We start from the raw sequence: 450,344 nt of genomic DNA, 5'->3' as shown, positions 1-450,344 counted from the left end.
CCGAGCTGGGGCTCACGCCGTGGCAGGACCCGCACAACACTGACCCGCGCTACACCCGCGTGCGGCTGCGCACCGAGGTGCTGCCGCTGCTCGAAGAGGTGCTGTCCGGCGGGGTCGCGTCGGCGCTGGCCCGCACCGCCGCCGCCCTGCGGGAGGACAACGACGCTCTCGACGCCCTGGCCGCCGGGCATCTGGCCGCACTGCGCAGCGACTCAGTACCTGGCACCGCTGCCGGCCTGACCGTCGCCGGACTCGAGGATCTCCCCGCTGCCCTGCGGCGCCGGGTGATCCGCGGCTGGCTGCTGGACGTCGGAGCCACGGCGCTCACCGACGTGCAGCTGCGCGCCGTCGACGCGCTGGTCGGGGACTGGCACGGGCAGGGCGGCACCGCGGTGCCCTCGCCGCTGCGGTATCAGCGGCTCGTGGTCACCCGCCGCGCCGGAATGCTCACAGTCGCCGCCCGGCCCGTGTGAGCGACTGCGCAGCGGGACGGTCTTGGTACTGGGCGAGCAGGCATGGCACGCTGTTGCCGTGGATCTGTACCCGGGTGACATCAAGTCGGTTCTCCTGTCCGAGGAGCAGGTTCAGGCGCGCATCGCCGAGATGGCCGCGCTCATCGCCGCGGACTATCGCGCCGACTCCGGCGACCAGGATCTGCTGCTGATCACCGTGCTCAAGGGCGCGGTCATGTTCGTCACCGACCTGGCGCGCGCGATCCCCCTGCCGACGCAGCTGGAGTTCATGGCCGTCAGCTCATACGGGTCGTCGACCTCGTCGTCGGGCGTGGTGCGCATCCTCAAGGACCTCGACCGCGACATCAGCGGCCGCGACGTGCTGATCGTCGAGGACATCATCGACTCCGGCCTGACCCTGTCGTGGCTGCTGCGCAACCTGGCGACCCGGGGACCGCGCTCGCTGCGCGTGTGCACGCTGCTGCGCAAGCCCGATGCCATGCGCGCCGACATCGACGTCGCGCACATCGGGTTCGACATCCCCGATGAGTTCGTGGTCGGCTACGGCCTGGACTACGACGAGCGCTACCGCGACCTGCCGTACATCGGCACGCTCGATCCCAAGGTGTACGAACAGCACTAGCCGGAGCAGAATCGCGTGCATGAGCACCGCACTCCGGATCTGCCCCTTCTGTGAAGCCACCTGCGGCCTGACCCTCACCATCGACGACGGTCGCGTGACCGGCGCGCGTGGTGACCACGACGACGTCTTCAGCGCGGGATTCATCTGCCCCAAGGGGGCCAGCTTCGCTGAACTCGACAACGACCCCGATCGGCTGACGCGTCCGCTCGTGCGCCGCGACGGCGTGCTGACCGAGTCCACCTGGGACGAGGCCTACGCCGTTGTCGCCGAGCGACTCGGCGCGGTGCTCGCCGCGCACGGGGGTGCGTCGGTGGGGGTCTACCTGGGTAACCCGAACGCGCACACCATCGCGGGGGCGCTTTATGCCCCGCTGATCGTCAAAGGTCTGGGCACCCGCCAGGTGTTCAGCGCCAGCACCCTCGACCAGATGCCCAAACATGTCGCGTTGGGCCTGATGTTCGGCAGTCCGGGCGCGTTCACGGTGCCCGACCTCGATCGCACGGACTACCTGGTGATCATCGGCGCGAATCCGCTGGTGTCCAACGGCAGCGTGACGACCGCTGCCGACTTCCCCGGCAAGCTGCGGGCCCTGAAGAAGCGCGGCGGCAAGCTCGTGGTCATCGACCCGGCCCGTACGCAGACCGCCAAGCTCGCCGACCGGCACCTGGCCCCGCGCCCGGGGACCGACGCGGCGCTGCTGCTCGCCGTCGTGCACGTGCTGTTCGACGAGGGCCTGGTCGACCTCGGCGCGAACGCCGAGCACGTCATGGGTGTCGAGCAGGTTCGGGCCCTGGCCGACGACTTCGCGCCGGAAGCGGTCGAGCAGGCCTGCGGGATCGACGCCGCCGAGATTCGCCAGCTGGCCCGTGAGCTGGCAGCGGCACCCACGGCGGCCGTGTACGGCCGGATCGGTACCTCCACAGTCGAATTCGGCACCATCGGCAGCTGGCTGGTCGACGTGATCAACGTCCTCACCGGCAACCTCGACCGGCCCGGCGGCGTGATGTTCCCGCTCGGTGCAGCCGTGCCGGCGCCGCGGCCGGCAAAGCCCGGCCGCGGGTTCCGAACCGGGCGGTGGGCCAGCCGGGTCTCGGGCTACCCCGAAGTGATGTCCGAGTTGCCGGCCGCCGCGCTGGCCGAGGAGATCGACACCGCGGGCGACGGCCAGATCAAGGCGATGATCACCATCGCCGGCAACCCGGTGCTGTCCGCGCCGGACGGCGACCGGCTCGACAAGGCTTTGGACAGAGTGGAATTCATGCTGTCCGTCGACCCGTATCTCAACGAGACCACGCGGCACGCCGACGTCATCCTGCCGCCGCCCCCGCCATCGCAGAGCCCGCACTTCGACGTCCTTCTGAACAATCTCGCGGTGCGCAACAACGCTCGCTACTCGCCGCCGGTGCTGCCGCTCGCGGGCCGGCCCGACGAGGCCGAGATTCTGTCTCGTGTCGCATTGGTGTTGTACGGCATTGGGGCGCAAGCTGATCCGGCCCTCGTCGACGCACAGGTGATCGCCACGACGCTGGCCAAGGAGACGCAAGATCCCGATTCGCCGGTCGCCGGGCGCGACGTCGACGAACTGACCGGCATGCTCCCCGCGGGCCCCGGTTATGAGCGCCGGCTGGACATGATGCTGCGGCTCGGGCCCTATGGCGATGCGTTCGGCACCAAGCCCGACGGGCTGACGCTCGAGAAGCTCAAGGCCAATCCGCACGGCATCGACCTGGGGGCGATGCGGCCGCGGATTCCCGAAGTACTCCGAACCCCAAGCGGGCGAATCGAACTCGCGCCGGAGCCGATCGTCGCCGACGTGGCGCGGCTACGCGAGGCGCTGGGCCGCTCGGCCGGGGGCTTCCTGCTCATCGGCCGCCGTCACCTGCGCTCGAACAACAGCTGGATGCACAACCTGCCCGCGCTGTCCGGCGGAACCAACCGGTGCACCTTGCAGATTCACCCCGACGATGCCGCCGATCTGGGCCTCACCGACGTCGCCATCATCAAGGGTCCCGGCGGTGAACTGCTGGCCCCGATCGAGGTGACCGACGTGATGCGGCGCGGCGTGGTGTCGCTGCCGCACGGCTGGGGCCACAACCGTGGCGGCACCGGTCAGCAGCTCGCGAGCAGCCACCCGGGCGTCAACGTCAACCAGCTCAACGACGGCACCCACCTGGACCGGTTGTCCGGCACCGCGGTGCTGAACGGGATTCCCGTGGAAATCTCCGCGATTTCTCCGGCCGGTTAGCCCAGGTCCCAGATCACCGTCACCGAGAAGTTGACGGTCTGCTGGCCGGGGGACAGCGGCACGGCTTCGGCCATGGCCATCCTCGGGGCGGGCATGGGTGTCGGAGTGGTGCCGCCGGTCGCTTCGGAGATCGAGACCACCTTGCCCAGATTCAGGCCGGACAACTGGGCGTACTGCTGGGCGCGGTCCTTCGCGTCGTTGAATGCGCGGGTACGGGCATCCTTGACCAGCTGCGAGTCGTCGTCGATGGAGTAGGCGACATTGCTGATCCGGGTGGAATTGCCACCGGCCTCGACGATCTTCGCCAGCACCTGCGATGCGGTGTCGAGCTTGCGGACCTTGATGTCGATGGTGTTGCTGGCCCGGTAGCCGGTGATGACGGAGTCGCGGTAGTCGGGCTGCAGCTCGACCTGCTTGGTGGCGATGTCCTTCTTGTCGATGCCGGCCCCGGACAGCGCGTCGAGCACCGCTTGCTGACGGCTGCTGGTCTGGTTCATCGCGGCGGTGACGTCCGGCGCGGTGGCTTCGATGGACGCGGTGACGTTCAGCGTGTCCGGCGTGCCCTGGACCTTGCCGGTGCCGACAACGGTGACTTGGCGGCTTTCCGGTTTGGCAGTCGAATCGGAGTCGGAACCGCAGCCGGCGACGCCGACGGCTCCGGCGATCGCGAGTCCGGCGAGGGTCAGGGCGGCGGTGCGTCGGGTCGCAGATGGCATGACGTCCACCGTACCGATCGATCAGGACTCGTTGGTGTGCTCGGCGATCGCGTTGACGACGGCCTCGCCGACCCGGCCGAACAACTGGTCGCGCATGCCCTTGGCCCATTCGTGCGAGGCGTGCGGCGCGGTGAGGTGGCCCTTGAAGTGCGGGATCACCTCGCGGGCGAACAACTCGTACGAGTGCATCGTGGCCGCGGGGGGCGCCCAGTCGTGGCCGAGCATCAGGAACGTGCCGAAGCCGCCCGACCGGTCCAGCATGTCCTGGATGTAGCCGATGGCGTCGGCGGGCGTGCCGATGCAGCAATTGCCCTTGGCCGCATAGTCTTCGACGAACTGCCGCGACGTCGGCGCCGGGCCGGTCTGGCTGCCCAGCGGGACGAAGCCGGCCGCGCCGAAGTAGTTCGAGAAGTCCTCCAGACCGTACGTGCAGTCCTCGATGGCCTGCTCGCGGGTGTCGGCCAGGTGGACGACGCCGAGGACCCGCCAGCTCCGCCGGTCCGGTTCGGGACGCCCGGCCTTTGCGGCCTGGTCGCACACGATGTCCCAGGTGGTCTCGAGGGCGGCGTAGCCGCCAGGTACCGACATCGACAGCGACAGCAGCGACGTGCCCAACTGCCCGGCCAGCCGGGGTCCGGACGGGGAAACCATTGCCGCCGTGGATATTTCGGGATAGGGCCAGGTGTACGGCCGGATGTGCAGGGCGGCGTCGCGCAGGGTAAACCAGTCGGTCTCCCGGGAGATCCGTTCGTCGGGACCGGCCCGGAACAGGGCCAGGATGGCCTCGAGGGACTGCTGCATCATCGGCCGCTGGTGCACCGGGTCGATGCCCATCATGTAGGCGTCCGACGGCAACGCGCCGGGGCCCGTGCCGAACATGACCCGGCCGCGGGTCAGGTGGTCGAGCAGCACCCAACGGTCGGCGACCATCAGTGGATGGTGATACGGCAGCGACACCACGCCGGTGCCGAATCGGATGTTCTTCGTGCGCTCCGCCGCGGTTGCGATGAACACCTCGGGACAGGCGATCAATTCGTAACCGCCGGAATGGTGTTCGCCGAACCAGACCTCGTCGTAGCCCAGCTGGTCCAGGCGCACGGTGCGTTCCAGGTCGTATTCCAGTGCAGTGGTGGGGGATTGGCCGACAGGGTGGAACGGCGTGATGAAAGCCCCGAAATCCAGTGGGCGAAACGTCATTTCAGTCCTTCGATGAAGTCGATGAGGGTGGCGTTGACCTCGTCGGGCCGCTCCTGCTGCAGCCAGTGCCCGGCACCGGGGATCATGACCTCCCGGTAGTCGCCGGTCACGACGTCGCGGACCCGGTCGCGCGGGGTGAATCTCAGCACCGGGTCGGCGCTGCCGGCCAGGAACAGGGTCGGCACCGTGATGGTCGGGGCGGGCGTGGTCGCCGTCAGCTCCCAGTTCCGGTCGAAGTTGCGGTACCAGTTCAGCGGACCGGTGAAACCGCTTTCCGTGAAAGCCGCTACGTATGACTCGAATTCGTCTTCGGTGAGCCAGTCCGGCAACGGCGGCAGCGGGGCGCCGACGAGTGAGTCCGGTGGTGCGGCGAAGCCTTCCTCCGCGATCATGCGGCGCATCGTGCTCCGGGGATCGCGTCCCAGGGCCGCGTCGGCCACCCCGGGCTCCTGGAAATACAGCATGTAGAAGTAGTTGTCACCGACCCGGCGGCGCCAGATCTCGGTCGGCGGTGCGGATGCCCGCGGCACCGGCGGCACACTCAGTGTGGCCACCGCCCGCACCCGGTCGGGGTGCAGCAACGCGAAGTTGCACACCACCGGCGAGCCCCAGTCGTGCCCGACGAACACCGCGCGCTCGGCGCCTCCGCCAACTTCCGAGTCGAGCAGTCCAACTAGATCTCCCGTGAGATGGACGATGTCGTAGTCCTCGATCGCCGGCGGGCGCGACGAGCCGGCGTAGCCCCGTTGGTCGGGGGCCAGCACGTGGTAGCCGGCTGCGGCCAGTGCCGGAATCTGGTGCCGCCACGAGTACGCCAGTTCCGGGAAGCCGTGCACCAGGACAACGATGGGGGCCCCGCGGTCCCCGGCTTCGGTGACCTGCAGCTGCACGCCGCCCGTCTCGACTAACCGTTTGGTGGACGTGATCACCGTCTCACAAAAGCACAGCGGCCGTGCGGCCGGAAAGAGGTACCACTGCCGGGAACTGCCGATCGTTTGCATAGCGGTAACCTGTGAACTATCCCGCATCTGTGTATCGGAAGGACCTGGCCGACGAGTATTCGCCGGCCGAAATATGTCGATGAAACGAAAAAACGTCATCCGCACCCTGACCGTCGTCGCGGTCGTGTTGCTGCTGGGTTGGTCTTTCTTCTATTTCAGTGATGACACCCGTGGTTATCACCAGGTCGACACGTCTGTCGCGGTCGCCCAGATCAACGCCGGGAACGTCACCGGCGCCCAGATCGACGACCGGGAGCAGCAGGTCCGGCTGGACCTGAAGAGCGTCGGCCCGGACACCGACAACAGCAACAAGATCATCACGTCGTTCCCGACGGGCTACGCGGTGCCGCTGTTCGACGCGCTCAACGGCAAGAACGTGAAGACCAAGACGGTCGTCAACCAGGGCAGTATCCTCAGCTCGCTGCTGATCTACCTGCTGCCGCTGCTGCTGCTCGTCGGCCTGTTCTTCATGTTCTCCCGGATGCAGGGCGGCGGCCGCATGGGCTTCGGCTTCGGCAAGTCGAAGGCGAAGCTGCTCGGCAAGGACATGCCGAAGACGACGTTCGCGGACGTCGCCGGCGTGGACGAGGCCGTCGAAGAGCTCTACGAGATCAAGGACTTCCTGCAGAATCCCAGCCGCTATCAGGCTCTCGGCGCCAAAATCCCCAAGGGCGTGCTGCTCTACGGCCCGCCCGGTACCGGTAAGACGCTGCTGGCGCGTGCCGTCGCGGGCGAGGCCGGGGTGCCGTTCTTCACCATCTCCGGTTCGGACTTCGTCGAGATGTTCGTCGGTGTCGGTGCCTCGCGCGTGCGCGACCTGTTCGAGCAGGCCAAGCAGAACAGCCCCTGCATCATCTTCGTCGACGAGATCGACGCCGTCGGTCGCCAGCGCGGCGCCGGCCTGGGCGGCGGTCACGACGAGCGCGAGCAGACGCTGAACCAGCTGCTGGTCGAGATGGACGGCTTCGGCGACCGCCAGGGCGTCATCCTCATCGCCGCCACCAACCGGCCCGACATCCTGGACCCGGCCCTGCTGCGCCCGGGCCGTTTCGACCGTCAGATCCCGGTCTCGGCGCCCGACCTGGCCGGCCGCAAGGCCGTGCTGCGGGTCCACTCCGCCGGCAAGCCCATCGCGCCCGACGCAGACCTGGACGGCCTGGCCAAGCGCACCGTCGGCATGTCCGGCGCCGACCTGGCCAATGTCATCAACGAGGCCGCGCTGCTGACCGCGCGCGAGAACGCCACGGTGATCACCGGACCGGCGCTGGAAGAGGCCGTCGACCGCGTCGTCGGCGGCCCGCGTCGCAAGGGCCGCATCATCAGCGAGCTGGAAAAGAAGATCACCGCCTACCACGAGGCCGGGCACACCCTGGCCGGCTGGGCCATGCCGCACCTGGACCCGGTCTACAAGGTGACCATCCTGGCCCGCGGCCGCACCGGCGGGCACGCCGTCGCGGTCCCCGAGGACGACAAGGGCATGCAGACCCGCTCCGAGCTGATCGCGCGTCTGGTGATGGCCATCGGCGGCCGCGCCGCCGAGGAACTGATCTTCCGCGAGCCCACCACCGGCGCGGTGTCCGACATCGAGAACGCCACCAAGATCGCCCGCGCCATGGTGACGGAGTTCGGTATGAGCGCCAAGCTGGGCGCGGTCCGCTACGGCACCGAACACGGTGACCCGTTCCTGGGCCGGACCATGGGCACGCAGGCCGACTACAGCCATGAGGTCGCACAGCTCATCGATGACGAGGTGCGCAAGCTCATCGAGGCCGCACACACCGAGGCCTGGGATGTGCTCACCCATTACCGCGATGTGCTCGACACCCTCGCCGGCGAGCTGCTCGAGAAGGAGACGCTGCACCGTCCCGACCTGGAGCGCATCCTGGTCGACGTCGAGAAGCGCCCCCGGCTGACCTTGTTCGACGACTTCGGCGGCCGGATTCCGTCGGAGAAACCACCCATCAAGACGCCCGGCGAGCTGGCCATCGAGCGCGGCGAGCCGTGGCCGCCGCCGGTCGAGGAGCCGGCTTTCAAGGCGGCGATCGCCGCGGCCAGTCAGGCTGCCGCGGGCGTGAACGGCACCAACGGCGCGCACGCTGCGCCGAACGGTCAACCGCAGCATGGCCAGACCCAGCCGAACTACGGTGCACCCGCGGGCTGGCAGGCCCCGGGCTGGCCGCCGCAGGGGCCGCCTCAGCACGGCCACCACCATGCACAGCAGGGCCAGTGGTACCCGCAGCCGGGCTGGGGTCAGCCCGGTCCGCCGCCTGGCTATCAGCCGTATCCGCAGCAACCGGCACCGCCGCCGGCCACACCCAACGACGAGTAGGCGCATAGATGACGCGGTCGCAGATCCATTCGGCCACGCTCACCGTCCCGAAGTTCGATCACGATCGAGCCGAGGCCGCGGTGCGTGAGCTGCTGCTGGCAGTGGGCGAGGACCCGGACCGTGACGGCTTGCGGGACACGCCCGGCCGCGTCGCGCGCGCCTTCGAGGAGATCTTCGGCGGCCTGTACACCGACCCCGACGCCGTCCTCGACACCACCTTTGACGAGGGCCACGAAGAACTGGTGCTGGTCAAGGACATCCCGATGTACTCGACCTGCGAGCACCATCTGGTGTCGTTCCACGGTGTCGCACACGTCGGGTACATCCCGGGTGAGGACGGCCGGGTGACCGGCCTGTCCAAGATCGCGCGGCTGGTCGATCTGTACGCCAAGCGGCCGCAGGTGCAGGAGCGGCTGACCGGCCAGATCGCCGACGCCCTGATGCGCAAGCTGAACCCACAGGGCGCCATCGTGGTGATCGAAGCCGAGCACCTGTGCATGGCGATGCGCGGGGTCCGCAAGCCCGGCGCGGTGACCACCACGTCGGCGGTGCGCGGCCAGTTCAAGACCTCCGCGTCGTCGCGGGCCGAGGCGCTGGATCTGATCCTGCGGAAGTGAGTTCGCTCAGTACGCAGGTCATGGGCGTCGTCAACGTGACGGCCGACTCGTTCTCCGACGGCGGACGCTTCCTCGACCACGATCGCGCCATCGCGCACGGTCTGACGCTGGCGGCCCAGGGGGCGCAGATCATCGACGTCGGCGGCGAGTCCACCCGGCCCGGCGCGGCTCGGCTGGATCCCGAGGTCGAGCGCGGCCGCGTGCTGCCGGTGATCAAAGAGCTTGTCGCGCATGGCATCACGGTCAGCGTCGACACCATGCACGCCGACGTGGCCGAGGCCGCCCTGGCATGCGGCGTCCACCTCGTCAACGACGTGTCCGGCGGGCGGGCCGACCCGAACATGGCCCCGCTGCTGGCCGACGCGCAGGTGCCGTGGGTGCTGATGCACTGGCGGGAGGTCGACGCCGACCAGCCGCACCGGATTCCGGAGTACTCCGATGTGGTGGCCGACGTGCGGGCCGAACTGCTCGCCGCGGTCGACGACGCCGTCGCAGCGGGGGTGGAGCCGGGCAACGTGATCATCGACCCGGGTCTGGGCTTCGCCAAGTCGGCGGGGCACAACTGGGCGCTGCTGCGGGCGCTGCCGGAGCTGGTAGCCACCGGGATTCCGGTGCTGGTCGGGGCGTCGCGCAAGCGATTCCTCGGCACCCTGCTCGCGGGTGCCGACGGCACACCGCGTGAGCCCGACGGCCGGGAGACGGCGACCGCGGTCATCTCGGCGCTGGCCGCGCAACATGGCGTGTGGGGGGTCCGGGTGCATGATGTGCAGGCGTCGGTGGATGCGGTGAAGGTGGTCTCGGCCTGGGAGGGCGTGCGTGGCTGATCGAATCGAATTGCGGGGCTTGACCGTTCGCGGGCACCACGGCGTCTTCGACCATGAGCGTCGCGACGGGCAGGACTTCGTCGTCGACATCACCGTGTGGATCGACCTGGCCGCCGCCGCGTTGAGCGACGAGTTGTCGGACACCCTCGACTACGGTGCGCTGGCCCAGCAGGCCGCGGACATCATCGCCGGGCCGCCGCGGAATCTGATCGAGACGGTGTCCGCCGAGATCGCCGATTCGGTGATGAACGACCAGCGTGTCCACGCCGTCGAGGTGGTGCTGCACAAGCCCAGTGCCCCGATCCCGTTGACGTTCAACGACGTTGCGGTCGTGGCGCGCAGGTCCAGGCGGGGCGGCAGAGGGTGACGACCGTGGTCCTCTCCATCGGCTCCAACCTGGGCGACCGGCTCGCCCAACTGCAGTCGGTGGTCTCCGGATTGGGTGATGCCGTGCGGGCGATCTCGCCGGTCTACGAGACCGATGCCTGGGGCGGCGTCGAGCAGGGGGCGTTCCTGAACGCCGTGCTGCTGGCCGACGCCCCCGGACTCGACGGCCCGGGCTGGTTGCGCCGGGCGCACGAGTTCGAGAGCGCCGCGGACCGGGTCCGCGAACGGCGTTGGGGTCCACGCACTCTCGACGTCGACATCGTCAGCTGTCACGACGGCGATGTCGAAGTGCGCTCCGCCGATCCGGCGTTGACGCTGCCGCACCCACTGGCGCATCAACGCGCCTTCGTGCTGGTGCCGTGGCTGGCCACCGATCCCGACGCGGTGCTGACCGTGGACGGGCGACCTGTGCCGGTCGCCCATCTGCTGGCCGCGCTCGATGCCGGGGAACGCGATGGAGTGCGCCGCACCGACCTGGTGCTGGTGCCCTGATGGGACCGACCCGCAAACGCGATCTGGCCATCGGCACGGCACTGGCGACGATCGCCGCGTACCTGCTGGTGATCCTGGTGTACCGCTGGTTTCCGCCGATCACGGTGTGGACGGGGTTGTCGCTGTTGGCTTTTGCCGCCGCCGAAGCGGGGTGGGCCTTCTACCTGCGGGCCAAGATCAGGGATGGCGCCGTCGGGGTGGGGGCCGGCCGGATCCACCCGCTGGCGGTTGCCCGGTCGGTGGTGGTGGCCAAGGCGTCGGCCTGGGTCGGTGCACTGGCCCTCGGCTGGTGGCTCGGCGTGCTCGGCTACGTGATCCCACGACGGGGTGTGTTGCGGGTGGCCGCCGCCGACTTCCCGGGCGCCACGGTCGCGGCCGTCAGTGCGCTGGCACTCCTGGTGGCGGGCGTGTGGTTGCAGCATTGCTGCCGCGCCCCGCTCGAGCCGCCGGAGAAGTCTGACAGCGCAACCGAATAAGTAACGATCCGGCGGGGATGTGGGGAATCGCCGCTACGGGCGACCTGCGATGGGAACGCAAAACGGTACAGTCAGCGCATGATCGATCCGACCCGGGCGGCGCGCGGCAGGCGTGCAAACCGCAGGCCGGGTTGGTTGCTGCTGACCGCATTGTTGGTGCTGGCCATCGTCGCGAGCTCCGCACTCGTGTTCACCGATCAGGTCGAGTTGCTGAAACTGGCTGTGGTCATTGCCTTGTGGGCCGCGGTGGCGGCGGCGTTCGCGTCGTTCGTATACCGGCGCCAGGCTGATCTGGACCAGGCCCGCGCCCGCGACCTCAAGCTCGTCTACGACCTGCAGCTGGACCGTGAGATCTCGGCGCGTCGCGAATACGAACTATCGCTGGAATCGCACCTGCGCCGTGAGCTGGCCTCCGAGCTGCGCGCCCAGTCGGCCGACGAGGTCGCGGCGCTGCGCGCCGAGTTGGCCGCGCTGCGTGCCAACCTCGAGTTCTACTTCGACACTGACCTGGCGCACCGTCCGGCGCTCGAGACCGACCGCAGCGGGCAGGCCGTGCCTGTCGGACGGGTGGTCGCCAGCCGGATCGACGCCGAAGATCGGCCGGATCTGATGTCGGAGCCGAACACCGAAGAGAGCCCCATCATCGATGTGGCGGCCGAGCCGCATGTGCCGCCGGACCCGTGGGCACCGCCGCCCCCGCCGCCGCAGCCGCCATTCGGCGGCGCGCACCGTTTCCCCCCGCAGCCGGCGCCGTCGGACTGGCAGCCGTCCCCGGCCGAGGGCCAGTGGATCCCGGCCGGTCAGCCGGGCAGCAACTGGGCAGCAGCCGCGGCGCCGGAGCCGGTGCAGCCGCCGGCCCCGCCGGCCCCGCCGGCCGGGGACCGCGGCCCCGAGCCGACCATGACCCTGCCGGTCGTCCCGCCGGCGCCCGAGCCGGCCCCCGAACCGCCGCGCCGGGGCCGCCACGGCGCTCCCACGGAACCGGGCATGGAACCGCCCGCGGCAGAGACTCCTGTCACATCCGGCCGTCGGCGCCGTGCCGAGCCCGAGGATGAACCCGCAGGTCAGCACGTTGGCGGGCAGCCGGCGGCCGAATTGCTGGCGCGTCTGCAGGCCAACCCCAGCGGCGGCGGCCGTCGACGTCGCCGCGAGGACTGAGCTACGCTCTGCGGTGACCGTCCGGTACCTGCCAGGCAGGACCGGAACGAGGAGTAACCACCAATTGTGAGGTCGCTGCAATGAAGCAGCTCGACGGACTGCGTCCGGCCCGGCTCACTGTCGGAATCATTTCCGCGGGGCGGGTCGGCAGTGCGCTGGGTGTTGCGCTGGAGCGCGCCGACCACGTCGTCGTCGCCTGTAGCGCGATCTCCCATGCGTCCCGCGGCCGTGCGCAGCGGCGGCTGCCCGACACTGAGGTGCTGCCCGCCCACGATGTCGCCGCCAAGGCCGAACTCCTGTTGCTGGCCGTTCCGGACGCGGAGCTGACGTCGGTCGTCGCCGGCCTGGCGGCCACCGGCTCCGTCCGTCCCGGCACCATCGTCGTACACACCTCGGGCGCCAACGGCATCGCGGTGCTGGCGCCGCTGACCGAGCAGGGCTGTATCCCGCTGGCCATCCACCCGGCCATGACGTTTACGGGTGCGGACGAAGATGTGAGCCGTCTCTCCGAATGCTGTTTCGGCATCACCGCGGCCGACGACATCGGCTACGCCATCGCGCAGTCGCTTGTTCTCGAGATCGGCGGCGAACCGTTCCGGGTTCGCGAAGACGCCCGCACGCTCTATCACGCGGCCTTGGCACACGCCGGCAATCACGTCATCACCGTCGTCCTCGACGCCGTCGAAGCCCTGCGCGGTGCGCTGGCCGGTCAGGAACTGCTCGGCCAGGAGCTGGTCACGGGCGACCCGGCCGGCATCGCCGAACGCATTCTCGCGCCGCTGGCCCGGGCCTCCCTGGAGAACGCGCTGCAGCGTGGACAGAGCGCGCTGACGGGCCCGGTGGCTCGCGGTGACGGCGCCGCCGTCGCCGCGCATCTGGGTGCCCTCGAAGAGACGAATCTTGAACTGGCGCAGGCATATCGGGCCATGTCGCGGCGTACCGCGCAACGGGCCCACGCGCCCGATGAGGTTTTCGCTGTATTGAACGACTCTGGGAGAGCGCAGTGACCGATCGTAGGCCGCCGAAGTTCACCGCGGGCGAGCTGAACCTCTACACCCGTCCGACCGACGTGTCGGACGTGTCGCGGGTGCTGCGCTCCTCCGGACGGCGAGTGATGCTCGTACCGACCATGGGTGCGCTGCACGACGGCCACCTGGAGCTGGTGCGGTCCGCCAAGAAGGTGCCCGGCGCTGTCGTGGTGGTGTCGATCTTCGTCAACCCCCTACAGTTCGGTGCGGGCGAGGACCTGAACGCCTACCCGCGCACTCTGGACGCCGACATCGAGCTGCTGCGGGGTGAGGACGTCGACATCGTCTTCGCGCCCAGCGCGGCTGACATGTACCCGGGCGGTCAGCGCACCACGGTCATGCCGGGCCCGCTGGGCGCCGAGCTGGAGGGCGGCTCCCGCCCGACGCATTTCGCCGGCATGCTGACGGTGGTGCTCAAGCTGCTGAACATCGTGCGCCCCGATCGCGCGTTCTTCGGCGAAAAGGACTATCAGCAGCTGGTTCTCGTGCGTCAGATGGTCGACGACCTCAATCTCGACGTGCGCGTCCAGGCGGTACCGATCGTGCGTGAGAACGACGGTCTGGCCATGTCGTCGCGCAACCGCTACCTGGACCCTGAACAGCGGGAGCAGGCCGGGGCGCTGTCCGCGGCCCTGCTCGCCGGCAAGTACTCCGCGCCGCATGGCGCGGCCGCCGCACTCGATGCGGCCCGGGCGGTCCTCGACGAGGTTCCCGCCATCGACGTCGACTATCTGGAGGTCCGGGACCCCTGGCTGGGTCCGGCACCGGCAACGGGGCCGGCCCGCATGCTGGTGGTCGGCCGGCTCGGCAAGACCAGATTGTTGGACAACATCGCCATCGATATCGGCGCATCCGCAGGGATCGACGGTCACCCCAACGTGGGGTCTGCCGCCGACCAGGACGGAAGCCACGAATTACCTTGGAGGAATTGATGTTTCGCACCATGTTGAAGTCCAAGATTCACCGCGCCACGGTGACGCAGGCGGACCTGCACTACGTCGGCTCGGTGACCATCGACGCCGATCTGATGGATGCCGCCGACATCCTCGAGGGTGAGCAGGTCACCATCGTCGACATCGACAACGGCAACCGGCTGGTCACCTACGCCATCACCGGTGAGCGCGGGACCGGCATCATCGGGATCAACGGTGCCGCAGCGCATCTCATCCACCCGGGTGACCTGGTGATCCTGATCGCCTACGCCACCATGGACGATGCCGAGGCCCGCACGTACCAGCCGAATGTGATCTTCGTCGACGCGCAGAACCAGCAGATCGACTTCTCGCACGACGCCGCGCACGTCCCGGACGGTGTCGACGGCCTGCTCTCGCCGCGGTAACGCCGGTGCTGCTGGCAATCGATGTCCGCAACACCCACACCATCGTCGGGTTGATCTCGGGCTCTGGAGATCACGCAAAAGTGGTGCAGAACTGGCGGATTCGCACCGAGTCGGAAGTGACGGCCGACGAGCTCGCGCTGACCATCGACGGCCTGATCGGTGACGATGCCGAAAACCTGCTCGGCGCAACCGGTTTGTCGACAGTGCCATCGGTGCTGCACGAAATCCGGGTGATGCTGGACCAGTACTGGCCGAAGGTGCCGCACGTCCTGATCGAGCCGGGTGTGCGCACCGGCATCCCGCTGCTGGTCGACAACCCCAAAGAGGTCGGGGCCGACCGGATCGTCAATTGCCTTGCGGCATACCACAAGTACGGCACGGCGGCCATCGTCGTCGACTTCGGATCCTCGATCTGCGTCGACGTCGTCTCGGCCAAGGGTGAGTTTCTCGGCGGCGCCATCGCGCCGGGCGTCCAGGTGTCCTCGGATGCCGCCGCGGCCCGTTCTGCGGCGCTGCGCCGGGTCGAGCTGACCCGGCCCCGGTCGGTGATCGGCAAGAACACCGTCGAGTGCATGCAGGCCGGTGCGGTGTTCGGCTTCGCCGCCCTGGTGGACGGCCTGGTGAACCGGGTGCGTGAAGACCTCGAGGACTTGCGCGGTTCCGACGGCCACAACGTGACCGTGGTCGCCACCGGGCACACCGCTCAACTGGTGCTGCCCGACCTGCGGACCGTGCAGCACTACGACAAGCACCTCACCCTCGACGGCCTGCGCATGGTCTTCGAGCGCAACCAGCGCAACCCCCGCCGCTCCTAGACGCGCGCCTAGAAGAAGGTGCGGACCAGTTCCACCACCCGGTGGCCGGCGTCGAGCACCGGGATCAGCTGCCACTTGTCGAACACCGTGCAGGGGTGCGAGATCCCGAACTCGAGCCAGTCGCCGACGCCCAGACTCTGGTCGGCCGGCGCCAGCCGCAGATAGGCGTGCTGGTCGTTGAGTTTCTCGACGCGGCTGTCGGGCCGCCCGTACGGCATGGGCAGGTCCTGGTCGAACGACACGTCCCGGCGGCCCATCCCCACGATGGCGAGGTCGGGTTCGGGCCGTGAGAGCACCTGTGCCCACACACTCAGCGCGGGGACGAAGTGGCCACCGGAGTCAACATCGGAGGTGCGGCCCAGCGGCGACGTCCGGGCGTAGAGGCCGTCGTCGTGCGTCAGGTAGCAGCCGCTGCGCACCACGGTGTGCACCGACATGCCGTCGGGCCAGCCGGTCAAGATATCGGCGACCAGGTCGAAGTAGGTGCTGCCGCCGGCGGTCACCAGAATCTCGTCGGTCTCGAACAGCGGATGCAGCCGAATCGCTGCTTCGCGCACGGTGTGCAGGTACCCGGAGACGGCAGCCACCGCGGCGTCGCTGACCTCATGGCCGGTGGCCGCCTCGTATCCGGCGACGCCGACCAGTCGCAGCCGGTCCGAGTTCACCACCGCGCGCGCCACCGCGTCCACGGTCTCGGCGTCTCGGCAGCCCGTGCGGCCACCCGGCTGGCCGACTTCGACGCACACGTCCACCTGGCGGCGCCGGCCTGTCAGCGCGGACGTCATCAGCTGCACCCCGCGGACCGAGTCCACCCAGCACGTCAGCTCGAAATCGGGATTGGCGTCCAGCTCGGCGGCCAGCCAGCGCAGCCCGGTGACGTCGACAAGTTGGTTGGCCAGGATGATCCGGCGGACCCCGAAGGCCCGGAACACCCGGACCTGGCTGATGGTGGCGGCGGTGACGGCCACCGCGCCGGCGCCGAGCTGACGGGCCAGCAGCTGCGGAGACATATGGGTCTTGCCGTGTGGCGCGAGCTGCACGCCCCGCCGCCGGCACCAGCGCGCCATGGTGACCATGTTGTGCACCAGTGGCTGGGTGCGCAGCGTGCACACCGGCGACACGGCGCCGTCGTCGAACAGGCTGGGGCGCCGACGGCACACCTGGGCAGGGGTCTGGCCCCACCAGGAGGACGGCAGGCCCTTGTATTTCCAGTCGATCGGCTCGTGGTCCAGCGCATCGACGGTGGACTGCTCCAAACTGGTGGCCATGGCCTTCATTTAAGCTGGCATTTCGTGAGCGAAGCCGACAGCCCCGACATTCCCGAGCAGTTCCGCATCCGCCAGGCCAAGCGTGAGCGGCTGCTGGCCGAGGGGCGCGACCCGTATCCGGTCGAGGTGCCACGCACTCACACCCTCGCTGAGCTGAGGGCGGCCTATCCGGAGCTCGCCGCGGACACCGCCACCGGCGACATCGTCGGCGTCGCCGGCCGCGTCGTGTTCGCCCGGAACTCGGGCAAGCTGTGCTTCGCGACGCTCCAGGAGGGCGACGGCACCCAGCTGCAGGCCATGCTGAGCCTGGACAAGGTGGGCCAGGAGTCGCTGGACGCCTGGAAGTCCGACGTGGACCTGGGCGACATCGTGTTCGTCGAGGGCGAGGTCATCAGTTCCCGGCGCGGCGAATTGTCTGTGCTTGCCCAGAACTGGCAAATAGTGTCGAAGGCTCTGCGGCCGCTTCCTGTCGCGCACAAGGAATTGAATGAAGAGACCCGGGTCCGGCAGCGTTACGTCGACCTGATCGTGCGCCCGGAAGCCCGCAATGTCGCCCGGCAGCGTATTGCGGTCGTGCGGGCATTGCGTTCGGCACTCGAGCGCCGCGGCTTTCTGGAAGTCGAGACTCCGATGCTGCAGACGCTGCCCGGTGGCGCCGCGGCGCGCCCATTCATCACGCACTCGAACGCGCTCGATGCGGATCTGTACCTCCGCATCGCACCGGAGTTGTTCCTGAAGCGCTGCCTGGTCGGTGGTTTCGAGAAGGTTTTCGAGCTCAATCGGAACTTTCGCAACGAGGGCGCCGATTCCACGCATTCACCGGAATTCGCGATGTTGGAGACATATCAGGCCTACGGCACATATGACGATTCCGCGATTGTGACGCGTGAGCTTATTCAGGAGGTCGCAGACGAGGCCATTGGGACTCGAATGGTGCCCCTGCCGGACGGCTCCACCTATGACCTCGATGGTGAATGGGCGACCATCGAAATGTATCCGTCGTTGTCCGAAGCCCTGGGCGAGGAGATCACTCCAGACACCTCTGCCGAGTACCTGTGGAAGGTCGCCGAACGACTGGGTGCCGAGATTCCGCGGGACCGCGGATACGGCCATGGGAAATTGATCGAGGAACTGTGGGAGCACACCGTCGGTGATCGTCTTTGGGCGCCGACGTTCGTGCGGGATTTCCCGGTGGAGACCACGCCGTTGACTCGGGCCCACCGCACTATTCCGGGCGTTACAGAAAAATGGGATCTGTATGTCCGGAAGTTCGAGCTGGCCACGGGATATTCGGAGTTGATCGATCCGGTCATTCAGCGCGAGCGTTTCGAGGCCCAGGCTCGTGCCGCCGCTGCCGGTGACGACGAGGCAATGCGACTTGATGAGGATTTCCTTATCGCATTGGAGTATGCGATGCCGCCGACCACCGGAACAGGAATGGGACTCGACCGGTTGCTGATGGCGTTGACGGGGTTGACGATTAGAGACACGGTTTTGTTCCCGATTGTTCGCCGCCAGGCCGACTGAACACTGAGCTAACCCTGAGACTTGTTGAAGGAATTCCGGTCCTATGCCAGCATTGTTCTGGCAGAATCGATTCTGTGTTTTTATCGAGGCAGAAGGGTTAGTGTGGGCCGATGGCAAAGAAAGTGACTGTCACGCTCGTCGACGATTTCGACGGCGAAGGTGCGGCGGATGAGACGGTCGAATTTGCACTCGACGGGGTGAACTACGAGATCGACCTCACCACCAAGAACGCCACGAAGCTCCGGAATGATTTGAAGAAATGGGTCGAGGCCGGCCGTCGTGTCGGTGGTCGCCGTCGCGGCCGCGCCAGCGCCGGTACCTCCGGGCGTGGCCGCGCTTCGATCGACCGTGAGCAGAGCGCTGCCATCCGGGAATGGGCGCGCCGTAACGGCCACAATGTCTCCAGCCGGGGTCGCATTCCGGCGGAGATCATCGACGCGTTCCACGCCGCGACCTGAGTCTGCGGGCAACGTAATTCAGTGTTGCCCCCGGTTTTCTGTTCGCTTTCGGCGTAGCGTCGGCGAGCCGATCCGGGAAACGATTCATAACCGCTGCGCGTTGGCTTTTTCACAGCGCTGATCGGCCTTGCGCGTAGGGGATACCGCAGGGCACGCAGGGTCGCCGCCCATTAGAGTGGACGGTAGGCGCACAGCGTCGCGACACGCGAAGTGGCGTGGCAGGAGCTGCGGCTACGAGGGAGAGCAGGTAACACCGATGTTTGAGAGATTCACCGACCGGGCCCGTCGGGTCGTCGTCCTGGCTCAAGAAGAAGCCCGGATGCTCAACCACAACTACATCGGCACCGAGCACATCCTGCTTGGCCTCATCCATGAGGGCGAGGGCGTAGCCGCCAAGTCGCTGGAATCACTGGGGATCTCGCTCGAAGGCGTGCGGAGCCAGGTCGAAGAGATCATCGGCCAGGGGCAGCAGGCGCCGTCGGGCCACATCCCGTTCACCCCGCGCGCCAAGAAGGTGCTCGAGCTGTCGCTGCGCGAGGCGCTGCAGCTCGGCCACAACTACATCGGCACCGAGCACATCCTGCTCGGCCTCATCCGTGAGGGTGAGGGCGTCGCGGCGCAGGTGCTCGTGAAGCTGGGTGCTGAGCTGACCCGCGTGCGTCAGCAGGTCATCCAGCTGCTGTCGGGCTACCAGGGCAAGGAGACCGCCGAAGCCGGTACCGGTGGGCGCGGTGGCGAGACGGGCAACCCGTCGACGTCGCTCGTGCTCGACCAGTTCGGTCGCAACCTGACCGCCGCCGCCGCCGAGGGCAAGCTCGACCCGGTCATCGGCCGCGAGAAGGAAATCGAGCGGGTCATGCAGGTGCTGAGCCGCCGCACCAAGAACAACCCGGTGCTGATCGGTGAGCCCGGTGTCGGTAAGACCGCCGTCGTCGAGGGCCTGGCTCAGGCCATCGTGCACGGCGAGGTCCCCGAGACCCTCAAAGACAAGCAGCTCTACACGCTGGACCTCGGCTCGCTGGTCGCCGGCAGCCGCTACCGCGGTGACTTCGAAGAGCGCCTGAAGAAGGTGCTCAAGGAGATCAACACCCGCGGCGACATCATCCTGTTCATCGACGAGCTGCACACGCTCGTCGGTGCGGGTGCCGCCGAGGGTGCCATCGACGCGGCGAGCATCCTGAAGCCGAAGCTGGCCCGTGGCGAGCTGCAGACCATCGGTGCGACCACCCTCGACGAGTACCGCAAGTACATCGAGAAGGACGCCGCCCTGGAGCGCCGGTTCCAGCCGGTTCAGGTGGGCGAGCCGACCGTCGAGCACACCATCGAGATCCTCAAGGGTCTGCGCGACCGCTACGAGGCACACCACCGCGTGTCCATCACCGACGGTGCGCTGGTGGCTGCCGCGACGCTGGCCGACCGCTACATCAACGACCGGTTCCTGCCGGACAAGGCCATCGACCTGATCGACGAGGCCGGTGCCCGCATGCGCATCCGCCGGATGACCGCTCCGCCAGACCTGCGCGAGTTCGACGAGAAGATCGCCGATGCCCGCCGGGAGAAGGAATCGGCCATCGACGCGCAGGACTTCGAGAAGGCAGCCCGGCTGCGCGACTCGGAGAAGACGCTGGTCGCCCAGCGCGCCGAGCGGGAGAAGCAGTGGCGTTCGGGTGACCTCGACGTGGTCGCCGAGGTCGACGACGAGCAGATCGCCGAGGTTCTGGGCAACTGGACCGGCATCCCGGTCTTCAAGCTGACCGAGGCCGAGACCACGCGCCTGCTGCGCATGGAAGACGAGCTGCACAAGCGGATCATCGGCCAGGTTGACGCCGTCAAGGCGGTCTCGAAGGCCATCCGGCGTACCCGCGCCGGCCTGAAGGACCCGAAGCGTCCGTCGGGCTCGTTCATCTTCGCCGGCCCGTCCGGTGTCGGTAAGACCGAGCTGTCGAAGGCGCTGGCCGAGTTCCTGTTCGGCGACGACGATGCGCTCATCCAGATCGACATGGGCGAGTTCCACGACCGCTTCACCGCGTCGCGGCTGTTCGGTGCCCCTCCAGGCTACGTCGGCTACGAAGAGGGCGGCCAGCTCACCGAGAAGGTGCGCCGCAAGCCGTTCAGCGTGGTGCTGTTCGACGAGATCGAGAAGGCCCACCAGGAGATCTACAACAGCCTCCTGCAGGTCCTCGAAGACGGCCGCCTGACCGACGGTCAGGGTCGCACCGTCGACTTCAAGAACACCGTGCTGATCTTCACCTCGAACCTCGGTACGAGCGACATCAGCAAGGCAGTTGGCCTCGGCTTCACCTCGGGTGGCGGCGAGAACAACTACGAGCGGATGAAGCTCAAGGTGCACGACGAGCTGAAGAAGCACTTCCGCCCGGAGTTCCTGAACCGTATCGACGACATCATCGTGTTCCACCAGCTGACGCAGGAAGAGATAGTTCAGATGGTCGAGCTGATGATCGGCCGGGTCGGCAAGCAGCTCAAGGCCAAGGACATGGAGATGGAACTGACGCCGAAGGCCAAGGCACTGCTGGCCAAGCGCGGCTTCGATCCGGTGCTCGGCGCCCGTCCGCTGCGTCGGACCATCCAGCGCGAGATCGAGGACCAGCTCTCCGAGAAGATTCTCTTCGAGGAGGTCGGCCCCGGTCAGCTGGTCACCGTCGACGTCGAGAACTGGGACGGCGAGAGCAACAACACCGAGGACGCGAAGTTCACGTTCGTCGGTCGGCGTAAGGAATCGGCCGACCTGGCCGAGGCCGCGGCGACTGTTTCCGAATAGCCGGTAGCGCAACAGAAGGGCCTTCCCGCTTGTCGGGAAGGCCCTTCTGCTTTATTCGTTGTCCCCGCCCGTTGCCGCTGCGGCATCGACGGCTGCCGTGTCGACGGAGCGGCGTGCTGCCGGCCAGACCCAGTCACGTACGGCGGGCACATCCTCACCGTGCTCGCGGGTGTACTGGCGTGCCGCCAGCCGGGCGTCGACCATCTGCTGTCGTAGCGTCGCGCACGTCGACCCGAGCTCGGGCACCCGATCGATGACGTCGATAACCAGGTGGTAGCGGTCCAGGTCGTTGAGCATCACCATGTCGAACGGCGTCGTCGTGGTGCCCTCTTCCTTGTAACCGCGGACGTGCAGGTTCTCGTGGCCGGTCCGACGGTAGGTCAGCCGGTGAATCAGCCAGGGGTAGCCGTGGTAGGCGAAGATTATCGGCTTGTCGGCGGTGAAGATGGTGTCGAAATCGCGGTGGGACAGTCCGTGTGGGTGCTCGGAATCGTCCTGCAGCCGCATGAGGTCGACGACGTTGACGAACCTGACCTTGAGGTCTGGCAGGTGAGTACGCAAGAGGTCCACCGCCGCCAACGCCTCGAGAGTCGGCACATCGCCGGCAGCTGCGATCACCACGTCGGGATCGGAACCGAGCACCTCATTTCCTGCCCATTCCCAGATGCCCACACCGCGAGTGCAGTGCGCAATCGCCTGATCCATGGTGAGGAAATTGGGTGCCGGCTGCTTGCCCGAGACCACGACGTTGACGTACTGGCGAGACCGCAGGCAGTGGTCATACACCGACAACAGGGTGTTGGCGTCCGGCGGCAGGTAGACCCGCACGACGTCGGCGCTCTTGTTCACCACGTGGTCGATGAACCCCGGGTCCTGATGTGAGAACCCGTTGTGGTCTTGACGCCAGACATGGCTGGACAGTAGGTAATTGAGGCTCGCGATGGGACGGCGCCAGGCGATGTGATTGGTGACCTTGAGCCACTTGGCGTGCTGGTTGAACATCGAGTCGATGATGTGGATGAACGCCTCGTAGCAGTTGAACAGACCGTGCCGGCCCGTCAGCAGATAGCCTTCGAGCCAGCCCTGGCACTGGTGTTCGGAGAGCATCTCCATCACCCGGCCGGCGCGCGCCAGGTGTTCGTCCACCTCGGGCGCGATGAACTCGGCGTTCCACTGTTTGTCGGTCACCTCGAACACCGCTTGCAGCCGATTCGACGCGGTCTCGTCCGGACCGAAGATGCGGAAGTTGTCAGGGTTTTGCCGGATCACCGCGGTCAGCCATTGGCCCAGCACCCGCGGAGCTTCGGAGACGCTGCCGCACGGTGTCGGCACGTCGACGGCGAAATCGCGAAAGTCGGGCAGTCGCAAATCCTTCAGCAGCAGTCCACCGTTGGCATGCGGGTTGTCGCTCATCCGGAGGCGGCCCTCGGGCGCCAGTTCGGCGATCGAGGGGAGCAGCCTGCCGTCGTTGTCGAACAGATCTTCGGCCCGGTAGGACGCCAGCCAGTCAGCGAGCACCTGCAGATGTTCGGGCGTATCGCGGGCATTGGCCAGCGGAACCTGATGCGCGCGCCATGATCCGGTGGTCTTCTTGCCGTCGATGTGCGCCGGTCCGGTCCATCCCTTGGGGGTGCGGAACACGATCATCGGCCAGGCGGGCCGTTGCATCTGATCGGGATATTCTTCCAACGCAACGGTTTTGATGCGGGCGATCTCGTCCATCACCTCATCGAGCAGGGTGGCGAACCGCCGGTGTGCGTCCTCGTGATCGGTGTCGCCGTCGGCCACTTCGAAGAAGTACGGCGTGTGGCCGTAGCCGATCATCAGTGCCCGCAGCTCATCTTCTGGGATGCGTGCGAGCACGGTCGGATTGGCGATCTTGTAGCCGTTCAAGTGCAGGATAGGAAGCACCACACCATCTTTGGCCGGATTCAGGAACTTGTTCGAGTGCCAGCCGGTGGCCAATGCGCCGGTTTCCGCCTCGCCGTCGCCGATCACGGCGGTCACCAGCAGGTCGGGATTGTCGAAGGCCGCGCCGTACGCGTGCGAGAGCACGTACCCCAGCTCCCCACCCTCGTGGATCGAGCCGGGGGTTTCCGGCGCGACGTGTGACGGGATACCGCCGGGAAACGAGAACTGCCGGAACAGCCGTCGCAGTCCCTCTGCGTCGGTACTGATGTCGGGGTAGATCTCGCTGTAGGTGCCATCCAAGTAGGCGTTCGCGACCAGCCCCGGACCGCCGTGGCCGGGTCCGGTGAGGTAGATCGTCGACTGGGCCCGCGCCTTGATGACGCGGTTGAGGTGGGCGTAGATGAAGTTCAATCCGGGGGTGGTGCCCCAGTGCCCGAGCAGTCGCGGCTTGACGTCCTCGCGGCTCAGCGGACTGCGCAGCAGGGGATTGTCGAGCAGATATATCTGGCCCACCGACAGGTAATTCGCGGCACGCCACCAGCGGTCGAGCTGGGCCAGCGTGTCGCCGTTCAACGGAGTGTCATCGACTGATTTCCATGAGACCGGCACTGTCATCAACGTATGTTGACGCCCACCTGAAAACAAGCGAGGACGTCAGGCCCACGACTCGGCGAACTTCGTGTTACGTCGGAAATCGCCGGATTGTATTACCGGTTCCACGTGGAACCGCCGCAGTGTAGATTCCTGTGCGTACGACGGCGCATGGAAGCCGGTGAGAATCCGGCACGGTTGCGCCACTGTGAGCCCTCCGCGGCGAGTCAGATCTTTCGCCGTCGTGCAGAACCGAACAAGTTGGGGCGCGTGACCCCGTAGGAGGTTTGACCATGACGAGTATCGCGGTTTCCAAGCCGGGTGTATCGACCAAGGCGCTCTCGGCCACTCGGGTGGCAGTGCTTCTCGGTGTGACCATTTTCCTGGCGATGCTGGCGTACTACCTCGTCGGCATCGACGAGGGCATGATGTCGATGTTCGGCAAGACCGTCGTGGTTCACGAGTGGGTGCACGACTCGCGGCACTTCCTCGGCTTCCCCTGCCACTGATCCACGGGACTCTTTGTGGAAATCCGCGTCATCGGGCGCGGAGCCCTCGCCGGCCTGATCGCCGGCATCTTGGGGTTCCTGTTTGCCTGGATTTTTGCTGAGCCCACCATCGACAAGGCCATCGACTACGAGTCCGGCCGCATGAATGTGCTGTCGACCGTCCACACGGCCATGGGACATCCCGTCGAGCCGGACGGGCCAGAGCTGTTCAGCCGAGCCATTCAGTCCGGCGTCGGCGCGGCCACCGGAATCATCGCGTTCTCGGTCGCGATGGGCGCCCTGGTGGCCGTCGCCTATCTGGTGCTGCATGGCCGGTTCGGTGTCCGGCCGAAGGTGCTGGGCTGGACCGTTGCCGGATGTGGCTTCCTGGGCGTGTACCTGTTGCCGTTCGTGAAGTATCCGGCGAACCCGCCGGCCATCGGCCACGAGTTCACCATGGAGGCCCGCGGCTTTCTGTACCTGGGCATGGTGTGGGGATCGTTGACCCTGCTGGGGCTCGCGGTGTTCACGGCGCGCAAGCTCTCCGGCAAGGTCGGATGGGCGCGTGCGGTCGCGATCGCGATGGTCGGGTTCTTCGTGGTGTACGGCGGGCTGTTGGCGGCGCTGCCGTCGCTGGGTGACCTGCCGGCCAACGTCGAGCACGCCGGCGAGTTCGGCTTCGCGCGTGCCGCAACCGAGACGCCGCAGCCGATCACCAACACGTTCCCTACTCCGGTGACGGTCGACGGCCAGGTTTACGCCGCCGGCCAGCTCATCTATCCGGGCTTCGACGCCGACCTGCTGTGGAAGTTCCGGTGGTACTCGCTGATCGACCAGGCGTTGATCTGGGCGGCCATCGGGCTGGTGTTCGGTGGACTCGTCGAGCGTTACCTCGGAGGCACCAGGAAGACGGTGCGGGCGACTGACGCGGCAGCCGCCGTCTGACGATCGCGGTCGTTGCGCACTACAGTTCGACCCGTACCGACAGCGAAAGGTTGCAGCATGCTGGTTGTCACGACGAATGACCTGCCCGGGTGGGAGATTCAGCGCGTCTGTGGTGAGGTGTTCGGCCTGACTGTGCGCTCTCGGAACGCCTTCGCGCAGATGGGCGCCGGCTTCAAGGCGATGTTCGGCGGGGAGTTGCAGGGCATGACCAAGAACCTGGCCGAGAGCCGCAACGAGGCCATGGGCCGGCTCATCCAGGAATGTCAGGCGCGCGGCGGCAACGCCATCGTCGCGATGCGGTTCGACACCACCGAGATCGGCGATGTGTGGACCGAGATCTGCGCGTATGGCACTGCGGTGCAAGCGGTTCCGGTCACCGACGCGGCTCGCTACACGGCGCAGCAGCTGGGCTACGGGGGCGGACCGGGTGCGCCGGGTGGTCCGGGGCAGACAGGGTAATCTGCACAGCGCAGCTGGTTTGCCAACGGCGCCTCGGCGTCTGCGGCATCGAGTGGTGGGTGATCCGCCATGAGAGGGAACCCGGTGAGAATCCGGGACTGTCCCGCAGCGGTATGCAGGAACGACCGCCGTCATCCGCACTGATCCACGGATTGGGAAGCGACGGCCACTAGGTGCTCCTCAGGGTGCGCGCCTGCGAGTCCGAAGACCTGCCAGCTGTGCCGGATGCGCCGCGTCCGGCGGTGCATCGCCTCGTGGAATGGGCTGATCGCCGAGGGCGGTTTCGGCTGTCCTCGATGGATGTCCTCGGGCTGTGCGCACTTCCGTCGCATGTGAAGGACCCTGAAGTTGTCAACACCATTCACCGCCACCATCCTGGGCGCCCCTCGTATCGGTCCGAACCGCGAGCTCAAACGGGCCGTCGAACGCTACTGGGCAGGCCGGATCGACCGGGCCGCTCTCGAAGCGATTGCCGCGGGCATCCGTAGAGACACTCTCGCCGCGTTGTCGGCCGCCGGTCTGGATTCCGTTCCGGTCAATACGTTTTCCAACTATGACCAGGTACTCGACACCGCGGTGCTGCTCGGTGCCCTGCCGAGCCGGGTGGGCGGCGTGGCCGACGACCTCGACCGCTACTTCGCCGCGGCCCGCGGGACGGCGGACATCGCACCGCTCGAGATGACCAAGTGGTTCGACACCAACTACCACTACATCGTCCCGGAGATCGGCCCGGACACCACGTTCGCGCTGAATCCGGCGAAGGTGCTTTCCGAACTCAAAGAGGCTCAGGTGCAGGGCGTTTCGGCTCGACCGGTGATCATCGGACCAATCACGTTCCTGGCTCTGAGCAAGGCTGTCGACGGTGCCGCGGCACCCATCGGGCGCCTTGGTGAGCTGCTGCCGCTGTACACGGAACTGCTGGGCCGGCTCGCCGATGCGGGCGCCGAGTGGGTCCAGATCGACGAACCGGTGCTGGTCACCGACATCCTCGACAACGGCGCCGAACTCGCTGAGCAGGTCTATACCGCGCTCGCGGGCGCAGTCAAGCGCCCGGCGATCCTGGTGGCGACGTACTTCGGTGAGCTGGGCGACGCGCTGCCGGCGCTGGCCCGTACCAATGTCGAGGGTGTCGCAGTCGATTTCGTCGCCGGTGGTGACCAGCCGATATCGGGCCTGGCGGGCAAGCTGCTGGTGGCCGGCGTTGTCGATGGTCGCAACATCTGGCGCACCGACCTGCATGCGGCCCTCGCCCGGCTGGATGGGTTGGTCGGAAGTGCTGCGGCGGTCGCGGTTTCGACGTCGTGCTCGACGCTGCACGTGCCGTACTCGCTCGAGCCAGAGACAGAACTGGACGATGCGCTCCGCAGCTGGCTGGCGTTCGGCGCGGAGAAGGTCGAAGAGGTCGCGACGCTGGCGGCGGCGCTGCGCTCGGGCCGGGACTCGGTCGCCGCTGAGCTGGAGGCGTCCAACCGGGCAGTCGCATCGCGGGCGCGGGACTCCCGTCTGCACAACGACGAGGTCCGGACCCGGCTGGATGCGGTGCTGGCCGACGGTGTCGGCCGCGGCCCCGCCGCCGAGCGGCGCAAGGCGCAGGATGCGCGGATCGATCTGCCGCCGTTGCCGACCACCACCATCGGCTCGTTCCCGCAGACCGTCGAGATTCGCAAGGCGCGAGCCGCGCTGGTGGCTGGCGAGATCGACGAGACCGAATACACCAACCGGATGAAGGCCGAGGTCGAATCCGTCATCCGGTTGCAGGAGGACCTGGGCCTGGACGTGCTGGTGCACGGCGAATCCGAGCGCAACGACATGGTGCAGTACTTCGCCGAGCAGCTGGACGGCTTCTTCGCCACCAAGAACGGCTGGGTGCAGTCATATGGCAGCCGCTGCGTGCGCCCGCCGGTTCTGTTCGGTGACGTCACCCGCAGACAGCCGATGACGGTGGACTGGGCGACGTATGCACAGACGCTGACCGACAAGCCCGTCAAGGGCATGCTCACCGGTCCGGTGACCATCCTGGCCTGGTCGTTCGTCCGTGATGATCAGCCGTTGGCCGACTCCGCCAATCAGGTGGCACTGGCCATCCGCGACGAGACGGTCGATCTGCAGTCCGCGGGTATCGCGATCATCCAGGTCGACGAGCCGGCATTGCGTGAGCTGCTGCCGCTGCGGAACGCCGACAAGGCGGCCTACCTCAAGTGGGCGGTGGATGCGTTTCGTGTCTCCACCTCGGGAGTCAGTGATGCCACCCAGATCCATACCCACCTGTGCTACTCGGAGTTTGGTGAGGTCATCGGTGCCATCGCCGACCTCGATGCCGACGTCACGTCCATCGAAGCGGCGCGTTCGCACATGGAGGTGCTCGACGACCTCAACGGGATCGGGTTCGCGAACAGCGTTGGTCCGGGTGTGTACGACATCCACTCGCCACGTGTTCCGACCGCCGACGAGATGGTGACCTCATTGCGGCATGCGCTGGATGCCGTTCCGGCAGAACGGCTCTGGGTGAATCCTGACTGCGGGCTCAAGACTCGCAAGACCGACGAGGTGACCGAGTCGCTGCGCAATATGGTTGCCGCTGCGATCGCGGTCCGCAGCTAGGAAACGCCGAAACGGCATTCCGGCAGCAGAAGTTCGAGAGCGACCCTGCCGGAATGCCGTTTCGGGCGGTATCAACTGAGGACGACCAAGAGGTCATTGCCTTCGACGCTTGCGATGGGGGCGACTGCGATCCGCTTGACGGTGCCGGCGTTCGGCGCGGTGATGGCGGCCTCCATCTTCATCGCCTCGATGGTGGCGACAGTCTGGCCGGCGCTGACCTGCTCGCCCGCGGCCACCCCGATGGTTACGACGCCGGCGAATGGCGCGGCAATGTGATGGGGATTGTCGCGGTCGGCCTTTTCCGCGGCAGGGATGGCACCGTCGATCGAACGGTCCCGCACCACGATCGGGCGTAGCTGACCGTTCAACAGGCAGAGCACTGTGCGCATGCCGCGATCGTCGGGTTCGGAGATGGCCTCTAGTCCGATGAGCAGCTCGACGCCCTTCTCCAATTTGACCCGGTGCTCTTCTCCGTGGCGTAATCCGTAGAAGAACTGGTTGGCGCTCAGTCGGGATGTGTCGCCGAATTGTGCTCGGTGCGAGAGGAATTCGCGAGTTGGCCCGGGAAACAGCAACCGATTGAGTGCCGCTCGGCGCGTGGGGCCAGGCTCGGCCAGCTGAGCGTAGTCATCGACGGTGAGTTGGGCTGCCGATCCTGTCTGGGCCCGCCCTTCAAGCGCCTTGGTGCGCAACGGCTCCGGCCAGCCACCGGCCGGGCCGCCGAGCTCGCCGCGGAAAAAGCCGATCACCGAGTCCGGGATGTCGTAGCGGTCCGGATCGGCCGCGAACTCCTCGGCGGTGATCCCGGCGCCGACCAGCGCCAGCGCCAGGTCACCGACCACCTTGCTCGACGGGGTCACCTTCACGAGCCGGCCCAGGACGTGATCCGCTCCGGCATAAGCGTTCTCGATGTCCTCGAACCGGGCGCCCAGCCCGAGCGCGACAGCCTGCGTGCGGAGGTTGCTGAGCTGCCCACCCGGGATCTCGTGCGTGTACACGCGGCCCGTCGGCGCCGGTAGGCCGGCCTCGAACGGTGCGAACACCCGGCGCAGCGCTTCCCAATACGGTTCCAGTTCACAGACATTGGTCAGCGATAGCCCGGTGTCGTGCACGGTGTTCGCCGCTGCCGCAACGATGGACGACAGCGCGGGCTGGCTGGTGGTACCGGCCAGGGGAGCCGCGGCACCGTCGACGGCCGAGGCGCCTGCCTGCCAGGCGGCAAGGTAAGTCGCCAGCTGGCCACCCGGGGTGTCGTGGGTGTGGACGTGCACCGGAAGTTCGAAGCGGGAACGCAACGCCGACACCAGGGTTGCCGCTGCCGGCGGCCGCAGCAGACCGGCCATGTCCTTGATCGCCAGCACGTTCGCACCGGCGTCGACGATCTGCTCGGCCAGCTTGAGCCAGTAATCCAGTGTGTACAGCGTCTCGCCCGGGTTGGATAGATCGCCGGTGTACGACATTGCCACTTCGGCTACCGCAGAACCAGTTTCGCGTACGGCATCGATAGCCGGGCGCATAGAGTCTACGTTGTTCAGTGCGTCGAAGATCCGGAAGATGTCGACGCCGGTCGCCGTGGCTTCCTGCACGAACGCGGAGGTGACCGACACCGGATAAGGTGTGTAGCCCACGGTGTTGCGTCCGCGCAGCAGCATCTGCATGCAGATGTTGGGCATCGCTTGCCGCAGTGCGGCGAGGCGTTCCCACGGGTCTTCCTTCAAGAACCGAAGCGCCACATCATAAGTCGCGCCGCCCCAGCATTCGACCGATAGCAGCTCGGGCATCATGCGGGCCACATAGGGGGCCACCTTGACCAAGCCCGACGTGCGCACCCGGGTGGCCAGCAGCGACTGGTGGGCATCGCGGAATGTGGTGTCGGTGACCCACAGTCGCGGGGATTCCAGCAACGAGGCCGCAAAGCGCTCCGGCCCGAGCTCGGTCAGCAGCTGCTTGCTGCCCGCCGGTGCCGGGGCGTACAGGTCGATCTCCGGCAGCTTGTCCCGCGGATACACCGCGGACTGACGCACGCCATGCGGCTTGTTGACCGTGACGTCGGCGAGGTAGTTGAGGATGCGGGTGCCGCGATCCTCTGGGATGTGTGCCGTCAGCAGCTGCGGCCGCTCGTCGATGAATGACGTCGACACCTTGCCCGCGGTGAAGTCCGGATCGTCCAGAACCGCTTGCAGGAAAGGGATGTTCGTCGAGACCCCGCGGATGCGGAACTCGGCGAGGGCGCGTTGGGCTCGCCTGACCGCGGTGGCAAAGTCGTGGCCCCGGCAGGTGAGTTTGACCAGCATGGAGTCGAAATGCGCACTGATCTCGGCACCGACGTTGGTCCCGCCGTCCAATCGGACTCCGGCGCCGCCGGGACTGCGGTAGGCGGTGATCCGGCCGGTGTCCGGCCGGAAACCATTGGCGGGGTCCTCGGTGGTGATTCGGCATTGCAGGGCGGCGCCACGGATCCGGACGCTGTCCTGGCTTAACCCGAGGTCCGACAGTGACTGGCCGGCCGCGATCCGCAACTGGGAAGCAACCAGGTCCACGTCGGTGATCTCCTCGGTCACCGTGTGCTCTACCTGAATCCGCGGATTGCATTCGATGAACACGTGGTGGGCGCGCTCGTCGAGCAGGAATTCGATGGTACCGGCGCAGAAGTACCGGATCTGGCGGGCGAATTCCACTGCATCAGAACAGATGCGGGCCCGTAACTCGTCACTGAGGTTGGGGGCCGGTGCCAGCTCGATGACCTTCTGGTGCCGACGCTGCACACTGCAGTCCCGCTCGAAGAGATGGATCACCGCGCCGGTGCCGTCGGCCAGAATCTGGACTTCGATGTGGCGAGGATTGAGGACTGCCTGTTCGAGATAGACCATCGGGTCGCCGAACGCATACTCCGCTTCTCGTGACGCCGCTTCGATGGCCTCGGCAAGATGGGCTGGCTCGGCCACTCGTCGCATGCCGCGGCCACCGCCACCGGAGACCGCCTTGACGTACAGCGGAAACTCCATATCGGCTGCGGCAGTGAGCAGTTCATCGACCGAGGCCGATGGTTTGGACGAGGTGGGCACCGGCAGGCCGGCGGCCCGGGCCGCCGCGATGGCGCTGGCCTTGTTGCCGGTCAGCTCCAGCACGTCGGCGCTGGGACCCACGAAGGTGATGCCCGCGGCGGCGCAAGCCGATGCCAATTCCGGTTTCTCTGAGAGGAATCCGTACCCGGGGTAGACGGCGTCGGCACCGGAGAGCTGAGCCACCCGGATGATTTCGGGCACCGTGAGGTAGGCCCGTACCGGGTGGCCTGGCTCGCCGATTTGGTAGGACTCGTCGGCCTTCAAGCGGTGCGGAGAGTTCCGGTCCTCGTAGGAGTACACCGCCACTGTCGCGATGCCCATTTCGTAGGCCGCCCGGAAGGCCCGGATCGCGATTTCACCGCGGTTGGCGACGAGGACTTTGCGGATTGCGTGCTCAGGCAATGGAACGCTGCGGTTGGCCCGAGTATTCGCTCAGGGGACGGATCAGCGCGTTCGACGCCGCCTGCTCCATGATGTGTGCGGTCCATCCGGTGATCCGGGACATCACGAAAAGCGGTGTGAAGACGGGGATGTCGAAGCCCATCAGGTAGTAGGCCGGACCCGTCGGAAGGTCGAGGTTCGGCTTGATCCCGGTGGCGGCGAGCATGTCCCGCTCCAGCACGTTGTAGATGTCCAGCCACTGCTGGCCTCCGCGCGCTTGCACCACCCGCTCGAGGGCGGCTTTCATGGTCGGCACTCGCGAGTCGCCGTTCTTGTAGACCCGGTGCCCGAAGCCCATGACTTTGTCTTTGCGGGACAGCTTGCCGTGCAACCACTTCGCGGCATTTTCGGCGGAACCGATCTCCAGCATGTCGTGCATGACAGCTTCGTTCGCGCCGCCGTGCAGGCAGCCCTTGAGGGCCCCGATGGCAGCGGTGACGGCGCTGTAGATGTCCGACTGGGTCGAGGTCACCACCCGGGCGGCGAAGGTCGACGCGTTGAAGCTGTGTTCGGCGTACAGCACCATCGACTGGCTGAACGCCTCGACGATCGCCGGTTCCGGCACCTCGCCGAAGCACATGTTCAGGAAGTTCTCCGTGTAGCCGAGGTGGCTGTGGGGTGCGATGGGCGCCAACCCCTGCCGACGTCGGATGTCAGCCGCGACGATGGTCGGCAGGACCGCAAACATCCGAAGTGACTTGGCGTAGTTGGCCGTAGGGGTGCTGACGTCCTCTTCGGGGTCCTCGGCACCCAGATAGCTGATCGCGGTGCGCACCACATCCATCGGATGGCAGCTCTCGGGCAGCTTGGCCAGCAGCGAGTACATTGACCGGTCGACCCGGCGGGATGCCCGCTCGCGCTGGCAGAACATCGCCAGCTCCTGGTCGGTCGGCAGCTCGCCGTGCCAGAGCAGGTAGGCAACCTGCTCGAACGCGCAGCGGGCCGCCAGGTCCTGCACCGGATATCCCCGGTAGGTCAGGCTGTTGGTCTCGGGCACGACCTTGGAGATGGCGGTGGTGTCGACGACGACGCCGGCCAGGCCTTTGTAGATGCGCGGCGCCTCAGGTGCGGTGGTGGTCATGCTTTCACGTCCTGGAGGGTGAAGTTGAAGATGTCTGAATCGAATTCGTTGTATTCGGCATAGCGCAGCAGCTCGTAGAGCCGGCTGCGATGCTGCATCTGGTTCAGCAGACCGGCTTGCGTTCCGGCAGAGTGGATTTCGCGCAAGCCGACCTCGACCGCGTACATCGCCAGGCGCAACGTGGTGACCGGGTAGATCACCATGTTGTATCCGATGTCGGACAACTGCTGGGCCGTGACCAGTTCGGACTTGCCGAACTCGGTCATGTTGGCCAGCAATGGGGCATGGACCGCTGCCCGGAAGCGCTCGAATTCACTTGGGGTGGACAGCGCCTCGGTGAAGATCAGGTCGGCGCCGGCATCGGCGTAGGCCTTCGCCCGGTCGATCGCCGCGTCGATACCTTCGATCCCTGCCGCGTCGGTCCGGGCGCAGATGACGAAGTTCGGGTCCCGACGGGCGGCAACCGCCGCACGCAGCCGCTTGATCATCTCGACGGCGGGCACCACGGCCTTGCCGTCCAGGTGGCCGCACCGCTTGGGATTCACCTGGTCCTCGAGGTGGCAGCCGGTCAGCCCGGCATCCTCCAGGATCGTGATGGTGCGGGCGGCACTCATCGGCTCGCCGAAACCGGTGTCGGCGTCGACCAACGTGGGCAGGTCGGTGGCCGCGGCGATCTGGGCGCTGCGGCCGGCCACCTCGCTCAGGGTGGTCAGCCCGATGTCGGGCAGGCCCAGATCGGCTGACAACACCGCGCCCGAGACGTAGACCCCCTCGAATCCGATCTCGGACACCAGCTTTGCCACCAGTGGCGAGAAGGCACCCGGATAGCGTTGCAGGCGTCCGGAATTCAGGCCCGAGCGCAGGGCTGTTCGCTTATCCATGGCCGAGACCGTGGAGCCGAAGAGGCCCCTCACCGGAAGATCCCACTTGGAATCGTCGGCGCCTTGTCCAGCACCACCTGATCGACGCGCAGGTTCAGAGCACCGAGATTGCCTGGCTTGAGCCTCCCGAGGTCGTCGACAACGGCCAGGAACCGCCCCTGCTCAGCGGGGGCGATGACGCCGTCGGCGAGCACGGTGAACTTGTTTCGGTACTGCTCACGTTCGAACGGGCGCGCTCCCAGCGGGTGCGCATCGGCGACGGCCAGCTCGTCGACGATGACCTCGCCGCTCTTGAGCGTTACCACGGCTTTGGCGCCAAATGCCTTCTCCGCCGGATCATTCGAGTGGTAGCGCCGGGTCCACTCCGGATCCTCGACGGTGGAGATCTTCTGCCACAGCTCGATGGTGTCCGGGCGGTGGGCGCGCTCGGGGGCGTACGACCGCTCGTGGTGCCACTCGCCGTCCTGCAGCGCGACCGCGAAGATGTACATGACGGAGTGGTCCAGCGTCTCGCGCGAGGCATCCGGGTCGAACTTCTGCGGGTCATTGCTGCCGGTGCCGATCACCACGTGGGTGTGATGGCTGGTGTGCAGCACGACGGTGGCGATCTGGTCGAGATCGCCGATGCGCTCGCGCATGCGGCGAGCCAAGTCGATCGGGGCCTGGCTCTGGTACTCGGCGCTGTGTTCCTTGGTGTAGGTGTCGAGGATGGCGCGCTTGGCCTCGCCGGGGCCCGGCAGCGGTACCTGGTAGGTGTGCTCGGGACCGGACAGCAGCCACGCGATCACGCCGTCTTCGCCCTCCCAGATGGGGGCCGGCGAGCCCTCGCCGCGCATGGCGCGGTCGGCGGCCTCGATTGCGACCTTGCCGGCCAGCGCCGGGGCGTAGGCCTTCCAGCTGGAGATCAGGCCCTTGCGGGACTGCCGCGTTGCGGTGGTCAGGTGCAGCGCCTGGCCGATCGCGTCGTAGATGGTCTCCGGAGCCAGCCGCAGCATGGTGCCGATGCCGGCGGCCACCGCGGGCCCGAGGTGGGCGACGTGATCGATCTTGTGCTCGTGCAGGCAGATTCCCTTGACCAGGTCGACCTGCACCTCGTATGCGGTGGCGATGCCGCGGATCAGGTCACTGCCGCGGACGTCGAGCTGCTGGGCCACCGCGACCAGGGCCGGGATGTTGTCACCCGGGTGCGAGTACTCGGCGGCCAGGAAGGTGTCGTGGAAGTCGAGTTCCCGCACGGCAACCCCGTTGGCCCAGGCGGCCCACTCGGGGGAGTAGGTGCCGTCGATGCCGAACACGGTGGCGCCGCGCTGGGTGCGGTGCGCCTGGGCCTGGGTACGCGCGACGGTGACGGGGCGCCGGATGACCGATGCGGCCGAGACGGCGGCATTGTCGATGATGCGGTTGATGACCATCGCTTCGACCTCGGGAGTGACCTCGACCGGGTCGGCGGCGATCTCGGCGATCTTCCAGGCCAGGTGTTCCGAGCGGGGGAACTCCTCAGCGCTGCGTCGGGTGCGTACCTCGTGTGTCTGCATGTTTCGCACGCTACGCAGCGGGCCGAGGCTCCGAAAGCCACGGTAAATGCATAATTTTGTGTCCTTGGCGGCCCCAGTTTGCGAACTTTGTGTAAGGAGCTGCGGCTAGGCTCGCGGCGGTGGCAAAGACATTCGTGGGCGCCCGTCTGCGACGGCTGCGTGAAGAACAGGGCCTGACTCAGGTCGCGTTGGCGCGCGCGCTGGATCTGTCGACCAGCTACGTCAACCAGCTGGAAAATGACCAGCGGCCCGTGACGGTGCCGGTGCTACTGACGTTGGCCGAGCGGTTCGACCTGCCGACCAACTACTTCGCACCCGATTCGGATGCCCGGCTGGTGTCCGACCTGCGCGAGATCCTGGCTGACACCTCGGCTACCGCCGGTCAGATCGAGGAACTGGTGGCCAGGATGCCGGCCGTGGGTCAGATGCTGGTCAGTATGAATCGCCGATTGTTCGACGCCACAACCGAACTCGACGCCATGCACACCCGGGCCACAGTGAACGCGCCGTTACCGCAGCCGATGCCGTTCGAAGAGGTGCGTGACTTCTTCTACGACCGGAAGAATCACGTCGGCGAACTGGACGTCGCGGCCGAGTCGTTGTTCGAGCGGTTCGGTTTGCGCATCGGCGGTCTGGATCAGCAACTCGCCGACCTGTTGGCCGCGGAGCTCGGCATCACCGTAGTGATCGACGACGGAGACGTGTTGGGCTCCAACACGAAACGGTCCTACCGGCAGGACATCGGCGTGCTCTACCTGGCCCGCTGGCTCCACCCGGGGCAGCGGGCGTTTCAGCTGGCCACCCAGGTGGGGCTGCTGATGTATGCCGACCTCATCGCAGCACTGGTGGCCGCTGACGACCAACTGAGCTCGGAGGCAAGGGAAGTCGCGCAGATCGGGTTGGCGAACTACTTCGCCGGCGCGCTGCTGATGCCGTATCGGCCGTTCTTGGCGGCGGCCGAAGAGCTGCGCTACGACATCGACCAGTTGGCCCGCCGCTTCGGGGTGGGATTCGAGACCGTGTGTCATCGACTGTCGACGCTGCAGCGCCCCGATGCCCGGGGTGTGCCGTTCATCTTCGTGCGCACCGATAGTGCCGGCAACATCTCGAAACGTCAGTCCGCCACGGCCTTTCACTTCTCACGCGTGGGTGGCAACTGTCCGCTTTGGGTGGTGCATCAGGCCTTCGCACGCCCAGGGGAGTTCATCACCCAGGTGGCGCAGATGCCTGACGGACGGTCGTACTTCTGGATCGCGCGCACGGCGACGTCGGCCCCGAGCCGGTTCCGGGGGCCGCGGAAACAGTTCGCGATCGGTCTGGGTTGCGACCTTGCGCACGCCGACAAGCTGATCTATTCGGCCGGGATCGACCTGGCTGACCCGGAGGCCGCGGTGCCGATCGGTGCGGGCTGCAAGATTTGTGATCGGTCCGCATGCCCGCAGCGCGCGTTCCCGTACCTCGGCCGTCCGGTGGTAGTCGACCGGCATACCAGCACCGATCTGCCGTATCGCCCGCTCGGTCCGAGCTAGCCCGTCGCGGGTCGGTCCGGACTACTTTATTGACGTAGCCGTAGTATCAGACACTTGCCGAACCGGTTGGTTCGGAACTACAGTCAGTTTCCGAACCAACTGACTTGGGAGGTCGTTGTGGACGTCGATACCGCCCGTGCTCGTTTCACTGAACTGCGGGGCCAGGCCCATGTCGATCCGGCCGAGCTGGACGAAATCTGGGCCTCGCTGGACACCGTCAGATCGGCAGAGATCGTGGGGCACTGGAAAGGCGATGAGTTCGACACCGGGCACAAGATGAATGGCCAACTCCAGGCCGCGCGGTGGTACGGCAAGTTCTTCGACTCGGTGAACGAGGTCGAGCCCATCGTCTGCTATGACGAAGCGGGGCAACTGTTTTCGAACCGCGAACTGAGCCGTGGGGGCGCGTCGTTGTGGGACATCGAGTTTCGTGGCGAGGTGACCGGCACCATGGTCTACGACGGGCAGCCGGTGTTCGACCATTTCAAGCGGGTCGACAACAACACCCTGATGGGCATCATGAACGGCAAGCGGCAGCGCACCGACGACAAGCTGTTCTACTTTCTTCTCGAACGCGACCAGTGAGGTAGCTGGCTGTTACCCTGTTAGGCGCTATGAGGGCGGCCGGGCATGCAACACGTGAGCGCATCATGGCGGCCGCCAAGGCGGAATTCTCCGCCCTCGGATTTGCCGGTGCCCGGCTGAATCGCATTGCCGCCGAAGCCAACGCCAGCAAGGAACGGCTGTACAGCTACTTCCAGAGCAAGCAGAACCTGTTCGAGGCGGTGGTCGAGCAGTGGATTCAGGACGCTCCGTACGACGCGATCTTCAAACCCGACGACGTCCCGGCGTACGCCGTGGCGCTCTTCGACTACATGGTGGCCGATCCGGTCGGGGCTCGTTTGCAGCGCTGGATCGAGCTGGAGGCCGCCGACGGGATGTTCGGTGACCACGTGCTGCGCCGCATCTTCCAGTCCAAGCTCGACCGGATCGCCGAAGCCCAGCGCAGCGGCATCATCGACGCGTCGTGGCGGCCGATGGATCTGCTGGTCTTGCTGAACGACATGACCTACGCGCTCGCCGCGGGCGGTTTCGGTATCGACCGCATCGTCGATCAGCCGATGTCTCCGGAAACCGCCGCGGTGCGTCGGGCCGCTGTCGCCGAAGCTGCCCGCCGGCTGGTTCGACAACCCGGCGGTGAATGACCACCTGGCCGCCTTCGGCCCCTTCTTTGCCTTTGTGCGGCAGCAGGATTCGCCGGTAGAGCCGTGGCGGCCGATGTCAGAGCTGGCCGACCATCCGGACGCGCTCGCCGCTCGCGTGCAGAAGGTGCGTCATGCACTGATGGGCAACGGGGAACCGGAGACTCGTGTCGCCGCGTCGGTCGCGCACCTCGGGCTGGTGGCGCGGTTGATCGCGCCGATGATCGGCGCTGCCGCTCTCGGTGAGCCGGTTTCGTGGTCGCTGGCCGACCTGGCCTGGCAGGACGAACTGGGCGGGCCGTACCCGCTGGCGGTGACGGCAGCGGATAACCCGGGGCCGCCCGCCGTCGACGCCATCACCGAGGCGTTCGGACCATTCGGCGTCAGCCCGAAAGTGCTGTGGGGCAACGTGGGATCAGCGGCCAACAGCGCAGCCCAGCAGGTTGGCCGGGTCCGGCCGGACTTGGCCGAGATGGCTCGACACGCGGCCGACGCGGTGCTCGCAGACCCCAGGGTCGACGGCGGCGCACTGCGGTCGGGGCCGGCTTTCCGGCGTAACAGCTGCTGCCTGATCTACAAGTTGGCGGACGACCGGGCGGCGTGCTGCGGCGACTGTGTGCTCACCGCACCGGAATCAGGTCGAACGCCTGCTTGATGATGCTCAGCAGCCACTGCGCCGCAGTTTGCCCCTTGAACGTCGGCCAGGTCAGCTGAAAGTTCACCACCCACGGCTGGCCCGTGTGGTCGACGGCGTACCAGCTGAATCCAAGGTCACCGGGCAGATTGCCGCCTTTGGACCCGAGGTACGGCCACTTGGTGCGGTCCAGGTCGATGCCGGCGACCTTCGACATGATGTCGCGTACCGGTGCTGCGGGCCCGACAGCGGCAGCCTGCACCGCGACGTGCTCGCGGCAGATGTCTGCGGCGCTGCCGTACCACTCCGCCCCGATGCTGGATGCCGGCGTGCGCGTCCGGTACGGATCCGGCTCGTAGGGGCGTGAACTCACCTGCTGCAGCAGTGCGGTGCGCTGGGCCTTGGTGCCGTTCTTCCACTCGTCGCGGACATCTGGCTTGCCCCAGCCGATGGAGAACAGTTCGTGCATGGTCGGGTAGGGCGTCAGGCTCGCCGGATCGTGGTGCCCGGCGATGACCAGAGCCTGATCGACCGCGGCCGGCCCCACTTTGTTTATCAGCATGTCGGTGGCCATGTTGTCGCTGACCGAGATCATCTGTTGCGCGGCCTCGCGGACCGTCACCTGCGTGCCCGGCGTCAGGTTGTCCATGCCGGCCGAACCGAGCTTCTTGCCCTCTGCGGTGACAGTTACCTTGTCGTCCCAACTGAGGGTGCCGGCTGACACTGCTCGCGCAACCGCAAGCAGCACATAGATTTTCATGATCGACGCCAGAGGCATCGGTTCGTCGACGTTGGTGCCGGCGACCTTGACGCACTTGCCGTCGACGACCTTGGCCACCTGATACGAGTAGTGGGCTCCGGATTTGGCGATCTGCGCATCGACGTCGGCCCATGACTTGACCGGCGGCGGACGCAGCGAGACCTCCATGCGGTCGACGGTGCCCTTGCCGTCGACGTGCAGCTGGATGTCCTGGTTCACGCCATAGGAGTTGGTGACGTGCAAGGTCGACTGCCCGGCGCCGATGTCGATGCCGGTGAGCTTGAACGGCCGGTCCCACCAGATCCACTTCATCCGGTAGGTGATGTCGTCCACCTGATCGGGCGCGGCAAGGGTCTTCACCCCGGCCGGCTCGATGGACCAGTCGGAGTTGAGCATGTCCATCGTCTGCCGGGACCGCATGCCCTGCGGGGTGCTCATGTCGATCAGCGCGCCGTAGGCAGCGCTCGATGGCGGCGGGGCGGCGGCAGGCGTGCTGCAGCCACCCAAGACGACGATGACTGCGCCGGCCGTGGCCAGCGCAGTACGGGTCTTATGCCTGCTGGCCCGAACCAGCAACGTCCAACACAACCTCGAATTCGAGCAGGGATGCGCCGGTGGCGACGGGGTTGGCCCGCTGCCCGGCGTGCGCCTCGACGGCCGGGCCGGTGGCCCAGGCCTGGAACGCCTCGTCGGACTCCCACTGCGTCACCACGAAGTAGCGGTTCTCGCCCTTGACCGGGCGCAGCAGCTGGAACCCGAGGAAGCCGGGCTGCCCGTCCACAGCGTGGGCGCGGTTCGCGAACCGCTTCTCCAATTCCGGGCCGGCGTTGGGCGGAACTTCGATCGCGTTGATCTTCACCACAGACATGTGGTTCAGGTTACCGCGCTGCCCAGCTGCGCCGGAGGCGTGCAACGGGCGCAGTGCGGGAGGGCCCGCCCGCGCAGGCAATATAGGTCTATGACGACGGACCTGCTCACCGCCCGCGGCGGCACCGGCGAGCCGATTGTGCTGGTGCACGGGCTGATGGGCCGCGGGATGACGTGGGACCGGCAGTTGCCGTGGCTGACCGATCTGGGCGAGGTCTACACCTACGACGCGCCCTGGCATCGTGGCCGCGGCGTCCACGATGCGGAGCCGACCAGCACCGAACGGTTCGTCGCCGACCTGGCCGACGCGGTCGGCTCGCTGGGGCGCCCGGCGCGGATGATCGGGCACTCGATGGGCGGGTTGCACAGCTGGTGTCTGGCCGCGGCCCATCCGGAACTGGTCACCGCTTTGGTGGTCGAGGACATGGCTGCGGATTTCGTCGGCTTCACCATCGGTGCCTGGGAACCATGGGCGCATGCCCTGCCGGTCGAGTTTGATTCGGAACAGCAGGTTCTCGACATGTTCGGCCCGATAGCCGGCCGCTATTTTCTGGAAGCGTTCGACCGGACGGAGGCCGGCTGGCGACTGCATGGCGAGGCCAGTCGCTGGGTGGCGATCGCCGCCGAATGGGGCACTCGCGACTACTGGCAGCAGTGGGCCGCGGTGCGGGTGCCGACGCTTCTCGTCGAAGCCGGCAACTCGGTCGCGCCACCGGGGCAGATGCGCAAGATGGCCGAGATCGGCTATCAGACAACGTATTTGGAAGTGCCTGGAGCCGGCCACCTCGTGCACGACGACGCTCCCGACATCTACCGCCGCGCGGTCGAGGATTTTCTCGCGTCCGTTTGACTATTCGAATCGGGAGCGCACCGCGGCGAGGTCATGCTCGGCGCGGGCCAGGTCCCGGCTGTCGCCGACGTCGGTCCAGTCGAAATTGCCGAAACCATTACGCGCACCGGGATTTCGGGTGATGGCGCTCAGTGCGGCGCCGAGTGCGAATGGGGCGACCATGATCGCGACCATCGCGATCAAGGTCAGGGCGGTGTTCATAGCGATAATTGTCAGATCGGCGGCAACCGAATAAACAGTGGCAGTTCGGACGGTAATCGATAAGATGCTGCCATGATCAAGAGTGTCTCGGTCCTGGTGATGGACGGGGTGGCGCCGTTCGAGTTCGGCGTGGTGTGCGAGGTGTTCGGTATCGACCGATCGGCCGATGGCGTGCCGAACTTCGACTTCAAGGTGTGTGGACCGGAGGCCGGACGGCCCGTACGGACTGCGGTCGGTGCGTCACTGATCCCCGACCACGGAATCGACCAGCTCCTGGGGGTCGACCTGGTGGCCATACCGGCGGTGGCGGGTCCCGACTATCCGCAGGCGGCGCTCGATGCCATTCGCGATGCCGCGGACTCCGGCTCGATGATCCTGACCATCTGCTCGGGAGTCTTCGTCGCCGGCGCCGCGGGTCTGCTCGACGGTCGCGCGTGCACCACGCACTGGATGCATGCGGACAAGCTGGCCCGCAGGTTTCCCACCGCTCGCGTCGATCGCGACGTGCTCTTCGTCGACGATGGAAATCTGATCACCAGTGCGGGCACCGCCGCGGGCATCGACGCCTGCCTGCATTTGGTGCGGCGCGAATTGGGCAGCGAGATCACCAACAAGATCGCCCGTCGCATGGTGGTGCCGCCGCAGCGCGACGGCGGTCAGCGCCAGTTCATCGAGCAGCCGATCCCGGTGCGGTGCTCGGAAGGCTTTGCGCCCCATCTGGATTGGATTATCACCAACCTGCGCCAGCCGCACACGGTGGACAGCCTGGCCAAGCGCGCCAGCATGTCGGGCCGGACCTTCGCGCGGCGTTTTGTCGAGGAGACCGGACGGACCCCGATGCAGTGGGTCACCGACCAGCGTGTGCTCTACGCCCGCCGGTTGCTGGAGGAGACGGACCTCGACGTTGACCGGGTGGCCGACAAGGCCGGATTCGGTACCGCGACCCTGCTGCGGCACCATTTCCGGCGCGTTGTCGGCGTCAATCCGTCGGATTACCGACGGCGGTTCTCCTGCCCGCTCGGGCTGGCATCACCACAGGGTGGCTAACCCTGGGGGCGGCACTGCACGTTGACGTACACGGTGTCGAACTGGCCGGAGTCGATCCGCTGGCCCCTGCCGTCGAAGTTGCTGCCGGACAACCCGTGCACGTCGGTCACCGAGCACGCGGACAGTGGCCCGGAGGTGCTGGTGTTGACCTGGACGTGATAGCCGCGGGACTGCAGCTCGTGGATGGTGTCGACGGCTGAGCCGCCACCGGTCGGCAGCGCGGATGCCGTGGCCGGAGCGATGGTCAGTGCGGCAAACCCGGCTGCTGCGGCTCCGGCGATGACGAGGCCGCGACGACGGTTGTTTGCTTTCTGTTCACCTGAAATTCGGTATGCGGTCATGCTTCAGTTCTATCCGAGGATTTCGGCATGTGGTAGCGACTCATGCCGTTCTCATGGGAACGGGCCTGTTTCCATGCCGTTCTCACGTAAACGGAGCCCGGCCTCGCCCGGCGGTCAGTTCGCGCGCTCACCCTCGCCGGCCAGCGCGTACCGGTCATCGGCGGTCTGCTCGACCAGGCCGTCGACCAGCAGTGAGTCCAAAGCCCGGTCACGCTGTGCGGTGTCGGTGAGCCACGCCACGTCCAACTGGGCACGGGTCACCGGGGTCGCGCTGCCGCGCAACACATCCAGCAGCCGGCCCCGCACCTGGCGGTCGGTGCCGGCGTATTTCTGCACCGGACGCGTTGGTGTGGCGATCTCGGGATGCCCGGCGCTCCGCCAGGCGCACGTGGTCAGCGGGCATATGCCGCATTTCGGTGCGCGGGCAGTGCAGACGATCGCGCCGAGTTCCATCAGTGCCGCCGAAAACACATGTGCGGTGCCATCTTTCGGCAGCAGTGCGGCGACGTCGTCCAGGTCGCGGGTGCGCGCCGGGGTGTCGGCCACGCCACGCACCGTGCGCGCGACCACCCGGCGCACGTTGGTATCGACCACCGGAACGTCCTGCTGGTAGGCGAAACATGCGACGGCCCGTGCGGTGTACGCACCGATGCCCGGCAGTGTCAGCAGGGTCTCGACGTCCCGGGGCACTTCGTCGTCGTGCTGGGTGGCGATGACTTCGGCGCATTCGTGTAATCGCTTGGCGCGGCGCGGATAGCCCAATTTGCCCCAGGCGCGCAGCACGTCCGCGGCGCCGGCCGCGGCGGTCGCGGACGGGGTGGGCCAGCGGGCGATCCACTCCCGCCAGATCGGTTCGACCCGCGAAACCGGGGTCTGCTGCAACATGAACTCGCTGACCAGGATTTGCCATGCGGTCACATCCGGGGCGCGCCACGGCAGGTCGCGCTGCGCCGTGCGATACCAATCCAGGAGCTCGTCGGCGGGTATGAGAATTCGCCCTGAACTCATTGCGCATCCACTATGCGAGCAGGGCACAATGGGCGACATGCCCAACTCGAACCCGATAAGCGCCTGGAAAGCACTCAGAGAGGGTAACGAGCGCTTCGTTGCCGGCGAGTCGCTGCACCCCAGCCAGAGCATCGAGCGCCGGACCGAACTGGCCGGCGGGCAGAAGCCGACGGCCGTGCTCTTCGGTTGCGCCGACAGCCGCGTCGCCGCCGAGATCATCTTCGATCAAGGGCTCGGCGACATGTTCGTGGTGCGTACCGCCGGCCACGTCCTCGATTCCTCGGTGATCGGGTCCATCGAGTACGCCGTGGCGATCCTCGAGGTGCCGCTGATCGTCGTGCTGGGCCACGACAGCTGTGGTGCGGTGCAGGCCACCATCACCGCATTGGACGACGGCTCGGTGCCGGGCGGATTTGTGCGGGACATCGTCGAGCGCGTCACGCCGTCGATCCTGGTCGGCCGCCGAGAGGGACTCACCGAGGTTGACGAGCTCGAGGCCAAGCACGTCAATGAGACGGTGCGCCTGCTGAGCGAGCGGTCCAACATCATCGCCGAACGCCTGGCGTCGGGCAAGGTCGCAATCGTGGGCGCCACCTATCATCTGGCCGAGGGCCGCGTGACCAAGCGCGACCACATCGGCGACATCGGCGAGTAGTCGGCCCGCCGACGTGGCGAACAGCGAGAGGCCCAGTTCACAGACGACACGCCGCACCGGGTCAGGGCGCACCACGTTTCGTGCCCTTACCGTGACAATGTGCCGGATCTAGAGCCACATGGCCCGCTGCCATCCCAGATCTATTGGCGACGGCGGATGCTGGCCATCGGTGTCGGCGCGGTCGTCCTGCTCCTGGTCGTGATCATCGGGGTCGTCGTCTTCAGCAACAGCACGGGCGATTCCAAACAGTCTCAGCCCTCCGCGAAGCCATCGACGTCCGCGACCCCGCTGCCGGGTGAGACGCCCGGGGTCAAGAGTCCGATCGTGCCGCCGCCCGGGAACGCGCCCCCGGCCCCGACACCCACCCCGACTACGGCGGTCACCCCGCCGCCCGTGCTCAAGGCCGGTGACGACTGCCCGGACAGCACGCTCGCGGCCAAGGGCATCACCAACCAGCCCACGTACGTGATCGGCGACCAGCCGAAGTTCACCATGGTCGTCACCAATATCGGTATGGTCGAGTGCAAGCGGGATGTCGGTGCCGCGGTGCTGGCCGCCTACGTCTACTCGCTGGACAACAACCGGCTGTGGTCCAACCTGGACTGCGCGCCGTCGAACGAGACCCTCGTCCGTGCCTTCAAACCGGGCGAGCAGGTGACCACCGAGGTGACGTGGACCGGCATGAGCTCGGCGCCCAACTGCCCGCTGCCGCGCCAGGCGATCGGCCCGGGCACGTACAACCTGGTCGTCCAGCTCGGCAACCTGCGGTCGGCTCCGGTGCCCTTCGTCCTGTCGGAAGCGCAACAGCCCGGGCCGGGTGAGCCGCCGGCCGGCGAAGCCCCGGCGCCGGCTCCTGCTCCCGCTCCGGCTGCCCCTGCGCCCGGCGAGCCGACGCTGCCCGGCCCCGCCAACTGAGCTCAGGCCAAGCGGTCGGCGATAGTCGACTCGGCGAGCAACGACAAACCCTCGCGGATGTGGCGGGCCCACATGGACCCGATACCTTCCACCGACTGCAGGTCGTCGGAGCTGGCGGCCAGCAGGCCCTGCAACGATCCGAACGAGCGCACCAACAGATCGACATGCGCGAACTGCAGGCGAGGGATGCCGGCCATGGCCCGGTAGCCCCGTGAACTCATCGCCGAATCCTGCGCCTCGGCAGTCGACGGATAGCCGAAAACCCTTGCGAGCGTAGTGAAGTCGAGCAGTTCATTGTCGCTCAGTGCGTCGAGCTCCTCGAGCGTGGCGGTCACCTGGTCGGCGGTCGGCGGGTCGGGGTTGGCGTGGTAGTCACGGACGATCAGTTCGCGAGCGGCATCGTTGTCGCCGACGAGTTCGTCGAGCTGCAGCTTGAGCTGACGCCCGTCGGTACCGAGCTCGACGACGTCGGCGTCGATCTCGAGGCTGATCCGGCGGACCATCTCCATGCGCTGCACGACGGTCATGACGTCCCGCAGCGTCACGAAGTCCTCGATCTCGGCCATCGACAGCTGCTTGCTGACCTCGTCGAGGCGGAACTTGTACCGCTCCAGCGTGGCGATGGTCTGGTTGGCGCGGGACAGGATGGTGGCCGATTCCGGGACGACGTGCCGCTCACCGGCCACGTACACCGTCACGATGCTCATCGAATGGCTGACCGACACCACCGGGAAACCGGTCTGGATGGCCGCGCGCTCGGCGGACCGGTGCCGGGTACCGGATTCATCGGTGGGGATGGAGGGATCGGGCACCAGCTGGACGTTGGCCCGCAGGATTCGGGTGAGATCGCTCGAGAGCACCACGGCGCCGTCCATCTTCGACAGCTCCCGCAGCCGGGTCGGCGCGAAGCGGACGTCCAGCGGGAAGCCGCCGTCACAGATGGACTCGACACTGTCGTCGTAGCCCAGCACGATCAGCCCACCGGTACGGCCGCGCAGGATGCGCTCCAGCCCGTCCCGCAGGGGGGTGCCGGGCGCCAGCTTGCCCAACGTCTCGCGCAATGTCGGTCGGGCCAGGTGCACGACGTTGCCCCGCCCGGCGCGGTTCGCTGCTTTCACCGACATCGGTGTACTCCTCGGTGGTTTTCCGGCCGGGCTCTACCCGGTCCGGTCCACATTCTCTGTGATCTTGCGCAACACCCGCAACGCCGCGGTGATGTTGTCCGCCGGGAGTACCCGAAGACCTCGCGGCGGCGACTCGATTCCGGTGGGCACCACCGCTGTCGTGAAGCCGAGTCGGGCGGCCTCGGCAAGCCGGCGGTCCATACCGGTGACCCGGCGCAGATCGCCGGCCAGGCCCACCTCGCCGATCGCGATCGCGGTGGCCGGCAGCGGCAGATCGGTGTACGCCGACGCGATGGCCAATGCGACCGCCAGATCCGATGAGGGATCGGTCAACCGCATGCCACCCACCGTGGACAGGTAGATGTCGTTGCTGCCGACCGGCAGCCGTGCCCGCTTCTCCAGCACCGCGGTGATCATGGCGGCACGGGCCGAGTCGATGCCGCTGACCGCGCGGCGCGGTGATCCGGCCGAGGGCGAGCCGATCAGGGCTTGCACCTCGCCGATCAGTGGCCGCTTGCCGTCCAGGCTGACCGTCACCGCGGTGCCGGACACCGGGGCCGGCCGCTGGTCGAGGAAGAGTCCCGACGGGTCGGCGACGCATTCGATTCCGTTGTCGTGCAACATGAAACAGCCGACCTCGTCGGCCGCGCCGAAGCGGTTCTTGACGCCGCGGACCATGCGCAGCGCCGAAGCGCGGTCACCTTCGAAGTGCAGCACCACGTCGACCAGGTGCTCCAGCGAGCGCGGCCCGGCGATGGCGCCGTCCTTGGTGACGTGGCCGACGAGGACCATGGCGATGCCCGTGGTTTTGGCGGCCATGGTGAGCGCGGTGGTGACGGCGCGGACCTGCGTCACGCCGCCGGTGACGCCCTCGGCCTCGGCGGTGGACATGGTCTGCACCGAATCCACCACGACCAACGTGGGCTGGACCGCCTCGATGTGGCCGAGCGCGGTCTGCAGGTCTGACTCGGCAGCCAGGTAGACGTCGTCGTGCGTGCAGCCGGTGCGTTCGGCCCGCAGCCGGATCTGTCCGGCCGATTCCTCGCCGGACAGATAGAGCGCCCGGCGGCCGGACATGGCCCAGCGGTGTGCGACCTCGAGTAGCAGCGTCGACTTGCCGACGCCGGGATCGCCGGCCAGCAGCGTCACCGACCCCGGCACGACGCCGCCGCCCAGCACGCGGTCCAATTCGCTGATCCCGGTGTGGAAGTGCCTGGTGGTGCCCGGATCGATCGAGCTGATCGGCACGGCAGGGGAGGCGGGTGCGACGGCCCGGTGTGTTGCGGGCGTCAGCGAGTTCAGAACCGCGACTTCGGTGACCGTGCCCCAGGTGCCGCAGTCGGGGCAGCGGCCCACCCATTTAGCCGTTGTGTGCTGGCATTCCGAGCACCGAAACTGCGAACGTACTTTCGAACCGGTTCTGGCCATGCCGCGAACTTAGTCGTCGGCACCGACATTTAGCCTTTGAGTGAGTCCGTGGGCAGGTCGAGGCACCGACCGGGACACCCGGTGATCCCTGACGTCTGAGTGGCCGCCCGCGGGCTCGGTGCCTGGTCGAGCGGTGTCCTTGTTCGGGAACTTGGAGCCAGCCTGAGGGTGGGACTCCTGCTTAGAGAATGTCTGGGCCGTGGCCGCGATGGTCAGTCACCTGGGAAGACAGGATCGGGCTGACAGGAGCAAAACGACGATGGCATTGACGTTGGGTATCGACGTGGCAGTGCGGGCGGCGCACCAAGGGACGCTGGCCCGCGACGGAATCACGGTGTGGCGTGGCCGCAAGTTCTCAACCCGACCGGCGGAGCTGGAACGGTTGTGGGATGACCTGAACCTCGCTGATCCGGGTGATCTGACGGTCGTGGTTGAGCCGACCCGCAACGCGTGGATCGTGGTGGCGGAGTGGTTCCGCCGCCGCGGGGCCCGAGTGGTGATGGTTCCCACCACCCAATCAGCGGATCTGCGCAAGTACTACTCCAAGCACACCAAGAACGATCGGATCGACTCCGAGTTGCTGGCCCGGCTGCCACTTTTACATCCCGAAGGCCTGCGTGAGTATTCCGGCCAGGGACCAGCAGACCCGTTGCGGCGCTTGGTCAAACAGCGCTCCACCATGGTCAAACGCCGAGTCGCCGTCTACGCCCGACTCGATGCACTCGTCGAGCTCCTCGGGCCGGATTGGTATGCGGTGCTCGGTTCGAATTACGGCATCGCGGCGTTGGAGTTCCTGGCCCGTTACGCCGATCCGCATGCGGTGCTCCGGCTGGGTCGCGGACGTCTGAGCAGGTTCTTGATCGCCCGGTCCCGTGGCGCGTGACGCAGCGACCACGCCGCCGGCCTTATCGCCGCGGCCAAGGAAACCCTCGTGCTGTGGGGTTCGGACGGGATGAACTTCGCGGAATTGTCCGAAGACATCGCACATGAAGCCGAACAGGCGCTGTTTTTAACTCGGCAAATCAAGCAGATCGACGAACGAGTCGCGAACCTTTACGCCGAGGCCGACCCCGATGGCATCGTTGCCTCTGCTCCCGGCGTCGGACCGGTCATCAGCGCCGTGATCGCTGGGCGGATCGGTGATCCGCACCGATTCACCTCACTGGCGGCGGTCCGCGCCTATACCGGACTGGTCCCCAAGGTCAGCCAGTCCGGGGTGAGCAAGGTCGAATCCTCGATCACCAAGGCCGGCGACCCGCTGCTGCGCGAAATGCTCTGCACCGCAGCCGATCAAGCCCGCAAGATCGACCCGCAAATCGCGGCGAAATACCAGCGACTGATGGCCGGCGACCGCCACCACGACTCCGCGATCTGCCACCTGGCCACCCTGCTGGTCACCAGGATCACCACGTGCATGCGCACCGGCCAGCCCTACGCCCTGCGCGATATCGACGGCACCCCGATCACCGAAGCTCAGGGCCGCGTGCTCGTTAAAGAGCGCTACCAGATTGAGCCGCGCCGCCGAGACAACATCCGGCACCAACGTATGCGCGACCGCCGCAACCAAGGGGCGGGCCAGGAGTCACAGGAGTCGCCAAGCGCTCCAACATCCAGGCCCGCCACCAATCACCCTACGAGCCAACACATCGCTTGACATCCGTTAGGAACTCAGAATCTGGCAGGCGCAGCGGAGCGGCTCAGTGATGTCCCTCGCCGGCGGCAGGTGCCGCCGCAGCGTCACCGGCCTCGCGACGCGGGGCGTCGCCGGCGGAGATCGGGACGGCGATGGTCTTCTCGCCGGCATTCTGGAACTTGAACGTGAAGTTGTAGTTCAGGCCGTTGCTGATGGGCTTGGTCAGCGCCACCATCGCGATGGAGGTCGTGGCGTCCTCGGACCGCGGCAGGGTCTGCTTCTGGCCGTCCGGGGTGCCGACCAGCAGCACACCGCCCGCGGGCACCGTGGTGCCGCCGTTGATCATCACCTCACCGGCGTCAGAGCTGATGCCGACGAGCTTGTCGGGGTTCTCGAGCGACTTGTTGGTCGCGACGAACAGCAGCTCGACCATGGTGCCGGGCTTGACGAAGTCGCGGGTCTGGGGTGCGCGCAGGTACACGTTGCGCAGGTCCACGCCGGCCTTGTCGTTGCCGATGGTGGTGGCGGTGCCGTTGACCGCAGGCAGCTGGTTCGCGCTCTGTGAGACCTGGCCGCTGCTGCAGCCGGTGAGCGTCACCGCGGTGGCCAGCCCGAAGGCGGCCAGCGTGACGGCAGAAGTGCGCGATTTCATGCGGTTCACTCAAGCCTCCTGCTTGGGCGCCAGCGGCGATGCGCGTGACGGCCTCGGATATGTCTACAGCTCTGTCCTGCTGTGCTCCCCGGACTGGTCCGGCGTTCGACTATGCAGAGTAGTAGGTGGCGATGGACGGCGGTAGCGGAGGCCTGCTATCGGCCTGGTTCGAGCGTATTTCCGGCTGGGAACGACCGGTGAATGGGACGTGAATCGGGCGCAATTCGGCCGTATTGTGGCCCTCGCCACTGCACGTAAACGCTGCGCTGTCAACCCCTTTCGTGCATCTGCATGGCCCCTGACCTGCATTGTTGATCCGCGGGTGTCTGACGCCCGTGCTAACATTGCTATGTGAAAGGGGCTCGAATCTGATGATTTTCAAGGTCGGAGACACCGTCGTTTACCCACACCACGGTGCAGCATTGATCGAGGCGATTGAAACCCGGACCATTAAAGGCGAGCAGAAAGAATATCTCGTCCTCAAGGTTGCGCAGGGCGATCTGACCGTTCGAGTACCCGCAGAAAACGCTGAATACGTCGGTGTTCGCGACGTGGTTGGTCAGGAAGGCCTCGACAAGGTCTTCCAGGTGCTGCGCGCCCCGCACACCGAGGAGCCGACCAACTGGTCTCGTCGTTACAAGGCGAACCTGGAGAAGCTGGCCTCCGGTGACGTGAACAAGGTCGCCGAGGTTGTTCGCGACCTGTGGCGTCGCGACCAGGAGCGTGGCCTGTCCGCCGGCGAGAAGCGCATGCTGGCCAAGGCTCGTCAGATCCTCGTCGGTGAACTGGCCCTGGCCGAGAACACCGATGACGCGAAGGCCTCCACCATCCTGGACGAGGTTCTCGCCGCGGCGTCCTGAGCGCCATCCCCGACGGAGCAGTGAACTTCCGTATCGGTCTCGGTACCGATGTACATCCCATCGAGGCAGGGCGGCCGTGTTGGCTGCTGTGCTTGTCGTTCGAGGACGCTGACGGCTGTGCCGGGCATTCCGACGGCGACGTGGCCGCGCACGCACTCTGTGATGCCCTGCTGAGTGCGGCCGGCCTCGGTGACCTGGGCAGCGTCTTCGGGACCGATCGTCCTGAATGGCGCGGCGTGACGGGCACCGACATGCTCAAACATGTCTCCACGCTGCTTGCCGCTGCCGGTTTCCGGGTGGGCAATGCGGCGGTCCAAGTGATCGGCAATCGCCCGAAAATCGCTCCCCGCAGGGAAGAGGCCCAGCGCGTGCTGTCGGCGCTTCTGGACGCTCCTGTCTCCGTTTCGGCGACCACCACGGACGGCCTAGGGCTCACCGGACGGGGCGAGGGTCTGGCCGCGATTGCGACGGCGCTGGTGGTCTCGCTCGATTAGGCCGGTAAGCTGGCCCGTCGTGACCGAACACCGTCTTGAGGGCCTGCAGCTCTACGACACCATGACCGGTGCCGTGCGGGACTTCACCCCGGTGCGGCCCGGGCACGCATCCATCTACCTGTGCGGCGCAACAGTGCAGGGCCTGCCCCACATCGGCCATGTGCGCAGCGGCGTCGCGTTCGACGTGCTGCGGCGGTGGCTGACGGCCAAGGGCTACGACGTCGCGTTCATCCGGAACGTCACCGATATCGACGACAAGATTCTGGGCAAGGCCGCCGAAGCCGGCCGGCCTTGGTGGGAGTGGGCCGCCACCTTTGAACGCGCCTTCACCGCCGCATACGACGCGCTGGGCGTGCTACCGCCGTCGGCCGAGCCGCGGGCGACCGGACACATCACCCAGATGGTCGAGGTCATCGAGAAGCTGATTGCTCGGGGACACGCCTACTGGGCCGGTCCGGATGCCGGCGGTGACGTCTACTTCGACGTGCTGAGCCAGCCCGACTACGGCAAGCTCTCGGGCCACCGCATCGACGACGTGCACCAGGGTGAGGGTGTGGCGACCGGCAAGCGCGATCCGCGGGACTTCACCCTGTGGAAGGGCGCCAAGCCCGGTGAGCCGTCGTGGCCGACGCCGTGGGGCCGGGGGCGCCCGGGCTGGCACACGGAGTGCGTGGCCATGTGCCAGGAGTACCTGGGCGCCGAATTCGACATCCACGCCGGCGGTATGGACCTGATCTTCCCGCACCACGAGAACGAGACGGCGCAGGCCAACGCGTGCGGTGACGAGTTCGCGCGCTTCTGGCTGCACAACGGCTGGGTCACCATGGGTGGCGAGAAGATGAGCAAGTCGCTGGGCAATGTGCTGGCAATTCCGGCTGTGCTGCAACGGGTTCGGGCTGCCGAGCTGCGCTACTACCTGGGCAGCGCGCACTACCGGTCCATGCTGGAGTTCTCCGAGAACTCGCTGCAGGACGCGGCCAAGGCCTATACCGGCATCGAGGAATTCCTGCACCGGGTCCGCACCCGCGTGGGTGCCGTCGAGGTCGGCACCTGGACCGAGAAGTTCGCGGCCGCACTGGATGACGACCTGGCGGTACCCGCGGCACTGGCCGAGGTGCACGCCACCCGGGCCGACGGCAACCGGGCGCTGGACGCCGGCGACCACGCCGGCGCGATGGCTGCGGCGACGTCGATTCGGGCCATGATGGGCATCCTGGGCTGCGATCCGCTCGACGAGCGCTGGGAAACTCGCGACGAGACGTCGGCAGCCCTGAATGCCGTTGATGCGCTGGTGCATTGGGCGCTCAAGAGCCGCACCGAGGCCCGCGAGAACCGCGACTGGGCCGCCGCCGACGCGATCCGGGACCAGCTGAAACTGGCCGGCATCGAGGTCACCGATACCGCTGACGGCCCGCAGTGGGCCCTGACTGATGGGGCCTGATTCATATGGCTGGAAACTCCCAGCGCCGCGGCGCTATTCGTAAAGAGGGCACCAAGAAGGGCCCGACCGTCGGCTCCGGCGGGCAGCGTCGGCGCGGCCTCGAAGGTAAGGGCGCGACTCCGCGTGCCGAACAGCGCCCGAACCACAAGGCGTACAAAGTTGCGCAGAAGGCTGCCCGATCGAACCAGGGACGGCACAAGAAGACGGACGACGTCGAGGTCGTGGTCGGCCGCAACCCTGTCGTCGAATGCCTGCGGGCCGGCGTGCCCGCCACCGCGCTCTACGTGGTGCTGGGTACGGAAGCCGATGAGCGGCTGACCGAATCGGTGACGCGCGCCGCCGATGCCGGCATCGCGATCATGGAGGTGCAGCGCCACGACCTGGACCGCATCACCAGCAATGGCATGCATCAGGGCATCGCACTGCAGGTGCCGCCCTACCAGTACATGTACCCGGACGATCTGCTGAAGTCCGCCACCGCCGACTCCACACCGGCCCTGCTTGTCGCGCTCGACAACATCTCGGACCCGCGCAACCTCGGCGCCATCGTGCGTTCGGTGGCGGCGTTCGGCGGGCACGGCGTGGTGATCCCGCAGCGGCGTTCGGCCTCGGTCAGCGCGGTGGCCTGGCGCACCAGTGCCGGTGCGGCAGCCCGACTGCCGGTATCGCGGGCGACGAATCTCAATCGGACGCTGAAGGATTGGGCCGATGCGGGCCTGACGATCGTCGGGCTGGACGCCGGCGGCGACACCACCCTGGACGAGCTGGACGCGTCTGGACCGATGGTTGTCGTGGTGGGTTCGGAGGGCAAGGGACTCTCGCGCCTGGTGCGGGAGAACTGCGACCACATTGTCTCCATCCCGATGGCGGGCCCTACCGAGTCGCTCAATGCGTCGGTGGCCGCCGGTGTGGTGCTGGCCGAGATCGCCCGGCAGCGAAGGGATTAGCGGTCGGTGCGGGGCCGCGTCAGTCTGAACTTGTCGACCGCTGTCACCTCGCCGAACGGACCAGTCACCGCGTAATACGTGGCGTCCATTGACGTGTTGCCGCCAGGCTGGCCCGGGTCGACATCGAAAGCCACGAAGCCGCAGGGGTTGTCCCGATCGCGGAAGACGGACCAGGGTGCCGCTTCCTCGATGTAGTTCGGCGTCTTCCTTCCGGTACTGGGATTCACTTCTCCCGCGGACATGAGCACCCGGCAGCGCGGCTCGGGGAACAGCATCGCGTTCGACGGAATCGACGTGCCGCCCCCGCCGATGACCAGATGCACCGTGCCTTTGCTGGTATCGATCAAATCGGGTTGTGCCTCAACTGGTTTCGGTGTCAAGGTGTCGGTCGGCAAGGTGCCGTGAATCGCATGGCTACGTTCGTAGTGGTGCTCGTGCCCGCAGACCACGAGGTCGACGTTGAACCGGTCGAACAGGGGCAGCCAGTTCTCCCGGATGCCCAGGTCGGCGCCGTTGGTCTTGTTGCCCGTAGAAACCGCCGTCTGGTGCATGCACACCACCACCCAGTCGATGCCCTTGTCTCTGCGGGTTTGTTCGAGTTCTTGTTCGAGCCAACGCTTTTGGGCTCCACCCGAATAGCCGCGCACGTATGAGTTGCCGCCGTCCTGGTAGCAGACGTCGTCGTTGGCGAGGATGACCACGCGGACCGAGCCGGCGGTGAAGGCGTACCACAGGCCGCGGAGTTCGGGATCGGAACCGGAATCCGGCAGCCCGAAGTAGGCCTGGTAGGCGCCGTAGCCGATCGGGCCGTTGCCCAGCTCGTTCTCGTGATTTCCCGGCGCCGGCATCCACGGTCGATGCCGCGCGGAGCGGCTGTTGTTCTCGAACCACTCCGACCAGGTGCGGACCCGGTCATGAGCGAGGTTGGCGTAGCAGAGGTCGCCGTTGACCAGGTGAAACAGCGGGGCCAACCGCTCCACTGCGGTCGTGATGTCACCGGCGGCCGGGGACCCGACGTGGTCGCTGCCGAAGGATGCCGCCACCTTGGCGTCCAGCATGGGGGTCGACTGATCGCCGAAGCTGGTGAAACGGATAGGTGCCCGGCCCCGCGGCGCGGTACGCACTGAACCCAGCTCTGGACCGGCGCCGTCGTGTACGGCGGCGTAGACGTAGTCGGTATCGGGTGCGAGTCCGGTCAACCGTGCGTGGTGGACACGAATCTCGCTGCGGGACGTGGCATCCCGGTAGGTGACGGTCTCGGCTGCGACGGCGTTGCCGACCCCGGCGTCGGGAGTGCCCACCATGACGCGAGGGTTGTTGACTGCGACTGCGGTGTGCCAGGACACCACGACCTCGCTGGACGCGTCGGCGCCGAACTGGGTGTGCAATCCGGTGACCGATGGTGCGCCGTTGCGGTCAGGGCGCTGCCAGAGCGTCGGACCGGTGCGCTTGGTCGTGACGTACCCGCCGGCGGCGGCTCCGACACCCGCGCCGACGAGAGCCGACGTGCCTCCCACGATCAGCGTTCTACGGCTCACGTCCACGACAGTCCATCTTGCCGACGATGTGGCCGATCGGCTTGCGGCAACACCGCCGGAACACGAATCGACGTGCGCTGTCCGATTGTTGTTCGCGCCCAGGTAACCGCGCTGATTCAGCGCCGCCGTTCCTTCCTCAGGGTGCTCATCGCAGCCCCAGCAGCGAACAGCCCCACCATAGTCCGGTCACGGCCAGAACCAGGGTGACAGGCACCGTGGCCAGACCGGCGGCGGTGAACTCTCGCGCCGGTGCGGGCACCTGCTCGCGGACCACCTTGCGCCACAACAGGTTCGACAGCGAACCCGGATAGGTCAGATTGGGGCCGATGTTCACCCCGATGAGTACCGCCAGCACCGCGACCGGGCCGCCGGCCGCGACGAGCGGCAGCAGCACCAGCACCGCGGGCAGGTTGTTGATCACATTCGACAGCACCGCCGCGACGGCAGCGATGCCGAGCAGAGCGGGCAGTGTGGTGCCGTGCGGCAACAGCTGCGACACCGCGCGGCCCAGGCCGAGGTCCAGTACCGCGCTCACCAGTACGCCCAGCGCCAGGACGGCGAGGAGGAACGGTACGTTGGCCGCCCGCACGATGCCCATGACGGTCTCGCGGCCGCGCACGACCGCCCGCACCGCCAGCACGGCGGCACCGGCGAAGGCCGCCCACGCCGGAGCGAATCCGAGCAGCGATGTCGCACCGAAGCCGATGAGCGTCAGGATCAGCACGGTCAGCACGAAGTAGGGCACCTCCGGTGGGGGAGGGGCCGCCCGGTCCGCGGCGCCGATGCGCAGTTCTCGCCGGAAGAGCAGGCGCAGCAGCACATATTCGGCCGCGACGGCCAAGAGCCAGGGCAGCGTCATCGCCGCGGTGAACCTGGTGAAACTCAGGCCCGCCGTCGAAAAGGCCAGCAGATTGGTCAGATTCGACACCGGCAGCAGCAGCGACGCGGTGTTGGCCAGGTGGGCGGCGGCGTAGCCGTGTGGTCGCGCCGGTACCCCCAGCGTGCGTGCGGTCGACAGGACGACGGGCGTCAGCAGTACGACGGTCGCGTCGAGGCTCAGGACCGCGGTGGTCCCGGCTGCGATGAGGAACACGGTGGTCAGTAGCCGTCGGGCCCTGGCATGTTCAGCTTGTCCTGCGCCCCAACTGTGCCGGGCCATGTAGATGCCGGCGGCGTGGAAAAGCCCCTCGTCGTCGCACAGTTTGGCGAGCACCAGGACCGCGGCCAGGAATCCGACGACCGGCAGCAGTCTGCCGATCTCGTGCAGTGCGGTGTTCACAGCCAGGGGTCGGCGCGTTGCCAGAGCGTCGGAAGGTGCAGCGGCACGCCATCTTCGGCGGCAAGTCGGCCCAGTATCCGCATCGAGACATCCAGGTCGTCGCCGACGTAGGGCAGCGCGCGCAGCGGTTCATGCAGCGGCCGGAAGAAGTCGTCCCAGTGGGTCAAGATGACGCGCCGCGCATTCACCATGCGGACCGTCTCCTTCCAATAGTCGACGAGGTACTTCTCGGGCTGCAGCCCGAGCTGCCCGATCCCGAGGTACACCACGTCGGCCCGCTGCCCGGCCAGGGCGCCGGGCACGAACCCGGCGCTGCCGACGGCGAGCAGGCTGCGGCCACTGACGCGGTGCACGATCAGCGTCGACCAGGCCTCTCCGCACTTGTACGCCGATGCTCGCACCGGCGGCACCACCGGCGCGGTGATGGTTCCGGGGAATCGGTCCGGCGGGCAGTGGTGGCCGGTGAACAGGGTTACGTCGAAGGCGCCCAACGTCATCGACTCACCGGGGACGGCAACCGTCAACTGCGAGTCGGTGAGGCCGCCGCCGCGGCCGATGTAGGCGGCCGACGTGCCACCCACGAGTTTCGCCCCGGTACGCGCGGCGACCGCCGCGGAGTCCATGGCGTGGTCGAAATGGGTGTGCACCGGCAGCACCGCGTCCAGTCGGTCGATGCCGAGCCGGTGCAGGCAGCCATCAATACGTGGTAGTGCGGGGCTCAACCGGCCCAGTCCGACCGACAGCAGGCTCGGCCGGGAGAAGAAGCCGTCGGTCAATAGGGCTGACGACGAACCGGCAGGATCGGTCGCGGCGACCAGCATGGTGGTGACGCCGGCCCAGGTGACCGTCAGCGGCGAGTCAGCGGTTGCCGCCGGCTGGTCGAAATGGTGCGCATATGAGGCGAGGTCGGGCCGGCCTGGTTTCAGTCGCATCAGCAGAAGGCCTCGATCTGTACGTTCTCAGCGGTCAGGCGTTCGCGGACTGCGCGGGCGATGTCGATGGCGCCAGGCGAATCACCATGTACGCAGATCGATTTGACGGTGACCTTGATGGTCGAGCCGTCGACGGCGCCGACGCGGCCGGCGGTCACCATGGAGGCCACCCGATCGGCGATGGTCGAAACGTTGTGCAGCACCGCATTGCGCTGCGTGCGCGGTACCAGCTGGCCGTCGGGGCGGTACGAGCGGTCGGCGAAAGCCTCGGGCACAGTGTGCAGTCCGAGCTCCTCGGCGGCGGTGAAGAATGCCGAACCCGCCAGCCCCAGCACCGGTAGTGCCGGGTCGACGGCGTGCACTGCGGCGGCCACGGCCCGCGCCTGGACGTGGTCGGTGGCGATCGTGTTGTACAGGGCGCCATGGGGTTTGACGTAGCTGACGGCCGACCCGGCGACCTGTGCAAGGGCCTGTAGTGCGCCGATCTGGTAGATCACGTCGGCGGTGAGGTCCTCGGGGGCGACGTCGATGTAGCGGCGGCCGAAGCCCGCCAGGTCGCTGTAGCCGACCTGCGCGCCGATCCGCACTCCGCGCTCGGCGGCCGCGTGGCACACCCGCAGCAGCCCGGCGGGATCTCCGGCGTGGAAGCCGCAGGCAACGTTGGCACTGGTGACCAGATCGAGCATCGCGTCGTCGTCACCCAGCTGCCATATTCCGAAGCTCTCCCCGAGATCGGCATTGAGATCCACCGTGGGAGCATTCCCGTCGCTTCGCTCCACAGCAGACATGCCTGCCAGCCTAGGCTTGCCGCCATGTCCACTCGTGACGACATTCTGATCACCGCCTTCGGTCTCGCCCAGCTGATCGCCGCCGGCGACGTGACGCTGCTCGATGTGCGCTGGCAGCTGGCCAAGCCCGACGGCCGCGACGACTACCGGGCCGGGCACATTCCCGACGCGGTGTACGTCTCGCTGGACGACGACCTGTCGGATCACACCGTGATGGGGCGGGGCCGGCATCCGCTGCCATCGGGGTCGGCGCTGCAGGAGGCGGCGCGCAGCTGGGGGATGAGAGACGGCGTGCCGACGGTCATCTACGACGACTGGAACCGGGCGGGCTCGTCCCGGGCCTGGTGGGTGTTACGGGCCGCGGGTATCGAGAGCGTGCGCATCCTGGACGGCGGCCTGGCGGCGTGGACCACCTCGGGTGGGCCGCTGGACCGCGGCGACGTCGAACCCGAGCCGGGCGACGTCACGGTGACCCATGAGGACCTCTACGCGGGCGCCATGCCGACCCTGACCGCCGACGAGGCCGCCGCGCTGGGCCCGCGGCTGGGCGACGTCCGCGCACCGGAGCGGTTCCGCGGCGACGTCGAACCGATGGATCCGGTGGCCGGGCACATCCCCGGCGCGGTGAATCTGCCGAGCGTGCTGGCGGCCGACGGCACGCTGCGCACCGATGGTGCCGACAGCTCGGACATCGTCGGCGTCTATTGCGGCTCGGGTGTCACCGCGGCGGTGGCGGTGGCCGCGCTGGCGGCCTCCGGTCGCGACGTGGCGCTGTTCCCCGGTTCGTGGTCGCAGTGGAGCAACGAGCCCGGACGCCCGGTGGGGCGAGCGGAGCGACGGGTGGTTGATCCCGCTACCGGCGACTGAGCTTCCCGGCGCCCCAGCACAGCAGGTAGATGCCGAACGAGATCGACGTCACGAACACCGACACCGGCACCCCCGGTGCCAGCGACAGCACGATGCCGCCGACCGCGGCGATCTCGGCGAAGACCACCGACGCCACCATGGTGGTGACGGGGGAGCTGAAAACCCGGCCCGCCGCAGCGGCGGGCGTGATCAACAGCGACATCACCAGCAGCGCCCCGACGATCTGCACGCCCTGCGCGGCCGCGACACCGACCAGTGCGGCGAACACGATGCCCAGCGCACGCACCGGCACCCCGCGGGCCGCAGCCACTTCCGGGTCGGCGGTGGCGAACAGCAGTGGGCGGTAGCAGGCCGCGAGGACCGCGACCACCAGCACGGTCACCACCGCAAGCAGCGTCAGGCCCGAGTATCCGACGCCGACGATCTGCCCGGTGAGCAACGCGAAACTGGTGCCGGTGCGGCCCGGATACAGGTGGATGAACAGCACCGCCAGGCCCAGCCCGAAGGCCAGCACCACGCCGATGGCCGAGTCACGTTCCCGCGACCGCTGCCCGAGAATGCCGAAGACTATTGCCGCCAGGGCACTCCCGACCAGGGCGCCGAGGCCGACGTTGAGCCCGGTCAGCAGCGCGAAGGCGGCGCCGGTCAGCGAGAGCTCGCTGGACCCGTGCACCGCGAACGACATCTGGCGCATCACGATGAACGGCCCGATCAGTCCGCCGAGCAGTGCCAGCAGCGCTGCCGCCAGCACGGCCTGCTGGACGAAGTCGCGGCTGAGCAGGTCCGCGGTGAGCGTGGGGTTGAAGAACTCACTCATGGAAATGGCCGCTCGCGTGCTCGGAGTTGTCCACGCATGCGCCGTCCTGGCCGACCACGACGTACTGGCCGCCGATCCGGGCGACCTGGATGTCGGCGCGGTACAACGCGGACAGCGTCTCGGACGTCATGACCTCGTCGACGGTGCCGATCCGGAAGCGCCCGTCCACCAGGTACAGCACCCGGTCCACGTAGGGCAGCACGGGATTGACCTCGTGGGTGACGAACAGGACGGCGGTGCCGGCGTCCTTGCGGCGCTGGTCGATCAGGCTCGACACGAGTTTCGCGTTGGCCGGGTCGAGGTTGAGCAGCGGTTCGTCGCACAGCAGCAGGGCGGGGTCGGAGGCCAGGGCCTGCGCGATCCGGACCCGTTGCAGTTCGCCGCCCGACATCACCGACACGGGGACGTCGGCCAACCGGGCTCCGTCGACCTGGCTCAGGGCCCGGGTCACCACGGCGCGGCGCTGTGCCCGCTTCCGCGGTCCGGCGAAACCCCAGCGGTGTCCGTCGCAGCCGAGGCCGACCAGATCACGGCCGCGCAGCGTCAGGCCGGTGTCCAGCGAGCGGTGTTGCGGTACATAGCCGATGGCGCCGGTGGTGGTCATCCGGCCCGCGGTCAACGGTTGTTGGCGCAGCAGGACCTTGAGCAGTGACGTCTTGCCGGTGCCGTTCGGGCCGAGCACCGCGATGAACTCGCCGCGGCGCACCGTCAGATCCAACCGGTCCCACAGCACGCGGTCGCCGAATGACAATCGCGCACCGGTCAGCTCGGCGACCGCCGTGGTGGGCGTGGGATCGGAAGGCACGGCTACAAATTATCCCGGCTTATCGGGCCGCTACGGGTGCGGTGTCCAACTGGTGTGCCAGTGCCTCGGCGGTCTGGCGCTGCCAGGTCAGGAAGTCCTGTCCGGCCGGCAGCGTCTCGGTGACCTCGACGATGGGCAGCGCGGCTTTCCGGGCGGCGTCCTGCAGTTGCTTGGTCACGGCCGTCTCGGTCTGCTTGTTCACCACCAGCGCGTCGACCTTGTGGCCGTTGATGAGGTCCAGCACCGCGGCGACGTCTGCCGGGGCGGGGTCGTGGCCTTCTTCGGCGGCGGTGGCGAAGCCGTGCGGGGTGCTGTCGACGACGCCCGCGGTGGACAGCAGGTAGTGCGCGACGGGTTCGGTGGAGACCACCGCGGCGCCGGGGTGCTTCTGCCCGATGGCGCGTTCGGTCGCGGCGATGGCGTCGGTCTGCTTGCCGAATTCCGCGGCATTGGCCCGGTAGGCGTCGGCGTGCGCGGGATCGGAGCCGGCCAGGTCGTCGGCGATCTTGGCGGCGACGGCCTTGGCCACGGCCATGTTGTAGAAGACGTGCTCGTTGGCCTCACCGGGCGCACTGTGCGGCAGCAGCGAGTAGGCGTCCACGGTGGTGACGTTCTTGTGGTTCTTCAGGACGTCGTCGGCCCAGTGGTCGTAGCCGCCGCCGTTGATGACGACCAGGGCGGCGTCGGCGATGGCCGCGGCGTCGGCGGGGGTCGCCTCGTAGGAGTGCGGGTCGTTGACGTCGCTGGTGAGAATGGCCTTGACCTCGGCGTGCCCGCCGGCCACCGCCGTGGCCACGCTGCCCCAGACGTTGGTGGTGGTGACCACCTTTGAAGAGCCGGTGGCGTGCCCGGAGTCGCCTTGTGAACCGCAGGCGGCCAGCCCGGTTACGGAGGCCAGCGCGGTGAGGGCGGACAGTGCGATGAGCCGGGTCCGGGTCATGTGTGCTCCTGCGGATTAGTGTTAATGAAAACCGTTTGCAATAAATCTAGTGCACCGTTGGCTCGCGGCGCGAATCGGATGCGCTAGCGTCACCAACATGCCGAGGAGTCCCAACCCGAGGCGTCGGGCCACGCTGGCCTCACTGGCTGCCGAGCTGAAGGTCTCGCGCACCACGATTTCCAATGCCTACAACCGGCCGGACCAGCTCTCCCCAGAGCTCCGTGAGCGGGTACTGGCTGCCGCCAGGGAGATGGGTTATCCCGGTCCCGACCCGGTGGCGCGCTCTCTGCGCACCCGCAAGGCCGGCGCCTTCGGGCTCATCATCACCGAGTCGCTCAACTACTCGTTCCGCGACCCGGCGGCGCTGGATTTCGTTGCCGGACTTGCCGAGTCATGTGAGGAGGCCGGGCAGGGCCTGCTGCTGGTGGCGGCCGGGCCGAACCGGTCGGTCGAAGACGGCGCCGCGGCGGTGCTGTCCGCCGGGGTCGACGGGTTCGCGGTCTACGCCGCATCTGACGACGATCCATACCTACCGGTGGTGCAGCAGCGTGGCGTGCCGATCGTCGTCGTCGACCAGCCGAAGGACCTGCAAGGGGCATCCCGGGTCTGCATCGACGACCGGGCGGCCATGCGCGGCATCGCGGAATATGTTGTCGGCCTTGGGCATCGGGAGATCGGCGTGCTGACCATGCGGCTCGGCCGGGACTGGCCCCACGGCGACGCGCAGTCGGCCATCGCGGATCCCGAGCGGCTCACCTCGCGGCATTTTCACGTGCAGTGCGAACGCATTATCGGGGTGCGTGACGCGATGGCCGCCGCCGGCCTGAATCCCGATGCCCTCACGGTGGTCGAGACGTTCGAGCACCTGCCGAGTTCCGGCGGGGCCGCGGCTGCCGTTGCGCTGCAAGCCAATCCGCGCATCACGGCGCTGATGTGCACCGCTGACGTCTTGGCTTTGTCGGCGATGGACCATCTGCGGTCGCGCGGCATCTACGTGCCGGGTCAGATGACCGTCACCGGATTCGACGGCGTCCCCGAAGCACTCGCCCGCGGGCTGACCACCGTGGCCCAGCCGAGCCTGGAGAAGGGCCGGCGGGCCGGATACCTGCTGAACAATCCGCCGCGGTCCGGCATCCCGGTCATCGAGGTGCTCGACACCGAACTGGTCCGCGGCCGCACCTCGGGGCCGCCTGCCTAGCCGGCGCGGCGTGCCGCGAGATACGCCAACGCCTCCGCGACGTCCTCGGGGGAGTCGATGCGGTACTGCGCGGCCGTCGGTCCCGGGCCGACCTTCACGCCGACGTCGCCGTCGCGCAGCCGGGCGAAGGCCTTCTCGTCGGTGACGTCGTCGCCCAGGTACACCACCGCGCTCACGCCGTCGCGCTCGCGCAGTAGGTCGATGGCCGAGCCTTTACTGGTGGTGATCACCGCGAACTCCAGTACCGCCTTGCCCTCGGTGGTTTCGGCGGGCCACGCCGTCCCGGCCGTGCGTGCGGCCGCCAGAGCGGCCTCGCCGTCGTCGGCTGAGGCGTTCCGGATGTGAAGGGCGACGCTGGCCGGCTTTGTCTCGACTTTCACGCCCGGGTATCGACTTGCGATCTCGGTGAGCGAATCGACGATGCGGGCCAGCAGAACGCCGTCGACCGCTTGCGTGAATCCGTCGTCGAACTCGGCGCCATGACTGCCCACCAGTTGCACCGATGCCGGCATGCCGGAAAGTTCGCGTAGGACCTGCAGCGCGCGGCCGGACACCAGCGCGACGAACGTGTCAGGGAGCGCCGCCAGATTCAGCACCGCGGCAGACCCGGCGGGCAAGGCTCGCGCGTCGGCAGGGTTGTTGACGATCGGCGCCAAGGTGCCGTCGAAATCGGAGGTGACGAGCAGGCGGGGCGTGGCGGCGACTTTGTCGAGCGCCGCGATCAGATCAGCCGGGAGCACCGGTCAGATTTTAGGGTGCTCCCCGTCGCCGATCAGCAGTCGGACCGCCAGATCGAGCCGCTTGCTCACGTCGGTGGCCGACGCGCGCCTGGTCAGCCAGGCGAGCAGGTTCGACAGCCACACATCGGAGATGACGCGGGCGATGTGGTACTGGTCCTCGGTGGGCTCGCCGTCGCTCATGGCGCGGGCGAACATCGAGTCCATGAGCTTTCCGACGTGATCAACCTCACCGGCCGCGGAGGCGTCGGCGAACACGAAAGCGCGCGTCATGGCCTCGGTCAGCAGCGGATTGCGCTGCATGGACCGGTTCAGCTTGCTGACCATCACGCTGAGTCGCTGATACGGGGTGCCGCCGGTGAGCGAGGCGCGGTCGGTCTTGGCATCGATGCGCTCGAACTCACGACCCAGCGCGGACACCAGCAGGTGCACCTTGGATGGGAAGTAGCGGTACAGCGTGCCCACGGCGACGTCGGCGCGTTCGGCCACCGCACGCATCTGAACTGCCTCGTAACCCCCCTTGGAGGCGATTGCCAGGGTGGCATCGAGGATGCGTTTGCGGCGCTCGCGCTGAGCTTCGGAACCGAGCTCAGATTCGGTGAGTACGGCCATGTTTGTCACCTCCCGCGGGCGAACGGTGGAAACGGAGTCGGGTGTTGCTGGCAGGGTTGTCTCGCGGGCCATGCGGCCATCAACTCCTTCGGGTAGCGCAGTGGGTGAAAACGATACGCAAAGTGATCGGTAATTTCCCACCTCCAGGCGCCCCGGGACACCCGAGTGTCCTGCTCAAATGGCGATCGACTTGACGTCTGATTGCTGTCACCATTAGAACACGTTCTAGTGAGAAGCGTGTTCTTCTCGCCCAAACGCTAGGAGCGCACGGTGTCCATCACTTCCACAACTATCGACTCCGAGCGGGCCGAGGTCCGCGAAATGGTCCGTAGCTGGGCTGTCGCGTCGGGTTCCATCGCCGCGGTCCGGGCTTTGGAAGCCGGAGCGGGGGGTTCCGCTGATTCTTGGCGGGGCCCCTACGACGGTCTGGTCGAACTAGGGACCTTCGGCGTCGCGGTCTCCGAGGACCTCGGCGGCGCCGGCGGATCCATTGCCGATTTGTGCGTGATGGTCGACGAGGCCGCCGCCGCGCTCGTTCCCGGCCCGGTGGCCACGACCGCCCTGGCAACTCTGGTGATCACCGACGCCGCGCTGCTCGAGGCGCTGATCTCCGGTGAGCGCACCGCCGGCTTGGCGCTGAACTCCGACATCGTCTTCGACGGCCAGTCCGCCACCGGTACCGCCAAGTTCGTGCTGGGCGCCCTGCCCGACGGCCTGCTGATCCTGCCGGCAGACAACGGGGCGAGCGGAGCGACGGGAAGACATGATGTCTGGCTGCTGGTCGACGCCACTGCGCCCGGCGTCACCGCCACGCCGCTCGAGGCCACCGACTTCTCCCGCCCCCTGGCCCGCGTCGAGCTCAATGGTGCCGCGGCGACCGTCGTCGATGCTCCGGTGGCCGACCTGGCCGTGACCGTGCTGGCCGCCGAGGCTGCGGGTCTGGCCCGCTGGCAGCTGCAAACAGCCGCCGACTACGCCAAGGTGCGTGAGCAGTTCGGCAAGCCGATCGGCAGCTTCCAGGCCGTCAAGCACATGTGTGCAGAGATGCTGCTGCGGTCGCAGCAGGTTGCCGTCGCGGCGAGTGACGCCGCCGAGGCCGCAGTGGACGGGGATGCGACGCAGCTGTCCATCGCCGCCGCCGTGGCTGCCGCGGCTGCCATCGACGCCGCGAAACGCAATGGGCGCGACTGCATTCAGGTGCTCGGTGGTATCGGCTTCACCTGGGAGCACGACGCTCACCTGTACCTGCGCCGCGCGTATGCCACCGCCCAGATCCTCGGTGGACACGGCAGCTGGTTGCGCCGCGTCGCCGCGCTGACCCGCTCGGGCCTGCGCCGTCAGCTGCACGTCGATACCGGTGAGGCGGAGACGATCCGTCCCGAGATCGCCGCCGTGGTCGCCCAGATCGCCGCGCTGCCCGTCGAGAAGCACCAAGCGGCGCTGGCCGAAGCCGGATTGATGGCGCCGCACTGGCCCGCGCCGTACGGTCGCGCCGCGTCGCCCGGTGAGCAATTGGTGATCGACGACGAACTGAGCGCGGCAAGCGTTGTGCGCCCGGACATTTCGATCGGTTGGTGGGCCGCGCCGACCATTCTCGGCCACGGCACGCCCGAGCAGATCGACCGCTTCATCCCCGGCACGCTGACCGGCGACGTGTACTGGTGCCAGCTGTTCAGTGAACCGGGTGCCGGCTCTGACCTCGCGGCCCTGCGGACCAAGGCCATCAAAGTTGACGGCGGCTGGAAGCTGACCGGCCAGAAGGTGTGGACCTCCAACGCACACCGGGCCAACTGGGGAATCTGCCTGGCGCGCACCAACCCTGACGCGCCGAAGCACAAGGGCATCACCTACTTCGTCGTCGACATGAGTTCGCCCGGCATCGACATCCGTCCGCTGCGTGAGATCACCGGCGAGGCGCTGTTCAACGAGGTGTTCCTGGACGACCTGTTCGTGCCGGACGACTGTGTGATCGGCCCTGTTGACGGCGGCTGGGCGTTGGCCCGCACCACGCTGGCCAATGAGCGCGTCGCCATGGCTGCCGGTGGCGCCCTGGACAAAGGCATGGAGCACCTGCTGGAGGTGCTCGGCGACCGTGAGCTGGACGCCGCCGACGCGGAACGCCTTGGCGCACTGATCGTTGCAGCCCAAGTCGGTTCGCTGCTGGACCAGTTGACGGCGCAGATGGCCGTCGGCGGCCACGATCCGGGCGCTCCGTCGAGCGTGCGCAAGCTCATCGGCGTGCGCTACCGCCAGGCGCTGGCCGAGACGATCATGGATGCGCACGACGGTTCGGGTATCGAGGATTCGCCGGACGTCCGGTACTTCCTCAACACCCGCTGCCTGTCGATCGCCGGTGGCACCGAACAGATTCTGCTCACCGTGGCCGGTGAGCGCCTGCTGGGCCTGCCGCGCTAGCGGCCCCTGCTCCGTCACCGCCGCATGCGGTGTGCGCCGGCGACGATGGCGTCGTGCAGCGCGACCTCGGCTTCGGAGGGTGTGGTGCGTCGGCGTAGCAGGACGAATTCCAGGTGCCCCAGGTTCGGTAGCCTGGCGTCATTGATCGGCTGCAGACCTTGCGGCAGAACGGATTCGGAATGCGCGATGATGCCGAGTCCGGCAAGCGCCGCGGCCTGTAGGCCGAGCAAGCTATCGCTGACGCACGCGATGCGCCAGCTGCGGCGCTCGCGTTCCAGTTCGCGTAGGGCGATGTGCCGGGTCAGGCTCGGCGGTGGATAGGTCACGATCGGTACCGGGTCGGTGACGTCGGTCAGGCCCGGTCGGCCGGCCCAGACGAGGCGGTCTCGCCACAACAGTTCGCCGTGTTGTTCGCCGGGCAGCCGTTTGGCGACCATGAGGTCCAATTCGCCTGCGGCCATTCGGTTCTTGAGGTTCTCGCTCAGGCCCACCACCAGTTCCAGGTCGACGCCGGGATAGGACTGCCGGAACTCGACCAGCACGTCGGAGAGCATCCGGCCCACCAGATCGTCGGAGGCGCCGAGGCGGATCAGGCCCGTGGGTTGTGATTCGGAGAAGTACCGGTCGGCCTTGGCTTGTGCGTCCAGGATGTCGTGCGCGAAGCCGACCATTGCCGCGCCGTCGGCGGTGAGGGCCAGATTGCGGGTATCGCGCCGAAACAACTCGCGGCCCACGGCCTGTTCCAGACGGGCGATGTGGCCGCTCACCGTTGACTGGCGGAGCCCCAGGAGCCGCCCAGCCGCGGTGAATCCGCCGGCCCGCTCGACCGCAAGGAAGGTGCGCAGCAACTCGGGATCCAGCATTTAATCACGATATCCGTTTATAGATATCGAATCTATCGGCTGGAGAAATGAGTTGCGGTAGCAGTACGTTTGTCCGGTGAATCTGCTCGCCAAGCTCCGTATCGACGGCTTCCTCCTCGGGCTGTTCGCCGCGATGTCCGTCGGTGTGCTGCTTCCGGCCCGCGGCGACGCCGGCGCGGCCGTCGAGACCGCGACCAAGGTTGCGATCGCCGTGTTGTTCCTGCTGTACGGCACCCGGCTGGAGCCGCGCGAGGCGCTCGAAGGGCTCAAGCACTGGCGGCTGCACACCACGGTGCTGGCCGCGACGTTCGTGCTGTTCCCGCTGCTCGGACTGGCGATGAAGATGCTGGTGCCGTCGGTCCTGACCGACGATCTCTACACCGGAATGCTGTATCTGTGCCTGCTGCCGTCGACGGTGCAGTCGTCCATCGCGTTCACCTCGATCGCTCGGGGCAACGTCGCGGCGGCCGTCGTGAGCGCGTCGGCGTCGAACCTGTTGGGCATCTTCCTCACCCCGCTGTTGGTGACGTTGTTGATGCAGACCACCGGCGCCGCCACGGTTTCGGCGAACTCGATCCTGGAGATCGTGGTGCAACTGCTGCTGCCGTTCGTCGCCGGTCAGCTGCTGCGGTCCAAGCTGCACCGCGTGTTGTCCCACACCACGCTCACCAAAGTCGTCGACCGCGGCTCGGTCTACCTCGTCGTGTATGCGGCGTTCAGCGCCGGTATGGCCGAACACATCTGGACGGGAATGAAGGTCACCGACGTGCTCGCGGTGATCGCCGTCAGCGTGGTGCTGCTGGCGGTGGTGCTCGGCACCACGGCAGGGGTGGCACGGCTGTTGAAGTTCGACCGTGCCGACCGCATCGTGATCATCTTCTGCGGATCGAAGAAGAGCCTCGCGACCGGATTGCCCATGGCGACCGTGCTGTTCGCCGGTCACCCCGTGGGTCTGATCGTGTTGCCGCTGATGATCTTCCATCAGATTCAGCTGATCACGTGCGCGATGCTGGCCGGGCGCTGGGGACGGCAGGCCGCCGCCGAAACCGAGCGGCGAGAACTCGCGGTCGCGCAGAGCTGAACCTGCGCGTCACACCCCGAAAACCCGGGCCGCGTTGCTGCCGAGATAGAGGTCGCGGGCCTCATCGTCGAGGCCGAGCTCGTCCAGCCGTTCCAGGCAGCGCTGCGCGGACAGCATCGGCCAGTTGGTCCCGAAAAGCACTCGGGTGCGGCCGGATCCGCGTAGATAGTCCACCAGCGCCGGGGGTAGCCGATGCACGGCGTAAGCCGAGGTGTCGAGGTAGAAGTTCGGAAACTTCTTGGCCAGGAACAGGACTTCGTCCATCCACGGTGCGCCGACATGGCCACCGATGACCACCAGTTCGGGGAATTCGAGAAGCACCGTCTCGAGGTAGGGGATCGGCCGGCCAGGCTCGGAAGGACACAGTGGACCGGTGTGCCCGATCTGTGTGCAGAACGGGATACCCAGTTCGGCGCAGGTCTGGAGCAATGGGTAGTAGCGCCGGTCATTCGGCGGCAGGTTCCACAGCCATGGGACGACGCGCAGCGCCACCATGCCCAGATCGGTGACCGCACGGCGTAATTCGCGAACGGCCTCGACCGGTCGATTCAGATCCACGGAGGCGACGCCGGCGAACCGGTCCGGGTGTGCCCGGACGTGCGCCGCCGTCTCGTCGTTGTCGATCAGTGCGCCATAGGGGCCGACCCACGCGCACAACAGCGACTTCTCGACACCCGCGTCATCCATCGCCTTCAGCGTGACGTCGATGGGTAGCGCAGGCAGGTCGTCTTGGCGGGTCCAGCGCAGCAGCGGCCGCAGCCATGGCTGGCGCATGAACAACTCGTTCGGCTGCTGGGCCCACGCGTCGATCACTCGTGTCATATCCCAATTACTTCACTAGTGAAGTAATAATGCAAGAGTGGTTTCGAAGAACAGGTCGCCGGCGGGCCGCCGGCGCGCGTATTTCCATCTGCAGACGGTGGCGCAGCGGCTGCGCACCACCGCCGACCGGTTGTTCCTCGAAGCGGCAGGCATTTCGACGGCACAGGCCGCGGCGCTGACACTGATCGTGAGTAATGCCGGATGCCGTCAGTCGCTCATCGCGGCGCAGCTCGGCCAGCGCGAGTCCGCGGTCACGGCGATGGTCGGGCGCCTCGAGAAGGCCGGGTTCGTCGAGCGCAGGACGAGCGAGAGCGACGGTCGCGCCTGGGAGTTATGGCCGACCGAATTCGGGACCGACGCGCTCCGACGCCTCGATGCCGCGCTGGCGACCGTCAATGGGTACGTCGATCAAGCCATCGGCGCGGACGGCATGAACGAATTCGTCGACGCGTTGCAGCGCCTGGGGGATCTGCTGGACGCGGCAGATCGTCGAAACTGAACGTGACGGCCAAGAAATCGCGAAAGTTCGCGATGTCCTTCACGTTCGGCAGCAGGATCAGTAGTGAGTCGTTGCGCAGGCCGTCGGCGTCGTGAGGTTCACGCCGGGGTAGGTGACCTGAATATCCGCGCACGCAATGAAATTGGCTTCGGTATTCGGTCGGCCGGTCCGCACGTCGAGCGTCTGCGAGGTGCCGTCGACCAGGAACTCTTCGAACGAGCCGCCGCCGTTGAAGGTGACCGACACCAGCGCGCTGTTCTGCGACTTGAGCTGCCGCGAGTTGACCGGCCCGTTCCACGAGCCGCGGTTGACGGGTGGCGCACCCGTCGGTGCGCTGTACGAGACATCTTGGTACACATCGCGATTGGAGCTGCGCAGCGTGATGTTCTCGCGCGCCCAGGTGCCGGGCGGCAGCGGCACCGGGTCGCCGCCGACCACCAGGTTGGAGGCGGTGTTGAACGTGCAGGTGGTGCCCGCACAGTTCGCAGTCACGTGGATCTGAATCTTGGTGCCGTCGTCGACAGGCACGAAAGCGTCGGCCGAATTGACCGCGGCAGCAGCCGTCACGGGGGACATGAGGGCGGTCGCGGTCAGCACAGCGGCCGCACTTGCTGCAGTAAGCCGGTTCACAGTCAAGAAACTAATCCGTTCGCTACTCGTCGTAGGTGACTTCGACGGAATCCGTCTTCGGCACCGCTTGGCAACCCAGGATGAGGCCCTCCTCGAGGTCGGACGGCTCCAACACGTCGTTGATCGCCATGTCGACGTCGCCCTTCTTCATCAGGACCGCACAGGCTCCGCAGTGTCCCTCGCGGCAGGAGAACGGTGCGTCCAGTCCCTTGTCGAGCAGCACGTCGAGCAGCACGGCATTGCGCGGCCACCGCAGCTCGTGCGTCTCACCGTCGAGCGTGACGATCGCGGTGGCCGGGCCCTCATCGCTGTCATCTTCGGCCAGTACGACAGCCGCGAACGGGTCGGAGTCCAGTGACTGGAACACCTCGAGGTGGACGTTCTCCCTGGCGGCGCCGGATTTGAGCAGCGCCTCTTCGGCGGCGGCCATGAACGGCCCCGGGCCGCAGATGAAGGTCTCGCGCTCGGCGTATGGCGCCAGCTGGGTGGCCAGGATGCTCGGGTTGGGCAGGCCCTGCACCGACTCCAGCCAGTGCACGACGGACAGCCGCTCGGGGTGCAGCGAGGTCAGCTCGCGCAGCGCCTTGCTGAAGATCACCGACTTCTCGTCGCGGTTGGCGTAGAACAGCGTCACCTTGCCGGTGCCCTCGGACAGGGCGGACTTGAGGATCGACAGCATCGGGGTGATGCCGCTACCGCCGGCGAGCAGTAGGAAGTCGGTGTCCAGGTTCTTGGGCACGAAGTTGCCGGACGGTGCCAGCACGTGGATCCGCATACCCACGTGCGCGTTGTCGCACAGCCAGTTGGACGCGTAGCCGTCCGCGGTGCGCTTGACCGCGACGGTCAGTGCCTCGTCGGCATACGGCGAGCTGCACAGCGAGTAACAACGGGCGACCGACCCGGTGCGGGTACTCGGGACACGCAGCGTCAGGAACTGACCGGGGGAGTACTTCAGCCGGTCGGGCGGGATCACAGGGTCGCCGGCGCCGTTCGGCGCCGCGAACACCAACACGCGCGCGTCCGCGGTCTCGGTGACGACGTCGGCCACCACAAGTTCCAGCACGTGGCTGCCCAGCGGCTCGTCCACACCCATCACCCTTCTTTCAATCCGGCCAGTGGTCGGTAACTAGAACAGGTTATAGATGGCCACTTTTGTGGGTCTACCTGCTGCAGGACTACCGTGCTCGACACAAATCGTAACGTGTTCTAATCTTCTGTCTAGACGACCACTCTCTGGAGGCAACCCGTGACGTCCATTGAACAACGCGACGTGCAGACCGTGCTGGCCGGTATTGACGACCTGTTGCCGGCGCTGCGTGAACGCGCACAGTTAACCGAGGACCTGCGCCAGGTGCCGCAGGAGTCTATCGACAGTCTGAACGAGATCGGCTTCTTCAAGCTGCTGCAGCCCGCCCAGTGGGACGGTCTGGAGGCTGACCCCACGCAGTTCTACGAGGCGGTCCGCCGCATCGCCAGCGCCTGCGGCTCCACCGGTTGGGTCGCTTCGATCATCGGCGTCCACAACTGGCACCTGGCCCTGTTCGATCAGCGGGCACAGGAAGACGTCTGGGGCGACGACGCCAGCGTTCGCATCTCGTCGTCCTACGCTCCGATGGGCGCGGGCGTCGTGACGGAGACCGGCGACGGCTACATCGTCAACGGCGCGTGGAACTGGTCCTCCGGCTCGGAGCACGCCACCTGGGCGTTCCTCGGTGGCCCCGTGATCAAGGACGGTCGCCCGGTCGACTTCGGCAGCTTCCTGATCCCGCGCACCGAATACACCATCGACGATGTGTGGAACGTGGTCGGCCTGCGTGGCACCGGCAGCAACACCATCGTGGTCAAGGACGTGTTCGTGCCGCGGCACCGCTTCCTGTCCTACAAGTCGATGAACGACGGCACCGCCGGCGGCTACCTCACCAACACCGCCCCGGTCTACAAGATGCCGTGGGGCACCGTGCACCCCACCACCATCTCGGCACCGATCGTCGGTATGGCGTACGGCGCCTACGAGGCGCACGTCGAGCACCAGGGCAAGCGGGTCCGTGCCGCGTTCGCCGGTGAGAAGTCCAAGGACGACCCGTTCGCCAAGGTCCGCATCGCCGAGGCTGCCAGCGACATCGACGCCGCCTGGCGTCAGCTGATCGGCAATGTCGGAGACGAGTACGCACTGCTGGTCGCAGGCAAGGAGATCCCGTTCGAGCTGCGGGCCCGCGCCCGTCGTGACCAGGTGCGCGCCACCGGTCGCGCCATCGCGTCGGTCGACCGGCTCTTCGAGGCCGCCGGCGCCACCGCCCTGGCCAACGGCACTCCGCTGCAGCGCTTCTGGCGTGACGCCCACGCCGGTCGCGTGCACGCTGCCAACGAGCCCGAGCGCGCCTACCTGATCTTCGGCAACAACGAATTCGGTCTGCCGCCCGCAGACACCATGGTCTAGGAACTATCGAGCAATGACTGTGACAACAGAAGCGTCGATCAAGGCCCTCGGCTACATGCGCATCGAGGCCACCGATGTGGCGGCCTGGCGCGAGTTCGGGCTCAAGGTGCTCGGCATGATGGAAGGCGAAGGCACCAACCCTGACGCGCTCTACCTGCGGATGGACGACGTCGCGGCTCGCCTGGTGATCGTGCCGGGTGAGAAGGACCGGCTGCTGGCCCCGGGCTGGGAGGTCGCCGATGCGCCTGCCCTCGAGCAGGTGAAGGAAAGCCTGACCGCCCACGGTGTCGCGTTCACCGAAGGCACCAAGGACGAGCTGCTCGACCGCAAGGTCGAGGGCATGATCAGCTTCCAGGATCCGGCCGGCAACACGCTCGAGGTGTTCTACGGCATCCAGTACCTGGGTCGTCGCTTCGTCAGCCCTTACGGCCACAAGTTCGTCACCGCTGAGCAGGGTCTCGGTCACGTCGTCCTGACCTGTGACGACGATGCCGCGGCGCAGGCGTTCTACCAGGACGTCCTGGGCTTCCGGCTGCGTGACTCGATGCGGCTGCCTCCGCAGATCGCGGGCCGTCCGGCCGATGGCGATCCGGTGTGGCTGCGCTTCTACGGCTGCAACCCGCGGCACCACGCGCTGGCGTTCATGCCGATGCCCAACCCGACGGGCATCGTGCACCTCATGGTCGAGGTGGAGAACTCCGACGACGTCGGCCTCTGCCTGGACCGCGCCAACCGTAAGAAGGTCAAGATGTCGGCCACCCTCGGCCGGCACATCAACGACAAGATGCTGTCCTTCTACATGAAGACGCCGGGTGGCTTCGACATGGAATTCGGTTGCGAGGGACTGGAAGTCGAGGACGAGAACTGGATCGCCCGCGAGAGCGTCGGCATCAGTCTCTGGGGCCACGATTTCAGCGTCGGGTTCAAGTAGGCGCGCGCGGCATGACCCAGACACCGCAGATCGACCCGCGCACATTCCGCAATGTGCTCGGTCAGTTCTGTACCGGCATCACCGTCATCACCACCGTGAATGACGGTGTGCCGGTAGGTTTCGCCTGCCAGTCGTTCGCCGCGCTGTCGCTGGACCCGCCGCTGGTCCTGTTCTGCCCGACGAAACACTCGCGGGCCTGGAAGGCCATCGAGGCCAGCGGCAAGTTCTGCGTCAACATGCTGCACGAGAACCAGCAGCACGTCTCGGCGCAGTTCGGCTCGAAAGCCGAGGACAAGTTCGCCGGTATCGATTGGCGCCCTTCGGAATTGGGTTCGCCGGTGCTCGACGGCACGCTTGCGCACATCGACTGCACGGTGCACTCGGTGCACGACGGCGGCGACCATTTCGTGGTGTTCGGTGCGGTGCAGTCGATGTCCGAACCTCAGGCCATGAAGCCGCGTCCGCTCTTGTTCTACCGCGGCGAGTACACCGGGATCGAGCCGGACAAGAACACCCCGGCGCACTGGCGCGATGATTTGGAAGCGTTCCTGACCACGGCGACCGAGGACACCTGGCTATAGTCGCGCCATGAGTGCGCCGATCCGGTCCGGATTGCGTCGGGTCGTCCTGGCTTCCATGGCCGGCACCGTCGTGGAGTGGTACGAGTTCTTCCTGTACGGCACCGCTGCCACGATCGTGTTCAGCAAGGTGTTCTTCGGGCAGAGCGGCAGTGACCTCGACGCCATCTTCGCGGCCTTCGTCACCTACGCGGTGGGCTTCGTGGCACGCCCGCTCGGTGGTGTGGTGTTCGGCCACTTCGGCGACAAGTTCGGCCGCAAGACGCTGCTGCAGTTCTCGCTGCTGCTGGTCGGCGCATCCACCTTCCTGATGGGCTGCCTGCCCACTTATGGCCAGATCGGCTACTGGGCTCCGGCCCTGCTGGTGGTGCTGCGGTTCATCCAGGGCTTCGCGGTCGGCGGCGAATGGGGCGGCGCCGTGCTCCTGGTCGCCGAGCACAGTCCCGCGCCGAGCCGCGGATTCTGGTCCAGCTGGCCGCAGGCCGGGGTGCCGGTGGGCAACATCCTGGCCACCGTCGTGCTCCTCACGTTGACCGGGACGTTGCCCGAGTCGGCGTTCCTGTCCTGGGGCTGGCGGGTGGCGTTCTGGCTGTCGGCGGTGGTGGTTCTGGTCGGTTACTACATCCGGGCCAAGGTCACTGATGCCCCCATTTTCGTTGCCGCGCAACAGGAAGCGGAACAGATGAAGGCATCGTCGCTGAGCGTCATCCAGGTGCTCCGGTACTACCCGGGCAAGGTGCTGACCGCCATGGGGCTGCGGTTCGCCGAGAACATCATGTACTACCTGGTGGTGACGTTCTCGATCACTTACCTGAAAGTGCATGCGGGCGTGAGCACTTCGCTGATCCTGTGGTATCTGCTGGTGGCCCACGCCGTGCACCTGGTGGTAATACCGTTGGTGGGCAAGCTTTCTGACCGCATCGGCCGCCGGCCCGTCTACCTGATCGGGACGCTGCTCACCGCCGTCTGGGGCTTCGTGGCGTTCCCGATGATGGACAGCAAGCACTACTTCGTCATCATGAGCGCAATCACCGCCGGCCTGGTGGCGCACGCGTTCATGTACGCGCCGCAACCCGCTCTGATGTCGGAGATGTTCCCGACCCGCATGCGCTATTCCGGTGTGTCCCTTGGCTATCAGGTGACGGCGATCTTCGCCGGATCACTCGCGCCGATCATCGCGGTGCGGTTGCTGAAGGACTACCACTCGTCGGTGCCGATCGCGATCTATCTGGCCGGGGCCTGCGTGGTGACGCTGGTGGCGTTGGCGTTCGCGCACGAGACCAAGGGGATCGACCTGGCCGACGTGGATCGCGCGGACAGTGAGCGCGCCCTGGTCGGGTGAGTCAGGACTCGTCCTGCATCGCCGCTTCCCACAGCCCGCGGCCCAGTTCCGAGAGCTGCAGCGCAAGCTTCTCGACGCGTGCCGGAAAGGGGCCCCGTGATGCGTCCTTGATGGCCTTCAACACCATCGACTCGGCGCTGAGGATCTCGTAGTCGGCCTTCAGGTCCGGGTCTTCGGGGACGGTCTCGACCAACCCGAGGGCCAGCAGGTGGCTGACGTACTGCGGCACCATCTGCGGCAGCGCGACGTTGGCGGTGCGGCCGATGAGGCACGCGTTCTCCAGGGTCGCGACGCTGCGGTTCCGCGGGTAGATGTTCACCAGCGGTGACGACTCGTTGTCGGACAGCGCACCGATGATGCGGGCCTCGTCGGCGACCAGCTGATCGAGCAGCCGGTGGTAGAGCTCGGTGCGGCCATCGGCGGTGCTCTGGTCGAGGGCGCGGTCGAGCAATCCGCCGAGCTTGCCGTGCAGGGACTGCGCGGCGGGCTGTTTCTGCTGTTTCTGCGGTGCCGGAGCGGGCGTGCGCTCGGGGGCCATCTCGATGGCTTCGACGGTGGTCTTGGTGGCGATCGCAATCTGCTCGCCACCCCAGGCGGCCAGCTTGAAACCGAACTTGGCGACGCCGAGGGCGCGGTTGGCCAGGCCGAGCGGGTCGAATCGCTTCGGGATCGCCAAACCCCCGCGCGGCGTCGAGATCGCGATGGCGATCTCACCGATGGGCGTGGACACCTTGATGCCGTGTCGTTCGAGGCCCTCGCGATTCACCGGTAAGTCGTCGGTAACTTCCGGTTCGGGGTTGTCGGTTTCCTGGGACATTGCGGACCGATGGTACCGGCCTGCTCCTTGATGTTGCCGTTTGTGTGGCAAACGCGACAGCTACCCCTGCCGGTAGGCGGCGAGCCAGGGGCCCAGCCGGCGCAGCGCTTCTTCGATGTCGGACTTCGGCCCGGCGAACGACAACCGCACGAACGATCCGCCGTGCTGGGTGTCGAAATCCACGCCGGGGGCGATCGCCAGACCGGTGTCGGCCAGGAGCTCCTCGCAGAACGTGAGCGAGTCCGTCGAGTACTTCGAGATGTCGGCGTACACGTAGAACGCACCATCGGCGGGTGCGAGTTTGTCGAGCCCCACCTCGGCCAGTCCGGTGAGCAGCAGCGACCGGTTCTCCGCATAGTGATGCACAAGTGAATCGGCTTCGGCGATGGCCTCAGGCGTGAACGCCGCGACGGCCGCGTACTGCGGCAGCGTCGGTGGGCAGATGGAGAAGTTGCCGGTCAGGCAATCGATGGCCCGGCGCAGCGGCTCGGGCACCAGCAGCCAGCCCAGCCGCCATCCGGTCATGGCGAAGTACTTCGAAAAGCTGTTCACCACAATGGCGTTGCGCGAGGTCTCCCAGGCGCAGCTGGTCGCGGGCGCCTCGTCGTAGACGAGGCCGTGGTAGAGCTCGTCGCTGATCAGCTGCACGGAGTTGTCGTCGCACCAGGTGGCGATGGCGGCCAGCTCCTCGGCCGGCAGCACGGTGCCGGTCGGGTTGTTCGGGCTGGCGATGATCAAGCCCTTCACCGGCGGGTCCAGTTGTTCCAACATGGAAATGGTTGGGTGGAAGCGGGTTTCGGGTCCGCACGGCACCTCGACGACCTCGCAGCCCAAGGCCGACAGAATGTTCCGGTAACAGGGATAGCCCGGGCTGGCGACGGCGACGCGGTCGCCGATGTCGAAGCACGACAGGAATGCCAGCAGGAAGCCGCCGGTGGATCCGGTGGTGATGACGACCGCGTCCGGCTCGACCTCGACGCCGTACCGGTCGAGGTACGACTTGGCGATGGCCTCACGCAGCTCAGGGATGCCGAGCGCGACGGTGTATCCGAGATTGTCGCCCGCCAGCGCCTCGGCGGCCGCCGCGCGGATGGGCGCCGGTGCCTGTGCGGCGGGTTGTCCCGCCGACAGGTTCACCAGGTCGCCGTGGCTGCGCTGGCGCTCGGCCGCGGCCAGCCACACGTCCATCACATAGAACGGTGGGATTCCCGCGCGCAGCGCTACCGGATTGGTCATGCTGTGACGTTAGACGAGGTAGAAGTCAGCCCAGCACTTCGGCTTCGAGGCGACGCAGGTGCTCCCGCGACGACCCGAGCAGCTGCGCACTGCCGTGCGCCCGCTTGAAGTAGAACTGGATGTCGCTCTCCCAGGTGATGGCGATGCCGCCGTGCATCTGGATCGCTTCGCCGGCAACGGCATTGAACGCCTCGGTGGCCATGTACCGGGCCAGCGACGCATTCGTGGGAGTCGGGTCGGCGATGGCGTCGTCGACGATCGAGCGGGCGGCCGACACCTTGACGTACAGGTCCGACATCCGGTGCTTGAGGGCCTGGAAGCTGCCGATCGGCCGGCCGAACTGCACGCGGTCCTTGGAGTAGGCGACGGTCAGGTCCAGGCAGCGGCTCGCGGCGGCCACCTGCTCGACCGCCATCAGGATGGCCGCGGTGTCGGCCAAGCCGGGGTCGGTGCCGAGAGCGGTGGCGCTGCCCGGGCTGACCGCGGCGAGCCGACGGGTCGGGTCCATGGCGGAGGCCGGGGTCACGGTGTTGTCGGTCCAGCGGCTCAGCTGGCCGTCCTGCACCGCGATGACCACGTCGGCGACGTCGCCGTTGATGACGTAGCCGGCGTCGAAAACGACGGTGCCGATGGAGGTTCCCTCGGCCAGGCCTTCCAGTGCCTCTTCCTCGCCGACGGCGAGCAGGGCCAGTTCGGCCAGTGTGGTGCCGAGCAGCGGCGTCGGGACCAGACCCTTGGCCAGCTCTTCGAGAACGACTGCGGCGTCGCCCAATTCGCCACCGGCGCCGCCGAGTTCTTCGGGCACGACCAGCGCCGCGGCGCCGACCTGCTCGCACAGCATCTGCCAGAGCTTCTCGTCGTAGCCCTTCTCGGACTCGATGGCGGCCCGCACGGCCTCAGGGCCCGCATGCTTCTCGACCAGCGCTGCGACGGTGGCGCGCAGCATCTCCCGTTCTTCGCTCACAGTCACAGTCCTTCCAGAACGCGGGTACGGTGCCACGCCGAGTCGCCCCACGCCGAGCGCAGCGCCTGTGTGCGCAGCAGCAACAGGGACAGGTCGTGTTCCTGGGTGAAACCGATGGCGCCGTGGGTCTGCAGCGACGAGCGGGCCGCCAACAGCGCGGCCTCGCCCGCGGCCACCTTGGCGGCGCTGACGTCGCGGGCCAGCGTCGGCGAACCGTCGGCAAGGGCCAGGGCGGCGCCGTAGACCAGCGGGCGGGCCAGCTCGACGGCGATGTGCACGTCGGCCAGCTTGTGCTTGATGGCCTGGTAGGAGCCGATCACGGTGCCGAACTGGGTGCGCTGCTTGGCATACGCGACAGCCATGTCGAGCATCGCCTGGCCGGCGCCGACCAGCTGCGCCGCGGTGGCCAGCGCGCCGAACTCGAAAGCCTTTGCGGTGTCGGCTGGTTGAGCCTCGCCGGTGGCGGTGACGTCGAACAGATGACGGGCCGGGTCGACGGACTGGTGCTGAGCGCCGATAGTGGCGTCCTGCACCTGACCTTCACCGGCCAGCAGGATCAGACCGGCGGTGTCGGCGTCGACGGCCCGCGGGGCCAGCGGCGGCAGGGCGACGGTGGCGATGAGCTCACCGGAAGCCAATTCTGCGGACCGCTTAGCTCCGGCTTCTGATGCCAGCAGCACAGGAGCCACCGCGATCGATTCGGTGACCGGACCCGGCACGGCCCAGTAGCCCAGACGCTCAAGGGCGACAACCAGATCCACCGGGTGTGCGCCGATGCCGTCGAACTCTTCCGGCACGTTCAGCGCGGTGACGCCCAGCTCAGCCAGGGTTGACCAGATCTTCCGGCCGGGAGCGGCGTCGGCCGCCTTCTCGACCCCGCCCCACGCCCGAACAGCGGCGGGCACGTCTGCCGCGCCCAGCGCGGCGTCGATGCTCGCAGCGAAATCGCGCTGCGACTCGTCCAATTCAAAGAACACGTGAACAATCCCTCTTATTTGCGGGGCAGGCCCAGCAGGCGCTCGGCGATGATGTTGCGCTGAATTTCGTTGGTACCGGCGTAGATCGGGCCGCCCAGGGCGAACAGCAATCCTTCGGTCCAGTGGTCGTACAGCTCGGCGTCGGCGCCGCGCAGGTCCAGTGCGGTCTGGTGCAGGGCGACGTCCAGGTCGGACCAGAACACCTTGGTCACCGAGGACTCGGCGCCCAGTTCGCCACCATTGGCGAGCCGGGTGACGGTGCCGAAGGTGTGCAGGCGGTAGGCCTGGGCCTTGATCCAGGCGTCGGCGACGCGCTCGGCGTAGGCCGGGTTCTGGTCGACCTTCCATTGCGCGACAAGGCGTTCGGCCGGGGCGACGAAGCGGGCCGGGCTGCGCAGGGACATGCCGCGCTCGTTGCTCGAGGTGCTCATGGCGGCGGTCCAGCCGCCATGCACCTGACCGATGACGTCCTCGTCGGGGACGAACACGTCGTCGAGGAAGATTTCACCGAAGCCGGTTTCACCGCCCAGTTGGGCGATGGGGCGGACCGTGATGCCCGGCGCCGTCAGGTCGAACATGAAGTAGGTGAGACCCTTGTGCCGCTGGGCTTGCGGGTCGGAGCGGAACAGACCGAAGCCGCGCTCGCCGAACGGGGCGCGCGAGCTCCAGATCTTCTGGCCGTTGAGCTTCCAGCCGCCGTCGACCTTGGTCGCGGTCGAGCGCAGGGAAGCCAGGTCGCTGCCGGACTCGGGCTCGGACCAGGCCTGGGCCCAGATCTCTTCGCCGGAGGCCATTTTCGGCAGCACGCGCTGCAGTTGCTCCTTGGTGCCGTGCGCGAACAGGGTCGGCGCCAGCATCGCGGTGCCGTTGGCGGAGGCCCGGCCGGGGGCACCGGCTTTGAAGTACTCCTCCTCGTACACCACCCACTGCAGCATGGTGGCGTCGCGGCCGCCGTACTCCTTGGGCCACGCGATGACCGACAGGCCGGCGTCGAAAAGTACCTTGTCCCAGACCCGGTGCTGCTCGAAGCCCTCGAGGGTGTCGTACGACTTGGTGGGGAACTTGTCCTTGTTGGACGCCAAGAAGTCGCGGACCTCGGCCCGGAATTCTTCTGTCTCGTCGTCGAATGTCAGGTCCATCTATCGACTCATCTCATCTCTCGAAGCGAAGGCTTGACCACTTTTCCTCCAGGGTTGCGCGGCAGGGCGTCCAGGAACGCCACCGATCGCGGGGTCTTGAAGTTCGCCAGATGTTCTTTGGTGTAGGTATGCGGACCGGGCTGCTGGGTGCCGTCGGATCCACTCATCGGAACTCCCTCTAACAAAGCAAGTGCTTGGTAGGTTAGCCTACAAGGGTGATAGAGGTCCAGACGTTCCGGGCCGAGGTCCGGCAATGGCTTGCCGACAACCTCGTCGGTGAATTCGCAGCTCTCAAAGGCCTTGGTGGCCCCGGTCGTGAGCACGAGGCATACGAAGAACGACGCGCATGGAACCAGCATCTGGCCGCGGCGGGGCTGACCTGCCTGGGCTGGCCGGAGGAGCATGGTGGCCGCGGCCTGTCGGTCGCGCACCGCGTCGCCTTCTATGAGGAGTACGCCAAGGCGGACGCCCCGGACAAGGTCAACCACCTCGGTGAGGAACTGCTCGGGCCGACGCTCATCGCGTACGGCACCGAAGAACAGAAGAAGCGCTTCCTGCCGAACATTCTCAATGTCACCGAGCTGTGGGCCCAGGGTTACTCCGAGCCCGGTGCCGGTAGCGACCTTGCCAACGTGTCGACGTCGGCTGAGCTCGTCGGCGACGAGTGGTTGATCAACGGTCAGAAAGTTTGGACCTCGCTGGCGCACTGGGCGCAGTGGTGCTTCGTGGTGGCCCGCACCGAAAAGGGCTCCAAGCGTCACCACGGCCTCTCCTATCTGTTGGTGCCGCTGGACCAACCGGGCGTCGAGATCCGCCCGATCGTCCAGCTGACCGGCGACTCCGAGTTCAACGAGGTGTTCTTCGACGACGCCCGGACCGAGGCGTCGCTCGTCGTCGGCGAGCCCGGACAGGGCTGGGGCGTGGCGATGGCGACCCTGACCTTCGAGCGCGGGGTTTCCACGCTGGGGCAGCAGATCCGCTACAAGCGCGAGCTCGAGGGCCTGATCGGCGTGGCCAAGACCACCGGCGCCATCGATGATCCGCTGATCCGCCACAAGCTGACGGAGTCGTGGACCGGCCTGCGGGCCATGCGGTCCTATGCGATGGCGACCATGGACGTCGAGCAGCCCGGCCAGGACAACGTGTCAAAGCTGTTGTGGGCCAACTGGCATCGTGAACTCGGCGAGATCGCCATGGAGGTTCAGGGCATGGCCGGTTTGACGCTGCCGGGTGGCGAGTTCGACGAGTGGCAGCGGCTTTTCTTGTTCTCGCGTTCGGACACCATCTACGGCGGGTCGAACGAAATTCAGCGCAACATCATCGCCGAGCGCGTGCTCGGCCTACCCCGAGAGGCCAAGGGCTGATGGATCTGTCTGTAGCTCCCACCGAGGTTGAGGGTCACGGCCTGCTGAAGGGCAAGGTCGTCCTGGTCACGGCCGCCGCCGGCACCGGCATCGGCTCGTCGACCGCGCGTCGTGCGCTTCTCGAAGGTGCCGATGTTGTGGTGTCGGACTACCACGAGCGTCGTCTGAACGAGACCCGCGACCAGCTGGCCGCACTCGGCCTGGGCAAGGTCGAGGCCGTCGTCTGCGACGTGACCTCCACCGAGGCTGTCGACGACATGATCACCGCGGCCGTCGAGAAGATGGGCCGGCTGGACGTGCTGGTCAACAACGCCGGTCTGGGCGGGGAGACCCCTCTGGTTGACATGACTGACGACGAGTGGGACCGCGTCCTCAACGTCACCCTCAACTCGGTCATGCGCGCGACCCGCGCGGCGCTGCGGTACTTCCGTGGCGTCGAGCACGGCGGCGTGATCGTCAACAACGCCAGTGTCCTCGGCTGGCGTGCGCAACACTCGCAGTCGCACTACGCCGCCGCCAAGGCCGGGGTGATGGCCCTGACCCGTTGCAGCGCAATCGAAGCCGTCGAGTACGGGGTGCGGATCAACGCGGTGTCCCCGAGCATCGCGCGGCACAAGTTCCTGGAGAAGTCGGCCGATGCCGCGCTGCTGGACCGGCTGTCCTCCGACGAGGCATTCGGCCGTGCCGCCGAGCCGTGGGAAATCGCCACCACCATCGCGTATTTGGCCAGTGACTACTCCAGTTACCTGACCGGTGAGATCATTTCGGTGTCGAGCCAGCGGGCGTAGTTTTCATCCGGCCGCGAGGTTCGGATATATGCCCTTGCCCGCCTAATTGGAGTAGCAGGAGATCATGAGCACGACACAGCTTGCCCTGGAGGGTATCCGGGTCATCGACATGACCCGCGTCTTCGCCGGCCCGATCAGCGCGCAGATACTGGGCGACCTCGGCGCTGACGTCATCAAGGTGGAGCGACCGGGCAGCGGTGACGAAGGGCGCGGTTACGGTCTTGCCTCGGTCGAGGGCAAGGATGGCAAGGACCTTCGCCAGTCCGGCTTCTTCACCGCGTCGAACCGCAACAAGCGGTCGATCACGGTCAACCACTCCAAGCCGGAGGGGCAGGACATCCTGCGTGCCCTGGTCAAGACCGCGGACATCCTGATCGAGAATTACAAGGTCGGCGACCTCAAGCGGTTCGGGCTGGACTACGAGAGCCTGAAGGCGATCAATCCTCGCCTCATCTATTGCTCGATCACCGGCTTTGGTCAGACCGGGCCGATGGCGGCGCGCGCGGGCTACGACGGGTTGTTCCAGGCGAGCGGCGGCATGATGGCCGTGACCGGAATCCCCGAAGGCCAGCCCGGCGCGGGTCCGGTGAAGGCCGGTCCGAGCCTGGTCGATTTCGTGACCGGCCACAACAGCGCCATCGCGATCCTCGCCGCGCTGAACCATCGCAACAGCACGGGCGAGGGCCAGCACATCGACATGGCGCTGCTTGACAGTTCCGTGGCGATGATCTGCCACATCATGCAGGACTATCTCATCAACGGCGTCCAGGCGGAGCGGCTGGGCAATGGCGGCAACGGCGGCGGCCCCGCTGACCTCATCCATGCGAGCGACGGCATGACGTACATAACGGCCGGCAGCGACGCCCACTGGCGGCGTATGTCGGAGTTGATGGGCCAGCCCGAGCTCTACGACGACCCGCGCTTCGACACCAACGCCAAGCGGGCCAAGATCAATCGCGCGGAGTTGATCGACATCATCAACGTGTGGAGCCGGCAGTTCACGACGGAGGAGCTTCAGGCGAAGTTCGACAGCGTGGGCATCCCGGCCGCGCGCTATAACGATCTAGCGGAGGTCTGGGATGATCCGCAGGTGCAGCACCGGGGCCTGCGCGCCACGACTCCGCACATGTGGGCCGCCGCCGGATCGGTCGACCTGATCGGCAGCCCGCTGGCGGGCATGGGCGCGACGCCTGCGACGATCCGCCGCCCGCCGCCGCTGATCGGCGAGCACAACGCAGAGATACTGGGCGAACTGGGCTATGACGCGGCGCGGATCGCGAGCTTGCAGGAGCAGGCGATCATCTGATCGAGAGGGTCCGCCACCAGGTCAGGCTCGCGAGATCGCGATCCAGCCACACATGAAAATGCCCGCCTAATTGCGACAAGATCGTCGCATCCATTTCAAATCGTGCTGCGCGCAATCATAGGGCTCGAATCGAAGTGCCAGACGCTTTGCGCACCCCCATCTATCGGTCGCGGTCGAGAACCGCGCGCGTGACCTCGCCAGCCCTCAGGGCGGCGATCGCCTCAACGTGAGCGACCCAGGTGAGCACTCGATCTTTGTGTACGTAGTGGCCAAGTCAACACCGGCCCGACCCGCCCTAACAAGCGCTTGGTTGCTATGCTGCGGCCCTGCCGTCCGAATCGCCCGGCCAACCCGCGAGCAGGCGCGACGAGCTCCTTGAGCTCGCCGCGGCGATGTTCGCTGAGCGTGGCCTGAAGGCGACCACCGTTCGCGACATCGCCGACTCCGCGGGAATCCTGTCCGGAAGCCTCTACCACCACTTCAAGTCGAAGGAACAGATGGTCGAGGAGATCATGCTTGATTTCCTCGACTGGCTGTTCGCCAAGTACCAGCAGATCATCGACACCGAGTCCGACCCGATGGAACGGCTCAAGGGCTTGTTCATGGCGTCGTTCGATGCGATCGAGCACCGGCACGCGCAGGTCGTGATCTACCAGGACGAGGCGAAGCGACTCGGTTCCGCGCCGCAATTCGACTTCGTCGACGAGCGCAATCGACAACAGCGCAAGATGTGGGTCGACATTCTCACTGAGGGCATGGCACACGGGTTTTCCGTCCCTACCTCGATGTCGACCTGGTCTACCGGTTCATCCGTGACACCACCTGGGTATCGGTGCGGTGGCATCAGCCCGGTGGCCCACTGACCGCTGATCAGGTGGGCGAACAGTACTTGGCGATTGTGCTCGGGGAAATTACCGATCCGACCAAAAACGTTGGTACCTAACAAATTTCCCAGAAAGAGGAGTTGAGAATGGCTGCATCTGAGGCGTACGTCATCGACGCTGTGCGCTCGGTGAGATCGCCATGGAGGTTCAGGGCATGGCCGGTTTGACGCTGCCGGGTGGCGAGTTCGACGAGTGGCAGCGGCTTTTCTTGTTCTCGCGTTCGGACACCATCTACGGCGGGTCGAACGAAATTCAGCGCAACATCATCGCCGAGCGCGTGCTCGGCCTACCCCGAGAGGCCAAGGGCTGATGGATCTGTCTGTAGCTCCCACCGAGGTTGAGGGTCACGGCCTGCTCAAGGGCAAGGTCGTCCTCGTGACGGCCGCCGCCGGCACCGGCATCGGCTCGTCGACCGCGCGTCGTGCGCTTCTCGAAGGTGCCGATGTTGTGGTGTCGGACTACCACGAGCGTCGTCTGAGCGAGACCCGCGATCAGCTGGCCGCACTCGGCCTGGGCAAGGTCGAGGCCGTCGTCTGCGACGTGACGTCGACCGAAGCCGTCGACGCGCTGATCACCGCGGCCGTCGAAAAGATGGGCCGCCTGGACGTCCTGGTCAACAACGCCGGCCTCGGTGGCGAGACACCGCTGGTCGACATGACCGACGACGAGTGGGACCGCGTCCTGAACGTCACCCTGAACTCGGTGATGCGCGCGACCCGGGCGGCGCTGCGGTACTTCCGCGGCGTCGAGCACGGTGGTGTGATCGTCAACAACGCCAGTGTCCTGGGCTGGCGCGCCCAGCACTCGCAGTCGCACTACGCCGCCGCCAAGGCCGGGGTGATGGCCCTGACCCGTTGCAGCGCAATCGAAGCCGTCGAGTACGGGGTGCGGATCAACGCGGTGTCCCCGAGCATCGCGCGGCACAAGTTCCTGGAGAAGTCGGCCGATGCCGCGCTGCTGGACCGGCTGTCCTCCGACGAGGCATTCGGCCGTGCCGCCGAGCCGTGGGAAATCGCCACCACCATCGCGTATTTGGCCAGTGACTACTCCAGTTACCTGACCGGTGAGATCATTTCGGTGTCGAGCCAGCGGGCTTAGGTATTCCCGCCGAAGGTGAGCTTGTGTGCGAGAAACTAGCGATTTGTCGCACACAAGAGCTCACGTTCGATGCGAGTGTCGTCCGTACGCTTCGTTTTTCGCGATGATTCGCCGGCTGCCGTAATACGCCCCTAGGTAGCAGATCGGGAACACGCCGAGCGTCATCAGGGAGACGAGCGCGAACTGGATGCGTTGACCTGCTGCAATTGGGTTGTGCAAGAACCGGTCTCGGTAGCCGAAGCTGATTCCGGCAGCAATCGCCACGCCCAGGGACACTGTCGTTTGGCCCGGTCCGCCTCTTCCGGTCATGAACGCGAGCACTGGGTACATGAAAACCGCGACTGCGAGCAGCAATTGCCACCACGCCTTTGGGGTGGTTACGCCAGCACCGTAGGGTTGAGTGCGATCGCTGTAGAAGGTACGGATCTTTCCGCGGATGTTCAGGAACGGAGTGTAGAGATATGCGGTAATGACTACGGCGGCGACGACACACGCGCCGCCGCCGAGCCCTGATCTCCAGCCGCGCGGTAAACCGATGAAAAAGGCCGAGATCGTTGTGACAGCGGCGCCAATCCAGAAGATGCGGGGGCTCGATTCGGAGGAGCGGAAGACGGCGAGCAACATCATGGCAAGCCCGACGAATGCTGGGACCAGGACCAGGTCGCTCATGGGGATCCGGCTATTGATTTGTACACATCACTCGTCCACTGCTCGCCGTAGTAGGCACCTATCGTGCCGAAAACAAATGCGCCGGCAAAAGCTCCTACTGGGCCGGCAGGCGCACCGAGCCAGGCCCCTAACTGGCCACCGGCATATGCAGCACCCATGCCGCCGGCGGTCTTGGCGACAACTTGCCCAGCTGGCATCCCGTGTTGCCACTCATATAGCCCCACTCCGACGTCCACCAAGTTGCCGACGACGCCGAGCTTGCCTCCGATTTTCTTCAGGGCTTCGACATCGCTAGATGAATAGGTTTTAACTGACTCGTTCCAATGGCTACCAGTTGGCAAGGAGTCGGCGGTCCGATCGAATGCTTCCTTCGCGCCCGAGATTGGTTTCCCGGCGAGTGACGCTCCCTCGACCAGCTCCTTTGGAATCTGGCCGTGCGACATGCCCGCAGCAGCTTGGGCTGCCCCTTGTGGTGACATGCCTGCCTGCTGAAGTTGCTCCTGCACTCGGGCGATGACCATCGTGCGGGCCTGTGCCTCGGATTGGTCCATGGCTGCAGTCGCTTGATCTGGTGTCAGACCAGGCTTGTCGAGCACACCGTGCTCCAGTTTCGACTGCAATTCCAAACGAGCGCGAGCGCGCGTGCGAGCGTCGCCGCCCAGTACCGGATCGGTCGGCAATGGACCCGCGGTTTGGGCCGTCGTGAAATCATCGAGTCGTTCGCTCGCGTAGCGCTTCGCTTCCGGCGTGGCATTTGGATTGGTGGCGGTTGCAAAGTCGCGCAGTCGGTTAGACGCGGCCTGCTTTTCAGGCGTCCACGCTCCGGGCGCATTTACGAGAGCTTCGTCGGCAGCACGTTGGCTGGCGCCGTACTTGTCGGGCGCTGACTGCACGGGCGCAGTGCCGATGCCATCGGCTCCCGTAGTGGGGTCGGCTGCGTAGCCTTCGGCGACCATCGCGGTCCGGGCCTTGCTGAGTTCGTCTGTGTAGGCCGTACGGATTGCCTTGGCTTCGTCGACTGCGGTCCGAGTGCGACTTTCCGCGGCACGCTTGAGATCCTCCCACTCCGCGTTCTTGCCTGCCCTGGACGCTTCCTCGATCCGCGCATCGATCTGAAGGTCGTAGGACTTCAGTGCGCCTTCCAAGAGAGATATCGAGGTGGCGGAGCTGCGCTGGGACTGCGCTAGTGCGGCAGCAATGCTCTCAAGGCTGACCGCGAGCTTAGAGATCTGCAATTTGCTGAGGTGGAGACTATCCGTAACGCGAACTACTTCGGCGGCGTCGTTGATCGGGTGACCGCCACCGTCCTGGCGGTCCCACGCTGATCCGAAGCGCTGTTTGGCGATAGTGAAATCATGTTCGGTCTCGGTAAGACATCCACTCGCATTTCTGAATGCGGTTGCCAACTCGTCAATTTCACCGGGCGCGCCGCTTTGGATGGCACTGTCCATTTGCCATGGGTCACCGCCGGCGGCACTGACCAATTCTTGGATGCTGAGGTGTTTTAGCTCAATCGACATGCGGGCTAGATCGAATCGGCTGCCGTATTGATCGAGCTTGCCCCCGCTGCATCCTGAACCTCAAAAATCGTTGCGGCTGAGTTGGTGCGTTCCGCCAGCGAATCCAGAACTGAACGGAAACCACTCAGCGTGGTCGTATGGGTTTCGTGGCAGTCGACGAGTGATCGGTGGAAGTCGTGGGCGTCATCGAAATCCCCGAAGATGCCCGCTGATATCGAGGCATCAGCAAAACGGCTCGCCCCTTCATGCGCGATAGCGCCGGCGCTCTGGGCGAAGGCTGCGCCCATCCGCAGCAGATCGGAATCAACGTACATCGGTCCCCCTGACCTGTCTATAGCCCCCTGACCTGTCTATAGACAGGTTACTGCCTCCTCGTGGGGTTATATGCGGAAGTTTGACGCGGTCATTGCAGCGTGAAGCCGTGTCGTTCGAGCGGGCGCAAGGGTGACGCGTCCGTGCCTTCCACGAGAAACAACCATGCCATTCCAGTCTCATCGGTGTGGGTCGCATATCGATACTTACCCTTGAGATGCGGTGTGTCGACGGCCAGATCAGTCGGCGTGGCGTAGACGGCGACGTATGTAGATGGTGATCCGGGCTGCCCCATACACATAGCCCACTCCTTGGCACGACTGAGCATCTCGCTGGTTTGGTGCAGGTTGATCACCGCCGGACCCCCGCATGCAGCAGTGATAAACACGAATGCCTTCTCGGATTCGAGCGGTGATGACGCCGACGCGACCGGCGATGACGGGGCGGCTGACGATGTGGTTGATGTCGACGACACCGACGTGGATGAGGCTGAAGTTGATGCTGCCGGAACCGCCTTCCCGCCCGTCTGCCCGCAGCCCGCAAGACCTGTGGCGACGGCCAAACCCAGCACAGCCAGCGACAATCTGGCAGCGGAACGCGGTACGCGACTTTCCTTCACGGCCACAATCCTAATTGGCGGCGGTCTCCGTGAGTGTCCACAGTTTCTTCACAATCACTGCCGGTAAGCCCCACAACCCGCGCTTACAGTCGAAAATGTGAAGCGAATCTTGGTGGTCGACGACGAGCCGACCATCCTGTCCTCGGTGGCGACGCGGCTGCGAGCCGAATCGTTCCAAGTGGAGACGGCTGTCGACGGGCCTTCGGCAGTGGCGGCAGCGGCTGCGACGCAGCCCGACGTGGTGGTGCTGGACGTCATGCTGCCGGGCTTCGACGGGCTGGAGGTGTGCCGCCGCATCCAGGCGGAGCGTCCGGTGCCGGTGCTCATGTTGACCGCGCGCACCGACGAGACCGACATGCTGATCGGCCTGGGGATCGGCGCCGACGACTACCTGACCAAACCGTTCAGCATGCGCGAGTTGGTGGCGCGGGTGCGGGTGTTGTTGCGTCGCGTGGAGCGGGCGGCCTCAGATCAGCCGCTGTCGGTGGGCGAGTACCGCGTCGATCTCGCCGAACGTCGCGTGCACCAGGGCGACGTCGAAATCCACCTCACCCGAATCGAATTCGACCTGCTGGCCTTCCTTGCCGGACGGCCCCGCGCCGCGGTGGCCCGAGAGACACTGCTGGAGCACGTCTGGGGCTGGGGGCCGGGAGCCGAGACGCGCACGGTCGACAGCCACGTGAAGGCGTTGCGCCGCAAGCTCGGTGCGGAGCTGATCCGGACAGTGCACGGGGTTGGCTATGCGCTCGAGGTGCCGCGATGAGCACCCTCGGGGAACTGTGGGACCGACTGCCCCGGCCGCTGGACCCGTTCGCGTCTTTCAAGGTGAAGATGGGGCTCCTGGTAGGCGGAGCAATCCTGTTGGCTTCCTTCACCTTCTGGATCGGCGCGAGTTGGCAGTTCCGGTACGCGTTGATGTCCGCACTGCTGACTTCGCTGCTGTTCACCCAGTTCATGGCGCACGGCATGACTTCCCCGCTGCGGCAGATGACGGCTGCGGCCCGCGCTATGGCCAAGGGTGACTACAGCATTCGGGTCCGTGCCACGTCGCGCGATGAAATCGGCCAGCTGGCAACGGCATTCAATCATATGGCAGCTGATCTCGGTGCCGCCGACGAGTACCGGCGTGGGCTGATCGGCAACGTGTCCCACGAACTGCGCACGCCCATCACCGCATTGCAGGCGGTCCTGGAGAACGTGGTGGACGGTGTGGTCGAGCCCGACGCGCCGACGATGCGGTTGGCGCTGTCGCAGACCGAGCGCCTCGGTGAGCTGGTAACGGATCTGCTGGACCTGTCCCGCCTTGAAGGTGGGGTAATCCCGTTGCAGATCAACCGGTTCGACGTTGACGCGTTTCTGCAGGCCGCCGTTGAGCACCTCTCGGTGTCCGCGGATGACGTGGCAGTGGTGGTTGAGGTATCACCGCCCGGGCTGACGGCTCTGGCTGACCCGGCACGGTTGCGGCAGGTTGTGGTCAACCTGGTGGACAACGCGATTCGGCACAGCCCGGCCGGCGGCAGCGTGGCGGTGCGGGCGACGCGCGATGCCACGGGCCTGTGGCTCGAGGTGGCCGACCAAGGTCCGGGCATCGCACCGGCCGAGCGCGAGCGGGTCTTCGAGCGTTTCACCCGCGGCGCGACCTCGGACGGCGGCACCGGTCTGGGCCTGGCGATCGCCCGCTGGGCAGTCGAGTTGCACGGCGGTGCCATCGACGTGGTGGAGACGAAGGTGGGGTGCCGCTTCAGAGTGAGCATCCCGGAATCAGAGAAGTGGTCCACATGACGATGCTGATGGGATATCCCGGGCCGCCGATGGTCCCGCCGCTGATCGGGCCGGCACTCCCCAGGCGCGGTGAGCCCGGTTGGACGATGTTGCCGCGGCGGGTGTGGCCCGTCAGCCCGCTGGCGGCAGCGCCGTATTGGGTCGTAGTGCTCGCGGTGCTGGCCGGTCTGCTCGGTACCGCGCTGTGGCGGCCGTCGTCGCTGAGCATCGGCTACGTGGTCGTTGGGGCAATGGTCTTCGCCGTCGTGTTCGGCACCGCCGAGCGTCGACCGACGCGCATCGAATGGGCCGGTATCTCACTGACATTGGCACTACTCGCGGTGCCCGCGCTGCTGGCGGCCGACTGGCTGGGCGTGCTGTGCATCATGGCGGCCTGGATCGTCGGGTGGTGCACGCTGTTCGGCGGGCGCACCTGGACCACGGTCGTGACCGGGCCGTTTCTGGCGTGGGCGCTGCCGGCCCGCGTGCTCGGTTGGACGCGGCGCGGATTGTCGGGTCGGGTAGGTATCGCCAACCCGGTTCGCGTTGCCGCCGTCGTTGGTCTCACCGTGGCGCTGACGCTGGTGTTCGGCGCGTTGTTCGCCTCCGCGGACGCGGCCTTCGCGCATCTGGTGGGGAAGCTGATGCCGCGCTTCGACGGTGTCGATGTCGTCGCCCGCATCGTGGTCTTCGGCATGGTGGCAGCGTTCGTCCTCGGCGGTGCCTACCTGACCCGGTTCGCGCCGCGGCTGGATGTCCTCGCGCCCAAGCCGATGAAGCCCGTGCCGCGCTGGGAGTGGGCCGTGCCGCTCGGCGTGCTCGACGCACTGTTCATCGCGTTCGTCGCGGTGCAGGCCGCGGTGTTGTTCGGCGGTCACACCCGTGTCCTGGAAACCGAGGGGCTGACCTACGCCGAGTACGCCCGGCAGGGTTTCTGGCAGTTGTTGTGGGTCTCGGCGCTGACGCTGTTGGTGCTGAGCGGGGTGATCCGGGTGGCGGGTCGTGTCACTGCCGGCGACCGTCGCGCGCTGCGGATACTGGCCGGAATCCTCTGTGCCACTTCGGTTGTCGTGGTTATTTCGGCGATCCATCGGATGTGGCTGTACCAGGAGGCCTACGGATTCAGCACCGACCGGTTGATGGTTATCACCATCGAACTCTGGTTGGGTGCGGTATTTCTCCTGGTCGCGGTGGCTGGGGTGCGAATGTCGGGGCGCTGGTTGCCGCATGCGGTGCTGACGGCCGGGGTCGTGGCGCTGCTGGGGCTGGCGGCACTCAATCCCGAGCGCCTCGTCGCCGATCGCAGCATTGACCGCTTCGAGCGGACCGGCCAACTCGATGCCGAGTACCTGTCCCGGCTGTCGTCGGACATCGATCCGGCGCTGCACCGGTTGCCCGAGCGCGTCCGCGCCTGCGTGCGATCCGACCACTCGCATGACGACCCGTGGTACGAGTTCAACCTGTCCCGATCGCACGCCGACAGGCCGGTGGGAACCGAACTGCCCGATTACTGCGATCAGTACTGGACCTACCGCGACTAGTGGGCAGTCGAAGGTGATGGGTGGGCGCACAGTCCTGACCGTGGATTGACTGTGCGCTGTGGCTGATTTCTTGCGAGTGGCGGTCTGCGAAGACGCACAGTCTGAATCGCCCCGAGTTTGGTGCACACCTGGTTATGGGTGTGCAGCCTCGGATTGGGCTGTCTTCGTAGCGTAGTAGATCTGCTCGTACTCGATCGGTGGGATGCGGCCCAGTCGGTGCATGAGCCGATGGGTGTTGTACCAGTGCACCCAGTCGGCGGTGAGCAGTTCGACGTCGGTCAGGCGGTGCAGGGGGCCACGCCGCAGCGGTGAGTCGTCGCGGACGGCCTCGGTCTTGTACAAGCCGATGGTGGTCTCGGCCAGGGCGTTGTCGAAGGCGTCCCCGACCGTTCCGATCGACGGCACCAATCCCGATAGCGACAAGGTCTCCCCGAACCGCACCGAGGTGTACTGCGACCCCGCATCTGAATGGTGAATTGTATTGCCCGTCAATGGGTTACCCTCACGGCGCCGTAGCTCGGCGGCGTGCTGGATCGCCCGGCGTACGAACCGGTCTTCCTTGCTCGCTGAGCAGGTCCAGCCAACGATCCGTCCGGCGTAGGCGTCGATGGCGAACGCGGTGTAGACGAACACCCCGCCGGCCAGCCGGACATAAGTGAAGTCGGCCACCAGCAGCATGTTAGGGGCCGGCACCCGGAATTGGCGGTCCACCAGATCCGGAGCGCGGTCGGCCGCCGGATCGGCGATGGTGGTGCGGACCTTCTTGCGCCGGCGCACACCCTGCCAGCCGTTGGCCTTCATCAGGCGCTCGACGGTGCAGCGGGCCACCGGGATGCCCTGGCGCTGTAGGTGCGCCCACATCTTCACCGCGCCATACAACGACTCGGGCTTGCGTCGGCCCGCCTCGTCAGGTTCGTAGTAGCCGGCCAACACCTCGGTGATGACGGTGTCCCACAAGGCCCGCGCCGACGGCGGTCGGGCCAGCCAGGCGTAGAAGGTTCTCGGGGCGATCTGGCAGCCATGCTCGGACAGCACGCGGCAGATCGGAGCGACCCCGAACCGAGCGCGATGCTCGGCGATGAACCCGCAAATCAGCGGTGTCGCGGGTCGCTCTCCCGCGCGAAGAAACTTGTTGCCGCCTTGAGGATTTCGATGGTTTCCTCAAGCTCACGGTTCTTACGTTTGAGTTCCCGCAACTCCCGTGCGGTATCGGACGGGACACCATCGCGGACCCCGGTATCGACCTCGGCCTGGTTGACCCACCGGCGCAGCGATTCGTAGGACACCCCCAACCGCTTGGCGACCGCGGTGATGCAGGCCGTGCGGGTTTCGTACTCCTCGGCATGGTCAGTGACCAGCCGCACCGCCCGGGCCTTGAACTCCTCGTCGTACTTCTTCGGCATGATGCGGACAACCTTCCCTCGAAAGAAGGTGTGCATCAAACTCGGGGCGATTCAGTCAATGGTGGCCCTGGATTGACTGTGCGCTGTGGCTGATTTCTTTCGAGTGGTGGTCTGCGGAAACGCACAGTCAACGGGGCGGAGGAACGGCAGCTCACGTCGGGCTGCGGGAACGCCCGCCGTACCCCTCCGGTTTGGCGATGAGGCGGCCGCCCGCCCCACCTCACCAGCCTAAGTGGCCACTGTTACCCAGCCGAACGTGAGCTTGTGTGCGAAAAATCTGCAATTCTTCGCACACAAGCTCACGTTCGACGAGAAAGAGCCAGTGGTGACAGTCACCACTCCACCGTCGACCTAACAAGCGCTTGGTTGCTATGCTGTGACGATGGCGCCCGAATCGCCCGGCCAACCCGCGAGCAGGCGCGACGAGCTTCTGGAGCTCGCCGCGGCGATGTTCGCTGAGCGCGGGCTGAAGGCAACCACAGTCCGCGACATCGCAGACTCCGCGGGAATCCTCTCCGGAAGTCTCTACCACCACTTCAAATCGAAGGAACAAATGGTGGAGGAGATCATGCGTGATTTCCTCGACTGGCTGTTCGAAAAGTACCGGCAGATCATCGACACCGAGTCCGATCCGATGGAACGGCTCAAGGGTCTGTTCATGGCCTCCTTCGACGCCATCGAGCACCGGCATGCCCAGGTTGTCATCTACCAGGACGAGGCGAAACGGCTGGGTTCGCTGCCGCAGTTCGATTTCGTCGATGAGCGCAATCGCGAGCAGCGCAAGATGTGGGTCGACATCCTCAACGAGGGTGTGGCGCAAGGAGCCTTCCGCCCCGACCTGGACTTCGATCTGGTCTACCGATTCATCCGCGACACCACCTGGGTATCTGTTCGTTGGTATCAGCCGGGCGGGCCGTTGACTGCGCGCGAGGTCGGTGAGCAGTACCTGGCCATTGTGCTCGGGGGCATCGCCGATCCCGCCAAAAGCATTGCGAACAAATAGATTTCTGAGAAAAAGGAGATGAGAAATGGCCGCATCTGAGGCGTACGTCATCGATGCCGTGCGCACCGCCGCCGGCAAGAAGGGTGGCGCCCTCGCCGGCTACCACCCGATCGACCTCGGTGTGGAGGCGTACCGCGGAATCTTCGCCCGCAACGACATCGACCCCGCCGCGTTCGACGATGTCATCGTCGGTTGCGTCGACGCCATCGGTGGGCAGGCCGGCAACATCGGCCGTCTGACCTGGCTGGCCGCCGGATACGACGAGGCCGTCCCCGGCACCACCGTCGACCGGCAGTGTGGTTCCTCACAGCAGGCCATTTCCTTTGGTGCGCAGGCGATCATGTCCGGCACCGCGGACCTGATCCTGGCTGCCGGTATCCAGAACATGAGCCAGATTCCGATCAGCTCGGCCATGATCGTCGGCGAGCAGTTCGGCTTCACCTCGCCGACCAACGAGTCGAAGCGCTGGGTGGAACGCTATGGCGACCAGGAGATTTCGCAGTTCCGCGGCGCCGAGATGATCGCCGAACAGTGGGACATCTCCCGCGAGGAGATGGAAGAGTTCGCTTTCAATAGCCACCAGCGCGCCTTCACCGCGATCCGTGAGGGCCGCTTCGACAACGAGATCATCCCCGTGGGTGACTTCAAGGTCGACGAGGGTCCGCGCGAGAGCACCATGGAGAAGCTGGCCTCGCTGAAGCCGCTGGTCGAGGGTGGCCGGCTGACCGCTGCCCTGGCGAGCCAGATCTCGGATGCTGCGTCAGCGACGCTGCTCGCCTCGGAGGCCGCGGTCAAGACGCATGGCCTCAAGCCACGCGCCCGCATCCACCACATCAGCTGCCGCGGCGACGACCCGGTGAAGATGCTGACCGGCCCCATCCCGGCGACCAAGTACGCGCTCGAGAAGACCGGGCTGAGCATCGACGACATCGACGTCATCGAGATCAACGAAGCGTTCGCGCCGGTTGTCCTGGCCTGGGCCAAGGACCTGAAGGCCGACCTGTCGAAGGTGAACCCGAACGGTGGCGGCATCGCGCTGGGCCACCCGCTCGGTGCCACCGGCGCCAAGCTGTTCGCCACCATGCTCAACGAGTTGGAGCGTACGGGCGGTCGCTACGGCCTGCAGACAATGTGTGAGGGCGGCGGCACCGCCAACGTCACCATCATCGAGCGCCTCTGACATCACGCAGACAAGAAACTGCCCCTTTCCCGCTGGGAGAGGGGCGGTTTTTGGCTTGCCGGGTTTACTGGTTCGAACCACCGGGCATTCGGCAATCATGTCGAAGTCCATCGTCGTCTTGGCCGTGGCCGCAGCTGCCCTCGGTGCCAGTGCCTGTTCGAGCGAATCGCCGCCACCGCCGACGTCCACCGTCAGCTCCACCTCGACGACGGTGACCTCGACGGAGATCATCCCGGGCGTTCCGGTAGGTCCGTCGACACCGCCGACGACGCCTTCGACGCGGGCCAGCACCAGCACCGTCACGGTTACGGTGCCGCCGTCCTCCGTGACGATCCCCAATCCGGTGCCGGTCGTCCCCGCCCCTCCTGGTGGGGGCGACATGGGGCCTGGTCGGTAGCGGAACTACCCAGGTCGGTGACCCGGGAGCCGCAGCCCGCGGCACCGGGACCGGACCGCATGGCGCAGCCCGGCGACAGGTACTGGCGGGCCCTAGTGTTGGCGGGATGAGTGGTTCGGGCGACGAGAGCTTCCTGACAGTCGTCGTCGCGCTCAGTGCCAACGCCCTCATCGCGGTGGCCAAGACTCTGGCCGCTGTGGTCACCGGCAGCGCCTCGATGCTCGCCGAGTCCGCGCATTCCTGGGCGGACGCCGGCAACGAGGTGTTTCTGCTGATCGGTACCCGCCAATCGGACAAGCCCGCAGATGCCCAACATCGACTGGGCTACGGCAGGGCCGGCTACATCTGGTCGATGTTTGCGGCCTTCGGGTTGTTCACCGTCGGTGCCGTGGTGTCGATCTGGCACGGCATCCAATCGCTGAACAGTGATGCCGAAGCCACGTCCTATGGCTGGGCCTACGCGGTGCTCGCAGTTTCCTTCGTCCTGGAAGGGTCGTCGTTTCTGCAGGCGTTGTCGCAGACCAAGTCTGGCGCGCTGGAGCGGCGGATCCATCCGCTGCGCTATATCCGCGTCACTTCGAACCCCATGCTCCGCGCGGTCTTCGCCGAGGACCTCTCGGCCCTCATCGGCATCGTGATCGCCACATGCGGCATCCTGGCGCACGAACTCACTGGGAACGCGGTCTGGGACGCCATCGGCTCGATCCTGGTCGGCCTCCTGCTCGGTGCCGTCGCGCTGTTCCTCATCGGGCGCAACATGGATTTCCTGACGGGGGAGAGCGTCACCCCGCTCGCACGCAACAATGTGCTGCTGGCGCTGCTCGACCACGAGGACATCGAACGGGTCAGCTATCTGCACATGGAATGGGTTGGCGCGAACCGGATCTATCTCGTCGCGGCCGTCGACCTCGTCGGCGACGCGGCCGAATCGAACGTCGCCGCGCGGCTCAACACCATCGCCGACGAATTGGCGGCGCGCCCCGAGATCGTGCGGGCTGTGCTGACCCTGACCCGGCCGGGTGACGCCACCGATCTGCGTCCCGTCGAACTGCCCGACTGGTATCGCTAGTCGGGGCTGATCGGCGTGCGGTGCGCGGTCGCAACCAACGCGCGCGCCAGCACCGAGCCTGGTTCGGCAGCGCCGGTGACCAGCGCGACCGTCGCCGTCACCTGAGGGTCTTCCAGCGGCGCCACCCGCACCCCGTCCGGCGGGCGCAACGAGTTCAGCCAGGTCTGCGGGATGATGCTCGCCCAGCGGCCACCGCTGACGTGGGCCAGCAGGGACACCACCGAGTCGGCTTCGAGCCGCGGTGTCGCGGTCAGACCGTGCGCGGCCAGCGCGTCGTCGAGCAGCTGCCGCCCGCGCATCCCCGTGTTCAACAGGCACAACGGAAGTTCCAGCGCGTCGTCCCAGGTGATCGGATTCGCCTGGCTGGCAAGCAATTCGGTGCCGACGATGAGGACCTGCCGCTCCTCGTACAGCGGCGTGACCGTCAAGCCCGTGGTATCGACGCCGTCGGGGTAGATGATTCCCGCGTCGAGTTCGAACCGGCGGATCCGCTCGACGATGCCCGCCGAACGCAGGCTGCTCTCCAATTGCACTCGTACCAAAGGATGTTCGAGGCAGAACGGATCGGTCAGCAGCGCCACGGTGCCGGACGCGGCTGGGATGACGCCGAGCCGCAGCTCGCCGGTGAGGCCCGTCTGCAGTGCGGCGACCTCGTGGATGAGCGCGTCATGATCGGCCAGAATCCGGCGAGCCCACAACACCAACCGTTCACCTTCGGGCGTCAGACCCTCATAGTTCTGTCCCCTCCGCACCAGCGGAACCTTGAGCTCGTTCTCGAGCTTGCGGATCGCCTCGGACAGCGCCGGCTGCGAGACGTAACAGGCCGCAGCCGCGCGCGCGAAGTGCTTCTCGCGGGCGAGCGCCACGAAGTATTCGAGCTGACGAAACAGCATGGACTATTCGACCACGGTTGATAGGCATTGCTTATCAGGCGCACGGAAATTGCCCTTGGACTCAGGCGTCGTTCGCCGAGTAGACCGTCCCATGACCGACCGGAGCGCGGAGCAGCGAGCCGGCATCGAGGGCCAAACGTCGATATCGTCCCGGTCTCGCGCCGGCCGCATCCTCAGCGTCGAAAAATTGTCGGACCCTTCTGTTTTGATGGTGTTATGTCCACCGCTGCAACATCTTTGGATGCTCCGGTGTCGCCGTGTGAGCGTCTCGAGGTGTTCTTCGCCGAGATCGGGGAGTTGACCGGTCAGCGCAACGCGATCGATGGCCGACTGGTGGAAATCGTGGCCGAGATCGACCGGGACGGGTTGTGGGGTGCCACCGGGGCGCGCTCGATCACGTCGCTGGTGGCGTGGAAAACCGGTGTGTCGCCGCGTCATGCGGAGGTCATGGTGGCGGTGGCGCACCGGATCGAGGAGTTCCCGCGCTGCGCCGAGGCGATGTGTGAGGGTCGGTTGTCGCTGGACCAGGTCGGTGTCGTGGCCGAACGCGCCGCCGAGGGTTCTGATGAGCACTATGCGCAGTTCGCGGAAAGCGCCACGGTTACCCAGCTGCGTAAAGCGGTGAGTCTGGAGCCGCGGCCGGACCCCGAGCCTGGGCCGCGGCCCGAGCCGCCGCGGTCGATCAGCAAGACCACGCACGATGACGGGTCCACGACCTACAAGATTCGCTTGCCGAAGCTGGAGGCCGCGAAGGTCGACGCGGCGCTGGCCTCGTATCAGGATGCGTTGGTGGCGGACTGGAAGCGCGACCACGAAGGCGTCGAGCCCAGCGAGCAGGTGCCGCCGTTCCCGAACGGTGTGGACGCGTTCATGAGCCTGGTCGAGGCTGGTTGGGACAGCGATGTGGCGCGCCGTCCGCATGGTCAGCACACCACCGTCGTAGTGCATGTGGATCTCGACCATGACAGTGCCGCGTTGCATTTGGGTTCGGTGCTCACCGATGAGGAACGACAACTGCTGCTGTGTGATGCGACCTGTGAGGTGTGGCTGGAGCGGCACGGTCAGCCGGTCGGCGCCGGGCGGACGACCCGCACCATCAGCCGCCGGTTGCGCCGGGCGTTGGAGCACCGCGATCGCTGCTGCCGCGTACCGGGGTGCGGGGCCACCCGAGGATTGCACGCGCATCACGTCATCCACTGGGAGGACGGCGGGGTCACCGAGCTGCACAATCTGGTGTTGGTGTGCCCGTATCACCACCGCCTGCATCACAGGGGCGGCATCACCATCACCGGACCCGCCGACCGACTGGTCGTCACCGACGCCGCGGGTCGACAGCTCAGCGGTGGATCACTCGCGCGACCACCCACCACAGCGCGACCTGATGTGCCGCCGTGCCCCGGGCCAACCGGGGAACGCGCCCAATGGTGGTGGTACCAACCCTTCCAACCACCACCCACACCGTCGACCAACTAGGCGGGCGCCAACAGAACTGGTGTCCCGGTCTCTACTCGCGGCTGCCCGACGACAGCATCGACACCGCGATGGCGGCGGTGACGCCGATGATGGTGTCGACACCGCGATCGGTCAGGAGCACAAGCGGTTTGGTGGTGCGTCATGAAGAGCTCGGTGGGAAACAGCAGTGCTATCACGCAGAGTGCCAGCACGTGCTCGCTGGGCTCCGCCGTCAAAGTGGAAATTCCGAGCAGGTGATCGGCAGCGCCTATCAGGCGCCGCCGCGCTCGGCTCGCCTCCGGCCTGCGGGGAATGTGAAAACCCCCTAGACCCTGGGGATCTAGGGGGTTCCGCCACTACTCGCGCAGCAGCTAGCAGGAGCTAGACGATGTAGCTGGTGGCTGCCTGCAGGTGCGCGATGGCCTCGTCGGCGATCCGTGGCACCAACTCGGCGCACGACGGCAGACTGTCGATGATGCCGGCCACCTGGCCTGACGCCAGCACACCCGCTTCGGTGTTGCCTTCCACCAGACCGGCTTTCAGCAGCATCGGGGTGTTGGCCGCCATGACGACCTGCGACCAGGTCAGGTCCTTGCCGTGGCGCATGGCCAGGCCGTCCTTGACCATGGACCGCCACGTCATGCCCGACATCTTCTTGAACTTCTGGGCATTTCCGACAGCGGCGACGAAACCGCGCACCGGGGAACCGCTTTCGAGCTTCTCCACCAGCCCGGTGCGCAGCACCCGGTGCGGCATGCCGTCGACGCGGGTCGACACCACGGTGCCGTCCAACGTGGCTCCCAGGTAGCGCTGCTTGACGGCATCGGGCACCGTCGAGTCCGAGGTCAGCAGAAACCGTGTGCCCATCGCGACGCCGGCAGCGCCGTAGGACAGCGCGGCGGCCAGGCCACGGCCGTCGAAGAAACCACCCGCGGCGATCACCGGCATGCCGGTGCCGGCGACCGCGTCGAGCACCGACGGCAGCAGCAGCGTGGTGGCGATCGGGCCGGTGTGGCCACCGCCCTCGCCGCCCTGCACGATCACCGCGTCGGCGCCCCAGCTCGCCACCTTCTTGGCGTGCTTAGCCAGGCCGACCGACGGGATCACCACGACCCCGGCATCTTTCAGCTTGGCGATCAGCTCGGGCTTGGGAGCCAGGGCGAAGGAGGCGACTTTGACTCCTTCGCGGATCAGGAGGTCGCAGCGGGCGTCCGCATCGCCGGCGTCGGCACGCATGTTGATGCCGAACGGCTTGTCGGTGGTCGCCTTGACCTTGGTGACGGCGGTCTGCAGCTCTTCCAGCGTCATCGTCGCCGACGCCAGGATGCCGAGCCCGCCGGCGTTGGAGGTGGCCGCGACCAGTCGTGCGCCGGCCACCCAGCCCATACCGGTCTGCACGACCGGGTATTCGATGCCGACCAGCTCGGTCAGCGGCGTCTTGAGCTTGGACATGCCTAGGCCTTAACCTCTTTGTCCCGCAGTGACTTCGGGTCGATGACCTCGCGCAGCAGCTGGAGTTCGTCGGCGGTCGGCAGGCGGGTCTCACCGGCGGCGTCCAGGCCGTGCAGCTCGAACGAGGTGTTGTCGGCGACCTCTTCGGCCGTCACACCCGGGTGCAGCGACACCGCGCGCATCTGGTGCTCGGGGCCGTTGAAGTCGAACACACCCAGGTTGGAGACGACCTGGTAGACGTTCAGGAAACGGTATGCCGGGTTGGCCGGATCAACCTTGTCCCAGCCGATTCCGGAGACGATGTCGACAGACTCGGCGAACACCCGCTTGGTGTGGTTGCCCACGAAGTAGCTGGTGGCGTGGTTGATGCTGTTGCCGGGCGCGCCGCGGACACCGAACATCTGGCGCGTCGGGTGCTGGATCGGGCCGAAGGCCGACAGGTTCTGGTTGCCGTAGCGGTCGATCTGGTTGGCGCCCATGACCACATGGCGACGGCCCCAGGCCAGGGTCTCGAAGACGCGGTTGAACGGCATCCAGCCCTCGACGGCGAACGGAGCGCCGATCGCCGGGGTATCGGCCAGCATGCGGGCCTCACCGTCGGTGATCACGATGTCGGGAGAGAAGGTGAGCCGGGCCAGGCGGGCACCGATCTGCACGACGGTCGTCATGGGGCTGGCCATGATTTCGCCTGCGTCACGGAACAATTCGGCACAGGCGACGGCACAAATCTCGGCGCGGGTTGCGTCACTCACTTGGCTGCCTCCTCGGCAAACTTACGGACCGCGGCCTGGTAGTCGGCCTCGGTTCCGGACAGGTAGGTCTTGACGAACTCGGCCCACGTCTCCTCCGAGCCGGCGGCTTCGGCGTAGTGGCGCTGGAACTTCTCGTCGCGCCGGTAGTCCGGCTCGTTGGTGGTGAAGTGGGCGCCGTTCGGAGCCTCGACCACGGTGTCGACCATCATTCGGTTGATGATCTGCTGCTGCGGCACAACCGACTTCACCAGTTCTTCGGTGGAGACGATCTTCTCGACCGACAGGTGCCGGCGCTTGGCCGACATCAGGAACAGGTCGTCGAAGTACGGGTCGATGCCGGTGTAGGCGGCATTGCCCAACACGTCACCCAGGTTCATGTGCACGAATGCGGCGTCGAGGTTCAGCGCCGGCATGGCGATGAGCTCCTCGTAGCCGTCGCCGGTCGGGTACGGCGACGTGACGGTCTTGAGCTCGTCGCCCCAGAAGGTGCGGACGTCGCTGCCGAGGCCGGCGCGGATGGGCAGGAACGGAAGCCGCCCCGCGGCAGCCTGCAGGCCGCAGCGCAGCATGCCCTCGTCCATCTCGCGCGCCTCGATGGCACCGGAGGTACGGGCCTTGGCGAACCACGGGTCGTAGAACGGCGGCGAGTCCAGTGACACGAAGCCGTAGTAGGCGCGCTTGACCTTGCCTGCGGCACAGAGCAATCCGAGGTCCGGACCGCCGTAGGTGACGACGGTCAGGTCGGTGACATCAGTGCGAAGGAGCGCACGGATGAATGCCATCGGCTTGCGCCGGGAGCCCCAGCCGCCGATGCCGATGGTCATGCCGCTTTCGATCTCAGCGACGGCGGCTTCGAGAGTTGTTGTCTTGTCTGCCATTATTTCGCAGCTCCCTTCTGGGTACCCGCGAACTCGTCGCGGTGCTCGTCGGACACGCCGGACAGGTTCAGTTCGAAGGTGAAGCCCTGCTCCATGCGATAGCGCGCGTTGACGGGCTGCACGTCGATGAAGTTCAGCGCCTCCTTGGCGGCGCGGATGACGCGGGTGTCCTTGCTGGCGATGTCGCGGGCGACACGCAGCGCGGCCTCGTCGAGCTCTTCGCGCGGGACGACCTCGTGCACCGAACCGAAGTGCTGCAATGTCGAGGCGGGCACGGTGGCGGCGGTGAAGAACATCCGGCGCATCATGTGCTGCGGGACCAGGCGGGACAGGTGGGTGGCCGCGCCCAGGGCGCCGCGCTCGACCTCGGGCAGGCCGAACTTCGCGTCGTCAGAGGCGACGATGACGTCGGCATTGCCGACCAGGCCGATGCCGCCACCGACGCAGAAGCCGTTGACCGCCGCGATGACGGGGACCTGGCATTCGTACACCGCGCGGAACGCCTCGTAGCAGCCGCGGTTGGCGTCGATCAGCGCGCCGAAGCCCTCGGTGTTCTGCATTTCCTTGATGTCGACCCCGGCGTTGAAGCCACGTCCCTCGGCACGAAGGATCACCACGTGGGTGCTCTTGTCGCGCCCGGCGGCGGTGATCTGGTCGGCCAACTCGAACCAACCTGCCGACGGGATGGCATTGACCGGCGGGTAGTTCACGGTGACCGAGACGATGCCCGGTTCGACTGTCTTGGTGGTGATGGTCATCAGTCACTTCCTGGGGGACGGGTACCTAAGCAAGCACTTGCTTGGTACGCTAGCACAGTGACTGCTGGAATCAATCTGCAACTGACCGGTCGCGTGGTGCTGGTCACCGGCGGTGTGCGCGGCGTCGGCGCCGGCATCAGTGCGGTGTTCGCCGAGCAGGGCGCCACCGTCATCACCTGCGCACGGCGCGAGGTCGAGGGGCTGCCCTACGAGTTCCACGCCTGCGACGTCCGTGACGACGCCGCGGTCAAGACCATGATCGACGCCATCGTCGCCAAGCACGGCCGGCTGGACGTCGTGGTCAACAACGCCGGTGGCTCGCCGTTCGCGCTGGCCGCCGATGCATCGGCCAAGTTCAGCACCAAGATCATCGAACTGAACCTCATTGCGCCGCTGCTGGTTTCGACCCACGCCAACGCCGTGATGCAGCAGCAGGACTCCGGCGGGGTGATCGTCAACATCTCCAGCGTCAGCGCGCACCGCCCGACCCCGGGCACCGGCGCCTACGGCGCCGCCAAGGCCGGCGTCGACAGCCTGACCACGACGCTCGCGGTCGAATGGTCGCCCAAGGTCCGGGTCAACTCGATCGTCGTCGGCATGGTCGAGACCGAGCAGTCCGAACTGTTCTACGGTGACGCCGAGTCGGTCGCCGCGGTCGCCGCGACGGTGCCGCTCAAGCGGTTGGCCAAGCCGGCCGACATCGGTTGGGCCGCAGCATTCTTGGCCTCCGAGGCCGCGTCGTACGTCAGCGGTGCGTCCCTCGAAGTGCATGGTGGCGGCGAGCCGCCGCAGTATCTCGAAGCGTCAAGCGCCAACAAGTAAAGGGAGATAGCAAATGGGATTGCTCGACGGCCGCGTGGTCATCGTGACGGGTGCCGGTGGCGGAATCGGGCGCGAGCACGCGCTCGCGTTCGCCGCCGAAGGTGCCCGCGTCGTGGTCAACGACATCGGCGTCGGTCTGGACGGTTCGCCCGCCGGCGGCGGTAGCGCCGCGCAGAACGTGGTCGACGAGATCGTCGCGGCCGGTGGCGAGGCCGTGGCCAACGGCTCGAACGTCGCCGACTGGGAACAGGCCGCGGCCTTGATCCAGCAGGCCGTCGACACTTACGGGACGCTCGACGTGCTGGTCAACAATGCCGGCATCGTGCGCGACCGCATGTTCGCCAACGCCACCGAAGAGGAATTCGACGCTGTCACCGCGGTCCACCTCAAGGGCCACTTCGCCACCATGAAGCACGCGGCCGCGTACTGGCGGGCCAAGTCCAAGGCTGGCGAAACCGTGGATGGGCGCATCATCAACACGAGCTCCGGCGCCGGCCTGCAGGGCAGCGTCGGCCAGGCCACCTACAGCGCTTCCAAGGCCGGCATCGCCGCGCTGACCCTGGTCGCCGCGGCCGAGATGGGCCGCTACGGCGTCACGGCCAATGCCATTGCGCCGTCGGCGCGTACCCGCATGACCGAAACCGTCTTCGCGGACATGATGGCAACGCAGGACCAGGCCTTCGATGTCATGGCCGCGGAGAACATCTCGCCGCTGGTGGTGTGGCTGGGCAGCGTCGAGTCGCGCGATGTCACCGGCAAGGTCTTCGAGCTCGAGGGCGGCAAGATCCGCATCGCCGAGGGCTGGGCACACGGCCCCGAGATCGACAAGGGCGCCAAGTGGGATCCGGCCGAGCTGGGCCCCGTCGTTGCCGATCTGCTTGCCAAGGCACGGCCCGCAGTTCCGGTCTACGGTTCGTAACAGCAGGATCGTAAAAGCGCCCCCGCAACGAATGACGTTGCGGGGGCGCTTCTTTGCCGCGCCTACAACGCCGCGGCAACCTCCCAGATCGGTTCCAGCGCTGCGATGCCCGTGCGTACGAGAGGGCTGAGCACAATGTCCGTCGCACCTGCCGCGAGGTAGCGGCGCAGTTGTGCGGTCAGCTGCGCCGTGGTGCCGACCGCCGCGAGGTCGATGACGGAGTCCACGCCTTCGCGTTCGATCACCCGCGCGTACGACGGGATGGTGGCGTAGAACCCGAGGGCTTCGGTGGCGCGGGTCCGGCCCTCGTCGACGTCGTCGGTCACCAGTACGGGTACCGCGGCAATCACTTTAGGTGCACGCCTGCCGGCCGTGGTGGCGGCTGCGGTGATGGTCGGCACGATGAATTCCTCGATGGTGCGCGGCCCGGCGAGATAGGGCAGCGTGCCGTCTGCCAATTCCCCCGTCACGCGTAATGCCTTGGGCCCCATGGCCGCGACGTAGACCGGCAGGGGAGTGCCGCCGGCGACCGTCACCGGAAATTGCGGCGCGGCGGTGAATTCTTCGCCGTGGAAGTCGACGGTGCCGGTGTCCAAGATCGACCGGAGCACCTGCAGGTGTTCGCGGAGCCGGCCGATGGTGTTCGGCCACGCGGTCCCGAAAGCCACCTGCTCGGGAGCGTGCGCCCCCAAGCCCAGGCCGAGGCTGAAGTTCCCGCCGGTGGCGGCTTGAGTGGTCAGCGCTTGGGAGGCGAGAGTCAGCGGGTGCCGTGGGTTGATGGGTACGACGAAGGTGCCGACGGCAAGGCCTGGCACTGCGGCACCGATGTACCCGGCCAGTGAGATGGCGTCGTGGTCGAATTGTTGGGCTATCCACAGCTGGCGCACGCCGGCGTTGTAGGCGCGGCGGGCCTGGTCGATCGCGGCAGCGACGTGGTTGGCGGAACTACGGTCGGGGTCAAGCACGACTCCGGTTGGCATACCAACGACAACGACCCGGGTGCGGCCGCTGATTCCGTTCAGCTCCCCCAGCACAAATGTCGTACACACCCATGAATCTGCCTCGTCGGGCACAAAAAAGCTCCCCTGGCACGCGTTCCAGGGGAGCTTTTCGGGCTGTGATCAGGCCGGATCGAGGAAAATGATCGGAATCTTCCGGTCGGTGTACGAGCGGTAGTCGACGAAGTCGGGATACATGGCGTCCAGCTTCGGCCAGTACTCGTCGCGTTCGGCGTCGGTGGCTTCACGCGCGGTCAACTGCAGCGTCTCGCCGCGAACCTGGAACTTCACCTGCGGGTTGGCGACCAGGTTGAGGTACCACATCGGGTGGGTGCTGCGGCCGCCCTGCGAGGCGACGACGACGATGCGGTCGTCTTCGCGCAGGTACAGCAGTGGGCTGTCGCGGGGCTCGCCCGACTTGCGTCCGATGGTCGTCAGGATGCCGACCGGAGGCGGGGTGGCGACCGGCTTGGAGCCGAGCCGCCACTTGGCGCCGATCCGGCCGTCGGTGGCGCGGAACGCCCAGGTGTTGATCCGTGACATCCACTTGAAGCCGACGAGCATCGCCTTCGAGTTGAGTGCCTTGATCTGCTTGGCGTTCAGCTGCCCTTCGGCCATATTTGCGACCCCGCTCCTAGATCCGCTCGATGATGGTGCCGGTGGACAACGCGCCGCCGGCGCACATCGTGATCAGCGCGGTCGACTTGCCGGTCCGTTCCAGCTCGTGCAGCGCGGTCGTGATGAGCCGCGAGCCGGTGGAACCGACCGGGTGGCCCAGCGCGATGGCGCCGCCGTTGACGTTGACCTTATCCATGTCGGCCTTGTGCACCTGCGCCCAGGAGAGCACAACCGACGCGAACGCCTCGTTGATCTCGACCAGGTCGATGTCGGCCATCGACATCCGCGCCTTCTCGAGCACCTTGGCGGTGGACTGCACGGGGCCGTCCAGGTGGTAGTGGGTCTCGGCGCCGACGTTGGCCTGCGCGATGATCCGCGCACGCGGTTTGAAGCCGAGAGCCTTGGCCTTGTCTTCGTCCATCCACAGCACCGCGGCGGCACCGTCGGAAATCTGCGACGAAGTGCCGGCGGTGTGGATGCCGCCCTCGATCACCGGCTTCAGCGCGGCCAGGCCTTCCAGGGTGGTGTCGCGCAGGCCCTGGTCACGGCTGACCAGGTTCAGCTCAGCGGTCGGCTGCTTGTTCTCGTCGATGACCGGCGCCTCGATGGGCGAGATTTCACGGTCGAAGCGCCCCTCGGCCCAGGCCTGCTTGGCCTTGGCCTGCGAGGCGAAGCCCAGCGCATCGATGTCGGCGCGGGTGATACCCCGGCGGCCCGCAATGCGCTCGGCGGCCTCGAACTGGTTGGGCAGGTCGATGTTCCACGACGCGGCGCGGGCACCACCGCCGTTGGCGCCCAGGGGCACCCGGCTCATGGCCTCGACGCCGCAGGCGATGCCGATGTCGATGGCGCCCGTGGCGATCAGGCCGGCGATCAGGTGGTTGGCCTGCTGGGCGCTGCCGCACTGGCAGTCGACGGTGGTGGCGCCGACATGCTCGGGCAATCCGGCGACCAACCACGACTGCCGGGTGACGTTGTTGCCCTGCTCGCCGTACTGCGTCACGCAGCCCCCGATGAGCTGCTCGATCTCGCCGGCGTCCAGGCCGGCCTTCTCGACGAGAGCTTTCTGCGTGGCGCCCAGAAGTTCGGTCGCGTGCAGGCCGGACAGCCAGCCACCTCGCTTGCCGATGGGGCTGCGAGTGGCTTCAACGATGACAGGATTACCCATGGGCTCAGGCTAGAACACGTTTCATTACTCTGACAAGCAACGATCGGGACATGCCTTTTATCTGCGGTGAAGGCGTGTTTCAATGGTCGCAACGCTGAACTAGAAGGATTTGTCTCGGAACCTGGTTCTGAGGCGTTGGATTCCCCGAGGAGACACCATGCCCTGCCCGATCCCGTCCGACTTCGATTTGCTGGACGCGAACCTGAACCTCCAAGGCCTGCCCGTCGAGGAGCTCGCCGCACTGCGTAAGTCCGAGCCGGTGCACTGGGTGGACGTACCCGGTGGCACCGGTGGCTTCGGGGACAAGGGGTACTGGATCGTCACCCGCCACGAGGACGTCAAAGAGGTCTCGAAGCGCAACGACATCTTCGGCAGCGCACCCGACGGCGCCATTCCGGTGTGGCCGCAGGCCATGACCCGCGACGCCGTCGACGTGCAGCGCGCGGTGCTGCTCAACATGGACGCCCCGCAGCACACCCGGCTGCGCAAGATCATCTCGCGCGGCTTCACCCCGCGTGCCATCGGCCGGCTGCAGGCCGAGCTGAGCGAGCGCGCCCAGAAGATCGCCGAGACCGCGGCCGCTTCCGGCACCGGCGACTTCGTCGAGCAGGTCTCGTGTGAGCTGCCGCTGCAGGCCATCGCCGGGCTGCTCGGGGTGCCCCAGGAAGACCGCGACAAGCTGTTCAACTGGTCCAACGAGATGACGGCAGGTGAAGACCCGGAGTACGCGCACATCGACCCGGCCGCATCGTCGTTCGAGCTGATCGCCTACGCGATGGGCATGGCCGCCGAGCGCTCCAAGAACCCGACCGAAGACATCGTCACCCAGCTGGTGCAGGCCGACATCGACGGCGAGAAGCTGTCCGATGACGAGTTCGGCTTCTTCGTGGTCATGCTCGCGGTGGCCGGTAACGAGACCACCCGTAATTCGATCACCCACGGCATGATCGCCTTCTCGCAGAACCCCGAACAGTGGGAGCTGTACAAGAAGGAACGTCCGGAGAGCGCCGCGGACGAGATCGTCCGTTGGGCCACACCGGTTTCCGCGTTCCAGCGCACAGCGCTCGAGGACGTGGAACTCGGCGGCGTGCAGATCAAGAAGGGTGAGCGGGTCGTCATGTCCTACCGCTCGGCCAACTTCGACGACGAGGTGTTCGAGGACCCGCACACCTTCAACATCATGCGGACGCCCAACCAGCATGTCGGTTTCGGTGGCACCGGTGCGCACTACTGCATCGGCGCCAACCTGGCGCGCATGACCATCAACCTGATGTTCAACGCGATCGCCGATCACATGCCGGACCTGACCTCGATCGGCGAGCCCGAGCGGCTGATGTCGGGCTGGCTCAACGGCATCAAGCACTGGCAGGTCGACTACACGGGCAAGTGCCCCGTTCAGCACTGACGGCAACTGAGCGAGTACCCCGGTAACACGAATCAAGGAGGATTCGGGTGGACTTCACACCGAGCCCAGAGCAGCAGGCTGTCGCCGATGTGGTGACGTCCGTGCTGGAGCGGGAAAATACTTGGGACGCACTGGTTTCCGGTGGCGTCGTGGCGCTTGCGGTACCGGACCGGCTGGGCGGTGACGGGCTGGGACTGCTGGAAGCGGCCACCGCGCTGACCGAGATCGGCCGGCGCGGCACCACCGGACCGGCGCTGGCCACCATCGGGCTCGCTCTGGTTCCGCTGGTCGACCTGGCCACCGACGCGCAGCAGGACCGGTACCTGGCGGGTGTCGCGGCGGGCGCGGTGCTCTCCGCCGCTCTCAACGAGACCGGCAACCAGCTGCCCGAGAAGCCGTCGACCAGCTACGCCGGCGGCAAGCTCAACGGCACCAAAATCGGTGTGCCGTATGCCGAGGCGGCGCAGTGGCTGCTGGTCACGACCGACAGCGGTGTGGTCGTCGTATCGCCCAAGGCTGCCGGTGTGACGGTCGAGAAGACCCCGACCGCCAACGGGTCGGACGAATACGTCGTCACCTTCGCCGACGTCGCGGTGGCCGATGACGACGTGCTGGCCGGTGCCACCGTGGCTCGCGTGAACGAGTTGGCGCTGGCCATGATCGGTGCCTTCGGTGCCGGTCTGGTGGCCGGCGCGCTGCGACTGACCGCCGACTACACCGCGACCCGCGAGCAGTTCAACCGTCCGCTGTCCACCTTCCAGACCGTGGCAGCGCAGCTGTCCGAGGTCTACATCGCCTCGCGGACAATCGGTCTGGTGTCCACCTCCGTGGTGTGGCGGCTCGCCGAAGGGCTCGACGCGTCCGAGGACCTGGCGATCCTGGGCTACTGGCTGACGTCGCAGGCGCCGCCGGCCATGCGGCTGTGCCATCACCTGCACGGCGGTATGGGCATGGACATCACCTACCCGATGGACCGCTACTACTCCTCGATCAAGGACCTGACTCGGTTGCTCGGCGGTCCGTCGCATCGTCTCGATCTGGTGGGAGCCTGAGATGTACATCGAACTGACCCCGGAACAGCGGGCGCTGCAATCCGAACTGCGGGAGTACTTTTCGACGCTGATCACGCCCGAAGAGGCGGCGGCGATGGAGACCGACCGGCACAACGAGGCCTACCGCGCCGTCATCAAGCGCATGGGTAGGGACGGCAAGCTCGGTGTGGGCTGGCCCAAGGAGTACGGCGGTCTGGGCTTCGGTCCGATCGAGCAGCAGATCTTCATCAACGAGGCCAACCGCGCCGACATCCCGCTGCCGATGGTGACCCTGCAGACCGTGGGACCCACCCTTCAGCTGCTGGGTACCGAGGAACAGAAGAAGAAGTTCCTGCCCGGAATCCTCGCCGGTGAAGTGCATTTCGCCATCGGCTACTCCGAGCCCGAGGCCGGCACCGACCTGGCGTCACTGCGGACCACCGCGGTGCGGCACGGCGACGAGTACATCGTCAACGGTCAGAAGATGTGGACCACCGGTGCGCATGACGCCGACTACGTGTGGCTGGCCTGCCGCACCGATCCGACCGCCGCGAAGCACAAGGGCATCTCGATCCTGATCGTCGACACCAAGGACCCGGGCTACTCCTGGACCCCGATCATCCTGTCCGACGGTGCCCACCACACCAATACGACGTACTACAACGACGTGCGCGTGCCCGCCGACATGCTGGTCGGTGAGGAGAATGGCGGCTGGAAGCTGATCACCACGCAGCTCAACCACGAGCGTGTCGGCTTGGGGCCGGCGGGCCGAGTGGCCGGCATCTACGAGCAGGTGCACGCGTGGGCGTCCGAGGCGGGCTCCGATGGTGTTGTCCCGCTGGACAACCCGGAGGCCAAGCGGCTGCTGGGGCAGATCAAGTCGATCTGGCGGCTCAACGAGCTGCTCAACTGGCAGGTCGCCTCGTCGGGCGAGAACATCGCCGTCGCCGACGCGGCGGCGACGAAAGTCTTTTCCACCGAGCGCATTCAGGAAGTCAACCGGCTGGCCGAAGAAGTGGTCGGACGGTTCGGTAACCCGGCCGACGCGCATACCGCCAAGGTGCTGCAGTGGCTGGACACCATTGCCAAGCGCAACTTGGTCATCACCTTCGGTGGCGGGGTCAACGAGGTCATGCGCGAGATGATCGCCGCGTCCGGCCTCAAGGTGCCGCGGGTTTCCCGATGAGCGCGTGCGCGAATCGCAACGACTTGGGCAAGGGAGGCCGCAATGTCTGATCTTCAGGCCGGCATCGACGCGATCGTCGCCGCTGGGCGCAGCAAGCCGACACTGAGCCGGGATCCGGTGAACCAGCCCATGATTCACCACTGGACCGACGCGATCGGCGACAAGAACCCGATCTACGTCGACGAGGAGGCCGCCAAGGCTGCCGGGCACCCCGGCATCGTGGCGCCGCCGGCCATGATCCAGGTGTGGACCATGATGGGCCTGGGCCGCACGCGGTCCGACGACGATCCACTGGCCCGGATCATGAAGCTGTTCGATGACGCCGGGTACGTCGGCGTCGTCGCCACCAACTGCGACCAGAACTACCACCGCTATCTGCAGCCGGGGGAGCGGGTCAGCATCAGCGCAGAGGTGACCGACGTGGTCGGCCCCAAGCAGACCGCGCTGGGCGAGGGTTACTTCGTCAACCAGAAGATCCGTTGGCATGTCGGTGACGAGGAAGTCGCCGACATGGACTGGCGGATCATGAAGTTCCTGCCCGCGGGCAAGCAGGGCAAGGAGGCGGCCGAAACGGGTGCCATCCCAGCTGATCTCGACCCGGACAAGCTGATGCGCCCGTCGTCGTCGCGCGACACCCAGTTCTTCTGGGACGGCGTCAACGCCCACGAGCTGCGGATCCAGAAGCGGCCCGACGGTTCGCTGCAGCACCCGCCGGTGCCGGCGATCTGGCAGGACAAAGATTCTCCGATCGACTACGTCGTCTCGTCGGGCAGGGGCACGGTGTTCAGCTACGTCGTGCACCACGCGCCGAAGGTGCCGGGCCGCAGCCTGCCGTTCGTCATCGCGCTCGTCGAACTGGAAGAGGGCGTGCGCATGCTCGGTGAGCTTCGCGGCGTCGAGCACGACGACGTGAAGATCGGAATGCCGGTCAGCGCAACGTTCATCGACTTCCCGGACAGCGACGTCAGTCCGGCCTGGAGCCTGTACGCATGGGAAGGAACGACGGAGTGAACACCCTGCCCGATGTCGCCGCCGGAGCGGCTCCGGCCGTGGGAACCAAACTGCCCGAGCTGTCGATCTACGGTGACCCGACGTTCATCGTCTCGACGGCCATCGCCACCCGGGACTACCAGGATGTGCACCACGACCGGGACAAGGCGCAGGCCAAGGGCTCCAAGGACATTTTCGTCAACATCCTGACCGACACCGGCCTGGTGGGGCGTTATGTCACCGACTGGGCGGGCCCCAACGCCATCGTCAAGTCGATCAAGCTGCGTCTCGGTGTGCCGTGGTACGCCTACGACACCATCACCTTCCGCGGTGAAGTCACCGCGGTCGAAGGCGACCTGGTGACGTTGAAAGTGGTGGGCAGCAACAGCCTTGGCGACCACGTCATCGCCACCTCGACTCTCACGATGGGAGGAGCCCTGTGAGCATCTCCGGTAAGGCGGCCATCGCCGGTATCGGCGCCACCGACTTCTCCAAGAACTCCGGCCGCAGCGAAATCCGGCTGGCGGCCGAGGCCGTCACCGATGCGCTGAACGACGCGGGCCTCTCGCCCACGGACGTCGACGGTCTGGTGACCTTCACCATGGACTCCAACCTGGAGACCGCGGTGGCCCGTTCCACCGGCATCGGTGAGCTGAAATTCTTCAGCCAGATCGGCTACGGCGGCGGTGCCGCGGCGGCGACAGTCCAGCAGGCCGTGCTGGCGGTGGCGACCGGCATCGCGGAATGTGTTGTGGCATACCGAGCATTCAATGAGCGCTCGGAGCACCGGTTTGGCCAGGTGATGACCGGCCTGACGGTCAACGCAGACTCGCGTGGCGTCGAGTACAGCTGGTCGTACCCGCACGGGCTGAGCACTCCGGCGGCCTCGGTGGCCATGGTCGCGCAGCGCTACATGCACGAATACGGCGCCACCAGTGCCGATTTCGGTGTGGTGTCGGTGGCTGATCGCAAGCACGCCGCCACCAACCCGAAGGCGCATTTCTACGGCAAGCCGATCACCATCGAGGATCACCAGAATTCGCGCTTCATCGCCGATCCATTGCGGCTGCTGGACTGCTGCCAGGAGACCGACGGTGGCGTCGCGATCGTCGTCACCACCCCGGAGCGGGCCAAGGACCTCAAGCAGCGTCCGGTGATCGTGGAGGCGGCCGCGCAGGGCGCAGGTGTTGACCAGTTCACGATGTACTCGTACTACCGCGACGAACTCGGTCTGCCCGAGATGGGTCTGGTCGGCCGGCAGCTGTGGAGCCAGAGTGGACTGACGCCGGACGACATCCAGACCGCGATCCTGTACGACCACTTCACCCCGTACACGCTGCTGCAGCTCGAAGAGCTCGGCTTCTGCGGCAAGGGCGAGGCGAAGGACTTCATCGCGAACGGTGCGATCGAGCTGGGCGGCAAGCTGCCGATCAATACCCACGGCGGCCAGCTCGGTGAGGCGTACATCCACGGCATGAACGGCATCGCCGAGGGAGTGCGCCAGCTTCGCGGGACGTCCGTCAACCAGGTGCCCGATGTCGAGCACGTGCTGGTCACCGCCGGCACCGGCGTCCCGACATCGGGCCTGATTCTGGGCTGACTCTCGTCGTGACGTAGTCGGGTAGTCCTACTCATCCGGATGCGGGTCGTTCGGCGCGATGATGACGGCATGACCGAACCGCAGCGGGCGATGGTGGCCCGGCTCTCGCAGGATGTCGCGGCGATATCCCACCACTTGGCCTGGGTGTCGGCCTGCCTGACCGAACTCGATCGGTCGTTGGCTCCACCACAGCCGACGCCGCAGGCGGCCGCCTACGTCGCGCCGCAGCAATATTGGCAGCAGCCTCAGCCTGCCCCGACCGCGGCGCCGCAGGCTCCGCCAACGGCGGCGCCGTACCCGCAACCGCAACAGGCACCGCAACCGCAGCCCGAGCGCTCGGACGGCTGGATCGGCAAGGCGCTGGCCGCGGCCGGTGTCGCGGTGACGCTCATCGGCGTCGTCCTGCTGTTGGTGCTGGCCGCGCAGGCCGGCCTGTTGCGCCCGGAGTTCCGCGTCGGCGCGGGGGTGGTCCTGGCGGCGGGCCTGGTGGCCGGGGCGACCCGCCTCAAGACGCGTCCCGGCGGGACGGTCGGAGCGGTTGCCCTGGCGGCCACCGGCATCGCGGCGGCGTACATCGACGTCGTCGCGGCCACCACAATCTATGAATGGCTCTCTGCGCCAGTCGGTTTGGTGCTGGCCGCGGTGATCGGCGGCGGCGGTCTGACGCTGGCCCGGCGCTGGGATTCCCAACAACTCGCGCTCTTGGCGCTGGTGCCGTTGGCCGTGCTGGCCCCGGTGGTGGCCGACGGCTTCTCGCTGTTGCTCATCGGGTTCATGCTGGCCCTGTCCGCGGCGTCGCTGCCGGTGCAGCTCGGTAAGGACTGGGTCGCGATGTTCGTGGCCCGGACGGTGGTCTGCACATTTCCGTTGCTGGTGGCGCTGGCCGCGGCGTCCTTCGGCACCAACGGGAATCCGGCGCTCGCGGGCGCCTGTGCGGCGGCCGCCGTCCTGGCCGTCGCCGGCGCGCTGATGTTGTTGTCCAAGACGACCAACCGATCGCTGCTCGCCTTGGCGACCGCGGGCGGTGCGCTGCCGGTGTTGTTCGTCTCGGCGGTGGTCCGGTCGGCGGTCGCTGGGGCGATCATTGCCGCTGTGGCGGCGCTGTTCCTCGCGATCGTGCTGCTCGGCGATCGGCTGCCGGGGGTGGTCGGTGCGGTGCAACGGATCTGGTCGGCCGTCTCCGCGGTGTGCGCGCTGTTCGCGGTGCTGGTGGCCTTCGACGGCAGGATCGGTGGCGCGGTGCTGCTCGCCATGTCCGTCGTGGTGGCCGTGGCCGGCCGCCACGACCCGATCGCCCGGTGGGTGGGCGTCGGATTCGGGGCCGTCGGCGGTGCCGTCTATCTCAGCTACTCGCCGCCGGATCTGCTGTTCCGTGCTGTGGAACTCAGTACCCGCAGCGCCGTCTCGACCATCGTGTCCAGCATCTTTGCGGTGGCGAGCGTGGTGGCCGTTGTGCGGGCATGGACCGAACGACGCAACGATGAGGAAGTTCGGCTGATGTGGGCAGGCACGGTCGTCGTCGCCGCCTATGCGTCCACGATGCTGACCGTCACGGCAGGTGTGCTGATCGGTGGCGTCAAAGGAGGATTCTTCGCCGGCCACATGGTTGCGACGATCGGCTGGATTGCCGTGGCGGCCGCGCTGTTCGGGTACGCGGCGCGCCGGCCGAAGGCCCGGCGGTCGTTGCCCATCGGCGGTGGCTTGGTGCTGGTGGCCGCCGCGATGGCCAAGCTGTTCCTGTTCGATCTCGGGACGCTGAACGGCATGTTCCGCGTGGCGGTGTTCATCGTCGTCGGCCTGGTGCTGCTGGCCATGGGAACTGGGTATGCCCGGCTGCTGGCCCGGCAGGATCAGCCGAATCCGTAGCGGGCCGTGCCGATGACCGTCCGTCAGTTTTGCGTCGGGTGCCTACCCCTCGGGGCGGTAGGCTCGAAGCGACGCGGTATGTCTGGGGAAGGGGGCCGTGTCTATGGGGATTCAGCCGGACAGCAGTCCGTTCGGTTCGCAGACGGTGACGGGGCCGGGGTGGCCCAACGTCAATGAGGAACAGCTCGAGGAAGCGGCCGCGCACTATACGAAGCTGGCCACGAAGATCACCGGTCACGTGGTGCCACAGCAGACCAGCCAGTTGATGAACTTGACCGGTCAGTGGACCGGTGCTGGTTCGGTTGCCGCCGCCGGCGAGGCGACCACCATCATCGGCGGCCATGAGGCCAACGGCGCGCAGGCAGCGGCGATCGCCGCCAAGCTGCAGTCCATGGTGGCCGCGGTGATCAAGACCAAGAACCTGGTCAATGCCACCGCCGAGGAAGTGCAGCAGGAGTGCATGGCCCTGTCGGCGGCGCCGTTTCCGAACGTGCAGGAGCTGATTCAGAGCCGGATCAAGATGGGCCTGTCCCAGAACATCGCCGCGGTGACGGCCAGCGCCACCGAGGTGGCCAACTTCGTCGGCGCGCCTCCGAGCATCCCGACTGCCGGCGTGCCGCCGCAGGTGGCCCAGACCGCGCAGAAGACAGCGGAGTCGGCGGGCAAGGGCGGCGATCAGATGGGCCAGATGATGGGCCAGATGATGCAGATGGCCGGCCAGCTCCCGCAGATGCTCGGGCAGTTGCCGCAGCAGGCAATGCAACCGCTGCAACAACTTTCGCAGCCGCTGCAGCAGTTGACCTCGCTGTTTTCCGGCGGCGGCCAGGGCAAGGCCGGCCTCGGTGCCTCACCGTTCGGCGCGTTCTCGAACCATCCGCTGGCCGGCGGATCCGGGGCCGCCCACGGCGCGGGGTTGATGAAGGGCGGCATGCCCGGCGGCGGTGGCGGCGTGGGCGCGGCTTCCGTGCAGACGCCGTTACTGGCCAAGATGGTCGGCCCCGGTCCGGCTGGACCCGGGGTGATGCCGGCGAGCGCCGCGGGTGGCATGGGAGCAGGCGGTTTGGCTCCGGTCGCCGCCGCTGCCGGCGCGGGTGGCGCGATGGGTGCCATGGGCGGCATGGGGCACCGCGAAGGTGGCGGCGGGGGCCGCATCACCCAGCTGGCCGTGCCCGAAGCGCTGGACCACGGTTCATATGACGAAGACGTCGACGACGACTGGTGAGTTGAGTAGGGGGTAACTGATGGGTTCACCGTTGCAGACGCCGGACAACATCAGCTGGAATGCAGCCTCGGTCGAGCTGCCCGAGATGCCGATGATCCAGCCCGGCGAGGACGCCATGAGCGCGACCATCGCCGCGGTACTGCCGGCCATGGCCGCCGATATGACCGCCAACGTGGCCTCGTTGCAGGCCAAGGAGGGCATGTTCTCGGGCAAGGTCGGCATGGCCCAGTCGGCGTACGACAACGCCGACAGCAAGGGCGGGGAGGGCGTCGGCCAGATGGGCCAGATGCTCGGCCAGCTCGGTCAGATGGGCCAGCAAGCCGGTCAGATGGCCGGCCAGGGCGGCGGTCTGGGGCAGATGGGTCAGCAGGCGGGCCAGTTCGGCCAGATGATCCAGCAGGCCATGGGCAAGGGCGGTGGCAAGGAAGGCGGCATGCCGGGCGGCGAACCCGCGGCGGGCCAGCCCGGTGGGCCGGCCGGCGGCGGCGGTGCGCCCATGTCGCCGGAGCAGCGCCAGGCGCAGCAGGATGTCCGGGAGAACCAGCAGAACGACCGGCAGTCCCAGCAGGACGCGCGTCAGCAGCAGCAGGACAACCGGCAGTCCCAGCAGGATCAGCGGCAGTCCCAGCAGGATGCCCGTGACTCCCGCCGGCACCCGTCCGCTCCGGCGCAGGCGGCACCTCCGGCGGCCGGACCCAGTGCCGGCTCGCACAATGCCGGTCCGGCGCCCGTCGCTCCGGTATCCCCGCCGCCGCAGCGTGGCGGGGACGTCGGCCGTCAGATGTAGTTACGAAAGAACAAGCCAGACAAAGAAATTGGGGCCAGTCGCGATGATCGCGACTGGCCCCAATTCGTTGTTTCCTAAGAGGCCGGCGCCGGGGTCGGGGTAACCGGGGCGGCCGGAGCAGCCTGCTGGTTTCCGGCCGGGGCGGCGGTGCCCTGACCCGCGCTGGACGCCGGCTGGCCGGCGATGGCCTGGCTGGGAGCTGGAGCCGGGGTCAGCGGAGCCTGCGAGACGGCGCCACCGGCGGTGGCAGCGGTGCCCGGGCCGCTTTCGGCGGCGGTGGGAACCGGAGCAGCTTCCGGAGCCTGGCCGGCAACCGGAGCTGTGGCCGGGGTGCCCGCCGGAACCTGGGTGCCGGCCGGGGCCGGAGCATCAGCGGCCGGGGTGCCGGCCGGGGCCGGGGCAACCGCCGGGGTACCCGCCGGAACCTGGGTGCCGGCCGGAACCTGGGTGCCGGCCGGGGCCGGAGCATCAGCGGCCGGGGTGCCGGCCGGGGCCGGAGTGCCCGCCGGGACCGGGGTACCGGCCGGAGGCTGCGCACCCGTCGCGGCCGGAACAGTGCCCGCCGGGGTGGCGCCCGGCACGGCGCTGCCGAGACCGGCCGGAGCGGCTGCCGGGGCGGCGCCAGGAGCGGCGGCGGGCGCAGCAGCTGGCGCCGCGGACGGGGTTGCGGCCGGGGCAGCACCGCGGGCCGGAGCAGCGGCGGGAGCGGCACCGGTGGTGGCTTCAGTGCCCTGCCACTTGATCAGGTCGAGGTCACCGTCGGCGTACACGACGCTGGTTGGAACGGCACCCGTCACATCGAAGTAGATCTTGCCCTTGGACTCTTGTCCTTCGGCGAGGCCGGCAGGGTTGATGCCCTGCGGGGTGGCGGCGCCCCACAGCACGCGGTAGTTCTCTCCGTCGGCCGCACGGGCATTCAGGTTCGGCACGAACGGCTGCGAGCTACCGCGCTCAGCCGAGTATTCGGCCGTCGCTTCCCAGAGCGTGCCGTTGACGCGCTGAGGCAGCACGTCGGTGCTGGGCTTGAGGTTGCTGATTTCCCATTCCGCGACGGTGTTCCCGTTGACGAGCTTGCCGTCCTTGCCGAAGGCCACGGTGGTGGGAGCGGGCGCGACACCCGCGGGCTGGGTCGAGTCGGCCAGCGCGAACGGTGTGGCGATCAGGCCGAACGCGGCGGTTGCGCCGATGGCGATGGTGATCTTGCGGGTACTCATGGCGATGTGGCTCCTTTGTCTTCAAGTCGTCCGACGGGCGGCTTCCCCCACGGAAGCTGAGTCACGAGTAATTGGATAAATTACTGACTACTACGAAAGCTAGCAGGTTAAGCGTCCGCTGTGGATAGAGGTGGACGCCGCAGCGGCGACCCGACCGCTGGCCCTGGTTTGCCGGAATCGGCCGCTGAGAAAGCGGCCGATTCCGGATACGTCCTGTTCAGGACGCGGTGAGCTCGATTCCGGCAAGCACGACGACGTTGTCCCGGCTTGGTGCCGTCAGCACGCCGGTGATTCGTTCACCGTCACGCCAAAGGTTGGCCTGCAAGGTTTCACCCGGAATCACGGTGCCCGCGAAGCGTGCGCCGTACGACCGGACCCGTCCGGCGTCGCCGTCGAGCACGTTGTCGACGATGGCCTTGCAACCGATGCCATAGGTGCACAGCCCGTGCAGGATCGGGCGGTCGAAGCCCGCGGCCTTGGCGAACGCCGGGTCCGAGTGCAGCGGGTTGCGATCACCACACAGCCGGTACAGCAGTGCCTGCTGTGGCAGGGTGGGCAGCGCGATCTGCAGGTCCGGTGCCCGGTCGGGCTCGGCTGCCGAGGCCGACGGGCCCCGGTCGCCGCCGAAGCCCCCCTCGCCGCGGGCGAAGATGGACCGCTTCTGCTTCCACAGGGGCGCGCCGTCCGTGGTGGTCACCGTGGTCTCCGACCAGATGACCGCGGCCTTGCCCTTGTCCCAGATTTCCGTGAACTTGGTGACGGCCCGGCCGGTGCCCGACGGCGGGATCGGCGCGTCAGTGTAGATGGCTTCGCTGGCGTGCAGCACGCGGCTCAGCTCGATGTCGATGCCGGGGAACTTGACCGTTGGCGCCTTGGTCTCGTGGAAGCTCTGCGCCACATTGCCGAACGTCGGCAGGACCTGTGGCTTGTCGTCGATCAGATAGCGCAGCTCGCGCTCGCTCATCGGGTCCGCGCCGGCACCCAGTCCCAGGTGGTACAGCTGCACGTCGCTGCTGGTCCAAGAAAAATCGATTGGCGGCAGCTCCGCCCCCAAGGCCTCGTCGAGATTGATCGGCATGTCAGCCCTTTCCTGCCACGTGGAGTGCCGCCAGGTATCCGAACGTCATGGCGGGGCCGATGGTCCCGCCGGGGCCGGGGTAGGTGTGGCCCATCACCGGTCCGCTGGCGTTGCCCGACGCGTACAGGCCCGCGATCACCGAACCGTCCTCGCGCAGTGCGCGGCCGTGGATGTCGGTGACGATGCCGCCCTTGGTGCCCAGGTCACCGGGCACCATCTTGGCCGCGTAGAACGGGCCGTGCTTGATCTCGCCCAGGTTGGGGTTCGGCTTGTTGGTCGGGTCGCCGTAGTAGCGGTCGTAGGCGCTGTTGCCGCGGCCGAAGTCCTCGTCGACGCCACTGCGGGCGAAGCCGTTGAAGCGCTCGATGGTCTGGGTCAATGCGTCAGCCGGCAGATTGGTCAATTCCGCCAGTTCTTCCAGGGTGTCGGCCTTGACTACGACGCCGGCCTCGGTCCACTTCTTCGGAATGCGTTGTCCCGGTTGCAGACCCGCGAAGATGTAGCGGTTGCGGTACTGCTGGTCGAACAGTAGCCAGGCCGGCACGTTCTCGCCCGGTCCGTCGCCCTGGCCGTACTTGCCGCCGTACATGTGGTGGCAGGCCTCGACGTACGGCATGGATTCGTTCATGAACCGCTTGCCGTTCATGTTGACGATGATCGAGCCGGGGGAGTTGCGCTCGGACAGCGCGAACCACGGGCTGTCGGGCAGCGGCACCGTCGGGCCCCACCACGCGTCTTCCATGATCTCCATTGCGGCGCCCAGCTTTTCGGCGGCCAAGATGCCGTCGCCGGTGTTGGCCTTGGCTCCCACGGTCCAGTCGGTGGTGATCGGCTGGCGCTGGTACTTGGTGCGCATCTCCTGGTTGTGCTCGAAGCCGCCGCTACCGAGGATCACTGCGCGGCGGGCCCGGATCAGTTGCGGCTCCGCATTGTTCGAGTCACGGGCATCAACCACATAGATGCCGCGGACGGCGCCGTCCTCGTAGTAGAGGTCGGTCAGCGCGGTGTTCAGCTGCACCGGCACGCCGGCCTTCTGCAGGCCGATGCGCAGCGGTGCGATGAGGGCGCGCCCCATGCCGACCAGGTTCTTGCCGGTGGCGCCGGCCCAGGTGGCGCGGATGCCGACCTTGAGGCTGCGCAGGACGCCGCGCGGATGGCGCTTGAGCTGGTTGAGCCGGACGTAATCCTGTTGCATCACAACCATGTTCAGCGGCACCTTGCCGTACGCCGGCTCCAGGCCGGCCTCGTCGGCGCCGAGCTTCTTGGCGTTGAACGGCTTGGGCTCGACGGACCGTCCGCCGGCGCGGCCGCCCTCGGTCTCCGGGTAGTAGTCGGAGTAGTTCGGGACCCAGCACAGCTTCAGTGGAGAGTTCTTCAGCACGAACGACAGCATCTCGGGGCCGCGCTGCAGATAGGTGTCGATCTTCTCTGCGGGGACCACGTCGCCGATGATCTTGTGCAGGTAGGTCCGGGCTGCTTCCGGGGTGTCCTTGACCCCCGCACGCTGCAGAATCTCGTTGTTCGGGATCCAGACGCCGCCACCTGACCGCGCAGTGGAACCTCCATAGTGTGGGGCCTTTTCAACGACTACTGTCGAAAGGCCCTGATGGGCTGCGGTGAGGGCGGCGACCATGCCGGCTGCGCCGCTGCCGACGACGACAACGTCGTACTCCTGTCCAGTCATGTAGAACACGTTATAGAATTGCCCGGCCTGTGGACAACTGCGCCGGTCCATGAAGTTAGGGGAATTCACGAATGCTGTCCGACAACGTGCGTGCCGAGCTCGCTGCCGCGCTGGCCCAAGCCGAGCACAGCCGGGTCGCGATGTCGCCGATGACCGACACCTACGCCGATATCGACGTCGTTGACGCGTACGAGATCCAGCTGCTCAACATTCGTCAGCGTGTCGCAGAAGGTGCCCGCGTGGTGGGACACAAGGTTGGTTTGTCCAGCGAGGCCATGCAGAAAATGATGGATGTGGACGAACCCGACTACGGGCATCTCCTCGACGACATGGAGGTATTCGAGGACAAGCCCGTGCTGACCTCGAATTACCTGTTGCCGCGGGTCGAGGTCGAGGTCGGGTTCGTGCTGGCCGACGATCTCCCCGGCGCCGGCTGCACCGAGGACGACGTGCTGGCCGCCACCGCGGCGTTCGCGCCGGCCATCGAGCTGATCGACAGCCGCATCGCCAACTGGCAGATCAAGTTGTGCGACACCATCGCCGACAACGCGTCCTCGGCCGGCTGGGTGCTGGGCAAGGAGCGTGTTTCGCCGAAAGACATCGACATCCGCGGCATCGATGCCGTGCTCAAGCGCAACGGCGAGGTGCTCGGTAAGGGCCGCAGCGACGCCGTGCTCGGCAATCCAGTGACCGCAGTGGCGTGGCTGGCCCGCAAGGTCGACCAGTTCGGCGTGCGGCTCAAGGCGGGCGACGTGGTGCTGCCCGGTGCCTGCATGCGGGCGTTCGATGCCACGCCGGGTGACGACTTCGTCGCAGAGTTCGCCGGACTGGGTTCCGTCCACCTGTCTTTCGCGTAGTGGCCGAAGTTTCTACAGATATTCGTCAATAGGAGTGAGCATGCCGTCCAAAGCGAGCGTCGCGATCGTCGGCTCGGGAAATATCAGTACTGACCTGCTGTACAAGCTGCTGCGGTCGGACTGGCTCGAGCCCCGCTGGATGATCGGTATCGACCCGGAGAGCGAGGGCCTGGCCCGCGCCCGCAAGCTCGGGCTGGAGACCAGCCACGAAGGCGCGGACTGGCTGCTGGCCCAGAGCGAGAAGCCGGACTTCGTCTTCGAGGCCACCAGCGCCTACGTGCACAAGGCGTACGCGCCGCGGTACGCGGAAGCCGGCATCCGGGCCATCGATCTGACCCCGGCCGCCGTCGGCCCCGGCGTGATTCCGCCGGCCAACCTGCGGGCGCACCTGGACGCCCCGAACGTCAATATGGTCACCTGCGGTGGCCAGGCCACCATTCCCATGGTGTACGCGGTGTCCCGCGTCGTCGACGTGCCCTACGCCGAGATCGTGGCGTCGGTGTCGTCCGCTTCGGCCGGCCCCGGCACCCGGGCCAACATCGATGAGTTCACCAAGACCACCAGCGCCGGCGTGCGTGACATCGGTGGCGCCAAGGATGGCAAGGCCATCATCATCCTGAACCCGGCCGATCCGCCGATGATCATGCGCGACACCATCTTCTGCGCCATTCCCCCCGATACGGATCGAGCTGCCGTCGTTCAATCCATCAAGGACGTGGCCGCCGAGGTGCAGACCTACGTGCCCGGTTACCGGCTGCTCAACGAGCCTCAGTTCGACGAGCCGTCGATGGTCAACGGCGGCCAGCACGTCGTCAGCATCTTCGTCGAGGTGGAGGGTGCGGGCGACTACCTGCCGCCCTACGCTGGAAATCTGGACATCATGACCGCCGCGGCCACCAAGGTGGGCGAGGAGATCGCCAAGGAAATCGTGGGAGCGAAAGCATGAGTACCGCACTGCAACCCGGAGACATCTTTTTCGACGCCGCCTGGGACGTCCGGCTGACGGACACCTCGCTGCGTGACGGCTCGCACCACAAGCGCCACCAGTTCACCGGCGACGAGGTACGCGCGATCGTCGGTGCGCTCGACAACGCCGGCGTCCCGGTCATCGAGGTCACGCACGGCGACGGCCTCGGTGGCTCGAGCTTCAACTACGGGTTCTCCAAGACCCCGGAGCAGGAACTGATCAAGATCGCGGCGCAGACCGCGAAGAATGCCAAGATCGCGTTCCTGATGCTCCCCGGAGTGGGGACCAAGGAAGACATCAAGGAAGCGCAGGGCAACGGTGGATCGATCTGCCGCATCGCCACCCACTGCACCGAGGCCGACGTCTCGATCCAGCATTTCGGCCTGGCCCGCGAACTGGGCCTGGAGACCGTCGGCTTCCTGATGATGAGCCACACCATCTCCCCGGAGAAGCTGGCCGCGCAGGCCCGCATCATGGCCGACGCCGGCTGCCAGTGCGTCTACGTCGTGGACTCCGCGGGTGCGCTGGTGCTCGAGGGCGTCGCCGACCGGGTCTCGGCGCTGGTCGCCGAATTGGGATCGGATGCTCAAGTTGGATTTCACGGACACGAGAATCTCGGTCTCGGCGTTGCCAATTCGGTCGAGGCCGTGCGCGCGGGTGCCAAGCAGATCGACGGCTCCTGCCGCCGGTTCGGCGCCGGTGCGGGTAACGCACCGGTCGAGGCGCTGGTCGGCGTGTTCGACAAGATCGGCGTCAAGACCGGCATCGACTTCTTCGACATCGCTGATGCCGCGGAAGAGGTTGTCGCACCGGCGATGCCGGCCGAGTGCCTGCTGGACCGCAACGCGCTGGTGATGGGCTACGCCGGTGTGTACTCCAGCTTCCTCAAGCACGCGGTGCGCCAGGGCGAACGCTATGGCGTGCCGGCCCACGAGCTGTTGCTCCGCGTCGGCCAGCGCAAGCTGATCGGTGGCCAGGAGGACCAGCTGATCGACATCGCGCTGGAGATCCAGCGGGAGCGGGCCGAGGGCAAGTCCTGACCCTTCCGAAGCTTCTGGGCTGCGGTATCACCGGTGATATCGCAGCCCAGAGTCGTTTGTGGGTTGTTTGCCTGAGGCCGGCCAACGTCATTGCCCCGCGAACCTGACTGCATGGCGCAAATGTCCCCGCGAGATCGCCGTGTGGGCAGCCTCGCGATAGGTGGTCAACGGCCAATACCCGACGACGCCCCATATCGACGGAACTGTCGGGTCAGCTGGTGACGGAGTCCGCCGCGGTCGCACAACGCGCCACCAACTCGGCCAGCGCCACCGGCAGCCGGTCGGCGATGGCCTGTGGATCGCTGACCTGGTCGGTGCAGGTGAGTACGCAGATCTGCATGCCGCCCTTGTAGCTCCACCCGGTGACGTTCATGCCCATCGGGAAGACCAACGGGCCGCTCGAGATCAGCTTCTCGACCGGGGCGCCGCCGAAGTACAGCGGGTGCTGCGGGCCGCGCATGTTCGACGCGATCATGCTGAACATCGGACGCTTCTTGACCTTCGCCCCGATGGTCGGCAGCACGCGCGAGTAGACCTTGAACAGCGGCCAGTACTCCATCCAGTCGTGCTGCAGCCAGGCGTCGCGCTCGCTCTGCACCTCGCGCGCGGTGGCAGTGTTCGCCGAGATGGCCTTGAGCCGCTCCACCGCATCGGCGATGTTGGTGGCGAGTTCGACGTTCCAGCGGGCCACCTTGTTGCCCCAGCGGTCGCCGTCCTGCGGGCGCATCGACACCGGCACCACGGCGGTCATGGTGTCGTCGCCGACGGGCCCGCGCGAGGCCTGGTATTCGCGAAGGGCGGTGCTGCACAGCGACAGGAAGACGTCGTTGACGCTCACCCCGAACGCCTTCGACACCCGCTTGATCTGGTCCATCTCGACGTCGACGAAAGCGAAGCCGCGGCCCGCGGTCAATGGCTCGTTGAACGGCAGGGCCGGCGCGATGAAGGCCTCGGCATAGCCGGGCTTGCCCGCCTTCTGCCGGTGCTGGATGGTACGGGTCACCTTGGCCGTGCGGGCCAGGACTTTCGGGAACTTGATGAGCGACCTGACCTGCTGACGCGCCACCATCGGGAACCACCGCGCGGCCGGCGGGCGGTGCTCGTCGGGCGGCGGGTGGGCCGAGGGTTCGAGCAGCCGGTCGGCGGGGTCCTGGCTGTAGAACTGCTCCAGCAGGTTCAGCGACGCCATGCCGTCGGCCACCGCGTGGTGGATCTTGAGCACCAGTGCGACGCGGCCGTCGGCGAGGCCGTCGATGTACCACATCTGCCAGGCCGGGCGGTCCCGATCGAGTGGCTCTTCGAAGAGTTTGGCGATCTCCGCGCCCAGCTCGCGGTCGGTGCCGGGAGCGGCGGCCGTCGCGCGCTTCATGTGGTAGTTCAGATCGCCCCGGGCGCGGGTGATCCACCATGGCCGGCCGGCGCCGAAGCGCGGGGACAACAACTGCCACTGCAGGGGCTCGACGCGACCGACCAGGCCGGGCAGCGCGGCCCGCACGGCGTTGAAGGTGATGGGTTCGTGGCCCTGGGCCGGATCGAGCACGACGGCCTTGATGGTGTGCTGCGGTTGGACGGCGCTCTCCCATGCCAGGAAGCTGTTGTCCTCGCCCGATAAACGTCGCATACATCACTATGAAGCCGAAAATGCGAGCCGGCGGGCATGTTGTCTCGTTGATCGGGAACTACCTCTGAATTTCGGGTGGTACCCCGTTTAGCGTGCTCACCATGCGCTGAGTCGGCGTCGCGACGCGGAGCTCGAGGGGCCTCCGCCGGGTCCGGGTCAGCACGATGGGGAATGGAGTAGGGATATGCACCTGAGGAACAGCCGGGTCCTGGTCACCGGCGCCAGCCGCGGTCTGGGCAGGAACATCGCGCAGGCGATGGCCCGGCGCGGTGCTGAGGTCGCGCTCGTCGCCCGTAACGCCGAGCAGCTCGCAGCGCTGGCAAAAGAACTGGGCGGCAAGGCATATCCCACCGACCTGATGGATCCGGCGGCGGTCGAAGCGCTGATCGGCCGGGTGGAGGCCGACGGCCCCATCGACGTCATCGTCAACAACGCCGGTGTGGACTGCGTCGGCCGCTTCTACCAGGCGTCGTCCCAGGACGTGCGAGACCTGTTGCAGGTCAACCTGATTGCCCCCATGGAGTTGTGCCGCCAGGTGATGCCGCTGATGATGAAGCGCGGTCGAGGCCACATCGTCAACGTCTCCTCGATGGGCGCCATCTCCACCGGGCCGGGCGTCACCCTGTACGGCGCCTCCAAGGCCGGGCTCAGTCACTTCACCGCCGGCATCCGCTCCGAGCTGCGCCAGAAGCCGGTCAACACCACGCTGGTGCAGATCGGTGAGGTCAAGACCGACATGATCGACCACATCCGGTCGTTCGGGCCGGCCCGCCGCACCATCGAGCGGTCGCTCAAGTTCCGGATGATCCCGCAGCAGCCGCTGGACGCCGACATGGTCGCCGAGGCCATCGCGGATGCGGTCGAGCACGAGAAGAAACACGTCATCCTGCCCAAGCGCATCGCGGCGATGGCCTACCTCACCGAGACTCCCCGCCGGGTCTCGGAGCTCATGCTCACGGGCATCGACCAGGACGGCGACTAGTCATGGGTGGCGGACGGGAGGCACAGTGGATCTGACGGGCAAGGTCGCGATCATCACGGGCGCGGCTCGCGGTCAGGGTGAGGCCGAGGCGCGGCTGTTTGCCGCCCGCGGCGCGAAGGTCGTGCTCACCGACGTCCTGGTCGAAGAAGGGGAGGCGGTCGCCGCGTCCATCGGCGCCGCCGCCCGCTTCCAGCGCCACGACGTCGGTAACGAAAGTGATTGGCGGACAACGATCGAACTGGCGTTGAGCGAGTTCGGCCGGATCGACGCGCTGGTCAACAACGCGGCGATCTGCACCGTCGAACCTCTGATGGACCACACCGCCGAGTCGTGGGAACGGCAGTTGCGGGTCAACCTGATCGGACCGTTCCTCGGTACTCAGGCTGTCGTCGAACCGATGCGCGCGAACGGCGGTGGCTCGATCATCAACATCTCGTCGCAGGCCGGCCTGCAGGGGCTGGCCGGGTACAGCGCGTACGGCGCCTCCAAGTGGGGCCTGCGAGGCTTCTCGAAGGTGGCCGCAATCGAGCTGGGCCCCATGGGTATTCGGGTCAACACCGTCTACCCCGGCATGATCGACACCCCGATGGTGGCGCACCTGCCGATCGAACGTGGCCTCGGCGGTCACCCCGGCGCACCGCTGACGCGCGTCGGGTTGCCCGACGAAGTCGCCGAGGTGGCGGCCTTCCTGGCGTCGGACGCGTCGTCGTACATGACGGGCGCGGATCTCGCGGTCGACGGCGGCGCGAGCGCGGGCCGGATTCCGGTTGTCCCGACGGACTAGCGAGGGATCGGATTGCCCCGGCAAAATTGGCAGGCGGGTTACTTCACCCCTAAGCGGGCGAGGTACTCGATCATGGTGTCAATTGCCGCTTCGAACGGCGTGGCGTCGCGGCGGATCTGACTCAGCAGGAGTCCACCCTGAATTGCGGCCAGCATGGCCATCGCGAGCTGGTCTGTGTCCGTGCCGGCGGGTAGTTCGCCTCGGGCCGCGATGACAGCCAGCCCGTCGCGAATCAGGTGCTCCCACTGATTGAATGAACGCGCCAGGTGAGCCCGGGCGAGCGGGTCGATTTCGGCGAGTTCGTTGGCCAGTGTGCCGATCGGGCAGCCGCCGACGCCGCCCGCCCGGCGCACTGTTTCGACCAGGATGTCGCGCCACCGGTACAGATCACGCAGGCTTTCGAGCCGGTCCAGCCCGAGACGCTGGACGGCGAGCACCTGGTCGGTCTGGAAGTCGATGACGGCCGCGACCAGTTCGCCCTTGTCGGCGAAATAGTGATACAGCTGTGAGGTGCTGACCGCAGCGGCTTCCTGGATGTCCTCGATGGTCGTGCGGACTACGCCGCGCTGAAACATCAGGTCGGCAGCGGCGGCCACGATGCGCTCGCGGGTCGCGCGGCCTTTGGCGGTCAGCTTCTCGACTGAAGTCGGCGGCATCCGGGTGACCTTCCTACGTGTAGCACCGGCACGCTCGTGAGGTCCACGCTCGTGAGGTCATTGCACCGTCCAAGAAATGGAGTGTCAACTCCAAAACCTGTGGGGGTGCGTGCTCGCGGGTGGGCGGTACCGGGTTGTGGCGCGAGGTCGCGGTCGGCGACTTCTGGTTTTGGAGTTGACACTCCATTTTTGCGGGATCAGGCTCGAGAAGTCTCAACTCGAACTGCTGCCAATGTCCTTGCGCGACAAGCTGGCACGCCTTGAAAGGATCTCGTATGACCACCGCTGATGCTCAGCCCGCCACCATCGCCGACCGCGTCGATCAGATGCGTCGCGACATGGCGGGTCATCTCCCCGAGGAGGTGTCGGCAGTCTTCGCTGCCGAGCAGGCTGTCCTGGACGCCCGCGGAATCCCCGCGAACATCGCTGCTCCCGGAGACACGGTGCCCGACGTGCAGTTGCTCGACGTGCACGGCGTACCAACCACTCTCGCGGCCGCGCTCGACGGTCGCCCGGCGGTCATCGTGCTCTATCGAGGAGCATGGTGCCCGTATTGCAACCTCGCCTTGCGGGCATACCAGGAGACCCTGGTCCCACAGCTGCAGCAGCGGGGTATCCCGCTGCTGGCGCTGAGCCCGCAGAAGCCTGATGGTTCGCTGTCGGCGCAGGAAAAGAACGAGCTGACCTTCACGGTGTTGTCCGATCCAGCGAATCAGCTGGCCACCGCGCTCGGGGTGCTCACCGCACCCACGGAGGGCTCCCGGACCGCGCAGCGCGCACTGGGTCTGGATCTGACCGCCGTCAATGCCGATGGGGGCTTCGGAGTACCCATGCCGACAGTCGTGATTGTCGACGGCGCGTCCACGATCCGCTGGATCGACGTGCATCCCAACTACACCACGCGCACCGAGGTGGCCGACATCGTGGCCGCGGTGGATTCGCTGAACTAGCCGGCAGTCGGCCGCCTGCGGCGCGGCGCCCTTCGCATCGACACCGGATTGTCAGACTGCCCCGGCAAGATGGGCACATGGTCGGGGACGAATCCACACTGGCGCCGGATCGGCGACGCCGGGCCGGGTCGATGGAGCTGCTGCTCGTCGGCCTCATCGGCCTGGCGCTGTCCGGCTCGTGGGTCAGCGGCCTGCTGACCGACCACGCGCGCCTGGCCACGGCGGCCACGGTGTTCTGTGGGGTGTTCGTGCAGGCCTTGCCCTTCCTGGTCCTGGGCGTCATCGTCAGCGGCCTGGTGGCTGCGTATCTCACTCCGGAACGGCTCGCCCGCTGGTTGCCGCGCCGCCCGGCGCTCGCAGTGGCGGTGGCGGGCATCGGCGGCGCCGCGCTGCCCGGGTGTGAGTGCGGGTCGGTGCCGGTGGCGCGCCGGCTGTTCAGCCGAGCGACGGCCGGGGCCGCCCTGACCTTCATGCTGTCGGCGCCCGCGATCAACCCCGTGGTGCTGGTGGCGACGGCGGTCGCGTTCCCCGGGCAACCGCAGATGGTGGTGGCACGCTGCGCGGCCTCGCTGCTCACCGCGGTGGTGATGGGCCTGCTGTGGCAGCGCTGGGGCCGCACGGAATGGGTGACGCGGACGCTGCCCGCTCATCACGACGAGGATGCGTCCCGGTTCACGGTGTTCACCGAGGCGGCCCGGCATGACTTCCTGCAGTCCGCGGCCTATCTGGTGATCGGCGCCGGCGCCGCGGCCGTACTGCGCGCCGCCGTCCCGCCGTGGGTGTTCGAGCACGTCGCCGGCAACCTGGTGGTGGGCGTCGTCACCATGGCGTTGCTGGCCGTGGTGCTGGCGCTGTGCTCGGAGGCCGACGCGTTCGTCGCGGCCAGCCTGACCATGGTCCCGCTGGTGCCGCGACTGGTGTTCCTGGTGGTAGGTCCGGCAGTGGACGTCAAATTGTTCGCGATGCAGGCCGGGGTGTTCGGCCGGCCGTTCGCGGTGCGTTTCGCGCCGGTGACCCTGGTGGTGGCGACTGCGTGCGCGACGGCCATCGGACTGCTGCTGCTCGGGGGCGCGCAATGAGTCGGGAAACGCAGAACATCCTGGTGCTGCTGATCGGGCTGAGCACGGGGCTGATCGCGGTGAAGGGCACCTACCTGAACTTCGTGAAACCGGCGCTGCTCCCATGGCTGCTCGTGGCGGCCGTCCTGCTGGTGGTGCTGGCCGCGGTGTGCCTGCTGCGCGACCTGCGCCGCGGACCACCGGGTGGCCACCACCACCGGGGGTCGCTGGCGTGGCTGCTGCTCATCCCGGTGGCGCTGACCGCGTTCGTCACCGTGCCGCCGATGAGCGCCGTCGGCGCCGAGACGGTCACCGCGGCGGTCGCGCCGCCGAAACGGGCTTTCCCTCCGCTGCCGGCCGACGGCGCCGTGTCGTTGCCGGAGGTGGTGTTGCGGGCGGCCGCGGATTCCACGAAAAGCCTTGAGGGACGGACCATCACTGTCACCGGATTCACCATGGGTGACGATCTGGCCAGAGTCGTCATCGTGTGTTGCGCCGCCGACGCGCAGCTGGCTCGCATGCACCTCACCGGCGCGGTCGGTCCGCACCCGAATGACACCTGGCTGAAGGTGCGGGGCAAGGTGATACCCGGCTCGTCCAGCCCGTCCACGAATTTCGTCCCGACCATGGAAGTGACAAGTGCCGACCCGATTCCCAAGCCCCGCAACACCTACGCGTACTGACGCGCAGGCCCTGCTCGAACAGCTCGCCGGCCCCGAGGCCGTCCTGCGCGACGACCAGTGGGTGGCCATCGAGGCGCTCGTGGTGCAGGGCCGGCGGGCGCTGGTGGTGCAGCGCACCGGGTGGGGCAAGTCCGCGGTGTACTTCATCGCTGCCAAGCTGCTGCGGGCTGCCGGGCGTGGTCCGACGGTCATCGTCTCGCCGCTACTGGCGTTGATGCGCAACCAGGTGGCTGCTGCCGAACGTGCGGGCGTCCGGGCTGCCACGATCAACTCGAGCAACGTCACCGAATGGGACGACGTGCACCAGCGTGTCGCCGCCGGCGACCTCGATGTGCTGCTGGTCAGTCCGGAACGATTGAACAATCCCGACTTTCGCGATGCCGTATTGCCGGCACTGGCCGCCGACGCCGGGCTGGTCGTGGTCGACGAGGCGCACTGCGTCTCCGACTGGGGCCACGACTTCCGTCCGGACTACCGCCGCATCCGCACGTTGATCGGCGAGTTGGGTTCGGGCATACCGGTGCTCGCGACCACCGCGACCGCCAACGACCGCGTGGTGCAGGACGTCGCCGCGCAATTGGGCGTCGGCGGTGCCGACAATGGGCCGGGTGGCGGTGGGGACACTCTGGTGCTCCGCGGCGGACTGGACCGGGAGTCGCTGCGTCTGTCGGTGGTGCACGCCGGGGGGCCCGCGCAACGTGCGGCATGGCTTGCGGCGCATCTGGATTCGCTGCCCGGCTCCGGCATCGTCTACACCTTGACGGTGTCGCAGGCCCACGACATCGCCGCGCTGCTGCGCGAGCAAGGGCACACCGTCGCGTCGTACACCGGCTCCACCGAGGCCGCCGAACGCGAACAGCTGGAAGCCGACCTGCTGAACAACCGGGTCAAGGCGCTCATCGCGACCTCGGCCCTGGGCATGGGGTTCGACAAACCGGACCTGGGCTTCGTCGTGCACCTGGGTGCGCCCTCATCGCCCATCGCGTACTACCAGCAGGTCGGCCGCGCCGGTCGCGCCACGTCCAGCGCCGAGGTGATCCTGCTGCCAGGCAAGGAGGACGCCGACATCTGGCGGTACTTCGCGTCCGTGGCCTTCCCGTCGGAAGCCCTGGTGCGCAAGGTGATCGGCGAACTCGAACCGGACCGGGCGCTGTCGACCGCGGCGCTGGAGCCGCTGGTCGACCTGAACCGCTCCCGGTTGGAGATGGTGCTCAAGGTGCTCGACGTCGACGGCGCGGTACGCCGGGTCAAGGGCGGGTGGACCAGTACCGGCGAACCGTGGTCGTACGACGAGGAGCGCTACCGGAACCTGGACGCCGCGCGGCAACGCGAGCAACAGGCGATGTTGGACTACCAGTGGACGACCGAGTGCCGAATGGTGTTCCTGCGCAGCCAACTCGATGACCCGGAACTCGACGGCAGTGGCTGCGGCCGGTGTGACAACTGTGCCGGTGCGCGCTACACCGCCGATGTCGACGCGGGGGCGGCATCGGCGGTGCGAGACCAGCTGATGCGACCCGGCGTGGAGATCACCGCGCGCAAGCAATGGCCAACGGGTTTGGGTTCCTTGGGGATTGGGCTCTCGGGTCGGATTTCCGGCGGGGCCGAGCCAGGCCGCGTCATCGGGCGGCTGACCGACCTCGGCTGGGGTGCGCGCCTGCGTCAACTGCTCGACAGCCCTGACGGCGAGGTGCCCGACGCTGTGGTGCAGGCCGCCGTCGCGGTCCTGAAAGCCTGGGACTGGGATACGCGTCCCGTGGCGGTGATCGGCCTGGATTCCGAGGGGCACCCGCAGCTCATCGGCTCGTTGGTCAACCGGCTGGCGGATCTGGGTCGGCTGCAGAACCTGGGCACGCTGCACTATCGGCCGCAGCGACGGCGGGTGACGGCCGCCAACTCCGCGTATCGAGTTGCGGCGCTGGTGGATTCGTGGGAGGCGCCCGCGTTGGACGTCACCGGACCGGTGCTGCTGGTGGACGATCTGGTGGACACCGGCTGGACCATGACGATGGCGACCCAGGCGCTGCGCGGCGCCGGGGCACCCGCGGTGCTGCCGTTCGCGATCGCATCGGTCAGCTGAGCCGCCCGGGCTGGTGCCGACCGAGTGCCAGTTGGTCGACCACCCCGTCGACACCCCGTAGTTGGATATCGTCGCGGCGCACTGTGTCCCACTGGTCGCGGGTCATCGTGAACTCGAGCATGGTGTCGAGGACACCGCGCCGCGACTGCCGCGACGATCCGGCGTGCGTATAGGGCAGCGACCGCGTGACCCCGAGCGACGCCGCGTTGTCGTGCCACGCGGCGGTGCGCGCAAGGTCGGCGTCGAATCCGGTGAAGATCAGGTGCAGCGCGGCCGCGCGCATCTCCCTGCCGAGGCCCTGTCCCTGATAGCGACGCCCCAGCCAGGAGCCGGTGGACACGATCCGTCGGGCCGGAAAGCCGTCGGCGGTCACTGCGCACACGCCGACGGGATCGCCGTCGACCATCACGGCCATCGGTATGTCCCAATGCTCCGTCGACACCTCGGCGCGGGTCTGCCGGAAGTACTTGACGGTGTTGCGCTCCAGCTCGGGGGAGACCGCGTCGGTCCACGGGACCGCGAACGGCATGGTGGCCGGGTCGTGGATGCCCTCGGCCGCCAGCTGGGCCAACCGGTCGGCGTGGTTGTCGGTCGCGTGGCACAGCTGCAGGGCCGGAGTGATCACCTCCAGTTCGGCCAGCGGCCACCGCGAATGCTGCACGCCCAATACCAACACACCCGCGTCAATCCGGGAAACGGAATATCCTCCGGCATCAAGTGCCCTGACCAGTGGCTTTGACGGGCTTCGCCGGTGCGGTTGGCGTCAATTCGGCCGGGTGCCGGTGGTCTGGTAGATGATGCGGTCCGCGATCTCGACCACGTGGTCGGCAAAGCGTTCGAAGTAGCGGCTGAGCAGCGTGACCTCCACCGCTGCGGCCGTGCCGTGCCGCCAATCCGGGTGCATCACAATGGCGAACAGGCGCTTGTGAATGTCGTCCATCGCTTCGTCCTCGGTGCCGAGCTGTGCCGCTCTTTCCGAATCTTCTTCGAGCACAATATGTTTCGCCTCAAAAGCCAATTCCGCGGCGATGCGGCCCATCTCGGTGAAGTGGCCGCGCACTTCGGCGGGTACGGCTGCCTCAGGGTAGTGACGGCGCCCGATCTGGGCGATGTGCGCTGCCAGGGCCCCCATGCGCTGGAGATCGGCCACGGTTCGCAGCGTGCTCACGACGGCACGCAGATCACGGGCCACCGGAGCTTGGCGGGCCAGGATCGTGAAGGCCTCCGCTTCCAGGGCAGCGGAACCGTGATCGATTTCGTGCTGGCGGTCGAGAACCTGTTCGGCGGCTTCTACGTCAGCGTGCAGCAATGCGCCGGCAGCCAGCTGCATCGTTGTCGCAGCAAGTTCGCACAATCCGGCGATACGGTCGTTGAGAGCGTCGAGTTGCTCGTGGAAAGCTGTCCGCACGAGCCATCAGCATAGAACGTCGACGGCGATTTTCATGACGGCTGTATTAACTATCAGCAAACTCGACTCGCAAGGCCTGGCGGATGGGCTGGGGATGTGGCGGCCGTGGTGGCTGTTCCTGCGGGCCGCGTGGAGCTAAGACGACACGGCTGCGATTGCCCTCGGCGAGTCGTTCTGAACTGCAGTTTTGTCCACTTGCGTAACACCAGCGCCGTAGTGAGCGAAGTACCTCCAGAGGCCGGGGTAGATCGATGCGGCCGGAACCAAGGAGGACTCCATGACTCGTGCCGTTACTTTCGGCCGTTCCACTCTCGGCTTCATTGCCCTGGGAGCCGCCTGCGCCGCGCTGGCCACCCCCCAGGTGCACGCTGATCCTGCGAGCCCGACGTCGCCGACCGCGTCGACTACCCCTGCGTCGACCACTCCTGCGTCGACCACCCCTGCGTCGACCACTGTGGCCCCGGCCGCCACCGTCGCCGACTGCAGCACCGCGACGCTGGCCAAGACCATCAGCTCGGTCACATTGCAGCTGTCGGACTACTTCGCCGCGCACCCGGATGCCGACAGCTCACTGCTGGATGCCACCCGCCAGCCGGCGTTCACCGCCATGAACCAGTTCGACGGTTACTTCAAGGAGCACCCGGACCAGGCCGACGCGCTGCGCGGCATCCAGGCTCCGCTGGCCGCGTTCAAGGACCGCTGCGGCCTGCAGGTGGCACCGACCGACGCGCTCGCTGTCCTGGGCGGCGTCTAGTCCTCACCCGCCGAATGTGAGCTTATGTGCCAATCCGGCAACGGATTTCGGACACAAGCTCACGTTCGGTCGGGCTGGGAGCCACCGAGCTGCGCCGTCAGCGCCGCAGCTGCGGCTACCAGCCCACGAGCCCGTTTACCGATCTCCGCGTCGGTCAGGGCCCGACCGATCTGGAGTGACAGCACCATCACCTGCCGTTGGTGATGGTCGAACACCGGCGCGGCGATGACGCTGATGTCGTGCTTGGTCCGCCCACTGGCCTCGCTCGGCAGGTACACCCGTTCGCCGATGTCAGAGACGAGTTCGCCCAGCAGGACCCGTAGTTCGTCGGGCAGGTTGCTCGACATGCCGGCCATCATGGCGTACAGCCGCCGCCCACCCGGTGTCAGTCGTTCCACGAGATAGCCTGATTCGCGGCACTCGGCGATCACCCGCTCCAGCCGGGCGCTGTCGGTGCGCAGCGGAATCGTCGGCTCCTTGGCCAGCCAGTCACGCACCGCGCGTTCGTCCCACAGCACGAACATGAGGCCGACCGGCGGGGCGAACGGATAGCTCTGCCCGACCTGCACCGGCTCCGGACTGCCTTGCGGTGCAACGAGTTCCAGCAGCGTGATGCGATCGTCGACCACCGCCGACAGTGCCGCTGTGGCATTGAACGCCTCGGAGAGCCGGCGCAGCTCTGCCCGCGCGGCCGGACTGATCCGCATGGACTCCTGCGCGGTGTGGCCAAGAGTGATCAGCCGCGGCCCCAGCCGGTAGGTCTTCTCGGCCGCATCGCGCACCAGATAGCCGGCTTCGGCGAGTGTGGTGACGATGCCCAGGCAGGTGGGCTTGCTGAGGTCGAGCCGACGCGCCAGCTCGGACAGCCCGAACTGTTCCTGGGGGTGACTGGCCAGGAAGTCCAGCACCGCCACGACGCGGGCGGTGGGCGGCGACGCGCGACCGGTGTCAGTCATGGCAAGGAATGTACGACATCGGTCCAAATATGGACCGTGACGGCGGGCCTGCTCTCCGCCGGCAGGCGCGTCTTCCAAACCGTCGCGCGAAAAAGTGTCCCTATCCCCGCCGAGCGCCCTCTTACCTGTGCGGGTTCAGATCGGCCCGCTTCGAGAGGAGCAACAATGACCACTTCGACCAATTGGTACCAGCTGCCTGCCGCTGTGCGCATCGGCGCGAACGCCGCCATCGGTCTGGCCGTGGCCGCGCTGGTGGCGGCGATCTACTACCCGGCCGGGCCGTCGTCGCATGTCGTGCTGGCGGCGGCCGCCGTCGTGTCTGTGGCGATGGTGTTCGCGGCGTTCTGGGGTGAACACCTGCTGCGCAGGGATTACGGCTCGGCCGCGCAGTACGGCGAGTTCGCGGCTGCGCTGAAGTCCGGCCGGCTGCCGGTGCGCATCGAACCCGCGGCATGGCGCGGGTGGCTGGCACGCAGTCGCACGCTGAACCTTCAGCGCATAGGTGCCGTGGCGCCGCTGGTGGTCTTCGCTGTGGTGCCGGCGTTGCGGGTGCCGACGACGGCGCATCTGGTGATCGCCGCTGTACTGGCCGCGCTCGCGGTGTGGTCGGTGGTGAAGTGGCAGGTCCAGCGTCGGCACATCGCCGTGCTGACTGCGGCGGTTGAGGAGCGCGCGGCCGGTCGGTGACGGCCTGCAGGGGGCGCCCTGCGGCATTGACGGCGACTGCAACACGTTCTACTCTTCAGTCGGAATATCTACCGATGCGTTCCAATATTGGAACGGAAGGGTGTGCCGTATGTTCTCACAGTCGTTCGTCGATGCCGTCGCCGAGGCCGAGCGCCTCGTCGCCGCGGCGCCGTTCATCGAAACCGAGGCCGACCTGCTCGAAGGCCTGCAGTACCTCGCCGGCTGTATCGCCTCGTGCACGCACGTCGCGTTCGATTTCGACAAGGACCACCCGTTCCTGCACAGTGGCACCGGCCCGTTCGAGAAGATGGGCCTGGACAATCCCGACACCATGTACTTCGGCACCCGCGTGCAGGCCGGCCATGAATACGTCGTCACCGGGCGGCGCGGCACCACCACCGACGTCAGCTTCCAGCTGCTCGGTGGCGAGTACACCGACGCCAACGTGCCGGACAGCGAGACCGCGTTCGACGACCGCAAGCTCGACATCGCCGAGGACGGCACATTCGAGTGGCGGTTCACACCGGCCACGCCGGCACAGCTGGTGATCCGCGAGGTCTACAACGACTGGTCGGCGCAGCGTGGTTGCTTCGCCATCTCCCGCACCGACACCGCGGGCACCGCGCCGGAGCCGCTGACCCGTGAGCTCATCGAAAAGCGGTACGCCGTCGCCGGGAAGCAGCTGGTGCAGCGCGTCAAGACCTGGCTGCAGTTCCCGAAGTGGTTCTACGACAACCTGCCGGTCAACACCCTGACCGCGCCGCGCCTGACCCCGGGTGGGCTGGCCACGCAGTACTCCTCCGTCGGGCACTACGAGATGACGCCGGACCAGGCCATGGTCATCACCCTGCCGGTGTCCGACGCGCCGTACCTGGGTTTCCAGCTGGGCAGCCTCTGGTACATCTCGCTGGACTACATCAACCACCAGACGTCGCTGAACGGCACTCAGGCGCAGGCGGATCCGGACGGCAAGATCCGGATCGTGGTGTCCGAGAACAACCCTGGCGTGACCAACTGGTGCGAGACGTTGGGCCACGCCAAGGGCTACCTGCAGTTCCGCTGGCAGCGGGTGTCCCGCGAGCTGACGGCCGAGGATGGCCCGACGTGCGAGGTCGTCGACCTCGATGAGGTGGCGTCGAAGCTGCCGTTCTACGAGAGCAACAAGATTTCGGACGAGGACTGGCGCGCGCGGATTGCGCTGCGGCAAAAGCTGATTGGCGAGAGGATGGTGGGCTGAACGTGAGCGGACTGCTCGATGGGAAGGTAGTGGTGATCAGCGGGGTCGGGCCAGGGCTCGGGACGACGCTGGCCCGTCGATGTGCTGAGAACGGTGCCGACCTGGTGCTGGCCGCCCGCACGGTGGAGCGCCTCGAGGATGTCGCCAAAGAGGTGACGGTGCTGGGCCGCCGCGCACTGGCGGTGGGCACCGACATTACCGACGAGCAGCAGGTCGCCAATGTGGTGGCTCGCACCTTGGAGGAGTTCGGCAAGGCTGACGTGCTGATCAACAACGCGTTTCGGGTTCCGTCCATGAAGCCGTTCGCCAACACCACTTTTGAGCACATGCGCGACGCGATCGAGCTGACGGTGTTCGGCGCGCTGCGCATGACGCAGGGCTTCACCCCGGCGCTGGAAGCCGCCAAAGGTGCTGTGGTGAACGTGAACTCGATGGTCGTGCGGCACTCGCAGGCCAAGTACGGCGCCTACAAGATGGCGAAGTCGGCCCTGCTGGCCATGTCCCAGACCCTCTCGACCGAGCTGGGCGAGAAGGGCATTCGGGTGAACTCCGTGATGCCCGGCTACATCTGGGGTGAAACCCTGGAGGGCTACTTCAGCCACCAGGCGCAGAAGTACGGCACCACCGTCGAGCAGATCTACGCGGCATCGGCCGCCGGCTCCGATCTCAAGCGGCTGCCGACCGAGGACGAGGTGGCCTCGGCCATCCTGTTCCTGGCCAGCGATTTGTCCAGCGGCATCACCGGCCAGTCGCTCGACGTCAACTGCGGGGAGTACAAGGCATGAGCACGGCGCGCACCAACGTGGGTACCGTCGAGGATTTGCACGCCTCGGCCGTCAAGGCCTGTGGCCTGGACGACTTCGGCGGCGACGACGACAACTACCTGGAAGCCCTTGGCGTGCTGCTGGATTCGTTTCAGCGCGAGGCCGACCTGACCGAGCTGGGCAGCAAGATGCAGCGGTTCTTCACCCGCAACGCGCTGGTGGCCCGGCTGGTGTCCAACGCCGCGTTCAAGCAGTACCCGCAGCACGCCGACGTGCCGATCGAGCGGCCCATCTTCGTCACGGGTCTGCCCCGCACCGGCACCACGGTGATCCACCGGTTGCTTACCGCCGACCCGGCCCACCAGGGCCTCGAGATGTGGCTGGCGGAATTCCCGCAGCCGCGGCCGCCGCGCGAAACCTGGTCGGAAAACCCGGTTTTCAGTGCGCTCGATGCGCGGTTCAAGCAGGCGCACGAGGAGAACCCCGAATACACGGGCCTGCACTTCATGACGGCCGACGAGGTCGAGGAGTGCTGGCAGTTGCTGCGCCAGTCCCTGCATTCGGTCTCCTACGAGACGCTGGCGCATGTGCCGACCTACGCGCACTGGCTGGCCCGGCAGGACTGGACCAAGTCGTATCAGCGGCACCGCAAGAACCTGCAGTTGATCGGCTTGAACGAGCCCGAAAAGCGCTGGGTGCTCAAGAATCCCAGTCACTTGTTCGCGCTGGAGGCGCTGCTCAAGGTCTATCCGGACGCGCTCGTCGTCCAGTGTCACCGGCCGGCCGAGACCATCATGGCGTCGATGTGCTCACTTGCGCAGCACACCACGGCGGGCTGGTCGAACACGTTCACCGGCAAGGTGATCGGCGACGACTCGATGGAGACGTGGTCACGCGGCCTCGAGCTGTTCAATGCCGAACGGGCCAAGCATGATCCGAAGCAGTTCTGCGACGTCGACTACTTCGAGTTCATCAAGGACCCGGTCGGTGCCGTCGAGGGCGTCTACCGCACCTTCGACATCGAGTTCACCGATGCCGCGCGGCAGGCGATGACCGACAGCCACGCCAAGACCCAGCAGGGCCCGCGGGCGCCGAAGCACACCTACTCGCTGTCCGACTATGGGCTGACGGAGGAGCAGGTCAAGGAGCGCTTCGCCAACCTGTAACCGCCGAAACGGCGTTCCAGCAGTGAAAACGTGAGTAGCGGCCTGCTGGAATGCCGTTTCGGTGAAAAGGGACGAGAAGAAATGCTCAGCCGTCACCGGGGGAGGGGGCGGTGGAGAACTCCTCCAGGCACCCCTCGGCGACCGCATGCTTGATGCTGTCGGACATCTTCGGGCACGAGCGGCTGCGGCTGGGGTCGCCGCCTCCGGCGCGAATCTCGCTGAAGTAGGCGCACCGCTCCGTCGCCGCCGAATTCCACTGCACCGCAGTGTGTTCCGGGCCGAGCTTCTTGACCGACACCGTCGAGTGACAGAACCGGCAGTCCACCGAAACCAGTCCGGAGGTCAGGTACCGCTCACGATCAGCCGCGGTGGCCTCGCGAACCGCGGCCAGCCGCGCCGGATCGCCGGCGAAATCCGGTGCCTTGGACCAAGATCCGCTCGCCGGCGCGCCAGACGGTGGACGCGCGTGGTCATCGTGTTCTTCACCGTGACCCATCAGCTGCAGCATCGAACGGGCCAGGCGCTCTGCGTCGGGCGCCTGGGTCCGTTCGTCGTGCTGGGGCATCAGCTGGACTGCTCCGCGGATTCCTTGGCCTCGGCCTGCTGACGCAGATTCTCGGCGACCTCGCCCTGCCACTTCTCGTTGGCAACCGTGGTGTCGATCTCCAGCTCGAAGCGGTCCGTCATGTCCGGCGTGATGTCGGCGACGTCGACGTAGAACTGCTGGTACCAACGACGCATCTGGTAGACGGCGCCGTCTTCCTCGACCAGCAGCGGGTTGTCGATGCGGGTCTTGTGCTTCCAGATCTCGACGTCCTGCAGGAAGCCCTTGCTGACACCGTCGGTCATCGCGTCGGCCAGCTTCTGGGTGGTCTTCTCGTCCATGCCCTTGGGCTTTTCTACGATGACGCCCCACTGCAGCACGAACGCGTCCTGGCTGACCGGGTAGTGGCAGTTGATCAGGATCGACTCGGCCTTGTAGCCGGCGTAGTTGTTGTGCAGCCAGTTGATCATGAACGACGGCCCGAAGTACGAGGCCTCCGAGTCGAGGTGCGCCTCGCCGTACTGGGTGCCCATGCCACCGATGTCCGGCCGGCCCACGTTGTGCAGGTACTGGCTGGCGATGTGGCCCTCGAAGACGTTCTTGAAATACGTCGGCAGGCCGTAGTGGATGTAGAAGAAGTGCGCCATGTCAGTGACGTTGTCGATGATCTCGCGGCAGTTGCTGCCCTCGATCAGCAGCGAGTTCCACTGCCAGTCCGTCCAGTTGTCACTGTGGAATTCGGGGATCTCGGGGATCCGCACCTCTTCGGTCGGCGCGTTGCCCTCGTGGTCGTGCCACACGAAGAGCAAGCCGCCGCGGACGTCGGTCTGCCAGGCACGGGTGCGCGCCAGCCGCGGAGTGCGCTTGGCGTAGGGCACCAGCTGGCACTTGCCGTCGCCGCCCCAGCGCCAGTCGTGGAACGGGCACGCGACGGCGTCACCCTTGATGGTGCCCTGGGACAGGTCACCACCCATGTGGCGGCAGTAGCCATCCAGGATTTTCAGGTCGCCCTTCGAGTCCGCGAACACCACCAACTTGGTGCCGAATGCCTCGAACGAGTGCGGCTTGCCGTCCAGGAAGTTCTTCACAGGACCCACGCAGTGCCACCCACGGGCAAAGCGGTCCGGCAGCGCGCCGGTATCGATCTCGCGAACCCCCGCGGTTTCGGTGCTCACCTTGGCCTCCCAATCTGTGCCTAGTAACTAGAACACGTTACAGTTTTTCCTCGGTGTAGCGCAATGCAAGCGTCCCCACCTGCGGTGTATCGCGAGGCCGAGGGAAGCGGCGGGGTAGGTTTTGACCATGCCGCTTTACTCCTTCGAGGGCCGAAGCCCGGCCGTCGACCCCACGGCCTTCATCGCACCCACCGCCGTCCTGATCGGCGATGTCCGCGTCGAGGCCGGTGCGTCGGTGTGGTTCAACGCGGTTCTGCGTGCGGATTACGCGCCTGTGGTCATCCGCAACGGCGCAAACGTGCAGGACGGGTCTGTGCTGCACGCCCCTCCCGGCATCCCGGTCGATATCGGGCCCGGCGCGACCATCGCCCACCTGTGCGTCGTGCACGGTGCACACGTCGGTGCCGAAGCGCTGATCGCCAACAACAGCACCATCCTCGACGGCGTGGTGATCGGTCGGCGGAGCCTGGTCGCAGCCCACTCGCTGGTGGTCGCCGGCACCAAGATCCCCGACGAGGTACTGGTCGTGGGCTCGCCGGCCAAGATTCGCGGCCCGATCGCCGGGACCGGCGCCGAGACGTGGATCAACACAAACCCGCAGGCCTACCGCGAGTTGGCCGAGCGCTACCTGGCGAGGCTGGACGAGGTTTAGGGCTATCGGGCCGGATTTCGCGGAAATCTGACATCGGCGCCGGCGTTCGGCCAAGACTGGGCGCATGAAGCTGCCGTTCTTCGTCCTGGCTGGTATTTCGGTGATGCTCACGGCCCCGCTCGCGCATGCCGCGCCGCCACCCAATTTTCCGGATTTCGCGGGCTTCGACGTCGTCACCGCCACCCATCTGGCGACCTATCAGCGCACAGATCAGCAGGTGGTGAAGTTCTCCACGTCCGACGGACTGGCGTGTCTCATGAGCGCGCTGGGCGGGGTGGCGCCGATGGTGCGGTGCTACGGGTCAGTGCCGGGAACGGCAGGTCTGGCCGTCACCGCCGATCCCAATGCCAAGGCGCCCCGGGAATTCGGGATCGCACAGGTGCATGCGGCCAACGAGGGCACGATCAGCAATTACCGCGGCGACCACCCGACCGATCTCGCCGGGGCCGCGTTATTGGCGCCAGGCGAGAAGGTGACGCTCACGACGATGACGTGCGGGGTCGCGCCGGGTGGCGTCACCGCCTGCATCGATACCACCGACGGCGGCCACGGCTTCGTCCTGCAGCCCACCGGCTCCTGGACGTTCTAGAAAATTACGACGAACGCGGCGCTTCCCAGAATGCACGTAGCGCCGACATCTGGCCGGCCTCGTTCACCCGGTAGGTGAAGACGCCTTCGGTGGTGAAGTCGTGCCCGGCGATGGTGGTCACGATGCTGCCGACGTTGGCTTCCTCGTCACCGCACTGGTACGTGGTCAGGAAGTTGAACACGAGCTTGTCGGTGGGCGCGATCGCCTTGTCCCAGAAGGCCGAGATGGCTGCCTTGCCACGGTGCCCCTGGCCCTCGGGATCGAGGAACGACGGTCCGATCGGGTCCTGCACGATGGCGTCGTCGGCGAAGTTCGCCAGCCAGGCTTCCTTGTCTCGGGCGGCCACCGCATCGCGCGAGCGCTTGCCGGCCAGGTGCGCGGGGTGATTCGGGTCGGAAACTGTCATGTCAGTCCTGCCAGCCGGAGTGGATGTGGATATCGGCGTACCGCTTCAGAGAATCCTTGTTCTTTTCGATCGGTGCGTCAAAGGTCGCGCCGAACCCGACTTCGTCGATCGGGCCCGGCGCGACGCTCACGGAGGAAGCCCAGGCAGCTACTTGGCCGGCTTGTCGCTGGAGACGACCCACATCGAGTAGTACTGCGCGCCACCGCCATAGGCGTGTCCCAGCGCCTTACGGGCGCCCTCGACCTGGTGGTCGCCGGCCTTGCCCATGACCTGGATGGCCGATTCGGCGAACCGGATCATGCCGGACGCGCCAATGGGATTGGAGCTCAGCACACCGCCGGAGGCGTTGAACGGAATCTTGCCGCCGATGGCCGTCTCGCCGGCCTCGGTCAGCTTCCAGCCTTCGCCTTCGGCGGCAAACCCCAAGTTCTCCAACCACATCGGCTCGAACCACGAGAACGGCACGTAGACCTCGGCGCAGTCGATCTCGTCGATCGGGCTGGTGATGCCGGCATCCCGCCACAGGGCGGCGGCGGCGTCGCGGCCGGCCTGCGGGTTCACCTGGTCGCGGCCCGAGTAGGCCAGCGGTTCGGTGCGCAGTGCCGTGGCGTGAATCCAGGCCACCGGATGTCCCTCGGCGACGCGGGCATCGGAGATTTCCTCATTGCCGATCACCATGGCGGCCGCGCCATCGGATGACGGGCAGGTCTCATCGAAACGAATTGGGTCCCAAAGCATCTGGGAGGCCATCACCTTCTCGACGGTGATGTCGGGCTGGTGCAGGTGGGCGAGCGGGTTCTTGGCGCCGTTGAGCCGGTCCTTGACCGCCACGATGGCACCGATGTTCTCCGGCGCACCCGAGCGGCGGATGTAGGCCCGCACGTGCGGAGCGAAGTAGCCACCGGCGCCCGCGCCTACGGGCTTGGTGAACGGCACCGGAATCGAGAGCGCCCACATGGCGTTCGACTCCGACTGCTTCTCCCAGGCCATGGTCAGCACCCGGCGGTACTTACCGGACTTGACCAGGCTGGCGGCGACGATCGCGGTTGAGCCACCCACCGAACCAGCGGTGTGCACGCGGATCAGCGGCTTGTTGGTGGCGCCGGTGGCGTCGGCCATGAACAGCTCGGGCATCATGACGCCCTCGAAGAAGTCCGGTGCCTTACCGACCACGACGGCGTCGATGTCGGCCATGGTGCACCCGGCATCGGCCAGCGCACGGTCGATCGCTTCACGCACAAGGCCGTTCATCGAGACGTCCAGACGCTTGGCGACGTACTTGGTCTGTCCGGTGCCCAGGACGGCGGCGAGATTCTTGGCCATTAGCAAGTTCCTTTGTTCTTCGCGCAAGCGCTCATCACGAGCCCGCCAGGACGCATATCAGATTCTGTTGCAGCGCGGGTCCGCTGGTGGCGTGGGCCAGCACGCGGTTCGCCGACCCGTTGAAGATGTGCTCGGCGGCGAAGCCGATGCGCTCCAGGCCGGCCGAGAACATCGGGTTGGCGGCCAATGCGCCACCCGACGGGTTGATCTTGGTCGACGCCCCGAGACCGATCGCCTCGGCGAGGATCAACTGCTGGTGGCTGAACGGCGCGTGCAGCTCGGCGATCTCGATCGAGCCGGCGTCCCCGCCGGTGGCGGCCTGCGCCGATGCGGCGGTCGAGGACGAGGTCGTCAGGTCGCGCGCGCCAAGGATCGGGGTCTCGATGCGGTGCTCGAAACCGGTTATCCACGCCGGGTTTTCGCGCAGTTCCCGGGCCTTGTCGGCCGAGGCCAGCACGATCGCGGAGGCGCCGTCGGTGATCGGGGCGATGTCGTGGCGACGTAGCGGGTCGGCGAAGAACGGCCGAGACAACAGGTCGTCGATGCTGCCGGTGACCTCTTCGCGGTCGGTGCGGCCGCCGGCGGCGAACGAGTCCAGCGCCACCTGAGCCATCTGCTCTGCGGTCCATTTGCCGGCATCCAGGCCGAAGCGGGCCTGCAGGCCCGCCATCGACACGGCGTCCGGCCACAGCGGTGCGACGGTGTAGGGGTCTGTCTGCAGGGCCAGCACCCGGCGCAGAGTGCCGGCGCTGCCCTTGCCGAAGCCGTAGACCAGGGCGGTGTCGACCTCGCCGGTCAGGATCTTGATGTAGGCCTCGTACAGCGCCCAGGCCGCGTCCATCTCGACGTGCGATTCGTTGATCGGCGGGATGGCGCCGATCGAGTCGATGGCCGAGATGAACGAAAATGCCCGGCCCGCAAGGTAATCCGACGAACCGGAGCACCAGAAGCCGATATCGGTCTGCTTCAGGCCCAACTCGGCGTACAGCTTTGCGAAACACGGCATCAGCATCTCGACGCCGTTGGTGGTGCCGTCGGTGCGGCGCACATGCGGGGCATGCGCGAACCCGACGACCGCTATTTCAGATGAAGTCATTGCTCTGTTCTCTTCTCTTCGCGCAAGCGCTCATCGGCCTTTACAGGTGGTGCTTGTATGAGTCGTAGTCGGCGTCGGGTTCGCCGGATGGCTTGAAGTGCGAGATGTTGTCGATGCCCAGGCCCCACTCCTCGCGAGGCTTCCACACCGCCTCCACCCGCATGCCCATCCGGACGTCGGCCGCGTCGATCTCGGTGACCAGGTGCAGGAACGGGATGTCGGCGCCGTCGAGCAGCACGTAAGCGGCCACGTACGGCGGCTTGATGCGCTGTCCGGCGAACGGGATGTTGATGATCGCGAACGTCGTCACAGTGCCGCGGTCGACCAGCTCGACGAACTCGTCGAGCTCCAGGCCCGTGGCGGCATCGGCTTCCTTCGGCGGGAACAACACCGGGCCGGGCTTGCCGTCGCGGCCGACCTTCGTGCGGGCGCCGAGCAGCTTGCCCTCTTGCAGGCCGCGCAGGAACACGGTTTCGGGATGCGAAGCGGTGTGCTCGATTTCGATGGACGTCGGCACCACCAGCATGGTCACCGGGTCACGATCGTCGGCCGGCAGCGGCGCTACCGCATCCTCGCCAGGCACGAAGTACGCGATATCGGTGATGGCGCCGACCGGCTCGTCGACCCAGTGCGCACGGACCCGGTCGCCGGCCTTCAGTGAACCCTCCGGGACATCAACGGCGTGCAGCAGCGGGGTGTCGGCGCCGTCGAGCTTGATCAGCGCCCAGGCGAACGGGCGCTGCAGCGGCTGCCCTTCGAGGGGCTGGGGCTGCCAGGTCCACGACACCACGGTGCCGACACTGGCGACCGGAACCACCTCGGTCAGGGCCTCATACGTGACAGGGTCATACTCGGCGGGAGGTACGTGTACCCGGCCGTCCGACCCGCGGGTGCCGACGACGCGTCGTCCGCGCAGCGCGGTGAAGAACTGACTCAGCACCGGACCTACTGAACGGGTGTAGTCGAATGACAGTTTCAGCGGGGCCGAAAGAGGCGGCTCATGGCCTGCCATCTGGGCTGGGCTGCTTTGGCTAGCGCTCACAGCATCGAGTAGAACAGGTTCTAACAATCGTGGCAAGCACGTTCGGAAAGGCGACCTCATGAAACTCGGTTTGCAGCTCGGATACTGGGGCGCCAAGCCGCCCACCGATCACGCGACTCTCGTCGCCGCGGCGGAGGAAGCGGCGTTCGACACCGTCTTCACCGCCGAAGCCTGGGGCTCGGACGCGTACACACCGCTGGCCTGGTGGGGCCGGGAAACCACCCGGATGCGCCTGGGCACCTCGGTGATCCAGATGTCGGCCCGCACACCCACGGCGTGTGCCATGGCGGCGCTGACCCTCGATCACCTGTCCGGCGGGCGCCACATCCTGGGCCTGGGCGTTTCGGGGCCGCAGGTCGTCGAGGGCTGGTACGGGCAGAAATTCCCCAAGCCGCTGGCCCGCACCCGCGAGTACATCGACATCCTACGCAAGGTCTGGGCCCGCGAAGCCCCGGTCACCAGCGATGGTCCGCACTATCCGTTGCCGCTGTCCGGTGAGGGCACGACGGGTCTGGGCAAGCCGCTCAAGCCCATTACCCACCCGCTGCGCGCGGACATCCCGATCATGCTCGGTGCCGAAGGTCCCAAGAACGTGGCGCTGGCCGCCGAGATCGCCGACGGCTGGCTGCCGATCTTCTACTCGCCGCGCATCGCGGGCATGTACAACGAGTGGCTCGACGAGGGCTTCGCCCGGCCGGGGGCGCGGCGCACCCGGGAGGACTTCGAGATCTGCGCGACGGCTCAGGTGGTGGTCACCGACGACCGGCCCGCCGTCATGGAGATGATGAAGCCGTACCTGGCGCTCTACATGGGCGGGATGGGTGCCGAGGACACCAACTTCCATGCCGACGTCTACCGCAGGATGGGCTATGCGGAGGTCGTCGACGACGTCACCAAGCTGTTCCGCAGCGACCGCAAGGACGAGGCGGCCAAGGTCATTCCGGACGAGTTGGTCGACGACTCGGCGATCGTCGGGAACCTCGACTACGTCAAGGAGCAGATTAAGGCCTGGGAGGCCTCTGGCGTCACCATGATGGTCGTCGGAGCCAAGTCGGTCGAGCAGATCAAGCAGTTGGCTGAATTGGTCTAGTTTCCCGGGCGAACGGGCGTAAGGCTGTCGGTTTGGCGCTTCAACGTGCAGTTTTACGCCTGTTCGCAAATGCGGCAGTAGACACTTATTGCGGAGTGTCTACAACGTGTTCTAGATTTGTGCTGTGACAGACGCCACCGAGTCCGCACCCTCGCAGCACACCATCGCGGGCACCGTGCTCACCATGCCGGTCCGCGTCCGCAGGGCCACGCAGCACATGGCCATGTTCTCGGTCGACGCAGACGCCGCACAACACATGATCGACTACAGCGGCCTGCAGGTCTGCCGGTACCGCCCGCGGCGCGCGGTCGCCGTCCTGATGCTGATGCACTACGTCGACAGCGACCTGGGCGAGTACCACGAGTACGGCACCAACATCATGGTGAACCCGCCCGGCTCGACCGCCTCGGGCTTGCGCGCGCTGCAGTCGGCAGGCGCCTTCATTCATCACCTGCCCGTCGACCAGGCCTTCACACTGGAGGCCGGCCGCAACATCTGGGGCTACCCGAAGGTCATGGCGGACTTCACCGTCCGCGGAGCGGACGATCAGGCCGGGGTCCGCGGAGCGGACGATCAGGCCGGGGTCCGCGGAGCGGACGATCAGGCCGGGGCTCGTGATGGCCGCTCATTCTCCTTCGACGTCACCATCGACGGCCAGTTCGCCGTCGGGATGGACTTCCGGCCGGGCTTCCCGGTGCCCGCGCCGTCCAAACCGCAGGCGCCCCCGACCTATTCGCACCTCGACGGCGTCACCCGCGAGACCGTCGGCGTGATGAGGCCGTCGGGCGTGCGCTACCGGCCCGGGGGCGTGACGGTGCGACTGGGCGACCACGCGTACGCCCGGGAACTGGCCGCCCTCGGCTTGCCGAAACGTGCCATGCTCTCGGGCTCCGCTGACAACGTAGACATGACCTTCGCCGACGCTCAGGAGATCAAGTGACAAGTGTTATCACCCGCCCCGACGTCGACCTGGCCGACGGCCGGTTCTACGCCGACCGCGAGGCCGCGCATGAGGCCTATCGCTGGATGCGGGCCAACGAGCCGGTGTTCCGGGACCGCACCGGACAGGCCGCGGTGACGACCTACCAGTCCCTGCTCGACGCCGAGCGCAACGCCGAGCTGTTCTCCAGCGCCGGCGGCATCCGCCCCGACCAGCCGGGCATGCCGTACATGATCGACATGGACGATCCGGCGCACCTGGTGCGGCGCAAGCTGGTCAACGCCGGCTTCACCCGCAAGCGCGTCATGGACAAGGTGCCCTCCATCGGGCGGCTGTGCGACGCCCTGATCGACAACGTCTGTGAGAAAGGCGAGGCCGACTTCGTCCGGGATATCGCCGCTCCGCTGCCGATGGCAGTCATCGGCGACATGCTCGGGGTGCTGCCCACCGAGCGCGAGATGCTGCTCAAGTGGTCCGACGACCTGGTGTGCGGGCTGTCGTCGCACCTGGATGAGTCGTCGATCCAGATGCTGATGGAAACCTTTGCGGCATATACCGCTTTCACCATGGACGTGATCGCGGACCGGCGCGCCAACCCCACCGACGATCTGTTCTCCGTGCTGGTCAACTCCGAGGTCGAAGGCCAGCGGATGGACGACAACGAGATCGTCATGGAGACCCTGCTCATCTTGATCGGCGGTGACGAGACCACCCGGCACACGCTGTCCGGCGGCGTCGAACAGCTGTTGCGGCACCGCGATCAGTGGGACCGCCTCGTGGTGGATGAGCGCTCGCGCGAAGACCAGAGTGGGGAGTCCCGTCTCCTCTCCGGCGCGATCGAGGAGATGCTGCGCTGGACCTCCCCGGTGAAGAACATGTGCCGCACCCTGACTGCGGACACCGTCTTCTACGGCACCGAGCTGAAGAAGGACGAGAAGGTCATGCTGATGTTCGAGTCGGCGAACTTCGACGGCGAACAGTTCGAGAACCCGAACGAGTTCCACATCGACCGAACTCCCAACAGCCACTTGGCTTTCGGCTTCGGCACCCACTTCTGTATGGGCAACCAGCTGGCCCGGCTCGAGCTGCGCCTGATGACCGAGCGGCTGTTGCAGCGTCTGCCCGACCTACGCTTGGCCGAGGGAGCGGATGTGCCACTGCGTGCCGCCAACTTCGTCAGCGGCCCTGAGGCCATGCCGGTGGTGTTCACCCCGACCGCCCGCGTGCTCTAGCCGAGGTTCATCGCGAGCACTTCGACAGCGGCGTCGATGTGCGGACAGATCGTGGTGCCATGACGTGCGACCAACTGCGTCAGGGCGCGCGCGAGATGCGGTCCCACGGCGCTCGCGTCGAGCATCTCTTCGGCGATGACGATGTCGCTCACAACGTGGGCCGCCTTCAGGCGCCCGTCCGCTGCGATCTCGTAACGCCAGTCGCCGATCTGGACCCACTCGGGCGCGGAGCGGAACAACCCACGCCGGCCCGGCGTATGTACGACGCCGGGCACCGCGCGGAAAACGTTGACGACGGCCGCGATTCCGGCCGGCCCGGCCAGTGCCGCGGCCACGGTGTCGCTCACCCGGGTGGGGTCGAACTCGGCCATCACCCGCTCATCGGCAGGACGAATGCCGGAGCGATGGTTTCGGGCTCGCCGATGCGCCGGACTGCGGTGCCCGCGACGTAGAACTCCACCGTGTGGTGGCCCCACGCATAGTTGGAGATGGCGAACTGCACGCCGACAACGCCGTTTGCGGCGTCACGTTCAGCCTCTGCCTGCATGCGGGACATGGCTAACTCCCGGGCTTCGTAATTGCCCTGGGTCCACTGCGGCATTTCGGCGTTGCGACCCATCTGCTTCATGTTCTGCATGAACCCTTGTACAGCAACGTGATACACGCAGTTCCCCATGACGAACGCGACGGGCATGAATCCGGACCGTAACAACGTCGTCAGGTCCTGGCCGGACAGGTGGCTGCTGAACGCCTGTCCGTTGGGGCGGCGGTAGGCACCTGGTTTCGCGGTGTAGCGCACCGCCGTGCCCACCGCGATGAACTCGAGATGGTCGGCTTCGCCGACGTGCCGCCAGTCGAGGCGGACACCGACCACTCCGTCGGCACCGATTGCGTCGGCCTCAGCCTGCATGCGCGCCATGGCATTCCACCGCGCGCGGTAGGTGGCCTCGGTCAGCACCGGCAGCTCCGACTGTTGACGCAGGCCCGTGAACTGATAGCCGACGTGGTACACCGATGCGCCCATCACGAGTTCCATCGGCGCGAATCCCGCGCCGTGCAGCAGCGCGAATTCATTGATCGACAGGTCGGAGGTGAACAGTTTGTCGGCATGGGACAGCCGCTCGCTGGCTATCGGATCGAGTGAATTGGGCTGCATCTACGTGGTCCTCTCGTGATCAGGCAACCGATTGCCGGCCAGCGGTCCTGGTCGGCACCGCGATCGAGATGACGGTCCCGGCTGAACCCGTGACCGCGAATTCGCCGCCGGTGGCGAGCACCTTGGTGCAGATCGACGCGAACCCGATGTGACCGTCCTCGACGCTCTGCGCGAGTCGGTCCGCGGGGATGCCGACGCCGTCGTCGGCGATGCGCAGTTCGGCCCGGCTTCCGTTGTGCGCCAAAGTGAATCGGAGATTGTCGGCTTGTGCGTGTTTGATCGCGTTGGTCGAGAACTCCCGGGCCGCGCTGTAGAGCAGATAATCGGCATCGGTGCGCAGGTTGTCGGGCCAGCCGTCGGCATCCAGATGGACCGCGATGCCGGTGCGGGCGGCGATGCTGTCGGCCAGTGAGGTGATCGCGGCCTTGAGGCCGGCGCGGGCCAGCACCTCGGGGTGTAGTTCACGCACCACGTCGCGCAGCAGCCGGGAGGACTCGGCCAGGGCGAAGTCGACGCGGTCCATACCCTCGACCGACCCGTCGCGGACGTCCTCCATGTCGTGGCGGGCCACCAGGACGTATTGCAGCGCACCGTCGTGCAGGCGTTCGGAGAGCGACTGACGCTCCCGCTTCTCCAGGCTGATGACTTCTTCGAGCAGGCGGGTGCGCTCCAGGGCCAGGCCGGTGATGGTTCTGGTCTTCGATTGCTGGATCCACGACAGCGCGACCGACCCGGCCGCCAGGCCGAACACGATCGCAGTCCGCAACAGAATGGAGCCCCAGGGCTCCTGGCCGTTGGCCTCGCGGTCGATCCAGTTGACGACGAAGAACGTGCCGACGGTCGGGATCGCGATCATGGCACTGACAACGGGATCGAGCTGGGCTGCTGCGATCAACGGGATCAGGAACAGGCCGTGCTGCAACACATCGGATGTCCAGGTCTCCGGCGAGCTCAGCCCGGTATCCACCGAGATGACGGCCACCACCGTCAGATCCGCGCACAGCATGAGCAGGGAAACCGCGCGGTGTGCGCGCTGGTCCGGGTGATCGGCGGAGCGCTGCGCCCACCACCCCCATAGCGTGACCGCCGCGGCGTAGCCCGCCAAGATGCCCCAGTGCAGCCAGCGGTTGGCGTTCGGTGGTTGTAGCAGCAGGCCCGACCCGATGAATACCGCCAGGAGGGTGCGGAGCGCGAACTGCAGCAGCAGGCCCCGCAACAGCGAGGTGTCTTCGTGCATGCCCGGCTCCTTTGTGATTTGTGCACGATTTTCCGCGATGGCCGCGGAAAATCGTGCACAAATCACGCAAAAGATTCGACGATCGACTCTCTGGGGTCGCGCCAGCTCAGGTTCAGGTCGGACAAGGTCGTGCTGTCATCGGTGGGTACCGCGGCTGTCAGGAGCAGGGCCGCTTCATAGCTCAGGCCCTCTGCCAGCGGCAGCCAGCGTCCGGCGAAATCCGAAACTCGGCCGACACCGCGAAACAGGCCGGGCGACAGTGGAATCCGGCGGATCGGCCGTCCCAGTGCGGACTGTAGTGCGTCGACCATCTGGTCGAACGTCAGCATCACACCCCCACAGACATAGCGCTTCGGTCCGCGACCGGGCTGCATGAGTGCCGTGTGCACCCGGGCCACATCGCCGACATCGACCATCTGCATGCCGCCACGCAGGCGCGGGGCGACGCGGTACCGCACGATGGGGTCCCAACCCCGTTGCGTCACACCGACTGCCGTGTGGAAGGCCGGCCCGACCACCGATGACGGATACGTGACGACGACGGGCGCGCCCCGGGACTGCAGCCGCCGCGCCGCGTGGTCGGCGTAGGCCTTGGTGCGGGCGTAGTCGCTGCGGCCGGGCGCCGGCGGAGTGTCGGGTCCGATGACACCGTCGGTCGGTGGGAACAGAGAACTGTAGGACGACACCGACACGATCGGGTCGAGGCCCAATTCGGCGGCCTGGGTCAGCAGGGCCTCGGTGGCATACGCGTTGATGTCCCACATCAGCTGGGTCCGGCGGCTGTCGGTGCCGACGACGCCGGCCGCGTGCAGCGCGGCGTCACAGTCGGCCAGCAGTTCGGAAACCGTTGCGGCGTCACGAATGTCGCCGGTCAGGACCTCGAGCGGCCCCAGCCGGCCCAGCGCCTCGAGCGCGGCGTCGTCGCTGCCACCGGGGACCACCAGTAGCCGGACGGTGTGCCCGGCCGCCAGCAAGGCGCGGACGGTGTGGGCACCGAGGTAGCCGGTGCCACCCGTCACTGCGATGTGCATCAGCGCATCTTGAACTGCGGCGCGCGCTTCTCCTTGAACGCCAGCGGGCCCTCCTTGGCGTCCTCGGACAGGAACACCGGGATGCCGTTGGCCGTGTCGGGCTTGAAGGCGTCGAGCTCGTGCATGCCTTCGGTCTCGCGGATGGTCTTCAGGATGGCCTGCACCGCCAGCGGGCCGTTGTTGTTGATCACCTCGGCGATCTCCAGGGCCTTGTCCAGCGCCGTGCCGTCGGGAACCACATAGCCGATCAGCCCGTAGTCCAGCGCCTGCTGGGCGGTGATGTGCCGCCCGGTCAGCAGCATGTCGCACGCGATGGTGTAAGGAATCTGGCGCACCAGGCGCACCGCCGAGCCGCCCATCGGGTAGAGGCTCCACTTGGCCTCGGAGATGCCGAACTTGGCGCTCTCCCCGGCGATGCGGATGTCGGTGCCCTGAAGGATCTCGGTGCCGCCGGCGATGGCCGGGCCCTCGACCGCCGCGATCAGCGGCTTGGTCAGGCGGCGGCCCTTGAGCAGGCCGTCGATGCGCGACGGGTCGTAGCTGCCGTCCTTGAACGAGTCGCCCGGCGGCTTCTTGGTGGCGCCCTTGAGGTCCATACCGGCGCAGAAGTAGCCGCCGGCGCCGGTGAGGATGCAGGTGCGAATCTCGGGATCGTTGTCGACGCGGTCCCACGCTTCGACCATTATCGAGAGCATCTCGCCCGAAAGGGCGTTGCGGGCCTCGGGCCGGTTCAAAGTGACGATCAGCGTGTGTCCGCGCTGCTCAATGAGGGCGTCGGGGCCTTTTTCGGGTTCGCTCACGGGTACCAACTTCCGGTCTCGAGATCGTTAGACTTGTCACAAAATGTAACACGTTCTAGTTTATGTAACGTGGCTCTGAACATCGCAGATCTTGCCGAGCACGCCATCGATGCTGTGCCGGACCGTGTCGCACTCATCTGTGGCGACGAAAAGCTGACCTACGCCGAGTTGGAGGAGAAGGCCAACCGCCTGGCCCATTACCTCCAGTCCCAGGGCGTCAAGAAGGACGACAAGGTTGGGCTGTACTGCCGCAACCGCATCGAGATCGTGATCGGCATGCTCGGCATCATCAAAGCCGGCGCCATCCTGGTCAACGTCAACTTCAGGTACGTCGAGGGTGAGCTGAAGTACCTGTTCGAGAACTCGGACATGGTCGCCCTGATCCATGAGCGCCAGTACTCGGACCGCGTCGCCAACGTGCTGCCGGAGCTGCCGCTGCTGAAGACCATCCTGGTCGTGGAGGACGGGTCGGACAACGACTTCCAGCGATACGGCGGCGTCGAGTTCTACTCCGCCATCGCCGACAGCTCGCCCGAGCGCGACTTCGGTCCGCGTAGTGAAGACGACATCTACCTGCTGTACACCGGCGGCACCACCGGATTCCCCAAGGGCGTCATGTGGCGGCACGAGGACATCTACCGAGTCCTGTTCGGCGGCACCGACTTCGCCACCGGCGAGCCGGTCGCCGATGAGTACGACCTGTCCAAGCAGGCCGCCGCCAACCCGCCGATGATCCGGCTCCCCATCCCGCCGATGATCCACGGCGCGACGCAGTCGGCCACCTGGATGGCCCTGTTCACCGGCCACACCGTCGTGCTGATGCCGGAGTTCGACGCCGACGCGGCGTGGCGAATGATCCACGAGCACAAGGTGAATCTGCTGTTCTTCACCGGTGACGCGATGGCCCGGCCGTTGCTGGACGCTCTGCTGGCGCACCAGGAAGCCGGCAACGAGTACGACTTGTCGTCGCTGTTCCTGCTCGCCAGCACCGCTGCACTGTTCTCGACCAGCCTCAAGGAGAAATTCCTCGAGCTGCTGCCCAACCGGATCATCACCGACTCGATCGGCTCGTCCGAAACCGGTTTCGGTGGCACCAGCATCGTGGCGAAGGGCCAGTCGCACACCGGTGGCCCGCGCGTGTCCATCGACAAGAACACCAAGGTCCTCGACGAGGACGGCAACGAGGTGGTTCCCGGTTCGGGCGTGCGCGGCATCATCGCCAAGTGCGGCCACATCCCGGTGGGTTACTTCAAGGACGAGAAGAAGACCGCCGAGACCTTCCGCACCTACAACGGGGTTCGGTACGCGATCCCGGGCGACTACGCCGAGGTCGAGGCCGACGGCAGCGTGACCATGCTGGGCCGCGGCTCGGTGTCGATCAACTCCGGTGGCGAGAAGATCTACCCCGAAGAGGTCGAGGCCGCGCTCAAGGGACATCCGGACGTGTTCGACGCGTTGGTCGTCGGTGTCCCGGACCCGCGCTTCGGTCAGCATGTCGCGGCCGTCGTGCACCCGCGTGAGGGCAGCAAACCGTCACTGGCCGACCTGGATGCGTTCGTGCGCAGCGAGATCGCCGGCTACAAGGTGCCGCGCAGCCTATGGCTGGTCGACGAGGTCAAGCGGTCCCCGGCCGGCAAGCCCGACTACCGCTGGGCCAAGGAGCAGACCGAGGCGCGTCCTGCCGATGAGGTGCACGCGAAACACGCAGGCGCACAAGCCTAGTTAGGGACGAGAGAATGAAAACCGAACTCTGCGAACGCTTCGGGATCGAATACCCGATCTTCGTCTTCACGCCGTCCGAGAAGGTGGCTGCGGCGGTGACCCGCGCCGGGGGCATGGGGGTGCTGGGTTGCGTCCGGTTCAACGACGCCGACGACCTCGAGAACGTCCTGCAGTGGATGGACGCCAACACCGATGGCAAGCCCTATGGCGTCGACATCGTGATGCCGGCCAAGGTCCCCACCGAGGGCACCAGCGTGGACATCAACAAGCTGATCCCGCAGGGGCACAAGGACTTCGTCGAGAAGACCCTCGCCGATCTCGGGGTGGCGCCGTTGCCGGCGGACGAAGAGAAGAACGAGGGCGTGCTGGGCTGGCTGCACTCGGTGGCCCGCAGCCACGTCGAGGTGGCACTCAAGCACCCGATCAAGCTGATCGCCAACGCGCTCGGTTCACCGCCGAAGGACGTCATCGATCAGGCGCACGCCGCCGGTGTCCCGGTCGCGGCCCTGGCCGGCTCGGCCAAGCACGCGGCACGGCACGTGGAGAACGGCGTCGACATCGTCGTCGCCCAGGGCCACGAGGCCGGAGGCCACACCGGGGAGATCGGTTCCATCGTTTTGTGGCCGGAAATCGTTGACGCGCTTGGCGGTTCGGCGCCGGTACTGGCGGCCGGGGGTATCGGCACCGGACGGCAGCTGGCCGCCGCGCTGGCGCTGGGCGCGCAGGGCGTCTGGATGGGTTCGGCGTTCCTGACCTCGGCCGAATACGACCTGGGTGTGCGCTTGGAGTCGGGCGTTTCCGTTGTGCAGCAGGCGATGCTGAACGCGACCTCGGCCGACACCGTCCGCCGCAAGATTTATACCGGCAAGCCGGCCCGGCTGCTCAAGAGCCGCTGGACCGACGCCTGGGACGCCGAGGGTGCGCCCGATCCGCTGCCGATGCCATTGCAGAACATCCTGGTCAGCGAGGCGCATCAGCGAATGAACGAGTCCGGTGATCCGACCGCGGTCGCCATGCCGGTCGGTCAGATCGTCGGCCGGATGAACGAGATCCGCCCGGTCGAGGTGATCATCGCCGAGCTGGTCGCCGAGTTCGAGGCCGCCACCAAACGTCTGGACGCCATTCGCGACAACTGACGTCCTGTCGATGATCCCGTGTTCCCGGTGCCCGAAAAGGCAGGGGACACGGGATCATTCGTTTACGGGGTGATAGTGACCTGCTTGGCCACCGTATCGGTGGCCGCCTGGATGATCGGCGTCTGGTCCACCGAGCCATCCGAATTCAGTTGCAGCACATAGGTGGCACCGTTCGACGGGAAGATCACCGTCTGCTGGGCGACGAACTTGGCCTTGCCGTCGGACACCCAGGTGCCGGCGATCCGGTAGGCGGGATAGTTGCGCACCGTGGTTTCCGTACCGGGACCCGACGGCGTGAAGCCCGGAAGGTTCTGAATCTCTCCGGGTGCGGTGGCCATCAGCGCCTTGGCGTCGACGTCACCGGTCAGCTTCGACAGCAGCGCGACCACGCTGGGTGCGTAGTCCTTCGGATCGACGGTGCCGTTGTAGATGATCGAGTCGTACGCCCACGGCGGATTGTCGTCACCGGTGGACTTCCAGCCGTCCGGCTTCGGCAGCTCGACCTTCGGTTCGCCGGTGTCGGTGCGGTGCACCTGCAGCTCGGTGATCTTGTGGTCCTTGATGTAGCTGGCGATCGTCGGGTTGGGGCCGTCAGTTGCCTTGTCGCTGGCCGCATCCGGACCGGTGGCCGCCGCAGTCGCCGCGGCGCTGGTCGCGTTGTCGATCGACGCGCTCGCGTCTTTGCCGGAGTCGCACGCGGCCAGCACCACAGACAGTGCGGTCGCTGCCGCGACGAGGCCGGTGATCGCGGACGTTCTCATACGGCCGAGACTAATCGACGGAGCTCGCGGTGTTCCTGTGAGCCGGACCCGGGCGGCGCCGATCAGGTCTGGCGCGGGGATTAGCTGTGGCGTTACTGTGTGCTCCGTGGCAATTGCGCAAAAACCACCGCCCGGCTGGCTTCTCGACGGCATCGGCCGGGTTCGCGGCGGCTTGAGTCAGCTGCGCCAAGCCGTGGCGCCGGCCAACCTGACCGTGTTCGAGATGGTGCAGGGCAGCTGGCTCACCCAGGCCATGTACGCGGCGTCCAAACTCGGCATCTTCGATGCCCTCGCCGGTGGTCCGACAACGGCCGACGACGTCGCGCGCCGCGTGGACTCCGATCCTGGCGCCACTTTCCGGTTGATGCGGGCGTTGGCCAGTAACTCGCTGCTCAAGCAGGAGCGCGACGGCCGGTTCGCGCTGACCCGGCTCGGGGAGGCGTTGCGGTCCGATGCGCCGGGTTCCATGGCGCCCATGCTGCAGTTCGTCGGCGACCCGAAGCACTGGGAGCACTGGGGCCGGCTGCTCTACTCGGTGCAGACCGGCAGGACCTCCGCGGAGATGCTCCGCGGCATGCCCATCTTCGAATACCTGGAGACCGATCGTGACCTGGCGGAGGTGTTCAACAACGCCATGACTGCGGTATCCGCCATGGCGATCGAAACCCTGGTACCCGCCTACGATTTCGGTCGTTTCCGCACGATCGTCGACGTCGGTGGCGGTCACGGGGCGCTGCTGGCCGCGGTGCTGCAGCAGGCCACTGAAGCCCGTGGCGTGCTGTTCGACCTGCCGTCCGTCGTCGCCGGAGCCGGTCCGCTGCTGGACGCGGCCGGGGTGGCCGACCGGATCACGGTTACCGGTGGCTCGTTCTTCGACGCGGTGCCCGAGGGTGGGGATGCCTACCTGCTCAAGACGATCATCCACGACTGGGATGAGGACAGCGCGCTGGTGATCCTGCGGAACATCCGCAAAGCGATCGACCCGGCCGGGACCGTGGCCCTCATCGAGATGGTGCTGCCGGAAGGCACGCCGCACCACCCCGGCATGCTCCTCGACCTGGAGATGCTGGTGGCTGCCGGCGGCCAGGAACGTACCGGTTCGGAATACGCGGACCTGTTGACGCGCGCCGGTTTTCGGCAGACCCGGGTGGTCTCGACGGCCGGGCCGATGTCGCTCGTCGAGGCCATCCCGGTCCACGACTAGCGGGCGATCGCGAAAACCGGGTCGGCGCAGTCGGTACCCTCGGCCGACAGCTGTCGTTTGATGACCTTGAAGGTCTCGGTGCGCGGCAGGGTCGTGGCGACGCGGACGAAGCGGGGCCACTGCTTGGGGCCCAGATCCTCCTGGGCGGCCAGGAAGGCGCTGAAGTCGTCCGCGGAGAATTCCGCGTGGTCGAGCAGGACGAGCGCCGACATCACCTGATCGCCGACGGCGGGATCGGGAATCGCGTACACGGCCGCCTCGACCACGTCGGGGTGCCGCAGCAGCACCTGCTCGATGGGCGCGGTGCCGAGGTTCTCGCCGTCGACCCGCATCCAATCACCAAGGCGCCCAGCGAAATAGATGAACCCTGCGTCGTCCCGGTAGGCCAGGTCGCCGGTGTGATAAATGCCGCCGGCCATGCGCTCGGCCTCGGCGGCCTCGTTGTTGTAGTAGCCGCGGAACCAGCCGCGGCCGGTGGGGTTCACCAGTTCGCCGACAACACCGGGCGGGCACGGCAGTCCCGTCTCCACATCGACGATGGCCACCTCGTCGGTCAGCGGGCCCAGTGCGCCGGGCGGGGTGTCCGGGGTGCGGGCGACCGCGACGCCGCCTTCGGTGGAACCGAAGCCGTCGACGACGATGACGCCGAAACGCTGTGCGAACCGGTCCAGGTCACGCGGGGCACCCTCGTTGCCGTACATGAATTTCAGCGGATTGTCGGTGTCGTCCGGTTGCGCCGGAGTGGCCAGGATGTACGACAGCGGCTTGCCGACGTAGTTGGCATAGGTGGCGCCGTAGCGGCGTACGTCCCGGAGGAACCCGGACGCGGAGAACTTGCGGCGCAACGCGACCGACCCCTGGGCCGCCAGCGCCACCGCCCAGCCGGCCATCACCGCATTGGAGTGGAACAGCGGCATGGACAGATAGAACGTGTCGTCGCGGCCGAGGCCGAACCGGTCGGCCAGCATCCGGCCCGGGAACGCCACCTTGTCATGGGTGACCCGGACGGCCTTCGGGTCACCGCTGGTGCCCGAGGTGAAGATCAGCATGAACAGGTCGTCGGGGCCGACGTCGGCGAACTGCACCGGCGCGCCGGCGAATCCTGCGAGTTCGGTTGCCCATGAAGCAGATTCGACATCGATGACATCGATACCCGCGGCGTCGAGACCCGCCGGGACCAGCTCTGGGTTGTCGGCCAGTACCAACTGGCAGTCGGACCGCTCGGCATCGCCGACCAGCGCGGCACCGCGGCGCGTGGGGTTCAGGCCTACGGGTACCAGGCCCGCCAACGCGGCGGCCACCAGCAGCGACGAGAAGAACGTCGTATTGCTCAGCAGCACACCGATATGCGGCGGTTTGGCCGGATCCAGTCGAGCCTTCAACGCCGCGGCCAGCTGGGCCCCGGCGGCGATGTGGTCGGCCCAGCTGATCAGATCAGCCGGGCCGCCATCATCGTCTTGCGAGGCACCGTCTGGCGCCGTAGCGCAGTCGTACAACCCGCGGTCGGTGACGTCGACGAGCGGGCGCAGCAGGTCGCTGACGGTCGGGCGAGCGGACATCGATCGGATTAAACTTCCCCTGTCGCAGACATGAATCAGACAGGTGTTTCGGCCAACTCGCGCCCGATGCGCAGCAGCTGCCCGGTGGCACTGCCGATCGCGAACTCGGTCTGCTTGGCCGCCAGGAAGTACCGGTGCACCGGGTGATCCATGTCGATGCCGACACCACCGTGCACGTGCACCGCGGTGTGCGCCACCCGGTGTCCGGCCTCGGCGGCCCAGAACGCCGCGGTGTTGACGTCCACCTCGGCGGGCAACCCCTCGGACACCCGCCAGGAGGCCTGGGTCAGCGTCAGGCGCAGCGCCTTGACGTCGATGTAGCCATCGGCCAAGCGGGACGACACGGCCTGGAAGCTGCCGATCGGGCGGTCGAACTGCTCGCGCTCGCGGGCGTACAGCGCGGTGAGCTCCAGCGCGCGTTCCACCACGCCGAGCTGGAATGCGCTGCGGCCCAAGATGTTGTGCAGCTGCAGCCACTCGAGCACCGTCGCGTCACCCACGACACGAGAACCGGGAATGGCCGCGCCCTGCAGGTCCAGGTGCGCGACGCTGCCGTGGCCGGTGGTGTCCAGTGACGTGACGGTGACGCCGGGATCGGCCGCAGTGACCAGGAAAACCTTGACACCGGAATCGGTTTCGGCCGGGACCAGGAAGGCGTCGGCGACAGGACCGTAGGCGACCTGGGTGCGGGTGCCGGTCAGCGTGTACCCCGATTCATCAGAGCCGGTGGCCTGCACGGGACCCTGGCCCATCTCGCCGTCCAGCGCGGGCACGACGATCTTGCTGCCGGCCACCGCCGGGGCGGCCCACTCGGATTGCAGTTCAGCGGAACCGAATTCGGCGATGGCGCCGGCGCCCAGGATGGTCGACTCGAGGTACGGCACGGCCGAGAGCTGACGGCCCAGGGCGACCAGCACGGCCGACTGCTCCAGCGCGCCGAAACCGCCGCCGCCCACCGACTCGGGTGCGGTGGTGGACAGGATGTCGGAGTCGATCAGCTTGGCCCACAGCTCACGGTCGAACCGCTCATCGAGCTTGTCCAGCTCCTTCTGGCGCTCCGGGGTCACCACCGATTCGGTGATGGACCGGACCAGGCTGCCGAGGTCGTCAGATGCTTCGGTTGTCTTGAAGTCCATTTCTCGCCGCTCTCTCTTAGCGATTCACTCGGGGCAGGCCGAGCGCGACCATGCCGATGATGTCGCGCTGAATCTCGTTGGTGCCGCCGCCGAAGGTCAGGATCAGGCACGACCGGTGCCAGCGTTCGATGCGGCCGCGCAGCAGAGCACCCGGGGTGTCCCGGCGCAGGGTGGCCGAGGTGCCGAGCACCTCCATGAGCAGCCGGTAGGCCTCGGTGGCCAGTTCGGTGCCGTACACCTTGGCCGCCGACGCGTCGGCGGGGGAGGGGGCGGAATCGGTGGCCGAGGCCAGCTCCCAGTTGATCAGCTTCAGCACTTCGGCCTTCGCATGCACCCGGGCCAGGTTCAGCTGCACCCACTCGGAGTCGATCAGCCGCTTGCCGTGGTGGTCCTTGGTGTTCTGGGCCCATTCCCGGACCCCGTCCAGCGCAACGTAGATCGGCTGCGCCGAGACCAGTGCGACGCGCTCGTGGTTGAGCTGGTTGGTGACCAGCTTCCAGCCGCCGTGCTCCTCGCCGACCAGGCTGGAGGTCGGGACGCGGACGTCCTGGTAGTAGGTGGCGCTGGTGTCGACGCCGGACATGGTGTGCACCGGGGTCCAGGAGAAGCCCTCCGCGGTGGTGGGCACGATCAGCATCGAGATGCCGCGGTGCTTCTTGGCCTCGGGGTTGGTGCGGGCCGCCAGCCAGACGTAGTCGGCGTAGGCGATCAGCGACGTCCACATCTTCTGGCCGTTGATGACGTAGTCGTCGCCGTCGCGGACCGCGGTGGTGCGCAGCGAGGCCAGGTCGGTGCCGGCGCCGGGCTCGGAGTAGCCGATGGAGAAGTGCAGCTGGCCCGCGGCGATCTTGGGCAGGAAGAACTTCTTCTGCTCCTCGGTGCCGAAGTGCATGATGGTCGGCGCCACCGAGTTGATGGTCAGGAACGGCACGGGGACGTTGGCGATGGCGGCTTCGTCGTTGAAGATCAGGCCATCCATCGGGGGCCGGGCCTGGCCGCCGTACTCCTTCGGCCAGCTCAGCGTCAGCCAGCCGTCCTTGCCCATCTGTTCGACGGTCTCGCGGTAGACATTGCCGCGACCCATCTCGCCGTCGTTGGACGCCAATGCCTCCGCGCGCTCGGGGGTCATGAGTTTGGTGAAGTACGAGCGCAGTTCGCGCCGCAACTCCTCCTGCTCGGGGGTGTAGCCGATCCGCATCGAAGTCATCCTTACCAGTGGCGATTGGGATATTTCGGTCATGTGCTCGGGCCGCCTTCAGCGACCCATGCCTACTCAAACTTGTAACACGTTCTAGTCTTGGGGTCCAGAGCGTGCCACACTGGCATCGCCATGGCGGGGTCGTTATGTTGGCCTCACTGTCGAAATCCGGGCTGTCAGGAGGGTGTCATGCGGGTTGAAGTCGATCACGACCGCTGTGAAGGAAACGCGGTTTGCGTGGGAATTGCGCCGGACCTTTTCGATCTGGACGACAACGACTATGCGGTAGTCAAGGCCGATCCGGTGCCCGCTGACCAGGAAGCGCTCGCTGAGCAGGCCATCGCCGAATGCCCCCGTGCCGCCCTCATCCGGAAAGACTAGAGGTATTCATAAATTGATGTCGCGCACGCGAGGAGCAAGATGACAGAAGCGATCGACTCGACTGATCTTTCCGGCAAGGTGGCCGTGGTCACCGGCGCCGCCGCGGGCCTCGGCCGTGCCGAGGCCATCGGCCTGGCGCAGGCCGGCGCCATCGTCGTGGTCAACGACATGGCCGGCGCGCTCGACAAGTCGGACGTACTCGCCGAGATCGAGGCCGCCGGCTCGAAGGGCATCGCGGTGGCGGGGGATATCAGTGCCCGCAGCACCGCCGACGAACTCGTCGAGACCGCCGACAAGCTCGGTGGGCTGAGCATCGTGGTCAACAACGCGGGTATCACTCGCGACAAGATGCTGTTCAACATGACCGACGAGGACTGGGACGCGGTCATCGCGGTGCACCTGCGCGGCCACTTCCTGCTGACCCGCAACGCCGCGACCTACTGGCGCGCCAAAGCGAAGGAGTCGGCCGACGGCACGGTGTACGGCCGGATCGTCAACACCTCCTCCGAGGCCGGACTGGCCGGTCCGGTGGGACAGGCGAACTATGGTGCCGCCAAGGCCGGTATCACCGCACTGACCCTGACCGCGGCCCGCGGTCTGGAGCGCTACGGCGTGCGCGCGAACGCCATCGCCCCGCGGGCCCGCACCGCGATGACGGCCGATGTGTTCGGTGCGGCTCCTGGTGAGGGTGAGGTCGACCCGCTGTCGCCCGAACACGTGGTGAAATTGGTGCGCTTCCTTTCCGCGCCGGCGTCGGAAAACGTCAATGGGCAGCTTTTCATCGTTTATGGTCCGACTGTGACCCTGGTAGCAGCGCCCACCGTGGAGAGTCACTTCACAGCGCCGTCCGCTGAGTGGGACATGACCCAACTGAGTTCCACGCTGCGCGGATATTTTGCTGACCGCGATCCGGAGCGGAATTTCTCTGCGACTGCCTTGATGGAGTCGAGGGACTGAACGTCCCGGATCTCGTGCCGACGCGGCGCAGAAAGCGCCGCGTCGGAACTAGAACCTGTTGCAATGACGGTAACGTCAAAATTTACTCTGAGCTGCGATTATATGTCGTTTTCCAGTGATTTTGCTGTTCTTTTGCCACTGCGAACATGTTCTAGCTACTATGAGCCGGCTCACAAGAGCCATGCGTTACTACGTGGTGAGCAGGCCGCTGCGGAAGAGGGAAACCCCACTCTTCGCCGTGACTGCTCGACCCGGACCGAGAATGGAGTCGAAGGTTGATCGAACAGCTTGCGGCTCCGGCCCGGGCCGTCGGCGGGTTCTTCGAGATGGCCCTCGACACCTTCACAAAGATGTGGCGTCGGCCTTTTCAGTTCCGGGAGTTCTTCGAACAGACCTGGATGATCGCCCGCGTATCGCTCGTGCCGACCCTGCTCGTCGCCATTCCGTTCACCGTCTTGGTGGCCTTCACGCTGAACATCCTGCTGCGTGAGATCGGTGCCGCCGACCTCTCCGGCGCAGGCACCGCGTTCGGCACGGTCACCCAGCTGGGCCCCGTCGTCACCGTGCTGGTGGTCGCCGGCGCCGGTGCCACCGCAATCTGCGCTGACCTCGGCGCCCGCACCATCCGCGAAGAGATCGACGCCATGCGCGTGCTCGGCATCGATCCGATCCAGCGGCTGGTGGTGCCCCGCGTCCTCGCGTCGACCTTCGTCGCGGTGCTGCTGAACAACCTGGTGTGTGCCATCGGCATCTCGGGCGGCTACGTCTTCTCGGTCTTCCTGCAGGGCGTCAACCCGGGTTCGTTCATCAACGGCCTGACGGTGCTGACCGGCCTCGGTGAGCTGATGCTCGCCGAGATCAAGGCCGTGCTGTTCGGTCTGCTCGCCGGCATGGTGGGCTGCTACCGCGGACTCACCGTCAAGGGCGGCCCCAAGGGCGTCGGCATCGCGGTGAACGAGACCGTGGTCTACGCCTTCATCTGCTTGTTCGTCATCAACGTGATCATGACCGCCATCGGCGTCCGAGTACTGGTGAGGTGATTCGGCCATGAGTTACGACGCAACGCTCCGCTTCAAACGAATGTTCAGGGCAGTGCCAGCCGTCTTCGACGGCATCGGTGAGCAGGCGCTGTTCTACGGGGAGTCCTTCCGGTACATCCCCAACGCGCTGACCCGCTACCGCCGCGAGACCATCCGGCTCATCGCCGAGATGACCATGGGTACCGGCGCGCTGGTGATGATCGGCGGCACCGTCGGTGTCGCGGCGTTCATGACGCTGGCCTCCGGCGGCGTCATCGCCGTGCAGGGCTACTCCTCGCTGGGCAACATCGGTATCGAGGCGCTGACGGGCTTCCTGTCGGCCTTCCTCAACGTGCGCATCGTCGCGCCGATCATCGCGGGTATCGCACTGGCCGCCACCATCGGCGCCGGTTGTACCGCCCAGTTGGGTGCCATGCGCGTGGCCGAGGAGATCGACGCCGTCGAATCGATGGCGGTGCACTCGGTGTCGTATCTGGTATCCACCCGCATCATCGCGGGCCTGATCGCCGTCATCCCGCTGTACGCCCTGGCCGTCCTGGCATCGTTCTTCGCGGCGCGGGCCACCACCGTCTACATCAACGGCCAGTCGGCCGGTCTGTACGACCACTACTTCAGCACTTTCATGGTGCCCACTGACCTCTTGTGGTCATTCCTGCAGGCCATCGTCATGTCCGTCGCGGTCATGCTGGTGCACACCTATTACGGCTACAACGCCAGTGGCGGACCCGTCGGCGTGGGTATCGCCGTCGGTCAGGCCGTGCGGACCTCGCTGATCGTGGTCGTCACCATCGTCCTGCTCATCTCCCTGGCCGTGTACGGCGCGTCCGGCAACTTCAACCTCTCCGGATAAGGGGGTGCGCGACGATGTCTTCCGGTGGTCCTAAACGCAGCCACGTGAGAATCGCGGCAGCGGTGCTGATCAGCGTCATTCTGGCCGCGGTGGTGTTCACCTATTTGTCGTACACCGCGGCGTTCACGCCCACCGACACCGTCTCGGTCCTGGCGCCCCGCGCCGGTCTGGTCATGGATCCTGATGCCAAGGTCAAGTATCGCGGCATCCAGGTCGGCAAGGTCGAGCAGATCGACTACGCCGGTGACCAGGCGAAGCTGAAGCTGGCGGTCCTGAGCGACCAGATGCGCTACATCCCGTCCAACGCCCGGGTCCGGCTCGGCAGCACGACGGTGTTCGGCGCCAAGTCGGTCGAATTCCTGCCGCCGGAGCACCCGTCGAAGGAATCACTGCGTCCCGGGGCCCAGGTGCAGGCCAAGGACGTCCAGCTGGAGATGAACACCGTCTTCCAGACGCTGACCGACCTGCTCGACAAGATCGATCCGGTCAGCCTGAACGCCACGGTGACCGCGCTCGGTGAGGGCCTACGGGGCCACGGCGACGACGCCGGTGCCGCGGTGGCCGGGCTGAGCAAGTACCTGGAGTACTTCAACCCCAAGCTGCCGACGCTGCAGCAGGACCTCAAGGACACCTCGACGGTCGCCGGCATTTACGGCGACGCCGGGCCCGACCTGGCGAAGGTCTTGGACAACGCGCCGACTGTCAGCAAGACGCTGATCGACGAGAAGGACGACCTGAACGCCGCGCTGCTCGCGTCCACCGGGTTCGCCAACAACGCCTACGCGACCATCTCCCCGGCCGCCGACGACTACATCGCCGCCATCCAGCGGCTGCGGGCCCCGCTGAAGGTCCTGGGTGACTACTCACCGGAATTCCCATGCCTCATCCAGGGCTTGTCGAAGGCCGTGGACCGCTTCGGCCCGGTGTTCGGTGGCGTCAAGCCGGGCTTGTTCGTCTCCTCGAACTTCTTCCCGGGTGCGCCCAACTACACCTACCCCGAGAGCCTCCCGATGGTGAACGCCTCGGGTGGCCCGAACTGCCGTGGCCTTCCGGACGTCCCGTCCAAGCAGTTCGGTGGTTCCTGGTACCACACGCCATTCCTGGTGACCGACAACGCCTACATCCCGTTCCAGCCGAACACCGAGTTGCAGTTCGACGCGCCCTCGACGCTGCAGTTCCTGTTCTCCGGTGCCTACGCAGAGAGGGACCGCTACTGATGTCCGCGAGTGAGTGGGGTCGCCCATGAGACACAGGCGCGAAATGATAAACGTCACGGTGTTCACCGTCGTGATGTTGCTGGTCGCCGCCGGCCTGGTCGTGGTGTTCGGCCAGTTCCGATTCGCCTCGTCGAACACCTATCACGCCAACTTCACCGACGCGTCCCGGCTCAAGGCCGGCGAGGATGTCCGCATTGCCGGTGTCCAGGTCGGTTCGGTGAAGAGCGTGAAGCTCAAGAGCGACAACACCGTCGACGTCAAGTTCACGCTGAACGAGCGCTACCAGCTGTACACCTCGAGCCGCGCCGTCATCCGCTACCAGAACCTGGTCGGCGACCGGTACATGGAGATCACCTCCGGTCCCGGCGAGCTGCGCAAGCTGCCCGCCGGCGGCACCGTTGCCCTCGCCAACACCCAGCCCGCGCTCGACCTCGACGCGCTGCTCGGCGGTCTGCGCCCGGTCGTGAAGGGCCTGGACGGCAAGAAGGTCAACGAGATCACCGCCGCCATGATCGAGGCCCTGCAGGGGCAGGGCGGCGCGTTGAACGACCTGCTGTCCAACACCGGTTCGTTCAGCCAGACGCTGGCCGACCGCGACCAGCTGATCGGCGACACGATCACCAACCTCAACACGGTGCTCGGCACGGTCGACTCCAAGGGCGCCCAGTTCAACACCAGCATCGACCAGCTGCAGCAGCTCATCACCGGCCTGGCCGAGGGGCGTGACCCGATCGCCGGTGCCATCGGCCCGCTGGCTTCGGCCGAGAACGACCTGACCGACATGCTGCAGAAGTCGCGGCGCCCGGTGCAGGGCGTCATCGAGAACGCCCGCCCGTTCGCGCAGCGCATGTACGAGCGCCGGGCTGACGTCAACCCGGTCATCGAGAACCTCGCGGAGGACTACCTGCGACTCAACGCCCTCGGTGCCTACGGCGCGTTCTTCAACATCTACTACTGCTCGGTGAAGATCAAGATGAGTGGCCCCGCGGGTAGCGATCTGATCGTGCCGTTCGGTGGTCCCGCGGATCCGTCGAAGGGCAGGTGCTCCGAAAGTGGCTAAGCCGGAAAAAGATCCACTCCGCACCGGCATTCTCGGTGTGTTCATCGTGGTGTGCCTGGTGCTGATCTCGTTCGGGTACGCCGGCCTGCCGTTCTGGCCGCAGGGCAAGAACTACTCCGCGTACTTCGGCGACGCCGGTGGCATCACCCCGGGCAGTGACGTCCGCGTCGCGGGCATCAAGGTCGGCAAGGTCGGGGACGTGGAGCTCGCCGGGACCTCGGCGAAGGTGAACTTCACCGTCGACCGTCAGATCGTGGTGGGCGACCAGTCGCTGGCATCGATCAAGACCGACACGGTGCTGGGGCAGAAGTCTCTCTGGGTCACCCCGAAGGGCACGAAGGAAGCCACGGTTATCCCGTTGGGCCGCACCACGACTCCGTACACCATCAACACCGCGCTGCAGGATTTGGGCCAGAACACCAGTGAGCTGGACAAGCCGCAGATGGAGCAGGCCCTCAAGGTGCTGACCGACACGCTGCACGATGCGACGCCGCAGCTGCGTGGCGCGCTCGACGGTGTGGCGGCCCTGTCTCGCAGCCTGAACAAGCGCGACCAGGCGCTCGAACAGCTACTCGGGCACGCGAAGAAGGTGTCCGACACCCTGGCGCAGCGCGCCGACCAGGTGAACAAGTTGGTCATCGACGGCAATCAGCTGTTCGCCGCGCTGGACGAGCGGCGTCAGTCGCTGGGTACGCTGATTTCCGGTATTCGCGGTGTCTCGCAACAGCTTTCAGGGTTTGTGGCGGACAACAAGCGGGAGTTCGGTCCGGCCCTCAAACAGCTGAACCTGGTGCTGGACGAATTGCTGAAGCGCAAGGAGCACATCAGCGAGGCGCTCAAGCGGCTGCCGGGTTACGCCACCGCGCTCGGTGAGGTGGTCGGTAACGGCCCGGGCTTCAACATCAACCTGTACGGCCTGCCGCCGGCCACGATGTCGGAAGTCCTGCTCGACACGTACTTCCAGCCGGGCAAGCTGCCGGCCAGCCTCGGCGACATGCTGAAGGGCTACATCTCTGAACGGATCGTCGTGAGGCCGAAGTCGCCATGATGAAGAACCTGAAGTCGCGCGGCGTGATCGTCGCGCTCGTGGTTGCGCTGGTGGCGCTCGTCGCCGGCGGCGCCTACCTGCTGTGGCCGTCGCGTGGTGGCCACAAGGTGGTCGCCTACTTCACCAACGCTGTCGGCCTGTACGCCGGCGACGATGTGCGGGTGCTCGGTGTGCCGGTCGGCACCATCGATGCGGTTGAGCCGCAGCCCAATTCGGTCAAGGTCTCCATGACCGTGAAGGATGGCGTGAAGATCCCGGCCGATGCGCGGGCGATCATCATCTCGCCGAACCTGGTGGCAGCCCGGTTCGTGCAGTTCACCCCGGCCTACAGCGGTGGCGCCGCGCTGGCGGGCGGCGCGGAGGTGCCGCTGAGCCGGACCGGCGTCCCGGTCGAGTGGGACGACGTGAAGAAGCAGCTGACCCAGCTCAGCGCGCAGCTCGGTCCGCAGGACGGCGCGCCGCAGGGCCCGCTCGGTGCGTTCATCAACCAAGCCGCCGACACCTTGGACGGTAAGGGCGACTCGTTCCGTAGTGCCTTGCGTGAACTGTCGCAAACCGCTGGGCGCCTTGGTGATTCGCGTGGCGACCTGTTCGGCACCATCAAGAACCTGCAAATCCTGGTCAACGCGCTGTCGAACAGCAACGAGCAGATCGTGCAGTTCACCGACCACGTGGCTTCTGTGTCGCAGGTGCTGGCCGAGAGTTCGGCAGGATTGGACCAGACCCTCGGCGCCCTGAACCAGGCCCTGGTCGACGTCAAGGGCCTGCTGAAAGACAACAACACGGCCCTGATCGATCAGGTCGGCAAGCTGGCCGAATTCACCAAGGTGCTGGCGGACAACAGCGACAACATCGAGCAGGTCCTGCACGTGACGCCGAACGGTCTGGCGAACTTCTACAACATCTACAACCCGGCGCAGGGCTCGCTGGACGGTCTGTTGTCGCTGCCGAACTTCTCCAACCCGGTGCAGTTCCTGTGCGGCGGTAACTTCGACGTCGGCGCCACCCCGGACAACTACAAGCGCGCGGAAATCTGCCGTCAGCGCATGGGCCCGGTGCTGCGCCGTATCGCCATGAACTACCCGCCGGTGCTGTTCCACCCGATCAACAGCATCACGGCATACAAGGGCCAGATCATCTACGACACCCCGCAGACCGAGGCCAAGGCTCAGACTCCGGTGCCGTACTTGCAGTGGAATGCCGCACCTGGCGTCATCCCGCCGAAGGTCCAGCCGGACGGATCGCTCAGCGACCTGATCCTGCCGCCGCCCGCCATCCCGGGCCAGATTTCGCCGGCCACGCCGCCGGTGGGACCCGGCCCGACGCCACTGAACGGTTCGGGCCCGCTGCCTGGACCTGCCCCGGCGCCCGCCGCGCCCGTGGGTGCACCGCTGCCCGCCGAAGCTGGAGGTGGCAACTGATGAAGGCGGTTGTGAAGGCCCTGGCCCTCGGATCGAGTGCCGCGGTGCTCGCCGGTTGTCAGTTCGGTGGCCTGAACTCGCTGGACATGCCCGGTACCCAGGGCCACGGCGCCGGTTCCTACACGGTCACGGTGCAGCTGCCCGACGTCGCGACGTTGCCGCAGAACTCACCGGTGATGGTCAACGACGTCACCGTCGGCAGCGTTTCGGGCCTGGACGCGGTCCAGCGCCCCGACGGCACGTTCTATGCCGCGGTGAAGCTGTCGATCAACGGCGATGTGAAGCTGCCGGCCAACGCCAGGGCGAAGGTCGCCCAGACGTCGCTGCTGGGTTCGCAGCACGTGCAGCTGTCGGAACCGGTCGGGGAGGCTCCGCAGGGCCGGCTCAAGCAGGGCTCGGAGATTCCACTGGCGCACACCGGCCGGTACCCGACCACCGAAGAGGTGCTGTCGTCGCTGGGCCTGGTCGTGAACAAGGGCAATCTCGGTGCGCTGCAGGACATCACCGATGAGGCCTATGCCGCCGTCGCGGGCCGGGCCGGGCAGTTCGTCGACTTCATCCCGCGACTGGCCGAGCTCACCCAGTCCCTGGACAAGCAGACCACCGACATCATCGGGGCCATGGACGGACTGAACCGCTTCTCCTCGATCCTGGCCAAGAGCAAGGACGGCCTGGGTCGCACGCTCGACACCCTGCCGGGGGCGATCAAGGTCCTCAATGACAACCGCAAGAACATCGTGGATGCGTTCACCGCGCTGCGGAAGCTCGCGGTCGTCGGTGCCAAGGTCATGGCCGCAACCAAGGATGACTTCGCGGCCGACTTCAAGGACCTTTTCCCGGTGATCAAAGCGCTCAACGACAACGCCGACGACTTCATCCACGACCAGGATCTGATGGCGACGTTCCCGTTCTCCAACAAGTACTTCAAGAACGCGGTGCGCGGTGACTACCTGAACGTGTATGTGACGTTCGATCTGACGCTGCGCCGCCTGGGTGAGACCGTCTTCCCCACCTCTGGCGCTTTCGACCCGAACATGAGGCACCTGGACGAAGTGGTCAACCCGCCGGACTTCCTGTTGGGCGCGCTGGCGAACCTGTCCGGACAGGCTGCCGATCCGTTCAAGATTCCAGCAGGCACAGCGACGCAACATGGAGGGGTGAAGCCGTAATGTTGTTGACCCGTCTTGCGCGGTTCCAGCTGGCGATCTTCGGTGTCGTCACCATCATCTGCCTTGCCCTGATCACGACGTCCTACCTGCACCTGCCGGCGGCGGTCGGCCTGGGGGTCTACAAGGTGGACGCCAAGTTCGTCGTCGGCGGCGGTATCTACCAGAACGCCAACGTCACCTACCGCGGCGTGACGATCGGTCGGGTGATGAACGTCGGTCTGAACGACAATGGCGTGACGGCCCAGATGCGGCTGAACTCCGATACCCCGGTGCCGGACAACGTCACGGCCACGGTCAAGAGCGTGTCCGCGATCGGTGAGCAGTACATCGACCTGGTGCCGCCGGCCAGCCCCTCGAAGAACGTGCTGAAGAACGGCGCCACCATCGGTGTCGACCGGACTGCGGTCGGCCAGGACATCGTGGACCTGCTCAACCAGGCCCAGTCCCTGGTCAGCAGCATCAGCAACACACGCTTGCAGGACCTGCTCCGCGAGTCCTTCAAGGCGTTCAACGGATCCGGCCCGGAACTGGCGCGCATGATCCAGTCGTCGCGGCTGCTGGTGGACGAGGCCAACGCCAACACCAACGAGATCGACAAGCTGATCGACCAGGCCGGCCCGCTGTTGAGGGCACAGATTCGTGCCGGTGCCGACATCAAGACCATGGCGAGCAGTCTCGCGACGCTGACCGGTGAGGCCGCCCATGCCGACCCGCAGATCCGTTCGGTGCTCAAGACCGTCCCGGGCGCTGTCCAGACCGTCAACGAGACCTTCGACGGCATCCGCCCGACGTTCCCGATGCTGGCAGCCAACCTGGCCAGCTTCGGCCGGATCGGCGTCATCTACCACAAGTCGATCGAGCAGGCGCTGGTGATCTTCCCGGCGCTGATCGCGGCACTGCTGACCGACGCCGGTGGGTTGCCCATCGACGAAGGCGCGAAGCTGGACTTCAAGATCAGCCTCGGCCAGCCGCCATGCGTGACGGGCTTCATCCCGGCTCCGGAGATCCGCACCCCTGCTGACACCACCGTGCGCGATCTGCCGACGGACCTGTACTGCAAGACCGCGCAGAGCGACCCGAGCACCGTCCGCGGTGCCCGCAACTACCCCTGCATGGAGTACCCGGGCAAGCGCGCCCCCACGGTTCAGCTGTGCCGTGACCCCCGCGGTTACGTGCCGATCGGCAGCAACCCGTGGCGCGGTCCGCCAGTGCCGTACGACACCCCGGTCAACGACCCGCGGAACATCACCCCGCCGAACATGTTCCCCATGATTCCGCCCGGTGCCGACTACGACCCGGGCCCGCCGTCGGTGCAGTTGCCGCCGGGGGTGCCCGCCGGGCCGGGACCCGCACCCAACGCGCCGTTCCCGCTGCCGTACCCGCCGAGCGACCGGGGTCCGCAGCCGCTGCCCTGGCCGTTCTTCGCGCCGCCGGATCAGGTGACTCCGCCGTACGCGATCAACAACCCGCCGGCGCCGGGCCCCGACGGGCAGCCGCAGGCGAGCGGACCCAAGGGACCGCAGAGCACGACGTACGATGCGAACAGCGGGGTCTTCGCCGACCCTGCCGGTGGTACAGGAGTGTTCAACGCCGGCTCGAACAATGGTGACTCAGGCGAGTCCTGGGTCGACCTCATGAAGGATCCAAGGCAGGTTTGATGAGTGACCAACCGGCTGCGACGGACGAAACGTCGGAGCCGCCGGTGAGCCGCGTGCGTCGGCGGGCTTCACGGCCCGCCGGCAGCGCCGGTTCCGCAGAGGCTTCAACGCTGCTCGACGTGGCGATTCCGTCGACCGCGAGCAAAACGGCACCACCGTCGGGAACCGCCAAGTCGGTACGGCCGGCGATCCAGGCCCCGCGGCGGCAGCCGCACCGGTCCCTGGTCGCGGCCATCGGCCTGGCGGTCGTCGCCGTGCTGGTGGCGGCGCTGGCCGGCGGTACGTGGTTCCTCTGGCACGGCAATGGGCAGATCGAGGCGACGCAGGACCGCGATCAGCGGTTCGTGGACACCGCCAAACAGACCGTGGTCAACATGTTCAGTTACACGCAGAACACGGTCGACGAGAGCGTGAACCGCTTCCTGGGCGGCATCGGCCCTGGCCCGCTGCGCGACATGATGAACCAGAGCAACAACGCCGAGAACCTGAAGTACCTGTTCAAGCAGACGCAGGCCAACTCGGAAGCGGTCATCACCGCGGCGGCGCTGGAGAGCGTCGACAACACCTCGAACATCGCGAAGGTGCTGGTGACGGTCCGTGTGACCCTGGCCGACATGAACGGGGTGAACCAGCCGTCGACGCCGTACCGGCAGCGGGTGTTCATCCGGGAGGACGACAGCGGTCACATGAGCGCGTACGACATCAAGTACCCGGACGGGGGCAACTGATGAACCGATTGCTGGCAGCGCTCGGCGCACTGTTGGCGGTCGCCGTGGTGGCGCTCGGCGCGCTCGGTGGCTCGGAGTACTGGAAGCACGTGCAGCTCGCGGGCGAGCAGGCGACGGCGGAGGAACTGCCGGACCTGGCCAAGTCCCAGATCCCACAGATTCTCGGCTACGAGTACAGCAGCGTGCAGCGCAGCACCACGCAGGCGCTGACGTTGATGACGCCCGCGTTCCGCAAGCGTTATGAGGAACTGACGGCGAAGAACAACATCTTCAACGACGCCGTGAAGCGCAAGCTGATCAGCCAGGTGAATGTGGTTGGCGCGGGGATGATCTCGTCGCACCGTGACTCCGGCTCGGTGCTGGCGTTCGTCAACCGGGTCATCACCGATGAGCGCAAGCAACCCAACTATGAGGGCAGTCGGCTGAAGGTCGACTACCGCAAGATCGATGGCAAGTGGTTGATCGACGAGATGACGCCGATCTTCTGACGCGCCGATCTTCAGGCACCCCAACATGATTCAGGCCCCAGAGCGGAAGCTCCGGGGCCTGAATCGTTCGTCCGGTTGTGGCGTCAGTGGCGGGTGTGCGCCAGGGCGTCGAGGAACGCCCGGGCCCAGCGGTCGACGTCGTGAGCCAGCACCTGGCGGCGCAGCGCGCGCATGCGGCGTCGCCCCTCTTCGGGGGACTGGGTCAGGGCGTCGGCGATCGCATCCTTGACCCCGTCCAGATGGTGCGGGTTGGTGAGGTACGCCTGCCGCAATTCCTCTGCGGCGCCGGTGAATTCGCTGAGCACGAGTGCGCCGCCGAGGTCGCTGCGGCAGGCTACGTACTCCTTGGCGACCAGGTTCATGCCGTCGCGTAACGGCGTCACCAACATGACGTCGGCGGCGACGAAGAAGGCGATGAGCTCTTCCCGGCCGATCGCCCGGTGCATGTAGTGCACCACCGCGTGGCCGACTTCGCTGTACTCGCCGTTGATGTGCCCGACCTGGCGCTCGATGTCCTCGCGCATGACCTTGTAGCTGTTCACCCGCTCACGGCTCGGTGTGGCGAGCTGAATCAGCACGGTGTCGTGCCGGTTCGCGCGGCCCTCGGCGAGCAGCTCGGAGAACGCGCGCAGCCGCACGTCGATGCCCTTGGTGTAGTCCAGCCGGTCCACGCCCAGCATGATCTTGCGCGGGTTGCCCAGCTCATCGCGGATCTGGCGGGCCCGCTGCCGGATGGTGCGACTGCGGGCCTGGGCGTCCAATGCGGCTGAGTCGATCGAGATGGGGAAGGCGCCGACCTTGACGGTGCGGTTGCCGTACGTCACCTCGCCGAGGCGGGACCGCACGCCGATGGTGTGCCGGGACGTGTTGGCGTTGAGCAGCCGGCGGGCGAGCACCAGGAAGTTCTGTGCGCCGCCGGGCAGGTGGAAGCCGACCAGGTCGGCGCCCAGCAGCCCCTCGATGATCTCGGTGCGCCACGGCATCTGCATGAACAGCTCGACGGGCGGGAACGGGATGTGCAGGAAGAATCCGATGGTGAGATCGGGACGCAGCTCACGGAGCATTTTCGGCACCAGCTGCAGCTGGTAGTCCTGCACCCAGACGGTCGCGCCCTTGGCCGCGGTACGGGCCGTGGCCTCGGCGAAGCGCTGATTCACCGCGACGTAGCTGTCCCACCAGTGGCGGTGGTAGGTGGGTTTGACGATGACGTCGTGGTACAGCGGCCAGAGGGTTGCGTTGGAGAAGCCCTCGTAGTAGTCGGCGATCTCGTCGGCCGACATCTTGACCGGGCACAGCGTCAGGTCGTCCTGGGCGACTGGCTCTTCGTCGCTGTCGGCGACGCCGGCCCAGCCGATCCACGCGCCGCGCTGCTTACGCAGCAGCGGTTCCAGTGCGGTGACAAGGCCGCCTGGGCTGCGTTTCCAGGTGATGGAACCGTCGGGAAGGCGCTCCATGTCGACGGGCAGCCGGTTGGCGACCACGACGAAGTCGGAGTTACCGACGGGGTTCGTGGCGGACGTGCCGCCCGTGGCGGTCTTGGGGCTCGCGGTGGACGCCGCAGAAGCGTCGTTGCCTCCGCGGGCCGTCACGCGTCGAGCTTCGTGGGCCCGATACCCAGCATGGACAGGAACATGCGACATTCGTCGGCATCGTTTGCGTACGCAGCGACTACCCGGCGGGCCTGACGGGCGGTGCTGTCGGCCAGGGGCTCCACGTCGCCGATATCGGCGGCATCAGTTTTTGCAGGCATTACACAACCTTAGGCGACTGTTGTTACGGGCTGGAATTCAGTGATGAGTGCGGGTGCATTCCGGGTACCTGCTCCTCCGAGAGGCCGATGCATTCGCCGGTATTGCGGCCGGTGCAGGGAATGCCGTCGATTTGGCCGAGCTGGTTCGGTGCGGCGTCAACCGGTGCGGGGCCCTGGTCGCCACTGCTCCCGAAACATGAACCGCTGACGGGGTTTTCCGTCATTCCGGGAGGGCAGCTGGTGTCTCCGAGTAGTGCGGTGGACGCGGGGCTGCCGAGGGCGAGTAGGGCGGGTGCGGCGAGCGTCGTGATGGTGAAGCCGCCGGCGACGAGGAGCCGTCGGCAGATCGGGTGGATCGTCATGGCGTCACGCTTTCGTCAAGGAAAGTTTCAGCGTACGCCCAGGTGCTGTGCGGCGAACGGCGAATCCGACCGTATTCGGGGGTCCGACCAGCATTGTTTACAACTTTCGAAAAGTGTATACAAGACGTGTTCCCGTCGATCTGTCCAAAGGAGTACGTCGGTGCAGTTTTCAGTTCAGGGTTGGCTGACGGATCGAACCGTGTTGATCACCGGCGGTGGCAGCGGCATCGGAAAGGCCATCGCGCAGGGAGTTGTGGCGGCCGGCGGCAACGCGCTCATCGTCGGCCGCACCGAAGCCACGCTGCAGTCCGCTGTCGACGAGATTTCAGCCGCCGGGGGACCGGGCGTCATCCGCTTCCAGATCGCCGACGTCACCGACGAGGACGACGTCGCCCGCGCCGTCGCGACCGCCGCCGCATGGAACGGGAAGCTCTCCGGCGCCGTGCACTGTGCCGGTGGCTCGCTGACCGTCGGGCCCGTGACCCACATCGATTCCGAGATGTGGCGGCAGACCGTCGATCTGAACGTCAACGGCAGCATGTACGTCGTCAAGCACACCGGGCGGGAAATGGTCCGTGGCGGCGGCGGATCGTTCGTCGGCATCTCGTCGATCGCCGCGAGCAACACCCACCGCTGGTTCGGGCCGTACGGCGTCACCAAGTCCGCGCTGGATCACCTGGTGCAGCTGGCGGCCGACGAACTCGGGGCCTCCTGGGTGCGTGCGAACAGCATCCGCCCCGGCCTGATCCGCACCGACCTGGTGGCGGCCAGCATCTTCGAATTCGAGCCGCTGCGTGAGGATTACCGGAAGTGCACCCCGCTGCCCCGGGCCGGCGAGGTCGAGGACGTCGCCAACCTGGCGCTGTTCCTGCTCAGTGACGCGTCGCAATGGATCACCGGCCAGCTGATCAACGTCGACGGCGGTCAGAAACTGCGCCGCGGCCCGGACTTCTCGGCCATGATGGAGCCGATGTTCGGCGCCGACGCCATGCGCGGGGTGTTCGCCGACTGAGGCTATTTCGGCGCGACCACCCCATGGTCGTAGGCGTAGACGATCGCGGCCGCGCGGTCCCGTAGGTCGAGCTTGGTGAAGATGCGCCCGATGTGGCTCTTCACCGTGACCTCCGAGATGACCAGCCGGCCGGCGATCTCGGCGTTGGTCGCGCCCGATCCGATCAGCTGCAGCACGTCGAGTTCGCGGGCGGTCAGCCGGTCGGCGACGTCGTCGGACGGGGCGCCGGGCGCGCGCCGGTAGCCGCTCAGCACACGGGCGGTGACGGCCGGGTCCAGATACGCCTCACCGCGCGCGACGGCGTGCACGGCCCGGATCAGTTCCTCGGCCGGTGAATCCTTGAGGACGAAGCCCGACGCTCCGGCGCGCAGGGCGGCGGACAACAGATCGTCGTCGTCGAAAGTGGTGAGCGCCAAGGCCGGTGGACCGCCGCCGCTGCGCAGGGCGCGGATCGCGTCGACGCCACTGACGCGCTTCATCCGCAGGTCCATCACCACGACGTCCGGGCGGCACCGGAGCACTTCGCGCGGTACTTCGTCGCCGTCGGCGCATTCGCCGACGATGCTGAAGCCGTCCTTGCGCCGCAGGATCCGGCGCAGGCCCGAGCGGACGAGTTCCTGATCGTCAACCAGCAGGACGTCGACGGTTGAGCCGTCTTTCGGAACGGGGCCGTCAGTCATTGTGGGTTCCATTGAGTGACTGCCGGATTCGGTGCATCGCACAATGCGCGGTTGCCGTCGGGGTCACCGGCACGCGAGCCTGGACCATCCACCCGTCCGGTCCGGGGCCGGCCTGGAACTCGCCGCCGAGGGTTTCGATGCGTTGGCGCATCCCGGGCAGCCCGGCGCCCGGCTTGAACTCGGACACCGGGGTGGACAGCTCGTTACAGACCGAGAGGGTGGCGATGCCGTTGTCGTGACGGAGTCGCAGCTGCACGAGCGACGTCGGGGCGTGTTTGGCGATGTTGGCCAACGATTCCTGCATCACCCGGAACAGTGCCAGCCCGATTCCCGCGCTGAGGTCCGCGGGGTCCGCCTCGATGCGGGAGTCCACCTGCAGCCCGGCCGAGGCGAAACTCGTCACCAGATCAGGGATGTCGGACAACCCGGGTTCGGGAGTCAGCCGGGGCGGCTGGGCTTCCTGCGCGCCGAGCAGGCCGACGGTGTGCCGGATGTCCGACATGGCCTGGCGGCCCAGGCGTTCGGCGTCGAGGAGGCCGTCGACCGCTTCGTCCACGTCGCAGTCCTCCTGCAGCGCCCGCCGGGCACCGGTCAGGTGCAGCATGGTCACCGACAGCGAGTGGGCGATGACGTCGTGGACCTCGCGGGCGATCCGGCGTCGTTCGTCGGACGCGGCCTGCTCGGCGCGGGCGGCCTGCCGCGCGCGTTCCTCGATGACGAGGCGCTGCTGCAACTGCAGGATGCGGCCGATCATCGCGGCCAGCGGCAGGAACGCGACATAAAGCAGCGGTGTGACGAGGTGGCCGGTGCGGGACGCGACGAGTAGTAGTGCCGCTGACGCGGCGGCAATGATGAGACCGTCGCGCCATGAGCTGAGGGCGAAGATCTCCCCGAGCACGAACAACAGCAGGCACGGTGCGGTGTCGTTGCTGACTGGTGGCCACGACATGAGCACCGCCACGGCGGCCAATCCGAAGGCCGCGGCGGCCAGTGGGGGCGGTTTCACGCCGATGACGATGAACACCACGATCGGGGCCAACGCCAACAGGCCGGCGACGACGAGCAGCCAAGGACGGGTGAAGTCGCGCTGCACCGCGGCGGCGCCGAGAGCCATCAGCGTCCCGCTGTACATCACCACCGGCACCGTGAAGGGGTAGTCATAGGGCACCAGAGCGCGTCGTCGCAGCGCGAAGTCGCGGATCCAGGCCATACCGCCAGCGTAGAGCCGGTGCCGGGATTTACACATCATTCGCGGGACGGCTCGGGCCTCCTACCACGGTAGGAGGCCCGGTCTCGTCCGCAGCACGACGCTTCCGGACCCCGGTCGCTCGTAGTTTCGGATTCATGTGGGACGTCATCGCCAGATTCTGCAGCCGCTTCGCGGTCCTGATCATCGGACTGTGGGTGCTGGCTGCGGCGGCGGGCAATCTCCTTGTGCCGCAGGTGGAAAGCACCGCCCACAACCACGCGCGGGGTTTCCTGCCCGCGGACGCCCCGGTGAACCTGGCCGGCGTACAGATGGACCAGCAGTTCCACGACGGAGCGGGTGGCAACCTCAACTACCTGGTGCTGGAGGGCGATCGTCCGCTCGGCGCGCCCGAGCGGGCCTACTACGACCGCCTGCTGAGCACATTGCGCGCGGACACCGAGGACGTGGATTCGGTGATGGACCTGTGGTCCGACCCGGTCACGGCAGCCGGCGCGCAGAGCACCGACGGCAAGGCCGTCTACACGATGCTGCGGATTCGCGGCGAGCTCGGCGCGGCCAAGGCGAACGCCGCCCTGGATGCGGTCCGGCGGATCGTCGCCGCCGCGCCGGCACCAGCGGGTCTGCACGCCTACGTGACCGGGCCCGGCGCCACCATCGCCGACGAGCTGAGCGCCATCGACAAACAGATGCTGATGATCACCGGCGTCACCGTGGTCCTGATCGCGGTGTTGCTCTTCGTCGTGTACCGGTCGGTGATCACGGCGGCCATCCCGCTGCTGACCGTCGGCCTGGGGCTCGGGGTGGCGCGGGGAATCGTAGCGTTCCTGGGGGAGCGGGACCTGATCGAGGTGTCGATCTTCTCGGTGTCCCTGCTGGCCGCGATGGTGCTCGGCGCGGCAACGGATTACGGCATCTTCCTGCTGGGCCGCTATCACGAACAGCGGCGCGCCGGTGTCGAGCACGAAGGCGCGCTGGCGATCGCGAACCGCAGCGTCGCGCCGGTGATCGCCGCGTCGGGCCTCACCATCGCGGCGGCGCTGTCGTGTCTGCTGTTCGCTCAGGTCGGGATGCTCCGCAGTGCCGGACTACCCTGCGCCATCGGCATTCTCACCGGGATGTTCGCCTCACTCACGCTGCTGCCGGCGTTCATCGGACTGGCCGGCCGGCATGGGCTGGCGCAACCACGCCGTCGGGTTGCCGCCACGGTGCCCGGCCGGAGCTGGCGCCGGGTGGGCACCGTCGTCGCCCGGTGGCCGGGGCCGGTGCTGGTGGCCTCGGCGCTGGTTCTGGTGATCTGCGCCCTCCCGGTCGTCGGGGTTCGGTTGGGCTTCGACGAGCTTGCTGCGCAACCGGATACCACGCACGCCAACCGCGGATATCAGGCCATGGACCGGCATTTCCCGCCCAACCGGCTGCTGCCCGAGATCGTCTCCATCGAGACGGATCACGACCTGCGCAACCCGGCAGGCGTCATCGCGGTCGAACGGGTGACGCGCAAGATCATGGAGATTCCGGGCGTCCGCATGGTGCAGTCGGCGTCGCGGCCGGCTGGTTCGCTGCCCGAGCAGGCGGCGCTGACCGATCAGGCCGGCACCATCGCCGACCAGCTCGATGACGGGGTGGCGCAGCTGAGCAAGCGGCTGGGCACGGTCAACCAGCTGTCCGCGACGTTGGACCAGTTCTCCTCGGCGATAACGCAATTGCAGAACGGCCTCGGTGGCAGCGTCCGGGGACTCGGGCAGCTCGGATCCGGAATCGATGCCATGCACGGCGGCATGCAGCAGTTGCGCGACAACGTCACTCAGGTATCGCAGTACCTGGACCCGTTGCGCGGCTTCACGGGCGCCAACCCGAATTGCGCGAACGACGCCATCTGCTCGCTGGTGCTCAAGGTCGTCGAGCCCATGGATTCGGTGGTGGCGGCCACCGGCACTTTGACCGACAGCACCCGGCAGTTCGGTGCCGGCACCACGGACATGGCCCGGTCGCTCACCGGTGCGCAGGCGTCGGTGCGTTCGATGCGGGCTGCCGTCGACCAACTCGGCTCGGTGACAACACAGTTGACCAAGACCGTCGGTGAGACCCGGGGCATGTTCTCCGGACTGACGGACTACCTACGCGGGGTCCGGGCGGATTTCCAGGACAGCAGTGCCGGTGGCTTCTATCTGCCCCAGCGCGCGTGGCAGGACCCGCGCTTCCAGCGTGCGGCCGGGTTGTACTTCGCGCCCGACGGCCGGTCGACGCGGCTGCTCGTCTACGGCGACGGCAAGGTGTTCGGCACCGACGGTGCGCTGCGCTCGCCCGAAATCCTTGCCGCCGTGCGCGAATCGACGAAAGAGGGCACGCTGGTCCGGAACACCGTGTACGTCACCGGCTTTGGCACCGGCACCGCAGAACTTCGCGGCTATGTCTCTGACGACTTCCTGCTGCTGGCCGCCGTCGCGCTCGCGCTGGTTTTCCTGATCATCCTCATCATGCTGCGCAGTCCGGTGGCGGCCGCGGTGGTGATCGGCACCGTCGTGGTGTCGTATGCGTCGGCGCTCGGCGTCACCTCCTTCATCTGGCAGGACCTGTTGGGCAGGGACCTGCACTGGGCGGTGCCATCGATCGCGTTGATCGCCCTGGTGGCCGTCGGCGCGGACTACAACCTGCTGCTGACCATGCGGCTGCGCGAGGAGGTGACGCGACCGGATGCGGGTTTGAAGACCGGCATGATCCGGACGTTCGGCGGCACTGGCGGGGTGGTGACGACTGCCGGAATCGTCTTCGGCATCACCATGTTCGCGATGCTGCCCAGCGACGTACTGAGCATCGAACAGGTCGGCACCACCATCGGCGTCGGACTGCTGATCGACACCCTGATCGTGCGGACGTTCGTGGTGCCGGGCATCGCCGGCCTGCTCGGCCGGTGGTTCTGGTGGTCACCGGTGCCGTTGGTGCGCGGCGTGCTGGTCCGAGCGTTCACGCGGGGTGAGCGGGCTCCCCGCCGGGATCAAGGGGCAGGCAGACGGACGTTCCGAGCGGAACCAGCCGCCAACCTGACCTGACGGCGGAAATCCGGCCCGAAAAGCACCGTCAAGTCAGGCTCGCGAGGTGCTTAGTTCAGCTGGACCGTCAGCTCGGCGCCGGTGGCCGCGATGACGTCGTCGACGCTCACCCCGGGGGCGGTTTCACGCAGGATCAGCGTGCCGTCGCCGGGCACGTCGATGACGGCGAGGTTGGTGATGATCCGGTCGACGACACCCTGACCGGTCAGCGGCAGTGTGCAGACCGGCACGATCTTCGGATTGCCGGCCTTGTCGGTGTGCTCCATCAGCACGATGACCCGCGATGCGCCATGCACCAGATCCATGGCGCCGCCCATGCCCTTGACCATCTTGCCGGGCACCATCCAGTTGGCCAGGTCGCCGGTGCGGGACACCTCCATGCCGCCGAGCACCGCGGTGTCGATGTGGCCGCCCCGGATCATGCCGAACGACAGCGACGAATCAAAGTACGCCGCACCGGGATTGACCGTCACGGTCTCCTTGCCGGCATTGATGAGGTCGGGGTCGACGGCATCTTCGGTCGGGTAGGGACCCGTGCCCAGGATGCCGTTCTCCGAGTGCAGCGTGACGTGCACGTCGCCCGTCAGGAAGCCGGGGATCAGGGTCGGCAGGCCGATGCCGAGGTTGACGTACTCGCCGTCGATCATGTCGGCGGCAGCACGGGCGGCCATCTGGTCACGGTTCCAACCGGTCATCTAGCGGGCTCCTTCGCTCGTGCTCATGCGCGATCCGCTGCGCTCCTCGCTGACAGTGCGCTTCTCGATCTGCTTGTCCTGCGGTCCGGTGTGCACGATGCGCTGTACGAACACGCCGGCGAGGTGGACGTCGTCGGGGTCGATCTCGCCCGGCTGCACCAGCTCCTCGACCTGGACGATGGTGATCCGCCCCGCCATCGCGGCCAGTGGGTTGAAGTTGCGTGCGGTCTTGTTGAAGACCAGGTTGCCCGCGGTGTCGGCGCGCAGCGCGTGCACCAGTGCGAAGTCAGCGTTGATCGACTCCTCCAGCACATAGCGCTTGCCGTCGAACTCACGAATCTCCTTGGGCGGCGAGGCAACCGCGATCGAGCCGTCGGCCGCGTACCGCCACGGCAGACCGCCGTCGGAGACGGGCGTGCCGACACCCGCCGGCGTGTAGAACGCCGGGATGCCGGCGCCACCGGCGCGCATGCGCTCGGCCAGGGTGCCCTGCGGGGTGAGCTCCACTTCGAGCTCGCCGGACAGGTACTGGCGGGCGAACTCCTTGTTCTCCCCGACGTACGACGCGGTGACCCGACGGACCTTGCCGAGGCCGAGCAGAACGCCGAGGCCGACACCGTCGACACCGCAGTTGTTCGAGAACACCTCGAGGTCGGTGGCACTCGATGCCGCGATGGCAGCGATGAGTTGGTCGGGGATGCCGCACAAACCGAATCCACCGACGGCCAACGTGGCGCCGTCACCGACATCGGCGACCGCTTCGGCGGCCGAGGCATACACCTTCGAGGTCATGACACTCCGTTCATCCAGTAAACGCGGGACCCACTCTTCACGGCAGGCCGCTGACATGGCAAGTCTCTGCTCAAAGCGGGTGAAAAGTGTTCGCAGAATGAGCATTGGCGGGAGCAGCGTTCATTGAATGAACGTCTAATATGAGCCGATGACCGGTCCGAATGTCGTCGCCCGAGTCGGGGCGATGCTGCGGGCCGTTGCGACAACCGAACCCGCCGGCGCCTCCACCACCGAGCTCGGCAAGTTGGCGGGGCTGGCCCGTCCCACCGCGCACCGGCTGCTGACGGCGCTGGCCGACGAACATCTCGTCAGCCGGGACCAGAAAACCGGGCGCTGGTCACTCGGGCCCGAGCTGTACCTATTGGGTGTCGGCGCGGCACAGCACCACGACGTGACCGACCAGGCGCGGGCCGTGGTGACCCGACTGGCCCGCGAGACCGGCGAGAGTGCGTTCTTCTCCGCCCGGCGCGGCGATCAGACGGTGTGCGTGCTCAGCGAGGAAGGCAGCTTCCCGTTGCGGTCACACGTCTTGCACGTCGGCATCCGGTTTCCGCTCGGCGTGGCCAGTGCCGGGTTGGCGATCCTGAGCCATCTGCCGGCCGCCGATGTGGACGACTACTTCTTTCGGGAACAGCCCGAAACTACCTGGGGGCCGACGCATTCCGAGGCGGCCATCCGCAAGCGCATCGAGCAGACCCGGCGTGCCGGTTACGCGACCAATCCCGCGCTGCTGGTCGAGGGCAGCTGGGGCATGGCGGCAGCGGTTTTCGACCGGCGCGGCCTGCCGGGCTGGGCGTTGAGCCTGACGGGCGTCGAGACCCGGTTCCGCGCCGGCCGTCGCCGGGAACTCGGGCGGCTGCTGCTGGAACATGCGCATGAGTTGTCGGGTCGGCTGCAGGGCTGACCCCGCGTCGCGGCGGGGGTGGCGGTAGGCGATTGTGGGCGGATGACCAGTCAGCGCGCTCGTATCGACTTTCCGTCCCGCATCGGCGTGTGGTGGGCCAGCGACAGCTGGGCCATGCCTGATGCTCAGGCGGTCGCCCGCGACATCGAAGCCATGGGCTATGGGTCGCTGTTCCTGCCCGAGACCGTCGGCAAGGAGTGCCTGACGGAGTCGGCAGCGTTCCTGGCGGCGACCGAGCGTCTGGTGGTCGGCACCGGGATCGCCAACATTCATGTGCGGATTCCATCGGCTGCCGAGGCCGGTGCTCGCACGCTGACGGCGCTCTACCCGGGACGGTTCGTCCTGGGTCTCGGTGTCAGCCACGGCCCGCTGGTGGAGCGCGGCATGGGCGGCACGTATCAGAAGCCGCTCGCCACCATGCGCGGCTATCTGGAGCGGATGGCCGCGGTGCCGGACGCCATCGAACCCGGCATCGGCCGCCCGGCCCGGCTGCTCGCGGCCTTGGGGCCCAAGATGATCGAGCTGTCCGGCAGCCACGCCGACGGCGCACACCCGTACCTGGTGCTGCCGTCCGCTACCGCCACAACGCGCGAAATTCTCGGGCCGGACAAGTGGATCGTCTCCGAGCAGGCGGTGGCGATCGGTGGCGATGACGCCGATCAACTGCGCCGTGCGCACGACCACCTCAACGTCTACAGCGGCCTGCCCAACTACCGGAATTCGTGGCTACGCCAGGGCTTCGACGAGAGTGACCTGGTGCACGGCGGCTCGGAGCGGCTGGCGCGTGCACTTGTCGGGATGGGCAACGTCGACGATGCGGCAGCCGCCGTGCGGGCGCACCTGGATGCCGGTGCCGACCACGTGGTCGTGCAGGTGCTCGCAGAACCTCCGACTGCCGACCCGCGGCCGGCCCTGCGAGAGTTGGCCGCAGTCCTGGGGCTATAGACGCAGCTGCCGGGCGGGCCTCCTAGCTCTCGGAAGCAGCCTTACGCCGCTTGTACCACTCCCAGAGCATCGGCGTGATGGACGCGACCAGGATCAGGACGAAGATCGGCTCGAGCAGCTTCTGGACGATGGGGAACTGCCCCAGCCAATAGCCCAGCAGAGTGATGCCGCAGCCCCACACGATCGCACCGATCACGTTGTACAACGTGAAAGCGGCGTAGCCCATTCGGGCCGCGCCGGCCGTGATCGGCGCCAGGGTGCGCACGATCGGCACGAAGCGGGCCAGCAGGATCGCGAACGGCCCGCGTTCCTCGAAGAACGCGTGTGCTTCGTCCAGGTACTTCTGCTTCAAGACGCGGGCGTCGGGCTTGAACATCTCGACACCGATGAACCGTCCGATGAAGTAGCCGGCCTGCCCACCGAGGATGGCCGCGACCGGGATGGTCAGCAGCAGCAGCCAGATGTTGAAGTTGGCCTGCGCGGCGACCTCGGCCTGGGCCGCGGTGCCGGCCGCCAGCATGCCCGCGACAAACAGCAGGGTGTCGCCGGGCAGGATCGGGAACAGGACGCCCGACTCGACGAAGATGACGACCAGCAATCCGACCAGGGCCCAGGTACCGAAGTATCCGATGAGCTTCACCGGATCCATGAAGTCCGGCATGAGCGACAGGGTGCTGATCATGGGGTCAACATACCGGTGTCAGTTGGCTGTTCCCTTAACTGCACATCGCTCATAGGGTCGGACCATGGCTACTCACAGGGCAGTTCACGTCGCACAAGCCAACGCTCCGCTCCAACTTGCGGATGTCGACACCGTTTCGCCGCCGCGTGACCACGTCCGCATCGCCGTCGCCGCATGCGGCGTGTGCGGCACCGACCGTGAGTTCTACGCGGGGCACTTCCCCGGACTGTCGTGGCCGATCACCCTCGGCCACGAGATCGCGGGCACGGTCGCGGAACTGGGCGACGGCGTCGAGGGCTTCGCCGTCGGCGATCGCGTCGCGGTCGGCTGGTTCGGCGGCAACTGCAACCGCTGTGAGCCCTGCCGGCGGGGCCACTTCATGCAGTGCGTACGCATGGAAGTACCGAGTTGGCACTATCCCGGTGGATACGCCGAATCGGTCAACGTGCCCGCGACTGCGCTGGCCCGGATACCGGAGGAATTCTCGTTCGCCGAGGCTGCGCCGATGGGGTGTGCGGGGGTGACGACGTTCAACGGGTTGCGTAAGACGCGGGCCAAGGCCGGTGATCTGGTCGCGGTGATCGGCATCGGCGGCCTGGGCCATCTCGGGGTGCAGTTCTCCAGGGCAATGGGCTTCGAAACCGTCGCGATCGCCCGGGGCCCGGAGCGCGAAGCCGCGGCCAAGGAACTCGGCGCGCATCACTACATCGATTCGAACGCATCGGATGTCGCCGCCGAACTGCAGCGCCTCGGCGGGGCGGCCGTCGTGCTCGCGACCGCCGCGAGCTCGACGGCGATGGCCGCCACGATCGGCGGGCTGGGGCCGGAGGGCCAGCTCGTGACGGTTGGCGTGACCCCCGAGCCATTGCCGATCAGCCCGCTCGACCTCATCAACGGCGGCTTCTCGGTCACCGGGCATCCGTCGGGCACCTCGCGCGACATCGAGGAGACGTTGCATTTCGCCGCTCTGACAGGCGTGCGGGCCGTCATCGAGGAACGACCTCTCGCGCAGGCCGCGGAGGCCTTCGAACGGATGAACAGCGGCCACGCGCACTACCGGGTGGTCTTGACCGTCTGACCGGGTGTCCCCCGGTGCCGCACTTGCGCTTCACATGACTGACATACTGGCCCAGACTGCAGGTTCGCCGAGAGGAAAAACATGCCCATCGCCACGCCCGAGGTCTACGCGGAGATGCTGGCCCGCGCCAAGGAACACTCTTTCGCGTTCCCGGCCATCAACTGCACGTCGTCGGAAACCGTCAACGCGGCGATCAAGGGATTCGCCGACGCGGGTAGCGACGGCATCATCCAATTCTCCACCGGCGGTGCCGAATTCGCTTCGGGCCTCGGCGTCAAGGACATGGTCACCGGGTCGGTCGCACTGGCCGAGTTCGCCCACGTCGTCGCCGCCAAGTACGACATCACCGTCGCGCTGCACACCGACCACTGCCCCAAGGACAAGCTCGACGGCTTCGTCCGCCCGCTGCTGGCCATCTCGGCCGAGCGCGTCGCCCGCGGCGAGAACCCGCTGTTCCAGTCGCACATGTGGGACGGCTCCGCGGTGCCCATCGACGAGAACCTGCAGATCGCGCAAGAGTTGCTGAAGCTGACGTCGGCCGCGAACATCATCCTCGAGGTCGAGATCGGCGTCGTCGGCGGTGAAGAGGACGGTGTCGAGGCCGAGATTAACGAGAAGCTGTACACCAGCTCGGAGGACTTCGAGAAGACCATCGACGCGCTCGGCGCCGGCGAGCACGGCAAGTACCTGCTGGCCGCGACCTTCGGCAACGTGCACGGCGTGTACAAGCCGGGCAACGTCAAGCTCAAGCCCGAGGTGCTCGCCGAAGGCCAGAAGGTCGGCGCCGCCAAGCTGGGTCTGCCGGCCGGGTCCAAGCCGTTCGACTTCGTCTTCCACGGTGGTTCGGGCTCGCTGAAGTCCGAGATCGAGGACTCACTGCGCTATGGCGTCGTGAAGATGAACGTCGACACCGACACCCAGTATGCGTTCACCCGCCCGGTGGCGGCGCACATGTTCACCAACTACGACGGCGTCTTGAAGATCGACGGCGAGGTCGGCAACAAGAAGGTCTACGACCCGCGCAGCTACCTGAAGAAGGCCGAGGCTTCGATGACCCAGCGCGTCATCGAAGCGTGCAACGACCTGCACAGCACGGGCCGCAGCGTTTCCGCCGGTATGTCCAGCTAGACAGCACCGCCGAGTGGCCGGTCACGGCGCAGGAGTTGCGAAATCCTGTGTCGTAGTCCCCCACAAGTGGGAGGTGCCCCCAGGCCATTCGGCGTTCATGGCCGAATGGCCGCGGGTCAGGAGCACCGTGCCCAGGACCGCCAGAGCGGCGATGGCGGCGATCACCAGCACCAGTGCGATGACCCACCCCCAGCTGCGCCGGTCTTTCGGGGATTTGACGGTGCCGGGAATCTGCTGCGGTGCGGCCGGCGGCATCAGCTCGGTTTCCGGGTCCGGCAGCGGCGCGATGATCTGGGTCTTGCCGTCGAAGCTCGACGGCGCCGTGAAGCGCCGCACCGGGATGGTCGGGTCGGTCGCCGGATCCGCCGGCTCGAAGATTTCGGTTGCCGCTGCGGCGTCGTCGCCTGTCGTGGCAGCGCGCTGATTCGCGTCGCGACGGTCGTCCGGGCCCGTCGGATTCGACATGGCGGCTGGGTTCGACATGGGGGTGTCTGTCCTCCCGATCAAAGTCGCGCACTGGGGCCGGTGCGTCCGTTGCCGGCCGCGACGTCCTGCCTGGAGCTTAATCGCCCGCCTGCGGTATTCCTGCGAGCGCCCGCACGGCACAATGGCGGCCATGACGCGAATGGGTGATCTGCTGGGTCCGGAGCCGGTGCTGCTGCCTGCCAACTTCGAGGCTGAGGACGCTCTGGCCGCGGGCACGTCCGCGACCGACGTTGCTGCGGCGCACCCGACGGCCTCGGTGGCCTGGGCCGCCCTGGCGGAGGCCGCGCTGGCCGACGGCCAGACCATCACCGCGTACGCCTACGCCCGTACGGGCTACCACCGCGGCCTGGACCAGCTCCGCCGCAACGGTTGGAAGGGTTTCGGCCCGGTGCCGTTCGCGCACGAACCGAACCAGGGTTTCCTGCGGTGTGTGGCTGTGCTGGCCAAGGCCGCTGGTGCGATCGGCGAGCAGGACGAGTACCTGCGCTGCCTGGACCTGCTGGAGGACTGCGATCCGGCGGCGCGCGGCGAGCTGGGTCTGTAGCTAGTCCATCTCGCAGTGGCAGGCGCCGTCAGCGGGCGGTTCCACCTGCACGGTGGCGTGGTCTAGCCCGCGGGCGGCCAGCACGGCGCGGGCCGACTCGAGGACGCGCGCCGAATCCGCGGCGGACGTCAGGTGCGCGGTGGCCATGTCCTTGCCGGGCACCAGCGTCCACACGTGCAGGTCGTGCACGTCGGTCACGCCGTCGACGGCGGCCAGTGCCGTGCGCAGTTCCTCGACGTCGATATGGCTGGGGGAGGACTCCGACAGGATGCGCAGGGCGGCGCGGGCCAGCGCTACGGCGCGCGGCAGCACCCACAGCGCGACCAGGACGGCGACGACGACGTCGGCGTACGGCCAGCCGGTGGTGACGTTCACGATGCCCGCGATCAGGACGCCGACGCTGCCGACGGTGTCGGCGATGACCTCCATGTAGGCGCCTTTGACCGCGAGGCTGCTGCCGGCGTCGGAGCGCAGCAGCAGCACGACGACCAGGTTGGCCAGCAGGCCCGCGAGGGCGACGACGATCATCGGCACACCGGGTATTGAAGGCGCCGCACCAAGTCGTTCATAGGCCTCGTAGAGGATGAACACCGCGACGCCCATCAGCAGCACGGCATTGGCCACCGCGGTGAAGACTTCGGCGCGGTGCCAGCCGTAGGTGCGGGCCGCAGACGACGAGCCGCGGCGGGCGAGCAGGACGGCGCCCAGGCCCATGAACATCGCGACCAGGTCGGTCAGCATGTGGCCCGCGTCGGCCAGCAGCGCGATCGAGTTGATCAGCAGCGCGGTGGTCAGCTCTATGACGAAGAAGACGCTGAGTACGGCTGCGGCCATGATCATGCGGCTGGCGCGCGCGTTCGAGCCATGGTTGTGGTCGTGTCCGGCACCCATGCCAGAAATATATGCAGAACTACGCATATGTCGCAAGGCCTACGCCTTGCGGCGTGCTACCAGGCGGACCAGAACCGGGTCAGTGCGCTGCCGATCATCGCCAGGCGCGGCGGCACGCCGGCCAGACTGACGGCCGAATAGACGACGTTGAAGAACAGCCGGTTCAGCTCGGGGACGATCAGCAGCAGCATCAGCACCAGGAAGCCCCATTGCCGGGCGGGCAGCAGTGCGCGCTGCGTGTCGGGGCTCAGGTGCGGTTCGAGCGCGCCGTAGCCGTCGAGGCCCGGGATGGGCAGCAGGTTCAGGAACAGTGCGGTGACCTGTAGGAATCCCAGGAAGGCCAGGCCTGCCCAGAACACCGGATGGTCGGCGTCGAACAGCATCGCGGTGGCGAGCAGCAGGACGATGGCCAACACCAGGTTTGCGAACGGGCCGGCCAGGCTGACCACAGTGCGCTGCCGCGGCGTCATGTATTCGGTGCGCACGTACACGGCACCGCCGGGCAGGCCGATGCCGCCGAGGGCGATGAACAGCGCCGGCAGGCCCAGCGACAGCAGCGGGCTGGCGTACTTCGCGGGGTTCAGCGTGAGGTAGCCGCGCAGCTCGACGTCGCGGTCCCCGAAGCGCCAGGCGGTGTAGGCGTGGCCGAACTCGTGCAGGCACAGCGACACCGTCCACCCCGCGATGGCGAACACGAAGACGCCGGCGTAGGCCAGGGGCCGGACCTCGGCGCCGCAGAACCAGGCGACCGCGCCACCGGCGGCGGTCAGGGCCACGATCGCCCAGAAGATGGGACTGGGACGGACTCCGCGCCGCAGGGGCAAGCTCATGCCAAGAAACTAGCCGACCCGCAGCCAACCCTGGATGTGACGGTAGAACGCCGACCGTCGCGCCGGACGCGCAGCCGCCACGCCGTCGCGCTCCACCAAAACTCCGGTGCTGCCGAGTTGCGCGGCGCGGCCCGTGACCCAGCCCCGGCCCAGCCCTGGCGCGGCCCCGAGAGCTCGCGCGCGCAGCCCCGGCATGCCGGGCAGCGGTTCGATGACGACGCCTGTGGACTCGCCGTCGAACAGCACCGTGTCGTCGACGACGGCCTCTCCGGTGATGGCGTCGCCGGCCGACGGCAGCCAGCGCGCGGACCGGACGATCACCGCTCCGGTCTCGTCGCGGATCAGCGGAACCCGTTGGGCAACACCGTCTCTGGCGCGGCGTGCGGCACCCGGCCCGCCGCGGGACAGGGGCGGGACGAAGCCGACCTCGACGTCGAGCCGGTCGTCGCGCAGCAGCCGGGCCAGGGTGGCGGACAGGTCGGCGTGGCGGCCGACGACGATGACCCGGACGGCGTCGTCGGGGATCGTCGGAGCACTGGCCGAGGGCACCGTGACGGCCGTCAGATCCGTCAGCGCGCGGGGGATCCGGCGGTCGCCGAAGACCAGCACCACGACGGCCCCGGGAACGTTGCCGGAGACTTGTCTGGCGGTCAAGGCCTCTCCTCTCGTCGTGCTGGGATAAGGTTGCTCACCGGCTGCCACTGTATTCAGGCAGGTAATGCGGGAGGCAAAACGATGCCGGCAATCGTGCTCATCGGGGCCCAATGGGGTGACGAGGGCAAAGGTAAGGCCACTGATCTACTCGGTGGACGTGTGCAATGGGTGGTTCGCTACCAGGGCGGCAACAACGCCGGGCACACGGTGGTACTGCCCACGGGGGAGAACTTCGCGCTCCACCTCATCCCATCGGGCATCCTGACACCCGGGGTCACCAACGTCATCGGCAACGGTGTCGTGGTCGATCCGGGAGTGCTGCTCAGCGAGCTGTCGGGCCTCGAGGACCGCGGTGTGGACACCAGCAAGCTCATGATCTCGGCTGACGCGCACCTGCTGATGCCGTATCACGTGGCCATCGACAAGGTCACCGAGCGATACGCGGGCAGCAAGAAGATCGGCACCACCGGCCGCGGCATCGGGCCCTGCTACCAGGACAAGATCGCGCGCATCGGCATCCGGGTGGCTGACGTGCTCGACGAAGAGCAGCTGGCCGCCAAGGTCGAGGCCGCACTGGAGTTCAAGAACCAGGTGCTGGTCAAGATCTACAACCGCAAGGCGCTCGAGCCGGCTGAGGTCGTCGAAAGCCTGCTGCAGCAGGCCGAGGGCTTCAAGCACCGCATCGCCGACGCCCGGCTGCTGCTCAACCAGGCGCTGGAGCGCGGCGAGACGGTCCTGCTGGAGGGCTCCCAGGGCACCCTGCTGGACGTCGACCACGGCACCTACCCGTTCGTGACGTCGTCCAACCCGACTGCGGGCGGCGCGGCGGTCGGCTCCGGCATCGGCCCGACCCGGATCACCACGGTGCTGGGCATCCTCAAGGCCTACACGACCCGGGTGGGCTCGGGCCCGTTCCCGACGGAGCTGTTCGACGAGCACGGCGCCTACCTGTCCAAGACGGGCGGCGAGGTCGGCGTGACCACCGGCCGGGCCCGGCGCTGCGGCTGGTTCGACGCCGTCATCGCCCGGTACGCGACCCGCGTCAACGGCATCACCGACTACTTCCTGACCAAGCTCGACGTGCTGTCCAGCCTGGAGACGGTGCCGATCTGCGTCGGCTACACCGTCGACGGCAAGCGCACCGACGAGATGCCGATGACGCAGGCCGACATCGCCCGCGCCGAGCCGATCTACGAGGAACTGCCGGGCTGGTGGGAGGACATCTCCACCGCGCGCGAGTTCTCCGATCTGCCCGCCAAGGCACAGGACTACGTGTTGCGGCTGGAGGAGCTCGCCGGAGCCCCCATGTCATGCATCGGCGTCGGTCCCGGCCGGGATCAGACGATCGTGCGCCGGGACATCCTCGGGTGACGGAAGGGGCGAGCGAAGCGACGGGGCAATCCCAAGGGGCGAGCGAAGCGACGGGGAAACCCGGGGGTTTCATCGACCAGCACGGCGGCTTCCCGAGATTTGAGCCGGCCGACCCGGGCCCGGGGTTCGGCCGCTTCATCGAGGGGATGCGGCGGCTGCAGGACCTGGCGGTGTCGGCCAACCCGGACAGTGACACCTGGGACGAGGCCGCCGACCGCGTCGAAGAACTGGTCAAGCTGTTGGGGCCGTTCCAGGCCGCGGAAGGCGTCGGCCCCGCCAACCGGATGCCGTCGCTGCCCGGTGTCGGCAGTCTGTTGATGCCGCCGTGGACGGTCACGAAGTTCTCGCCCGAGGGCGTCGAGATGCGGGTCGAGTTCAGCCGGTACCACGTGGGCGGCAACTACGCCGTGCACGGCGGGGTGCTGCCGCTGCTGTTCGATCAGGCCTTCGGCGTGCTGATCCACGCGGTCAATCGGCCGATGAGTCGCACCGCGTATCTGCACGTCGACTACCGCAAGGTCACCCCGATCGACACGCCGCTGACGGCCAAGGCACACGTCACCGATGTCGAGGGCCGCAAGACGTTCGTCGCGGCCGAACTGTTCGACCCCGAGGGCAATCTGCTGGCCGAGGCCAACGGCCTGATGGTCAGTCTGCTGCCCGGCCAGCCCTAGCGTTCGGCACGTAGCGCCGGCCACCAGATGTGGGGGCCGATCAGGGTGAACAGCGCCGGGATGATGACGGTGCGCACCACGAAGGTGTCCAGCAGGATGCCGAGGCCGACGATGATGCCCAGCTGCGTCAGCACGATCAGCGGCAGCACACCGAGCACGCAGAACACCGCGGCCAGGACGATGCCGGCGCTGGTGATCACCGCGCCCGTCGCGGAGACCGCGCGCACGATGCCCTGCCGGTTACCGAATTCGGGGGTTTCTTCGCGGGCGCGGGTCACCAGGAAGATGGTGTGGTCGACGCCGAGCGCGACGAGGAATAGGAACGCGAACAGCGGAGTCCCGTTGTCCAGCGCGGGAAATCCGAACAGGTGCACGCTGGCCCAGCCGCCCACTCCCAGCGCGGCCAGGGCGCTGAGCACGGTCACCGCCACCAGGATCACCGGTGCCAGCGCCGAACGCAGCAGGACGTACAGCACGACCAGTACTACCAGCAGGATCGCGGGGATGACGATCTTCCGGTCGTGCTGCGCCGCTGCTGCGGCGTCGCGGGCCTGGGCGTCGGGGCCACCGACGACCGCGCCGGCGTCGAGTTGGTGCACCGAATCACGAAGATTATCAATGGTTTTGAACGCGTCTGGGGAAGCGGGTGCGGCAGCCAGTACCACCGACCACTGGGTCAGGCCCGACGCCGATCGCCCTGCCGGCGTCGCCGACACGACTCCGGGCGTGCGGGCGATGGCCGGACCCAGGTCTGGGGCGGAGGCGATGACGGTGGTGGGGTTGGTCAGTCCGCTGGGGAAGTGCGCGGCGAGGGTGTCGTAGCCGGCGACGGACTCGGCCTGCACCCGGAACTGCTGGGTCTGCGACAGCCCGATGGGCAGATTGACCAGGCCGACGCACAGCGCGGCCAAGCCGGCCAATGCCACTGTGGCGACGCGGCCCGGCCTGCGCGCCACGCCGGCGGCGACCCGGTGCCAGACGCCGCTTTCGGTGAGCGACTTGGCGTGCGAGCCGGTTTCGGGGATGAAGGGCCAGAACAGGCGGCGGCCGAACAATCCCAGCAGCGGGGGCAGCACCAGCAACACGAACACAGCGGCGACGACGAGGCCGGCCGCGGCCTGCACGCCCAGACTGCGGTTGCTGGGGGCGGAGGCGAGCAACAGGGTCAGCAGAGCCAGCACCACGGTGGCGTTGCTGGCGACGATCGCCGGGGCGGCGGCGCGCCACGCCACCCGCAGGGCGTCCCGATGGTCACTGCGCCGGGACAGTTCCTCCCGATAGCGGGAGATGAGTAGCAGCGCGTAGTTGGTGCCGGCACCGAAGACCAGCACGCTGGTGATGCCCGCCGTGGAACCGTCGGGGTTCAGCCCCGTCGCCGCGGCCACCGCGGTGCCGACGACTGCGCCTACCTGATCGGCGAACCCGATCACCAGTAGCGGGATCAGCCAGAGGACGGGGGAGCGGTAGGTGACGATCAGCAGCAGCGCCACGACCGTTGCGGTCACCGCGAGCAGTGTGAAGTTGGCTCCGGCAAAGGAATTCGCGATGTCGGCGCCGAATGCGGGTCCACCGGTGACCTGTGCGCGTAATCCGTCGGGGAGCGCTGCCGAGACCTGCGCGCGCAGATCGTGCACCGCGTCGCGGAGGTGGAAGCCGGACAGGTCCGCCGCCAGTGGTGCGATCCGCAGCGCGGCTTTGCCGTCGGCGGAGACCTGGGCGCCGGGGCCTGCGGCAGCGATGTCGGCCGGCGTCAACGGGGCATCGTCGGTGCGGGTCACCACGATGATCGCCGGCGCGGTATCGCCGCCGGGGAACTGCGCGCGCAGCGCGTCGGCGCGGGCGGATTCGGCGCCGGCAGGCACGGCCACCGGCGACTGCGATGCGGAGTCTCCGGCACCGAGCAGCGCCATGGCTGCACCGGAGAGGAGCAGGACGATCAGGGCCGATGCCCAGGCGACTCGTGTGGACACCCAGAAAATATTTCAGGTACTTAACTATTAATCAAATGAACTTTGTGAACGGTATGCTCGCCGCGTGCCGACGCCGCCCGACCGCGCTGTTCTGGAGGCGCAGATCTCTGCCGACGTGCGGGCGCTGACAGCCGAATCCGAGCAGATCGGCCGCACCTTCGCGATGCAGAACGATCTGGGCGCCAATGATTTTCGGGCACTGCTGCACATCATGGTCGCTGAATCGGCGGGGGCACCGTTGACCGCGGGCGAGCTGCGCAAGCTCATGGGCACCTCGGGCGCGGCCATCACCTACCTCGTGGAGCGGATGATCAGCTCAGGACATCTGCGCCGCGACACCGACCCCGCCGACCGGCGCAAGGTCATCCTGCGATACGACGACAAAGGGCTGGCCGTGGGCCGGGAGTTCTTCAGCCCGTTGGCTCAGCTCAATACAGAGGCGCTTGCAGAGCTGCCCGATGCAGACCTCAAGGCGGCGCACCGGGTGTTCGTGGCCCTCACCGGTGCGATGCGGGCGTTCCATGCGGAACCCCTTCCCGGCGAGCGGTGATCACGCCGACGATGTGGCCTTGAGGGCGGATACGTCCGCTCTGAGTGCGGCGACCGCGTCCACCATCGTCAGGTTCTGGCCGGTCGCATTCTGGCCGAGCTGAGGCCAACCGTTCAGGTTCGGCCCGCGCAACTGGGTCTGGATGTCCTGCACGATGGCCAGGATCTGGTTGAGGGTCGCGGTGGTCGGGTCGGGCGTTGGATCGGGTGTAGCCACGGTTCCTCCGTTTAACAGTGAGATGAGTTGATCCAGGGTGCCCTGGAATGCGTTGCAGTCCACCGATGAATTCCCGATCACCGCGGCATCGGTGAATTGCAGGATCTGCGGCGTGGCGCCGCCGTAGGGGAACCAGTACCGCTGATTGTCGTTGCCGGGATAGAGATTTGACGCGTATCCGGTGCCGCTGGCGTAGTTCGACGCGATCAGCGCTGGCACCTGAGAGAGGTCCGGTGAGCCGATCTGCTGCCAGTACCAGTGCGGGATGTAAGACAGCGAGATGGTCACCCCGGCGGCGTTGAACGCATGGACCACGGCCCAGAAGTTCTGGATGTCACCGGAATTCGCCTCGAAGTCCAGCATCGCAAATTTGCCACCGTTGTTGCTGAGCCACGTTTGGGCCTGCGCCGCCGGGCTGTCGGTGGTGACGTAGTGATAGCCGATATGCGGAAAGTGGTTGTCCTGGCACCACTGTGCGATCACGGGCCAATACGGGTCCCGGTAATAGCTGCCTTCGGATACCTTCTGCTCGATCCAGGAGAAACCCTGGCCGGGTAGCTGCGAGACGAACGCAATGGCATCGCTGGCCGAGTGAAAATTGTTGTTCGACGTATCCGGTCCGTACAGGGTCATGGCGCCGCCCCCTTGGGCGCCGGCGTCCAGCTCGTCGTACTCGCCAATGCCTTTGTGTCGGTGTTGAATCCGTCACTCGACTGCACTGTCCATTGCAACTGGCCGGCGGCGTCGTGAGTTGCCGTGGCGATGGCGCCGGCTTGTTCATACATCTCGCCCAGGGCTTCGGGTCTGCCTGCGGTGTTCATGGCAAATCCTCGCCTTCTGTCGTGGAGGCCTTGTCCCGCTTCGATTCTCGCTTGTCCGATTCGTGTTGACTCTCGTTGTCGAAGGACACTTTCCACGATAGCGCGCTCTGCGTGGCCGGGTTTGTTCAGGCGTTCTCCAACTCGGCGATCACGATCTTCTTCTGCCGCATCATCGTCTGGACCTGTTCGGGCCGGCCCAGCAGTTGGTCCATGTTGGCCGGGATGATCTGCCAGCTGATCCCGAATCGATCCTTGCACCAACCGCATTGCTCGGATTCGGGCACGTGCGAGAGCTTGGACCAGTACCGGTCGATCTCGTCCTGGTCGGCGCACTGGATCACGAACGAGATGGATTCGTTGAAGGTGAACATCGGTCCGCCGTCGAGGCAGACGAAATCGACACCGTTCAGGTTGAACCGGCCGTTCAGTACCTTGCCCGACATGCCCGCGAAATGTTCGTCGAGGGCTGCGTCGGGGTACTCCTCGATCGAGATGATCCGCGAATCCGGAAACACCTCGACGTAATACTCCATGGCTTCACGCGCCTGGTCGTTGAACCAGAGGCAGGGCTGGATGGCTTTCGGCATGTCGTCTCCTTGTCTCTCAGTGGTTTTCGTGTGGTCAGGACAGGAGTGCGTCGATCTGTCCGAGGGCGCCGGTCATGCCCTCGACCATGCCCATCGCGGTCACCTTCTCGAGCTGTTCCAGATCGGTGAACCGGGCGACGATCGTCATGCGGGTGCCGCGGTCGATGGCGTCGAAGGACACCTCGAGGCGCATGGTGGGCATCGCGGGGTCGGGCTCGCCGTCGGGCTTCGAGAAGCCGTCTTCGATGAGAAGCCGCGATGGTGCGTCGACTTCGAGCGTGGTCCACCAGCCCGGTGCGATCTCGCCCGCGGGGCCCGTCATGTGGTACCGCGACTGACCACTCGGCGCGAGCTCGTGCCGAGTGAAGGTGGCCGGCCAGGTCGGCGGACCCCACCAGCGTTCCAGCTGCCGCGGGTCTTCCCACACCTGCCAGACCCGCGCGGGCGGAGCGGCGAACTCCGCCACGAACGTCATGGTGAGAGCCTGCGGGTCGGCGGCGCTGCTGATCACCGTCATCGGTGGTCCTTTCGTTTTGTGGCGCTTGGGGTTTCGTGTGGGGGATAGCCGTCTTCGGCGAGGATCGCCTCGATGGTCGCGGCACGGTCGTGCCAGAGCGCCGCGTAACGCTCCAGGAGCACGCCCGCCCGGTGCAGCGTCTCGGGCACCGCACGGACGAGTTGTTCCCGGCCGCGGCGCTCTTTATGCACCAATGCGGCTCCGGCAAGAACCGCGACGTGTTTCTGCACCGCGGCGAAGCTCATGTCGTAACCGCGGGCGAGTGCGCTCACCGACTGGTCGCTGCGCATCGTGCGGGCCACGATGTCGCGGCGCGTGGCGTCCGCCAATGCGTGGAAGATTCGGTCGATCTCCGCATCGGTGAACGCCTCGGGGAAGATATATACAACCATTTGGTTGTAGATTAGGCCGGCGCGATTGTGGCGTCAAGAGCCCACGGTTGGATCGCCCGCGTGGAGGCCGCAAAGGCGTTGATCCTGAATCTGTGGCGCACTTTTGCGAGTAGGTTCCGCCCGCGTTACAGGCTCAACGCGGATCGGCGTCCGGTCCGCGTCGAGCCTGACTCGGTGGCAGAAAAATCGCCGTGCAGTCAGGTTCGCGCAGTGAACGTAGCTTCAACCACGCCGCGCTGGCGGCCATCGTGATGGAAGCCAGGTACTTTTTCAGGCCGCCAGAGGTCCCTGAGTGCGACAACCATCGGTGATCGCCGCCGCGATTGCGTTCAGGTCCACCGGCACCGGCGGTCCAGCCCCAAGCCAAGCCGCCCTATTCGCGGTTGAGCGCCGCTTCTTCCAGATCCAGCCCGTGCAACACCGACCGCAGCACCTCGTCATCGATGTTTCCGGCGTCGCGTTCGGCGATGAACGTCGCGCGCTCGGCCGCCAGCATTTCCAGCCGCAGCCGCCGCATGGCCGACGCCGGGCTTTCGCCGATGTCGTCGTCACTGCGGCCCAGGCGTTCCCACACGGCATTGCGGCGACGGTCGTTCCAGTTCTGCAGGATCTCTCCGACGTGCTGCTGGGCACTGGAATTGCTACTGCGGGCCAGTAATTCGTCGAGTCGGTCGGCGGCGGCTGCGGCCGCGCGGCTCGATGCCGCAGCCTGCTCCAGCGCATCCTGATGCGCCTCGGCTTCGCTGCGGACGTCCAGCATGCGGATCAGCCACGGCAGCGTCAGGCCGTGCAGCAGCAGCGTCCCGATGACGACGACGAACGTCAGGAACACCAGCTGCGGCCGCCCCGGGAACGGAGTGTCGCTCAGTGTCGTCATGGGCACACCGAACGCGGCGGCCAGCGACACGACGCCGCGCATGCCCGCCCAGGCCACGATGAACACCTGCGACGGCGTCGGTCGGGGTTCGCGTTCCCGGATGCCGCGGAACAGGACCCGCGGGGTGTAGGCCATGACGTACACCCAGACGATGCGGACGCCGATCACCGAGGCCAGCACCGCGGCTGACGCCACGGCCAAGGTGACCGCGCGGATGCCGGTCAGCTCATCGACGACCGTCGGCAGCTGCAGGCCGATCATCAGGAAGGCGAAGGACTCCAGCACCAGCTGGATCGACTTCCACACCGCGTCGTCCTGCAGGCGGGTGGCGTAGGACGCACGGGTTGCGCGCTGGCCGAGCAGCAGTGCGGCGACCACCACCGCGATCACCCCGGAGCCGTGCACCTCTTCGGCCAGCCAGTAGATGAAATACGGTGCGACGAGCCCGATGGCGCTCTCCACCAGCGGATCGTCCAGCCAGGTCCGGATGAACTCGATAAACCAGCCGATCAGTCCGCCGATCACGACCCCGCCCGCCGCGGCGAGCGCGAAGGTGCCCAGCGCGCCCCGCCACGTCGCCGCCGCGCCGACGGCCGCGGCCAGGGCGACCTTGTATGCGGTGAGCGCCGTAGCGTCGTTCAGCAGGCTCTCGCCGCCGAGCAAAGTCATGATCTGGCGGGGCAGTCCCAGCCGGCGGCCGATGGCCGCGGCGGACACCGCGTCGGGCGGCGCCACGATCGCGCCCAGAGTGAGGGCTGCGGCCACCGTGAGCTCCGGGACGGTGTGGAAGGCGACGAACCCGACGACCAGCGTGGTGGCCAACGGCAGCCCGACCGCGAGCATCCCGATGGGGCGGACGTTCTTGCGCAACGCCAGATAGCTGCTCTCCAGCCCGGCCGACCACAGCAACGGCGGCAGCACCACGAACATGACCAACTGCGGCTGCATCTCGATGGCGGGCACACCCGGAATCAGCCCGACGGCGAGTCCCGCGACGACGAGTCCCAGCGGCGCGGAGACGTCGAATCGACGGGCCAGCGCGGCCAACAACACCGAGGCCACCAGCACTGCCAGCAGTGGGGCACCCACGTCCTCAAACCTCCTCGGTCAGCCGGCCCTATCCTTGTTCAACATGCTGGGGAAATGGATGCAGTCACGGGCAACGCGTCCGCGTGAAGAAAATTCCCCGACCACCTGCACGCACCTCGCCGACGCGGTCGGACAAGCTGAACCGGAGCCGCAGACGCCCGGGCGCTGTGGTGACTGCGCGGCACTTGGGGAGGATACGTGGGCGCACCTTCGGATGTGCCTGACCTGCGGACAGGTCGGTTGTTGTGATTCCAGTCCGCATCAACACGCGAATGAGCATTACCGCCGCACCGGGCATCCGGTGATGCGGTCGGTCGAGCCGGGGGAGAGCTGGCGATGGTGCTACGTCGACATCAGATTGGGTTGACGGGGCGAGCGGAGCGACGGGGGACGTTGATGGGGCGAGCGAAGCGACGGGAAGGCAGATGAGTTGGTGGACCGCATGACCGTTCTCGTCCTCGGCACCGGTGAGTTGAGCAGTGAACTGGTGCAGTCCTTCCAGCGGCTGGGGGCGCGGGCAACCGCGGTGGCCGTGCCCACCGCGGCGGCGGCGCTGCGGGACTTGATCGACCGGCACATGCCACAGCTGGTGGTGGTCCAGTGCCCGGCCGCGGATCTCGGCGCCGACGTCGTGGAGGGGTTGGCCGCGCTCGACGAAGTCGCCGTGTTCCCGACGCCGGGTGCCCTGCGCCTGGCGTCCGACCGCGAGGCGCTGCGCACCTTGGCGGCCCACGAGCTGGGGCTGCCGACCGCGCCGTTCTGGTTCGCCGGATCGGTTGACGAACTCACCGCCGTCGCCGAGCACGCCGGGCTGCCGCTCACGGTGACGCCGGCCGCGAACACCGACGGTGCCGGCCGCTCGGTGCTGTCCCGTCTCGAGGACGTCGACGTCGCCTGGCACCGTGCGGTGGCCGCGGGCGGAGAGCGGGTGATGGCAGAGACAGCTGTCGACGTGGCCGCCGAGTTCACCATGCTGACCGTGCGGACTCAGGGCCCGGCGGGTCCGGTGGTGCAGTTCTGCGAACCGATCGGTCACCGCCGCGAGAACGGCGGCCCGCTGGAGATGTGGCAGCCGCATCAGCTGTCGGACTCGGCGCTGGACGCGGCCCGCTCTATCGCCGCTCGTATCGTCAACAAGCTCGGTGGCACGGGTCTGTTCACGGTCGACCTGCTGCTGGGCACCGATGCGGATCCGGCCGCGGGCGCTGCCGAAGAGGTGTACTTCGCGACGGTCCACCCGGTGCTGACCGGCGCCGGCTTCGTGACGACACGGTCGCAGCGCCTGTCGCAGTTCGATCTGCATACCCGCGCGATCCTCGGCCTGCCGGTCGACACCATCATGATTTCACCGGCGGCCGGCGAGGTCAGTCGCCCGTCGTCGGACAAGGCCGCGGTCGCGCGCGCACTGCCCGACGCGCTGGCCGTCGCCGAGAGCGACGTCCGACTCTCCGGCGAGGTGTGCGTGGCTTTGGCGACGGCGCCGGATGTGGTGCGGGCCCGTGACCGCGCGCATCAGGTGGCCGCTGCACTTAACCCAACAGCGGCGACCAACCACACAGGGAAGTGACCATGACCGAATCGGAATCGCACCCCCGCCAGACGCTGGGCCCGTTCCTGGCCGCGCTTGGGGTCATCGTGGTCCTTGTGGTGATCGTCGCAGTGCTGAATGCGATCGGGGTGTTCGGCCGCACTGATCCGACGCCGGAGCAGCTGGTGCGCACCGCTGTCGTCGGCCAGAACGACGGACTGCAGCGCAAGGACTACGCGCGCTTTTCGACGTACACCTGCAAGGCGCAGGCCGGTACCCAAGCGGATGTGCTTGCCAAACAAGAAGCTTCGGCGGCCAAGAACGGGCAGCGCTACGTCGACGAGGTACGGGACATCAAGTTCGACGGCCAGAAGGCCACCGCCGTGCTGGTGTATCACTTCGACAAGACGCCGGACCAGAAGCCCACGGCGCCGGTGGTGCTGGTGAACGAGGACGGCGCATGGAAGGTGTGCTCGCCGGTCCCGAGCTAGTTTGTGACAGACTCGCACCCGTGAGCTACGCGGGAGATATCACGCCGCAGCAGGCCTGGAACCTGCTCAGCGAGAACCCCGAGGCGGTGCTCGTCGACTGCCGGACCGACGCCGAATGGCGCTGGGTGGGAGTGCCCGACATCTCCAGCCTCGGACGTGACGTTGTGTACATCGAATGGGTGTCGGGCGACGGTAAGCGCAACACCGGATTCGTCGACGACCTGATGGCGGCCGGCGTGACGCCGGGCGACCGGCCGGTGGTGTTCCTGTGCCGCTCGGGCAACCGGTCCATCGGCGCCGCCGAGGCGGCGACGGCGGCGGGCATCGGGCCGTCGTACAACATGCTCGACGGCTTCGAGGGGAACCTCGACGAGCAGGGCCATCGCGGCGGCAGCGGTTGGCGCGCCATCGGATTGCCGTGGGTGCAGTCATGAGGGGCCTGAACGCCGACGGGGTGCCGTCGGTCCGGGTCCCGGCACCGCTGCCCGACGGCGTCAGCCAGGCGACCATCGGCGTGCGTGGCGGCCTGCTGCGGTCCGAGTTCGAGGAAACCTCCGAGGCGATGTTCCTGACCTCGGGCTACGTCTACGAGTCGGCAGCTGCCGCGGAGCAGGCGTTCACCGGCGAGATCGACCGGTACGTGTACTCGCGCTACGGCAACCCGACCATCCAGATGTTCGAGGAACGGCTGCGGCTCATCGAAGGGGCGCCCGCCTGTTTCGCGACGGCGACCGGCATGGCCGCGGTGTTCACCGCGCTGGGCGCGCTGCTCGGCGCCGGTGACCGGCTGGTCGCGGCGCGCAGCCTGTTCGGGTCGTGCTTCGTGGTCTGCAACGAGATTCTCCCGCGCTGGGGTATCGAGACCGTCTTCGTCGACGGCGACGATCTATCCCAGTGGGAGGAGGCGCTGTCGGTGCCGACCACCGCGGTGTTCTTCGAGACGCCGTCCAACCCGATGCAGTCGCTGGTGGACATCGCCGCGGTAGCCGAGCTGGCCCATGCCGCCGGGGCAAAGGTGGTGCTGGACAACGTCTTCGCGACCCCACTGTTGCAGCAGGGCCTGCAGCTGGGTGCCGACGTCGTCGTGTACTCGGGCACCAAGCACATCGACGGCCAGGGCCGGGTGCTCGGCGGTGCGATCCTCGGCGACAAGGAGTACATCTCCGGGCCGGTGCAGCAATTGATGCGGCACACGGGTCCGGCGATGAGCGCGTTCAACGCCTGGACGATGTTGAAAGGGCTTGAGACGCTGGCTATTCGGGTTGACTACTCGAACCGCTCCGCGCAGCGGGTGGCCGAGTTCCTGGAAGGCGTACGCGGGGTGAACTGGGTGAAATACCCGTTCCTGCAGTCACATCCGCAGCATGACCTGGCCAAGCGGCAGATGCGTGGCGGCGGCACCGTCGTCACCTTCGAGCTCGATGGCGGCAAGGACCGGGCGTTCGAGGTGCTCGACAAGCTGCAGATCATCGACATCTCCAACAACCTGGGTGATTCCAAGACACTGATCACCCACCCGGCCACCACCACGCACCGCGCGATGGGGCCGGAGGGTCGCGCCGCGATCGGCCTGGGCGACGGTGTGGTGCGGATTTCCGTCGGGCTCGAGGGCACTCAAGATCTCGTGGCTGATCTCGACCAGGCGCTGAGCTAGGGAGCTGGGATGTCCAAGCAGACCGCTGCCAAGAAGGCCCGGCGCAAGAAGCGGCAGGCGACGCGCGATGCCAACTGGCTGCCCGACGAGGTGCATGCCGAAGTCGAGGCCGTCGGGCGGATCGCGGGCGAAATCCTGCCGCGCGGTTGGGTATTCGATTCGGACTACTCCAACGACGAGTATCTGATCTGGTACTACCCGCCGTCGGGTTTCGAGTCCACAGAGGACGACCCGCGGGAACTGGTCACCAGGATCTGGGTCGCTGATCCGGACCAGCCGCAACTGATCCTCGTCGGCACCGAAGAGGACGGCGCGATCTACAGCTTCACCCTCGAGCAGTTGATGACGAATCTGGATGTGATCGAGGCATACCGCGTCGGGGATCCCACGCCGCAGTTCTGATTCCCCGTGCGTGCTTTCCGGCGTTGGGCCGTGCTGCCGACAACTGCCGTGAGCGGTCCTATGCCGAGCGTGCAGCTTTCGTCGCCCGAGCCGCAGATTCCGGTCCAGAAGCTGCACGTTCGACGTAGTGCTTCGGGGAAGTATGCGTGTTCGCCGTCCGCCGGGTGTTGGCGATGACGTGTCAGGTCGGCGACACCTGGTAGTGCGCGATCTGCCAGCCGTCGTTGCCTTGTGTGACAAGGACGCTCAGGTTCAGGCTGAGCACCGATCCGTCGGGACGGGTGAAGTCGGCCCGGGTGTAGGCCAGCACCACGCCCGCGGCGGGTTCGCGGATCTCGTCGATGCGGTAGTCGACCGTCAGGCCGACGGGCTGGGCGTCGTAGTAGTCGAACACCCCTTGCCGTCCGACGCTGTAGGGCCGAAGGCCTTGGAATATCACGTCTTCTGTGAACACCGCGGCCACCTGGTCCGGCCGGTGGGCGGCGATGCCGGCCTGCCACCGATCCAGAACCGTGCGGACCGCGTCGGCCGCTTCAGTGCCCTGCACTCTGACCACCGTCCACATGCAGGATCTCACCGGTGACGAACGTGGCGTTCTCCAGGTACAGCACCGCGTCGACGACGTCGGAGATGTCGCCCATGTGGCCGACCGGGTGCAGCGCCGACAGGAATTCGTGCGTCTCCGGCGCATGCATGGGGGTGCGGATAATGCCAAGAGCGACTGCGTTGGCGCGGATTCCGCGGGAGGCGTACTCGACGGCGAGGGCCTTGGTTGCCGCGTTGAGGCCGCCCTTGGTCAGCGACGCCAGGGCCGACGGCACCTGTGAGTTGGCATGGTCCACCAGGCTGGTGGAGATGGTGACGACGTGGCCGCCATCGCCCTGCGCCGCCATGGTCCTGATGCCGGCCCGGGTCAGCTCGAAGAACCCGCGGGAATTCACCCCGGTGACGGCGTCGTAGTCCGCGTCGGTGTAGTCGGTGAACGGCTTGGCGATGAAGATGCCGGCGTTGTTGACCACGGCGTCGACGCGCCCGAAGCGCTCGACCGCGGCGTCGACCAAGCGCTGGCCCACCCCCGGCTCGGCGATGTCGCCTGCGACGGGGAGGACCATCGGGTCATTGCTCGCAGAGATGGTGCGGGAGTTGGCGACGACGGCGTAGCCCAGCTTGCGGTAGCCGGCGACCAGGGCTTCGCCGATGCCCTGGGAGGCGCCGGTGACGATCGCGACGCGAGGTGTGGTGCTCATCGGAGTGTTCCTTTCGGTTGAGGTCGACTCGGTTCAGGTCGATGCACTCCACAACCTCGGCCGGACCGCGACCATGCCCCTGCCACGCGACTTATTGGCTTCTTGCTGAGAGGCTCTGCCTACTACGCTGCTGCCATGGAACTACGGCAGCTGCGGTACTTCGTCGCCGTTGCCGATGAGCTGAATTTCGGCCGCGCCGCCGAACGTCTGCGCATCGCCGGGCCGTCCCTGTCTCAGCAGATCAAGGCGCTTGAGCGCGATCTCAAGGTGGATTTGTTCGACCGTGACCGCCGGTCGGTGCGCCTCACCGCGGCGGGCGCGTCGCTGCTGCCCCACGCGCGGGCCCTGGTGGCCCAGGCTGACGAATTGCGCAGGCGGGCAATCGGTTTGTCGAACTCGGAGCCCATTCGCATCGGCTATGTCAACTGGTGCCCGACCGATCTCGCGGAACGGGCGGCCGGCGTCGCGCAGTTGCGCGTCGACACCTGGGTGATGCCGTCGCACGCGCAGGCTGCGCGGGTGGCCGAGGGCATCCTCGATCTGGCCATCTGCTGGGTGCAGACCGCCGATCTGGAGGCGTTGTCGCTGGAGTCACGGCTCATGGGGGTGGACCGGCTGTTCGCCTTGTGCGTCGGTCCTGACGACTCGCCGGTGCCGGCCAAAGACACTCTGGTGCTCGTGGATTCGGATACGGCGAGTTGGGAGTCGTGGAACCGCTACGGTGAGCAGTTCGCCGCGGACACCGGCGCCCGGGTGATGCGGACCGACGACGGTGGTGTCACGGGGCCGACGTTCTTCGAGCACGTCCGGCAGCTGGGGCGGCCGGTGCTCAACAATCCCCGCGGGCAGTCGGACGTCCTACCGCGAGACCTGTTGCGCCGTTCGGTGATTCAGCCGGTGCCGCTGTGGACGTGGTCACTGGTGTGGCGACGGGGAGAAGACAACCCGGCCGTTCATGCCGTCGTCGACGCACTCACCCGTGACGTCGCCCCGGTCGGTGCTGACGATGCGTGGCTGCCGCCCACTGATCCACATCACCAGCGCGGCCAGGGCGGCGAGTAGCACGACGGCCGCACCGGCGAGCAGGGCCTGCTGAAAACCGTTGTGCAGCAAGGGTGCCACTGCGACCGGTCCGACGATCTGGCCCACCGAATAGCCCGTTGTCAGCAGCGCGACGGCACCCGGGAACTGCAACGCCCGCCCGGCGGCCAGGGCCAGGGTGCTGATGCCGATGAAGGTACCGCCGAACAGCACCGCCCCGGCGAGTGCCGCGACGCTGTTCCCGGTTCCCGCCCCGGCAATTCCGGCGGCCTGCAGTAGTAATGCGGCGACGAGCAGCGCCGGATAGGAGAAGCGGCCGGTGAACCGCGCCCACAATGCCGCAGATGGCGCCGCGGCCAGGCCGACCAACAGCCACACGCCGCTGCCGAGTGCGCCCGGTGATTGCTGTGCGACGGCGGCCACCAGGAATGTGCCCGCGATGATGTAACCGACGCCTTCGAGGGTGTAGCTGGTCATCAACGTGATCAGTGGTCCGCGCGCATTGGCCTGTCCGGCAGGTGCTTTCGACGTCTCGTCGGCGACTCCAGGGCGCATGAACCAGGCGACGGCGCTGAGCACCGCGGCCAATACCGTGGCAGCCCACCACGCGCCCTGCCAGTTCCCGGTGGTCGGCAGGGCCGCGGACAGGGCGATGCCGATCCCGACGCCGCTGAAGGCCCAGCCGGCGTGGTGGGCCGGATGGCCGTGATCGATGAGCGTATTGACGGCGATCACGAAGACCAGCGCGCTCGCGATGCCGGCAACCAGGCGCAGGAAGCCCCATTCGATGACGTTGGTACAGAGCGTCATTGCCGCGAGCGTCGCGACCAGAGTCGCCAGCGACACCCGGCAGGCGGTCACGGACCGGGCGAGCCGGGGCGAAGCGGCGGCCCCGACCGCACCGATGAGATAGCCGACGTAGTTGGCGGTCGCCAGTTGCCCCGCCGCTTGCGCGGCGAGGCCTGCGTGGGCCGTCATCAGCGGGAGGATCGGCGTGTACGCGAACCGGCCGATGCCCATCGCCGCGGCCAGGGCTGCCGCGGCGCGGGCAATCGAGAGCCAGGCGGAGTTGGGCATGCCTCATGGTGCGTGGCGTGGCCGTTGCGGGCCACGACCCATCTCCTTGCAGCTGAAAGGAATTACCTCACAGCGCGGGGCGCTCAGTCCTTCTCGATGACGCCCTGAGCCGCCCGGGCCCGGTCCTCGTAGCTCTTCCGCTTGGCGGCGTCGAACTCCAGGAAGACCTTGTCCAGTCCCAGCAGCTTGTTCATGCCGCGGCGGCCCTTCGGTGGCAGCAACTGGGCGAGTTGTGCGGTGAAGCGCAGCGGCGGCGGCACCGACACGTGCGTCTTCGGTTTGTCGAGGGTTTTGACGATGGCCGCGGCGATGTCCTCGGGCTCGACGGGCTTGATGGCTCCGCCGGACTTGGTGCCGGAGATCAGTTCGGTGTTGGTGAACGGCGGCATGATCACCGAGACGTTGACGCCGTGCGGAGCCATCTCGTCGGCCAGCGCGGTGGACAGTCCGACGACGGCGTACTTCGCGCCCACGTAAACCACCTGGCCCGGCAGCGGGATGAGGCCGGACAGGGAGGCGATGTTGATGATGTGACCGCTGCGGCGGCTGACCATCTCGGGCAGCGCGAGCTGGCAGCCGGTCAGCACGCCGTACACGTTGACCTCGAGGGAGGACCGGATCGACTGCTCCGTCTCCTTCAGGAACGGGCCCACCGGCATGACGCCGGCATTGTTGATCAGCACGTCGAGGTGGCCGGCACCGTCACTGCGCGCTTTGTCCAGGAATACCTCGAAGGATTCCCGATCGGTGACGTCCAGCGGGTAACCGGTGGCCGGGCCGAGTTTGACCAGGTCAGAGACGGCGGATTCGAGCACGGCGACGTCGCGGTCGCCAATGACGACCCGCGCGCCGCGGGCGAGAAGGGCCTTGGCGGTGGCGTAGCCGATGCCCCGGGCGGCCCCGGTGATTGCGATTGTCTTGCCGCGGATGTTGTCCATGGCGGCAAACTTTACACGTGTCAAGTTTTGATTTGAAGCCCCGATTCGGCCGCCCTGACGGACTACTGTCGGGGCATGACGCGCGCGCTGCGGACTCAAGTTTGTGTAGCCGGTGGTGGACCCGCGGGTCTGGTACACGCCCTGCTGCTGGCCCGGGCCGGGATCAACGTCGTCGTGCTGGAGAAGCACAACGACTTTCTGCGGGACTTTCGCGGCGACACCGTGCACCCCACCACGTTGCGCATCATGCACGAGTTGGGATTCATCGATGAGTTCCTGAAGCTGCCGCACACGAAGATCAACCGCGTGTGCATGGACGCGGACGGGACCATCCGGACCTTCGGAAGCTTCGGCGCCCTGCGGCTGCTGCGTTTCCCCGAACCGTACATCGCGCTCATGCCGCAGTGGGACTTCCTGGACTTTCTCGCCGAAAAGGCCTCCGCCTACCCGGAATTCACCTTGATCCGCAATGCCGAGGTGACCGACCTGATCACCGAGGGTGGCCGGGTGGTCGGAGTGCGCACACCCGAGTTGGAGGTACGCGCGGACCTGGTGGTGGCCGCCGACGGCCGCAAGTCCGCGGTCCGTGAGGCGGCCGGCCTCGAGGTCGCGGCAGCGCATAGCCCCATGGACGTGCTCTGGTTCCGGCTCGGCTGGCGCCCCGGTGACCCGCGGGAACTGTTCGGGATCGTCCGCAAGGGCCTGTTGATGGCGATGATCTACCGCGGTGACTACTGGCAGGTCGCATATCTCATGCCAAAGGGCGCCAATCCGCAGGGCGGGTCGCTCGAGGACTTCAAGGCCCGGCTCGCGTCGGTGCGGCCGCAGCTGCGCGACCATGTCGAGGACTTGAAGTCGTGGGATGACACGAGTCACCTCGATGTGCGCGTGGACCGGCTCAAGACCTGGTGGCGGCCCGGGCTGCTGTGCATCGGCGACGCCGCTCACGCGATGTCGCCGGCGGGCGGCGTCGGCATCAACCTGGCCGTGGCAGACGCGGTCGCCGCCGCCAACATCCTGTGCGGCCCGCTGCGCAACGGCCTGCTGGCCGACGCCGACCTGGCCAAGGTGCAGCGCCGCCGGGAGTTGCCGACGCGCATCATCCAGGCCGGCCAGGTGCTGGCCCAGGACCGGGTGATCGAACCCAACCTGGCCGGCGACCTGTCCCCGATCGCGGTGCCGTCATTCGTGGGAAAGGGCCCGCTGCAATACATCCCGCCGCTGCTCGTCGGCCGCGGTTTCCGTCCCGAGCATGTGCGGACGCCCGATATCCACTCGTCGTGACCGACGGCTGAACCTGTCGGAGCCGGTCAGGACGTCTATCTGACAGTCCCGTTCGCATAGTTGTTGCGACGGCGCCTGCGGGCTGAATCAGGCTGGGCCGCAATCCATATCGTCCGGTGAGGACCATCACCTACGGCGGTCAGGGGGTTCGGCGACAGGCGAAGGATAGTCGGAACACACCGATCCTGATCTCGTCACCGTCGCTCAGAGGTTGTGATTCGGCTTGGACGCCGTTGACGTAGGTGCCGTTGAGGCTGCCGACGTCGCTGATTCGATATTCGTTGTCCAGCCAACGGATTTCGGCGTGCGCGCGGCTGACGGTGACGTCGTCGAGGAAGATGTCACTATCGGGGTTGCGGCCTGCGGTGATAGTCGTGCGGTTCAGCAGATAGCGGGTGAGATTGCCCGGTCCGCGAGTGGTCAGCAGCGTGCCCGAGCCAAACACCACCACGCCAACAGTGGACTCCTGCTGTTGGGCAGGACCGGACTGTTCCGACGGTTCCGGGGAACCGGGTTGAGAGCGAAAGACCGCGGTGGTACCGGCGGTGGCGTCCTGTGCCGCGGGTGCCTGCTCGTTATCGGTCATGGTCAGCCTCCTGTGGTGTGGCCGGCAAAATTATCGGTGATTCGGGTCAACGCCGCCGGATCGGAGGTGCACCAGAACGAATTCGGTTTGCCGGTCAGCGGCACGAACGTGCCGCGCTCGACGAGCACCGACGTCAGCCGGTCCCGTTCGGCGCGCGACCCGTCGCACCACACCACGTTGTCCGGCCCCAACAGGTCCGCCATGTCCGCGACCCAGCCCAACACGCCCGGATGTGTGGTCGGCACCCATCCGGGCGCCGGCTGTTGTTGATCGTGCGTATCCACCGAATTCATCGCCTTAGCTCCTCCGTCAGGGCCGCAACATAAAGATCAACGAAAATAACAACATAAGAAAAAATGCAAGTACCGGTCACGTCGCGAGCGGCGCCCTAACTGGCCTCGCGTTACCGCCGTCGGCCGGTAGCCGTCTGCACCGGAGCCGCGTCGGCGGTGTCGAGCCAGCCGGCCTGATCGGCAACGACCCCGGTCAGAATCCGCCGGGCCGTGGCCAGCAATTCGGCCACTTCCGGTGACGACAGCGTGTACAGCACCGACAGGCCTTCCCTGCGGGAGGTGACCAATCCCGCGCGGCGTAGCACCGCCAGCTGCTGAGATAAGTTCGCCTGCTCGATACCGACCTCCGGCAGCATCTCGGCCACCGACCGATCCCGCTCACCGAGCAGCTCGAGCACCCGGATTCGCGCCGGATGCCCGAGTGTCTTGAAAAACTCCGCTTTCATCCGGTACAGCGGCTGACGCGCATCCACCACACAACCCACCTCACCCAGATCAACAACATGCAAACATTAGCAACCCCGCAACACTGCAGGACAACGCCCCGGTCTATCGTTATCGTCGGCTCCCACCGGGCTCGTCCCAGGGGATGAAACGTCCTACCCCGGTGGGAGCCGGGACTGTCAGATAAACGGTGGATCTGATCCTGGCATTTGGTTAGTTGCCAGTCGGAGTGATCCGGCCGTTAAAGGTGATCGCGAACGCGTTCAGTGCGGGCTTCCACCTCATCGCCCATCGTGCCTTACCGCGGCCGGTGGGGTCTAGGGATCGGGTCACCAGGTAGAGGCACTTGAGCGCGGCCTGTTCGGTCGGGAAGTGCCCGCGGGCCCGAATCGCCCGCCGGTAGCGGGCATTGAGGGATTCGACCGCATTCGTCGAGCAGATGACGCGACGAATCTCGACGTCGTAGTCCAGGAACGGCACAAACTCACTCCAGGCGTTCTCCCACAGCGCCGTGATTGCCGGATACTGCGCACCCCACTTGGCGGTGAACTCGACGAACCGTTCCTTGGCCGCAGCCTCGGTTGCCGCGGTGTAGACCGGCCGGATGTCCTTGGCGATCTGATCCCAGTACTTACGCGACGCGTAACGAAAGGTGTTGCGCAGCAGATGAATCACGCACGTCTGCACCACCGCGCGGGACCACACCGTGTTGATCGCCTCCGGCAGCCCTTTGAGGCCGTCACAGACCACCATGCACACATCGGCGGTGCCGCGGTTCTTGATCTCTGTGAGTACCGCCAACCAGAATTTTGCACCCTCACCGCCATCGCCGGCCCACAGGCCCAGGATGTCGCGCTCACCGGTGCAGGTGACCCCGATCGCGACGTAGATGGGCCGGTTGGTGACCTGACCATCGCGGACCTTGACGAAGATCGCATCGATGAACACCACCGGATACACCGACTCCAGCGGCCGGTTGCACCACTCGGTCATCTCGCCGACCACCTTGTCGGTGATCCGCGAGATGGTGTCCTTGGATACCGTGGCTCCGTAGACGTCGGCGAAGTGGGCGGCAATCTCCCCAGTGGTCAATCCCTTTGCCGTCAGCGACAATACGATTTCATCGATCCCCGTCAGGCGCCGTTGACGTTTCTTCACGATCTGCGGCTCGAACGAGCTGTTGGTGTCCCGCGGCACGTCGATCTCGACCGGGCCGATCTCGGTGAACACCGTTTTGGTCCGGGTGCCGTTGCGGGAATTACCGCTGCCGCGGCCAGCCGGGTCATGCTTGTCATAGCCCAGGTGCTCGGCCATCTCGGCATCCAGTGCCGTTTCCAGCACGTTCTTGGTCAACTGGTTCAGCAGCCCATTCGGGCCGACCAGCTCGACGCCTTGTTCCTTCGCTTGTGCGAGCAGCTGCTCCGCTAGCTGCCGTTGATCCAGGTCAATCGCCATAGATTCGAGTGTTTCTGACATCGTCAGTCCTTCCCGCCAAGCTCACGCTCGGCGTGTCAGACCAAGATCAGATCCACCGTTGTTCGGACAGTCCCTGGGAGCCCCAACCCGGCACCAGCGGGCAGGAGCCCGCCCGCGTTGCGTGGCCTGGACCGGGACTGCGAGCGGACCGGTCAGTGCAAGGTGGCGTCGAGGCGTTACCGGTTACCGGTGCTAGTGGCTGCCGCCGAGCCCCTCGTCGTCGATCCCGCGCCAGAGGGTGGGTTCGACGGGGGCGTCGGTGATGGCGATCTTCTCCGGCGCGGGGCCTGGTTGCTTCTGCCCTGATTCGAGTTCGTCGGTGTCGATGTCGAGACGCTCGACGTCGTTGAGCAGGCTGTCGGTGTCGTTGATGATCCGTCGTGTTGCCGCGTCATCACCGTATTTGGTGGTCAGCGCACTCGTGCACCGCCGGAGGCCGTTGATGAGGTCATGGAGTTCGGTCGTGGTCGTGGACACGGGTCGGCCTCTCTCCGGCGATTGTGGTGTAGGTCACTGTACCTGGGGTGGTCCCCCCGCCGGCGGCCGATCCGAGCCCAATTGCCCGTTTCGACGACCGTGGCCACCGGTTCGCTCAAGCCGGCGACCTTCGGCATGATGATCTGATAATTTCTTCAATCGATCATTTGTTGAGGTGCTGCTTCGTTCAGGGGCGCGTGTGGATTCTGAGCCGTGGTACAAGTTGAAAGCCGAGTTCTTCAAGACACTCGGCCATCCGGCGCGAATCCGGGTGCTCGAGCTGCTCAGTGAGCGGGACCGGGCGGTGGCCGAAATGGTGCCCGAGGTCGGTATAGAGACATCGAATTTGTCGCAACAGTTGGCGGTGTTGCGCCGCGCGGGTGTGGTGGTGGCACGCCGCGAGGGCAACACGGTCACCTATTCGATCAGCTCACCGCAAGTGGCCGAGCTGCTGCGGGTGGCCCGTGCGGTGCTGGCCGCGGTGCTCAGTGACCGGGTTGCGGTGCTTGAGGAACTAAAGGCCGGCCAGTGACGGGCGCCGTCCGGGGTTGGCTGTCCAAGATCGTGCGCATCGGCCGGATCGCCGAACCCGCCGCACCGGCAACAGGACAGGTCGCCAATTTGGTTGCCGGAGTGCGGGGTTCATTACAAATCCGGCATGTGGATGCGGGCTCGTGTAACGGGTGTGAAGTGGAGATTTCCGGGGCGTTCGGGCCGGTATATGACGCAGAGCGGTTCGGGGCTCGGCTGGTGGCCTCACCCCGGCATGCTGATGCCCTGCTGGTGACCGGCGTGGTGACCCACAATATGGCTGATCCGTTGCGGCACACCGTCGCAGCCACGCCGCTGCCCCGGGTGGTGATCGCGTGTGGTGATTGCGCGTTGAACCGGGGCGTGTTCGCCGACGCCTATGGTGTCCTCGGCGCAGTTCATGACGTCGTCGATGTCGATGTCGAGATCGCGGGCTGCCCGCCCACCCCTGATCAGATCATCGCCGCGCTGCGGTCGGTGACGGGTACGTGACCGTCACCGCGCACCGCGCCGGGGTGGTTGAGCGGGCGGCCTTGAGCCGCAACGGTTTCGTGATCGCTGCCAGCCTGGCGACCGTGGGTGTCGGGGCGCTGGGTATCGGGGTCGGGTTGGTCGGCCTGTTCACGTCCGCGCAAACATTGAATATCGACTGGCTGGTTCCGCTCTGGGGGGTTCAGCTGGCCATCGACCCGCTGGGCGGCTTTTTCCTGGCGCTGACCGGGGCGGTTGCGATCCCGGTCGGCGTCTACACGGCCGGGTACGCGCGGCGCGAGCATTTGCCCGCGACCGCCCTGGCGGTGCTGCCGCTCTTTGTCGCGGCCATGCTGGTTGTCGCGGCCGCGGGATCGGTGAGCACGTTCCTGTTGGCGTGGGAACTGATGGCGCTCACGTCAGTGGTGCTCGTGGCCGCCGAGCACCGCCGCGCCGAGGTAAGGTCGGCCGCGCTGTGGTACGCGGTGATGACGCAGCTCGGTTTTGTGGCCATCCTGCTCGGTCTGTTGGTGCTCGCGACGGCCGGCGGAGCCACCACGTTCGTTGACATGCGGCAGGTTCCTTCGGGCGCACGGGCCGCAGTGTTTGTGTTGACGCTGGTGGGGTTTGGGTCCAAGGCGGGGCTGGTGCCACTGCACGCCTGGCTGCCGCGGGCACATCCGGAGGCACCCAGCCCCGTGTCGGCGCTGATGAGCGCGGCGATGGTCAACCTCGGGGTCTACGGCATCATCCGCGTGGACCTGCTGGTGCTGGGCCCGGGGCCGCGCTGGTGGGGTCTGGTGCTGTTGGTCGTTGGTGCCGCCTCCGCGCTGTACGGGGTGCTGCAGGCCTCGGTCGCGACCGATCTCAAACGGCTGCTGGCCTATTCGACGACCGAGAACATGGGCCTGATCGTCCTGGCGCTGGGCGCGAGCATGCTGTGCGCGCAGTCCGGGGCCCATACGCCGGCCATGATCGCGGCGGCGGCTGCACTGGTGCATCTTATCGGGCACGCCGCGTTCAAATGTCTGGGCTTTCTGGCGGCCGGATCGGTACTGGCCGGCACCGGGCTGCGGGACCTGGACCGCCTCGGCGGGCTGGCACGGCCGATGCCGGCCACCACCGCACTGTTCGGGGTGGCCGCTCTCGGTGCGGCGGGCCTGCCCCTGGGTGCCGGGTTTGTCAGCGAATGGCTGCTCGTGCAGTCGTTGGTGCACGCCGCGCGGGGCGCGGACATCACCCTGGCCTTGACGGCGCCCCTGGCGGTCGGGGCCGTGGCGCTGACCACCGGGCTGGGCGTGGCGGCCATGGTGAAGGCCTTCGGGATCGGTTTTTTGGCCCGGCCCCGCTCCGAACCGGCGGCCCGGGCGCGGGAAGCACCCGCCAGCATGCTCGCCGGGATGACACTGGCTGCCGCGGCGTGCTTCGTCGTGGCCCTGGTGCCCGCCGTCCTGGCCCAGGTTCTGAGCACGGTGTTGGGTGTGCTGCCCACGGCCCGGGCTGCGGCGTTCACCGGTTTCGGTGCCGTGGTGGCACTGCCCGGCCTGCCGGCGTCGATTTCCCCCGCATGGATCGCTGCGGGGTTGGCGGCGGCAGTGATCGTCGTGATGATGCTGGCGCGGTGGCGATCGCGTCGGCGCCCTCCGCCGGCCGTATTGCCGCTGTGGGCCTGTGGTGGCGATGAGCTGACTTCCCGCATGGAGTACACCGCGACCTCGTTCGCCCAGCCGTTGCAGCGGGTGTTCGATGATGTGCTGCGTCCCGACACCGATATCGAGGTCACCCACCTCGCCGAATCGCGGTACATGGCCGAGCAGGTCACCTATCGCAGCCGCATCGGGGATGCGATCGAAGAGCGGTGGTATCGGCCGGTGCTCGCCGGAGTGGCCGCCGCGGCCGCCCTGGTGCGCCGCGCCCACACCGGCAGTGTGCACCTGTACCTGCTCTACGGTGCCCTGGGCGTGCTGGTCGTGCTGGTGATCGCCCGATGAACCCGATGGCGATCGTTGCCGGAGCGGCTCAGCTGCTCACGGTGATGGTGGGCGCTCCGGTGGTGATCGGGCTGATGCGGCAAGTCCGGGCACGCTGGGAGGGCCGCGCCGGCGCCGGGGTGCTGCAGCCCTGGCGCGACATCGTCAAGCAGATGGGCAAACAGCAGATCACCCCGCGCGGCACCACGGTGGTGTTCGCCGCGGCGCCGGTGGTGTTGGCCGCCACCACACTGCTCATCGCCGCGATCGCCCCGTTGGTGGCGACCGGGTCGCCGCTGGACTCCGCGGCTGACCTGTTCGCGGTGGTCGGTTTGCTGTTCCTCGGCACCGTCGCCCTGACGCTGGCCGGGATCGACACCGGCACCTCCTTCGGCGGGATGGGCGCCAGCCGCGAGATCACCATCGCCGCGCTGGTGGAACCCACGATCCTGTTGGCGGTCTTCGCGCTGTCGATCCCGGCCGGCTCGGCCAATCTTGGTGCCCTGGTAGCCCACACGCTGGCCCATCCCGGGCAGGTGGCCTCGGTGGCCGGTGTGCTGGCGTTCGTGGCGCTGGTGGTGGTGATCATCGCCGAGACCGGGCGCCTGCCCGTGGACAACCCGGCCACCCACCTGGAGCTGACGATGGTGCACGAGGCGATGGTGCTCGAGTACGCCGGTCCGCGCCTGGCGGTGGTGGAGTGGGCAGCCGCGATGCGCCTCACGGTTCTGCTGGCGCTGTTGGCGAACCTGTTCTTGCCGTGGGGCATCTCGGCCGGGCGACCGACCGCAGCGACCATCGTGCTCGGTGTTGGGGCGATCGCCATCAAAGTCGGCGCGGCAGCGGCGGTATTGGCCAGCGCCGAGGTGTTCCTCGCCAAACTGCGGTTGTTTCGGGTGCCGGAGTTGCTGGCGGGATCGTTCGTGCTGGCCCTGCTGGCGGTGACGTCGGCCAATCTGTTCCACTAGATGAGAGGAGTTCGGACATGACCGCCAGCGTCTTCGCCGTGGTCATCGACTTCGCTGCGGGCGGGCTGATCCTGGCCGCGGTGCTCGTCGTGTGGCGCCGCCAACTGCGTGCCATCGTCGGGCTCCTGGCCTGGCAGGGCGTCGCGCTGGCAACCATCCCCTTGGCAAGCGGCATCGTCAGCAACGACGCGCTGCTCACCGGAGTCGGGATCGCCGTGCTGATGCTGCGGGCACTGGCATTGCCGTGGCTGCTGGCACGGGCGGTGGCCGGCGAACCCGAAACCGGGCGCGAGGCCACACCGGTGGTGAACACCGCGACTTCGCTGTTGATCACCGCGGTACTGACAGTGACGGCGTTCGCGGTCACTCAACCCGTCATCGCGCTGGACCGCGGGCCTACGGTCGCGGCGGCGCCGGCGGCGATCGCGGTAATCCTCATCGGCCTGTTCGTCATGGTCACTCGCCGCCACGCCGTATCGCAGGCCGCGGGATTCTTGTTGGTAGACAATGGACTTGCCGCTGCAGCGTTCCTGCTTACCGCGGGCGTCCCGTTGGTTGTCGAACTGGGCGCCTCGCTGGACGTGTTGTTCGCGCTGATCGTGATCGGCGTGCTCACCGGCCGACTGCGCCGGGCTTTCGGCGGCGCCGACCTCGATCAGCTGCAGGAGCTGCACGACTGATGACCCCACTGCTCCTCACCGCGATCGGTGCCCCCGCCGGCGCCGCGCTGGTCAACCTCGTAGCCGGCTGGCGCCGCGCCACCGCAGCGCTCACCCTGCTCGCGGCGCTGGTCGTGCTGACGTGCGGCGTGGCACTGGGTGCACAGCTGGGTGCGGCGCCGCATATCGCGCTGGGTGGGCTGCTGCGGGCTGACGCCCTGTCGGTCACCTTGCTCGTCGTCATCGGCGTCGTCGCCGCACTCGCCGCCGCGGCCAGCATCGGCTATATCGGCACCGAACTGGCCGCCGGCCACACCGACCCCCAGGCAGCCCGTCTGTACGGCGCGCTCACCCCGGCTTTCATCGCCGCCATGGTGATCGCGGTGTGCGCCAACAACATCGGCATCATCTGGGTCGCCATCGAAGCCACCACCGTCATCACCGCGTTCCTGGTCGGGCACCGCCGCACCCGCCACGCGCTGGAAGCCACCTGGAAATACGTGGTGATCTGCTCGGTCGGCATCGCGGTCGCGTTCCTGGGCACCGTCCTGCTGTACTTCGCCGCCCAGCACACACTCGCGCCGAGCGCCCACGCGCTCGATCTCGACGTGCTCGCCGCCTACGCACACACCCTCGATCCCGCCGTCACCCGCCTGGCCGGAGGGCTGCTGCTGATCGGATACGGCGCCAAAACGGGGCTCGTCCCGTTTCACACCTGGCTCGCTGACGCACACAGCCAGGCACCGGCCCCGGTATCGGCGCTGATGAGCGGGGTACTGCTCGCCGTGGCGTTCTCGGTGCTGCTGCGCATCAAACCAGTGATCGACGCCGCGACCGGACCAGGATTCCTGCGCGCCGGACTGATCACCATCGGCCTGGCCACTTTGCTGGTAGCAGCGGCGATGTTGACCGTCACCGGTGACCTCAAACGGCTCCTGGCATATTCGTCGATGGAGAACATGGGCCTGATCGCGCTGGCGGCGGCGGCGGGCACCCCGCTAGCCATCACCGCCCTGCTCCTGCACGTCATGGCCCACGGCATCGGCAAAACCGTGCTGTTCGTGGCCGGCGGCCAGCTCCAGGTCAGCCACGGTTCGACCGCGATCGGCGATATCACCGGTGTGCTGCGCCGCGGCCCGCTGGTCGGCGGATGCTTCGCCGCCGGTCTTATCGCACTGGCCGGTCTGCCGCCGTTCGCCCTGTTCGCCAGCGAGCTCGGCATTGCTCGTTCCCTGGCTGATGCCCGCCTCGTGTGGGTGCTGGCCGCGGCGATGCTGCTGGTCGCGGTCGCGTTCACCGCGTTGGTGCGCAACGGCGGCCGGCTGCTGCTCGGTCCGTCACCGGCAGATGCGCCGCCGCTGACCCTACCGAGCACCGTCGCTGGCTCCTTGATCGCCGGGGTGGGGTTGTCCATCGCTCTCGGTATCACCGCCGGCCCGTTGACCGCGCTGCTGCACAGCGCCGCAACCCAACTCGGCGCGCTGCGATGAACCCACAGCGTCACCAGTACCGTATCGAGCGCACTGAGGTCGCCGATATGGCCGAGCAGTTGCTCACCGACGGTTTCCGGCTGGCGTTGGTGGCGGCCCACGACGACGACGGTCGGCTGCGGATCGTCTACCTGTTTCTGGCCGGGCGCCCCGACCGGCGCGTCGAACTGGAATGCCTACTGCCCGCCGATGACCAGGCGATGCCGTCGCTGGGATACCTGTCGTTCCCGGCCAGCCGTTTCGAACGCGAAATGGCCGACCTGTACGGCATCACCCCGGTGGGCCATCCCCGGCCGCGGCGACTGGTCCGTCACGCACACTGGCCCGCCGACTGGTATCCGATGCGCGCGGGCGCCGGGCCCGCACCCGAGTTCGCCCAGGGCGCGCGGTTTCCGTTCGTCACCGTCGAGGGAACCGGGGTCTACGAGATCCCGGTGGGCCCGGTCCATGCCGGTCTCATCGAGCCTGGACACTTCCGGTTCTCGGTGGTCGGGGAAACGGTGCTGCGCGTCAAGGCCCGGCTGTGGTTCGTCCACCGCGGACTGGAAAAGCTCTTCGAGGGCACGCCGGCCACCGACGCCACCGCACTGGCTGAACGCGTCAGCGGCGACACCTCCGCCGCCCACGCCCTCGCGCACAGCCTGGCCGTCGAAAACTGCCTCGGCATCGAGATTCCGCCACCAGCCCAACGCCTTCGGGCCCTGCTGATCGAACTCGAACGGCTCTACAACTTGGCCGCCGACCTCGGCGCCCTGGCCAATGACGTCGGGTTCTCCCTGGCCAACAGCCACTGCTTGCGCATCCGAGAACGGTTACTGCGGCTCAACGCCACCGTGACCGGTCATCGCCTCCTGCGCGGCGCGATCAGCCCCGGATCGGTGCGGCTGCTAACTCTGCCCACGCCGGGCGAGCTACGCTCGATCGGCGCCGACCTCGCCGAGGTTGCCGCGCTCACCCTAGCCAATACCATTGTGGCCGAACGCTTCACCGGCACCTCGGTGCTGCCGCTCGACGATGCGCAGGCCATCGGATGCCTCGGATATGTGGCACGCGCCAGCGGCATCCGCACCGACGCCCGCCTCGACCACCCCGTCGTCGCCCTGCCGGTCACCGAGACCCGATCCGATGCCGGCGACGTGCTGGCCCGCTACACCGTGCGCAGGGACGATGTTGCCGCCTCCATCGAGCTGGCTTGCCACCTGCTCGAAACGTGCCCCGGTCCGACCACATACACCACCGCTGTCGAGCCGGGCAGCGGCCGCCGCAGCGGAGTCGGCATCGTCGAAGGCTGGCGAGGCACCATCGTGCACCGCGTCGAACTCGACGCCGGACACATCACCCGCTCGAAAATCGTTGACCCCTCGTGGTTTAACTGGCCCGCCCTGCCGGTAGCGATGGCCGACACCATCGTTCCTGACTTTCCGCTGACCAACAAGAGCTTCAACCTGTCCTACGCCGGCAACGACCTCTGATCGCCATGCCCACCACCGAAAACACCTGACCTGACGGGGGCGTGGCACATGGCGCTCAGGAGCGTCGCGGGCCGTGCGGTTGGCAGGTGAAGGTGAGACGGAATTTGCCGATCTCGATTTCGTCGCCGCTGGTGAGCGGGAGGGATTGGATTTGGGTGCCGTTGACGTAGGTGCCGTTGAGGCTACCGGCGTCGAAGATCCAGTATTCGCCGTCGAGCCAACGGATTTGCGCATGGTGACGGCTGACGGTGATGTCATCGAGAAACACCGTGCTGTCGGGGTGCCGGCCGGTGGCGACGACGGCATCGGTGAGCAGGAACCGCCCGGCGGTACCGGGGCCGCGGGTGATCACGAGGACGCCCGAGCCTGGACGTACCCCGGATACCGCCGGGTGCAGGGCGTGGCCTTTGGCGGGTTCACCGACGGCGCGGTGCAGTGCGGTGGCGTCGATGGCGGTGCCATCGGTGGTGGGAGCATGGCTGGTCAGGCTCATATCTGGTTCCTCGCTTAGACGGGGTTCGACGGAATGCGGCCGTGCCGGGTTGGGGCGCTACCGGGTGGTGTGGCTGCGGGCGTGGGCGATGGCGTCGTCCAGGGTGTCGATGAGATGGTTCTCATGGCGCAGCGAGTCGATGATGCCGACACCTGCGAGCAGGTCTCGGTGTTCGGGTCGGACGCCTTTGATGATCACGGTGATGCCCCGTGCCTCGAGGTCTTCGGCGATGTGGGTCAGGGTGTGCGCGCCGGTGGCGTCGAGCATGCCGAGTTGGGACAGCCGGATGATCACGACCGACGTGTCGGGATGGTTGCCATCGGTGATGGCGGTTGAGATCCGTTCGGCCGCACCGAAGAACATGGCGCCGTCGAGCCGGAGCAACGCGATGTGCTCGTCGCCGGGCACATACGGGCCGGGCAGGTCCTCGCGGGTGACGCTGCTCCGCCGGGCCAGCGTGCGCAGCGCGAACAGCGCTGTGGCGGCGATACCGATCTCGACGGCCTGGATCAGATCGAAACAGACGGTGACGGTCGCGGTGAGCAGGAAGGTCACCGCGCCCGAGCGGGTGGATCGCAGAATCCGGGTGACCGTGTGGGGTGCGATCATCCGGCACGCCGTGACCATCAGTACCGCCGACAGTGCTGCGAGCGGGATCGCACCGACGGGGCCGCTGACCAGATACACCACGGCGAGCAGCATCATCGAGTGCACGATCGCCGCGACCCGGGTGCGCGCACCGGAACGCACATTGACCGCGGTGCGGGCGATCGCTCCGGTTGCCGGCATGCCGCCGAACACTCCCGAGGCCACCGATGCCAGTCCTTGCCCCAGCAGTTCCCGGTTCGGGTCGTAGGGCCCGGTCGGGGACATCGTCGCTGCCACTCGTGCCGACAGCAGTGATTCGATCGCGGCCAGCGCGGCGATCGCCAGCGCCGCACCGAACAGAGAGTGCAGCGCCGTCAGATCGGCGTGTGGCCATACCGGTGTCGGTAGCCGCGACGGCAGGTCCCCGATGACCGACGCCGGCAACTTGGTAGCCACCACCAGTGCGGTCGCCGCGACCACCGCGACCAACGACGCCGGCACCGCACGATGCAACCGCGGCAGGACGACCATCAGCACCGCCACCAGCGCGGTGACGAACAGTGCGGGCCGCGCCGCACCCATGTCGATGTGCGAGACGACGTCGGCCGCTGCCATCAGGGGGGATCGTCCAGCAGGTGCCGGCTGCCCGAGTGCGGCGGGGATTTGCTGCAGGAAAATGATGATGGCGATACCGAGGGTGAATCCTTCGATCACGGGCCACGGGATGAAGGTCACGGCGCGCCCCACACCGGTGATGCCTGCGGCCACGACGATGACCCCGGCCAAGATGGTGACCAGGGCGACACTGCCCAACCCGTACTGAGCCACGATCGGCGCCAGTACCACCGTCATCGCCCCGGTCGGCCCGGATACCTGGACGTGCGAGCCGCCGAATATCGCGGCCACCAGCCCGGCCACGACCGCGGTGACCAGACCAGCTGCCGCGCCGACGCCCGAACTGATGCCGAACGCCAGCGCCAACGGCAACGCCACCACTCCGACCGTCACCCCGGCCAGGACATCACGACGCCACGAGCGGCTCAGGCCGGCATAGTCCATACGTGACGGCAACAACCGGGCGATGCGGTCACCGGCGGCGCTGATCATCGACCCGTGCCGATCGGCGGTAGCGAGCCGACAACATCGAGCTGATCACGTTGAGCCGCAAGGGTATCGGCAAGAAAGGTCCGTGCGATGACCAACAGCTCAGCAATCTTCGGATGGGCCAGCGTGTAGTGCACCGCGTTGCCCGTCCGATTCGCGGTGACCACGTGGTGGCGTTTGAGTACGGCCAGATGCTGCGAGAGCAGCGTCGGCTCGATATCGCTGGCCGCGAGGATGTCGCTCACCGCGGTCGGGCCGTCGGAGGTCGACACGATCTCCAGCACCCTGATGCGGGCCGGGTGCGCCAAGGCTTTGAAGAGGTTCGCCTTGATCTCATACAGCGGCCGTTCGGGGCCATTGAGCACGTTGTCGACCACTGCGGCACCTCCTGATTGACGAATTGATGGAATTCGCAATTGAGTATAGTTGATGTTGCTCTCCGGCAATGACCAGCATCATCATGCGCCGGATCCCCAGCTGGAGGCTCCAGAATTGGGGTCGATCCGACGGTCCGGTGGATACGCTTGATTGGTGCTTTCCGGTTGGACCGTCGGGTGTCTGCTGCTGGTCGCCGCGCTGGTCGTGCTGGCGACCGGTATGGTCGCGCGGACCCGCTTCGTCCGGATGGCCGAGGACAACCCGCACCGGCGCCGGGCGCGCGCAGTGCGCTGGTCCGCCTTCGGTCGGGTGTTCTATGGCCCGATCAACCGTGATGCGCAGGGCAACAACATCTTTGACGACGAAGAGCTCGACCACATGTTCTTCCTGCCGGCCGTCGTCGTGGCGGGCGGCCTGCTGCTGGCCGGGCTGTTCGTGCTGTTCCTGGAACTCGTCAAGCGCAGCGTCTGAGTTCAGCTCCGCCGAAGGGCCAGCTCGGCAGCTTCACGGACCGGGCCACGCCACGCGGGGCCGTGGCCCGGCAGCAGCACCTGGGTGTCCAGCAGGCCGAGCGCGGACAGGCTCCGTTCGCATGCGGCCTGGTCGTGGTTGAACATCTGCGGCAGCAGTTGCGGGCCGCCCTTGGTGAGCACCGGGTGTCCGGTGATGATGGCGTCGCCGGCCACCAGCACGTCGCCGAACACGTATGAGCAGTGCCCGCCGGTGTGCCCCGGGCTCGGGATCAGCTGCGGGCTGCCCGGCAGTGTGGTCGCGACGTCCGCGGTGAGCGCCTGCGCGCCGGGGATGCCCTCGCGCACCAGCGCGCCCTTGCCGACGATGGTCAGTGACCAGGCCAGGTACCGCGGGTTCCAGGCCCGCGTCAGTAGATCGGTCGGTGAAACCTGTTCTAGATACTCGCGTTTGGCGTGGCCGACTTCGGCGCCGTGACAGAACACTGGCGTGCCATGGGTTTTGGCGAACCAGATCGCCGCGCCGAGGTGGTCGACGTGAGCGTGCGTGAGCAGAATCGCCCGCACGTCGCCGGCCTCGAAGCCCAGGTCGCGCAGGGAACGGAGGACGTCGTCGCGCTGGCCCGGGTAGCCGGCGTCGATCAGGATCACCCCGCTGCCGTCGCTGACCAGGGTCCAGTTCACCAGATCGGTCTGGGCGAAGTGAACGTTGAAGTCAACATTCTCGGAGATCGCGCTCAGGGCTGCCGCCATGAGGCGAGTGTAGGCAGAGTAGAAAAGTAGGTGCATGCGGACGCGAGGAGCAATTGGGCGTATGCGCACGCGAGGAGCAATGTCGCGGCAGCAAGCGAACAGGAACGGAACTCATGGCTGAACTCAGGCTGGGATACAAGGCGTCGGCGGAGCAGTTCGCCCCGCGTGAACTTGTCGAGCTGGCGGTGGCCGCCGAAGCGGCGGGCATGGACAGCGCCACCGTCAGTGATCACTTCCAGCCATGGCGCCACACCGGCGGCCACGCCCCGTTCTCCCTGGCCTGGATGACCGCCGTGGGCGAGCGCACCGAGCGGCTGATCCTGGGCACCTCGGTGCTGACCCCGACGTTCCGCTACAACCCGGCCGTCATCGCGCAGGCGTTCGCGACCATGGGCTGTCTGTACCCGGACCGGATCTTCCTGGGCATCGGCACCGGGGAGGCGCTCAACGAGATCGCCACCGGTTATGAAGGCGAATGGCCGGAGTTCAAAGAAAGGTATGCGCGGCTGCGCGAGTCCGTGCGGCTGATGCGTGAGCTGTGGCTCGGCGACCGCGTCGACTTCGAAGGCGAGTACTACAAGACCAAGGGCGCCTCGATCTACGACGTGCCCGAGGGTGGCATCCCGATCTACATCGCCGCGGGCGGGCCGCAGGTGGCCAAGTACGCCGGCCGTGCGGGCGACGGTTTCATCTGCACCTCGGGCAAGGGCGAGGAGTTGTACAAGGACAAGCTGATCCCCGCTATGCGCGAGGGTGCCGAGGCGGCGGGCAAGAACCCCGACGATATCGACCGGATGATCGAGATCAAGATCTCCTACGATCCGGACCCCGCTCTGGCGTTGGAGAACACCCGGTTCTGGGCGCCGCTGTCGCTGACGGCCGAGCAGAAGCACTCCATCGACGACCCGATCGAGATGGAAGCGGCCGCCGACGCGCTGCCTATCGAGCAGGTCGCCAAGCGCTGGATCGTGGCGTCGGACCCGGACGAAGCCGTCGAGAAGGTCAAGCAGTATGTCGACTGGGGCCTGAACCACCTGGTGTTCCATGACCCCCGGCAGGACCAGCGTCGTTTTCTGGAGCTGTTCAAGACCGATCTTGAGCCTCGGCTGCGCAAGCTGGCCTGACGGACGACGTGGCTCGATAGGCTGTCGCCGTGCCCGAAGCAACCGCGATCTACATCGCCTCACCTGAAGGCGACACCGGCAAGTCGACCATCGCGCTAGGGCTGTTGCACCGGCTGGCGGCCACGGTCGCCAGGGTCGGGGTGTTCCGGCCGATAACGCGCGCCGGCGACGGCCCCGACTACATCCTCGAGCTGCTGTTGACCCACACCACCGCGGGTCTGGAGTACGACGACTGCGTGGGTGTCACCTACCAGCAGCTGCACGAAGACACGGATGCGGCGATCGCCGACATCGTCGACCGGTACCACCGCGTCGCCGACAAGTGCGATGCCGTGGTGATCGTGGGCAGTGACTACTCCGACGTCGCGTCGCCGACCGAACTGTCGGTGAACGCGCGCATCGCGGTCAATCTGGGCGCGCCGGTGCTGCTTTCGGTGCGGGGCGCGGAGCGCACTCCTGACGAGGTCGCCCACGTCGTGGAGTTGTGTCTGGCCGAGCTGGCGGTGCAGCACGCGCACACCGCCGCGGTGGTGGCCAACCGGTGCGCGCCTGACGAATTGGCTGCGGTCGCTGCTGCTTTGGCGCGGTTCGCGCCGAAAAGCTATGTCCTGCCCGAGGAACCGTTGCTCTCCGCGCCGTCGGTGGCCGAGCTGCGTGACGCGGTGCACGGCACGGTGCTCAGCGGTGACGCCGAGCTGCTGAGCCGTGAAGTGATGGGTGTGATGGTCGCGGGTATGACGGCCGAGCACTGCCTCGAGCGTCTCACCGACGCCATGGCCGTCATCACCCCGGGCGACCGGTCGGACGTGGTGCTGGCGATCGCCAGCGCCCATGCGGCAGAAAACTTTCCGTCGATCTCGTGCCTGGTTCTCAACGGTGGCCTGCCGCTGCATCCGTCGATCGCGAAGCTGGTCGCGGGCCTTGGGCTGCGGTTACCGATCGTGGCCACCGACTTGGGTACCTATGACACCGCGCGCGCCGCGTCGCTGGCCAAGGGTCGGGTGACGGCCACGTCGCTTCGTAAGATCGACACGGCGCTGACCTTGATGGACAAGCATGTCGATGTGACGGATCTGCTTGCCCAGCTTGCGGTTCCGATTCCTACCGTCACCACGCCGCAGATGTTCACCCATCAGCTCCAGGACCGGGCCCGGGCCGACCGGAAGCGCATCGTCTTGCCCGAAGGTGACGATGACCGGATTCTGCGCGCCGCGGGCCGGCTGCTCGCCCGTTCCGTTGCCGACCTCACCATTCTCGGTGACGAGCCGACGGTGCGGGCGCGGGCCGCCGAGCTGGGTGTGGATCTGTCGGCCGCCGTGGTGCTGAATCCACGGACCAGCGAGTTGTGCGACCAGTTCGCGGTGCAGTACGCCGAACTGCGCAAGAAGAAGGGCGTGACGCTCGAGCAGGCCCGCGAAATCATCCACGACGTCTCGTATTTCGGCACCATGCTTGTGCACAACAACATGGTCGACGGCATGGTGTCCGGTGCCGTTCACACCACCGCGCACACCGTGCGGCCGGCGTTCGAGATCATCCGCACCGCGCCGGACATCTCGACGGTGTCGAGCATCTTCCTGATGTGTCTGGCAGATCGGGTGCTGGCCTACGGTGACTGCGCGATCGTGCCGGACCCCACATCCGAGCAACTCGCCGACATCGCGATCAGCTCGGCGCAGACCGCCGCGCAGTTCGGGATCGAGCCGCGCGTGGCCATGCTGTCCTACTCGACAGGCGATTCGGGGACGGGCGCGGACGTCGACAAGGTCAGGGCAGCAACGGAATTGGTGCGCAAGCGGGCGCCGGAGCTGTTGGTCGAAGGGCCCATCCAGTACGACGCCGCGGTGGAGCCTTCGGTGGCCGCGACCAAGATGCCGGATTCGCCGGTGGCCGGCCGGGCGACGGTGCTGATCTTCCCGGATCTCAACACCGGCAACAACACGTACAAGGCGGTGCAGCGCAGCGCGGGCGCCATCGCGATCGGCCCGGTGCTGCAGGGCCTGAACAAACCCGTGAACGACTTGTCCCGCGGCGCCCTTGTCGAGGACATCGTCAATACCGTTGCCATCACGGCGATTCAGGCTCAAGGAGCGAAATGAGCGGGCCCGTACTGGTTCTCAACTGCGGCTCGTCGTCGGTGAAATACCGACTGGTGCAACCGGCTTCGGGCGAGTCACTGGCTGACGGCGTGATCGAGCGGGTCGAGGATTACCCGAAGGCGTTGCAGCAGGTGTTCGATGCGGTCAAGGCCGCCGGAGTGTCGGCCGGCGAGATCGCGTGCGTCGGTCACCGCGTCGTGCATGGTGGCCGGCGGTTCTACCGGCCGACGCTGATCGGTGACGAGCTGATCGCCGAACTCGAAAAGCTCGCCCCGCTGGCGCCGCTGCACAATCCGCCGGGGCTGATGGGCATCAACGCGGCCCGCAAGCTGCTGCCGGACGTACCGCATGTCGCGGTGTTCGACACGGCCTTCTTCCACAACCTGCCCGCGGCCGCCGCCGAGTACGCGATCGACCGGGATGTGGCCGACAAGTGGCACATTCGCCGGTACGGCTTCCACGGCACGTCGCACCAGTACGTCAGCGAGCAGGCCGCACAGTTCCTGGGCCTGCCCCTCGAATCGGTGAATCAGATTGTCCTGCATCTGGGTAATGGTGCGTCGGCGTCGGCCATCGCTGGCGGCCGGCCCATCGACACCTCGATGGGCCTGACACCCATGGAGGGCTTGGTGATGGGCACCCGCTCCGGTGACGTTGACCCCGGCATCATCATGTACCTGTCGCGCGCCGCCGGAATGTCGATCGAGGAGATCGACGTTCTGCTGAACCGCCACTCGGGCGTATCGGGACTGGGCGGTGCCACCGATTTCCGCGAGCTGCACAAGCGCATCGATGACGGTGACGAAGCGGCCCAGCTGGCCTACGACGTCTACATCCACCGGCTGCGCAAGTACATCGGCGGCTACCTGGCGTTGTTGGGCGGAGCCGACGTCGTCACCTTCACCGCCGGGGTGGGCGAGAACGACGCCTCGGTCCGCCGGGATGCGCTCGCCGGGCTGTTGGCTCTCGGGATCGAGGTCGACGAGGAGCGCAACCGGTCCACGGTGCGCGGGGCCCGGCGGATCTCCACGGATACCTCGCCGGTGAGCGTGCTGGTGATCCCCACCGATGAAGAGCTGGCCATCGCGCGGGCCTGCGTCGAGGTCTGCAAGGTTTCCTGAAGGAACCTCCCAGGGTAGGGGCGTAGCTTGCGCCTCGTGCACCCTTTGACCGGGACATTTGACCCTGTGGCTGTGGTGTTGATGCTGCTCGGCATCGGCGCCCTGGTTTGGACCTGTCGGCGCACCCCGGTGACCCGGAACCAGCTGTGGTGTTTCGGCGTCGCAGCCGTGGTGTGGGCGGTATCGACGCTCAGCGCCCTCGCGGTCTACGCGCCGGCGCTGTTTTGGGTACGCGCCCTCCAAGTCCTGCTGTTGCTCTACGTCGTGCCCTTCTTCTTCGCGCTGAGCCGCCCGGTCGCGACGATGCGGGCCGTGCTCAGTCCATCGGTGCAGGAGCGCGTCGACGCGGTGCTGAATTCCGCCCCGGCGCGACTGCTCCTGTCGCCTCCGGTGACCTCGGTGCTGATGCTGGCGACGCCGTGGCTGCTGTACCTGACGCCGTGGTACCTCGCGTCGATGACCGGGCCACTGGCCGCCGTGACCCGGCTTGTGCTGCTGGGCATCGGCTTCGCCTACTTCTATGCCCGCTTGCAGGTCGACCCGGTGCCGCGGCGTTACCCGCCGCTGCTGTCTATCGGGATCAGCGTGGCCGAGGGTCTCGGCGACGGCATCCTCGGTCTGGTGTTGTGGCTCGGCCCGGTGATCGCCTACGACTATTACGCCGGACTGCACCGCGACTTCGGCCCGAGCATCCGCCAGGACCAGACGTTCGGCGCCGGGATCTTGTGGATTCTGGGTGACGTCCTGGGTGTGCCGTTCATCTTGCTCCTGATGCGGGCGCTGGGTTCTGACGAACGACGCAAGGCGGCGGAGGTCGATGCCGAGCTGGACGCGGCCGAGTTGGCGGCGCCCGCCGAACCGGCAGGGCCGGCGATGCAGGCCGATTCTGCCACCCAGTCCGCTTCCGAAGCCGAGGCCCCGGCGTCCGGACTGTGGTGGCAGAACGACCCGCAGCTGCGGGACCGATATCGGTGAATCGCGGTCTCCGGCGGTCCCTCCCGGACATGCCGGAGCGAGACCTGTCATCACGAGCTGACAGTGTCATCATGAGTTGACGATGTCGCCCGGTGTTGACAGGTCCGTATCGCAAGTGGTCAGAAGTGAGGCGACACGCCAGGACCGACACACCGACGGGGCTTCGGCGCCACCGCTAGAACGTACTGATCGGCCGCACGTTGTTGGCCAGGTCCACCAGCGCGTAACGGTGCGCCTTCGTTGGCGCCACCCGGGCCAGCGCGCGCAAGGAGGCCTCGACTCCGAGGCGTAGACCGTGTTCGGTGAACGGGAAGCCCAGGATGTGGTTGGTGCTGGCGGTGTGGTCGGCCAGCCAGTCCAGGGCCGTGCCGAGCACCAGCGTCCGGATCTGCAGCACACGCGGTTCGGTTTCCGGCAACGCCTCCACTCGGCGTGCGGCATCGCGGATTTGGCGTTCGGTGATCTCAGCGGTGGTGGCCGCCGACAACAGTGTGACGGCGCTGGTCAGTCGCGCCGTGGTGAAATGTCTCGAGGTGGCCGGAACTTCGTCGAGGGTGTGAACCGCGGCTTCGCGGTCGCCGGCCATAGCCTGCACCCGGGCCCGCCCGAAACCGGCTGAGATGATGCCGTTGTCGGTGTTCCACACCGTCTGATAGAAGGCCCGCTCAGCCTCCGACCCGGACAGTTCGGCGGTGGCCGCCAAGGCCACCTTGGGCGCCAGTTCGCCCGGCAGGGTGTTGAGAACCTCGGTGAAATCCGTTGTCGCCGCGGCATAGTCACCGGACAGCAGTGCGCCGACCGCGCGGAACCACACGAGCCGCCAGTGCCAACCGATCCGGTCGGCCAGGTTCTCCAGCTTCCGGTTGGCCTTGGCGACATCGCCCAGGTCGAGTAGCGCGCGCACTTCCATCAGCGGCAGCTCGACCGACTGTGACAGATCCACCCCTTCGGAGTCGAGCGAGCCTTCCCGGGCCGCGCGCAACGAATCCAGGGTCTGCACCGGCTGGCTCAGCACGGTGGCCGACAACACCGTCGCGCCGACGTCGGCCGGGTCGACCAGCGGCACCTGCAGGGCCCGGACAATCTCAGGTGCGGTGATCTTCTCGGTGTGCACCTGCCCGTCGATGTACACGTCGGTGTGGGCCACCAGCATGTTGACGCCGAACGTCGAGCGCGACGGGCTGAACACCGACGATAGACCGGGCCGCGGTGTGCCCGTGTCCTGGGCGACCACCTCACGCAGTACGCCGAGCAGCTGCCCGGACATCTCTTCGGCGCTGCCGAACCGCCGGCGCGGGTCGGGATCGATCGCGCGCCGCAGCAGCCGGCCGAACGAATCGTATTGGGCCAGAATCGGATCGTCCTCGGGCAGCCCATCGACGTAGCGGCCCTTGTCCGTCTTCAGGTTCAGCGTCAGCGCCGCGAGGGTGCGGCCGACGGTGTAGATGTCGGTGACGACGGTCGGGCCGGTCCGGACGATCTCCGGCGCCTGGTAACCCGGTGTGCCGTACAGGAATCCGAACGAGTTGATCCGTGACACCGCGCCGAGGTCGATGAGCTTGAGCTGTTCCTCGGTGAGCATGAGGTTCTCGGGCTTGAGGTCGTTGTAGACCAGGCCGACGGAGTGCAGGTAGCCGAGCGCGGGCAGGATCTCCAGCATGTAGGCGATCGCCTGGGCCACCGGCAGTTTGGCGCCCTTCACCTGCTTCAGCGAGATGCCGCCGACATACTCCATCACGATGTAGCCGACCGGGTCGCCGTGTTTGTCGGCGTGTTCGACGAAGTTGAAGATCTTCACGATCGCGGGATGGGTGACCTCGGCGAGGAACTGCCGCTCGGCCATGGCGATCGCCTGCGCCTCGGCGTCGCCGGAGTGCACCAGGCCTTTGAGCACGACCGGCCGGTTGTTGACGTTGGTGTCCAGCGCCAGGTAGATCCAACCCAGCCCACCGTGGGCGATGCAGCCCTTGACCTCGTACTGGTCGGCCACCATGGTGCCCGGGCTCAGTTGCGGCAGAAACGAATACGCGGCCCCGCAGTGCGGGCACGAGCCTTCGGACTGGCCGGGTTCACCGTTCTCGGACCGACCGACCGGCTTGCCGCAGGACCAGCAGAAGCGCTTGGCTTCGGCCACCACGGGATTGGTCATCAGCGCCGAGAGGGGATCCTGGTCCACCATTCGAGGCACCTCGACCAGGCCACCGCCCAGGCGACGGATGGGGGAGACCCGGGTGGTCGCGGTGACGAGACTGGTGGGGGCGGAATCGCGTTCAGGCGGAACGGGCACCGGGATGCTGGCCGAGTCGTCGAACTGCGGCCGGAACACCGCTTGCGTGCCCATCGGCCGCATCGTGGCCAACGAGTCCCACGTCACCTCGACGGCCTGGGTTCCGGGGTCGGTGTCGGGACCCGCGTCCACCGGGCCGGTCGTCGCTTCGCTGTCGGGCATCAGTCGCTGTACCTCGGTACGGGTGGGTTCGGCGTCGAGCCCAGCACGGTCAACCACTTGCGGTACAACGTGTTCCACGTTCCGTCGCGGCGAATCCGCTCCAGCGTTCCGTTGACGAACCGGACCAGCCCGGTGTTGTTCAGGTTGATGCCGATGCCGTACGGCTCCTCGGCCATGTTGGGCCCGACGATGTGCAGGTACGGGTCCTGCGCCACGAGGCCGGCCAGGATGGCGTCATCTGTGGACACGGCGTCGGCCTGTCGCTGTTGTAGCGCCACCAGGCAGTCCGCCCAGGTGACCGCTTCGACGAGGATCGGCGGCGGGGTGATGCGCTGCAGCCGCGCCTTCGAGGTGGTGGCCGTGACGACGCACACCCGCTTGCCGGAGAGGTCCGCGGGCTTGCGGATGTCGGAGTCGCGGGCGGCGAGGATGCGCTGTTTGGCGGAGAAGTACTCGGCCGAGAAGTTCACCAGCTTGCGGCGTTCGCAGGTGATGCTCATGGTCTTCACCACGATGTCGACGGTGTTGTGTTGCAGTGCCGAGATCCGGTCGTTGTCCGACAAGATCCGGTACTCGACCTGTGACGGGGTGCCGAAGATGTCGCGTGCCACCTCACCGGCGATGTCGACGTCGAAGCCGGTGATCTGGCCCGTGATCGGGTCGCGGAAGGCGAAGAGGTTGCTGCCGATGTCGAGCCCGACGATCAGCCGGCCCCTGTCCTTGATGTTGGTGACGGCCGCCGCCGCGGCCTCGGGCGTCGGGAACGGCCGCAGGCTCGCGGTGCAGTCGGACTTGTCCTCGGGGCCCAGGTCCGGCACCGCGGTCTGCACCTGCATGCCGGCGGGTGTGGGCGGCGCGATGGTGATGCTCGGCGGTCCTGCCGCGGGTGGGGCCTCGCCGCAGCCGGCGGCCACCAGTACCGCCACCATCGCCGGGACCAATCGAGAACGCATTGCAAGACTCATCGGTATTCACTCAACCTCGGCCACAGCCCGAGCGCCACTGCCACCGCCGCGGCGAGGCTCAGTGCCGCCGCGCCCACCGTCGCTCCCGACAGCGCCTGACGCCCGTTGAGGATGTCGCTGCGGAGCTGTTTACGGCTTTCGGCGATGCCCTTGGCGAGGGCCTCATCGAGCTTGTCGAAGGCAGGCGTCGAGTCGTCTTCGCTCGTGCCCAGGGCCACCTGCGTCGCGGATTGGTAGTTGCCGGTCGAGATGTAGGCGTTGATCCGGTCGTCGGCGGCGCGCCAGCGGCGTACCAGCTGATCGGCCCCCTCCAGGTCCTTCTTGCCGATCGCGTCGGGGCGCCGCATGTAGTCCGCCAGCTGTTGTTGGAGGGCGTCGATGCGGTGGTAGTACGACTGCTTGCGGACGCTCTCGTCGCCGCGCCGGATCAGCGACAGTGTCTCGTCGGCACGGGCTTGCTGTGCCGTGATGGCCATGCTGGTCACGGTTTGCAGCGAGGCCGCGGCGTTGCGGGCGTGCCGGGTGTCCGTGGTCGAGATGACGAGAGTGGCCCCGATCCAGACGATCATGATCAGGACTGCCATGCCCCCGGCCACGAAACCGATGTTGACGCGGCGGCGGGTGTGCCTCGCCAGCCAGCGGTTCGAGAAGAAGCCGAACATCAGCGTGGCCGCGACTACCAGGATCACCGGTGCGGGAACCTGCGACGAGCCGCTGGTCTCCGAATTCACGCGCGCCGAGGTGCTGTCGTAGAGCCGTTGCGCGTCGGGCAGGATCTGCGTCTGCATCAGCCATGACGCCTCGGACAGGTAGGACGAACCGACCGGGTTACCCGCGCGATTGTTGGTCCGGGCGGTTTCCACGAGCCCGGTGTAAACCGCCAGCTCTGCGTTGATGTGCCCGAGCACCTGCACCATGCGTTCATCGGTCAGCCCGCTCGAGGCCGCGGTGACCGCGACCGCGGCGTCGGTGATCGCCTGCTCGTAGCGTTGCCGAACGTCCTGCGGTTCGGAGCCGGCGATGAAGGCGGTGCCTGCGGCGGCGTCGGCGACGGACAGCGTGGTGTAGAGCTGACCGGCCGCGAACGCCAGCGGCTCCGTGTGATCGAGCACGGTGGTCAGGGCCTGCTGGCGGGCGTGGATGGTCGTGGACGTGGCGAACGCGCACGCGATGACCAGGCCGGCCAGCGTCAATCCGATGAGCAGGATGCGGCCGGGTGTGGTCCACATGAACCACCAACGGGTGTGTGCGGGAGTTCCGGGTGACCGAGAAGCCACGGGCTCGGTTGAAGGGTGCGCCAACTCCACCGTCACGTGTGCGCCGACCTCAACTTTCCGGACCCCTTGACCCTGCCGAACTCGTTTAATAGAAGTCTAAGAGCTTGCGGCGCGCGGGGGGTGGATTCCCCGTCGGCCGGGTCCCAAATGTTTGTCAGATTCCACGCCCTACGCGCCGACTCTGCCAACATCGAAACTTGGCATCAATAGCAGGGTCCTATTGTGGGTTTCGTGCAGGGCGACGGTGACGGATGGGTGCTTGCGGCTGACGGCTCCCACTTCTGGGGCCGCCATGGCGCGGCCGGGCTTCTGCTGCGGGCGCCGCAGCCGGGTGGCGGAGCGGCGGTGCTCTTGCAGTACCGCGCGCCGTGGAGTCATCAAGGGGGCACCTGGGCGCTGCCGGGTGGGGCGCGGGACAGTCACGAAACCGTCGAGGAAGCCGCCGTCCGCGAGGCCTATGAAGAAGCAGGGTTGGAGGCGCATCAATTGACGGTTCGGACCACGGTCGTCACCGCGACGGCGATCGGCGAGGTCTGGACGTACACGACGGTGATCGCGGACGCGCCCGAACAACTCGAGACCGTGCCCAACCGCGAGAGCGTCGAACTGCGCTGGGTCTCCGAGGACGATGTCACCTCACTGCCGCTGCATCCCGGGTTCGCCGCGAGTTGGGAGCGCCTGCGCAGCGTGACGGCGGATATCCCGCTCAGTTCGTAGACGCCTGCGGCAAGGCCGCTTTGAGTGCCCGGGCTGCCGCAGCCGGATCCTCTGCAGCAGTGATGGCCCGCACCACCACGATGCGGCGCGCGCCGGCGGTCACCACCTCGGGGACGCGGGCCAGGTCGATGCCACCGATGGCGAACCAGGGTTTGTCGGTTCCGGATGCGGCGGCGGCGCGGACCAGGTCCAGCCCGGGTGCGGTGCGGCCCGGCTTGGTGGGCGTCGGCCAGCACGGGCCGACGCAGAAGTAGTCGACGTCTTCGGTCACGGAGACGGCCAGCTGCTGCTCGTCGTGGGTGGAGCGGCCGAACAGCGGATCGGGCCCGACGATCTCGCGGGCCAGGGACAGGGGCAGATCGTCCTGGCCCAGGTGCAGCACGTCGGCGTGCGCCCCGCGGGCGATGTCGGCCCGGTCGTTCACGGCGAACAGCGCACCGTGCCGCCGCGCCGCGTCGGCCAGCACCTCCAGCGCCGCCAGCTCCTGCTTGGCCTCCAGTGGACCGAACTGTGCCTCACCGGCCGAGCCCTTGTCGCGCAGCTGGATGATGTCCACGCCCCCGGCCAGCGCAGCGTCGGCGAACTCGGCCAGGTCACCGCGCTCCCGGCGCGCGTCGGTGCACAGGTAGAGGGATGCGGACTGCAGACGCTGGGTGGGTTTAGGCACAGCGCGACGGTAGCGACTACCGTGGACGCCGCAACACGGGAGTCCCGGGACCGGGGACTGAGAGTGGGGTCGTCCTACCCTTACCGTCACACCTGATCCGGATCATGCCGGCGAAGGGAGAAGAGGGATCGTGCCGTTGGACCTTGCTGTCGTTGGTGGCGGCGTCATCGGTCTCGCGGTGGCGCGCCGCGCGGCGCTGGACGGGTGGTCGGTGCGAGTGCACCGGGCCGAGGAGAGCGGCGCCTCGTGGGTCGCCGGCGGCATGCTCGCACCGCACTCCGAGGGCTGGCCGGGCGAGCAGGACCAGTTGCGGCTGGGCCTGGACTCCCTGGCACTCTGGCACGGCGGGTTCCTTGATGGGCTGCCCGACGACGTGGTCACCGCGCGCGACTCGCTCGTGGTCGCGGTCGACCGGGCCGATGCGGCGGACATCCGCACCGTCGCCGAGTGGCTCGCGGCGCAGGGCCATCCCGTGACCGTGACCACCGCCGCCCGCGATGTCGAACCGTTGCTGGCGCAGGGGATTCGCCATGGCTTCCGCGCGGAAACCGAACTCGCCGTGGACAACCGGCTGGTGGTCGAGGGCCTCATCGCGCATTGTGACCGGCTGGGTGTGCAGTGGGCGGGCCCGGTCGACTCGCTCGAGCAGACGCGCGACGCGGGTATCACGGTGCTGGCCAATGGGATCGACGCGCCGGCCCTGTGGCCCGGTCTGCCGATTCGCCCGGTGAAGGGCGAGATTCTGCGGCTGCGGTGGCGCAAGGGGTGTATGCCGTTGCCGCAGCGGGTGGTTCGGGCCCGGGTTCATGGCCGGCAGGTCTACCTGGTGCCCCGTGCGGACGGTGTGGTGGTCGGCGCGACCCAGTACGAGCACGGCCGGGACATCGCGCCTACGGTCACCGGGGTACGCGACCTTCTCGATGATGCCTGTGCGGTGATGCCGGCACTCGGTGAATACGAACTGGCCGAATGCGCGGCGGGACTGCGGCCGATGACTCCGGACGGCCTGCCGATCGTGGGCTGGCTGGACGACCGCACCTTGTCGGCGACCGGTCACGGGCGGAACGGCTTTCTGCTGGCCGCGTGGACCGCACAACGGATTTCGGAACTGCTTGCGGGTGAGGTGAAAGAGAAGGTGGCTCTGTGCTGATCACAGTCAACGATGAGAGCGTGGAGATTCGCGAAGGCACCACGGTAGCGGAATTGATCGACACACTGGGCTTTCCGGACAAGGGCATCGCCGTCGCTGTGGATTGGGCGGTGCTGCCGCGATCGGAGTGGGACGACGTCCTGACCGAGGGCGTCAAGATCGAGGTCGTGACGGCGGTGCAGGGTGGCTGAGGTCTGTATGTCTGCCGATGTCTTGCGCATCGCCGATCGGGAATTCGGCTCCCGGCTCATCATGGGCACCGGCGGCGCGGCCAACCTGTCGATCCTGGAGGAGGCGCTCGTCGCCTCGGGCACCGAGCTGACCACCGTCGCGATGCGCCGGATCGATGCCGAAACCGGTACCGGCGTACTGGATTTGCTGCGCAAGCTCGGCATCGCGGCGCTCCCCAACACCGCCGGCTGTCGCGGCGCGGCCGAAGCGGTGCTGACGGCGCAGTTGGCGCGCGAAGCGTTGCAGACCAACTGGGTGAAACTCGAAGTGATCGCCGACGAGCGCACGCTGCTGCCGGACGCGATCGAATTGGTGCGTGCTGCAGAACAATTGGTGGACGACGGCTTCGTCGTCCTGCCCTACACCAACGACGACCCGGTGCTGGCCAGGCGACTCGAGGACACCGGTTGTGCGGCGGTCATGCCGTTGGGTGCACCCATCGGCACCGGGCTGGGTATCTCCAACCCGCACAACATCGAGATGATCGTCGCGGCCGCCGGGGTGCCGGTGGTGCTCGACGCCGGTATCGGTACGGCCAGCGATGCGGCCCTGGCGATGGAACTGGGTTGCGACGCCGTGCTTCTCGCGACCGCGGTGACCCGGGCCTCGGATCCGCCGATGATGGCGGCCGCCATGGCCGCCGCGGTCACCGCCGGCCGGTTGGCCAGCCGGGCCGGCCGCGTGCCCAAGCGGTTCTGGGCGCAGGCATCCAGCCCGGCGCTATGACGGAGCGCTACGTCGCCCTCGGTAGTTCGATGGCGGCGGGACCCGGCATCAAACCGGCAGCCTCGGGCGCGCCGAGGCGGTCCGGCAGGTCGGCGGTCAACTATCCGCATCTCGTCGCCGCGCGACTCGGTTACGACCTTGTCGACGTGACGTTTTCGGGTGCCACCACCGCGCACGTACTCTCGCAGCGGCAGTTCGGTGAGCCGCCGCAGGTCCATGCCCTGGACGGGTCGGAGTCATTGGTCACCATCACCATCGGTGGCAACGACGCCGGATACGTGCCGATGCTCGGTGCCGCGTGCCTGCCCCGCTTCTTGCGGTCGGTGCCCTTCGCCGGCGGATTGCTACGCGGACTGCTTGATGAGACGGTGCGGGACCAGGCCCTCGACGCCGTGGGTGAGTCACTGAAAACCGTTGGGCGAGAAGTGCACCGGCGTGCGCCGCAGGCGCGGGTGCTGTTCGTCGACTATCTCACACTCCTGCCGCCGGCCGGTGTGCCCGCGCCGCCGATCGGTGCCGCGGAAGCCGATCTGGGCCGGCACGTCGCCGCCCGCCTGGCCGAGCTGACGGCCGCGGCCGCCGCCGAGACCGGTTGTGAATTGGTGCGGGCGGCGGACGGCAGTCGTGATCATCACGCGTGGTCGGCCGATCCCTGGACCACAGCGTTTCACGTACCGCTGCCCGGCCGGGTGGCGCCGCTACATCCCAATGCCGCAGGTATGCGAGCCGTCGCCGGGCTGGTCGTGAAGGCCCTGACGAGATGATCCAACTGAACGGCCTGACAAAGGATTTCGGCCGAACACGAGCTGTCGATGACTTGACGTGCACCGTCGAGCCGGGCGTCGTCACCGGATTTCTCGGACCCAACGGCGCCGGCAAGTCCACCACGATGCGGATGATCGTCGGGCTGGACCGGCCGACCGCCGGAACCGCCACCGTGCTGGGTAAGCGGTACCGAGATCTCACGTCGCCGTTGCGCAGTGTCGGTGCCCTGCTCGACGCGCGCCAGGTGCATCCCAATCGGACGGCCCGGGCTCATCTGCGGTGGCTGGCCGCCGCCAATCGCTTGCCGGCGACCAGGGTCGACGAGGTGCTCGGACTCGTGGGTCTGGGCGAGGTGGCGAACAAACGGGCGGGGTCGTTCTCACTAGGCATGGCGCAGCGACTCGGCATCGCGGCCGCCCTGCTCGGCGATCCTGAGGTCCTGCTGTTCGACGAACCGGTCAACGGCCTCGACCCCGAAGGTATCCGGTGGGTGCGCACCCTGATGCGCGGCCTGGCCGCCGAGGGCCGGACGGTGCTGGTGTCGAGTCACCTGCTGGCCGAGATGGCCAACACCGCAGATCGATTGGTGGTCATCGGTCGCGGTCGGCTGATCGCCGCGACCACCATGGCCGAGTTCGTGGCCCGAGCGGGTCAAGGGGTGGTCCGAGCGCGGAGCCCACAACTCGAGCGGCTGCGGGAAGTGTTGACCGCACAGGGAGTTTCGGTGCAGAGCGAGGGTGAGGTACTGACGGTGACCGACTGTCCGTCAGAACGTGTCGGGGACGTGGCCGCGGCCCACGGCATCACGCTGCACGAGCTCAGCTCCCGGCAGGTGTCACTGGAGGATGCCTATCTGCGGCTGACCGACGGCGCTGTCGATTATCGGTCGGTTTCCTGATGCTCGCGACGCTGAACGCCGAACGCATCAAATTGCAGTCCACCCGCGCGCCGGTGTGGACGACGCTGTCGGTCGCAGTGTTGGGCCTCGGGTTCGCAGCCCTCCAGGCCGGTGGAATGCCGTACAGCTATCTGCCACCGGAGCGCGCGGCCCTCGGGGTGAGCGTGTTCGGCGTTCCCGTGCTGATGATCTTGTCCGCGTTGTCGGTGACGAATGAGTTCGGTACCGGGATGATTCGCGCGACGTTCCTGGCTACGCCACATCGTGGTGTCGTGCTGGCCGCCAAAGCTGCCGTCGCCGGCCTGTTTTCCGGAGTCGTCACGGCGGTCATGATGGTGGGGGCCATCGGGTTGGCGCGGTCGCTGTTGTCCAGCGAGCGCGCTGGAGATCTCGAGCTGTCGGGGGCGGAGGTCTGGCGGGCAGTCGGCGCCACCAGCCTGTACGCGGTGCTGGGGGCGGTGCTGGCGGTGGCGTTGGGGGCCTTGCTGCGCCACACCGCGGGCGTGGTCGCGGTGCTCGTGCTGATGCCGTTCGTCGTGGAGCCGTTGCTCGGCACAGTTCCGCAGATCGGTGGCCGCATCGGGCCGTTGCTGCCCTTCTCCAACGCTTACACGTTCACCAAAACTCCCCTGTTCCAGACGTTCACGATGTGGTGGGGGCCAGTCGGCGCCGCGCTGTACTTCGCCGCGGTGGTGGCAACGGTGTTCACGGTCGCCGTGGGGACACTGGTCCGGCGAGATCCGTGACGATAGCGCTGACGCGCCCTCGCGCGGCCGCGTTCACGCTACGGTGGTGCCCATGGTCCGCACCCCGCTCGCGCTCGCGCTCGTGCTGGCCCTCGGAGTCTCGGGGTGTGGGCCATCGTCGCCCTCTGCGGAGGAGTTCGCCGGGGATCTCGCCAAGAGCGTGTCCGTCGAGGCGATGACGGGACATCTGGCCAAACTGCAAGCCATCGCCGACGCCAATGGCGGGAACCGGGCCTTCGGTACACCGGGCTACGACGCGAGCGTGGACTACGTGGCGAATGCGCTGCGCGCCAAGGGTTTCGATGTCGCCACCCCGGAGCTGGAAGTCAAGGTTTCCTATAACGACACTCCGGAACTGAGCGTCGCCGGCAGGCGGGTACCGGCGCGGGCACTGGAATACTCGGCCGGCACCCCCGGTCTCACCGCACCGCTGGTGCCTGTTCGTGGTGGGCCCGGATCAGGCTGCAACAGTGCCGATTACGACGGTCTGCCCATCAAGGGTGCCGTTGCCCTGGTGGACCGCGGCACGTGTCCCTTCGCGACGAAGGAAGCCGCCGCGGCGCTCCACGGCGCGGTGGCGCTGGTGGTGGCAGACAACAAAGACGACGTCGACGACGCGGGGGTCCCGGCACGCGGCGGCACCCTCGGGGCCAAGGCGACGGTGAAGATTCCGGTGGTCCTCATTCCGAAGGCGGACGGGGCGCGGCTGCGGGCCAATCCCGGGGCCGTCACTCTCAAGCTGGCTGCCGGAGTGCGGATTGAGCACACCCGCAACGTGATTGCCCAGACCAAGACCGGGTCCGGGCATGACGTCGTCGTGGTCGGCGCACATCTGGACAGCGTCAAGGATGGTCCCGGGATCAACGACAACGGGTCCGGGGTGGCCGCAGTTCTGGAAACGGCACGGCAGTTGGGCAGCGCACCGAAAATCGCGAACGCCGTGCGGTTCGCGTTCTGGGCAGCCGAAGAAGAGGGCACCATCGGCTCTGACCGCTACATCCAATCGCTCGATGTCGAGGCGCTCAAAGACATTGCGCTGTATCTGAATTTCGACATGCTCGGCTCGGAGAACGCCGGTTACTTCAGCTACGACGGCAACCTGTCCGGCCCGCCGGTGGCCGACGATCTCGTGCCACGCATCCCGGAGGGCTCGGCAGGTATCGATCGCACCTTCACGGCGTATCTGGCCGGTGCCGGGAAGCCGCCTCAGGACTATCCCTTCAACGCACGGTCGGACTACGACGCCTTCACCAGGGCGGGCATTCCCGCAGGCGGACTGGTCGCCGGTGATGAGGAGAACATGAACGACGAGCAGGCCCGCCTCTGGGGCGGTATCGCCGGAAAGCCCTTCGATCCCAACTACCACAAGAAGACGGACACTTTGGCGCACATCAACCGCACGGCAATGGACATCATGGGCCGCGGAGTGGCTTTCGGCGTCGGCCGGTACGCCCAGGATTTGGGTGGCCGGGGCGGCGTTCCGGTCCGCGATGACCGGACCCGGCACGTGGTCTCGGCATCATGAGGCGGGGATTGGCCGCCGGCCTGCTCACCGCGGTCCTGGCGGCGTGCGCGCCGCCGCCACAGGCACCGCCCGCGCCGCCGCCCCCGCCCGCCCCCGACCTCGCTCGCGACTTGGCCGCCAAGGTGGGTGTCGACGGCATCTACACGCACCTGAAGAAGTTCGCCGCCATCGCCGCGGAGAACAAGGGCACCCGCGCCGACGGCACGCCCGGCTACCAGGCCAGTCTCGACTATGTGGCGAACCTGCTGCGGGACAAAGGGTTCGACGTTCAGACCCCTGAGTATGTGCGGGTGGTGCGCGGTGCGCCCGGCAATCCGGCGCTGGACGTCGGCGGCCTCCGCTGGTCCGTCGTACAAGCATCACTGCTGACGTCGACGGCGCCGGGCGGCTTGAGCGCGCCGACCCTGCACCCGGTGAAGCCGGCCGGCTGCGCGGCGGACGACTACGGCACGCTCAACCTGCGCGGCGCCATCGCGGTGGTCGATGACCTGGGCTGCTCGGTCGTCGACAAGCAGAACGCGGCGGTGGCCCGTGGCGCGGTCGCGGTTCTGGTGGTCAGCCCGCCCAACCCGAACGGAGCGCCGCGCGGGTTGTTCAGTCCCGGCTACTACGAGCACCTCAATACGCCGGTGGGCATCATCGGCAAGGACGCCGATGCCGTCCTGCTGAAGACCAACGCGCCGGTGAAGCTCACCCTCGATGCCAAGAACTCCGGGGTGAAATCGCGAAACGTCCTGGCCCAGACCAAGACCGGTGATCAGCACAGCGTCGTGTTGGCAGGTGCGCATCTGGACAGCGCGCCGGCGGGCGCGGGCATCAACGATGCCGCCACGGGGGTGTCTGCGTTGCTCGAGACGGCGGCCGCACTCGGTGGTTCACCGAAAATCGCGAACGCGGTGCGGTTCACCTTCTGGGGTTCGGGGGCTGTGGGCCAGGAAGGTGCCACCAAGTACGTGCGCGGGTTGGCCGCCGAACCGCTGAATGACATTGCGCTGTATCTGGATTTCGACATCCTCGGCTCACCCAACGCCGGGTTCTTCACGTTCGACGGTGACCAATCCGGCCAGGCGAACCCCGAGATCCCAGTCGACGCGGTGCCGGCCGGTTCGGCCGGAATCGAGCGCACGCTGGCCGGATACCTGTATCTCGCCGGTAAACGGCCCGCGGACATGACGATGGATCTGGGGAGTGGCTACGGCCCGTTCCTCACCGCCGGGGTGCCGGTCGGCGGTATCTCGACCGGGACATCGCAACGTAAGTCCGCGATCCAGGCCAGATTGTGGGGCGGCCGGGTGGGCGTCGCCTTCGATCCCGGGTATGCGGCGGCGGGCGACACCGTCGAGCAGCTGAACCGGGACGCGCTGGCCGTGACCGGCCCCGCCGTCGCCTTTGCGGTCGGCACGTACGCGCAGTCGCTGACCGGACCCAATGGCGTGCCCGTGCATGATCAGCGGCACCGGCAAGCAGGCAAGTAGCGAAGGTTCATAGCAACCTCATAAGCGGAAATGCCTTTTCTGCGAGTCCGGTTGCCAGGTTGCCGGGTTAGTAATGGTGCCCATGAAAAGCACCTATCGCGTGTGGTCGGCTGCTGCGGGCACTTTGACCGTCCTGGCCATGGGCGGGCTGACCGTCGCCTGCGGTTCGCAGAGCAACGCTCCGACCACGGTGACGGTCACCCCGTCGAGCACGACCACCACGACCACCACGACGGCGGCCAAGCAGCACCACAGTGGCGGCGGTGGCGGCGGCGGCGGTCAGCAGCAGGCACCCGCACCCGCGCCGGACACGGTGACCAACACCGAGACCGCAACCCAGACCGAGACGCAGACGCAAACCGAGACGTCGACCTCGACGTCGGTGCAGACCTCGACCGAGACGTCGACCTCGGTGCAGACGTCGACCGTCTATCAGACGCAGCCGCGCTGGGGCTTCAATGCGCCCCAGCAGCAACAGCAGCACTGATCGGCCGGAGCGTTAGCTCTGTCACTGCTTGTATGCAAGCTTGCATGCAAGTTGCTAGGGTTGATGCGTGGCCATCGAACAGACTCCTGCCAGCGAGCGCGCGTACCGGGATACCAAGACCAAGATCCTGGTAGGCGCGGTCAAAGGTGGCCAGCTGCTGAGCGAGGTCGAGGTGGCGGCAGAGCTCGGGGTGAGTCGCACGCCCGTGCACGAGGCCTTCCTGCGGCTGGCTGCCGAGGATCTGCTCGATCTGCTGCCCCGCCGGGGCGCGGTCGTGGTGCCCATCCCGCCGCGGGAAGCCACCGACCTGCTCGAGATGCGCCTGGCGCTGGAGGGCAGCGCCGTGCGCCGGCTCTGCCGTTCGCAGGCCACCGCGCAGGCGGCATCCGCCGAACTTGCCCGTCTGATCGAACAGCAGCGCGGCGCCGCCGCGGACCTGGCGCGCTTCGCTGAGCTCGACGACGCCTTCCATCGGCACATCGTCGATGCCGCGGGGAACTGCATCGCTGCGCGGTTCTACGGCTCACTGGGAGACCGGCAGCGCCGGATGATGGCCGACGCCGTGACGGCCGACCGGACCCTCGTCGACCGGCTCATCACCGAACATGCGGAACTGGCCCAGGCCATCGACGCCCGCGACGCGGCGTCGTTCGACGCCCGCCTGCTCGCGCACCTCGAGTCGACGTACGAGGTGGTGCTGCGATGAGCCGCGCACGCGTGAAACCGTGGCTCGCCGTCGCCGCCGGTGTCTTCTGTATCGGTTGGGGCGGAAACCAATTCACCCCGATGCTGATCGAATATGTGCACCGCGCCGGCTACTCCCGGGTGGACGTCGACGTCCTGCTGGGCGCCTATGTGCTGGGCCTGATCCCCGGGCTGCTGGTGGCCGCAGCGATGTCGAACCGCTACGGGCGCCGGCCGTTGATGATTGCCGGTCTGATCAGTTCGGCGGTGGGCAGCATGATCTTGGCGACCGGCGAACTCGGTGGATTCTCAGCACTTTTCGTGGGCCGGTTGCTGTGCGGACTGAGCGTGGGCATCGCGATGGCCGTCGGGTCCACCTGGATCGCCGAACTGTCCGTGCCGCCGTACGACACGGCGGCCGCAGCCGGAGCCGGCGCGCGCCGGGCCTCGATCTGGCTGTCGCTCGGGCTGGCGATCGGGCCGTTGTGCTCGGGCCTGCTGGCGCAGTTCGCGCCGCTGCCGTTGACCCTGACGTACCTGGTGCAGGCTGCGCTGTGCGCTCCGGCGCTGTGGCTGACGCTGACCCGGACGGTGGAGACCCGGGGTGCCCGGGTCAGCGGAGACCTGTTGTCGCAGTTGCGCGTTCCGGCCGCGACGCACCGCCGTTTCGTCCGCGTGGTGGCCCCGATGGCGCCGTGGGTGTTCGGGTCCGCCGCCATCGCGTACGCCATCGTGCCGGCATTGGTCGCCGACAGCCTCGGCTCCTGGGCGCTGCTCTACACCGCAGGCCTGACGGTGCTGACGCTGGCCTGCGGTGTGCTGGTGCAGCCGATCGCCCGGCGGTTGGACGACCACTCCAGCGCCCGCGCCGTGGTGGTGTCCATGGTGCTGATGTCGGCGGGAGTGTTCGCCGCGGTCGCCACCGCGGTCACGCGATCACCGGCCATCGCGGTGCTGGTGGCCATGCTGCTCGGCAGCGCCTACGGCATCGCCATCGTGTCCGGGCTGCTGGAGATTCAGCGCATCGCTCAGCCCCACGAGCTGGCCGGGGTGTCCGGCGTGTACTACTCGCTGGCGTACGCCGGCTTCTTGCTGCCGGCGGTGCTGGCCGCGTTGGCCCATTACGTCAGCTACCCGGCGATGCTCACCGTGGTGGGCGTACTGGCGGCGGTGTGCACCGCGATCTGCGCGGCGGGCTGGTCCAAGCACCTGCCGGCCCGCGTTTAGTCAGGCGCGGTTGCGGGCGACGTTGGCGGCCAGGTAGAGGATGTAGCCGACCACGCCGATTGTCGCCACCTTGCGCGTCTGGGGCACGATCAGGCCGACGCCGAGCGCGGTCTCGATCGATCCGTTGACCTTGAGGTGCTTGTCGATGTCCTCCGGGAACGCCGTCGCGGTGATGCCCTTGAACAAGTCTGGCTTGACGAAGTGCGCGAGCCCGGTCAGAGCCAGGCCGAGCCCGACCAGCAGGCCCTTCTTTCCAGCGGTGTTCCCAGCGGCGTCGGTCACGTGTGGTCCTCTCTGATCACGAAATCTTGTAGTCGCTCAACGGAAATTCGGAAGCTTCCCGGATTGCCGTCTCGGTCGACGATGGGCGCAGCAGCGTGGGCTCACCCGCCGGATTGAAATAGTACGAGTGCGCGCTGGCGCAATTGCCCAGGGTGAAAATCGAATCGCCGAGCAGTTCGGTCATCCGGTCGAGGAAGGCGGTGTTGGCTTCCTCGGTGACCTCGAACGTCGTCGCGCCGCGCTTCTTCACCTCGGTGAAAAGCCGGTCCATCAGGCGCATCTGGTACTCCATGGTGTTGAAGAAGTTCAACCCCAGGAACGCGTACGGGCTGGCCAGGCTCAGGAAGTTCGGGAAGTACGGCATCGACACACCCTGGTAGGCCTGGAAACGCGTCTCGCGCCACCACTTTCCGAGATCCCGGCCCTCGCGGCCGATCACCTCGATGGCGGGGAAGTTGGCCTCCCAGAGGTCGAAGCCCGTCGCCAGCACCAGCGTGTCGATCTCGACCTTGACGCCGTCGTTGCCGATGATCCCGTCGGCGACGATGTGGTCGATGCCGACATCCTGCAGGTGCACGTTCGACCGATTGAAGGCCTGGTAGTAGCCGTTGCTGAAAGTCGGCCGCTTGCAACCGAAGTCGTAGTCCGGGGTCAGCCGGCGCCGCAGGTCCTTGTCACGGATGACGAAGAAGCGGTGCATCTTCGACAGGTCGGACGCCGAGATGTTGAAGCGGCCCCGGAACATCCCGTAGTGCCGGACGCCGACGGACACCATCACTTCGTAGATCGAGTCGGTGAGCCAGCGAAGTACGCGCTGCGTCAACGGGAAGCGGGCGAACATCCGCTTGGCCCGAGCCCCGAAGCGCGGATCGATCTTCGGTACCACCCAGATCGGCGTGCGCTGGAACACCGTCAGGTCGGCGGCGGTCTTGGCCAGCTCGGGGATCAGCTGCACCGCGGTGGCACCGGTGCCGATGACCGCGACGCGCTTGCCCGCCGGGTCGTAGTCGTCGTCCCAGGCGGTGGTGTGGATGACGCGGCCGGTGAACGTCTCGATGCCCGGAATCGCCGGGATGTTCGGCTGGGACAGGAAGCCGGTGGCGGTGATCAGGTAGCGGGCGCTGAGGGTTTCGCCGTCGGCGATGCTGATGCGCCAGAGCGAGGCGTCCTCGTCCCAGCGGGCCCCGTCGACGACGACGTTGAACCGGATGTGGCGGCGCACGTCGTACTTGGCCGCGACGTCGTCGGCGTACCGCTTGATCTCCGGACCCGGGGTGAAAAGACGGGACCAGTTCGGGTTGGGCTCGAAGAAGTACGAGTAGGTGGTGGTGGGCACGTCGACCGCGAGGCCAGGGTAGTGGTTGACGTACCACGTGCCGCCGAGATCGTCCTCGCGCTCGAGGATGGTGAAGTTCTCGATCCCGAGGCGTTTGAGCTGGATGGCTGCGCCGATACCGGCGAATCCCGCGCCGACGATGACCGCGTCGAACTGCTGCGTCGTCATGTTTATACGCTACCTCAAGTAACTGTTACCGCTGCTGAAGCGCGAGTCTGATGCCGGCGGCGACCGCCAGCGCCGGGACGTCCAGGGTCTTGGATCCCAGGTCGTGGCGGGCACCGGTGATTTCGACGATCTCGGTGGGGGCGGGAACCAGCGCCGCGGCGGCCGTCAGCTCGGCGATGGTGCCGAACGGGTCGGCGGTGCCGTGGGTGAAGACCGTCGGGACGGTGATCTGGGGCAGGTGCTCGGTGCGCGCGCGCTCAGGCTTGCCGGGCGGGTGCAGGGGGTAGGAGGACAAGGTAAGTGCAGCCAGCTCGACCGTGCTGTCTCCTGCGGCCGCGACCATGGACGTCATCCGGCCGCCGTAGGAATGACCGCCCGCGATCACGGGACCGTCGGTCAGGGTGCGCGCCAGCGCAATGGCGTCGACGATGCCCTGTTGATCCGAGGCCGCGGAATTGGACGGCGGCCCCTTCGGTCGGCGGCGCCGGTACGGCAGGTCATAACGGATGGCGAGCCAGCCGTGCCGGGCCCACTCGTCGCACATCCGGACGAGCAGGGGGGCGTCACGGTTACTGCCCGCGCCGTGGGTGAGTAGCACGACGCCCGTCGGCGTCCCGTCGGGTTCGTGTGCGACGCCCGCGATGGCCTCAAGATTCATGGGTCAACCGGAATAGCGCGTTGACGGGACCGTGGCCGTGGCCAAGGGGGTAGGCCGCCCGCAGGCATTCGGTCACCCAGCTCTTGCCGAACGCCACCGCGTCGGGCACCGAAAAGCCGTGCGCCAGTGCGCAAGCCGTGGACGCGGCGAGGGTGTCACCCGCACCGTGGTCATGGCCGGTGTCGATGCGCTCGGTGGTGAATTCGTAGAACTCGCTGCCGTTGTACAGCAGGTCGGGGCTGTGATCGCTGGACCGCAGATGTCCGCCCTTGACCAGGGCCCACTGCGGGCCCATGTCGTGCAGGGCTTTGGCGGCATCGCGTTGCGTCGACGCGTCCACCACGTCGATCCCCGTGATCAGCCGGACCTCATCGAGGTTCGGGGTGACCAGGGTGGCGATCGGAAACAGCTGGGTGCGAACCGAGTTCAGCGCGCTCGGGTGCAGCAGTGGGTCGCCGTGCATGGACGCGCACACAGGGTCGACGACGAGCGGAACCTGTTCGTCCAGGTCGCGCCAACTATCTACGACCGCGCCGATGATCTCGGCCGAGGCCAGCATGCCGGTCTTGGCCGCCTGGATGCCGATGTCGTCGGCCACCGCCGTGATCTGCCCGCTGATGATGTCGAGCGGCAGCTCGTGAAAACCCTTGACCCCCACCGAGTTCTGCACCGTCACCGCAGCAACGGCGACGCACCCGTGGATACCGAGCATCGCGAAGGTGCGGAGGTCGGCCTGGATGCCGGCGCCACCACCGGAGTCCGAGCCGGCAATGGTCATCACCCGCAGGGGCGTCTGGCCCGGCGGGGTCAAGGGCAGGAAGTTCACTTCGACATCACGGAGCCAAGGGTAGATACACCCGGTTGCCGTGGTCGGCGAACTCCTGGGATTTCTCTGCCATGCCTTGTGCGATCTCGTCCGCGTAATCGGGGGCGACCCCGTCCGGGTAGGCGTCGCGGATGTCCTGCGTGATGCGCATCGAGCAGAACTTCGGCCCGCACATCGAGCAGAAGTGCGCCGTTTTGGCGGGCTCGGCGGGCAGCGTCTCGTCGTGGTACTCGCGGGCGGTGTCCGGGTCGAGCGACAGCGCGAACTGATCGTGCCAGCGGAACTCGAAGCGGGCCTGCGACAGCGCGTTGTCGCGGTCCTGCGCGCCGGGGTGGCCCTTGGCCAGGTCCGCGGCGTGCGCGGCGATCTTGTACGCGATCACCCCGTCCTTGACGTCCTTGCGGTTGGGCAGGCCCAGGTGCTCCTTCGGGGTGACGTAGCAGAGCATCGCGGTACCGGCCTGGGCGATGATCGCCGCGCCGATGGCCGAGGTGATGTGGTCATACGCCGGAGCGATGTCGGTGGCCAGCGGGCCGAGGGTGTAGAACGGCGCCTCTTCGCAGAGCTCTTCTTCCAGGCGCACGTTCTCCACGATCTTGTGCATCGGGACGTGGCCCGGGCCTTCGATCATCACCTGCACGCCATGGGATTTCGCGATCTTGGTCAGCTCGCCCAGCGTGGTCAGCTCGGCGAACTGGGCCTCGTCGTTGGCGTCGGCGATCGAGCCGGGACGCAGGCCGTCACCGAGGGAGAAGGTGACGTCGTAGCGCTGCAGGATCTCGCAGAGCTCTTCGAAGTGCGTGTAGAGGAACGACTCCTGGTGGTGCGCCAGGCACCACGCCGCCATGATCGAGCCGCCGCGGGACACGATGCCGGTGACGCGCTTGACGGTCAGCGGGATGTAGCGCAGCAGCACGCCGGCGTGGACTGTCATGTAATCGACGCCCTGCTCGCACTGTTCGATGACGGTGTCGCGGTACAGCTCCCAGGTCAGCAGCGTGGGATCGCCGTTGACCTTCTCCAGCGCCTGGTAGATCGGCACGGTGCCGACCGGGACGGGGGAGTTGCGCAGGATCCACTCGCGGGTCTGGTGGATGTCCTTGCCGGTGGACAGATCCATGATCGTGTCGGCGCCCCAGCGGGTGGCCCACACCATCTTGTCGACCTCTTCGGAGATGGACGAGGTTACTGCGCTGTTTCCGATGTTGGCGTTGACCTTCACCGCGAAGGCCTTGCCGATGATCATCGGCTCGAGCTCGGGGTGGTTGTGGTTGGCCGGGATGATCGCGCGGCCGATGGCGACCTCGTCGCGCACCAGCTCAGCGGGCACGCCCTCGCGCTCGGCGATGAACGCCATCTCCGCGGTGATTTCGCCGTTGCGCGCACGCTGGAGCTGCGTGCCGCGGTCCTTGACGACGCCGGGACGGGCGGGCAGGCCCTTCTCGAGGTCGATGGTGGCGGTCTCGTCGGTGTACGGACCCGAGGTGTCGTACAGGTCGAGGTGGTCGCCGGTGGTCAGGTTGACCCGCCGGAACGGGACCTTTCCACCGTCGGGAAGCTCCCGGTAAACCTTGGTGCTGCCCTGGATGGGGCCGCAAGAAAGGTCATGAAAATGAGCTGGCGATACGCCAATTGCAGACATCTGCTTACTCCCTACGCCGGCATTACCCGGTCAGGTTCATACGGTCGACGGCACCACACAGCCGTCCTCTCAGCGCACCAAGGTGTGCGCTCCCGCGCGGACGTCTCCACCGTAACGGATGACAGCTGGAAGACAAGGGTGTGGCGGCTGCCGGTCGAATGTGTAAAACATGCGCGGTCGCGTGGGATGTGATCGACGTCGGGCGTGTCGCCACTGTCTGCAATGTGTGCGATCCAGACCCGTCACCATGTGCTGACGATGTCAGCCTCGGCTGACAGGTGCTGATGCGAAATGGTGGGAGGGAGCCCCGCGCGGGGAATCGAATTGTCAGCGGGTCGTTTGTATAGCTAACATATGTTTTTCTGATATTGGAGCGAAGACCGACTGATGACGACTGACACCGAGCTCACCGGGCAGCGCGACACCGCGCTCGCAGCAACCGCACGCCGCCGCGTCCAGATGGACCACGACCACCCGCATTACAAGTGGGTGGTGCTGTCCAACACGACGCTGGGCATCCTGCTGGCTTCCATCAACGCGTCCATCGTGTTGATCTCTCTGCCGGCGATCTTCCGGGGTATCGGGCTGAACCCGCTGGCGCCGGGCAACGTCAGCTACCTGCTGTGGATGCTCATGGGCTACCTGGTGGTGACCGCCGTACTGGTGGTGCCGTTCGGCCGGCTCGGGGACATGTACGGCCGGGTCCGGATCTACAACATCGGTTTCGTGGTCTTCACGCTGGCGGCGGTCGCGCTGTCGTTCGACCCGTTCCACCTCGGTGGCGGCGCGGTGTGGCTGATCGCCTGGCGGGTGATTCAGGGCGTCGGTGGCGCCATGCTGATGGCATCGTCGTCGGCGATCCTGACCGACGCCTTCCCGGCCAATCAGCGCGGCATGGCGCTCGGCGTGAATATGGTTGCCGCCGTTGCGGGTTCGTTCCTCGGTCTGCTGATCGGTGGGTTCCTGTCCGAGTGGGAATGGAAGGCCGTCTTCTGGGTCGGCGTCCCGATCGGCGTGGTGGGCACCATCTGGAGCTACCGCTCGCTGCATGAATTGGGTTCACGCTCGCCCGGCCGGATGGACTGGGCCGGCACCGTGACGTTCGGTGTGGGTCTGACGGTGCTGCTGCTCGGCATCACCTATGGCATTCAGCCGTACGGCAATTCGCCGACGGGCTGGACCAGCCCCGCGGTATTGGGATCGATCGGCGTCGGCCTGCTGCTGTTGGTCGCGTTCTGTGTCGTCGAGCTCAAGGTCGAGTCGCCGATGGTCGACATGCGGCTGTTCAAATCGGCGACGTTCGGTATGGGAAACCTGGCCGGCCTGATGTCGTCGGTGGGTCGCGGTGGTCTGCAGTTCATGCTGATCATCTGGCTGCAGGGCATCTGGTTGCCGCTGCATGGTTACGACTTCGAGTCGACCCCGCTGTGGGCGGGTATCTACCTGCTGCCGGCCACGGTCGGTTTCCTGGTGGCGGCCCCCGTCGCCGGTACCCTCTCCGACCGGTTGGGCGCGCGGCCGCTGGCGGTCGGCGGCATGCTGCTGATGGCCGTGACTTTCGTTGCGCTGCTGATCATCCCGGTCAACTTCGACTACTGGCAGTTCGCCGTGCTGGTGTTCCTCAACGGCGTCGGCGGCGGCATCTTCACCGCACCCAACGCGGCGGCCATCATGTCGAGCGTGCCGGCCGCGCAGCGCGGTGCAGCGTCGGGCGTCCGGTCGACGTTCTTCAACGCCGGCAACTCGCTGTCGATCGGCATCTTCTTCTCGTTGATGATCGTCGGCCTGGCCAACACGTTGCCGTCGGCTCTGTCCAGTGGCCTTCAGCAGCAAGGGGTTTCGGCTGACGTCGCGCAGCAGGTGGCCGAACTGCCGCCGGTGGGCAGCCTCTTCGCGGCCTTCCTCGGCTACAACCCGATAGCCGAGTTGCTGGCCCCGTTCCACACCCTGCAGCAGCCCGGCGTAAATGCCGGCACCCTGACCGGTCAGAGCTTCTTCCCGCAGCTCATCACCGAACCGTTCCACTCCGGCCTGGTCGTGGTGTTCGGCGCGGCGGCGGTCATGATGCTGCTCGGCGCGGTGGCGTCGATGTTCAACCCCGGCACGTACGCTACGGAGCCCGGCGCCGACAACGAGGCCTGATCTCTTCACTCACCCGAACTGCAGGGAATTCTGCTTGACGAACGCGACGTTCGAGTTCCACTGGATCATGCACCAGCCATTCGTACACGGCTGGACCAGCTGCACTTTGCCGCCCTGGAGCAACCAGCCGAGTTGCACGCCGTGCACACCGGTAGCCGGATCGGGTACCTCGTCGTGAGCCAGGGAATACACGGTTGCGCCACCGCCGACCACCGTAGCTGTCTGCTTTGCCGGTGATTGTGGGCTCGCGGGTGATTGCGGGCAATTGGCCTCACCTTGAGGCGTGGCCGGCGCGCCCGTGCATTTGATAGGTGCACCCTGGTTTGACATCACGGGTGTGGACGGGGGCTTGTAGGCATAGTTGCTCCATGGGCCGCAGTCATCCGATCCGAAGGTGTTCTTGCGGCAACCTTGGACTCTCACGTTGAAGAGCGACCCGTCGGGGTTGCGCCGTCCGTTCTTGAAGTCCGTATCAAGGCCGTACCTGGCAGTGGTGCCCGGGTTGATGCATTTGAAAGGCAGTTCCGTTTGCATCGCGTCGCCATCGAATATCGGGAAATCCCCGCTGTTGAGGCCCACGACGTGGATAGCGTCGATGACGTGGTCACCATTGACCCGTTCGCAGCCACCGATGATGCACGTCGCGTGCACGTTGCTGTCGGGGGTGCACGAGATTGAGAGCCCGTTGTCGAGGGTGTCCCCGTGCGAGGCGGGTATGACCGCTATCCACCACAGCGCGATGAACATCGCCACGGCAGCGGTCATCGGCGCTCGCATTCTGGCCATGCTCAACTCCTTCGCACCTGCGCCTACCGGCACTGTGACGCAAGGCTATTGGAGTCGGGATGACACGCGATATAAGGAGAATCCCTACAATTTCGGCGTGCTCGGACTGACCACGGCTGGTCATACGCGACGAAACTGTAGGGAAATTCCTGATGCATTGCCGCACCGCCTACCCATAACGTCGGATTCATGAACGCTCATGTGCCCCTTTGCAACAAGCGGATACGAAAATGATGAATCCGCAACGAAGCACATTGCAGGCCGGCTATCCGACGCCGGTGCGCATCCTGGCGGCGACAGCCGTTTCCGGCGTGCTCCTGGTCGCCGCGCCGGCACACGCCAGCGCCTGCGCGAACTGGACGTACTCCGGCCCGCTGACGCTCCACCACAGTGACGGCGTCGAGATACGAATTCCGGCTTGGAACGGAACATCACCGCCGGCCGGTGAGGACGCCGCGACCCTTTACCTGGCAGACGGCACCCCCGCCCAGATCGATGCGCATGGCAAACCTGTCGGGCACGGCAGTTCGTCAAGGATCACGGCGGACTACCACAGCGATCAGACCGGCTCGGTCACCGGCGGGATTCACGGCAGCGTCATCACACTGGACGTGAATTGGGCAATGACCACACCACACATATCGAATCACCTCACCGGCAACGTGCTCGATAACGGCAAGGCGACCGGTGCGGACACGAACAACAGTGGCACCACAACGGCGTGGGAAGCGACGCAGCCATTTACGTGCGCAAGGTAAGTGCAATCGTGAGTATTTCTCACCAAGCACTTTCGGGCTTTACGTCAGCACAGCATTCCGGTGCCCGAAGGTATGAGTCCGGGAGCGGGATTCGGTAGGCAGTCAGTGGCGCTGACGGCAACGCGTGACGGCGCCGCTGCGTTGTCGGATGCGGCCTGTGTTCGACTGTCTGGCGGCACACAGACATGGTCTCCGGCAAAGGCCTCGCGCCAGACGAAACCTTGCAGGCAGGTGTCGGGTCCGTACGGGCCACCGTGCGGATCGACCCGCTGTGCGGCAAGCTGATTTTCCAGGGCGGTGGTGTCGCGGACTCCGGGGCTGACGCAGACGGCGTCGCCGGGACGCGCTGCACGCCACACGAAACCCTGGACGCACGTGTTGGCTGGGTCGGCGCCGGCAGTCGGTTGGCCACCAATATCGCCGAAAGCTGCGGCGACCGCCAGTGCTACGCCCAGCGCTACCCGCGGTGTCTGTTCATGCCACATTTTGTTCTCCTGATCGCCACTCGATTTCCGACTCTGAAGTTAGCGATGACGGACGAGCGTCGAATCAGGGATATTGCTACAAAATGAGCGCCTTGCTCCGCCTGATCCGGCCGAAATAGTAGGGAAATACCGTATTTCGCCGTCATGTCTGCACCCAATAGCGTCAGGTTCAGCGGGACTGCGGAGACAACCGGGGAAGGGGCGTGCTGACGGTGACCCGAAATCAGGTGCCTGCGCTAGTGCTGTCCGCGACCGCTATCGCCGTGCTGGCAGCACTCCCCAATGCGTCATCGGTGTCGGCGTACAACGGATGTCCGGGTGATCTCGTCCCCCGGAATGCTCGCCCGGGCGATCAGGTCTGTGTGACAAAACAGGTAGCGATCGACGTGGCCAGGGAGGACGATGACCCGGCGGCTCACCGCGAACCCAACGGCGGCGCGTACGGGCCGATGTCCTGTCAGGCGGGATACGTATGGCGGGAAGCCTTTGTGGGCGATTCCGCGTGTGTGAAACCGGAACGGCGGCAACAAAGCTGGGATGAGAATCGCGCCGCCGGCACCGGACCCACGGGACAGGGTGAAGGTGCGTCAGCGCCGAGAAATCCGGTTGTCAGTGCGACGAGTCCAGAGCCCGTTCCCGGCGGTGGCTGTATGCCACACTGCTTGCCGAGCACTTCGGTGGCCGCCCCGATCCCGCCAGCGCCCCCGCCGCCGGGTGTCCCTTCGCAATTGCCGTTGCCGTTGCCGCAGGTTGGCCCGACCGCGACGACAACGACTGTGGTGACGCCGACCAAGACCGTGTCGGTGACGCCGACAACTGTGGTGACGCCGACGACGACCGTATCGGTCACGACGACCGGTGCCCCGCCACCGAAGCCCTGTAATCCCAACGTCGATGTCTGTGTCAAGTGAACTCCAATTGCGTTGGAAACCAGTCAGATTCCTGGCGTGTGGTGCGGCGGTGGTGATTCTGGTCGCGCCGGGTGGAAGGCCGGCGGGGAGCCCAATTCAGCCGCACTACAACGTCATCTCGACGTCGACGCCGGCTATCCCGCTGACGCCGACTCGTGAGGGATACGTTCGAGTGGAGGCGATGTCGGGAGCGGCGGGATGTTCGATCACCACCCGACTGGTGGCGTGTCAACGCTTCAGCGGCAGTTGGGCGGCGAGCGCCGACGGTCAGGACTCACCCGTCGCCAGCATCACTGATGAGGGTCAATTCCATTGGTTCCACGCAGATCTCGGTGCGCTGGCCGGTCGCGTCAAGCTCGGGCCGGGCAGCTATAGCGCTCAAGGCTGGACGATCGTCGCGTCGGAACATATGACGACTTTTACCAACGACCGAAGCGGGCGGGGAATGTCTGTCGGTGACAGAGATGTCCGGCCCTTCTGACGGCGGCGGGCGCAATGTGGCAGGCGCAGAGAAGGAGGCGAGGATGCATTCGTACGTACCTGCGATCCGGGGGCTGGTCACAGTGGTGGCGCTGTGCTGTGCCGTGGTCGGTTGTCACTCTCGGGAGGATGCGCCTGCCGGGGCCCGGACCGGAGCACCTGCCGTCAACCGGATCGATGCTTGTTCGATGGTGTCGTCGCAGGACGTCGCTGGTCTACTGGGTGCCACAGTGCAGGGCAAGTCGACCGGTAGAAGCAGTGACATGGGGAGCTGTATCTGGGAAAACGCGGTCACTGAAGAATCGGTTTCGGTTGAAATCGGTAATCCGGGTACGGCGCCCAACAACACGTTGCCCCCGCCGGAATCTGGCTTTCCGGATCCGACAACGCCCGGCCCCGACGGTATGCGGTTCCTTGGTGGCGGCGGCGTGGAATTTGCCGCCGGTGACCGAACTAATTCCGTCCAGGTCGCGGTTTTGAAACTATCCGCGAATGAGGCCAATTCGGCCGCTCTCGTCCTTGCGAGAAAGATTGCGCCGCAAGTGCCCAAGTAGTTTTAGATCGGTCGGCCGCAGGCCCGTTGAGGGGCTGCGGCCGCGTTCACAGCAACTACCCAGTCGCCGAAGCCTATTCGGTAGCGCTCACAGCAAATATATTGCAGTCATGCTGGCTTGTCGGATGGGCTGGGCTCGCTGCCCGCCACCGGCCAATCGCCGTGCGAGAGCGGCGGGCTGACTCGTGAAGCATCGGTTCACGAGTCAGTCGCACGTCGTCAGTCGCCGGGCAGAAGAACATCTGGTTGCCGAATTCCTTGATACTGCGGTGAACGAGCCGTCCGCGCTGGTGATCGAGGGCGAGCCGGGAATTGGGAAGACGACGTTGTGGCTGAATGGCGTCGACCAGGCGCGTAGGCGAGGGTTCACGGTGCTCATGGCGCGCGCGGCCATGGCCGAATCAGTGCTGGCCTATACCGCCCTGGCCGATCTCCTGAGCGACGTGGACGACACGATCTGGGCCGATCTGCCGGTACCGCAACGGCAGGGCCTGGACGCAGTGTTCTGGCCCAGCCAGCTTGCGCCAGGCACAGATAGACGTGCGGTCGCCGCGGCGTTTTCGGCGGTCATCGGTCGGCTTATCGCGAAAAGTCCGATTCTGCTTGCCATCGACGACTGCCAGTGGTTGGACACCTCGAGTGCCGATGTCGTGGCTTTCGTCGCCAGGAGACTTCCGCCAGGAGCGGCGCTGCTGTGTACGACACGCACCGATGCGGCGGCGATGAACCTGCAACTGCCCAGACCTGACGCGGTGCGGCGGCTGCGGCTGCCGGCATTGACGGTCGGAGAACTACACCAGTTACTCAGTGCCCGCCTAGGCGTTACCGTGAGCCGGCCGACTGTGTTGCGCGTTCATGAGGTCTCTGGTGGAAACCCTTTCTTCGCAGTGGAATTGGCACGCGAGATTACTGCGCACGAATCCAAGGCACTGGTCGGACTGCCCAGCAGCCTGGCCGATTTGGTGCGTACGAGGGTCGGGCGGGTCGGAGCCGGCGCTGAAGATGTATTACTGGCTGTGGCCAGCCTGGCAGATCCGACACTGTCGCTGATCGCGGACGCCACAAACAATGCCGTGGATCATGTCGTTGAACTGCTCGCCGAGGCGGAGTCGCAGGGAGTCATCGTGATTGACGGCAACCGCGTCCGATTCACCCATCCGCTGCTGGCACACGGGGTGTACCAAGCGGCTTCGGCGCGCCACCGCCGCGGCATGCATCGCCGCCTGGCGGCACTGGTGACTGAACCGGAGTTGCATGCCCGTCATCTCGCGCTCTCTGATCCCTCCGGCAAGCCGGAAACCATCGTGGCGCTCGACAGCGCAGCCGAGATCGCTTGCAGCAGAGGAGCACCCGCGGCAGCGGCGGAGATGTTGGAGCTGGCGATGAGCCTGGGCGCCGACAGCGAGAAGCGCGAAATACGTTGTGCGGAATTCTATTTCTTTGCCGGCGATTCTCAGCGTGCCCGCGTGCTGCTGGAATCGGTGATTGGGCGAGTGACTTCGCGGGACCTGCGCGCGGAGGCGTTGAGTCTGTTGGCCGTGGTGCGACTTTATGGCGACGGCCTCATCGAAGCGATGGAATTGCTTCAGCGTGCGTTGGATGAGGTAGACGACAGGTTGCCACTGAGGGTGCCGATATTGGTGACATTGGCGTACGCGCAGTACAACGCCGGACGGTTGGAGTTCGCGGTGAACACAGCCGACGAAGCCGTCGTGTGTGCCGAACGCCTAGGCGAGCCGAGCGAGTTGGGCCGGGCGCTGAGTATGCGGGTGATGATGCATTTTCTGGCCGGTGACGGGTTCGACTCCACAGCCATGGCTGCCGCGCTCGACATGGGCGACAACCGCTCGTATACCCCGATGCCGCTACGGCCTCGGATGCAGAATGCCCTGATGCTCGGATTCACCGGAGAGCTCACCGGCGCTCGCGAGGAGATGTTGTCGATCGCGCGAGACGCAGTGGCAAGCGGTGAAGAGGGTGAGCTGATTTTCCCGTCCTTCCACCATTTTCTGATCGAGTACTGGCTCGGCAACGCACCTGAAGCCGCCTCGGTCGCCGACGGAATCACCGAACTCGCCATGCAATTGGGTAGCGAGCTGGCCCATATCGCGGCCCTGACCGCTCATGCCTGGTTGGCCGCCCACGAAGGGCGGGAATCGGACTGCCGGCAGCATGTCGCCGCGGCGTTGGCGGCCAATCAACGCAGCGGAACTTTCCGGCTGACCCAGTGGTCCATCGCCGCGCTGGGCTTCCTGGAAGTGTCGCAGAGCAATTACGGCAAGGCGCTCGATGTCCTGCAGCCGCTGTTGTCCGCATTCGCCGGGACCACGAGGGCAACTGAGATTGTCTCCGCCGTGTTCGTGCCGGATGCCGTCGAAGCGCTGGTGGGCCTGGGTCGCTGGGAGGAAGCCGCACCGATGTGCGAAACGCTCGTGTCTAACGGTGTCCGGTTGGACCGACCCTGGATGCTCGCGGTAGGGATGCGGTGTCGAGCCATGGTGCTGGCAGCTCGAGGTGACTTGACTGCTGCTTCCGCCGAGCTTGACAGCGCCATCGAGCAACACGAGCGACTGCCGATGCCCTTCGAAAGAGCCCGAACGCAGTTGGTACGCGGCCAGGTTCACCGCCGCGAGCGTCGACGTCTTGCGGCGGCCGCGGCTCTGGATGATGCGCTGCACACGTTCGAACGAGTGGGCAGCGTGGTGTGGGCCGATCGCACTCGTGAGGAACTGGCGCGAGGTGGTTCCGGTAAGCGGCGCGCCGACGGGCTGACGCCGTCCGAGCACCGGGTAGCGGTGCTGGCGGCCTCGGGTATGAGCAACAAGCGCATAGCCTCGACGCTCTTCGTCAGCCCGAAGACCGTGGAGGTCAACTTGTCTCGGATTTATCGGAAGCTCGGTATCCACTCCCGGATCGAGCTGAGCCGGATGGTCGATCCACTACAACAGTAGGAATATCCCTGATGCGGGGGGCGAACGGAGCCGCCTAGGTTTAGGCGATGGATGTGGAAGGGCCGGACCTGCGGCGCTTCCTCGTGGAGTGGTATCGCCACGAGTCGGGCGCCGCGCCCATCAGTGAAACCGAGGGTCGATTGCGGTCAGGTGCTGCGGCGGTGTCGGCGTCGGGTGCGCCCATCCATCTGGAGATCGCGCTGTCGCTGCCCACTGACGACTACGCATTTTGTGTGTTTGCAGCGGAATCGGTAGATGCCGTGCGGCAGTTGTGCCTTGATGCGGGAGCGCCGCCGGATCGGATCAGTGCCGCTGAAGTATGGCCGCGGGATCGTGAATGGTAGTGGTGAGGCTGACGGCGAGAAGGCCGAACGTCACGGCACGTTGTACGTGCACTGGCCCGAGCCGCCCACCGGCTGCTGCGCAACGACGTTGCCGTTCACGGAGATAGTGCAGCCCGGCCGGGAATCGCCCTTGCCTACTACAACGAGTTCGAATAGATCGCCTGATTTCGGGCTCACGGCAACCGTGCTGCTGAAGGGCAGTGCCACGTCGTGTAAGCGCGGCTCCGCTTTCGGGTCGTAGGTGTCGATGGTCGACGCGGTTCCGGTTCCGGTCACGGAGAGCATTACGCCAACGGGTGCAATCGGGCCCTGCTGGGCTTGGCCGGCGGCCTTGCGCGAGGGCGATGCTGCGTTATCGGCTGCCGCCTGATCGCGAACATCGGGGGTGACGCATGCCGCATCGCCGGGATACGCGTTGCGCCAGACGAATCCGGATTTGCATATGTTGCCGTCGTTGGGCTGAACATTCTGTGCCGCAACGGCGTTCTGCTGAGCTGTCGCATCGCGTACCGCTGGAGTAACGCACACCGCATCACCCGGACGCGCGGCGCGCCAGACGTAGCCGTTGATGCAGGTTTCCGGTCCGTATGGCAGTGGGTCTGCTGCCGCGGGTACGACGTCGCTCACGGTGAGTCCCAGCATTCCGATCGCGATGGCCCCGAACAGTGTTTTTGTCATGCTTTCGCTCCACCCTGTGTCGCTACCTGTCGGTCTCTGACGCTAGTTCTGACACGAACTGACTGGAATACGGTGTTTCCCTACACTTTCGGGATTCCGCCCATTGCCCGCCGGCTTGTCAGCCGCCATCGCCAACTGTGCCATTGACAAATGGCGCAGTGGATGGTGAGTTGTTTATCGTGACAGTCTCCGACGAAGTAGGCCTGCCGCCGATCCCCGCTGCCGCCTCACTGCGCGCCGCCCTTTCGGCCACCGTGACCCGCTGGACCCTGGGCAACCTGACCAGCGTGATCCCCATGAACCAGCCCGGTGTCTGGTTCGGCCGCGGGCTCATCGCCACCATCATGGAGACCTTCGGATCCATGCCGGGCGGCACCAGGATCATCCCGGTCCACGCCCCTGACCTGCGTGGTGAGTGGGTACTGGGGCCGGGTGTCGAGTTCGGCAAGCGGGCCGGCTACTACGTGCACGGCAGTGCGTACGTCATCTGCTCGGCACGTACCCACCGCAAGCTGGTGGCGCGCTTGTCGGAGGCCACCGGCCTGCCGATGTTCGTCGTGGACTACCGGCTGGCCCCCGAACACCGGTTCCCGACCGCGGCCGAAGACGTCGAAGCCGGTTACCGGTGGCTGCTGTCGGAAGGCTATGCGGCCTCGGACATCGTGATGGGCGCCGACTCGGCGGGTGGCCATCTCACCTGCGACATGCTGCTGGCGCACGCGGGCGACGCCGACTTCCGCCCCGCGGGCGTCGTCCTGTTCTCGCCGCTGATCGACGTGACGCTCGGTCTGGCGCTGGAGCAGGAGAAGGCGACGTACCGCGATCCGGCGATGTCGGCGACCGCTGCCGCTCGAATGGTCGCGCTGTACACCCAGGGGCAGAACGTGGCAGATCCGCGGCTGCGACTCGACTTCGCGAAAGCCGATTTGTTGCCGCCCATGCTGATTCAGGCGGGTGGCTTCGAGATGCTGCGTGCCGACGCGCGCCACCTCGACGCCGAGCTGCGCCGGGCCGGCGGCACCAGCACGCTCGAGGTCTGGCCCGGCATGGTGCACGTATTCCAGGCGCTGCCGCATCTGGCACCCGAAGCCGCTGCGGCCCTGCGCCGTGCCGCGGCCTTCATCGCCGATGCCTACAAGCGATCCAACGAACTCGAAGAGGTGTGCTGATGATCGGCATAGATTCCGTCCTGAATGTCTTTCGTGGCCAACGCCGTTCGGACAAAGCAAAGGCGGTGATCACCGGCGCCGGCAGCGGCATCGGGCGGTCATTCGCACTCGAACTCGCTCGGCGCGGTGGGGAGATCATCTGCGCGGACATCAGCATGGAGCGGGCCAAAGAGACGGTCGCGCTCATCGAGCAGCTGCCGACGGGCAAAGGCCACGCCGTGCAGTGCGACGTCGCCGACCGCACCGCCATCGAACTGCTGGCCAAGCAGTCGCAGGAGATTTTCGGCGGCGCACCGACCCTGGTGATCAACAACGCAGGTGTCGGCATCGGTGGAAAACCGGTGGGCGACATCGGTTTCGAGGACTGGGACTGGGCGCTCGGCATCAACTTGTGGGGCGTGGTGTACGGCTGCGAGGTTTTCACTCCGCTGCTCCGCGAGGCCGGCAAGGGCGGCATCATCAATGTGGCGTCGGCGGCCGGGTTCGCCGCAGCGCCGTCGATGGCGGCCTACAACGTCTCCAAGGCCGGCGTGATGTCGCTGTCCGAAACCCTGTCGGCGGAATTGAACGGCACAGGCGTCGTGGTCACGGTGCTGTGTCCCACCTTCGTGAAGACGAATGTCGCGCGAGACGGGCGGATCACTCCGGGATCGTCGAACCTCGCCGAACAGCTCATGCGATGGACCGGGTTGTCTCCCGACAACGTTGCCGCACGCACCCTCGACGCCCACGACGCCGGTCGGCTGTACGTGGTGCCCCAGTTCGACGCGAACGTCATCTGGCACCTCAAACGTCATTTCCCGGCGCTGTACACCCATGGCGCCGGACTGCTGAACCGAATCCTCCCCGAGAACTGAAAGGACTGGATCATGGCAATGGATCTCGATGAGATGCTGCAGAAGATCAAGGACAAGCAGTGGGCCCTGGTCGACATCGACTGGGACGCACCGGGAGCCGAGCTGATCGAGCCCGAACTGTGGGCCAAGCTCAAGCCGTTCATGACCGATCTGATGTGGATCGAGAACGTCGGCGCCCGCGGCTTCGCCGCCCTGGCCAAGAAGGCTCCGACCCCGACGCTCAAGAGCATCTACGAGCACTTCCACGCTGAAGAGCAGAAGCACGCCAACGCGGAACTGGCACTGATGCGGCGCTGGGGCATGCTCGACAACGACGAAATCCCGCCGCCCAGCGTCAACGTTCAGTTGGTGATCACCTGGCTGGACAAGTTCGCCGACGGTATGTCGCTGTCGATCCTCGGCACCGTCATCCCCATGCTGGAAGTGGCACTCGACGGTGCACTCATCAAATTCATCACCGATGAGGTCAAAGACCCGGTGGCGCAAGAGGTTTTCAAGCGCATCAACTCCGACGAGTCGCGGCACCTCGCCGTCGACTTCGAGGTCATGGACATCCTGGGCCACGCCGATATGCGCAAGCTCGTTGTCGAATTCGTCGGCAGCTGGATGAACCCGGCGCTGGTCGTCGGAACGTTGAGCTACTTCCCCCTGCTCAACAAGATGCGCGACAACATCGTGGCCATGGGCGTCAACGAAGAGCGCCTGTACCAGGCGATGCGCCGCTTCCGGAGTGTCGGCGAGCGAAGTGAATTCGTGCACCGGGTGCCGATGTACCGGTTCATCTCATGGCACAGCAAGAAGGTCATCGACCGCACCTCGAAGTACCACTGGCTGGCCGACTCGCTGGTCAAGGTCACCGGCGTGATCCCCATGCCGCTGGTGCGCTACACGCCGACGTGGTCGGACGAATTGACCTACGAGCCGGTCGCGTGAGGACGGACACCATGACTTCTTCTCCGTTGTCCGTCGCCATCATCGGTGCCGGGTTCGCCGGTATCGGGGCAGCCATCAGGCTCAAAGACCAAGGCATCACCGATTTCGAGATCTTCGAACGCGGTACGCGCGTCGGCGGTACCTGGCGCGACAACACGTATCCCGGTGCGGCCTGCGACATTCCGTCGCGCCTGTACTCCTACAGCTTCGCGCCCAACCCGGACTGGTCACACACCTACTCCGGTAGCGAGGAGATCCTCGGGTACATCGACACCATGGTCGAGTCCGCGGGCATCGCGCCGCATATCCAGTTCGGTCACAACGTGACGGGCGTGGAGTACGACGAGGTGGCGGGGGAGTGGACCGTCAACTTCGAGGGACGTCAGCCGGTCCGGGCGCGCACCGTCATCGTCGCCTCGGGGCCGTTGGCGAACGCGAGCTTCCCGAAGATCGAGGGCATCGAGACGTATGAGGGTCACAAGATCCACAGTGCGCGTTGGGATCACGACTACGACTTCACCGGTAAGAAGGTCGCGGTCATCGGCACCGGCGCCAGTAGCGTGCAGATCGTCCCGGAACTGGTCAAGGTCGCCAAGTCGGTCAAGGTGTTCCAGCGCACGCCCGGCTGGGTGATCCCGCGGGTCAACGGGTCCACCAGCGGGTGGATGAAGCGGCTCTACAAGGACGTGCCGCTGGCCGAGAAACTGATGCGGTCGGCCTGGTTCTGGGGCCACGAGTCGGTCGCGCTCGGCGTGGTATGGGACAGTCCGTTCACGCGCGTCGTGGAGGCGGTGAGCCTGGCGAATCTTCGCCTGCAGGTGAAGGATCCGTGGCTGCGCCGGCAGCTGACGCCGGACTTCTCGGCTGGCTGCAAGCGGCTGCTGATGACCAGCGACTACTACCCGGCGCTGCAAGCCGATAACTGCAAGCTGGTCACCTGGCCCATCGCCCGGTTGTCGCCCAAGGGAATTCGGACGGTCGAAGGCATCGAGCATCAGTTCGACGCCATCGTGTTCGCGACCGGCTTCGAGGTGTCCAAGGCCGGCACGCCGTTCCCCGTCATCGGCATCGACGGCCGGGAACTCGCCGCGGAATGGAGCCGTGGTGCATACGCCTACCGCAGCGTCGCAGTATCGGGTTATCCCAACCTGTATTTCACCTTCGGACCCAACTCGGGCCCCGGCCACAGCTCGGCGCTGGTGTACATGGAGGCGCAGATCGACTACATCGTCGAGGCCATTTCCAAGCTGCTGCAGTTCGGCTGGAAGTCGCTCGACGTGCGTCCCGAGGTTCAGGCCCGCTACAACGAGGACATTCAGCAGCGGCTGCAGTCCACGACGTGGAACTCCGGCTGCCAGAGCTGGTACCTGACCGACGACGGTTTCAACGCGACGATGTTCCCCGGGTTCGCCACCCAGTACGTCAACCAGCTGAAGACTGTCAATCTGCACGACTTCAAGATCACTGCGGAACAGCCCAGCGGTGCGTCAGTCCTGACCGCATAGAATCCGCTGGTGGCTGAGTACCGGATCGACGACCTCGCGCGTAAAGCGGGGACGACTACCCGGAACGTCCGCGTCTACCAGGAGAGCGGCCTGCTGCCCCGGCCTCAGCGCCGGGGCAGGGTCGCGATCTACACCGACCGGCACCTGAGCCAGTTGCAGGCGATCGTCCGGCTGCTCAGCGAGGGCTTCACCGTCAAGCACATTCTGAAGTTCATCACCGGCCTGCAGCGCGGTGAAGGGCTGGTCGAGGTGCTGGATCTGGCGGAGCTCGAAGAACTGGTGATCTCGCCGTGGTCGAACCCCGAGGCGCAGACCATGATGCGCCAGGAGCTGGAGATGCAGCTCGGCCGGCTGGACGGCGCGACCCTGCGCCGGCTGGTCTCGGGTGGGATCATCCAGCCGACGGACGACAAGGATGCCTACCTGGTGCCCGACCGCCGGGTGATCGACGATTTCGCCAAGCTCATCGCCCGCGGCATGCCGTTGGCCGCGATCCTGAAAACGACCACGGCGGTCGACAAGAAGCTCGACGAAGCAGCCCGGGCGATGACCCGGGCCGGACACACCGAAGTGGTCAGGCAACGCGGGACCGGCTGGTATCCCAGCAACGACGTCGAACTTGCCTGGGCCGCCGATCTCATCGATGCCATGCGCCGCGTATCTCGCCGTTCTGCCCACGCTAGCCTTGACCGCGCGTTAGATGAGGCGGTGCGTGCCGAGCTGCGGCAGTACCAGCAGGAGGCCAAGGACACGGGGGCTCCTGTCGAACGGAAGGCGTGAGTCATGGCGCGGGCACACAAGCACGAAGGCGCGGTCGCCAGGCGGCGACGCGGCCCGAAGACGCTGGTCCAGGCGGTGTTCGCGCTGATGGATGACGTAGCTGAGCTACGGAAGTCGGCTCAGTTCATCGCCGACAATATCGCCAAGCTGAGCGTGAGTGCTGCCGGCATCGATCGGCATGCGGAACTGATCGCCAGCCAGATCACCACGTTGACCGAGGCCGCGGCCGGCATCGATCACTCTGCCGAGAAGATCGCTCACGGCGCCAATTCGATCGCCGCCACGTTGCCGAGCCTGCAGCGGCTGGCCGAAGTCGTGGAGCCGCTGGACAGCACGGTCGCGCGGCTCGGGTGGTTCGTCGACCGGATTCCGGGCGGAAAACGAAGCTAGCCATCAGTTCCCGTTCTGGCAGAATCATCCGGGGTCGACGTGGCCTTCGCACACCTGAGGGTTCCTGAACTGGTTTAGCCACAACAGGATCGGCCACGGTCGGTCATCACAGGCCACTCCCATATGAGCGTCCGTCCTGCCGCGCCTAGAACGGTGCCGGTTGGTCCCAGTCTTCTTCTGCGGCGAGGGCTTGTTCGAGTTCGCGCTGGCGGCGCCACTCCTCTGTCGCGATGCGTTCTTCGTTGATCATCCGGGCTTCATTGATGAGTTCCTGGCGTTCTTGGGCTCGGGTGCGTCTGCGTTTGGGCATGCAGTACCCGCGGCCCGGTGTACGCACCGGCTCCTGGTTGACTTCGGGCGTGCCACTCGGTGTGGCCAGTTGTGGGTACCAGTGCGCGCCTTCGGGTTTGGTGATGTACGTGTGCCCGGTGGGGGCGGTCCACACCACTGTCCCGTCTGGGAATTGTTGATCGCGCCAGTGGTGGAAGGTTTTCAGCAAATGATGAAACCGGCACAGGGCTTTGAGATTGGACGGATGGGTCGGCCCTGCTGGGTGGGGCACGGTGTGGTCGATGTCGCACGCTTGCGCGGGCCGGTCACAGTCCGGGAAGCGGCAGGTCAGGTCGCGGCAGCGGACGAACTCGGCCAGCTTGGCCGAGGGCCGGTAGCGCGGCTCGGCCGCATCCGGCGGAACGCCCACCTGGCGGATGGTCGCGCCGTCGGCGAGGCGAGCGACCTGCTCGGCCGGGATCTGCCCATATCCGGGCAGCAATCCCGGCGCGCCGCCGTCGAGGGTGTCGGCGCCGGCGATCACGTGGATCACCGCGCGGGTACCCACGGTCGCAGCGGGCAGATCCGCAGTGGCTGCTGCCGCGCAGTGAGGTTCCCCGCACGCACACCGCAGCCGGTCGCCGCGGGCGAGGGCGTCGATGGCGGCAGCACGCCGCTGATCATGGGACCGCCCATCGTTGCGGCATACCCCGCGTGCCAAGTCGTCCAGGACCACGTCGAGCACCGCGGCGGTCGCCGCATCCACTGTTCCGCAGACACTGGCGCACCCCGGGCCGCAAGCACGAATATCGAGGTAGCGGGCTTGTGACGGGGGCCGGGGTGCATGGACCCCGGCCTGATCGGAGGCAGCGATGATCGCATCGATACGTTGCTCCATCTTCGGTTTCGACAACCGCCCCCACGCCACGATTCTCGCGGCCAGATCCGCGTCGACCTGTTCGGCGACGTCGTCGTCGATGATCAGGTCGGTGCGCGAGACGATCATCGCGACCATCACCGCATCGATCAGGCCTTTGGCATAGACCGCTGCCACCTTCGGCAGGCGGGTACGCAACGTCACCGCGCGGTCCACCTGCGCCTGCGCGCGTTTGCGGGACACCCCGAGCGCGGCGGCCACTTCCACGATCAGTCCGGCATACCCGTCGATCGCCCAATACCGCTTTTCCACATCATCATCGGGAGCCCGTAGCACCCACAAATCACTGATCGCCGCCAGCCGGCGCGCCCCGGCAGCGTTCTCCTCACGAGTGGCGAGGGTGATCGCGTCGACCGCCGCGGCCGCAGCGTGGGGATCACCGTTCGATTCGAACATACTTGCGACCCTACGCCCGCCCACCGACAAGAAAGCCCCGCCGACAGGAGCCCGGCACCGGCGACGGTTAGGGTGCCTAAATAGCAGTGCCGCAGCAGGATTGGCGCCACGTGGCACCGTGGGGGCGGGGATCGCCGACGCTTAGCCCGACTAGCCGAAACCGGCGGATGAGTAATTAGGCGACCTAACCGCCGAGGCTCCCCGGGCCTGACACAGATGTCAGGCCCGGGGCTCCACTGGCTAGGTCACCTAAGCGTCGACGGTTACGGGACCGTGCTCCAAGTCTGTCGTTGCGGAGTGCCCGTCGGCCGCTGTGGGCTTGCTCGGCCACCAGATGCGGTTGCCGATCATCGCCATGGCCGCCGGCACCAGGACTGTGCGTACCAGGGTGACATCGATGAGCAGACCGATGCCGATGGTGAAACCGATCTGCAGCAGGTTGACCACTCGCCCGCTCATCAGCGCGAACATGGTGAGCGCGAACACGATTCCGGCGGTGGTGATGACACTTCCGGTGCTGCCGAAGCTGCGCAGGATGCCGCGGATCATGCCGTCGGCGGACTCGTCGCGGATGCGTGCGGCGAACAGCATGCTGTAGTCCGCGCCGACGGCAATCAGCGCCATGAAGGACACCGGGAACACCGACCAGTCCACGTCGACTCCGATGAGGTGCTGCCACACCAGCACACTGACTCCGGCGGCGGCGGCGAACGACAGTGTCACCACCGCAACCATGAACACCGGCGCGAGGATGCTGCGCAACAGCACGATCAACACCAGGAGTACACCGAGGATCGCGACGATGCCGTAGACGGCGAAGTCGTGCCACACCTGATCGCGCATGTCGGCTGACAGCGAAGCGAGGCCGGTACTGGCGAAACGTGCTGACTGCAAAGAGGTTCCGGATGCCGCCTGGGCGGCGGCCGGCGCCAGTGCGCGGGATGCGTCCAGGGCCTGCGCGCTGTACGGGTTGATCTTCCAGACGATCAGCATTCGTGCCGTCTTGCCGTCAGGCGAGAACAGCAGATCCTGCGCGGCGCGGAAGGCCGGGTCGGAAAAGCCTTGGGGCGGCAGGTAGAAACCGGAGGCCGGGCCGTCGGCGGTGTGGGTGCTCAAGGTCGACAGATAGTCCGTCGCCTGGCCGAGCCCGTCGGTGAGCCGGCCGGACATGTCGACAACCCGGTCCACGCCGCCCTTGACCTGATCGAGCCCGACGGCCAGGCGGGTCATCCCGGCGCTCAGTTGATCGGCGCCGCGCACCAGCTCGGTCAGCTGGGTACGGGCCTGCGCCGGCGAACCGCCGGGCAGATTCGCGACCATTTTTTGCAACGTGGCCAACGCATCTCGAATCGCCGGCTCCGCGGCACGAACCTTGTCGGCTGTGACTTGCGGGATCGCGGTGAGGTGCTGGGCCTGCAACAGTGCTCGGCTGACCGCGCCGCCCGAGATCGAGTCGAGGTCCGCGATGTCCGCGCGGGCTCGGCTGCACACCGGGTTCAGCAGACAGTCCGGACCGGGCTGCGGCGATAGTGCCGAGCCGAGTGCCGAACTCACCAGCCGGCCGGCTTCGGCGACCTGAACGTTGCCGTCGATGGCCTGCAACGCCGCATCGAGCAATCCGGTGGAGGAACTCAGATCGGCCAGCGCCGACTGGACGTCCACGGTGCCGTCGGTCAGAGTCGACAGCCCTGCGCCGGCGGCCTGATACCCGTCGAGTACCTGATGGGCCAGACCCGTCACTTGCCTGATGCCCGAAACCAATTGGGGAATCTGGGTCACCGCGGAGGCGGCACCGTCGCGCAGCTGGGCCGCGCCGGAGTCCAGCCGGTGCATGTCGGGGACAGCCTTGGTGACCTGGTTCTTGGCGTCACCGAGGCGGTCGGCGATGATCCCGGCCTGGTAGCCGATGGTGGTCTGCGACAACTGTTTTCCGGCCGGACGCGTCATCGAGCGGACGTACGCGATCTCGGGCATCGCGGCGAGGCGTCCCGCGACCCGGTCGAGCACGGCCAGATCGTCGGTGTTGCGCATATCGTGGTCGGCCGAGACAATCAGGTATTCCGGCGCCGCCTCGTTGACGCCCCAGTGCGCATAGGTCTTCTGGTAGCCGATGGCGCTCTCGGTGTCGTCGAGCTGCATGGAGTTCTCGTCGAAGTTCACCCGGAAGGTGGTCAGAACCGATGCGGCAGCGAGCAACAGCACCAGCGACGCGGTCACCAGCACGCCGGACCGGCGGATCATGATGGATCCGATCCGGCGCCAGCGGCGGTCGTTGAGGGGCCGCGGTTCGGCCAGTCCGCGCCCGCTCAGGATCGACAGCAGGGCGTAGGGCAGTGACATCGAGACGGCCAGGCCGACGACGATCGCGATGGCGATCGGTGGACCGGCGGCCTTGAACATGCCCAGCTCGGTGAACCCCATCGCGGTGGCGGCCGCTGCGATGGTCAACATCGACGCAATCAGGATGCCCGAAACCCGCTGTCCGGCTTGAGCTATCGCATCAGCGGCGGGCACCTGGCTGCGCCGGGCTTCGTGATAGCCGGCCAGGATGAAGATGGCGTAGTCGGTGGCGGCGCCGAGCAGCATCGCGGTCATCAGCGAGATGGTGAAGTTCGAGACTGTGAGGGTCCCGCTCATGCCGAGCAACGACACGATGGGGCGGGCCACGCCAAGCGCGATGCCGATGGTCAACAACGGGACCATTGCAGTGGCCAGCGACCGATAGACCATCAGCAGCACCAGCGTGATCAGCAGGACGGATACCACGGTGATGATCAGCAGCGAAAAGTCCATGGCGCTGAACAGATCCGCCAGCGTGGGCGACGGCCCGGTGAGATACACCCCGACCCCGGGCGGTTTGGGCAGCGCCTGGAGATGATCGCGGATCTCGATGGTGTTCTTGTGCGCCTTCGTCGACCCCACATCACCGGTGCCGGCGAGCACCAGGTTGATCGCCTTGTGATCAGGGCTGAGCGCGATATCGCGCAACTGTGGATTGTCGTAGGTGTCGAGCACGTAGGCGACGTTGGTCTTGTCCCGCTGCAGGGTGGTGACGATATCCCGGTACAGGGCCTCGTCGGCGGCGTTGATGCCGCGCTCGTCGACCAGCACCACGCTGCCCACCGCGGACGACCGGGGGACGCCGAACGCGTCGGACATCTCACGCAACGTCTGGGCTGCCTTGATATTTGCCGGCATGAACGGCGCAGAGCGCGCTGCGACGGTCTGCTCGAGCTGCGGGATGGCGACGTTCAGGATTCCGGCCAGCGCTACCCAGAAGCCGATGACGATCCATGCCCATTTGGCACAGAAACGGCTGGTGGCGGCGAAAAACCTGCTGTTGTGTCCCACCCGGACCCCCTCGATTCCAGACCAAAACTAAACCGTTCGGTCTACTATTGGAGGCAGACGCTAGTAGACCGACTGGTGTACCGACAATGCCGAAGGACAGGGAGTTACGTCACATGAGTGCCCGCGACCGGCTCGTCGTCACAGCCATCGATCTGATTCGGCGCCAAGGCGTCGCGGCAACGGGGCTCAGCCAGCTGCTCGAACGCAGTGGCGCCGCGCGGCGGTCGCTCTACCTGAATTTCCCCGGTGGCAAGGCTGAACTCGTGGCCGATGCGACCGTGACGGCCGGTAAGACGCTGGCGGACGGCATCGACCTGCTGTTCGCTGAACAGGGTCCGGTCGGAACGCTGCGAGCGTTCGTCGCCATGTGGATCGCGAATCTGACCAGTAGCGACTTCGAAGTCGGATGTCCGATTCTCGCCGCGGCGCTCGGCCGGACCGAGGCGCCGGCGGCCGCCGATGCCGCCGGTGACGTCTTTCTCGATTGGGAACAGCGGATCGCGGCCGGTCTCGAAACCGCCGGGCTGTCGACAGAAGATGCCGAACGTCAGGCGACCCTGACCGTCGCCGCGATCGAGGGCGCGATCGTCATGTCGCAGGCGACCAAGTCGGAATTGCCGCTACGCAGAGTCGAAGAAGCGCTCGTCGAATCGGTTGAACAGCTTCTGAATGGCTAGCGGGCCAGGCATTCGGAGATGAAGCGCGCGATCCGCGCGTACGCCTGACGGCTTTCCGGCAGCCCGGGGAAGATGGCCGGGAAGGCATGCAGCTGGCGAGGCCAGGCCGCGACCTCGCACTTGCGCCCCGCCTCGCTCAGTCTCTCTTGCATCCGGATGGCGTCGCTCAAGAGCGCCTCTGACGCCGACGCGACGATGAGCGACGGCGGCATGGCATCCATGGGCCCCGACATGGGTTCGAGCTGCGCCAGATCCGCGCCGGGGCAGATGCGGTCGCTGAGCACCGGCAGGACCGTGGAGATGCCGAACACATCGGTACGAGCGTTCGGATGCGCACGTCGCGCCGTGTTGTCCAATTCGAGCAAAGGCGAAATGCCGACAACTCCTGCGGGAGTGGGTAATCCGTGCTTCGGCGCGCGTTGCGCGGTCGCGAAGGCCAGGAAGCCACCGGCCGAGTCTCCGGCGATGATGACCTTGGCCGGATCGATGCCCTGGCTCAGCAGCTGTCGGTACGCCCCGAGGCAGTCCGCGATGGTCGTCGCCAGATCGACCTCTGGGTACTGCCGATACGCGACATGCATCACCGGCAGTCTGGTGGTCCGCGCGAGGGTGGCGACAGCGTGGATGTGGGTGTTCAGATCGCCGAGGACGAAACCGCCGCCATGGAAGTAGAGGATGACGCCGTTCGCTGTCGACGCGGGAAGGTTCAGCAGTGAGACGGACTCGACCGGCAGGCCATTCCAATTGTCCGCGACCAGGCGGAATCTGTGGTAGGGCCGAACGCGCTGCAGCCGGGCGATTCGGTTGACGCGGCGTCCCACCCGCTCGATGCGTAGCGATGTGGCTTCGAACTCCGCCGTCGTCAGGGCGCGAATCAGGATGCGGGCCAACAGGAGGTTCGCAAAGAAGTGGATGACGCGGGCGCGCCGGCTCGCCGGGCCGGGGGCGTAGACGATCGGAAGGGCCGCCATCGACTACGCCAATTCCACCAGCACGGGCGCATGGTCGCTGGGCTGCTTACCTTTTCGCTCCTCGCGGACGATCTCACCGTGGGTGACCCGGGTCGCGAATTCCGGTGAGCCCAGGACGAAGTCGATGCGCATGCCCTGCTTCTTGGGGAACCGCAGCTGCGTGTAGTCCCAGTAGGTGTAGACGCCCGGGCCCGGGGTGAACGGCCGCACCACGTCGACGAATCCGGCGTCGTTCATGGCGCGGAACGCCGCGCGCTCCGGCTCGGAGACGTGCGTCGAATTCTCGAACACCGCCATGTCCCACACGTCCTCGTCGGTCGGCGCGATGTTCCAGTCGCCCATCAGGGCCAGGGGCAGCGATGGGTCGTCGGCCAGCCAGCCGGTGGCGGTATCCCGCAACGCGGCAAGCCATTTCAGCTTGTAGGGCATGTGCGGATCAGCCAGCGTCCGGCCGTTCGGGATGTACAGGCTCCACACCCGGACCCCACCGCAGGTGGCTCCGATGGCGCGGGCCTCGTCGGCGTCCTGCCATTGCGGTTGGCCGTCGAAACCGATCTGGACGTCCTCGAGCCCCACACGCGACGCGATCGCCACGCCATTCCATTGGCTGTGCCCGACGTGCGCGACGTCGTATCCCAGCGCCGCGAACGGCATGGTCGGGAACTGGTCGTCCTTGCACTTGGTTTCCTGCATGGCGAGCACGTCGACGTCCGCGCGGGACAGCCAGTCCGTGACCCGGTCGACCCGGGTGCGGATGGAGTTGACGTTCCAGGTGGCGATACGCATGACGCTCCGATCAGACAGGTTGGGGGACTTTCAGTTCCCGGCGCAGGGCGGTGAAATCCGTGATGGTCTTGGTGGCGACATTGGCGACCGGACGGGCGTTGCGGCCGGTGGCCTCGGACTTGGACACCATCACCACGCCGTCGATATACGGCTGAATGGTGGTGGCGTTCTGCACCGTTGCGACGATCACCAGCTGGAAGCCGAACTTGCGGAACGCCTGCAGTGCCTGCGAGGCGAACTGCGGGTCGGACTTGGAGAACGCCTCGTCGAGCATCAGCTGCGCGAAAACCGGCTTGTTGTCGCCGCTTTCGGGATTGGCCAGGTTGAAGCTGAGCGCCCCGGCCAGGCAGAAGGCCATCAGCTTCTCCTGCTCGCCACCGGAGTTGTCGCCCGCGTTGCTGTGCGTGCGGATCAGTTCGTCGTTCGCGACGTCCCATTCGGCGCAGTCGAACGTGAACCGGTTGCGCACGTCGAGTGCGTCCCGGGTCCAGGCCCGGTCCTCGGGACTGTTGCCGGCCAACCGGTTTCGCAGCCGCAGGATGTCGGCGTACTGATCCAGGATGGCCTTCTTGTCGCCCAGTCCCACCTCGGCGATGCGTCGCGAGATGGCCTTGACGATGTCGGTCAGCTCGGACACGGCGACCATGCTGCGTGGGTTCGCGCGCAGCGTCAGGCGGGTGCCGCGGTTGAATTCCACTGCGCCCAGGCCGGTGTTGACCCGATCGATCTGCTCGCTGATCCGCCGGGTCTCCTGTTCGGCGACGCGGTGCAGGGTCAGGATCGCGTCGGGCGCCTGCTCGGTGATGAGCCGCATCATGCGGTCGTAGGCGTCGGGCAGCTCGCGCTCGTCGATGTGACGGCAGACCGCGACATAGTCGTAGATTCGCTCATCGAAGTCGTCCGAGTCGTTCGGGATAGCGTCCGGGAACGACGTGTCGAACGTCGCAACGATGCGGGACAACTCCTCGTAGGAGCGCCGCCGGCTCTCGGTGAGCTGGTCGCGTTCGCGGCGGATGGCCGCGAACAGCGCTTCGCGGTGCGGCTCGGGGTTGAGCAGCTCCAGCGGTACCGGAACGTCAGCGGCGTAGCGGCGCAACAGATCTGTGGCCTGCTCCGACACGTTGGCGGGCGACAGCCGGTCCTGCAGGTCCATCAGCTTGGTCCGACGGGCGTCCAGGTCGTCGCGCCGGGTCTGGATGGCGCCGCGCCGCGTCATGAGGGTCTGGATGTCGACCCAGCACTCCTCGGCGCGAGCCGACAACGCCTCGATGTCGGGGTGTTCGGCCAGCAGCAGCTCGTACTGCTCGCGGAGCCGGTCGGCGTGGCCCTCGGCGGTGTCGGTGTCGATCTGGCTCCACTGCGGGAACTGCTCGTAGACGGCCCTGCAGGCTGCCGCCCGGTCGCGCCACCGTTGCCGCTGCGCCGCAATCTCATCCGCGGCGCGCCGCGCTGTGTTGAAGGCCTCCTCAGCCTCGGTGAGCTCGGCGTGCAGCGCCTCCAGCTTGGCGCCGATGTCGCCCTGATAGATGTACTCGGACGGCTTGATCGGGCGCCTGTCGTCCTTGATGGCCAACCGGTCGGAGTCCTTGTACAGACCCGTATCGGTGACGGCGCGGCGGAACCGCACGAACACATCGGGGGTGTCCACACAGATGTGGTCGCCGGCCGCGGCGATCACGTCGGCGGCCTCGGCAGCACAGGGATGCTTGGGCTTGACCAGGAACAGCTTGCCCGCCAACGTGTTCGGCTCGGCCTCGCGGCCGGAAGCGCCGGCCCGGACGTGGTGCAGCGCCAGCCGGCCGCGCATGTTGGTCTCGTTGACGAACCGGAGCACCTTGGCGTAGTGCTGATCGGGCACCAGCAACCGCAGGCCCACCGAGCGCAGCACCTTCTCCACCGCGAGGCGCCACCGGGTGTGCTCGGGCTGCAGGTCGAAAAGCTCCGCGACATAGGGCAGTTCGGCGGGATCGATACCGACGCCCGCGCAGATGTGGTCACGCATCGTCACCGCGGATTCGGGCAGTGCCGATCCGACGTGCTCGACGCGCTTGAGCTCCTTGGCCGCGTTGTCACGCAGGATCCGCGCCGACTTCTGCGCGTATTCCGCATCGGTGGAGGCGTCGCGACCCCACTCCAGCTTGCCCAGCATCTCGGTGGCCTGCCGGGTGAGCTCCTCCCGCAGGTTCCAGAATTCGTCGGCGGTGTCGGGCACTTCCACGCCCAGCGCCGTCACCATCTCCTCATATCCCGCGCGCCGGCGGGCCACCTCGTCGGCCTGCGCCTCAGCCGCGTTGACCTGTGCCTGCAACGGGCCGACATTCGCCGACGCGCCGCTGATCTGGGCGTTGAGCGAATCACCTTCGGCCTTGGCCAGATTCAGCTGCCGGGTCAGGTCGGCATTCTCGTTCTCCAGCTGATCGATGGTCGCATCGAGCGTCTCGATCTCGGCGGGGCAGTGCCGTAGCCGGACATGATCGGTGTAGGCCCGCACCATCTGCAGGTCGACCAGATCGATGATCCCGAGGTCGGTCGACTCGGAGGCGTACCGCACCTGGATGGCCTCGATGTCACCGAGGATCTTGCGCTTGCGCTGGGCCACCGCGAGCAGTTCACGGGCCTCGACCAGAGGATCGATCTGCTTGAGCGCCTCGGGCAGCCGGGCCAGGCTGTCCGGCTCGTCGAGCATGAACTCGCGAACGAACTGCTCCAGTCCACCAACACTTTTCAGCGACTTGGCCTTGCCCAGTAGCTGCTGCGCGGCGTCCGACGCGCGAATCCCGATCGAGGCATACAGCTGCGCCAGGTACTGCGACTCGACCTTGGTCGTGAACCGCCAGCCATTGTCTTTGAAGACTCCGGTATCGAATCGGCCCGCGGCCCACCGGTTACAGACGTCTTCGATGTCCAGATCGCCGTCGCCGATGACGAACCGGCTCGACGAATCCGAACGTGATTCTCCGGTCAGCCATTTGAGCACCAGTCCCGTGATGGTGCGTCCGGTGTTGCTGGTGTAGGTGACGGCGACGGCGGACCAGGTGGTGCCGTCGCCGCGCAGGTACATCACCTGACTGGTACCGGCGTCGCTGCGCTGGCCCCACGCGCCCCGGACGTACTTGTCGACGGTGCGGCGGCCGGCGCTCGAGCCCGCCGCGGTGTTGTCGCCGGAGGCGTTGAAGTTGCGCCGGTTGAACGGCAGGAAGCCCAGCGAAATCGCATCCAGCAGTGACGATTTACCACTGCCGGACGCGCCGGCGATCAACGATCCACCGGCGCTGAACGGCACGGAATGGTAGCCGTCGAAGACACCCCAGTTGATGATCTGGAGGCGGGACAGGTGGAACTGTTCAGCCATCAGTGTCGGCCCCTCCGCTGGTGAGTTGTTCGAACTGTTGCTGCAACTCGGTGATCACTGAGGCCGTCATCACCGCGGTGATGACGGGGCTCACGGTGTAGCTGTCCTCGTCGTCGCGGCTGCGGCGCAGGATGTCGAGACCGGTCAGGCGGGCGATGGCCGCGTCGATGCGGGCGGTGAAAGTCACCGCGTCGCGGTCGGTTTCGTTGAGTACGCCGGTGAACATGCCGTGCATCTCGTCGCGCGTGATCAGGAAACTCTGGTCGCCGCCGGCGCGCATCATCTGCGCCAGGTGCAGCGCCAGAATCGAGTCGTAGGTGCCCAGCGGTTCACGGCGGAGCAGCTTGATGCCCTTGGCCGACTCATAGCGGGCCTGCTCGATGAAGGCGATGTCGACGCTTTCGGAGATGCGCAGCTGCAGATCGAGTTCGGACAGTCGCACCGACAATTCGTTGCGGTACTCCAGGATCCAGCTGTAGATATCGCGGTCGGATTCGCTGCTGATATAGCGGCGGGTCAGCAGGTGCTGCAGTGCCCAGCAGGCGCGGTCCGGCATGGCGCTGACGTCGCCGTCGAACCGCGGACGACGCTGTCCAGCCACCCGGCTGGCGCCGTCGACCTCAGGGAGCGAGGCGAAATCGATAGGGCTATCGCTCATATTTGGCTCCGCCAAAGCTAGTCATGTAGGGCTCCTGCCACAGCAACAGGCTCGGTGAACATCAGATACGGCACCTCGATCTCGCGGTCCCGACCGTCGAGCGAGCGGAACCGTACCGACATTGTGTTGTCACTCGTGTCGCCTCCGGGCGTCGCGGGTTGCTTGAGGGCCCAGGACCACAACACGATGACGTGACCCAGGTACGCCGAATCGAGCAGCTCCACGGCCTCGGCCAGGGACACCGGGCGGCGCGTGACCGCGGCGTTGAGCATCTCGGACATCGCCGGTGCATCGACCTGGGTGGTCAGCGCGGCGAAGCTGGAGAGGTCGATGTCGCCCTGTGCCGCTTCGGCCGGCTTGGGTGCCGACAGGTCGCCGATCTTGAAGCTCAGCGCACCGATCGAACTGATCGCGTGCCGGGCCAACGGGACTTCGATGTCCAGCCGGGAGTCGGTCAGGGACGACTTCAGTAGCGTGCGGGCCGCACCGATGGCCTCGTTGAGCTGGCGCGCCACACCACGGCTGGACTCCATGGTGCCGAACGCGGTAAACCGCTTCACTCGTTGCGCGCACCGCTGCTGGATACGTTCGACCTCGTCGATCTGGTGGCCGATCAACTCGAAGAACCCGGCCATCACCTTGCGCAACGCCGGGTCCAGCTCGGGGAGCGCCGACGCGACGGTGGCGATATCGGTCTCGAACTCCGCGCGCTGGTCGGGGTCGTTGATCATCCGCAGGAACGCCCGGTGTGAATCGCGGCCCGCCGAATCCCACGCGGCCTGGTAGTCGGCGTACATCTGGCGCTGCCGGTCGCGGTACTCGATGTTGGTGTCGATCGGATCGTCCAGCGCCTGCGTGGCCTGCTCGATCATGGTGCCGTAAAGGCCGATGTCGGTGATCAACCGTTCCATCTGCAGCGCGATGGCGCGGGCCTCGTCGTACATGTCGGTGACGTCGGGCTCGGGGCGCAGTCCGGCTTCCAACTCGTCGAGCTCGCGGTGCAGCGCGGCGATCTCGGCTTCGATGCCGGCGCGGATACGGTCGGGGTCATTCCCGGCGCGGGTGGCGATCTGGCGCATGCGGGATGCGATACCGGCGATCGAGCCGCCGGTGGCGATGCTGTCGCCGCGGCGCATACCGCGGACGAAGTCGAGTGCGCGTCGAGCGTCCTGTGTCAGGTAGCAGACGTTGCGTTCGGCGCCGGCTCGCGTCTCGGCTACTCGATGCACCCAGCCCTGGCTGGCCCACGACTTGATCAGCGCGAGGCCGGACTGACCGAGCTGGTCGTCGGCCTCGCCGAGGGCTGCCAGATCGCGTTCCAGCCGAACCACCAGATCGGTCTCGGCGACCATGCCGTCACTGAGGTGGCGCTCCATCAGGGTGACGTACACCCCGAGGTTGTTGGTGGCCAGCAGCCGGACTGCGCGCGAGCCCTGAACGTCACGGTTGAGTTCGAGCAACTCGGCGGCCGACAGCGCCGCATTCTCTTGCACCCGCAACCCCTGACCAGCCTGACTCTTCGGTGCATTCCACCGCCGGTCCAAGATACTTGGCGAAGTGTCGGTCAGCGTCGGCGGTCGTACCCCGCGCAGACCCGAATGGCGATCACAGCTATTGCCGGGGACGTCCCGACCCAGATTTCGTCTCAGTATGTGGACACCGGTTGGCGGTCGTACCGCCCGCTGTGACGCGCGAGGGCAGCAACCGCTCCCGGGTCCCGATCGCGCCCATTGCTGATTTGCTCGGATGAGGAATTGGGGCGTCCCGATTGAGTTCACCAAACGCGGCCGACGCTTGTGAGACGTCGGTCACGATCCCTGTGGATTGTGTGATGAGTCACGGCAAAAAAACGCGTCTGAGCATTACTAATTGTCATATGTCAAGTTGGCTGGCACCCGTCCCCGGGGGCTTGCTGAGCGGTTGCCCGGCCGCACTAAATGGGTTTGCCGACTGGCCATTTGCCCGGAAGGTTAGCGGGCCTATGAACGTAGGTTTACCGGCTAATACGCAAACTGGCTTTGCGTGGGCTGTGGGGCTCGTGCCGTCGCTATCGATTCGTTACGAGTTCGTCAAAAGCTCTGGATTAACTGAGTTACTCGTCGGTAAATTACCGGCCAGTAAGCACACACATTGAGGAGTCTGTTCATGCACGATGCGGTTCGTCGCCATACCAAGGCGGGTATCTGTGCAGCGACAGCGGCGGCCATTGTGGCCAGCCCGCTGTTGCCGTCAGTGCCCGCCGCCGCACATCTTCCGGCGTTGCCATCGGTCAGCAGCGCCGCTGTGCAGTTGACTGCGGCGTACAACCCGCTGCAGCCCTGGTTGGACGTGTTCAACACGGCTTCGGCGAATGTGCAGAAGATCGGCAGCAGCTTCGGTGCGGCGCCGGCCGTCCTGCTCCAACAAATCCTGGCCAACCAGGTAAGCCATCTCGGTGCGATCTTGCGGAATCCCGGAAGCATCGGGGCCGTGCTCGGCCAGGTGGTGAACAACGTGCAGTCCGTAGTGCAAGCCGCCACGCTGCTGAACACCGACTACAACACCGGTCAGGCCTTCGGATCGCTCGATGGCTGGCACTACATGGCGCTCAACATCATGCCGAAGTTGCTCCCGACGGAGAACGACCCGCGTGCGACGCAGGTGATCACCCAGGTCCTCAACGTTCTTGCCTCGCCGCTCAGTGGTGTCCTGATCGGGTTGGCGGGTCCGGCAATCAGTCCGGTTGTGGCACTTGTCAATACCCTCACCGCAGCTGGCGCGGCGCTGTCAACGGGTGACGCAATGGCCGCACTGCAGCACCTGATCAACATTCCGGCGAATGTGGTCGGCGGTTTCCTCAACGGCGCCAACCTCAACCTCGGCGCGCTGGTGCCACTGATCAACGGCTCCGGACTCCTGACCCACGAGACGACCCTGCACGATCTGAGCATTCAGTTCGGCGGGCTGCTGACTGCCGGCGTCACCGGGGTGGACCCCGTCACCGGTGCCGCCAATAACATCGGCGGTTCGATCCTCAACTCGCTCGGTCAGGTCGTCACCACCGGCGTCATGGGTTTCCCTCTCGACCTGCCGATCGACGGCCAAGGCGTCGGGCCGATCGGTGCGCTGATGTCGCTCGGTCAATTGCTGGCCAAGGCCATCGGCTGGAGTGGCACCGGGAATCCGCTGAACCCGGCTGCGGCGACTCCGGCTGCCGCTACCCAGGTGTCGGTGACCAAAGCCGCCGCAGACAACTCGATCACCTCGATCCCGCAGCCCGCATTGGCGGTGACGCCGGTGAAGGCCACTGCTCCGGCCACCCCGGCGACGCCGGCCACTCCGGCGACCCCTGCCAGCTCGGAGACACCGGCTACTCCCGCGACGCCTGCCGCGCCGGCCTCCCCGGCGACCCCGACGAAGGCCGACAACCAGAAATCGGACGCCACCAAGCCGGACGCCACCAAGCCGGACACCACCAAGCCGGACGCCACCAAGCCGGACGCCACCAAGCCGGACACCACCAAGTCGGACACCACAAAGCCGGACACCACCAAGTCGGAGACGACGAAGTCCGACACGACCAAGTCGGACGCCACCAAGTCGGACACGAAGACGTCCGAGACCAAGTCCGAGTCGACGAAGCCGAGCAAGCAGAAGTCGGAGAAGCCCAAGCCTGTGAAGCAGTCTGCTCCGGCGAAATCCGCTGCAAGCCAGGGTAGTTCGGGCCATAGTGCCGACTCGAGCACCTCGGGTGGTTCGAGCAAGTAGTCAGCCGTCGGTGGGTCGCCTCCTCGGGGCGGCCCACCGACTTCCGGCGGCAACACGCGCCGTTGATCACCGAGGACCTTGTCCACCCAGAAAGGGAGTCACTTCATGCATGTTGCGGTCCGTCGCCACACCAAGGCGGGTATCTGCGCAGCGGCCACGGCGGCCGTCGTCGCCGCCCCGCTGCTGCAGTCGGCGCCTGTTGCCGCGCATCTTCCCGCGTTGCCGTCGGTCAGCAGCGCCGCTGTGCAGCTGACTGCGGCGTACAACCCGCTGCAGCCCTGGCTCGACGCGTTCAACACCGCGTCGCAGAATGCGCAGCAAATCGGTGCGGCCGTCTCCGCGGCGCCGGCTGTGCTGCTGCAGCAGTTCCTGGCGAATCAGATCAGCCACGTTGGCGCCATCCTGCAGAACCCAGGCAACATCGGCGAGGTGCTCGGCCAGATCGGGCACAACGTCCAGTCGGCGATCACCGCTGCCACGTTGCTGGGCACCGATCCTGGGACCAACTCACAGTCCGTCGATTCGAACGACGGTTTCCACTTCATCCTCCTGCAGATGATTCCGAAGATGCTTCCGACTGCCTCGGACCCAACTGCCAACCGCGTGGTGCAGGAAGTGTTCAACTTCCTGGCCTCGCCGCTCAGTGGAGTTCTGATCGGGCTGGCAGGACCCGCGATCAGCCCGGTGGTGGCACTGGCAAACAGCCTCACCAGCATCGGCGCTTCGTTGTCGCAAGGCGACGCGGCGAAAGCTCTGCAGACCGCCATCAACATCCCGGCCGCCATGGTCAACGGCTTCCTCAATGGCGCCAATCTCAACCTCGACGTGGTGGGGCAGCTGATCAACAAGACGATCCCGCTCAACGACAATGCCGTCATCAAGTCGCTCAATATCCAGTTCGGCGGCTTGCTCACCGCCGGTTCGACCGGGTGGGACCAGAAGGGCCTTGGCGGATCGATCTTGAACTCGCTCGGGCAGACCGTCTACGCCGACATCATCGGGACGGACCTGCAGATCGACGGTCTGGGCATCGGGCCCATCGGCGCCATGGTGTCGCTGGGCCGCATCCTGGCCAAGGCCATCGGCTGGAGTGGCACCGGGAATCCGCTGAACCCGGCTGCTGCGACTTCGGCTGCCGCTACCCAGGTGTCGGTGACCAAAGCCGCCGCAGACAACTCGATCACCTCGATCCCGCAGCCCGCACTGGCGGTGACGCCGGTGAAGGCGACCACTTCCGAGACCGCGGAGACACCCCTGAAGCCGACCGCTCCGGCCAAGTCCGAGGCGGCCGCGACCCCGGCGACGCCCGCCACGCCCGCCACGCCGGCTACCCCGGCGACCCCGGCCAGCTCGGAGACACCGGCCACCCCGGCTACTCCCGCAACGCCTGCCACGCCGGCGACCCCGACGAAGGCCGACAACCAGAAGCCGGACACCACGAAGCCGGAGACGACGAAGCCGGAGACGACGAAGCCGGACACGACCAAATCTGGCACTACCAAGTCGGAGACGAAGACGTCCGAGGCCAAGACTGACACGACCAAGTCCGAGTCGACGAAGCCGAGCACGCAGAAGTCGGAGAAGCCCAAGCCCGTGAAGCCGGCTGCTCCGGCGAAATCCGCTGCAAGCCAAGGTGGTTCGGCCCACGGCAGCGCTGACTAGCGTCAGCCAGCAGCTCGCCGAGACTACGGTTTCCCGCGCGCCGACGATGTCGCGCGAGAGACCGTAGTTTCGGCGTTACAGCAGTACGTACCTGGCGCGGTGATGCAGCCGGAACCCCATCGACTCGGCCAGTGCCAAGGCCGCCGCATTGTCGTCGGGCACCCGAACGTAGGCGTGCGTCGCACCGCGGGACGACGCCCACGCCAGCATCTCCGCGCACACCTTCCGGCCCAGCCCGCGTCGGCGTTCCGCCTCGAGGACTGCGACGTCCGACAACCCGGCCCACACCCTGCCGTCGGGCGCCGTGGTCACGGCGACCCGCCCGACGGCCGCATCGGCCACTGTGGCGAATGCCACTTCTCCGTCGACGACGGCGCTGAGCGCCCCGACGTGCGCGTCCTGTCCGTAGATCGCCAGCCACCGATCATCAGGGTGTGGTGGCATCGCGACATCCGAACCACCCGACAATTCGACGGTCAGCATCCGGTTCGGCTCGACACCTTCTGCCCGGACGGGCAGTAGCCGCTCCGGCAGCGCCACCCACGGCTGCAGGCCGCGGGTGCCATACCAGTCGGCGATCGCCGAAAGGGCGGTCAGATCCGATGAAAAGAGCAGCGGCACAGCCGAATTGGTCCGTTTGGTCGAGCCTCCGGCGCGCAGCAGCCAGCCGTCGACCCATTGGTGCTCGGTGCCCGGCCAGGCCAGCGCGGCGGCGTGCTCGACCGTGCGAATCTCCGAATTGCGCACCGGGGCGTGCGACAGCTCGCGAACCGACATCACGTCGGCGGGCCTGACCTCGACGCGCTCACCGGATTTGGTGCGCACCACCACGAGTGGGGTGAGTGCCTCGATGTGACCGACGACGTCGGTGAAGGCCTCTGCTTCGGAGTCCGCAAGCCGGTAACGGAGCGAGACGCGGCGACCGACGCGCCCGCCGACGGGCATCAGTGCCCGAACGGGTCGTCGACCTCACCCGGCATCCAGCTCAGCCCGGGCACGCCCCACTTGTTCGACTTGACCATCCGCTTGGCGGCCCGTGCATTGCGGCCGATCAGGCAGTCGAGGTACAGGAAGCCGTCGAGGTGTCCGGTCTCGTGCTGCAGCATGCGGGCGAACAGGCCGGTGCCCTCCAACTCGACGGGTTTGCCGTCGGCGTCCAGGCCGGTGACCTTGGCCCACGTGGCGCGCCCCGTCGGGAACGACTCGCCGGGGACCGACAGGCAGCCCTCGTCGTCGTGGTCGGGGTCGGGCATGGTCTCGGGGATTTCCGAGGTCTCCAGTACCGGATTGATCACGACGCCGCGGCGGCGCGCGGTCTGGCCGCGGTCGTCGGCGCAGTCGTAGACGAACAGCCGCAGCCCGACGCCGATCTGGTTGGCGGCCAGGCCCACGCCGTTGGCCTTGTCCATCGTCTCGTACATGTCATCGATGAGCTCGGCGAGATCGGAAGGGAGGGATCCGTCGGTGCCGACGGCCACCGGAGTGGTCGCGGTGTGCAGAACAGGGTCACCGACGATGCAGATTGGACGTACAGCCATGACGAGCAATCTTAGTGATCCGACTCGCGGGTAACGATCACGGCTCAATACCGTTCGCCGTGGTTGAATGTTGCCGAATCACATGGTGTGTCCCAGATCTGTTGTGACGCACGAAACACAGCGGGCATGTACCGAGATCAGAGAAAGGGTCCAGGGGCGAAATGGACGGCGCTATTGCGCGTACTGAGCGATCCGGGGACGACTCTGAGCTCGCCGACGGGTTGACCCGCCGCGAACACGACATTCTTGGTTTCGAACGTCAGTGGTGGAAGTTCGCGGGTTCCAAAGAGGACGCCATCAAGGAACTGTTCTCGATGTCGGCCACCCGGTACTACCAGGTGCTCAACGCGCTGGTCGACCGACCTGAGGCGCTCGCGGCAGACCCCATGCTGGTCAAGCGGCTGCGCCGGCAGCGGGCCAGCCGGCAGAAGGCCAAGGCCGCGCGTCGTCTCGGTTTCGAAATCACCTAGCTTTTCTGCCCTGAGGGTTCGCCTCGATAAGGTGGGGAGCAATGAATCAGCGAGAGTCTTCCGGACTACCCCTGCGCGCCATGGTCATGGTGCTGCTGTTCCTCGGTGTTGTGTTCCTGCTCGTGGCGTTCCAGTCGCTGAGTTCGGACAGCAGCTCCGAGTCGAGCTCGTCGAGCAGCTCCACCAGCGCCACCTCTGCCGCGGCCAGCACGACGTCGACGCCGCCGGCGCCCGCCAAGGCCGACGTCAAGGTCTTCAACATCTCCGAGGTTGCCGGCGCGGCGAAGACCGTTGCTGACAAGCTGCACGACCAGCAGTGGAACGTGACCGAGACCGACAACCTCACCGTGGACGCGCCGCCGCCGGCTACGACCGTGTATTTCGGTGATGCGGCAGGGGAGAAGGAAGCCGCCGAGGCGGTCGGCAAAGTCCTCGATGCACCGGTCGAACCGCGCATCCCCGCGCTGAATGACAAGGGACCGGGCGTGATCGTTCTGGTGACCGGTTAGGCTCTCGGGCATGCCGATCTCAGCCCCGATTCGCTTCCTCGCCGCCGCTGCGGTCATCGCCCCCGTCGTGGCCGCATGCGCTCCTCCCGGACAGGTTGCCACCTCCCAGCCCGGCACCACGCCGGCCATCTGGACCGGTGTCGAGCACGCGCCGCAGGGGCAAGGTGAAAAGGCCGCCCCGCAGGCCGCCCCGATCGGCGAGAAGCTGGTCGCCGAGCTGAAGACCCCCGAGGGCGCGACGGTCGCTACCGCCGAGTTCCTGTTCAACGGCGGCTTTGCCACCCTGACGGTCAAGACGACCGAGGGCGGCGTGCTGGCTCCCGGCTTCCACGGCCTGCACATCCACTCGACCGGCAAGTGCGAGGGCGACTTCCAGTCCGCCGGTGGCCACCTCCAGGTGCCCGGCCACACCGCGCACCCGATGAGCGGCGACCTGGCTTCGCTGCAGGTACGGGGCGACGGCCAAGGGCAGCTGGTGACCACCACCGACGCCTTCACTGCCGAGCAGCTCCTCGCGGGCAACAAGACCGCGCTGATCATCCACGAGAAGGCCGACAACTTCGGCAACATCCCGGCCGACCGGTACCAGCAGATCCAGGGCGCCGCCCCGGGTGCGGACGAGGCCTCGTTGAACACCGGTGACTCCGGTAAGCGCGTGGCCTGCGGTGTCATCTCTGCCGGGTAGGGCGGACAGCCACACCCCACCGCGGATCGACTTCGCGGGGTCGCCACGACCGACCCTCGGCGTCGAATGGGAATTCGCCCTCGTCGATGCCCGCACGCGCGACCTCAGCAATGAGGCCGCCGCGGTCATCGCCGAGATCGGCGAAACACCGCACGTACACAAGGAGTTGCTGCGGAACACCGTTGAGGTGGTCAGCGGCGTGTGCGACAACGTCGGTGAGGCCATGGACGACCTGCGGTCCACACTCAGTCCGGTACGCCGGATCGTGCGGGAGCGCGGCATGGAACTGTTCTGCGCCGGGACACACCCGTTTGCGGAATGGGAGAGTCAGCAGCTCACCGAGGGCCAGCGCTACGCCGAGCTGATCAAGCGCACGCAGTGGTGGGGACGGCAGATGCTGATCTGGGGCGTGCACGTGCATGTCGGGATCTCGTCGGCGCACAAGGTGATGCCGATCATCACGTCGCTGCTCAACCACTACCCGCATCTGCTGGCACTGTCGGCGTCGTCGCCCTACTGGGACGGCGAGGACACCGGTTACGCCAGCAACCGGGCCATGATGTTCCAGCAGCTGCCGACGGCGGGCCTGCCGTTCCACTTCCAGAAGTGGTCGCACTTCGAGCGCTTCGTCTACGACCAGCGCAAGACCGGCATCATCGACCACATGAACGAAATCCGTTGGGATATCCGGCCGTCGCCGCATCTTGGCACGATCGAGGTCCGGATTTTCGACGGCGTGTCCAACATCGCAGAGCTCGGTGCGCTGGTCGCGCTGACGCACTGCCTGATCGTCGATCTGGACCGCAGGCTGGACGCCGGCGAGCAGCTGCCGACCATGCCGCCCTGGCATGTGCAGGAAAACAAGTGGCGCGCAGCGCGTTACGGGCTGGACGCCGAGATCATCCTGGATGCCGACAGCAACGAACGACTGGTCACCGATGATCTGGAAGAACTGCTGAATCGGTTGGAACCCGTTGCGGCATCGCTGAATTGCGCTGACGAGCTGGCGCGCGTCGAGGACATCTACACGCTGGGCGGGTCGTATCAGCGTCAGCGCCGGGTTGCCGAGGAGACCGACGGAGACCTGCTGGAAGTCGTCGATGCGTTGGTGGCGGAGCTGGAGTTGTAGCCGTGACCATCACGCCGATGTTCCCGCTGGAATCCACGCTGCTGCCCGGTGACCAATTACCGCTGCGCATCTTCGAGCCGCGGTACGGCGAACTGGTGCGGGACTGTATGGCCGCCGCGGACCAGGTGTTCGGCGTGGTGCTGATCTCGGCCGGCCGCGAGGTCGGCGGGGGTGAGGCCCGGTGCTCGGTCGGGGCGCTGGCGCGCATCGACCGGTGCCAGCCACAGGGGGCCGGGCAGTACATGCTGAACTGCAGCGTGACGGACCGCATCCGAATCGTGCAGTGGCACAACGATGAGCCGTATCCGCGGGCCGAGATCGAGACGTGGCCCGACGAGCCCGGGCCGGTGGTACCTGAATCGTCGATCGTGGCGGTCGAGGACCGGATCATCGCGCTGTTCCAGCGCATCGCGTCGGCACAGGGCGCGCGCCTGCGTGATCGCGACTCGATCCTGGCCAGGACCGTCAAACCTGCTGTGGGACAACGGCTGTACGCGCTGGCCTCACTGCTGCCGATCGGCCAGGCCGACAAGTATTCGGTGCTGGCCGCCCCGAACGCCGCGGCCCGGCTGGAGGCGCTGGACGAAGCGGTCGAGAGCATCACGGCCATGGTGGAGTTCCAGCTGTCGGAGGACTAGCGGGTCCGGCCATTCCGCGCAGCGAGGGGAGTGCGGCACCGCTTATGCTGGACACAGTTTCTTGTGTTAAGGGGGCGGGCTGATGACGGGTTGGCAGGGGAGCGGTAGGTCGTCCGACGAAGAAGAGACGGCGATTCACCAGACCAGGCCTCCGGCCGCGCCGGGCTGGCCGCAGCAGACGCCGCCGCCTTTGAGCCAGCCGCCGGCGGGTCAGACCCAGACACCGGCGTGGGGCCAACCGGCCGCGCCGCAGACCGGGGGCTGGGGCCAGCCGCCGAGCGCTCCGGGCACGCCCCCGATGGGCTGGCCGGGGGCGCCAGCGGCACCGGGCGGCTACGGCGCCCAGCCGTTCGTCACCCCGCCGAAGAAGAGCAAGGTGCCGCTGATCATCGCGGCCATCGTGGTGGTGCTCGTCGTCCTGGGCGGCGGCATCTACTACGTGTACGACTCGTTCGGCTCTGGCGGCAGCAGCCGCTCGAGTTCGGCCAGCGAGGTCGTCAAGGGCTACCTGGAAGCGCTGTCGAATGGTGACGCCGACACGGCACTGTCGTTCAGCGGTGACCAGCCCGCCTCGAAGGAATTCCTCTCCAGCGACGTGCTGAAGAAGCAGATCGCCGAATGGCCGATCAGCGACATCCGCATCCTGAACGAAGACAAGACCATGGCGTCGATCGGGCGCGCCGACGTGCATGTGGCGGCCAAGTTCGGCGACAAGAACTCCGACGCCACGATCAATGTGAAGAAGGACGGCGACAAGTGGCAGCTGGCCCACGCCGCCGTCAAGCTCGATCTGTCGTCGCTCAGCAGCTCCGACAACGCCGCGCGTAAGACGATGACGGTGTTCGGCAAGGAGATCAGTGAGGAGTCGGCGATCTACGTTTTCCCGGGCTTCCTGGAACTCGGCAGCACCAGTCCGTACGTGTCGGTCACCAACAGCAAGCCGTTGCTGCTCGACGCCATCGAAGGATATTCGGCCAGCTCCTACCTGCAGCCGAAGTTTGCGCTCAACGACGACGGCACCAAGACCATCGCCAAGCTGCTCAGCGCGGCGTACGGCAGCTGCTCGGCGTCGCGCTCTCTGGTGCCGCCGTCACCCTGCCCGGTGAAGATCAGCGACGGAGAACTGGTCGACGGCACCGTCACGTGGGGCCAGCCCGACATGAGCGCCGTCAAGATCGGCGATCTGGACGAATACCGCATGGAAGTACGCATTTCCGGCGAGGTGCACTACGACGTGAGCGGACAGGGGCGCAGCGGTGGGACCAAGCGGGGTACGTTGACCTCGTACGTCACCGGCACCACCGCCGACGTCAGCGGCCAACAGGTGAAGATCAAGTTCAGCTGAGCTCGGCGTCGACGAACTCGCTACCGATGTCCGGCACGTCGCTGGTGACCTCTGGCTTGTAGCGGGCGGTGACCTCGGCGGAGGTCTCGACCCTGGCGTGCCAACCGTGGCGGGTCAGCCACTCGGCGACATCCTCTCGCGGTTCTATGTAGAACAGCTCGGACACATCGGTCATCGGCTGACCGGCCTTGGCGGCTTCCTCGCGGATCGCATCCATCCGGGCTTTGCGGATCCGCTGGTTCTCGTCGCTGAAATAGTCCGCGCCGAAACCTTCCACCGCGACCCGACTGCCCGGCGTGCTGAGCTCGTGCAGTCGCTCGAACAAGAGGTCCTGTGCTTCCGCCGGTAGATACGGCAGCAGACCTTCGGCCAGCCACGCGGTCGGACGGGTGGCGTCAAAGCCCGCCTGTCGCAAGGCTTCCGGCCAGTCCCGGCGGAGGTCGATCGGGACGGCGACCTGCCGGGCGACCGGTTGGGCGCCGTGGGCGGCCAGCGTCTCCTCTTTGAACGCCAACACCTTCGGCTGATCGATCTCGAAAACCACGGTGCCGTCCGGCCAGGCCAGGCGCCAGGCGTGCGCATCCAGCCCCGCGGCCAGGATCACCACCTGACGAATGCCCGCGGCGCCGGCCGATGCGAAGAACTCGTCGAACCACTTGGTGCGGGCTGCGGCATACGCCCACACCATGCGAATCCGTTCGGCCTGCGCCGAACCGGCATCAGCGCCGGAGAACGGTGATGACCAGCCGGACGCGGTGGCGGCGTCGATGAACAACTGCGCGTAGGGGTCGTCGAATAGCGGGTGCTCCGAAGCGGATTCGGCGGCCCGGGCCATGGCCACGCCGAGGGCGGTGGCGCCCACACTCTCTGTGATGTCCCAGGAGTCGTCGTCAGTTCGCGCCATGGTCGTCCAATTCGTCGCGGATCAACAGGTCGTCGCGGAAACTCTGCTCACGATAGGCCAGCTGGCCCACCCGATTCGCCACAACCGGAGCCGTGATCAGAGTGAACATTCCGGCCAGGATCAGCATGCCGACGTCGGCGTGGCCGCGCAGCCGCAGCCCGGCGCCGGTGAGCACCAACAGCAGCCCCAGCACCTGCGGCTTGCTGGCGGCCTGCAACCGCGACAACGTGTCGGGGAAACGCACCACACCGATGGCCGCGGTCAGTGCGAGCGCCGAACCACCGAGCACCAAAGCGCCTGAGACAGCGTCGAAGAAGTTCATCGTGGCGGCTCTGTTCCGGTTTCGGTATCGGTGTCGCGGACGCGGAACCGGGCGACACTGACGGAGCCGACGAAGGTGATCAGCGCCAGCGCCGTCAAGCTGTAGGTCGCCGTGGTGTCGAGGCTGTAGGCCGCCCAGGTGCCGATGCCGCACATGGTGACGGCGACGAAGGTGTCCAGTGCGACCAGCCGGTCCAGGGTGCCGGGACCGGCCAGCAGCCGGAACATCGTGATGGCCGCGGCCGCGACGAGCATCACCGCAGCAATGGTCCAGAGGGTGTTCATGCGGGGTCCGCTTCCAAAGGCTGCCAATGGGATTCACGTTCGAATGAGGCGATCATCAAGCGCTCCACTTCGGCGATCTGGCGGTGGAACTGCTGCACCGCCCGCTCGGATCCGACATCGAGGACGTGGACGTAGATCATCCGGCGAGCCTGGTCGATCTCGAGCACGATCGAACCGGGGATGAGGTTGATGACGTTGACCGCCAATGCCAGCACCAGATCCGACTTGAGGGCGAGCCGGGCCCGCAACACCGCGGTCAGCGGTGGGGGGCCGGGTCTGATCGCCAGCCAGGCCAGCTGCACCGAGGACAGCACCAGGTAGTAGGCGACCTTGAGTGTCAATTGCGCGAGGGAGAGCGGGTGGAGCCGGCCCGCGACGGGCACCTGCGGCAGCGGCAACAGCACAGTGATCAGCAGAGCCACGGCGAGACCGCCGACGATGTTGGCGGCGGAGATGTTGCCCCACAACAGGACCCACACGGCCGTCAGCCAGACCAGGATGCCGATACGCGGTAACCACTGCCTCATGGCGTCAACACCGCCGAGATGTACTGGCCGCGGTCGGTCACCTGGTCGGCGGCCCGCTCCGCGAACCCGAAGATGGGCCCGGCGAACACCGTGAGGGCGAGACCCACCCCGATGAGAACCGCGGTCGGGGCCAGCATGCTGACGGGCATCCGGCCGACGTCCGGCCGGTCGTCGACGGCCACGTCTGCGACCGGTTCCAAGAGGCCAGCCGGGGCCGCCGCGGAGAGCATGCCCTCGGGGGCGTCGGCGCGGGCCCGCCAGAACGCGAGCGTCCACACCCGCGCCATCACATACAGCGTCAGCAGGCTGGTGATCACCGAGCCGGCGACTAGCGCCCAAGCCAGGACCGATGCGCTCGTCGCGCCCGCCTGCAGCAATGCCACTTTGCCGATGAACCCCGAGAACGGCGGAATGCCACCGAGATTCAGTGCCGGGATGATGAACACGAACGCCAGCAGCGGGCTGGCCCCGGCGAGCCCGCCGAGGCGTTGCAGCGTCGATGCGCCGGCCTGCCGCTCGATCAGCCCGACCACCAGGAACAGCGTGGTCTGCACGACGATGTGGTGGGCGACGTAGTAGATGGCGCCGGCCATGCCGATGCGGTTGGACACCGCGATGCCGAACACCAGGTAACCGATATGGCTGACCAGCGTGAAGGACAACAGCCGCTTGATGTCACTCTGGGCCATGGCGCCGAAGATGCCGATCAACATGGTCAACAACGCCGCGACCATGAGTACGCCGTCCAGTGAGCCACCGGGGAACAGCAGGGTGTGGGCCCGGATGATCGCGTACACACCGACTTTGGTGAGCAGGCCGGCGAACACCGCGGTGACCGGTGCGGGGGCCGTGGGGTAGGAGTCGGGCAGCCATGCCGAGAGCGGGAACACCGCCGCCTTGATGCCGAATGCCACCAGCAGCACCGCGAACAGCGCCGCGCGCGTGCCGGGCGTGATGCCGTCGAGCCGGTTCGCCAGCTCGGCCAGGTTCAGGGTGCCGGTGGCCGCGTAGATCAGCGCGATGCCGATCAGGAAGATCACCGACGACACCATGGAGACCATGACGTAGCCGATGCCGGCCCGCACCCTTTCCTCGCTGGCGCCGACTGTCAGCAGCACGAAGCTGGCGGCCAGTAGCACTTCGAAGCCGACGAACAGGTTGAACAGATCGCCGGCGAGGAACGCGATGCAGACGCCCGCCGACAGGACCAGGTAGGTCGGCAGGAAGATCGACACCGGCTGCTCGTCACCGCCGTCGCGGATACCCTGCCCGACGGCGTACCAGACCACCGCCAGCAGCACGATCGCGGACACCACCAGCATGAGGGCCGAAAGCCGGTCCACGACAAGGACGATTCCGAGGGGCCCCATCCCGGGTTCGGTCTGGCCCCAGCCGCCGACGTGGACCGCGACGGTGCCGCTGTGGTCGACGACGTAGACCAGGGCCGCGCAGACCGCCGTCGTCGCGGCGAGCGCCACGAGTGCCACGAGCTGCTGCAGCCGCGGCCGGCGCCCCGCCAACAACGTCGCGGCGGCGCCGAGAATCGGGATGAGGACGGGCAGCGGCGCCAGCACCGCGCCGGTCGTCACGTCTGGTCCGTTTCGGTTGGCAACGCGTCGAGTTCGGCTGGTGCGTCGGCATCGGCGACGACGGACGGTGCGGCGCGGTCCTCCTCGACCGCGGGGGCGTCGGTGGTCGACAACTGCACCACGCGGCTGTCCTCGGGATCGTCGCCCACCTCTTCGACCGTGGTCAGGCGGTAGGCCCGATAGTTCAGCGCCAGCACGAACGCGGCGACGCCCATGGTGATGACGATGGAGGTCAGGACCATGCCCTGGGCCAGCGGATCGGCGGTCCCGGTCTGACCCTGACTGGTGCGGCCGCGTACCGGCGGATTGCCGGAGTCTCCGCCCATCACCAGGATCAGCAGGTTCACCGCGTTGCCGATCAGCAACAGGCCCAGCAACATCCGGGTCAGGTTGCGCTCGAGGAGCAGGTACACGCCGGTGCTCGTGAGCCCGCCGATGAGAACGAGGGGTACGAGATAGGTCGTCATCGGGTGGCCGCCTCACGGGGTGCGTACAACTCTTCGTCGACCTTGGCGCCCAGGCTGCGCAGGATGTCCAGCACCAGGCCCACGACGATGAGGTACACGCCGAGATCGAAGAACAGCGTCGTCACCACCTTCACCGAACCCAGCAGGGGCAGCGTGAATTTCACGACTGCGCTGGACAGCACCGGAGCGCCCAGCAGCAGCGAGGCCGTCGCCGTCCCGGCGGACAGGGTGAGCCCGGCGCCCAGAATCTTCCCGGCGTCCAGCGGCAGCGTCTCGCCCAGTTCGTAGCGGCCGCCGGCCAGATACCGCAGCACCAACGCCAGGCCGGCGGTCAGGCCGCCGGCGAAACCGCCGCCCGGAGTGTTGTGCCCGGCGAAGAAGAAGTACACCGACAGCACCATGATGAGCGGGAAGATCATGCGCGTCGCGACCTCGAGCACCAGCGAGCGGTGCCGTGGATCGCGCAGGTCGCTGCCCCGTAGCCAGGTGATGTAGGGCGTCGGCCGGTGGTCCTTCGGTACCCGGGGCGCCGAGCCGAAACGCCTGTGCCGGAACACCATTGACGCTACGCCGGTCGCGGCGACCAGCAGCACCGAGATCTCGCCGAGGGTGTCCCAGGCCCGGATGTCCACCAGCAACACGTTGACGGTGTTGGCGCCGTGCCCGCGGTAGTAGGCCGCGTCGGGCAGCAGTTCGGCCAGCGGCCGGGTGCCCCGGGCGGCCATGGCATAGACGGCCAGCGCGGTGACCGACGAGCCGACGGCGATGGCCAGCAGGGCGCGAGGGAGCCGGTGCCGCTTCATGTAGGTCGCGTCGGATTCGGCGGGCAGGGTGCGCAACACCAGCAGGAAGACCACCAAAGTCAGCGTCTCGACCAGGAATTGGGTGAGGGCCAGGTCCGGCGCTCCGTAGAAGACGTAGAGCGTGCCGCAGCCGTAGCCGGTGACACCGACCACCAGCACCGCCGCCAGCCGGTTGCGCATCACCGTCGCGCTGATGGCCGCCGCCAGCACGATCAGGCCCACGACCACCTGGAGCGGCGAGTTCCACCACCGCAGTTCGGGCTGGTCGCGCTCGCCCAGCAGCAGTACCGCGATGGGCAGCACGGCGAGGGTGGACAGGATCATGGACTGCGTCGTCGGAATCGATCCGCGCTGGGTGAATGCCGTCAGCCGCACGGCGAACCGGTCCGCGCCGCGGATCGCCGCGTCGTACATTCGGTCGGCGTTGCCGAGCGGCAGATAGGGCAGCCGGAAGCGTTCGAGCCGGTGCCGCAAGCCGAATGCCGCCGCGCCGGAAGCGAGGACCACGGCCGACAACACCAGCGGCAGGTTGACGCCGTGCCACAGGGCCAGGTGGTAGCCGGCGCTGCCCGGCATGGTCGCGGTGTAGTCCGCGATGGCATGGTCCAGCGCGTTCGGCAGCAGCCCGAACCCGAGACCCGCGGCGGCCAGGACGCCCGGCGGGAGCAGGAAACCGAGGCTGGGACGGTGCATCTCGGCGACGCGAACGGTCGGCTCTTCCTTGCCCTTTCGCGCGAATGCCCCATGCAAGAACCGCAGGCTGTAGATCGTCGTGAACACCGAACCGAAAGCCACGGTCGCCAGCACAAAGGGGGCGGATGCGCCCAACGTCGGGCTGTGCCACAAGGTTTCGAAGTCCGCTTCCTTCGCGACGAAGCCGAAGAACGGTGGCAGACCGGCCATGCTGGCGGCAGCAGCGACGGCGATGCCCAACAGCACGGGGCTGCGGCGGCCGAGCCAGGCCAGTTTCCGGATGTCGCGGGTGCCGGTCGCGTGGTCGATGATCCCGACCACCATGAACAGCGCGGCCTTGAACATGGCATGCGCGCACAGCATGGCCAGGCCGGCCAACATCAGGTCGCCGCCGCCGGCGCCGACCAGCACGGTGATCAGCCCGAGCTGGCTCACCGTGCCGAAGGCCAGGATCAGCTTGAGGTCGTACTCGCGGACGGCGCGCCAACCGGCCAGCACCAGCGTCGCCAGCCCCAGCGCCACGACCGTCGGCCGCCACGGCTGGTGATCGGCGAAGCCGGGTGTCATGCGGGCGATCAGATACACCCCGGCTTTCACCATGGCCGCGGCGTGGAGGTAGGCGCTGACCGGTGTCGGCGCCGCCATGGCGCCCGGCAACCAGAAATGCATGGGCACGATGGCCGATTTGGACAGTGCGCCGATCAGCACCAGTACGACCGCCACCGATGAGGTGGTGCCGGTCGGCGCGCCGGCGACGAGGTCGGACAGCCGGTAGGTGCCGGCGAGCGTGCCCAGCATGATGATGCCGGTCAGCATGGCCAGCCCGCCGAAAGTGGTGACCAGCAGCGCCTGGGTCGCGGCGCGCCGGCTGGCGGCGCGCTCGGCGTAGTGGCCGACCAGCAGGAACGACAGGACGGTCGTCAGCTCCCAGAACAGGTACAGCAGGAGCGTGTTGTCACTGCAGACCAGTCCGAACATGGCGCCGGAGAACGCGACCAGTTCGGCGGCGAAGCTGGGCAGCCGGTTCTCGGTGTGGCCATCGGCGTGGTCGAAATAATTCGCGCAGTACAGCAGCACCAGGGTGCCGACGCCCAGGACCAGCACCGACATGATCGCCGCCAGGGAATCCAGTCGCAGCGTGATGTCCATGGACAGTTGGGGCACCCAGTCGATGTGCAGGGTCTGCGCGCCCGTGCCGGGCCAGTTCAGGGCCAACCAGATCAATGAGCCGGCGGGTGCCAGCGCAAGCGGATAGAACGCCCGCCGTCCCCAGTGTCGTACCAACAACGGAGCGAGCACGGTGGCGATCGCGTGCACGTACAGAACGGTGAGCATGGGCCTCCGGCAGGTGTCGGGGACGGTCCGTTGGGGCGAGCGTAGCGACGGGGGAGGGTTCGGCCAGCTTACGGGGCGGCTGTGACTGCCGTGGTCTGGCGGTTCTCGCAGGCCACAGGCCCGCTACCGGGCGCCCACCGCACCGACTCCTACACTTTCCACTTATGGTGACGAACGCGACGGGACGCCGATGAACCTGCCGGGAATCGGATCGGTGTCGTTGTCGGGCTTCGCCCACCCCTGGTTGTTGTTGACCGCGCTGCTGCCCATCGCCCTGGTGGCGGTGTATCTGGCGGCGCAGCGCAACCGCGCCAGCCGGCTGCGCAGCTATGCCGGCGACCAACCGCGGACCGATGTCGTACCGCTGCAGCCGTCGCGCTGGCGGCACATACCCATGGTGTTCTCGGTGGCCGCGCTGCTGTCCCTGACCGTCGCGCTGGCCGCGCCCACCCACGAGATCAAGACCCCGCGCAACCGCGCGGTGATCATGCTCGTGATGGATGTCTCCCGTTCCATGCAGGCGGACGACGTCTCGCCGAGCCGGCTGGCAGCGGCGAAGGACGCGGCCAAGGAGTTCTCGAAGAAGCTGACCCCCGGCGTGAACCTGGGCCTGGTCACGTTCTCCGGTAACACCAACCTCCTGGTGTCGCCGACACCCGACCACCAGGCGACCATCACCGCCCTGGACCACCTGACCGTCGACGACGGCACCGCGACCGGCGACGGCATCTTCGCGGCCCTGCGGGCCATCTCGACACTGGCCGACGTGCTGGGTGGCAGTGGTAACACCGACAAGCCCCCGAAACGCATCGTGTTGCTGTCCGACGGCGCGGAGAACCGGCCGGGCAACCCGGACAGCCCGCACGGCGCGTACACCGCGGCGCGGACCGCGAAGGAGTCGGACACCCCGATCTCCACGATCGCGTTCGGGACCAAGGGCGGCAAGATCAAGATCGACGATCAGAGCGTCAACGTTCCGGTCAACGACACCACGATGAAGCGGGTTGCCGAACTGTCCGGCGGGCAGATGTACACGGCGGCGAAGATCGAGGACCTGAACAAGAGCTACGACGCCATCCAGCAGCAGATCGGTTACGAGATCATTCGCGGACCCGGTGGCACCGCGTGGCTGCGGCTGGGTGTGTTCGCGCTGACCTGTGCGGTGATCTCGGCGCTGTTCATCAACCGGCGACTGCCGACATAGGGTTGAATACGACTCGTGGACAACGAAATTCGAGTCGTCAGTGCCAGCCGTGACATCGCCGCCCCAGCAGCGCGGATCTTCGAACTCATCGCCGATCCCGCCCAGCAGCCGCGCTGGGACGGCAACAACAACCTGGCCGAGGCGGCTGCCGGGCAACGCGTGCGCGCGGTGGGCGACGTGTTCGTCATGGGCCTGACCCTGGGTGCCCAACGGGAGAACCACGTCGTCGAGTTCGACGAGGGCCGGCGTATCGCATGGAAGCCGTCCGAACCAGGACTGCCGCAGCCGGGGCACCTGTGGCGCTGGGAACTCGAGCCCATCGACGACCAGCGCACCCGCGTCACCCATACCTACGACTGGACGGCGTTGACCGACGAGAAGCGGCTGAACCGGGCCAGGCAGACCTCCGCCGACTGGCTGCAGGCATCACTGGCGCGGCTCGCGGAACTGGCCGAGAGCTGACTCAAACGGTTTGCCAGCAACCATCGATGTCCTATATCTGGGCTAGATGTCCCAACGCTGAGCCATCTGGATCGGTATGCTGTGAGAAGCGAATCGGGATTACGATCGCGATGCCCGTTTCTTCGTAGCTGCGGCTGTCGGGGCGAACGGAATGGACTAAGGAGAACCGGTATGACCGTTCGGCACTCGACCCGCAAGAAGATGGTGGCCGGCCTCGCCGTGACCGCCGGACTCGCCATGGGCCTGCTCTCGTCGTGTGGCGAGAAGGCGAAGGAAGAGCCGACCACCACGACCTCGACCACCACCACGACGTCGGCACCCGCCTCGTCGTCGCCGGTCACCCCGAGCGAGAAGGGCGGCCCGACCAAGGGTGGCAACTCGTTCTCCCCGACGGTGAAGGCTCCGGGTCCGCAGACGGCGTTGCCGGGCAACGTCATCACCGCCCCGCACTAGAAGCGGGAGCCCCATTCCAGTAGGTCGCCGATGCGCCGTACGGCGCATCGGCGCGGTACTGGTAGCAGTCGGGCTGACAACGCTGGTGTCCGCCGGCCCAGCTGCTGAGCGGGGTGGCCAGCTGGCCGTGTCCGGTCCACTGGCGCATCTGCTCTCGGCTTCGGTTGATCTGGGCCCGTCGGCGGCAGCGCACGTCGAACTGACTGCGGCGCTGGCCCATGCCGTCCGGCCCGATGGGTTGATTCAATGGGCCAGGGCCGCAGGGCTTTCCGTGCAGTGGCGCCCCGGCGAGAACTGGGCGACCGTCGAAGGCGCGGCCCGTGCGATGGCGGCAGCGCTGCGCCTCGACGTCCGTGACTACCGCGGGCGCCGAGGGCAGACTTTCTATGCCGCAACGAGCCAACCCGAATTACCGCCGTCGCTGGTGGCCGAGTTGAGTGGTTTCGGCAGGCTCCTCGGCTATACGCCGTTCCGGGAGTCGCGTCCGTGGATCATGCCGCGCGACGTCCCCGCCGGCGGATTGACGGCCCAGGATCTACGCCGGTCCTACAACGTGTTTCCGCTGACCGATCAGGGCTACACCGGCAAGGGACGCACCATCGTCGTCTTCGGCTTCGACGGCTTCGAGCAATCTGATCTCGACAAGTTCGCCGAACTGAACCAGTTGCCGCGTTTCACGCCCATCGTGGTGGGAGACATGCCATCGGAGCGCACGGGCGAAACCACGATGGATCTCGAGATGGCCCACGCCATTGCGCCCGATGCCCGAACCGTCTACGTGAACGCCCGGCCGACCGTGTCGGGCGACGGCGCCTACCGCAAGATCGGCGAGATGATGGCAGCGGTCGACCGGCGGTTCCCCGGCGCCGAATGGAGCCTGTCGATCGGATGGGGCTGCGACAAGATGCTGACCGCTGCCGATCTGGCGCCGGTGCGTTCGGCGCTGGCCCGGGCACACCGCAGCGGCACCACCGCCTTCGACGCCAGCGGTGACCTGGCCGGCCTGGAATGCAAAGGCGGGCAGGACTGGTCGGCACCGCCGAGCATCGACGACATCGGACTGGATTCGGTGGCTTCGGTGCCGGAGATGACGGCCGTCGGAGGCACCACGCTGTCCACCGATGAACGCGGCCAGTGGCTCGGTGAGCAGGCCTGGTTCGACGTGCCCCTCACCCACGGCAGCGGCGGCGGAGTGTCCGCGTTGTTCGACCGTCCGGGATGGCAACGGGGCGTGCCGTCGGACCGCGGCCGCAACAAGCGACTCATCCCGGATGTCTCCGCGGTCGCGGACTTCTTCACCGGGGCACGCATGGTCTTCGACGGCGAAACGGTTCTGGCCGGCGGCACCTCGATGTCCGCGCCGATCTGGGCGGGGATGGCCGCCGTGATCGACCAATACCTGCTGGGCAACGGCGGACGACTGCTCGGCGATCTGAATCCGCTGCTGTACCGGGTGCAGCGGGTCGGCCGGCTGCCGGCGTTCCACGATGTCACCGTGGGCGGCAACGCGGTGGCGATGGCCGGCCCCGGCTTCGACTCGGTGACCGGCCTGGGCACACCCGATGTAGACAAGCTGGCGCGCAGCCTGCTGGTGGCCCAGGGGACAACCGGATGAGCGGCATCGGGTTGGTGAGTGCGCTGTTCCCGCGGCTTCCGGAGAGCGGCCGCCGGCCGTTCCAGGTCGGCTTCGCCCTGCTGGTGGCCTGGTTGACCGGGGCTTCGGCGCTGCGGCTCCCAGGTCTGTTCATCTCGACTGTGGCCGTGGGGTTTCCGCTGCTGTTCGCGCTCTACGTCCGGCAGCTGGGCTACCGCCGGCCGGAGCTCATCCGGTTGTACGTCAGCGCGGCGCTGGGTGCCGGATTCGGCGTCGCGTTCGCCTTGGGGTCCGGCATGGCGGTGTCGCACGCCTATGGGGTCCCACTTGAAAGTGGCGTCGCCGCAGTGCATCTGCGGACCGTTGAGGCCGGCCTCTCGGCGGTGGAGGCGCTGTTGGTGATAGCGCCTGCGCTGCTCGTCCGAATGTTCGGCCCGGGTGATCGAAAGGCGTTGTACGGCTATGTGATCGGCGCCGCAGGCGCCCTCGGCCTGACAGCCGCGACGGTCACCGTCCGGATGGTCGCACAGCTGGAATCCGGATTGGTCGACCGTGACCAGCCGTTGGCCGATCTGCTGATCGAGGCCGGGATTCGCGGACTCACCATGCCCGTCACCGCGGCTGCCTCGGCCGGAATGCTCGGCGCCGCACTGTGGTTCCGGCCTCGTGGCCGCCGGGTCTGGTGGCGTGTGGTGCTGATCGCCGTCGTTCCCATGCTGGCGCACATGTGGCTCGGTGACGAGGACTCGGCGGGCATCTCGCAATGGGCGAAGGTGACCTGGCACCTCGGGTTCGCCGTACTGGCAGTGCTGCTGCTGCGGTTGGTCCTGCAGTTGACGTTGCGGCACGAAGATTCCGGGGACGACGGCGCACGGGCGGTGCGCGTGCTGTCCGTGCCGCGCCTGGTGGCGACCTGGACCACGGTTGTCACCGTGCTGGCCCTCGGCTTGGTCGGCCTGTCCGCCGCGACGACCACGCCGGTGGCCCGGTACGAGTGCCCGCCCAATTGCGGTCACCCGCTGATGGGCAAGCCGGTGGCGATCAATCCCACCTTCACCGCTGCCGACGGTGCGTTCACCGTCTCGTATCCTGCTGAAGGAACGGCTTATTCGGTGACCACCGATGACACCGGGGTGACAGCGCAATACACCGGTGGCGGCGGTGGCGTCATGCGGCTGTGGGGTGAGCCGGCACGGGGGCGCGACGCCAAGGACGTCACGATGACGCTGCTCATGGACGCCTACCCCGACTCGCGGGTGGCCTATGAGGTGCCCAACACCTTGGTGGGTTATCACCCGGGTTACGGCGTGGCGGCCGACGACTGGCCGGACGGCCAGAACGTCGTCGCCTCCCGGACCCGCATTCTGGTGATGGTGGCCGTGAAGGACGATCTGGCCCTCATCGCCGCGGCGGCCGGGCCGTTCCACGAATTCGGCACCCACTCCGGTCCGCCGACCGGGGCCAGCCTGGAACTCGCCGCGGATATGGGCAAGTACGTCAACAGCTTTCGGTGGCGGGGCGATCCGCCGCGCTGAGCGCTGCTACGCAAGCAATTTCTGCCAGACGGCGCGGACGTGGTCCGCCATGTCAATGGACGGGTCGGACATCCACTGGAACTGGATGCCGTCGGTCGCCGAAATCAGCGCCGATGCGGCGAAATTGGCATCGACGTGCGACGGGATGTCGCCCGCGGCCTGCCGCCGCGCCACGTAGTCGGCGATGAGGTCGCGCATGTGCTCGTAGCGCTCCGTCAGATACGCCGCGGCGGGGTGCGACGGGTCGAGCGCCGCGGCCGCGACCAGCGAAAGGTAGAGGGTCGCCAACCCGGGTTTGGCGACCTTGGCCGCCATGGCCTGTGCGAGCAGCTCGCCCGGGTCGACATCGACATCCGAATTCCGGTACCACTCTTCGAATTTGGCGTCGCCGTCGCGCTGGATTTCGGTGAGGAGGGCATCGCGGGTCGGGAAATAGTGCATCAGCCCCGCCAGGCTGATGCCGGCTTCCTTGGCGACCACGCGCATCGAAGTGCCGGCTTCGCCGTCGCGTTCGAGCACGGCCAGTCCGGCGGCGAGGATCTCCGCGCGCTTGGCCGCGCCCTTGGCGTACCGCCCCTCAGTTGCCATGGTCCGAGCCTAGCGCCCGTCGGTGAACTCCCGAAGAGACTGCACCTGAGCGGGATCCAGTGACGGCCGTACCGCCTCCCGGGCCGTGGCGATGTCGGCCGCGATCACGTCAGCCGCGTCGATGGACCGGCGCATCGCGGTCAATGCCGCCTCGCGCAGCAGTGCGACGCAATCGGCGGCGCTGTAGCCGTCGAGCTCACCGGCCAACTCGCCGAGGTCGACGTCGGGTGCCAGTGGGATGGATTTGCCTGCGGTACGCAGGATTTCGTGACGCGCGTCGGCGTCAGGCGGCTCGACGAATACCAGCTTCTCGAGCCGGCCGGGTCGCAGCAGCGCGGGGTCGATGAGGTCCGGCCGGTTGGTTGCGCCCACCACCACGACGTCGCGCAACGGATTGATGCCGTCGAGCTCGGTGAGCAGCGCGGCCACCACGCGGTCGGTGACGCCGGAATCGAAGCTCTGGCCGCGCCGGGGCGCCAGTGCGTCCATCTCGTCGAGGAACATCAGCGACGGCGCGGAATCGCGTGCACGCTGGAACAATTCGCGCACGGCACGCTCCGACGAACCCACCCACTTGTCCATCAGCTCCGCGCCCTTGACGGCGTGCACCGACAACCGGCCGGAGCTGGCCAGGGCCCGCACCAGGAACGTCTTGCCGCAGCCGGGCGGGCCGTACAACAGCACGCCGCGCGGCGGCTCCACGCCGAGCCGCTCGAAGGTGTCCGGGTGCTGCAGCGGCCACAGCACCGCTTCGGTCAGCGCTTGTTTGGTGGCCACCATGTCGCCGACGTCGTCGAGGGTCACCGACCCGACCGCGACCTCCTCGGTCGCCGACCGGGACAGCGGCCGGATCACCGACAGCGCGCCGGCTAGATCGTCCTGCCTCAATGCCGGCTCGGCACCGTCGACGCTGGCTCGTGCCGCCGCCCGCAGCGCGGCCTCGCGTACCAGCGCGGAGAGGTCGACGACCACGAATCCCGGTGTGCGCTCGGCGATCTCGTCGAGGTTCAGCTCCTTCGCCGGAACCGACCTCAGCAGCACTTCCAGCAGCGCCTTACGGGTCGCCGCATCCGGCAGGGTCAGCCCCAACTCGCGGTCGCAGAGATCAGGCGCACGCAACCGGGCATCCACGCCGTCGGGCACGGCGGAGGTCGCGATGAACGCCACGCCCCGGCTGGCGACGGCCTTGCGCAGCTCGGCCAGGATCAACGTGGCCACCGGCTCGGCGACCGTGGGCAGCAGGGCGTCGATGTCGGTGATGAGCAGCACGCCGCCGCCTTGATCGGGTGAGCGCACAGACCGGACGGCATCCGTGACGGCGGCCAGCCGGTCCTCGGCCCGCAGTGCCCCGACCTCCGGCCCGGCGAGTTCGACCAGACGGCGGGAGGCGCACACCGCCCGCACCATGGCGGCCTTGCCGACGCCTGCGGGCCCCGACACCAGGACACCCAGATTGGCGGTGGCGCCCAGGGTTTCGAGTAGTTCGGGTTGGTCGAGAGCCAGCTTCAGCCACTCGGTCAGTCGCGTCGCCTGGGCGTGCACGCCCTTGAGATCGTCGATCGAAAGAGCTTGGGCGGCAGCGGTTTCCGGTGGAGAGATCACCGGCTGCGCGGCCGCGGTGACGACGCTCGCGTCGCCCCACGTGACCACCGAATTCGGCTGCACACTCACCGGGCCGGCCGGATCCACGGCCGTCACGGTGAGCAGTTCCGAAGTCCAGGTGATACCGACCTGGGTGGCCAGCGCCGAGGTGGCCGCCGACGTCGAGGTACCCGGGCCGAGGTCGCGCGGCAGCAGCGAGACGGTGTCGCCGACCGTCATCACCTTGCCCAGCAATGCCATTCGCAGCGTCGCGGGCGGTATCGAGCCACTGGCCAGCCGGGAGCCGCTGACGGTCACCGAGCGGGCGCCGTACACCGTCGCAGGTGACACCAGCACTGGCGAGTCGGCCCGGACCCCGGCATTGGACAGCGTCACGTCGTCGAGCAGAGCGGTGCCCGGGGGAGTCCCGGCGGCGGCGATGCCGACCACCGCACAGGTGGTCCGGGTACCGGTCAGTGACACCGCGTCCCACTCGCGGATGCCCAGGGCGGCAATCGCTTCGGGGTGCAGCATGACCACGCCGCGACGGGCGTCGAGTGCCGAGGTGTTCAGGCGGGCGGTGAGCTGAAGCTGCGCACCGGACGGATCGGATGCGGCCTGCACAGCCGGTGGCTGATCGCTCCTCGCGTCCGCAGGTGCCCGACTGCTCCTCGCGTCCGCAGGCGTCATCGCCGCGGTCCGGGCCTACGCAACCGGAGCCGGGCCGTGGAGCGGCGCTGGCCGCGGTCGGTACGCCGCGGTTGGGCCCGGCGGATGGCCCGGCGCGCCTGCCGCTGTTCCTTGGGCTTGTCATCCCACACCTCAGGGTGCTCACGCAGCCACGCCTTGGTCCGGATGGCGAACGGGATGTGCAGTACGTACGCCACGATGATCGCCAGGATCACGATGTAGCCGTACATCACCGAGGCGGCCACCAGGATCGCGAGCAGCGCCAGCAGCGGCAACGCCATGTTCGGCGGGATGGCGAAGGTGTGCACCTTGCGCATCGGGACGGTGCTGACCACAAGCAGTGAGACGCCGATCAGCCAGACGCAGATGAACACCTGACCCGAATGCGAATCCCACCACGGGCCGGGAAACTGCATCTTGGCCGCCAGCGGGCCGATGGCGCCGATCGCGCCGGCCGGGGCCGGCATGCCGGTGAAGAACTCCTTCTCGAACGCGGGACCCTCCACGTCGAGCATGGCGTTGAAGCGCGCCAGCCGCAGCACGATGCACACCGCGTACAGCAGCACCACGATCCAGGCCAGCGGCGAGGTGTTGTGCTCCAGCAGGGTGGCGTACACGATGAACGCCGGCGCCACACCGAAGTTCACCGCGTCGGCCAGCGAGTCGATCTCGGCGCCCATCTTGGACGTGGCGTTCAGCATGCGGGCCGTGCGGCCGTCGAGCGCGTCGAGGATCGCCGCACCCGCCAGCAGCGCCATGGACTCGGTGGGGCGGTGGTCGAGAGCGAACTTGACCGCCGTCAGGCCCAGGCAGATGGCGGCGACGGTCAGGGCACTGGGGACCAGCTTCCGCAGGCTCACCTGCGGAGTCTTGATCCGGGGTTTCATTCCGGCGACCCGGTGGTCGGCGTGGGCAGCTCTGCCAGCACGGTCTCGCCGCCGATGGCACGCTGCCCGATCTCGACGCCGATCACCGAGCCCTTGGGCAGGTAGGTGTCCAGCCGCGAGCCGAACCGGATCAGGCCGTAGGTCTCGCCCAGTGCCAGGTGCGCACCCGGGTGGGTGTTGCACACGATGCGGCGGGCCAGCAGCCCGGCCAGCTGCACCGCGACGACATCGTGGCCGTCGGCGGTGCGCAGCCAGATGCTGTTGCGCTCGTTGTTCTCGCTGGCCTCGGCCTTGTCGGCGGACAGGAACTGGCCCGGCTTGTACTTGACCGTGATCACCTCACCGGCCACCGGCGCGCGCTGCACGTGCGCGTCGAACAGCGACAGGAAGATGCTGATCCGCGGCAGCGGCTCGTCCGACAGGTTCAGTTCGGCGGGCGGCACGGCCTCGTCGATCAACGTCACCTGCCCGTCGGCCGGCGCGACGACGACGCCGGGCCGGCTCGGTGGCGTCCGCGACGGATGCCGGAAGAACCCGGCACACGCGGCGGCCGCGGCCAGACCGGCAGCCCGGACCCAGCGCTTGTGGCGGCCGATCAGGGCGACGCCGAGGGCGCCGCCGACGAACGGCAGCCCGGCCGGGTGGATCGGCGGGACGGTGGAACGGACCAGGTCGACCAATCGAGAAAGGTCGGACTCTGGAGTGTCAGCTGGGGGGCGCGCAGGTCTGGCCATCGGGACTCGATTCTACGGTTTGCGGGGCTCTAACTGAGATCCCAGACGGGCACGGGTGATCCGGCTGCCAATTCGACCACGTCCTCGCCGATGTCCAGCAGGCAGTTTGCTGTTGCCAGCCACCGGAGATGGTGCGAGGCCGGCGGGCCGTAGCTGCTCACCTGCTCATCGGTGCCGAGCACGCCGCGGCGGAACTGACGTTTCCCGGCGGGGGAGGTCAGCTGTTCGGTGAGGGTCGCCGAGCGGCGCGGCCGCTGCGACGTCAGCCCCATCGCCGCCCGCAGCGGCGGCCGGATGAACACCTCGAACGACACCAGCGCCGAGACCGGGTTGCCCGGCAACGTAACGATGGGCGTGCCGTTGACGGTCCCGGCCCCCTGGGGCATACCCGGCTGCATGGCGACCTTCACGAACTCGACGTCATGGACGAGAGCGTCTTTCACCACCTCGTAGGCACCGGCACTGACGCCGCCGGTGGTGACGATCAGGTCGACGTCCGTGGCGTGACCGGCCAAGGTCTCCCGAAACAACGCGACGTCATCCGACGTCGCCGGTGCGGTGGTGACGTCGGCTCCGGCCTCGCGCAGCGCCGCGGCCAGCATCACGGCGTTGGACTCGTAGATCTGGCCCGGCTGCAGCGGCGTGCCCGGTGTGACCAGTTCCGTTCCGGTGGACAGGACCAGAACCCGCTGCCGCGGAATCACTTTCAGCTCGGCGAAGCCGAGTGCGGCGGCCAGGCCCAGTGCCGCAGGGGACAGCACCTCGCCGGCGGACAGCACCGTCATCCCCGCGGTCACGTCCTCGCCGGCACGCCGGATGTGGCGGCCCTCGACAGCGGCGGCGAAGATCGAGACAGTGTCCGTCGCCGCATCGGTTGATTCCACGGGCACCACGGCTGTGGCACCGGCCGGCAGCATGGCGCCGGTCATGATCCGGTGCGCGGTGCCGGGCGCCAAGGTGAGCAGGTCCGTGCGGCCGGCCGGAATGTCTTCGGCGACAGGCAGTTTCACCGGGTTCTCGGCTGACGCGCCGGCAACGTCGGCAGCCAGTACGGCATAGCCGTCCATGGCCGAGTTGTCGAAACCGGGCAGCGACAGCGGGGCCACCACATCGTCGGCAAGGGCCAGTCCCAGCGCGTCGGCCAGCGGCACGGTGACGGCAGGCCGGGCGCTGATCAACCCGGCGACGACCCGCTGATGTTCTTCGACAGTCCGCATGACGCTAGATCGGGAACGTGACGCCGGTCAGTTCTTCGGAGACGGCCCACAGCCGCCGCTGGATGCCGGCGTCGTGCGATTGGGCGCTCGACTGGACCAGCACCGGGTGGCCGACCAGTTGCCGGAAACCCGACGGGCCGTAGTACTCGCCACCGCGCGCGTCGGGGTCGACGGCAGCCCGCAAGGTGGCCAGGGCGCCGACCTCGGGGCTGTTGGCGACCAGTCCGCTGATCTGGTGGAAGCCCGGGAGCCCCGAACCGGGGATGTGGCGCATCAATTCGGTGTTGGAGATGCCGGGATGGGCCGCGACCGAGATGGTTTCGGCGTTGGTGGCCACGAGCCGGCGCTGCAGCTCGTAGGCGAACATGAGGTTGGCGAGCTTCGACTGGCCATAGGCGGCGACGCGGTTGTAGCGGCGCCGCTCCCACTGCAGGTCGGTGAAGTCGATCTTCCCGAGGATGCGGTGGGCGATGCTGCCGAGCGTCACCACCCGCGAGCCCGCGACGGGCAGCAGATTCTCGATCAGCAGGCCGGTCAGCGCGAAGGCGCCCAGGTGGTTGGTGCCGAACTGCAATTCGAAGCCGTCGGCGGTGGTCTGCTTCGGCGGGTACATGACACCGGCGTTGTTGATCAGCAGATCGATCCGCGGGTAGGCCGCGCGCAGGTCGTCGGCGGCGGCGCGGACCGAGGTCAGTGACCCCAGGTCCAGCTTCTGCACGGTGACATCGGCGTTGGGGGTGCTCGCCCGGAGCCGGGCGGCCGCGTCGTCACCCTTGGCGGTGTCGCGCACGGCCATCACCACGCGCGCGCCCCTGCCCGCCAGCACGCGCGCCGTCTCGTAGCCCAGCCCGGTGTTGGAGCCGGTGACGATCGCCACCCGCCCCGTCTGGTCCGGCACATCGCCCGCAGTCCACTTAGCCGTCATGCGCGTTGACATTACCGAGCAGACCGCCTGAGTTGCGCAGGAGCGGCGGGCGTTTACTGTCGGCACCATGGCAATCGGCGGGGTTCTCTTCGACATCGATGGTGTCCTGGTGACCTCGTGGCGCCCGATCGATGGTGCGGCCGAAACTCTGCGGGCGCTCGAAGAGCGTCAGATCGCCCGGTCCTTCCTCACCAACACCACCACCCGCACCCGCCAGCAGATCGCCGAATTGCTTTGTACCGCAGGGCTCGACGTCGCCGCCGACGAGGTGGTCACGGCCGCTGTGCTGACCGCCGACTATGTGCGCGACCGCTACCCGGGCGCCCGGTGTTTTCTGGTGAACAGCGGCCAGATCGGTGCGGACATGCCCGGCGTCGATCTGGTTTACGCCTCCGATTTCGCCGGCCCGCAGCAGCCCGACACACCCGACGTGGTGCTGCTCGGTGGCGCCGGGCCCGAATACACACATCTGACCCTCAGCTGGGTCTACGACTGGATGGCCCGCGGTGTCCCGGTGGTGGCCATGCACCGCAGCAACGCGTGGACCACCGCCGACGGGTTGCGGGTGGACACCGGGCTCTATCTGGCCGGCCTCGAACAGACCACCGGGCATCAGGGCACCGCCGTCGGCAAGCCCGCGCCCGCCGGGTTCCTGGCCGCGGCCGCCCGCCTCGGCGTCGAGCCCGAAGAGATGTACATGGTCGGCGACGACCTCAACAACGACGTGCTGGCGGCCCAGGTCGTCGGCATGGCCGGCGTGCTGGTGCGCACCGGCAAGTTCCGGCAGGACACGCTGGACCGGTGGGCCTCAGACGAATTCGCGATGCAGCCGAACTACGTGGTGGACTCGGTGGCTGATCTGCCGGAGCTGCTCGGGCTCTAGCCGTCAGGCCGTCAGCTCACGCTGCATGTTGCGGATCGCGGAGATGCGGTCCTGCAGCTGCTCGCGGGTCGCGGCGGCCACCGGCGGGCCGGGATGGCGGCGTCGCAGCTCGTTGTGGATCCAGCCGTGCGGCCGTCCGGTGCGGTGGTGGAAAGCGGCCACCAGCAGGTTCAGTTCTTTGCGCAGCTCGCGCAACTGACCGTGCGTGGTCATCGGTGGCGGCGGTGCACCCGTGGCCGCGGCCTTGGCGCTGCGCTTCTGCAGCTGTTCGTCCTGGCGCTTGCTCAGCAGATCACGCATCTGGTTGGGGTCCAGCAGACCCGGGATGCCGAGGTAGTCGGCCTCCTCGTCACTGCCGGCCTCGGTCGCAGTGCCGAACGACGAGCCGTCGAAGATCACCTGGTCCAGCTCGGCGTCCGACCCGAGCATCTCGAAGCCGTTCTCCAGCTCCGACTTCTCGTCTTCCTTCTTCTGTGCCTGCTCGAGCAGTTCGTCGTCGAGCCCGTCGGACACGCGATGCGGCTTGCCCAGCACGTGGTTGCGTTCGCGCTCCAGCTCGCTGGCCAGCTCCAGCAGGTTCGGCACCGACGGCAGGAAGATGCTGGCCGTCTCGCCCTTGCGCCGCAGCCGCACGAACCGGCCGATGGCCTGCGCGAAGAACAGCGGGGTCGACGCACTGGTGGCGTACACGCCGACCGCGAGCCGCGGCACGTCGACGCCTTCGGACACCATGCGGACCGCAACCAGCCAGCGACTGCTGCCGTCGGAGAACTGTGAGATGCGCGCCGAGGCCGTCGGGTCATCCGACAGGATGACGGTCGCTTCCTCACCCGTGATGGTGTGCAGCAGCTTGGCGTACGCGCGGGCCGTGGTCTGGTCGGTGGCGATGATCATGCCGCCGGCGTCCGGGATGTGCTGGCGGAGCTGGCCCAGGCGCTTGTTGGCCGCTGCGATGACCGCGGGCATCCATTCGCCCTCGGGGTTCAGGGCGGTGCGCCAGGCCCGGGCGGTCTGTTCGGCGGTGAGCGGTTCACCCAGTCGGGCCGCGTGCTCCTCGCCGGCGCTGTCGCGCCAGCGGGCTTCACCCGAGTACGCCATGAACACCACCGGACGGACGACGCCGTCGGCGAGCGCGTCGGAGTAGCCGTAGGTGTGGTCGGCGACCGACTGCTGGTGACCGCTGCCATCGGGTTCGTAGTTGACGAACGGGATGGGGCTGTCGTCCGACCGGAACGGCGTCCCTGTCAGACACAGGCGGCGCGTCGCGTCGTCGTAGGCCTCGCGAATGGCCTCGCCCCAGCTCTTCGCGTCGCCGCCGTGGTGGACCTCGTCGAAGATCACCAGCGTCTTGTGGTTCTCCGTGCGTACGCGGTGCCTGGTCGGATGGCTGGCGACCTGGGCGTAGGTGACGACGATGCCGTGGTAATCCGACGACGTCTGCCCGGTCGAGTTGCTGAACTTGGGGTCCAGGGCCATGCCGACGCGTGCCGCGGCTTCTGCCCACTGGGTCTTGAGATGCTCGGTCGGGACGACGACCACGACCTGGTCGACGGTGCGCTCCGTCAGCAACTCACCGGCGATCCGCAGGGCGAACGTGGTCTTGCCTGCGCCCGGCGTCGCGACAGCCAAAAAATCCCGTGGCTTGGCGGTCAGATACCGCACCAAAGCCCGACGCTGCCAGCCCCGCAAAGCCTGGGTGCTGGGCGCTGCGTATGCCCGCACCCGAAGACTCCTCCTTGGTCGAAGGGCAGTTTAGGGCAACGGGTTCGGGCTGCGCACTTTCCCCGGCGTGTCCTGGGACGAGTCGGCGCGTCCTACTCGACGAAGAAGTTGTCGTGCTTGATGAACCACTCGCGGCGTTCGTCATCGGTCATGTCGGCGAGCTGGCCGAACCCCTCGAAATACGCCTCGCGCGGAGCACCCGGAGCGAACAACATCAGGATCGACGCCGGCTCGTCGGCCTCGTTGCGGAATCCGTGGATGCCGCCGGGCGGGACGTACAGGAAGTCGTTGGCGCCGGCCCGCACCCAGTCGGTGCCGTCGTAGAGCGTCATGGTGCCGGAGAGCACGAAGAACGCCTCGGACATCGCGCGGTGAAAATGCGGCCCCGGTCCGCCGCCGTGCGGCGCGATGTCGACGCGATACAGGCCGTAGTCGCCGGCGGTCTTCGTTTGGTTCGCGAGGTAGTGGTACTGGATCAAGCCGTGCGAGTCGTAGTCGGGCGGCTCGTCTCCGCGCCGTAGTGTGGCGCTGACCTCCGGTTGATCAGCGGTGTAGCGGGCCGGGGGATACGGCGGAACTACCAACGACACGGTCGGCTCCTGGTGGACGACGGGCTTGGGACACGGCTTTTCGCCTCTCACGATAGGGCGGCCGCCCGGCCCGGCGCTCGCGGCAAACTCACAGCTTCTGGACACTCGTTGTTCAGAGTCTGGGCCTACCGTCCGGCCTGTGATAACCAGACGGGCTTTCCTGGCTGCTGGTGCCGCAGCTGCCGGTTCGCTGGTGTTGGCGTCGCGGGCGTCCGCCGCCCTGGATCCGGCCGCTGTCGCCGGTCAATATGCGCGCCGGGTGCCGACCCAGTGGGGGATGGCGCTGCCCGGGATCGTCACCTCCTTCCCGGTGAGGGGGCGCCAGATCGCCCTGACGTTCGACGCCTGCCGTGGCGGTGTCGACGAGGCCCTGCTCGACACGCTGCAGCGCAACAACGTGCCGGCCGTGTTGTTCCTGAACTCCCGCTGGATCGACCAGCACCCCGACCGGGCGGCGCAACTGGCGGCGAACCCGCTCTTCGAGATCGGCAACCACGGCACCCGCCACGTGCCGCTGTCGGTGACCGGCCGTGCTGCCTACGGGATCGCCGGCACGCGGTCGGCCGCCGAGGTCGTCGACGAGGTGTGGGGTAACCAGATCAAACTCACGACATTGACCGGTAAGGCGCCCACCTGGTTCCGTCCCGGCACCGCCCACTACGACGACGTGGCCGTGCAGATCGTGCATGACCTCGGGTTGCAGCCGCTCGGCTTCACTGTCAACGGAGATAGTGGCGCCACGCTGCCCGCCGCGCGGGTGCGCGCGAATGTGGTTGGTGCGCAACCCGGTTCCGTCGTGATCTCCCATATGAACCGCCCCGGGTCGGGGACCGCGGCCGGGTATGCGGCGGCGATCACCGACATGAAGGCAGCCGGTTGGGAGTTCGTGCGGCCCGCCTAGCCTCGGTGCGGTGGAGAAGTTTGACGAAGACGTGCGGGCCGCGCGGCTTCTGGGCGCCCAGGACAAGGCGGCGGAATTGTTCGTCGCCATCGAAGAGCGGGGGCTGATCCGGCCCGGCGCCGGCGAGCGTCAGGTGTCCGACGAGATTCGAGAGCTGGCGGCCGAACTCCTCGGCGTCACCCGGCACTGGCATAAACGGATCGTGCGCGGCGGCGAGAACACCCTCGCGACGGCCCGCGACAATCCGCCAGACCGTGTCATCGCCGACGATGACATCGTGTTCGTTGACCTTGGGCCCCTCTTCGAGGAGTGGGAAGCAGATTTCGGCCGTACGTTCGTGCTCGGTGACGACCCGCGAAAGTTGGCCATGCGCAACGACTTACCGAAAGTGTGGGAAGCGGCTCGAGCCCACTTCGAGGCGACTTTGGACATCACCGGTGCGCAACTGTTCGAGCACGTCGTCGGGTTGAGTCGAACCGCCGGTTGGGAATTCGGCGGTGCCATCGCCGGACATCTGGTCGGCGAGTTTCCGCATGAGAAAATCCGCGGCCACGAGATCGACTCCTATGTGGCACCAGGCTCGGACCTGCCGATGCGTCGGGTGGATACCCAAGGGCGGCAATGCCATTGGATTCTGGAAGTGCACCTGATCGCCCCGGGTCGGCAGTTCGGCGGGTTCCAGGAAGAGTTGCTGGACCTGCGGAGGTGATCACGGTGTGGCGCCGATGGCCGGCGCCACACCGTGATCGCTATACCTGGATTCCGCTGCTGCCGGCAGGATTCCCGGAGCCTCCGGTGCCGCTGCCGCCGGCAGCGCCAGGGGCGCCGTCGGCACCGTCGTGGGTGCCGTGACCGCCATTGGCACCGCCCGTACCGCCCGCACCACCGGCGCCGCCGGCCGGACCGTTGCCACCGGCGCCGGTCGTCGAACCGGTTCCGCCCGCACCGCCGTTGCCGCTGGTGCCGCCGACGCCGCCGGCACCACCATTGCCGCCGTTGCCCCACTGGGTCACGTTGTCGTTGTAACCGTCGCCGCCGGCACCGCCGGAACCGCCCGCGCCGCCGACGCCGCCGTTACCGCCGGCACCACCGACGTTGTTGCCCGACGTTCCGCCGCTGCCGCCGGCACCCGCGAGACCACCGTGGCCACCCACACCGCCGGTGGCACCGGCGTTTCCGTTGATGAACGGAGTGCCGTGCGCGCCGGTCTGGCCCGCTCCGCCGATGCCGCCGTTCCCGCCGGTGCCGCCCGTCCCGCCGGCACCGTCGATGCCGTGCGCTGCAGTGCCGCCGGCTCCGCCGCTACCGGCGGCACCACCTGCGCCGCCGGTACCCCCGAAGCCGCCACCGCCGCTGATTCCGGCCGCATTGTTGGAACCGAAGGCCGGGAGCCCGCCGATGCCGCCGGACCCACCGGTCCCGCCGGCGCCGCCGGCCCCGCCCTTGCCGCCGTCACCCGACGTGGTTCCGCCGGCACCGCCGATACCGCCGTTGCCGCCCGCCCCGGCGCTGCTACCGGACAAGCCCGTAGCGCCCAGCAAGGGCCCGATGGTTCCGTCGGCGCCATTGCCACCGGTACCGCCGGCACCGCCGGCACCACCGTTGCCGGTCACGCCGCCCGAGCCGCCGGCGCCACCGTCCCCGCCGCGGCCCGCGGTGTCAAGGATGGTGATGGCGCCAAAACCGTTGCCGCCCTTGCCGCCGTTGCCGCCGACACCGCCGACGCCGCTGAGGGCCTGGCTGACGCCGCTGCCGTTGAAGCCGCCCGCGCCGGCACTACCTGCCGTCCCGCCGGTACCGCCCTTGCCGCCATTGCTCTGGATCGACGAAATACCGTCCGAACCGGCACCACCGGTGCCGCCGTTGCCGGCTGCGCCACCCTTGCCGCCGGCCCCGACGGTCCCGTGCGCTGCGCCGCCGCCCTTGCCGCCGCCGCCACCGGTACCGCCCGCACCCCCGGAACCGCCGGTGTTGCCACCGAGCACGCCCGAGCCGCCGCTGCCGCCGTTGCCTCCGGAGCCTCCGATACCGCCCGTGCCGCCGTTGCCGGAGTTGGTGCCGCCGGCGCCACCGATGCCGCCGGCGCCGCCGTTGCCGCCGTTGGGGCCGTTCTGGCCAAGTGCGGCAAGGCCATTGGCGCCGTTGCCTCCGGTGCCGCCGGCGCCGCCGTTGCCGCCGTTGCCGTCGGTGCCACCGGTACCGCCGTTGCCGCCGGCTCCGCCGTTGCCTGCGATGCCGATTGCGGTGATGGTGTCGAAGCCGTTGCCGCCCTTGCCGCCGTTGCCGCCGTTGCCGCCGGTTCCGGTGGCCGCCTGGTTGACTCCGCTGCCATTGAAGCCGCCAGCTCCCGCGGTACCGGCATTGCCGCCGTCACCGCCCTTGCCGCCGTCGGGGATCAGTGAGGAACTGCCGTCGGAGCCGTTGGCACCATTGCCGCCGGACCCGGCCGCGCCGCCCTGACCGCCGGCCCCGACGGTGCCGTGGGCGGCCGCGCCGCCCTTGCCGCCGCCGCCACCGGTACCGCCGTTGCCGCCGTTGCCGCCGCCGCCGAGGGCGCCGCCGCCGAGGACACCGGACCCGCCGCTGCCGCCGTTGCCGGCATTGCCGCCGGCGCCGCCGATACCGCCGTTGCCGGAGTTGGTGCCGCCGGCGCCACCGATGCCGCCGGCGCCGCCGTTGCCGCCGTTGGGGCCGTTCTGGCCAAGTGCGGCAAGGCCATTGGCGCCGTTGCCTCCGGTGCCGCCGGCGCCGCCGTTGCCGCCGTTGCCGTCGGTGCCGCCGTTGCCGCCGTTGCCGCCGGCTCCGCCGTTGCCTGCGATGTCGATTGCGGTGATGGTGTCGAAGCCGTTGCCGCCCTTGCCGCCGTTGCCGCCATGGGCGCTGACGTTGGCGGTGGCGGCCTGGTGGGCGCCGTTGCCGTCGAAGCCGCCAGCTCCCGCGGTACCGGCATTGCCGCCGTCACCGCCCTTGCCGCCGTCGGGGATCAGTGAGGAACTGCCGTCGGAGCCGTTGGCACCATTGCCGCCGGACCCGGCCGCGCCGCCCTGACCGCCGGCCCCGACGGTGCCGTGGGCGGCCGCGCCGCCCTTGCCGCCGCCGCCACCGGTACCGCCGTTGCCGCCGTTGCCGCCGCCGCCGAGGGCGCCGCCGCCGAGGACACCGGACCCGCCGCTGCCGCCGTTGCCGGCATTGCCGCCGGCGCCGCCGATACCGCCGTTGCCGGAGTTGGTGCCGCCGGCGCCACCGATGCCGCCGGCGCCGCCGTTGCCGCCGTTGGGGCCGTTCTGGCCAAGTGCGGCAAGGCCATTGGCGCCGTTGCCTCCGGTGCCGCCGGCGCCGCCGTTGCCGCCGTTGCCGTCGGTGCCGCCGTTGCCGCCGTTGCCGCCGGCTCCGCCGTTGCCTGCGATGTCGATTGCGGTGATGGTGTCGAAGCCGTTGCCACCCTTGCCGCCGTTGCCGCCATGGGCGCTGACGTTGGCGGTGGCGGCCTGGTGGGCGCCGTTGCCGTCGAAGCCGCCGGCGCCGGCGCTGCCGGCATTGCCGCCGTCACCGCCCTTGCCGCCGTCGGGGATCAGTGAGGAACTGCCGTCGGAGCCGTTGGCACCATTGCCGCCGGACCCGGCCGCGCCGCCCTGACCGCCGGCCCCGACGGTGCCGTGGGCGGCCGCGCCGCCCTTGCCGCCGCCGCCGCCGGTACCGCCGTTGCCGCCGTTGCCGCCGTTGCCGAGGGCGCCGCCGCCGAGGACACCGGACCCGCCGCTGCCGCCGTTGCCGGCATTGCCGCCGGCGCCGCCGATACCGCCGTTGCCGGAGTTGGTGCCGCCGGCGCCACCGATGCCGCCGGCGCCGCCGTTGCCGCCGTTGGGGCCGTTCTGGCCAAGTGCGGCAAGGCCATTGGCGCCGTTGCCTCCGGTGCCGCCGGCGCCGCCGTTGCCGCCGTTGCCGTCGGTGCCACCGGTACCGCCGTTGCCGCCGGCTCCGCCGTTGCCTGCGATGCCGATTGCGGTGATGGTGTCGAAGCCGTTGCCACCCTTGCCGCCGTTGCCGCCGGCGGCGGTCGTATTGCCGGTCGCGGCCTGCGTCGTCCCGCTGCCGTCGAAGCCGCCAGCTCCCGCAGTGCCGGCATTGCCGCCGTTACCGCCCGTTCCGCCGTCGGGGATCAGTGACGAACTGCCGTCGGAGCCGTTGGCACCATTGCCACCGGCACCGGCAGCGCCGCCCTGACCGCCGGCGCCGACACTGCCGATGAACCCGACCTTCTTGCCGCCATTGCCGCCGACGCCGCCGACACCACCGTTGCCGCCGTTACCACCGCCGCCGAGGGCTCCGCCGCCGAGGACGCCCGAGCCACCGTTGCCGCCGCTACCGGCGTCGCCGCCGACGCCGCCGCGTCCACCGATGCCGAAGACGTAGCCCCCGTTGCCGCCGGCGCCGCCGTTGGCGCCGCTTTGGCCGTTGGCGCCGTTCTGGCCAAGTGCGGCAAGACCGTCGGCGCCGTTGGCACCGCTGCCGCCCTTACCGCCATCGCCGCCGTGGCCGATTCCCCCGGCGTTGCCACCGGTACCGCCGGCCGTCGGCGTGAAGATGCCGAAGCCCGAGTAGCCGTCGCCACCCGAGCCGCCGTTGCCGAAACCGCGGGCGTTGCCGCCGGTGCCGCCGTCGACTCCGGGAAGGCCGCTCGAGTAACCCTTACCGCCGTCACCCCACCACAGGCCGCCGTTGCCGCCGTTGGGGTTGATCAGGTTGCCGTTGGAGCCGTTGCCGATCAGGTACTGGCCGGAGAGCAGGTTGATCCCGCTGTCGACGACAAAGCCGATGGGGCTGTTGATCCAGGCCTGCACGCCGAAGTGCACGTTCTGATAGATCCAGTTGGCGACCACCACTGTCGGGTCGACGAACGTGGGTAGCGCCAGCGGACCGACGGCGGCCAGTGGGTTGACCGCAGCCAGTGGGGTGACCGGGTTGACCGCAGCCAGTGGGGTGACCGGGTTGACCGCGGCCGCCGGCGTGACGGCGGGCAGCCGGTCTGCTGTGGTCGGCGGGGCCGCGGCCACCGAGGCCGGGTGGGCGGCGGAGTTCAGTTGCACTCGCTTGGCCGCTACGCCGTACTCCGTGTTGCGCCGCACCCAGGCCATCACAGCCCAGACGTCGGGCATCTGGTTGGGGGCGGTCGGTGCGTCGGGGACCAGCATGGTGCCCAGACCGAGCGCGGACAGCACGCCGCTGATCGGGTTGAACGGCTTGCTCGCCGGGGCGGTCAGCACGGGGACGACTACTGGCGCTGACGGCGCGGACGGGGCCGATTGGACGCTGGGCGCCGTCGAGGTTGCGGCGGCCTCGTTGCCGGCAGCCGTACCCGGTTGGGTCGCGTTGCGCCCGGCAGTCGAGCCGCCGGTGACCGCGCCGGTGGGAGTCTTCTTGGGGCTGACGGCCGCGGTGGAACTCGCCTTATCCGCTGCGTCGGGCTTCTGGGCGGCCGTTGGCCGGGTGCCGCGCGAACCGCGCGTGGGCGCAGTGCTGGTGGCAGTGTCGCCGGTGGCGGAACCCGGGCCGTCGGCGTTGGTGCCGGCGTGCTTGGGCTTGCCACCACGAGCGATGTCGTTCAGGGCTTTCCTGGCGTCGTCCGCGTACTGGCGCATGCGGTCCTGCGCCTGTTGGCGTGGGGTTCGCGGGGTGTCGGTCGCGGTGCCGGAGTTCTGCGGCTCGCCGGACTTGGGCTTGGCCGGAGGCTTGGTCGTGTCCTGGGACTTGGCCTTGCCGTCAGTGGACTTGGACGCACCGGTGCTGCCGGATTTGGCGCCGCTGTCGCTGTTCGAGCTCTCGGTGTTGACGAGCCTGATGTCCGCGGTCACCGACCGCATCGTCGGTGAGTCCGGACCCAACAGCAGCATCACGCCCGCACTGGCGAACGCCGCACTCGTCAATCCCGCCGCCGCGAGCGGCCCAGCCGCACTCCACCAGGTGTTGGTGCCCACTGCCCTGTGCTTTGCCACGATCCTCCTCGCCCCGTGGGGCGCCGGAACCAGACACCCCCGTCAATAAACGTCGGGGACACTAACAGCATTAGCCGTGCGCTGAGTACTTTTCTGGGAAGTTGCTTTGTGGCGAGGTCACTGGCTCGGTAACTGGCCGGGATCAGGGAAAACTCCTCGACATGCCCGTCACCTGCATCGGAGTCGATCGGTGCGGATCGCGAGTGACGGAGTGAACGTTGGCTGCCGTGTCTGTGACCTGGCATGGAGGGGGTCGGCTGGGTGACGTGGTGCGGAATTTAGAACACGTTCATTTTCGCCTGATTGCGATGGTGGCAATGTTTGCCAGCCCTGGTCGATGTACCGCGTTCGTAGCGGCCCCGTCGGTTGTGCAAGCCCCTTGTCGCACAACCGACAGGGCATGGCCCGGTTACACCGGGAACGTCACTCCGGTCAGTTCTTCGGAGACCGCCCAAAGTCGCTGTTGTAACGCGGTGTCGTGCGACTGGTCGCTCGAGCCCACGACCTTCGGGTGGCCGGTCTGCTGGAACAGTCCATCCGGCCCGTAGTACTGGCCGCCGTATGCGGCCGGGTCGGTCGCAGCGCGCAGGGTGGGCAGGGCGCCCATGGCGGCACTCTGGAACAGCCGCTCGACGATGGGTGTCACGATGGCGGGCGGCAACGCCACGTGCCGCGCCAATTCGGTGCTCGAACCGCCTGGGTGCGCGGCGAGGGCGACGGTCTCCGCGCCGGTCAGCCGGCGCTGCAGTTCGTAGGTGAAGAGCAGGTTGGCGAGCTTGGACTGGCCGTAGGCCGCGACCCGGTTGTAGCGGCGTTCCCATTGCAGATCTTCGAAGTGGATGGCGGCGCGAATCCGGTGGCCCAGGCTGCTGACCGTGACGACGCGGGAGCCGGGCACCGTCAGCAGCTGGTCCAGCAGCAGGCCGGTGAACGCGAAGTGTCCAAGGTGGTTGGTGCCGAACTGCATCTCGAAGCCGTCGGCGGTGGTCTGCTTCGGCGTCCACATGACGCCGGCGTTGTTGATCAGCAGGTCGATGGCCGGGTATTCCGACTTCAGCTGTTCGGCGGCTTCCCGGACCGACTGCAGTGAGGTCAGGTCGAGTTCCTGAAGTGCGAGGTCGGCGTCGGGTGTCGCCTGCCGGATCCGGTCGACGGCGTCCTTACCCTTGTCGAGGTTGCGGACCGCGAGCACGACGTGTGCGTTCTTCGCGGCGAGCGCCGCGGCGGTCTCATAGCCGAGTCCGGTGTTGGCGCCGGTGATGACGGCGGTGCGCCCGGTCTGGTCGGGGATGTTGGCGGTTGTCCACTTGGTCATGACAGTTCCTCGGTAGCCTGGCCTCATCCGGGGCGAGCGCCCCGGATGTTCACATATCCGGAACGGTGGCCCCGTTTAATTTGTTCCCGGGAGCGTGATGATCTGCAAACCGAAGCGGCCGCTGCGTGCCGACGCGGCCCGGAACCGGGCTCGTGTGCTGGAGGTGGCCTATCAGACGTTCGCCGACGAGGGGCTCTCGGTGCCCATCGACGAGATCGCCCGACGGGCCGGCGTCGGCGCCGGCACCGTCTACCGTCATTTCCCGACCAAAGACGATCTCTATCGCGCGGTGATCGAGGACCGGTTGCAGTCGGTCACCGATGCCGGTCGGGCATGTTTGGCGTCGGACGCCCCGGGTGACGCGCTGTTCGACTTCTTGCGGTCGCTGGTCCAGTGGGGGGAGACCGATCAGGGTCTGGTCGACGCGCTCGCCGGCCTGGGTATCGATGTCAACACCTTGGTGCCCGACGTCGAGGACGAATTCCTGGCCCTGCTCGGCGAGTTGTTGACGGCGGCCCAGCGCGCCGGCGCCGTGCGCTCGGACGTCTCGGTGCCCGAGGTCAAGACGCTGCTGGTCGCGGCGCAGGCCGCGCAGCGCTACAACCCCGACGCCGCCGACCGGGTGGTCGAGCTGATGATGGATGGTCTGCGGCCGCGTCGGGAGTAGCGTCGGCCGCATGAAGTTCGGAATCGCCACCTTCGTCGACGACGACACCATCGACCCGGTGACATTGGCGCGGGCGATCGAGGACCGGGGCTTCGCATCGCTCATCGTCGCTGAGCACAGTCACATCCCGGCGAGCCGGGAATCCGCGTACCCGAACGGCGGCGACCTGCCGCCCTGGTACTACAACACCCTCGACCCGTTCGTCACCCTCGCCGCTGCCGCTGCGGTGACCTCCACGATCGAACTATTCACCGGCGTCGCCCTGCTGATCCAGCGCGACCCGATCCATACCGCCAAGGAAGCCGCGAGCATCGATCTCATCTCGGGCGGTCGGTTCACCTTCGGCGTCGGCGCCGGCTGGAACATCGAGGAGATGCGCGACCACGGCACCGATCCGAAGACGCGGGGCGCCCGGCTGGACGAGAGCATCGAGGCCATCAAGGAGCTGTGGGTCGAGGAACCCGCCCAATATCACGGGAAGTTCGTCAACTTCGATCCGTCGTACTGCCGTCCCAAGCCGGTGCAGAAGCCGCACCCGCCGATCTATGTCGGCGGAAATTCGGATGCGACCGTCAAACGGGTCGTTCGGCACGGTGCCGGCTGGATCTCCAACCCGCTGCCTCGCGACGTCCTGGCCAAACGTATTGGGCAGATGCGTGAGGCCGCCGGTCACGACGTCCCCCTGGCGATGTTCGGCGCACCGGTGAAACCCGAATATTGGCAGGCCGTCGAAGGTCTCGGTTACGGGCAGCTCGGATTGTTCCTGCCCTCGGTGGGCAGGGATGAATCGCTGCGCCTGCTCGATGAATACGTCGCGCAGGTGGCGCGGTACCGGTCGGCGTCCTGATTCGGTTGCGCGGATGGTGAACAACCTTGCACTCGCCCTACCTGAGTGCTAAAAAGACGTTGGCACTCTCGATAGGTGAGTGCTAGGTCGGGACAGTGAGGCCGGGGCCGCATCTGCGAGCACAGCCCAGGCCGTCCGTCGCGGGCGCTGCGCCTGACCAAAGACGTGCAATTCCCAACCGGAGGAATTACTTCGCAATGGCCAAGACAATTGCGTACGACGAAGAGGCCCGTCGCGGCCTCGAGCGGGGTCTCAATGCCCTCGCTGACGCGGTAAAGGTGACGCTGGGCCCCAAGGGCCGCAACGTCGTCCTGGAGAAGAAGTGGGGCGCCCCCACGATCACCAACGATGGTGTGTCCATCGCCAAGGAGATCGAGCTGGAGGACCCGTACGAGAAGATCGGCGCTGAGCTGGTCAAGGAAGTTGCCAAGAAGACGGACGACGTCGCCGGCGACGGCACCACCACCGCCACCGTTCTGGCTCAGGCCCTGGTTCGCGAAGGCCTGCGCAACGTCGCTGCCGGCGCCAACCCGCTCGGCCTGAAGCGCGGCATCGAGAAGGCCGTGGAAGCAGTCACGGCCAGTCTCCTCAAGTCCGCCAAGGCGATCGAGACCAAGGAACAGATCGCTGCCACCGCCGGTATCTCGGCCGGTGACCAGTCCATCGGTGACCTCATCGCCGAGGCCATGGACAAGGTCGGCAACGAGGGTGTCATCACCGTCGAGGAGAGCAACACCTTCGGCCTGCAGCTGGAGCTCACCGAGGGCATGCGCTTCGACAAGGGCTACATCTCGGGCTACTTCGTCACCGACGCCGAGCGTCAGGAAGCCGTCCTGGAGGATCCCTACATCCTGCTGGTCAGCTCGAAGATCTCGACCGTCAAGGACCTGCTGCCGCTGCTGGAGAAGGTCATCCAGTCGGGCAAGCCGCTGCTGATCATCGCCGAGGACGTCGAGGGCGAGGCCCTGTCGACCCTGGTGGTCAACAAGATCCGTGGCACCTTCAAGTCCGTCGCCGTCAAGGCCCCGGGCTTCGGTGACCGCCGCAAGGCGATGCTGCAGGACATGGCGATCCTCACCGGTGGCCAGGTCATCAGCGAAGAGGTCGGCCTGTCCCTGGACACCGCTGACGTTTCCCTGCTGGGCACCGCCCGCAAGATCGTCGTGACCAAGGACGAGACCACCATCGTCGAGGGTGCCGGCGACGCCGACGCGATCCAGGGCCGCGTGGCCCAGATTCGCGCCGAGATCGAGAACAGCGACTCGGACTACGACCGCGAGAAGCTGCAGGAGCGCCTGGCCAAGCTGGCCGGCGGTGTTGCGGTGATCAAGGCCGGCGCTGCCACCGAGGTGGAGCTCAAGGAGCGCAAGCACCGCATCGAGGACGCCGTCCGCAACGCGAAGGCCGCCGTCGAAGAGGGCATCGTCGCCGGTGGTGGCGTGGCTCTGCTGCAGTCGGCTCCGGCGCTCGACGAGCTCAAGCTCGAGGGTGACGAGGCCACCGGTGCCAACATCGTGCGTGTCGCGCTGTCGGCTCCGCTGAAGCAGATCGCCTTCAACGGTGGTCTGGAGCCGGGCGTCGTCGCCGAGAAGGTGTCGAACCTGCCCGCCGGTCACGGCCTGAACGCCGCGACCAACGTGTACGAGGACCTGCTGGCCGCCGGCGTTGCCGACCCAGTCAAGGTCACCCGCTCGGCGCTGCAGAACGCGGCGTCCATCGCGGCGCTGTTCCTCACCACCGAGGCCGTCGTCGCCGACAAGCCGGAGAAGGCCGCGGCTCCCGCCGGCGACCCGACCGGTGGCATGGGCGGTATGGACTTCTAAGTCCAGCTCTACTACGGGAAAGCCCCGGCTCGCTCGGCGAGTCGGGGCTTTTTCGTGTCACTGCTCGATGGGCACACAATCGTGCAGGCAGCCACTCGCCGCCGCCGGGGTGTCCGGCCGGGCCTGCCGGTGCAGGATCGCGCGGCTCGGAAAGACCTGCAGCCGTGTGTCTTTCACATCGGCGCGACCGTCGATCAGCAGCGTGTACCCGTCGGCTTCGCGCGGCGGGTAGATGAGGGTGACGTCGCTGTGATGCTTGAGATTTTCGCTGGTGCGGGTCCCGATGGCGGCGATGTCGAAGACCCCGTCGGCAAGAGTGGGCTGGACGGTGACGACGTGTGCGCGATGGTCGTCGGTCACCGTCACGAGATAGGCGAAGGCGAAGTCGTCCACGGCGCCGGCCAGCTGATCGAGATCAACGTGTGCGCTCATTCCGTCAGGATAGGCGCCGGCGTCGGTGCTGGTAATGGGCGACGGAGGGCCACCTGGAGTAGTGATACCGTCGGGTCGCCGGTGTAAGTCGGCACGGGGATGAGGGGGAGGTTCAATTGGTGACGGTTCTTGACGGTGGATTCACCTCGTGACGCAGCCGCCGCAGTCGCCTTTCGGCGGTCCCAATCCGGTTGACGGGCCGGTGCCGCAGCATCCCGGTTACGGGCAACCGCCGCCCCCGGCGCAATGGGGCGGGCCGGCGCCGATGGGAGCGCCGCCGCAGACCCCGCCGCACGGGGCTTGGCCGGCCGCGCCCCAGCAGCAGTTCCAACACTTTCCGCAGCCCGGATATGCGCCGGCGCCGAAGCCGGCCAAGAACAGGAAGGCGCTGTTCATCACGGGCGGAGCCACGCTTGCGGTGCTCCTGGTGGTGGCCATCGTCGTGGCGATCGTGTCATTCTCCGGCGGCGGATCGAGCGGTCCCGGTGGTGGTGGCGCCAGTTCGGCAGAGGGCGCGGTCAAGGGCTACCTGGAAGCGCTGTCGAACGGAGATGCGGGCGCCGCGTTGGCATTCGGCACCGATCAGCCGGCCTCAAAAGACTTCCTGACCGACGATGTGCTCAAGCAGCAGACGGCGAAGTGGCCCATCACCAACATCCGGATTCTGAGCGCCAACGAAACCGGCCCCGTGGCGCAGGTGCACGTGTCCGTCAACTTCGGCGACCAGACCGCCGATCAGACGTTGCTGGTGAAAAAGGACGACAGCGGCTGGAAACTCGCCACTGCCAGCGTCAAGCTGAATCTGGGTGCGAACGGCGGCATCCAGATCAACAACCCGGCCACCGGCAAGCCGCTCCCGGCCGCGCCGCTCACGCTGTTCGGCAAGCCGGCGCCGAGCAATGCACCGGTGTACGTCTTTCCGGGGTGGCTCGACCTGGGCTCGGCGAGCAAATACCTGACGGTGTCGACGGCGCGGCCGGTGCTGCTCGACGGGTTGGTCGCCTCCGGTGTCGGCCTGACTGTCGGTGCCCAGATGCAGCTCAGCGAGGCCGGTTCGGCGGCGGCGAAGCAGGCCGTGGCCACCGCGGTCGCCGAATGCGCCAAGTCCACGTCACTGGCACCGCCGGGCTGCCCGAACGCCATGCCGAACCCGACGCTGGTCGACGGCACGGTGCACTGGGAACCGCCGGCCGACCTCAGTCAGGTCAACTACACGTTCACGGCATTCGATCTGTCGGTGCGCACCATGGGGACCTCGCAGTGGACCATCACCGCGACGAGTACCAGCGGCGCGACGGTGCAGGGCAAGCAGTTCGTCCCGCTGATGGGTCAGATCGACATGACACAGGAACCGTTGACAGTGAAGTGGTTCGGCCGATGAGCGCCCCGACGAACACGATGCAACAGCAGCCGACGCGGGATGAACTCGACCGCGCCCGTGCGGTGGTACATGCGGTGTCCGGAGCATTCGCGGCGAAGGTGGTGGGCCAGACCGGACTGCAGCAGAGTCTGTTGATCGGTATGTTCACCGGCGGGCACGTGTTGCTGGAAAGCGTTCCGGGACTTGCTAAGACGACGGCGGCCCGAGCGGTGGCCGATGCGGTGCAGGCCAAATTCCGGCGCATCCAGTGCACCCCCGACCTGTTGCCGAGCGACATCATCGGGACCCAGATCTTCGACGCGTCCAAGGGCGTCTTCCACACCCAGCTGGGACCCGTGCACGCCAACATCGTGCTGCTGGACGAGATCAACCGGTCGAGTGCGAAAACCCAGAGCGCCATGCTGGAAGCGATGGAGGAACGCCAGACCAGCATCGCCGGCGACGTCTACAAGATTCCCGAGCCGTTCCTGGTGCTCGCGACGCAGAACCCGGTTGATCAGGAGGGCACCTATCCGCTGCCCGAGGCGCAGATGGACCGGTTCATGTTCAAGGAGATCCTGACCTATCCGAATCCGCGGGAAGAGGCGGAAATGGTCTTCCGGATCGACGCCGGTGTCTACGCCGACCACCGGACCGCTCCGGTGGCGTCGCTCGACGACATCCTCTACATCCGGGACGTGGTGCGACGCGTCTACCTCGACCCGGCGATCGTCAACTACATCACCCAGATCGTCGCGGTGACCCGGACGCCGCAGCAGTACCTTCCGGCGAATCTGGCGCGGCTCATCGAGTACGGCGCCAGTCCCCGCGCCACCATCGCCTTCTGCAAGGCGGCGCGGGCGTTGGCGTTGTTGTCGGGTCGCAACCACGTGCTGCCCGATGACGTGAAAGCGCTGGCGCACCGCGTGTTGCGGCACCGGCTGATTCTCGGATTCGAGGCGGTGGCCCAGAATGTCACTCCGGAAGTGTTGATAGACAACGTCATTCAGGCAGTCCGAACTCCTTAGCCGCGATGGGCGTACTACTGCAGGAGGTCAAGGCGCAGACCTTGGCCGGCAATCGACTCTCGGGTCCCAATGGGGTGTCCCGCGGGCTGCTGGAGGGCGAGCACCGCTCGATGTTCCAGGGACGCAGTCTGGAATTCGACGATCTGCGGCCCTATGTGCCGGGGGACGACGTTCGCGACATCGACTGGAAGGCGTCGGCGCGCTCGCCCGAGGTACTGGTCAAGCGATTCGTCTCGTACCGGCAACAGCGGATCCTGATGGTCGTCGACCTCGGCCGGAACATGTTGGCCTACGCCGCAAGTGGCGAGGTCAAGCAGCGTGTGGTGCTCAATGCCGTTGGCCTGGTTGGGCTCATCGCCATCAGCAAGGGCGACGAGATGGGTTTGGTATACGGGGATGCGACCGGATCGGCACACATGCCGAACCGGCGCGGTGAGGCGCACCTCGAACACATCCTGGAACGCGTCAACCGGCATCACGTCGCGGACAGCGGCCGCAGCGACATCTGCGCGCAACTGGACTACGTGCAGCACCACTTCCGGCGCCGGCACATCGTTTTCGCGATCTCCGACGAACCCGATGTCGGCGCGAGGCTGGATGAGCAGTTCCGCAAGGTGGCGGCGCGGCACGACGTGTACTGGGTGACGGTGCGTGACGCCCCGTTGATCGGAGCGCCGGGATTCGGCGGTGAGGGCTACGACGTCGACAGCGGCAGAACTCTGCTGCGCGAAGAGATCCTGGGGCACCGGGTGCTGGCGGCGTACCGGCAGGCCGAGGCGCGGCGGGAGGCGGCATTCGAGCAGTACGTCAACAGCTCGGCGATCCCGTGCGCACGGGTTTCCGGTAGTGGTGAGTTGTTCAACGCCGTCACCCTGATGTTGAAGAAGGCCGGCCGTGGCAAATGACTTTCTGAAATGGGTTGTGGCGCCGCTGCCGTACTCGGTGCTCTGGCTGGTGTTCGGCATCTTGCTGATCCTCGGGGTGATCGGCTGGTTCGGTGGCGTGTTGGTGTGGACGCTGCCCGTCGAAAGGTTGCGCACCATCCCGGTGATCCGCGACATCAATGCCCGGGTGCTGCGGCGCAAGTTCAGTGCCGCGGTCGGTCACGTGGCCGACCGCTACCGGATCGGTGAGCTCAGCAGCCGTCAGGCGTACACCGAAATGAGCCGGATACTGCGGAATTTCGTGTTCTACCGCACGGGTGTGCGGGCTCAGTACATGACGTTGGGTGAGGTGGAGCGCGGGCCCGCGGCGGCGGCGGCGCCCATCGTGAAGGCTTTGTATACCCGACAATTCGACGTTGTCGACAACCCCGATGTTGCTGCCGCGGCAGCCCAGGTGCGGAGCGCGATCCGGTCATGGAGCTGAGATGGTGGTGGGTGGTCGTCGTGGGGCTGACGGCCTTGGTCGTCATTGTGGCCGTCGCGTTCCTCTGGCCGCTCAGACAGCAGCAGCGCCGGCTGCGTCCGCTGGCATGGGTCGGTCGCCTGACCCAGCTGCCAGAGTACGCGCGCGCCTATCGTCGGTACCGAATCCTGTTGGCGGCCATCGCCGCAACGACGGTCGGGGTATCACTGTGCGCGATCATCGCCACTGCGCGGCCAGTGAGCGCACAAGCCACCGCCGCAGACATCAACCGGGCGCACCCGGAGGACATCATGCTGTGTGTGGAGGATGACCCGGCCGCCCACGATGCGTCCGTGCTGTTCTCGTATTTCCGTGACCAGGCCGCGAAGTTCGAGACGCAGCGTCTCGGCCTCACGTCCCGCACGCTGCGGGTGATCCCACTGACCCGCGACCATCCCTACCTCCAGGAGCAACTCGGCCGCTATGCGAACCTCGAGCGACTGAAGACCCAGCAGAAGCCATCGCCGGAGGACACCGCGACGCTGCAACGCGCGCAGCACGAGTTCGGCCGGACCGTCAACTATTCCGACTACCGGCTGACGGTGAACGATGCTCTGGCCCTGTGCATGAAAGGTTTTCCGGGAGTGGGTAAGCCGTCGGATGCCCGGCGCTCGGTGATCTACCTGGGTCCGGTCGATGGGTCGAAGGGGCCCATCTACTCGGACGCTGCGCTCGGTGCACTGGCGAAGTCCTCGGGTATTCAGCTGAACGTCCTGACCCGGACGACGCGCGACGCCGGTGGCGCGCTGAGCGGCATCACGGAGGCCACCGGCGGGCGGTTCGTCAGCTATGTCGCGGCGGATCCCAAGAGCGGCAACAGCGGAACGCAGCAGGACGCGATGGACGCGGCACTTCGCGGCCATCTCGACGACATCCGTGCGCACCCGCCCGCGCTGACCCGGTCTGACGGAACCATTCTGGTCGCGCAGGTACGCGACCGGCCCGACGCGGTGCTGGCCGTGGCTCTGGCCATGGTGATCGTCTTCTCGATCAGCCTCGCAGGGGTGCGTCGATGACGTTCGAACCTGTGGTCGCCTGGTGGGTGTTCCTGGTGCTCGCCGGGCTGACCCTGATATTGCGGATGTTCACCCTGTACCGGGTGTTGGTCGTGGTCGGGAAAGGCAGCCAGCGCAAAGTGGTGCTGCGCTGGAGCTTGCTGACCCTGGTGATCGTCTGCCTGTTCGCGGCAGCCGCGCGGCCGGGAATCGAAGGAGACAAACAGGTTTCGGACCAGTCCGTCGCGGCGGCGGCCGGCCGGAACGTGAATGTGTTCTTCGTCGTCGACCGCTCCCTCAACTCCAAGGCCGAGGACTACGGGAACAACCAGTTCCGGATGGCCGGGATTCGGGCCGACATGCAGTCGATCGTCGACCAGTACCCGTCGGGCCGGTTCTCGATCACGTCGTTCGCCACGAAGGCACGTGTCGACTGGCCGTTGTCGGATGACGTCTGGAGTCTGCGGGCGCTGCTCAAGGGCTATTCGGCCTATGGGGCGGACTTCGATTCGGTGTACCAGGTCGACGTCGGTGCGGCCGACGAGCAGTTGAAGCGCCAGCTGGAGCTGGCGTACAAGCAGTACCCGGGTTCGCACAACGTGGTCTTCTATCTCGGTGAGGGAGCGGGTGTCTCGAAGCGGCCGGCGACGAAATTCGACATCCCCGCGGGACTGATCGCCGGGGGCGCGGTACTCGGGTATGGCACGGCAGGCGGCGGCCGGGTCGCCAGCAAGCTGGGGGCCACCGGTGAAGTGTCCTATTTTCCGGACCCGAGTGGCGCGCAGTTTCTCTCGGCATTCGACGAGGCGTCGCTCAAGACCGTCGCCGGCCAGCTGAAACTGCCGTACTACCACCGGGCGCCGGGCGATTCGACGGCCACGATCATCCCGGCCCTGGATGTGCAGGCATCCACAGAGCGACAACAGGTCTCGCTGCCGGGGGAGCGCACCGAGTTCTACTGGATTTTCACGGCGATCGCGATGCTGTTGATGGGCTACGAACTGTTCGCGATGGCGCGTGAATACCGGGTCTCCCGCATGACGAAGGTGCGGGACGAATGACGCAGATATCCGCGGTGTGGCGGACGGTAATCGCGGCGGTCGGCCGGTACTTCTCATCCGGCCCGAGGCGAAAGGTCCTGCGGCGCAAACTGGTGGCCATCTCGGTGCTGCCGGCCCTGTTGGTGGTAGGGATCGCCGTCAAGGTGGTGACGATGGTGACCTACGGGCAGTCCGCGAGGTCGAACTTCTTCGCATACAACTCCTACGGCATGGACCACGACGTGCGAAAGCTCAAGTCGTTCAACGTGATCGACTCCTACAAGGCGTATTTCGCCGATGGCGACCGCTATTTGTTGGAAGGCAAGCTGTCGGACGCCGAGTCGGAGTTCAAGAAATCGCTGGAACTGGTCGACCAGGACGATTCGTGCCCGGTACGCATCAACCTCGCCGTGGTGCTGGAGGCGCGGGGCGACGTGAAGAACAACGAGAAGCACCGCGACCAGGCGAAACCGCTGTGGCAAGAGGCGCTCACGGTGGTGCAGCGGGCGCCAGCCGGTTGTTTCGACACGACGACCGAGCCCGACGAGGAGCAGCGTAAACACCGCAACGACACGGCGAAGCGGTTGCAGGACAAGCTGAAGGATCCGGAGCCGAAGTCCTCGGACGGGCAGGGCGGGCAGGGCAACGGCGGCGGGGAGGGTGACTCGGGTCAGAACGACCAATCGCCTGGCCAGGGTGAGCAGCCGCCGAGCCCCGGCAATCCGCCGCCGAGCCCGGGTGAGCAGCCCCAGAGTCCCGGCAATCCGCCATCGGGTTCAGGAAACCCGCCGCCCGGTCCCGACGCTCAGGGCTCGGGCCAAGGCGATCCGGACGGTCAAGCCCCGGCCGGCGGACCCACCACGCAGGCCCCCGACACCGTTGGCGCAGACCGTGTCGCGACCGAATCCGGCGGGGTGTCGACGCATGAACTGCATCCGCAGCAAGGCGATCCGGGTGATGTGCTCAAGCGGTTGCTGGAGGATTCCGGTGCCACAGGTATCGATCGTGAGTGAGCTGCCGCGCCACTGACCGGGTGGCGAAGAACTGGTCGAAAGATCGCCTTGTGGTCAGGTTCGTGAGCTCAAGGCGCGCAGAGCGCAGGGGCTGGGTCCGCTGGACCCGCCGAACCGGTGCTTGCTGGCAGGAGCACTCAAGTGTCGAGCTGAACCGACCGCGGGCGCGCTGGGGATCTGGTAACAATTGACATTCAAGTCAATTTAGGTCCATCGCGGCGCTGCATCGCCCAGTTGTCGTCACACCTCAGGGGGTCGCTCTCATGACTGCTTCCGTTCGACTGATGCCGACCAGGTTGGCAGCCGCGGCTCTGACCGCCGGCGTGGTCGTGGCCGGGTCGGCGATCGGTACGACGGAGCGCGTGCAACCGATCATTGCGGCCAAGGTGGTCAACACCTCATTGATCACCGACTTTTTCGGAAGCGTGGGCTGGTTCGTCCAGGGCGCGGCCGGGAGTGTGGCGATTCCGATCGACGCGGTGGTGTCGCTGCCGTTCGACGCATTGACCGCCATCGCCGTCGCCGTACAACACCCGGACTATGTCCCATCGGTGTTGAGCTGGCTGGTCAATCGGTACGCCAACCCGGCTGAGTCGTATCCGTATTACACCTATCCGTGGGATTTCAAAACGAATGCGCTCGGCGACATCGCTCTTGCGTTTCCCTACCCGCTGGGTCCCAACGGCACCCAGCCCGGGCTGATCAATGGCATCGTCGACGGCATCGCAAACACGATCGGCAGCGCGCTGAGCGGGCTCCCCGATCCGGCCGCCGGGGCCGCCGGGGCCGACGCTTTCTGGGCGACGACGGCAGGGCGCATCCTGACGTCGGTGAACAACCTCCCGCTGGCTCCGGTGTGGGCGCTATGGGATGTCACCGACTATGCCGGCTTCCTGCCCTACAACGTGGTGGCGACCATCGAGTCGGCCATCAAGTCCCCGCAAGCAATTCCCGGCTTGATCAGTAATTTGATCTACGGGCTGCTCGGCTCCGACGCCCAAGGCGGCCTGGCGGGCTACCTGATCAACGACCTCAGCTATCCGCTGACCACTCTCCCCGGGCCGGTCGGCCAGTTCGCGACGAACGTGGTCGCGAATCTTCAACAGGGGCTCGACAATCTGCTGGCGAACCTTCCGGCGCCGGTACCGCCGAATCTCTTGGCTGCGAAAACAGCCGCGGGCGCGGCGCCCGTATCGACTGCCGCGGTCGCGGGCGTGGGTGCCGCCGACATCCCGGCGGTCACCGGGCCGAGTGCGAATGCGGTGACACTCGCGGTGTCGGGCGCCCCGGACGCCACCAACGTCTCGGACGCCACCAAGGCCCCGGACGCCACCAAGGCCCCGGACGCCACCAACGTCTCGGACACCACGAAGGTCCCGGACGCCACCAACGTCTCGGACACCACGAAGGTCCCGGACGCCACCAAGGCGCCGGACAACTCGAAGAGCCCAGATGCCCCAGACGCTTCGAAAGCCCCGGACGCTCCGACGGTGCCGCAGAACAAGCCGGGCGAACAGGGCGGTGCAACCGGTACCGGAGCTCCGGCGGCCGGACCCGCCGCCGGACCCGAGGCTGGCGACACGGCCACGGCAGGAAGTACCGACAAGCCGAAAACGACGGCCGACAAGGTCAAGTCGGGCAACAAGGTTCGGCCGGGCACCAAAGCCGCCCCCAGCGGCGCGGCCATGGGTAACGCCGACACATCAACGTCGACCGCTGGATCTGACAAACCATCCGGGGGCGCTGACAAGCCTGCCGGTGGTGCTCATCCCGATCCGAGCGGCACAAGCTCCGTGACGGATCACGCGAGCGCGGCTGCCTGAGCTGCCGGCGCCGACTGGCGGCCACGGACCAGCCGTCCCGGCCGCGCCGCCGTCGGCACGCCGTTCTCGGCGATGATCTCGCCGGACACGATGGTCGCGACATAGCCGTCTGCGGTCTGGTCCAGGCGGCGCCCACCGGCGGGCAGGTCGTGCTCGATGGTCGGTTTGTGCAGCGTCAGTGCGTCGTGGTCGATCACATTGAGATCGGCCTTGTAGCCCACCGCGATTCGGCCGCGGTCGGCCAGGCCAGCGACGCGCGCCGGTACCGACGTCAGTTCCTTCACCGCATGCGCCAGGTCCAGCCGGCCGGCAGCCCGGTCGCGCACCCAGTGCGTCAGCAGGTACGTGGGAAATGACGCGTCGCAGATCATTCCGTAGTGGGCGCCGCCGTCGCCGAGGCCCAGGATGACGTCATCGCGCCGGATCAGTTCGGCCACGGTGTCGAGCGAACCGTCACGGAAGTTGGCGAGGGTGACCAACAGCATGGCGTGCCCGTCGTCGTCGAGCACCCGGTCGTAGGCCTCTTCGAGCGGGCTGACGCCGCGGGCGGCGGCCCGCGCCGCGATCGAATCCGACAGTGCCGGTTCGTAGTTCGGGGGAGTGCCCAGCGGGAACATGTAGTCCCACGCCTGCGCCGCGAACATGAGCGGGTGGCCGTCGGCAGCCGCGGTGTCGTTCAGGATGCGTTGGCGTACCTCAGGTTTGCGCATCTCGGCGACGCGCTCGGCCAACGGCAAGTCGGCGATCTCGCGGTACGACGGGTACAGCACGAACGGGTTGCCGGACAGTTCGAGGCCGATGACGAGGCCGATCGGCCGGGGAAAGATCTGGGCCGAGATCGAACCGCCATCGGTATTGGCCTTCTCGACCATGCGCAGCGCGTCCTCGAATGTGGCCGGCCCGGCGTTGCCGACCGCCAGCGTGAACGTGACGGGCAGACCGACGTCGGCGGCGACGTCGAACACGGTCTTGAGCGCGACCTCGTAGTCGCCCGCCAACAGGTCGGGCACGAACTGGATCAGTCCGCCGCCGCCGTCTTCGATGCCGCGGGCGATGGCCTCGATTTCCACCTGTGCCGCGTCATGGCTCGGGATGGGCTGCCCGCCAGAGGTCTTGTGCAGGGTCAGTCGGGACGACGCGAAACCCAGCGCACCGACCTCCACTGCCTCGGCCGCCAGCTTGCGCATCAGCGCGAGGTCCTCGGGAGTGGCGGGTTCGCGATCGACACCGCGCCGGCCCATCACGTACACCCGCAGCGGCGAGTGCGGCAGGAACGCGGCCACATCAATGTCCCGGCGTCCCGCGTCAACCGCGTCCAGGAATTCGGGGAAGGTCTCCCAGGTCCATGGCAGGCCGTCGACCATCACGACGCCCGGGATGTCCTCGACGCCGGCCATCACGTCGACGAGTACGTCGTGATCGTCCGGGCGGCACGGCGCGAAGCCGACACCGCAGTTGCCCATGACGGCGGTCGTTACGCCGTGAGCGGAAGACGGCGTCATCCGTTCCGACCAGATGGCCTGTCCGTCGTAGTGGGTGTGCAGGTCCACGAAGCCGGGGGTGACCAGCTTGCCGGTGGCGTCGATCTCGCGCGCGCCGGTCCCCTCGACAGTGCCGACGGCCACGATGGACCCGTCCTGAACTGCGACATCGCCACGGAAGGGCATGCCGCCCAAGCCATCGACGATGAGTCCGCCCCGAATGACGATGTCGTAGGCCGCGCCCGCTGCGTTCATGTGAACAACGTACGACCCAGGCCCTCATCAGATCTGTGAGTTGGCTTTGAGTTGAAGATTAGAACGGCTAGGCATTGCAGAAACGATGTATCGTGATAGGTACAAGATGCATCGAATCAACGAAAGGAATTGCGATGTTCTCAGCTGGTTTCGGCCCCGGTTTCGGTGGGGGCTTCGGCCCGGGCTTCGGGGGCTTCGGTCCCGGCGCGGGTCCCGGCGCGGGTGGACCCGGCGCCTGCGGCCCGGGCTTCGGTGGTGGTTTCGGCGGCGGCTTCGGGGCCGGGGGCGGGCACCACTTCTTCAAGGGTCGTATCAAGCGTGCCGCGATTGCGGCGGCCGCGCTACTACAGGAAGGTCCGGCCACTGCCGAGCAGCTCTCGCAGCGGGTCTCGGAGATCACCGACGGCGCGTTCGCCCCGCCGGTGGACAAGGTCGAGTTCGTCATCTCACTTCTCGCCGCGCGCGGCGTGGCCACGGTCGAGGACGGCGTCGCGACGCTGACCGAGTTCGGTGAGCAGTTGCTCGCCTGGCGCGGCGTCAGCAGCGAGACGGTGCAGGCGTTCCTCGGGCAGGCGGCGAAGTTCGGTGACGTCATCAAGCTGCGCAAGGACTTGTTCGAGCTCGCCGGTCTGGCGCGCACCATCAAGTTCACCGGCAACGACGCACAGAAGGCCGACCTGAAGTCGGCCGTTGCGACGGTGTCCGCTGCGGTCGCCGAGGCCAAGAAGGCCCTCTACCGCACCCTGGCCGACAACTGAATCACCAATCGGAGCGGCGGGCCCAGCGTGGGTTCGCCGCTCCGATTGTTGTCGGTGGCTCGTGGCACGATCGCGGCATGATCGATCATGTCGGCATCAACTGCAGCGACTGGGCCAAGTCCAAAGAGTTCTACGACACCGTGCTCGGTGTCCTCGGGTACAGCCGCCAGATGGATTTCGAGGTCGCCATCGGTTACGGCACCGCCGGGCGGCCGGAATTCTGGATCGGCGATGCCAGTGCAGGTGAGGCGTCGGGGCCGAACCGCGAGGTGCACGTGGCCTTCCACGCTGCTGATGCGGATACGGTGACCGCTTTCCATGAGGCCGCGGTCGCACTCGGCGCCGAGTCGTTGCACGCGCCCCGGCTGTGGCCTGAATATCATCCCGAGTACTTCGGTGCGTTCGTGCGTGACCCGGATGGCAACAACGTGGAAGCGGTGTTCCACGGCTCGGCCGCCGACCGCCAGGTCGGGTAGCGTCGGAGCCATGTCTGACACCGCCGCGGCGCGAGAACTGTTGCGCGACTCGTTCACTCGGCTCATCGAGCATGTCGACGATGTCGCCGACGGTCTGACCGAAGAGGTGTCGTGCTGGCGCCCGACGCCGGAGGCCAACAGCATCGCGTGGCTGCTGTGGCACAGCGCGCGGTGTCAGGACATGCAGCTGTGCGACATCGCCGGCGTCGATCAGGTGTGGACGAGTGAGGGGTGGGAGCAGCGGTTCGCTCTCGACCTGCCGCACAGTGCTGCCCCCGGCTACGACATCGGGTACGGCCACACTCCCGAAGACGTCGGCAAGGTGCGGCCGCCGGTCGACTTGCTCGTCGGTTACTACCGCGCGGTGCACAAGGTGACGTTGGAATACATCGCCACCGTGACGTCGGAGGAACTCGAGCGGATCGTTGATCGACGCTGGAATCCGCCGGTCACCGCGAGCGCGCGACTGGTCAGCATCGTCGACGACTGCGCGCAGCACCTGGGGCAGGCGGCGTACGTACGGGGTATCGCCGCGCACCGATGACCGCCCGATGACAACGGAGAAATTCGTCCGCTGGTGGCCGGCGGTCGGGCTGGTGACGATGGCCGTGTTGGGCTGGACTGTCGGCAAGGCATCCACGCCGGTCGACGATGTCTTCCAGCAGGCCGGCCGTGATACCCGGCCGTACTCCGGTTGGCTGCTGTTCTTCACCGACCCGAGAACACTGCTGGCGATGCTGGCGATCGCGGTGGCAGTCGCCTTATGGCGCAGGCGATGGAGCATCGCGGTGGCGATGGCGCTGTGCCCGCTGGCGGCGCTGGTGATCGAACGCTTCGTGAAGCCGCTGTTCGGTCGCCATAAGGGTGGTGCGCTGGCCTATCCCAGTGGGCACACCACTCTTATGGTCACGGTTGTCGGCATGATCGTCGTGGCGGCCGGAGCGGTGCTGTGGTCGCGGGTGCTGGCCGGCATCTTCGTCCCGGCGGGCATGCTCGGCCAGGCCTTCACCTACCACTACTTCACGGACACCGTCGGTGCGCTGCTGTTCGGGTCCAGTCTGGTGTGCCTGGCGGCGTGGGTCGCCGGTGTCGTGCCGAGTCGTAGTGCCGCTCCCGAGCATGCGGCCAGATCGCAGATCCGGCCGGATCCGTGATCTGTGCGCATACTCGCCGCCGAGTGGCGCGCCGCGACCGCCGCTGACACGCCTAAAGTTGACACGCGTCAAGCCGGGTGCGACCCCTGTCACACCTGGTCGTTACGATGGCCGTATGACCGCTACGTCTGACGTCCAGTCGCCGGGCTCCGGCACCATTTATGACCCTGCCACCGGTGCCATCGCAGGAACCGTGAGGTGGACGGACTCGGCCGACGTACCGCGCATCGCCGCAGGTCTGCGCGCCGCGCAGTCGGAGTGGGAAGCCCGCGGGCCGCAGGGGCGGGCGAAGGTGCTGGCCCGTTTTGCGGTGTGGCTCAATGATCATCGCGACGAGGTCGAGGCGCTGCTTGTCCGCGAGACCGGCAAGTCGATGGTCGACGCGAAGGTCGAGATTCCGCTGGCGATCCTGATCATCTCGTACGTGGTGAAGACCATGGAGAAGGCGCTGGCGCCCGACACCCGGCCGGCGCCCATGCCCATGCTCTCGGTCAAGAAGATCACCGTGCACTACCGTCCGCGTCCGGTGGTAGGCATCATCGCGCCGTGGAACTACCCGGTCGCCAACGCGCTGATGGACGCTATCGGGGCGCTCGCGGCCGGCTGTGCCGTGCTGCTCAAGCCGTCCGAGCGGACCCCGCTGACCGCCGAGTTGCTGTTGCGCGGGTGGACCGACTCCGGGGCGCCCGAGGTGCTCGCACTGGCTCAGGGCGCCCGCGAGGTGTCCGAGGCCGTCATCGACAACTCCGACTTCGTTCAATTCACCGGCTCCACGGCCACCGGCCGCAAGGTGATGGAGCGCGCGGCGCGTCGTCTCACCCCGGTCAGCCTCGAACTCGGTGGCAAGGACCCGATGATCGTGCTCGAGGACGCCGACGTGGAGTTGGCCGCGAACGGCGCGGTCTGGGGCGCGATGTTCAACGCCGGGCAGACCTGCGTGTCCGTCGAGCGTGTCTACGTGCTGGAGTCGGTGTACGACGCGTTCGTCGACGCCGTCGTCAAGGCGGTGCATAACCTCAAGGTGGGCGCGGGCGAGGGCTATCACCTCGGCGCGCAGATCGACGCAAGCCAGGTCGACATCACCGAGCGGCACGTCAATGAGGCCCTGGCGGCCGGTGCCCGGGCGCTGACAGGTGGCAAGCGCCCCGACGGCCCCGGCAGCTTCTACCCGCCGACGGTGCTCGTCGACGTCGACCATTCCATGGCGTGTATGACGGAGGAGACGTTCGGCCCGACCCTGCCGATCATGAAGGTCGCCACGGTCGGTGACGCGGTCCGCCTGGCCAATGACAGCCCGTACGGGTTGAGTGCCACCGTATTCTCGGGCGACGTGCAGCGGGCCAAAGACGTTGCACTGCAACTCGACTGTGGCGCGGTGAACATCAACGATGTGCTGGCCAACCTGATGTGCACCACCGCTCCGATGGGTGGCTGGAAGACGTCGGGCATCGGCGCGCGGTTCGGCGGGGCCGAGGGCATCCGCAAGTACTGTCGCCAGGAGACGGTGGTCGAGCCGCGCACCAGCAAAGGTACGGGCGGCAATTACTACCACAACTCGATGAAGGCCCTGGCGCGCATGAACAACGTGCTGACCAAGGTGTCGCTGATCCGGTCCAAGCGCACTGCCAAGTAGCACCTGCTGTTCACCGGGATGTCACCGTCAGGTTTGGCGGAGCCGTTATTTTCGGCCGGTGACCCTCGACACCGCTACCGCCAACGGCTACGCCGTTCGCGATGACGACGACGACGATCCCGAGTTGGTGCTGCTGCCCAGCGGGGAAGTGGTCGACACCTGGCGCGAGGGTTACCCGTACGACGAGCGCATGAAGCGCGAGGAGTACGAGGAGCAGAAGCGTCTCCTGCAGATCGAACTGTTGAAGCTGCAGAAGTGGAGCCAGGCCAACGGGCTGCGGCACGTCATCGTCTTCGAGGGCCGCGATGCCGCCGGCAAGGGCGGCACCATCAAGCGGTTCATGGAGCACCTCAACCCGCGCGGCGCCCGAGTCGTGGCGCTGGAGAAGCCGACTGAGAAGGAACGTACCCAGTGGTACTTCCAGCGGTACGTGACGCATCTGCCGGCGGCCGGCGAGATCGTCCTCTTCGACCGCTCCTGGTACAACCGCGCCGGCGTGGAGCGCGTGATGGGTTACTGCACACCCAAGCAGCACGCTGAATTCGTCCGTCAGGCGCCGCTTTTCGAGCAGATGCTGACCAACGACGGCGTCAGCCTCACCAAGTTGTGGTTCTCGGTGACGCAGGCCGAGCAGCGCACCCGGTTCACCATCCGCCAGGTCGACCCGGTGCGGCAGTGGAAGCTCTCCCCGACGGATCTGGCGTCGCTGGACAAGTGGGACGACTACACCGCGGCCAAGGAAGAGATGTTCGCCTGGACCGACACCGAGGTCGCGCCGTGGACTGTGGTGAAGAGCAACGACAAGAAGCGCGCCCGGATCAACGCCATGCGCCACGTTCTCGGTAAGTTCGACTACGACAACAAGGACCATGAGGTGGTCGGGCACGCCGACCCGCTGATCGTGGGACGGGCGCTGGCCGACTGAGCGGCGCCCACCGATCTAGGAGGGCGCTTGCGATTCGTCGCGACACTGCTGTTGTGGCTGGTCACCACCATCGCTGTGGCGGTGGCTGTGCCGGTCTGCTGGGCCCAGCACACCATCGTCGACCGGGGCGGCTACGTCGCCTTGGCGACCACGGCCGCCAAGAACCACGACCTGCAGAAGGCCACTGCCAGTGAGCTGGGCATCCAGATCAACAAGCTGGCCACCAGCGCGGGTTATGACCTGAGCACCAGCACCATGTCGAATGCGGCTGGCCTCTACACCTCCAGCTCGGTGTTCCCCGGGCAGTTCGGCATCGCCAACGGCTACGCGCACGACTGGCTGTTCACCGACACCATGGCCCACTCGGACGCATCCGGCCGCTGGACCATCGACCTGTCACCGATGCTGTCGGACGGGTCGTTCAGGGCGACCCTGACGGCGCTCGGGATCCGCGTCCCGTCGAAAATCGAAGTACCGATCACCGATTCGGCCCAGTCGGTGCGGCCAGGCCAGTTCCGTGCCGCGACGACGTGGGGACCGTGGGCGCGCGTCGGCATCTGTGTCCTGACGGGCGTGTTCGCCCTGCTGACGCTCGCAGTGACCCGATCCCGCGGAAAAACCGTTGCCGCCCTGGGAATTTCGACCATGATCGTGGGCGCTGCCGGCTGGGCCGGCATCGAAGTGGGACGCCGCTACGTGAGCGATGGGCTGAACCGCACCACCGGAAACGTCCGGCAGGTGGCCGACGTCATGGTCGATACGGCCATCGCGAACGCCCACCAGTGGCTCAACAGCACCCTCGCCATCGGCGGTGGCTTGGTGGTGCTGGGCGTCCTCGTGACACTGCTGGGCAACCTGGGTCGCCGGGTCGTCCGTAAGCCCAAGCCCGCGGGAGCTCCTACCGCCTGACAGCGATTTGTGCACAAAATCCGCGGTCGGCGCGGAAAATCGTGCACAAATCACGAGCCGCCGACGGTTCGCTCCAGGAACGAATACACCAGCGCGGCCTTGAACGCGGCCTGCGAATTGTCCGCGGCCCCACCGTGTCCGCCCTCGATGTTCTCGTAGTAGCTCACGCGGTGGCCGACGGCCTTGAGCGCTGCCGTCATCTTCCGGGCGTGGCCGGGGTGTACCCGGTCGTCGCGCGTCGAGGTGGTCATCAGCAGCGCCGGGTACTTACGATCGGCCGAAATGTTCTGGTATGGCGAGTACTTCGAGATGAACTCCCAGTCGTCGGGGTTGTCGGGGTCGCCGTACTCGGCCATCCACGAGGCACCGGCGAGCAACAGGTGATACCGCTTCATGTCCAGCAGCGGCACGCTGCACACCAGGGCGCCGAACAAGTCCGGATACCGCGTGAGCATCACGCCCATCAGCAACCCGCCGTTGCTGCCACCCTCAGCGGCCAGCTGGTCGACAGTCGTGATGCCGCGCCGCACCAGATCAGCGGCGACGGCGGCGAAGTCCTCGTAGACCAGGTGGCGGCCCTCGCGTATCGCCTGCGTGTGCCAGCGGGGGCCGTATTCACCGCCGCCGCGGATATTGGCCTCGACGTAGGTGCCGCCCTGGGTCAGCCACAACCGGCCGAGCACTCCGGCGTAGCCGGGCAGCATCGATGACTCGAAGCCGCCGTACCCGCTCAGCAGTGTCTTCCTGGGCTCTGTGACACCGCGTTGTCCCACAACGAAATACGGGATGCGGGTGCCGTCGGCGGAGGTCGCGAAGTGCTGCGACACCTCGACCTCGGAAGCGTCGAAAAAGCCCGGCGCCCGCTTGATCTCGGCCACCGCGCCGCCGGCATGCCCCCAGAGCAGGCGCGACGGGCTGTCGAATCCGCTTGAATCGAGGAATATTTCGTCGCCGTACTCGTCGACGTCGACGATGACCGTGGTGGCATGCTCGGGCACGCCGGGGATGTCCTCGCGCTCCCACGTGCCGGGGGTGACCAGTTCGATGTGGCCGATGACGTCGACCAAGGTCTGCAGCAGCAGCCGGTCGCGGGTCCACGCGAAATTCTGCATGCTGCTGTGGTCGTCGGGCTCGAAAACCACGCTCAGATCCCGGTTTCCGGCGAGGTAGTCGTCATAGCGCGAGGCGAGCAACGTCCCCGCCGCGTATGTCGTCTCACCGACGGTCCACTCGCCTCGGGGCCGGATCAGCAGCCATTCCCGGTGGATGGAGATCGCGGCATCGGTGGGTACGTCGATGCGGATCAGCTCGTCGCCGCGGACCTCGTAGCGTTCGCGGTTGAAGAAATCGGTGGACCGCGACACCATCAACCGCTCGAAACCCGGTGTGCTGTCGTAACCCGCGCCGACACTGACGTCCGAGGCGGTGCCTTCGAAGATCGTCACGGCCTCCGACAGTGGCTGCCCACGGTGCCACCGCTTGACGATCCGGGGATACCCCGACTCGGTCATGGCGCCAGGCCCGAAATCGGTGCCGACCAACACCGTGTCGGGCGTCTCCCACGAAACGCTGGACTTGGCCTCCGGCAGGCTGAAGCCGTCGTCGACGAACAGCCTTGTCTCCATGTCGAACTCGCGCACCACGGTGGCGTCGGCCCCGCCGCGCGAGAGCGCGATCAATGCCAGGTTCAGCCCGGGCTCGATGACGTCGGCACCGGCCCAGACCCAGTTCTCGTCCTCATCGGCCGCGAGCTTGTCCAGATCGATCAGCACGTCCCACTCGGGGGCGTCGGTGCGGTAGCTGTCCAGCGTGGTGCGCCGCCACAGCCCGCGGGGGTTCTCCGCGTCGCGCCAGTAGTTGTAGAGGAACTCGCCGCGCCGCCGGACGTAGGGGATGCGGGCGTCGGTGTCCATCACTTCGAGGGCGTCGGTGCGCATCTGCTCGAAGCGCTCGCCGCCGAACTCGGCGATCGTCGGCTCGCTGTGCTCGCGCACCCAGGCAAGGGCGTCGTCACCAGTGACGTCCTCCAGCCACAGGTAGGGATCTTCGGAGGCGAGGGATTCAGAACTCACCCGGTCATTCTTACCCTCCGGCGTAGGGTGGCCGTATGCCATCTCGGGCGCTGATCACCGCCGAAGCCGCCGAGCTGTTGCGCGCGCTGCAGGACCAGCACGGGGCCTTGATGTTTCACCAGTCCGGCGGGTGCTGCGACGGGTCGTCGCCGATGTGTTACCCCGACGGCGACTTCATCGTCGGGGATCGGGACGTCCTGCTGGCGGTGCTCGACGTCGGCCCCGACGGCGTCCCGGTGTGGATCTCCGGGCCACAGTTCGAGGCCTGGCAGCACACGCAGCTGATCATCGACGTCGTCGAGGGGCGGGGCAGCGGGTTCAGCCTGGAGGCGCCCGAAGGCAAGCGGTTCCTGTCGCGCGGCCGGGTGTTCACCGAAGCGGAGAACGCCGAACTGGGCGCGCAGCCGCCCGTCACCGGCGCGCAGTACGCCCAGGGTGCGCGACCGGTGGCCGGCGGCACGCTCGTCGTCGACCACGTCGAAGAGGCGTGTCCGGTGCCGAGTGGGGTCAGGCCTCGGGTTTGACGTAGGTCACCAGATTGTCGTCGAGCATCTCATCGGTGAAATAGTGCTGGCACCCGCGCAGGTACCGCATGTAGCGCTGGTAGACCTCGTCCGGGGTGATGGCGAGGGCCTGCTCGCGATGCGCTTCCAACGCGTCGGCCCACCTGTGCTTCCTGCAGCGTCATGTCGTCGCGCACGAAGTAGGCGCAGCTGTAGGTCTGGGTCGGATCGAGGAACAGCCGGAAGAACTCGTCAGACAGGTCGTAGTGCGCCTGCACGTCGCTGAAGTGCGGCATCAAGGAATTTGACATGGGGCATCGACCCTTTCCGGCGATAGGTCCCCGCGGCATACCCACGTTTCGCGCAGTTGAATCGGTCTCCCGACCCTCCTCGTCGCCGCGCCTATAAGGTGTGCATGTGACTCACTATGACGTCGTCGTTCTCGGAGCCGGCCCCGGCGGATATGTCGCCGCCATTCGCGCAGCCCAGCTGGGGCTGACCACCGCCATCGTCGAACCGAAGTACTGGGGCGGCGTCTGTCTCAACGTGGGATGCATCCCATCCAAGGCCCTGCTGCGCAATGCGGAGCTGGCGCACATCTTCACCAAGGAAGCCAAGACCTTCGGCATCAGTGGCGAGGCCAGCTTCGACTTCGGCGCGGCGTTCGACCGCAGCCGCAAGGTCGCGGAGGGCCGCGTCGCGGGCGTGCACTTCCTGATGAAGAAGAACAAGATCACCGAGGTTCACGGCTACGGCACCTTCACCGGGCCCAAGTCGATGTCGGTCAAATTGAACGAGGACGGCGGCGCTGGAGGTTCGGAGGAGCTCACCTTCGACAACGCGATCATCGCGACCGGCTCGTCGGTCCGGCTGGTGCCCGGCACCTCGCTGAGCGAGAACGTCGTCACCTACGAGAAGCAGATCATGACGCGGGAGCTGCCGGCCTCGATCATCATCGCCGGCGCGGGCGCCATCGGCATGGAGTTCGCGTACGTCCTGAAGAACTACGGCGTCGACGTGACCATCGTCGAGTTCCTACCGCGCGCGCTGCCCAACGAGGACGCCGAGGTCTCCAAGGAGATCGAGAAGCAGTACAAGAAGCTGGGCGTCAAGATCCTCACCGGCACCAAGGTCGAGTCCATCACCGACAACGGGTCGGATGTGACCGTCGTGGTGAGTAAGGACGGCAAGACCGACGAACTCAAGGCCGAGAAGGTGCTGCAGGCCATCGGTTTCGGGCCCAATGTCGACGGATTCGGCCTCGAGACGACGGGTGTGGCGCTCACCGAGCGCGGCGCCATCGCCATCGACGACTACATGCGCACCAACGTCCCGCACATCTACGCGATCGGTGATGTGACCGCCAAGTTGATGCTGGCGCACGTGGCCGAGGCGATGGGCGTGGTGGCCGCCGAGACCATCGCCGGTGCCGAGACCATGGCGTTCGGCGATTACCGGATGATGCCGCGCGCTACGTTCTGCCAGCCGCAGGTGGCGAGCTTCGGGCTCACCGAGGAGCAGGCCAAGGCGGAGGGCTACGAGGTCAAGGTCGCCAAGTTCCCGTTCACCGCCAACGGCAAGGCGCACGGCCTGGCCGACCCCACCGGCTTCGTGAAGCTGATCGCCGACGCCAAGTACGGCGAGCTGATCGGTGGCCACCTCATCGGACCCGACGTGTCCGAGCTGCTGCCCGAGCTGACGCTGGCCCAGAAGTGGGATCTGACCGTCAACGAGCTGGCCCGCAACGTGCACACGCACCCGACACTGTCGGAGGCGCTGCAGGAGGCCATCCACGGCCTGGCCGGCCACATGATCAACTTCTAGGCCGGATTTGCGCGCGAATGTTGTTGCCGCGATCGGCGGTTTGGTCGTCGGCCACATGTTGTGGCTGATGGCCATCTCGCTCGCGCTGGACACCACCAGGATCAGTTTCTGGGTGCTGGTGATGTCCGGCACGGTCTTCGTGGTGGCGGGCGTCGCCGTGTTCTTCGCTCGAAAGTTTCAGGAGCGCAAGGCTTTTGCGAAGTCCGCGTTCCTGTGGTGCCTGCCCGTCGCGCCGGTGCTGATGACGCTCGCCGTCCTCGGGGTGACGTACCTCTAGTCGCCGAGACTGAGCTTGTGTGTCAAGTTCTCACGGAATTTCGCACACAAGCTCATGTTCGAGCGCTCAGTCTGGGAAATCCAACGGGACGCGCAGCGTGGCGATGGTCGCCGCCAGGCCGTCGTATTGCGCTGCCAGCAGGCAGAATTCGATGAGCTGTTTACGATCGAGGTAGGACGCCAGCGACTTCCACGTCTGGTCGGACACCGAGCGCGTGATGACGAACTCGTCCGTCGCGGTGATCAGGACGCGCTGCCGGTCGGTGAGGCCCTCGGCGTCCGGGCCTTCGAAAATCCGGGCCTGTGTCTCGGCATCGACGCCGCGGCTGCGGGCGAGGCGACGGTGCTGCTGCAGCTCGTACTCGCTGCCGCGCAGATGCCCGACGCGCAGGATGACCAGCTCGGCATCCTTGAGCCCGAGCTTGCTGCGGCCCAGCAGCATTCCGGAGTAGGGCAGGAACGTCAGGAACAGCAGATGATGCTGGCCGAGGACATTGAAGAGGGTGAACCGCGGCGCCCGGATGGTCTTGGCGCCGATCTTGGCGATGACCCAGTTCAGCGGGCCGAGTTCACGGAAGCCGCCGGGTTCGATGCGGGCCGGCTCGATGGTGTTCACAATTCCCGAGTCTGGCACAGGCGAGGGCGTCATAGGGTCGAGCCATGGGGTGGAAACGGTGAGTCCCAAATTGGTCGCAAATTGCTGGTAGCGGCGCCCGACGACCTATCGTCTATGACGTGTTCACGGAACATTCACCCTTTCTTAAGGAGGGTGTACCGCCCCGGACGAAGGTCGCGATCGGCATTGCGTTGGTCGCGACGTTCATGTGCGCGCTGCAGATCACGGCGATGCTGTGTGGATTCCGGGGTCCGCTTGAGCGCTTGATCGGCGATTACGTCGGAAAGCCGGCGGGATTCACAGTCCCCTGGGCGGCGCTGGTGGTGGCCTTGATCGCGGTGCCGCGGCAGTATCGGCTGCCGGCTGCGGCCACTGCGCTGGGGCTCGACGTGGCCTTCGTCGCTGGGCGGGACTTTCTCGGCCTGCATTCAGCGATGGGCAGCGGTGCGCTGGTCGTTCTCACCGGGCTGGGGGTACTTGCCGTGCTGCGGTGGACCGGCCCGCAGCGGGACACTGCGCTCAAGGGCGTTGCCACCGGTCTGTTGCTCGTGCTGGCCACCAAAGCCGGTGACGCCTGGCTGACCATCACGTCGCTGACCCGCCCCACCGTTCTTGACGAGTTCGCGGCGCGGGCCGACGTCGCGCTGGGGCAGCCGTCCTGGGTGATGGCGCAGTTGGTCCAGCACCACGCGGTGCTCTACTTCGTACTGCACTGGGTGTATCTCGAACTCTCCGCCGCCGCGACCGTGGTGGCCATCTATCAGTTGTGGAACGTGACCACGGGTGGTCGTTGGCCGCGGCACTTCGTCGTCCGGACCTTCTTGGTGCTCGGTCTGATCGGTCCGTTGATTTATCTGATGTTCCCGTTGGTGGGGCCCACCTATGCGTTCGGCCCGGCCGGTGGCGGATTTCAGGTCGGCGACTTCTGGCCGGCGCTGCTGCCGCCGGTCGACGGGTCGGCGATGCCCATCGCGTTCGACACGTCGACGCCGCGCAACTGCATGCCGTCGCTACATACGGCATGGGCGCTGGCGGTGTTCATCCATTCGCGGTCGGGCCCAAGGTGGCTACGTATCGGCGGCACCTGTTGGTTGGTCGGCACCCTGGCCGCGACCCTGGGCTTCGGCTTCCACTACGGCGTCGACCTGGTGGTCGGTGCCGCGTTGTGCCTGACGGTGGAATCGGCTCTACGGGAACCGGTTCGGCCTGGTGTGCATGCCCGACTGCGGTTGATTGCCGGTGGCGCGGCCATCATCGTCGGCCTGATGCTGTGTGTTCGCTATCTGTCCGAGTGGATGGCGCAGTATCCAATCATGTTCGGACTGCTCATCATTGGCGCGTTCGCCACGTTGGCCTACGGCTTCTACGCCACGTTCTTCGCGCATCCGGGCGCGCCGGCGCCGGCGATCGAGCGGTTGCCCGGCGAGGCGTCGGAGAGTCCCACTGCGTGACGGCTGCGGGACGCAGCCAAGTTTCGTGCGCGCGGCTTCGGTGAGAGGGGCTAGGTTCGCCTGGATGAGCGTTCCGAACCCGGCGCGAGCGATATCGAGAGAGATCAGGTGTCGAAGATGTCTGGCGTCGACGGCAAAGTCATAGCCATCACCGGAGCTAGCAGCGGCATCGGTGAGGCGACCGCACTCCTGCTCGCGGAACGCGGTGCCGTGGTAGTTCTCGCTGCTCGGCGAAGAGAGCGACTCGACGAACTTGCCGACAAGATCCGCGCACGCGGTGGGCGGGTTCTCGCGTGTGCGACCGACGTTGCCCGCCACGGCGACCTGGAGCGGCTCGTCGCCAGTGCTGTAGATGAGTTCGGCCGGCTCGACGTGTTGGTGAGTAACGCCGGCATCAGCAAGATCGGACCAGTCTCCGATCTCGACGTTGACGGATGGTCGGCGATGATCGACGTGAATCTTCGGGGCGTGCTCCATGGCATCGCTGCGGCGCTTCCGGTGTTTCAGCGACAGGGCCAAGGTCACTTCGTGACCACCGTGTCAACCGCGGGACTCAAGATCGTGCCCAACATGGCGGTCTACGCGGCCACCAAGAACGCCGTGCGCACTCTCATGGAAGGGCTGCGCCAGGAGTCGAGGAACGGTGCGGTGCGGACCACATCGATATCGCCGGGGTTTGTCCGAACCGAACTCGACAGCTCGATCGAGGACCCAGCCGTCCGGGCGCAGATCCGCCGCGACATGGACGACTTCGGTATCCCGCCGGCTGCCATCGGGCGAGCCGTCGTCTTTGCTGTCGAACAACCGCACGACGTCGAGATCGGTGACATCACCATTCGCCCCACGGTGCAGGGTTAGACCAGGCTTTGCCCGCGCCGCCCCCGGGTCACTGATTGACGCGCTTGACCACGTACGGCGTCACGGTGCTGCGGTGTTCGTCGAGGTCCAGTTCCCGGCCCAGCGCGGGGAACGCCCGCTGCGGACAGTTGTCCCGCTCGCACACCCGGCAGCCCGAGCCGATGGGCGTCGCGGCCCCGCCGGACAGGTCCAGCCCTTCGGAGTAGACCAGCCGATTGGCATGGCGCAGTTCGCAACCCAGCCCGATGGCGAAAGTCTTGCCGGGTTGGCCGTAGCGCGCGGCCCGTCGTTCCACGGTGCGCGCCACCCACATGTAGTTGCGCCCGTCGGGCATCTGGGCGATCTGCACCAATACCTTGCCCGGGTTCGCGAATGTCTCGTAGACGTTCCAGAGGGGGCAGGTGCCGCCTGACGAGGAGAAGTGAAAGCCGGTGGCGGACTGGCGTTTCGACATGTTCCCGGCCCGGTCGACGCGGACGAACGACAGCGGCACGCCGCGCATCGACGGCCGCTGCAGCGTCGACAGCCGGTGTGCGATGGTCTCGTAACTCACCGCGTGGTACGCCGACAGTCGCTCGACGTCGTAGCGGAATTCCTCTGCGACGGCGTGGAATTGGCCATAAGGCAGCACTGCGGCCGCGGCGAAGTAGTTGGCCAGCCCCATGCGGGCCAGTTTCACGGACTCCTCGCTGGTGAAATTGCCTTCGGCCACCAGGCTTTCCAGCAGGTCGCCGAATTCCAGGTAGGCCAGCTCGGCGGCCAGCTTGAACACGAACTGCCCCGACGACAGGTGGCCGCCGATCTCCAGCGTCCTGGTCTCGGGGTCGTAGCGGTGCAGCACGTTGTCGCCGAGCTCGAGCCGCTGCACGATGCGCACGTGGTGCACGCGGCTCAGCCGCTCGGCCAGCTCGCGGGACAGCTCGGACCTCCGCATGTGCATGCGGAGGATGAACTCTTCGGCCGCGGTGTCGAGTTCGTGGAGGTAGTTCTGCCGCGTGTAGAAGTAGTCGCGCACCTCTTCGTGCGGCATGGTGATGGCCCCGGTGCCGCTGCCGTCGGAGAACCGGTCTTCGGTGGCCGCGGCCAGCTGTGCGGTCGACAACCGGTAGCGACGGTGTAGATCGACCATCGCGCGGGCCATCGTCGGGTGGGTGCTGACCAGGTCGGCGATCTCCGGAATGTCGACGTCGACGCCCAGGTCCCGGTCCATCAGCGCTTCGCGCAACTCGGCGACCAGACGGGTGTCGTCCTGTGAGGCGAAGAACGTCGCGTCGACCCCGAACACCTCGGTGATGCGAAGCAGCACGGCCACGCTCAGGGGCCGGACATCGTGCTCGATCTGGTTGAGGTAGCTGGGCGAGATGTCGAGCATCTGAGCCAGCGCGGCCTGGCTGAAGCCGCGTTCGCCGCGGAGCTGACGCACCCGTGAGCCAACGAAAGTCTTCGCCATGGACCCCAGCCTAACAACTATGTGAATAGTGCCTTCGCATTATTGGCAAAACGACGCTGTGGCAGTATCGGGCCCGCGGGGTGAGTTGGGCGATCCGGCCGAGGGGCCCCGTGTGGAAGGGATGCCATGAGCACTGCCGAAACCGCTGAGAAGACCGCCGAAAAGGCCAGCGTCACAGCTGCGACGGGCCTGGCCAAGGTCATGATGCCGGTCCCGGAAGGGCATCCCGACGTGTTCGATACGGGGTGGCCGCTGCGGATGGCCGACGTCGATCGGAACGGCCGGCTGCGGTTCGACGGCGCGTGCCGGCACATCCAGGACATCGGCCAGGACCAGCTTCGCCAGATGGGCTACGAAGACGTCCACCCCGCGTGGGTCGTCCGGCGCACCATGGTGGATCTGATCCGTCCCATCGAGGGTGGCGACATTCTGCGGCTGCGGCGCTGGTGTTCGGGCACGTCGAACCGGTGGTGTGAGATGCGCGTGCGGATCGACGGCCGCAAGGGCGGGCTGATGGAATCCGAGGCCTTCTGGATCAACATCAACCGCGAGACGCAGGGGCCCTCGCGGATCACCGATGACTTCCTGGCCGGACTGAAGCGGACCGCGACCGCCGACCGGTTGCGCTGGAAGGGCTACCTCAAGGCCGGCGCCCGCGAGGATGCGCTCCGGATCGTGGACTTCCCGGTCCGGGTCAGCGACATCGACCTGTTCGACCACATGAACAACTCCGTCTACTGGTCGGTTGTCGAGGACTACCTGCAGACCTACCGGCCCGAGCTGCTCGAGGCGCCGCTGCGGGTGACCATCGAGCACGACGCCGCGGTGGCCCTGGGGGAGCGGCTGGAGATCTTCACGCACGAATACCCGGCCGGATCGACCGAGAAATTCGGTCCGGAGCTGTGTGACCGCAGTGTTACAACGCTCACATATGTGGTCGGTGACGAGGTCAAAGCGGTCGCCTGCCTGTTCGCGCTGGAGAGTGCGCCGATTTAACAGTACGAGCGTACTGACCAGCGTATATCTGTTACCAATCAGTAGCTTCTGAACCGGTCAAGCTACCCAGCAACTTCGCAATCTTCGCAACTTGGCTATGGGTGTTGGCGAAAGTTGGCACTTGTAACCGCTGGACCTGCGGGTATGTGCTGTGTCATCGTCGTTGGCAGCACACAAGCGAAGTCGCCAAAGCGTTAACAATCACTTTGAATCTGACGCCCACAGTGACAAGTCACGAAGGAGCAGCTCCTATGTCGAACGTCGGTCAGCCACGTACCGCCGCTGAGATTCAGCAGGACTGGGACACCAACCCCCGCTGGAAGGGCATCACCCGCGACTACACCGCAGCTCAGGTTGAGGAGCTGCAGGGCAGCGTCGTCGAGGAGAACACCCTCGCGCGTCGTGGCGCCGAAATCCTGTGGGAAGCCGTCACCAAGGGCGACGGCTCCTACATCAACGCCCTGGGCGCCCTGACCGGCAACATGGCCGTTCAGCAGGTCCGCGCCGGCCTGAAGGCCATCTACCTGTCGGGTTGGCAGGTCGCAGGTGACGCAAACCTCTCCGGCCACACCTACCCGGACCAGAGCCTGTACCCGGCCAACTCGGTGCCGGCCGTCGTCCGCCGGATCAACAACGCCCTGCTGCGCGCCGACGAGATCGCCCGCGTCGAGGGTGACAAGAGCGTCGACAACTGGCTCGTTCCGATCGTCGCCGACGGTGAGGCCGGCTTCGGTGGCGCCCTGAACGTCTACGAACTGCAAAAGGCCATGATCGCCGCGGGTGCCGCCGGTACCCACTGGGAGGACCAGCTGGCCTCGGAGAAGAAGTGTGGCCACCTCGGTGGCAAGGTGCTGATCCCGACCCAGCAGCACATCCGCACCCTGACCTCGGCTCGCCTGGCCGCCGACGTCGCGGGCACCCCCACGGTCGTCATCGCCCGTACCGACGCTGAGGCCGCCACCCTGATCACCTCGGACGTGGACGACCGCGACAAGCCGTTCGTCACCGGTGAGCGCACCGCCGAGGGCTTCTACAACGTCCAGAAGGGCATCGAGCCCTGCATCGCGCGTGCCAAGGCCTACGCCCCGTACGCCGACATGATCTGGATGGAGACCGGTGTGCCGGACCTCCAGGTCGCCCGCAAGTTCGCCGAGGCTGTGAAGGCTGAGTTCCCGGACCAGCTGCTGTCCTACAACTGCAGCCCGTCCTTCAACTGGAAGCAGGCGCTGGACGACTCGACCATCGCCAAGTTCCAGAAGGAACTGGGTGCCATGGGCTTCACGTTCCAGTTCATCACCCTGGCCGGCTTCCACGCCCTGAACTACTCGATGTTCGACCTGGCCTACGGCTACGCCCGTGAGGGCATGACGGCCTACGTCGACCTGCAGGAGCGCGAGTTCGCCGCTGAGGCGCGTGGCTACACCGCCACCAAGCACCAGCGTGAGGTCGGCGCCGGCTACTTCGACAAGATCGCCACCACCGTGGACCCGAACACCTCGACCGCGGCTCTGAAGGGCTCGACCGAAGAAGGCCAGTTCCACTAAGCCTTTGGCTTGATACGGCAGGCCCCGCCCAGAAACTGGGCGGGGCCTGTCGCATATCTTCAGAAGTAATCACGAGGAGAGGACAGCGGTGAGCAACGCAATCGAACGAGTCGGGGTCATCGGGGCCGGGCAGATGGGCGGCGGTATCGCCGAGGTCTGCATCAAGGCAGGCGCGCAGGTCCTGGCGTTCGAGCCGACCGAGGCGCTGACGACCGCCGGCCGGGAGCGGATCACCAAGTCGCTGGACAACGCCGTCAAGAAGGGCAAGCTGACCGAGGCCGATCGGGACGCCGCGCTGGGTCGCCTCAGCTTCACCAACGACCTGGCCGACATGGCCGACCGTCAGCTCGTCATCGAAGCCATCGTCGAAGACGTCAACGTCAAGGCGAAGGTTTTCTCTCAGCTCGACGCGATCATCACCGACCCCGATGCGGTGCTGGCGTCGAACACGTCGTCCATCCCGATCATGCGCATCGCCGCGGCGACCAAGAACCCGAGCCGTGTGCTGGGTCTGCACTTCTTCAACCCGGTGCCGGTGCTGCCTCTGGTCGAGCTCATCTCCTCGGTGACGACCGCCCCGGAGGCCGCTGCCCGCGTCGAGACTTTCGCCGCCGAGGTGCTGGGTAAGAAGGTCGTGCGCGCGGCGGATCGCTCGGGCTTTGTTGTCAACTTCCTGCTGGTTCCCTACCTGTTGGCTGCCATCCGGATGGCCGAGTCGGGCTTCGCCACGGTCGAGGACATCGACACCGCGGTCGTTGCGGGGTTGTCGCACCCGATGGGCCCGCTGAAGCTTGCTGACCTGGTGGGCCTGGACACCATGAAGCTGATCGCCGACTCCATGTACCACGAGTACAAGGAGCCGCTGTACGCCGCCCCGCCGTTGCTGCTGCGCATGGTCGAGGCCGGCCAGCTCGGCAAGAAGTCCGGCAAGGGCTTCTACACCTACTGACAGACGCCCGGTTGGAGCCTGACAGTAATTTTCGTTAACCTTGCGTGCGGGTTGTTTTTCGCTGGGCCCGTCAGGGCGCGCACGTACGGGTATGTCAGCTGGCCGCAGCATGCGGTCGCGCCGCCCGCTCCAGCGGACGTAAACGCAAAGGATAGATACCGATATGTCACAAGCCGACATCGACTTGACTCCCCATTACGAGGAGTCGCAGTCGATCTACGACATCTCGAATGAGTTCTTCGCCCTGTGGCTCGGCCCGACCATGGGTTACACCTGCGGTTACTACGAGCGCGAAGACATGACTCTCGAGGAGTCGCAGAACGCCAAGTTCGACCTGGCGCTGGGCAAGCTGGACCTGAAGCCGGGCATGACCCTCCTCGACATCGGCTGTGGCTGGGGCGGCGCGCTGGAGCGGGCAATCACCCAGTTCGACGTGAACGTCATCGGCATCACACTGAGCAAGGAGCAGTCGGAGTACGCCCGCGAGCGGCTGGCCAAGATCGACACCAACCGCAGCATCGAAATCCGGATGCAGGGCTGGGAAGAGTTCGACGAGCCTGTCGACCGCATCGTCTCGATCGGCGCTTTCGAGGCCTTCAAGCAGGAGCGCTACCCGATCTTCTTCGAGCGTGCGTACAACATCCTGCCTTCGAGCGGCGGCCGCATGCTGCTGCACACGATCCTGGCGCACACCCAGCAGTTCTTTCGTGAGAACGGCATCAAGCTGACCATCAGCGACCTGAAGTTCATGAAGTTCATCGGCGACGAGATCTTCCCCGGCGGGCAGCTGCCGGCGGTCGAGGACATCGAGCAGCTCGCCGCGGGCTCGGGTTTCACCCTCGAGCGCATCCACCTGCTGCGTCCGCACTACGCACGCACGCTGGACATGTGGGCGGCCAACCTCGCTGCCAAGAAGGACGAGGCCATCGCCCTGCAGGGCCAGGAGGTCTACGACCGCTACATGAAGTATCTGACCGGTTGCGCCGACTTCTTCCGTCGCGGCATCACCAACATCGGCCAGTTCACGTTGGTCAAGTAGTTCGCTCTTTTGCGCCGAGGTGACGGTTGTTGACGGAATTCGGCCAGATTTCGTCGGAAACCGTCATGTCGGTGCTAAGCGGACTCCAGCCGCTTCTTCTCCGCCTCGACGTCGAAATCTGCTGTAGGCCAAGATAGTTGGAGCCGTTCGAGAGCTTCGATCAGTAGCTCGGTGATTGCCAGGCGGGAGTACCACTTGCGGTTGCACGGCACGATGTGCCATGGCGCGTATTCGGTGGAGGTGCGGTCCAGCAGGGCCTGGTAGGCCTCCTGGTACTTGGGCCACAGCAGCCGTTCGTCGATATCAGCCGGGTTGTACTTCCAGTACTTGTCCGGCCGGTCGAGCCGCTCCGCGAGCCGCTTCTTCTGCTCGTCCAGTGACACGAACATCGCAACCTTGATGATCGTCGTCCCGGCGTCGACGAGTTCGCGCTCGAAGGCGTTGATCTCGTCATACCGGCCCTCCCACACCGACCGCGGCACGAGGTCGTGCACCCGCACAATCAGCACGTCCTCATAGTGAGACCGGTCAAACACGCCGATGTGCCCGCCGGGGGGCAGGGCGTTGCGGATGCGCCACAGGAAGTGGTGCGACAGCTCTTCCGCGGTGGGCTTGCCGAAGCTGGCATAGCGAATCCCTTGCGGATTGCCATCTCCCACAACGTGTTTGACGATGCCGCCCTTGCCCGCGGTGTCCATGCCCTGCAGCACCAGCAGTATCGAACGGGTATCGCCGGACCGGCTGCTCGCGTACAGCATCTCCTGCAGTTCGGCGAACCGATCGTTGCGTTCGGTCTGCAGCTCCGGGGCGACGGCCTTCCTGCCGCGGAATCCCGGGGTGGCGTCCGGGTTGATATCGCCGACGCGAAGGCCGGGTTTGAACTCCAGGTGCTTGTGTGGTTCGTGGGTCCACAACGACGGCAGATCGGAGGTCACGCGATCAGTGAATCAGATGTGGCGGGATGGTCGGGGACGGATGTGACTGCGAGTTGAACTCCGCCAGTGACCCGCCCACTTCGACGATGCCGCGCAGTGCACTCCAGGACAACATGGTCAGGTAGTCGATGAGCTCCTGCGCGGTTATCCGGCGATTCGACATCCAGGAGTGGGTGGCCAGCTGCACGCCGCCGACGGTGTGGAACGCAAACGCGTCGACGCCGCGGGTGTCCATGCCGGCATGCGCCATCCGGCGACGCAGGACGACCGCGAGCATCCGCGCGATGATCTGCTCCGAGTCGGCGATGGCCTTGCTCTTGCTCGCCGAGCTGTTGGCGAAGACGAACGGATAAATCTCGGGCTCCGCGGCGACGGTGTCGACGTATACCCGGATGATCTCGCGGGTGAGTTCGAAGCCGTCGAGGTTCGACGACAGCGCCGACGCCATGTTGGGGATCAGCGTGGTCTGCGCGAAGCGCATCATCACCGCGGTCGTCAGGTCGTTCTTGTCGACGAAATAGCGGTACAGCACGGTCTTCGACACGCCGATCTCGGCCGCGATCTCGTCCATGCTGACGTTGCTGCCGCGACGTCGGACGGCCTCGAGTGTGCCGTCGACCAGCTCGTTGCGGCGATCGACCCTATGTTGGTGCCAGCGTCGTTTACGCCCGTCGGCTTTTGCCGACGAAGGTGCGTTTTGCTGTGCCACGGTCGCAGTAGGTCCATTCCGCTAGGTCCGCTTAATAATACGGGGCAACCATGGCGCGCATACAGGATGATGGAAGCGTGGCACACCGACCCAGGCCGGGACCTGGACCTCATTCGATGCAGCAGGCATCCCTCGAACCGCACGCCAGTCTCGCGGAGTCGTTCGCCGGCGCCGACCCGACGGCTGACGAAGAGCGGCGGCGCAACCTGCGCCGGATGAAAGCGGTCGCCCTGAGCTTCCTGCTCGGTGCCACGGTGCTGTTTGCGGTGTGTACGTGGCTGCAAGCCCGTGGGGGCGCGTACAGCTGGACCGGCCCGTGGGTGGGCTACGTGCGGGCCGCTGCCGAGGCCGGCATGGTCGGCGCCCTGGCCGACTGGTTCGCCGTGACGGCGTTGTTCCGCCATCCGCTGGGCATCCCCATTCCGCATACCGCGATCATCCCGCGCAAGAAGGACCAGCTGGGTGAAGGCCTCGGCACTTTTGTGCGCGAGAACTTCATGTCGCCGGACGTGGTCGAGACCAAGCTGCGCGACGCGCAGGTGGCCAGCCGGTTGGGCAAGTGGCTCTCGGAGCCGGTGCATGCGGCTCGGGTGGCGACGGAGGCGTCGACGGTGTTGCGGGTGCTGGTGGAGCTGCTGCGCGACGAGGACGTGCAGCACGTGCTGGACCGGATGATCGTCAAGCGGATCGCCGAACCGCAGTGGGGTCCGCCGATCGGTCGGGTGTTGGAGAGCATGCTGGCCGAGCGGCGGCAGGAGGCGCTGCTGCAGCTGCTGGCGGACCGCGCGTTCCAGTGGTCGCTCAATGCGGGCGAGACCATCGAGCGTGTCATCGAGCGGGATTCGCCCACATGGTCGCCGCGCTGGGTCGACCACCTCGTGGGCGATCGAATCCACCGGGAGTTGATGGACTTCACCGACAAGGTGCGGCGTAACCCCGAGCACGAGTTGCGCATGTCGGCCACGAAGTTCCTGTTCGACTTCGCCGACGATCTGCAGAACGACGAAGGCACCATCGCGCGCGCCGAACGGATCAAGGAGCAGATCATGGCGCGCGACGAGGTCACACGCGCGGCGGAGACGGCGTGGAGCACCGCCAAGCGGATCATCCTCGAGTCGGTGGACGATCCATCGTCGGCTTTGCGCACCCGGATCGCAGATTCGGTGGTGCGGATCGGCGAGTCCCTGCGCGACGACGCCGACCTTCGGGACAAGGTTGACAACTGGCTCGTCAGGGGTGCGCAACACCTTGTTGCGCAATATGGGACGGAGATCACAGCGATCATCACGGAAACCATCGAGCGCTGGGACGCCGACGAGGCGAGCCGGCGAATCGAACTCCATGTCGGTCGTGACCTGCAGTTCATCCGGATCAACGGTACGGTCGTTGGATCGCTGGCCGGGCTGGTCATCTACACCATCGCCGAGCTGTTCGTCTGACCCTGCTAGCTGGCGCTTGCAATAGTTAGCACCCCCTCGTACCGTTGTTTTGGTACGGACTGCCAACCAAATGCGGTCGATGAAGACAGGGGCACGACATGGCGCAGGATGCGGATATCGCCGCCGTCGTGTCGAATGCAGCTCAGGACATCGGCAGTTTCATCCGCGCCCAGCGAGAGGCTGCGCAGGTCTCGGTCCGCCAACTCGCTGAGAAGGCGGGCGTCAGCAACCCCTACCTGAGCCAGATCGAGCGCGGCCTGCGCAAGCCGTCGGCCGATGTGCTGAACCAGATCGCCAAGGCGCTCAGGGTTTCGGCCGAGGTGCTCTACGTGCGGGCCGGAATTCTGGAGCCCAGCGCCGCCGGCGAGGTGCGGGACGCCATCATCGCGGACCTCTCGATCACCGAGCGGCAGAAGCAGGTGCTGCTCGATATCTACACGTCATTTCGGCAGCAGAACGATGCCGAAACCAAACCGCTTCCTGATCAGCCTGAATTGGAAGCCGCGAGTGAGGAGCAGACAACGACGACTGGCACTCACCAAGTAGCGAACTGACCAACGCAGTACCCGAGAAAGGAAACAAAGACCATGGCAGAGAACAAAGAGACCAGCCAGCCCACCATCGAAGACCTGAAGGCCCCCCTGTTCGCCGCCGTCGGCGCCGCGGACCTGGCCCTGGCCACTGTCAACGAGATCGTCGCGAGCCTGCGTGAGCGTGCCGAAGAAGCCCGCACCGATGCCAACGCCCGCGTCGAAGAGGGCCGTGCCCGCCTGACCAAGCTGCAGGAAGAGCTGCCGGGCCAGGTTGATGAGCTGCGCGAGAAGTTCAGCACCGAAGAGCTGCGCAAGGCTGCCGAGACCTACGCCGAGAACGCTCAGAACACCTACAACAAGCTGGTCGAGCGCGGCGAGGCCGCCCTGGAGCGCCTGCGCGCCCAGTCGTCGATCGAGACCGTCCGCGAGCGCGTCGAGGACGTCCGTGGCCGTGTCGAGAATTACACCGAGCAGGTCACCGAGCTGACCCAGGACGCCCTGGGCAACGTGGCAAGCCAGACCCGCGCCGTCGGCGAGCGTGCCGCCAAGCTGGTCGGCGTCGAGCTGCCCGAGAAGGAAGAGGCCCCGGCCAAGGCTGCCAAGAAGGCTGCTCCGGCCAAGACGGCTGCCAAGAAGGCCGCTCCGGCCAAGGCTGCTGCGACCAAGGCCGCCCCGGCCAAGGCCGCTGCCAAGGCTCCGGCCAAGAAGGCCGCTCCGGCCAAGAAGGTCACCCAGAAGTAATCAGGTTCCCGGGGCGAGCGAAGCGACGGGAGAGTTTCCCGGGGCGAGCGCAGCGACGGGAGCGTTAGGCGTCAGGGACGTAACCCACATAGGCTGAGGGCGTGTACCTCGGAAGCCTGGTGGGTTACGTCCTTTTCGCGTTGCAGATCGCGGTGCTCGCCACGACCGTGTACGCGTTCGTGCACGCCGCCATGCAGCGGCCGGACGCCTACACCGCGGTCGACAAACTGACCAAGCCGGTTTGGCTGGCGATTCTGGGCGGCGGTGCGGTCCTCGGCTGGATCATCGGTCCGCCGGTGGGTGCGGCCATCGCGGCCTGCGCCACCGGTGTGTACCTGGTCGACGTGAAGCCCAAACTCCTTGAGGTCCAAGGGAAATCCCGGTAATCAGTGCGCTCGATCCTGAGCGGGGTCCTGGTTGCCGCCGCGGTGGTGCTGGCGCCCCCGGTTCTGGCCGACCCTCTTGATCCCACTCCACAACCTTTTCTGCCGCCGCCCTACGTCGACCACACCCGCTGGACGCAGTGGGACGGCGTATCGAGCCTCCGGGTCTACCCGACGGTGGCCGGCCGGCGCGCGTCCGGCCTGGGTGCCTCGCAGCCGGGAGACGAGGCCTGGTCCGAGGTCCTGAACCTGGCGCCGGACGCCGACACCCCCGGGATGCGGGCCCAGTTCATGTGCCACTGGTATTTCGCCGAAGCCGCCGCGCCGGGCAAGACCAGCTGGAATCTGGAACCGTGGCGCCCGGTGGTCGATGACAACCAGATGTTGAAAGCGCGTTGCAATCCCGGTGGCACAGAGGAGCCGTTCTGATGAGTTGGACCCGTGAGCAGGTGGCCGCACTGGTCGACCACACCCTGCTCAAACCCGAGGCGACCGCCGCGGACGTCGCGAGCCTGTGCTGGGAGGCCGCCGATCTGTGGGTCTGCGCGGTATGCGTGTCGCCGTCGATGCTGGCCGCGGTCGAGGTGCCCGAACGCATCAAGGTCGCCACCGTCGTGGGATTTCCGTCGGGCAAGCATGATTCACAGATCAAGGCCCGCGAGGCGGCGCTGTCGGTCGTCGGGGCCGACGGCCGGCGCGGTGCCGACGAGATCGACATGGTGATCGACGTCGGTGCCGCCATCGCAGGTGATATCTCTGCCGTGTTCGCCGACATCACCGCGGTCCGTGGGGCCGCCCCGACAGCGGTGCTGAAGGTGATCGTCGAGTCCGCGGCGCTGCTGAACATGGCCGGCGCACCGACGCTGGCCGACGTCTGCCGCGCGGCCGCCGACGCCGGCGCCGATTTCGTGAAGACCTCCACTGGATTCCACCCGGCCGGCGGCGCGTCCGTGCAGGCCGTGGAGATCATGGCCCAGGCCGTCCCCGGCCTCGGCGTCAAAGCCAGCGGCGGTATTCGTGACGCCGCGAACGCCGTGGCCCTGCTCGACGCAGGTGCCACCCGGCTCGGCCTCTCTGGTACCCGCGCCGTCCTCGACGGGCTGGGCTAGGGAGTTGGGCTAGGGATCTGTGCACGATTTTCCGCGGTCGACCGCGGAAAATCGTGCACAAATCGCTGGGATCAGAGCCCGGAGAAGCAGGAGTTCTGGTTGGCCAGCGGGATGGTCGCGTTCTTGGTCGAGAACTTCGCCGTCACGCCGGTGCCGGTGACCTGCAGGCTGTCCGGGTGGATGCCCATCGGGTAGTCCTTGGTCAGCTGCGAGGCGAACATGTTGAGCGCGGGCTGGATCGACTCGCGCGGCAGCAGGAAGCCGAGCCCGGTCAGCTGCTCCACCTGAAGAGTCAGGTCGCCGTCGGAGATCGTGGGCTTGGCCACAATCTGGGTCATGGGCGCATCCAGCACGATGGTGCCCGACGACGGGTCGGTGGTGACGTCCGAAACCAGGCCACCCAGCACGGGGACGGTGTCGGCGATGGTCTGCTTGATGCCGTCGGTCGACCAGGTGACGGTCGCGTCGAGCGACCCGATGGTGCCGGCCGACTTGGCGGTCTTCTCGAGCTTGACGTCGCTGATCGTGATCTGGGCCTTCATGCCCTTGGCGAAGCGCACCTGGTTGCCCGCGGTGGTCACCGTGATCTTGTCGTAGTTGCTGTTGGCGACCTGCCACAGGAACGGCGTGGGGCCGAAGGCGACGTCCACCTTGTCCTGGACGACGCACTGGACAGCCTGGGACACGACGCTGTTGCCGCGGCTGCGGGCGTAGAACTCGCCGCCGACGACGCCGGCTGCCGACAGCGCGAGCGCGATGACGATGATCAGGATCAGCGACATCGGGTCGCGCAGCAGTTCCATGACACTGCGGCGCTTCTTCGGCGGGTCGGTGGCGGGCACCTGCTGGGGAGCGGGGTACGACGTCGGCGGTACCTCACCGGCGTCGTAGGCCGGCGGGGCGGGAACGTCGGCGCCGTAGGCGGGCGGCACATCGGTCGCCGCCGGTGCCGGTTGTTCGGCGGCCGTCAGCACCTCGGTCGGCTGGGCACCCGGAGCGTCCGGCGCCTGCGGCGCGGGCTCGGCGGATGGTGCGGCGTCCTCATTGGCGGGGCGGGCCCAGGGGTCAGTCACCCTTGCGATTGTGCCTTACGCGCAATGGTGGTGCGGTTGCGCAGCACGGCGATGGTCTCACGGGCACGGTCGACCGCGGCCAGGTCAACGTCGGTGACCAGCAGTTCCGGGTCGAGGCCGGCCTGCGCCACGATCTCACCTGTGGGGGAGGCCACCAGGCTGCCGCCGCTGCCCGTCGGCCCCTTCTTGGCGAGCTCGTCACCGGGGTAGGCCTGATCGACGGCGGCGACGACGCAGTTGGTGTCGAGCGCACGGGCCCGGGCCAGCAGCGTCCACTGCGCGAGCTTTCCTGGGCCCGACCCCCACGACGCGTGAACGGTCAACAGCTTGGCGCCGCGTTCGGCGAGCTCCAGGTGCAGCTCCGGGAAGCGGATGTCGTAACACGTCGTGACGCCGACCGAAACGGCGCCGTCGGCGGTCCGGACGTCGATTACGACGGGCTCGAAACCCCTTGCAACAGTGTGTGATTCGACGAATCCGAAGGCGTCGTACAGGTGGATCTTGTGGTAGTGCGCGTCAAGGCCCGGGCCCGTCGCGATGAGGGTGTTGGTGACGCGGCCATCGGCGGTGGGGCAGAACATCCCCGCCACCACGGTGACACCCGAACGTGCGGCGATGTCCCGCACCGCGTTCGCCCACGGGCCGTCCAGCGATTGGGCCACGGGCGCCAGCGGCACCCCGAACCGGCACATCGTCGCCTCGGGGAACAACACCAGGTCAGCGCCGGCTTCGGCGGCCCGTGCCGTGTGGTCGGCGACCACTTCCAGGTTGGCCTCGGGGTCGGTTCCCGCGCCGATCTGGGCCAGTGCGATTCGCATGCGGCCAGCGTAGTGACGGCAGCCGGCTCAGGCGGTGCAGGCCAGGACGGGATTCTTCGTCACCGCCATGTGGCGCACCGCGTCATCGACGCGCTCTTGGGACAGTTCGTGGGCGTCGACGGCCTGCTGCAGGCGGTCGAGGACATCCGGCACCTCTTTGGTCGTGATCCACAGCGCGGTGTCGGCACCTGCCTGCAGGGCCTTGAGCACCGCCTCCGGCACGCTGTAGCGCTGGGTGATGGCACCCATGCTGGACAGGTCGTCGGTGAACGCCGCGCCATTGAAAGACGGGTAGGGCTGTCCTCCATATCTGCCACCCCGCAGCAGGTCATAGGCGGCCTTGGACAGGCTGGCCGGGTCGGTCCCGGTGAGCCCGGGCACCTGCATGTGGCCGACCATCACGGCGACGGGCGTGCTGGTTGTCAAGGACTGGTAGGGGACCAGGTCCAGCGTTTCCAGCTGTGCCAGGGGCGGGGTGACGACGCCGCCTTTGTGTGAGTCGCCGGACGCATGGCCGTGGCCGGGGAAGTGTTTGAGCACCGGCAGGAGTCCGGCGTCGCGCAGGCCGTCGGCGTACGCCCCGGCGTAGGCGGTGACGGCTTCGGCGGTATTGCCCCAGGACCGGTCCCCGATCACGGTGCCGTCGGCCGCATCGGTGATGTCGACGACGGGCGCGAAGTCGATGGTGATGCCGAGTTCTCTCATCGCCAGGCCGCGTTGCCTGGCGATGTCCCGAACCTGTTCCGGGGTCTTGCCGGCGGCGACGAGCTCGCGGGGTGACGGCTGGCTGCCGATGAGGCCTTTCAGCCGCTGCACGCGGCCACCTTCCTCGTCGACACTGACCGCCAGCGGCAGCGGCCGCGGCTCCTGCGCCAGGGCCGCCAGGGGAGCGCCGAGCATCGAATAGTCGGTCCAGCTGGTGATGAAGATGCCGCCGACCTCGTGCTCCCGGACCACCGCCTGCGCGTCGGCCAGGTTCTTGACCCCGACCATCAACAGCTGCGCCAGCTTCTGGCGTGGCGTGAGTGCGTTCACCGTGGCGTCGAGTCTCTGACAGGCCGGTGGCCCGGCTGCCGCGGCGACGGATGACGTCGGTGGGTGTTCGGTCGGTGCTTGGACGGGCCGCGGCTTGCTCATGACGGCCGCCACGATCAGGACCACGACGATCAGGGCCGCGGCCGATGCCAGAACGACGGGTGATCGCAGTCGGCTGCGGGGTGGGTGGTTCTTGTCCATGCGCACCGATGGCATACGGCGCACCCTATGCGCTGGGCGCCACGGCAGCCCACGGCACGGTCAGCACGCCATCGCGCAAGCGGCGCCGCGGCGGCTCCAGCGGATAACCCTCATCGACCAGAAGGTCGAGCATCGCGCGCCACCGGACGCGCGGCCCGAACACCCCGTGTCCGGCCGTGGTGGCCCAGGCGCGGTCCGCGGCCTGCAACAGCCGGTGGATCGGCTGGCCCGGAACATTGTGGTGGATAAGCACTTTCGGCAGTCTCTCCGCCAGGTCGGACGGGCGTTCGATCGCGAACGGGTCGCACGACAAGGTCAGGCTCACGGGTCCGTCGGCATCGAGCAGCACCCAGCAGCAGCGTCGCCCCAACTCGTCGCAGGTGCCGTCGACCAGCAGCCCACCCGGTGCCAGCCGCCCCGTCATCTCCGCCCACGCGGCGGGCACATCGGCGACGTCGTACTGCCGTAGCACGTTGAACGCGCGGACCAAAACCGGTGTGTGCCCGGCCAATTCGAAGCCGCCGAGGCCGAATTCGACGATGTCGCCGGCCAATTCACGGGCCAGCCGCACCCGCTCCGGGTGGATCTCCAAGCCGACCACCCGAACATCGGCCCGGACCGTGCGCAGCCGCGAGGCCAGTTCCACGGTGGTCACCGGTAGTGCGCCGTAACCGAGGTCGACGACCAAGGGCTCGGCCGCGGTGCGCAGCACGGCCCGGACCCGCGGGGAGTGCACCAGCCAGCGGTCGCTGCGGCGCAGGCGGTTGTATCCCGTGGTGCCGCGCGTCGGCTGGCCGACAAGTGTGCCCCGTGGCTGGCCGACAAGTGTGCCCCGTGGCTGGCCGACGGGCGAATTCATGGCCCGAGTTTATGGGCGGTTCACCAGCGGGCGGCGATCCAGGCGGTGGTGAATTTCTGCTCCAGCTCGATCAGATATCTGAGTTGCTGGCCCAACATATCCTCGAGCTTGCCGCCGATCAGCGGGATGCGCACCTCGACGAGAGCCGAGAAGTCGAGTCGCGCACCGCTGTTGGTTGGAGTCAGGACGCCGGTGCCCGTGATGGTGGCCGGCGCGCCGGGGACCCGGCTGCGGACCGTCCCGACCGCACGTCCGTCGGTCAGCGGGCCCCAATGCTCTTCCCGCACGAGGCTGAGGTCACCGAGGTGGAGCTGGGTGACGACGGCGGGCAAGCCGGCAGCACGCACCGTCTGGGTGGTGGTGACGTCCGTTCCGCCGCGGCCGTCGTCAGCGAAGGAGTCGAGGGAGGACTCGTCGGCACGCGCCTCGGCCAGCCGGTCCAGCCAGTAGTCCTTGCTGCAGAAAGCGCTGTGCACCTGCGCCACGGTGCCGAGGTATTCGGCAACCATGTCGAAAGAGCGGGCCATACTCGGCCACGCTACCGTTAGCGGCCGTGGTCAGTTCGGATATCGGGGGCGCGGCGGTCGACTATGACGTGCCGTTGGCGCCCCTGACCTCGTTTCGCGTGGGACCGGTGGCAGCCCGTCTGATCACCTGCGATACCACTGCCAAGGTGGTCGGGGCGCTGAGCGCGCTGCGGGATCACCCGGGTCCGCTGCTGGTGCTGGCCGGCGGTTCGAATGTGCTGGTCGCCGATGACCTGGTCGATTTGACCGTGGTGCTGCTGGCGAACACCGAGATCACCGTCGAGGGCAATGTGGTGCGCGCCGAGGCCGGCGCGCTGTGGGACGACGTGGTCGTGGCCTCGCTGGCCCATGGGCTCGGCGGCCTCGAGTGCCTGTCCGGGATTCCCGGCTCGGCCGGGGCGACACCGGTGCAGAATGTCGGCGCCTACGGGGCCGAGGTGGCCGACACCATCAGCCGCGTCCGACTCTTGGACCGCGTGACCGGCCAGGACAGCTGGGTCAGCCCCGAAACCCTGGACTTCGGCTACCGGCACAGCGTGCTGAAGAACTCCGATCACGCCGTCGTGCTCGAGGTGGAGTTCACGCTCGACCCCGACGGTCTCAGTGCGCCGCTGCGGTACGGCGAGCTCGCCACCCGGCTCGGTGCCGAGGCGGGCACGCGCGTCGACGCGCTCGCGGTTCGCGAGGCGGTGCTGGCGTTGCGGCGCGGCAAGGGCATGGTGTCCGACGCGGCCGACCACGACACGTGGAGCGCCGGTTCGTTCTTCACCAACCCGGTGGTGCGGCAGGACGTCTTCGAGCGCATCAAGGACGCCGCGGCCGGGGCGGTGCCCAACTACCCGGCGCCGAACGGGGTCAAGCTGGCGGCCGGCTGGCTGGTGGAGCAGGCCGGTTTCGGCAAGGGCTACCCGGGCGACGGCGCTGCGGCCCGGCTTTCCACCAAGCACGCGCTGGCCCTGACGAACCGCGGCTTTGCTGGCAGCGCGGACGTATTAGCGCTGGCCAGGACGGTTCGGGACGGCGTCAAGGCCGCTTTCGGGATAGATCTCACACCGGAACCGTGCTTAGTCGGCTGTTCGCTGTAGGTAAATTCAAGCCTGTGAGTGTGAACCGGCGACAGATGCTGACTGCGATTGCCGTCGGCACTTCCGGCGTGCTTGCCGCATGTTCTGACAAATCAGGCACTTCATCGTCTTCTGGCCCCGCCAAGGAGACCGCGGCGCCCGTCATCACCTACCGGCCCGCCAACGGCGCCACCGACGTCGTGCCGACCAGCAGCATCGGTGTGGACGTGACCGACGGCTGGTTCCAGAAGCTGACGCTCACCAACGCCGACGGCAAGGTCGTCGCCGCGGTGTTCAACAAGGACCGCACGTCGTTCAACACCGCCGAGCCCCTGGGCTTCGGCGCGACGTACACGTTCACCGGTTCCGCCGTCGGCCGCGACGGCAAGGCCGTGCCGGTGTCCGCGACGTTCACCACAGTGAACCCCACCAAGCAGGTCAACGGGCAGTTCCAGCTCGCCGACGGGCAGACCGTCGGGGTGGCGGCGCCGATCATCCTGCAGTTCGACGCGCCGATCAGCGACAAGGCCGCAGTCGAGCGCAACGTCAAGGTCATCACCGAGCCTCCGGTCGAGGGCAGTTGGGCCTGGTTGCCCGACGAGCGTGAGGGGTCGCGCATGCACTGGCGCCCCCGCGAGTACTACCCCGCGGGGACCAAGGTGCACGTCGCGGCCAAGTTGTACGGTGCGCCGTTCGGCGACGGCGCCTACGGCGCGCAGGACAGCACGCTGGACATCTCGATCGGCCGCCGTCAGGTGGTCAAGGCCGACGCCACCAGCCACCGCATCCAGGTGATCACCGACAGCGGTGTGCTGTTCGACTTCCCGTGCAGTTACGGCGAGGCCGACAAGCCACGCAATATCACGCGCAGCGGCGTCCACGTGGTCAGCGAGAAGTACGCGGACTTCTGGATGTCCAACCCGGCCGCCGGGTATGACCACGTCCACGAGCGCTGGGCGGTGCGCATCTCGAACAACGGTGAGTTCATCCACGCCAACCCGGCCAGTTCGGGGGCGCAGGGCAACACCAATGTGACCAACGGCTGTATCAACCTGTCGACCGACAACGCCGAGCAGTACTTCCAGACCGCCATGTACGGGGACCCGGTCGAGGTGACCGGCACGTCGATCCAGCTGTCCTACGCCGACGGCGACATCTGGGACTGGGCGGTCGACTGGGCCACCTGGGTGTCGATGTCGGCCCTGCCGCCGGCGAACGCCGCGCCGCCGGAGACGTCGATCCCGCAGAGCGCGCCGGCCACCCCGACGGATGCGCCGACGTACTCGGGTACCCCGACCACCACGACGACACCGCCGCCGCAGGGGCCGGCCACCTCGTCGACGACGACCACCACGTCGACCACGACCACCACGTCATCGACGACGTCGACGCCGACCACGACAACGTCGGCCGCGACGACTACTTCGGCTGCCGGTTGAACCGGCTGTAGGGCGCCTGGTCGCGCGGCCGCATGACGATCTGGTCCAGGTCGACGTGCGGCGGCCGGGACGCGACGAAACCGATCACCTCGGCGACGTCCTCGGCGACCAGCGGCGTGATGCCCTCGTATACGGCATCGGCGCGCGCCTCGTCACCGTCGAACCGCACCAGCGAGAACTCGGTCTCGACGGCGCCGGGCGCAATCTCGGTGAGCCGCACCGGCTTTCCCAGCAATTCGCCACGCAGGGTGCGGTGCAGCGCGCCCTGGCCGTGCTTGGCCGCGATGTATCCGGCGCCGTTGTCGTAGGTCTCGAGCGCCGCGATGGACGTGACGGTGACGACCAGCCCGTCGCCGGACGCGATCAGGGCGGGCAGCAGCGCGCGAGTGACCCGCAGGGTGCCCATCACGTTGGTCTGCCACATCCAGTCCCAGTGCTCGAGATTGGCGTCGGCGACCGGGGCCAGGCCTTTGGCGCCACCGGCGTTGTTCACCAGGATGTGCACCGGTCCGAGATCGTTGACCTGGGCCGCAAGAGCGTCCACCGATGCCTGGTCGGTGACGTCAGTCACAATGGCGCTGCCGCCGATCTCGGCCGCGAGCGCGGTGATCCGATCGGTACGACGGGCCGCGCAGACGACGTGAAAGCCAAGAGCGGCAAGGGTTTTCGCGGTAGCGGCGCCGATTCCGGAGCTGGCGCCGGTCACGACCGCGACACGGGTGCGGCGTTCATCTGCTGACATGTGACCGACCTTAGTCACTGGCCGCCCTCCTCATCGCGATCGTTGTACGCAGCGATATGCGTGCTAAGTTCCTCCCGTGATCATCAGTCAGGCATCCGGCGTCGCTGTGCGGCGTTCGTGTTGTTGTTGTCGCGCTTCGCGCTGCGCCTGACTCACGACACAGATCTCTTCGTCCTAGCTGTCGGCAGGTGTGGCCTCAGGACCCACTACAAGCCCGACTTCTTCCCTAGGACCCCCCAAATGTCTGTTTCCGTTTCCACCGTCGCCGCTCGTTCTGGCGCCCGTGCCGCTGTTCACTCCAATGCCCACGCCAAGCGCACCCTTCTTGCCCGGCACCATATCGTCGCGCCGTCGCTGCGGGTGGCCGACGCTGCCGCCGGCTCGGTCTTCAGCGCCGCCCGACTGCGCGGCCCCATCGCCCGGGACGTGATCGCGCAGGCCACCGGCCTGAGCATCGCCACGGTGAACCGGCAGGTCACGGCACTGCTGGACGCCGGAATGTTGCGTGAGCGGGCCGACCTGGCCGTGGCCGGCGCCATCGGCCGTCCGCGCATTCCCGTCGAGGTGAACCACGAGCCGTTCCTCACGCTCGGCCTGCACGTCGGCGCCCGCACCACCGCGATCGTGGCCACCGACCTGTTCGGCCGCACTCTCGACGTGGTGGAGACGCCCACGCCGCGCGGCGACCAGAACGCCGCGCTGGCCGCGCTGGCCGGCAGCGCACAGCGCTACCTGAGCCGCTGGCACCGGCGCCGCCCGCTGTGGGTCGGCGTCGCCGCCGGTGGTGTGGTGGACAGCGCCACCGGTCACGTCGACCACCCGCGCCTGGGCTGGGTGGACGCGCCAGTCGGGCCGGTGCTGGCGCAGGCTCTGGGGCTGCCGGTGTCACTGGCGTCGCACGTCGACGCGATGGCCGGCGCGGAACTGCTGCTGGGCGCGCGCCGCGCCGTAGTAGGCGCCGAGGCCGCGTCGGCATCGACGACCAGCCTTTACGTTTACGCCCGTGAGACGGTCGGCTATGCCCTGTCGATCGGCGGCAAGGTGCACTCGCCGGCCAGTGGCCCGGGCACCATCTCGGGATTGCCGGCGCAGTCTGAATTGCTCGGCGGTACCGGCCGGCTCGAGACCACCGTCAGCGACGAGGCCGTGTTGGCCGCCGCCCGTAAGCAGCGGATCGTGCCGGCGGATGGGCCGTCGTCGACCATTGCCGCGGTGCTGCGTGCCGCGCGGTCCGGCAATGCCGCGGCCGTCGAGCTGCTGGCCGAGCGAGCCCGCGTGCTCGGTGGTGCGGTGGCGCTGCTGCGGGACCTGCTCAACCCCGATGACCTGGTCGTGGGCGGTCAGGCGTTCTCCGAGTATCCCGAGGGCCTGCCGCTGGTCGAGCAGGCTTTCGCCGAGCGCACCGTCCTCGGTGTCCGGGACATCCGGGTGACGACGTTCGGCAACCGCGTGCAGGAAGCCGGGGCCGGCGTGGTATCCCTCGGCGGGCTGTACGCCGACCCGATCGGCGCCATGCGCCGCGCGCTGCGCGCCGCCTAGCCTTTCTTTTCTTCTTCCGCGAGTGGCCGTGTTTGCACGCCGACACACCGTGTCAGCCGTGCATTCCGCGGCCGCTCACGAGTGCCGAGCGTCCCCAAGATGCCCAGCTCGGGCGACCGGACGGCGGGCACTCCGAGAGACGGTGTAAGGATGGAGGGCGTGCGTGTCGCCGTCCTGTCGGTCCATACCTCGCCGCTGGCCCAACCGGGTACCGGCGATGCCGGCGGTATGAACGTCTACGTCCTGCAGAGTGCCCTTGAGTTGGCCCGCCGCGGGGTCGAGGTGGAGATCTTCACCCGGGCCACGTCGTCGACCGATGCCCCGGTCGTTCGGGTGGCCCCCGGCGTGCTGGTGCGCAACATCGTCGCCGGCCCGTTCGAGGGCCTGGACAAGTACGATCTGCCGACCCAGCTGTGCGCGTTCACCGCGGGCGTACTGCGCGTCGAGGCCAACCACGAGCCGGGCTACTACGACATCGTGCACTCGCACTACTGGCTCTCCGGTCAGGTGGGCTGGCTGGCCTCTGACCGCTGGGCCGTCCCGCTGGTGCACACCGCCCACACCTGGGCCGCGGTGAAGAACCTGTCGCTGGCCGAAGGTGACACCCCGGAGCCGGCGCTGCGCGCGGTCGGTGAGCAACAGGTGGTCGACGCCGCCGACCGGTTCATCGTCAACACCGAAGACGAAGCACAGCAACTGGTTTCGCTGCACCACGCGGATCCGGCCCGCATCGACGTGGCCTACCCCGGCGTCGACCTCACGACCTTCACGCCGGGCGACAAAGCCGAAACCCGTGCGGCGCTGGGTCTTTCGCTCGATGAGCAGGTGGTGGCGTTCGTCGGCCGGATCCAGCCGTTGAAGGCGCCCGACGTCCTGTTGCGGGCGGCGGCCAAGCTGCCCGACGTGCGCGTCGTGGTGGCAGGTGGCCCGTCGGGCAGTGGCCTGGCCGTCCCCGACGGCCTGGTTTCCCTGGCCGACGAACTGGGTATCACCGACCGGGTGACGTTCTTGCCGCCGCAGTCCCGCGACCAACTCGTGAATGTCTACCGCGCCGCGGATCTGGTTGCGGTGCCGAGTTATTCGGAATCGTTCGGCCTGGTCGCGGTCGAGGCGCAGGCTTGCGGTACGCCCGTGGTGGCCGCCGCGGTCGGTGGTTTGCCGGTGGCGGTGCGCGACGGCGTGAGCGGTGTACTGGTCGAAGGCCATGATCCGGGCGACTGGGCCAACGCCATCGGGCGAACGCTGGACCTGGGCCCGGAGTCGTTGCGCGAGGGCGCTTTACAACACGCCGCGACGTTCTCGTGGGCGCACACCGTCGACGCGCTGTTGGCCGGCTACACGCGGGCGATCGCCGACTACCGCGGGCGTCGGCCTCGACGCGATGCCGCGGCACGCCGCAGCCGCCGGTTTCTGATTCGGCGGGGAGTGCGCGCGTGACAACGCCGGACGCGGTGACAAAGCTGATCGAAGACACGCTGCGCACACACGAACTCGAGTTCTCCCATCACGACGGGGGAGCGGGCGGGCGCCCGGGGATCGTGGTGGCGCTGCCGGGTGAACGCCGCCTGGTCACCAACACGCTGCTGAGCATCGGTGAGCACGGCGTGCGCCTGGAGGCGTTCGTCTGCCGCAAGCCCGACGAGAACTTCGAGGGCGTCTACAAGTACCTGTTGCGCCGCAACCGGCGGCTGTACGGCATGGCGTACACGCTGGACAACATCGGCGACATCTATTTGGTGGGCCGGATGTCACTGCACGCAGTGACCGCCGACGAGATCGACCGGCTGATGGGCCAGGTGATCGAGGCCGTCGACTTCGACTTCAACACGCTGCTGGAGCTGGGCTTCCGCTCGTCGATCGAGAAGGAGTGGAAGTGGCGGCTGTCCCGCGGGGAGTCGCTGAAGAATTTGCAGGCGTTCGAGCACCTGCGGCCGGACTAGCGCTTCGCCCGACCACCGAGATGTACGTATTGGTCGTTGACGGGCCGACAAAGCAGCCATTTCGTCAATCTCGTTACGTTGGAGCCGATTGGTGTCCGTGCACGTCTAACTAAGTGTGCCGATTCCATTCAGAGGGGGAGACGCGGTCGCGGCGGGCGCCCTCACCAGAGCGCAATTGCGGAGTCGCTACCAGGCGATTTTTCGCGGCATCTACCTACCTGTCGATCACGATGTGACTCTGCGAGACCGCATCCACGGCGCTGCCCTGGTGGTGCCGAATGGCGTCATCGCCGGCGCTGCCGCGGCGGCATTGCATCGCGCCAGATGGATCGATGAAGACAGTCCGATCGAGGTCATCGGAGCGGGCCGACCTCAACTCGGACTCGTCATCCGACATGACGCGCTGTGCGACGACGAGGTGACCGTCGTCAACGGCATGCGCGTCACCACCCGTGCTCGCACTGCGTTTGACCTCGCCCGTAACCCGATCCGGGGCCTCGCGGTGGCGCAACTCGACGCGTTGATGAACGCCGCGCCCTTCGAACTCGAGGATGTGTGTGTACTCGCGAAGCGCCATCGCGGCGTTCGCGGTCTCCGCGAGCTGAGGAAAGCGCTGCCCCTGGTCGACGGCGGAGCTGAATCTCCGCGAGAAACCAGGTTGCGACTGCTGTTCATCGATAGCGGATTGCCCAGGCCTGCAACTCAATACGTGGTCTACAACAAGCTGGGTCAGTACGTGCGGCGCATCGACATGGTCTGGGAGGAATTCCGGGTGGGCGCCGAATATGACGGCGTGCAACACCTAACGGAGCGACGGCAGTACGCGAGAGATGTCTGGGTGAACCGCGAGCTGCAGCAGATGAAGTGGCACATCACCCACGTGATCAAGGAAGACAGTGATGCCGCGGTTGTGCGCGACGTACGCACTGCGCTGATCGAGCGCGGGTGGTCGGGCCGGTTTTAGGTCGGGAGGCCCCGAGATGTACGTATTGGTCGTTGACGGGCCGACAAAGCAGCCATTTCGTCAATCTCGGCGGGCGGGTGCGGCGAGAGCCGCAAATCCGCACGTGAGAAGATCATGCAACCCGCACGCGAGGAGGACAAAACCAGCTATGCCGACCTTGATCCTGCTGCGTCATGGCGAGAGCCAGTGGAACGAGAAGAACCTGTTCACCGGTTGGGTCGACGTCGACCTCACCGACAAGGGTCGGGCCGAAGCCGTGCGCGGCGGACAGCTGCTGGTCGAGCAGGGTGTGCTGCCGGATGTGCTGTACACGTCGCTGTTGCGCCGCGCGATCACCACCGCCAACCTGGCGCTGGACGCTGCGGACCGGCACTGGATTCCCGTCCAGCGCGACTGGCGCCTCAACGAACGCCACTACGGCGCGCTGCAGGGCCTCGACAAGGCCGAGACCCTGGCCAAGTACGGCCAGGACCAGTTCATGTCCTGGCGCCGCAGCTACGACACCCCGCCGCCACCCATCGAAAAGGGCAGCACCTACAGCCAGGACGGTGACGTGCGGTACGCCGGCATCGACGCGCCGCTGACCGAATGCCTCGCCGACGTCGTCAAGCGGCTGGTGCCCTACTTCGAGCAGGCCATCGCGGCCGACCTCAAAGCCGGCAAGACGGTACTGGTCGCCGCCCACGGCAACTCGCTGCGCGCCCTGGTGAAGTACCTGGACGGCATGTCCGACGACGAGATCACCGGGCTGAACATCCCGACGGGCATCCCGCTGCGGTACGAATTGGACGAAAACCTCAAGCCGACGGTGCCCGGTGGCGAGTACCTGGATCCCGAGGCGGCCGCCGCCGGTGCCGCCGCCGTCGCCGCACAGGGCGCTGCGAAGCACTGACGCCGCGAACAGCCGGTGAACTCGGGTTAACGCCAGTGAAACACCTGGATTTGTCCGTGTGACTTGTATCGTTCTGGCCGCTCGCTGCTGGGATGGCGTTCATCTGATGCGTACGATTTGGCCGTGAGCTTGTCGTCCGCGCTGCCTCTGGTGGCCGTCTCGGCGCTGCTCGCGTTGGCTGTGGGCCTCGCGATCGGTTTGCGGTGGGCGCCGCGGTTGATCGAGCGCCGCGAGCGCCGCACCGCGGAGCAGTCCGGCCTCACGGTGTCCGAGATGTTCGCCCACATCGTGTCCATGTCCCCGCTGGGCATGGCGGTGGTCGACACCTACCGCGACGTCGTCTATACCAACGGCCTGGCCAGAGAACTGGGACTGGTGCGTGACCGGCTGCTCGACGACCGGGCCTGGGCGGCCGCGCAGCGGACCCTGGCCACCGGAGAAGACGTCGAGTTCGACCTGTCCCCGGCTAAACGCGCGAACCCGGGCCGCTCCCGACTGGCGGTGCGCGGTCTGGCGCGTCAGCTGACCGAGGAGGACGGCCGTTTCGCGGTGGTCTACGTCAACGACCAGTCCGAACAGGCCCGCATGGAGGCCAGTCGCCGCGACTTCGTCGCCAACGTCAGCCACGAGCTCAAGACACCGGTCGGCGCCATGGGGCTGCTGGCCGAGGCGCTGCTGGCGTCGTCCGAGGACCAGGAGATGGTCAACCGGTTCGCCGAGAAGATCGTCACCGAGTCCACCCGGCTGGCCAACATGGTCGGTGAACTCATCGAACTATCGCGGCTGCAGGGCGCCGAGCCGTTGCCGAATCTCGATGTCGTCGACGTGGATTCGGTTGTCGCCGAAGTGGTTTCCCGGCACAAGGTGGCTGCCGACAACGCCGACATCGCGATCACCACCGATGCGCCCCGCGGCTACCAGGTGCTGGGCAGCGAGACCCTGCTCGCGACCGCGCTCGCGAACCTGGTGTCCAACGCAATCTCCTACTCGCCCAAGGGTTCCCAGGTGTCGGTCAGTCGGCGCCGGTACGGCGACAACATCGAGATCGCGGTGACCGACCGCGGCATCGGCATCGAAAAAGCCGACCAGGAGCGGGTTTTCGAACGATTCTTCCGCGTCGACAAGGCGCGGTCCCGGGCCACCGGCGGCACCGGGCTGGGGTTGGCCATCGTCAAACACGTGGCGGCCAACCACAACGGAACCATCCGGCTGTGGAGTCAGCCGGGAACCGGATCGACGTTCACGTTGTCGATTCCGGCCTATCTCGACTCGGACGACGGGGATGTCGACGAGGGAGATGACCACTCATTGCCATCACAAGGAGGGCGACAGAACCAATGACCAGTGTGCTGATCGTGGAGGACGAAGAGTCCCTGGCGGACCCCTTGGCATTCCTGTTGCGCAAGGAAGGTTTCGAAGCCACCGTCGTGACCGACGGTCCGTCGGCGCTCGCCGAGTTCGACCGGGCCGGGGCCGACATCGTGCTCCTGGACCTGATGCTGCCGGGCATGAGCGGCACCGACGTCTGTAAGCAGCTTCGCTCGCGCTCGGGTGTGCCGGTCATCATGGTGACCGCGCGCGACAGCGAGATCGACAAGGTCGTCGGCCTGGAGCTCGGTGCCGACGACTACGTCACCAAGCCGTACTCGGCCCGCGAGCTGATCGCCCGCATCCGGGCCGTGCTGCGGCGCGGCGGCGAGTCCGACGACGTCGTCGGCGCCGACGGCGTGCTGGAGGCCGGTCCGGTCCGGATGGACGTCGAACGGCACATCGTGTCGGTCAACGGCGAGACCATCACGCTGCCGCTCAAGGAGTTCGACCTGCTCGAGTACCTGATGCGCAACAGCGGCCGGGTGCTGACCCGCGGCCAGTTGATCGACCGGGTCTGGGGCGCCGACTACGTCGGTGACACCAAGACCCTGGACGTCCACGTGAAGCGGCTGCGGTCCAAGATCGAGGCCGACCCGGCCAACCCGGTGCACCTTGTCACCGTGCGTGGGCTGGGCTACAAGCTCGAGGGTTAGTTCCCTCGCGCTTACTTCTCGGCTGCGTGAGTGGCCGGGTGAACGGCGATGAGCCCCAGCCCGGCCCGGCGCTTGCACAGCGCGGCCAGTTCGGCGTACACCTTTGCGCCCAGCAGCTCGGTCAGCTCGGGCCCGTAGGACTCCCACACGGCCTTGGCGCCGACGTGCGCCGCCGGGTCGCCCGTGCAGTACCAGACCAGGTCGTGGCCACCTTCACCCCAGCCGCGGCGGTCGTATTCGGTGACGACGGTCCGCAGGATTTCGGTGCCGTCCGGCCGCGTCACCCAGTCCTGCGTCCGGCGGATGGGCAGTTGCCAGCAGACCTCGGGCTTCATGGTCAGCGGTTCGACGCCGAGCTTGAGCGCCTTGCTGTGCAGTGCGCAGCCGATGCCGCCGGCGAAACCCGGCCGGTTCAGGAAGATGCACGCACCCTTGTACTTGCGGGTCCGCAGGTTGGGCTTGTCGTCGTACTCGTCCATCTCGAGGTAGCCCTTGCGGCCCAGGCCCTTCTCCCGGAACTGCCAGTCCTCGTCGGTCAGCAGCTTGACCGACTCCTCGAGCTGCGCGACGTCGTCGTCGTCCGCCATGAAGGCGCCATGGCTGCAGCAGCCGTCGTCGGGCCGTCCCTCGACCGTGCCCTGGCACGCCGGCGTCCCGAAGACGCAGGTCCATTTCGACAGCAGCCACGTCAAATCCGCGGCGATCAGATGCTCCGGATTGTCCGGGTCGAAGAACTCCACCCACTCGCGGGCGAAGTCCAGTCCGACCTCGTGGGAACCGGGCTTGGCAGGTTCGCCGGGACTGATCTGCGATGCGGTCACAGCGTGCAACCGTAGACCCGTTACCGTGGTTTCCGTGCGATTGGGCGTCCTCGACGTGGGCAGTAATACCGTTCATCTGTTGGTTGTCGACGCGCGTCGCGGCGGGCATCCGACTCCGATGAGTTCGACCAAGGCCTCGCTGCGCCTGGCCGAGGCCATCGACGACACCGGCAAACTGACCCGGAAGGGCGCCGACAGCCTGGTCGCGACCGTCGACGAGTTCGCCAAGATCGCCACGAGCTCGGGATGCGCGGAATTTATGGCGTTCGCCACATCTGCCGTCCGGGACGCCACCAACTCCGAAGCGGTCCTGGCCCGGGTGCGCGCCGAGACCGGCGTCCAGCTGCAGGTTCTTTCCGGGGTCGACGAATCGCGGCTGACGTTCCTCGCGGTGCGCCGCTGGTACGGCTGGAGCGCGGGCCGGATCATCAACCTCGACATCGGTGGGGGATCGCTGGAACTGTCGGGCGGCATCGACGAAGAGCCCGACATCGCGCTGTCGATGCCGCTGGGTGCGGGCCGGTTGACGCGGGAATGGCTGCAGGAGGATCCGCCGGGGCGGCGGCGGGTGGCCGTGCTGCGCGACTGGCTGGACAACGAGCTGTCCACGCCGGCGACAAAGGTTCTGGCCGCCGGCACACCCGAGCTGGCGGTGGCGACCTCGAAGACGTTCCGGTCGCTGGCGCGGCTCACCGGTGCGGCGCCGTCGGGCGCGGGACCGCGCGTGAAGCGCACCTTGACCGCCGCTGGCCTCAGACAGCTCATATCTTTCATCTCTAGGATGACCACGGCCGACAGAGCCGAGCTGGAAGGGGTGAGTGCCGACCGCGCGCCACAGATCGTGGCCGGTGCGTTGGTGGCCGAGGCGACCATGCGAGCGCTGTCGCTGGACTCCGTGGACATCTGCCCGTGGGCGTTGCGGGAGGGTGTCATTCTGCGGAAACTCGACAGTGAAGCCGATGGAACCGACTTGGTCGAAACGTTCGCGGGCTTAGCTCCCGCCAAAGGCGAGACACGATGACAGATTCAGACGACTTCTCCTCGACGCGACCGATCTCGGTCGCCGAGCTGCTGGCCAAGAACGGCACCATCGGTGCGCCGCCGGTCGGTGGCCGCCGGCGCCGGCGGCGGGGGAACAGCGACGCGGTGACCGTCGCCGAACTGACCGGCGAAATCCCGATCATCCGGCCGGAGACGCTGCAGGCGGAGCCGGCTCAGACGGCGGACGTAGCAGCTCCCGAACCGGTTGCCGAGCCCGAGCCGGTGCCCGAGTCCCCGGCCGAGCCCGAAGCCGCAGCCGCGGACGCGGCCCCGGCTGTCGAGGACGAGGCGCCGTCTGCGGCCGATGAGATGGAGCCCGACGACACCGGGGCCCACTACGTCGTCGACGACCAGATGCTGCACACCGACCTCGTCGACCCCGCGCCCGTGGCGACCGAGGCGGAATCCGATTACGAGGACCACCTGCGCCGCCGCGCCGCCGAAGCCGACCCGCTGGAGTTCGTGGCTCCGTCGCGCAAACCCGCGTTCCGCTGGTCGTTCAAGCCGGTCCGCGGGGCGGAGGAGATGGTCCCCGACCCGGTCGATGAGGACGTGCCGGCCGACGCGGACATCGACGACGATCTGCTCGCGCTCAAAGGTGCCGAGCCCGTTACCAAGCTCGACAGCGGCGCCCTCCATGTCGTCGACGACACTGACACCGATGCCGTGGCGGTCGCTGCCGCCGCCGAGGCCCTCGATGCGGCACCGGTACGCGACACGTCGCGCGGCGGCCGCAGCGAGCGGTATGACGCCCTGTTCGGTGGCTTCGCCGCCGACGAGGACACCCGCCGGGAGGACGTGGTCGCCGATCACGGCGAGGCGGAGCTCGTCGGCCATCCCGAGGCCGAGCAGGAGGACGAGGAGTCCGGGTCTGCCCTGAAGCGCGGTGCCTGGGTGGTCGGCCAGAGCCTGCTGGCCGTCGCGTTCGGCGCCGGCATGTTCTTCGCCTTCGATCAGCTGTGGCGCTGGAACCAGATCGTGGCGCTGATGCTGTCGATGCTGGTGATCCTCGGCTTGGTCGCCGGTATTCGGGTGATCCGGAAGGATCATGATCTGGCCAGTACGCTGATCGCGATTCTGGTCGGCGGTCTGGTGACGTTCGGCCCCCTGGCACTGCTCTACTCAGCCTGAACCGGAGGCCTGTGCGTCCCGCCATCAAGGTAGGTCTGTCCACCGCGTCGGTCTATCCATTGCGGACCGAGGCTGCGTTCGAGTACGCCGCCCGCCTGGGCTACGACGGTGTCGAGCTGATGGTGTGGGCCGAGCCCGTGAGCCAGGACATCAATGCCATTGCCGCCATGTCCGCCCGCTACGGCGTGCCTGTGTTGTCGGTGCACGCGCCATGTCTGCTGATCTCGCAGCGGGTGTGGGGCTCCAACCCCATCCCGAAGCTGGAACGCAGTGTGCGGGCCGCTGAGCAGCTGGGTGCGCAGACGGTCGTCGTGCATCCGCCGTTCCGGTGGCAGCGCCGCTACGCCGAGGGTTTCTCCGACCAGGTCGCCGAACTCGAAGCATCCGGCGATGTGCTGGTGGCGGTCGAGAACATGTTCCCCTTCCGCACTGACCGGTTCTTCGGCACCGGCCAGTCGTCCATCGAGCGGATGCGCAAGCGCGGCGGGGCCCCGGGCCCCGGGATCTCGGCGTTCGCGCCGTCCTACGACCCGCTGGACGGCAATCACGCCCACTACACCCTGGACCTGTCGCATTCGGCCACGGCCGGCACGGACGCCGTCGACATGGCGCGGCGCATGGGCGGGGGGCTGGTGCACCTGCATCTGTGCGATGGCAACGGGGCGTCCACCGACGAACACCTGGTGCCGGGACGCGGCAGCCAGCCGACGGAACAGATTTGTCAGATGCTCGCCGCCAGTGAATTCTCCGGGCACGTGATCCTGGAAGTCACCACGTCGGCGGCACGCAACAACGCCGAGCGGGAGGCGCTGCTCGTCGAGTCGCTCGAATTCGCGCGTCGGCACCTGCTGCGCTGACCCTGCGCAGTCCTGGCATGCTGTCTCCCGTGGCGAGAATTGCGATCATCGGTGGCGGAAATATCGGAGAGGCCCTGCTGGCGGGGCTGTTGCAGTCGGGTCGGCAGGTCAAGGATCTGGTGGTCGCCGAGGCGTATCCGGCACGTGCCGCGCAGCTCGCCGACAAGTACTCGGTTCGGGTCACCGATGTCTCTGATGCCGCGGAGAACGCGGCCTATGTGATCGTGGCCGTCAAGCCCGACGCCGTCGAGGGTGTCGTCGAGGCGCTGGCCGTCGTGGCCGCTGACGCCGACAGCAGCAGCGTCGAGCAGGTCGTGGTGTCGGTGGCTGCGGGCGTCCCGACGTCCTTCTACGAGGCCAAGCTGCCCGCCGGTGCGCCGGTGGTGCGGGCGATGCCGAATACGCCGATGCTGGTCGGTGCGGGCATCACCGCGCTGTCGCGGGGCCGTTTCGCGAACGAGGCCCAGCTGGCCGAGGTCGCGGATATCTTCTCCGCCGTCGGCGCGGTGCTGACGGTGCCCGAGAAGCAGATGGACGCGGTGACCGCGGTGTCCGGCTCGGGTCCTGCGTACTTCTTGCTGATGGTCGAAGCCGTGGTCGACGCCGGTGTCGCGGCGGGCCTCCCACGGGCCGTGGCGACCGAGCTGGCGGCCCAGACGATGGCCGGTTCGGCGGCCATGTTGCTTAATCGGATGGCCGAATCGGGAACAGCTTCCGCGGTCGGTCCGTTGGATACCAGTGCCGCGCAATTGCGCGCCTCTGTGACCTCTCCGGGGGGCACTACCGCCGCTGGTCTGCGGGAACTCGAGCGCGGTGGGCTGCGGGCCGCCGTCGCGAGTGCGGTGGAAGCCGCAAAAACCCGGTCTGAGCAGCTAAGAATTACATCTGAGTAGTTCTAAGATTTCAGATTGATTACCCCACACCCGTCGCAATAACCACATTGGCCACGCTATTCTCCTTCTCGTAAGCACGCGTTGGTGCCAGCGGAGGGGAAGCCGCTGGAGCTGGCCGTGCCTGATTGATTGGGTTGCGATGACGTCTATGAACGGGCCGTCGGCGCGTGACGGTGGCGATCAGCCACGAACGCAGTTCCTGACTGTTGCCGAGGTTGCGAGCCTTATGCGGGTGAGCAAGATGACGGTATACCGGCTGGTGCACAACGGGGAGTTGCCCGCGGTGCGTGTCGGCCGATCATTTCGGGTGCACGCCAAGGCGGTGCACGACCTGCTCGAGTCCTCGTACCACGACGCGGGTTAGCCGCCGCGCGTCTGGCTGAGCCGTCCGCGCGATGCGGCGGCACCGGAGTGCTCGGTCGACGACCGCTGTGCGCCTGGATGGGTAGCGATAGCCATCGGGTCCGCCAGCGTGAGTGGACCGGGCATCTGGACGGTGTGCACGTCTTCCAGCGGCGCGATCAGCAGGCGTTTTCGTGGCGGGAAACCCCGCCGGGTAAAGTGGCGGGGTTGGTTTCACTCCGATCTTCACGGATCGACGTCTAGTAGCGGAGACTTCAAAGTCTATGGGTTCAGTCATCAAGAAGCGGCGTAAGCGCATGTCGAAGAAGAAGCACCGCAAGCTGCTTCGTCGCACCCGGGTTCAGCGCAGAAAACTCGGTAAGTAACCGCGACGCTCGCCTGTGTCATGTGTCGACGCCCATTAGGCTGACCAAATGGATGCCGACGGACGCCCTGGAAGCCGGCCCACCGCGCCGGGCGGAAGCGATTCCGGCCCGGACATCCCCGAGACCCTGCACCACCCCAAGGTGGTGCTGGTCACGGGTGCGTGCCGGTTCCTGGGCGGCTATCTGACAGCCAGGCTTGCGCAGAACCAGCTCATCGAGCACGTGATCGCGGTTGACGCGATCACGCCGAGCAAGGACATGTTGCGGCGCATGGGCCGCGCGGAGTTTGTCCGCGCGGACATCCGCAACCCCTTCATCGCCAAGGTCATCCGGAACGGCAACGTCGACACCGTCGTCCACGCGGCGGCGGCGTCATACGTGCCGCAGTCCGGTCGCGCGGCGCTCAAAGAGCTCAATGTGATGGGCGCGATGCAGTTGTTCGCGGCCTGTCAGAAGGCCCCTTCGGTCCGTCGGGTGATCCTGAAGTCGACGTCGGAGATCTACGGGTCCAGCCCGCGCGATCCGGTGATGTTCACCGAGGACAGCAGTGCTCGCCGGCCACCGGGGGAGGGCTTCGCCCGGGACAGCATCGACATCGAGGGCTACGCCCGCGGTCTCGCACGCCGGCGGCCCGACATCGCGGTCACCATCCTGCGGCTGGCCAACATGATCGGTCCGGCCATGGACACCGCGCTCTCGCGGTACCTGGCGGGTCCCTTGGTGCCGACGGCCTTCGGGCACGACGCCCGGTTGCAGCTCCTGCATGAGCAGGACGCTCTCGGGGCGCTCGAACGCGCCACCTTGTTGGGTCGGGCCGGCACCTTCAACATCGGGGCGCCGGGCGTCATCCTGATGAGTCAGGCCATTCGCCGCTCGGGCCGGATCGCGCTGCCGCTGGCCGGACCCACGATGTGGGTGCTGGATGCGTGGCGACGCGCGACGGCGGGCGTAGAACTGGACCGCGAACAGTCCGACTACATGCGCTACGGCCGGGTCATGGACACCACACGGATGACGAGGGAACTCGGCTATACCCCAAAGTGGACGACCATGGAGGCTTTTGACGATTACGTTTCAGGCCGCGCGCTGACGCCCATTATCGACCCAGGATGGGTAGGCTCAATGGAGCGTCGTGCAGTAGCCGCAGCGCAGCGGTGGGGACGCTGATTTCGCAAGTTTTTGATGGTGGGAGATATTGACGTGGCGGGCGAATCTAAAGCCAAAGTCATTCCTCTACATTCGAATTCGACACGTGCTTCTGCGCAACGTCGTGCGTCGAGGCGCGATGCCACGCTGCGACATCCGTCGCTGCTGTCCGACCCCGGGACCCGCGCATCGGCTGACCAGATTGCTGCCGTGGTCCGGGAGATCGACCAGCACCGGTTTGCCGCGTCCGGCCCCTCGGCAGGCGACGGACCCAATGAGTTGGCCCAACGCATCGGTTCCGCTGCGGATTTCATTCGCAGGCGGATGACCGGTGATTATGTCGTCGACGAATTCGGGTTCGATCAGCACCTCAATAGTGCGGTGTTTCTTCCTTTGCTACGAACGCTTTTCAATTCCTGGTTCCGCGTCGAGGTGTCGGGCATCGAGAACCTCCCGGATGACGGCGCCGCGTTGGTCGTGGCAAACCACGCGGGCGTATTGCCCTTCGACGGGTTGATGACGTCGGTGGCCGTGCATGACAAGCACCCCAAGCATCGCGACTTGCGGTTGCTGGCCGCCGACCTCGTCTTCGATCTGCCGGTGGTCGGACAGGCCGCACGCAAGGCCGGGCACACCATGGCCTGCACCGCCGACGCGCACCGGCTGCTGGAGGCCGGCGAGCTGACCGCCGTGTTCCCCGAGGGGTACAAGGGGCTGGGCAAGCCGTTCAAGGACCGGTACAAGCTGCAACGGTTCGGCCGCGGTGGCTTCGTCTCGGCGGCGCTGCGCTCGGGTGCGCCCATCGTGCCGTGCTCGATCGTCGGCTCCGAGGAGATCTACCCGAAGATCGGCGACGTGAAGCTGCTCGCCCGGCTGCTCGGGTTGCCGTACTTCCCGCTGACACCGCTGTTCCCGCTTGCCGGGCCCATCGGGCTGCTGCCGTTGCCGTCGAAGTGGTACATCCAGTTCGGTGAGCCCATCTCGACGGCCGACTACGACGAGTCCGCCGCCGACGACCCGATGATCACCTTCGAGCTGACCGACCACGTGCGCGCGACCATTCAGCAGACGCTGTACCAGCTGCTGGCCAACCGCCGCGGCACGTTCCTGTAAGCACTCCCCGCGAGCGTGCGCGTCTGCGCGCAACACGCCGCGGATTCCGTACGAAAACGTCCCGCTCGCGGTTGCTGAGCGGGACGTTTTCGTATGCGCAGTTTGTGTGTCGCAGTGCAGACCCCCGGAAGCGGAAGGTGCCGCCGGCGCGGCTCGCGCTGGAGGTCAACCCTTTTGTGCCGCAACCATTTTCGCGATGGCGGCGTCGCGGGCCGCGGCGATCTGCGCGCTGACCTCGCTGGCTTCGCCTTCATGCTGAGCCTCGCCGAGCATGGTGACGATGCTGGTCATCACCGGCTCGCCGTTGTCGTCGGTGACCTCGGCTCGGATCTCGCTGATCACCGTGCCGTGCGACTCGATCACCGAATCCAGGTAGGAGTCGAACCACAGCCGGTCGCCGACCTTGATCGGGCGGTGAAAGATCAGCTTCTGGTCACGGTGCAGGACGCGCTGCAGGTTGATCGGCACGTCGAACTGGTTGAACAGCTCGAGTTGGACTCGCCGCCCGGCGACCGCGATGAACGTCAGCGGCGCGATGAGCGTGTCCGAACCGCACTCGGCGGCCGCTTCTTCAGAGAAATGGGCGGGGTGATCGTCCTGGACGGCCTGCGCGAACTCCTTGACCTTCTCGCGGCCGACCTCGAAGTAATCCGGATACCGGAAGTGGGTCCCGATGATGTCGTCCGCAATGCCCATGGCGGGTGAGCCTATCAGCGTTCGAGTCGCTGACCTGCACACAGCGGGCGGGGTGCGCGGGCGTCGCGCCTAGTCGCCCTTACGCGACGCCATGGCGGCGAGCGCCCCGCCGACGGCACCCAGGGCCAGCGCTGACGGCACGCCGATGCGCGCGGCCTTGCGGGCGGTCCGGAAATCGCGGATTTCCCAGCCGCGCTCACGGGCGACGTCGCGCAGCGCGGCGTCGGGGTTGATCGCGACGGCGGTGCCGACCAGCGACAGCATCGGCACGTCGTTGAAGCTGTCCGAGTACGCCGCACAGCGGCGCAGGTTGAGGCCCTCGCGAATGGCCAGCTGCCGCACCGCGTGCGCCTTGCCGACGCCGTGCAGGATGTCGCCCACCAGGCGGCCGGTGAACACCCCGTCTTCCGATTCGGCGACGGTGCCCAGCGCGCCCGTCAGTCCCAGCTTGCGGGCGATGGTCTGGGCCAGCTCCATGGGCGTCGCGGTGACGAGCCAGACCTGCTGGCCGGCGTCGAGGTGCATCTGTGCCAGTGCGCGCGTGCCCTGCCAGATCTTGTCCGCGATGATCTCGTCGTAGATCTCGTCGCCGAGGGCTTCCAGTTCCGCGGTCTGGCGGCCTTCGATGAACGACAGGGCCTTGCGCCGGCCGGCGGCGACGTCGTCGCTGTTCTCCTTGCCGGTCACCTGGAACTTGGCCTGCGCGTAGGCGAACCGGGCCAGGTCGGAGTATTTGAAATAGTCGCGGGCGGCCAGGCCGCGGGCGAAGTGCACGAGCGACGAGCCGTGCACCAGCGTGTTGTCGACGTCGAAGAACGCGGCCGCGGTGAGGTCGGGCGGCGGTGGGAGCGCCGGGGCGGCGGGTTCGTCGGCCCCGGAATCCTGGTCGACAGCCTCCTGATCGGGGCCGTCGGCAGGACCGGCGGGCACGGGCTCGTCGGCAGTCACGGGGCTGGATTCGGACACGGTTCAACACTAGTGCCCGTCGGCCGCACTCCTCAGGGTGACTCGTACGACTCGTACCTCGCCGCTTGATGGTCATGCGGCCAGGTCACGCCATACTGATGCGCGTGGATCGATCAGGGAACAGCCACCGCGTGACGTTGCTCACCCGTGCCGGATGCAGCATGTGCGAACGCGCGTCGGCTCAGCTCGTAGAGTTGTCCGACGAGCTCGGATTCGTCCTGACGAGCACGGATGTCGATGTCCTGGCCGCAGCCGGGGACACCGCGCTGCGCGCCGAGTTCGGTGATCGGCTGCCTGTGGTGCTCCTCGACGATGTTGAGCACAGCTACTGGGAGGTCGACGTGGAGCAGCTGCGAGCCGACCTGACTGGTTAGACCCAGTTGGCCGACCGACCCATCAGGCCGCCGGTGAGCCGGTGCCCCGGGGTCCGGCGGGCGTATAGCAAATTTGGTTGGCGGGCTGGTGAGCGGCTAGCTTTGAATACGTTCCTGCGGCCAGACGAGGCCCGGGAAACCTTCCTGCGCTACGGAGGTGCTACGAGGTGATGAGGCCGTGAGCGTCCTGCTCTTCGGGGTTTCGCACCGCAGTGCGCCGGTTTCTGTGCTCGAGCAGCTCAGCACCGACGAGGCCGAACAGGCCAAGATCATCGAGCTGCTGCTGCAGTCCTCTCTGGTGACCGAGGCCATGGTGCTGTCCACCTGTAACCGGGTCGAGGTGTACGCGGTGGTGGATGCGTTCCACGGCGGGCTCTCGGTGATCGGTTCGGTGCTTTCCGAGCGGTCCGGTATGTCGCTGCACGACCTCACCAAGTACGCCTACGTGCGGTACGCCGAGGCGGCCGTCGAGCATCTGTTCGCCGTGGCCAGCGGCCTGGACTCGGCCGTCATCGGCGAGGCGCAGGTGCTGGGCCAGGTGCGCCGGGCCTATACCTCCGCGGAGGCGCACCAGACGGTCGGCCGCACCCTGCACGAGCTGTCGCAGCGGGCGCTGTCGGTCGGCAAGCGCGTCCATTCCGAGACCGGGATTGACGCCGCGGGCGCCTCGGTGGTGTCGGTGGCGCTCGACATGGCCGAGACCAAGTTGACGTCGCTGACGGGACTGACGGCGGCCGTGATCGGCGCCGGTTCCATGGGCGCCCTGGCCGCCGCGCATCTGACGCGCGCCGGGATCGCCCGCGTCGAGGTGGTCAACCGCTCGCTGCCGAGGGCCGAGCGCATGGTCGAGAATCTGAAGGCCCAGGGCGTCGACGCCGCGGCGCACACCCTCGACGACATCGCCGTCGCGCTGGGCAACGCCGACGTCGTCGTCGCGTGTACTGGCGCCGTGCGCCCGGTGGTGTCGTTGGCCGATGCGCACCGCGGACTGATGAACCGTCCCGAACATCGCCAGTTGGTCATCTGCGACCTGGGCATGCCGCGGGACGTCGACGGCGCGATTGCTGGCCTGCCCGGCGTGCACGTGATCGACATGGATCGGATCCAGCGGGAACCGTCGGCCCGGGCCGCGGCCTCGGATGCCGAAGCGGCCCGCTCGATGGTCGCCGCGGAGGTCGCCAGTTACCTGGCCGGCCAGCGGATGGCCGAGGTCACCCCGACCGTCACGGCCTTGCGTCAGCGTGCTGCCGACGTCGTCGAAGCGGAGTTGTTGCGGCTCGACAACCGGGTTCCGGGACTCGACGCCGTCCACCGCAACGAGGTCGCGAAGACGGTCCGCCGGGTCGTGGACAAGTTGCTCCACGCGCCGACGGTGCGGGTCAAGCAGTTGGCCAGCGCGCCCGGCGGTGACAGCTACGCCGAGGCGCTGCGCGAGCTGTTCGAGCTCGACCCGCAGGCCATCGATGCCGTGTCCGCGGGCGAATTGCCCTTGGCGGCAACAGATTTGGCGGTCGGCGAGCCGCATTCCCACCACGACAAGGCTGAGTAACCGCACTTGGTAACTACCCTCGAAAATGTTGTCCGGATCGGCACCAGGGGCAGCCTTTTGGCTACCACGCAGGCCGGCACCGTCCGTGACGCCCTGATAGCTCTCGGCCAACCCGCGGAGCTGGTCATCATCAGCACCGAAGGTGACCGCTCGCAGGCGCCCGTTGCAGACATCGGCATCGGCGTGTTCACCGCCGAGCTGCGGCACGCCATGGCCGACGGCCGCATCGACGTCGCGGTGCACTCGTACAAGGATTTGCCGACGGCGCCCGACGAGCGCTTCGTCATTGCCGCCGTGCCGCCGCGCGAGGATGCGCGTGACGCCTTGGTGGCGCGCGACGGAATGGTGCTGGGGGAGTTGCCGGCCGGCTCGGTGATCGGCACGTCGAGCCCGCGACGGGCGGCACAGCTTAGAGCACTGGGTCTCGGTTTGGAAATCCGCCCCCTACGAGGCAACCTAGATACCAGGTTGAACAGGGTAAGTAGTGGTGATCTCGACGCTGTTGTCGTCGCCCGAGCGGGTCTGGCCCGTATCGGACGGCTCGATGTCGTCACCGAGAGCCTCGAGCCGGTGCAGATGTTGCCAGCGCCGGCGCAGGGCGCCCTCGCGGTCGAGTGCCGAGTGGGTGACACCGAGCTGGCGACGCTGCTGGGAAAGCTGGACCATCCCGACACGCGCGCCGCGATCACCGCCGAACGAGTCCTGTTGGCCGAACTGGAGGCGGGTTGTTCCGCGCCGGTGGGTGCGATCGCTGAAGTGGTCGAGTCCATCGACGAGGACGGCCGAGTCTTCGAAGAGCTGTCGCTGCGCGGTTGCGTGGCGGCGCTGGACGGATCCGACGTGATCCGGGCGTCCGGGATCGGGACACCCGAACGGGCACGGGAGCTGGGGCTCTCGGTGGCCGCGGAGTTGTTCGACCTGGGGGCGCGTGACGTGTTGGATCAGCGGACTGTAGAGCGGGAGTGAGAGATGACGACCCGAGTGCGTAAGCACAAGCCCGGCCGCATCACCTTTGTCGGTTCCGGCCCCGGTGATCCGGGCCTGTTGACGACGCGTGCGCGCAACGTTTTGGCGCATGCGGCATTGGTCTTCACCGATCCTGATGTGCCCGAGGCGGTGCTGGCGCTGATCGGCACCGATCTGCCGCCGACGTCCGGGCCGCACCCGGCCGACGCCGAGCCGGCTGCCGATGCCAAAACCGACGACGCTGCCGCTCCGGTTCCGGCCGTGGCCCCGGCCATGACGTTCCCGCACGGTGTCGACGTCCGCCCCGCGCTGGGTGACCCGACCGAGGTGGCCAAGCTGCTGATCGCCGAGGCCAAGCACGGTGTTGACGTGGTGCGTCTGGTGGCGGGCGACCCGCTGTCGGTCGACGCTGTCATCACCGAGGTGAACGCCCTGGCCAAGACTTCGGCGCACTTCGAGATCGTGCCGGGCCTGCCGTCGTCGACGGCTGTGCCGACCTACGCCGGCCTGCCCGTCGGCTCGGCGCACACCGTGGCCGATGTCCGCGGCGACGTGGACTGGGCGGCGCTGGCCGCCGCTCCCGGGCCGCTGATCCTGCACGCGACGGTGTCGCACCTGCCGGACGCCGCCCGCACTCTGATCGAATACGGCCTCACGGACAGCACCCCGTGTGTCGTGACCGCGGGCGGCACCACCTGCCAGCAGCGGTCCATCGAGACCACGCTGGCCGGGCTGCTGGACAAGGCCGTGCTGGAGAAGCCTGTCGGCCCCGAGCCGGTCGGTCCGCTGGCCGGCCCGCTGGTGGTCACCATCGGCAAGACGGTGGCACACCGGGCCAAGCTGAACTGGTGGGAGAGCCGCTCGCTGTACGGCTGGACCGTGCTGGTGCCGCGCACCAAGGACCAGGCCGGCGAGATGAGCGATCGGCTGGTGGGCCACGGCGCCCTGCCCATCGAGGTGCCGACCATCGCGGTCGAGCCGCCGCGCAGCCCCGCCCAGATGGAGCGTGCGGTCAAGGGTCTGGTCGACGGTCGTTTCCAGTGGGTCGTGTTCACCTCCACCAACGCCGTGCGCGCGGTGTGGGAGAAGTTCAACGAGTTCGGTCTGGACGCCCGCGCGTTCTCCGGGGTGAAGATCGCCTGCGTCGGTCAGGCCACGGCCGACAAGGTGCGTGCGTTCGGTATCAACCCCGAGCTGGTGCCTGCCGGTGAGCAGTCGTCGCTGGGTCTGCTGGACGAATTCCCGGACTACGACGAGATTTTCGACCCGGTGAACCGGGTGCTGCTGCCGCGCGCCGACATTGCCACCGAGACGCTCGCCGAGGGCCTGCGTGAGCGGGGCTGGGAGATCGAGGACGTCACGGCCTACCGCACCGTTCGTGCGGCACCGCCGCCGGCGCATACCCGCGAGATGATCAAGACCGGTGGTTTCGACGCCGTCTGCTTCACCTCGAGCTCCACGGTGCGCAACCTGGTCGGCATCGCCGGCAAGCCGCACGCCCGGACCATCGTCGCCTGCATCGGCCCGAAAACCGCTGAAACCGCTGCCGAATTCGGCCTGCGCGTGGACGTGCAGCCGGAGACCGCCGCCGTCGGCCCGCTGGTCGAGGCGCTGGCCGAGCACGCCGCCCGGCTGCGCGCCGAGGGTGCCTTGCCGCCGCCGCGCAAGAAGAGCCGTAGAAGATAGCGGTCGCTAAACTTCGTCATATGTCCTTTCCTCGGCATCGTCCACGGCGACTGCGCACGACTCCGGCGCTACGGCGTCTGGTGTCCGAAACCTCGCTGGAGCCACGGCATCTGGTGCTGCCGATATTCGTGGCGGACGGGCTCGCCGAGCCCCGTCCGATCACTTCGATGCCCGGCGTCGTCCAGCACACGCGCGAGTCGCTGCGCCGTGCCGCTGCTGACGCCGTGGCGGCCGGTGTGGGCGGCCTGATGCTGTTCGGCGTCCCTTGTGACGGGGACAAAGATGCCACCGGTTCCGAGGGCGTCAACCCCGGCGGCATCCTCAATGTGGCTCTGCGTGATCTGAATTCGGACCTCGGGGATGCGACCGTCCTGATGGCCGACACCTGCCTGGACGAGTTCACCGATCACGGGCACTGCGGCGTGCTCGATGTCCACGGCCGGGTCGATAACGACGCCACCAACGAGCAGTACATCAAACTTGCGGTGGCCCAGGCTGATTCGGGTGCGCAGGTCGTCGGCCCGAGCGGCATGATGGACGGTCAGGTCGCGGCGATCCGCGACGGGCTGGACCAGGCCGGGCACACCGACGTTGCGATCCTGGCCTATGCCGCCAAGTTCGCGTCGGCGTTCTACGGCCCGTTCCGTGAGGCCGTCGGCTCCAGCTTGCAGGGCGATCGTCGTACCTACCAACAAGATCCGGGCAACGCCCGCGAAGCGGTGCGGGAGATCGAGCTGGATCTCGCCGAAGGTGCTGACATGGTGATGGTCAAGCCGGCGATGAGCTATCTGGACGTGGTGCGGGCCGCTGCCGACATTTCGCCGGTACCCGTTGCGGCATACCAGATTTCGGGGGAGTACGCGATGATCAGTGCGGCCGCGGCCAACGGCTGGATCGATCTGCGGGCCTCGGTCCTGGAGTCGCTCATCAGCATTCGGCGCGCGGGCGCCGACATCGTGCTCACGTACTGGGCGACGGACGTCGCGGGCTGGCTGCGGTGAACCCACAGCACCCGCAGCATCCCCAGAATCCGCAATACCCGCCGTATCAGGGTCCGGGGCCGGACGGGCCCGGACCCGAGCCGCACGAAATGCCGCAGGACGTTGTCACCGGTTTCTGGCTGTGGACGGCGGCGCTGCCACTGTCGGTGATCGGCTACGTGATCAACCTGCTGACGACGCCCGAGCGTGCGGTATCGGGCTACGCCTACGCGGTGTCGGGCCTGATGCTGTTCATCGTCGTGGTCCTGGTGGCGACGTTCCTGGTGCTGTTGCGGCAGGGCTACCGGTGGGCGCGCAGCATCCTGACCGGCGGGGCGGCGGCGACGATCCTGTACCTGACCACCAATCTCTTCGCCGACTACCACGGCGCGGCCGCCGCACTCGGCTACGCGGTGTGCGGTATCGGCGGTGCCGTGCTCATCGGTGGCGGCGTTTATCTACTGCACCGCCCCGACTCGAACGCGTATTTCGTACGCTAGCCCGGATATGACTGAGCCCACTCCCTCTTCGCCTGCCCGACCCCAGGCTGTCACGGTCGCGTTCTGGTGCTGGGTGGTGGCCGCGGTGCTGCTGATGGTCGGCGGCATGCTGACCGCCACTGCCGAGGTGCCGCCCGCCTACCGGAACCTGGTTGTGGGATTCGGGGCCATCACGGTCGTCGCCGGCGCCGCCATGGCCTTCTCCGCCGGACGCGCCCGGCGCGGTGACAACAGGTTTCGCCGGGCCGCGGTGGCGTTGTCCATGGCGGTCGTGATCGTCGTCGGCCTCCTCGCGGTGCTCGGCGTGGCGCAGCTGCTGTCGCTGGTGGCCCTGTTGCCGTTGATCGCCGGGACGGTCTCGATCACCCGCCCGCCGGCGCAGTCCTGGTTCGACGGAAAGGCCAATGCATGACGGATGCGCCGACGGACACCGACGCTGACCAGGTGCTCTTCCAAGAAGTCGGTGCCAGCTGGTGGTGGCTGCTGCTGGGCCCGTTCTCCGGTGGCTCCATCGCCGCGATGCAGCTGTGGTCGGCTCATCGGCTGGACCCGCTGGTCCCGGTGGTGTTCCTGGTGCTGGTGACGGGGTTCATCGGATTGCAGATCAAGGCCGCACGCCTGCACACGTCGGTCGAGCTCACCCCCGAGTACCTGCGCCAGGGCACCGAGTCCATCCGCGTCGCGGACATGATCGGGATGTTTCCCGAGGCCCGCGGCGCCGACGTACCCCGCTGGCAGTCCTACCGGGCGTTCGGGGAGCTGACGGGCGTCCCGCGCGGGCGCACGGGGATCGGCCTCAAACTGACCGGTGAGCGCAGCGGCCAGGCCTGGGCCCGCCGCCATCGCGGGTTGCGTGCCCAGCTGGAGTCGCTGGGTGTGCGCGAGCTCGGCGAGGACGACGACGAATGAGCGGCAGCAGGATCGTGGCGGCCGGCGCGCTGGTGCTGGCTGTGCTGGCGGCCGTCGGCTCCGTGGTGAGTTGGCTGGCTGCGTCGTCCGTCGCCGACGTGGCGCCGGTGATCACCGGCGAGCCGGTGAAGACGTCGGTGCTCTATGACCCGTCGTTCATCACACTGTCGTTGTTGCTGGCGACCTTGGCTGGGGTGCTCGCCGTAGTGGGTACGGCGAGGTGGCGGCGCGCCAAGTAGTGTGTCGCCCATGTCTTTTTCGTTAGAACTGTCCGCTGACGTCTGCCAGGTCCGCGACTGGGTCCACGAGTTCGCTGCCGGGGTGATCCGCCCGGCTGCCGAGGAGTGGGACGAACGCGAGGAGACGCCGTGGCCGATCATCCAGGAGGCGGCCAAGGTCGGCCTGTACTCCATGGAGTTCTTTGCCACCCAGAGCGCGGAGCCGACGGGGCTCGGCATGCCCGTCGCCGTCGAAGAGATGTTCTGGGGCGACGCCGGAATCTCGTTGTCCATCATGGGCACCGGTCTGGCGGCGGCCTCGCTGGCGGCCAACGGCACCATGGAGCAGATGGGCGAGTGGCTGCCGCAGATGTTCGGCACCATCGACGAGCCCAAGCTCGCGGCCTTCTGTTCGTCGGAACCCGGTGCGGGATCGGATGTTTCGGCGATCATCACCCGCGCCCGCTATGACGAGGCGACTGACGAGTGGGTCCTTAACGGCACGAAGACCTGGGCCACCAACGGCGGTATCGCCAACGTGCACATCGTCGTCGCCTCGGTGTATCCGGAACTCGGCTCGCGCGGCCAGGCCAGCTTCATCATCCCGCCGGGCACCAAGGGTTTCAGCCAGGGTCAGAAGTTCAAGAAGCACGGCATCCGGGCTTCGCACACCGCTGAGGTCGTGCTCGACGAGGTCCGCCTGCCGGGCCGGCTGATCGTCGGCGGCCGGGAGAAGTTCGAGGAGCGGGTCGCCCGTACTCGCGAGGGCAAGAGCTCCGCGGGTCAGGTGGCGATGAAGACGTTCGAGCGGACCCGGCCGACCGTCGGGGCCATGGCGCTGGGCGTGTCTCGCGCGGCGTACGAGTACGCGCTGGGATACGCGCAGGAGCGCGAGCAGTTCGGCCGCAAGATCGGTGATTTCCAGGCCGTCGCGTTCAAGCTGGCCGATATGAAGTCCCGGGTCGACGCGGCCCGGCTGCTGGTGTGGCGGGCCGGCTGGATGGCGCGCAACAACAAGCCGTTCGAGAACGCCGAGGGCTCCATGGCGAAGCTGGTCGCCAGCGAGACCGCGGTCTACGTGACCGACGAGGCCATCCAGATCCTGGGCGGCAACGGCTACACCCGCGACTACCCGGTGGAGCGCTGGCACCGCGACGCGAAGATCTTCACCATCTTCGAGGGCACCAGCGAAATCCAGCGGCTCGTGATGGCCCGGGCAATCACGGGGCTGCCGCTCAAGTAGCTTTCCTCATCGCTCGAACGTGCGTGTCTGCGCGCGACACGGCGCGTCCGATGTACATGAACGTCCCGCTCGGCAGGTCTGAGCGGGACGTTTTTGCGCGGAACTGCCGGCATGTCGCCGCAGACTCCCCCGCAAGCGGGAGGTACCCCCAGCACGGCTCGCGGAAAGTGGGGTTGTTACAGAGTGCAAAATTTGTAACACTGTTCCGTATGACCGAACTTGCAGAGCGGCCGGAGCTTGTCGACTCCCTGCCGCTGGGGCCGGAGTCGCTGGTGTGGAAGTACTTCGGCGACAACCGGATGTACCTGATCGGCCCGCGGCCGGCAGTCCTGCAGAACATGCTGGCCCAGCTCGGCCAGGGCGTCCTGGACCATTCCGTGTTCTTCGCCGACACCTCGGCCCGGATCAAGCGGTCGCTGCCGCCGATCTTCCGCACCGTCTACGGCACCGATGACGCCAACGCCGGGACGCAGGTCCGCGACTTCCACCGCGAGATCAAAGGCGACATGCCGGACGGCAGCCGCTACCACGCGCTCGACCCCGAGACGTACTACTGGGCGCATGCGACGTTCGTCGAGCAGGTGCTGTACTTCGCGGACACCTTCGTCAAACGGCTGAGCGACGCCGAGAAGGAACAGATCTACCTCGAGTCCAAGACCTGGTACCGCCGCTACGGTGTGAGCGACCGGCCGATGCCGGCCACCTACGCCGAATTCGAGGAGTACTGGGACCGGATGCTCAACGAGGTTGCGGTGCCGCACAAGACGGCCCGGTACGGCGTCGGCTATGTGACCAAGGGCTTTCCGGCGCCCAAGGCCGTCAACCCGGCGCTGTGGCGCGTGATTTCGGTGGTGTTCAACCCCGTCGCGGCGTTCCTGACCACCGGTGGCCTCCCGCCGCGGGCGCGCGATCTGCTGGAGCTGCCCTGGACCGACCGGCAGGAGCGCGCGTATCAGCTGTTCGCGGCGGCCTGGCGCACCAAACCGGTGAACTGGGTGTGGGACCGGCTGCCCATGTCGGTGCGGTACAACACGTTTGCGCAAAAGGGCTACGCGCGTGCCCGGTGACGCGACGGCCGCGATCCTCGATGCCGCGCTCGTCGAGTTCGAGCAGCACGGCTTCCGTCGCGTTGCGCTCGATGACGTGGCGCGCCGGGCCGGCGTCAGCCGCACCACGATCTACCGGCGCTTCGCGAACCGTGACGAGCTGGTGGCCGCCGTCGTCGAACGGGAGAACGTCGAGCTGTTCGACGACATCGCGAGCGAACTGAAAGCCGCGGGGTCGCAATCAAATTTGTATGTCGAGGCGTTCACCCTGTCGATCCTGCGATTCCGGCGGCACCGGGTGCTCAACCGGATGATGACCGACGAACCCGCACTCGTCATCGAACTCATGCAACGGCACTACGGCGCCGCGGTCGGCCGGATGGCGGCGGCGCTGCGGGTCATCTTCCCCGACGGCTTCGCCGACCGGATCGGCGAGCAGGCGGTGAACGACCTGGCCGACACCATCCTGCGCTACGCCGCGATGGTGCTGCTGCTGCCGAGCGTCGAGGCGCTGGACAGCGCTGACGAGATCCGTGCCTTCGCCGCAAGACATTTCGTGCCGAGTCTGCCGTCGGCGCTGCAGGGTCAGTCGGGCAAGCCGGTCGCGGGGTCGATGCGGTAGATGCGCATGTGATACGAGCCGGCGCGGATCTCGTGGAGCGGCTGCTGGCAGATTGTCATCGACATGGCCGGGGCCCGGGACGACGACTGCCGGGAATTGGGTTCGCGGTAATGCCGGCACCCGGAGTCGTCGGTGAACTCCGGCCGGACCGCGACGTAGTAGTTGACCTCGTACCGCTTGAACACCGTCCACAACGGTCGCTGCTCCCGGATGTATTTCAGGAACCCGTGGGACATCATGAGCCCTTCGAGGTGCACCACCGGCTGAGCCATGAGCCAGGCGGGCGTCCCTGCGGCGTCTCCCATGGCGTAGACGCCCGGATGCTGCTCCGCAAAGTCCCTGAGTTGGTGTGCCGCTTGGGATATGCCGCCCTGCACGGGCAGTGGCTGCGCTTCGAAAGTGACCGTCGCGCACAGTACCGCCAGGGTCAGCACCCCGACCGGCACACCGACACGCCTGGTCCTCGACGGTGACCGGGTCAGTTCGACAGCCACCAGCGCGGCGGCCACACCGAGCGCCATGTTCTCGAAGTAGAAGTACCAGCAGAACATCATCCAGCCGCTCATGACCGATTGCAGGACCGCCTGCACGACCGGGGCCGCGGCGAGTGCCAGCACGATCCGGCGGGCTTCCCGGTTCTCGATCCGGCGGGCCAGCGTGACGACCACGGCCACGACGGCGGCCAGCTGCATCGCGTTCGCGCCGGGGAACGGCATGTCGACGGCCACGAAGTGCAGGTTCGGCGGCAGATAGGTGCCGAGCGACTTGGCGGACATCGACGTCGTGCTGAGGTGGCCGTAGAAAACCTCGTTGAACCAGACATACAGCCCTAGCGGAAACGCACCCGCCGCTGCTGCCAGCGTGCGCCGCCACCCCCAGGTGGGTGCGATAGCCGCTAACAGCAACGGCACCAACACAATTGAGTCCAGGCGGGCCAGTGCCATGAGGGCGCACAGCAGTCCCGCGACAGCGGCGTATCTGGTGGACTGCTCGGCGAGCGGCCTGCGCGTGAGATGCATGAGCAGCGCCGCGGCGAGGCAGACCGTCAGGGCCATCTCGAGTCCCCACGCGGCGAACGGCGCGATCACGACGGCGGCGACGGCAGCGCCCACGGCGGCCGGCAACCGGCGGCCCGTCACCTGCAGCAGAAACCGCTCGAACAGGAAGAAGAAGCCGATCAGCAGAATCGTTACGCTGATGTCGACGCCGGCAAAGAATGCCGGACCGCCGCCGGTGACGGCATAGAGCGCCGATAACCACAAGAACCACAGCGGGTGATATCCGTTGGTGGATTCACCGGGGAAGAACGTGGATCCGGCGCCGTCGACCCAGTTCTGGGCGGCCTTAAGGTAATAGAAGAAGTCATCGAAGAATCGGACGGTCGGATCCAGACCACCGAAGATGCGCCAGAGGCACAGTGCGACGAGCGCGGCCGGAACCATCCGATGAATGGCCCAGGTGACTACGCGTTCGTTCGTTGTGGTGCCGGCAAATGTAATGATGTTTCCCACCCCCGTAGGAAGCGCAATGAACATGCGCAGTTCCTTTGTTGCCATGGGTAGCTAACCACAATTCTGGGTGCACGGCGAGCCAATTCGTGAAAGTCAATCCTGTTGTGCGGGTTGGTATCTCGACCTTCGGTGGCGTGAATATTTGCTGAATTCGCACAGTGTCGTGCGCACGAATTCGCAGCAATTGACGGGGTGGTTGCGACGTATGGTGGAATCGAATTCCGCATACTCGGGCCGGTTCTGGTGGGCTCTTCGCTGGGAAGTGGGGTAGTGGTGGCGGCAATGGATCTCGCCCTCTCCGGCTACGCCGGAACCTGGGTGTTCGGTCACCGGTCCGGCGTCGGCGTTGACAGCGCCGCGGCGGCGGGCGTGTACTGGATATCGGGGATAGGTGAGGTCGGAGGACAATGACCGTCCACGATGTCGCTGACATGATCGTTTCGGCTACTGCACTTGCGAGGCCCTGATGTCCGCGATGGTGTTGTGCTCGGCGATAAGGCAGTTCCTGGCGACTGGTGAGCCTGCGGCGAGCCGCGCCGCAGGCGGCCGCCGGGCCACCGAGAAGATTCGCCGCCGAGCACGATTTGTCGACTGCTGCCGAGACAACCGGCTGGCCCACCAACGGCGGTGCGATTGCCCTAGCGTCGACTGCGATCTGCACCGCACCGGCTCGTCTACGAGCTAGCGCATACGCAGACCCGCTCGGACGCAACGTCATCCGGCAACGCGAGCGCGACGATGGTGCGCAGGGTGCGGAGATATTGAAGAGCGAGCGGTCCGGTCGTGTATGGCAGGCCGAATCGAGTGCATACGGCCCGAACCTGAATGGCGATCTCGGCATAACGGTTGCTCGGAAGGTCGGGGAACAGGTGATGCTCGATCTGGTAACACAGGTTTCCGCTGAGAAAGGCCAACACCGGCCCCGCGTGGAAATTCGCGGTGCCCAACATCTGTCGTAAATACCATTCGGGTTTGGTCTCGTCGTCCAAGGCCGCGGGCGTGAATTTCTGTGTGCCGTCGGCGAAATGACCGCAACAGATCACCACGTAGGCCCAGGCGTTGCGCACCAGGTTGGCGACCGCGTTCGCGGTGAGCGTGCGGCGCCAGCGGCGAACGCTCAGCGCGGGGAAGAACAGATAGTCCTTGCCGGCCTGGCGGGCGATCTTGCGGACCAGCGCCCGGGTGTGGGCGGATTTCTCGGCGCGAGTGGCCGAGGCTTTCTGCTGGGACTCCCAACCCTGCAGGGCGATACCCCATTCGAACATGACGGCCAGCATGACGTTTCGCAGCGGCTGCAGCAGATTGCTGGGTCTCCACGGCTGGTCCGGGGTGACCCGCATGATGCCGTACCCGAGGTCGTCGTCCATACCGATCACGTTGGTGAACACATGGTGGCGGTAGTTGTGCGCATAACGCCACTGCGCGGAGACACCGGCCATATCCCACTCCCAGGTGCTGGAGTGGATCTCCGGGTCGTTCATCCAATCCCACTGACCATGACAGATGTTGTGGCCGAGTTCCATGTTCTCGATGGCCTTGGCCATGGCCAGTGCTGTCGTGCCGAGCGTGGACCCGACCTTGCCGCGGCTGACGGCGATGATCAGCCGGGCGGAGAGTTCCAGGCAGCGCTGAAACACGATGGTGCGCAGGATGTATGCCCGGTCGGGTGCGCCACGCGAATTCTCGACGTCGCGACGGATGTCATCCAGCGCGGCGCCCAGCGCGTCCAGGTCTGCCTCGCTGAGATGGGCGTATTCGGCTACCGCGGTGATCGCCATCTGGATCACCTCCGTTTCTGGTGGTCTATGGCGAATCGGCCGCAGGCCGTGGTACGCCGAATCGGGAACCGAGCCCGCTGAGCAAGATGTCGAGTCCCAGGTCGAGCTCGGCCCGCCCGTCATAGCGGGCCCACGTCGGGGCGAGGTCTCGCAGGTGGGGGAATTGGTCGATCGGCAGCCGGTAGAGCCCGAGCCGCAACACATGATCGGTTTCCTCGGGACGTTCGATGATCTCCTGCAGTTCGGTCAGGACATGTCCGTAGAGGAACCCGAACAGCGTCCGGTACATGTGAAGCGCGTCGTTCCCGCTGAAGCCTGCCTCGGTCAGGAGTGCGAGCACCTCTTCGAGGTGCCGCAGGATGCCCGGTGGCCGCATCCCGAGCGGCGTGGCAAGGGGACGGGTGACCAGCAGCGGCACCACGTTGGGATGCGCGCGCGCCAGCTCGCGGAAGTCATGGCCGAGTTTGCGTAACGCGGCAGCCCAGTCCGTCGCCGCCGTGTCCAGTGACAGCTGCTCGAAGATCATCTCGACCACACCGTCGAGCACGGCTGCCTTGTTCGACACGTGCCGATAGAGCACCATCGGGTCTCGCCTCATGGCCTCGCCGAGGCGGCGCATCGACAGTGCGTCGACACCGTCACGGTCGATGATTTCCAGCGCACTGGTCAGGACCGCCGCGCGGGTGATCGGCCGGCTTGCGCCGTCCTCTGTGATCGAGGCGGTGCCCTGGGTCATGCGTCCCGGACGTGATCGAGCTCTTGGCGGCGTCATGGCTGAAGCACCGCTCTCCGGACGTGTCTCTCCGACATCGCTTCAGTGTAAGCCTATATCGTAGTTCTACGCTGTTGACATTGGTGGGATCGGCGCGTTTACTGGACATATAGCACCGGATTGAGGCGCCGTCATGATTGTCATCTGGATCGGCCGTGGTGTGCGTCGCGTCGCGCCGTGGCTCTGGCGGGACCCACGGCAGATAGCCGGTGATACGGGTACGCATTTCCGTCCCGCTCGCCAACCTTAGGGGCCGAAATGGCTACCAGCAAAACAGTTTTCATGGTTTTCGTCGTCTTCGTGGCGATGGTGCTCATCGCGAGTTTCGCGTGGCTGGCGGGCAACAGCCGCAACAAGCATCGTGCCGCGTCACCCCAAGCGCGGCCGGTGTCGACGCCGGTTGATGTCGGCGATGAGCGGCCGGGAGGCACCACAACGAGGCACCGGTCTGCGCTGGACAGCTCAACGACCCAGTGGGATCGCGCCGACACCAGAGAAGTAACGAAGGGAGCGTCGTCATGACGTCACACACTCGCAAGAACGACCAGAACGGCACCGTGCCCGCGCACACACCGCGACTTCGGTTGAAATCCAAAGCGCCGCATGGCGGATACGTCGACGGGGCATGGTGGCCGCACAGCGATGACCTCGCCGCCGAGCTGCCGGATCTGTTGGCCGTGCTGTCGGTGCGGCTGGGCCGCATCGACCGCGTGTCGTATCGGCTGGGTGCCTGGGCGAATGCACCCCGCAAGCTCACCACCGGTGGTCGCGCGGTATGCCTGGACGGGTACCGACGTCAGCCGCTCAACACCATCGAGGTTCGCGGCCTCGACGACGACCGGGACCGGCTGATACTGCTGGTTATCCCGCCACGCACGGACCCCGACGACGCCCACACCACGATGATGGCCGCAGCCCAGCCGGAAAACGCGGCCACGGTCGACGGGCTGCTCATGATCAGTTCCCGAGACCGGAGCAGGCGCGCTCAGGCGGCCACTGCGCAAGAGCGCTGGGAGTCCGAAGGTGGAACGTCTGCCTACCCCAAGCTGGCGCGGATTGCAGGCTGAAGTCCGAATCGTCATCCGCGACCGACGACCGAAAAGGCAATGCGCGACCGCCTTCTCGGCGCCCACCTCGATCACCCAGGGCTTCCGGCAATCAGCGCTCCGCGTACGGTCAGCAGGATGAGCAGCGAGCCAGAGTCGGCGTTCGACGCCGGGATCACCACCCGCCGCCAGGTGATGGGCGACGAGTTCGTCGACCGCGCATTGGCGCGTACCAGCGGCACCGAGTCGGAATCCATCCAGCGCTTCGTCACCGAACATGTCTGGGATGCGGTGTGGAACCGGCCGGGCCTGAGCCGTCGCGACCGCAGCCTGCTCAACCTCGGCATGCTGACGGCGCTGCGTGCCCACGAAGAACTTGCCGGTCACGTCCGGGGCGGGCTCAACAACGGTCTCACCCGTGAGGAGATCGTCGAGGCGATCATCCACGCCACGGGCTACTGCGGGGCGCCCGCGGCGCTCAGTGCCATGCGGGTGGTGCAGCAGGTGCTCGACGAAACGCCCTAGGCGCGGCGCAACAGCACTGCCTGCTCAAAAGGCAAGCGCGGGAACACCTTACGTAAGGAACCGGTGATGAGCGGAGCGGCGTCCTCCTTGCTCACCACCCGTGGGTCGACGACGTCGACCGTCTGACCGCGCCGGGTTATCTTGCCGCCGCCCGCTTTGGTGATGTTCTTGAGCCAGTCGCGGTCCGGGCCGTAGGTCAGCAGGATGGCGAAGCCGTCGGCGGTGGTGAACACCGTCAACGGTGTGCGGAAGGTCTTGCCGGACTTACGCCCGACGTGCTCGAGGATGCCGAACGTCGGCGCGCGGCCGGCCCACAGCCGTTGGATGGGGTTGGTGACTCGACGGTTGAAGCGGGCCACGGATTGCGGAATCTGCATGTCCCCATCGTGCGCCATCGTGACTGGGGCAGCCAGGGCAGCGAGTAATGTTACCGGTCGGTAGCGGTGACGGTGCCGTACCGCACACCAGTCCGTAACCCGCTGATTTCATCTTCGAGGAGGAATGCATGCCTGCGCCCGCCAACGCTGACGCCCGCCGGATCTATGACCTGGAGCGCAGCCGCGTATTCCACTCGTGGTCGGCCCAGGGAAAGCTCGATCCGATGGTCTTCACCGGCGCCGAGGGCAGCTACCTCATCGACGGTGACGGCAACCGGCTGCTCGACTTCTCCAGCCAGCTCGTCTACACCAACATCGGCCACCAGCACCCCAAGGTCGTCGCGGCCATCGCCGAGCAGGCCGCCAAGCTGTGCACCATCGCGCCGCAGCACGCCAACGAGGCCCGCGCCACGGCCGCAGACCTGATCTGCCAGGTCGCCCCCGAAGGCTTCAACCGGGTGTTTTTCACCAACGGTGGCGCCGACGCCGTCGAGCACGCCATCCGCATGGCCCGCGTGTACACCGGCCGCTACAAGACGCTGTCGACCTACCGCAGCTACCACGGCGGCACCGCGCTCACGGTCAACCTGACCGGCGACGTCCGCCGCTGGGGCAACGACTACGGCACCGAGGGCACCACGCACTTCTTCGGCCCGTTCCTCTACCGCAGCCAGTTCGGTTCGCTCACGCAGGAGGAAGAGTCGGAGCGCGCGCTCGCGCACCTGCGGTCGGTCATCGAATTCGAGGGCCCGACTGCGTTCGCCGCGATCATCCTCGAGTCGGTGCCCGGCACCGTCGGCATCATGCCGCCGCCGACCGGTTACCTGCAGGGCGTGCGCGAGCTGTGCGACCAGTACGGCATCGTGATGATCCTCGACGAGGTCATGGCCGGCTTCGGCCGCACCGGTAAGTGGTTCGCGCTGGACAACTACGGCGTCACGCCGGACCTGATCACGTTCGCCAAGGGCGTCAACTCCGGCTACGTGCCGCTCGGCGGCGTCATCGTCAGCGACACGATCCTGGAGCGGTTCATGGAGCAGCCCTACGGCGGCGGGCTCACCTACTCGGGCCACCCGCTGGCATGCGCGGCGTCCGTGGCGACCATCACCGCGATGCACGACGAGAAGATCGTCGAGAACGCTGAGCTGATCGGCACCGACGTCTTCGGTCCGGGGCTCGCGGCGCTGGCCGAGAAGCACGACATCATCGGCGACGTGCGCGGTCTCGGTGTGTTCTGGGCCGTCGAGCTGGTCAAGGACCGGGCCACCAAGGAGCCGCTGGCGCCGTACGGCGGGTCGTCTCCCGAGATGGGCGCCATCAACGCGCGGGCCAAGCAGAACGGCCTGCTGTTGTTCATGAACTACAACCGCTTCCACCTGGTGCCGCCGTGCAACATCAGCATCGACGACGCCAAGCGCGGCCTGGACATTCTGGACGATGCGCTGAGCGCGGTATAGCCATACGCTTTGGCTGTGCCCAACTCGAAGGCCTACCTCAAGCCGCCGTGGTTCGTCGTCCATGTCTTCAACCCGATTGCGCGGCTGACCGGTATCGGTGGCAGCCAGACGCTGACGGTCACCCGCAGCTCCAACCACCTGCCACAGCGCATCCCGGTCGTCGTCCCCGAGGTGGACGGCGTGAAGTACCTGGTGTCGACGCGCGGCGAATCGGCGTGGGTGAAGAACGTCCGGGAGAACCCGGTGGTGGCGCTCGGCAAAACGAACTACCTGGCCAGTGAAGTACCGGTCGCGGACCGGGCGCCGATCATCGCGGTGTACCGGCCGCTGGCGGGCAAGGTGGTCGAGGAGTACTGGCGCGAGCTGCCCGACGACGCCGACCACCCGGTGTTCAAGCTGGTCCCGCAGAAGTAGGGACCGCCGAACGCAACTCCGGTGGCGGGAAAACGGCCCGAATCTCGCCGTGCAGTTGCGTTCGGCTGCGACGCCCACCGCATGTTCACTGTGGAGCGCTCGGCGCGGCGCGCTGCAGGAACAGCACGCCGGCATCTGCCGAGGCCTGCCCGCGTCGGCCCAGTTCGGTGATGCAGAACAGGGCAAGGTCTATCGAGCCGTAGACGTGAAACGCAATCATCGCGAGCTGTGACAACTGTTCGGTCGTCATCCGTTCCGGATAGGCGATATCCCGAACGTAGACAATGTCGGCTTCGAGCAATTGGTTCCCGCCGCGGCGAAAATCGCCGCCGAAAATGGTCGGCGCGATGGCCCACCGCTTTATCGCCGGAAACGAATGCGGCAGAAATCCCTGCAGTCGCAATTCCTGGTCCACCTCGCCAAAAGTGGGCTGGTCCTCATAGAGGGGGACGAACGACACCTCGGTTTGGACCGCGACGGCGTTCTTCAACTTCTCGCGACCGTTCTGGAACACCATCAGTTCCCCGCCCTGGATGTCGATCTTCAGCAGGTCGAAATCCGGCACGTCGTCGATCTCGTCGAGACGATGCGTCTGCACGTCGATCTCCTCGATCACCGCGCCCCACTCCGGGAATCCGTTGAACAGGCGGAGTCGCTTCGGGTCGGGAGTGAGAAGGCTCGTCATTCCCGATGCCCGGGTGATCTTCAAACGATGAATTTCCCCGTCGCCGACGGCGTGGGGAAGGTATTTCTCGAAAGGTCCCTTTCGCCGCTCCAGCTCGGCCAGCGCCTGATCTTGTGGTTCGAACCCGGTAACCGTGCAGAGCGCAGACTCGAGCATCGCCTTGTACGGCGGATCGCCGTCGATCGGATTCGCGCCAATATCCAGGACGCTGGAAAGGCGCGAGCAGCAAACCAAATCCTTGATCGGTGACATGGAGACGGTGGTCATGGGCGATCCTTCGCAAGGAAATCTCGAGAATCGAACCTACCAAGGTTCCCCGGTCGGTAACTGGAATATTGACGAGATCGACAGTTAACTATCCGCGGTGGGTCTCGGCCCTGCTCCTACACCCTGTAGTTGGTCCATTCGCGCCGGGCTGGGACACTGGTGGTCATGCGCTCTACCGACGTCTCCGCGAAACTGTTCGCCGACGCGTCGACCGTGATCCCGGGTGGGGTCAACTCGCCCGTGCGGGCCTTCAGTTCGGTCGGCGGCACCCCTGCATTCATCACCTCGGCCAATGGCTACTGGCTGACCGACGCCGACGGCAATCGCTACGTCGACCTGGTGTGCTCCTGGGGGCCGATGATCCTGGGCCACGCCCATCCGGCTGTGGTCGAGGCGGTGCAGACCACTGCGGTCAACGGGCTGTCCTTCGGGGCGCCGACGCCCGCGGAGACGGAGCTGGCGCGCGAGATCATCGACAGAGTCGGTCCGGTCGAGCGCATCCGCTTCGTGAACTCCGGCACCGAAGCCACCATGAGCGCCATCCGGCTGGCTCGCGGCTTCACTGGCCGGCCCAAGATCATCAAGTTCTCCGGCTGCTATCACGGCCACAGCGATGCATTGCTGGCCGACGCCGGCTCCGGAGTCGCGACCCTGGGCCTGCCGTCGTCGCCCGGCGTCACCGGTGCGGCCGCCGCCGACACCATCGTCCTGCCGTACAACGACGTGGATGGGCTGCGCGCGGTGTTCGCTCAGCACGGTGACCAGATCGCCTGCGTGATCACCGAGGCCAGCCCCGGCAACATGGGTACCGTCCCGCCGGCCGAGGGCTACAACGCCGCGCTGCGGCAGATCACCGCCGAGCACGGCGCGCTGCTCATCATCGATGAGGTGATGACGGGCTTCCGCGTGAGCCGTGGTGGTTGGTACGGCCTCGATCCGGTCGCCGCCGACCTGTTCACCTTCGGCAAGGTCATGAGCGGCGGCCTGCCGGCCGCGGCATTCGGCGGCCGCGCCGACGTGATGGAACGCCTGGCTCCGTTGGGGCCGGTGTACCAGGCCGGGACGCTGTCGGGTAACCCCGTGGCGATGGCCGCGGGCCTGGCCACACTGCGCGCCGCCGACGACGCGGTGTATCGCGCCCTGGATGTGAACGCCGACCGGCTGTCGGGCCTGTTGTCCGATGCGCTCACCGAAGCATCTGTCGCGCACCGGATTTCGCGGGCCGGGAACTTCCTGACGGTGTTCTTCGGCGATGCGCCCGTCACCGACTTCGCGTCCGCCAAGGCCACCGAGACCTGGCGCTACCCGGCGTTCTTCCACGCCCTGCTGGACGCCGGGGTATACCCGCCGTGCAGTGCCTTCGAAACCTGGTTCGTCTCGGCCGTACTCGACGACGCTGCGTTCGACCGGATCGCCGACGCGCTGCCCGCCGCCGCGCAGGCCGCCGCCCAAGCTCAGGAGCCCGCATGACCGACAAGACGATCGTGCACGTGATGCGTCACGGCGAGGTCCACAACCCCGACAAGATCCTGTACGGCCGCAAGCCTGACTTCCACCTCTCCGAGCGTGGGCAAGCGCAGGCCGAGGCGGTCGCCGGCTGGCTGGCCGAGCGCGACATCGTCTACGTGGTGGCCTCGCCGCTGGAGCGGGCGCAGGAGACCGCGACACCGATCGCGGCGCGGCACGGACTGCCCATCGACACCGACCCGCACCTCATCGAGTCGGAGAACGTCTTTGAGGGACAGCGAGTTTCGCCTGGTGACGGCGCCCTGCGCGACCCCCGCAACTGGTGGCACCTGCGGGACCCGAAGACCCCGTCGTGGGGCGAGCCCTACAAGCACATCGCAGAGCGGATGACCGCGGCCGTCGACCGAGCGCGGATCAAGGGCATGGGGCATGAAGCGGTTTGCGTCAGCCACCAGCTGCCCGTGGAGACGCTGCGGCGCGCGATGCTCGGCAAGAAGTTGCACCACTTCCCGACCAAGCGGATGTGCAACCTGGCGTCGGTGACGTCCTTCCACTTCCACGGTGACCAGATGGTGGGCTGGGGATACTCGGAGCTGGCCGGACAGTGACTTCGCTGGTGGCCCGCGCCGGGGCAGTGATGACGGCCGTCCTGACGACGGCTGTGTTGCTCGTCGGCTGCTCCACCGGTGACGACGCCGTCGCCCAGGGCGGCACCTTCGAGTTCGTGGCGCCCGGCGGCAAGACTGACATCTTCTACGACCCGTCGTCGAGTCGCGGCAAGCCAGGTGCGATTCGCGGTCCGTCGCTCGCTGATCCGTCGAAAACTCTTTCCCTGGACGACTTTCCGGACCAGGTTGTGGTGATCAACGTGTGGGGCCAGTGGTGTGGCCCGTGCCGTTCTGAGATCTCCGAACTGCAGAAGGTGTACGACGCCACAAGGAGTCGCGGCGTGGCTTTTCTAGGCATCGACGTGCGCGACAACAATCGGCAGGCCGCCGTCGACTTCGTCGTCGACCACAAGGTCACCTTCCCGTCGATCTACGACCCGGCCATGCGCACCATGATCGCGTTCGGCGGCAAGTACCCGACGACGGTCATCCCGTCGACGCTGGTGCTGGACCGGCAGCACCGGGTGGCCGCGGTGTTCTTGCGGGAGCTGCTGGCCGACGACCTCAAGCCTGTTGTCGAGCGACTCGCCAAAGAGGTCAAGACATGAGCTCCTTCGCCGAAACCGCAGCGGCCGGCCCGCTGCTGGTCGCCATCGCGGTGAGCGTCCTGGCCGGGCTGGTGTCGTTCGCCTCGCCCTGCGTGGTGCCGCTGGTGCCCGGCTATCTGTCGTATCTGGCCGCCGTCGTCGGGGTGGAAGAAACGGAAGCCACGGCAGGGTCCATCAAAGTGCGTACCGCCCGCTGGCGTGTGGCCGGCGCGGCGGCGCTGTTCGTCACGGGATTCACCGCGGTGTTCCTCATGGGCGCCGTCGCGGTTCTCGGCCTGACCACGACGCTCATCGTCAATCAGCTTCTGCTGCAACGCATCGGCGGTGTCGTCACCGTGCTCATGGGTCTGGTGTTCATCGGGCTGGTGCCGGCGCTGCAGCGTCAGGTGCGGTTCACGCCGCGCCAGGTGTCGACGGTCGTCGGCGCGCCGCTGCTGGGCGCGGTATTCGGGCTGGGCTGGACGCCGTGCCTGGGCCCGACGCTCACCGGGGTCGTCGCGGTGGCCTCGGCCAGCGACGGCGCCAGCGTCGCCCGCGGCATCGCGCTGGTGGTCGCCTACTGCCTCGGGCTCGGAATTCCGTTCGTGCTGTTGGCCTTCGGCTCGGCCCGCGCCGTGCAAGGTCTGGGCTGGCTGCGCCGGCACACCCGCGCCATCCAGATCTTCGGTGGGCTGCTGCTGATCGTCGTCGGCACAGCGCTGGTCACCGGGGTATGGAACGACTTCACCTCGTGGGTGCGGGACGCCTTCGTGAGCAACGTGAGGCTGCCGATATGACCGACGTTTCCGCGCCCGAAGACGTGAAAGCCGTGAAATCCCCGGAAACCCGCCGCCCTGGCCCCATCTCGCGGGTGGCGGCGTTGTTCCGCAACACCTGGCGGACGCTGACGTCGATGGGCACCGCGCTGGTGCTGCTGTTCCTGCTGGCCCTCGGCGCCATCCCGGGCGCGCTGCTGCCGCAGCGTTCGCTCAACGCCGGCAAGGTCGACGAATACCTGGCCCAGCACCCGACCATCGGCCCGTGGCTGGACAAGGTCCAGGCGTTCTCGGTGTTCTCCAGCTTCTGGTTCACCTCGATCTACGTGCTGCTGTTCATCTCCCTCGTGGGCTGCTTGACGCCCCGCATGCTCGAGCACATCCGCAGCCTGCGGGCTGTTCCCGTGCCCGCGCCGCGCAACCTGGCGCGGCTGCCGAAGCATGCCGAAGCCACCGTCCCCGGTGCGCCGGACGCCGTCGCCGAGCGGATTGCCAAGCGGCTCAAGAGTTGGCGCCAGACCACCAGGAAAATGGACGACGGTGGCGCGGAGATCACAGAGATTTCAGCGGAGAAGGGCTACCTGCGCGAATTCGGCAACATCGTCTTCCACTTCTCGCTGCTGGGGCTGCTGGTCGCCATCGCGTTCGGCAAGATGTTCGGCTACGAGGGCAACGTCATCGTCATCGCCGACGGCGGTCCCGGGTTCTGTTCGGCCTCGCCCGCCGCGTTCGACTCGTTCCGCGCCGGCAATGTCGTCGACGGCACCGCGCTGCACCCCAGCTGTCTGCGTGTGCACGACTTCGATGCCCGATACCTGCCCAGCGGGCAGGCCACGGCGTTCGCGGCGAACGTCGACTACCAGGACGGCGCGGACCTGCTCAGCGGAACTTGGCGACCGTACCGGCTCGAGGTCAACCACCCGCTGCGGATCGGCGGCGAGCGCATCTACCTGCAGGGCCACGGCTACGCGCCCACCTTCACCGTCACGTTCCCGAACGGGCAGACCCGCACGGCGATGGTGCAGTGGAAGCCGGAGAACGCGCTGACGCTGCTGTCCTCGGGCGTCGTGCGCGTCGACCCGCCGGGCGGCAGCTATCCCGACGACCGCGAGCGGCGCAAGCATCAGATCGCCATCCAGGGGTTGTTCGCCCCGACCGCCGAACTCGACGGCAAGCTGCTGTCCTCGAGCTTCCCGGCGATGAACGCGCCCGCGGTGGCCATCGACATCTACCGCGGCGACACCGGGCTGGACAGCGGCAAGCCGCAGTCCTTGTTCTCGCTGGACCCCAGCCTCATCGAGCAGAAGCGCCTCACCAAGCAGGCGCGCGTCAACCTCAAGGCCGGCGAGCAGACCAAGCTGGACGACGGCACCGTCATCAAGTTCGACGGCGCCGTGCCGTTCATCAACGTGCAGGTCTCGCACGACCCGGCGCAGGTGTGGGTCCTGGTGTTCGCGCTGACCATGATGGCCGGGCTGCTGGTGTCGTTGGTGGTACGCCGCCGGCGGGTTTGGATTCGGATCGTGTCGGCCGGGCCGGGTACCGTCAACGTCGAGCTCGGCGGCCTGGCCCGTACGGACAACTCGGGGTGGGGCGACGAGTTCGAGAAGCTCACCGCGCGGCTCGTGAGGGCTGAGGAGGACTAGTGAACGGTCAGCGAAGAGCGAAGGCGGATCGCGCATGAACACAGAGCACATCGACATCGACCTGGCCCGGTATTCGGACTGGGCGTTCTTCAGTTCCTGGACGGTACTGTGCCTGGCTTTCGTCCTGCTGGCCGTCGAGCTGGCGTCGAGCCGTGGCAGGAAGGTCGAGTCCCGGGAGCTGGTCGGTGCGGGCGTGGGCGCGAACAGCGCCACCCCCGGCGTGATCATCGACGAACCCACCCGGACGGTTGACGAGCGGATCGGCCGGGTCGGACTCGCGCTGGTGTATGTCGGCATTGCGATGCTGTTCGTCTGCATCGTGCTGCGCGGTCTGGCCACCATGCGGGTGCCGTGGGGCAACATGTACGAGTTCATCAACCTGACCAGCTTCTGCGGGTTGGTCGCCGCCTCGATCGTGCTGCGCAAGCCGCAGTTCCGGGCGCTGTGGGTCTTCGTCCTGGTGCCCGAACTGATCCTGCTGGCGGTGTCGGTCAAGTACCTGTACACCAACGCCGCGCCGGTGATGCCCGCACTGCAGTCGTACTGGCTGCCCATCCACGTCTCGGTCGTCAGCCTGGGCTCCGGCGTATTCCTGGTCGCGGGCGTGGCGAGCATTCTCTTCCTGCTGAAGATGTCGCCGTTGGCCGGCCAGGACAGTGGTTTCGGCCGGATGATCCAGCGCCTGCCGGATGCCCAGACCCTGGACCGCCTCGCGTACCGGACCACGATCTTCGCGTTCCCGATCTTCGGGTTCGGCGTCATCTTCGGCGCCATCTGGGCCGAGGAGGCGTGGGGCCGCTTCTGGGGTTGGGACCCGAAGGAGACGGTGTCGTTCGTCGCCTGGGTCGTCTACGCCGCGTACCTGCACGCCCGGTCCACCGCGGGCTGGCGCGACAAGAAGGCCGCGTGGATCAACGTCGTCGGCTTCGTCGCGATGGTGTTCAACCTGTTCTTCATCAACCTGGTGACCGTCGGCCTGCACTCGTACGCCGGCGTCGGCTGAGCCGACAATTGGATACCGTGGCTGAGCCGACAAGTAGATGTCGCGGCTGATCGTGTCTTCGTTCCGCGCCCAGGGCCGGTTCAGGGATCCGGCCGACCCAGTCGCCGCCGCCACGCCCGCTGCGGCGCCGGAGGCCCGCATCGTCATCGCGCATGCGGTGACTCCAGTCGTGCAACCGAAGCCCGTCAAGCCGCGGAGTCTGGACCCCGCGACCGTCGCACTCCTGAGCCGGCCGAGCCGCGCGCCCTCGACCGGCTGGCGCAAAGCGCTGTATTACGCGACGGGCACGCTGCTCAATCCGGGCGAGAGCCCCAAGGTCTTGCGCCGCGCCCGGCTGACCGCGCAGATCAACCGGCCGCTGCGGGACTGCTACCGAATCGCCGTGCTGTCTCTGAAGGGCGGCGTCGGCAAGACCACCATCACCGCGACGCTCGGTGCGACGTTCGCGTCGATCCGTGGCGACCGCGTGATCGCGGTGGACGCCAACCCCGACCGCGGCACCCTCAGCCAGAAGGTGCCCTTGGAGACGCCGGCGACGGTCCGCCACCTCCTGCGCGATGCCGAGGGCATCTCCAGTTACAGCGACGTCCGCAACTACACCTCGCGCGGCGAGAGCGACCTCGAGGTACTGGCCTCGGAGAGTGATCCGGCGGTGTCGGAGGCGTTCAGCTCGGAGGACTACTCCCGGACCCTGGCGGTGCTGGAGCCGTATTACCGGCTGGTGCTCACGGACTGCGGCACCGGCATGCTGCATTCGGCGATGGGAGCGGTGCTCGACCATGCTGACGTGCTCGTCGTGATCAGCTCGGGCTCGGTCGACGGGTCACGCAGTGCGGCGGCGACGCTCGACTGGCTCGATGCCCATGGTCATCAGGAGTTGGTGCGCAACGCCGTCGCGGTGGTCAACGCGGTGCGCCCGCGGTCCGGCAAGGTCGACCTGCGCAAGGTGGTCGACCATTTCGGCCGCCGCTGCCGGGCGGTGCAGTTGGTGCCGTTCGATCCGCACCTGGAGGAGGGTGCCGAGATCAGTCTGGACCGCCTCCGGCCGGATACCAGGGACGCGTTGCTGGAACTGGCCGTGGCAGTCGCCGACGGATTTCCGCTGTCGTTGTAGAGAGTGCGCTAGGAACCGAGGCGACGCAGGAATTCAGGATCGTCGTCGGGACCGATGACACGAGTGGTCGGGCGCGCGACGGTAGTGCGGGTGGCGCGCCAGCCGACGTAGGCCAACAGTGCCAGCAGCGTGATCAGGAGCAGGAACTGCACGTAAAACCTCCTTTATTCGAATATACGCGTCCGTCGGTAAACTCGTGCGGTGTCTGATGCGCCAGCTACCCCCTCCATGCCACGTTTGCTGCTCGATGTCTTTCTCTACGCGCTCGCCCGCCTGCTGCTGGTAGCCGTGATTGCCGGCGCGATTTTCGGTGTCGTCGCGTTGCTGGGTATTCGTGATTTCCCGGCCCTGGTGGCGCTGCTGTTCGCGCTGGTCATCGGCATGCCGCTGGGCATCTGGCTTTTTGCGCCGCTGCGCCGCCGGGCCACCGCGGGGATCGCCGCCGTCGATGAGCGCCGTCGTGCCGAGCGCGAGCAGTTGCGGGCCCGGCTGCACGGCGAGGATTCCTCCGACGACTGACGCCGCTCCGGCGTCAGGGCTTGATCACCAGTACCGCGCTGATCAGGGCGGCCCACACCAGCATCGTCAGCCCGGTGTCCTTGAGCACGGGGATCAGCTCACGGCCGCCGCTTCCTGAGCGCACCGGCTTCGCCGCGCGAACCGCGAGCGGCGCTGCCACGAAGCCGACCAGGCACCACGGCGTGGCCAAGGCCAGGAGCACAGTCAGCAGGAACGGCAGCAGCGCCAGCACCTGGAACAGCTGCCGGGTCCGGTTGTCGCCCAGCCGAACCGCCAGCGTGATCTTGCCCGACACCTGATCGGTCGGAATGTCGCGCAGGTTGTTGGCCACCAGCACCGCCGACGACAGCGACCCGACGGCGATTGCGAGAACGAGTCCCACCCAGTCGACCCGCAGGGCCTGCGTGTACTGGGTGCCGAGGACCGCGACCAGGCCGAAGAACACGAACACCGCGACCTCGCCGAGCCCGCGATAGCCGTAGGGATTGGTGCCACCGGTGTACAGCCAGGCGCCGGCGATGCACGCCGCACCGACGGCGATGAGCCACGGCTGACTCACCAGGGCCAGCGCGAGACCGGCTCCGGCGCCGATGCACAGGCTGATCACGGCCGCCGCCAGCACCGCCTGCGGCGAAGCCAATTTGGCTCCGACCAGGCGGACCGGTCCGGACCGGTCGTCGTCGGTGCCGCGGATGCCGTCGGAGTAGTCGTTGGCGTAGTTGACGCCGATGATCAGCGAAATCGAAACCACAAGGGCCAGAGCCGCTTTCCACCACACCTCACCGCCGACCCAGGCGGCGGCACCGGTGCCTGCCAGCACGGGAGCGACGGCATTCGGCAGGGTCCGCGGTCGGGCGCCCTCTATCCACTGCGAAAGACTGGCCACGCGCGCAATCGTCCCACGCCCCTACACTTATCGGCATGAAGGATCGGCTCAGCAAGAACGAGATTCGCAAAGACGTCGTTCAGGAATCCGTCGAAGCGGTCGCTGGCACTGTCGGTGAGGTCACCAACATCATCGTCACCGCGGTCAAGGATGTGGCGAGCTCCATCGGCGCCCTGGCCACCGACGCATTCGAGATCCGCGACGGCGCCCGGCGCGCTCGCGCGCAGCTGGAACTGGACAGTGAGGTAGCGGACGAGACCGAGGACGACGCGGAGGTGCCCGCGCCGACGCCGGTCACGGCGGTGAAGCCACAAGAAGCGGATACCGCCACGACCAATCCGGCGACCGACGCCGAATAACGGATGCTGGGAGTCATCGGCGGCAGCGGTTTCTATACGTTCTTCGGCGACGACGCGCGCACTGTCAGCGTCGACACCCCTTACGGTGCGCCGAGCGCGCCCATCACCATCGGGACCGTCGGCGGGCATGAGGTGGCGTTCCTGCCGCGGCACGGGGTCAAGCACGAGTACTCGCCGCACACCGTGCCGTACCGGGCGAACATGTGGGCGTTGCGGTCGCTGGGGGTGCGGCGGATTTTCGCGCCCTGCGCCGTCGGCAGCCTGACCGCGGACCTGGGCCCCGGCGCCGTCGTCGTGCCTGAGCAGCTGGTGGACCGCACCCGCGGCCGCGAGGACACCTACTTCGATGCCGGCGGCATCCACGTCGGCTTCGCCGATCCGTACTGCCCGACGCTGCGGGCCGTGGCAGCCGAGCAGCCGGGCGTTGTCGACGGTGGCACCATGGTCGTGATCCAGGGGCCCCGCTTCTCCACCCGGGCCGAGAGTCAGTGGTTCGCGACCCAGGGGTTCACGCTGGTGAACATGACCGGCTATCCCGAGGCGGTCCTGGCTCGTGAGCTCGAGATGTGTTATGCAGCAATAGCTTTGGTTACCGACCTGGATGCCGGTATCGAGGCCGGCGCCGGCGTCACCACGGTTGACGTGTTCGCTGAGTTTGAGCGGAACACGCCCATGTTCAAGGCGCTCGTGCAGCAGGCTCTCGCCACGGTCCCCGCCGAACGTGCCTGCACCCACTGCCTGGCCCACGCCGGGGTGGAGTTGCCGTTTGAACTGCCCTGATCGGGCAGGCTCTTGACACCCGTCAAGTTGGGGTGGCAGAACTGACGGGGTGACTTCTCGTATCTGCGAACAGCTCGGCATCGATTTCCCGCTCTTCGCCTTCAGTCATTGTCGCGACGTGGTCGCCGCCGTCACCAACGCCGGCGGCTTCGGCGTGCTGGGCGCGACGGCGTATACGCCCGAGCAGCTGGATCGCGAATTGGCCTGGATCGATGATCACGTCGGCGGCCGGCCGTACGGCGCGGACATCATCGTGCCGGCCAAATTCGAGGGCAAGGGCGAGAATCTCTCCGACGGCCAGCTGGCTGACCGAATCCCCTCGGAATACCGGGAATTCGTGACCAAGCTGCTCGTCGAGCACGGCATCGAGCCGGAGGACAAGGCCCGCACCGGCGGGTCGGTGCTGTCCGGCAACACCGGCCACGAGTTGCTCGACGTGGCGCTGAGTCACCCCATCAAGCTGATCGCCAATGCCCTTGGGGTGCCGCCGGATTACATGATCGAGGCGGGCCGCGAGCGGGGGATTCCGGTGGCCGCGCTGGTCGGCGCCAAGGAGCACGCCGTCAAACAGGTCGCAGCCGGCGTGGACATCATCGTCGCGCAGGGCACCGAAGCCGGCGGGCACTGTGGTGAGGTGTCGACGCTGGTGGTCGTGCCCGAAGTGATCGAGGCGATCGATGACGCGGTGCCCGTGCTGGCGGCCGGTGGCATCGTCACGGGGCGGCAGATGGCGGCTGTGGTTGCGCTGGGTGCCGCCGGGGCGTGGACCGGTTCGGTGTGGCTGACCACCGAGGAAGCCGAGACCGCGCCGGCCACCAAACAGAAGATGCTCGCTGCCAGCTCGCGGGACACCGTGCGGTCGGCCGGGCGAACCGGCAAGCCGGCCCGTCAGCTGGTTTCTGACTGGACCGACGCCTGGGCGCCGAAAGACGGTGGCCGCAAACCACTTCCCTTGCCGCTGCAGAACATGCTGAGCGAGCCGGTGATCCGGCGCATCGATCGGCTTGCCGCCCAGGGTCATCCGGGTGCTCAGCAGCTCGCGACCTATTTCGTCGGACAGGGCGTCGGCCTGATGAACAAGGTCAAGCCCGCCCGCGAAGTCGTCCGCGAGTTCATCGAGGACTATCTCACCGCCACCGAACGGCTGAACCGCTCGCTGCCCTAGGGTCTGGGCGGCGACGGGGCCACGGGTTGGCTTACCGATGGGCGATCACACGCAGATTCGGGTGTGTCGGCTTTCCCTGCAGCACTTGCGTTCGGGGGGAGCTGTCAACTTCGGCTGACGTTGTCAACACAAGATGACTATGTCAGCCGGTGCTGACAGCTCTGGCTCGAAGGTGCCGGGCAGACGGGTCTTCCGCTTCGAGTGCGAACTGACGGCGCAGAAGGTCGAGTAACGACCCGCGTAGGTTCGCGGCCAACTCCGCCGACTACGGCTCGATGGCGCGGCGACCTTCACCCAGCTGACGCCGCTCGTCGGCGGCGTCGATGATCGTCGTGTCACTGCCGCCGAGCGCGGTGTGGTCGACGCCCCGCAGTGGGGCGTTCGGGGCGAACGTGGCGTTCATCTGCGGTGCGGCCCACTGGGGTTCGACGCGCGGATGACCGCCCTGACCCTGGCCGAGCGCCTGGCTCTGATCCGCCCCGCGCGGACCCGATGACTGCTCGTGCGCGCTGTCGCTCACGGTGGTCCGGGAGGTGCGGCGCAGCGTGAAGGTGATCTCCTCGAATTCCTCGATGACCTTCTGCGCCGACCGCAACTGCTGCACCGACGTGTCGATGACGCGGTCGACGACCGGTGCCACCGGTGCCATCAGCGGACGCAGTAGGCGCGCCGCCACCTTGGTCAGGTCGGGCAGCTGGGGCAGAGTCAGGCCACCGGCGGGCTGCGAAGTCGCCGGCACCGGCAGGTTCTCGGCAACCCCGCCGTCGATCGGGACGAGTTCGGCCGTCACCGCCGGTTCGGCTGGGGCGCTGCCGGTTTCGGGCTGCGGCGCAGACGGGGCGGCGCTCAGCGATCGCCGCTGCGGGTCGGGGAACGCCGTGAGTTCATCCCAGTCGGAGTAGATCGGCTGCGGCTGGGCAGTGGACGGACGCAGTACCTCGGCGGTCGGCGCTCCCAGGGCGGGCTGTGCCGGTTCGCCGGTGCGGGCCTCTGCCACCCGCTGCCGGTGGTACTCGCGATTGATCTCGGCGTCGGTTTCCAGTGCCAGGCGCATGGCGGCCAGCTGATGCTCGGCCTTCAGAATTTCGGCTTCGGCCCGTACCTCGGCCTGCTTGACGGCGATGGCGGTCTCGGCGCGCAGTTCGGCCTTCAGCCGCGATTCGTCGTGGCGCTCGCGCAGCGTCCGGTCCTGCCGGGCGTGTAGCAGCATCGGCAGCAGGTACAGCAGCACGCAGACACCGACGACGGCGATGCGCGCCACGAGGGCCGCGGGCGTTTCGATGGTGTAGCCGTTCATCGCGACCCACCGCGCGCCGAAGCCACGGTCCGCGCCGACGCCCGCGGCATTGCGCGCCGCCGTCACCGCGTGCTCGGCATCGGCGATCTGCGCGTCGAGGGCCGGGGCCTGCTCGTTGCGTGCGGCGAGCGCAGCGTCGAGCTCACGCTGGTCATGCTCGAGGATGTCCTGCGTGTTCTGGGTGATCTGGCCGTCTCCGGCCACGCCGGTGACGGGCTGCTGGGCGCACGCCGGCGTCGGGTGGTACTCGCAGCGAGCCACCACTTGGGCGTCGTCACGGCGCTGCCGGGCGGAGTCGACAGCCGCGTTCAGGGTGCCGCGGCTGGCACGTAACGCGTTCAGCTGCCCCTGGGCGACGATCACCGCCGGGGTGCCCGCGGCGCGGGTCGCGGCCTCGCCGGCCATGCGCTGCGAGATCGCGTTGCTGAAGAGCGTCATCGCGGCCAGTTCGCCGACCAGCAGGCCGATGGCGACGGCCAGGGCGACCCGGCCGGCAGTGCCGCGCGCGCTGGCGACCGTGCTGCGGATGGCCACGACCACCAGAGCGCCGAATAGCAGGGTCACAGGCAGCACGACGGCCAGTGGCAGACCGGTGGACGGCGCTGCGACGGCGGCGGCCACGAGCCAGGCCAGCACACCTCCTGACCAGGTCAGGGCGGTCACCGCAGGATGGTTGTCAGGCTGTCTGTGGGCAGGCATGGAAACTCCAACTCTTCCGGTCCGCGTTCCAGGGTCCCAGAGAGCCGGGCCCGCCACCGAATCAAGCGCCGGTGCTGTGACCGGCATCACGGGCCGATCAGGCGTTTTTCTGGTACCTGAGCGTCAAGGCCCGACGGTCCAGCTTGCCGATTCCGCGGCGGGGGAGTTCGTCCACCACGTGCACCTCCCGCGGAGCCGCGGTGGCGGCGAGGGCCGCGCGCACGTGTTCCCGCAGGTCAGCGACCGTCGGCGGGCCCGCGCCCGGACGGAGCACCACCGCCACGGCCACCCGCTGACCCAGGCGTTCGTCGGGCACTCCGAACACCGCACATTCGGCGATGGCCGGATGGCCGCCCAACGCCGACTCGACCAGGGCGGGCAGGACTTTAAGCCCGCCCGTGGCGATGGCGTCGTCGACGCGGCCCAAGACCCGCAGCGCGCCCGAATCATCCACGGCACCAATGTCATCGGTGACGAACCAGCCGTCCACGAAGGGGGACGGCATCACGGGATTGCGGTAACCCGAGGCCAGCGTGGGGCCGCCCAGGGCGATCCGGCCGGTGTCGTCGATCCGCAGCTCGACTCCGTTCAGCGGTCTTCCGTCGTAGATGCAGCCGCCGCAGGTTTCACTCATGCCATAGGTGCGCACCACGGAAACTCCTGCGGCTGCGGCTTTTTCGCCGAGACCCGGGGGCATCGGGCCGCCGCCGATCAGCACCGCGTCCAGCTCGGCCAGGGCTTCGGTCGCGGCGGGATCGGCCAAAATCTTGGCCAGCTGCACCGACACCAGCGACGTGTAGCGCCGGCCCGACCCCAAAGCCTTTACCGCGGCGGGTAATTCGCCGACGTCGAATCCCGGTTCCAGCGCTACCGGTGTGGTGCCGGCCCGCAGACTGCGCACCAGCACCTGGATACCGGCGACGTGATAGGCGGGCAGGGCCAGCAGCCACCGGCCGGGGCCACCGAGCCGGTCATGCGTGGCGTCGGCACTGGCGTGCAGGGCCGACGCGGACAGCAAGGCGCCCTTGGGGTTTCCGGTCGAACCCGAGGTGGAGACGACCAGCGCCACGGCGTCGTCGACGGGCTCGCCGGCCCGCAACGTCTCGGTCAGCAGCGCGGCCTGGCGGTCATCGTCGGCCGGCAGCGGCAGCAGGGCGCGGTCGCCGTCCAGGGCCTGCGCCAACTCGGGGATCAGGGCAAGGGCCGCGCCGCCGGAGCCGACGGTGACGGGATGGAGGATGCCTATGTCGGCTCCCTGTTGCCGGAGCCTCCGTCGACAGGCCCGCCGTCGGCCGGGTCGCGGGGATCGTCGAGCGGCCAGCCCTTGGTGGCCAACCGTTCTCGGACGCGCTCGACGTCCTCGGCGCGGGGCAGTTCATCAGTGATCCGCGTGATCAGTACCCCGATGTCGATCTGGTCGAATTCGCCTCGATCCATCAATGCCCTTGACACTGACTTGACTTCGTCATTGGTCAGGCGCCGAGCCAGTAATGCCAGCAGCGGCACCCGGTCGGTGGCGGGGACGCCTTCCGGGTATCCCGCCTGCAGCCACGCCACGATCTTGGTCAAAAAGGCATTCATGGCGTCACCTCCAGATCTCGGAAAAGGACCCAACAGTCCGCATTGTTGCCCCAAAATGCGCGAACGAATCCTATGCCCGGCCTGTGACGTGGGCATATCGCTACGGTAACTCGCACCATCGCTGCCAGCACTTTGCCAGGCTAATTAGACGAAGCTAACAGGTGAACACTGTATGAACACCTCCGCCGGCACGGCAAACATGCAGGTCGTCACCGGAATTGAGGACTTCCGTAACTGGTCAAAAACGCGGCGGTTACCCCAGAATAAGCGCCATGAGCGCAGAGATGGTCATCCTGGCGCTGTTGGTCGCAACAGCCCTGGCTTTTGACTTCACCAATGGATTTCATGACACCGGCAATGCCATGGCCACCTCTATCGCGACCGGGGCTCTCAAGCCCAAGGCCGCGGTAGCGCTGTCAGGCATTCTCAACCTCGTCGGTGCCTTCCTGTCGGTCAACGTGGCCGTCACGGTGGCCACCAACGTCCTGAAGATTCAGGACCCCAAGACCGGTCACCTCAAGCTCGACGCAAGCGTCGCGCTGACCGTGATCTTCGCCGGCCTGATCGGCGGCATCCTGTGGAACCTGCTGACCTGGCTGTTCGGTATCCCGTCCAGCTCCTCGCACGCGCTCTTCGGTGGTCTGATCGGCTCCGGTATCGCCGCTGCCGGCGTCGCCGGCGTGAACTGGGACGGCCTCACCAACAAGGTGCTCATCCCGGCCGTCGCATCTCCGTTCATCGCAGGCGTCGTCGCGATGTCCGGTACCTGGCTGGTCTACAAGATCACCAAGGGCGTGACCCGCAAGCGCCGTGAAGAGGGCTTCCGCTGGGGCCAGATCGCCACGGCGTCGCTGCTGTCGCTCGCGCACGGAACCGGTGACGCGCAGAAGACGATGGGTGTCATCGCGCTGGCGCTGATCAGCAGCGGCCACCTGACCGGTGATGTGAAGAAGGACGGCCTGCCGTTCTGGATCATCGCCAGCTGCGCGCTGGCCATCGGCGCCGGTACCTACATCGGCGGCTGGCGCGTCATCCGCACCCTGGGCAAGGGTCTGGTCGAGATCGAGTCGCCCCAGGGCTTCGCCGCTGAGTCCTCGTCGGCTGCGGTGATCCTGACCTCCAGCGTCGCGGGCATGGCGCTGTCCACCACCCACGTCGCCACGGGTTCCATCCTGGGTAGCGGCATCGGCAAGCCGGGCGCCACGGTGCGCTGGGCGGTCGCAGGCCGGATGGCCGCCGCATGGTTGATCACGCTGCCGGCCGCCGGCCTCGTCGGTGCCCTGTCGTTCCTGCTCGCCAACGGCATCGCCAGCGCCAGCTCGCACCTGGTCGGCGACATCGTGATCTTCGTGATCCTGGTCGCCCTGTCGGGCTTCATGTACTGGCGCGCCCAGCAGCAGAAGATCGACCACAACAACGTCAACGCCGAATGGGACGAGTCGACCAACTCGACGGTTCCGGCCGACGTGCGCGCCGCCACCACCAAGTCCACCAAGGACACCGCGTCGGTCTGACGCCGGTATTTCCAGCAAAGACTTAAGGAACAGTTCGATGCACTATTTGGAATCAATTTTCCGGGTTCTGGTCGTGGGCTTGATCTTCGGTGCCGGCCTGCCGGCGGTGTTTGCCGGCGGTCTGGTTGCCTACTCCAACGGTGCCGGTGGTGCCGGTGACGACGGCACCACCCACGCGCCCAACGCGGTGCTGAAGTACCTCGGCCTGCTGTTGTTCGTCCTCGTCGGCGCGATCGTGTTGCTCGCCGTTCTGTGGATCACCAAGGACGTGGTCGCGCACCACACCGGCGTCAAAATCTTCGAACCCCTGGGGCTCAAATAATGAATGAGCCCATCGTTGTGCCCGCGCCCAACAACACGGCGGCCCTGTTCGTCAGCATCCTGAAGTGGTTGCGTGAGGGGTACCCGGACGGAGTGCCGCCGAAGGACTACTTCCCGGTCCTGGCGCTGCTGCGACGTTCCCTCAGTGAGGACGAGGTCGTAAAGGCGGCCCGCACCGTCTTGCGTTCCAACGACGGGGAAAGCCCGGTCACCGAAGACGAGATCCACGACGCGATCCAGCAGATCACCGACCAGGCGCCGAGTCCCGAGGACATCCAGCAGGTATCGGCTCGTCTGGCCGCGGTCGGCTGGCCACTGGCCACACCGTAGCGCTGACCCGCCGCGGTACTCACCACCCGAGACACCCGGAGCGCTAGCTCCGGGTGTCTCGTCGTAGTGGGTGGGTGTCGGGCACCTGTACGAAGATCAAGGTGACCCGGTCGGGATCGGTCACGTGCATCTCGTGCAGGCCCCACGGTTCTTGTTGTGCCGCGCGGGAAATTGTCACCCCGCGGCCTTCGAGTTCGGCCTGCGTCTGATAGACGTCCCGTACCTGCAGCCACAGCGCGCCCGGAAACGGGGCCGCGGGCCCGCTGTCGTCACGGCCGTGGCCGGCGAGCTCGATCAGGGACTGCCCGGCGTAGAACACTGTGCCGGCACCGTATTCGCGGGCGATGGCCAGGCCAATGGCGTCGCGGTAGAAGGCGATCGACTTCTGGTAGTCGACGGGGCGGATCAGGATGCGGCTGGCCAGGATTTCCATGGCGTCACCCAATCGGTTGTGCGCGTTGGCGCTTCATCATCTTGTCGACCACGCCGGGAGCGAAGCTGTTGAGCGCGTGCGACGTCACCGCCATCCGGGGTGCGATGCGCACCGGACGGGTCTTGGCCGCGGTGATCATCCAGTCGGCGGCTTCGTCAGCCGACAGTCCGGGCAGCCCGTCGTAGGCGCGGGTCGGTGCGATCATCGGCGTTTTCACCAGCGGGTAGAACAGCGTCGTGGAGTGCACTCCGCTTGCACCCCACTCGGTTTCGATGACCCGGCTGACGGCCGTGAGCGCGGACTTGGAGGCGTTGTACACCGCGAACAGCGGCGACGACTCATTCATTACACCCCACGTGGACACGTTGATGATGTGCCCGTCGCCGCGCTCCAGCATCCCGGGGGCGAAGCCGCGGACCAGCCGCAGCGGCGAGTAGTAGTTCAGGGTCATGGTGCGTTCGAGGTCGTGCCAGCGGTCCAGGGATTCGGCCAGTGGCCGGCGGATGGACCGGCCGGCGTTGTTGATCAGGATGTCCACGCCACCGAGCTCGGCTTCGACGTCGGTGACGAGCTTGTCGATGGCGTCCATATCCGACAGGTCGCATGGCCGGGCGATTGCGTCGCCCCCGCTGTGGGTGATCCTGGCGGCCACCTTGTCCAGTAGGTCGGCCCGGCGGGCCACGATCACCACCGTCGCACCCAGACGTGCGAGCTTGGCTGCGGCCGCCTCGCCGATGCCCGATGATGCACCCGTCAGCACGATGCGTTTGCCGGCCAGGTCCACCTCGCCGTGGCCCGACAACCGTTCGATCAGGGGTGGCCGCATACCGGCGAGCAGCAGACTCTCGGTGACGCGGCGCAGTGGACTTTTGCTCACGCCCCCGAGCTTAGGGAAACTCAGCTGGTTCGGGCGGCAGGCCAGCTGTTCGTGTACACCAGTTCGTCGAGCGGGCGGGCTGTCGTCCAGCCCACGATCTCGAGTTCGGGGCGGTCCGGGAACTCCGGAACCGGGCCGACGCACAGCACCGCGATCGGGTCGGCGCCCTCGGGCATGCCCATCAGCTCGGCCAGCTCTGCCGGTTCGAACAGCGAAACCCAGCCCAGCCCAAGACCTTCCGCGCGGGCCGCCAGCCACATGTTCTGGATGGCGCAGGAGACCGACGCCAGATCCATGTGCGGCATGGTGCGCCGGCCGAAGATGTGGCGTTCGCGATCGTCGCCCAGCGCCACGACGAACAGCTCAGCGCAGTCGCCGATGCCCTCGACCTTGAGTGCCAGGAACTCCGCTTCGCGGGGCCCGAGGGCCTCGCCGGTCCGGATCCGCTCGGCGTCGACCAGTTCCTTGATCGCTGTCCGCATGCCCGGGTCGGTGATTCGCAGGAAGCGCCACGGCTGCATCAATCCGACACTCGGCGCCATGTGGGCGGCCTCCAGGATGCGCCGCAGAACATCTTCGGGCACTTCGGAATTCGGCGTGAAGTGCCGCATGTCCCGGCGCTCGGCCATGACCCGGTATACGGCTGCGCGTTCGGCGTCGGAGTAACTGGGCTCGCTCACCCCGGGAGGCTAACAGGGATCAGCGAGACCCGAGCGCGTCGGAGTGGGGCTGGTGGAACCGGCCGGGTGCCCCAGCCTCTGCTGTGGAGCGGCTGGGGAAGGCGAACCACGCCATCAGGGCCAGGTTGTAGGCGGTGAGAACGGCATACAGCACGGTGTCGCGGGAGTCGAAGCCGAGCGGGCCCGGATTGTGGTTCGACGTCGCCGCGACGCACACCGCGGTCACGACGCACCAGCCGAGTGCGGCGACCCGGTTGAACATCACCGCGCTCCGGCCGAATGAGGCGAAGACGGTCAGCACGCCGACCACCAGCAGCAGAGAGCAGTGCAGCGGGGTGACACGCAGAAACAAGATCGGGGCGCCGGCCGCGCCGAAATGCGGGTTCGCCATGGACCAGGCCAGGCCGGCGCCGCCGAAAACGCCCATGGTGAACCCCTGGGCGCCCAGCGCCCGGCGGCCGACTCGTGCGCGTGCCCCGACATTCACGTGCTTAGTCTGACGCGAGCTGCCCGACATCGATACGCGGCCAAGCGGATACACAGGGCACTCATGGGAAAGCGCACAGCGTCGCGCCGTCCCTGCAACCGACAGAGACTCAGAAGTAACGCGGGAACTCGCTCCAGTCCGGGTCGCGCTTCTGCAGGAACGCGTCCCGGCCCTCGACGGCTTCGTCGGTCATGTACGCCAGGCGCGTGGCCTCACCGGCGAAAATCTGCTGGCCCACCAGACCGTCGTCGATCAGATTGAACGAGAACTTCAGCATCCGGATGGCCTGCGGCGACTTGCCGTTGATCTCGGCCGCCCATTGCAGCCCAACAGTTTCCAGGTCCTTGTGGTCGACGACCTCGTTTACTGCGCCCATCTTGTGCATGGTCTCGGCGTCGTAGGCGCGGCCCAGGAAGAAGATCTCGCGGGCGAACTTCTGCCCGGCCTGGCGCGCCAGGTAGGCGCTGCCGTAGCCGCCGTCGAAGCTGCCGACGTCGGCGTCGGTCTGCTTGAACCGGGCATGCTCCCGGCTGGCCAGCGTCAGGTCGCAGACGACGTGCAGGCTGTGGCCGCCGCCGGCCGCCCAGCCGTTGACCAGACAGATCACGGGCTTCGGCATGAACCGGATCAGCCGCTGGACCTCGAGGATGTGCAGCCGCCCGGCGCGAGCCGGGTCGACGGTCTCGGCGGTGTCGCCGGACGCGTACTGGTAGCCGCTGCGGCCACGGATGCGCTGGTCGCCGCCGGAGCAGAACGCCCAGCCGCCGTCCTTCGACGACGGTCCGTTGCCGGTGAGCAGGACGACGCCGACGTCCGGGCTCATCCGGGCATGGTCGAGAGCGCGGTACAGCTCGTCGACGGTGTGCGGCCGGAAGGCGTTACGGACGTCGGGCCGGTCGAAGGCGATCCGGACCGTCGGCTGCGGCTTACCGTCGCGCACGTGGCGGTGGTAGGTGATGTCGGTGAGTTCACCGAGCTCGGTCACCGGCTGCCAGAGCTGAGGGTCAAACGGATTGTCTGCGTTCACGCCTCGACCTTAGAGCTGCCGGGGTTTGGCCTGTGAGCCCCATGGGTACTAGATCGCAGACAAATGGCGGCCGATGGCGGCCCGAACAGGAGAGGCTCAATGAAGCGGTCAGCAGGCGTGGTGGTGTCAGGTCTCATTGCCGGACTGGCGCTGGTCGGATGCTCGCCGTCCGTTCAGGGCGGCGACACCAAGTGCAAGGACTTCGTGGGAGCCGACGAGAAGACGCAGAACCAGGCGGTCAACAAGATGATCAAGGACCGCAAGGGTGCCGACCCGTCGTCGCTGGAGGTGACGGGCACGCGCGCCTCCGCGCTGGCGTGGCGCCAGACGGCCGGTCAGCGCGACGCCCCGATCAAGAACGCCCCACACATCTGACGGGCACTCGAGCGTGGGGTTTTACGCGGAAATTCGGCCCTTCGGGATTTCTCGTAAGGCCCCACGCTCGCTGCGCTGCTAGACCGGATCGAACCGGAACACCGCACAGCGTCCGGCGAGCGCTTCGAACTCGTCGGGGTTGGGGCCGGTCACCAGGCCCGCGTTCTTCATGAACCCGACGCCCGTCGGCACCAGGATGGGAAACTGCCGCAGCAGCGGACGGGCCTCCTCGGCGGGTACCTCGAACAGCCGGACCTCTTCGCGCTTCCGGCCCTGGGTCACGGTGGCGGTGGCCGCGGCGCGCGCGTTGCGCACCCAGTCGGCGTTCGGGAATCCACCTACGACGTAGCGGCGGCCGTCGACCTCGAACGGGGTGATGGGCGTCGACCGCGGTGCACCGGATTTGCGGCCCGGCACGGTCAGCACGACCGGACCCTTGATAGGAACCACCCGCATGACGGCCATCATCACTTTGTTCATCGGCTTGAGCCACCATGGTGGCTTGAGGTTCGCGTCGCTGTCCCGGCCCATGGATCGAGGCTAGACGAGCCCCTACAACTGCGCTGGCGTGCTATGTTCGCCCAGCTGAAGGAGGGTTTCGATGTCTGATCAGTGGCCGCCACCCGGGCAGTTCGGGCCGGGTCAACCGTATGGGGGCAACCCGTACGGTGCTCCCGGTGTGCCGCCGAACGTGCCCTACCCGCAGTACCCCCAGCAGTATCCGCAGCCGCAGTATGGGCAGCCCCACTACGGGCAGCCTGCCGGGTATGGCACGCCCACGCCCGGACCGGCCGGCCCGTCCGGCGTGACGGCCATCATCGCCGCCGTGCTGAGTCTGCTCGGCGCCGTGTCGACGGCGTTCCAGGCGTTCTCCAGCTGGTACGTGGTCGCGACGTTGAGCTCACTGTCCGATTCCATCTCGAGCGGGTCGGATACCAGGTCCGGGCTGATGGGCCTGAGCGCCGTGATGGCCGTCGTGCAGACGGTCGTGGCCGTCGCGCTGCTGGTCGGCGGCGTGCTGTTGGTCCTCGGGCGGTCGGCGGGCCGCTGGATCGTGATCGGCAGTTGCACGGTTGTGGTGCTGTCCAACGTGGTCGGCCTGTTCGCCTCGCTCACCATCCTCAAGCGGCTCGGCACCGCGCTCGGCGGCGGCTACGAGGGAATGCAGCAAATGGCGGGGATGTCGGTGATGAGCGCCGCGGTGCCGATCGTGTTCGCCCTCGCCACCGGTGTGCTCGCAGCGCTGAACTCGACGCAGCAGTGGTGCCGGTGGAAGAGCGGCCAGTCGGCGCCCGCCGTTCCGGTCGCGTACCCCGGCTATCCGCCGTCGCCGTACTAGCCGGGCCGCGGTTCAGACGTAGCGGTTGCGCCCGGCGAACCAGCCGGCCGTCAACTGCACTGCGTACACGCTGAAGAACAACACGAACGGGACCTGCCAGCCGCCGGACACGTCGTGCAGCAGCCCGAACAGGAACGGCCCGGTGCTCGCGAACAGGTAGCCGAAGCCCTGCGCCATCCCTGAGAGCTGTGCGGTGTCCTCGGCATTGCGGGCGCGCAGCGCGATGACTGTCAGGGCCAGCGAGAACGCGCTCATCCCGATGCCGACCAGCATGCTCCACAGCACCGGTGCCGCGCTGGGTGCGACGAGCAGGCCGATGGCGCCGGATAGGCCCAGCACACCGAGGCCGACGTTCCACAGACTCTGGTGAGTGCTGCGCGCAGCCAGCGGCGAGATGAGCAACGCGACCGGCACGCCGATCAGCGACATCACTCCGGACATCACCCCGGCAGTGGTCTTGTCCATGCCGTTGTCGATGAAAATCTGTGGGAGCCAACCCATCATGATGTAGGCCAGGAACGACTGGCTGCCCATGTAGAGCGTCACCGTCCATGCGAGCGGGTTGCGCAGCAGCGAGCGACGCGCGGTGGTCCGGGCCGCTGTTGTCGCCCAGCCGACGCGATGCCGGCGAGCGGCCGGAAGCCATAACAGCAGGGCCGCGAGCGCGAGCGCGGCCCAGATGGCGAGCGACGGACGCCAGCCGCCGACGCTGTGTTCCACCGCCGGGGTGACGGCGGCGCCGACAGCTCCGCCGGCCTGCAGCGCGCTGGTGTAGATGCCCGTCATCAGGCCGACGTGGGCGGGGAACGAACTCTTGATCACCACCGGGATCAACACGTTGGCCAGTGCGATGCCGGACGAGGCGAGCAGCGTGGCACCCAGCATGAGGCCGCCGTCGCCGTACGGCCGCACCGCCAGGCCCAGGGCCAGGACCAACAGGGCGAGCGTCACGGTCCGGCCGAGGCCGAGCCGTTTGGCCAGCAGGGGCGCGGTGGCGCCCGCGGCGGAGAAGCACAGCACGGGCAGCGTGGTGAGGATGCCGGCCCAGACCGATGACACCCCGAGTGCGCTGCGCATCTCGCCCAGCAGGGGAGCGACGCTCGTGACGGACGGCCGCAGGTTCAGGGCGGTGACGACGACCGCGACGGCGAGCAGGACACCGCTCGCGAGGCGGGTGCTCGGGCTCGCCGGGACATCCGCGATTTCGATGGCGCCGTCGAGCTCGAGTGCCAGTTCGTCCTCGTAACGGGCGTGTTCGGAACCGTTCACGGCAGCACTCATGCTGCTATGATGGCATACATCCTATGATTGGGTGAAAGGATGATTTCGTGGCCCTGAACACGGCCCGCCGTGCCGGCTTGGTGGAACAGGTCATCGAGCAGCTCCGCGGTTCGGTCGCGGACGGCGAATGGCCGGTCGGCCATCGCATCCCGAACGAGACCGATCTGGTCGAGGCTCTCGGTGTCGGCCGCAACACGGTGCGTGAGGCCGTCCGGGCGCTGGCGCACGCCGGGCTGTTCGAGGTGCGGCAGGGCGACGGCACGTACGTCCGCGCCACCAGCGAGGTCTCCGGCGCGCTGCGCCGGCTGTGCAGCGACGAACTGCGCGACGTGCTGCAGGTGCGCCGCGGGCTGGAAGTGGAAGGCGCCCGTCTGGCCGCGGCCAACCGGACCGACGACGACATCGCCACGCTGCGGCGCCTGCTGCACGGACGCGACAACGAGCAGCGCGCCGGGCATCACGACGAATTCGTCCACGCCGACACCGAATTCCACTGCGCCGTCATGCGGGCGTCGCGCAACTCCATGCTGATCGATCTGTACCTCGGGCTCATCGAGGTCATCACCGCGAGCGTGTCCGTGATGAACGAGACGCCCGTCGAGACCGAGTTCGAGGACCATCACCGGCTACTGGATCGCATCATCGCCGCCGATGCCGACGGGGCTGCCGCGGCGGCCGCCGTGCTCTTCGACCAGCTCCTCGCCGGGTTACCTGCCTAGCCAGCACGCACCGCGAGCACCTCCCGCTGGCGGGAGAAACGCGACTACTTGCGACCTAGCCGCAACAACGGCGGCGGTTACCGGGAGACGCTTGGCAGCTCCTCGGGGCCGCAGTACGAGACGCCTCCGCACAGTCTGGGCGCCCTGATCGCCGAAGGCTTCAAGCAGAGACCGGCCGGGGACATCGGTGGCCTGCACGCAGAGTTGCGCACCGAGCGGCTGGAGCGCATCGCAGGAGACCAGTGCCGCTGACGCATTTGCCAAAATAGTGTCCCTGTGTTGCGTTCGAGCGCGTCGCGTTCCTGTTTTAGCAGGTGGGTTGTAGATGCTTGGACGCGCCGCGACGCGCTTCATTGTTAGCTGTCCGACACGCCGCTAGCGATTGACACGCCAGTCCGTTGCACCATCATGCGCCCGTAGTCATGCACCCCGGCGGTACGCCGCCCGACGGTGTAGACCCCGAAACCGGCGCCCACGTGCTACCCGGCCAAGGCGAAGAAGGCGGCGGCATGCGGGAGGCGAGTGAGGCTCCGCAGGCTGCGCGGGAGGCTCCGCAAAGTGCGCGGGAGGCTCCGACGGCGAAGACCGTCCAAGACGCGATCAAGGACCTGCCGCCCGGCAGGAGCGATCGGGTACGGGTGGTGCGCGATCCTGAGCAGCTCAAGCAGTTCGAGGACTGGGTCGCCCAACACGGGACCAAGTTCCAGAGCGATCCGCCGTACCGGGGCGGGCAAGGTTCCGAGTACCGACTGCCCGACGGAACCGAGGTCCGGGTGGGGCAGAGCAAGAAGGAGGGCACCACCGTGGACTTGAACATCCCTGATGGCGGAGTCATCAAGCTACATCTGGACCCCGTGGACGGTGGCAACATCAAATTCCCTGCCGCTCCGGTGCCTAGCGGCGGTGGCTGATGAAGCCCAACTTGACCGAGGATCGACCTGATTCCGATGGAATGAGAATGAGACGAGAGGAATCCACCGTCGTGGACATGGACAACTCGGACCCCGCGCGTCGGCTGCGTGAGGAACTGCTATACGCCGGGCTGGCTGACTGGGTCAGCCTGGCAGAGGCCAATTCGATTGCCTCGACGGGGTTTCCTGAGCTGCCCGAGGAGCAGCGCCGAGAGCTGGTGGTCAACACCCTGCGGGCGATGGTGGTCAACGGCCTGTTCGTCGCTGGTGGCCTGGACACGTCGGACGGTAAGTTCGCACCATTCGACGAGCCGCTCGAGCAGACCGTGGCGAATATCCGCAGCACGTACGTCGAGCAGTACGACACCGCGCGATGGGCGTTCCGGTTCTGGTTCGATCTCACCGACAGAGGCACCGCCGAGGCAACTTCGACCGAGCGGGGTCGCGAGCTAGCACGCGGCATCGATGAGGACCTGCTGCGCCGCGACATCCTGGCGTGCGGCCGCGCCGGCGGGATATCGCTGGCCGATGTGCGTGGTTGCCTGAATCGACGCGCGCTCGTCACTGTCCCGGCCGACCGACCGCAGCTGTTCCTCGACGCCATCAGGTCATTGTTGGCAGCCGGGTTCGTTGAGGTTGGCGACTTGCCCGGCCCGGACGGCCCCGGGTTCCTGGCGTGGCTCGGCGGCACCAATGTCGTGATGGAGCAGCTTGCCGCCCGGATCATCGGGCAGTGGGCGCACCCGGAGGATTGGGAGTACAAGATCTGGCTCAACCTCACCGACGCAGGCCGGGCCGCGGCGAATCGCATCCCTCCGGCGAACTAGGGCGTGTCTCATAACCGTTTGAGCCAGGCGATGATGGCGTGCAGGATGACGCCGCCGCGGTAGTTGAGGTTATGCTTGTCGTAGCGGGTGGCGATACCCCGCCACTGTTTGTAGCGCTGGAAGCGGCGTTCAACGACGTTGCGGCCCTTGTAATCCTGCGCATCGAATGCCGGCGGTCGGCCACCAGCGCGACCACGCCGGCGGCGGTGGCCAATCTGGTCATCAGGCTGCGGGATCACCGCGGTGATCCCCCGAGAACGCAACAGCTCGCGGATTGCTTTCGACGAATACGCCTTGTCACCGCGCACCCTCTCGGGGCGGGTCCGCGGCCGACCGGCGCCACTGCTGGCGACCCGAAGGTGACCGAGCAGGATCGGGAACATCGGGGCATCGCCGGCCTGACCGGGCCCGCACACGGCCACCAACGGCATACCGGCGCCGTCAACCAACGAATGAATCTTGGTGCTCAACCTGCCGCGAGAGCGGCCAATGCCGTGGTCAGCAGGCTCGACGCCCAGATTCTTGTAATTCGACGGTGCCCCCTGTGTCCCGCGGCAGGTTCGTGCCATGTTGATGAGCGCGGTTGACCGTCGAATCGACACTGACCGCCCAGTCGATCAGATCGGCATCAGCGGCAGCCGTGAGCACGACCGCGAAAATCTCGTCCCACGTACCGTCCTTGCTGTACTGGTCATGGCGCCGCTACACCGTCTTCCACGACCCGAACTCCGCGGGCAGATCCCGCCACGGGCACCCCGTGCGATACCGCCACACAATTCCCTCGACCGCCATCCGGTGATCACGAAAAGGCCTGCCACCCTTAGGCGATGCCGTCGGCAGCAACGGCTCGATCCGCGCCCACATCTCATCGGTAAGCACCCGCGATCTCGACATCACCTGACACTGACAGACCAACCATCAAATGGTTATGAGACACGCCCTAGCCGACAGAGCGCTCCGAGCCGGCCCAGAACTGCGCTCGGACGGCCTTCTTGTCGGGCTTGCCGAGCGCCGTCACCGGCACGGCGTCGACGATGACGACCTGCTTCGGCGACTGCACCGAGCCCTTGCGTTCCTTGACGGCCGCCTGAATCTCGGCGGTCATCTTCGCGACCGCCTCGTCGGACCGGTCGGCGTCCGGACGCAGCACGACGACGGCCGTCACGGCCTCGCCCCACTTCTCGTCGGGGGTGCCCACGACGCAGACCTGGGCGATCGAAGGATGTTCGGCCACAACGTCTTCCACCTCGCGCGGGAACACGTTGAAGCCGCCGGTGACGATCATGTCCTTGGTCCGGTCGACGATGAACCAGAACCCGTCCTCGTCCTCGCGGGCCAGGTCGCCGGTGTGCATCCAGCCGTCGCGGAAAGTCTCCGAGGTGGCGTCGTCCAGGTTCCAGTAACCGCCCGACAGCAGCGGGCCGGACACGCAGATCTCTCCGACCTCGCCCTGCTTGACCGGCTGGCCGTCGTCGCCGAGCAGCGCCGTGCGCGCGAACAACGTCGGCCGCCCGCAGGACGTCAGCCGCCTCTCGTCGTGCTCGCCCTTGGCCAGGTAGGTGATGACCATCGGGGCCTCGGACTGGCCGTAGTACTGCGCGAAGATCGGGCCGAAGCGGCGGATGGCCTCGGCGAGGCGCACCGGGTTCATGGCCGAGGCGCCGTAGTAGACGGTCTCCAGCGATGACAGATCCCGCGTGTGCGAATCGGGGTGATCCATGAGCGCGTAGATCATCGACGGCACCAGCATGGTGGCGGTGATCTTCTGCTCCTCGATCACCCGCAGCACCTCAGCGGGGTCGAACTTCTTGAGCACGATCAGCTCGCCGCCCTTGACGATGGTCGGCGTGAAGAACGCCGCGCCGGCATGCGACAGCGGCGTGCACATCAGGAAGCGGGGGTGCTCCGGCCACTCCCATTCGGCCAGCTGGATGGTCGTCATGGTGGTGATGGACTGTGTCGTGCCGATGACGCCCTTGGGCTTGCCGGTGGTGCCGCCGGTGTAGGTCAGCCCGCCGACGTGATCGGGCGCCAGGTCGGCGGCCTTGAGCGGCTGCGGCTCGTACTTCGCGGCTTCGGCGGCCAGATCGATCGCCGAGCCGGTCAGCTCGTCGGGCACCGGGCCGATGGTCAGGATCTGCTTGAGCGAGGGGACCTTCTCGAGCAGGCCGATGGCGCGTTCGACGAAGGCCTCGGTCGGGTCGATGATCAGCGTCGTGACGCCGGCGTCGGTCAGGACGTAGGCGTGATCGTCGAGCGAACCGAGAGGGTGTAGTGCCGTGCGGCGGTAGCCCTGCGTCTGGCTGGCGCCGATGATCATCAGCACCTCGGGCCGGTTCAGGGACAGTAGACCGCTGCTGGCGCCGGAGCCGGCACCCAGCGCCTCGAAGGCCTGAATGTACTGGCTGATGCGGTCGGCGAGTTGGCCGCCGGTCAGCGTGGTGTCGCCGAGGAACAGGACCGGCTTGTCTTTGTTGCGTTTGAGGGCGCCAACGGTCAAGTGTCCGGAATGCAGGGGATGGCGCAGCAGCTCGGCTGATGAGCGCTCGCGCGAAGAAGAGACGTCGGGGGTCATGATCTAAGACTAGAACGTGTTCTAGTCTTGAGGTCAAGCCCGTGGAATTGACGCATCTTGAAACCCATCCGGCGGACACGCCCTAGCATCCACCTCATGGCCAGCCCAGCCGATCTCGTCATCGCCGGAAACATCCTGACCGTCGACCCGGAACGTCCCAGCGCCGAGGCGCTCGCCGTCACCGCCGGACGGATCGTCGCCATCGGCTCCCGCGACGACGTGCAGCCGTGGATCGGCGCCGACACCGAGGTTCGGGAGGTCGCCGGCTGCGTGCTGCCCGGGTTCGTCGAGGCGCACGGCCACCCATTGATGGAGGCGGTGGTGCTTGGTGGCCGCATGGTCGACGTCCGGCCCGTCACGATGCCGAACGCCGACGACGTCGTGGCCGCGATGCACGCCGAGGTGGCCGCCCGCGGCACCGACGGTGCCTACCTGAACGGCTGGGATCCGCTGCTGCAGCAGGGCCTCCCGGAGCTGACGCTGGCCTTCCTCGACGAGGTGGCGCCCGACGGTCCGCTGGTGATCGTGCACAACTCGGGGCACAAGGCGTACTTCAACTCGGCGGCGGCCCGCGCCACGGGCCTGACCCGCGACACCCCCGACCCGCACGGCGCCAAGTACGGCCGCGACGCCGATGGCGAGCTCGACGGCACCGCCATCGAGACCGGCGCGGTGTTCCCGCTGGTGACCGGCGTCATGACGCCCACCGACTATCCGGCGCTGCTGCTCGCCGAATGCGCGCGGCTGAACCAAGCCGGCCTGACGACGTGTTCGGAGATGGCGTTCGACCCGATGTTCCGGCCGGTCCTGGAGCAGATGCGCGACAAGCTCACCGTGCGGCTGCGCACGTACGAGATGTCGACGGCGGCCCTGCACACCGATGCGTCGCCGGACAACGGCGATGACATGGTGCGGCAGACCGGCATCAAAATCTGGGTCGACGGGTCCCCGTGGGTCGGCAACATCGACCTGACGTTCCCCTATCTGGACACCGACGCGACCCGTACCATCGGCGTGGTGCCCGGGTCGTGCGGGCACGCCAACTACACCCGCGAGCAGCTCACCGAGATCGTCAACACGTTCTTCCCGCAGGGCTGGCAGATGGCGTGCCACGTGCACGGCGATCACGGCGTCGACACCATCCTGGATGTTTACGAGGAGGCGCTGAAGCGCTGGCCGCGGGAGGATCATCGCCTGCGGCTCGAGCATGTCGGCGCCATCACGCCGGCGCAGCTGCGGCGTGCCCATGATCTCGGGGTCACCTGCAGCGTGTTCGTCGACCAGATCCACTACTGGGGCGACGTCCTCGTCGACGGGCTGTTCGGCCCCGAGCGCGGCGACGTGTGGATGCCGGCCGGGTCCGCCGTCGCCACCGGCATGCGGATCTCGCTGCACAACGACCCGCCGGTGACACCCGAGGAGCCGCTGCGCAACATCAGTGTCGCGGCCACCCGGATCGCCCCCAGTGGGCGCGTGCTGGCGCCGCAGGAACGGCTCACCGTCGAGGCGGCCATCCGGGCCCAGACCATCGACGCTGCCTGGCAGCTGTTCTCCGATGACGCTGTCGGTTCGCTGGAGGTCGGCAAGTACGCGGACCTCGTGGTGCTGTCGGCCGATCCGCGCTCGGTGCCGCCGGAAGCCGTCGCTGACCTGGAGGTGCTCGCGACTTATCTGGCAGGACAACAGGTTCACGCCAAAGCCGACTGAGCGCGCGGCAGACGTGGCAGGCTCAGGACATGACTGAACTGTCGGCACCCCGATTCCTCGATGAACGTGTTGCCCACTGGGCCGCGACCAAGCCGGACGACGAAGCGATCACCTACCTGAACAGGACATGGACCTGGTCGCAGTGGAACGACCGGGTGCGCCGGCTGGCGGGTGCGCTGTCGGCCTGGGGCATCAAACGCGGGGACGTGGTCGCGTTCCTGGACAAGAACCACCCGGCCTGCGTCGAGCTGACGCTGGCGGCGGCGTCACTGGGGGCCGCCAACGCGATCATCAACTTCCGGCTGGCCGCCGATGAGCTGGACTTCGTGCTGAACGACTGCGGTGCAAAGGTTCTCATCGTCGGTGCCGAACTCCGGCCGGCGGTCGACAAGATCGCCGACAAGCTCACTCACGTCGAGCACATCGTCAGCGTGACGCCCGAGGGCGGCGAGGGTGACGAATACGAGGCACTGCTGGCCGGTGCGACTCCGGTGGATCGCTCGCCTGATGTCCAGCCCGACGACGTGTGCATCATCATGTACTCCTCGGGCACCACGGGCCGCCCCAAGGGCGTCGCCCTCACCCAGGCCAACATGATCGCCCACACCATCAACGCTTTCGAAGGCTGGGAGAGCAGCCCGGAGGACAAGAACCTGGTGGCGATGCCGCTGTTCCACGTCGGTGGCTCGTCGTACATGCAGTACGGGCTGCACAACGGGGTGCCGAGCTACATGACGCGCGACGCCGACGGGGCGTCGCTCGCCGGCGGCATTCTGAACGGTGCGAACCGCACATTCCTGGTGCCGGCCGTGCTGGCCAAGGTGCTCGAGACCGGTCCCGACGCGGTGAAGCTGTTCAGCGCGTTGAAGACCTATGCCTACGGCGCCTCGCCGATGCCGTTGCCGTTGCTGCGCCAGGCCCTGCAGGCCTGGCCGGAGACCGAGTTCATCCAGGTGTACGGGCTCACCGAGGTGTGTGGTGTGGTCAGCCGGCTGATGCCCGAGGACCACCGCGCGGACAACGAAGAGCGGTTGGTCAGCGCCGGGGTGCTGATACCCGAGGCCGAGGTCCGGGTGGTCAATCCGGAAACCGTCGAAGATGCGCCTGCCGGCGAACAGGGCGAATTGTGGTTCCGCACACCGACGTTGATGAAGGAGTACCTGAACCGGCCGGACGCCACCGCCGAGGCGATCACGCCCGACAGGTGGTTCCGCACCGGGGACATCGGCCGTGTCGACGCCGACGGCTACATCTTCGTCGAGGACCGGCTCAAGGACATGATCATCTCGGGCGGCGAGAACATCTACTCCATCGAGGTGGAGCGCGTGCTCGCCGAGCACCCGGCAGTGTCCGAGGTCGCGATCATCGGCGTGCCCGACGAGAAGTGGGGCGAATCGGTGAAAGCCGTTGTGACGCTCGAGGGGGAGGTATCGGACGCCGACCTCATCGCCTTCGCCCGCGAACGCCTCGCCGCCTACAAGTGCCCGAAGACCGTCGACTTCGTCGACGACATGCCCCGCAACCCGACCGGCAAGATCCTCAAGAAGGAACTCCGCAAGCCGTACTGGGAGGGCCGGGACCGCGCCACCGTGTGACGCGGCGGCCGGCTCCCGGCGGGCCGCGTACTGAGAGGATGGACGCATGGTGCCGGCCCTGGACGAACTGCTGGAGCGTCTGCATGTCGTCGCGCTGCCCATGCGGGTTCGGTTCCGCGGCATCGACGTTCGTGAAGTCGCGCTGATCGACGGGCCGTGCGGCTGGGGCGAATTCGGCGCGTTCGCCGAGTACGGCCCCGCCGAGGCGGCGCACTGGCTCGCGTCCGGCATCGAGGCGGCGTATCGGCCGGCGCCCGCGCCGGTGCGGGACCGGATCCCAATCAACGCCACCGTGCCTGCGGTCGAGGCGGCCCGGGTGCCCGAGGTGTTGGCCCGTTTCCCGGGGGCCCGGACCGCCAAGGTGAAGGTGGCCGAGCCGGGGCAGGCGTTGACCGATGACGTGGCGCGCGTCGAGGCCGTCCGCGCGCTGGTGCCGGTGGTGCGTGTGGACGCCAACGGTGGCTGGACCGTGGATGAAGCGGTGGACGCGGTGCGGGCGCTGACCGCCTCGGGACCGCTGGAGTACTTGGAACAGCCGTGTGCCACGGTGCCGGAACTGGCGGAGCTGCGGCGTCTGGTCGACGTGCCCGTGGCGGCCGACGAGTCCATCCGCAAGGCGTCGGACCCCCTACGCGTGGTACGCGAGCGAGCGGCGGACATCGCGGTGGTCAAGGTGGCCCCGCTGGGTGGCGTGACGCGGCTGCTGGCGGTGGCCCGGCAGATCGACATACCGATCGTGGTGTCGAGCGCGTTGGATTCCGCGGTCGGCATGACCCGCGGGCTGCTGGCCGCCGGCTGCCTGCCGACGTTGCAGCATGCCTGCGGTCTGGGTACCGGAGGGCTGTTCGTGCACGACGTGGCGGAGGTGCCGCCGCCCGTGGACGGGTTCCTGCCCGTCGGCCCGGTGGCACCGGACCCCGACCGGCTGGCCGGCCTGGCGGCCGCGCCCTTGCGTCGGGACTGGTGGATCAATCGGGTCCGGGAGTGCTACCCGCTGCTCGCGTAGGCCTACGGCCCGCCCTTCGATGAAGGGGCGAATTGCTACAGACTGCCTGTGCATTGGTCGTCGGCGCGAGCAGCTGAGTTCCCATGCCGAGGAAGAACATTTCAGGTCGAGTGGTTAGGTCTCGTGTCGGTGTCGATGCCCGGAATCTGCCCTGGCAGAAGACAGTTCGGGCTGGTACGGTGCGCATCTGTTGTCGTAGGCGGCGCGGAAACCGGTGTGAGTCCGGTGCGGTCGCGCCACTGTGATCATCCGTGCCGGCCTGCCGCATGGGTGAGAGTCAGACCCGTCCGCCCACATCGCCCACAACGGGGACGCGTGATCCCCGAGGAGGTCACCGTGTCCGAAGCAGGCGAGTCCTCCGGAAATGTGTTCCGCCGTATGGTGCGGTCCTGGAACCGCGAAGACTGGCGGGAATTCAGCGCTTTGGCTGCGGCCATCGCGGTGTTGCACGTCATAGGGTTCGGATCGTTGCTGCTGTTGGTTGCGCCGAACCACTACCAAGTCGGCACCCAGGTGTTCGGCGTGGGTCTGGGTGTCACTGCGTACACCTTCGGCCTGCGGCACGCTTTCGACGCCGATCACATCGCGGCCATCGACAACACCACGCGCAAGCTGACCGCCGATGGGTCGAAACCGAAGTCAGTCGGGTTCTGGTTTGCCATGGGGCACTCGATGATGGTGCTGGCAATGGCGGTCCTGGTGGTCGTCGCAACGAAGATCGCCAATGGCTTGGTCAGTGATGATTCGCCCGTTCGTCAGCATCTCGGTCTGGCCGGCACGCTCGCCTCGGGGTTGTTCCTGTGGCTGATCGGCATCATCAATATCGTTGCCCTGATCGGCATCTGGCACGTTTTCCGGGGATTGCGGCGAGGCGAATTCGACGAAGCAGGTCTCGAGGAACAGCTGAACAACCGCGGCTTCCTGGCCCGGATTCTGCGGCCGGTGATGAGACGCATCAAGCGCCCGATCCAAATGTTCCCGGTCGGTGTGTTGTTCGGCCTGGGTTTCGATACCGCGACCGAAGTGGCATTGCTGGCGCTGGCCGGTACAGGCGCCGCTGCGGGTCTGCCGTGGTTTGCCGTCCTGACGCTGCCGGTGCTGTTCGCCGCAGGTATGAGCGTGATGGATACCGCGGACGGGTTGTTCATGACTGTGGCCTACGACTGGGCGTTCGCAAAACCCGTCCGCAAGGTCTACTACAACCTCACGATCACCGGACTCTCGGTCGCGGTGGCGCTGCTGATCGGGACCATCGAGCTCGTCGGGGTGCTCCACGACGACGTGGGCTGGACCAACCCGCTCACCGACTGGGTCAGTGGCATCGATCTGAACAATGTCGGATTCATCATCGTCGGGATGTTCGTGGCTACCTGGCTGGTGGCGGTCGGCTACTGGAAATTGAGCGGCGTCGAAAAACGTTGGGCCACTGCGGGTGACGCATAGCGAGAAGCCGTCGCAGACTCTCCGGGGAAATTTGGTGAGTGGGTACCGGCCCCTGTCGCCACGCGCCATGGCGGCATAGGATCCATGCATGACCAGCAATGAAACCCAACAGGCGGCGACCTGTACCAACCCGAACTGCACCTGTGAAAACTGCGCCTGCGGTGCCGAGTGCACCTGCGGGAGTGACACCGCTACGTGAGCTCCAGCCGTTGACAGCGGCGCTTGCCAGCCTCAGTGGACCTGCCGGTCCAGCCCCGCCCAGAACTGTTCGCGCAATTCGCGGCGCAGGATCTTTCCGCTGGGGTTGCGGGGGATCGACTCGATGAATTCATAACGCGAAGGCACCTTGAATCGGGCGAGTCTGCGGCCGAGGAACTCGGACAACTCGTTGTCGGCGAGTAGGGACTCGGGTTTGGTGACGATGAACGCGTGGACACATTCGCCGCGCCGATCATCCGGCACCCCCACCACCGCGCTGTCGTGCACGCCAGGGTGCGAATTGATGGCTTTCTCCACTTCGGCCGGATAGACGTTCTCCCCTGAGACGATGATGAGATCTTTGACGCGGTCGCGGATCACCAGGAATCCGTCGTCGACGTAACCTGCGTCGCCCGTGCGTATCCAGCCGTCGACGATAGTGTTCGCGGTCTCCGCGGGATCGGCGAAGTACTCCAGCATCTGGGCCGGGCTACGCAGGTACACCTCGCCGGAGACTCCACTGGGCAGGTCGTTTCCTTCGCTGTCCCGGATGGCCACATCCACGCCGGGATACGGCCTTCCTGCGGCGTGCAGCCGAGCCTGGCCGGGCCGATGTTGATCGGGGGGAAGGCACACGGCGGTGTTCCCGGTCTCGGTCAGGCCGTAAATCTGGGCGAATTCGCATCCGATGATGTCGATCGCGCGCGACAGCAGGTCGGGACCGATCGGAGAACCGCCGTACGCGATCTTGCGCAGCGTGGCCAGATCGGACGCGGCGACTCCGGATTCGGACAACAGCATCAGGAGCATGGCAGGGACGAAGCAGGTGAGCGTCACACCGTTGTCCCGGACCGCTGCGGCCGCACCCTTCGCGGTGAAACGGGGGATCACCACACTCGCGATACCGCAGTTGAGTGCCTGTGTGGCCCACCACATGCCGCCGATGTGGAAGGCGGGCAGGGCGACCAGGCTGATGTCGTCTGGCCGCCAGTCGAGCCAATCGAGTTTGGCGCGGTCAAGCAATTCGCGCACCGCGTTGAAGGTGCGATGGGCAAGCACAACACCTTTGGGCCGCCCGGTGGTGCCGCTGGTGTACATCTGCACCACCGGCGTGTTCCGGTCGATGGCGGGATCCGGTAGCACCGCAGCGATGGTGCTTTCGCGCCATCGTGCGAAATCGTCCAACTGGACGATGGTTTCGGCCGTCACGTCGACCCGGTCGGTGACCAGCACACGTGCCCCTGAGTGCTCGATGACGAAGTCCAACTCGTCGGTGGCCAACCGCCAATTCACCGGCACCAGTACGGCCCCGATGCGCGCGCATCCATACAGCAACTCATAGAGCGCCGGAGTGTCGGTGGCCATATGGACCACCCGATCTCCCGTCCCGACGCCCGCTGCCGCCAACGCTCGGGCCACCGCCAGTGAGCGCTGTGCGAGTTCGGTGAACGTGATGTGCTCGGTTGCGAAGATCAGGGCCACCCTGCCGCCATCAAGCGTCGCGTGCTGGTCGAGTCTTCTGACGAGATCGAATTCCCTTGTTATCACCTGGGTTTGGATGGCAGGTTGATCAGTGCGATCTCGACGTCGCCGAGGGCGCTGCCGATTCCGTCGTCGGAGAACTCGACGGCGGTCTGCAGCGCGATCAGCGGCCGCGAGCGCTCGCGGAACTCGATATCGGTGATCGTCAGGACACCGCGGTAGGCCCGAGAGTTGATCGGTTGCCGGAAACGGGTGGCCAACTTGCTGATCAGCACCGAGGGCAACTGCCGCTCCCAGTAGTCGGCCAGATCCCAGTTCGAGAGTTCGGGGATCAGGCCGTCACGCACGGAGGCCGCGAGCGTGTAGTAGAAGAGCTGGTTGTAAGAGATGATGAATTCGACGGCGTTGAAATGCCCGGTCTCCTCGATGTAGCACGACTGCTGGAAGCCGAGATCGCCTGTGCCGACGACGATGTCGCCGCGCCGCTCCGCCGCCGCATTCTTCAGGTAGATGGTGTCCTTGCTCGCATAGGGAGCCATGGCGCGGTCGAGCAATGCGGCATCGTCGTGGAGGTCGTCGATGAGGGTTGTTCGGAATGGTCGAGTCATGCGGCGGCCTCACTGCTCAGCGGGTGTTCGTCGGTCAGGGTGATGCGGTAGGACTCGGTCGGTTCGTTGGTCGGGTTGTGCAGGGCACGGTGGATCAGGGTCCGGTTGTCCCACAGCACAACATCACCGGGCTCGTAGGTCTGCACAAAGATGTTCGGGTGCTCGTACGTGCTGTCGAGCTGACCGGACTCGGTGAGCAGCTGGTCGAGAAGGGTCCGCGGTAGCGCGTCTCCGTCGGCGTCCTCGATCTCGAAGGTGAATGCTTCTGATAGATAAAGGATTTGTTCGCCTGTAACCGGGTGGGTCAGAACGGTTGGCCAGCGTCTGGGCGGTGTCACGCGTTCGATGTCGGCCAACACGTCACCGATCGGCCGGTACACATCCGACGGCCGGATTTTGACGTAACGACGGGCGCTGTGGTTGGAGAACGTCCCGTTGATCGCCTCTTTGAGCTGCGGGCTCAGCCGCTGGTAGGCGGTCGCCATGTTGATGAAACGGGTGCCCCTGGTCGTCGAGGGCAGTAGCTGCGGGTAGAACACTGTAATGGCGAACGGCACCGGCATGAATTGATAGTCAGCATGCCAGAATCCGCCGGTTTTCGGGACGCCGATCTGACCTTCGTTCCGTTTCAAATTCGAAGATACGAAGATCAATTCGTTCTCCGGATGGTGATACATGGGCTCGTAGTACGGCAGCGGGGTGCCGAAACGACGGCCGAGTTCCACGAACGCCGCCGGTTTGAGTTCCTGCTCTTTGAGCACCACGACTTTGCTCTGATAGATGTGCCGTTGGACTTGTGCGATGTCGTCGCGGCTGGCCAACGCCGGGTCGAAGCCACGGACCTCAACCGCCGCCCCGGGACCGGAACTGATTGTGATGTGCATCAAGAATCTCCACTACGGCAGCCGACCTTCTCGTCTGCTGCCAAATCGTCACGGACACAAACGGTTTCACGGCCGGTGGGTGACCCGAGATCGTGGACTGCTCGGACGCCCCACGGCGCGTTGGGTTGAATAGTCGGTCGATTGGTCGCGGCCAGCTCGGAAAAAGTTCCCGTACTCCGGCGTCTACAAGATTGTGTATGTAGTCAGGAAGCGAGGTCGTAGGCTGCTCTCGCGTCGGTACGCCCGGCCCGATACGTCCGGGACCGGTTTCGTGCTGCTGTCGGCCCGGTCACTGCCGCGCGCGCCTCAATCGACTCGGAAAGGTATTACCCGGTGAGTGCTCCTGCCGACAACACCCTCGCTTACATCGATCAGGCGTCGTTTCTGGCGTTGCGGGCGTTGGGCCGTGGCCCGGTGATCCAGTACGTCTGGATCTACGAGCGCGGTGTCGATCTCGAGGGGCTACTTCGCTTTCATCGTCACCTGCAGTACACCTTGCTTGGTCGGCGTATCGAGCGTTCGTTGCTGCCGCTCGGCAGACATCGCTGGGTCGCATGCCGCAAACCCGACGATGTCGATATCGCTGCGTGCGAGCGCAGCAGGGACGAGGTCTGGGACTGGGTCGACGAACGGTCGTTCGTGCCCGTGGACCCGGAACTGGGGCCGCCCTGGCATCTCGGGGTGCAGCCGCTGACAGGGGGCGGCGCCGCGGTGTCACTGGCGGTGTCGCACACAATCGCTGATGCGGTGGCCGGAATCATGTCGATCGCCGATGCCGTCGATGGCGTCAGGCGAGAGTTCGGCTTTCCCGACGGTGTCCCGCGGAGCGGGCGGTTGTGGCAGGACTTCGCGCTGACCCTCCGGTCGGGCCGCGACATTCCGGCCGCGTTCTCGGCTGCGGCACGCATCGCTCGCGACCAACGGGATGATCTGTCCAGCTCGGTCAAGGCCGGTGGCCCGGCTCGGCTGCAGAGGTCTGGGGACCGAGCGGTGGTGGTGCCACGAATCTACGGCAGCATCAACGCATCTGAGTGGGGTGACCGGGCAAGGTCCCTCGGTGCCACCAGCAATGTCCTGTTCGCCGGATTTGCCAGTCGCGTCGGATATCGGCTCGGAAGATTCGATGACGCCGGCCAGGTATTGCTGTCGGTTCCGGTGAGCGACCGCATCGAAGGTGATACTCGGGCCAATCCGTTGAGTGGCATCACGGTGCTGGCCGACCCGGACCAGATCTGCGTCGATCTCACCGATCTGCGCGCGGCCATAAAACAGGCACTCACCGAGTTGGGAGAGAGTCGGGAGACCATGTTGGCGCCATTGGCGTTGACCCCCTTCACTCCGAAACTGGTTGCGCGTCGCCTCGAGAATCTGGTCCTGCGAGTCGGGAAACCCGTGGGATGCAGCAACATCGGCGACATCCCAGATGCGGTGAACCGGCCCGATGGCACCGATGCGGACTTTTTCGGGGTGCGCGGCGGCGAGGCCGGTGTCACCGCGAACACGCTCACCAGGTTGGGCGGGCACTTGCTGATCTCAGCGGCATCGATGCGCGGCAAGGTCTGGTTCAGCGTCGCCTCGTGGGAACCGGACCGGCCCAACACCAGGGCAGGACTGGCGGAAGTGGTGTCGGCGGCGGTAGCGGATTTCGGCCTCTCGGCACACCTCGAGTAGGCCGCGCCGGCGCAGTATCCACGGATGGGAATTCCGTGCGCGCATCGGCCGACCAATGCGATGTGAGTTGTGCGGTGCCCACGCCCGACTGTAAGCGATTGGCTATCCACCAAATTCGATGAGCGTTACCGGGGCGCGGAAGCGGGCGAGGCCGGGTAGCCGGGACAGCCGGTTGGCCCACGGCAGCAGCCGGCCGCGGCCAGGCGGGTAGCGCATCTCGCGTACCGTCCGGATTCCGGGAATCGACCGCAACTCGTCGTACTGATCGGCGGTGAACCAGAATGGCATGGACGGCGATGTGTACTCCGTACTGAGCTTGAAGCCTCGCCGTTGCGAGTGCAAGCTCACGAAGCGGGGAATGCTGTCAAATGCCAAACGGCCGTTGGGAAACCGCTTTGCGCATGAGGCGATCAGGGTGAACACGGTGTCCTGATCCAGATACTGGAACAGACCCTCGGCGGTGATCAGCACGCCGCCCTGCGCGTCCACCTCGTCCAGCCAGGACGTCTCGAGTGCGGACTGGGCGCAGTGCCGAAGTCGCTGCGAGGACGGCAGCAATCGTTCGCGCAGTTGCATGATGGGTTCGAGATCGACTGACAGCCAGGTCAACTCGCCGTTGTCGAGTCGCCAGAAGCTCGTCTGCAAACCTTCGGCCAACGCGACCACCGTGGCCCGCGGATGTGCTCGGAGGTAGTCCCGGGTGATGTTGTCGAACACCAGCGCCCGCAATGCGGTCGCTTGGTGGACCCGGCCGAAGTTCTCGTAGTCGTAGTCGAGGGCATCCCTCAGGACGACGGCCATCGGGTCGTCGATGATGCCGTCGGCCCTGGCAGCCTCCGAGGCTCGCTGGTGCAAGGTGAGCAGAGCGGTTTCCGATACCCCGTCGAGGTGGCGGGCGTCGATTGCGGGCATGGCATCACCGTACGACCAATGATTGTCGTGATGTCACCCGACTCGCGTGTGAGTCTGCAGCGTGCGGGCTGAATAGCCTTCGTGTCGTGGTGATTTCGATACGAAGTGGTGCAATCGGAACTTTTCGGCGCCGTGGCCGACTACAAGATCAAGGGTGCTTGTCAGTCGCCGTCTGTACCCGTGCCGTCGCGCCCTCGACGGCGAGTCGGCGCGTCGCACCATGCGAGGAGACTTAGCCGTGACTGCGCCCATCTGGATGGCGTTACCGCCAGAGGTCCACTCAGCGCTGCTCAGTGCCGGCCCGGGCCCGGGTTCGTTGCTCGCCGCCGCTGCTCAGTGGCAACAGCTCAGCGCGCATTACCAGCAGGCTGCCGCCGAACTGACGGCGATCCTCGGCGATGTCCAGGCGGGCGCCTGGGATGGGCCGAGTGCGGCGGAGTATCTGGCCGCGCACCTGCCCTACCTGGCCTGGCTTGAGCAGTCGGCGGCGAACAGCGCGCTCTCTGCTGCACAGCACGAAACCCTTGCCGCTGCCTACAGCACTGCCCTGGCGATGATGCCATCACTGGCAGAACTGGCTGCCAACCATGCCGTCAACGGCGTGCTGGTGGCCACCAATTTCTTCGGTGTCAACACCATTCCCATCACACTCAACGAAGCGGACTACGTCCGGATGTGGGTGCAGGCGGCCGAGACGATGACCGGCTACCAGGCTGTTTCGCAAAGCGCACTGGCGACGGTTCCGGTAGCCCAGCCGGCTCCGGAGATCCTCAAGGCCGACGTCCAGCCCCAGGGCCTGCTGTTGAACCCGCCGACCTCGCCCGGCGAACTGCTCAGTGACATTGCGACGTTCATCCAGCAACTGGGCACGCCGGGTCAGATCGGGCAGCTGCTCGAGAACTTTCGGTACTTCTTCCAACAACTGGGGTTCAGCCCCGCCACGGCCGCCGCGCTTGCCTTCGTGGCGCTTTGGCTGTATGACGTGCTGTGGTATCCGTACTACGCGTCCTATCTACTGCTGCTGGCTCCCTTCTTCGCGCCGGCATTGAGCGCGCTGGGTGCCCTCGCGTTGCTGAACAAGATTCCCTTGGCCGCAACGACTCCGGTTCCCGAGTCCGTTCAACCCGTGTCCGCGACGCACGCCGCACGTGGACCTGATTCGACTGCCGTTCCGGCCCCGCTCATCTCGGCGAGCCCCGCCGCACCTACCGCCAATCCAGCACCTCAGCCCGTATCGGCCGCTCCGGCTGCTCCGGCTGCCGTACCCACCGCCAGCTATGCGGTGCTAGGTCCGGAGCCGCCGGCGGTGGGTGCCGGACCGAAGTCGGATGCGGAAACGCCTGAAGCCGTTGTCAATCCGATTGCCGCGGCGGCCGCGGCCCGCGCCCTGGTCACCAGTGCGCGCCGTGCCCGGCGTGCCCGCGGCGCCCGAAGCCGCGGGCACGGCCACCGGTTCGAATATCTGGACCTGGATGGCGCAGCGGGTGAACCGGATCCGCAAAACAACGTAGGCATCTCGGTAGGCGGCCAGGGCGCCGGGCCCATCGGCTTTTCCGGCGCGCGATCGGCAACTGGCTTCGCGCCTGCGGGCTTGGTCGAGCGATCACAGGCGGGCATGAACGCAGCTGCCCCACTGCTGCCGAACACCTGGAATTCCGGCGACGGAGTTACCGAAGAGTAGCTGATTGATCGTCGGCGATCGGGAACTTTTTGGCACGCCGACCCGACTGCTGCTGTGGAACAGGAAGTGTTTTGGCGAAGTGCTGCAACGCATCTGCGGATCAACTGAATGACGATGTCAATCAAGAGAGGCGAGTCGATGACTCTCAATGTCAAGGGCGCGGGGCTCGGCGCACACGTTACCGGGATTGACCCGAACGACCTGGCCGATGTCTCCACTGACGAGCTCCGCCGGATCGTCTACGAGAACAAGATGGTCATTCTCAAAGATGTCAATCCGTCGCCGGAGCAGTTCATCGAACTCGGCCGAATTCTCGGTGAGGTCGTCACCTATTACGAGCCGGTCTACCACCACAAGGACCACCCGGAGATCTTCGTATCGTCTACAGAAGAGGGGCAGGGTGTGCCCCGGACCGGTGCTTTCTGGCACATCGACTACATGTTCATGCCAGAGCCTTTTGCTTTCTCCATGGTCATGCCGCTGGCAGTACCGGGGACTGATCGCGGGACCTACTTCATCGACCTCAACAGATTCTGGGAGTCGCTCCCGGCAACCCGCCAGCATCCGGTGCGTGGCACGCTCAGCACCCATGATCCGCGGCGGCACATCAAGATCCGGCCCAGCGACGTGTACAAGCCGATTGGCGAGGTGTGGGACGAGATCAACCGCACCACGCCACCGATCAAATGGCCGACCGTGATCAGGCACCCGTACACCGACCAGGAGATCCTCTACATCTGCTCGACAGGAACCAGCCAGATCGAGGACGCCGACGGCAACCTGCTCGACCCGGCGATCTTGCAGGAGCTGTTGACGGACTCCGGCCAGCTGGATCCCCACTTCTGCTCGCCGTTCATCCACACACAGCACTATGAGGTGGGCGACATCATCCTGTGGGACAACCGGGTTCTGATGCACCGCGCCAAGCATGGCACCGCCTCCGGTACCTTGACCACGTACCGCCTGACTATGTTGGACGGTCTGGCCACCCCTGGACACGCCGCATGAGCACCCTTGATCTGAAGTCGAATGACCTGGCGGATCCGGCGGACGAAGAGACCTCGCCGATTGCTGAGGATCTCCTTGCTCGGGTCTTGGAGCCGTACTCCTACAAGGGATGTCGCTATCTGATCGATGCTCAGTATCGAGCGACCGACGACTCGATGCTGGCGGTCGGGAACTTCAGCATTCCCGAGCCGGTATATATCCGCAGCACCGGGCATTTCAATGCAGTTGAACTGGTGCTCTGCTTCAACCAGCTCGCCTACAGCGCCTTCGCGCCCGCGGTCGCGCGCGGGGAAGTGGCCGGGATGCGTGGTTGGTCCGTCGAGCAGTACTTCGAACATCAGCTGCCGAGCATGTTGATCCGGGCCACGTCGTCTCGGTACAAGCGCCCGATCAATGCGCAGAAATTCTCCGCGCGGTTGGTGTGCAAGGATATCGAGATCGTCGAGCGCACCTGGCGGTACTTGAAAATTCCGTGTGCCATCGAATATTTCGACGAAGACGGCGGATCGGCGTTCGGCGAGTTCGAACTCGCGGTGCTCAACATTCCGTGACGCAGTGACAGGGGAGTAGCCAGGAATGTCCGATCATTCAGCCACCGTGCTCTCGCGCATCGTCGCGCAGGCCCGGGAGCGACCCGAGGCAATTGCGTTGCGACGCTGCGATGGAACCAGTGCGGTCCGATACGGGCAGCTGGTCACCGAGGTGAGTCGCCTCGCCGCTGACCTTGCGGCACAAGGGGTAGTTCGGGGCGCGCGGGTTTTTGTGTTGTCGGACAACAGCCCCGAGACGTACCTATCGGTGCTGGCCTGTGCACAGCTCGGCGGGATCGCGGTGATGGTGGACCGCAACATGCCGCCGGCTACCGTCGATCGGTTCGCCGAGGTCGCCGAACCCAGCGCGGTGCTGCTGCCGCCGGGTTCCGAACCATCGACGCTGCCCGCGTCTATGCAGCAGGTCCCGGCGCTCGCGGTGGAAATCAAGTCCGAAGCAACGGATTCGGCCGACGCCGGATCGTTGGACCTCCGATCCGAGCTCGGTGCCGAGGACCCGCTGGCGATGATCTTCACCAGCGGCACCACGGGCGAGCCGAAAGCCGTGCTCCTGCCCAACCGCACCTTCTTCGCCGTGGCGGACATTCTGGCGCGCGAGAACTTGAATTGGATCAGTTGGGTGGCAGGGGAATCCACGTATTCACCACTGCCGGCCACCCACATCGGCGGACTGTGGTGGATTCTGAACTCCTTGATGCAGGGCAGCGAATGTGTCACCGGTGGAGAGAACTCAACGTCGCTGATCGAGATACTGGCGGCGAACCGCATCGCCTCGACATGCCTGGTGCCGACGCTGTTGACGCGACTGGTTGCCGAGGTGAAGGCCGGGGCGGCGTTGCCGCCGCTGCGGATGGTCGGCTACGGCGGATCCCGCGCCATCGCCGCCGATGTGCAATTCGTCGAGGCGGCAGGCATTCACACCGCGCAGGTGTTCGGCCTCAGCGAAACCGGCTGTACGGCATTGTGTCTGCCGACCGCCGACGGGTCGATTGCCAGGATCGAGGCTGGTGCGGTCGGGCGGCCCTATCCAGGGGTCGAGGTCCATCTGTCCGGTGGTGACGGCCGTACGCCGCCGACGGCCGGGACGGAGCCCGCCGCCGCGGGTACGTTGTGGATCAAATCACCGGCAAACATGTTGGGCTACTGGAAAAACCCGGAACGGACGGCAGAGGTTCTGGTCGACGGGTGGGTGAACACCGGCGATCTGTTCGAACGTCATGCCGACGGCTTCTTCTACATCAAGGGCCGGTCGTCGGAGATGATC

The 450,344-nt window shown here is 67.0% G+C and carries 444 protein-coding genes, 10 pseudogenes and 3 riboswitches (2 of these 457 running past the window's edge); of the genes and pseudogenes, 270 read left to right on the top strand and 184 right to left on the bottom strand.

The window, feature by feature from the left end:
* The 3 genes in view from tilS to ACX12F_RS26185 are tightly spaced (at most 58 nt apart) and all read left to right on the top strand, a layout consistent with a single transcriptional unit that may run on beyond the window.
* Positions 1–473, top strand: partial view of a tRNA lysidine(34) synthetase TilS gene (gene tilS / locus ACX12F_RS26195; RefSeq protein WP_459367169.1) — the end only. Its footprint begins 502 nt before the window's first position; the window shows 473 of its 975 coding nt (coding positions 503–975); its start codon lies off the left edge, out of view; the stop codon is at positions 471–473.
* Between the two features lie 58 nt (positions 474–531).
* Complete coding sequence (gene hpt, locus ACX12F_RS26190) at positions 532–1,095, top strand: hypoxanthine phosphoribosyltransferase (RefSeq protein WP_459367168.1); 564 nt, start codon at positions 532–534, stop codon at positions 1,093–1,095.
* A 19-nt stretch (positions 1,096–1,114) separates the two neighbouring features.
* Positions 1,115–3,340, top strand: a complete 2,226-nt coding sequence (locus ACX12F_RS26185) for a molybdopterin-dependent oxidoreductase (protein ID WP_459367167.1) — start codon at positions 1,115–1,117, stop codon at positions 3,338–3,340.
* On the opposite strand, the gene ACX12F_RS26180 is transcribed toward ACX12F_RS26185, so the two are convergent.
* The 3 genes from ACX12F_RS26180 to ACX12F_RS26170 are packed head-to-tail and all read right to left on the bottom strand — an operon-like array spanning position 3,337 to position 6,182.
* Positions 3,337–4,056: an SIMPL domain-containing protein gene (locus tag ACX12F_RS26180; RefSeq protein ID WP_459367166.1), complete on the bottom strand. Its 720-nt coding sequence runs from the start codon at positions 4,054–4,056 to the stop codon at positions 3,337–3,339. The two genes, ACX12F_RS26185 and ACX12F_RS26180, sit on opposite strands and share 4 nt — an antisense overlap.
* Positions 4,057–4,077: 21 nt before the next feature.
* On the bottom strand, positions 4,078–5,253 hold the full coding sequence (locus ACX12F_RS26175; RefSeq protein WP_459367165.1) for an LLM class flavin-dependent oxidoreductase: 1,176 nt from the start codon (positions 5,251–5,253) through the stop codon (positions 4,078–4,080).
* The gene (locus tag ACX12F_RS26170; protein WP_459370515.1) at positions 5,250–6,182 is read right to left on the bottom strand and encodes an alpha/beta fold hydrolase; all 933 of its coding nucleotides are present in this window, start codon (positions 6,180–6,182) and stop codon (positions 5,250–5,252) included. The genes ACX12F_RS26175 and ACX12F_RS26170 overlap by 4 nt, the downstream gene beginning before the upstream one ends.
* 151 nt (positions 6,183–6,333) lie before the next feature.
* On the opposite strand from ACX12F_RS26170, the gene ftsH reads away from it, so the two are divergent.
* The 11 genes from ftsH (at position 6,334) to ACX12F_RS26115 (ending at position 15,719) form a co-directional block, all read left to right on the top strand.
* Positions 6,334–8,583, top strand: coding sequence for an ATP-dependent zinc metalloprotease FtsH (gene ftsH, locus ACX12F_RS26165; RefSeq protein ID WP_459367164.1), 2,250 nt, complete (start codon positions 6,334–6,336; stop codon positions 8,581–8,583).
* An 8-nt stretch (positions 8,584–8,591) separates the two neighbouring features.
* Positions 8,592–9,200: a GTP cyclohydrolase I FolE gene (gene folE, locus ACX12F_RS26160; protein WP_459367163.1), complete on the top strand. Its 609-nt coding sequence runs from the start codon at positions 8,592–8,594 to the stop codon at positions 9,198–9,200.
* 20 nt (positions 9,201–9,220) lie between these two features.
* Positions 9,221–10,024, top strand: coding sequence for a dihydropteroate synthase (folP, locus tag ACX12F_RS26155; RefSeq protein ID WP_459370514.1), 804 nt, complete (start codon positions 9,221–9,223; stop codon positions 10,022–10,024).
* Positions 10,017–10,391 (top strand): dihydroneopterin aldolase, encoded by a 375-nt coding sequence (folB, locus tag ACX12F_RS26150; RefSeq protein WP_459367162.1) that lies wholly within the window; start codon positions 10,017–10,019, stop codon positions 10,389–10,391. Before folP ends, folB begins: the two co-directional genes overlap by 8 nt.
* Positions 10,388–10,903 (top strand): 2-amino-4-hydroxy-6-hydroxymethyldihydropteridine diphosphokinase, encoded by a 516-nt coding sequence (gene folK / locus ACX12F_RS26145; RefSeq protein WP_459367161.1) that lies wholly within the window; start codon positions 10,388–10,390, stop codon positions 10,901–10,903. The genes folB and folK overlap by 4 nt, the downstream gene beginning before the upstream one ends.
* Entirely contained in the window at positions 10,903–11,379 is a 477-nt protein-coding gene (locus ACX12F_RS26140) for a DUF3180 domain-containing protein (RefSeq protein WP_459367160.1), read from the top strand. Before folK ends, ACX12F_RS26140 begins: the two co-directional genes overlap by 1 nt.
* 78 nt (positions 11,380–11,457) lie before the next feature.
* Entirely contained in the window at positions 11,458–12,537 is a 1,080-nt protein-coding gene (locus ACX12F_RS26135) for a DUF6779 domain-containing protein (RefSeq protein WP_459367159.1), read from the top strand.
* A gap of 80 nt (positions 12,538–12,617) precedes the next feature.
* Positions 12,618–13,544, top strand: a complete 927-nt coding sequence (locus ACX12F_RS26130) for a Rossmann-like and DUF2520 domain-containing protein (RefSeq protein ID WP_459367158.1) — start codon at positions 12,618–12,620, stop codon at positions 13,542–13,544.
* Positions 13,541–14,497, top strand: coding sequence for a pantoate--beta-alanine ligase (gene panC, locus ACX12F_RS26125; RefSeq protein WP_459367157.1), 957 nt, complete (start codon positions 13,541–13,543; stop codon positions 14,495–14,497). Before ACX12F_RS26130 ends, panC begins: the two co-directional genes overlap by 4 nt.
* Positions 14,497–14,904: an aspartate 1-decarboxylase gene (gene panD / locus ACX12F_RS26120; protein ID WP_459367156.1), complete on the top strand. Its 408-nt coding sequence runs from the start codon at positions 14,497–14,499 to the stop codon at positions 14,902–14,904. The genes panC and panD overlap by 1 nt, the downstream gene beginning before the upstream one ends.
* Positions 14,905–14,909: 5 nt before the next feature.
* Positions 14,910–15,719: a type III pantothenate kinase gene (locus tag ACX12F_RS26115; protein ID WP_459367155.1), complete on the top strand. Its 810-nt coding sequence runs from the start codon at positions 14,910–14,912 to the stop codon at positions 15,717–15,719.
* Positions 15,720–15,727: 8 nt separating this feature from the next.
* Here the strand turns inward: ACX12F_RS26115 and ACX12F_RS26110 are convergent, their stop codons facing one another.
* Positions 15,728–16,987, bottom strand: a complete 1,260-nt coding sequence (locus tag ACX12F_RS26110) for an alanine racemase (RefSeq protein ID WP_459367154.1) — start codon at positions 16,985–16,987, stop codon at positions 15,728–15,730.
* A 24-nt stretch (positions 16,988–17,011) separates the two neighbouring features.
* On the opposite strand from ACX12F_RS26110, the gene lysS reads away from it, so the two are divergent.
* The 3 genes from lysS (at position 17,012) to clpC1 (ending at position 21,751) form a co-directional block, all read left to right on the top strand.
* Positions 17,012–18,514 (top strand): lysine--tRNA ligase, encoded by a 1,503-nt coding sequence (gene lysS, locus ACX12F_RS26105; RefSeq protein ID WP_459370513.1) that lies wholly within the window; start codon positions 17,012–17,014, stop codon positions 18,512–18,514.
* A gap of 110 nt (positions 18,515–18,624) precedes the next feature.
* A complete protein-coding gene (gene lsr2, locus ACX12F_RS26100; RefSeq protein ID WP_455981001.1) occupies positions 18,625–18,972 on the top strand; it encodes a histone-like nucleoid-structuring protein Lsr2 in 348 nt (115 codons plus the stop codon).
* A gap of 256 nt (positions 18,973–19,228) precedes the next feature.
* Entirely contained in the window at positions 19,229–21,751 is a 2,523-nt protein-coding gene (gene clpC1 / locus ACX12F_RS26095) for an ATP-dependent protease ATP-binding subunit ClpC (RefSeq protein WP_459367153.1), read from the top strand.
* Positions 21,752–21,802: 51 nt separating this feature from the next.
* Here clpC1 and ACX12F_RS26090 read toward each other — a convergent pair whose 3' ends face one another.
* A complete protein-coding gene (locus tag ACX12F_RS26090) occupies positions 21,803–24,277 on the bottom strand; it encodes a phosphoketolase family protein (RefSeq protein ID WP_459367152.1) in 2,475 nt (824 codons plus the stop codon).
* Positions 24,278–24,412: 135 nt separating this feature from the next.
* Positions 24,413–24,501: riboswitch (adenosylcobalamin (AdoCbl) riboswitch) on the top strand.
* A gap of 45 nt (positions 24,502–24,546) precedes the next feature.
* Between ACX12F_RS26090 and ACX12F_RS26085 the strand changes: the two genes are divergently transcribed.
* From ACX12F_RS26085 to metE, 4 genes are all read left to right on the top strand, one after another.
* Positions 24,547–24,762, top strand: a complete 216-nt coding sequence (locus ACX12F_RS26085) for a CbtB domain-containing protein (RefSeq protein WP_020100912.1) — start codon at positions 24,547–24,549, stop codon at positions 24,760–24,762.
* Between the two features lie 15 nt (positions 24,763–24,777).
* Positions 24,778–25,686, top strand: coding sequence for a CbtA family protein (locus ACX12F_RS26080; RefSeq protein ID WP_459367151.1), 909 nt, complete (start codon positions 24,778–24,780; stop codon positions 25,684–25,686).
* Positions 25,687–25,743: 57 nt separating this feature from the next.
* Positions 25,744–26,145, top strand: a complete 402-nt coding sequence (locus ACX12F_RS26075; RefSeq protein ID WP_459367150.1) for a YbjQ family protein — start codon at positions 25,744–25,746, stop codon at positions 26,143–26,145.
* Positions 26,146–26,178: 33 nt separating this feature from the next.
* Positions 26,179–26,376: riboswitch (cobalamin riboswitch) on the top strand.
* Positions 26,377–26,487: 111 nt separating this feature from the next.
* Complete coding sequence (gene metE, locus ACX12F_RS26070; RefSeq protein WP_459370512.1) at positions 26,488–28,746, top strand: 5-methyltetrahydropteroyltriglutamate--homocysteine S-methyltransferase; 2,259 nt, start codon at positions 26,488–26,490, stop codon at positions 28,744–28,746.
* Positions 28,747–28,817: 71 nt separating this feature from the next.
* Here metE and ACX12F_RS26065 read toward each other — a convergent pair whose 3' ends face one another.
* Genes ACX12F_RS26065 through prpD form a run of 4 tightly spaced genes read right to left on the bottom strand, consistent with a single transcriptional unit; the run spans position 28,818 to position 35,749 of the window.
* Positions 28,818–32,213: a pyruvate carboxylase gene (locus ACX12F_RS26065; protein ID WP_459367149.1), complete on the bottom strand. Its 3,396-nt coding sequence runs from the start codon at positions 32,211–32,213 to the stop codon at positions 28,818–28,820.
* A complete protein-coding gene (locus ACX12F_RS26060) occupies positions 32,206–33,333 on the bottom strand; it encodes a bifunctional 2-methylcitrate synthase/citrate synthase (RefSeq protein ID WP_459367148.1) in 1,128 nt (375 codons plus the stop codon). Before ACX12F_RS26060 ends, ACX12F_RS26065 begins: the two co-directional genes overlap by 8 nt.
* Positions 33,330–34,247: a methylisocitrate lyase gene (gene prpB, locus ACX12F_RS26055; protein ID WP_459367147.1), complete on the bottom strand. Its 918-nt coding sequence runs from the start codon at positions 34,245–34,247 to the stop codon at positions 33,330–33,332. Before prpB ends, ACX12F_RS26060 begins: the two co-directional genes overlap by 4 nt.
* Entirely contained in the window at positions 34,244–35,749 is a 1,506-nt protein-coding gene (gene prpD, locus ACX12F_RS26050; RefSeq protein WP_459367146.1) for a 2-methylcitrate dehydratase PrpD, read from the bottom strand. Before prpD ends, prpB begins: the two co-directional genes overlap by 4 nt.
* 119 nt (positions 35,750–35,868) lie before the next feature.
* Between prpD and ACX12F_RS26045 the strand changes: the two genes are divergently transcribed.
* The 4 genes from ACX12F_RS26045 (at position 35,869) to ACX12F_RS26030 (ending at position 39,135) form a co-directional block, all read left to right on the top strand.
* Complete coding sequence (locus ACX12F_RS26045; protein ID WP_459367145.1) at positions 35,869–37,278, top strand: short-chain fatty acyl-CoA regulator family protein; 1,410 nt, start codon at positions 35,869–35,871, stop codon at positions 37,276–37,278.
* A 117-nt stretch (positions 37,279–37,395) separates the two neighbouring features.
* On the top strand, positions 37,396–37,863 hold the full coding sequence (locus ACX12F_RS26040) for a DUF4334 domain-containing protein (RefSeq protein WP_459367144.1): 468 nt from the start codon (positions 37,396–37,398) through the stop codon (positions 37,861–37,863).
* A 65-nt stretch (positions 37,864–37,928) separates the two neighbouring features.
* Positions 37,929–38,483, top strand: coding sequence for a TetR/AcrR family transcriptional regulator (locus ACX12F_RS26035; protein WP_459370511.1), 555 nt, complete (start codon positions 37,929–37,931; stop codon positions 38,481–38,483).
* Complete coding sequence (locus ACX12F_RS26030; protein ID WP_459367143.1) at positions 38,476–39,135, top strand: (2Fe-2S)-binding protein; 660 nt, start codon at positions 38,476–38,478, stop codon at positions 39,133–39,135. Before ACX12F_RS26035 ends, ACX12F_RS26030 begins: the two co-directional genes overlap by 8 nt.
* On the opposite strand, the gene ACX12F_RS26025 is transcribed toward ACX12F_RS26030, so the two are convergent.
* Positions 39,101–40,450: a serine hydrolase gene (locus ACX12F_RS26025; protein ID WP_459367142.1), complete on the bottom strand. Its 1,350-nt coding sequence runs from the start codon at positions 40,448–40,450 to the stop codon at positions 39,101–39,103. The genes ACX12F_RS26030 and ACX12F_RS26025 overlap by 35 nt on opposite strands.
* On the bottom strand, positions 40,425–40,742 hold the full coding sequence (mhuD, locus tag ACX12F_RS26020) for a mycobilin-forming heme oxygenase MhuD (protein ID WP_459367141.1): 318 nt from the start codon (positions 40,740–40,742) through the stop codon (positions 40,425–40,427). Before mhuD ends, ACX12F_RS26025 begins: the two co-directional genes overlap by 26 nt.
* Before the next feature lie 90 nt (positions 40,743–40,832).
* Here mhuD and ACX12F_RS26015 point away from each other — a divergent pair, with 90 nt between their 5' ends.
* Positions 40,833–41,591, top strand: coding sequence for an alpha/beta fold hydrolase (locus ACX12F_RS26015; protein ID WP_459367140.1), 759 nt, complete (start codon positions 40,833–40,835; stop codon positions 41,589–41,591).
* On the opposite strand, the gene ACX12F_RS26010 is transcribed toward ACX12F_RS26015, so the two are convergent.
* Positions 41,592–41,792 (bottom strand): hypothetical protein, encoded by a 201-nt coding sequence (locus tag ACX12F_RS26010; protein ID WP_459367139.1) that lies wholly within the window; start codon positions 41,790–41,792, stop codon positions 41,592–41,594. It lies immediately after the preceding gene.
* Between the two features lie 72 nt (positions 41,793–41,864).
* Here ACX12F_RS26010 and ACX12F_RS26005 point away from each other — a divergent pair, with 72 nt between their 5' ends.
* The gene (locus ACX12F_RS26005) at positions 41,865–42,839 is read left to right on the top strand and encodes a helix-turn-helix domain-containing protein (protein ID WP_459367138.1); all 975 of its coding nucleotides are present in this window, start codon (positions 41,865–41,867) and stop codon (positions 42,837–42,839) included.
* Here ACX12F_RS26005 and ACX12F_RS26000 read toward each other — a convergent pair.
* Both ACX12F_RS26000 and ACX12F_RS25995 read right to left on the bottom strand, forming a co-directional pair.
* Entirely contained in the window at positions 42,836–43,180 is a 345-nt protein-coding gene (locus ACX12F_RS26000; RefSeq protein ID WP_459367137.1) for a hypothetical protein, read from the bottom strand. The two genes, ACX12F_RS26005 and ACX12F_RS26000, sit on opposite strands and share 4 nt — an antisense overlap.
* A gap of 114 nt (positions 43,181–43,294) precedes the next feature.
* Entirely contained in the window at positions 43,295–44,188 is an 894-nt protein-coding gene (locus ACX12F_RS25995) for an iron-sulfur binding domain-containing protein (RefSeq protein WP_459367136.1), read from the bottom strand.
* 37 nt (positions 44,189–44,225) lie between these two features.
* Here ACX12F_RS25995 and ACX12F_RS25990 point away from each other — a divergent pair, with 37 nt between their 5' ends.
* Both ACX12F_RS25990 and ACX12F_RS25985 read left to right on the top strand, forming a co-directional pair.
* A complete protein-coding gene (locus ACX12F_RS25990) occupies positions 44,226–44,843 on the top strand; it encodes a carbonic anhydrase (protein ID WP_459367135.1) in 618 nt (205 codons plus the stop codon).
* Positions 44,844–44,942: 99 nt separating this feature from the next.
* Positions 44,943–45,758 carry a hypothetical protein gene (locus tag ACX12F_RS25985; RefSeq protein ID WP_459367134.1) on the top strand — a complete coding sequence of 272 codons (816 nt, stop codon included), beginning with the start codon at positions 44,943–44,945 and terminating at the stop codon, positions 45,756–45,758.
* Between the two features lie 2 nt (positions 45,759–45,760).
* Here the strand turns inward: ACX12F_RS25985 and disA are convergent, their stop codons facing one another.
* Positions 45,761–46,882, bottom strand: coding sequence for a DNA integrity scanning diadenylate cyclase DisA (gene disA / locus ACX12F_RS25980; RefSeq protein WP_459367133.1), 1,122 nt, complete (start codon positions 46,880–46,882; stop codon positions 45,761–45,763).
* 33 nt (positions 46,883–46,915) lie between these two features.
* Entirely contained in the window at positions 46,916–48,310 is a 1,395-nt protein-coding gene (gene radA / locus ACX12F_RS25975; protein WP_459367132.1) for a DNA repair protein RadA, read from the bottom strand.
* A gap of 259 nt (positions 48,311–48,569) precedes the next feature.
* Here radA and ACX12F_RS25970 point away from each other — a divergent pair.
* Positions 48,570–49,964: pseudogene (locus tag ACX12F_RS25970) on the top strand (IS110 family RNA-guided transposase).
* Between the two features lie 43 nt (positions 49,965–50,007).
* On the opposite strand, the gene ACX12F_RS25965 reads toward ACX12F_RS25970, so the two are convergent.
* Complete coding sequence (locus ACX12F_RS25965; protein WP_459367131.1) at positions 50,008–50,595, bottom strand: copper chaperone PCu(A)C domain-containing protein; 588 nt, start codon at positions 50,593–50,595, stop codon at positions 50,008–50,010.
* Between the two features lie 371 nt (positions 50,596–50,966).
* Between ACX12F_RS25965 and carD the strand changes: the two genes are divergently transcribed.
* The 4 genes from carD to rlmB all read left to right on the top strand — a co-directional run bounded on the left by carD (position 50,967) and on the right by rlmB (position 54,337).
* Positions 50,967–51,455 (top strand): RNA polymerase-binding transcription factor CarD, encoded by a 489-nt coding sequence (gene carD, locus ACX12F_RS25960; RefSeq protein ID WP_043400059.1) that lies wholly within the window; start codon positions 50,967–50,969, stop codon positions 51,453–51,455.
* 20 nt (positions 51,456–51,475) lie between these two features.
* On the top strand, positions 51,476–51,949 hold the full coding sequence (ispF, locus tag ACX12F_RS25955) for a 2-C-methyl-D-erythritol 2,4-cyclodiphosphate synthase (protein ID WP_459367130.1): 474 nt from the start codon (positions 51,476–51,478) through the stop codon (positions 51,947–51,949).
* A gap of 61 nt (positions 51,950–52,010) precedes the next feature.
* Positions 52,011–53,390, top strand: coding sequence for a cysteine--tRNA ligase (cysS, locus tag ACX12F_RS25950; RefSeq protein WP_459370510.1), 1,380 nt, complete (start codon positions 52,011–52,013; stop codon positions 53,388–53,390).
* A 5-nt stretch (positions 53,391–53,395) separates the two neighbouring features.
* Positions 53,396–54,337 carry a 23S rRNA (guanosine(2251)-2'-O)-methyltransferase RlmB gene (gene rlmB / locus ACX12F_RS25945; RefSeq protein ID WP_459367129.1) on the top strand — a complete coding sequence of 314 codons (942 nt, stop codon included), beginning with the start codon at positions 53,396–53,398 and terminating at the stop codon, positions 54,335–54,337.
* On the opposite strand, the gene ACX12F_RS25940 is transcribed toward rlmB, so the two are convergent.
* The 4 genes and pseudogenes from ACX12F_RS25940 to ACX12F_RS25925 form a co-directional block, all read right to left on the bottom strand.
* Positions 54,334–55,881, bottom strand: a complete 1,548-nt coding sequence (locus tag ACX12F_RS25940; protein WP_459367128.1) for a purple acid phosphatase family protein — start codon at positions 55,879–55,881, stop codon at positions 54,334–54,336. The two genes, rlmB and ACX12F_RS25940, sit on opposite strands and share 4 nt — an antisense overlap.
* 139 nt (positions 55,882–56,020) lie before the next feature.
* A pseudogene (locus tag ACX12F_RS25935) lies at positions 56,021–57,160 on the bottom strand (SLC13 family permease); the annotation flags it as partial.
* On the bottom strand, positions 57,151–58,086 hold the full coding sequence (locus ACX12F_RS25930) for an MBL fold metallo-hydrolase (protein ID WP_459367127.1): 936 nt from the start codon (positions 58,084–58,086) through the stop codon (positions 57,151–57,153). The gene ACX12F_RS25930 and the pseudogene ACX12F_RS25935, both read right to left, overlap by 10 nt.
* Positions 58,086–58,874, bottom strand: coding sequence for a LamB/YcsF family protein (locus ACX12F_RS25925; RefSeq protein ID WP_459367126.1), 789 nt, complete (start codon positions 58,872–58,874; stop codon positions 58,086–58,088). Before ACX12F_RS25925 ends, ACX12F_RS25930 begins: the two co-directional genes overlap by 1 nt.
* 24 nt (positions 58,875–58,898) lie before the next feature.
* On the opposite strand from ACX12F_RS25925, the gene ACX12F_RS25920 reads away from it, so the two are divergent.
* The gene (locus ACX12F_RS25920) at positions 58,899–59,741 is read left to right on the top strand and encodes a sulfurtransferase (protein ID WP_459367125.1); all 843 of its coding nucleotides are present in this window, start codon (positions 58,899–58,901) and stop codon (positions 59,739–59,741) included.
* Here the strand turns inward: ACX12F_RS25920 and ACX12F_RS25915 are convergent.
* The 3 genes from ACX12F_RS25915 to ACX12F_RS25905 are packed head-to-tail and all read right to left on the bottom strand — an operon-like array spanning position 59,728 to position 62,303.
* Positions 59,728–60,558, bottom strand: coding sequence for a metal ABC transporter permease (locus tag ACX12F_RS25915; RefSeq protein ID WP_459367124.1), 831 nt, complete (start codon positions 60,556–60,558; stop codon positions 59,728–59,730). The genes ACX12F_RS25920 and ACX12F_RS25915 overlap by 14 nt on opposite strands.
* Entirely contained in the window at positions 60,551–61,363 is an 813-nt protein-coding gene (locus ACX12F_RS25910; RefSeq protein WP_459367123.1) for a metal ABC transporter ATP-binding protein, read from the bottom strand. The genes ACX12F_RS25915 and ACX12F_RS25910 overlap by 8 nt, the downstream gene beginning before the upstream one ends.
* Before the next feature lie 19 nt (positions 61,364–61,382).
* Positions 61,383–62,303 carry a metal ABC transporter solute-binding protein, Zn/Mn family gene (locus ACX12F_RS25905; protein WP_459367122.1) on the bottom strand — a complete coding sequence of 307 codons (921 nt, stop codon included), beginning with the start codon at positions 62,301–62,303 and terminating at the stop codon, positions 61,383–61,385.
* A gap of 97 nt (positions 62,304–62,400) precedes the next feature.
* Between ACX12F_RS25905 and ACX12F_RS25900 the strand changes: the two genes are divergently transcribed.
* Positions 62,401–63,501: an Rv3575c family transcriptional regulator gene (locus ACX12F_RS25900; RefSeq protein ID WP_459367121.1), complete on the top strand. Its 1,101-nt coding sequence runs from the start codon at positions 62,401–62,403 to the stop codon at positions 63,499–63,501.
* On the opposite strand, the gene otsB is transcribed toward ACX12F_RS25900, so the two are convergent.
* Positions 63,498–64,241: a trehalose-phosphatase gene (otsB, locus tag ACX12F_RS25895; protein WP_459367120.1), complete on the bottom strand. Its 744-nt coding sequence runs from the start codon at positions 64,239–64,241 to the stop codon at positions 63,498–63,500. The genes ACX12F_RS25900 and otsB overlap by 4 nt on opposite strands.
* 3 nt (positions 64,242–64,244) lie before the next feature.
* Positions 64,245–64,850, bottom strand: coding sequence for a cholesterol catabolism transcriptional regulator KstR (kstR, locus tag ACX12F_RS25890; RefSeq protein ID WP_459367119.1), 606 nt, complete (start codon positions 64,848–64,850; stop codon positions 64,245–64,247).
* Positions 64,851–65,171: 321 nt separating this feature from the next.
* Here kstR and ACX12F_RS25885 point away from each other — a divergent pair, with 321 nt between their 5' ends.
* Positions 65,172–67,265, top strand: a complete 2,094-nt coding sequence (locus ACX12F_RS25885) for an acyl-CoA dehydrogenase family protein (protein ID WP_459370509.1) — start codon at positions 65,172–65,174, stop codon at positions 67,263–67,265.
* A gap of 14 nt (positions 67,266–67,279) precedes the next feature.
* Here ACX12F_RS25885 and ACX12F_RS25880 read toward each other — a convergent pair whose 3' ends face one another.
* Positions 67,280–68,128 (bottom strand): LysR family transcriptional regulator, encoded by an 849-nt coding sequence (locus tag ACX12F_RS25880; RefSeq protein ID WP_459367118.1) that lies wholly within the window; start codon positions 68,126–68,128, stop codon positions 67,280–67,282.
* A gap of 76 nt (positions 68,129–68,204) precedes the next feature.
* On the opposite strand from ACX12F_RS25880, the gene ACX12F_RS25875 reads away from it, so the two are divergent.
* Entirely contained in the window at positions 68,205–69,209 is a 1,005-nt protein-coding gene (locus ACX12F_RS25875) for a bile acid:sodium symporter family protein (RefSeq protein WP_459367117.1), read from the top strand.
* A 9-nt stretch (positions 69,210–69,218) separates the two neighbouring features.
* On the opposite strand, the gene ACX12F_RS25870 is transcribed toward ACX12F_RS25875, so the two are convergent.
* A complete protein-coding gene (locus tag ACX12F_RS25870; RefSeq protein ID WP_459367116.1) occupies positions 69,219–70,031 on the bottom strand; it encodes an amidohydrolase family protein in 813 nt (270 codons plus the stop codon).
* Between the two features lie 37 nt (positions 70,032–70,068).
* On the opposite strand from ACX12F_RS25870, the gene ACX12F_RS25865 reads away from it, so the two are divergent.
* On the top strand, positions 70,069–70,530 hold the full coding sequence (locus ACX12F_RS25865; protein ID WP_459367115.1) for a MarR family winged helix-turn-helix transcriptional regulator: 462 nt from the start codon (positions 70,069–70,071) through the stop codon (positions 70,528–70,530).
* Positions 70,531–70,587: 57 nt separating this feature from the next.
* Here the strand turns inward: ACX12F_RS25865 and ACX12F_RS25860 are convergent, their stop codons facing one another.
* Both ACX12F_RS25860 and ACX12F_RS25855 read right to left on the bottom strand, forming a co-directional pair.
* On the bottom strand, positions 70,588–71,160 hold the full coding sequence (locus tag ACX12F_RS25860) for a hypothetical protein (RefSeq protein ID WP_459370508.1): 573 nt from the start codon (positions 71,158–71,160) through the stop codon (positions 70,588–70,590).
* Between the two features lie 22 nt (positions 71,161–71,182).
* Complete coding sequence (locus tag ACX12F_RS25855; RefSeq protein ID WP_459367114.1) at positions 71,183–72,253, bottom strand: 2Fe-2S iron-sulfur cluster-binding protein; 1,071 nt, start codon at positions 72,251–72,253, stop codon at positions 71,183–71,185.
* Between the two features lie 153 nt (positions 72,254–72,406).
* On the opposite strand from ACX12F_RS25855, the gene hsaA reads away from it, so the two are divergent.
* From hsaA to ACX12F_RS25835, 4 genes are read left to right on the top strand one after another with little or no spacing between them, the layout of a single operon-like run.
* Positions 72,407–73,597 (top strand): 3-hydroxy-9,10-secoandrosta-1,3,5(10)-triene-9,17-dione monooxygenase oxygenase subunit, encoded by a 1,191-nt coding sequence (hsaA, locus tag ACX12F_RS25850; protein WP_459367113.1) that lies wholly within the window; start codon positions 72,407–72,409, stop codon positions 73,595–73,597.
* A gap of 13 nt (positions 73,598–73,610) precedes the next feature.
* Positions 73,611–74,528 carry an iron-dependent extradiol dioxygenase HsaC gene (gene hsaC / locus ACX12F_RS25845; protein WP_459367112.1) on the top strand — a complete coding sequence of 306 codons (918 nt, stop codon included), beginning with the start codon at positions 73,611–73,613 and terminating at the stop codon, positions 74,526–74,528.
* A gap of 11 nt (positions 74,529–74,539) precedes the next feature.
* The gene (gene hsaB / locus ACX12F_RS25840) at positions 74,540–75,109 is read left to right on the top strand and encodes a 3-hydroxy-9,10-secoandrosta-1,3,5(10)-triene-9,17-dione monooxygenase reductase subunit (RefSeq protein WP_459367111.1); all 570 of its coding nucleotides are present in this window, start codon (positions 74,540–74,542) and stop codon (positions 75,107–75,109) included.
* 7 nt (positions 75,110–75,116) lie between these two features.
* Positions 75,117–76,448 (top strand): MFS transporter, encoded by a 1,332-nt coding sequence (locus tag ACX12F_RS25835; RefSeq protein WP_459367110.1) that lies wholly within the window; start codon positions 75,117–75,119, stop codon positions 76,446–76,448.
* Position 76,449: 1 nt separating this feature from the next.
* On the opposite strand, the gene ACX12F_RS25830 is transcribed toward ACX12F_RS25835, so the two are convergent.
* The 6 genes from ACX12F_RS25830 to ACX12F_RS25805 are packed head-to-tail and all read right to left on the bottom strand — an operon-like array spanning position 76,450 to position 81,748.
* Positions 76,450–77,265, bottom strand: coding sequence for an Abi-alpha family protein (locus ACX12F_RS25830; RefSeq protein WP_459367109.1), 816 nt, complete (start codon positions 77,263–77,265; stop codon positions 76,450–76,452).
* 60 nt (positions 77,266–77,325) lie between these two features.
* Positions 77,326–78,501 carry a pyridoxal phosphate-dependent aminotransferase gene (locus tag ACX12F_RS25825; RefSeq protein ID WP_459367108.1) on the bottom strand — a complete coding sequence of 392 codons (1,176 nt, stop codon included), beginning with the start codon at positions 78,499–78,501 and terminating at the stop codon, positions 77,326–77,328.
* Positions 78,502–78,526: 25 nt separating this feature from the next.
* Entirely contained in the window at positions 78,527–79,465 is a 939-nt protein-coding gene (gene ipdE2 / locus ACX12F_RS25820; protein ID WP_459367107.1) for an acyl-CoA dehydrogenase IpdE2, read from the bottom strand.
* A gap of 2 nt (positions 79,466–79,467) precedes the next feature.
* On the bottom strand, positions 79,468–80,442 hold the full coding sequence (locus ACX12F_RS25815) for an acyl-CoA dehydrogenase family protein (protein WP_459367106.1): 975 nt from the start codon (positions 80,440–80,442) through the stop codon (positions 79,468–79,470).
* Between the two features lie 14 nt (positions 80,443–80,456).
* On the bottom strand, positions 80,457–81,581 hold the full coding sequence (locus ACX12F_RS25810; RefSeq protein WP_459367105.1) for an acyl-CoA dehydrogenase family protein: 1,125 nt from the start codon (positions 81,579–81,581) through the stop codon (positions 80,457–80,459).
* Between the two features lie 8 nt (positions 81,582–81,589).
* Complete coding sequence (locus tag ACX12F_RS25805) at positions 81,590–81,748, bottom strand: hypothetical protein (protein ID WP_459370580.1); 159 nt, start codon at positions 81,746–81,748, stop codon at positions 81,590–81,592.
* Between the two features lie 48 nt (positions 81,749–81,796).
* Here ACX12F_RS25805 and ipdE1 point away from each other — a divergent pair, with 48 nt between their 5' ends.
* From ipdE1 to ipdF (ACX12F_RS25775), 6 genes and pseudogenes are all read left to right on the top strand, one after another.
* Complete coding sequence (gene ipdE1, locus ACX12F_RS25800; protein WP_459367104.1) at positions 81,797–82,945, top strand: acyl-CoA dehydrogenase IpdE1; 1,149 nt, start codon at positions 81,797–81,799, stop codon at positions 82,943–82,945.
* Positions 82,945–83,733, top strand: a complete 789-nt coding sequence (ipdF, locus tag ACX12F_RS25795) for a (5R,7aS)-5-hydroxy-7a-methyl-1-oxo-2,3,5,6,7,7a-hexahydro-1H-indene-carboxyl-CoA reductase (protein WP_459367103.1) — start codon at positions 82,945–82,947, stop codon at positions 83,731–83,733. Before ipdE1 ends, ipdF (ACX12F_RS25795) begins: the two co-directional genes overlap by 1 nt.
* Positions 83,734–83,797: 64 nt before the next feature.
* Complete coding sequence (locus ACX12F_RS25790; RefSeq protein ID WP_459367102.1) at positions 83,798–85,039, top strand: CaiB/BaiF CoA transferase family protein; 1,242 nt, start codon at positions 83,798–83,800, stop codon at positions 85,037–85,039.
* Between the two features lie 392 nt (positions 85,040–85,431).
* Positions 85,432–85,982: pseudogene (locus tag ACX12F_RS25785) on the top strand (TetR/AcrR family transcriptional regulator).
* Positions 85,983–86,047: 65 nt separating this feature from the next.
* Positions 86,048–86,233, top strand: a pseudogene (locus tag ACX12F_RS25780) (acyl-CoA dehydrogenase family protein); the annotation flags it as partial.
* A complete protein-coding gene (gene ipdF / locus ACX12F_RS25775) occupies positions 86,233–87,021 on the top strand; it encodes a (5R,7aS)-5-hydroxy-7a-methyl-1-oxo-2,3,5,6,7,7a-hexahydro-1H-indene-carboxyl-CoA reductase (protein ID WP_459367101.1) in 789 nt (262 codons plus the stop codon). The pseudogene ACX12F_RS25780 and the gene ipdF (ACX12F_RS25775), both read left to right, overlap by 1 nt.
* A 60-nt stretch (positions 87,022–87,081) precedes the next feature.
* On the opposite strand, the gene ACX12F_RS25770 is transcribed toward ipdF (ACX12F_RS25775), so the two are convergent.
* The 4 genes from ACX12F_RS25770 to ACX12F_RS25755 form a co-directional block, all read right to left on the bottom strand.
* Positions 87,082–87,690 (bottom strand): hypothetical protein, encoded by a 609-nt coding sequence (locus tag ACX12F_RS25770; RefSeq protein ID WP_459367100.1) that lies wholly within the window; start codon positions 87,688–87,690, stop codon positions 87,082–87,084.
* Positions 87,687–89,210 carry a putative alpha/beta hydrolase gene (locus ACX12F_RS25765; protein ID WP_459367099.1) on the bottom strand — a complete coding sequence of 508 codons (1,524 nt, stop codon included), beginning with the start codon at positions 89,208–89,210 and terminating at the stop codon, positions 87,687–87,689. Before ACX12F_RS25765 ends, ACX12F_RS25770 begins: the two co-directional genes overlap by 4 nt.
* A gap of 5 nt (positions 89,211–89,215) precedes the next feature.
* The gene (locus ACX12F_RS25760) at positions 89,216–89,524 is read right to left on the bottom strand and encodes a DUF2563 family protein (RefSeq protein WP_459367098.1); all 309 of its coding nucleotides are present in this window, start codon (positions 89,522–89,524) and stop codon (positions 89,216–89,218) included.
* Between the two features lie 89 nt (positions 89,525–89,613).
* Complete coding sequence (locus ACX12F_RS25755; RefSeq protein ID WP_459367097.1) at positions 89,614–90,141, bottom strand: hypothetical protein; 528 nt, start codon at positions 90,139–90,141, stop codon at positions 89,614–89,616.
* 97 nt (positions 90,142–90,238) lie between these two features.
* Between ACX12F_RS25755 and ACX12F_RS25750 the strand changes: the two genes are divergently transcribed.
* The 3 genes from ACX12F_RS25750 to ACX12F_RS25740 are packed head-to-tail and all read left to right on the top strand — an operon-like array spanning position 90,239 to position 93,443.
* Positions 90,239–90,904, top strand: coding sequence for a response regulator transcription factor (locus ACX12F_RS25750; protein ID WP_459367096.1), 666 nt, complete (start codon positions 90,239–90,241; stop codon positions 90,902–90,904).
* A complete protein-coding gene (locus ACX12F_RS25745; RefSeq protein WP_459367095.1) occupies positions 90,901–91,923 on the top strand; it encodes a HAMP domain-containing sensor histidine kinase in 1,023 nt (340 codons plus the stop codon). Before ACX12F_RS25750 ends, ACX12F_RS25745 begins: the two co-directional genes overlap by 4 nt.
* Positions 91,920–93,443: a DUF4153 domain-containing protein gene (locus ACX12F_RS25740; RefSeq protein WP_459367094.1), complete on the top strand. Its 1,524-nt coding sequence runs from the start codon at positions 91,920–91,922 to the stop codon at positions 93,441–93,443. The genes ACX12F_RS25745 and ACX12F_RS25740 overlap by 4 nt, the downstream gene beginning before the upstream one ends.
* 132 nt (positions 93,444–93,575) lie before the next feature.
* Here ACX12F_RS25740 and ACX12F_RS25735 read toward each other — a convergent pair.
* Positions 93,576–94,846 (bottom strand): IS3 family transposase gene (locus tag ACX12F_RS25735; protein ID WP_459367093.1). Its coding sequence is split into 2 segments (ribosomal slippage): positions 93,576–94,573 and positions 94,573–94,846, totalling 1,272 coding nucleotides; the frame shifts between segments, so codons are not numbered across the junction.
* A gap of 382 nt (positions 94,847–95,228) precedes the next feature.
* Between ACX12F_RS25735 and kstR2 the strand changes: the two genes are divergently transcribed.
* The 4 genes from kstR2 (at position 95,229) to ACX12F_RS25715 (ending at position 98,495) form a co-directional block, all read left to right on the top strand.
* Entirely contained in the window at positions 95,229–95,849 is a 621-nt protein-coding gene (gene kstR2, locus ACX12F_RS25730; protein WP_459367092.1) for a TetR family transcriptional regulator KstR2, read from the top strand.
* A 25-nt stretch (positions 95,850–95,874) separates the two neighbouring features.
* Positions 95,875–97,029, top strand: a complete 1,155-nt coding sequence (fadA6, locus tag ACX12F_RS25725; protein ID WP_459367091.1) for a steroid 3-ketoacyl-CoA thiolase FadA6 — start codon at positions 95,875–95,877, stop codon at positions 97,027–97,029.
* A gap of 97 nt (positions 97,030–97,126) precedes the next feature.
* Complete coding sequence (locus ACX12F_RS25720; RefSeq protein WP_459367090.1) at positions 97,127–97,426, top strand: hypothetical protein; 300 nt, start codon at positions 97,127–97,129, stop codon at positions 97,424–97,426.
* 106 nt (positions 97,427–97,532) lie between these two features.
* The gene (locus tag ACX12F_RS25715) at positions 97,533–98,495 is read left to right on the top strand and encodes a cation diffusion facilitator family transporter (RefSeq protein ID WP_459367089.1); all 963 of its coding nucleotides are present in this window, start codon (positions 97,533–97,535) and stop codon (positions 98,493–98,495) included.
* Here the strand turns inward: ACX12F_RS25715 and ACX12F_RS25710 are convergent.
* A complete protein-coding gene (locus tag ACX12F_RS25710) occupies positions 98,492–99,388 on the bottom strand; it encodes a LysR family transcriptional regulator (RefSeq protein WP_459367088.1) in 897 nt (298 codons plus the stop codon). The two genes, ACX12F_RS25715 and ACX12F_RS25710, sit on opposite strands and share 4 nt — an antisense overlap.
* A 216-nt stretch (positions 99,389–99,604) precedes the next feature.
* Here ACX12F_RS25710 and ACX12F_RS25705 point away from each other — a divergent pair, with 216 nt between their 5' ends.
* Positions 99,605–100,861, top strand: a complete 1,257-nt coding sequence (locus ACX12F_RS25705; RefSeq protein WP_459367087.1) for an HNH endonuclease signature motif containing protein — start codon at positions 99,605–99,607, stop codon at positions 100,859–100,861.
* A gap of 360 nt (positions 100,862–101,221) precedes the next feature.
* Here ACX12F_RS25705 and ipdC read toward each other — a convergent pair whose 3' ends face one another.
* Genes ipdC through echA20 form a run of 4 tightly spaced genes read right to left on the bottom strand, consistent with a single transcriptional unit; the run spans position 101,222 to position 104,680 of the window.
* Positions 101,222–102,292, bottom strand: coding sequence for a (3aS,4S,5R,7aS)-5-hydroxy-7a-methyl-1-oxo-octahydro-1H-indene-4-carboxyl-CoA dehydrogenase (gene ipdC, locus ACX12F_RS25700; RefSeq protein WP_459367086.1), 1,071 nt, complete (start codon positions 102,290–102,292; stop codon positions 101,222–101,224).
* Positions 102,293–102,294: 2 nt separating this feature from the next.
* A complete protein-coding gene (gene ipdB, locus ACX12F_RS25695; RefSeq protein WP_459367085.1) occupies positions 102,295–103,044 on the bottom strand; it encodes a cholesterol ring-cleaving hydrolase subunit IpdB in 750 nt (249 codons plus the stop codon).
* Positions 103,041–103,922: a cholesterol ring-cleaving hydrolase subunit IpdA gene (gene ipdA / locus ACX12F_RS25690; RefSeq protein WP_459367084.1), complete on the bottom strand. Its 882-nt coding sequence runs from the start codon at positions 103,920–103,922 to the stop codon at positions 103,041–103,043. The genes ipdB and ipdA overlap by 4 nt, the downstream gene beginning before the upstream one ends.
* Positions 103,922–104,680: a (7aS)-7a-methyl-1,5-dioxo-2,3,5,6,7,7a-hexahydro-1H-indene-carboxyl-CoA hydrolase gene (gene echA20 / locus ACX12F_RS25685; protein ID WP_459367083.1), complete on the bottom strand. Its 759-nt coding sequence runs from the start codon at positions 104,678–104,680 to the stop codon at positions 103,922–103,924. The genes ipdA and echA20 overlap by 1 nt, the downstream gene beginning before the upstream one ends.
* A 57-nt stretch (positions 104,681–104,737) precedes the next feature.
* On the opposite strand from echA20, the gene ACX12F_RS25680 reads away from it, so the two are divergent.
* Both ACX12F_RS25680 and ACX12F_RS25675 read left to right on the top strand, forming a co-directional pair.
* Positions 104,738–105,502: an SDR family oxidoreductase gene (locus ACX12F_RS25680; RefSeq protein ID WP_459367082.1), complete on the top strand. Its 765-nt coding sequence runs from the start codon at positions 104,738–104,740 to the stop codon at positions 105,500–105,502.
* Between the two features lie 13 nt (positions 105,503–105,515).
* Positions 105,516–106,421, top strand: coding sequence for an SDR family oxidoreductase (locus ACX12F_RS25675; RefSeq protein ID WP_459367081.1), 906 nt, complete (start codon positions 105,516–105,518; stop codon positions 106,419–106,421).
* A 62-nt stretch (positions 106,422–106,483) separates the two neighbouring features.
* On the opposite strand, the gene ACX12F_RS25670 is transcribed toward ACX12F_RS25675, so the two are convergent.
* The 3 genes from ACX12F_RS25670 to ACX12F_RS25660 all read right to left on the bottom strand — a co-directional run bounded on the left by ACX12F_RS25670 (position 106,484) and on the right by ACX12F_RS25660 (position 109,205).
* The gene (locus ACX12F_RS25670) at positions 106,484–107,401 is read right to left on the bottom strand and encodes an LLM class F420-dependent oxidoreductase (protein WP_459370507.1); all 918 of its coding nucleotides are present in this window, start codon (positions 107,399–107,401) and stop codon (positions 106,484–106,486) included.
* A gap of 141 nt (positions 107,402–107,542) precedes the next feature.
* Positions 107,543–108,037 (bottom strand): nitroreductase family deazaflavin-dependent oxidoreductase, encoded by a 495-nt coding sequence (locus ACX12F_RS25665; RefSeq protein ID WP_459367080.1) that lies wholly within the window; start codon positions 108,035–108,037, stop codon positions 107,543–107,545.
* Between the two features lie 16 nt (positions 108,038–108,053).
* Positions 108,054–109,205 (bottom strand): steroid 3-ketoacyl-CoA thiolase, encoded by a 1,152-nt coding sequence (locus ACX12F_RS25660; protein WP_459367079.1) that lies wholly within the window; start codon positions 109,203–109,205, stop codon positions 108,054–108,056.
* A gap of 157 nt (positions 109,206–109,362) precedes the next feature.
* Between ACX12F_RS25660 and ACX12F_RS25655 the strand changes: the two genes are divergently transcribed.
* From ACX12F_RS25655 to ACX12F_RS25615, 9 genes are all read left to right on the top strand, one after another.
* The gene (locus ACX12F_RS25655; protein ID WP_459367078.1) at positions 109,363–110,610 is read left to right on the top strand and encodes a cytochrome P450; all 1,248 of its coding nucleotides are present in this window, start codon (positions 109,363–109,365) and stop codon (positions 110,608–110,610) included.
* Positions 110,611–110,657: 47 nt separating this feature from the next.
* Positions 110,658–111,662, top strand: a complete 1,005-nt coding sequence (locus tag ACX12F_RS25650; protein ID WP_459367077.1) for an acyl-CoA dehydrogenase family protein — start codon at positions 110,658–110,660, stop codon at positions 111,660–111,662.
* Position 111,663: 1 nt separating this feature from the next.
* Positions 111,664–112,827 (top strand): acyl-CoA dehydrogenase FadE29, encoded by a 1,164-nt coding sequence (gene fadE29, locus ACX12F_RS25645; RefSeq protein WP_459367076.1) that lies wholly within the window; start codon positions 111,664–111,666, stop codon positions 112,825–112,827.
* A gap of 42 nt (positions 112,828–112,869) precedes the next feature.
* Complete coding sequence (locus ACX12F_RS25640) at positions 112,870–113,838, top strand: bifunctional MaoC family dehydratase N-terminal/OB-fold nucleic acid binding domain-containing protein (RefSeq protein ID WP_459367075.1); 969 nt, start codon at positions 112,870–112,872, stop codon at positions 113,836–113,838.
* The gene (locus tag ACX12F_RS25635; RefSeq protein WP_459367074.1) at positions 113,817–114,260 is read left to right on the top strand and encodes a MaoC family dehydratase; all 444 of its coding nucleotides are present in this window, start codon (positions 113,817–113,819) and stop codon (positions 114,258–114,260) included. Before ACX12F_RS25640 ends, ACX12F_RS25635 begins: the two co-directional genes overlap by 22 nt.
* A gap of 2 nt (positions 114,261–114,262) precedes the next feature.
* Positions 114,263–115,417: a 17-hydroxy-3-oxo-4-pregnene-20-carboxyl-CoA lyase gene (locus tag ACX12F_RS25630; RefSeq protein ID WP_459370506.1), complete on the top strand. Its 1,155-nt coding sequence runs from the start codon at positions 114,263–114,265 to the stop codon at positions 115,415–115,417.
* A 69-nt stretch (positions 115,418–115,486) separates the two neighbouring features.
* Positions 115,487–117,283, top strand: coding sequence for a DUF2339 domain-containing protein (locus ACX12F_RS25625; protein WP_459367073.1), 1,797 nt, complete (start codon positions 115,487–115,489; stop codon positions 117,281–117,283).
* Between the two features lie 103 nt (positions 117,284–117,386).
* Entirely contained in the window at positions 117,387–118,505 is a 1,119-nt protein-coding gene (locus ACX12F_RS25620; protein WP_459367072.1) for a hypothetical protein, read from the top strand.
* Between the two features lie 19 nt (positions 118,506–118,524).
* Entirely contained in the window at positions 118,525–119,292 is a 768-nt protein-coding gene (locus ACX12F_RS25615) for a hypothetical protein (protein WP_459367071.1), read from the top strand.
* Positions 119,293–119,366: 74 nt separating this feature from the next.
* Here ACX12F_RS25615 and ACX12F_RS25610 read toward each other — a convergent pair whose 3' ends face one another.
* From ACX12F_RS25610 to kstD, 3 genes are all read right to left on the bottom strand, one after another.
* Positions 119,367–120,506 (bottom strand): MPT63 family protein, encoded by a 1,140-nt coding sequence (locus ACX12F_RS25610; protein ID WP_459367070.1) that lies wholly within the window; start codon positions 120,504–120,506, stop codon positions 119,367–119,369.
* Positions 120,507–120,723: 217 nt separating this feature from the next.
* On the bottom strand, positions 120,724–121,584 hold the full coding sequence (locus ACX12F_RS25605) for an enoyl-CoA hydratase ChsH3 (protein WP_459367069.1): 861 nt from the start codon (positions 121,582–121,584) through the stop codon (positions 120,724–120,726).
* Position 121,585: 1 nt separating this feature from the next.
* On the bottom strand, positions 121,586–123,268 hold the full coding sequence (gene kstD / locus ACX12F_RS25600) for a 3-oxosteroid 1-dehydrogenase (RefSeq protein WP_459367068.1): 1,683 nt from the start codon (positions 123,266–123,268) through the stop codon (positions 121,586–121,588).
* 71 nt (positions 123,269–123,339) lie between these two features.
* Between kstD and ACX12F_RS25595 the strand changes: the two genes are divergently transcribed.
* From ACX12F_RS25595 to dmpG, 3 genes are read left to right on the top strand one after another with little or no spacing between them, the layout of a single operon-like run.
* A complete protein-coding gene (locus ACX12F_RS25595; protein WP_459367067.1) occupies positions 123,340–124,125 on the top strand; it encodes a 2-keto-4-pentenoate hydratase in 786 nt (261 codons plus the stop codon).
* Positions 124,126–124,165: 40 nt separating this feature from the next.
* The gene (locus tag ACX12F_RS25590; protein WP_459367066.1) at positions 124,166–125,071 is read left to right on the top strand and encodes an acetaldehyde dehydrogenase (acetylating); all 906 of its coding nucleotides are present in this window, start codon (positions 124,166–124,168) and stop codon (positions 125,069–125,071) included.
* Complete coding sequence (gene dmpG, locus ACX12F_RS25585; protein WP_459367065.1) at positions 125,068–126,132, top strand: 4-hydroxy-2-oxovalerate aldolase; 1,065 nt, start codon at positions 125,068–125,070, stop codon at positions 126,130–126,132. The genes ACX12F_RS25590 and dmpG overlap by 4 nt, the downstream gene beginning before the upstream one ends.
* A gap of 211 nt (positions 126,133–126,343) precedes the next feature.
* On the opposite strand, the gene ACX12F_RS25580 is transcribed toward dmpG, so the two are convergent.
* On the bottom strand, positions 126,344–127,753 hold the full coding sequence (locus tag ACX12F_RS25580) for a wax ester/triacylglycerol synthase family O-acyltransferase (protein WP_459367064.1): 1,410 nt from the start codon (positions 127,751–127,753) through the stop codon (positions 126,344–126,346).
* Between the two features lie 184 nt (positions 127,754–127,937).
* Between ACX12F_RS25580 and ACX12F_RS25575 the strand changes: the two genes are divergently transcribed.
* Positions 127,938–128,735 (top strand): SDR family NAD(P)-dependent oxidoreductase, encoded by a 798-nt coding sequence (locus tag ACX12F_RS25575; protein WP_459367063.1) that lies wholly within the window; start codon positions 127,938–127,940, stop codon positions 128,733–128,735.
* Between the two features lie 25 nt (positions 128,736–128,760).
* Positions 128,761–129,519: a glucose 1-dehydrogenase gene (locus ACX12F_RS25570; RefSeq protein ID WP_459367062.1), complete on the top strand. Its 759-nt coding sequence runs from the start codon at positions 128,761–128,763 to the stop codon at positions 129,517–129,519.
* Positions 129,520–129,557: 38 nt separating this feature from the next.
* Here ACX12F_RS25570 and ACX12F_RS25565 read toward each other — a convergent pair whose 3' ends face one another.
* Positions 129,558–130,175, bottom strand: coding sequence for a TetR/AcrR family transcriptional regulator (locus ACX12F_RS25565; protein ID WP_459367061.1), 618 nt, complete (start codon positions 130,173–130,175; stop codon positions 129,558–129,560).
* Between the two features lie 275 nt (positions 130,176–130,450).
* Between ACX12F_RS25565 and ACX12F_RS25560 the strand changes: the two genes are divergently transcribed.
* The 4 genes from ACX12F_RS25560 to ACX12F_RS25545 all read left to right on the top strand — a co-directional run bounded on the left by ACX12F_RS25560 (position 130,451) and on the right by ACX12F_RS25545 (position 134,946).
* A complete protein-coding gene (locus ACX12F_RS25560; RefSeq protein ID WP_459367060.1) occupies positions 130,451–131,125 on the top strand; it encodes a peroxiredoxin-like family protein in 675 nt (224 codons plus the stop codon).
* A gap of 77 nt (positions 131,126–131,202) precedes the next feature.
* Positions 131,203–132,204, top strand: coding sequence for a permease (locus ACX12F_RS25555; protein WP_459367059.1), 1,002 nt, complete (start codon positions 131,203–131,205; stop codon positions 132,202–132,204).
* Entirely contained in the window at positions 132,201–132,866 is a 666-nt protein-coding gene (locus ACX12F_RS25550; protein WP_459367058.1) for a TIGR03943 family putative permease subunit, read from the top strand. The genes ACX12F_RS25555 and ACX12F_RS25550 overlap by 4 nt, the downstream gene beginning before the upstream one ends.
* Positions 132,823–134,946: a RecQ family ATP-dependent DNA helicase gene (locus ACX12F_RS25545; protein WP_459367057.1), complete on the top strand. Its 2,124-nt coding sequence runs from the start codon at positions 132,823–132,825 to the stop codon at positions 134,944–134,946. Before ACX12F_RS25550 ends, ACX12F_RS25545 begins: the two co-directional genes overlap by 44 nt.
* Here the strand turns inward: ACX12F_RS25545 and ACX12F_RS25540 are convergent.
* Positions 134,939–135,607, bottom strand: coding sequence for a GNAT family N-acetyltransferase (locus ACX12F_RS25540; protein ID WP_459367056.1), 669 nt, complete (start codon positions 135,605–135,607; stop codon positions 134,939–134,941). The genes ACX12F_RS25545 and ACX12F_RS25540 overlap by 8 nt on opposite strands.
* A gap of 102 nt (positions 135,608–135,709) precedes the next feature.
* Positions 135,710–136,354 carry a phosphate signaling complex protein PhoU gene (phoU, locus tag ACX12F_RS25535; RefSeq protein ID WP_459367055.1) on the bottom strand — a complete coding sequence of 215 codons (645 nt, stop codon included), beginning with the start codon at positions 136,352–136,354 and terminating at the stop codon, positions 135,710–135,712.
* Positions 136,355–136,631: 277 nt separating this feature from the next.
* Between phoU and ACX12F_RS25530 the strand changes: the two genes are divergently transcribed.
* Positions 136,632–137,108 carry a hemophore-related protein gene (locus ACX12F_RS25530; protein ID WP_459367054.1) on the top strand — a complete coding sequence of 159 codons (477 nt, stop codon included), beginning with the start codon at positions 136,632–136,634 and terminating at the stop codon, positions 137,106–137,108.
* Positions 137,109–137,167: 59 nt separating this feature from the next.
* Here ACX12F_RS25530 and ACX12F_RS25525 read toward each other — a convergent pair whose 3' ends face one another.
* On the bottom strand, positions 137,168–138,064 hold the full coding sequence (locus tag ACX12F_RS25525; RefSeq protein WP_459367053.1) for an IclR family transcriptional regulator: 897 nt from the start codon (positions 138,062–138,064) through the stop codon (positions 137,168–137,170).
* A 165-nt stretch (positions 138,065–138,229) separates the two neighbouring features.
* On the opposite strand from ACX12F_RS25525, the gene ACX12F_RS25520 reads away from it, so the two are divergent.
* The 4 genes from ACX12F_RS25520 to ACX12F_RS25505 all read left to right on the top strand — a co-directional run bounded on the left by ACX12F_RS25520 (position 138,230) and on the right by ACX12F_RS25505 (position 141,918).
* The gene (locus ACX12F_RS25520; RefSeq protein WP_459367052.1) at positions 138,230–138,751 is read left to right on the top strand and encodes a hypothetical protein; all 522 of its coding nucleotides are present in this window, start codon (positions 138,230–138,232) and stop codon (positions 138,749–138,751) included.
* A gap of 109 nt (positions 138,752–138,860) precedes the next feature.
* A complete protein-coding gene (locus ACX12F_RS25515) occupies positions 138,861–139,988 on the top strand; it encodes a hypothetical protein (RefSeq protein ID WP_459367051.1) in 1,128 nt (375 codons plus the stop codon).
* Positions 139,989–139,990: 2 nt separating this feature from the next.
* The gene (locus ACX12F_RS25510; protein WP_459367050.1) at positions 139,991–140,773 is read left to right on the top strand and encodes an SDR family oxidoreductase; all 783 of its coding nucleotides are present in this window, start codon (positions 139,991–139,993) and stop codon (positions 140,771–140,773) included.
* Positions 140,770–141,918 (top strand): sulfotransferase family protein, encoded by a 1,149-nt coding sequence (locus tag ACX12F_RS25505; RefSeq protein ID WP_459367049.1) that lies wholly within the window; start codon positions 140,770–140,772, stop codon positions 141,916–141,918. The genes ACX12F_RS25510 and ACX12F_RS25505 overlap by 4 nt, the downstream gene beginning before the upstream one ends.
* 85 nt (positions 141,919–142,003) lie before the next feature.
* Here ACX12F_RS25505 and ACX12F_RS25500 read toward each other — a convergent pair whose 3' ends face one another.
* Both ACX12F_RS25500 and ACX12F_RS25495 read right to left on the bottom strand, forming a co-directional pair.
* On the bottom strand, positions 142,004–142,483 hold the full coding sequence (locus tag ACX12F_RS25500; protein ID WP_459367048.1) for a hypothetical protein: 480 nt from the start codon (positions 142,481–142,483) through the stop codon (positions 142,004–142,006).
* Positions 142,483–143,637 (bottom strand): 3-ketosteroid-9-alpha-monooxygenase, oxygenase component, encoded by a 1,155-nt coding sequence (locus ACX12F_RS25495; protein WP_459367047.1) that lies wholly within the window; start codon positions 143,635–143,637, stop codon positions 142,483–142,485. Before ACX12F_RS25495 ends, ACX12F_RS25500 begins: the two co-directional genes overlap by 1 nt.
* Before the next feature lie 127 nt (positions 143,638–143,764).
* Between ACX12F_RS25495 and ACX12F_RS25490 the strand changes: the two genes are divergently transcribed.
* Positions 143,765–144,289 (top strand): gamma carbonic anhydrase family protein, encoded by a 525-nt coding sequence (locus ACX12F_RS25490; protein WP_459367046.1) that lies wholly within the window; start codon positions 143,765–143,767, stop codon positions 144,287–144,289.
* A 64-nt stretch (positions 144,290–144,353) separates the two neighbouring features.
* Complete coding sequence (locus ACX12F_RS25485; RefSeq protein ID WP_459367045.1) at positions 144,354–144,878, top strand: hypothetical protein; 525 nt, start codon at positions 144,354–144,356, stop codon at positions 144,876–144,878.
* Between the two features lie 4 nt (positions 144,879–144,882).
* Here the strand turns inward: ACX12F_RS25485 and ACX12F_RS25480 are convergent, their stop codons facing one another.
* From ACX12F_RS25480 to ACX12F_RS25460, 5 genes are read right to left on the bottom strand one after another with little or no spacing between them, the layout of a single operon-like run.
* Positions 144,883–145,284, bottom strand: a complete 402-nt coding sequence (locus ACX12F_RS25480; RefSeq protein WP_459367044.1) for a nuclear transport factor 2 family protein — start codon at positions 145,282–145,284, stop codon at positions 144,883–144,885.
* A 1-nt stretch (position 145,285) separates the two neighbouring features.
* Positions 145,286–145,414, bottom strand: a complete 129-nt coding sequence (locus ACX12F_RS25475) for a hypothetical protein (protein WP_459367043.1) — start codon at positions 145,412–145,414, stop codon at positions 145,286–145,288.
* A gap of 17 nt (positions 145,415–145,431) precedes the next feature.
* A complete protein-coding gene (locus tag ACX12F_RS25470) occupies positions 145,432–146,607 on the bottom strand; it encodes a thiolase family protein (protein ID WP_459367042.1) in 1,176 nt (391 codons plus the stop codon).
* Positions 146,608–146,641: 34 nt separating this feature from the next.
* Positions 146,642–147,703 carry a thiolase family protein gene (locus tag ACX12F_RS25465; RefSeq protein WP_459367041.1) on the bottom strand — a complete coding sequence of 354 codons (1,062 nt, stop codon included), beginning with the start codon at positions 147,701–147,703 and terminating at the stop codon, positions 146,642–146,644.
* A 40-nt stretch (positions 147,704–147,743) separates the two neighbouring features.
* Positions 147,744–148,745: a Zn-ribbon domain-containing OB-fold protein gene (locus ACX12F_RS25460; protein WP_459367040.1), complete on the bottom strand. Its 1,002-nt coding sequence runs from the start codon at positions 148,743–148,745 to the stop codon at positions 147,744–147,746.
* Between the two features lie 58 nt (positions 148,746–148,803).
* Between ACX12F_RS25460 and ACX12F_RS25455 the strand changes: the two genes are divergently transcribed.
* The 3 genes from ACX12F_RS25455 (at position 148,804) to ACX12F_RS25445 (ending at position 152,007) form a co-directional block, all read left to right on the top strand.
* A complete protein-coding gene (locus ACX12F_RS25455) occupies positions 148,804–149,835 on the top strand; it encodes an LLM class F420-dependent oxidoreductase (RefSeq protein ID WP_459367039.1) in 1,032 nt (343 codons plus the stop codon).
* A 184-nt stretch (positions 149,836–150,019) separates the two neighbouring features.
* Positions 150,020–150,775 carry an acetoacetate decarboxylase family protein gene (locus ACX12F_RS25450; protein WP_459370505.1) on the top strand — a complete coding sequence of 252 codons (756 nt, stop codon included), beginning with the start codon at positions 150,020–150,022 and terminating at the stop codon, positions 150,773–150,775.
* Entirely contained in the window at positions 150,772–152,007 is a 1,236-nt protein-coding gene (locus ACX12F_RS25445; RefSeq protein ID WP_459367038.1) for a cytochrome P450, read from the top strand. The genes ACX12F_RS25450 and ACX12F_RS25445 overlap by 4 nt, the downstream gene beginning before the upstream one ends.
* Here the strand turns inward: ACX12F_RS25445 and ACX12F_RS25440 are convergent.
* The 5 genes from ACX12F_RS25440 to ACX12F_RS25420 all read right to left on the bottom strand — a co-directional run bounded on the left by ACX12F_RS25440 (position 152,004) and on the right by ACX12F_RS25420 (position 156,231).
* Positions 152,004–152,378, bottom strand: coding sequence for a DUF5073 family protein (locus ACX12F_RS25440; protein ID WP_459367037.1), 375 nt, complete (start codon positions 152,376–152,378; stop codon positions 152,004–152,006). The genes ACX12F_RS25445 and ACX12F_RS25440 overlap by 4 nt on opposite strands.
* Positions 152,378–153,163 (bottom strand): heavy metal-binding domain-containing protein, encoded by a 786-nt coding sequence (locus tag ACX12F_RS25435; RefSeq protein WP_459367036.1) that lies wholly within the window; start codon positions 153,161–153,163, stop codon positions 152,378–152,380. The genes ACX12F_RS25440 and ACX12F_RS25435 overlap by 1 nt, the downstream gene beginning before the upstream one ends.
* Before the next feature lie 19 nt (positions 153,164–153,182).
* Positions 153,183–154,400, bottom strand: a complete 1,218-nt coding sequence (locus ACX12F_RS25430) for a sensor histidine kinase (RefSeq protein ID WP_459367035.1) — start codon at positions 154,398–154,400, stop codon at positions 153,183–153,185.
* Between the two features lie 62 nt (positions 154,401–154,462).
* Positions 154,463–155,431 (bottom strand): NAD-dependent epimerase/dehydratase family protein, encoded by a 969-nt coding sequence (locus tag ACX12F_RS25425; RefSeq protein ID WP_459367034.1) that lies wholly within the window; start codon positions 155,429–155,431, stop codon positions 154,463–154,465.
* A complete protein-coding gene (locus ACX12F_RS25420; RefSeq protein ID WP_459367033.1) occupies positions 155,431–156,231 on the bottom strand; it encodes a crotonase/enoyl-CoA hydratase family protein in 801 nt (266 codons plus the stop codon). The genes ACX12F_RS25425 and ACX12F_RS25420 overlap by 1 nt, the downstream gene beginning before the upstream one ends.
* Before the next feature lie 69 nt (positions 156,232–156,300).
* Here ACX12F_RS25420 and ACX12F_RS25415 point away from each other — a divergent pair, with 69 nt between their 5' ends.
* Both ACX12F_RS25415 and ACX12F_RS25410 read left to right on the top strand, forming a co-directional pair.
* Positions 156,301–157,953, top strand: a complete 1,653-nt coding sequence (locus ACX12F_RS25415) for a medium/long-chain-fatty-acid--CoA/3-oxocholest-4-en-26-oate--CoA ligase (RefSeq protein WP_459367032.1) — start codon at positions 156,301–156,303, stop codon at positions 157,951–157,953.
* A 14-nt stretch (positions 157,954–157,967) separates the two neighbouring features.
* Entirely contained in the window at positions 157,968–159,089 is a 1,122-nt protein-coding gene (locus tag ACX12F_RS25410; RefSeq protein ID WP_459367031.1) for an NAD(P)H-dependent flavin oxidoreductase, read from the top strand.
* A 62-nt stretch (positions 159,090–159,151) separates the two neighbouring features.
* Here the strand turns inward: ACX12F_RS25410 and ACX12F_RS25405 are convergent, their stop codons facing one another.
* Positions 159,152–159,850: an LpqN/LpqT family lipoprotein gene (locus tag ACX12F_RS25405; RefSeq protein WP_459367030.1), complete on the bottom strand. Its 699-nt coding sequence runs from the start codon at positions 159,848–159,850 to the stop codon at positions 159,152–159,154.
* A gap of 106 nt (positions 159,851–159,956) precedes the next feature.
* Between ACX12F_RS25405 and ACX12F_RS25400 the strand changes: the two genes are divergently transcribed.
* Positions 159,957–161,054 (top strand): methyltransferase, encoded by a 1,098-nt coding sequence (locus ACX12F_RS25400; protein WP_459367029.1) that lies wholly within the window; start codon positions 159,957–159,959, stop codon positions 161,052–161,054.
* Here ACX12F_RS25400 and fadD17 read toward each other — a convergent pair.
* From fadD17 to ACX12F_RS25385, 3 genes are read right to left on the bottom strand one after another with little or no spacing between them, the layout of a single operon-like run.
* A complete protein-coding gene (gene fadD17, locus ACX12F_RS25395) occupies positions 161,051–162,613 on the bottom strand; it encodes a long-chain-fatty-acid--CoA ligase FadD17 (RefSeq protein WP_459367028.1) in 1,563 nt (520 codons plus the stop codon). The two genes, ACX12F_RS25400 and fadD17, sit on opposite strands and share 4 nt — an antisense overlap.
* A 35-nt stretch (positions 162,614–162,648) precedes the next feature.
* Positions 162,649–163,749, bottom strand: a complete 1,101-nt coding sequence (locus ACX12F_RS25390; RefSeq protein ID WP_459367027.1) for an acyl-CoA dehydrogenase family protein — start codon at positions 163,747–163,749, stop codon at positions 162,649–162,651.
* A 16-nt stretch (positions 163,750–163,765) separates the two neighbouring features.
* Positions 163,766–164,947 (bottom strand): acyl-CoA dehydrogenase family protein, encoded by a 1,182-nt coding sequence (locus ACX12F_RS25385; protein ID WP_459367026.1) that lies wholly within the window; start codon positions 164,945–164,947, stop codon positions 163,766–163,768.
* Between the two features lie 189 nt (positions 164,948–165,136).
* On the opposite strand from ACX12F_RS25385, the gene ACX12F_RS25380 reads away from it, so the two are divergent.
* The 12 genes from ACX12F_RS25380 to ACX12F_RS25325 all read left to right on the top strand — a co-directional run bounded on the left by ACX12F_RS25380 (position 165,137) and on the right by ACX12F_RS25325 (position 176,964).
* The gene (locus ACX12F_RS25380) at positions 165,137–165,328 is read left to right on the top strand and encodes a ferredoxin (protein ID WP_459367025.1); all 192 of its coding nucleotides are present in this window, start codon (positions 165,137–165,139) and stop codon (positions 165,326–165,328) included.
* A 39-nt stretch (positions 165,329–165,367) separates the two neighbouring features.
* Positions 165,368–166,285 carry a 3-oxoacyl-ACP reductase gene (locus ACX12F_RS25375; protein ID WP_459367024.1) on the top strand — a complete coding sequence of 306 codons (918 nt, stop codon included), beginning with the start codon at positions 165,368–165,370 and terminating at the stop codon, positions 166,283–166,285.
* Between the two features lie 275 nt (positions 166,286–166,560).
* A complete protein-coding gene (locus ACX12F_RS25370; RefSeq protein ID WP_029105067.1) occupies positions 166,561–167,325 on the top strand; it encodes an MlaE family ABC transporter permease in 765 nt (254 codons plus the stop codon).
* 7 nt (positions 167,326–167,332) lie between these two features.
* Complete coding sequence (locus tag ACX12F_RS25365) at positions 167,333–168,175, top strand: MlaE family ABC transporter permease (protein ID WP_459367023.1); 843 nt, start codon at positions 167,333–167,335, stop codon at positions 168,173–168,175.
* Between the two features lie 14 nt (positions 168,176–168,189).
* Positions 168,190–169,392 carry an MCE family protein gene (locus ACX12F_RS25360; RefSeq protein ID WP_459367022.1) on the top strand — a complete coding sequence of 401 codons (1,203 nt, stop codon included), beginning with the start codon at positions 168,190–168,192 and terminating at the stop codon, positions 169,390–169,392.
* A 43-nt stretch (positions 169,393–169,435) separates the two neighbouring features.
* Positions 169,436–170,452, top strand: a complete 1,017-nt coding sequence (locus tag ACX12F_RS25355) for an MCE family protein (RefSeq protein WP_459367021.1) — start codon at positions 169,436–169,438, stop codon at positions 170,450–170,452.
* A complete protein-coding gene (locus tag ACX12F_RS25350; RefSeq protein ID WP_459367020.1) occupies positions 170,445–171,500 on the top strand; it encodes an MCE family protein in 1,056 nt (351 codons plus the stop codon). The genes ACX12F_RS25355 and ACX12F_RS25350 overlap by 8 nt, the downstream gene beginning before the upstream one ends.
* Positions 171,500–172,921 (top strand): MCE family protein, encoded by a 1,422-nt coding sequence (locus ACX12F_RS25345; protein ID WP_459370504.1) that lies wholly within the window; start codon positions 171,500–171,502, stop codon positions 172,919–172,921. The genes ACX12F_RS25350 and ACX12F_RS25345 overlap by 1 nt, the downstream gene beginning before the upstream one ends.
* Positions 172,921–174,090 (top strand): MCE family protein, encoded by a 1,170-nt coding sequence (locus ACX12F_RS25340; protein ID WP_459367019.1) that lies wholly within the window; start codon positions 172,921–172,923, stop codon positions 174,088–174,090. The genes ACX12F_RS25345 and ACX12F_RS25340 overlap by 1 nt, the downstream gene beginning before the upstream one ends.
* A gap of 2 nt (positions 174,091–174,092) precedes the next feature.
* Complete coding sequence (locus tag ACX12F_RS25335; RefSeq protein ID WP_459370503.1) at positions 174,093–175,748, top strand: MCE family protein; 1,656 nt, start codon at positions 174,093–174,095, stop codon at positions 175,746–175,748.
* A complete protein-coding gene (locus ACX12F_RS25330) occupies positions 175,748–176,476 on the top strand; it encodes an Rv1363c family protein (protein ID WP_459367018.1) in 729 nt (242 codons plus the stop codon). Before ACX12F_RS25335 ends, ACX12F_RS25330 begins: the two co-directional genes overlap by 1 nt.
* Positions 176,476–176,964, top strand: coding sequence for a mammalian cell entry protein (locus ACX12F_RS25325; protein WP_138250770.1), 489 nt, complete (start codon positions 176,476–176,478; stop codon positions 176,962–176,964). The genes ACX12F_RS25330 and ACX12F_RS25325 overlap by 1 nt, the downstream gene beginning before the upstream one ends.
* 83 nt (positions 176,965–177,047) lie before the next feature.
* Here the strand turns inward: ACX12F_RS25325 and ACX12F_RS25320 are convergent, their stop codons facing one another.
* From ACX12F_RS25320 to ACX12F_RS25310, 3 genes are all read right to left on the bottom strand, one after another.
* The gene (locus ACX12F_RS25320) at positions 177,048–178,445 is read right to left on the bottom strand and encodes an alpha,alpha-trehalose-phosphate synthase (UDP-forming) (RefSeq protein WP_459370502.1); all 1,398 of its coding nucleotides are present in this window, start codon (positions 178,443–178,445) and stop codon (positions 177,048–177,050) included.
* 104 nt (positions 178,446–178,549) lie between these two features.
* Positions 178,550–178,714, bottom strand: coding sequence for a hypothetical protein (locus tag ACX12F_RS25315; protein WP_459367017.1), 165 nt, complete (start codon positions 178,712–178,714; stop codon positions 178,550–178,552).
* 23 nt (positions 178,715–178,737) lie between these two features.
* Positions 178,738–179,076, bottom strand: a complete 339-nt coding sequence (locus ACX12F_RS25310; RefSeq protein WP_459367016.1) for an intersectin-EH binding protein Ibp1 — start codon at positions 179,074–179,076, stop codon at positions 178,738–178,740.
* Positions 179,077–179,236: 160 nt separating this feature from the next.
* Here ACX12F_RS25310 and ACX12F_RS25305 point away from each other — a divergent pair, with 160 nt between their 5' ends.
* Positions 179,237–180,088, top strand: coding sequence for an SDR family oxidoreductase (locus tag ACX12F_RS25305; protein ID WP_459367015.1), 852 nt, complete (start codon positions 179,237–179,239; stop codon positions 180,086–180,088).
* Between the two features lie 2 nt (positions 180,089–180,090).
* On the opposite strand, the gene ACX12F_RS25300 is transcribed toward ACX12F_RS25305, so the two are convergent.
* Positions 180,091–180,768: a response regulator gene (locus ACX12F_RS25300; protein WP_459367014.1), complete on the bottom strand. Its 678-nt coding sequence runs from the start codon at positions 180,766–180,768 to the stop codon at positions 180,091–180,093.
* Entirely contained in the window at positions 180,761–181,978 is a 1,218-nt protein-coding gene (locus tag ACX12F_RS25295; RefSeq protein ID WP_459367013.1) for a sensor histidine kinase, read from the bottom strand. The genes ACX12F_RS25300 and ACX12F_RS25295 overlap by 8 nt, the downstream gene beginning before the upstream one ends.
* A 134-nt stretch (positions 181,979–182,112) precedes the next feature.
* On the opposite strand from ACX12F_RS25295, the gene ACX12F_RS25290 reads away from it, so the two are divergent.
* Complete coding sequence (locus tag ACX12F_RS25290; protein ID WP_459367012.1) at positions 182,113–185,025, top strand: MMPL/RND family transporter; 2,913 nt, start codon at positions 182,113–182,115, stop codon at positions 185,023–185,025.
* 50 nt (positions 185,026–185,075) lie between these two features.
* Here the strand turns inward: ACX12F_RS25290 and ACX12F_RS25285 are convergent, their stop codons facing one another.
* Together ACX12F_RS25285 and ACX12F_RS25280 are read right to left on the bottom strand one after the other, a co-directional pair.
* On the bottom strand, positions 185,076–185,720 hold the full coding sequence (locus ACX12F_RS25285; protein ID WP_459367011.1) for a 3-oxoacid CoA-transferase subunit B: 645 nt from the start codon (positions 185,718–185,720) through the stop codon (positions 185,076–185,078).
* The gene (locus ACX12F_RS25280) at positions 185,721–186,512 is read right to left on the bottom strand and encodes a CoA transferase subunit A (protein WP_459367010.1); all 792 of its coding nucleotides are present in this window, start codon (positions 186,510–186,512) and stop codon (positions 185,721–185,723) included. It abuts the gene before it with no gap.
* 148 nt (positions 186,513–186,660) lie between these two features.
* Here ACX12F_RS25280 and ACX12F_RS25275 point away from each other — a divergent pair, with 148 nt between their 5' ends.
* Together ACX12F_RS25275 and ACX12F_RS25270 are read left to right on the top strand one after the other, a co-directional pair.
* Complete coding sequence (locus tag ACX12F_RS25275) at positions 186,661–187,416, top strand: IclR family transcriptional regulator (RefSeq protein ID WP_459367009.1); 756 nt, start codon at positions 186,661–186,663, stop codon at positions 187,414–187,416.
* Positions 187,417–187,458: 42 nt separating this feature from the next.
* The gene (locus ACX12F_RS25270) at positions 187,459–188,361 is read left to right on the top strand and encodes an LLM class F420-dependent oxidoreductase (RefSeq protein WP_459367008.1); all 903 of its coding nucleotides are present in this window, start codon (positions 187,459–187,461) and stop codon (positions 188,359–188,361) included.
* A 22-nt stretch (positions 188,362–188,383) separates the two neighbouring features.
* On the opposite strand, the gene ACX12F_RS25265 is transcribed toward ACX12F_RS25270, so the two are convergent.
* Positions 188,384–189,043: a VTT domain-containing protein gene (locus ACX12F_RS25265; RefSeq protein WP_459367007.1), complete on the bottom strand. Its 660-nt coding sequence runs from the start codon at positions 189,041–189,043 to the stop codon at positions 188,384–188,386.
* A gap of 64 nt (positions 189,044–189,107) precedes the next feature.
* On the opposite strand from ACX12F_RS25265, the gene ACX12F_RS25260 reads away from it, so the two are divergent.
* On the top strand, positions 189,108–190,121 hold the full coding sequence (locus tag ACX12F_RS25260) for an alcohol dehydrogenase catalytic domain-containing protein (RefSeq protein WP_459367006.1): 1,014 nt from the start codon (positions 189,108–189,110) through the stop codon (positions 190,119–190,121).
* Positions 190,122–190,202: 81 nt separating this feature from the next.
* The gene (fbaA, locus tag ACX12F_RS25255) at positions 190,203–191,249 is read left to right on the top strand and encodes a class II fructose-bisphosphate aldolase (RefSeq protein WP_459367005.1); all 1,047 of its coding nucleotides are present in this window, start codon (positions 190,203–190,205) and stop codon (positions 191,247–191,249) included.
* A gap of 21 nt (positions 191,250–191,270) precedes the next feature.
* Here fbaA and ACX12F_RS25250 read toward each other — a convergent pair whose 3' ends face one another.
* A complete protein-coding gene (locus ACX12F_RS25250) occupies positions 191,271–191,732 on the bottom strand; it encodes a hypothetical protein (RefSeq protein WP_459367004.1) in 462 nt (153 codons plus the stop codon).
* Positions 191,733–191,865: 133 nt separating this feature from the next.
* On the opposite strand from ACX12F_RS25250, the gene ACX12F_RS25245 reads away from it, so the two are divergent.
* Positions 191,866–192,279: a DUF3151 domain-containing protein gene (locus ACX12F_RS25245; RefSeq protein ID WP_459367003.1), complete on the top strand. Its 414-nt coding sequence runs from the start codon at positions 191,866–191,868 to the stop codon at positions 192,277–192,279.
* Here ACX12F_RS25245 and ACX12F_RS25240 read toward each other — a convergent pair whose 3' ends face one another.
* The 3 genes from ACX12F_RS25240 to ACX12F_RS25230 are packed head-to-tail and all read right to left on the bottom strand — an operon-like array spanning position 192,280 to position 194,654.
* The gene (locus ACX12F_RS25240; RefSeq protein WP_459367002.1) at positions 192,280–193,170 is read right to left on the bottom strand and encodes a cation diffusion facilitator family transporter; all 891 of its coding nucleotides are present in this window, start codon (positions 193,168–193,170) and stop codon (positions 192,280–192,282) included.
* Positions 193,171–193,226: 56 nt separating this feature from the next.
* A complete protein-coding gene (locus ACX12F_RS25235) occupies positions 193,227–194,000 on the bottom strand; it encodes a site-2 protease family protein (RefSeq protein ID WP_459367001.1) in 774 nt (257 codons plus the stop codon).
* A 9-nt stretch (positions 194,001–194,009) separates the two neighbouring features.
* Positions 194,010–194,654, bottom strand: coding sequence for a peptidase M50 (locus ACX12F_RS25230; protein WP_459367000.1), 645 nt, complete (start codon positions 194,652–194,654; stop codon positions 194,010–194,012).
* A gap of 81 nt (positions 194,655–194,735) precedes the next feature.
* Here ACX12F_RS25230 and ACX12F_RS25225 point away from each other — a divergent pair, with 81 nt between their 5' ends.
* Together ACX12F_RS25225 and ACX12F_RS25220 are read left to right on the top strand one after the other, a co-directional pair.
* Entirely contained in the window at positions 194,736–196,025 is a 1,290-nt protein-coding gene (locus ACX12F_RS25225) for an adenylosuccinate synthase (protein ID WP_459366999.1), read from the top strand.
* Positions 196,022–196,699: a PaaI family thioesterase gene (locus ACX12F_RS25220; protein WP_459366998.1), complete on the top strand. Its 678-nt coding sequence runs from the start codon at positions 196,022–196,024 to the stop codon at positions 196,697–196,699. Before ACX12F_RS25225 ends, ACX12F_RS25220 begins: the two co-directional genes overlap by 4 nt.
* Here ACX12F_RS25220 and ACX12F_RS25215 read toward each other — a convergent pair.
* Positions 196,696–198,609: an MMPL family transporter gene (locus ACX12F_RS25215; RefSeq protein ID WP_459370501.1), complete on the bottom strand. Its 1,914-nt coding sequence runs from the start codon at positions 198,607–198,609 to the stop codon at positions 196,696–196,698. The two genes, ACX12F_RS25220 and ACX12F_RS25215, sit on opposite strands and share 4 nt — an antisense overlap.
* Before the next feature lie 124 nt (positions 198,610–198,733).
* Between ACX12F_RS25215 and ACX12F_RS25210 the strand changes: the two genes are divergently transcribed.
* Entirely contained in the window at positions 198,734–199,219 is a 486-nt protein-coding gene (locus ACX12F_RS25210) for a MarR family winged helix-turn-helix transcriptional regulator (RefSeq protein WP_459366997.1), read from the top strand.
* Here the strand turns inward: ACX12F_RS25210 and ACX12F_RS25205 are convergent, their stop codons facing one another.
* The 6 genes from ACX12F_RS25205 to ACX12F_RS25180 all read right to left on the bottom strand — a co-directional run bounded on the left by ACX12F_RS25205 (position 199,220) and on the right by ACX12F_RS25180 (position 203,718).
* On the bottom strand, positions 199,220–200,068 hold the full coding sequence (locus tag ACX12F_RS25205; protein ID WP_459366996.1) for a GH25 family lysozyme: 849 nt from the start codon (positions 200,066–200,068) through the stop codon (positions 199,220–199,222).
* Entirely contained in the window at positions 200,065–200,256 is a 192-nt protein-coding gene (locus tag ACX12F_RS25200; RefSeq protein WP_459366995.1) for a hypothetical protein, read from the bottom strand. The genes ACX12F_RS25205 and ACX12F_RS25200 overlap by 4 nt, the downstream gene beginning before the upstream one ends.
* Positions 200,257–200,381: 125 nt before the next feature.
* Positions 200,382–200,843 (bottom strand): VOC family protein, encoded by a 462-nt coding sequence (locus ACX12F_RS25195; RefSeq protein WP_459366994.1) that lies wholly within the window; start codon positions 200,841–200,843, stop codon positions 200,382–200,384.
* A gap of 34 nt (positions 200,844–200,877) precedes the next feature.
* Entirely contained in the window at positions 200,878–201,360 is a 483-nt protein-coding gene (locus tag ACX12F_RS25190) for an SRPBCC family protein (RefSeq protein ID WP_459366993.1), read from the bottom strand.
* Positions 201,357–201,752, bottom strand: coding sequence for an ArsR/SmtB family transcription factor (locus ACX12F_RS25185; RefSeq protein ID WP_459366992.1), 396 nt, complete (start codon positions 201,750–201,752; stop codon positions 201,357–201,359). Before ACX12F_RS25185 ends, ACX12F_RS25190 begins: the two co-directional genes overlap by 4 nt.
* 373 nt (positions 201,753–202,125) lie before the next feature.
* Positions 202,126–203,718, bottom strand: coding sequence for a Na+/H+ antiporter (locus ACX12F_RS25180; protein WP_459366991.1), 1,593 nt, complete (start codon positions 203,716–203,718; stop codon positions 202,126–202,128).
* Between the two features lie 58 nt (positions 203,719–203,776).
* Between ACX12F_RS25180 and ACX12F_RS25175 the strand changes: the two genes are divergently transcribed.
* The 6 genes from ACX12F_RS25175 (at position 203,777) to ACX12F_RS25150 (ending at position 207,793) form a co-directional block, all read left to right on the top strand.
* A complete protein-coding gene (locus ACX12F_RS25175; RefSeq protein WP_459370500.1) occupies positions 203,777–204,085 on the top strand; it encodes a UBP-type zinc finger domain-containing protein in 309 nt (102 codons plus the stop codon).
* Between the two features lie 75 nt (positions 204,086–204,160).
* Entirely contained in the window at positions 204,161–205,285 is a 1,125-nt protein-coding gene (locus tag ACX12F_RS25170) for an ATP-grasp domain-containing protein (protein WP_459366990.1), read from the top strand.
* 2 nt (positions 205,286–205,287) lie between these two features.
* Positions 205,288–205,737 carry an Rv0361 family membrane protein gene (locus ACX12F_RS25165; RefSeq protein WP_459366989.1) on the top strand — a complete coding sequence of 150 codons (450 nt, stop codon included), beginning with the start codon at positions 205,288–205,290 and terminating at the stop codon, positions 205,735–205,737.
* Between the two features lie 20 nt (positions 205,738–205,757).
* Positions 205,758–206,171 carry a rhodanese-like domain-containing protein gene (locus ACX12F_RS25160; protein ID WP_459366988.1) on the top strand — a complete coding sequence of 138 codons (414 nt, stop codon included), beginning with the start codon at positions 205,758–205,760 and terminating at the stop codon, positions 206,169–206,171.
* Entirely contained in the window at positions 206,168–207,391 is a 1,224-nt protein-coding gene (locus ACX12F_RS25155; protein ID WP_459366987.1) for an O-succinylhomoserine sulfhydrylase, read from the top strand. The genes ACX12F_RS25160 and ACX12F_RS25155 overlap by 4 nt, the downstream gene beginning before the upstream one ends.
* 9 nt (positions 207,392–207,400) lie before the next feature.
* Positions 207,401–207,793, top strand: a complete 393-nt coding sequence (locus tag ACX12F_RS25150; protein WP_459366986.1) for a hypothetical protein — start codon at positions 207,401–207,403, stop codon at positions 207,791–207,793.
* A gap of 181 nt (positions 207,794–207,974) precedes the next feature.
* On the opposite strand, the gene ACX12F_RS25145 is transcribed toward ACX12F_RS25150, so the two are convergent.
* Both ACX12F_RS25145 and ACX12F_RS25140 read right to left on the bottom strand, forming a co-directional pair.
* Entirely contained in the window at positions 207,975–208,340 is a 366-nt protein-coding gene (locus ACX12F_RS25145) for a YybH family protein (protein ID WP_459366985.1), read from the bottom strand.
* Positions 208,327–209,040, bottom strand: coding sequence for an SDR family NAD(P)-dependent oxidoreductase (locus tag ACX12F_RS25140; protein ID WP_459366984.1), 714 nt, complete (start codon positions 209,038–209,040; stop codon positions 208,327–208,329). Before ACX12F_RS25140 ends, ACX12F_RS25145 begins: the two co-directional genes overlap by 14 nt.
* 135 nt (positions 209,041–209,175) lie before the next feature.
* On the opposite strand from ACX12F_RS25140, the gene ACX12F_RS25135 reads away from it, so the two are divergent.
* A complete protein-coding gene (locus ACX12F_RS25135) occupies positions 209,176–210,102 on the top strand; it encodes a LysR family transcriptional regulator (protein ID WP_459366983.1) in 927 nt (308 codons plus the stop codon).
* A gap of 39 nt (positions 210,103–210,141) precedes the next feature.
* Here the strand turns inward: ACX12F_RS25135 and ACX12F_RS25130 are convergent.
* A pseudogene (locus tag ACX12F_RS25130) lies at positions 210,142–211,059 on the bottom strand (YbfB/YjiJ family MFS transporter); the annotation flags it as partial.
* A 182-nt stretch (positions 211,060–211,241) separates the two neighbouring features.
* On the bottom strand, positions 211,242–212,096 hold the full coding sequence (locus ACX12F_RS25125; protein ID WP_459366982.1) for an SDR family oxidoreductase: 855 nt from the start codon (positions 212,094–212,096) through the stop codon (positions 211,242–211,244).
* A 75-nt stretch (positions 212,097–212,171) separates the two neighbouring features.
* Here ACX12F_RS25125 and ACX12F_RS25120 point away from each other — a divergent pair, with 75 nt between their 5' ends.
* Positions 212,172–213,380 carry an FAD-dependent oxidoreductase gene (locus ACX12F_RS25120; protein WP_459366981.1) on the top strand — a complete coding sequence of 403 codons (1,209 nt, stop codon included), beginning with the start codon at positions 212,172–212,174 and terminating at the stop codon, positions 213,378–213,380.
* 139 nt (positions 213,381–213,519) lie between these two features.
* On the opposite strand, the gene ACX12F_RS25115 is transcribed toward ACX12F_RS25120, so the two are convergent.
* From ACX12F_RS25115 to ACX12F_RS25095, 5 genes and pseudogenes are all read right to left on the bottom strand, one after another.
* Positions 213,520–213,966 (bottom strand): FHA domain-containing protein, encoded by a 447-nt coding sequence (locus ACX12F_RS25115; protein WP_459366980.1) that lies wholly within the window; start codon positions 213,964–213,966, stop codon positions 213,520–213,522.
* A gap of 32 nt (positions 213,967–213,998) precedes the next feature.
* Positions 213,999–214,259: pseudogene (locus ACX12F_RS25110) on the bottom strand (phosphoenolpyruvate carboxykinase (GTP)); the annotation flags it as partial.
* A gap of 110 nt (positions 214,260–214,369) precedes the next feature.
* Entirely contained in the window at positions 214,370–214,732 is a 363-nt protein-coding gene (locus ACX12F_RS25105; RefSeq protein ID WP_459370499.1) for an ArsR/SmtB family transcription factor, read from the bottom strand.
* 184 nt (positions 214,733–214,916) lie between these two features.
* A complete protein-coding gene (locus tag ACX12F_RS25100; RefSeq protein ID WP_459366463.1) occupies positions 214,917–216,158 on the bottom strand; it encodes an IS256 family transposase in 1,242 nt (413 codons plus the stop codon).
* Between the two features lie 213 nt (positions 216,159–216,371).
* Positions 216,372–216,656: an Rv0250c family protein gene (locus tag ACX12F_RS25095; RefSeq protein WP_459366979.1), complete on the bottom strand. Its 285-nt coding sequence runs from the start codon at positions 216,654–216,656 to the stop codon at positions 216,372–216,374.
* Positions 216,657–216,855: 199 nt separating this feature from the next.
* On the opposite strand from ACX12F_RS25095, the gene ACX12F_RS25090 reads away from it, so the two are divergent.
* The 7 genes from ACX12F_RS25090 to ACX12F_RS25060 are packed head-to-tail and all read left to right on the top strand — an operon-like array spanning position 216,856 to position 224,217.
* The gene (locus tag ACX12F_RS25090) at positions 216,856–217,188 is read left to right on the top strand and encodes an ArsR/SmtB family transcription factor (RefSeq protein ID WP_459366978.1); all 333 of its coding nucleotides are present in this window, start codon (positions 216,856–216,858) and stop codon (positions 217,186–217,188) included.
* Positions 217,185–217,679 carry an NADH-quinone oxidoreductase subunit B family protein gene (locus ACX12F_RS25085; protein ID WP_459366977.1) on the top strand — a complete coding sequence of 165 codons (495 nt, stop codon included), beginning with the start codon at positions 217,185–217,187 and terminating at the stop codon, positions 217,677–217,679. Before ACX12F_RS25090 ends, ACX12F_RS25085 begins: the two co-directional genes overlap by 4 nt.
* A 41-nt stretch (positions 217,680–217,720) precedes the next feature.
* Complete coding sequence (locus ACX12F_RS25080; RefSeq protein WP_459370498.1) at positions 217,721–219,649, top strand: proton-conducting transporter transmembrane domain-containing protein; 1,929 nt, start codon at positions 217,721–217,723, stop codon at positions 219,647–219,649.
* 5 nt (positions 219,650–219,654) lie between these two features.
* Complete coding sequence (locus ACX12F_RS25075) at positions 219,655–220,596, top strand: respiratory chain complex I subunit 1 family protein (protein ID WP_459366976.1); 942 nt, start codon at positions 219,655–219,657, stop codon at positions 220,594–220,596.
* Positions 220,597–220,613: 17 nt separating this feature from the next.
* Positions 220,614–221,276, top strand: coding sequence for a hypothetical protein (locus ACX12F_RS25070; protein WP_459366975.1), 663 nt, complete (start codon positions 220,614–220,616; stop codon positions 221,274–221,276).
* Positions 221,276–222,745, top strand: coding sequence for a proton-conducting transporter transmembrane domain-containing protein (locus ACX12F_RS25065; protein ID WP_459366974.1), 1,470 nt, complete (start codon positions 221,276–221,278; stop codon positions 222,743–222,745). Before ACX12F_RS25070 ends, ACX12F_RS25065 begins: the two co-directional genes overlap by 1 nt.
* Positions 222,742–224,217 carry a hydrogenase large subunit gene (locus ACX12F_RS25060; RefSeq protein ID WP_459366973.1) on the top strand — a complete coding sequence of 492 codons (1,476 nt, stop codon included), beginning with the start codon at positions 222,742–222,744 and terminating at the stop codon, positions 224,215–224,217. Before ACX12F_RS25065 ends, ACX12F_RS25060 begins: the two co-directional genes overlap by 4 nt.
* 55 nt (positions 224,218–224,272) lie before the next feature.
* On the opposite strand, the gene ACX12F_RS25055 is transcribed toward ACX12F_RS25060, so the two are convergent.
* The 3 genes from ACX12F_RS25055 to ACX12F_RS25045 are packed head-to-tail and all read right to left on the bottom strand — an operon-like array spanning position 224,273 to position 226,779.
* Positions 224,273–224,710: an FHA domain-containing protein gene (locus tag ACX12F_RS25055; protein WP_459366972.1), complete on the bottom strand. Its 438-nt coding sequence runs from the start codon at positions 224,708–224,710 to the stop codon at positions 224,273–224,275.
* A gap of 57 nt (positions 224,711–224,767) precedes the next feature.
* Positions 224,768–226,405, bottom strand: a complete 1,638-nt coding sequence (locus tag ACX12F_RS25050) for a SulP family inorganic anion transporter (RefSeq protein WP_459366971.1) — start codon at positions 226,403–226,405, stop codon at positions 224,768–224,770.
* Positions 226,402–226,779 carry an ArsR/SmtB family transcription factor gene (locus tag ACX12F_RS25045; protein WP_459370497.1) on the bottom strand — a complete coding sequence of 126 codons (378 nt, stop codon included), beginning with the start codon at positions 226,777–226,779 and terminating at the stop codon, positions 226,402–226,404. The genes ACX12F_RS25050 and ACX12F_RS25045 overlap by 4 nt, the downstream gene beginning before the upstream one ends.
* A gap of 154 nt (positions 226,780–226,933) precedes the next feature.
* Here ACX12F_RS25045 and ACX12F_RS25040 point away from each other — a divergent pair, with 154 nt between their 5' ends.
* On the top strand, positions 226,934–227,251 hold the full coding sequence (locus ACX12F_RS25040; RefSeq protein WP_459366970.1) for a hypothetical protein: 318 nt from the start codon (positions 226,934–226,936) through the stop codon (positions 227,249–227,251).
* Between the two features lie 2 nt (positions 227,252–227,253).
* Here the strand turns inward: ACX12F_RS25040 and ACX12F_RS25035 are convergent, their stop codons facing one another.
* On the bottom strand, positions 227,254–228,003 hold the full coding sequence (locus tag ACX12F_RS25035) for an MBL fold metallo-hydrolase (RefSeq protein ID WP_459366969.1): 750 nt from the start codon (positions 228,001–228,003) through the stop codon (positions 227,254–227,256).
* A gap of 113 nt (positions 228,004–228,116) precedes the next feature.
* Between ACX12F_RS25035 and fgd the strand changes: the two genes are divergently transcribed.
* The 4 genes from fgd (at position 228,117) to ACX12F_RS25015 (ending at position 233,322) form a co-directional block, all read left to right on the top strand.
* The gene (fgd, locus tag ACX12F_RS25030) at positions 228,117–229,127 is read left to right on the top strand and encodes a glucose-6-phosphate dehydrogenase (coenzyme-F420) (protein ID WP_459366968.1); all 1,011 of its coding nucleotides are present in this window, start codon (positions 228,117–228,119) and stop codon (positions 229,125–229,127) included.
* A gap of 29 nt (positions 229,128–229,156) precedes the next feature.
* Positions 229,157–231,226 carry a phosphate acetyltransferase gene (pta, locus tag ACX12F_RS25025; RefSeq protein WP_459366967.1) on the top strand — a complete coding sequence of 690 codons (2,070 nt, stop codon included), beginning with the start codon at positions 229,157–229,159 and terminating at the stop codon, positions 231,224–231,226.
* On the top strand, positions 231,223–232,347 hold the full coding sequence (locus ACX12F_RS25020) for an acetate kinase (RefSeq protein WP_459366966.1): 1,125 nt from the start codon (positions 231,223–231,225) through the stop codon (positions 232,345–232,347). The genes pta and ACX12F_RS25020 overlap by 4 nt, the downstream gene beginning before the upstream one ends.
* Before the next feature lie 81 nt (positions 232,348–232,428).
* On the top strand, positions 232,429–233,322 hold the full coding sequence (locus ACX12F_RS25015; RefSeq protein ID WP_459370496.1) for a cytochrome c oxidase assembly protein: 894 nt from the start codon (positions 232,429–232,431) through the stop codon (positions 233,320–233,322).
* 175 nt (positions 233,323–233,497) lie between these two features.
* Here the strand turns inward: ACX12F_RS25015 and ACX12F_RS25010 are convergent, their stop codons facing one another.
* From ACX12F_RS25010 to glnX, 3 genes are read right to left on the bottom strand one after another with little or no spacing between them, the layout of a single operon-like run.
* Entirely contained in the window at positions 233,498–235,771 is a 2,274-nt protein-coding gene (locus tag ACX12F_RS25010; RefSeq protein WP_459370495.1) for a serine/threonine-protein kinase PknG, read from the bottom strand.
* The gene (locus ACX12F_RS25005; RefSeq protein ID WP_459366965.1) at positions 235,771–236,724 is read right to left on the bottom strand and encodes a glutamate ABC transporter substrate-binding protein; all 954 of its coding nucleotides are present in this window, start codon (positions 236,722–236,724) and stop codon (positions 235,771–235,773) included. The genes ACX12F_RS25010 and ACX12F_RS25005 overlap by 1 nt, the downstream gene beginning before the upstream one ends.
* A gap of 8 nt (positions 236,725–236,732) precedes the next feature.
* On the bottom strand, positions 236,733–238,049 hold the full coding sequence (gene glnX / locus ACX12F_RS25000) for a protein kinase G-activating protein GlnX (protein ID WP_459366964.1): 1,317 nt from the start codon (positions 238,047–238,049) through the stop codon (positions 236,733–236,735).
* Positions 238,050–238,244: 195 nt separating this feature from the next.
* Between glnX and ACX12F_RS24995 the strand changes: the two genes are divergently transcribed.
* Entirely contained in the window at positions 238,245–238,730 is a 486-nt protein-coding gene (locus ACX12F_RS24995) for an NUDIX hydrolase (protein ID WP_459366963.1), read from the top strand.
* Here the strand turns inward: ACX12F_RS24995 and thiE are convergent.
* Positions 238,720–239,397, bottom strand: coding sequence for a thiamine phosphate synthase (gene thiE / locus ACX12F_RS24990; protein WP_459366962.1), 678 nt, complete (start codon positions 239,395–239,397; stop codon positions 238,720–238,722). The two genes, ACX12F_RS24995 and thiE, sit on opposite strands and share 11 nt — an antisense overlap.
* 130 nt (positions 239,398–239,527) lie before the next feature.
* Between thiE and thiO the strand changes: the two genes are divergently transcribed.
* From thiO to ACX12F_RS24935, 11 genes are all read left to right on the top strand, one after another.
* On the top strand, positions 239,528–240,547 hold the full coding sequence (gene thiO, locus ACX12F_RS24985; protein WP_459366961.1) for a glycine oxidase ThiO: 1,020 nt from the start codon (positions 239,528–239,530) through the stop codon (positions 240,545–240,547).
* Positions 240,541–240,738 (top strand): sulfur carrier protein ThiS, encoded by a 198-nt coding sequence (thiS, locus tag ACX12F_RS24980; protein WP_138232603.1) that lies wholly within the window; start codon positions 240,541–240,543, stop codon positions 240,736–240,738. Before thiO ends, thiS begins: the two co-directional genes overlap by 7 nt.
* Positions 240,739–240,745: 7 nt before the next feature.
* Entirely contained in the window at positions 240,746–241,504 is a 759-nt protein-coding gene (thiG, locus tag ACX12F_RS24975) for a thiazole synthase (RefSeq protein WP_459366960.1), read from the top strand.
* A complete protein-coding gene (locus tag ACX12F_RS24970) occupies positions 241,501–242,268 on the top strand; it encodes an SGNH/GDSL hydrolase family protein (protein WP_459366959.1) in 768 nt (255 codons plus the stop codon). The genes thiG and ACX12F_RS24970 overlap by 4 nt, the downstream gene beginning before the upstream one ends.
* Positions 242,265–243,167, top strand: a complete 903-nt coding sequence (locus tag ACX12F_RS24965) for an ABC transporter ATP-binding protein (protein WP_459366958.1) — start codon at positions 242,265–242,267, stop codon at positions 243,165–243,167. The genes ACX12F_RS24970 and ACX12F_RS24965 overlap by 4 nt, the downstream gene beginning before the upstream one ends.
* Positions 243,167–243,913, top strand: coding sequence for an ABC transporter permease (locus tag ACX12F_RS24960; protein WP_459366957.1), 747 nt, complete (start codon positions 243,167–243,169; stop codon positions 243,911–243,913). Before ACX12F_RS24965 ends, ACX12F_RS24960 begins: the two co-directional genes overlap by 1 nt.
* A 52-nt stretch (positions 243,914–243,965) precedes the next feature.
* Complete coding sequence (locus ACX12F_RS24955) at positions 243,966–245,438, top strand: M20/M25/M40 family metallo-hydrolase (RefSeq protein ID WP_459366956.1); 1,473 nt, start codon at positions 243,966–243,968, stop codon at positions 245,436–245,438.
* Entirely contained in the window at positions 245,435–246,913 is a 1,479-nt protein-coding gene (locus ACX12F_RS24950; protein WP_459366955.1) for a M28 family peptidase, read from the top strand. Before ACX12F_RS24955 ends, ACX12F_RS24950 begins: the two co-directional genes overlap by 4 nt.
* A gap of 82 nt (positions 246,914–246,995) precedes the next feature.
* Positions 246,996–247,400, top strand: a complete 405-nt coding sequence (locus tag ACX12F_RS24945) for a hypothetical protein (RefSeq protein ID WP_459366954.1) — start codon at positions 246,996–246,998, stop codon at positions 247,398–247,400.
* A 67-nt stretch (positions 247,401–247,467) separates the two neighbouring features.
* Entirely contained in the window at positions 247,468–248,106 is a 639-nt protein-coding gene (locus ACX12F_RS24940) for a GntR family transcriptional regulator (RefSeq protein ID WP_459366953.1), read from the top strand.
* Positions 248,103–249,311, top strand: a complete 1,209-nt coding sequence (locus ACX12F_RS24935) for an MFS transporter (protein WP_459366952.1) — start codon at positions 248,103–248,105, stop codon at positions 249,309–249,311. Before ACX12F_RS24940 ends, ACX12F_RS24935 begins: the two co-directional genes overlap by 4 nt.
* Here ACX12F_RS24935 and ACX12F_RS24930 read toward each other — a convergent pair whose 3' ends face one another.
* The 5 genes from ACX12F_RS24930 to thiC all read right to left on the bottom strand — a co-directional run bounded on the left by ACX12F_RS24930 (position 249,312) and on the right by thiC (position 254,223).
* The gene (locus tag ACX12F_RS24930; protein ID WP_459366951.1) at positions 249,312–249,593 is read right to left on the bottom strand and encodes a DoxX-related protein; all 282 of its coding nucleotides are present in this window, start codon (positions 249,591–249,593) and stop codon (positions 249,312–249,314) included.
* Between the two features lie 16 nt (positions 249,594–249,609).
* Complete coding sequence (locus tag ACX12F_RS24925) at positions 249,610–251,097, bottom strand: flavin-containing monooxygenase (RefSeq protein WP_459366950.1); 1,488 nt, start codon at positions 251,095–251,097, stop codon at positions 249,610–249,612.
* Positions 251,098–251,122: 25 nt separating this feature from the next.
* Positions 251,123–251,755, bottom strand: a complete 633-nt coding sequence (locus tag ACX12F_RS24920; protein WP_459366949.1) for an alpha/beta hydrolase family protein — start codon at positions 251,753–251,755, stop codon at positions 251,123–251,125.
* Positions 251,745–252,581 (bottom strand): bifunctional hydroxymethylpyrimidine kinase/phosphomethylpyrimidine kinase, encoded by an 837-nt coding sequence (gene thiD, locus ACX12F_RS24915; protein WP_459366948.1) that lies wholly within the window; start codon positions 252,579–252,581, stop codon positions 251,745–251,747. Before thiD ends, ACX12F_RS24920 begins: the two co-directional genes overlap by 11 nt.
* A 7-nt stretch (positions 252,582–252,588) precedes the next feature.
* Complete coding sequence (thiC, locus tag ACX12F_RS24910; protein WP_459366947.1) at positions 252,589–254,223, bottom strand: phosphomethylpyrimidine synthase ThiC; 1,635 nt, start codon at positions 254,221–254,223, stop codon at positions 252,589–252,591.
* A riboswitch (TPP riboswitch) is annotated at positions 254,215–254,329 on the bottom strand. (Overlaps the previous gene by 9 nt.)
* A gap of 281 nt (positions 254,330–254,610) precedes the next feature.
* Here thiC and ACX12F_RS24905 point away from each other — a divergent pair.
* Positions 254,611–256,365 carry an MFS transporter gene (locus tag ACX12F_RS24905; protein WP_459366946.1) on the top strand — a complete coding sequence of 585 codons (1,755 nt, stop codon included), beginning with the start codon at positions 254,611–254,613 and terminating at the stop codon, positions 256,363–256,365.
* Between the two features lie 9 nt (positions 256,366–256,374).
* On the opposite strand, the gene ACX12F_RS24900 is transcribed toward ACX12F_RS24905, so the two are convergent.
* A complete protein-coding gene (locus ACX12F_RS24900; protein ID WP_459366945.1) occupies positions 256,375–257,112 on the bottom strand; it encodes a hypothetical protein in 738 nt (245 codons plus the stop codon).
* Between the two features lie 269 nt (positions 257,113–257,381).
* On the opposite strand from ACX12F_RS24900, the gene ACX12F_RS24895 reads away from it, so the two are divergent.
* The gene (locus ACX12F_RS24895; RefSeq protein WP_459366944.1) at positions 257,382–257,909 is read left to right on the top strand and encodes a hypothetical protein; all 528 of its coding nucleotides are present in this window, start codon (positions 257,382–257,384) and stop codon (positions 257,907–257,909) included.
* Positions 257,910–257,953: 44 nt separating this feature from the next.
* Here ACX12F_RS24895 and ACX12F_RS24890 read toward each other — a convergent pair whose 3' ends face one another.
* Complete coding sequence (locus ACX12F_RS24890) at positions 257,954–258,394, bottom strand: hypothetical protein (RefSeq protein WP_459366943.1); 441 nt, start codon at positions 258,392–258,394, stop codon at positions 257,954–257,956.
* 960 nt (positions 258,395–259,354) lie between these two features.
* Between ACX12F_RS24890 and ACX12F_RS24885 the strand changes: the two genes are divergently transcribed.
* The 4 genes from ACX12F_RS24885 (at position 259,355) to ACX12F_RS24870 (ending at position 263,633) form a co-directional block, all read left to right on the top strand.
* Complete coding sequence (locus tag ACX12F_RS24885) at positions 259,355–259,786, top strand: hypothetical protein (RefSeq protein WP_459366942.1); 432 nt, start codon at positions 259,355–259,357, stop codon at positions 259,784–259,786.
* Between the two features lie 43 nt (positions 259,787–259,829).
* On the top strand, positions 259,830–260,339 hold the full coding sequence (locus ACX12F_RS24880) for a hypothetical protein (protein WP_459366941.1): 510 nt from the start codon (positions 259,830–259,832) through the stop codon (positions 260,337–260,339).
* 268 nt (positions 260,340–260,607) lie between these two features.
* Positions 260,608–263,289, top strand: a complete 2,682-nt coding sequence (locus ACX12F_RS24875) for a helix-turn-helix transcriptional regulator (protein ID WP_459366940.1) — start codon at positions 260,608–260,610, stop codon at positions 263,287–263,289.
* A 47-nt stretch (positions 263,290–263,336) separates the two neighbouring features.
* Positions 263,337–263,633 (top strand): hypothetical protein, encoded by a 297-nt coding sequence (locus tag ACX12F_RS24870; protein WP_459366939.1) that lies wholly within the window; start codon positions 263,337–263,339, stop codon positions 263,631–263,633.
* 30 nt (positions 263,634–263,663) lie between these two features.
* Here the strand turns inward: ACX12F_RS24870 and ACX12F_RS24865 are convergent, their stop codons facing one another.
* Positions 263,664–264,311, bottom strand: coding sequence for an MmpS family transport accessory protein (locus ACX12F_RS24865; RefSeq protein ID WP_459366938.1), 648 nt, complete (start codon positions 264,309–264,311; stop codon positions 263,664–263,666).
* A 179-nt stretch (positions 264,312–264,490) separates the two neighbouring features.
* On the opposite strand from ACX12F_RS24865, the gene ACX12F_RS24860 reads away from it, so the two are divergent.
* The 6 genes from ACX12F_RS24860 to ACX12F_RS24835 are packed head-to-tail and all read left to right on the top strand — an operon-like array spanning position 264,491 to position 269,945.
* Complete coding sequence (locus ACX12F_RS24860; protein WP_459366937.1) at positions 264,491–265,480, top strand: alpha/beta hydrolase; 990 nt, start codon at positions 264,491–264,493, stop codon at positions 265,478–265,480.
* The gene (locus ACX12F_RS24855; protein WP_459366936.1) at positions 265,480–266,337 is read left to right on the top strand and encodes an SDR family NAD(P)-dependent oxidoreductase; all 858 of its coding nucleotides are present in this window, start codon (positions 265,480–265,482) and stop codon (positions 266,335–266,337) included. Before ACX12F_RS24860 ends, ACX12F_RS24855 begins: the two co-directional genes overlap by 1 nt.
* A gap of 12 nt (positions 266,338–266,349) precedes the next feature.
* Positions 266,350–267,270 (top strand): ferritin-like domain-containing protein, encoded by a 921-nt coding sequence (locus ACX12F_RS24850; protein ID WP_459366935.1) that lies wholly within the window; start codon positions 266,350–266,352, stop codon positions 267,268–267,270.
* An 11-nt stretch (positions 267,271–267,281) separates the two neighbouring features.
* On the top strand, positions 267,282–268,775 hold the full coding sequence (locus ACX12F_RS24845; protein ID WP_459366934.1) for a flavin-containing monooxygenase: 1,494 nt from the start codon (positions 267,282–267,284) through the stop codon (positions 268,773–268,775).
* A gap of 9 nt (positions 268,776–268,784) precedes the next feature.
* Positions 268,785–269,555, top strand: coding sequence for a MerR family transcriptional regulator (locus tag ACX12F_RS24840; RefSeq protein ID WP_459366933.1), 771 nt, complete (start codon positions 268,785–268,787; stop codon positions 269,553–269,555).
* A gap of 3 nt (positions 269,556–269,558) precedes the next feature.
* Positions 269,559–269,945 (top strand): hypothetical protein, encoded by a 387-nt coding sequence (locus tag ACX12F_RS24835; protein ID WP_459366932.1) that lies wholly within the window; start codon positions 269,559–269,561, stop codon positions 269,943–269,945.
* A 145-nt stretch (positions 269,946–270,090) separates the two neighbouring features.
* Here the strand turns inward: ACX12F_RS24835 and ACX12F_RS24830 are convergent, their stop codons facing one another.
* Both ACX12F_RS24830 and ACX12F_RS24825 read right to left on the bottom strand, forming a co-directional pair.
* Positions 270,091–271,548, bottom strand: coding sequence for an HNH endonuclease signature motif containing protein (locus ACX12F_RS24830; protein ID WP_459366931.1), 1,458 nt, complete (start codon positions 271,546–271,548; stop codon positions 270,091–270,093).
* Between the two features lie 249 nt (positions 271,549–271,797).
* Positions 271,798–274,899, bottom strand: coding sequence for an MMPL family transporter (locus ACX12F_RS24825; RefSeq protein ID WP_459366930.1), 3,102 nt, complete (start codon positions 274,897–274,899; stop codon positions 271,798–271,800).
* Between the two features lie 113 nt (positions 274,900–275,012).
* Between ACX12F_RS24825 and ACX12F_RS24820 the strand changes: the two genes are divergently transcribed.
* Entirely contained in the window at positions 275,013–275,576 is a 564-nt protein-coding gene (locus ACX12F_RS24820; protein WP_459366929.1) for a TetR/AcrR family transcriptional regulator, read from the top strand.
* On the opposite strand, the gene ACX12F_RS24815 is transcribed toward ACX12F_RS24820, so the two are convergent.
* The 5 genes from ACX12F_RS24815 to ACX12F_RS24795 are packed head-to-tail and all read right to left on the bottom strand — an operon-like array spanning position 275,573 to position 282,836.
* The gene (locus tag ACX12F_RS24815) at positions 275,573–276,547 is read right to left on the bottom strand and encodes an alpha/beta hydrolase (protein ID WP_459366928.1); all 975 of its coding nucleotides are present in this window, start codon (positions 276,545–276,547) and stop codon (positions 275,573–275,575) included. The two genes, ACX12F_RS24820 and ACX12F_RS24815, sit on opposite strands and share 4 nt — an antisense overlap.
* A gap of 3 nt (positions 276,548–276,550) precedes the next feature.
* Complete coding sequence (locus tag ACX12F_RS24810) at positions 276,551–277,333, bottom strand: exodeoxyribonuclease III (RefSeq protein ID WP_459366927.1); 783 nt, start codon at positions 277,331–277,333, stop codon at positions 276,551–276,553.
* Positions 277,334–277,343: 10 nt separating this feature from the next.
* On the bottom strand, positions 277,344–280,685 hold the full coding sequence (locus tag ACX12F_RS24805) for an ATP-binding protein (RefSeq protein WP_459366926.1): 3,342 nt from the start codon (positions 280,683–280,685) through the stop codon (positions 277,344–277,346).
* Positions 280,678–281,343: a DUF4194 domain-containing protein gene (locus tag ACX12F_RS24800; protein ID WP_459366925.1), complete on the bottom strand. Its 666-nt coding sequence runs from the start codon at positions 281,341–281,343 to the stop codon at positions 280,678–280,680. Before ACX12F_RS24800 ends, ACX12F_RS24805 begins: the two co-directional genes overlap by 8 nt.
* Before the next feature lie 17 nt (positions 281,344–281,360).
* Positions 281,361–282,836, bottom strand: a complete 1,476-nt coding sequence (locus ACX12F_RS24795; RefSeq protein WP_459366924.1) for a DUF3375 domain-containing protein — start codon at positions 282,834–282,836, stop codon at positions 281,361–281,363.
* A gap of 652 nt (positions 282,837–283,488) precedes the next feature.
* Between ACX12F_RS24795 and gjpA (ACX12F_RS24790) the strand changes: the two genes are divergently transcribed.
* Together gjpA (ACX12F_RS24790) and gjpA (ACX12F_RS24785) are read left to right on the top strand one after the other, a co-directional pair.
* Positions 283,489–285,090, top strand: a complete 1,602-nt coding sequence (gene gjpA, locus ACX12F_RS24790) for an outer membrane porin GjpA (RefSeq protein WP_459366923.1) — start codon at positions 283,489–283,491, stop codon at positions 285,088–285,090.
* 105 nt (positions 285,091–285,195) lie between these two features.
* Positions 285,196–286,752, top strand: coding sequence for an outer membrane porin GjpA (gjpA, locus tag ACX12F_RS24785; protein ID WP_459366922.1), 1,557 nt, complete (start codon positions 285,196–285,198; stop codon positions 286,750–286,752).
* A 75-nt stretch (positions 286,753–286,827) separates the two neighbouring features.
* Here the strand turns inward: gjpA (ACX12F_RS24785) and ACX12F_RS24780 are convergent, their stop codons facing one another.
* Together ACX12F_RS24780 and ACX12F_RS24775 are read right to left on the bottom strand one after the other, a co-directional pair.
* Entirely contained in the window at positions 286,828–287,697 is an 870-nt protein-coding gene (locus ACX12F_RS24780) for an N-acetylglutamate synthase, CG3035 family (RefSeq protein WP_459366921.1), read from the bottom strand.
* Positions 287,697–288,290 (bottom strand): peptide deformylase, encoded by a 594-nt coding sequence (locus tag ACX12F_RS24775; RefSeq protein ID WP_459366920.1) that lies wholly within the window; start codon positions 288,288–288,290, stop codon positions 287,697–287,699. The genes ACX12F_RS24780 and ACX12F_RS24775 overlap by 1 nt, the downstream gene beginning before the upstream one ends.
* A 161-nt stretch (positions 288,291–288,451) precedes the next feature.
* Here ACX12F_RS24775 and ACX12F_RS24770 point away from each other — a divergent pair, with 161 nt between their 5' ends.
* From ACX12F_RS24770 to ACX12F_RS24745, 6 genes are all read left to right on the top strand, one after another.
* Complete coding sequence (locus tag ACX12F_RS24770) at positions 288,452–288,760, top strand: nucleoid-associated protein NapA (RefSeq protein ID WP_138232568.1); 309 nt, start codon at positions 288,452–288,454, stop codon at positions 288,758–288,760.
* A gap of 41 nt (positions 288,761–288,801) precedes the next feature.
* A complete protein-coding gene (locus ACX12F_RS24765; protein WP_459366919.1) occupies positions 288,802–289,269 on the top strand; it encodes a LytR C-terminal domain-containing protein in 468 nt (155 codons plus the stop codon).
* A 10-nt stretch (positions 289,270–289,279) separates the two neighbouring features.
* Positions 289,280–289,954 (top strand): superoxide dismutase[Cu-Zn], encoded by a 675-nt coding sequence (sodC, locus tag ACX12F_RS24760; protein ID WP_459366918.1) that lies wholly within the window; start codon positions 289,280–289,282, stop codon positions 289,952–289,954.
* Positions 289,935–291,083 (top strand): glutamate--cysteine ligase, encoded by a 1,149-nt coding sequence (locus ACX12F_RS24755; protein ID WP_459366917.1) that lies wholly within the window; start codon positions 289,935–289,937, stop codon positions 291,081–291,083. Before sodC ends, ACX12F_RS24755 begins: the two co-directional genes overlap by 20 nt.
* Before the next feature lie 2 nt (positions 291,084–291,085).
* The gene (locus tag ACX12F_RS24750) at positions 291,086–291,721 is read left to right on the top strand and encodes an LON peptidase substrate-binding domain-containing protein (protein WP_459366916.1); all 636 of its coding nucleotides are present in this window, start codon (positions 291,086–291,088) and stop codon (positions 291,719–291,721) included.
* 82 nt (positions 291,722–291,803) lie between these two features.
* Complete coding sequence (locus tag ACX12F_RS24745) at positions 291,804–293,066, top strand: hypothetical protein (RefSeq protein ID WP_459366915.1); 1,263 nt, start codon at positions 291,804–291,806, stop codon at positions 293,064–293,066.
* Here ACX12F_RS24745 and ACX12F_RS24740 read toward each other — a convergent pair.
* From ACX12F_RS24740 to ACX12F_RS24710, 7 genes are read right to left on the bottom strand one after another with little or no spacing between them, the layout of a single operon-like run.
* The gene (locus tag ACX12F_RS24740; RefSeq protein ID WP_459366914.1) at positions 293,059–293,970 is read right to left on the bottom strand and encodes a class I SAM-dependent methyltransferase; all 912 of its coding nucleotides are present in this window, start codon (positions 293,968–293,970) and stop codon (positions 293,059–293,061) included. The genes ACX12F_RS24745 and ACX12F_RS24740 overlap by 8 nt on opposite strands.
* A complete protein-coding gene (mnhG, locus tag ACX12F_RS24735; RefSeq protein WP_459366913.1) occupies positions 293,957–294,292 on the bottom strand; it encodes a monovalent cation/H(+) antiporter subunit G in 336 nt (111 codons plus the stop codon). The genes ACX12F_RS24740 and mnhG overlap by 14 nt, the downstream gene beginning before the upstream one ends.
* Positions 294,289–294,576 carry a monovalent cation/H+ antiporter complex subunit F gene (locus ACX12F_RS24730; protein ID WP_459366912.1) on the bottom strand — a complete coding sequence of 96 codons (288 nt, stop codon included), beginning with the start codon at positions 294,574–294,576 and terminating at the stop codon, positions 294,289–294,291. The genes mnhG and ACX12F_RS24730 overlap by 4 nt, the downstream gene beginning before the upstream one ends.
* A complete protein-coding gene (locus ACX12F_RS24725) occupies positions 294,573–295,103 on the bottom strand; it encodes a Na+/H+ antiporter subunit E (protein WP_459366911.1) in 531 nt (176 codons plus the stop codon). The genes ACX12F_RS24730 and ACX12F_RS24725 overlap by 4 nt, the downstream gene beginning before the upstream one ends.
* A complete protein-coding gene (locus tag ACX12F_RS24720; RefSeq protein ID WP_459366910.1) occupies positions 295,100–296,692 on the bottom strand; it encodes a Na+/H+ antiporter subunit D in 1,593 nt (530 codons plus the stop codon). The genes ACX12F_RS24725 and ACX12F_RS24720 overlap by 4 nt, the downstream gene beginning before the upstream one ends.
* On the bottom strand, positions 296,689–297,159 hold the full coding sequence (locus ACX12F_RS24715; protein WP_459366909.1) for a Na(+)/H(+) antiporter subunit C: 471 nt from the start codon (positions 297,157–297,159) through the stop codon (positions 296,689–296,691). The genes ACX12F_RS24720 and ACX12F_RS24715 overlap by 4 nt, the downstream gene beginning before the upstream one ends.
* Positions 297,156–299,990: a Na+/H+ antiporter subunit A gene (locus ACX12F_RS24710; protein WP_459366908.1), complete on the bottom strand. Its 2,835-nt coding sequence runs from the start codon at positions 299,988–299,990 to the stop codon at positions 297,156–297,158. The genes ACX12F_RS24715 and ACX12F_RS24710 overlap by 4 nt, the downstream gene beginning before the upstream one ends.
* A gap of 190 nt (positions 299,991–300,180) precedes the next feature.
* Here ACX12F_RS24710 and ACX12F_RS24705 point away from each other — a divergent pair, with 190 nt between their 5' ends.
* The 5 genes from ACX12F_RS24705 (at position 300,181) to ACX12F_RS24685 (ending at position 305,238) form a co-directional block, all read left to right on the top strand.
* Positions 300,181–301,194 (top strand): VWA domain-containing protein, encoded by a 1,014-nt coding sequence (locus ACX12F_RS24705; protein ID WP_459366907.1) that lies wholly within the window; start codon positions 300,181–300,183, stop codon positions 301,192–301,194.
* A 15-nt stretch (positions 301,195–301,209) separates the two neighbouring features.
* A complete protein-coding gene (locus ACX12F_RS24700; RefSeq protein ID WP_459366906.1) occupies positions 301,210–301,656 on the top strand; it encodes an SRPBCC family protein in 447 nt (148 codons plus the stop codon).
* 171 nt (positions 301,657–301,827) lie between these two features.
* Entirely contained in the window at positions 301,828–302,109 is a 282-nt protein-coding gene (locus ACX12F_RS24695) for a hypothetical protein (protein ID WP_459366905.1), read from the top strand.
* Positions 302,110–302,122: 13 nt separating this feature from the next.
* Positions 302,123–303,724 (top strand): S53 family peptidase, encoded by a 1,602-nt coding sequence (locus tag ACX12F_RS24690; RefSeq protein ID WP_459370494.1) that lies wholly within the window; start codon positions 302,123–302,125, stop codon positions 303,722–303,724.
* Positions 303,721–305,238, top strand: a complete 1,518-nt coding sequence (locus ACX12F_RS24685; protein ID WP_459366904.1) for a zinc ribbon domain-containing protein — start codon at positions 303,721–303,723, stop codon at positions 305,236–305,238. The genes ACX12F_RS24690 and ACX12F_RS24685 overlap by 4 nt, the downstream gene beginning before the upstream one ends.
* A 6-nt stretch (positions 305,239–305,244) precedes the next feature.
* On the opposite strand, the gene ACX12F_RS24680 is transcribed toward ACX12F_RS24685, so the two are convergent.
* From ACX12F_RS24680 to ACX12F_RS24655, 6 genes are all read right to left on the bottom strand, one after another.
* Positions 305,245–305,826 (bottom strand): TetR/AcrR family transcriptional regulator, encoded by a 582-nt coding sequence (locus tag ACX12F_RS24680; RefSeq protein WP_459366903.1) that lies wholly within the window; start codon positions 305,824–305,826, stop codon positions 305,245–305,247.
* Positions 305,827–305,835: 9 nt separating this feature from the next.
* Positions 305,836–308,031: an AAA family ATPase gene (locus ACX12F_RS24675; protein ID WP_459366902.1), complete on the bottom strand. Its 2,196-nt coding sequence runs from the start codon at positions 308,029–308,031 to the stop codon at positions 305,836–305,838.
* Positions 308,032–308,093: 62 nt separating this feature from the next.
* Positions 308,094–308,984 carry a CDP-alcohol phosphatidyltransferase family protein gene (locus ACX12F_RS24670; RefSeq protein WP_459366901.1) on the bottom strand — a complete coding sequence of 297 codons (891 nt, stop codon included), beginning with the start codon at positions 308,982–308,984 and terminating at the stop codon, positions 308,094–308,096.
* Entirely contained in the window at positions 308,981–309,718 is a 738-nt protein-coding gene (locus tag ACX12F_RS24665) for a phosphatidylserine decarboxylase (RefSeq protein WP_459366900.1), read from the bottom strand. The genes ACX12F_RS24670 and ACX12F_RS24665 overlap by 4 nt, the downstream gene beginning before the upstream one ends.
* A 29-nt stretch (positions 309,719–309,747) precedes the next feature.
* Positions 309,748–310,935, bottom strand: coding sequence for a molybdopterin molybdotransferase MoeA (gene moeA, locus ACX12F_RS24660; RefSeq protein ID WP_459366899.1), 1,188 nt, complete (start codon positions 310,933–310,935; stop codon positions 309,748–309,750).
* 4 nt (positions 310,936–310,939) lie between these two features.
* Positions 310,940–311,860: an SDR family NAD(P)-dependent oxidoreductase gene (locus ACX12F_RS24655; protein ID WP_459366898.1), complete on the bottom strand. Its 921-nt coding sequence runs from the start codon at positions 311,858–311,860 to the stop codon at positions 310,940–310,942.
* A gap of 67 nt (positions 311,861–311,927) precedes the next feature.
* Between ACX12F_RS24655 and ACX12F_RS24650 the strand changes: the two genes are divergently transcribed.
* Positions 311,928–312,743 carry an HAD-IIA family hydrolase gene (locus ACX12F_RS24650; RefSeq protein WP_459366897.1) on the top strand — a complete coding sequence of 272 codons (816 nt, stop codon included), beginning with the start codon at positions 311,928–311,930 and terminating at the stop codon, positions 312,741–312,743.
* 3 nt (positions 312,744–312,746) lie between these two features.
* On the opposite strand, the gene ACX12F_RS24645 is transcribed toward ACX12F_RS24650, so the two are convergent.
* Both ACX12F_RS24645 and ACX12F_RS24640 read right to left on the bottom strand, forming a co-directional pair.
* Complete coding sequence (locus ACX12F_RS24645) at positions 312,747–314,465, bottom strand: DEAD/DEAH box helicase (RefSeq protein WP_459366896.1); 1,719 nt, start codon at positions 314,463–314,465, stop codon at positions 312,747–312,749.
* A gap of 92 nt (positions 314,466–314,557) precedes the next feature.
* Complete coding sequence (locus ACX12F_RS24640; protein ID WP_459366895.1) at positions 314,558–315,055, bottom strand: cupin domain-containing protein; 498 nt, start codon at positions 315,053–315,055, stop codon at positions 314,558–314,560.
* 139 nt (positions 315,056–315,194) lie between these two features.
* Between ACX12F_RS24640 and ACX12F_RS24635 the strand changes: the two genes are divergently transcribed.
* Positions 315,195–315,956: a polysaccharide deacetylase family protein gene (locus ACX12F_RS24635; RefSeq protein ID WP_459366894.1), complete on the top strand. Its 762-nt coding sequence runs from the start codon at positions 315,195–315,197 to the stop codon at positions 315,954–315,956.
* A gap of 10 nt (positions 315,957–315,966) precedes the next feature.
* On the top strand, positions 315,967–316,665 hold the full coding sequence (locus tag ACX12F_RS24630; protein ID WP_459366893.1) for a M24 family metallopeptidase: 699 nt from the start codon (positions 315,967–315,969) through the stop codon (positions 316,663–316,665).
* A 40-nt stretch (positions 316,666–316,705) separates the two neighbouring features.
* Here the strand turns inward: ACX12F_RS24630 and ACX12F_RS24625 are convergent, their stop codons facing one another.
* Both ACX12F_RS24625 and ACX12F_RS24620 read right to left on the bottom strand, forming a co-directional pair.
* The gene (locus ACX12F_RS24625) at positions 316,706–321,949 is read right to left on the bottom strand and encodes a PGRS repeat-containing protein (protein WP_459366892.1); all 5,244 of its coding nucleotides are present in this window, start codon (positions 321,947–321,949) and stop codon (positions 316,706–316,708) included.
* A 409-nt stretch (positions 321,950–322,358) separates the two neighbouring features.
* Complete coding sequence (locus ACX12F_RS24620) at positions 322,359–323,264, bottom strand: SDR family NAD(P)-dependent oxidoreductase (RefSeq protein ID WP_459366891.1); 906 nt, start codon at positions 323,262–323,264, stop codon at positions 322,359–322,361.
* Between the two features lie 100 nt (positions 323,265–323,364).
* Here ACX12F_RS24620 and ACX12F_RS24615 point away from each other — a divergent pair, with 100 nt between their 5' ends.
* From ACX12F_RS24615 to groL, 3 genes are all read left to right on the top strand, one after another.
* Entirely contained in the window at positions 323,365–323,931 is a 567-nt protein-coding gene (locus ACX12F_RS24615; protein ID WP_459370493.1) for a TetR/AcrR family transcriptional regulator, read from the top strand.
* A 10-nt stretch (positions 323,932–323,941) separates the two neighbouring features.
* Complete coding sequence (locus tag ACX12F_RS24610) at positions 323,942–324,778, top strand: LLM class F420-dependent oxidoreductase (RefSeq protein ID WP_459366890.1); 837 nt, start codon at positions 323,942–323,944, stop codon at positions 324,776–324,778.
* Between the two features lie 197 nt (positions 324,779–324,975).
* The gene (groL, locus tag ACX12F_RS24605; RefSeq protein ID WP_459366889.1) at positions 324,976–326,601 is read left to right on the top strand and encodes a chaperonin GroEL; all 1,626 of its coding nucleotides are present in this window, start codon (positions 324,976–324,978) and stop codon (positions 326,599–326,601) included.
* A gap of 57 nt (positions 326,602–326,658) precedes the next feature.
* Here groL and ACX12F_RS24600 read toward each other — a convergent pair whose 3' ends face one another.
* Complete coding sequence (locus tag ACX12F_RS24600) at positions 326,659–327,033, bottom strand: pyridoxamine 5'-phosphate oxidase family protein (RefSeq protein ID WP_459366888.1); 375 nt, start codon at positions 327,031–327,033, stop codon at positions 326,659–326,661.
* 148 nt (positions 327,034–327,181) lie between these two features.
* Between ACX12F_RS24600 and ACX12F_RS24595 the strand changes: the two genes are divergently transcribed.
* The 8 genes from ACX12F_RS24595 to ACX12F_RS24560 all read left to right on the top strand — a co-directional run bounded on the left by ACX12F_RS24595 (position 327,182) and on the right by ACX12F_RS24560 (position 335,699).
* Positions 327,182–328,414 carry a hypothetical protein gene (locus ACX12F_RS24595; protein WP_459366887.1) on the top strand — a complete coding sequence of 411 codons (1,233 nt, stop codon included), beginning with the start codon at positions 327,182–327,184 and terminating at the stop codon, positions 328,412–328,414.
* Positions 328,411–329,421 (top strand): AAA family ATPase, encoded by a 1,011-nt coding sequence (locus ACX12F_RS24590; protein WP_459366886.1) that lies wholly within the window; start codon positions 328,411–328,413, stop codon positions 329,419–329,421. Before ACX12F_RS24595 ends, ACX12F_RS24590 begins: the two co-directional genes overlap by 4 nt.
* Before the next feature lie 5 nt (positions 329,422–329,426).
* Positions 329,427–330,326, top strand: a complete 900-nt coding sequence (locus ACX12F_RS24585; protein ID WP_459366885.1) for a DUF58 domain-containing protein — start codon at positions 329,427–329,429, stop codon at positions 330,324–330,326.
* Complete coding sequence (locus ACX12F_RS24580) at positions 330,316–330,789, top strand: hypothetical protein (RefSeq protein WP_459366884.1); 474 nt, start codon at positions 330,316–330,318, stop codon at positions 330,787–330,789. The genes ACX12F_RS24585 and ACX12F_RS24580 overlap by 11 nt, the downstream gene beginning before the upstream one ends.
* Positions 330,780–331,844, top strand: a complete 1,065-nt coding sequence (locus ACX12F_RS24575; RefSeq protein WP_459366883.1) for a hypothetical protein — start codon at positions 330,780–330,782, stop codon at positions 331,842–331,844. The genes ACX12F_RS24580 and ACX12F_RS24575 overlap by 10 nt, the downstream gene beginning before the upstream one ends.
* Complete coding sequence (locus ACX12F_RS24570; RefSeq protein WP_459366882.1) at positions 331,841–332,884, top strand: vWA domain-containing protein; 1,044 nt, start codon at positions 331,841–331,843, stop codon at positions 332,882–332,884. Before ACX12F_RS24575 ends, ACX12F_RS24570 begins: the two co-directional genes overlap by 4 nt.
* The gene (locus ACX12F_RS24565) at positions 332,881–333,876 is read left to right on the top strand and encodes a tetratricopeptide repeat protein (RefSeq protein ID WP_459366881.1); all 996 of its coding nucleotides are present in this window, start codon (positions 332,881–332,883) and stop codon (positions 333,874–333,876) included. Before ACX12F_RS24570 ends, ACX12F_RS24565 begins: the two co-directional genes overlap by 4 nt.
* 263 nt (positions 333,877–334,139) lie before the next feature.
* Positions 334,140–335,699 (top strand): hypothetical protein, encoded by a 1,560-nt coding sequence (locus tag ACX12F_RS24560; protein ID WP_459366880.1) that lies wholly within the window; start codon positions 334,140–334,142, stop codon positions 335,697–335,699.
* Here ACX12F_RS24560 and ACX12F_RS24555 read toward each other — a convergent pair.
* Complete coding sequence (locus ACX12F_RS24555; protein WP_459366879.1) at positions 335,678–337,435, bottom strand: N-acyl-D-amino-acid deacylase family protein; 1,758 nt, start codon at positions 337,433–337,435, stop codon at positions 335,678–335,680. The two genes, ACX12F_RS24560 and ACX12F_RS24555, sit on opposite strands and share 22 nt — an antisense overlap.
* Before the next feature lie 134 nt (positions 337,436–337,569).
* On the opposite strand from ACX12F_RS24555, the gene ACX12F_RS24550 reads away from it, so the two are divergent.
* The 7 genes from ACX12F_RS24550 to ACX12F_RS24520 all read left to right on the top strand — a co-directional run bounded on the left by ACX12F_RS24550 (position 337,570) and on the right by ACX12F_RS24520 (position 343,290).
* A complete protein-coding gene (locus ACX12F_RS24550) occupies positions 337,570–338,193 on the top strand; it encodes a hypothetical protein (RefSeq protein WP_459366878.1) in 624 nt (207 codons plus the stop codon).
* A 77-nt stretch (positions 338,194–338,270) separates the two neighbouring features.
* Positions 338,271–338,669, top strand: coding sequence for a VOC family protein (locus ACX12F_RS24545; protein WP_459366877.1), 399 nt, complete (start codon positions 338,271–338,273; stop codon positions 338,667–338,669).
* Between the two features lie 10 nt (positions 338,670–338,679).
* A complete protein-coding gene (locus tag ACX12F_RS24540; protein WP_459366876.1) occupies positions 338,680–339,213 on the top strand; it encodes a mycothiol transferase in 534 nt (177 codons plus the stop codon).
* Between the two features lie 7 nt (positions 339,214–339,220).
* A complete protein-coding gene (locus ACX12F_RS24535; protein ID WP_459366875.1) occupies positions 339,221–339,823 on the top strand; it encodes a phosphatase PAP2 family protein in 603 nt (200 codons plus the stop codon).
* A gap of 115 nt (positions 339,824–339,938) precedes the next feature.
* Positions 339,939–341,456 (top strand): aldehyde dehydrogenase family protein, encoded by a 1,518-nt coding sequence (locus tag ACX12F_RS24530; RefSeq protein ID WP_459366874.1) that lies wholly within the window; start codon positions 339,939–339,941, stop codon positions 341,454–341,456.
* Between the two features lie 58 nt (positions 341,457–341,514).
* Entirely contained in the window at positions 341,515–342,381 is an 867-nt protein-coding gene (gene ppk2 / locus ACX12F_RS24525; RefSeq protein ID WP_459366873.1) for a polyphosphate kinase 2, read from the top strand.
* Between the two features lie 27 nt (positions 342,382–342,408).
* Positions 342,409–343,290 (top strand): hypothetical protein, encoded by an 882-nt coding sequence (locus ACX12F_RS24520; protein WP_459366872.1) that lies wholly within the window; start codon positions 342,409–342,411, stop codon positions 343,288–343,290.
* Between the two features lie 50 nt (positions 343,291–343,340).
* Here ACX12F_RS24520 and ACX12F_RS24515 read toward each other — a convergent pair whose 3' ends face one another.
* Entirely contained in the window at positions 343,341–345,404 is a 2,064-nt protein-coding gene (locus tag ACX12F_RS24515; RefSeq protein ID WP_459366871.1) for a prolyl oligopeptidase family serine peptidase, read from the bottom strand.
* Here ACX12F_RS24515 and ACX12F_RS24510 point away from each other — a divergent pair.
* On the top strand, positions 345,398–345,886 hold the full coding sequence (locus ACX12F_RS24510; RefSeq protein WP_459366870.1) for a DUF779 domain-containing protein: 489 nt from the start codon (positions 345,398–345,400) through the stop codon (positions 345,884–345,886). The two genes, ACX12F_RS24515 and ACX12F_RS24510, sit on opposite strands and share 7 nt — an antisense overlap.
* On the opposite strand, the pseudogene ACX12F_RS24505 reads toward ACX12F_RS24510, so the two are convergent.
* Together ACX12F_RS24505 and ACX12F_RS24500 are read right to left on the bottom strand one after the other, a co-directional pair.
* Positions 345,870–345,983 (bottom strand): annotated as a pseudogene (locus ACX12F_RS24505) (SAM-dependent methyltransferase); the annotation flags it as partial. The gene ACX12F_RS24510 and the pseudogene ACX12F_RS24505 overlap by 17 nt on opposite strands.
* Positions 345,984–346,020: 37 nt before the next feature.
* Positions 346,021–346,176: pseudogene (locus tag ACX12F_RS24500) on the bottom strand (class I SAM-dependent methyltransferase); the annotation flags it as partial.
* Positions 346,177–346,282: 106 nt separating this feature from the next.
* Here ACX12F_RS24500 and lpdA point away from each other — a divergent pair.
* Complete coding sequence (gene lpdA / locus ACX12F_RS24495) at positions 346,283–347,689, top strand: dihydrolipoyl dehydrogenase (RefSeq protein ID WP_459366869.1); 1,407 nt, start codon at positions 346,283–346,285, stop codon at positions 347,687–347,689.
* Positions 347,690–347,756: 67 nt separating this feature from the next.
* Entirely contained in the window at positions 347,757–347,966 is a 210-nt protein-coding gene (locus ACX12F_RS24490; RefSeq protein ID WP_459366868.1) for a hypothetical protein, read from the top strand.
* Positions 347,967–348,032: 66 nt separating this feature from the next.
* Here the strand turns inward: ACX12F_RS24490 and ACX12F_RS24485 are convergent, their stop codons facing one another.
* Entirely contained in the window at positions 348,033–348,614 is a 582-nt protein-coding gene (locus tag ACX12F_RS24485; RefSeq protein ID WP_459366867.1) for a carboxymuconolactone decarboxylase family protein, read from the bottom strand.
* Between the two features lie 86 nt (positions 348,615–348,700).
* On the opposite strand from ACX12F_RS24485, the gene ACX12F_RS24480 reads away from it, so the two are divergent.
* Together ACX12F_RS24480 and ACX12F_RS24475 are read left to right on the top strand one after the other, a co-directional pair.
* A complete protein-coding gene (locus tag ACX12F_RS24480; RefSeq protein ID WP_459366866.1) occupies positions 348,701–350,032 on the top strand; it encodes a phosphatase PAP2 family protein in 1,332 nt (443 codons plus the stop codon).
* Positions 350,033–350,149: 117 nt separating this feature from the next.
* Positions 350,150–350,890, top strand: a complete 741-nt coding sequence (locus ACX12F_RS24475) for an SDR family oxidoreductase (RefSeq protein ID WP_459370492.1) — start codon at positions 350,150–350,152, stop codon at positions 350,888–350,890.
* A gap of 28 nt (positions 350,891–350,918) precedes the next feature.
* On the opposite strand, the gene ramB is transcribed toward ACX12F_RS24475, so the two are convergent.
* Positions 350,919–352,340, bottom strand: a complete 1,422-nt coding sequence (gene ramB, locus ACX12F_RS24470; protein WP_459366865.1) for an acetate metabolism transcriptional regulator RamB — start codon at positions 352,338–352,340, stop codon at positions 350,919–350,921.
* 126 nt (positions 352,341–352,466) lie between these two features.
* Between ramB and ACX12F_RS24465 the strand changes: the two genes are divergently transcribed.
* The 4 genes from ACX12F_RS24465 (at position 352,467) to ACX12F_RS24450 (ending at position 356,868) form a co-directional block, all read left to right on the top strand.
* Positions 352,467–353,336 carry an acyl-ACP thioesterase domain-containing protein gene (locus ACX12F_RS24465; protein WP_459366864.1) on the top strand — a complete coding sequence of 290 codons (870 nt, stop codon included), beginning with the start codon at positions 352,467–352,469 and terminating at the stop codon, positions 353,334–353,336.
* A gap of 251 nt (positions 353,337–353,587) precedes the next feature.
* Positions 353,588–354,880, top strand: a complete 1,293-nt coding sequence (gene aceA, locus ACX12F_RS24460; protein WP_459366863.1) for an isocitrate lyase — start codon at positions 353,588–353,590, stop codon at positions 354,878–354,880.
* Positions 354,881–355,013: 133 nt separating this feature from the next.
* The gene (locus ACX12F_RS24455) at positions 355,014–355,829 is read left to right on the top strand and encodes a 3-hydroxybutyryl-CoA dehydrogenase (RefSeq protein ID WP_459370491.1); all 816 of its coding nucleotides are present in this window, start codon (positions 355,014–355,016) and stop codon (positions 355,827–355,829) included.
* Positions 355,830–355,992: 163 nt separating this feature from the next.
* Entirely contained in the window at positions 355,993–356,868 is an 876-nt protein-coding gene (locus ACX12F_RS24450) for a cyclopropane mycolic acid synthase family methyltransferase (protein WP_459366862.1), read from the top strand.
* 74 nt (positions 356,869–356,942) lie between these two features.
* On the opposite strand, the gene ACX12F_RS24445 is transcribed toward ACX12F_RS24450, so the two are convergent.
* Together ACX12F_RS24445 and ACX12F_RS24440 are read right to left on the bottom strand one after the other, a co-directional pair.
* Positions 356,943–357,803 carry a polyphosphate kinase 2 family protein gene (locus ACX12F_RS24445; protein WP_459366861.1) on the bottom strand — a complete coding sequence of 287 codons (861 nt, stop codon included), beginning with the start codon at positions 357,801–357,803 and terminating at the stop codon, positions 356,943–356,945.
* Positions 357,804–357,807: 4 nt separating this feature from the next.
* A complete protein-coding gene (locus tag ACX12F_RS24440) occupies positions 357,808–358,512 on the bottom strand; it encodes a TetR/AcrR family transcriptional regulator (RefSeq protein ID WP_459366860.1) in 705 nt (234 codons plus the stop codon).
* A 116-nt stretch (positions 358,513–358,628) separates the two neighbouring features.
* Between ACX12F_RS24440 and ACX12F_RS24435 the strand changes: the two genes are divergently transcribed.
* The 6 genes from ACX12F_RS24435 (at position 358,629) to deoC (ending at position 362,717) form a co-directional block, all read left to right on the top strand.
* A complete protein-coding gene (locus ACX12F_RS24435) occupies positions 358,629–359,951 on the top strand; it encodes a DUF445 domain-containing protein (protein ID WP_459366859.1) in 1,323 nt (440 codons plus the stop codon).
* Between the two features lie 98 nt (positions 359,952–360,049).
* Entirely contained in the window at positions 360,050–360,505 is a 456-nt protein-coding gene (locus ACX12F_RS24430; RefSeq protein WP_459366858.1) for a helix-turn-helix domain-containing protein, read from the top strand.
* A gap of 33 nt (positions 360,506–360,538) precedes the next feature.
* A complete protein-coding gene (locus tag ACX12F_RS24425) occupies positions 360,539–361,225 on the top strand; it encodes a heparin-binding hemagglutinin (RefSeq protein WP_459366857.1) in 687 nt (228 codons plus the stop codon).
* A 101-nt stretch (positions 361,226–361,326) separates the two neighbouring features.
* The gene (locus ACX12F_RS24420; RefSeq protein WP_020101171.1) at positions 361,327–361,611 is read left to right on the top strand and encodes a DUF2516 family protein; all 285 of its coding nucleotides are present in this window, start codon (positions 361,327–361,329) and stop codon (positions 361,609–361,611) included.
* Between the two features lie 42 nt (positions 361,612–361,653).
* Positions 361,654–362,037, top strand: a complete 384-nt coding sequence (locus ACX12F_RS24415; protein WP_459370490.1) for a DUF2599 domain-containing protein — start codon at positions 361,654–361,656, stop codon at positions 362,035–362,037.
* Positions 362,037–362,717, top strand: coding sequence for a deoxyribose-phosphate aldolase (gene deoC / locus ACX12F_RS24410; protein ID WP_459366856.1), 681 nt, complete (start codon positions 362,037–362,039; stop codon positions 362,715–362,717). The genes ACX12F_RS24415 and deoC overlap by 1 nt, the downstream gene beginning before the upstream one ends.
* 71 nt (positions 362,718–362,788) lie before the next feature.
* On the opposite strand, the gene ACX12F_RS24405 is transcribed toward deoC, so the two are convergent.
* The 5 genes from ACX12F_RS24405 to ACX12F_RS24385 are packed head-to-tail and all read right to left on the bottom strand — an operon-like array spanning position 362,789 to position 367,230.
* A complete protein-coding gene (locus ACX12F_RS24405; protein WP_459366855.1) occupies positions 362,789–363,790 on the bottom strand; it encodes an LmeA family phospholipid-binding protein in 1,002 nt (333 codons plus the stop codon).
* Complete coding sequence (locus ACX12F_RS24400; RefSeq protein WP_459366854.1) at positions 363,787–364,608, bottom strand: carbon-nitrogen hydrolase family protein; 822 nt, start codon at positions 364,606–364,608, stop codon at positions 363,787–363,789. Before ACX12F_RS24400 ends, ACX12F_RS24405 begins: the two co-directional genes overlap by 4 nt.
* Positions 364,609–364,635: 27 nt before the next feature.
* On the bottom strand, positions 364,636–365,859 hold the full coding sequence (locus ACX12F_RS24395; RefSeq protein ID WP_459366853.1) for a glycoside hydrolase family 3 N-terminal domain-containing protein: 1,224 nt from the start codon (positions 365,857–365,859) through the stop codon (positions 364,636–364,638).
* A 10-nt stretch (positions 365,860–365,869) separates the two neighbouring features.
* Positions 365,870–366,703, bottom strand: coding sequence for a class I SAM-dependent methyltransferase (locus ACX12F_RS24390; protein ID WP_459366852.1), 834 nt, complete (start codon positions 366,701–366,703; stop codon positions 365,870–365,872).
* A gap of 20 nt (positions 366,704–366,723) precedes the next feature.
* Positions 366,724–367,230 (bottom strand): DUF2505 domain-containing protein, encoded by a 507-nt coding sequence (locus tag ACX12F_RS24385; RefSeq protein ID WP_459366851.1) that lies wholly within the window; start codon positions 367,228–367,230, stop codon positions 366,724–366,726.
* A gap of 26 nt (positions 367,231–367,256) precedes the next feature.
* Here ACX12F_RS24385 and ACX12F_RS24380 point away from each other — a divergent pair, with 26 nt between their 5' ends.
* Together ACX12F_RS24380 and ACX12F_RS24375 are read left to right on the top strand one after the other, a co-directional pair.
* On the top strand, positions 367,257–368,315 hold the full coding sequence (locus ACX12F_RS24380; RefSeq protein ID WP_459366850.1) for a UDP-N-acetylmuramate dehydrogenase: 1,059 nt from the start codon (positions 367,257–367,259) through the stop codon (positions 368,313–368,315).
* A gap of 35 nt (positions 368,316–368,350) precedes the next feature.
* Positions 368,351–369,628, top strand: a pseudogene (locus tag ACX12F_RS24375) (L,D-transpeptidase); the annotation flags it as partial.
* 85 nt (positions 369,629–369,713) lie between these two features.
* On the opposite strand, the gene ACX12F_RS24370 reads toward ACX12F_RS24375, so the two are convergent.
* Entirely contained in the window at positions 369,714–370,475 is a 762-nt protein-coding gene (locus tag ACX12F_RS24370) for an SDR family oxidoreductase (protein WP_459366849.1), read from the bottom strand.
* Positions 370,476–370,715: 240 nt separating this feature from the next.
* On the opposite strand from ACX12F_RS24370, the gene ACX12F_RS24365 reads away from it, so the two are divergent.
* The 7 genes from ACX12F_RS24365 to regX all read left to right on the top strand — a co-directional run bounded on the left by ACX12F_RS24365 (position 370,716) and on the right by regX (position 377,834).
* Positions 370,716–372,014, top strand: a complete 1,299-nt coding sequence (locus ACX12F_RS24365; protein WP_459366848.1) for an ROK family transcriptional regulator — start codon at positions 370,716–370,718, stop codon at positions 372,012–372,014.
* Positions 372,015–372,113: 99 nt separating this feature from the next.
* Positions 372,114–373,451, top strand: a complete 1,338-nt coding sequence (gene mshA, locus ACX12F_RS24360; protein WP_459366847.1) for a D-inositol-3-phosphate glycosyltransferase — start codon at positions 372,114–372,116, stop codon at positions 373,449–373,451.
* Entirely contained in the window at positions 373,448–373,954 is a 507-nt protein-coding gene (locus ACX12F_RS24355) for a type III secretion system chaperone family protein (RefSeq protein WP_459366846.1), read from the top strand. The genes mshA and ACX12F_RS24355 overlap by 4 nt, the downstream gene beginning before the upstream one ends.
* Before the next feature lie 115 nt (positions 373,955–374,069).
* On the top strand, positions 374,070–374,918 hold the full coding sequence (locus ACX12F_RS24350; RefSeq protein ID WP_459366845.1) for a type IV toxin-antitoxin system AbiEi family antitoxin: 849 nt from the start codon (positions 374,070–374,072) through the stop codon (positions 374,916–374,918).
* A 148-nt stretch (positions 374,919–375,066) separates the two neighbouring features.
* Positions 375,067–375,810, top strand: a complete 744-nt coding sequence (locus ACX12F_RS24345; protein ID WP_459366844.1) for a phosphoglyceromutase — start codon at positions 375,067–375,069, stop codon at positions 375,808–375,810.
* Between the two features lie 123 nt (positions 375,811–375,933).
* Positions 375,934–377,151 (top strand): sensor histidine kinase, encoded by a 1,218-nt coding sequence (locus tag ACX12F_RS24340; RefSeq protein ID WP_459366843.1) that lies wholly within the window; start codon positions 375,934–375,936, stop codon positions 377,149–377,151.
* Positions 377,148–377,834, top strand: coding sequence for a two-component sensory transduction protein RegX (gene regX, locus ACX12F_RS24335; protein ID WP_459366842.1), 687 nt, complete (start codon positions 377,148–377,150; stop codon positions 377,832–377,834). The genes ACX12F_RS24340 and regX overlap by 4 nt, the downstream gene beginning before the upstream one ends.
* 11 nt (positions 377,835–377,845) lie before the next feature.
* On the opposite strand, the gene ACX12F_RS24330 is transcribed toward regX, so the two are convergent.
* Positions 377,846–378,664: a DUF3109 family protein gene (locus ACX12F_RS24330; protein ID WP_459366841.1), complete on the bottom strand. Its 819-nt coding sequence runs from the start codon at positions 378,662–378,664 to the stop codon at positions 377,846–377,848.
* 25 nt (positions 378,665–378,689) lie between these two features.
* Here ACX12F_RS24330 and ACX12F_RS24325 point away from each other — a divergent pair, with 25 nt between their 5' ends.
* The 8 genes from ACX12F_RS24325 to ACX12F_RS24290 all read left to right on the top strand — a co-directional run bounded on the left by ACX12F_RS24325 (position 378,690) and on the right by ACX12F_RS24290 (position 385,564).
* The gene (locus ACX12F_RS24325; protein ID WP_459366840.1) at positions 378,690–379,676 is read left to right on the top strand and encodes a Ppx/GppA family phosphatase; all 987 of its coding nucleotides are present in this window, start codon (positions 378,690–378,692) and stop codon (positions 379,674–379,676) included.
* Entirely contained in the window at positions 379,673–380,827 is a 1,155-nt protein-coding gene (locus tag ACX12F_RS24320; protein WP_459366839.1) for an Rv0497 family membrane protein, read from the top strand. The genes ACX12F_RS24325 and ACX12F_RS24320 overlap by 4 nt, the downstream gene beginning before the upstream one ends.
* 11 nt (positions 380,828–380,838) lie before the next feature.
* A complete protein-coding gene (locus tag ACX12F_RS24315) occupies positions 380,839–381,684 on the top strand; it encodes a sugar phosphate isomerase/epimerase family protein (protein WP_459366838.1) in 846 nt (281 codons plus the stop codon).
* Between the two features lie 29 nt (positions 381,685–381,713).
* On the top strand, positions 381,714–382,577 hold the full coding sequence (proC, locus tag ACX12F_RS24310; RefSeq protein WP_459366837.1) for a pyrroline-5-carboxylate reductase: 864 nt from the start codon (positions 381,714–381,716) through the stop codon (positions 382,575–382,577).
* A gap of 139 nt (positions 382,578–382,716) precedes the next feature.
* Entirely contained in the window at positions 382,717–382,941 is a 225-nt protein-coding gene (locus tag ACX12F_RS24305; protein WP_029105159.1) for a cell division/environmental response transcriptional regulator, read from the top strand.
* Positions 382,942–383,203: 262 nt separating this feature from the next.
* The gene (locus ACX12F_RS24300; RefSeq protein ID WP_003402602.1) at positions 383,204–383,305 is read left to right on the top strand and encodes a 30S ribosomal protein bS22; all 102 of its coding nucleotides are present in this window, start codon (positions 383,204–383,206) and stop codon (positions 383,303–383,305) included.
* Positions 383,306–383,353: 48 nt separating this feature from the next.
* Entirely contained in the window at positions 383,354–384,472 is a 1,119-nt protein-coding gene (locus ACX12F_RS24295; RefSeq protein ID WP_459366836.1) for an SDR family oxidoreductase, read from the top strand.
* A 33-nt stretch (positions 384,473–384,505) separates the two neighbouring features.
* The gene (locus ACX12F_RS24290) at positions 384,506–385,564 is read left to right on the top strand and encodes a lysophospholipid acyltransferase family protein (protein ID WP_459366835.1); all 1,059 of its coding nucleotides are present in this window, start codon (positions 384,506–384,508) and stop codon (positions 385,562–385,564) included.
* 165 nt (positions 385,565–385,729) lie between these two features.
* Here ACX12F_RS24290 and ACX12F_RS24285 read toward each other — a convergent pair whose 3' ends face one another.
* Positions 385,730–386,260 (bottom strand): FAS1-like dehydratase domain-containing protein, encoded by a 531-nt coding sequence (locus ACX12F_RS24285; RefSeq protein WP_459366834.1) that lies wholly within the window; start codon positions 386,258–386,260, stop codon positions 385,730–385,732.
* A gap of 69 nt (positions 386,261–386,329) precedes the next feature.
* Positions 386,330–387,208: an HAD family hydrolase gene (locus ACX12F_RS24280; protein ID WP_459370489.1), complete on the bottom strand. Its 879-nt coding sequence runs from the start codon at positions 387,206–387,208 to the stop codon at positions 386,330–386,332.
* Positions 387,209–387,387: 179 nt separating this feature from the next.
* Here ACX12F_RS24280 and ACX12F_RS24275 point away from each other — a divergent pair, with 179 nt between their 5' ends.
* The 12 genes from ACX12F_RS24275 to ACX12F_RS24220 all read left to right on the top strand — a co-directional run bounded on the left by ACX12F_RS24275 (position 387,388) and on the right by ACX12F_RS24220 (position 397,319).
* Positions 387,388–387,600, top strand: a complete 213-nt coding sequence (locus ACX12F_RS24275) for a glutaredoxin family protein (protein WP_459370488.1) — start codon at positions 387,388–387,390, stop codon at positions 387,598–387,600.
* A gap of 178 nt (positions 387,601–387,778) precedes the next feature.
* A complete protein-coding gene (locus ACX12F_RS24270) occupies positions 387,779–389,149 on the top strand; it encodes a glutamyl-tRNA reductase (protein ID WP_459366833.1) in 1,371 nt (456 codons plus the stop codon).
* 6 nt (positions 389,150–389,155) lie between these two features.
* Positions 389,156–390,115, top strand: a complete 960-nt coding sequence (gene hemC / locus ACX12F_RS24265; protein ID WP_459366832.1) for a hydroxymethylbilane synthase — start codon at positions 389,156–389,158, stop codon at positions 390,113–390,115.
* A 3-nt stretch (positions 390,116–390,118) separates the two neighbouring features.
* A complete protein-coding gene (locus ACX12F_RS24260; protein WP_459366831.1) occupies positions 390,119–391,801 on the top strand; it encodes a bifunctional uroporphyrinogen-III C-methyltransferase/uroporphyrinogen-III synthase in 1,683 nt (560 codons plus the stop codon).
* A 20-nt stretch (positions 391,802–391,821) separates the two neighbouring features.
* Positions 391,822–392,802, top strand: coding sequence for a porphobilinogen synthase (hemB, locus tag ACX12F_RS24255; protein WP_459366830.1), 981 nt, complete (start codon positions 391,822–391,824; stop codon positions 392,800–392,802).
* Positions 392,799–393,281 (top strand): hypothetical protein, encoded by a 483-nt coding sequence (locus ACX12F_RS24250; RefSeq protein ID WP_459366829.1) that lies wholly within the window; start codon positions 392,799–392,801, stop codon positions 393,279–393,281. The genes hemB and ACX12F_RS24250 overlap by 4 nt, the downstream gene beginning before the upstream one ends.
* A 7-nt stretch (positions 393,282–393,288) precedes the next feature.
* Positions 393,289–393,693, top strand: a complete 405-nt coding sequence (locus ACX12F_RS24245) for a hypothetical protein (protein ID WP_459366828.1) — start codon at positions 393,289–393,291, stop codon at positions 393,691–393,693.
* The gene (locus tag ACX12F_RS24240) at positions 393,690–394,190 is read left to right on the top strand and encodes a transport-regulating membrane protein Mce1N (RefSeq protein ID WP_459366827.1); all 501 of its coding nucleotides are present in this window, start codon (positions 393,690–393,692) and stop codon (positions 394,188–394,190) included. Before ACX12F_RS24245 ends, ACX12F_RS24240 begins: the two co-directional genes overlap by 4 nt.
* A complete protein-coding gene (locus ACX12F_RS24235) occupies positions 394,187–394,429 on the top strand; it encodes a hypothetical protein (protein ID WP_459366826.1) in 243 nt (80 codons plus the stop codon). Before ACX12F_RS24240 ends, ACX12F_RS24235 begins: the two co-directional genes overlap by 4 nt.
* 10 nt (positions 394,430–394,439) lie before the next feature.
* Positions 394,440–395,651: an acyl-CoA dehydrogenase family protein gene (locus ACX12F_RS24230; protein WP_459366825.1), complete on the top strand. Its 1,212-nt coding sequence runs from the start codon at positions 394,440–394,442 to the stop codon at positions 395,649–395,651.
* A 209-nt stretch (positions 395,652–395,860) separates the two neighbouring features.
* Entirely contained in the window at positions 395,861–396,718 is an 858-nt protein-coding gene (locus ACX12F_RS24225) for an oxygenase MpaB family protein (protein ID WP_459366824.1), read from the top strand.
* Entirely contained in the window at positions 396,708–397,319 is a 612-nt protein-coding gene (locus tag ACX12F_RS24220; protein ID WP_459366823.1) for a TetR/AcrR family transcriptional regulator, read from the top strand. Before ACX12F_RS24225 ends, ACX12F_RS24220 begins: the two co-directional genes overlap by 11 nt.
* Here the strand turns inward: ACX12F_RS24220 and ACX12F_RS24215 are convergent.
* The gene (locus tag ACX12F_RS24215; protein ID WP_459366822.1) at positions 397,283–398,854 is read right to left on the bottom strand and encodes a hypothetical protein; all 1,572 of its coding nucleotides are present in this window, start codon (positions 398,852–398,854) and stop codon (positions 397,283–397,285) included. The two genes, ACX12F_RS24220 and ACX12F_RS24215, sit on opposite strands and share 37 nt — an antisense overlap.
* A gap of 258 nt (positions 398,855–399,112) precedes the next feature.
* On the opposite strand from ACX12F_RS24215, the gene ACX12F_RS24210 reads away from it, so the two are divergent.
* Complete coding sequence (locus tag ACX12F_RS24210) at positions 399,113–399,241, top strand: hypothetical protein (protein ID WP_459366821.1); 129 nt, start codon at positions 399,113–399,115, stop codon at positions 399,239–399,241.
* A 263-nt stretch (positions 399,242–399,504) separates the two neighbouring features.
* On the opposite strand, the gene ACX12F_RS24205 is transcribed toward ACX12F_RS24210, so the two are convergent.
* Together ACX12F_RS24205 and ACX12F_RS24200 are read right to left on the bottom strand one after the other, a co-directional pair.
* Positions 399,505–400,608: a fatty acid desaturase family protein gene (locus tag ACX12F_RS24205; protein ID WP_459366820.1), complete on the bottom strand. Its 1,104-nt coding sequence runs from the start codon at positions 400,606–400,608 to the stop codon at positions 399,505–399,507.
* 25 nt (positions 400,609–400,633) lie between these two features.
* On the bottom strand, positions 400,634–401,344 hold the full coding sequence (locus tag ACX12F_RS24200) for a TetR/AcrR family transcriptional regulator C-terminal domain-containing protein (protein ID WP_459366819.1): 711 nt from the start codon (positions 401,342–401,344) through the stop codon (positions 400,634–400,636).
* Positions 401,345–401,638: 294 nt separating this feature from the next.
* Between ACX12F_RS24200 and ACX12F_RS24195 the strand changes: the two genes are divergently transcribed.
* The 3 genes from ACX12F_RS24195 (at position 401,639) to ACX12F_RS24185 (ending at position 402,951) form a co-directional block, all read left to right on the top strand.
* Positions 401,639–401,902: a hypothetical protein gene (locus ACX12F_RS24195; protein WP_459366818.1), complete on the top strand. Its 264-nt coding sequence runs from the start codon at positions 401,639–401,641 to the stop codon at positions 401,900–401,902.
* Positions 401,899–402,447, top strand: a complete 549-nt coding sequence (locus tag ACX12F_RS24190; protein WP_459366817.1) for a DUF5994 family protein — start codon at positions 401,899–401,901, stop codon at positions 402,445–402,447. The genes ACX12F_RS24195 and ACX12F_RS24190 overlap by 4 nt, the downstream gene beginning before the upstream one ends.
* A gap of 117 nt (positions 402,448–402,564) precedes the next feature.
* A complete protein-coding gene (locus tag ACX12F_RS24185) occupies positions 402,565–402,951 on the top strand; it encodes a carboxymuconolactone decarboxylase family protein (protein ID WP_459366816.1) in 387 nt (128 codons plus the stop codon).
* Here ACX12F_RS24185 and ACX12F_RS24180 read toward each other — a convergent pair.
* Positions 402,948–403,328 (bottom strand): nitroreductase family deazaflavin-dependent oxidoreductase, encoded by a 381-nt coding sequence (locus tag ACX12F_RS24180; protein WP_459366815.1) that lies wholly within the window; start codon positions 403,326–403,328, stop codon positions 402,948–402,950. The two genes, ACX12F_RS24185 and ACX12F_RS24180, sit on opposite strands and share 4 nt — an antisense overlap.
* Before the next feature lie 128 nt (positions 403,329–403,456).
* Here ACX12F_RS24180 and ACX12F_RS24175 point away from each other — a divergent pair, with 128 nt between their 5' ends.
* Positions 403,457–404,785: an aspartate aminotransferase family protein gene (locus ACX12F_RS24175; protein WP_459366814.1), complete on the top strand. Its 1,329-nt coding sequence runs from the start codon at positions 403,457–403,459 to the stop codon at positions 404,783–404,785.
* A gap of 15 nt (positions 404,786–404,800) precedes the next feature.
* The gene (locus ACX12F_RS24170) at positions 404,801–405,199 is read left to right on the top strand and encodes a pyridoxamine 5'-phosphate oxidase family protein (protein ID WP_459366813.1); all 399 of its coding nucleotides are present in this window, start codon (positions 404,801–404,803) and stop codon (positions 405,197–405,199) included.
* Positions 405,200–405,284: 85 nt separating this feature from the next.
* Here the strand turns inward: ACX12F_RS24170 and ACX12F_RS24165 are convergent, their stop codons facing one another.
* Positions 405,285–406,151, bottom strand: coding sequence for an FkbM family methyltransferase (locus tag ACX12F_RS24165; protein ID WP_459366812.1), 867 nt, complete (start codon positions 406,149–406,151; stop codon positions 405,285–405,287).
* A 165-nt stretch (positions 406,152–406,316) separates the two neighbouring features.
* Between ACX12F_RS24165 and hemL the strand changes: the two genes are divergently transcribed.
* From hemL to ACX12F_RS24130, 7 genes are read left to right on the top strand one after another with little or no spacing between them, the layout of a single operon-like run.
* The gene (gene hemL / locus ACX12F_RS24160; protein ID WP_459366811.1) at positions 406,317–407,621 is read left to right on the top strand and encodes a glutamate-1-semialdehyde 2,1-aminomutase; all 1,305 of its coding nucleotides are present in this window, start codon (positions 406,317–406,319) and stop codon (positions 407,619–407,621) included.
* The gene (locus tag ACX12F_RS24155; protein WP_459366810.1) at positions 407,618–408,226 is read left to right on the top strand and encodes a histidine phosphatase family protein; all 609 of its coding nucleotides are present in this window, start codon (positions 407,618–407,620) and stop codon (positions 408,224–408,226) included. The genes hemL and ACX12F_RS24155 overlap by 4 nt, the downstream gene beginning before the upstream one ends.
* Before the next feature lie 29 nt (positions 408,227–408,255).
* Complete coding sequence (locus tag ACX12F_RS24150; RefSeq protein ID WP_459370487.1) at positions 408,256–408,834, top strand: TlpA disulfide reductase family protein; 579 nt, start codon at positions 408,256–408,258, stop codon at positions 408,832–408,834.
* Positions 408,831–409,610, top strand: coding sequence for a cytochrome c biogenesis CcdA family protein (locus ACX12F_RS24145; RefSeq protein ID WP_459366809.1), 780 nt, complete (start codon positions 408,831–408,833; stop codon positions 409,608–409,610). The genes ACX12F_RS24150 and ACX12F_RS24145 overlap by 4 nt, the downstream gene beginning before the upstream one ends.
* Positions 409,607–411,235 carry a cytochrome c biogenesis protein ResB gene (gene resB, locus ACX12F_RS24140; RefSeq protein WP_459366808.1) on the top strand — a complete coding sequence of 543 codons (1,629 nt, stop codon included), beginning with the start codon at positions 409,607–409,609 and terminating at the stop codon, positions 411,233–411,235. The genes ACX12F_RS24145 and resB overlap by 4 nt, the downstream gene beginning before the upstream one ends.
* Positions 411,236–411,269: 34 nt before the next feature.
* Positions 411,270–412,238, top strand: coding sequence for a c-type cytochrome biogenesis protein CcsB (ccsB, locus tag ACX12F_RS24135; protein ID WP_459366807.1), 969 nt, complete (start codon positions 411,270–411,272; stop codon positions 412,236–412,238).
* A gap of 37 nt (positions 412,239–412,275) precedes the next feature.
* Positions 412,276–413,352 carry a MinD/ParA family ATP-binding protein gene (locus ACX12F_RS24130; RefSeq protein ID WP_459366806.1) on the top strand — a complete coding sequence of 359 codons (1,077 nt, stop codon included), beginning with the start codon at positions 412,276–412,278 and terminating at the stop codon, positions 413,350–413,352.
* An 8-nt stretch (positions 413,353–413,360) separates the two neighbouring features.
* Here ACX12F_RS24130 and ACX12F_RS24125 read toward each other — a convergent pair whose 3' ends face one another.
* Positions 413,361–413,504, bottom strand: coding sequence for a hypothetical protein (locus ACX12F_RS24125; RefSeq protein ID WP_459366805.1), 144 nt, complete (start codon positions 413,502–413,504; stop codon positions 413,361–413,363).
* A 49-nt stretch (positions 413,505–413,553) separates the two neighbouring features.
* Here ACX12F_RS24125 and ACX12F_RS24120 point away from each other — a divergent pair, with 49 nt between their 5' ends.
* On the top strand, positions 413,554–413,871 hold the full coding sequence (locus ACX12F_RS24120) for a DUF4229 domain-containing protein (RefSeq protein WP_459366804.1): 318 nt from the start codon (positions 413,554–413,556) through the stop codon (positions 413,869–413,871).
* Positions 413,872–413,884: 13 nt separating this feature from the next.
* Here ACX12F_RS24120 and ACX12F_RS24115 read toward each other — a convergent pair whose 3' ends face one another.
* The gene (locus ACX12F_RS24115) at positions 413,885–414,757 is read right to left on the bottom strand and encodes a 1,4-dihydroxy-2-naphthoate polyprenyltransferase (RefSeq protein ID WP_459366803.1); all 873 of its coding nucleotides are present in this window, start codon (positions 414,755–414,757) and stop codon (positions 413,885–413,887) included.
* Between the two features lie 35 nt (positions 414,758–414,792).
* Here ACX12F_RS24115 and ACX12F_RS24110 point away from each other — a divergent pair, with 35 nt between their 5' ends.
* Genes ACX12F_RS24110 through ACX12F_RS24100 form a run of 3 tightly spaced genes read left to right on the top strand, consistent with a single transcriptional unit; the run spans position 414,793 to position 417,061 of the window.
* Positions 414,793–415,116, top strand: a complete 324-nt coding sequence (locus tag ACX12F_RS24110; RefSeq protein WP_459366802.1) for a hypothetical protein — start codon at positions 414,793–414,795, stop codon at positions 415,114–415,116.
* Between the two features lie 3 nt (positions 415,117–415,119).
* A complete protein-coding gene (locus ACX12F_RS24105) occupies positions 415,120–415,896 on the top strand; it encodes an S-methyl-5'-thioadenosine phosphorylase (RefSeq protein WP_459366801.1) in 777 nt (258 codons plus the stop codon).
* Positions 415,897–415,945: 49 nt separating this feature from the next.
* Positions 415,946–417,061 carry an NAD(P)H-dependent flavin oxidoreductase gene (locus tag ACX12F_RS24100; RefSeq protein ID WP_459366800.1) on the top strand — a complete coding sequence of 372 codons (1,116 nt, stop codon included), beginning with the start codon at positions 415,946–415,948 and terminating at the stop codon, positions 417,059–417,061.
* A 265-nt stretch (positions 417,062–417,326) separates the two neighbouring features.
* Here the strand turns inward: ACX12F_RS24100 and ACX12F_RS24095 are convergent, their stop codons facing one another.
* The 3 genes from ACX12F_RS24095 to ACX12F_RS24085 form a co-directional block, all read right to left on the bottom strand.
* Positions 417,327–419,021 carry a DUF4407 domain-containing protein gene (locus ACX12F_RS24095; RefSeq protein ID WP_459366799.1) on the bottom strand — a complete coding sequence of 565 codons (1,695 nt, stop codon included), beginning with the start codon at positions 419,019–419,021 and terminating at the stop codon, positions 417,327–417,329.
* A 133-nt stretch (positions 419,022–419,154) separates the two neighbouring features.
* The gene (menE, locus tag ACX12F_RS24090) at positions 419,155–420,303 is read right to left on the bottom strand and encodes an o-succinylbenzoate--CoA ligase (protein ID WP_459370486.1); all 1,149 of its coding nucleotides are present in this window, start codon (positions 420,301–420,303) and stop codon (positions 419,155–419,157) included.
* Positions 420,300–420,638 (bottom strand): DUF3349 domain-containing protein, encoded by a 339-nt coding sequence (locus ACX12F_RS24085; protein ID WP_459366798.1) that lies wholly within the window; start codon positions 420,636–420,638, stop codon positions 420,300–420,302. The genes menE and ACX12F_RS24085 overlap by 4 nt, the downstream gene beginning before the upstream one ends.
* A 272-nt stretch (positions 420,639–420,910) precedes the next feature.
* Here ACX12F_RS24085 and ACX12F_RS24080 point away from each other — a divergent pair, with 272 nt between their 5' ends.
* From ACX12F_RS24080 to ACX12F_RS24070, 3 genes are read left to right on the top strand one after another with little or no spacing between them, the layout of a single operon-like run.
* On the top strand, positions 420,911–422,152 hold the full coding sequence (locus tag ACX12F_RS24080; protein WP_459366797.1) for an inorganic phosphate transporter: 1,242 nt from the start codon (positions 420,911–420,913) through the stop codon (positions 422,150–422,152).
* Positions 422,153–422,189: 37 nt separating this feature from the next.
* Positions 422,190–422,474, top strand: coding sequence for a hypothetical protein (locus tag ACX12F_RS24075; protein WP_459366796.1), 285 nt, complete (start codon positions 422,190–422,192; stop codon positions 422,472–422,474).
* Positions 422,474–422,803, top strand: a complete 330-nt coding sequence (locus tag ACX12F_RS24070) for a DUF3349 domain-containing protein (protein ID WP_459366795.1) — start codon at positions 422,474–422,476, stop codon at positions 422,801–422,803. The genes ACX12F_RS24075 and ACX12F_RS24070 overlap by 1 nt, the downstream gene beginning before the upstream one ends.
* A gap of 43 nt (positions 422,804–422,846) precedes the next feature.
* Here ACX12F_RS24070 and ACX12F_RS24065 read toward each other — a convergent pair whose 3' ends face one another.
* The 5 genes from ACX12F_RS24065 to ACX12F_RS24045 all read right to left on the bottom strand — a co-directional run bounded on the left by ACX12F_RS24065 (position 422,847) and on the right by ACX12F_RS24045 (position 426,307).
* The gene (locus tag ACX12F_RS24065; protein ID WP_459366794.1) at positions 422,847–423,236 is read right to left on the bottom strand and encodes a VOC family protein; all 390 of its coding nucleotides are present in this window, start codon (positions 423,234–423,236) and stop codon (positions 422,847–422,849) included.
* A 4-nt stretch (positions 423,237–423,240) separates the two neighbouring features.
* Complete coding sequence (locus ACX12F_RS24060; protein ID WP_459366793.1) at positions 423,241–424,113, bottom strand: SDR family oxidoreductase; 873 nt, start codon at positions 424,111–424,113, stop codon at positions 423,241–423,243.
* Positions 424,114–424,133: 20 nt separating this feature from the next.
* Positions 424,134–424,742, bottom strand: a complete 609-nt coding sequence (gene bluB, locus ACX12F_RS24055) for a 5,6-dimethylbenzimidazole synthase (RefSeq protein WP_459370485.1) — start codon at positions 424,740–424,742, stop codon at positions 424,134–424,136.
* Positions 424,743–424,812: 70 nt separating this feature from the next.
* A complete protein-coding gene (locus ACX12F_RS24050; protein ID WP_459366792.1) occupies positions 424,813–425,280 on the bottom strand; it encodes a DUF4383 domain-containing protein in 468 nt (155 codons plus the stop codon).
* A gap of 109 nt (positions 425,281–425,389) precedes the next feature.
* Positions 425,390–426,307 (bottom strand): 1,4-dihydroxy-2-naphthoyl-CoA synthase, encoded by a 918-nt coding sequence (locus ACX12F_RS24045; protein WP_459366791.1) that lies wholly within the window; start codon positions 426,305–426,307, stop codon positions 425,390–425,392.
* A 99-nt stretch (positions 426,308–426,406) separates the two neighbouring features.
* Between ACX12F_RS24045 and ACX12F_RS24040 the strand changes: the two genes are divergently transcribed.
* Positions 426,407–426,682 (top strand): hypothetical protein, encoded by a 276-nt coding sequence (locus tag ACX12F_RS24040; protein WP_459366790.1) that lies wholly within the window; start codon positions 426,407–426,409, stop codon positions 426,680–426,682.
* Between the two features lie 78 nt (positions 426,683–426,760).
* Here ACX12F_RS24040 and ACX12F_RS24035 read toward each other — a convergent pair whose 3' ends face one another.
* Entirely contained in the window at positions 426,761–427,213 is a 453-nt protein-coding gene (locus tag ACX12F_RS24035; RefSeq protein ID WP_459366789.1) for a nitroreductase family deazaflavin-dependent oxidoreductase, read from the bottom strand.
* A gap of 70 nt (positions 427,214–427,283) precedes the next feature.
* Here ACX12F_RS24035 and ACX12F_RS24030 point away from each other — a divergent pair, with 70 nt between their 5' ends.
* Positions 427,284–428,021, top strand: a complete 738-nt coding sequence (locus ACX12F_RS24030; RefSeq protein WP_459366788.1) for a hypothetical protein — start codon at positions 427,284–427,286, stop codon at positions 428,019–428,021.
* A gap of 12 nt (positions 428,022–428,033) precedes the next feature.
* Here ACX12F_RS24030 and ACX12F_RS24025 read toward each other — a convergent pair whose 3' ends face one another.
* On the bottom strand, positions 428,034–429,302 hold the full coding sequence (locus ACX12F_RS24025) for a CynX/NimT family MFS transporter (protein ID WP_459366787.1): 1,269 nt from the start codon (positions 429,300–429,302) through the stop codon (positions 428,034–428,036).
* 47 nt (positions 429,303–429,349) lie between these two features.
* Between ACX12F_RS24025 and ACX12F_RS24020 the strand changes: the two genes are divergently transcribed.
* The 4 genes from ACX12F_RS24020 to ACX12F_RS24005 all read left to right on the top strand — a co-directional run bounded on the left by ACX12F_RS24020 (position 429,350) and on the right by ACX12F_RS24005 (position 431,759).
* Positions 429,350–430,021 carry a FadR/GntR family transcriptional regulator gene (locus ACX12F_RS24020; RefSeq protein WP_459366786.1) on the top strand — a complete coding sequence of 224 codons (672 nt, stop codon included), beginning with the start codon at positions 429,350–429,352 and terminating at the stop codon, positions 430,019–430,021.
* A 48-nt stretch (positions 430,022–430,069) separates the two neighbouring features.
* Positions 430,070–430,273 (top strand): hypothetical protein, encoded by a 204-nt coding sequence (locus ACX12F_RS24015; RefSeq protein WP_459366785.1) that lies wholly within the window; start codon positions 430,070–430,072, stop codon positions 430,271–430,273.
* A gap of 170 nt (positions 430,274–430,443) precedes the next feature.
* Positions 430,444–430,932 (top strand): hypothetical protein, encoded by a 489-nt coding sequence (locus ACX12F_RS24010; protein WP_459366784.1) that lies wholly within the window; start codon positions 430,444–430,446, stop codon positions 430,930–430,932.
* A gap of 47 nt (positions 430,933–430,979) precedes the next feature.
* Positions 430,980–431,759 (top strand): hypothetical protein, encoded by a 780-nt coding sequence (locus ACX12F_RS24005; protein ID WP_459366783.1) that lies wholly within the window; start codon positions 430,980–430,982, stop codon positions 431,757–431,759.
* An 8-nt stretch (positions 431,760–431,767) separates the two neighbouring features.
* Here the strand turns inward: ACX12F_RS24005 and ACX12F_RS24000 are convergent.
* Together ACX12F_RS24000 and fadD8 are read right to left on the bottom strand one after the other, a co-directional pair.
* A pseudogene (locus tag ACX12F_RS24000) lies at positions 431,768–432,653 on the bottom strand (IS5 family transposase).
* Positions 432,654–432,699: 46 nt separating this feature from the next.
* A complete protein-coding gene (gene fadD8, locus ACX12F_RS23995; protein WP_459366782.1) occupies positions 432,700–434,334 on the bottom strand; it encodes a fatty-acid--CoA ligase FadD8 in 1,635 nt (544 codons plus the stop codon).
* Between the two features lie 96 nt (positions 434,335–434,430).
* On the opposite strand from fadD8, the gene ACX12F_RS23990 reads away from it, so the two are divergent.
* The 4 genes from ACX12F_RS23990 to nicT all read left to right on the top strand — a co-directional run bounded on the left by ACX12F_RS23990 (position 434,431) and on the right by nicT (position 440,085).
* On the top strand, positions 434,431–436,041 hold the full coding sequence (locus ACX12F_RS23990; protein ID WP_459366781.1) for an amidohydrolase: 1,611 nt from the start codon (positions 434,431–434,433) through the stop codon (positions 436,039–436,041).
* A 29-nt stretch (positions 436,042–436,070) separates the two neighbouring features.
* Complete coding sequence (locus ACX12F_RS23985) at positions 436,071–437,636, top strand: long-chain-fatty-acid--CoA ligase (RefSeq protein ID WP_459366780.1); 1,566 nt, start codon at positions 436,071–436,073, stop codon at positions 437,634–437,636.
* A gap of 46 nt (positions 437,637–437,682) precedes the next feature.
* On the top strand, positions 437,683–438,642 hold the full coding sequence (locus ACX12F_RS23980) for an o-succinylbenzoate synthase (RefSeq protein ID WP_459366779.1): 960 nt from the start codon (positions 437,683–437,685) through the stop codon (positions 438,640–438,642).
* Between the two features lie 378 nt (positions 438,643–439,020).
* Positions 439,021–440,085: a Nickel transporter NicT gene (gene nicT, locus ACX12F_RS23975; protein WP_459370484.1), complete on the top strand. Its 1,065-nt coding sequence runs from the start codon at positions 439,021–439,023 to the stop codon at positions 440,083–440,085.
* Positions 440,086–440,316: 231 nt separating this feature from the next.
* On the opposite strand, the gene ACX12F_RS23970 is transcribed toward nicT, so the two are convergent.
* The 3 genes from ACX12F_RS23970 to scoE (ACX12F_RS23960) all read right to left on the bottom strand — a co-directional run bounded on the left by ACX12F_RS23970 (position 440,317) and on the right by scoE (ACX12F_RS23960) (position 443,257).
* A complete protein-coding gene (locus tag ACX12F_RS23970; protein ID WP_459366778.1) occupies positions 440,317–441,765 on the bottom strand; it encodes an AMP-binding protein in 1,449 nt (482 codons plus the stop codon).
* 62 nt (positions 441,766–441,827) lie between these two features.
* The gene (locus ACX12F_RS23965) at positions 441,828–442,373 is read right to left on the bottom strand and encodes an FcoT family thioesterase (RefSeq protein ID WP_459366777.1); all 546 of its coding nucleotides are present in this window, start codon (positions 442,371–442,373) and stop codon (positions 441,828–441,830) included.
* Positions 442,370–443,257, bottom strand: coding sequence for a (3R)-3-[(carboxymethyl)amino]fatty acid oxygenase/decarboxylase (scoE, locus tag ACX12F_RS23960; RefSeq protein ID WP_459366776.1), 888 nt, complete (start codon positions 443,255–443,257; stop codon positions 442,370–442,372). The genes ACX12F_RS23965 and scoE (ACX12F_RS23960) overlap by 4 nt, the downstream gene beginning before the upstream one ends.
* A gap of 333 nt (positions 443,258–443,590) precedes the next feature.
* Between scoE (ACX12F_RS23960) and ACX12F_RS23955 the strand changes: the two genes are divergently transcribed.
* The gene (locus tag ACX12F_RS23955) at positions 443,591–444,928 is read left to right on the top strand and encodes a hypothetical protein (RefSeq protein WP_459366775.1); all 1,338 of its coding nucleotides are present in this window, start codon (positions 443,591–443,593) and stop codon (positions 444,926–444,928) included.
* A gap of 102 nt (positions 444,929–445,030) precedes the next feature.
* Here the strand turns inward: ACX12F_RS23955 and ACX12F_RS23950 are convergent, their stop codons facing one another.
* Positions 445,031–445,840 carry a class I SAM-dependent methyltransferase gene (locus tag ACX12F_RS23950; RefSeq protein ID WP_459366774.1) on the bottom strand — a complete coding sequence of 270 codons (810 nt, stop codon included), beginning with the start codon at positions 445,838–445,840 and terminating at the stop codon, positions 445,031–445,033.
* A 238-nt stretch (positions 445,841–446,078) separates the two neighbouring features.
* Here ACX12F_RS23950 and ACX12F_RS23945 point away from each other — a divergent pair, with 238 nt between their 5' ends.
* The 4 genes from ACX12F_RS23945 to fadD10 all read left to right on the top strand — a co-directional run.
* A complete protein-coding gene (locus ACX12F_RS23945; protein ID WP_459366773.1) occupies positions 446,079–447,521 on the top strand; it encodes a PPE domain-containing protein in 1,443 nt (480 codons plus the stop codon).
* A 138-nt stretch (positions 447,522–447,659) separates the two neighbouring features.
* Positions 447,660–448,529 carry a (3R)-3-[(carboxymethyl)amino]fatty acid oxygenase/decarboxylase gene (gene scoE, locus ACX12F_RS23940; protein WP_459366772.1) on the top strand — a complete coding sequence of 290 codons (870 nt, stop codon included), beginning with the start codon at positions 447,660–447,662 and terminating at the stop codon, positions 448,527–448,529.
* Positions 448,526–449,080 (top strand): FcoT family thioesterase, encoded by a 555-nt coding sequence (locus ACX12F_RS23935; protein ID WP_459366771.1) that lies wholly within the window; start codon positions 448,526–448,528, stop codon positions 449,078–449,080. Before scoE (ACX12F_RS23940) ends, ACX12F_RS23935 begins: the two co-directional genes overlap by 4 nt.
* 25 nt (positions 449,081–449,105) lie before the next feature.
* Positions 449,106–450,344 carry the 5' portion of a fatty acid--CoA ligase FadD10 gene (gene fadD10, locus ACX12F_RS23930; protein WP_459366770.1) on the top strand. 312 nt of this gene lie beyond the right edge of the window, so the window shows 1,239 of its 1,551 coding nt (coding positions 1–1,239); the start codon lies at positions 449,106–449,108; its stop codon lies off the right edge, out of view.

The organism is Mycolicibacterium sp. HS_4_1, assembly GCF_054515875.1.
Note: the sequence above shows the minus strand (reverse complement) of the source record. Positions and strands in the feature narration are given on the sequence as shown.

What these genes read in the sequence shown, in the direction of transcription:
- ACX12F_RS26185 (WP_459367167.1), top strand. Translation starts at nt 1,115, where the DNA reads ATGAGCACCGCACTCCGGATCTGCCCCTTCTGTGAAGCCACCTGCGGC.
- ACX12F_RS26180 (WP_459367166.1), bottom strand. Translation starts at nt 4,056, where the DNA reads ATGCCATCTGCGACCCGACGCACCGCCGCCCTGACCCTCGCCGGACTC.
- ACX12F_RS26175 (WP_459367165.1), bottom strand. Translation starts at nt 5,253, where the DNA reads ATGACGTTTCGCCCACTGGATTTCGGGGCTTTCATCACGCCGTTCCAC.
- ftsH (WP_459367164.1), top strand. Translation starts at nt 6,334, where the DNA reads ATGAAACGAAAAAACGTCATCCGCACCCTGACCGTCGTCGCGGTCGTG.
- folE (WP_459367163.1), top strand. Translation starts at nt 8,592, where the DNA reads ATGACGCGGTCGCAGATCCATTCGGCCACGCTCACCGTCCCGAAGTTC.
- folP (WP_459370514.1), top strand. Translation starts at nt 9,221, where the DNA reads ATGGGCGTCGTCAACGTGACGGCCGACTCGTTCTCCGACGGCGGACGC.
- ACX12F_RS26140 (WP_459367160.1), top strand. Translation starts at nt 10,903, where the DNA reads ATGGGACCGACCCGCAAACGCGATCTGGCCATCGGCACGGCACTGGCG.
- ACX12F_RS26135 (WP_459367159.1), top strand. Translation starts at nt 11,458, where the DNA reads ATGATCGATCCGACCCGGGCGGCGCGCGGCAGGCGTGCAAACCGCAGG.
- ACX12F_RS26130 (WP_459367158.1), top strand. Translation starts at nt 12,618, where the DNA reads ATGAAGCAGCTCGACGGACTGCGTCCGGCCCGGCTCACTGTCGGAATC.
- panD (WP_459367156.1), top strand. Translation starts at nt 14,497, where the DNA reads ATGTTTCGCACCATGTTGAAGTCCAAGATTCACCGCGCCACGGTGACG.
- ACX12F_RS26110 (WP_459367154.1), bottom strand. Translation starts at nt 16,987, where the DNA reads ATGGCCACCAGTTTGGAGCAGTCCACCGTCGATGCGCTGGACCACGAG.
- lsr2 (WP_455981001.1), top strand. Translation starts at nt 18,625, where the DNA reads ATGGCAAAGAAAGTGACTGTCACGCTCGTCGACGATTTCGACGGCGAA.
- clpC1 (WP_459367153.1), top strand. Translation starts at nt 19,229, where the DNA reads ATGTTTGAGAGATTCACCGACCGGGCCCGTCGGGTCGTCGTCCTGGCT.
- ACX12F_RS26090 (WP_459367152.1), bottom strand. Translation starts at nt 24,277, where the DNA reads ATGACAGTGCCGGTCTCATGGAAATCAGTCGATGACACTCCGTTGAAC.
- ACX12F_RS26085 (WP_020100912.1), top strand. Translation starts at nt 24,547, where the DNA reads ATGACGAGTATCGCGGTTTCCAAGCCGGGTGTATCGACCAAGGCGCTC.
- ACX12F_RS26075 (WP_459367150.1), top strand. Translation starts at nt 25,744, where the DNA reads ATGCTGGTTGTCACGACGAATGACCTGCCCGGGTGGGAGATTCAGCGC.
- ACX12F_RS26060 (WP_459367148.1), bottom strand. Translation starts at nt 33,333, where the DNA reads ATGACCACCACCGCACCTGAGGCGCCGCGCATCTACAAAGGCCTGGCC.
- prpD (WP_459367146.1), bottom strand. Translation starts at nt 35,749, where the DNA reads ATGCAGACACACGAGGTACGCACCCGACGCAGCGCTGAGGAGTTCCCC.
- ACX12F_RS26035 (WP_459370511.1), top strand. Translation starts at nt 37,929, where the DNA reads ATGGCGGCCGCCAAGGCGGAATTCTCCGCCCTCGGATTTGCCGGTGCC.
- mhuD (WP_459367141.1), bottom strand. Translation starts at nt 40,742, where the DNA reads ATGTCTGTGGTGAAGATCAACGCGATCGAAGTTCCGCCCAACGCCGGC.
- ACX12F_RS26015 (WP_459367140.1), top strand. Translation starts at nt 40,833, where the DNA reads ATGACGACGGACCTGCTCACCGCCCGCGGCGGCACCGGCGAGCCGATT.
- ACX12F_RS26010 (WP_459367139.1), bottom strand. Translation starts at nt 41,792, where the DNA reads ATGAACACCGCCCTGACCTTGATCGCGATGGTCGCGATCATGGTCGCC.
- ACX12F_RS26005 (WP_459367138.1), top strand. Translation starts at nt 41,865, where the DNA reads ATGATCAAGAGTGTCTCGGTCCTGGTGATGGACGGGGTGGCGCCGTTC.
- ACX12F_RS26000 (WP_459367137.1), bottom strand. Translation starts at nt 43,180, where the DNA reads ATGACCGCATACCGAATTTCAGGTGAACAGAAAGCAAACAACCGTCGT.
- ACX12F_RS25995 (WP_459367136.1), bottom strand. Translation starts at nt 44,188, where the DNA reads ATGAGTTCAGGGCGAATTCTCATACCCGCCGACGAGCTCCTGGATTGG.
- ACX12F_RS25990 (WP_459367135.1), top strand. Translation starts at nt 44,226, where the DNA reads ATGCCCAACTCGAACCCGATAAGCGCCTGGAAAGCACTCAGAGAGGGT.
- disA (WP_459367133.1), bottom strand. Translation starts at nt 46,882, where the DNA reads ATGTCGGTGAAAGCAGCGAACCGCGCCGGGCGGGGCAACGTCGTGCAC.
- radA (WP_459367132.1), bottom strand. Translation starts at nt 48,310, where the DNA reads ATGGCCAGAACCGGTTCGAAAGTACGTTCGCAGTTTCGGTGCTCGGAA.
- ACX12F_RS25965 (WP_459367131.1), bottom strand. Translation starts at nt 50,595, where the DNA reads ATGAAATCGCGCACTTCTGCCGTCACGCTGGCCGCCTTCGGGCTGGCC.
- carD (WP_043400059.1), top strand. Translation starts at nt 50,967, where the DNA reads ATGATTTTCAAGGTCGGAGACACCGTCGTTTACCCACACCACGGTGCA.
- cysS (WP_459370510.1), top strand. Translation starts at nt 52,011, where the DNA reads ATGACCGGTGCCGTGCGGGACTTCACCCCGGTGCGGCCCGGGCACGCA.
- rlmB (WP_459367129.1), top strand. Translation starts at nt 53,396, where the DNA reads ATGGCTGGAAACTCCCAGCGCCGCGGCGCTATTCGTAAAGAGGGCACC.
- ACX12F_RS25930 (WP_459367127.1), bottom strand. Translation starts at nt 58,086, where the DNA reads ATGCGACTGAAACCAGGCCGGCCCGACCTCGCCTCATATGCGCACCAT.
- ACX12F_RS25925 (WP_459367126.1), bottom strand. Translation starts at nt 58,874, where the DNA reads ATGTCTGCTGTGGAGCGAAGCGACGGGAATGCTCCCACGGTGGATCTC.
- ACX12F_RS25920 (WP_459367125.1), top strand. Translation starts at nt 58,899, where the DNA reads ATGTCCACTCGTGACGACATTCTGATCACCGCCTTCGGTCTCGCCCAG.
- ACX12F_RS25915 (WP_459367124.1), bottom strand. Translation starts at nt 60,558, where the DNA reads ATGAGTGAGTTCTTCAACCCCACGCTCACCGCGGACCTGCTCAGCCGC.
- ACX12F_RS25905 (WP_459367122.1), bottom strand. Translation starts at nt 62,303, where the DNA reads ATGACCCGGACCCGGCTCATCGCACTGTCCGCCCTCACCGCGCTGGCC.
- ACX12F_RS25900 (WP_459367121.1), top strand. Translation starts at nt 62,401, where the DNA reads ATGCCGAGGAGTCCCAACCCGAGGCGTCGGGCCACGCTGGCCTCACTG.
- kstR (WP_459367119.1), bottom strand. Translation starts at nt 64,850, where the DNA reads ATGGCCGTACTCACCGAATCTGAGCTCGGTTCCGAAGCTCAGCGCGAG.
- ACX12F_RS25885 (WP_459370509.1), top strand. Translation starts at nt 65,172, where the DNA reads ATGGTCCGTAGCTGGGCTGTCGCGTCGGGTTCCATCGCCGCGGTCCGG.
- ACX12F_RS25880 (WP_459367118.1), bottom strand. Translation starts at nt 68,128, where the DNA reads ATGCTGGATCCCGAGTTGCTGCGCACCTTCCTTGCGGTCGAGCGGGCC.
- ACX12F_RS25870 (WP_459367116.1), bottom strand. Translation starts at nt 70,031, where the DNA reads ATGACACGAGTGATCGACGCGTGGGCCCAGCAGCCGAACGAGTTGTTC.
- ACX12F_RS25855 (WP_459367114.1), bottom strand. Translation starts at nt 72,253, where the DNA reads ATGGGTGTGGACGAGCCGCTGGGCAGCCACGTGCTGGAACTTGTGGTG.
- hsaC (WP_459367112.1), top strand. Translation starts at nt 73,611, where the DNA reads ATGACTGTGACAACAGAAGCGTCGATCAAGGCCCTCGGCTACATGCGC.
- hsaB (WP_459367111.1), top strand. Translation starts at nt 74,540, where the DNA reads ATGACCCAGACACCGCAGATCGACCCGCGCACATTCCGCAATGTGCTC.
- ACX12F_RS25835 (WP_459367110.1), top strand. Translation starts at nt 75,117, where the DNA reads ATGAGTGCGCCGATCCGGTCCGGATTGCGTCGGGTCGTCCTGGCTTCC.
- ACX12F_RS25830 (WP_459367109.1), bottom strand. Translation starts at nt 77,265, where the DNA reads ATGTCCCAGGAAACCGACAACCCCGAACCGGAAGTTACCGACGACTTA.
- ACX12F_RS25825 (WP_459367108.1), bottom strand. Translation starts at nt 78,501, where the DNA reads ATGACCAATCCGGTAGCGCTGCGCGCGGGAATCCCACCGTTCTATGTG.
- ACX12F_RS25810 (WP_459367105.1), bottom strand. Translation starts at nt 81,581, where the DNA reads ATGGACCTGACATTCGACGACGAGACAGAAGAATTCCGGGCCGAGGTC.
- ACX12F_RS25805 (WP_459370580.1), bottom strand. Translation starts at nt 81,748, where the DNA reads ATGAGTGGATCCGACGGCACCCAGCAGCCCGGTCCGCATACCTACACC.
- ipdF (WP_459367103.1), top strand. Translation starts at nt 82,945, where the DNA reads ATGGATCTGTCTGTAGCTCCCACCGAGGTTGAGGGTCACGGCCTGCTG.
- ACX12F_RS25790 (WP_459367102.1), top strand. Translation starts at nt 83,798, where the DNA reads ATGAGCACGACACAGCTTGCCCTGGAGGGTATCCGGGTCATCGACATG.
- ipdF (WP_459367101.1), top strand. Translation starts at nt 86,233, where the DNA reads ATGGATCTGTCTGTAGCTCCCACCGAGGTTGAGGGTCACGGCCTGCTC.
- ACX12F_RS25770 (WP_459367100.1), bottom strand. Translation starts at nt 87,690, where the DNA reads ATGAGCGACCTGGTCCTGGTCCCAGCATTCGTCGGGCTTGCCATGATG.
- ACX12F_RS25765 (WP_459367099.1), bottom strand. Translation starts at nt 89,210, where the DNA reads ATGTCGATTGAGCTAAAACACCTCAGCATCCAAGAATTGGTCAGTGCC.
- ACX12F_RS25760 (WP_459367098.1), bottom strand. Translation starts at nt 89,524, where the DNA reads ATGTACGTTGATTCCGATCTGCTGCGGATGGGCGCAGCCTTCGCCCAG.
- ACX12F_RS25745 (WP_459367095.1), top strand. Translation starts at nt 90,901, where the DNA reads ATGAGCACCCTCGGGGAACTGTGGGACCGACTGCCCCGGCCGCTGGAC.
- ACX12F_RS25740 (WP_459367094.1), top strand. Translation starts at nt 91,920, where the DNA reads ATGACGATGCTGATGGGATATCCCGGGCCGCCGATGGTCCCGCCGCTG.
- kstR2 (WP_459367092.1), top strand. Translation starts at nt 95,229, where the DNA reads ATGGCGCCCGAATCGCCCGGCCAACCCGCGAGCAGGCGCGACGAGCTT.
- fadA6 (WP_459367091.1), top strand. Translation starts at nt 95,875, where the DNA reads ATGGCCGCATCTGAGGCGTACGTCATCGATGCCGTGCGCACCGCCGCC.
- ACX12F_RS25720 (WP_459367090.1), top strand. Translation starts at nt 97,127, where the DNA reads ATGTCGAAGTCCATCGTCGTCTTGGCCGTGGCCGCAGCTGCCCTCGGT.
- ACX12F_RS25715 (WP_459367089.1), top strand. Translation starts at nt 97,533, where the DNA reads ATGAGTGGTTCGGGCGACGAGAGCTTCCTGACAGTCGTCGTCGCGCTC.
- ACX12F_RS25710 (WP_459367088.1), bottom strand. Translation starts at nt 99,388, where the DNA reads ATGCTGTTTCGTCAGCTCGAATACTTCGTGGCGCTCGCCCGCGAGAAG.
- ACX12F_RS25705 (WP_459367087.1), top strand. Translation starts at nt 99,605, where the DNA reads ATGTCCACCGCTGCAACATCTTTGGATGCTCCGGTGTCGCCGTGTGAG.
- ipdC (WP_459367086.1), bottom strand. Translation starts at nt 102,292, where the DNA reads ATGTCCAAGCTCAAGACGCCGCTGACCGAGCTGGTCGGCATCGAATAC.
- ipdA (WP_459367084.1), bottom strand. Translation starts at nt 103,922, where the DNA reads ATGGCAGACAAGACAACAACTCTCGAAGCCGCCGTCGCTGAGATCGAA.
- echA20 (WP_459367083.1), bottom strand. Translation starts at nt 104,680, where the DNA reads ATGACCATCACCACCAAGACAGTCGAACCGGGCATCGTCTCGGTCACC.
- ACX12F_RS25675 (WP_459367081.1), top strand. Translation starts at nt 105,516, where the DNA reads ATGGGATTGCTCGACGGCCGCGTGGTCATCGTGACGGGTGCCGGTGGC.
- ACX12F_RS25670 (WP_459370507.1), bottom strand. Translation starts at nt 107,401, where the DNA reads ATGCCAACCGGAGTCGTGCTTGACCCCGACCGTAGTTCCGCCAACCAC.
- ACX12F_RS25665 (WP_459367080.1), bottom strand. Translation starts at nt 108,037, where the DNA reads ATGGCCGAAGGGCAGCTGAACGCCAAGCAGATCAAGGCACTCAACTCG.
- ACX12F_RS25660 (WP_459367079.1), bottom strand. Translation starts at nt 109,205, where the DNA reads ATGGGTAATCCTGTCATCGTTGAAGCCACTCGCAGCCCCATCGGCAAG.
- ACX12F_RS25655 (WP_459367078.1), top strand. Translation starts at nt 109,363, where the DNA reads ATGCCCTGCCCGATCCCGTCCGACTTCGATTTGCTGGACGCGAACCTG.
- fadE29 (WP_459367076.1), top strand. Translation starts at nt 111,664, where the DNA reads ATGTACATCGAACTGACCCCGGAACAGCGGGCGCTGCAATCCGAACTG.
- ACX12F_RS25640 (WP_459367075.1), top strand. Translation starts at nt 112,870, where the DNA reads ATGTCTGATCTTCAGGCCGGCATCGACGCGATCGTCGCCGCTGGGCGC.
- ACX12F_RS25635 (WP_459367074.1), top strand. Translation starts at nt 113,817, where the DNA reads ATGGGAAGGAACGACGGAGTGAACACCCTGCCCGATGTCGCCGCCGGA.
- ACX12F_RS25625 (WP_459367073.1), top strand. Translation starts at nt 115,487, where the DNA reads ATGACCGAACCGCAGCGGGCGATGGTGGCCCGGCTCTCGCAGGATGTC.
- ACX12F_RS25620 (WP_459367072.1), top strand. Translation starts at nt 117,387, where the DNA reads ATGGGGATTCAGCCGGACAGCAGTCCGTTCGGTTCGCAGACGGTGACG.
- ACX12F_RS25615 (WP_459367071.1), top strand. Translation starts at nt 118,525, where the DNA reads ATGGGTTCACCGTTGCAGACGCCGGACAACATCAGCTGGAATGCAGCC.
- ACX12F_RS25610 (WP_459367070.1), bottom strand. Translation starts at nt 120,506, where the DNA reads ATGAGTACCCGCAAGATCACCATCGCCATCGGCGCAACCGCCGCGTTC.
- ACX12F_RS25605 (WP_459367069.1), bottom strand. Translation starts at nt 121,584, where the DNA reads ATGCCGATCAATCTCGACGAGGCCTTGGGGGCGGAGCTGCCGCCAATC.
- kstD (WP_459367068.1), bottom strand. Translation starts at nt 123,268, where the DNA reads ATGACTGGACAGGAGTACGACGTTGTCGTCGTCGGCAGCGGCGCAGCC.
- ACX12F_RS25595 (WP_459367067.1), top strand. Translation starts at nt 123,340, where the DNA reads ATGCTGTCCGACAACGTGCGTGCCGAGCTCGCTGCCGCGCTGGCCCAA.
- ACX12F_RS25590 (WP_459367066.1), top strand. Translation starts at nt 124,166, where the DNA reads ATGCCGTCCAAAGCGAGCGTCGCGATCGTCGGCTCGGGAAATATCAGT.
- dmpG (WP_459367065.1), top strand. Translation starts at nt 125,068, where the DNA reads ATGAGTACCGCACTGCAACCCGGAGACATCTTTTTCGACGCCGCCTGG.
- ACX12F_RS25580 (WP_459367064.1), bottom strand. Translation starts at nt 127,753, where the DNA reads ATGCGACGTTTATCGGGCGAGGACAACAGCTTCCTGGCATGGGAGAGC.
- ACX12F_RS25575 (WP_459367063.1), top strand. Translation starts at nt 127,938, where the DNA reads ATGCACCTGAGGAACAGCCGGGTCCTGGTCACCGGCGCCAGCCGCGGT.
- ACX12F_RS25565 (WP_459367061.1), bottom strand. Translation starts at nt 130,175, where the DNA reads ATGCCGCCGACTTCAGTCGAGAAGCTGACCGCCAAAGGCCGCGCGACC.
- ACX12F_RS25560 (WP_459367060.1), top strand. Translation starts at nt 130,451, where the DNA reads ATGACCACCGCTGATGCTCAGCCCGCCACCATCGCCGACCGCGTCGAT.
- ACX12F_RS25555 (WP_459367059.1), top strand. Translation starts at nt 131,203, where the DNA reads ATGGTCGGGGACGAATCCACACTGGCGCCGGATCGGCGACGCCGGGCC.
- ACX12F_RS25550 (WP_459367058.1), top strand. Translation starts at nt 132,201, where the DNA reads ATGAGTCGGGAAACGCAGAACATCCTGGTGCTGCTGATCGGGCTGAGC.
- ACX12F_RS25530 (WP_459367054.1), top strand. Translation starts at nt 136,632, where the DNA reads ATGACTCGTGCCGTTACTTTCGGCCGTTCCACTCTCGGCTTCATTGCC.
- ACX12F_RS25525 (WP_459367053.1), bottom strand. Translation starts at nt 138,064, where the DNA reads ATGACTGACACCGGTCGCGCGTCGCCGCCCACCGCCCGCGTCGTGGCG.
- ACX12F_RS25520 (WP_459367052.1), top strand. Translation starts at nt 138,230, where the DNA reads ATGACCACTTCGACCAATTGGTACCAGCTGCCTGCCGCTGTGCGCATC.
- ACX12F_RS25515 (WP_459367051.1), top strand. Translation starts at nt 138,861, where the DNA reads ATGTTCTCACAGTCGTTCGTCGATGCCGTCGCCGAGGCCGAGCGCCTC.
- ACX12F_RS25505 (WP_459367049.1), top strand. Translation starts at nt 140,770, where the DNA reads ATGAGCACGGCGCGCACCAACGTGGGTACCGTCGAGGATTTGCACGCC.
- ACX12F_RS25500 (WP_459367048.1), bottom strand. Translation starts at nt 142,483, where the DNA reads ATGCCCCAGCACGACGAACGGACCCAGGCGCCCGACGCAGAGCGCCTG.
- ACX12F_RS25490 (WP_459367046.1), top strand. Translation starts at nt 143,765, where the DNA reads ATGCCGCTTTACTCCTTCGAGGGCCGAAGCCCGGCCGTCGACCCCACG.
- ACX12F_RS25485 (WP_459367045.1), top strand. Translation starts at nt 144,354, where the DNA reads ATGAAGCTGCCGTTCTTCGTCCTGGCTGGTATTTCGGTGATGCTCACG.
- ACX12F_RS25480 (WP_459367044.1), bottom strand. Translation starts at nt 145,284, where the DNA reads ATGACAGTTTCCGACCCGAATCACCCCGCGCACCTGGCCGGCAAGCGC.
- ACX12F_RS25470 (WP_459367042.1), bottom strand. Translation starts at nt 146,607, where the DNA reads ATGGCCAAGAATCTCGCCGCCGTCCTGGGCACCGGACAGACCAAGTAC.
- ACX12F_RS25465 (WP_459367041.1), bottom strand. Translation starts at nt 147,703, where the DNA reads ATGACTTCATCTGAAATAGCGGTCGTCGGGTTCGCGCATGCCCCGCAT.
- ACX12F_RS25455 (WP_459367039.1), top strand. Translation starts at nt 148,804, where the DNA reads ATGAAACTCGGTTTGCAGCTCGGATACTGGGGCGCCAAGCCGCCCACC.
- ACX12F_RS25450 (WP_459370505.1), top strand. Translation starts at nt 150,020, where the DNA reads ATGCCGGTCCGCGTCCGCAGGGCCACGCAGCACATGGCCATGTTCTCG.
- ACX12F_RS25440 (WP_459367037.1), bottom strand. Translation starts at nt 152,378, where the DNA reads ATGGCCGAGTTCGACCCCACCCGGGTGAGCGACACCGTGGCCGCGGCA.
- ACX12F_RS25435 (WP_459367036.1), bottom strand. Translation starts at nt 153,163, where the DNA reads ATGCAGCCCAATTCACTCGATCCGATAGCCAGCGAGCGGCTGTCCCAT.
- ACX12F_RS25430 (WP_459367035.1), bottom strand. Translation starts at nt 154,400, where the DNA reads ATGCACGAAGACACCTCGCTGTTGCGGGGCCTGCTGCTGCAGTTCGCG.
- ACX12F_RS25425 (WP_459367034.1), bottom strand. Translation starts at nt 155,431, where the DNA reads ATGCACATCGCAGTGACGGGTGGCACCGGCTACCTCGGTGCCCACACC.
- ACX12F_RS25410 (WP_459367031.1), top strand. Translation starts at nt 157,968, where the DNA reads ATGAAAACCGAACTCTGCGAACGCTTCGGGATCGAATACCCGATCTTC.
- ACX12F_RS25405 (WP_459367030.1), bottom strand. Translation starts at nt 159,850, where the DNA reads ATGAGAACGTCCGCGATCACCGGCCTCGTCGCGGCAGCGACCGCACTG.
- fadD17 (WP_459367028.1), bottom strand. Translation starts at nt 162,613, where the DNA reads ATGTCCGCTCGCCCGACCGTCAGCGACCTGCTGCGCCCGCTCGTCGAC.
- ACX12F_RS25390 (WP_459367027.1), bottom strand. Translation starts at nt 163,749, where the DNA reads ATGGACTTCAAGACAACCGAAGCATCTGACGACCTCGGCAGCCTGGTC.
- ACX12F_RS25385 (WP_459367026.1), bottom strand. Translation starts at nt 164,947, where the DNA reads ATGCGGATCGGCTACACCCCCGAGCAGGAGGAGTTGCGGCGCGAACTG.
- ACX12F_RS25380 (WP_459367025.1), top strand. Translation starts at nt 165,137, where the DNA reads ATGCGGGTTGAAGTCGATCACGACCGCTGTGAAGGAAACGCGGTTTGC.
- ACX12F_RS25375 (WP_459367024.1), top strand. Translation starts at nt 165,368, where the DNA reads ATGACAGAAGCGATCGACTCGACTGATCTTTCCGGCAAGGTGGCCGTG.
- ACX12F_RS25365 (WP_459367023.1), top strand. Translation starts at nt 167,333, where the DNA reads ATGAGTTACGACGCAACGCTCCGCTTCAAACGAATGTTCAGGGCAGTG.
- ACX12F_RS25360 (WP_459367022.1), top strand. Translation starts at nt 168,190, where the DNA reads ATGTCTTCCGGTGGTCCTAAACGCAGCCACGTGAGAATCGCGGCAGCG.
- ACX12F_RS25355 (WP_459367021.1), top strand. Translation starts at nt 169,436, where the DNA reads ATGATAAACGTCACGGTGTTCACCGTCGTGATGTTGCTGGTCGCCGCC.
- ACX12F_RS25345 (WP_459370504.1), top strand. Translation starts at nt 171,500, where the DNA reads ATGAAGAACCTGAAGTCGCGCGGCGTGATCGTCGCGCTCGTGGTTGCG.
- ACX12F_RS25340 (WP_459367019.1), top strand. Translation starts at nt 172,921, where the DNA reads ATGAAGGCGGTTGTGAAGGCCCTGGCCCTCGGATCGAGTGCCGCGGTG.
- ACX12F_RS25330 (WP_459367018.1), top strand. Translation starts at nt 175,748, where the DNA reads ATGAGTGACCAACCGGCTGCGACGGACGAAACGTCGGAGCCGCCGGTG.
- ACX12F_RS25325 (WP_138250770.1), top strand. Translation starts at nt 176,476, where the DNA reads ATGAACCGATTGCTGGCAGCGCTCGGCGCACTGTTGGCGGTCGCCGTG.
- ACX12F_RS25315 (WP_459367017.1), bottom strand. Translation starts at nt 178,714, where the DNA reads ATGCCTGCAAAAACTGATGCCGCCGATATCGGCGACGTGGAGCCCCTG.
- ACX12F_RS25310 (WP_459367016.1), bottom strand. Translation starts at nt 179,076, where the DNA reads ATGACGATCCACCCGATCTGCCGACGGCTCCTCGTCGCCGGCGGCTTC.
- ACX12F_RS25300 (WP_459367014.1), bottom strand. Translation starts at nt 180,768, where the DNA reads ATGACTGACGGCCCCGTTCCGAAAGACGGCTCAACCGTCGACGTCCTG.
- ACX12F_RS25295 (WP_459367013.1), bottom strand. Translation starts at nt 181,978, where the DNA reads ATGGCCTGGATCCGCGACTTCGCGCTGCGACGACGCGCTCTGGTGCCC.
- ACX12F_RS25290 (WP_459367012.1), top strand. Translation starts at nt 182,113, where the DNA reads ATGTGGGACGTCATCGCCAGATTCTGCAGCCGCTTCGCGGTCCTGATC.
- ACX12F_RS25285 (WP_459367011.1), bottom strand. Translation starts at nt 185,720, where the DNA reads ATGACCGGTTGGAACCGTGACCAGATGGCCGCCCGTGCTGCCGCCGAC.
- ACX12F_RS25280 (WP_459367010.1), bottom strand. Translation starts at nt 186,512, where the DNA reads ATGACCTCGAAGGTGTATGCCTCGGCCGCCGAAGCGGTCGCCGATGTC.
- ACX12F_RS25275 (WP_459367009.1), top strand. Translation starts at nt 186,661, where the DNA reads ATGACCGGTCCGAATGTCGTCGCCCGAGTCGGGGCGATGCTGCGGGCC.
- ACX12F_RS25270 (WP_459367008.1), top strand. Translation starts at nt 187,459, where the DNA reads ATGACCAGTCAGCGCGCTCGTATCGACTTTCCGTCCCGCATCGGCGTG.
- ACX12F_RS25265 (WP_459367007.1), bottom strand. Translation starts at nt 189,043, where the DNA reads ATGATCAGCACCCTGTCGCTCATGCCGGACTTCATGGATCCGGTGAAG.
- ACX12F_RS25260 (WP_459367006.1), top strand. Translation starts at nt 189,108, where the DNA reads ATGGCTACTCACAGGGCAGTTCACGTCGCACAAGCCAACGCTCCGCTC.
- fbaA (WP_459367005.1), top strand. Translation starts at nt 190,203, where the DNA reads ATGCCCATCGCCACGCCCGAGGTCTACGCGGAGATGCTGGCCCGCGCC.
- ACX12F_RS25250 (WP_459367004.1), bottom strand. Translation starts at nt 191,732, where the DNA reads ATGTCGAACCCAGCCGCCATGTCGAATCCGACGGGCCCGGACGACCGT.
- ACX12F_RS25245 (WP_459367003.1), top strand. Translation starts at nt 191,866, where the DNA reads ATGACGCGAATGGGTGATCTGCTGGGTCCGGAGCCGGTGCTGCTGCCT.
- ACX12F_RS25240 (WP_459367002.1), bottom strand. Translation starts at nt 193,170, where the DNA reads ATGGGTGCCGGACACGACCACAACCATGGCTCGAACGCGCGCGCCAGC.
- ACX12F_RS25235 (WP_459367001.1), bottom strand. Translation starts at nt 194,000, where the DNA reads ATGAGCTTGCCCCTGCGGCGCGGAGTCCGTCCCAGTCCCATCTTCTGG.
- ACX12F_RS25225 (WP_459366999.1), top strand. Translation starts at nt 194,736, where the DNA reads ATGCCGGCAATCGTGCTCATCGGGGCCCAATGGGGTGACGAGGGCAAA.
- ACX12F_RS25215 (WP_459370501.1), bottom strand. Translation starts at nt 198,609, where the DNA reads ATGGCGCTGCTCGGTGCCGGAGACTCCGCATCGCAGTCGCCGGTGGCC.
- ACX12F_RS25205 (WP_459366996.1), bottom strand. Translation starts at nt 200,068, where the DNA reads ATGACCCTGTACGGACCGGATACGTCGAACAACAATTTTCACTCGGCC.
- ACX12F_RS25200 (WP_459366995.1), bottom strand. Translation starts at nt 200,256, where the DNA reads ATGAACACCGCAGGCAGACCCGAAGCCCTGGGCGAGATGTATGAACAA.
- ACX12F_RS25195 (WP_459366994.1), bottom strand. Translation starts at nt 200,843, where the DNA reads ATGCCGAAAGCCATCCAGCCCTGCCTCTGGTTCAACGACCAGGCGCGT.
- ACX12F_RS25190 (WP_459366993.1), bottom strand. Translation starts at nt 201,360, where the DNA reads ATGACGGTGATCAGCAGCGCCGCCGACCCGCAGGCTCTCACCATGACG.
- ACX12F_RS25185 (WP_459366992.1), bottom strand. Translation starts at nt 201,752, where the DNA reads ATGGTTGTATATATCTTCCCCGAGGCGTTCACCGATGCGGAGATCGAC.
- ACX12F_RS25175 (WP_459370500.1), top strand. Translation starts at nt 203,777, where the DNA reads ATGCAGTCACGGGCAACGCGTCCGCGTGAAGAAAATTCCCCGACCACC.
- ACX12F_RS25170 (WP_459366990.1), top strand. Translation starts at nt 204,161, where the DNA reads ATGACCGTTCTCGTCCTCGGCACCGGTGAGTTGAGCAGTGAACTGGTG.
- ACX12F_RS25165 (WP_459366989.1), top strand. Translation starts at nt 205,288, where the DNA reads ATGACCGAATCGGAATCGCACCCCCGCCAGACGCTGGGCCCGTTCCTG.
- ACX12F_RS25155 (WP_459366987.1), top strand. Translation starts at nt 206,168, where the DNA reads ATGAGGGGCCTGAACGCCGACGGGGTGCCGTCGGTCCGGGTCCCGGCA.
- ACX12F_RS25150 (WP_459366986.1), top strand. Translation starts at nt 207,401, where the DNA reads ATGTCCAAGCAGACCGCTGCCAAGAAGGCCCGGCGCAAGAAGCGGCAG.
- ACX12F_RS25140 (WP_459366984.1), bottom strand. Translation starts at nt 209,040, where the DNA reads ATGAGCACCACACCTCGCGTCGCGATCGTCACCGGCGCCTCCCAGGGC.
- ACX12F_RS25135 (WP_459366983.1), top strand. Translation starts at nt 209,176, where the DNA reads ATGGAACTACGGCAGCTGCGGTACTTCGTCGCCGTTGCCGATGAGCTG.
- ACX12F_RS25125 (WP_459366982.1), bottom strand. Translation starts at nt 212,096, where the DNA reads ATGGACAACATCCGCGGCAAGACAATCGCAATCACCGGGGCCGCCCGG.
- ACX12F_RS25120 (WP_459366981.1), top strand. Translation starts at nt 212,172, where the DNA reads ATGACGCGCGCGCTGCGGACTCAAGTTTGTGTAGCCGGTGGTGGACCC.
- ACX12F_RS25115 (WP_459366980.1), bottom strand. Translation starts at nt 213,966, where the DNA reads ATGACCGATAACGAGCAGGCACCCGCGGCACAGGACGCCACCGCCGGT.
- ACX12F_RS25100 (WP_459366463.1), bottom strand. Translation starts at nt 216,158, where the DNA reads ATGGCGATTGACCTGGATCAACGGCAGCTAGCGGAGCAGCTGCTCGCA.
- ACX12F_RS25075 (WP_459366976.1), top strand. Translation starts at nt 219,655, where the DNA reads ATGGCGATCGTTGCCGGAGCGGCTCAGCTGCTCACGGTGATGGTGGGC.
- ACX12F_RS25070 (WP_459366975.1), top strand. Translation starts at nt 220,614, where the DNA reads ATGACCGCCAGCGTCTTCGCCGTGGTCATCGACTTCGCTGCGGGCGGG.
- ACX12F_RS25065 (WP_459366974.1), top strand. Translation starts at nt 221,276, where the DNA reads ATGACCCCACTGCTCCTCACCGCGATCGGTGCCCCCGCCGGCGCCGCG.
- ACX12F_RS25060 (WP_459366973.1), top strand. Translation starts at nt 222,742, where the DNA reads ATGAACCCACAGCGTCACCAGTACCGTATCGAGCGCACTGAGGTCGCC.
- ACX12F_RS25055 (WP_459366972.1), bottom strand. Translation starts at nt 224,710, where the DNA reads ATGAGCCTGACCAGCCATGCTCCCACCACCGATGGCACCGCCATCGAC.
- ACX12F_RS25050 (WP_459366971.1), bottom strand. Translation starts at nt 226,405, where the DNA reads ATGATCAGCGCCGCCGGTGACCGCATCGCCCGGTTGTTGCCGTCACGT.
- ACX12F_RS25035 (WP_459366969.1), bottom strand. Translation starts at nt 228,003, where the DNA reads ATGGCGGCAGCCCTGAGCGCGATCTCCGAGAATGTTGACTTCAACGTT.
- fgd (WP_459366968.1), top strand. Translation starts at nt 228,117, where the DNA reads ATGGCTGAACTCAGGCTGGGATACAAGGCGTCGGCGGAGCAGTTCGCC.
- ACX12F_RS25020 (WP_459366966.1), top strand. Translation starts at nt 231,223, where the DNA reads ATGAGCGGGCCCGTACTGGTTCTCAACTGCGGCTCGTCGTCGGTGAAA.
- ACX12F_RS25015 (WP_459370496.1), top strand. Translation starts at nt 232,429, where the DNA reads ATGCTGCTCGGCATCGGCGCCCTGGTTTGGACCTGTCGGCGCACCCCG.
- ACX12F_RS25010 (WP_459370495.1), bottom strand. Translation starts at nt 235,771, where the DNA reads ATGCCCGACAGCGAAGCGACGACCGGCCCGGTGGACGCGGGTCCCGAC.
- ACX12F_RS25005 (WP_459366965.1), bottom strand. Translation starts at nt 236,724, where the DNA reads ATGCGTTCTCGATTGGTCCCGGCGATGGTGGCGGTACTGGTGGCCGCC.
- thiG (WP_459366960.1), top strand. Translation starts at nt 240,746, where the DNA reads ATGTCTGCCGATGTCTTGCGCATCGCCGATCGGGAATTCGGCTCCCGG.
- ACX12F_RS24970 (WP_459366959.1), top strand. Translation starts at nt 241,501, where the DNA reads ATGACGGAGCGCTACGTCGCCCTCGGTAGTTCGATGGCGGCGGGACCC.
- ACX12F_RS24965 (WP_459366958.1), top strand. Translation starts at nt 242,265, where the DNA reads ATGATCCAACTGAACGGCCTGACAAAGGATTTCGGCCGAACACGAGCT.
- ACX12F_RS24960 (WP_459366957.1), top strand. Translation starts at nt 243,167, where the DNA reads ATGCTCGCGACGCTGAACGCCGAACGCATCAAATTGCAGTCCACCCGC.
- ACX12F_RS24955 (WP_459366956.1), top strand. Translation starts at nt 243,966, where the DNA reads ATGGTCCGCACCCCGCTCGCGCTCGCGCTCGTGCTGGCCCTCGGAGTC.
- ACX12F_RS24950 (WP_459366955.1), top strand. Translation starts at nt 245,435, where the DNA reads ATGAGGCGGGGATTGGCCGCCGGCCTGCTCACCGCGGTCCTGGCGGCG.
- ACX12F_RS24945 (WP_459366954.1), top strand. Translation starts at nt 246,996, where the DNA reads ATGAAAAGCACCTATCGCGTGTGGTCGGCTGCTGCGGGCACTTTGACC.
- ACX12F_RS24935 (WP_459366952.1), top strand. Translation starts at nt 248,103, where the DNA reads ATGAGCCGCGCACGCGTGAAACCGTGGCTCGCCGTCGCCGCCGGTGTC.
- ACX12F_RS24925 (WP_459366950.1), bottom strand. Translation starts at nt 251,097, where the DNA reads ATGACGACGCAGCAGTTCGACGCGGTCATCGTCGGCGCGGGATTCGCC.
- ACX12F_RS24920 (WP_459366949.1), bottom strand. Translation starts at nt 251,755, where the DNA reads ATGAATCTTGAGGCCATCGCGGGCGTCGCACACGAACCCGACGGGACG.
- thiC (WP_459366947.1), bottom strand. Translation starts at nt 254,223, where the DNA reads ATGTCTGCAATTGGCGTATCGCCAGCTCATTTTCATGACCTTTCTTGC.
- ACX12F_RS24905 (WP_459366946.1), top strand. Translation starts at nt 254,611, where the DNA reads ATGACGACTGACACCGAGCTCACCGGGCAGCGCGACACCGCGCTCGCA.
- ACX12F_RS24900 (WP_459366945.1), bottom strand. Translation starts at nt 257,112, where the DNA reads ATGTTCATCGCGCTGTGGTGGATAGCGGTCATACCCGCCTCGCACGGG.
- ACX12F_RS24895 (WP_459366944.1), top strand. Translation starts at nt 257,382, where the DNA reads ATGATGAATCCGCAACGAAGCACATTGCAGGCCGGCTATCCGACGCCG.
- ACX12F_RS24890 (WP_459366943.1), bottom strand. Translation starts at nt 258,394, where the DNA reads ATGTGGCATGAACAGACACCGCGGGTAGCGCTGGGCGTAGCACTGGCG.
- ACX12F_RS24880 (WP_459366941.1), top strand. Translation starts at nt 259,830, where the DNA reads ATGCATTCGTACGTACCTGCGATCCGGGGGCTGGTCACAGTGGTGGCG.
- ACX12F_RS24870 (WP_459366939.1), top strand. Translation starts at nt 263,337, where the DNA reads ATGGATGTGGAAGGGCCGGACCTGCGGCGCTTCCTCGTGGAGTGGTAT.
- ACX12F_RS24865 (WP_459366938.1), bottom strand. Translation starts at nt 264,311, where the DNA reads ATGACAAAAACACTGTTCGGGGCCATCGCGATCGGAATGCTGGGACTC.
- ACX12F_RS24855 (WP_459366936.1), top strand. Translation starts at nt 265,480, where the DNA reads ATGATCGGCATAGATTCCGTCCTGAATGTCTTTCGTGGCCAACGCCGT.
- ACX12F_RS24850 (WP_459366935.1), top strand. Translation starts at nt 266,350, where the DNA reads ATGGCAATGGATCTCGATGAGATGCTGCAGAAGATCAAGGACAAGCAG.
- ACX12F_RS24845 (WP_459366934.1), top strand. Translation starts at nt 267,282, where the DNA reads ATGACTTCTTCTCCGTTGTCCGTCGCCATCATCGGTGCCGGGTTCGCC.
- ACX12F_RS24835 (WP_459366932.1), top strand. Translation starts at nt 269,559, where the DNA reads ATGGCGCGGGCACACAAGCACGAAGGCGCGGTCGCCAGGCGGCGACGC.
- ACX12F_RS24830 (WP_459366931.1), bottom strand. Translation starts at nt 271,548, where the DNA reads ATGTTCGAATCGAACGGTGATCCCCACGCTGCGGCCGCGGCGGTCGAC.
- ACX12F_RS24820 (WP_459366929.1), top strand. Translation starts at nt 275,013, where the DNA reads ATGAGTGCCCGCGACCGGCTCGTCGTCACAGCCATCGATCTGATTCGG.
- ACX12F_RS24815 (WP_459366928.1), bottom strand. Translation starts at nt 276,547, where the DNA reads ATGGCGGCCCTTCCGATCGTCTACGCCCCCGGCCCGGCGAGCCGGCGC.
- ACX12F_RS24810 (WP_459366927.1), bottom strand. Translation starts at nt 277,333, where the DNA reads ATGCGTATCGCCACCTGGAACGTCAACTCCATCCGCACCCGGGTCGAC.
- ACX12F_RS24805 (WP_459366926.1), bottom strand. Translation starts at nt 280,685, where the DNA reads ATGGCTGAACAGTTCCACCTGTCCCGCCTCCAGATCATCAACTGGGGT.
- ACX12F_RS24800 (WP_459366925.1), bottom strand. Translation starts at nt 281,343, where the DNA reads ATGAGCGATAGCCCTATCGATTTCGCCTCGCTCCCTGAGGTCGACGGC.
- gjpA (WP_459366923.1), top strand. Translation starts at nt 283,489, where the DNA reads ATGCACGATGCGGTTCGTCGCCATACCAAGGCGGGTATCTGTGCAGCG.
- gjpA (WP_459366922.1), top strand. Translation starts at nt 285,196, where the DNA reads ATGCATGTTGCGGTCCGTCGCCACACCAAGGCGGGTATCTGCGCAGCG.
- ACX12F_RS24780 (WP_459366921.1), bottom strand. Translation starts at nt 287,697, where the DNA reads ATGCCCGTCGGCGGGCGCGTCGGTCGCCGCGTCTCGCTCCGTTACCGG.
- ACX12F_RS24775 (WP_459366920.1), bottom strand. Translation starts at nt 288,290, where the DNA reads ATGGCTGTACGTCCAATCTGCATCGTCGGTGACCCTGTTCTGCACACC.
- ACX12F_RS24770 (WP_138232568.1), top strand. Translation starts at nt 288,452, where the DNA reads ATGGACGGCGCTATTGCGCGTACTGAGCGATCCGGGGACGACTCTGAG.
- ACX12F_RS24765 (WP_459366919.1), top strand. Translation starts at nt 288,802, where the DNA reads ATGAATCAGCGAGAGTCTTCCGGACTACCCCTGCGCGCCATGGTCATG.
- sodC (WP_459366918.1), top strand. Translation starts at nt 289,280, where the DNA reads ATGCCGATCTCAGCCCCGATTCGCTTCCTCGCCGCCGCTGCGGTCATC.
- ACX12F_RS24745 (WP_459366915.1), top strand. Translation starts at nt 291,804, where the DNA reads ATGACGGGTTGGCAGGGGAGCGGTAGGTCGTCCGACGAAGAAGAGACG.
- ACX12F_RS24740 (WP_459366914.1), bottom strand. Translation starts at nt 293,970, where the DNA reads ATGGCGCGAACTGACGACGACTCCTGGGACATCACAGAGAGTGTGGGC.
- mnhG (WP_459366913.1), bottom strand. Translation starts at nt 294,292, where the DNA reads ATGAACTTCTTCGACGCTGTCTCAGGCGCTTTGGTGCTCGGTGGTTCG.
- ACX12F_RS24730 (WP_459366912.1), bottom strand. Translation starts at nt 294,576, where the DNA reads ATGAACACCCTCTGGACCATTGCTGCGGTGATGCTCGTCGCGGCCGCG.
- ACX12F_RS24725 (WP_459366911.1), bottom strand. Translation starts at nt 295,103, where the DNA reads ATGAGGCAGTGGTTACCGCGTATCGGCATCCTGGTCTGGCTGACGGCC.
- ACX12F_RS24715 (WP_459366909.1), bottom strand. Translation starts at nt 297,159, where the DNA reads ATGACGACCTATCTCGTACCCCTCGTTCTCATCGGCGGGCTCACGAGC.
- ACX12F_RS24710 (WP_459366908.1), bottom strand. Translation starts at nt 299,990, where the DNA reads ATGCTCACCGTTCTGTACGTGCACGCGATCGCCACCGTGCTCGCTCCG.
- ACX12F_RS24705 (WP_459366907.1), top strand. Translation starts at nt 300,181, where the DNA reads ATGAACCTGCCGGGAATCGGATCGGTGTCGTTGTCGGGCTTCGCCCAC.
- ACX12F_RS24695 (WP_459366905.1), top strand. Translation starts at nt 301,828, where the DNA reads ATGACCGTTCGGCACTCGACCCGCAAGAAGATGGTGGCCGGCCTCGCC.
- ACX12F_RS24685 (WP_459366904.1), top strand. Translation starts at nt 303,721, where the DNA reads ATGAGCGGCATCGGGTTGGTGAGTGCGCTGTTCCCGCGGCTTCCGGAG.
- ACX12F_RS24680 (WP_459366903.1), bottom strand. Translation starts at nt 305,826, where the DNA reads ATGGCAACTGAGGGGCGGTACGCCAAGGGCGCGGCCAAGCGCGCGGAG.
- ACX12F_RS24670 (WP_459366901.1), bottom strand. Translation starts at nt 308,984, where the DNA reads ATGAAACCCCGGATCAAGACTCCGCAGGTGAGCCTGCGGAAGCTGGTC.
- ACX12F_RS24665 (WP_459366900.1), bottom strand. Translation starts at nt 309,718, where the DNA reads ATGGCCAGACCTGCGCGCCCCCCAGCTGACACTCCAGAGTCCGACCTT.
- moeA (WP_459366899.1), bottom strand. Translation starts at nt 310,935, where the DNA reads ATGCGGACTGTCGAAGAACATCAGCGGGTCGTCGCCGGGTTGATCAGC.
- ACX12F_RS24655 (WP_459366898.1), bottom strand. Translation starts at nt 311,860, where the DNA reads ATGACGGCTAAGTGGACTGCGGGCGATGTGCCGGACCAGACGGGGCGG.
- ACX12F_RS24650 (WP_459366897.1), top strand. Translation starts at nt 311,928, where the DNA reads ATGGCAATCGGCGGGGTTCTCTTCGACATCGATGGTGTCCTGGTGACC.
- ACX12F_RS24620 (WP_459366891.1), bottom strand. Translation starts at nt 323,264, where the DNA reads ATGACCAAGTGGACAACCGCCAACATCCCCGACCAGACCGGGCGCACC.
- ACX12F_RS24610 (WP_459366890.1), top strand. Translation starts at nt 323,942, where the DNA reads ATGAAGTTCGGAATCGCCACCTTCGTCGACGACGACACCATCGACCCG.
- groL (WP_459366889.1), top strand. Translation starts at nt 324,976, where the DNA reads ATGGCCAAGACAATTGCGTACGACGAAGAGGCCCGTCGCGGCCTCGAG.
- ACX12F_RS24600 (WP_459366888.1), bottom strand. Translation starts at nt 327,033, where the DNA reads ATGAGCGCACACGTTGATCTCGATCAGCTGGCCGGCGCCGTGGACGAC.
- ACX12F_RS24590 (WP_459366886.1), top strand. Translation starts at nt 328,411, where the DNA reads ATGAGCGCCCCGACGAACACGATGCAACAGCAGCCGACGCGGGATGAA.
- ACX12F_RS24585 (WP_459366885.1), top strand. Translation starts at nt 329,427, where the DNA reads ATGGGCGTACTACTGCAGGAGGTCAAGGCGCAGACCTTGGCCGGCAAT.
- ACX12F_RS24575 (WP_459366883.1), top strand. Translation starts at nt 330,780, where the DNA reads ATGGAGCTGAGATGGTGGTGGGTGGTCGTCGTGGGGCTGACGGCCTTG.
- ACX12F_RS24570 (WP_459366882.1), top strand. Translation starts at nt 331,841, where the DNA reads ATGACGTTCGAACCTGTGGTCGCCTGGTGGGTGTTCCTGGTGCTCGCC.
- ACX12F_RS24565 (WP_459366881.1), top strand. Translation starts at nt 332,881, where the DNA reads ATGACGCAGATATCCGCGGTGTGGCGGACGGTAATCGCGGCGGTCGGC.
- ACX12F_RS24560 (WP_459366880.1), top strand. Translation starts at nt 334,140, where the DNA reads ATGACTGCTTCCGTTCGACTGATGCCGACCAGGTTGGCAGCCGCGGCT.
- ACX12F_RS24555 (WP_459366879.1), bottom strand. Translation starts at nt 337,435, where the DNA reads ATGAACGCAGCGGGCGCGGCCTACGACATCGTCATTCGGGGCGGACTC.
- ACX12F_RS24550 (WP_459366878.1), top strand. Translation starts at nt 337,570, where the DNA reads ATGTTCTCAGCTGGTTTCGGCCCCGGTTTCGGTGGGGGCTTCGGCCCG.
- ACX12F_RS24545 (WP_459366877.1), top strand. Translation starts at nt 338,271, where the DNA reads ATGATCGATCATGTCGGCATCAACTGCAGCGACTGGGCCAAGTCCAAA.
- ACX12F_RS24540 (WP_459366876.1), top strand. Translation starts at nt 338,680, where the DNA reads ATGTCTGACACCGCCGCGGCGCGAGAACTGTTGCGCGACTCGTTCACT.
- ACX12F_RS24535 (WP_459366875.1), top strand. Translation starts at nt 339,221, where the DNA reads ATGACAACGGAGAAATTCGTCCGCTGGTGGCCGGCGGTCGGGCTGGTG.
- ACX12F_RS24530 (WP_459366874.1), top strand. Translation starts at nt 339,939, where the DNA reads ATGACCGCTACGTCTGACGTCCAGTCGCCGGGCTCCGGCACCATTTAT.
- ACX12F_RS24510 (WP_459366870.1), top strand. Translation starts at nt 345,398, where the DNA reads ATGCCATCTCGGGCGCTGATCACCGCCGAAGCCGCCGAGCTGTTGCGC.
- ACX12F_RS24515 (WP_459366871.1), bottom strand. Translation starts at nt 345,404, where the DNA reads ATGGCATACGGCCACCCTACGCCGGAGGGTAAGAATGACCGGGTGAGT.
- ACX12F_RS24490 (WP_459366868.1), top strand. Translation starts at nt 347,757, where the DNA reads ATGGCCATCTCGCTCGCGCTGGACACCACCAGGATCAGTTTCTGGGTG.
- ACX12F_RS24485 (WP_459366867.1), bottom strand. Translation starts at nt 348,614, where the DNA reads ATGACGCCCTCGCCTGTGCCAGACTCGGGAATTGTGAACACCATCGAG.
- ACX12F_RS24475 (WP_459370492.1), top strand. Translation starts at nt 350,150, where the DNA reads ATGTCTGGCGTCGACGGCAAAGTCATAGCCATCACCGGAGCTAGCAGC.
- ramB (WP_459366865.1), bottom strand. Translation starts at nt 352,340, where the DNA reads ATGGCGAAGACTTTCGTTGGCTCACGGGTGCGTCAGCTCCGCGGCGAA.
- ACX12F_RS24465 (WP_459366864.1), top strand. Translation starts at nt 352,467, where the DNA reads ATGAGCACTGCCGAAACCGCTGAGAAGACCGCCGAAAAGGCCAGCGTC.
- aceA (WP_459366863.1), top strand. Translation starts at nt 353,588, where the DNA reads ATGTCGAACGTCGGTCAGCCACGTACCGCCGCTGAGATTCAGCAGGAC.
- ACX12F_RS24455 (WP_459370491.1), top strand. Translation starts at nt 355,014, where the DNA reads ATGGGCGGCGGTATCGCCGAGGTCTGCATCAAGGCAGGCGCGCAGGTC.
- ACX12F_RS24450 (WP_459366862.1), top strand. Translation starts at nt 355,993, where the DNA reads ATGTCACAAGCCGACATCGACTTGACTCCCCATTACGAGGAGTCGCAG.
- ACX12F_RS24435 (WP_459366859.1), top strand. Translation starts at nt 358,629, where the DNA reads ATGCAGCAGGCATCCCTCGAACCGCACGCCAGTCTCGCGGAGTCGTTC.
- ACX12F_RS24430 (WP_459366858.1), top strand. Translation starts at nt 360,050, where the DNA reads ATGGCGCAGGATGCGGATATCGCCGCCGTCGTGTCGAATGCAGCTCAG.
- ACX12F_RS24425 (WP_459366857.1), top strand. Translation starts at nt 360,539, where the DNA reads ATGGCAGAGAACAAAGAGACCAGCCAGCCCACCATCGAAGACCTGAAG.
- deoC (WP_459366856.1), top strand. Translation starts at nt 362,037, where the DNA reads ATGAGTTGGACCCGTGAGCAGGTGGCCGCACTGGTCGACCACACCCTG.
- ACX12F_RS24400 (WP_459366854.1), bottom strand. Translation starts at nt 364,608, where the DNA reads ATGCGAATCGCACTGGCCCAGATCGGCGCGGGAACCGACCCCGAGGCC.
- ACX12F_RS24395 (WP_459366853.1), bottom strand. Translation starts at nt 365,859, where the DNA reads ATGCCATCGGTGCGCATGGACAAGAACCACCCACCCCGCAGCCGACTG.
- ACX12F_RS24390 (WP_459366852.1), bottom strand. Translation starts at nt 366,703, where the DNA reads ATGAATTCGCCCGTCGGCCAGCCACGGGGCACACTTGTCGGCCAGCCA.
- ACX12F_RS24385 (WP_459366851.1), bottom strand. Translation starts at nt 367,230, where the DNA reads ATGGCCCGCTCTTTCGACATGGTTGCCGAATACCTCGGCACCGTGGCG.
- ACX12F_RS24370 (WP_459366849.1), bottom strand. Translation starts at nt 370,475, where the DNA reads ATGTCAGCAGATGAACGCCGCACCCGTGTCGCGGTCGTGACCGGCGCC.
- ACX12F_RS24365 (WP_459366848.1), top strand. Translation starts at nt 370,716, where the DNA reads ATGTCTGTTTCCGTTTCCACCGTCGCCGCTCGTTCTGGCGCCCGTGCC.
- mshA (WP_459366847.1), top strand. Translation starts at nt 372,114, where the DNA reads ATGCCCAGCTCGGGCGACCGGACGGCGGGCACTCCGAGAGACGGTGTA.
- ACX12F_RS24345 (WP_459366844.1), top strand. Translation starts at nt 375,067, where the DNA reads ATGCCGACCTTGATCCTGCTGCGTCATGGCGAGAGCCAGTGGAACGAG.
- regX (WP_459366842.1), top strand. Translation starts at nt 377,148, where the DNA reads ATGACCAGTGTGCTGATCGTGGAGGACGAAGAGTCCCTGGCGGACCCC.
- ACX12F_RS24320 (WP_459366839.1), top strand. Translation starts at nt 379,673, where the DNA reads ATGACAGATTCAGACGACTTCTCCTCGACGCGACCGATCTCGGTCGCC.
- ACX12F_RS24305 (WP_029105159.1), top strand. Translation starts at nt 382,717, where the DNA reads ATGACGTCTATGAACGGGCCGTCGGCGCGTGACGGTGGCGATCAGCCA.
- ACX12F_RS24300 (WP_003402602.1), top strand. Translation starts at nt 383,204, where the DNA reads ATGGGTTCAGTCATCAAGAAGCGGCGTAAGCGCATGTCGAAGAAGAAG.
- ACX12F_RS24295 (WP_459366836.1), top strand. Translation starts at nt 383,354, where the DNA reads ATGGATGCCGACGGACGCCCTGGAAGCCGGCCCACCGCGCCGGGCGGA.
- ACX12F_RS24285 (WP_459366834.1), bottom strand. Translation starts at nt 386,260, where the DNA reads ATGGGCATTGCGGACGACATCATCGGGACCCACTTCCGGTATCCGGAT.
- ACX12F_RS24275 (WP_459370488.1), top strand. Translation starts at nt 387,388, where the DNA reads ATGTGCGAACGCGCGTCGGCTCAGCTCGTAGAGTTGTCCGACGAGCTC.
- ACX12F_RS24260 (WP_459366831.1), top strand. Translation starts at nt 390,119, where the DNA reads ATGACGACCCGAGTGCGTAAGCACAAGCCCGGCCGCATCACCTTTGTC.
- hemB (WP_459366830.1), top strand. Translation starts at nt 391,822, where the DNA reads ATGTCCTTTCCTCGGCATCGTCCACGGCGACTGCGCACGACTCCGGCG.
- ACX12F_RS24245 (WP_459366828.1), top strand. Translation starts at nt 393,289, where the DNA reads ATGACTGAGCCCACTCCCTCTTCGCCTGCCCGACCCCAGGCTGTCACG.
- ACX12F_RS24240 (WP_459366827.1), top strand. Translation starts at nt 393,690, where the DNA reads ATGACGGATGCGCCGACGGACACCGACGCTGACCAGGTGCTCTTCCAA.
- ACX12F_RS24235 (WP_459366826.1), top strand. Translation starts at nt 394,187, where the DNA reads ATGAGCGGCAGCAGGATCGTGGCGGCCGGCGCGCTGGTGCTGGCTGTG.
- ACX12F_RS24230 (WP_459366825.1), top strand. Translation starts at nt 394,440, where the DNA reads ATGTCTTTTTCGTTAGAACTGTCCGCTGACGTCTGCCAGGTCCGCGAC.
- ACX12F_RS24225 (WP_459366824.1), top strand. Translation starts at nt 395,861, where the DNA reads ATGACCGAACTTGCAGAGCGGCCGGAGCTTGTCGACTCCCTGCCGCTG.
- ACX12F_RS24215 (WP_459366822.1), bottom strand. Translation starts at nt 398,854, where the DNA reads ATGTTCATTGCGCTTCCTACGGGGGTGGGAAACATCATTACATTTGCC.
- ACX12F_RS24210 (WP_459366821.1), top strand. Translation starts at nt 399,113, where the DNA reads ATGGATCTCGCCCTCTCCGGCTACGCCGGAACCTGGGTGTTCGGTCAC.
- ACX12F_RS24205 (WP_459366820.1), bottom strand. Translation starts at nt 400,608, where the DNA reads ATGGCGATCACCGCGGTAGCCGAATACGCCCATCTCAGCGAGGCAGAC.
- ACX12F_RS24200 (WP_459366819.1), bottom strand. Translation starts at nt 401,344, where the DNA reads ATGACCCAGGGCACCGCCTCGATCACAGAGGACGGCGCAAGCCGGCCG.
- ACX12F_RS24195 (WP_459366818.1), top strand. Translation starts at nt 401,639, where the DNA reads ATGGCTACCAGCAAAACAGTTTTCATGGTTTTCGTCGTCTTCGTGGCG.
- ACX12F_RS24190 (WP_459366817.1), top strand. Translation starts at nt 401,899, where the DNA reads ATGACGTCACACACTCGCAAGAACGACCAGAACGGCACCGTGCCCGCG.
- ACX12F_RS24185 (WP_459366816.1), top strand. Translation starts at nt 402,565, where the DNA reads ATGAGCAGCGAGCCAGAGTCGGCGTTCGACGCCGGGATCACCACCCGC.
- ACX12F_RS24180 (WP_459366815.1), bottom strand. Translation starts at nt 403,328, where the DNA reads ATGCAGATTCCGCAATCCGTGGCCCGCTTCAACCGTCGAGTCACCAAC.
- ACX12F_RS24175 (WP_459366814.1), top strand. Translation starts at nt 403,457, where the DNA reads ATGCCTGCGCCCGCCAACGCTGACGCCCGCCGGATCTATGACCTGGAG.
- ACX12F_RS24165 (WP_459366812.1), bottom strand. Translation starts at nt 406,151, where the DNA reads ATGACCACCGTCTCCATGTCACCGATCAAGGATTTGGTTTGCTGCTCG.
- hemL (WP_459366811.1), top strand. Translation starts at nt 406,317, where the DNA reads ATGCGCTCTACCGACGTCTCCGCGAAACTGTTCGCCGACGCGTCGACC.
- ACX12F_RS24155 (WP_459366810.1), top strand. Translation starts at nt 407,618, where the DNA reads ATGACCGACAAGACGATCGTGCACGTGATGCGTCACGGCGAGGTCCAC.
- ACX12F_RS24150 (WP_459370487.1), top strand. Translation starts at nt 408,256, where the DNA reads ATGACGGCCGTCCTGACGACGGCTGTGTTGCTCGTCGGCTGCTCCACC.
- ACX12F_RS24145 (WP_459366809.1), top strand. Translation starts at nt 408,831, where the DNA reads ATGAGCTCCTTCGCCGAAACCGCAGCGGCCGGCCCGCTGCTGGTCGCC.
- resB (WP_459366808.1), top strand. Translation starts at nt 409,607, where the DNA reads ATGACCGACGTTTCCGCGCCCGAAGACGTGAAAGCCGTGAAATCCCCG.
- ccsB (WP_459366807.1), top strand. Translation starts at nt 411,270, where the DNA reads ATGAACACAGAGCACATCGACATCGACCTGGCCCGGTATTCGGACTGG.
- ACX12F_RS24130 (WP_459366806.1), top strand. Translation starts at nt 412,276, where the DNA reads ATGTCGCGGCTGATCGTGTCTTCGTTCCGCGCCCAGGGCCGGTTCAGG.
- ACX12F_RS24110 (WP_459366802.1), top strand. Translation starts at nt 414,793, where the DNA reads ATGAAGGATCGGCTCAGCAAGAACGAGATTCGCAAAGACGTCGTTCAG.
- ACX12F_RS24105 (WP_459366801.1), top strand. Translation starts at nt 415,120, where the DNA reads ATGCTGGGAGTCATCGGCGGCAGCGGTTTCTATACGTTCTTCGGCGAC.
- ACX12F_RS24085 (WP_459366798.1), bottom strand. Translation starts at nt 420,638, where the DNA reads ATGAATGCCTTTTTGACCAAGATCGTGGCGTGGCTGCAGGCGGGATAC.
- ACX12F_RS24080 (WP_459366797.1), top strand. Translation starts at nt 420,911, where the DNA reads ATGAGCGCAGAGATGGTCATCCTGGCGCTGTTGGTCGCAACAGCCCTG.
- ACX12F_RS24075 (WP_459366796.1), top strand. Translation starts at nt 422,190, where the DNA reads ATGCACTATTTGGAATCAATTTTCCGGGTTCTGGTCGTGGGCTTGATC.
- ACX12F_RS24070 (WP_459366795.1), top strand. Translation starts at nt 422,474, where the DNA reads ATGAATGAGCCCATCGTTGTGCCCGCGCCCAACAACACGGCGGCCCTG.
- ACX12F_RS24065 (WP_459366794.1), bottom strand. Translation starts at nt 423,236, where the DNA reads ATGGAAATCCTGGCCAGCCGCATCCTGATCCGCCCCGTCGACTACCAG.
- bluB (WP_459370485.1), bottom strand. Translation starts at nt 424,742, where the DNA reads ATGGCCGAGCGCCGGGACATGCGGCACTTCACGCCGAATTCCGAAGTG.
- ACX12F_RS24040 (WP_459366790.1), top strand. Translation starts at nt 426,407, where the DNA reads ATGAAGCGGTCAGCAGGCGTGGTGGTGTCAGGTCTCATTGCCGGACTG.
- ACX12F_RS24035 (WP_459366789.1), bottom strand. Translation starts at nt 427,213, where the DNA reads ATGGGCCGGGACAGCGACGCGAACCTCAAGCCACCATGGTGGCTCAAG.
- ACX12F_RS24030 (WP_459366788.1), top strand. Translation starts at nt 427,284, where the DNA reads ATGTCTGATCAGTGGCCGCCACCCGGGCAGTTCGGGCCGGGTCAACCG.
- ACX12F_RS24025 (WP_459366787.1), bottom strand. Translation starts at nt 429,302, where the DNA reads ATGAGTGCTGCCGTGAACGGTTCCGAACACGCCCGTTACGAGGACGAA.
- ACX12F_RS24010 (WP_459366784.1), top strand. Translation starts at nt 430,444, where the DNA reads ATGCACCCCGGCGGTACGCCGCCCGACGGTGTAGACCCCGAAACCGGC.
- ACX12F_RS24005 (WP_459366783.1), top strand. Translation starts at nt 430,980, where the DNA reads ATGAGACGAGAGGAATCCACCGTCGTGGACATGGACAACTCGGACCCC.
- fadD8 (WP_459366782.1), bottom strand. Translation starts at nt 434,334, where the DNA reads ATGACCCCCGACGTCTCTTCTTCGCGCGAGCGCTCATCAGCCGAGCTG.
- ACX12F_RS23990 (WP_459366781.1), top strand. Translation starts at nt 434,431, where the DNA reads ATGGCCAGCCCAGCCGATCTCGTCATCGCCGGAAACATCCTGACCGTC.
- ACX12F_RS23985 (WP_459366780.1), top strand. Translation starts at nt 436,071, where the DNA reads ATGACTGAACTGTCGGCACCCCGATTCCTCGATGAACGTGTTGCCCAC.
- ACX12F_RS23980 (WP_459366779.1), top strand. Translation starts at nt 437,683, where the DNA reads ATGGTGCCGGCCCTGGACGAACTGCTGGAGCGTCTGCATGTCGTCGCG.
- nicT (WP_459370484.1), top strand. Translation starts at nt 439,021, where the DNA reads ATGGTGCGGTCCTGGAACCGCGAAGACTGGCGGGAATTCAGCGCTTTG.
- ACX12F_RS23965 (WP_459366777.1), bottom strand. Translation starts at nt 442,373, where the DNA reads ATGACTCGACCATTCCGAACAACCCTCATCGACGACCTCCACGACGAT.
- scoE (WP_459366776.1), bottom strand. Translation starts at nt 443,257, where the DNA reads ATGCACATCACAATCAGTTCCGGTCCCGGGGCGGCGGTTGAGGTCCGT.
- ACX12F_RS23950 (WP_459366774.1), bottom strand. Translation starts at nt 445,840, where the DNA reads ATGCCCGCAATCGACGCCCGCCACCTCGACGGGGTATCGGAAACCGCT.
- scoE (WP_459366772.1), top strand. Translation starts at nt 447,660, where the DNA reads ATGACTCTCAATGTCAAGGGCGCGGGGCTCGGCGCACACGTTACCGGG.
- ACX12F_RS23935 (WP_459366771.1), top strand. Translation starts at nt 448,526, where the DNA reads ATGAGCACCCTTGATCTGAAGTCGAATGACCTGGCGGATCCGGCGGAC.